This is a genomic window from Nocardia sp. NPDC050408 (assembly GCF_044458905.1).
Taxonomy (GTDB): Bacteria; Actinomycetota; Actinomycetes; order Mycobacteriales; family Mycobacteriaceae; genus Nocardia.
The window spans coordinates 137,041-591,423 of record NZ_JBITIL010000004.1; the positions used below are offsets into that span (position 1 = coordinate 137,041).

General features: G+C 65.0%; 411 protein-coding genes and 8 pseudogenes (2 of these 419 cut by a window edge). 222 read left to right on the forward strand and 197 right to left on the reverse strand.

Going from position 1 to position 454,383, the window contains the following annotated elements; all coding sequences use genetic code 11:
* The 3 genes from ACIBJI_RS13860 to ACIBJI_RS13870 form a co-directional block, all read right to left on the reverse strand.
* Nucleotides 1-290: the 5' end (the start) of an alpha/beta hydrolase gene (locus ACIBJI_RS13860; protein WP_397084357.1), read on the reverse strand. Its footprint begins 565 nt before the window's first position; 290 of the gene's 855 nt are visible here — the first part of the coding sequence; its start codon is at nt 288-290; its stop codon lies beyond the left edge, outside the window.
* A gap of 32 nt (nt 291-322) precedes the next feature.
* Nucleotides 323-1,135 carry an oxidoreductase gene (locus ACIBJI_RS13865; RefSeq protein WP_396954899.1) on the reverse strand — a complete coding sequence of 271 codons (813 nt, stop codon included), beginning with the start codon at nt 1,133-1,135 and terminating at the stop codon, nt 323-325.
* An 80-nt stretch (nt 1,136-1,215) separates the two neighbouring features.
* Nucleotides 1,216-1,929 carry an SDR family oxidoreductase gene (locus ACIBJI_RS13870; protein ID WP_397084359.1) on the reverse strand — a complete coding sequence of 238 codons (714 nt, stop codon included), beginning with the start codon at nt 1,927-1,929 and terminating at the stop codon, nt 1,216-1,218.
* An 88-nt stretch (nt 1,930-2,017) separates the two neighbouring features.
* Here ACIBJI_RS13870 and ACIBJI_RS13875 point away from each other — a divergent pair, with 88 nt between their 5' ends.
* From ACIBJI_RS13875 to ACIBJI_RS13920, 10 genes are all read left to right on the forward strand, one after another.
* Nucleotides 2,018-2,659, forward strand: coding sequence for a TetR/AcrR family transcriptional regulator (locus ACIBJI_RS13875; RefSeq protein ID WP_397084361.1), 642 nt, complete (start codon nt 2,018-2,020; stop codon nt 2,657-2,659).
* 509 nt (nt 2,660-3,168) lie between these two features.
* Nucleotides 3,169-4,026 carry an ABC transporter permease gene (locus ACIBJI_RS13880; protein ID WP_364349672.1) on the forward strand — a complete coding sequence of 286 codons (858 nt, stop codon included), beginning with the start codon at nt 3,169-3,171 and terminating at the stop codon, nt 4,024-4,026.
* Nucleotides 4,026-4,889: an ABC transporter permease gene (locus ACIBJI_RS13885; protein ID WP_397084363.1), complete on the forward strand. Its 864-nt coding sequence runs from the start codon at nt 4,026-4,028 to the stop codon at nt 4,887-4,889. The genes ACIBJI_RS13880 and ACIBJI_RS13885 overlap by 1 nt, the downstream gene beginning before the upstream one ends.
* Nucleotides 4,890-4,893: 4 nt before the next feature.
* Nucleotides 4,894-5,949 (forward strand): hypothetical protein, encoded by a 1,056-nt coding sequence (locus ACIBJI_RS13890; RefSeq protein WP_364349678.1) that lies wholly within the window; start codon nt 4,894-4,896, stop codon nt 5,947-5,949.
* 47 nt (nt 5,950-5,996) lie between these two features.
* Entirely contained in the window at nt 5,997-6,953 is a 957-nt protein-coding gene (locus ACIBJI_RS13895; RefSeq protein WP_364350138.1) for an MlaD family protein, read from the forward strand.
* Nucleotides 6,941-7,975 carry an MlaD family protein gene (locus ACIBJI_RS13900; RefSeq protein ID WP_397084365.1) on the forward strand — a complete coding sequence of 345 codons (1,035 nt, stop codon included), beginning with the start codon at nt 6,941-6,943 and terminating at the stop codon, nt 7,973-7,975. The genes ACIBJI_RS13895 and ACIBJI_RS13900 overlap by 13 nt, the downstream gene beginning before the upstream one ends.
* On the forward strand, nt 7,969-9,078 hold the full coding sequence (locus ACIBJI_RS13905) for an MlaD family protein (RefSeq protein ID WP_364349684.1): 1,110 nt from the start codon (nt 7,969-7,971) through the stop codon (nt 9,076-9,078). The genes ACIBJI_RS13900 and ACIBJI_RS13905 overlap by 7 nt, the downstream gene beginning before the upstream one ends.
* Nucleotides 9,075-10,172, forward strand: a complete 1,098-nt coding sequence (locus ACIBJI_RS13910; RefSeq protein ID WP_364349687.1) for an MlaD family protein — start codon at nt 9,075-9,077, stop codon at nt 10,170-10,172. The genes ACIBJI_RS13905 and ACIBJI_RS13910 overlap by 4 nt, the downstream gene beginning before the upstream one ends.
* Nucleotides 10,169-11,125 carry an MlaD family protein gene (locus ACIBJI_RS13915; RefSeq protein ID WP_397084368.1) on the forward strand — a complete coding sequence of 319 codons (957 nt, stop codon included), beginning with the start codon at nt 10,169-10,171 and terminating at the stop codon, nt 11,123-11,125. The genes ACIBJI_RS13910 and ACIBJI_RS13915 overlap by 4 nt, the downstream gene beginning before the upstream one ends.
* A 47-nt stretch (nt 11,126-11,172) precedes the next feature.
* Nucleotides 11,173-11,778, forward strand: coding sequence for a hypothetical protein (locus ACIBJI_RS13920; protein ID WP_397084370.1), 606 nt, complete (start codon nt 11,173-11,175; stop codon nt 11,776-11,778).
* Between the two features lie 358 nt (nt 11,779-12,136).
* Here ACIBJI_RS13920 and ACIBJI_RS13925 read toward each other — a convergent pair whose 3' ends face one another.
* The 3 genes from ACIBJI_RS13925 to ACIBJI_RS13935 form a co-directional block, all read right to left on the reverse strand.
* Nucleotides 12,137-12,289 (reverse strand): DUF1059 domain-containing protein, encoded by a 153-nt coding sequence (locus ACIBJI_RS13925; RefSeq protein WP_364350141.1) that lies wholly within the window; start codon nt 12,287-12,289, stop codon nt 12,137-12,139.
* Between the two features lie 53 nt (nt 12,290-12,342).
* Nucleotides 12,343-12,609, reverse strand: a complete 267-nt coding sequence (locus ACIBJI_RS13930; RefSeq protein ID WP_364349696.1) for a hypothetical protein — start codon at nt 12,607-12,609, stop codon at nt 12,343-12,345.
* Nucleotides 12,610-12,692: 83 nt separating this feature from the next.
* Nucleotides 12,693-13,793, reverse strand: a complete 1,101-nt coding sequence (locus ACIBJI_RS13935; RefSeq protein WP_397084372.1) for a diacylglycerol kinase — start codon at nt 13,791-13,793, stop codon at nt 12,693-12,695.
* A 117-nt stretch (nt 13,794-13,910) separates the two neighbouring features.
* Between ACIBJI_RS13935 and ACIBJI_RS13940 the strand changes: the two genes are divergently transcribed.
* The gene (locus ACIBJI_RS13940; RefSeq protein WP_397084374.1) at nt 13,911-14,651 is read left to right on the forward strand and encodes a glucose 1-dehydrogenase; all 741 of its coding nucleotides are present in this window, start codon (nt 13,911-13,913) and stop codon (nt 14,649-14,651) included.
* Nucleotides 14,652-14,938: 287 nt separating this feature from the next.
* Nucleotides 14,939-15,616: a class I SAM-dependent methyltransferase gene (locus ACIBJI_RS13945; RefSeq protein WP_397084376.1), complete on the forward strand. Its 678-nt coding sequence runs from the start codon at nt 14,939-14,941 to the stop codon at nt 15,614-15,616.
* A 48-nt stretch (nt 15,617-15,664) separates the two neighbouring features.
* Here ACIBJI_RS13945 and ACIBJI_RS13950 read toward each other — a convergent pair whose 3' ends face one another.
* The 11 genes and pseudogenes from ACIBJI_RS13950 to ACIBJI_RS14000 form a co-directional block, all read right to left on the reverse strand.
* The gene (locus ACIBJI_RS13950; RefSeq protein ID WP_397084378.1) at nt 15,665-16,690 is read right to left on the reverse strand and encodes a prenyltransferase; all 1,026 of its coding nucleotides are present in this window, start codon (nt 16,688-16,690) and stop codon (nt 15,665-15,667) included.
* Nucleotides 16,677-17,408 (reverse strand): class I SAM-dependent methyltransferase, encoded by a 732-nt coding sequence (locus ACIBJI_RS13955; RefSeq protein ID WP_397084380.1) that lies wholly within the window; start codon nt 17,406-17,408, stop codon nt 16,677-16,679. The genes ACIBJI_RS13950 and ACIBJI_RS13955 overlap by 14 nt, the downstream gene beginning before the upstream one ends.
* 40 nt (nt 17,409-17,448) lie before the next feature.
* Entirely contained in the window at nt 17,449-18,705 is a 1,257-nt protein-coding gene (locus ACIBJI_RS13960; RefSeq protein WP_397084382.1) for a glycosyltransferase family 4 protein, read from the reverse strand.
* Nucleotides 18,706-18,748: 43 nt separating this feature from the next.
* Nucleotides 18,749-19,990, reverse strand: a complete 1,242-nt coding sequence (locus ACIBJI_RS13965) for a cytochrome P450 (protein ID WP_397084384.1) — start codon at nt 19,988-19,990, stop codon at nt 18,749-18,751.
* Nucleotides 19,991-20,039: 49 nt separating this feature from the next.
* Complete coding sequence (locus ACIBJI_RS13970) at nt 20,040-21,392, reverse strand: cytochrome P450 (RefSeq protein ID WP_397084386.1); 1,353 nt, start codon at nt 21,390-21,392, stop codon at nt 20,040-20,042.
* Nucleotides 21,393-22,174: 782 nt separating this feature from the next.
* Nucleotides 22,175-22,768, reverse strand: a complete 594-nt coding sequence (locus tag ACIBJI_RS13975) for a TetR family transcriptional regulator (RefSeq protein WP_364349723.1) — start codon at nt 22,766-22,768, stop codon at nt 22,175-22,177.
* A 71-nt stretch (nt 22,769-22,839) separates the two neighbouring features.
* The gene (locus tag ACIBJI_RS13980; protein WP_397084388.1) at nt 22,840-24,465 is read right to left on the reverse strand and encodes an acyl-CoA synthetase; all 1,626 of its coding nucleotides are present in this window, start codon (nt 24,463-24,465) and stop codon (nt 22,840-22,842) included.
* A gap of 183 nt (nt 24,466-24,648) precedes the next feature.
* Nucleotides 24,649-24,771, reverse strand: a pseudogene (locus tag ACIBJI_RS13985) (nuclear transport factor 2 family protein); the annotation flags it as partial.
* 55 nt (nt 24,772-24,826) lie between these two features.
* Nucleotides 24,827-25,027 (reverse strand): ferredoxin, encoded by a 201-nt coding sequence (locus ACIBJI_RS13990; RefSeq protein ID WP_329408583.1) that lies wholly within the window; start codon nt 25,025-25,027, stop codon nt 24,827-24,829.
* The gene (locus ACIBJI_RS13995) at nt 25,024-25,821 is read right to left on the reverse strand and encodes an SDR family oxidoreductase (protein WP_397084390.1); all 798 of its coding nucleotides are present in this window, start codon (nt 25,819-25,821) and stop codon (nt 25,024-25,026) included. Before ACIBJI_RS13995 ends, ACIBJI_RS13990 begins: the two co-directional genes overlap by 4 nt.
* Complete coding sequence (locus tag ACIBJI_RS14000; protein ID WP_397084392.1) at nt 25,821-27,026, reverse strand: cytochrome P450; 1,206 nt, start codon at nt 27,024-27,026, stop codon at nt 25,821-25,823. The genes ACIBJI_RS13995 and ACIBJI_RS14000 overlap by 1 nt, the downstream gene beginning before the upstream one ends.
* A 202-nt stretch (nt 27,027-27,228) precedes the next feature.
* Here ACIBJI_RS14000 and ACIBJI_RS14005 point away from each other — a divergent pair, with 202 nt between their 5' ends.
* Nucleotides 27,229-28,155, forward strand: a complete 927-nt coding sequence (locus ACIBJI_RS14005) for an LLM class F420-dependent oxidoreductase (RefSeq protein ID WP_397084394.1) — start codon at nt 27,229-27,231, stop codon at nt 28,153-28,155.
* 54 nt (nt 28,156-28,209) lie between these two features.
* Nucleotides 28,210-29,088 carry an SDR family oxidoreductase gene (locus tag ACIBJI_RS14010; RefSeq protein WP_364349736.1) on the forward strand — a complete coding sequence of 293 codons (879 nt, stop codon included), beginning with the start codon at nt 28,210-28,212 and terminating at the stop codon, nt 29,086-29,088.
* A 43-nt stretch (nt 29,089-29,131) separates the two neighbouring features.
* On the opposite strand, the gene ACIBJI_RS14015 is transcribed toward ACIBJI_RS14010, so the two are convergent.
* The gene (locus ACIBJI_RS14015; protein ID WP_397084397.1) at nt 29,132-30,037 is read right to left on the reverse strand and encodes a hypothetical protein; all 906 of its coding nucleotides are present in this window, start codon (nt 30,035-30,037) and stop codon (nt 29,132-29,134) included.
* Between the two features lie 151 nt (nt 30,038-30,188).
* On the reverse strand, nt 30,189-30,794 hold the full coding sequence (locus tag ACIBJI_RS14020; RefSeq protein ID WP_364349742.1) for a TetR/AcrR family transcriptional regulator: 606 nt from the start codon (nt 30,792-30,794) through the stop codon (nt 30,189-30,191).
* Nucleotides 30,795-30,889: 95 nt separating this feature from the next.
* On the opposite strand from ACIBJI_RS14020, the gene ACIBJI_RS14025 reads away from it, so the two are divergent.
* Nucleotides 30,890-32,065 carry an aromatic ring-hydroxylating dioxygenase subunit alpha gene (locus ACIBJI_RS14025; RefSeq protein WP_364349745.1) on the forward strand — a complete coding sequence of 392 codons (1,176 nt, stop codon included), beginning with the start codon at nt 30,890-30,892 and terminating at the stop codon, nt 32,063-32,065.
* Nucleotides 32,066-32,206: 141 nt separating this feature from the next.
* Here the strand turns inward: ACIBJI_RS14025 and ACIBJI_RS14030 are convergent.
* Nucleotides 32,207-32,398, reverse strand: a pseudogene (locus ACIBJI_RS14030) (amidohydrolase family protein); the annotation flags it as partial.
* Nucleotides 32,399-32,601: 203 nt separating this feature from the next.
* Nucleotides 32,602-33,348, reverse strand: coding sequence for a MerR family transcriptional regulator (locus tag ACIBJI_RS14035; RefSeq protein ID WP_364349748.1), 747 nt, complete (start codon nt 33,346-33,348; stop codon nt 32,602-32,604).
* A gap of 34 nt (nt 33,349-33,382) precedes the next feature.
* On the opposite strand from ACIBJI_RS14035, the gene ACIBJI_RS14040 reads away from it, so the two are divergent.
* Together ACIBJI_RS14040 and ACIBJI_RS14045 are read left to right on the forward strand one after the other, a co-directional pair.
* Entirely contained in the window at nt 33,383-33,883 is a 501-nt protein-coding gene (locus ACIBJI_RS14040) for a DUF6194 family protein (protein WP_397084400.1), read from the forward strand.
* Between the two features lie 278 nt (nt 33,884-34,161).
* Nucleotides 34,162-34,542 (forward strand): hypothetical protein, encoded by a 381-nt coding sequence (locus ACIBJI_RS14045; RefSeq protein WP_397084752.1) that lies wholly within the window; start codon nt 34,162-34,164, stop codon nt 34,540-34,542.
* Here ACIBJI_RS14045 and ACIBJI_RS14050 read toward each other — a convergent pair.
* The 3 genes from ACIBJI_RS14050 to ACIBJI_RS14060 form a co-directional block, all read right to left on the reverse strand.
* On the reverse strand, nt 34,517-36,529 hold the full coding sequence (locus ACIBJI_RS14050; RefSeq protein WP_397084402.1) for a caspase family protein: 2,013 nt from the start codon (nt 36,527-36,529) through the stop codon (nt 34,517-34,519). The two genes, ACIBJI_RS14045 and ACIBJI_RS14050, sit on opposite strands and share 26 nt — an antisense overlap.
* 269 nt (nt 36,530-36,798) lie before the next feature.
* Nucleotides 36,799-37,071: a hypothetical protein gene (locus tag ACIBJI_RS14055; protein ID WP_364349757.1), complete on the reverse strand. Its 273-nt coding sequence runs from the start codon at nt 37,069-37,071 to the stop codon at nt 36,799-36,801.
* Between the two features lie 27 nt (nt 37,072-37,098).
* Complete coding sequence (locus ACIBJI_RS14060) at nt 37,099-38,157, reverse strand: endonuclease/exonuclease/phosphatase family protein (protein ID WP_364349760.1); 1,059 nt, start codon at nt 38,155-38,157, stop codon at nt 37,099-37,101.
* A gap of 257 nt (nt 38,158-38,414) precedes the next feature.
* Between ACIBJI_RS14060 and ACIBJI_RS14065 the strand changes: the two genes are divergently transcribed.
* The 5 genes from ACIBJI_RS14065 (at nt 38,415) to ACIBJI_RS14085 (ending at nt 41,146) form a co-directional block, all read left to right on the forward strand.
* Complete coding sequence (locus ACIBJI_RS14065) at nt 38,415-38,618, forward strand: cold-shock protein (RefSeq protein WP_327099590.1); 204 nt, start codon at nt 38,415-38,417, stop codon at nt 38,616-38,618.
* A 428-nt stretch (nt 38,619-39,046) separates the two neighbouring features.
* On the forward strand, nt 39,047-39,235 hold the full coding sequence (locus ACIBJI_RS14070; protein WP_397084405.1) for a ferredoxin: 189 nt from the start codon (nt 39,047-39,049) through the stop codon (nt 39,233-39,235).
* Between the two features lie 88 nt (nt 39,236-39,323).
* Nucleotides 39,324-39,755, forward strand: coding sequence for a nuclear transport factor 2 family protein (locus tag ACIBJI_RS14075; RefSeq protein WP_364349767.1), 432 nt, complete (start codon nt 39,324-39,326; stop codon nt 39,753-39,755).
* Between the two features lie 113 nt (nt 39,756-39,868).
* Nucleotides 39,869-40,477, forward strand: coding sequence for a TetR family transcriptional regulator (locus ACIBJI_RS14080; RefSeq protein ID WP_364349770.1), 609 nt, complete (start codon nt 39,869-39,871; stop codon nt 40,475-40,477).
* Nucleotides 40,478-40,519: 42 nt separating this feature from the next.
* A complete protein-coding gene (locus tag ACIBJI_RS14085; RefSeq protein ID WP_364349773.1) occupies nt 40,520-41,146 on the forward strand; it encodes a helix-turn-helix domain-containing protein in 627 nt (208 codons plus the stop codon).
* Here ACIBJI_RS14085 and ACIBJI_RS14090 read toward each other — a convergent pair.
* A complete protein-coding gene (locus ACIBJI_RS14090; protein ID WP_364349776.1) occupies nt 41,110-42,186 on the reverse strand; it encodes an XdhC family protein in 1,077 nt (358 codons plus the stop codon). The genes ACIBJI_RS14085 and ACIBJI_RS14090 overlap by 37 nt on opposite strands.
* A gap of 352 nt (nt 42,187-42,538) precedes the next feature.
* Between ACIBJI_RS14090 and ACIBJI_RS14095 the strand changes: the two genes are divergently transcribed.
* The 6 genes from ACIBJI_RS14095 to ACIBJI_RS14120 all read left to right on the forward strand — a co-directional run bounded on the left by ACIBJI_RS14095 (nt 42,539) and on the right by ACIBJI_RS14120 (nt 48,732).
* Complete coding sequence (locus ACIBJI_RS14095; protein WP_397084408.1) at nt 42,539-44,884, forward strand: xanthine dehydrogenase family protein molybdopterin-binding subunit; 2,346 nt, start codon at nt 42,539-42,541, stop codon at nt 44,882-44,884.
* On the forward strand, nt 44,881-45,756 hold the full coding sequence (locus tag ACIBJI_RS14100) for a xanthine dehydrogenase family protein subunit M (RefSeq protein WP_364349780.1): 876 nt from the start codon (nt 44,881-44,883) through the stop codon (nt 45,754-45,756). The genes ACIBJI_RS14095 and ACIBJI_RS14100 overlap by 4 nt, the downstream gene beginning before the upstream one ends.
* Nucleotides 45,749-46,240, forward strand: a complete 492-nt coding sequence (locus ACIBJI_RS14105; RefSeq protein ID WP_364349782.1) for a (2Fe-2S)-binding protein — start codon at nt 45,749-45,751, stop codon at nt 46,238-46,240. Before ACIBJI_RS14100 ends, ACIBJI_RS14105 begins: the two co-directional genes overlap by 8 nt.
* Entirely contained in the window at nt 46,237-46,917 is a 681-nt protein-coding gene (locus tag ACIBJI_RS14110; RefSeq protein ID WP_397084410.1) for an SRPBCC family protein, read from the forward strand. The genes ACIBJI_RS14105 and ACIBJI_RS14110 overlap by 4 nt, the downstream gene beginning before the upstream one ends.
* Before the next feature lie 5 nt (nt 46,918-46,922).
* The gene (locus ACIBJI_RS14115; protein WP_397084412.1) at nt 46,923-47,759 is read left to right on the forward strand and encodes a mycofactocin-coupled SDR family oxidoreductase; all 837 of its coding nucleotides are present in this window, start codon (nt 46,923-46,925) and stop codon (nt 47,757-47,759) included.
* A gap of 154 nt (nt 47,760-47,913) precedes the next feature.
* Complete coding sequence (locus ACIBJI_RS14120) at nt 47,914-48,732, forward strand: NAD(P)-dependent oxidoreductase (RefSeq protein WP_396954926.1); 819 nt, start codon at nt 47,914-47,916, stop codon at nt 48,730-48,732.
* 68 nt (nt 48,733-48,800) lie between these two features.
* Here the strand turns inward: ACIBJI_RS14120 and ACIBJI_RS14125 are convergent, their stop codons facing one another.
* The gene (locus ACIBJI_RS14125; RefSeq protein WP_397084414.1) at nt 48,801-49,445 is read right to left on the reverse strand and encodes a hypothetical protein; all 645 of its coding nucleotides are present in this window, start codon (nt 49,443-49,445) and stop codon (nt 48,801-48,803) included.
* A 456-nt stretch (nt 49,446-49,901) separates the two neighbouring features.
* A complete protein-coding gene (locus ACIBJI_RS14130) occupies nt 49,902-51,788 on the reverse strand; it encodes a hypothetical protein (RefSeq protein WP_397084416.1) in 1,887 nt (628 codons plus the stop codon).
* Between the two features lie 168 nt (nt 51,789-51,956).
* Here ACIBJI_RS14130 and ACIBJI_RS14135 point away from each other — a divergent pair, with 168 nt between their 5' ends.
* Nucleotides 51,957-52,376, forward strand: a complete 420-nt coding sequence (locus tag ACIBJI_RS14135; protein ID WP_327099085.1) for a winged helix DNA-binding protein — start codon at nt 51,957-51,959, stop codon at nt 52,374-52,376.
* A 377-nt stretch (nt 52,377-52,753) separates the two neighbouring features.
* Here the strand turns inward: ACIBJI_RS14135 and ACIBJI_RS14140 are convergent, their stop codons facing one another.
* From ACIBJI_RS14140 to ACIBJI_RS14175, 8 genes are all read right to left on the reverse strand, one after another.
* Nucleotides 52,754-53,407 (reverse strand): TetR/AcrR family transcriptional regulator, encoded by a 654-nt coding sequence (locus tag ACIBJI_RS14140; RefSeq protein WP_397084418.1) that lies wholly within the window; start codon nt 53,405-53,407, stop codon nt 52,754-52,756.
* A 9-nt stretch (nt 53,408-53,416) separates the two neighbouring features.
* Entirely contained in the window at nt 53,417-56,080 is a 2,664-nt protein-coding gene (locus tag ACIBJI_RS14145; protein WP_397084420.1) for a family 78 glycoside hydrolase catalytic domain, read from the reverse strand.
* Between the two features lie 598 nt (nt 56,081-56,678).
* Nucleotides 56,679-56,882 carry an integrase core domain-containing protein gene (locus ACIBJI_RS14150; protein ID WP_397084737.1) on the reverse strand — a complete coding sequence of 68 codons (204 nt, stop codon included), beginning with the start codon at nt 56,880-56,882 and terminating at the stop codon, nt 56,679-56,681.
* Nucleotides 56,883-57,389: 507 nt separating this feature from the next.
* Complete coding sequence (locus ACIBJI_RS14155; RefSeq protein ID WP_397084422.1) at nt 57,390-58,202, reverse strand: SDR family NAD(P)-dependent oxidoreductase; 813 nt, start codon at nt 58,200-58,202, stop codon at nt 57,390-57,392.
* A 317-nt stretch (nt 58,203-58,519) separates the two neighbouring features.
* Nucleotides 58,520-59,998, reverse strand: a complete 1,479-nt coding sequence (locus ACIBJI_RS14160; RefSeq protein WP_397084423.1) for an aldehyde dehydrogenase family protein — start codon at nt 59,996-59,998, stop codon at nt 58,520-58,522.
* An 8-nt stretch (nt 59,999-60,006) separates the two neighbouring features.
* Nucleotides 60,007-60,837: a carboxymuconolactone decarboxylase family protein gene (locus ACIBJI_RS14165; RefSeq protein WP_364349808.1), complete on the reverse strand. Its 831-nt coding sequence runs from the start codon at nt 60,835-60,837 to the stop codon at nt 60,007-60,009.
* Between the two features lie 69 nt (nt 60,838-60,906).
* Nucleotides 60,907-61,728 (reverse strand): mycofactocin-coupled SDR family oxidoreductase, encoded by an 822-nt coding sequence (locus tag ACIBJI_RS14170; RefSeq protein WP_364349811.1) that lies wholly within the window; start codon nt 61,726-61,728, stop codon nt 60,907-60,909.
* Between the two features lie 11 nt (nt 61,729-61,739).
* Entirely contained in the window at nt 61,740-62,573 is an 834-nt protein-coding gene (locus ACIBJI_RS14175) for a mycofactocin-coupled SDR family oxidoreductase (RefSeq protein ID WP_364349814.1), read from the reverse strand.
* A gap of 158 nt (nt 62,574-62,731) precedes the next feature.
* On the opposite strand from ACIBJI_RS14175, the gene ACIBJI_RS14180 reads away from it, so the two are divergent.
* The 3 genes from ACIBJI_RS14180 (at nt 62,732) to ACIBJI_RS14190 (ending at nt 65,454) form a co-directional block, all read left to right on the forward strand.
* Nucleotides 62,732-63,349 carry a TetR/AcrR family transcriptional regulator gene (locus tag ACIBJI_RS14180; RefSeq protein ID WP_364349817.1) on the forward strand — a complete coding sequence of 206 codons (618 nt, stop codon included), beginning with the start codon at nt 62,732-62,734 and terminating at the stop codon, nt 63,347-63,349.
* Between the two features lie 197 nt (nt 63,350-63,546).
* On the forward strand, nt 63,547-64,623 hold the full coding sequence (locus tag ACIBJI_RS14185) for a dihydrodipicolinate reductase (protein WP_364349820.1): 1,077 nt from the start codon (nt 63,547-63,549) through the stop codon (nt 64,621-64,623).
* 21 nt (nt 64,624-64,644) lie between these two features.
* The gene (locus ACIBJI_RS14190) at nt 64,645-65,454 is read left to right on the forward strand and encodes a sugar phosphate isomerase/epimerase (RefSeq protein WP_364349823.1); all 810 of its coding nucleotides are present in this window, start codon (nt 64,645-64,647) and stop codon (nt 65,452-65,454) included.
* A gap of 60 nt (nt 65,455-65,514) precedes the next feature.
* Here ACIBJI_RS14190 and ACIBJI_RS14195 read toward each other — a convergent pair whose 3' ends face one another.
* On the reverse strand, nt 65,515-66,456 hold the full coding sequence (locus ACIBJI_RS14195) for a LysR family transcriptional regulator (RefSeq protein ID WP_364349826.1): 942 nt from the start codon (nt 66,454-66,456) through the stop codon (nt 65,515-65,517).
* A gap of 370 nt (nt 66,457-66,826) precedes the next feature.
* Here ACIBJI_RS14195 and ACIBJI_RS14200 point away from each other — a divergent pair, with 370 nt between their 5' ends.
* Both ACIBJI_RS14200 and ACIBJI_RS14205 read left to right on the forward strand, forming a co-directional pair.
* On the forward strand, nt 66,827-68,479 hold the full coding sequence (locus ACIBJI_RS14200; protein ID WP_364349829.1) for an MFS transporter: 1,653 nt from the start codon (nt 66,827-66,829) through the stop codon (nt 68,477-68,479).
* A 115-nt stretch (nt 68,480-68,594) separates the two neighbouring features.
* Entirely contained in the window at nt 68,595-70,151 is a 1,557-nt protein-coding gene (locus ACIBJI_RS14205; protein ID WP_364349832.1) for a carboxylesterase family protein, read from the forward strand.
* Between the two features lie 41 nt (nt 70,152-70,192).
* Here the strand turns inward: ACIBJI_RS14205 and ACIBJI_RS14210 are convergent, their stop codons facing one another.
* Nucleotides 70,193-70,363: a hypothetical protein gene (locus ACIBJI_RS14210; protein WP_364349835.1), complete on the reverse strand. Its 171-nt coding sequence runs from the start codon at nt 70,361-70,363 to the stop codon at nt 70,193-70,195.
* A gap of 80 nt (nt 70,364-70,443) precedes the next feature.
* Nucleotides 70,444-71,724: a cytochrome P450 gene (locus ACIBJI_RS14215; protein WP_364349838.1), complete on the reverse strand. Its 1,281-nt coding sequence runs from the start codon at nt 71,722-71,724 to the stop codon at nt 70,444-70,446.
* A 173-nt stretch (nt 71,725-71,897) separates the two neighbouring features.
* Here ACIBJI_RS14215 and ACIBJI_RS14220 point away from each other — a divergent pair, with 173 nt between their 5' ends.
* Nucleotides 71,898-72,542: a helix-turn-helix domain-containing protein gene (locus ACIBJI_RS14220; RefSeq protein ID WP_364349841.1), complete on the forward strand. Its 645-nt coding sequence runs from the start codon at nt 71,898-71,900 to the stop codon at nt 72,540-72,542.
* Between the two features lie 135 nt (nt 72,543-72,677).
* On the opposite strand, the gene ACIBJI_RS14225 is transcribed toward ACIBJI_RS14220, so the two are convergent.
* Entirely contained in the window at nt 72,678-73,325 is a 648-nt protein-coding gene (locus ACIBJI_RS14225) for a TetR/AcrR family transcriptional regulator (RefSeq protein WP_364349844.1), read from the reverse strand.
* A 127-nt stretch (nt 73,326-73,452) separates the two neighbouring features.
* On the opposite strand from ACIBJI_RS14225, the gene ACIBJI_RS14230 reads away from it, so the two are divergent.
* Nucleotides 73,453-74,271 (forward strand): SDR family oxidoreductase, encoded by an 819-nt coding sequence (locus tag ACIBJI_RS14230; RefSeq protein WP_364349847.1) that lies wholly within the window; start codon nt 73,453-73,455, stop codon nt 74,269-74,271.
* Nucleotides 74,272-74,383: 112 nt separating this feature from the next.
* Here ACIBJI_RS14230 and ACIBJI_RS14235 read toward each other — a convergent pair whose 3' ends face one another.
* A complete protein-coding gene (locus ACIBJI_RS14235; RefSeq protein WP_364349850.1) occupies nt 74,384-75,874 on the reverse strand; it encodes a wax ester/triacylglycerol synthase family O-acyltransferase in 1,491 nt (496 codons plus the stop codon).
* Nucleotides 75,875-76,554: 680 nt separating this feature from the next.
* Between ACIBJI_RS14235 and ACIBJI_RS14240 the strand changes: the two genes are divergently transcribed.
* The gene (locus tag ACIBJI_RS14240) at nt 76,555-77,715 is read left to right on the forward strand and encodes a lipase family protein (RefSeq protein ID WP_364349853.1); all 1,161 of its coding nucleotides are present in this window, start codon (nt 76,555-76,557) and stop codon (nt 77,713-77,715) included.
* A gap of 767 nt (nt 77,716-78,482) precedes the next feature.
* On the opposite strand, the gene ACIBJI_RS14245 is transcribed toward ACIBJI_RS14240, so the two are convergent.
* Nucleotides 78,483-78,758 carry a hypothetical protein gene (locus tag ACIBJI_RS14245; protein ID WP_364349856.1) on the reverse strand — a complete coding sequence of 92 codons (276 nt, stop codon included), beginning with the start codon at nt 78,756-78,758 and terminating at the stop codon, nt 78,483-78,485.
* A 422-nt stretch (nt 78,759-79,180) separates the two neighbouring features.
* Here ACIBJI_RS14245 and ACIBJI_RS14250 point away from each other — a divergent pair, with 422 nt between their 5' ends.
* Complete coding sequence (locus tag ACIBJI_RS14250) at nt 79,181-79,501, forward strand: DUF3349 domain-containing protein (protein ID WP_364349859.1); 321 nt, start codon at nt 79,181-79,183, stop codon at nt 79,499-79,501.
* A gap of 26 nt (nt 79,502-79,527) precedes the next feature.
* Here the strand turns inward: ACIBJI_RS14250 and ACIBJI_RS14255 are convergent, their stop codons facing one another.
* Entirely contained in the window at nt 79,528-81,168 is a 1,641-nt protein-coding gene (locus ACIBJI_RS14255) for a GMC oxidoreductase (RefSeq protein ID WP_364349862.1), read from the reverse strand.
* Between the two features lie 99 nt (nt 81,169-81,267).
* Nucleotides 81,268-81,744, reverse strand: a complete 477-nt coding sequence (locus tag ACIBJI_RS14260) for a GNAT family N-acetyltransferase (RefSeq protein WP_364349866.1) — start codon at nt 81,742-81,744, stop codon at nt 81,268-81,270.
* A 273-nt stretch (nt 81,745-82,017) separates the two neighbouring features.
* Here ACIBJI_RS14260 and ACIBJI_RS14265 point away from each other — a divergent pair, with 273 nt between their 5' ends.
* Both ACIBJI_RS14265 and ACIBJI_RS14270 read left to right on the forward strand, forming a co-directional pair.
* Nucleotides 82,018-83,397 (forward strand): lipase family protein, encoded by a 1,380-nt coding sequence (locus tag ACIBJI_RS14265; RefSeq protein ID WP_397084429.1) that lies wholly within the window; start codon nt 82,018-82,020, stop codon nt 83,395-83,397.
* On the forward strand, nt 83,394-83,522 hold the full coding sequence (locus ACIBJI_RS14270; RefSeq protein WP_364349875.1) for a hypothetical protein: 129 nt from the start codon (nt 83,394-83,396) through the stop codon (nt 83,520-83,522). Before ACIBJI_RS14265 ends, ACIBJI_RS14270 begins: the two co-directional genes overlap by 4 nt.
* A gap of 74 nt (nt 83,523-83,596) precedes the next feature.
* On the opposite strand, the gene ACIBJI_RS14275 is transcribed toward ACIBJI_RS14270, so the two are convergent.
* Nucleotides 83,597-84,739, reverse strand: a complete 1,143-nt coding sequence (locus ACIBJI_RS14275) for an LLM class flavin-dependent oxidoreductase (protein ID WP_397084431.1) — start codon at nt 84,737-84,739, stop codon at nt 83,597-83,599.
* 180 nt (nt 84,740-84,919) lie between these two features.
* On the opposite strand from ACIBJI_RS14275, the gene ACIBJI_RS14280 reads away from it, so the two are divergent.
* Together ACIBJI_RS14280 and ACIBJI_RS14285 are read left to right on the forward strand one after the other, a co-directional pair.
* Entirely contained in the window at nt 84,920-86,143 is a 1,224-nt protein-coding gene (locus ACIBJI_RS14280; protein WP_397084434.1) for an acyl-CoA dehydrogenase family protein, read from the forward strand.
* Nucleotides 86,140-87,570 (forward strand): LLM class flavin-dependent oxidoreductase, encoded by a 1,431-nt coding sequence (locus tag ACIBJI_RS14285; RefSeq protein ID WP_397084436.1) that lies wholly within the window; start codon nt 86,140-86,142, stop codon nt 87,568-87,570. The genes ACIBJI_RS14280 and ACIBJI_RS14285 overlap by 4 nt, the downstream gene beginning before the upstream one ends.
* On the opposite strand, the gene ACIBJI_RS14290 is transcribed toward ACIBJI_RS14285, so the two are convergent.
* Nucleotides 87,567-88,052 (reverse strand): GAF domain-containing protein, encoded by a 486-nt coding sequence (locus ACIBJI_RS14290; protein WP_364349888.1) that lies wholly within the window; start codon nt 88,050-88,052, stop codon nt 87,567-87,569. The genes ACIBJI_RS14285 and ACIBJI_RS14290 overlap by 4 nt on opposite strands.
* A 125-nt stretch (nt 88,053-88,177) precedes the next feature.
* Here ACIBJI_RS14290 and ACIBJI_RS14295 point away from each other — a divergent pair, with 125 nt between their 5' ends.
* The 5 genes from ACIBJI_RS14295 (at nt 88,178) to ACIBJI_RS14315 (ending at nt 93,050) form a co-directional block, all read left to right on the forward strand.
* Entirely contained in the window at nt 88,178-89,551 is a 1,374-nt protein-coding gene (locus ACIBJI_RS14295; protein WP_396954941.1) for a styrene monooxygenase/indole monooxygenase family protein, read from the forward strand.
* Between the two features lie 128 nt (nt 89,552-89,679).
* Complete coding sequence (gene sfnG, locus ACIBJI_RS14300; protein WP_397084438.1) at nt 89,680-90,798, forward strand: dimethylsulfone monooxygenase SfnG; 1,119 nt, start codon at nt 89,680-89,682, stop codon at nt 90,796-90,798.
* A complete protein-coding gene (locus tag ACIBJI_RS14305; protein WP_397084440.1) occupies nt 90,795-92,003 on the forward strand; it encodes an SfnB family sulfur acquisition oxidoreductase in 1,209 nt (402 codons plus the stop codon). Before sfnG ends, ACIBJI_RS14305 begins: the two co-directional genes overlap by 4 nt.
* Before the next feature lie 23 nt (nt 92,004-92,026).
* The gene (locus ACIBJI_RS14310; RefSeq protein ID WP_397084442.1) at nt 92,027-92,536 is read left to right on the forward strand and encodes an NADPH-dependent FMN reductase; all 510 of its coding nucleotides are present in this window, start codon (nt 92,027-92,029) and stop codon (nt 92,534-92,536) included.
* A complete protein-coding gene (locus ACIBJI_RS14315) occupies nt 92,529-93,050 on the forward strand; it encodes a flavin reductase family protein (protein ID WP_364349903.1) in 522 nt (173 codons plus the stop codon). Before ACIBJI_RS14310 ends, ACIBJI_RS14315 begins: the two co-directional genes overlap by 8 nt.
* 172 nt (nt 93,051-93,222) lie before the next feature.
* On the opposite strand, the gene ACIBJI_RS14320 is transcribed toward ACIBJI_RS14315, so the two are convergent.
* Complete coding sequence (locus ACIBJI_RS14320; RefSeq protein ID WP_364349906.1) at nt 93,223-94,107, reverse strand: aromatic prenyltransferase; 885 nt, start codon at nt 94,105-94,107, stop codon at nt 93,223-93,225.
* Nucleotides 94,108-94,266: 159 nt separating this feature from the next.
* Here ACIBJI_RS14320 and ACIBJI_RS14325 point away from each other — a divergent pair, with 159 nt between their 5' ends.
* Nucleotides 94,267-94,719, forward strand: coding sequence for a VOC family protein (locus tag ACIBJI_RS14325; protein ID WP_397084445.1), 453 nt, complete (start codon nt 94,267-94,269; stop codon nt 94,717-94,719).
* Nucleotides 94,720-94,813: 94 nt separating this feature from the next.
* Here the strand turns inward: ACIBJI_RS14325 and ACIBJI_RS14330 are convergent, their stop codons facing one another.
* The gene (locus ACIBJI_RS14330) at nt 94,814-95,506 is read right to left on the reverse strand and encodes an NAD(P)H oxidoreductase (RefSeq protein ID WP_397084447.1); all 693 of its coding nucleotides are present in this window, start codon (nt 95,504-95,506) and stop codon (nt 94,814-94,816) included.
* A gap of 132 nt (nt 95,507-95,638) precedes the next feature.
* Here ACIBJI_RS14330 and ACIBJI_RS14335 point away from each other — a divergent pair, with 132 nt between their 5' ends.
* Nucleotides 95,639-96,574, forward strand: coding sequence for an AraC family transcriptional regulator (locus ACIBJI_RS14335; RefSeq protein ID WP_364349915.1), 936 nt, complete (start codon nt 95,639-95,641; stop codon nt 96,572-96,574).
* Nucleotides 96,575-96,659: 85 nt separating this feature from the next.
* Here ACIBJI_RS14335 and ACIBJI_RS14340 read toward each other — a convergent pair whose 3' ends face one another.
* The gene (locus ACIBJI_RS14340; RefSeq protein WP_364349918.1) at nt 96,660-97,040 is read right to left on the reverse strand and encodes a helix-turn-helix domain-containing protein; all 381 of its coding nucleotides are present in this window, start codon (nt 97,038-97,040) and stop codon (nt 96,660-96,662) included.
* Nucleotides 97,041-97,175: 135 nt separating this feature from the next.
* Here ACIBJI_RS14340 and ACIBJI_RS14345 point away from each other — a divergent pair, with 135 nt between their 5' ends.
* Nucleotides 97,176-97,583, forward strand: a complete 408-nt coding sequence (locus tag ACIBJI_RS14345) for a RidA family protein (protein WP_364350150.1) — start codon at nt 97,176-97,178, stop codon at nt 97,581-97,583.
* 180 nt (nt 97,584-97,763) lie between these two features.
* On the opposite strand, the gene ACIBJI_RS14350 is transcribed toward ACIBJI_RS14345, so the two are convergent.
* Complete coding sequence (locus ACIBJI_RS14350; protein WP_364349921.1) at nt 97,764-98,192, reverse strand: organic hydroperoxide resistance protein; 429 nt, start codon at nt 98,190-98,192, stop codon at nt 97,764-97,766.
* Between the two features lie 155 nt (nt 98,193-98,347).
* Between ACIBJI_RS14350 and ACIBJI_RS14355 the strand changes: the two genes are divergently transcribed.
* The gene (locus ACIBJI_RS14355; protein WP_397084449.1) at nt 98,348-99,028 is read left to right on the forward strand and encodes a winged helix-turn-helix transcriptional regulator; all 681 of its coding nucleotides are present in this window, start codon (nt 98,348-98,350) and stop codon (nt 99,026-99,028) included.
* A 103-nt stretch (nt 99,029-99,131) separates the two neighbouring features.
* On the opposite strand, the gene ACIBJI_RS14360 is transcribed toward ACIBJI_RS14355, so the two are convergent.
* From ACIBJI_RS14360 to ACIBJI_RS14375, 4 genes are read right to left on the reverse strand one after another with little or no spacing between them, the layout of a single operon-like run.
* Nucleotides 99,132-99,389, reverse strand: coding sequence for an HPr family phosphocarrier protein (locus ACIBJI_RS14360; RefSeq protein WP_364349927.1), 258 nt, complete (start codon nt 99,387-99,389; stop codon nt 99,132-99,134).
* A 29-nt stretch (nt 99,390-99,418) separates the two neighbouring features.
* Nucleotides 99,419-101,761 carry a fructose-specific PTS transporter subunit EIIC gene (locus ACIBJI_RS14365; protein WP_364349930.1) on the reverse strand — a complete coding sequence of 781 codons (2,343 nt, stop codon included), beginning with the start codon at nt 101,759-101,761 and terminating at the stop codon, nt 99,419-99,421.
* Between the two features lie 11 nt (nt 101,762-101,772).
* Nucleotides 101,773-102,723 carry a 1-phosphofructokinase family hexose kinase gene (locus tag ACIBJI_RS14370; protein ID WP_364349933.1) on the reverse strand — a complete coding sequence of 317 codons (951 nt, stop codon included), beginning with the start codon at nt 102,721-102,723 and terminating at the stop codon, nt 101,773-101,775.
* A complete protein-coding gene (locus ACIBJI_RS14375) occupies nt 102,720-103,487 on the reverse strand; it encodes a DeoR/GlpR family DNA-binding transcription regulator (protein ID WP_364349936.1) in 768 nt (255 codons plus the stop codon). Before ACIBJI_RS14375 ends, ACIBJI_RS14370 begins: the two co-directional genes overlap by 4 nt.
* Nucleotides 103,488-103,632: 145 nt before the next feature.
* Between ACIBJI_RS14375 and ACIBJI_RS14380 the strand changes: the two genes are divergently transcribed.
* Together ACIBJI_RS14380 and ACIBJI_RS14385 are read left to right on the forward strand one after the other, a co-directional pair.
* The gene (locus ACIBJI_RS14380) at nt 103,633-105,345 is read left to right on the forward strand and encodes a putative PEP-binding protein (RefSeq protein ID WP_364349939.1); all 1,713 of its coding nucleotides are present in this window, start codon (nt 103,633-103,635) and stop codon (nt 105,343-105,345) included.
* Between the two features lie 93 nt (nt 105,346-105,438).
* On the forward strand, nt 105,439-105,642 hold the full coding sequence (locus ACIBJI_RS14385) for a hypothetical protein (RefSeq protein ID WP_364349942.1): 204 nt from the start codon (nt 105,439-105,441) through the stop codon (nt 105,640-105,642).
* Between the two features lie 28 nt (nt 105,643-105,670).
* On the opposite strand, the gene ACIBJI_RS14390 is transcribed toward ACIBJI_RS14385, so the two are convergent.
* From ACIBJI_RS14390 to ACIBJI_RS14400, 3 genes are all read right to left on the reverse strand, one after another.
* Entirely contained in the window at nt 105,671-106,219 is a 549-nt protein-coding gene (locus ACIBJI_RS14390) for a DUF779 domain-containing protein (protein ID WP_364349945.1), read from the reverse strand.
* On the reverse strand, nt 106,219-107,742 hold the full coding sequence (gene adh / locus ACIBJI_RS14395; RefSeq protein WP_364349948.1) for an aldehyde dehydrogenase: 1,524 nt from the start codon (nt 107,740-107,742) through the stop codon (nt 106,219-106,221). Before adh ends, ACIBJI_RS14390 begins: the two co-directional genes overlap by 1 nt.
* A gap of 91 nt (nt 107,743-107,833) precedes the next feature.
* Nucleotides 107,834-109,123: a transcriptional regulator gene (locus tag ACIBJI_RS14400; RefSeq protein ID WP_364349951.1), complete on the reverse strand. Its 1,290-nt coding sequence runs from the start codon at nt 109,121-109,123 to the stop codon at nt 107,834-107,836.
* A 189-nt stretch (nt 109,124-109,312) separates the two neighbouring features.
* Here ACIBJI_RS14400 and ACIBJI_RS14405 point away from each other — a divergent pair, with 189 nt between their 5' ends.
* The 4 genes from ACIBJI_RS14405 to ACIBJI_RS14420 all read left to right on the forward strand — a co-directional run bounded on the left by ACIBJI_RS14405 (nt 109,313) and on the right by ACIBJI_RS14420 (nt 113,443).
* Complete coding sequence (locus ACIBJI_RS14405) at nt 109,313-110,572, forward strand: cytochrome P450 (RefSeq protein WP_396954955.1); 1,260 nt, start codon at nt 109,313-109,315, stop codon at nt 110,570-110,572.
* A gap of 385 nt (nt 110,573-110,957) precedes the next feature.
* Entirely contained in the window at nt 110,958-112,379 is a 1,422-nt protein-coding gene (locus ACIBJI_RS14410) for an amidase (RefSeq protein WP_397084454.1), read from the forward strand.
* Between the two features lie 107 nt (nt 112,380-112,486).
* Nucleotides 112,487-112,942: an SRPBCC family protein gene (locus tag ACIBJI_RS14415; protein WP_396954957.1), complete on the forward strand. Its 456-nt coding sequence runs from the start codon at nt 112,487-112,489 to the stop codon at nt 112,940-112,942.
* A 3-nt stretch (nt 112,943-112,945) separates the two neighbouring features.
* Nucleotides 112,946-113,443, forward strand: coding sequence for a maleylpyruvate isomerase family mycothiol-dependent enzyme (locus ACIBJI_RS14420; protein WP_364349963.1), 498 nt, complete (start codon nt 112,946-112,948; stop codon nt 113,441-113,443).
* 2 nt (nt 113,444-113,445) lie between these two features.
* Here ACIBJI_RS14420 and ACIBJI_RS14425 read toward each other — a convergent pair whose 3' ends face one another.
* A complete protein-coding gene (locus ACIBJI_RS14425) occupies nt 113,446-113,589 on the reverse strand; it encodes a hypothetical protein (RefSeq protein ID WP_364349966.1) in 144 nt (47 codons plus the stop codon).
* 182 nt (nt 113,590-113,771) lie between these two features.
* On the opposite strand from ACIBJI_RS14425, the gene ACIBJI_RS14430 reads away from it, so the two are divergent.
* Entirely contained in the window at nt 113,772-117,242 is a 3,471-nt protein-coding gene (locus ACIBJI_RS14430; protein ID WP_364349969.1) for a protein kinase, read from the forward strand.
* Nucleotides 117,243-117,356: 114 nt separating this feature from the next.
* On the opposite strand, the gene ACIBJI_RS14435 is transcribed toward ACIBJI_RS14430, so the two are convergent.
* On the reverse strand, nt 117,357-117,638 hold the full coding sequence (locus tag ACIBJI_RS14435) for a YggT family protein (protein ID WP_364349972.1): 282 nt from the start codon (nt 117,636-117,638) through the stop codon (nt 117,357-117,359).
* Between the two features lie 111 nt (nt 117,639-117,749).
* On the opposite strand from ACIBJI_RS14435, the gene ACIBJI_RS14440 reads away from it, so the two are divergent.
* Both ACIBJI_RS14440 and ACIBJI_RS14445 read left to right on the forward strand, forming a co-directional pair.
* Complete coding sequence (locus tag ACIBJI_RS14440) at nt 117,750-118,541, forward strand: transporter substrate-binding domain-containing protein (RefSeq protein WP_364349975.1); 792 nt, start codon at nt 117,750-117,752, stop codon at nt 118,539-118,541.
* 228 nt (nt 118,542-118,769) lie between these two features.
* Nucleotides 118,770-119,549: pseudogene (locus tag ACIBJI_RS14445) on the forward strand (IS256 family transposase); the annotation flags it as partial.
* 64 nt (nt 119,550-119,613) lie between these two features.
* On the opposite strand, the gene ACIBJI_RS14450 reads toward ACIBJI_RS14445, so the two are convergent.
* Both ACIBJI_RS14450 and ACIBJI_RS14455 read right to left on the reverse strand, forming a co-directional pair.
* Nucleotides 119,614-121,206, reverse strand: coding sequence for a carboxylesterase/lipase family protein (locus ACIBJI_RS14450; protein ID WP_397084458.1), 1,593 nt, complete (start codon nt 121,204-121,206; stop codon nt 119,614-119,616).
* The gene (locus ACIBJI_RS14455; protein WP_364349981.1) at nt 121,203-121,457 is read right to left on the reverse strand and encodes a hypothetical protein; all 255 of its coding nucleotides are present in this window, start codon (nt 121,455-121,457) and stop codon (nt 121,203-121,205) included. The genes ACIBJI_RS14450 and ACIBJI_RS14455 overlap by 4 nt, the downstream gene beginning before the upstream one ends.
* Nucleotides 121,458-121,617: 160 nt before the next feature.
* Between ACIBJI_RS14455 and ACIBJI_RS14460 the strand changes: the two genes are divergently transcribed.
* Together ACIBJI_RS14460 and ACIBJI_RS14465 are read left to right on the forward strand one after the other, a co-directional pair.
* On the forward strand, nt 121,618-122,205 hold the full coding sequence (locus ACIBJI_RS14460) for a TetR/AcrR family transcriptional regulator (protein WP_364349984.1): 588 nt from the start codon (nt 121,618-121,620) through the stop codon (nt 122,203-122,205).
* A 49-nt stretch (nt 122,206-122,254) separates the two neighbouring features.
* Nucleotides 122,255-122,392, forward strand: a complete 138-nt coding sequence (locus tag ACIBJI_RS14465) for a hypothetical protein (protein WP_364350156.1) — start codon at nt 122,255-122,257, stop codon at nt 122,390-122,392.
* Here the strand turns inward: ACIBJI_RS14465 and ACIBJI_RS14470 are convergent.
* Nucleotides 122,353-122,655, reverse strand: a pseudogene (locus tag ACIBJI_RS14470) (ISL3 family transposase); the annotation flags it as partial. The gene ACIBJI_RS14465 and the pseudogene ACIBJI_RS14470 sit on opposite strands and share 40 nt — an antisense overlap.
* A gap of 233 nt (nt 122,656-122,888) precedes the next feature.
* Here ACIBJI_RS14470 and ACIBJI_RS14475 point away from each other — a divergent pair.
* The 4 genes from ACIBJI_RS14475 to ACIBJI_RS14490 all read left to right on the forward strand — a co-directional run bounded on the left by ACIBJI_RS14475 (nt 122,889) and on the right by ACIBJI_RS14490 (nt 126,956).
* Entirely contained in the window at nt 122,889-124,616 is a 1,728-nt protein-coding gene (locus tag ACIBJI_RS14475) for a DUF3556 domain-containing protein (RefSeq protein WP_397084461.1), read from the forward strand.
* Nucleotides 124,617-124,903: 287 nt separating this feature from the next.
* Entirely contained in the window at nt 124,904-125,755 is an 852-nt protein-coding gene (locus ACIBJI_RS14480) for an alpha/beta hydrolase (RefSeq protein ID WP_364349989.1), read from the forward strand.
* Nucleotides 125,756-125,890: 135 nt separating this feature from the next.
* Nucleotides 125,891-126,445 (forward strand): hypothetical protein, encoded by a 555-nt coding sequence (locus tag ACIBJI_RS14485; protein WP_364349992.1) that lies wholly within the window; start codon nt 125,891-125,893, stop codon nt 126,443-126,445.
* Between the two features lie 85 nt (nt 126,446-126,530).
* The gene (locus ACIBJI_RS14490) at nt 126,531-126,956 is read left to right on the forward strand and encodes a hypothetical protein (protein ID WP_364349995.1); all 426 of its coding nucleotides are present in this window, start codon (nt 126,531-126,533) and stop codon (nt 126,954-126,956) included.
* Between the two features lie 292 nt (nt 126,957-127,248).
* Here the strand turns inward: ACIBJI_RS14490 and msrA are convergent, their stop codons facing one another.
* From msrA to ACIBJI_RS14505, 3 genes are all read right to left on the reverse strand, one after another.
* Complete coding sequence (msrA, locus tag ACIBJI_RS14495; protein ID WP_364349998.1) at nt 127,249-127,761, reverse strand: peptide-methionine (S)-S-oxide reductase MsrA; 513 nt, start codon at nt 127,759-127,761, stop codon at nt 127,249-127,251.
* 67 nt (nt 127,762-127,828) lie between these two features.
* Entirely contained in the window at nt 127,829-128,284 is a 456-nt protein-coding gene (msrB, locus tag ACIBJI_RS14500) for a peptide-methionine (R)-S-oxide reductase MsrB (protein ID WP_364350001.1), read from the reverse strand.
* Between the two features lie 130 nt (nt 128,285-128,414).
* Nucleotides 128,415-129,980, reverse strand: a complete 1,566-nt coding sequence (locus ACIBJI_RS14505) for a bifunctional phosphatase PAP2/diacylglycerol kinase family protein (protein WP_396955281.1) — start codon at nt 129,978-129,980, stop codon at nt 128,415-128,417.
* Between the two features lie 91 nt (nt 129,981-130,071).
* On the opposite strand from ACIBJI_RS14505, the gene ACIBJI_RS14510 reads away from it, so the two are divergent.
* Entirely contained in the window at nt 130,072-132,096 is a 2,025-nt protein-coding gene (locus ACIBJI_RS14510) for a M3 family metallopeptidase (protein ID WP_397084464.1), read from the forward strand.
* A 48-nt stretch (nt 132,097-132,144) separates the two neighbouring features.
* Here ACIBJI_RS14510 and ACIBJI_RS14515 read toward each other — a convergent pair whose 3' ends face one another.
* Together ACIBJI_RS14515 and ACIBJI_RS14520 are read right to left on the reverse strand one after the other, a co-directional pair.
* Nucleotides 132,145-133,608, reverse strand: a complete 1,464-nt coding sequence (locus ACIBJI_RS14515; RefSeq protein ID WP_397084466.1) for an AIM24 family protein — start codon at nt 133,606-133,608, stop codon at nt 132,145-132,147.
* 48 nt (nt 133,609-133,656) lie between these two features.
* Nucleotides 133,657-133,950, reverse strand: coding sequence for a hypothetical protein (locus ACIBJI_RS14520; RefSeq protein WP_397084468.1), 294 nt, complete (start codon nt 133,948-133,950; stop codon nt 133,657-133,659).
* A gap of 169 nt (nt 133,951-134,119) precedes the next feature.
* Here ACIBJI_RS14520 and ACIBJI_RS14525 point away from each other — a divergent pair, with 169 nt between their 5' ends.
* Nucleotides 134,120-135,604 carry an alpha/beta fold hydrolase gene (locus tag ACIBJI_RS14525; RefSeq protein WP_364350016.1) on the forward strand — a complete coding sequence of 495 codons (1,485 nt, stop codon included), beginning with the start codon at nt 134,120-134,122 and terminating at the stop codon, nt 135,602-135,604.
* A gap of 1 nt (nt 135,605) precedes the next feature.
* On the opposite strand, the gene ACIBJI_RS14530 is transcribed toward ACIBJI_RS14525, so the two are convergent.
* Nucleotides 135,606-137,204, reverse strand: a complete 1,599-nt coding sequence (locus tag ACIBJI_RS14530; RefSeq protein ID WP_397084470.1) for a putative glycoside hydrolase — start codon at nt 137,202-137,204, stop codon at nt 135,606-135,608.
* Between the two features lie 163 nt (nt 137,205-137,367).
* Here ACIBJI_RS14530 and ACIBJI_RS14535 point away from each other — a divergent pair, with 163 nt between their 5' ends.
* Complete coding sequence (locus ACIBJI_RS14535) at nt 137,368-138,324, forward strand: polysaccharide deacetylase family protein (protein WP_397084472.1); 957 nt, start codon at nt 137,368-137,370, stop codon at nt 138,322-138,324.
* 274 nt (nt 138,325-138,598) lie between these two features.
* A complete protein-coding gene (locus tag ACIBJI_RS14540; RefSeq protein WP_364350025.1) occupies nt 138,599-141,145 on the forward strand; it encodes an MFS transporter in 2,547 nt (848 codons plus the stop codon).
* Nucleotides 141,146-141,157: 12 nt separating this feature from the next.
* On the opposite strand, the gene ACIBJI_RS14545 is transcribed toward ACIBJI_RS14540, so the two are convergent.
* Nucleotides 141,158-142,078 carry an LLM class flavin-dependent oxidoreductase gene (locus ACIBJI_RS14545; protein WP_364350028.1) on the reverse strand — a complete coding sequence of 307 codons (921 nt, stop codon included), beginning with the start codon at nt 142,076-142,078 and terminating at the stop codon, nt 141,158-141,160.
* Between the two features lie 159 nt (nt 142,079-142,237).
* On the opposite strand from ACIBJI_RS14545, the gene ACIBJI_RS14550 reads away from it, so the two are divergent.
* On the forward strand, nt 142,238-142,711 hold the full coding sequence (locus ACIBJI_RS14550) for a hypothetical protein (protein ID WP_364350031.1): 474 nt from the start codon (nt 142,238-142,240) through the stop codon (nt 142,709-142,711).
* A 10-nt stretch (nt 142,712-142,721) separates the two neighbouring features.
* On the opposite strand, the gene ACIBJI_RS14555 is transcribed toward ACIBJI_RS14550, so the two are convergent.
* From ACIBJI_RS14555 to ACIBJI_RS14575, 5 genes are all read right to left on the reverse strand, one after another.
* A complete protein-coding gene (locus ACIBJI_RS14555) occupies nt 142,722-142,946 on the reverse strand; it encodes a hypothetical protein (RefSeq protein ID WP_157110482.1) in 225 nt (74 codons plus the stop codon).
* Between the two features lie 46 nt (nt 142,947-142,992).
* On the reverse strand, nt 142,993-144,219 hold the full coding sequence (locus tag ACIBJI_RS14560; protein WP_364350035.1) for a cytochrome P450: 1,227 nt from the start codon (nt 144,217-144,219) through the stop codon (nt 142,993-142,995).
* A gap of 96 nt (nt 144,220-144,315) precedes the next feature.
* Nucleotides 144,316-144,735: a MarR family winged helix-turn-helix transcriptional regulator gene (locus ACIBJI_RS14565; RefSeq protein ID WP_364350038.1), complete on the reverse strand. Its 420-nt coding sequence runs from the start codon at nt 144,733-144,735 to the stop codon at nt 144,316-144,318.
* Nucleotides 144,725-146,101 carry an MFS transporter gene (locus ACIBJI_RS14570; RefSeq protein WP_364350041.1) on the reverse strand — a complete coding sequence of 459 codons (1,377 nt, stop codon included), beginning with the start codon at nt 146,099-146,101 and terminating at the stop codon, nt 144,725-144,727. The genes ACIBJI_RS14565 and ACIBJI_RS14570 overlap by 11 nt, the downstream gene beginning before the upstream one ends.
* A 90-nt stretch (nt 146,102-146,191) precedes the next feature.
* Nucleotides 146,192-147,076 carry a LysR family transcriptional regulator gene (locus tag ACIBJI_RS14575; protein WP_397084475.1) on the reverse strand — a complete coding sequence of 295 codons (885 nt, stop codon included), beginning with the start codon at nt 147,074-147,076 and terminating at the stop codon, nt 146,192-146,194.
* A 78-nt stretch (nt 147,077-147,154) separates the two neighbouring features.
* Between ACIBJI_RS14575 and ACIBJI_RS14580 the strand changes: the two genes are divergently transcribed.
* From ACIBJI_RS14580 to ACIBJI_RS14590, 3 genes are read left to right on the forward strand one after another with little or no spacing between them, the layout of a single operon-like run.
* Nucleotides 147,155-148,075: an EamA family transporter gene (locus ACIBJI_RS14580; protein WP_397084477.1), complete on the forward strand. Its 921-nt coding sequence runs from the start codon at nt 147,155-147,157 to the stop codon at nt 148,073-148,075.
* Nucleotides 148,072-148,695: an NAD(P)H-binding protein gene (locus ACIBJI_RS14585; protein WP_364350050.1), complete on the forward strand. Its 624-nt coding sequence runs from the start codon at nt 148,072-148,074 to the stop codon at nt 148,693-148,695. Before ACIBJI_RS14580 ends, ACIBJI_RS14585 begins: the two co-directional genes overlap by 4 nt.
* Entirely contained in the window at nt 148,662-149,630 is a 969-nt protein-coding gene (locus tag ACIBJI_RS14590) for an SMP-30/gluconolactonase/LRE family protein (RefSeq protein ID WP_397084479.1), read from the forward strand. The genes ACIBJI_RS14585 and ACIBJI_RS14590 overlap by 34 nt, the downstream gene beginning before the upstream one ends.
* 105 nt (nt 149,631-149,735) lie before the next feature.
* Here the strand turns inward: ACIBJI_RS14590 and ACIBJI_RS14595 are convergent, their stop codons facing one another.
* The 3 genes from ACIBJI_RS14595 to ACIBJI_RS14605 form a co-directional block, all read right to left on the reverse strand.
* The gene (locus ACIBJI_RS14595) at nt 149,736-150,482 is read right to left on the reverse strand and encodes an alpha/beta hydrolase (RefSeq protein ID WP_364350056.1); all 747 of its coding nucleotides are present in this window, start codon (nt 150,480-150,482) and stop codon (nt 149,736-149,738) included.
* Between the two features lie 310 nt (nt 150,483-150,792).
* Nucleotides 150,793-151,749, reverse strand: a complete 957-nt coding sequence (locus ACIBJI_RS14600; RefSeq protein ID WP_397084481.1) for an alpha/beta fold hydrolase — start codon at nt 151,747-151,749, stop codon at nt 150,793-150,795.
* A 118-nt stretch (nt 151,750-151,867) separates the two neighbouring features.
* Entirely contained in the window at nt 151,868-153,238 is a 1,371-nt protein-coding gene (locus ACIBJI_RS14605; RefSeq protein ID WP_396955287.1) for an ABC1 kinase family protein, read from the reverse strand.
* A gap of 55 nt (nt 153,239-153,293) precedes the next feature.
* Between ACIBJI_RS14605 and ACIBJI_RS14610 the strand changes: the two genes are divergently transcribed.
* Together ACIBJI_RS14610 and ACIBJI_RS14615 are read left to right on the forward strand one after the other, a co-directional pair.
* On the forward strand, nt 153,294-154,022 hold the full coding sequence (locus ACIBJI_RS14610; RefSeq protein ID WP_364350065.1) for a TetR/AcrR family transcriptional regulator: 729 nt from the start codon (nt 153,294-153,296) through the stop codon (nt 154,020-154,022).
* Between the two features lie 269 nt (nt 154,023-154,291).
* The gene (locus tag ACIBJI_RS14615) at nt 154,292-155,539 is read left to right on the forward strand and encodes a PucR family transcriptional regulator (protein ID WP_397084483.1); all 1,248 of its coding nucleotides are present in this window, start codon (nt 154,292-154,294) and stop codon (nt 155,537-155,539) included.
* Between the two features lie 211 nt (nt 155,540-155,750).
* On the opposite strand, the gene ACIBJI_RS14620 is transcribed toward ACIBJI_RS14615, so the two are convergent.
* On the reverse strand, nt 155,751-157,250 hold the full coding sequence (locus ACIBJI_RS14620; protein WP_364350075.1) for an MFS transporter: 1,500 nt from the start codon (nt 157,248-157,250) through the stop codon (nt 155,751-155,753).
* Nucleotides 157,251-157,325: 75 nt separating this feature from the next.
* On the opposite strand from ACIBJI_RS14620, the gene ACIBJI_RS14625 reads away from it, so the two are divergent.
* From ACIBJI_RS14625 to ACIBJI_RS14635, 3 genes are all read left to right on the forward strand, one after another.
* A complete protein-coding gene (locus ACIBJI_RS14625) occupies nt 157,326-158,246 on the forward strand; it encodes a LysR family transcriptional regulator (RefSeq protein ID WP_364350078.1) in 921 nt (306 codons plus the stop codon).
* An 84-nt stretch (nt 158,247-158,330) separates the two neighbouring features.
* Nucleotides 158,331-158,807: a DUF1801 domain-containing protein gene (locus ACIBJI_RS14630; RefSeq protein WP_364350081.1), complete on the forward strand. Its 477-nt coding sequence runs from the start codon at nt 158,331-158,333 to the stop codon at nt 158,805-158,807.
* A 63-nt stretch (nt 158,808-158,870) separates the two neighbouring features.
* Nucleotides 158,871-159,842, forward strand: a complete 972-nt coding sequence (locus ACIBJI_RS14635) for an alpha/beta hydrolase family protein (protein ID WP_364350084.1) — start codon at nt 158,871-158,873, stop codon at nt 159,840-159,842.
* A gap of 2 nt (nt 159,843-159,844) precedes the next feature.
* On the opposite strand, the gene ACIBJI_RS14640 is transcribed toward ACIBJI_RS14635, so the two are convergent.
* Nucleotides 159,845-160,183 carry a hypothetical protein gene (locus tag ACIBJI_RS14640; protein WP_397084486.1) on the reverse strand — a complete coding sequence of 113 codons (339 nt, stop codon included), beginning with the start codon at nt 160,181-160,183 and terminating at the stop codon, nt 159,845-159,847.
* Nucleotides 160,184-160,544: 361 nt separating this feature from the next.
* Nucleotides 160,545-161,210, reverse strand: a complete 666-nt coding sequence (locus ACIBJI_RS14645) for a hypothetical protein (RefSeq protein WP_364350090.1) — start codon at nt 161,208-161,210, stop codon at nt 160,545-160,547.
* A gap of 169 nt (nt 161,211-161,379) precedes the next feature.
* Between ACIBJI_RS14645 and ACIBJI_RS14650 the strand changes: the two genes are divergently transcribed.
* Together ACIBJI_RS14650 and sigJ are read left to right on the forward strand one after the other, a co-directional pair.
* The gene (locus ACIBJI_RS14650) at nt 161,380-162,564 is read left to right on the forward strand and encodes an FAD-dependent oxidoreductase (RefSeq protein ID WP_364350093.1); all 1,185 of its coding nucleotides are present in this window, start codon (nt 161,380-161,382) and stop codon (nt 162,562-162,564) included.
* Complete coding sequence (sigJ, locus tag ACIBJI_RS14655; protein ID WP_364350096.1) at nt 162,561-163,457, forward strand: RNA polymerase sigma factor SigJ; 897 nt, start codon at nt 162,561-162,563, stop codon at nt 163,455-163,457. Before ACIBJI_RS14650 ends, sigJ begins: the two co-directional genes overlap by 4 nt.
* Before the next feature lie 136 nt (nt 163,458-163,593).
* Here sigJ and ACIBJI_RS14660 read toward each other — a convergent pair whose 3' ends face one another.
* The 3 genes from ACIBJI_RS14660 to ACIBJI_RS14670 all read right to left on the reverse strand — a co-directional run bounded on the left by ACIBJI_RS14660 (nt 163,594) and on the right by ACIBJI_RS14670 (nt 165,378).
* Nucleotides 163,594-164,067, reverse strand: coding sequence for a nuclear transport factor 2 family protein (locus ACIBJI_RS14660; RefSeq protein ID WP_397084488.1), 474 nt, complete (start codon nt 164,065-164,067; stop codon nt 163,594-163,596).
* Between the two features lie 144 nt (nt 164,068-164,211).
* Nucleotides 164,212-164,886, reverse strand: coding sequence for a YdcF family protein (locus ACIBJI_RS14665; protein WP_397084490.1), 675 nt, complete (start codon nt 164,884-164,886; stop codon nt 164,212-164,214).
* 87 nt (nt 164,887-164,973) lie between these two features.
* Nucleotides 164,974-165,378 carry a peptidase inhibitor family I36 protein gene (locus tag ACIBJI_RS14670; RefSeq protein WP_364350105.1) on the reverse strand — a complete coding sequence of 135 codons (405 nt, stop codon included), beginning with the start codon at nt 165,376-165,378 and terminating at the stop codon, nt 164,974-164,976.
* 240 nt (nt 165,379-165,618) lie between these two features.
* Here ACIBJI_RS14670 and ACIBJI_RS14675 point away from each other — a divergent pair, with 240 nt between their 5' ends.
* From ACIBJI_RS14675 to ACIBJI_RS14685, 3 genes are all read left to right on the forward strand, one after another.
* The gene (locus ACIBJI_RS14675) at nt 165,619-166,185 is read left to right on the forward strand and encodes a hypothetical protein (protein ID WP_364350108.1); all 567 of its coding nucleotides are present in this window, start codon (nt 165,619-165,621) and stop codon (nt 166,183-166,185) included.
* A 397-nt stretch (nt 166,186-166,582) separates the two neighbouring features.
* Entirely contained in the window at nt 166,583-168,784 is a 2,202-nt protein-coding gene (gene helR / locus ACIBJI_RS14680; RefSeq protein WP_364350111.1) for an RNA polymerase recycling motor ATPase HelR, read from the forward strand.
* A 341-nt stretch (nt 168,785-169,125) separates the two neighbouring features.
* Nucleotides 169,126-169,590, forward strand: coding sequence for a hypothetical protein (locus tag ACIBJI_RS14685; RefSeq protein WP_364350114.1), 465 nt, complete (start codon nt 169,126-169,128; stop codon nt 169,588-169,590).
* A gap of 149 nt (nt 169,591-169,739) precedes the next feature.
* Here the strand turns inward: ACIBJI_RS14685 and ACIBJI_RS14690 are convergent, their stop codons facing one another.
* Complete coding sequence (locus ACIBJI_RS14690; RefSeq protein ID WP_364350117.1) at nt 169,740-170,270, reverse strand: DUF1772 domain-containing protein; 531 nt, start codon at nt 170,268-170,270, stop codon at nt 169,740-169,742.
* 85 nt (nt 170,271-170,355) lie between these two features.
* Here ACIBJI_RS14690 and ACIBJI_RS14695 point away from each other — a divergent pair, with 85 nt between their 5' ends.
* Nucleotides 170,356-170,925, forward strand: coding sequence for a TetR/AcrR family transcriptional regulator (locus ACIBJI_RS14695; protein WP_364350120.1), 570 nt, complete (start codon nt 170,356-170,358; stop codon nt 170,923-170,925).
* A 386-nt stretch (nt 170,926-171,311) separates the two neighbouring features.
* A complete protein-coding gene (locus tag ACIBJI_RS14700; RefSeq protein ID WP_397084492.1) occupies nt 171,312-172,550 on the forward strand; it encodes an erythromycin esterase family protein in 1,239 nt (412 codons plus the stop codon).
* Between the two features lie 148 nt (nt 172,551-172,698).
* Here ACIBJI_RS14700 and ACIBJI_RS14705 read toward each other — a convergent pair whose 3' ends face one another.
* From ACIBJI_RS14705 to ACIBJI_RS14715, 3 genes are all read right to left on the reverse strand, one after another.
* Nucleotides 172,699-173,814, reverse strand: a complete 1,116-nt coding sequence (locus ACIBJI_RS14705; RefSeq protein ID WP_397084494.1) for a hypothetical protein — start codon at nt 173,812-173,814, stop codon at nt 172,699-172,701.
* Nucleotides 173,815-174,518: 704 nt separating this feature from the next.
* Nucleotides 174,519-175,727, reverse strand: a complete 1,209-nt coding sequence (locus tag ACIBJI_RS14710) for a hypothetical protein (RefSeq protein WP_397084496.1) — start codon at nt 175,725-175,727, stop codon at nt 174,519-174,521.
* Nucleotides 175,724-176,857 (reverse strand): ThiF family adenylyltransferase, encoded by a 1,134-nt coding sequence (locus tag ACIBJI_RS14715; RefSeq protein WP_364350135.1) that lies wholly within the window; start codon nt 176,855-176,857, stop codon nt 175,724-175,726. The genes ACIBJI_RS14710 and ACIBJI_RS14715 overlap by 4 nt, the downstream gene beginning before the upstream one ends.
* 544 nt (nt 176,858-177,401) lie before the next feature.
* Here ACIBJI_RS14715 and ACIBJI_RS14720 point away from each other — a divergent pair.
* Nucleotides 177,402-177,564, forward strand: a pseudogene (locus ACIBJI_RS14720) (transposase); the annotation flags it as partial.
* 30 nt (nt 177,565-177,594) lie between these two features.
* Here the strand turns inward: ACIBJI_RS14720 and ACIBJI_RS14725 are convergent.
* Together ACIBJI_RS14725 and ACIBJI_RS14730 are read right to left on the reverse strand one after the other, a co-directional pair.
* A complete protein-coding gene (locus ACIBJI_RS14725; RefSeq protein ID WP_364354605.1) occupies nt 177,595-178,641 on the reverse strand; it encodes a PPOX class F420-dependent oxidoreductase in 1,047 nt (348 codons plus the stop codon).
* Nucleotides 178,638-179,987: a hypothetical protein gene (locus ACIBJI_RS14730; protein ID WP_364354608.1), complete on the reverse strand. Its 1,350-nt coding sequence runs from the start codon at nt 179,985-179,987 to the stop codon at nt 178,638-178,640. Before ACIBJI_RS14730 ends, ACIBJI_RS14725 begins: the two co-directional genes overlap by 4 nt.
* 494 nt (nt 179,988-180,481) lie before the next feature.
* Here ACIBJI_RS14730 and ACIBJI_RS14735 point away from each other — a divergent pair, with 494 nt between their 5' ends.
* On the forward strand, nt 180,482-180,619 hold the full coding sequence (locus ACIBJI_RS14735; protein ID WP_364354611.1) for a hypothetical protein: 138 nt from the start codon (nt 180,482-180,484) through the stop codon (nt 180,617-180,619).
* Nucleotides 180,620-180,623: 4 nt separating this feature from the next.
* Complete coding sequence (locus tag ACIBJI_RS14740) at nt 180,624-180,857, forward strand: hypothetical protein (RefSeq protein ID WP_397084498.1); 234 nt, start codon at nt 180,624-180,626, stop codon at nt 180,855-180,857.
* Between the two features lie 138 nt (nt 180,858-180,995).
* On the opposite strand, the gene ACIBJI_RS14745 is transcribed toward ACIBJI_RS14740, so the two are convergent.
* Both ACIBJI_RS14745 and ACIBJI_RS14750 read right to left on the reverse strand, forming a co-directional pair.
* The gene (locus ACIBJI_RS14745; RefSeq protein ID WP_364354617.1) at nt 180,996-181,574 is read right to left on the reverse strand and encodes a GNAT family N-acetyltransferase; all 579 of its coding nucleotides are present in this window, start codon (nt 181,572-181,574) and stop codon (nt 180,996-180,998) included.
* Nucleotides 181,575-181,725: 151 nt separating this feature from the next.
* A complete protein-coding gene (locus tag ACIBJI_RS14750; RefSeq protein ID WP_364354620.1) occupies nt 181,726-182,226 on the reverse strand; it encodes a GNAT family N-acetyltransferase in 501 nt (166 codons plus the stop codon).
* A gap of 61 nt (nt 182,227-182,287) precedes the next feature.
* Here ACIBJI_RS14750 and ACIBJI_RS14755 point away from each other — a divergent pair, with 61 nt between their 5' ends.
* Together ACIBJI_RS14755 and ACIBJI_RS14760 are read left to right on the forward strand one after the other, a co-directional pair.
* A complete protein-coding gene (locus ACIBJI_RS14755) occupies nt 182,288-182,923 on the forward strand; it encodes a class I SAM-dependent methyltransferase (RefSeq protein ID WP_364354623.1) in 636 nt (211 codons plus the stop codon).
* A 90-nt stretch (nt 182,924-183,013) separates the two neighbouring features.
* Nucleotides 183,014-183,406 (forward strand): hemophore-related protein, encoded by a 393-nt coding sequence (locus tag ACIBJI_RS14760; protein WP_396955296.1) that lies wholly within the window; start codon nt 183,014-183,016, stop codon nt 183,404-183,406.
* A gap of 17 nt (nt 183,407-183,423) precedes the next feature.
* Here the strand turns inward: ACIBJI_RS14760 and ACIBJI_RS14765 are convergent, their stop codons facing one another.
* Nucleotides 183,424-184,608: a sensor histidine kinase gene (locus tag ACIBJI_RS14765; RefSeq protein WP_397084501.1), complete on the reverse strand. Its 1,185-nt coding sequence runs from the start codon at nt 184,606-184,608 to the stop codon at nt 183,424-183,426.
* The gene (locus ACIBJI_RS14770; protein WP_364354632.1) at nt 184,605-185,261 is read right to left on the reverse strand and encodes a response regulator transcription factor; all 657 of its coding nucleotides are present in this window, start codon (nt 185,259-185,261) and stop codon (nt 184,605-184,607) included. Before ACIBJI_RS14770 ends, ACIBJI_RS14765 begins: the two co-directional genes overlap by 4 nt.
* 151 nt (nt 185,262-185,412) lie before the next feature.
* On the opposite strand from ACIBJI_RS14770, the gene cqsA reads away from it, so the two are divergent.
* Nucleotides 185,413-186,645: an alpha-hydroxyketone-type quorum-sensing autoinducer synthase gene (cqsA, locus tag ACIBJI_RS14775; protein WP_364354634.1), complete on the forward strand. Its 1,233-nt coding sequence runs from the start codon at nt 185,413-185,415 to the stop codon at nt 186,643-186,645.
* Nucleotides 186,646-186,649: 4 nt separating this feature from the next.
* Here cqsA and ACIBJI_RS14780 read toward each other — a convergent pair whose 3' ends face one another.
* Together ACIBJI_RS14780 and ACIBJI_RS14785 are read right to left on the reverse strand one after the other, a co-directional pair.
* Nucleotides 186,650-188,143: a HAMP domain-containing sensor histidine kinase gene (locus ACIBJI_RS14780; protein ID WP_364354637.1), complete on the reverse strand. Its 1,494-nt coding sequence runs from the start codon at nt 188,141-188,143 to the stop codon at nt 186,650-186,652.
* On the reverse strand, nt 188,140-188,856 hold the full coding sequence (locus tag ACIBJI_RS14785; protein ID WP_364354640.1) for a response regulator transcription factor: 717 nt from the start codon (nt 188,854-188,856) through the stop codon (nt 188,140-188,142). The genes ACIBJI_RS14780 and ACIBJI_RS14785 overlap by 4 nt, the downstream gene beginning before the upstream one ends.
* A 156-nt stretch (nt 188,857-189,012) precedes the next feature.
* Between ACIBJI_RS14785 and ACIBJI_RS14790 the strand changes: the two genes are divergently transcribed.
* The 3 genes from ACIBJI_RS14790 (at nt 189,013) to ACIBJI_RS14800 (ending at nt 192,985) form a co-directional block, all read left to right on the forward strand.
* Nucleotides 189,013-189,381, forward strand: a complete 369-nt coding sequence (locus ACIBJI_RS14790) for a metalloregulator ArsR/SmtB family transcription factor (protein ID WP_364354643.1) — start codon at nt 189,013-189,015, stop codon at nt 189,379-189,381.
* A gap of 92 nt (nt 189,382-189,473) precedes the next feature.
* A complete protein-coding gene (locus ACIBJI_RS14795; protein WP_364354646.1) occupies nt 189,474-191,309 on the forward strand; it encodes a phosphoenolpyruvate carboxykinase (GTP) in 1,836 nt (611 codons plus the stop codon).
* A gap of 2 nt (nt 191,310-191,311) precedes the next feature.
* Nucleotides 191,312-192,985: a SulP family inorganic anion transporter gene (locus ACIBJI_RS14800; RefSeq protein ID WP_364354649.1), complete on the forward strand. Its 1,674-nt coding sequence runs from the start codon at nt 191,312-191,314 to the stop codon at nt 192,983-192,985.
* Here ACIBJI_RS14800 and ACIBJI_RS14805 read toward each other — a convergent pair whose 3' ends face one another.
* The 6 genes from ACIBJI_RS14805 to ACIBJI_RS14830 form a co-directional block, all read right to left on the reverse strand.
* Nucleotides 192,986-194,635 carry an NTF2-like N-terminal transpeptidase domain-containing protein gene (locus ACIBJI_RS14805; protein ID WP_364354652.1) on the reverse strand — a complete coding sequence of 550 codons (1,650 nt, stop codon included), beginning with the start codon at nt 194,633-194,635 and terminating at the stop codon, nt 192,986-192,988. It abuts the gene before it with no gap.
* A 225-nt stretch (nt 194,636-194,860) separates the two neighbouring features.
* Nucleotides 194,861-195,238, reverse strand: coding sequence for a VOC family protein (locus ACIBJI_RS14810; protein WP_364354655.1), 378 nt, complete (start codon nt 195,236-195,238; stop codon nt 194,861-194,863).
* Between the two features lie 97 nt (nt 195,239-195,335).
* A complete protein-coding gene (locus tag ACIBJI_RS14815; RefSeq protein ID WP_364354658.1) occupies nt 195,336-196,034 on the reverse strand; it encodes a WYL domain-containing protein in 699 nt (232 codons plus the stop codon).
* Between the two features lie 149 nt (nt 196,035-196,183).
* Nucleotides 196,184-196,792, reverse strand: a complete 609-nt coding sequence (locus ACIBJI_RS14820) for a hypothetical protein (protein ID WP_364354661.1) — start codon at nt 196,790-196,792, stop codon at nt 196,184-196,186.
* A 154-nt stretch (nt 196,793-196,946) separates the two neighbouring features.
* Nucleotides 196,947-197,771, reverse strand: a complete 825-nt coding sequence (locus ACIBJI_RS14825) for an alpha/beta fold hydrolase (RefSeq protein ID WP_364354664.1) — start codon at nt 197,769-197,771, stop codon at nt 196,947-196,949.
* Nucleotides 197,772-197,779: 8 nt separating this feature from the next.
* Nucleotides 197,780-199,249 carry a PucR family transcriptional regulator gene (locus ACIBJI_RS14830; RefSeq protein ID WP_397084505.1) on the reverse strand — a complete coding sequence of 490 codons (1,470 nt, stop codon included), beginning with the start codon at nt 199,247-199,249 and terminating at the stop codon, nt 197,780-197,782.
* A 193-nt stretch (nt 199,250-199,442) separates the two neighbouring features.
* On the opposite strand from ACIBJI_RS14830, the gene uraD reads away from it, so the two are divergent.
* From uraD to ACIBJI_RS14920, 18 genes are all read left to right on the forward strand, one after another.
* Entirely contained in the window at nt 199,443-199,955 is a 513-nt protein-coding gene (gene uraD, locus ACIBJI_RS14835) for a 2-oxo-4-hydroxy-4-carboxy-5-ureidoimidazoline decarboxylase (protein ID WP_364354670.1), read from the forward strand.
* Complete coding sequence (uraH, locus tag ACIBJI_RS14840) at nt 199,952-200,251, forward strand: hydroxyisourate hydrolase (protein ID WP_397084507.1); 300 nt, start codon at nt 199,952-199,954, stop codon at nt 200,249-200,251. The genes uraD and uraH overlap by 4 nt, the downstream gene beginning before the upstream one ends.
* 3 nt (nt 200,252-200,254) lie before the next feature.
* Entirely contained in the window at nt 200,255-201,130 is an 876-nt protein-coding gene (gene pucL, locus ACIBJI_RS14845) for a factor-independent urate hydroxylase (protein WP_397084509.1), read from the forward strand.
* A 2-nt stretch (nt 201,131-201,132) separates the two neighbouring features.
* Nucleotides 201,133-202,008, forward strand: coding sequence for an FAD binding domain-containing protein (locus ACIBJI_RS14850; RefSeq protein WP_397084511.1), 876 nt, complete (start codon nt 201,133-201,135; stop codon nt 202,006-202,008).
* Complete coding sequence (locus tag ACIBJI_RS14855; protein ID WP_397084513.1) at nt 202,008-202,478, forward strand: (2Fe-2S)-binding protein; 471 nt, start codon at nt 202,008-202,010, stop codon at nt 202,476-202,478. Before ACIBJI_RS14850 ends, ACIBJI_RS14855 begins: the two co-directional genes overlap by 1 nt.
* Nucleotides 202,475-203,860 (forward strand): 8-oxoguanine deaminase, encoded by a 1,386-nt coding sequence (locus tag ACIBJI_RS14860; protein WP_397084515.1) that lies wholly within the window; start codon nt 202,475-202,477, stop codon nt 203,858-203,860. Before ACIBJI_RS14855 ends, ACIBJI_RS14860 begins: the two co-directional genes overlap by 4 nt.
* Before the next feature lie 14 nt (nt 203,861-203,874).
* A complete protein-coding gene (locus tag ACIBJI_RS14865) occupies nt 203,875-206,193 on the forward strand; it encodes a xanthine dehydrogenase family protein molybdopterin-binding subunit (RefSeq protein ID WP_397084517.1) in 2,319 nt (772 codons plus the stop codon).
* A gap of 131 nt (nt 206,194-206,324) precedes the next feature.
* Nucleotides 206,325-207,767, forward strand: coding sequence for an NCS2 family permease (locus ACIBJI_RS14870; protein ID WP_397084519.1), 1,443 nt, complete (start codon nt 206,325-206,327; stop codon nt 207,765-207,767).
* A gap of 4 nt (nt 207,768-207,771) precedes the next feature.
* On the forward strand, nt 207,772-208,839 hold the full coding sequence (locus ACIBJI_RS14875; RefSeq protein WP_397084521.1) for an XdhC family protein: 1,068 nt from the start codon (nt 207,772-207,774) through the stop codon (nt 208,837-208,839).
* A gap of 189 nt (nt 208,840-209,028) precedes the next feature.
* A complete protein-coding gene (locus ACIBJI_RS14880; protein WP_364354697.1) occupies nt 209,029-209,409 on the forward strand; it encodes a gamma-glutamylcyclotransferase in 381 nt (126 codons plus the stop codon).
* Nucleotides 209,406-210,209 (forward strand): hydroxypyruvate isomerase family protein, encoded by an 804-nt coding sequence (locus ACIBJI_RS14885; protein ID WP_396955307.1) that lies wholly within the window; start codon nt 209,406-209,408, stop codon nt 210,207-210,209. The genes ACIBJI_RS14880 and ACIBJI_RS14885 overlap by 4 nt, the downstream gene beginning before the upstream one ends.
* A 53-nt stretch (nt 210,210-210,262) precedes the next feature.
* Nucleotides 210,263-211,135, forward strand: coding sequence for an NAD(P)-dependent oxidoreductase (locus ACIBJI_RS14890; protein WP_397084740.1), 873 nt, complete (start codon nt 210,263-210,265; stop codon nt 211,133-211,135).
* A 2-nt stretch (nt 211,136-211,137) separates the two neighbouring features.
* Complete coding sequence (gcl, locus tag ACIBJI_RS14895; RefSeq protein ID WP_397084523.1) at nt 211,138-212,913, forward strand: glyoxylate carboligase; 1,776 nt, start codon at nt 211,138-211,140, stop codon at nt 212,911-212,913.
* Between the two features lie 6 nt (nt 212,914-212,919).
* Nucleotides 212,920-214,356 (forward strand): glycerate kinase, encoded by a 1,437-nt coding sequence (locus tag ACIBJI_RS14900; RefSeq protein WP_397084525.1) that lies wholly within the window; start codon nt 212,920-212,922, stop codon nt 214,354-214,356.
* A 19-nt stretch (nt 214,357-214,375) separates the two neighbouring features.
* Nucleotides 214,376-215,755, forward strand: a complete 1,380-nt coding sequence (gene allB / locus ACIBJI_RS14905) for an allantoinase AllB (protein ID WP_364354709.1) — start codon at nt 214,376-214,378, stop codon at nt 215,753-215,755.
* Complete coding sequence (gene alc / locus ACIBJI_RS14910) at nt 215,752-216,918, forward strand: allantoicase (protein ID WP_364354712.1); 1,167 nt, start codon at nt 215,752-215,754, stop codon at nt 216,916-216,918. The genes allB and alc overlap by 4 nt, the downstream gene beginning before the upstream one ends.
* 110 nt (nt 216,919-217,028) lie before the next feature.
* On the forward strand, nt 217,029-217,955 hold the full coding sequence (locus ACIBJI_RS14915) for a DMT family transporter (RefSeq protein WP_364354715.1): 927 nt from the start codon (nt 217,029-217,031) through the stop codon (nt 217,953-217,955).
* Nucleotides 217,956-218,308: 353 nt separating this feature from the next.
* Nucleotides 218,309-218,911 carry a TIGR03086 family metal-binding protein gene (locus tag ACIBJI_RS14920; protein ID WP_397084528.1) on the forward strand — a complete coding sequence of 201 codons (603 nt, stop codon included), beginning with the start codon at nt 218,309-218,311 and terminating at the stop codon, nt 218,909-218,911.
* 163 nt (nt 218,912-219,074) lie between these two features.
* Here ACIBJI_RS14920 and ACIBJI_RS14925 read toward each other — a convergent pair whose 3' ends face one another.
* Nucleotides 219,075-220,247 (reverse strand): cytochrome P450, encoded by a 1,173-nt coding sequence (locus ACIBJI_RS14925; RefSeq protein WP_364354721.1) that lies wholly within the window; start codon nt 220,245-220,247, stop codon nt 219,075-219,077.
* 109 nt (nt 220,248-220,356) lie between these two features.
* On the opposite strand from ACIBJI_RS14925, the gene ACIBJI_RS14930 reads away from it, so the two are divergent.
* Nucleotides 220,357-221,892 (forward strand): DHA2 family efflux MFS transporter permease subunit, encoded by a 1,536-nt coding sequence (locus tag ACIBJI_RS14930; protein WP_364354724.1) that lies wholly within the window; start codon nt 220,357-220,359, stop codon nt 221,890-221,892.
* 41 nt (nt 221,893-221,933) lie between these two features.
* On the opposite strand, the gene ACIBJI_RS14935 is transcribed toward ACIBJI_RS14930, so the two are convergent.
* Together ACIBJI_RS14935 and ACIBJI_RS14940 are read right to left on the reverse strand one after the other, a co-directional pair.
* Nucleotides 221,934-222,719, reverse strand: coding sequence for an alpha/beta fold hydrolase (locus ACIBJI_RS14935; RefSeq protein ID WP_397084531.1), 786 nt, complete (start codon nt 222,717-222,719; stop codon nt 221,934-221,936).
* Nucleotides 222,720-222,729: 10 nt separating this feature from the next.
* Nucleotides 222,730-223,161 (reverse strand): SRPBCC family protein, encoded by a 432-nt coding sequence (locus tag ACIBJI_RS14940; protein WP_364354730.1) that lies wholly within the window; start codon nt 223,159-223,161, stop codon nt 222,730-222,732.
* A 354-nt stretch (nt 223,162-223,515) separates the two neighbouring features.
* Between ACIBJI_RS14940 and ACIBJI_RS14945 the strand changes: the two genes are divergently transcribed.
* The 8 genes from ACIBJI_RS14945 to ACIBJI_RS14980 all read left to right on the forward strand — a co-directional run bounded on the left by ACIBJI_RS14945 (nt 223,516) and on the right by ACIBJI_RS14980 (nt 230,610).
* Nucleotides 223,516-224,946, forward strand: coding sequence for a sensor histidine kinase (locus ACIBJI_RS14945; RefSeq protein ID WP_364354733.1), 1,431 nt, complete (start codon nt 223,516-223,518; stop codon nt 224,944-224,946).
* A complete protein-coding gene (locus tag ACIBJI_RS14950; protein WP_062987265.1) occupies nt 224,946-225,374 on the forward strand; it encodes a roadblock/LC7 domain-containing protein in 429 nt (142 codons plus the stop codon). Before ACIBJI_RS14945 ends, ACIBJI_RS14950 begins: the two co-directional genes overlap by 1 nt.
* A complete protein-coding gene (locus tag ACIBJI_RS14955) occupies nt 225,371-225,721 on the forward strand; it encodes a DUF742 domain-containing protein (RefSeq protein WP_364354738.1) in 351 nt (116 codons plus the stop codon). The genes ACIBJI_RS14950 and ACIBJI_RS14955 overlap by 4 nt, the downstream gene beginning before the upstream one ends.
* Complete coding sequence (locus ACIBJI_RS14960; RefSeq protein WP_364354741.1) at nt 225,696-226,301, forward strand: ATP/GTP-binding protein; 606 nt, start codon at nt 225,696-225,698, stop codon at nt 226,299-226,301. Before ACIBJI_RS14955 ends, ACIBJI_RS14960 begins: the two co-directional genes overlap by 26 nt.
* An 8-nt stretch (nt 226,302-226,309) precedes the next feature.
* Nucleotides 226,310-227,554 (forward strand): cytochrome P450, encoded by a 1,245-nt coding sequence (locus ACIBJI_RS14965; RefSeq protein WP_364354744.1) that lies wholly within the window; start codon nt 226,310-226,312, stop codon nt 227,552-227,554.
* A gap of 8 nt (nt 227,555-227,562) precedes the next feature.
* A complete protein-coding gene (locus ACIBJI_RS14970; RefSeq protein ID WP_364354747.1) occupies nt 227,563-228,783 on the forward strand; it encodes a cytochrome P450 in 1,221 nt (406 codons plus the stop codon).
* A gap of 130 nt (nt 228,784-228,913) precedes the next feature.
* Nucleotides 228,914-229,387, forward strand: coding sequence for a hypothetical protein (locus tag ACIBJI_RS14975; protein ID WP_364354750.1), 474 nt, complete (start codon nt 228,914-228,916; stop codon nt 229,385-229,387).
* Nucleotides 229,388-229,794: 407 nt separating this feature from the next.
* Nucleotides 229,795-230,610, forward strand: coding sequence for a class I SAM-dependent methyltransferase (locus tag ACIBJI_RS14980; RefSeq protein WP_397084535.1), 816 nt, complete (start codon nt 229,795-229,797; stop codon nt 230,608-230,610).
* 205 nt (nt 230,611-230,815) lie between these two features.
* Here ACIBJI_RS14980 and ACIBJI_RS14985 read toward each other — a convergent pair whose 3' ends face one another.
* Together ACIBJI_RS14985 and ACIBJI_RS14990 are read right to left on the reverse strand one after the other, a co-directional pair.
* A complete protein-coding gene (locus ACIBJI_RS14985) occupies nt 230,816-232,006 on the reverse strand; it encodes a DUF3558 family protein (protein WP_397084537.1) in 1,191 nt (396 codons plus the stop codon).
* A 62-nt stretch (nt 232,007-232,068) separates the two neighbouring features.
* Entirely contained in the window at nt 232,069-232,818 is a 750-nt protein-coding gene (locus ACIBJI_RS14990; protein ID WP_364354759.1) for a TetR family transcriptional regulator, read from the reverse strand.
* A gap of 95 nt (nt 232,819-232,913) precedes the next feature.
* Between ACIBJI_RS14990 and ACIBJI_RS14995 the strand changes: the two genes are divergently transcribed.
* Both ACIBJI_RS14995 and ACIBJI_RS15000 read left to right on the forward strand, forming a co-directional pair.
* Nucleotides 232,914-234,125 carry an FAD-dependent monooxygenase gene (locus ACIBJI_RS14995; protein ID WP_396955322.1) on the forward strand — a complete coding sequence of 404 codons (1,212 nt, stop codon included), beginning with the start codon at nt 232,914-232,916 and terminating at the stop codon, nt 234,123-234,125.
* Between the two features lie 10 nt (nt 234,126-234,135).
* Nucleotides 234,136-234,543: a VOC family protein gene (locus ACIBJI_RS15000; RefSeq protein WP_364354765.1), complete on the forward strand. Its 408-nt coding sequence runs from the start codon at nt 234,136-234,138 to the stop codon at nt 234,541-234,543.
* 2 nt (nt 234,544-234,545) lie between these two features.
* Here the strand turns inward: ACIBJI_RS15000 and ACIBJI_RS15005 are convergent, their stop codons facing one another.
* Nucleotides 234,546-235,397 carry an alpha/beta fold hydrolase gene (locus tag ACIBJI_RS15005; RefSeq protein ID WP_364354768.1) on the reverse strand — a complete coding sequence of 284 codons (852 nt, stop codon included), beginning with the start codon at nt 235,395-235,397 and terminating at the stop codon, nt 234,546-234,548.
* A 172-nt stretch (nt 235,398-235,569) separates the two neighbouring features.
* On the opposite strand from ACIBJI_RS15005, the gene ACIBJI_RS15010 reads away from it, so the two are divergent.
* Nucleotides 235,570-235,968 carry a hypothetical protein gene (locus tag ACIBJI_RS15010; RefSeq protein WP_364354771.1) on the forward strand — a complete coding sequence of 133 codons (399 nt, stop codon included), beginning with the start codon at nt 235,570-235,572 and terminating at the stop codon, nt 235,966-235,968.
* 46 nt (nt 235,969-236,014) lie between these two features.
* Here ACIBJI_RS15010 and ACIBJI_RS15015 read toward each other — a convergent pair whose 3' ends face one another.
* The gene (locus ACIBJI_RS15015) at nt 236,015-236,206 is read right to left on the reverse strand and encodes a hypothetical protein (protein WP_364354774.1); all 192 of its coding nucleotides are present in this window, start codon (nt 236,204-236,206) and stop codon (nt 236,015-236,017) included.
* Between the two features lie 263 nt (nt 236,207-236,469).
* Here ACIBJI_RS15015 and ACIBJI_RS15020 point away from each other — a divergent pair, with 263 nt between their 5' ends.
* Together ACIBJI_RS15020 and ACIBJI_RS15025 are read left to right on the forward strand one after the other, a co-directional pair.
* Nucleotides 236,470-237,207 carry a PP2C family protein-serine/threonine phosphatase gene (locus ACIBJI_RS15020; protein ID WP_397084540.1) on the forward strand — a complete coding sequence of 246 codons (738 nt, stop codon included), beginning with the start codon at nt 236,470-236,472 and terminating at the stop codon, nt 237,205-237,207.
* A gap of 53 nt (nt 237,208-237,260) precedes the next feature.
* Nucleotides 237,261-238,238, forward strand: a complete 978-nt coding sequence (locus ACIBJI_RS15025) for a zinc-binding dehydrogenase (RefSeq protein WP_364354780.1) — start codon at nt 237,261-237,263, stop codon at nt 238,236-238,238.
* Between the two features lie 2 nt (nt 238,239-238,240).
* On the opposite strand, the gene ACIBJI_RS15030 is transcribed toward ACIBJI_RS15025, so the two are convergent.
* Entirely contained in the window at nt 238,241-239,542 is a 1,302-nt protein-coding gene (locus ACIBJI_RS15030; protein ID WP_397084542.1) for a carotenoid oxygenase family protein, read from the reverse strand.
* 17 nt (nt 239,543-239,559) lie between these two features.
* Nucleotides 239,560-240,120, reverse strand: coding sequence for a hypothetical protein (locus tag ACIBJI_RS15035; RefSeq protein ID WP_364354786.1), 561 nt, complete (start codon nt 240,118-240,120; stop codon nt 239,560-239,562).
* A 90-nt stretch (nt 240,121-240,210) separates the two neighbouring features.
* Between ACIBJI_RS15035 and ACIBJI_RS15040 the strand changes: the two genes are divergently transcribed.
* Complete coding sequence (locus tag ACIBJI_RS15040) at nt 240,211-240,729, forward strand: PadR family transcriptional regulator (protein ID WP_364354789.1); 519 nt, start codon at nt 240,211-240,213, stop codon at nt 240,727-240,729.
* Between the two features lie 186 nt (nt 240,730-240,915).
* Complete coding sequence (ald, locus tag ACIBJI_RS15045) at nt 240,916-242,022, forward strand: alanine dehydrogenase (RefSeq protein ID WP_397084544.1); 1,107 nt, start codon at nt 240,916-240,918, stop codon at nt 242,020-242,022.
* A gap of 23 nt (nt 242,023-242,045) precedes the next feature.
* Here the strand turns inward: ald and ACIBJI_RS15050 are convergent, their stop codons facing one another.
* Entirely contained in the window at nt 242,046-242,549 is a 504-nt protein-coding gene (locus ACIBJI_RS15050; RefSeq protein WP_364354991.1) for an Lrp/AsnC family transcriptional regulator, read from the reverse strand.
* A gap of 239 nt (nt 242,550-242,788) precedes the next feature.
* Here ACIBJI_RS15050 and ACIBJI_RS15055 point away from each other — a divergent pair, with 239 nt between their 5' ends.
* Nucleotides 242,789-243,709, forward strand: a complete 921-nt coding sequence (locus tag ACIBJI_RS15055) for an EamA family transporter (protein ID WP_397084546.1) — start codon at nt 242,789-242,791, stop codon at nt 243,707-243,709.
* Between the two features lie 25 nt (nt 243,710-243,734).
* Here the strand turns inward: ACIBJI_RS15055 and ACIBJI_RS15060 are convergent, their stop codons facing one another.
* The 8 genes from ACIBJI_RS15060 to ACIBJI_RS15095 form a co-directional block, all read right to left on the reverse strand.
* Entirely contained in the window at nt 243,735-244,187 is a 453-nt protein-coding gene (locus ACIBJI_RS15060; RefSeq protein WP_396955328.1) for an SRPBCC family protein, read from the reverse strand.
* 62 nt (nt 244,188-244,249) lie between these two features.
* On the reverse strand, nt 244,250-244,819 hold the full coding sequence (locus ACIBJI_RS15065; protein ID WP_040689570.1) for a DJ-1/PfpI family protein: 570 nt from the start codon (nt 244,817-244,819) through the stop codon (nt 244,250-244,252).
* Nucleotides 244,820-244,880: 61 nt separating this feature from the next.
* Nucleotides 244,881-246,269 (reverse strand): amidase, encoded by a 1,389-nt coding sequence (locus ACIBJI_RS15070; RefSeq protein WP_364354804.1) that lies wholly within the window; start codon nt 246,267-246,269, stop codon nt 244,881-244,883.
* A gap of 190 nt (nt 246,270-246,459) precedes the next feature.
* Nucleotides 246,460-246,846 (reverse strand): D-ribose pyranase, encoded by a 387-nt coding sequence (gene rbsD, locus ACIBJI_RS15075; RefSeq protein ID WP_364354807.1) that lies wholly within the window; start codon nt 246,844-246,846, stop codon nt 246,460-246,462.
* 27 nt (nt 246,847-246,873) lie between these two features.
* Complete coding sequence (locus ACIBJI_RS15080) at nt 246,874-247,818, reverse strand: ribokinase (RefSeq protein ID WP_364354810.1); 945 nt, start codon at nt 247,816-247,818, stop codon at nt 246,874-246,876.
* Nucleotides 247,815-248,585, reverse strand: coding sequence for an ATP-binding cassette domain-containing protein (locus ACIBJI_RS15085; RefSeq protein ID WP_397084549.1), 771 nt, complete (start codon nt 248,583-248,585; stop codon nt 247,815-247,817). The genes ACIBJI_RS15080 and ACIBJI_RS15085 overlap by 4 nt, the downstream gene beginning before the upstream one ends.
* A 9-nt stretch (nt 248,586-248,594) precedes the next feature.
* Nucleotides 248,595-249,563: an ABC transporter permease gene (locus ACIBJI_RS15090; RefSeq protein WP_364354816.1), complete on the reverse strand. Its 969-nt coding sequence runs from the start codon at nt 249,561-249,563 to the stop codon at nt 248,595-248,597.
* The gene (locus ACIBJI_RS15095) at nt 249,560-250,555 is read right to left on the reverse strand and encodes a substrate-binding domain-containing protein (RefSeq protein ID WP_364354819.1); all 996 of its coding nucleotides are present in this window, start codon (nt 250,553-250,555) and stop codon (nt 249,560-249,562) included. The genes ACIBJI_RS15090 and ACIBJI_RS15095 overlap by 4 nt, the downstream gene beginning before the upstream one ends.
* 165 nt (nt 250,556-250,720) lie before the next feature.
* On the opposite strand from ACIBJI_RS15095, the gene ACIBJI_RS15100 reads away from it, so the two are divergent.
* A complete protein-coding gene (locus ACIBJI_RS15100) occupies nt 250,721-251,725 on the forward strand; it encodes a LacI family DNA-binding transcriptional regulator (RefSeq protein ID WP_364354822.1) in 1,005 nt (334 codons plus the stop codon).
* A gap of 3 nt (nt 251,726-251,728) precedes the next feature.
* Here the strand turns inward: ACIBJI_RS15100 and ACIBJI_RS15105 are convergent, their stop codons facing one another.
* From ACIBJI_RS15105 to ACIBJI_RS15140, 8 genes are read right to left on the reverse strand one after another with little or no spacing between them, the layout of a single operon-like run.
* Nucleotides 251,729-252,400 (reverse strand): 4-carboxy-4-hydroxy-2-oxoadipate aldolase/oxaloacetate decarboxylase, encoded by a 672-nt coding sequence (locus ACIBJI_RS15105; RefSeq protein WP_364354825.1) that lies wholly within the window; start codon nt 252,398-252,400, stop codon nt 251,729-251,731.
* A gap of 29 nt (nt 252,401-252,429) precedes the next feature.
* Complete coding sequence (locus tag ACIBJI_RS15110) at nt 252,430-253,647, reverse strand: aspartate transaminase (RefSeq protein ID WP_364354828.1); 1,218 nt, start codon at nt 253,645-253,647, stop codon at nt 252,430-252,432.
* Nucleotides 253,648-253,677: 30 nt separating this feature from the next.
* Nucleotides 253,678-254,718, reverse strand: coding sequence for an L-idonate 5-dehydrogenase (locus ACIBJI_RS15115; RefSeq protein ID WP_396955334.1), 1,041 nt, complete (start codon nt 254,716-254,718; stop codon nt 253,678-253,680).
* A gap of 14 nt (nt 254,719-254,732) precedes the next feature.
* Entirely contained in the window at nt 254,733-255,488 is a 756-nt protein-coding gene (locus ACIBJI_RS15120; protein ID WP_364354834.1) for an SDR family oxidoreductase, read from the reverse strand.
* 38 nt (nt 255,489-255,526) lie between these two features.
* The gene (locus ACIBJI_RS15125) at nt 255,527-256,885 is read right to left on the reverse strand and encodes an MFS transporter (RefSeq protein ID WP_364354837.1); all 1,359 of its coding nucleotides are present in this window, start codon (nt 256,883-256,885) and stop codon (nt 255,527-255,529) included.
* On the reverse strand, nt 256,882-257,979 hold the full coding sequence (locus ACIBJI_RS15130) for an allophanate hydrolase (protein ID WP_364354840.1): 1,098 nt from the start codon (nt 257,977-257,979) through the stop codon (nt 256,882-256,884). The genes ACIBJI_RS15125 and ACIBJI_RS15130 overlap by 4 nt, the downstream gene beginning before the upstream one ends.
* Nucleotides 257,972-258,682 carry an allophanate hydrolase subunit 1 gene (locus ACIBJI_RS15135; RefSeq protein WP_397084553.1) on the reverse strand — a complete coding sequence of 237 codons (711 nt, stop codon included), beginning with the start codon at nt 258,680-258,682 and terminating at the stop codon, nt 257,972-257,974. Before ACIBJI_RS15135 ends, ACIBJI_RS15130 begins: the two co-directional genes overlap by 8 nt.
* Nucleotides 258,670-259,476: a LamB/YcsF family protein gene (locus tag ACIBJI_RS15140; protein WP_396955336.1), complete on the reverse strand. Its 807-nt coding sequence runs from the start codon at nt 259,474-259,476 to the stop codon at nt 258,670-258,672. Before ACIBJI_RS15140 ends, ACIBJI_RS15135 begins: the two co-directional genes overlap by 13 nt.
* 275 nt (nt 259,477-259,751) lie before the next feature.
* Between ACIBJI_RS15140 and nac the strand changes: the two genes are divergently transcribed.
* On the forward strand, nt 259,752-260,663 hold the full coding sequence (gene nac / locus ACIBJI_RS15145) for a nitrogen assimilation transcriptional regulator NAC (protein WP_364354849.1): 912 nt from the start codon (nt 259,752-259,754) through the stop codon (nt 260,661-260,663).
* Here nac and ACIBJI_RS15150 read toward each other — a convergent pair.
* From ACIBJI_RS15150 to ACIBJI_RS15170, 5 genes are all read right to left on the reverse strand, one after another.
* The gene (locus ACIBJI_RS15150; RefSeq protein WP_364354852.1) at nt 260,657-261,583 is read right to left on the reverse strand and encodes a D-isomer specific 2-hydroxyacid dehydrogenase family protein; all 927 of its coding nucleotides are present in this window, start codon (nt 261,581-261,583) and stop codon (nt 260,657-260,659) included. The two genes, nac and ACIBJI_RS15150, sit on opposite strands and share 7 nt — an antisense overlap.
* A 25-nt stretch (nt 261,584-261,608) precedes the next feature.
* Nucleotides 261,609-262,382, reverse strand: a complete 774-nt coding sequence (locus tag ACIBJI_RS15155; protein WP_364354855.1) for a glucose 1-dehydrogenase — start codon at nt 262,380-262,382, stop codon at nt 261,609-261,611.
* Nucleotides 262,379-262,894 (reverse strand): gluconokinase, encoded by a 516-nt coding sequence (locus ACIBJI_RS15160; RefSeq protein WP_364354858.1) that lies wholly within the window; start codon nt 262,892-262,894, stop codon nt 262,379-262,381. Before ACIBJI_RS15160 ends, ACIBJI_RS15155 begins: the two co-directional genes overlap by 4 nt.
* Before the next feature lie 394 nt (nt 262,895-263,288).
* The gene (locus tag ACIBJI_RS15165) at nt 263,289-263,693 is read right to left on the reverse strand and encodes a spore-associated protein A (protein ID WP_364354861.1); all 405 of its coding nucleotides are present in this window, start codon (nt 263,691-263,693) and stop codon (nt 263,289-263,291) included.
* Nucleotides 263,694-263,912: 219 nt separating this feature from the next.
* Nucleotides 263,913-265,358, reverse strand: a complete 1,446-nt coding sequence (locus ACIBJI_RS15170; RefSeq protein ID WP_397084556.1) for an MFS transporter — start codon at nt 265,356-265,358, stop codon at nt 263,913-263,915.
* Between the two features lie 187 nt (nt 265,359-265,545).
* Between ACIBJI_RS15170 and ACIBJI_RS15175 the strand changes: the two genes are divergently transcribed.
* Nucleotides 265,546-265,992, forward strand: a complete 447-nt coding sequence (locus ACIBJI_RS15175) for a winged helix-turn-helix transcriptional regulator (protein WP_364354867.1) — start codon at nt 265,546-265,548, stop codon at nt 265,990-265,992.
* A gap of 3 nt (nt 265,993-265,995) precedes the next feature.
* On the opposite strand, the gene ACIBJI_RS15180 is transcribed toward ACIBJI_RS15175, so the two are convergent.
* Nucleotides 265,996-267,591 carry a GMC oxidoreductase gene (locus ACIBJI_RS15180; protein WP_364354870.1) on the reverse strand — a complete coding sequence of 532 codons (1,596 nt, stop codon included), beginning with the start codon at nt 267,589-267,591 and terminating at the stop codon, nt 265,996-265,998.
* Between the two features lie 93 nt (nt 267,592-267,684).
* Between ACIBJI_RS15180 and ACIBJI_RS15185 the strand changes: the two genes are divergently transcribed.
* The gene (locus ACIBJI_RS15185) at nt 267,685-268,242 is read left to right on the forward strand and encodes a helix-turn-helix domain-containing protein (protein WP_364354873.1); all 558 of its coding nucleotides are present in this window, start codon (nt 267,685-267,687) and stop codon (nt 268,240-268,242) included.
* 65 nt (nt 268,243-268,307) lie between these two features.
* Nucleotides 268,308-268,976, forward strand: a complete 669-nt coding sequence (locus ACIBJI_RS15190; protein ID WP_364354876.1) for a cyclase family protein — start codon at nt 268,308-268,310, stop codon at nt 268,974-268,976.
* Here ACIBJI_RS15190 and ACIBJI_RS15195 read toward each other — a convergent pair.
* The 9 genes from ACIBJI_RS15195 to pruA all read right to left on the reverse strand — a co-directional run bounded on the left by ACIBJI_RS15195 (nt 268,962) and on the right by pruA (nt 280,458).
* Nucleotides 268,962-270,239, reverse strand: coding sequence for a glucarate dehydratase family protein (locus tag ACIBJI_RS15195; RefSeq protein WP_364354879.1), 1,278 nt, complete (start codon nt 270,237-270,239; stop codon nt 268,962-268,964). The two genes, ACIBJI_RS15190 and ACIBJI_RS15195, sit on opposite strands and share 15 nt — an antisense overlap.
* Before the next feature lies 1 nt (nt 270,240).
* Entirely contained in the window at nt 270,241-271,683 is a 1,443-nt protein-coding gene (locus tag ACIBJI_RS15200; RefSeq protein ID WP_364354882.1) for an aldehyde dehydrogenase (NADP(+)), read from the reverse strand.
* 32 nt (nt 271,684-271,715) lie between these two features.
* Nucleotides 271,716-272,624 (reverse strand): LysR family transcriptional regulator, encoded by a 909-nt coding sequence (locus ACIBJI_RS15205; RefSeq protein WP_364354885.1) that lies wholly within the window; start codon nt 272,622-272,624, stop codon nt 271,716-271,718.
* 124 nt (nt 272,625-272,748) lie between these two features.
* Entirely contained in the window at nt 272,749-273,753 is a 1,005-nt protein-coding gene (locus ACIBJI_RS15210) for a beta-propeller fold lactonase family protein (RefSeq protein WP_364354888.1), read from the reverse strand.
* Nucleotides 273,750-275,138, reverse strand: a complete 1,389-nt coding sequence (locus ACIBJI_RS15215) for a sugar porter family MFS transporter (RefSeq protein WP_364354891.1) — start codon at nt 275,136-275,138, stop codon at nt 273,750-273,752. Before ACIBJI_RS15215 ends, ACIBJI_RS15210 begins: the two co-directional genes overlap by 4 nt.
* 116 nt (nt 275,139-275,254) lie before the next feature.
* Nucleotides 275,255-276,055: an NAD(P)-dependent oxidoreductase gene (locus ACIBJI_RS15220; protein ID WP_364354895.1), complete on the reverse strand. Its 801-nt coding sequence runs from the start codon at nt 276,053-276,055 to the stop codon at nt 275,255-275,257.
* A 199-nt stretch (nt 276,056-276,254) separates the two neighbouring features.
* Nucleotides 276,255-277,688, reverse strand: coding sequence for an amino acid permease (locus ACIBJI_RS15225; RefSeq protein WP_364354898.1), 1,434 nt, complete (start codon nt 277,686-277,688; stop codon nt 276,255-276,257).
* Nucleotides 277,689-277,852: 164 nt separating this feature from the next.
* Nucleotides 277,853-278,812 (reverse strand): proline dehydrogenase family protein, encoded by a 960-nt coding sequence (locus ACIBJI_RS15230; protein ID WP_364354901.1) that lies wholly within the window; start codon nt 278,810-278,812, stop codon nt 277,853-277,855.
* Nucleotides 278,812-280,458: an L-glutamate gamma-semialdehyde dehydrogenase gene (pruA, locus tag ACIBJI_RS15235; protein ID WP_396955339.1), complete on the reverse strand. Its 1,647-nt coding sequence runs from the start codon at nt 280,456-280,458 to the stop codon at nt 278,812-278,814. Before pruA ends, ACIBJI_RS15230 begins: the two co-directional genes overlap by 1 nt.
* Nucleotides 280,459-280,638: 180 nt before the next feature.
* On the opposite strand from pruA, the pseudogene ACIBJI_RS15240 reads away from it, so the two are divergent.
* Nucleotides 280,639-281,835, forward strand: a pseudogene (locus ACIBJI_RS15240) (PucR family transcriptional regulator); the annotation flags it as partial.
* Nucleotides 281,836-281,918: 83 nt separating this feature from the next.
* The gene (locus ACIBJI_RS15245) at nt 281,919-282,533 is read left to right on the forward strand and encodes a dihydrofolate reductase family protein (RefSeq protein WP_396955340.1); all 615 of its coding nucleotides are present in this window, start codon (nt 281,919-281,921) and stop codon (nt 282,531-282,533) included.
* 78 nt (nt 282,534-282,611) lie between these two features.
* On the opposite strand, the gene ACIBJI_RS15250 is transcribed toward ACIBJI_RS15245, so the two are convergent.
* The 3 genes from ACIBJI_RS15250 to ACIBJI_RS15260 form a co-directional block, all read right to left on the reverse strand.
* A complete protein-coding gene (locus tag ACIBJI_RS15250) occupies nt 282,612-283,571 on the reverse strand; it encodes a glycoside hydrolase family 19 protein (RefSeq protein ID WP_397084559.1) in 960 nt (319 codons plus the stop codon).
* Between the two features lie 265 nt (nt 283,572-283,836).
* Nucleotides 283,837-286,230: an ATP-binding protein gene (locus tag ACIBJI_RS15255; RefSeq protein WP_364354913.1), complete on the reverse strand. Its 2,394-nt coding sequence runs from the start codon at nt 286,228-286,230 to the stop codon at nt 283,837-283,839.
* 43 nt (nt 286,231-286,273) lie between these two features.
* Complete coding sequence (locus ACIBJI_RS15260; protein WP_364354916.1) at nt 286,274-287,824, reverse strand: amino acid permease; 1,551 nt, start codon at nt 287,822-287,824, stop codon at nt 286,274-286,276.
* 151 nt (nt 287,825-287,975) lie between these two features.
* Between ACIBJI_RS15260 and ACIBJI_RS15265 the strand changes: the two genes are divergently transcribed.
* The 5 genes from ACIBJI_RS15265 to ACIBJI_RS15285 all read left to right on the forward strand — a co-directional run bounded on the left by ACIBJI_RS15265 (nt 287,976) and on the right by ACIBJI_RS15285 (nt 292,271).
* Nucleotides 287,976-289,505: a phytoene desaturase family protein gene (locus ACIBJI_RS15265; protein ID WP_397084561.1), complete on the forward strand. Its 1,530-nt coding sequence runs from the start codon at nt 287,976-287,978 to the stop codon at nt 289,503-289,505.
* Between the two features lie 357 nt (nt 289,506-289,862).
* Complete coding sequence (locus ACIBJI_RS15270; RefSeq protein WP_364354922.1) at nt 289,863-290,567, forward strand: hypothetical protein; 705 nt, start codon at nt 289,863-289,865, stop codon at nt 290,565-290,567.
* A gap of 284 nt (nt 290,568-290,851) precedes the next feature.
* Complete coding sequence (locus ACIBJI_RS15275) at nt 290,852-291,733, forward strand: LysR family transcriptional regulator (protein ID WP_364354925.1); 882 nt, start codon at nt 290,852-290,854, stop codon at nt 291,731-291,733.
* A gap of 150 nt (nt 291,734-291,883) precedes the next feature.
* Nucleotides 291,884-292,069 carry a 4-oxalocrotonate tautomerase DmpI gene (dmpI, locus tag ACIBJI_RS15280; RefSeq protein WP_364354928.1) on the forward strand — a complete coding sequence of 62 codons (186 nt, stop codon included), beginning with the start codon at nt 291,884-291,886 and terminating at the stop codon, nt 292,067-292,069.
* Nucleotides 292,070-292,112: 43 nt separating this feature from the next.
* Nucleotides 292,113-292,271, forward strand: a complete 159-nt coding sequence (locus tag ACIBJI_RS15285; protein WP_364354931.1) for a hypothetical protein — start codon at nt 292,113-292,115, stop codon at nt 292,269-292,271.
* On the opposite strand, the gene ACIBJI_RS15290 is transcribed toward ACIBJI_RS15285, so the two are convergent.
* Nucleotides 292,268-293,590, reverse strand: coding sequence for a family 1 glycosylhydrolase (locus tag ACIBJI_RS15290; protein WP_364354934.1), 1,323 nt, complete (start codon nt 293,588-293,590; stop codon nt 292,268-292,270). The genes ACIBJI_RS15285 and ACIBJI_RS15290 overlap by 4 nt on opposite strands.
* A gap of 176 nt (nt 293,591-293,766) precedes the next feature.
* Complete coding sequence (locus ACIBJI_RS15295; RefSeq protein ID WP_397084564.1) at nt 293,767-294,549, reverse strand: IclR family transcriptional regulator; 783 nt, start codon at nt 294,547-294,549, stop codon at nt 293,767-293,769.
* Between the two features lie 101 nt (nt 294,550-294,650).
* On the opposite strand from ACIBJI_RS15295, the gene hutH reads away from it, so the two are divergent.
* The 5 genes from hutH (at nt 294,651) to hutI (ending at nt 301,782) form a co-directional block, all read left to right on the forward strand.
* The gene (gene hutH, locus ACIBJI_RS15300; RefSeq protein ID WP_364354940.1) at nt 294,651-296,207 is read left to right on the forward strand and encodes a histidine ammonia-lyase; all 1,557 of its coding nucleotides are present in this window, start codon (nt 294,651-294,653) and stop codon (nt 296,205-296,207) included.
* Between the two features lie 140 nt (nt 296,208-296,347).
* The gene (gene hutU, locus ACIBJI_RS15305) at nt 296,348-298,000 is read left to right on the forward strand and encodes a urocanate hydratase (protein ID WP_397084566.1); all 1,653 of its coding nucleotides are present in this window, start codon (nt 296,348-296,350) and stop codon (nt 297,998-298,000) included.
* Nucleotides 297,997-299,196, forward strand: a complete 1,200-nt coding sequence (locus ACIBJI_RS15310) for an allantoate amidohydrolase (RefSeq protein ID WP_364354946.1) — start codon at nt 297,997-297,999, stop codon at nt 299,194-299,196. The genes hutU and ACIBJI_RS15310 overlap by 4 nt, the downstream gene beginning before the upstream one ends.
* A gap of 61 nt (nt 299,197-299,257) precedes the next feature.
* A complete protein-coding gene (locus tag ACIBJI_RS15315) occupies nt 299,258-300,562 on the forward strand; it encodes a formimidoylglutamate deiminase (protein WP_364354949.1) in 1,305 nt (434 codons plus the stop codon).
* Between the two features lie 50 nt (nt 300,563-300,612).
* Nucleotides 300,613-301,782, forward strand: coding sequence for an imidazolonepropionase (gene hutI, locus ACIBJI_RS15320; protein ID WP_364354952.1), 1,170 nt, complete (start codon nt 300,613-300,615; stop codon nt 301,780-301,782).
* 11 nt (nt 301,783-301,793) lie between these two features.
* Here hutI and ACIBJI_RS15325 read toward each other — a convergent pair whose 3' ends face one another.
* Entirely contained in the window at nt 301,794-302,444 is a 651-nt protein-coding gene (locus tag ACIBJI_RS15325; protein ID WP_364354955.1) for a TetR/AcrR family transcriptional regulator, read from the reverse strand.
* A 145-nt stretch (nt 302,445-302,589) separates the two neighbouring features.
* Here ACIBJI_RS15325 and ACIBJI_RS15330 point away from each other — a divergent pair, with 145 nt between their 5' ends.
* The gene (locus ACIBJI_RS15330; RefSeq protein ID WP_364354958.1) at nt 302,590-303,279 is read left to right on the forward strand and encodes a hemerythrin domain-containing protein; all 690 of its coding nucleotides are present in this window, start codon (nt 302,590-302,592) and stop codon (nt 303,277-303,279) included.
* A gap of 6 nt (nt 303,280-303,285) precedes the next feature.
* On the opposite strand, the gene ACIBJI_RS15335 is transcribed toward ACIBJI_RS15330, so the two are convergent.
* From ACIBJI_RS15335 to ACIBJI_RS15350, 4 genes are all read right to left on the reverse strand, one after another.
* On the reverse strand, nt 303,286-304,368 hold the full coding sequence (locus tag ACIBJI_RS15335) for a PQQ-dependent sugar dehydrogenase (RefSeq protein WP_397084570.1): 1,083 nt from the start codon (nt 304,366-304,368) through the stop codon (nt 303,286-303,288).
* 179 nt (nt 304,369-304,547) lie between these two features.
* Nucleotides 304,548-304,916, reverse strand: a complete 369-nt coding sequence (locus ACIBJI_RS15340) for a DUF1304 domain-containing protein (RefSeq protein ID WP_364354961.1) — start codon at nt 304,914-304,916, stop codon at nt 304,548-304,550.
* Nucleotides 304,917-305,015: 99 nt separating this feature from the next.
* Nucleotides 305,016-306,737 carry a protein kinase gene (locus ACIBJI_RS15345; protein WP_364354964.1) on the reverse strand — a complete coding sequence of 574 codons (1,722 nt, stop codon included), beginning with the start codon at nt 306,735-306,737 and terminating at the stop codon, nt 305,016-305,018.
* 67 nt (nt 306,738-306,804) lie between these two features.
* Nucleotides 306,805-307,695 (reverse strand): bile acid:sodium symporter family protein, encoded by an 891-nt coding sequence (locus tag ACIBJI_RS15350; RefSeq protein WP_364354967.1) that lies wholly within the window; start codon nt 307,693-307,695, stop codon nt 306,805-306,807.
* 169 nt (nt 307,696-307,864) lie between these two features.
* Here ACIBJI_RS15350 and ACIBJI_RS15355 point away from each other — a divergent pair, with 169 nt between their 5' ends.
* The gene (locus tag ACIBJI_RS15355; protein ID WP_364354970.1) at nt 307,865-308,404 is read left to right on the forward strand and encodes an LppP/LprE family lipoprotein; all 540 of its coding nucleotides are present in this window, start codon (nt 307,865-307,867) and stop codon (nt 308,402-308,404) included.
* A 2-nt stretch (nt 308,405-308,406) separates the two neighbouring features.
* Here the strand turns inward: ACIBJI_RS15355 and ACIBJI_RS15360 are convergent, their stop codons facing one another.
* Entirely contained in the window at nt 308,407-309,915 is a 1,509-nt protein-coding gene (locus ACIBJI_RS15360) for an FAD-dependent monooxygenase (protein WP_397084572.1), read from the reverse strand.
* Between the two features lie 73 nt (nt 309,916-309,988).
* Here ACIBJI_RS15360 and ACIBJI_RS15365 point away from each other — a divergent pair, with 73 nt between their 5' ends.
* Nucleotides 309,989-310,720 carry a TetR/AcrR family transcriptional regulator gene (locus tag ACIBJI_RS15365; RefSeq protein WP_396955353.1) on the forward strand — a complete coding sequence of 244 codons (732 nt, stop codon included), beginning with the start codon at nt 309,989-309,991 and terminating at the stop codon, nt 310,718-310,720.
* Between the two features lies 1 nt (nt 310,721).
* Here the strand turns inward: ACIBJI_RS15365 and ACIBJI_RS15370 are convergent, their stop codons facing one another.
* On the reverse strand, nt 310,722-311,315 hold the full coding sequence (locus ACIBJI_RS15370; RefSeq protein WP_396955354.1) for a dihydrofolate reductase family protein: 594 nt from the start codon (nt 311,313-311,315) through the stop codon (nt 310,722-310,724).
* 278 nt (nt 311,316-311,593) lie between these two features.
* Between ACIBJI_RS15370 and ACIBJI_RS15375 the strand changes: the two genes are divergently transcribed.
* Both ACIBJI_RS15375 and ACIBJI_RS15380 read left to right on the forward strand, forming a co-directional pair.
* A complete protein-coding gene (locus ACIBJI_RS15375; RefSeq protein ID WP_364354982.1) occupies nt 311,594-313,618 on the forward strand; it encodes a CocE/NonD family hydrolase in 2,025 nt (674 codons plus the stop codon).
* 317 nt (nt 313,619-313,935) lie between these two features.
* Complete coding sequence (locus tag ACIBJI_RS15380; protein ID WP_396955355.1) at nt 313,936-317,382, forward strand: DNA-directed RNA polymerase subunit beta; 3,447 nt, start codon at nt 313,936-313,938, stop codon at nt 317,380-317,382.
* Here the strand turns inward: ACIBJI_RS15380 and ACIBJI_RS15385 are convergent.
* Entirely contained in the window at nt 317,371-318,291 is a 921-nt protein-coding gene (locus ACIBJI_RS15385) for an LLM class F420-dependent oxidoreductase (protein ID WP_364343834.1), read from the reverse strand. The two genes, ACIBJI_RS15380 and ACIBJI_RS15385, sit on opposite strands and share 12 nt — an antisense overlap.
* A gap of 67 nt (nt 318,292-318,358) precedes the next feature.
* On the opposite strand from ACIBJI_RS15385, the gene ACIBJI_RS15390 reads away from it, so the two are divergent.
* Nucleotides 318,359-322,303, forward strand: a complete 3,945-nt coding sequence (locus ACIBJI_RS15390; protein WP_397084574.1) for a hypothetical protein — start codon at nt 318,359-318,361, stop codon at nt 322,301-322,303.
* Here the strand turns inward: ACIBJI_RS15390 and ACIBJI_RS15395 are convergent.
* The gene (locus tag ACIBJI_RS15395) at nt 322,285-323,445 is read right to left on the reverse strand and encodes a serine hydrolase domain-containing protein (protein ID WP_397084576.1); all 1,161 of its coding nucleotides are present in this window, start codon (nt 323,443-323,445) and stop codon (nt 322,285-322,287) included. The two genes, ACIBJI_RS15390 and ACIBJI_RS15395, sit on opposite strands and share 19 nt — an antisense overlap.
* Nucleotides 323,446-323,720: 275 nt before the next feature.
* Here ACIBJI_RS15395 and ACIBJI_RS15400 point away from each other — a divergent pair, with 275 nt between their 5' ends.
* Nucleotides 323,721-324,233 (forward strand): RDD family protein, encoded by a 513-nt coding sequence (locus ACIBJI_RS15400; RefSeq protein ID WP_364343825.1) that lies wholly within the window; start codon nt 323,721-323,723, stop codon nt 324,231-324,233.
* A gap of 124 nt (nt 324,234-324,357) precedes the next feature.
* The gene (locus ACIBJI_RS15405; RefSeq protein WP_364343861.1) at nt 324,358-324,834 is read left to right on the forward strand and encodes a gluconokinase; all 477 of its coding nucleotides are present in this window, start codon (nt 324,358-324,360) and stop codon (nt 324,832-324,834) included.
* A gap of 1 nt (nt 324,835) precedes the next feature.
* Here ACIBJI_RS15405 and ACIBJI_RS15410 read toward each other — a convergent pair whose 3' ends face one another.
* Nucleotides 324,836-325,057 (reverse strand): hypothetical protein, encoded by a 222-nt coding sequence (locus tag ACIBJI_RS15410; protein WP_364343822.1) that lies wholly within the window; start codon nt 325,055-325,057, stop codon nt 324,836-324,838.
* A gap of 289 nt (nt 325,058-325,346) precedes the next feature.
* On the opposite strand from ACIBJI_RS15410, the pseudogene ACIBJI_RS15415 reads away from it, so the two are divergent.
* Nucleotides 325,347-325,748, forward strand: a pseudogene (locus ACIBJI_RS15415) (phosphatase PAP2 family protein); the annotation flags it as partial.
* A gap of 14 nt (nt 325,749-325,762) precedes the next feature.
* Here the strand turns inward: ACIBJI_RS15415 and ACIBJI_RS15420 are convergent.
* Nucleotides 325,763-326,563 (reverse strand): M50 family metallopeptidase, encoded by an 801-nt coding sequence (locus ACIBJI_RS15420; protein ID WP_396955359.1) that lies wholly within the window; start codon nt 326,561-326,563, stop codon nt 325,763-325,765.
* 51 nt (nt 326,564-326,614) lie between these two features.
* Nucleotides 326,615-327,661 (reverse strand): Gfo/Idh/MocA family oxidoreductase, encoded by a 1,047-nt coding sequence (locus tag ACIBJI_RS15425; RefSeq protein WP_364343816.1) that lies wholly within the window; start codon nt 327,659-327,661, stop codon nt 326,615-326,617.
* Between the two features lie 91 nt (nt 327,662-327,752).
* Between ACIBJI_RS15425 and ACIBJI_RS15430 the strand changes: the two genes are divergently transcribed.
* The 3 genes from ACIBJI_RS15430 to ACIBJI_RS15440 all read left to right on the forward strand — a co-directional run bounded on the left by ACIBJI_RS15430 (nt 327,753) and on the right by ACIBJI_RS15440 (nt 329,723).
* Entirely contained in the window at nt 327,753-328,187 is a 435-nt protein-coding gene (locus ACIBJI_RS15430; RefSeq protein ID WP_364343813.1) for an SRPBCC family protein, read from the forward strand.
* Nucleotides 328,188-328,203: 16 nt separating this feature from the next.
* Nucleotides 328,204-328,617, forward strand: a complete 414-nt coding sequence (locus ACIBJI_RS15435; RefSeq protein WP_364343810.1) for a MarR family transcriptional regulator — start codon at nt 328,204-328,206, stop codon at nt 328,615-328,617.
* A 197-nt stretch (nt 328,618-328,814) separates the two neighbouring features.
* On the forward strand, nt 328,815-329,723 hold the full coding sequence (locus ACIBJI_RS15440) for a tellurite resistance/C4-dicarboxylate transporter family protein (RefSeq protein ID WP_397084580.1): 909 nt from the start codon (nt 328,815-328,817) through the stop codon (nt 329,721-329,723).
* 75 nt (nt 329,724-329,798) lie between these two features.
* On the opposite strand, the gene ACIBJI_RS15445 is transcribed toward ACIBJI_RS15440, so the two are convergent.
* The 4 genes from ACIBJI_RS15445 to ACIBJI_RS15460 all read right to left on the reverse strand — a co-directional run bounded on the left by ACIBJI_RS15445 (nt 329,799) and on the right by ACIBJI_RS15460 (nt 333,188).
* Nucleotides 329,799-330,014: a hypothetical protein gene (locus ACIBJI_RS15445; protein ID WP_397084582.1), complete on the reverse strand. Its 216-nt coding sequence runs from the start codon at nt 330,012-330,014 to the stop codon at nt 329,799-329,801.
* Between the two features lie 155 nt (nt 330,015-330,169).
* The gene (locus ACIBJI_RS15450) at nt 330,170-330,709 is read right to left on the reverse strand and encodes a hypothetical protein (protein ID WP_364343801.1); all 540 of its coding nucleotides are present in this window, start codon (nt 330,707-330,709) and stop codon (nt 330,170-330,172) included.
* Between the two features lie 125 nt (nt 330,710-330,834).
* Complete coding sequence (locus ACIBJI_RS15455; RefSeq protein ID WP_364343798.1) at nt 330,835-331,506, reverse strand: response regulator; 672 nt, start codon at nt 331,504-331,506, stop codon at nt 330,835-330,837.
* Nucleotides 331,488-333,188 (reverse strand): sensor histidine kinase, encoded by a 1,701-nt coding sequence (locus ACIBJI_RS15460; RefSeq protein ID WP_364343795.1) that lies wholly within the window; start codon nt 333,186-333,188, stop codon nt 331,488-331,490. The genes ACIBJI_RS15455 and ACIBJI_RS15460 overlap by 19 nt, the downstream gene beginning before the upstream one ends.
* A gap of 146 nt (nt 333,189-333,334) precedes the next feature.
* Here ACIBJI_RS15460 and ACIBJI_RS15465 point away from each other — a divergent pair, with 146 nt between their 5' ends.
* Genes ACIBJI_RS15465 through ACIBJI_RS15475 form a run of 3 tightly spaced genes read left to right on the forward strand, consistent with a single transcriptional unit; the run spans nt 333,335 to nt 336,073 of the window.
* Nucleotides 333,335-334,141 carry an ABC transporter ATP-binding protein gene (locus tag ACIBJI_RS15465; protein ID WP_364343792.1) on the forward strand — a complete coding sequence of 269 codons (807 nt, stop codon included), beginning with the start codon at nt 333,335-333,337 and terminating at the stop codon, nt 334,139-334,141.
* A complete protein-coding gene (locus ACIBJI_RS15470) occupies nt 334,131-335,018 on the forward strand; it encodes an ABC transporter permease (RefSeq protein ID WP_364343789.1) in 888 nt (295 codons plus the stop codon). The genes ACIBJI_RS15465 and ACIBJI_RS15470 overlap by 11 nt, the downstream gene beginning before the upstream one ends.
* Before the next feature lie 2 nt (nt 335,019-335,020).
* The gene (locus tag ACIBJI_RS15475; protein WP_364343786.1) at nt 335,021-336,073 is read left to right on the forward strand and encodes an ABC transporter substrate-binding protein; all 1,053 of its coding nucleotides are present in this window, start codon (nt 335,021-335,023) and stop codon (nt 336,071-336,073) included.
* Nucleotides 336,074-336,133: 60 nt separating this feature from the next.
* Here ACIBJI_RS15475 and ACIBJI_RS15480 read toward each other — a convergent pair whose 3' ends face one another.
* Nucleotides 336,134-336,898 (reverse strand): siderophore-interacting protein, encoded by a 765-nt coding sequence (locus tag ACIBJI_RS15480; protein ID WP_364343783.1) that lies wholly within the window; start codon nt 336,896-336,898, stop codon nt 336,134-336,136.
* Nucleotides 336,899-337,008: 110 nt separating this feature from the next.
* Between ACIBJI_RS15480 and ACIBJI_RS15485 the strand changes: the two genes are divergently transcribed.
* The 4 genes and pseudogenes from ACIBJI_RS15485 (at nt 337,009) to ACIBJI_RS15500 (ending at nt 340,479) form a co-directional block, all read left to right on the forward strand.
* Entirely contained in the window at nt 337,009-337,836 is an 828-nt protein-coding gene (locus tag ACIBJI_RS15485) for an NADPH-dependent oxidoreductase (protein WP_364343780.1), read from the forward strand.
* 93 nt (nt 337,837-337,929) lie between these two features.
* Nucleotides 337,930-339,360, forward strand: coding sequence for an amino acid permease (locus ACIBJI_RS15490; protein ID WP_397084585.1), 1,431 nt, complete (start codon nt 337,930-337,932; stop codon nt 339,358-339,360).
* A gap of 138 nt (nt 339,361-339,498) precedes the next feature.
* Nucleotides 339,499-339,675: pseudogene (locus ACIBJI_RS15495) on the forward strand (hypothetical protein); the annotation flags it as partial.
* Nucleotides 339,676-339,819: 144 nt separating this feature from the next.
* Entirely contained in the window at nt 339,820-340,479 is a 660-nt protein-coding gene (locus ACIBJI_RS15500) for a class I SAM-dependent methyltransferase (RefSeq protein ID WP_364343774.1), read from the forward strand.
* A 2-nt stretch (nt 340,480-340,481) separates the two neighbouring features.
* Here ACIBJI_RS15500 and ACIBJI_RS15505 read toward each other — a convergent pair whose 3' ends face one another.
* The gene (locus ACIBJI_RS15505; RefSeq protein ID WP_396955368.1) at nt 340,482-341,867 is read right to left on the reverse strand and encodes a flavin monoamine oxidase family protein; all 1,386 of its coding nucleotides are present in this window, start codon (nt 341,865-341,867) and stop codon (nt 340,482-340,484) included.
* A gap of 165 nt (nt 341,868-342,032) precedes the next feature.
* Here ACIBJI_RS15505 and ACIBJI_RS15510 point away from each other — a divergent pair, with 165 nt between their 5' ends.
* Nucleotides 342,033-342,242, forward strand: a complete 210-nt coding sequence (locus tag ACIBJI_RS15510) for a hypothetical protein (RefSeq protein ID WP_364343768.1) — start codon at nt 342,033-342,035, stop codon at nt 342,240-342,242.
* Nucleotides 342,239-342,982, forward strand: a complete 744-nt coding sequence (locus tag ACIBJI_RS15515) for a hypothetical protein (protein WP_364343765.1) — start codon at nt 342,239-342,241, stop codon at nt 342,980-342,982. Before ACIBJI_RS15510 ends, ACIBJI_RS15515 begins: the two co-directional genes overlap by 4 nt.
* 344 nt (nt 342,983-343,326) lie before the next feature.
* On the opposite strand, the gene ACIBJI_RS15520 is transcribed toward ACIBJI_RS15515, so the two are convergent.
* Nucleotides 343,327-344,739, reverse strand: a complete 1,413-nt coding sequence (locus tag ACIBJI_RS15520) for an MDR family MFS transporter (RefSeq protein ID WP_364343762.1) — start codon at nt 344,737-344,739, stop codon at nt 343,327-343,329.
* 343 nt (nt 344,740-345,082) lie between these two features.
* On the opposite strand from ACIBJI_RS15520, the gene ACIBJI_RS15525 reads away from it, so the two are divergent.
* Nucleotides 345,083-345,478, forward strand: a complete 396-nt coding sequence (locus tag ACIBJI_RS15525) for a hypothetical protein (protein ID WP_364343759.1) — start codon at nt 345,083-345,085, stop codon at nt 345,476-345,478.
* Complete coding sequence (locus ACIBJI_RS15530) at nt 345,478-346,041, forward strand: hypothetical protein (protein ID WP_364343756.1); 564 nt, start codon at nt 345,478-345,480, stop codon at nt 346,039-346,041. Before ACIBJI_RS15525 ends, ACIBJI_RS15530 begins: the two co-directional genes overlap by 1 nt.
* Nucleotides 346,042-346,093: 52 nt before the next feature.
* Here the strand turns inward: ACIBJI_RS15530 and ACIBJI_RS15535 are convergent, their stop codons facing one another.
* Nucleotides 346,094-346,840 carry an LGFP repeat-containing protein gene (locus tag ACIBJI_RS15535; protein ID WP_397084589.1) on the reverse strand — a complete coding sequence of 249 codons (747 nt, stop codon included), beginning with the start codon at nt 346,838-346,840 and terminating at the stop codon, nt 346,094-346,096.
* Between the two features lie 158 nt (nt 346,841-346,998).
* On the opposite strand from ACIBJI_RS15535, the gene ACIBJI_RS15540 reads away from it, so the two are divergent.
* Complete coding sequence (locus ACIBJI_RS15540; protein ID WP_397084591.1) at nt 346,999-348,015, forward strand: NADP-dependent oxidoreductase; 1,017 nt, start codon at nt 346,999-347,001, stop codon at nt 348,013-348,015.
* A 15-nt stretch (nt 348,016-348,030) separates the two neighbouring features.
* Here the strand turns inward: ACIBJI_RS15540 and ACIBJI_RS15545 are convergent, their stop codons facing one another.
* The 5 genes from ACIBJI_RS15545 to ACIBJI_RS15565 form a co-directional block, all read right to left on the reverse strand.
* Nucleotides 348,031-349,017 carry a zinc-binding dehydrogenase gene (locus ACIBJI_RS15545; protein WP_364343747.1) on the reverse strand — a complete coding sequence of 329 codons (987 nt, stop codon included), beginning with the start codon at nt 349,015-349,017 and terminating at the stop codon, nt 348,031-348,033.
* A gap of 14 nt (nt 349,018-349,031) precedes the next feature.
* Nucleotides 349,032-349,454, reverse strand: a complete 423-nt coding sequence (locus ACIBJI_RS15550) for an organic hydroperoxide resistance protein (RefSeq protein WP_040695933.1) — start codon at nt 349,452-349,454, stop codon at nt 349,032-349,034.
* On the reverse strand, nt 349,451-349,906 hold the full coding sequence (locus ACIBJI_RS15555; RefSeq protein WP_364343743.1) for a MarR family transcriptional regulator: 456 nt from the start codon (nt 349,904-349,906) through the stop codon (nt 349,451-349,453). Before ACIBJI_RS15555 ends, ACIBJI_RS15550 begins: the two co-directional genes overlap by 4 nt.
* Nucleotides 349,907-349,984: 78 nt before the next feature.
* Nucleotides 349,985-350,344: a hypothetical protein gene (locus ACIBJI_RS15560; RefSeq protein ID WP_364343740.1), complete on the reverse strand. Its 360-nt coding sequence runs from the start codon at nt 350,342-350,344 to the stop codon at nt 349,985-349,987.
* Nucleotides 350,345-350,402: 58 nt separating this feature from the next.
* Complete coding sequence (locus ACIBJI_RS15565) at nt 350,403-351,251, reverse strand: SAM-dependent methyltransferase (protein ID WP_364343737.1); 849 nt, start codon at nt 351,249-351,251, stop codon at nt 350,403-350,405.
* A 283-nt stretch (nt 351,252-351,534) separates the two neighbouring features.
* Here ACIBJI_RS15565 and ACIBJI_RS15570 point away from each other — a divergent pair, with 283 nt between their 5' ends.
* From ACIBJI_RS15570 to ACIBJI_RS15580, 3 genes are all read left to right on the forward strand, one after another.
* Complete coding sequence (locus ACIBJI_RS15570) at nt 351,535-351,810, forward strand: hypothetical protein (protein WP_364343858.1); 276 nt, start codon at nt 351,535-351,537, stop codon at nt 351,808-351,810.
* Nucleotides 351,811-351,893: 83 nt separating this feature from the next.
* Entirely contained in the window at nt 351,894-352,889 is a 996-nt protein-coding gene (locus ACIBJI_RS15575; RefSeq protein ID WP_364343734.1) for an aminotransferase class I/II-fold pyridoxal phosphate-dependent enzyme, read from the forward strand.
* Nucleotides 352,890-353,214: 325 nt separating this feature from the next.
* On the forward strand, nt 353,215-354,435 hold the full coding sequence (locus ACIBJI_RS15580) for a cytochrome P450 (RefSeq protein ID WP_396955374.1): 1,221 nt from the start codon (nt 353,215-353,217) through the stop codon (nt 354,433-354,435).
* Here ACIBJI_RS15580 and ACIBJI_RS15585 read toward each other — a convergent pair.
* Nucleotides 354,432-356,615: a hypothetical protein gene (locus ACIBJI_RS15585; RefSeq protein ID WP_397084594.1), complete on the reverse strand. Its 2,184-nt coding sequence runs from the start codon at nt 356,613-356,615 to the stop codon at nt 354,432-354,434. The genes ACIBJI_RS15580 and ACIBJI_RS15585 overlap by 4 nt on opposite strands.
* A gap of 539 nt (nt 356,616-357,154) precedes the next feature.
* Here ACIBJI_RS15585 and ACIBJI_RS15590 point away from each other — a divergent pair.
* Complete coding sequence (locus ACIBJI_RS15590) at nt 357,155-358,045, forward strand: prephenate dehydrogenase/arogenate dehydrogenase family protein (RefSeq protein ID WP_364343725.1); 891 nt, start codon at nt 357,155-357,157, stop codon at nt 358,043-358,045.
* On the opposite strand, the gene ACIBJI_RS15595 is transcribed toward ACIBJI_RS15590, so the two are convergent.
* Nucleotides 357,972-360,593, reverse strand: coding sequence for an AAA family ATPase (locus ACIBJI_RS15595; protein WP_396955376.1), 2,622 nt, complete (start codon nt 360,591-360,593; stop codon nt 357,972-357,974). The two genes, ACIBJI_RS15590 and ACIBJI_RS15595, sit on opposite strands and share 74 nt — an antisense overlap.
* 1,130 nt (nt 360,594-361,723) lie before the next feature.
* On the opposite strand from ACIBJI_RS15595, the gene ACIBJI_RS15600 reads away from it, so the two are divergent.
* The 4 genes from ACIBJI_RS15600 (at nt 361,724) to ACIBJI_RS15615 (ending at nt 386,027) form a co-directional block, all read left to right on the forward strand.
* Nucleotides 361,724-363,409, forward strand: a complete 1,686-nt coding sequence (locus ACIBJI_RS15600; protein WP_397084596.1) for a hypothetical protein — start codon at nt 361,724-361,726, stop codon at nt 363,407-363,409.
* Between the two features lie 40 nt (nt 363,410-363,449).
* Nucleotides 363,450-364,904, forward strand: coding sequence for a hypothetical protein (locus tag ACIBJI_RS15605; protein ID WP_397084598.1), 1,455 nt, complete (start codon nt 363,450-363,452; stop codon nt 364,902-364,904).
* Between the two features lie 49 nt (nt 364,905-364,953).
* Nucleotides 364,954-384,891 (forward strand): PfkB family carbohydrate kinase, encoded by a 19,938-nt coding sequence (locus ACIBJI_RS15610; RefSeq protein WP_397084600.1) that lies wholly within the window; start codon nt 364,954-364,956, stop codon nt 384,889-384,891.
* 776 nt (nt 384,892-385,667) lie between these two features.
* Entirely contained in the window at nt 385,668-386,027 is a 360-nt protein-coding gene (locus ACIBJI_RS15615; protein ID WP_396955380.1) for a hypothetical protein, read from the forward strand.
* Nucleotides 386,028-386,316: 289 nt separating this feature from the next.
* On the opposite strand, the gene fadD11 is transcribed toward ACIBJI_RS15615, so the two are convergent.
* From fadD11 to ACIBJI_RS15635, 4 genes are read right to left on the reverse strand one after another with little or no spacing between them, the layout of a single operon-like run.
* On the reverse strand, nt 386,317-388,122 hold the full coding sequence (fadD11, locus tag ACIBJI_RS15620; RefSeq protein WP_364343707.1) for a fatty acid--CoA ligase FadD11: 1,806 nt from the start codon (nt 388,120-388,122) through the stop codon (nt 386,317-386,319).
* 13 nt (nt 388,123-388,135) lie between these two features.
* Nucleotides 388,136-388,348: a hypothetical protein gene (locus tag ACIBJI_RS15625; RefSeq protein WP_364343704.1), complete on the reverse strand. Its 213-nt coding sequence runs from the start codon at nt 388,346-388,348 to the stop codon at nt 388,136-388,138.
* Nucleotides 388,349-388,397: 49 nt separating this feature from the next.
* Nucleotides 388,398-389,441, reverse strand: a complete 1,044-nt coding sequence (locus ACIBJI_RS15630; protein ID WP_397084603.1) for a PDR/VanB family oxidoreductase — start codon at nt 389,439-389,441, stop codon at nt 388,398-388,400.
* Complete coding sequence (locus ACIBJI_RS15635; RefSeq protein ID WP_364343701.1) at nt 389,441-390,334, reverse strand: metal-dependent hydrolase; 894 nt, start codon at nt 390,332-390,334, stop codon at nt 389,441-389,443. Before ACIBJI_RS15635 ends, ACIBJI_RS15630 begins: the two co-directional genes overlap by 1 nt.
* A gap of 99 nt (nt 390,335-390,433) precedes the next feature.
* On the opposite strand from ACIBJI_RS15635, the gene ACIBJI_RS15640 reads away from it, so the two are divergent.
* Both ACIBJI_RS15640 and ACIBJI_RS15645 read left to right on the forward strand, forming a co-directional pair.
* Nucleotides 390,434-391,054 carry a helix-turn-helix domain-containing protein gene (locus ACIBJI_RS15640; RefSeq protein WP_364343698.1) on the forward strand — a complete coding sequence of 207 codons (621 nt, stop codon included), beginning with the start codon at nt 390,434-390,436 and terminating at the stop codon, nt 391,052-391,054.
* 624 nt (nt 391,055-391,678) lie between these two features.
* Nucleotides 391,679-392,011, forward strand: coding sequence for a hypothetical protein (locus ACIBJI_RS15645; protein WP_364343695.1), 333 nt, complete (start codon nt 391,679-391,681; stop codon nt 392,009-392,011).
* A 127-nt stretch (nt 392,012-392,138) separates the two neighbouring features.
* Here the strand turns inward: ACIBJI_RS15645 and ACIBJI_RS15650 are convergent, their stop codons facing one another.
* Nucleotides 392,139-392,714 carry a helix-turn-helix domain-containing protein gene (locus tag ACIBJI_RS15650; RefSeq protein WP_364343692.1) on the reverse strand — a complete coding sequence of 192 codons (576 nt, stop codon included), beginning with the start codon at nt 392,712-392,714 and terminating at the stop codon, nt 392,139-392,141.
* A gap of 247 nt (nt 392,715-392,961) precedes the next feature.
* On the opposite strand from ACIBJI_RS15650, the gene ACIBJI_RS15655 reads away from it, so the two are divergent.
* From ACIBJI_RS15655 to ACIBJI_RS15670, 4 genes are read left to right on the forward strand one after another with little or no spacing between them, the layout of a single operon-like run.
* Nucleotides 392,962-393,705, forward strand: a complete 744-nt coding sequence (locus tag ACIBJI_RS15655) for a hypothetical protein (protein WP_364343689.1) — start codon at nt 392,962-392,964, stop codon at nt 393,703-393,705.
* Nucleotides 393,702-394,472 (forward strand): hypothetical protein, encoded by a 771-nt coding sequence (locus tag ACIBJI_RS15660; RefSeq protein WP_396955385.1) that lies wholly within the window; start codon nt 393,702-393,704, stop codon nt 394,470-394,472. Before ACIBJI_RS15655 ends, ACIBJI_RS15660 begins: the two co-directional genes overlap by 4 nt.
* The gene (locus ACIBJI_RS15665; RefSeq protein ID WP_364343686.1) at nt 394,469-395,077 is read left to right on the forward strand and encodes a cytochrome c oxidase subunit 3; all 609 of its coding nucleotides are present in this window, start codon (nt 394,469-394,471) and stop codon (nt 395,075-395,077) included. The genes ACIBJI_RS15660 and ACIBJI_RS15665 overlap by 4 nt, the downstream gene beginning before the upstream one ends.
* Nucleotides 395,078-395,081: 4 nt before the next feature.
* Nucleotides 395,082-395,381 carry a cytochrome C oxidase subunit IV family protein gene (locus ACIBJI_RS15670; protein WP_364343683.1) on the forward strand — a complete coding sequence of 100 codons (300 nt, stop codon included), beginning with the start codon at nt 395,082-395,084 and terminating at the stop codon, nt 395,379-395,381.
* Nucleotides 395,382-395,486: 105 nt separating this feature from the next.
* Here the strand turns inward: ACIBJI_RS15670 and ACIBJI_RS15675 are convergent, their stop codons facing one another.
* On the reverse strand, nt 395,487-396,101 hold the full coding sequence (locus ACIBJI_RS15675) for a TetR family transcriptional regulator (RefSeq protein WP_397084606.1): 615 nt from the start codon (nt 396,099-396,101) through the stop codon (nt 395,487-395,489).
* Between the two features lie 98 nt (nt 396,102-396,199).
* Between ACIBJI_RS15675 and ACIBJI_RS15680 the strand changes: the two genes are divergently transcribed.
* The 3 genes from ACIBJI_RS15680 (at nt 396,200) to ACIBJI_RS15690 (ending at nt 399,942) form a co-directional block, all read left to right on the forward strand.
* Nucleotides 396,200-397,021 carry an SDR family NAD(P)-dependent oxidoreductase gene (locus ACIBJI_RS15680; RefSeq protein WP_364343677.1) on the forward strand — a complete coding sequence of 274 codons (822 nt, stop codon included), beginning with the start codon at nt 396,200-396,202 and terminating at the stop codon, nt 397,019-397,021.
* 197 nt (nt 397,022-397,218) lie between these two features.
* A complete protein-coding gene (locus tag ACIBJI_RS15685) occupies nt 397,219-398,004 on the forward strand; it encodes an NADPH-dependent F420 reductase (protein ID WP_397084608.1) in 786 nt (261 codons plus the stop codon).
* 258 nt (nt 398,005-398,262) lie between these two features.
* On the forward strand, nt 398,263-399,942 hold the full coding sequence (locus ACIBJI_RS15690; protein ID WP_364343671.1) for a CocE/NonD family hydrolase: 1,680 nt from the start codon (nt 398,263-398,265) through the stop codon (nt 399,940-399,942).
* A 188-nt stretch (nt 399,943-400,130) separates the two neighbouring features.
* On the opposite strand, the gene ACIBJI_RS15695 is transcribed toward ACIBJI_RS15690, so the two are convergent.
* Complete coding sequence (locus ACIBJI_RS15695) at nt 400,131-400,817, reverse strand: TetR/AcrR family transcriptional regulator (RefSeq protein ID WP_397084610.1); 687 nt, start codon at nt 400,815-400,817, stop codon at nt 400,131-400,133.
* Nucleotides 400,818-400,879: 62 nt separating this feature from the next.
* On the opposite strand from ACIBJI_RS15695, the gene ACIBJI_RS15700 reads away from it, so the two are divergent.
* Genes ACIBJI_RS15700 through ACIBJI_RS15715 form a run of 4 tightly spaced genes read left to right on the forward strand, consistent with a single transcriptional unit; the run spans nt 400,880 to nt 404,305 of the window.
* The gene (locus tag ACIBJI_RS15700) at nt 400,880-402,499 is read left to right on the forward strand and encodes an AMP-binding protein (RefSeq protein ID WP_397084612.1); all 1,620 of its coding nucleotides are present in this window, start codon (nt 400,880-400,882) and stop codon (nt 402,497-402,499) included.
* Nucleotides 402,496-403,269: an enoyl-CoA hydratase/isomerase family protein gene (locus ACIBJI_RS15705; protein WP_364343662.1), complete on the forward strand. Its 774-nt coding sequence runs from the start codon at nt 402,496-402,498 to the stop codon at nt 403,267-403,269. Before ACIBJI_RS15700 ends, ACIBJI_RS15705 begins: the two co-directional genes overlap by 4 nt.
* A gap of 37 nt (nt 403,270-403,306) precedes the next feature.
* Complete coding sequence (locus tag ACIBJI_RS15710) at nt 403,307-404,065, forward strand: SDR family NAD(P)-dependent oxidoreductase (RefSeq protein ID WP_364343659.1); 759 nt, start codon at nt 403,307-403,309, stop codon at nt 404,063-404,065.
* A 48-nt stretch (nt 404,066-404,113) separates the two neighbouring features.
* Nucleotides 404,114-404,305 (forward strand): nitroreductase family protein, encoded by a 192-nt coding sequence (locus tag ACIBJI_RS15715; protein WP_397084614.1) that lies wholly within the window; start codon nt 404,114-404,116, stop codon nt 404,303-404,305.
* On the opposite strand, the gene ACIBJI_RS15720 is transcribed toward ACIBJI_RS15715, so the two are convergent.
* The gene (locus ACIBJI_RS15720; RefSeq protein ID WP_327097618.1) at nt 404,257-404,859 is read right to left on the reverse strand and encodes a helix-turn-helix domain-containing protein; all 603 of its coding nucleotides are present in this window, start codon (nt 404,857-404,859) and stop codon (nt 404,257-404,259) included. The genes ACIBJI_RS15715 and ACIBJI_RS15720 overlap by 49 nt on opposite strands.
* 213 nt (nt 404,860-405,072) lie before the next feature.
* Here ACIBJI_RS15720 and ACIBJI_RS15725 point away from each other — a divergent pair, with 213 nt between their 5' ends.
* Genes ACIBJI_RS15725 through ACIBJI_RS15735 form a run of 3 tightly spaced genes read left to right on the forward strand, consistent with a single transcriptional unit; the run spans nt 405,073 to nt 408,756 of the window.
* Nucleotides 405,073-406,245, forward strand: coding sequence for a spirocyclase AveC family protein (locus ACIBJI_RS15725; protein WP_397084742.1), 1,173 nt, complete (start codon nt 405,073-405,075; stop codon nt 406,243-406,245).
* Nucleotide 406,246: 1 nt separating this feature from the next.
* A complete protein-coding gene (locus ACIBJI_RS15730; RefSeq protein WP_397084617.1) occupies nt 406,247-407,065 on the forward strand; it encodes an AAA family ATPase in 819 nt (272 codons plus the stop codon).
* Nucleotides 407,062-408,756: a VWA domain-containing protein gene (locus ACIBJI_RS15735; protein ID WP_364343646.1), complete on the forward strand. Its 1,695-nt coding sequence runs from the start codon at nt 407,062-407,064 to the stop codon at nt 408,754-408,756. The genes ACIBJI_RS15730 and ACIBJI_RS15735 overlap by 4 nt, the downstream gene beginning before the upstream one ends.
* A gap of 18 nt (nt 408,757-408,774) precedes the next feature.
* Here ACIBJI_RS15735 and ACIBJI_RS15740 read toward each other — a convergent pair whose 3' ends face one another.
* Nucleotides 408,775-409,368 (reverse strand): helix-turn-helix domain-containing protein, encoded by a 594-nt coding sequence (locus ACIBJI_RS15740; RefSeq protein ID WP_364343643.1) that lies wholly within the window; start codon nt 409,366-409,368, stop codon nt 408,775-408,777.
* 606 nt (nt 409,369-409,974) lie between these two features.
* On the opposite strand from ACIBJI_RS15740, the gene ACIBJI_RS15745 reads away from it, so the two are divergent.
* From ACIBJI_RS15745 to ACIBJI_RS15795, 11 genes are all read left to right on the forward strand, one after another.
* Complete coding sequence (locus tag ACIBJI_RS15745; RefSeq protein WP_396955395.1) at nt 409,975-410,775, forward strand: SDR family NAD(P)-dependent oxidoreductase; 801 nt, start codon at nt 409,975-409,977, stop codon at nt 410,773-410,775.
* The gene (locus ACIBJI_RS15750; protein WP_327097623.1) at nt 410,772-411,392 is read left to right on the forward strand and encodes a carboxymuconolactone decarboxylase family protein; all 621 of its coding nucleotides are present in this window, start codon (nt 410,772-410,774) and stop codon (nt 411,390-411,392) included. Before ACIBJI_RS15745 ends, ACIBJI_RS15750 begins: the two co-directional genes overlap by 4 nt.
* 76 nt (nt 411,393-411,468) lie before the next feature.
* Entirely contained in the window at nt 411,469-412,776 is a 1,308-nt protein-coding gene (locus ACIBJI_RS15755; protein ID WP_364343635.1) for an aromatic ring-hydroxylating dioxygenase subunit alpha, read from the forward strand.
* Nucleotides 412,773-413,108 carry a hypothetical protein gene (locus ACIBJI_RS15760; RefSeq protein ID WP_364343632.1) on the forward strand — a complete coding sequence of 112 codons (336 nt, stop codon included), beginning with the start codon at nt 412,773-412,775 and terminating at the stop codon, nt 413,106-413,108. Before ACIBJI_RS15755 ends, ACIBJI_RS15760 begins: the two co-directional genes overlap by 4 nt.
* Nucleotides 413,109-413,170: 62 nt before the next feature.
* Nucleotides 413,171-414,010 carry a TauD/TfdA dioxygenase family protein gene (locus tag ACIBJI_RS15765; protein ID WP_397084620.1) on the forward strand — a complete coding sequence of 280 codons (840 nt, stop codon included), beginning with the start codon at nt 413,171-413,173 and terminating at the stop codon, nt 414,008-414,010.
* A gap of 34 nt (nt 414,011-414,044) precedes the next feature.
* Nucleotides 414,045-415,316, forward strand: a complete 1,272-nt coding sequence (locus ACIBJI_RS15770) for an aromatic ring-hydroxylating dioxygenase subunit alpha (RefSeq protein WP_397084621.1) — start codon at nt 414,045-414,047, stop codon at nt 415,314-415,316.
* On the forward strand, nt 415,313-415,648 hold the full coding sequence (locus tag ACIBJI_RS15775) for a hypothetical protein (RefSeq protein ID WP_364343623.1): 336 nt from the start codon (nt 415,313-415,315) through the stop codon (nt 415,646-415,648). The genes ACIBJI_RS15770 and ACIBJI_RS15775 overlap by 4 nt, the downstream gene beginning before the upstream one ends.
* The gene (locus tag ACIBJI_RS15780) at nt 415,645-416,889 is read left to right on the forward strand and encodes an amidohydrolase family protein (RefSeq protein WP_397084623.1); all 1,245 of its coding nucleotides are present in this window, start codon (nt 415,645-415,647) and stop codon (nt 416,887-416,889) included. Before ACIBJI_RS15775 ends, ACIBJI_RS15780 begins: the two co-directional genes overlap by 4 nt.
* Nucleotides 416,890-416,915: 26 nt before the next feature.
* Nucleotides 416,916-417,233 (forward strand): hypothetical protein, encoded by a 318-nt coding sequence (locus tag ACIBJI_RS15785; protein ID WP_364343617.1) that lies wholly within the window; start codon nt 416,916-416,918, stop codon nt 417,231-417,233.
* A gap of 32 nt (nt 417,234-417,265) precedes the next feature.
* Nucleotides 417,266-418,711: an aldehyde dehydrogenase gene (locus ACIBJI_RS15790; RefSeq protein WP_364343614.1), complete on the forward strand. Its 1,446-nt coding sequence runs from the start codon at nt 417,266-417,268 to the stop codon at nt 418,709-418,711.
* Nucleotides 418,712-419,219: 508 nt separating this feature from the next.
* On the forward strand, nt 419,220-419,759 hold the full coding sequence (locus ACIBJI_RS15795) for a MarR family winged helix-turn-helix transcriptional regulator (RefSeq protein WP_397084626.1): 540 nt from the start codon (nt 419,220-419,222) through the stop codon (nt 419,757-419,759).
* Between the two features lie 88 nt (nt 419,760-419,847).
* Here ACIBJI_RS15795 and ACIBJI_RS15800 read toward each other — a convergent pair whose 3' ends face one another.
* Nucleotides 419,848-423,273, reverse strand: a complete 3,426-nt coding sequence (locus ACIBJI_RS15800) for a DUF4328 domain-containing protein (RefSeq protein ID WP_397084628.1) — start codon at nt 423,271-423,273, stop codon at nt 419,848-419,850.
* A gap of 469 nt (nt 423,274-423,742) precedes the next feature.
* On the opposite strand from ACIBJI_RS15800, the gene ACIBJI_RS15805 reads away from it, so the two are divergent.
* Both ACIBJI_RS15805 and ACIBJI_RS15810 read left to right on the forward strand, forming a co-directional pair.
* Entirely contained in the window at nt 423,743-424,303 is a 561-nt protein-coding gene (locus tag ACIBJI_RS15805; protein ID WP_397084630.1) for an acyltransferase family protein, read from the forward strand.
* The gene (locus tag ACIBJI_RS15810; RefSeq protein WP_397084632.1) at nt 424,300-424,806 is read left to right on the forward strand and encodes an acyltransferase family protein; all 507 of its coding nucleotides are present in this window, start codon (nt 424,300-424,302) and stop codon (nt 424,804-424,806) included. Before ACIBJI_RS15805 ends, ACIBJI_RS15810 begins: the two co-directional genes overlap by 4 nt.
* Nucleotides 424,807-424,935: 129 nt before the next feature.
* Here ACIBJI_RS15810 and ACIBJI_RS15815 read toward each other — a convergent pair whose 3' ends face one another.
* A complete protein-coding gene (locus ACIBJI_RS15815) occupies nt 424,936-425,430 on the reverse strand; it encodes a phosphoribosyltransferase (protein ID WP_364343602.1) in 495 nt (164 codons plus the stop codon).
* Between the two features lie 96 nt (nt 425,431-425,526).
* Between ACIBJI_RS15815 and ACIBJI_RS15820 the strand changes: the two genes are divergently transcribed.
* Both ACIBJI_RS15820 and ACIBJI_RS15825 read left to right on the forward strand, forming a co-directional pair.
* Entirely contained in the window at nt 425,527-426,111 is a 585-nt protein-coding gene (locus ACIBJI_RS15820; protein ID WP_364343599.1) for an NAD(P)H-binding protein, read from the forward strand.
* Nucleotides 426,112-426,176: 65 nt separating this feature from the next.
* Nucleotides 426,177-426,587: a hypothetical protein gene (locus ACIBJI_RS15825; RefSeq protein ID WP_364343596.1), complete on the forward strand. Its 411-nt coding sequence runs from the start codon at nt 426,177-426,179 to the stop codon at nt 426,585-426,587.
* Between the two features lie 160 nt (nt 426,588-426,747).
* Here the strand turns inward: ACIBJI_RS15825 and ACIBJI_RS15830 are convergent, their stop codons facing one another.
* The 6 genes from ACIBJI_RS15830 to ACIBJI_RS15855 are packed head-to-tail and all read right to left on the reverse strand — an operon-like array spanning nt 426,748 to nt 433,521.
* A complete protein-coding gene (locus tag ACIBJI_RS15830) occupies nt 426,748-429,435 on the reverse strand; it encodes a fumarate reductase/succinate dehydrogenase flavoprotein subunit (protein ID WP_397084634.1) in 2,688 nt (895 codons plus the stop codon).
* On the reverse strand, nt 429,432-430,178 hold the full coding sequence (locus tag ACIBJI_RS15835; protein WP_397084636.1) for an ABC transporter ATP-binding protein: 747 nt from the start codon (nt 430,176-430,178) through the stop codon (nt 429,432-429,434). The genes ACIBJI_RS15830 and ACIBJI_RS15835 overlap by 4 nt, the downstream gene beginning before the upstream one ends.
* On the reverse strand, nt 430,175-431,068 hold the full coding sequence (locus ACIBJI_RS15840) for an ABC transporter permease (protein WP_397084638.1): 894 nt from the start codon (nt 431,066-431,068) through the stop codon (nt 430,175-430,177). Before ACIBJI_RS15840 ends, ACIBJI_RS15835 begins: the two co-directional genes overlap by 4 nt.
* Nucleotides 431,065-432,492 carry an ABC transporter substrate-binding protein gene (locus ACIBJI_RS15845; RefSeq protein ID WP_397084640.1) on the reverse strand — a complete coding sequence of 476 codons (1,428 nt, stop codon included), beginning with the start codon at nt 432,490-432,492 and terminating at the stop codon, nt 431,065-431,067. The genes ACIBJI_RS15840 and ACIBJI_RS15845 overlap by 4 nt, the downstream gene beginning before the upstream one ends.
* Before the next feature lie 16 nt (nt 432,493-432,508).
* Nucleotides 432,509-432,736, reverse strand: coding sequence for a ferredoxin family protein (locus tag ACIBJI_RS15850; protein WP_040689749.1), 228 nt, complete (start codon nt 432,734-432,736; stop codon nt 432,509-432,511).
* Nucleotides 432,736-433,521, reverse strand: a complete 786-nt coding sequence (locus ACIBJI_RS15855) for a GntR family transcriptional regulator (RefSeq protein WP_364343579.1) — start codon at nt 433,519-433,521, stop codon at nt 432,736-432,738. The genes ACIBJI_RS15850 and ACIBJI_RS15855 overlap by 1 nt, the downstream gene beginning before the upstream one ends.
* Nucleotides 433,522-433,990: 469 nt before the next feature.
* On the opposite strand from ACIBJI_RS15855, the gene ACIBJI_RS15860 reads away from it, so the two are divergent.
* Genes ACIBJI_RS15860 through ACIBJI_RS15875 form a run of 4 tightly spaced genes read left to right on the forward strand, consistent with a single transcriptional unit; the run spans nt 433,991 to nt 437,829 of the window.
* Nucleotides 433,991-435,700, forward strand: a complete 1,710-nt coding sequence (locus ACIBJI_RS15860; RefSeq protein ID WP_397084642.1) for a hypothetical protein — start codon at nt 433,991-433,993, stop codon at nt 435,698-435,700.
* A complete protein-coding gene (locus ACIBJI_RS15865) occupies nt 435,697-436,134 on the forward strand; it encodes a FixH family protein (RefSeq protein WP_396955413.1) in 438 nt (145 codons plus the stop codon). Before ACIBJI_RS15860 ends, ACIBJI_RS15865 begins: the two co-directional genes overlap by 4 nt.
* Nucleotides 436,135-436,165: 31 nt before the next feature.
* Nucleotides 436,166-437,284: a hypothetical protein gene (locus ACIBJI_RS15870; RefSeq protein ID WP_397084644.1), complete on the forward strand. Its 1,119-nt coding sequence runs from the start codon at nt 436,166-436,168 to the stop codon at nt 437,282-437,284.
* On the forward strand, nt 437,284-437,829 hold the full coding sequence (locus ACIBJI_RS15875; protein WP_396955414.1) for a hypothetical protein: 546 nt from the start codon (nt 437,284-437,286) through the stop codon (nt 437,827-437,829). The genes ACIBJI_RS15870 and ACIBJI_RS15875 overlap by 1 nt, the downstream gene beginning before the upstream one ends.
* 4 nt (nt 437,830-437,833) lie before the next feature.
* Here ACIBJI_RS15875 and ACIBJI_RS15880 read toward each other — a convergent pair whose 3' ends face one another.
* On the reverse strand, nt 437,834-439,630 hold the full coding sequence (locus ACIBJI_RS15880) for an acyl-CoA dehydrogenase (protein ID WP_364343564.1): 1,797 nt from the start codon (nt 439,628-439,630) through the stop codon (nt 437,834-437,836).
* 110 nt (nt 439,631-439,740) lie between these two features.
* Between ACIBJI_RS15880 and ACIBJI_RS15885 the strand changes: the two genes are divergently transcribed.
* A complete protein-coding gene (locus ACIBJI_RS15885) occupies nt 439,741-440,349 on the forward strand; it encodes a QsdR family transcriptional regulator (protein WP_364343561.1) in 609 nt (202 codons plus the stop codon).
* On the opposite strand, the gene ACIBJI_RS15890 is transcribed toward ACIBJI_RS15885, so the two are convergent.
* Together ACIBJI_RS15890 and ACIBJI_RS15895 are read right to left on the reverse strand one after the other, a co-directional pair.
* A complete protein-coding gene (locus ACIBJI_RS15890) occupies nt 440,334-441,326 on the reverse strand; it encodes a 1-aminocyclopropane-1-carboxylate deaminase/D-cysteine desulfhydrase (RefSeq protein WP_397084646.1) in 993 nt (330 codons plus the stop codon). The genes ACIBJI_RS15885 and ACIBJI_RS15890 overlap by 16 nt on opposite strands.
* Before the next feature lie 323 nt (nt 441,327-441,649).
* A complete protein-coding gene (locus ACIBJI_RS15895; protein WP_396955416.1) occupies nt 441,650-442,822 on the reverse strand; it encodes a multiprotein-bridging factor 1 family protein in 1,173 nt (390 codons plus the stop codon).
* Between the two features lie 244 nt (nt 442,823-443,066).
* On the opposite strand from ACIBJI_RS15895, the gene ACIBJI_RS15900 reads away from it, so the two are divergent.
* Genes ACIBJI_RS15900 through ACIBJI_RS15910 form a run of 3 tightly spaced genes read left to right on the forward strand, consistent with a single transcriptional unit; the run spans nt 443,067 to nt 444,057 of the window.
* Nucleotides 443,067-443,393: a hypothetical protein gene (locus ACIBJI_RS15900; protein ID WP_397084648.1), complete on the forward strand. Its 327-nt coding sequence runs from the start codon at nt 443,067-443,069 to the stop codon at nt 443,391-443,393.
* Entirely contained in the window at nt 443,390-443,662 is a 273-nt protein-coding gene (locus ACIBJI_RS15905) for a hypothetical protein (RefSeq protein WP_397084650.1), read from the forward strand. Before ACIBJI_RS15900 ends, ACIBJI_RS15905 begins: the two co-directional genes overlap by 4 nt.
* Entirely contained in the window at nt 443,659-444,057 is a 399-nt protein-coding gene (locus tag ACIBJI_RS15910; RefSeq protein WP_397084652.1) for a hypothetical protein, read from the forward strand. Before ACIBJI_RS15905 ends, ACIBJI_RS15910 begins: the two co-directional genes overlap by 4 nt.
* 71 nt (nt 444,058-444,128) lie before the next feature.
* Here the strand turns inward: ACIBJI_RS15910 and ACIBJI_RS15915 are convergent, their stop codons facing one another.
* The gene (locus ACIBJI_RS15915; protein WP_397084654.1) at nt 444,129-446,957 is read right to left on the reverse strand and encodes an ATP-binding protein; all 2,829 of its coding nucleotides are present in this window, start codon (nt 446,955-446,957) and stop codon (nt 444,129-444,131) included.
* Between the two features lie 112 nt (nt 446,958-447,069).
* Between ACIBJI_RS15915 and ACIBJI_RS15920 the strand changes: the two genes are divergently transcribed.
* Together ACIBJI_RS15920 and ACIBJI_RS15925 are read left to right on the forward strand one after the other, a co-directional pair.
* Nucleotides 447,070-448,227, forward strand: coding sequence for an epoxide hydrolase family protein (locus tag ACIBJI_RS15920; protein WP_397084656.1), 1,158 nt, complete (start codon nt 447,070-447,072; stop codon nt 448,225-448,227).
* A gap of 55 nt (nt 448,228-448,282) precedes the next feature.
* Nucleotides 448,283-449,215: a MerR family transcriptional regulator gene (locus tag ACIBJI_RS15925; RefSeq protein WP_396955419.1), complete on the forward strand. Its 933-nt coding sequence runs from the start codon at nt 448,283-448,285 to the stop codon at nt 449,213-449,215.
* Between the two features lie 9 nt (nt 449,216-449,224).
* Here ACIBJI_RS15925 and cysC read toward each other — a convergent pair whose 3' ends face one another.
* The 3 genes from cysC to ACIBJI_RS15940 are packed head-to-tail and all read right to left on the reverse strand — an operon-like array spanning nt 449,225 to nt 452,915.
* Nucleotides 449,225-451,063, reverse strand: a complete 1,839-nt coding sequence (gene cysC, locus ACIBJI_RS15930) for an adenylyl-sulfate kinase (protein WP_364343534.1) — start codon at nt 451,061-451,063, stop codon at nt 449,225-449,227.
* The gene (cysD, locus tag ACIBJI_RS15935) at nt 451,063-451,995 is read right to left on the reverse strand and encodes a sulfate adenylyltransferase subunit CysD (RefSeq protein ID WP_396955421.1); all 933 of its coding nucleotides are present in this window, start codon (nt 451,993-451,995) and stop codon (nt 451,063-451,065) included. Before cysD ends, cysC begins: the two co-directional genes overlap by 1 nt.
* Before the next feature lie 32 nt (nt 451,996-452,027).
* Entirely contained in the window at nt 452,028-452,915 is an 888-nt protein-coding gene (locus ACIBJI_RS15940; protein WP_397084659.1) for a helix-turn-helix domain-containing protein, read from the reverse strand.
* Between the two features lie 89 nt (nt 452,916-453,004).
* Here ACIBJI_RS15940 and ACIBJI_RS15945 point away from each other — a divergent pair, with 89 nt between their 5' ends.
* Nucleotides 453,005-454,168 carry a hypothetical protein gene (locus ACIBJI_RS15945; protein ID WP_396955423.1) on the forward strand — a complete coding sequence of 388 codons (1,164 nt, stop codon included), beginning with the start codon at nt 453,005-453,007 and terminating at the stop codon, nt 454,166-454,168.
* A protein-coding gene (locus tag ACIBJI_RS15950; protein ID WP_364343522.1) for an SDR family oxidoreductase crosses the window boundary here: on the forward strand, nt 454,168-454,383 show its 5' portion. Its footprint extends 561 nt past the window's final position; only the first 216 of its 777 coding nucleotides appear in the window; the start codon lies at nt 454,168-454,170; the stop codon falls past the right edge of the window. Before ACIBJI_RS15945 ends, ACIBJI_RS15950 begins: the two co-directional genes overlap by 1 nt.

The following is a 454,383-nucleotide window of genomic DNA, read 5'->3' on the forward strand; positions in this document are numbered from 1 at the left end:
GTCAGCCCGAGTGCTTCGATGAATTCGATTGCACCGTCGGCGAATCCGTCGACAGAGTCGCGGGGTTCACCGGTGGTGTAGCCGACGCCGATGTCGTCGAACACGATCACGTCGTGGTCGGCGGCCAGGAGGTCCAGTAGCTGCGGGTCCCACCAGTCGATGGTTGCGCGGACGCGGTTCAGCAGGATCAGCGGGGTGCCACCGCGTGGGCCGATCCGCCGATAAATGAACCGCGCGGACGCAGCGTCTACGGTCCGATTCTCGGCGGTGTCTGACAGATAGGTGCTCATGGCGAGCGTCGCTTTCTGTTGTGGTGGGGGAGTCAGGCGGGGAGCCGGTTGAGCTTGCGGAGCTGTTGGTCGAACATGCGGGCGGGCACGAGGCGGCGCATCGTGCTGACCCGAGCGGTCTGGCCGACGGGGTAGCGCAGCTTCGGCTTCGTGTCGGTGGCCGCGGCGACGATCGCCTTGGCGACAAGGGCGGGATCGTCGCCCGCCTTGACCGCCTCGGCCATGTATTCCTCGAAGACCAGTCGGTGCGTGGCATAGACGTCCAAGGGCTGGTCGGGTAGCACACTGTTGGCGTCGAAAGCGGTGCTGGTCCAAGCGGGTTCGATGAGCAGGGCCCGGACGCCGTATTCGCGAATCTCGTGGTCGAGTGATTCGGTGTAGCCCTCGATCGCGTGCTTGGAGGCGGCGTAGACGGCCATATAGGGCTGCGGCATGAACCCGACGATGGAGGAGATGTTGACGATGCGTCCGCTGCCTTGGGCGCGCAGGTGCGGCAGGACCGCGTTGGTCATGCGGATGACGCCGAAGACGTTGATATCGAAGACATTTCGGGCCTGTTCCACCGAGCTTTCCTCGGCTGCGCCGGCCGAGCCGATGCCCGCATTGTTGACCAGGATGTCGATCCGGCCGAACTGCGCGATCACCTTCGCGACGAGAGTGGCGACCGATTCGTCACTGGTGACGTCGAGGTCGAGGAAGGTCACCCCATCGGGCGGGGTCAACGCGCTGGTGTTGCGGCCGGTTCCGATTACCTGGAATCCCGCCTCGACCAGGGCAAGGGCGGCCGATTTTCCGATACCGGAGGATGCGCCGGTGACCAGGGCTACAGGGCGTGATGTGATCATTGTGAGCTCCTAATAGTGGTGGTTTCGGTGTGCTGTAACGAGATTCGTGTGCCACCGGAGATGGCGGGCATCCGAGCCGACTAGCTGGTCGCGATGACTTGGGGGTAGAGGATCGCCGGGTCTGCGGCGAGCCCGGCCTTGACCTGTCGTGTCAGGTCGTCGGCGATGACTTCGAGGGCGTCGGTTTCGATGCCGTCGAGGGCTTGGGTCGCGACGCTGTACGGGGAGGTCTTGGGGGCGTCGACCCCCGCGCTCAGATCGGTGTCGACGTAGCCGACATGCAGTCCGGTGACGCCGATACCGCGCGGCCGCAGGGCGAGGCGCAGCGCGTTGGTCTGCGACCACAGTGCCGCCTTGGCCGCGCCGTAAGCATCGGTGCCCGGGACTGCGATCCAGGACAACGCCGAGTGAATGGTCAGGATGTGGCCGCCGCCGTTGCTTTCCAGAATCGGGGCCAGGGCGCGGGTGACGTGCAGCGCTCCGAAGAAGTTGATGTCGAACTCGCGGCGGATATCGGTGATCGGTGAGTCGAGGAATGACGTGCCGAGCGCGGTCCCGGCATTGTTGATCAGGATCGTCACGTCGGATGCGTGCTCGGCCAGCGCCGCGGCGGCATCCGGATCGGTGAGTTCCAACGCGAGAGGGATCGCATCCGGATGGGTGATGGTCCGCGGGTCGCGGGCGGTGGCGTAGACCTTGGCGGCGCCGCGTGCGTGGAGCTGTTCCACCAGTGCCTTGCCGATGCCGCGGCTGCCGCCGGTGACGAGTGCTACCGAATCTTTGATGCTGGTCATGGACTGAACTCCCTTTGGAAACCGATCTGTTTCCTCAAGATAAACAGATCGGTTTCCAAAATGCAAGAGGAAGGCTAATCTGAGTTTTATGACCGACCCGATACCGCCGGTAGCCTCCGGTTCCACCTCCACCCGCGACCGGTTGCTCGACGCCGCCGGACAGCTGTTCTACGAACAGGGCGTCCACATCGGTGTCGACGCGCTGTGCAAAGCGGCCGGAGTGTCCAAGCGCTCGATGTACCAGCTGTTCAACAGCAAAGACGAGCTGGTGGCCGCGAGCCTGGAACGGATCGCGCCTGATTATCGGGCCGCCCTGCTGCCGACCGACGATGTCGGGTCGCCGCGCGAGCGGATCCTGCACGTTTTCGAACGGTTGGAATACCTGGAACCGGCGCAAGATTTTCGCGGCTGCCCCTATGTCGCGGCGGCGGTCCAACTCAAGTCACCCGAGCATCCGGCCAGTCTGGTCGCTCGCCGACACAAGGATGGTCTGACCTCGTTCTTCCAATACGAGGCCGAGCGCGGCGGCGCACCCGACCCCGTCCTGCTCGGCCGGCAACTGACCCTCGTTTTCGACGGGGCCAGCGCCCGATCGGTTGTCCAAGCCCACGACCTCGACGGTCTCGCCGTAGCCACCGCCACCACACTCCTCGACGCTGCCGGTGTTGGTAATTCCCTGCCGTCCAACGGTTTCGCCCAGAATGCGACAGGCTCCAACGCGGGCGCGTAGGACTGACACCCGCACCGGCGACCTCGGTGCTGCTTGGGTCAGCCTGGTGTTGGTAGTCGCGCAGGCGCTCGGCATCGCTGGCGGACATGCAACGCGCGCGCCATTATCTGCGACGGCCTGGCCGGAGTGACCGACGCTGACCAATTGTCCTGTGTCACCGTCATTCTCACACCTTCCGCTCCTCAGTGCAGCGTCCGCGCACGCCGACGCGATCGCGGTGCGGTCTCATGAGCATTCGCTGCGGCGAAACGACCAGCAACTGGGATCGGGCACGGGAGCTGTAGGTCATCCAGGGCCGCTCTCACCTCGGGCGCTGTGGCGCCGCGCACCGCGACAAGTGAACGAGCACTATTCCGGAATAGTGTCTGGAATGTGGTCCATTTCATATGGTAGCGTCACCGCGCAGAGATTGAGTTGGTTCGCGCGGCCGCGTGGGACTAGGGGGTACCGGTGCCCGACGTCCAGTTCACACCCTCGCGGGGGATTGCTCGGCCGGACAAGGAGGTTCGATGTCGGCGGCAGATCTGTCCTTTCGAGCGGATGTCGATGAGATGACGGCGGCGGGAGTTCTCCGTCGGAATTTCGCCGATACCGTCCTGTCGAGCCTGGCCACGCTCGGTCGCGCATTGCGCATCGGCGTCGGTGCGGTCCGCATCGGAGTGGCGGACGCGGTGCGCCTGCGCTTCCAGGTGCACGAAACCCTCACGCAGGCATGGTTTTTGATCAGGGTCACCGCGTTGCCGAGCGTGCTGATGGCGATTCCGTTCGGGGTCATCGTTTCCGCGCAGGTCGGCAATATCGTGTCTCAGCTCGGCGCCGACTCGATGATCGGAGCGGCCGGTGGACTCGGGGTGATCAAGCAGGGGGCTCCGATGGCCACCGCGATGCTGCTCGGTGGTGCGGGCGCTGCCGCCATCGCGGCCGACCTCGGGGCGCGGACCATTCGCGAGGAGGTCGACGCCATGCGTGTCATGGGGGTGGATCCGATACAGCGCTTGGTTGTTCCCCGCATCGTGGCGATGATGCTGGTCGCTCCGCTGCTCAATATCCTGATCATCTTCATCGGAATCGCGTCGGGCTTTGTTGTCGCGGTATCCGCGCTCGGCGTCACGCCGGGCAGCTACTGGCAGTCGTTCGGTTCCTTCACAACGCCCCTCGATATCTGGGTTTCGCTGGTCAAGGCGTTGATCTTCGGTTTCCTGGTGGTGGTCATCGCGTGCCAGCGGGGTCTGGAGGCCAAGGGGGGACCGCGTGGTGTCGCGGACGGCGTCAACGCCGCGGTGGTGATGTCCGTTGCGGCGGTCGCCGTGCTCAACGCCGCGATCACTCAGGTGGTCACCATGTTCTTCCCGGTAAGGATGGCGTGATGACGCCGACCCCGTACTTCCCCGCCGGGCTGCGGTGGGTGGGCTGGTTGCAGCGCCGGGTTGATCCGCTGCGCCCGGTCGAGTCGATCGGGTTCGTGATCGGATTCGGCTGGCAGGTGCTGTCGTCGCTGCGCTACACGCTGGTGCACTACCGGCGCCAGACGGTTGCGGTCATCACGGATATGACATGGGGGCGCGGCTCGGTCATCATCGGTGGCGGGGTGGTCCCCCTCATGCTGTTGCTGGGCGCCGCGATGGGCGCGTCCATCGGTATCGAGGCATTCAGCGCCCTGAATCTGTTGTCGCTCGGTCAGCTCAGTGGTCTCATCTCGGCATTCGGCGTCACGCGTGAACTGGCACCGATTGCCGCGGGCGTCGGGTTCGCGGCGCAAGCCGGATGCCGGATGACAGCGGAAATCGGGTCCATGCGGATCTCCGAGGAGATCGACGCACTCGAGTCGCTCGGCATCCGATCGGTGCCGTTCGTGGTGACGACCCGGGTCATCGCCGGAATCGTCGCTGTCGCACCGGCATTCGTCGTCGCGCTGATACTCAGCTATTTCTCGTGCGAATTGATCGTGACCACCATCCACGGCACGCCGTCGGGAACCTACAACCATTATTTCGATCAGTTCGTGGTGGGCTGGGACGTGATCGCCGCGACCATCAAGGTGATGGTGTTCGCGGTCGCCGTCGTGCTGATCCATTGCTACCAGGGGTTTTTCGCCACAGGTGGGCCCGAGGGGGTCGGCATCGGCTCGGGGCGCGCCATCCGGGCCAGCCTGGTGTCGATCATCGCCCTCGACATGGTCGCCACCATCGTGCTGTGGGGATTCCAGTCTCCCATCTCCTTCACCGGGTGAGGTTATGCCTGCTTATGCTCTGCCCGGAACGGAAGTCGGGCCCCGCCGCGCCCGCATACTCGGTGCCTGCGCCATTCTGCTGACAGTCCTGACCGCCATCGGCTGGCGGGTGTGGCCGGACGTCGAGCCCGCGGACGAGATTCACGTCGCGCTGCTGGTCGGCCGGGTAGGCGAGGGCGTCGGGCCGGGGACGGATGTGCGACTCGACGGCGTGCGCGTCGGAGCGGTCGCCACTATCGACTCCGCCGCGCCCGGTCGACAGCGAATCGAACTGAGCCTGAACGGATCCCAGCTCTTCGGCCTCACCGATGCGGTAACCGTCGACTATGCGCCGGGAAATCTGTTCGGAATCAGTGCCATCGAACTGCACGCCAACCAGGGTGGCGCGGCGCTGGCCAACAGATCGACGGTCGATCTGACCCGCGACACCGATCGGGTCCGGGATGCCACGCTCGCGGCCCTGCTGAAGTCGACGGGCAGGCTCACCGGCGACGTGCTCACGCCTGAACTCGTCGAGTTGCTGAGCAAGGTGTCACGGGACCTCAATGCGTTCACTCCGCTGTTGCAGGCCATCGGCGTGACCGCACGTTCGTTCGCCGAGACCCAGCAGCTGCCGCCGTCTCTGCTGTTCGATCGGTTCGGTTCGGCGCTGGTCGGACTCCCGCCGATGTTGACGGGTGGATTGGCCGTGCTGGAGGCGACCTACACAAACAAGTATCTGGAGTCTCCGGAGCGCCTCGCGCGATTCAGCGAGATGTTCACCAGGGTCCGGACGGACCTGCTGCCGACCGCGACGACCTTGCTCGGTACCTCGCGACAGTACTTTTCCGGGCTGTTGCCCATCGGCACAACGATTCTCGACCAACTGTCCGCGTCGGTGAGCACACCGGACCGGTCCGCGCAGCAGTTGAGCGAACTGCTCGCGCGTGTCGGCGCGGCATTTCACGACACACCTGAGGGGCCGGTGCTCGACGCCGCGGTCGAATTGGATGTGGTGCCCGGCCTGGCCGCACCGCTGTCGGCCATGCTGGCGCAGCGTCCCGCCACGGGGGAGCGCTGATGACCACGCGTTCCCTGCTGCTGCGCGTCGCCGTCGCGATACTCCTGATGGGTGTGGTGCTGGCGGGTGTGTTCCGCTTGGTCGAGCGCCCCGTAAGCGGCGAAACCGATACCCACACAGCGATGTTCACAGACGCGAACGGATTGCGCCTCGGTGATGACGTGCGCCTGTACGGGGTACAGGTCGGCAAGGTGCGAGACGTCAGTCTGGACGGCACGTTCGCGCGGGTACGCTTCACCGTCACCCGCGACCATCCGCTGTTCGCCAACAGCAAGGTCGCGATCCGATACCAGAACCTCACCGGGTTCCGGTATCTCGAGATCCAGCAGCCCGACCAGCCGGGCGCGCGGCGCGACTCGAAAACGGTCTTCGGCACGTCCGAGACGGTGCCGCCTTTCGACATCACGACCTTGTTCAAGGGCCTGCAACCGGTCCTGGCGCAGCTGTCGCCTGATGATCTCAATCAGTTCGCCACCAGCATGCTGGCGGTCATCCAGGGCGACGGCACCGGGCTGGGGCCGGCGCTGGGCGCCATCGAGAAATTGAGCCGTTACGCCTCCGATCGCCAGGCGGTGCTGTCGACGCTGGTGGGCAATCTCTCCCAGATCTCCGATCACCTCGGCGGCAAGTCCGGCAACGCCATGAAGCTGCTGACGAATCTGACCGATCTGTTCATCACCATCAGCGATCAGTTGCCCGGACTCGTCAGCTTCTCGATCGAGATTCCGCCTGTGCTGCAACCACTTCGGAGCATGCTGACCGTGCTGGGCGTCACCGGTGACCGGGACCGGGATCTGGACGCCGTGCTGAAGCAGGCGTTTCCCGACCCGCAGGAGGCCGTGAACGTCTTCGACCGCCTGCCCGGCCTGATCCAGGAGATGACGGCAGCCGTTCCGCAAACCGGGCCGGGGGCCGAACTCACCTGCTCGCACGGCGCCGCAGCCGCACCCGAGCCCCTTCGAATGCTGATCGCCGGACAGAGGATCGTCCTATGTCACAAGTGACACTCCGGCGGCGATTCGCCGATCGCCGCAGAGAACGCGCCGCGGAACGCTTGCCTGCCAACGATCTTCGGTGGGGGCTCGCAGGGATAGGCGCCGCGGTGTTGCTGATCATCGCCATCGGGACGGTCTACGTGACCGGAACTTCCCCGGAACGAACGTATTCGGCGGACCTGGCGCAGGCCGGAGCCGTCCGGTCCGGTGATGACGTCCGCATCGCCGGGATTCCGGTCGGAAAAGTGAAATCGCTGACCCTGCTGTCGGATCGGGTCCGGATGGAATTCACCGTCGCGAAACAGGCATTCATCGGAGATCAGACCACCCTCGACATCCGCATGCTGACCGTGGTGGGTGGCAACTACGTGGCAGTCGAGTCCGCGGGAACGAAACCGCTAGGGGCTGGGGTGATACCGCAGGAGCGAGTCATGCTCCCGTACAACCTTACTCAGGCGTTCCAGGATGCCGTTCAACCGGTCCAGGAGATCGACGGAGACATGTTGCGGAAGGATCTGGCCGCAGTTGCGCAATCGGTCGGCAACAGCCCGGCTTCCCTTCGCGTAGCCGTACAGGCGGCCGGTGACCTGGTCGGAATGCTGGACAAGCAGAACGCGGACATCTCCCGCACCTTGTCCATCGCCGACGAGTATCTGACGGCACTGAACGAGAACTCCGATGTGCTGGCGAAACTGCTGACGACGCTGGGCACCCTCGAAACGATTGTCCAGAACAATAAGGTGCAGGTCGCCCAGGCCCTGAACGATCTAGCGGCGGTCCTGCACGATCTGACACCGCTGGGACGTGCGTGGGATGAGTCGTTGAAACAGCGAGCCCAGCCGCTCGCTGATGCGATCCCGAAGCTGCAAGAGCTCGGCGGCCGCCTCGGCGCGCTCGTCGATTCTCTGCGCGGCTTGGAACAGCGCCTGCTTCCGCTCATGTCGGCCGGTGGCGGGGTGACCGTCGACCAGGCCGCCGTCACGATCCCGCTGCCGGCGGTATGCGTGCCCGTTCCCGGAGGGGGATGCTGAAAGTGAAGCGAATTCTCGGATCCAGAGGGCTGATGTCGGCCGCCGTGGTCATCACGCTCGTACTGGCCGCCGCGATCGGGCTGAAGCTGAGCAAGCCGAGCCCGCAGATGCGCGGATATTGCGCCGAAATGCCCGACAGTATCGGGCTGTACAAGGGCAGCGCGGTCACGATCATGGGTGTGCCGGTCGGCCGGGTCACCGAGATCCAGCCGGATGGCACCTCGGCCCGTGTGCAATTCACGGTCCGGGCCGACCGCAAGCTTCCGCCGGACGTGGGCGCCGTAACCGTGAGCGATACTTTGGTCGCCGATCGGAAACTGGCTCTCATCGGCGCCGAACCGGCCGGCCCGGGCTGGGAAGCCGACCGATGCATCACCAAAACCCTGACGCCCAAGAGTCTTTCGCAGACTTTCGAGGCGCTGACCGGCCTTGTCGATCGGCTGAACGGCTCCGGAGATCCCGCGCAGCGCACCGCGCTCGCTGACGGGTTGGATGCGCTCGACGACGCTACGGCCGGATCCGGTGACCAGATCAACGGCATCCTCCTGCAGCTGTCCAAGGCGCTCACCGCGCCCGACGCCGCCATCGGCCATATCGGGAAGCTGCTGGACGCACTCGCCGAACTCGCGCATCGGGCCCGCGGGGGATGGCCGCAGGTGCAGACGACCGTGACCGGGCTACCCCAAACCTTCGGAGACATCGTCACCATCGCGTTTCCGCCCATCATCGAACTCGTCGCCGCGCTGGCCGAGCTGCTGCCGCAGGGCAACGACGCCATCATGATGTTCGGGTCACCCGCTTTGCGGGCGCTCGATGCGATCCCCGATCTATCTCACATGATCGCGTCCGGGGTCGGGTCGCTCTCAGAGGTCATTCGGATGGCACCGGCCGTGGCAACCGGATTCGCGACCGCGATCGATCCGGTCTCGGGCAAGCTGACAATAGGTTACCTGCCGCCGAAACTCGCACTCGCCCAACAAGATACCGAACGGATCTGCGCAGCCGTGCAAACGATCACCGGGCAGCAGTGCCAGAGGTCCGACGGCGGTGCGGTGACGGTGCCTGCCCTGTCCGTGCTCCTGGCGGCGGCGAGCGCGCGATGAGAACAGGCCATCGGACACGCCGCATCGGCATGCACGCAATCGCCTGCGTCGCTATGGTTTTCACCGCCACCGGATGCGACTTGCAGCCGGCCGATCTGCCCGTGCCCGGGGCCGGCGTAGGCGGGCCCACCTACCCTCTGCGGATCGAGTTCGGCAATGTGCTCAATCTTCCGCAGGGCGCCAAGGTCATCGCCGACGGTGTCCGGGTGGGGCAGCTGACCCGGGTCACTCTCGTCGACCCGGTCGCCGCCGCCCCCGGTGGAGTCGCGCGCCGGGGATACGCGATCGCCGACATCGTTATTCGGAAGTCGGTGCGACTGCCGGTGGGCACCACGGCGGAACTGCGTCAGGAGACTCCGCTGGGAGATGTGCACATCGCTCTCACCGAACCGGCGAAAGCCGGCTCGGGCGAGTTGGAACCGGGCGCGACGATCCCGCTTTCGGATACCGCACAATCACCGTCGATCGAAGACATCCTGGCCGGACTGTCCACGTTCGTCGGCAGCGGAGCGGTTTCGGATTTCCAGAGCATCGTCCGCAAGATGAACGCGGTGATGCCCAGGGATCCGACCGACACGGCTCGGATCGCCGGCGTACTGGGTTCGGATCTGTCCGATCTGGGCGAACATCTGAACTCGGTCGACGCCCTGCTCGACGGCCTGCAGGCCACGGTGGACGACGGTCTGCAGAAGAACGCGCCGATCTTCGATGACCTGCTCACCCCCTACGGAGTCCAACACACTACCGACGCGGTGAACGCCCAGATCGGTGTCATCTTCGTGCTGACGTCGCTCGGCCCGCTCGCCCCCGCTGCCAAATGGCTCGCTCCCTTGTTGCAATCGCTCGACGGCACCACGCGGGCAGTGGTGCCCATGCTCTTCGGTAGCCACCCGCTCGATACCGGCTCGCCGTCGAACATGAAGCAGCTCGTCGATCTCATTCAAAACAAGATCATTCCATTTGTCGAACGAGGTCCGAAGGTCAACATGGTCGATGTCACGCTCACCCCCTCGGCGGGAGCCGCCACGATGTCTCCCGATGAACAGACCAGCCGCATCGTCGACGCCCTCCGGATGATCGGCGCGGTCAGATGAATCTTCGTGCGACGGTGTCGCTCTCGGCGATCGCCGCGGTACTGGTCCTCGGCGTCGGCTACATGACGGTCGGCGTTCTGCATCTGGACCCCAGGCGGACCTACATCACCGCCGACATGCGAATGGACAACTCGGGTGGGCTCGGTCCGAACGCTCCGGTTCTCTTGGCGGGTATTCAAGTCGGCCGCACCGAGTCGGTGAGCAAACAGGCCACCGGCGTACTCGTGCGGTTGCGAATCGACAACCGCTACCGCATCCCCGTTTCCAGCGACGTCCGCATCGAGCAGTTGTCTGCCCTCGGCGAGCCGTACATCGAGTTCGCGCCGCAGACCGGCGTGGGACCGTATCTCGAGAACGGGCAGGTCATCGCGGCGGATCGAGTCAGGACGCCGACGACGATCACGGCACTGTCCGCCAGGGTGGTCGAACTGCTGAAGCAGATTCATCCCGAGTCCGTCGCGCGCTTGGTCGATACCTTCAACCGTGCACTGGCGGGAACGGATACCGCGATGCAGACATTGCAACGGTCGACCGATCTGCTCGCGGCTGCCCTCCTGAGTCGCAAGGCATCCATCCGCCAGCTGTTCGCCGACGTGCAGGCATTGGGCGGCAACATGGACTGGCTCGGGCCCTCACTCGCCGACGCCGGTCCGAAATTCGGTGCGTTCGGCGTCACGCTGAACCAGATTGTGGAGTCGGGAGCCGCGCTTTCCGAAAGCCGGCCGGTGGCCGACTATTTCACAGGCGACGGCCTCGTCCCGTTTCTCGGCAACTTGACGGTACTGGTGAATAAGATCGGTCCCGGTATCGCCCCGCTGGGACCGGCCTTGGAACCGGTTGTGAAGGATGCGGTGCGCCGAGCGCCCGCCATCGATATCAGTGCGTTGATCGACCAAGCGCTACACGGCGTAGGAGACGACGGCGCAGTGTATTTCCGAGTCGGCGTCAGGTAGCCGGAGTGACTGCCGGACATCGCCGAATCGGCGGAAGGACACCGAACATGAGCACAATCAACGACGAAGACACCGCCCGAACCGAACCCACAAGCGAATCAGAGGTTTCCGGTGAGCGGGGTAAGCAGCCGCGCACCGTATCGATTCGACTGTCGACGGTACTGGTCACAGCTGCGATCTGCGTTCTCACTACCGCCGCAGTGACATTCGCGGCGCTCTACTGGTCGGCGAGATCCACCATTGCGGACCGCGATGCGAAAGCCGCCGATGACCGGCATGCCGAACAGGTCGCGATGGATTACTCGCTGGGCGCGTCGACGATCGATTATCACGACGTCAAGGGCTGGCTGGGCCGTCTCCAGGCCGGTACGACCCCTCAGCTCTCGGCCAAGTTCGACGCCACGGCCCCGCAGCTCGAGCAGATCCTGCTGCCACTGCAGTGGACATCGAAAGCGTCACCGCTGTCCGCGACCGTGACTTCCGAGTCCGGCGGGATATACAAGGTCAACGCCTACCTCAATGTGACCTCCAGCAGTGCGCAGACGCCGGACGGGGCCCAGACCACCGTCACGTATTCGCTGACCATCGACCGCAATTCGGGTTGGAAGGTCACCGACGTCGGGGGGCTGCAGAACGCGTTGCCGTCGAAATAGCGGTCGGCGCCGGGTGATTCGTAATGCTGCGCACTCGCAGCCCGGCGCTGCATGTTCGAGTATCTCGGCGGAGGCGAACCACTGCTGGGCGCAGCCACGAGCCAGCTAGGCGACCGCTCGAACATGATGCGGCGATAGCGCCTGCAGCGCCTGTTCGAGTCCGCTCCTGTCGAAGGCGGAAGATTCAGCCAGCGCGGCGGGTTCCCGATTTGGTTCGCTGCGGCTCACCGCGGGATCGCTGGACCACATCAGCAGCATGGACGACGGGCAGGGGTTCGGTGCGGTGACGCGCCACCTGGAACCTCGTACGGTCCCGGTGCCGATGGTGTCCTGCGGTGTGCGCCGTGATCGGTTCGAATCAGTATGCGATGAAGAGGATTTCGTCGCGGGTGTACTCGTGCTCGGGGTGTTTCTCGGCCAGGTGGGCTTGTGTCTTCTCGACAAGGTCGTCCTCGTCCGTGCCGCGGACGTACTCACCGCACGGGCAGCTGAGGCGGGTCTTCTTCATCATCATCCCCTTGTTCGACGTGCTCGGGGTTGTCGTGCAGGTCGACGCCTGGCAGGTCAGCGACGGTCGAGTATGCGCTGCACGAGTTGTTCGGGTGAGCGGTCGCCGCAGGAATCGGCGGCATATCCGGTTGCGGCGTCGAACAGGGCGGCGGTGTAGATCGCCTCCAGGTTCTGGATGATCGCGGGGTCGGCACGCGGCCCCAGCGCGGCCCGGATTCTGCGCTGTATCTCACCCGAATCGCGTAGTCGGTCGAGTATCTCGGCCCGATCTGTCTCGGAGTTGTCGAGCAGCTGACTGGTGGCAGACAATAGTTCGGACATGTGTCCGAATGATAGTCCGGCATGCTGTGCAGCGCAAGGTAATGCCTGGTCGGTTCGGTGATCGCCGGCTGTGGTCGGAGTCGTCATCGGTCGAGTTTCAGGTCGTGCACCGGCGTCGTGAATACGCCGGGTGCGGTCACCAAGGGGAGGTCGAGCATCGTACGGATGCCGGGCGCGGCGGCGACCACGGCGGGAATGGCGTTCACGATGCGTCCCGCTGCCGCCACGATCGCGGCGTGGTTGTGATCGCCCTTGCGGCTGGTTGGGCAGATGTCCACGAAATAGGATGGCTCGCCGGTGATCTCGACACGATACGAGCCGCCCGCCTGTGCGGGTTGCGGCCAATCCGGGCACAAGTCCTCGCGCAGGCGCGTGATGTGCTCGATGACGATCGCCGGGCGATCGCCGACCATGCCGCGCAGTTCGAACCGCAGTGCGGCCAGACCGCCCTCGGGGATGTGTCCGGCGGCGATGTCGAACGCCTCCGCGGCCGGAATCCGTTCGTAGTGTTCGGTGATCGTGTCCACGGTGATGCCGAGCCCGGTGGCGAGCTGCCGTATCGCGGGCCCCCACGCGTAGCTCAGCACGCCGGGCCGCAACAGCATCGGGGTTTCGTCGAGAGGCTTTCCGAAGCCCATGACGTCGAACATGACCGTCACGCCGTCGTAGGTCGCGTAGTCGGCGATTTCCATGCAGCGGACCTGCTCAACGGTCTGGCAGGTACCCGTCAGTGCGAAGGGCAGTAGATCGTTGGCGAATCCGGGATCGACGCCGGTGATGAACAGACTCGAGTCACCTTGCCGTGCAGCCTCTTCAACCGGATCTATGTACTTCTGGGGCAACACTCGCCACGGATATTGCAACAATCCGGGGGCAGAGCCCACGACGTTCACCCCGGCCGTGAGGATCCGCCGGCAATCCTCGATCGCCTCCTGTAGACGGGTGTCTCCCATCGCGCAGTAGACGACGCACTCCGGTTCGGTCGCGAGCAGTGCATCGATGCCGCCGACGGCCGCTATTCCGGTCGTGATGTCGAGACCGGCAAGCTCGCCGGCGTCTCGCCCGACCTTGCCGGGTGTCGACACACATACGCCGGTCAGCTCGTAGCGGGGGCTTTCGATGAGGCCGGTAAGGGCAAGGCGGCCGACATTCCCGGTGCCGACGTGGGCGACGCGGATGGGCATGGATTCTCCTCGCGAATTGTGGCTCACGGCCGGTCAACTGGACCTGTTCCGGAGTCCGGTCATATTTCTGGACACTAGTCTGGATTGTGTTCCAGTTGGTATGTTAGCGTGGCCGCCATGGGACGTGTAGACGGCAAAGTTGCACTCATCAGTGGCGGCGCGCGCGGGATGGGCGCCGCACACGCGGAATTGCTGGTGGCCGAAGGGGCCAAGGTTGTCATCGGCGACATCCTGGACGAGGACGGTAAAGCGGTCGCCGAATCACTCGGCGACGCAGCGCGTTACGTCCATCTCGATGTCACCGAGCCGGTGCACTGGGAGTCGGCGGTGAACGAGGCACTGCATACGTTCGGGAAGCTCGATGTCCTCGTGAACAATGCCGGCATCGTCAACGGCGGTCCGCTGGGGAAGTTCGATCTCGGTAAATGGCGTCAGATCATCGACGTGAACCTGACCGGCACCTTCCTCGGGATGCGAGCCGTCGTGGAAGCGATGGTCGCTGCGGGCGGCGGGTCGATCATCAACGTCTCCTCGATCGAAGGATTACGGGGCGCGCCTTGGGCGCACGGCTATGTGGCCTCGAAGTGGGCTGTGCGGGGCTTGGCCAAGTCGGCCGCACTCGAGTTGGCGCCCCATAACATTCGCGTCAACTCGCTGCATCCGGGCCTGATCCGGACACCGATGACGGAGAACATTCCCGACGACTTGGTGACCATTCCGCTGGGCCGGCCCGCTCAGTCGTCGGAGGTGGCCACGTTCGTGCTCTTCCTGGCCAGTGACGAATCCTCGTATGCGACGGGCTCGGAGTTCGTCGTGGACGGCGGTCTCGTCGCAGCGGTGCCACACAAGACCTCTTGAGAGGCCCGCGCGGTATACCTCCTGAGCTCCGGGCGTGGCGGCCGGTCCATCCTGCCCTGGCCGGATGCGCGCCCGGATAGCCGCCCGGCCCCCGCGTCGATACCCCCGCGCGCACCCGCAGAGCGCAGCGGTGAGCCGGCCCAGGATCGGACAGACCCGAACCATGATCGAACCGCGAATGGAGGCATCGATGACTTTCGCCGAACCGTGCGAACCCGCTTGCACCGAGAGTCCACACCTCGACGAGTGGATCGCCCGCGGATGGTGATCCGTAGAAAGGTTTTCGCATGACCGAGGCCGATATCGCCACCCGTGCCTGGGACCTGTTCGCTCTCGCCGAGCAGGTCCCCGGATTCATGCCTCCCGAGGAAGGCCGCGCGCTCTACGACGCGGCCCGCGCCCACGCAGGGGACGGCACCATTCTCGAAATCGGCACCTACTGCGGCAAATCCGCTATCTATCTGGGTGCGGCCGCCTCGGAAACCGGAGCCACCGTCTTCACCGTCGACCACCACAGCGGGTCCGAAGAGCACCAGCCCGGCTGGGAGTATCACGACATCGCGCTGGTGGATCCGCAGACCGGCGTCTTCGACACTGTGACGGCCTTCCGGCGCAGCATCGTGCGCGCCGGACTCGCCGAGACCGTCGTCGCCATCATCGGCTCCTCCTCGGTCGTCGCTCGCATCTGGTGCACACCGCTGCACATGCTGTTCATCGACGGCGGCCACACCGAGGAAGCCGCTCAGCGCGATTACGAGGGCTGGGCCCATTGGGTGGCGATCGGCGGCCTGCTGGCCATTCATGACGTCTTCCCGGACCCGGCCGACGGTGGCCGGGCCCCGTTCAATATCTATCGCCGCGCTCTGGATTCCGGTGAGTTCCAGGAAGTCTCGGTGACCGGTTCGCTGCGGATCCTGCGGCGCGTCGTCGTCCGTGACCAGGGCGTTGCGGACAACGGGCGCTGACCGGACCCACTTCTGTCGGCCATTCGCGCACTGCGCGGGTGGTCGGCGTCAGTGGGGGAGCGCGTCGCGGAAGATCCCGTTGGCGGCCGTGGTGCGCGACAGTGCGTCCGCGGCCAGGATGACCGCAGCGGCGGTCCAGGTGGTGCGCTCCTCGGGCCAGCGTTTGCCGTCGGTGAATACCATTCCGGTCCAATACGATCCGTCCGATTCACGCAGATGCTGCATCTCGGTGAAAAGCGTCGTGGCGGTGGTGGTGTCACCGTCGGCGTCGAGCGCCAATACCAGTTCGCAGGTTTCCGCGCCGGTGACCCACGGGGCATCGGACACACAGCGGATGCCCAGGCCCGGAACAACGAATTCGTCCCAGTGGCGTCGGATGCGGTCGCGGGCTTCGCGGCCGCGGACCGCGCCGCCGAGGATCGGGTAGTACCAGTCCATGGAATAGCGGTTCTTATCCAGAAAAGCTTCCGGGTGGTCGCGCAATGCGCTACCGAGGCGGCGGCGGGCCGCGGCCCAGTCCGGCCTGGGATCGCCGAGGCGCTCGGCCAGGGTCACCGCACAGCCGAGGCTGTGGAAGATGCTGGAGCAGCCGGTGAGCAGGGCCTCGCCCGAGCTGCCGGATTCGCTTGCGGACCAGTGGATCTCGCCGTGCTCGCCCTGCTGCAGGCCCAGTACGAACTCGACCGAGGCGCGGACGGTGGGCCACATCTCGGCGGCGAATCCGGAATCACCGGTGACGGTGAGGAAATGCAGCATGCCGGTGGCCAGGTAAGCGCAGAAGTTGGTGTCGGCGTCGTGGTTCTCGATGACGCCCTGCCGGAACTGTATGGGCCAGGAGCCGTCGTCGCGCTGAGTCTTGGCCGACCAGATGTAGGCGTCGCGAGCCTCATCCCACAGTCCGGCGACGGTGAGCGCCGTGGCCGACTCGATGTGATCCCATGGGTCGGTGTGCCCACCGGTGAACCATGGCAGGGCGCCGTCGGGTTCCTGTGTGGCCGCGATGGATTCACCGCTGCGCCGGATGTCGGGGCCGGAGAGGACGCCGGGAACGGCGGGCAGCTCAGCGTGCGTCACTGTACACCGCAGGTTTGGTGAAGTAGAGGGCGATGGATTTGCCGATGAGGGGGTTGAGCATGCGTTCGGCCGTGCGGGTGAGCGCGGGCGCGGACATCATGTCCCACACCAGCATCCGGTGATAGGCCGTCACCGCCGGATGCGCGTCGTCGGCGACCCCGACCGCGCACTTGAGCCACCAGAATGGGGAGTGCAGGGCGTGCGCGAACTCCCGGTGGATGTGGCGCACGCCGCGCGCGGTGATCTTGTCGCGCAGCTCGTCGGACCGGTAGATGCGGACGTGGCCGCCTTCGTTCGCGTGGTACTCGTCCGAAAGCGCCCAGCAGACGCGTTCGGGCAGCCAGCGGGGGACCGTGACGGCCAGTGCGCCACCAGGTTTGATGACACGCACCAGCTCGGCGATGGCCTGCTCGTCCTGCGGGATGTGCTCGAGGATTTCCGAGGCGATGACCACATCGAATTCGCCGTCACCGTAGGGCAGATCGAGCGCGTCGCCGCGCACGGTCTCGGCCTTCGCGTACTCCGGCACCTCGCCGGCCGCGGCCATGGCCTCGAACATAACGCCGACATCGGCGAGGTCGGTGGCGTTCTGGTCGAAGGCCACGATGTCCGCGCCGCGCCGGTACGCCTCGAATGAGTGCCGCCCGGCCCCGCAGCCGATATCGATCACCCGCACTCCCGGACCTACGCCCAGACGATCGAAATCGACGGTCAGCATGTGACCCTCCTGTCTGCCAGTGATGAATGTCGAAGATGAATCAACGGTTCGCTCCGGCCGATTCGACTGGCGCGCGGCGGCCGTGCCGCTCGATCGCCTGCTCGTAGACCGTGACGGTCCGTGCGCCGACGGCGGCCCAGCTGAACACCTCCAGTGCGCGCCGCCGTCCCGCATTTCCCATGTGGTGCAGGCGATCCGGATCGCGCAGCAGCTGGCCCAGCGTGTGGGTCAGGTCCATCGCATCGCCGGGCTCGACCAGCTCCGCGCAGGTGCCGGTGACCTCGGGCAGCGCCCCGGCCCTGCTGGCGACCAGGGGCGTGCCACTGGCCATGGCCTCCACGGCCGGCAGCGAGAAACCCTCGTACAGGGACGGAATACAGGCGACCTGCGCCGAGGCGAGCAGCTCGGCGAGTTGCTCGTCGCTCAATCCGCTGACAGCGGTGACGATGTCGGCCAGCCCCAGTTCGGCGATGAGCTTCTCGGTCGGCCCGTTGGGCTCCAACTTCGCCACCAGACGCAGCTCGATGTCATGGATATGACGCAGCCGGGCAACGGCTTCGAGCAGATGCGCGATGCCCTTGAGCGGCTTGTCCGCGCTGGCTACCGCGACGATGCGGCCCCGCACCCGAGGCGTCTCGCGCGGCCGGAACAGCTCGGTGTCCACGCCCAGCGGTACGGTGTGCAACTGCTGTGGCGACACCCCGAAGTCGTCTGCGATGTCGGTCGCCGACGACGAGGACACCGTGATCAGGTCCGGAATCTGCCGTGCTACCCGCTGCTGCATGCCGAGGAATCCGTACCAGCGCCGCACGAAGGGCTTGCGCCGCCATGGTGCGGCCGCCAGGTCCACCGCCCGGTCGCGGGTGATGGGATGGTGGATTGTCGCCACCACCGGTAGGTGCCGGGCGATGTCGAGCAGCCCGTAGCCGAGGCACTGGTTGTCGTGCACGACATCGAAATCCCGTGTGCGCGACCATAACAGCCGCTCGGCACGCAGACTGAACGTCCTGGGCTCGGGAAATCCGGCGGTCCACATGGTGGCGAGCTCGAGCAGGTCGATCCGGTCGCGGATCTCGCGCGGATGGGGTGTGCGGAAGGGGGCGTCGTCGCGGTACAGGTCCAGGCTGGGCACCTCGGTGAGCCGCACACGCGGATCGAGGTGTTCCGGATAGGGCTGGCCGGAGAAGACCTCGACCTCATGGCCGAGCTCTGCCAGTCCCTGACTCAAGTATCGGACGTAAACCCCTTGCCCACCACAGTGGGTCTTGCTGCGGTAGGACAGCAGGGCTACGCGCATATGCCCTCCGCCCTCAGCAGTTCGGCACAATTCGCGCTGATCATCAGTACCGCACTTGCCAATGCTTGATGCCGTTGATCCAGCCCGAACGCAGGCGCTCGGGCTCGGACACCTGCGACAGGTTCGGCATCGCGTCGGCGATGGCGTTGAACATCAGATCGATTTCCAGCCGGGCCAGGTTGGCGCCGACGCAGTAGTGTGCGCCCGTGCCGCCGAAGGCCAGATGCGGGTTGGGGTCGCGCAGGATGTCGAAGCTGAACGGGTTCTCGAAGGCGTCCTCGTCGAAATTGGCAGAGCCGTAGAACAATCCGACGCGTTGTCCCTGACGGATCAGCTGTCCGCCGAGTTCGGTGTCGGTGGTGGCGGTGCGCTGGAATGCGGTCACGGGAGTCGCCCAGCGCACGATCTCGTCAGGCGCGGTGCGCGGACGCTGCTGTTTGTAGAGCTCCCACTGGTCCGGATTGTCGACGAACGCCTTCATGCCGTGGGTGATGGCGTTACGAGTGGTCTCGTTGCCCGCCACCGCCAGCAGGATGACGAAGAAGCCGAATTCGTCCGAGCCCAAGGCTTCCCCGTCGACGTCGGCCTGCACGAGCTGGCTGACGATATCGTCGAGCGGATCATTGCGGCGCTGCTCGGCCATGTTCCAGGCATAGCCGAGGATTTCCACCGACGCGTTGGTGCCCGCCGTCGTGGTCGTGGCGTCGCCGTATTCCGGGTCGTCGTAATTGAGCATCTGGTTGGACCAGTCGAACAGTTTGCGGCGATCTTCCCGCGGTACGCCGAGGAGTTCCGCGATGGCCTGCAGGGGAAGTTCACACGCGACCTGTTCGACGAAGTCGCCGCCGCCCTCCTTCTCGGCCGCGTGCACGATAGCGGCCGCTCGTTCGGTCAGCGCGGCGCGCAACCCCTCGACGGCGCGCGGACTGAAGCCTCTGGAGATGATGCGCCGGATCTTGGAGTGCTTCGGCGGATCCATGTTCACCAGCAGTGCGCTGGTTAGTTCGATCTGCTCGATGGTGATCTGCCCGGGCAGCCGGATGATGGAGCCTTTCTGCTGCGAGGAGAACAGCTCCGGTTTGCGCGAGATCTCTTTGATGTCCTCGTGTTTGGTGACCACCCAGTAGCCGCCGTCGCGGAATCCTCCGGACTGCGCATCGGTCTGTGGGTTCCACCACACCGGCGCTGTGCGGCGCAACTCGGCGAATTCCTGGACGGGGTTGCGGGTTTCCCAGAGCGCTGGATCGGTGAAATCGAATCCGGGGGGAATGGACGGCGCTGACACAGCTTCCTCCTGAAAGGCCGACGTCTTTGGGGACCGAAATGTGCGGGACTCACCGCCGCCGGCGGCGGTAGCGGACACGGCACGGCTGCTGTAGCTGCACCACCATCTTGGAGTGATCATTGCGATAGGTGTTCGACGGCTGTGCCAGTTCGAACTCCCAGTCCCGCAACAGAATCGAGAAGATCGCCTTGAGCTGCATGAGCGCGAACGGCGCCCCGACACAGCGATGACGGCCCGCGCCGAAGGGGATCCAGGTCCAGCGATTGACGATGTCCTCTTGCCGAGGATCGAGGTAGCGGCTCGGATCGAAGGTGTCCGGATCCGGGAAGTCCTCCGGAATCCGGTTGGAGATCGCCGGAGTCGCGGCCACCATGTCGCCCGGCGCGATCCGGTTGCCACACACCTCGAATTCGTCGCGGGCGATGCGCATCAGGATAATCAGCGGCGGATGCAGCCGCAGCGCCTCCTTGAGCGCCGCCTCGAGATTCGGAATCTGGCGCAGCGCATTGTGGCTGACCTCCGAACCGTCCGAGTACAGCTCGTCGAGTTCGGTGACGACGCTCGCCAGTGTTTCCGGGTGGCGCAACAGCTCGATGATCGTCCAGGCCGCGGTGCCGGAGGTGGTGTGGTGGCCGGCGAACATCATGGAGATGAAGATGCCGGTGATTTCGCTGGCGGAGAACCGCGGCGACCCGTCCTCGTCCTTCACGGAGATCAGGACGTCGAGCATGTCGCGGTCGTCCTTGCCTGTCGGTGGGTTCGCCTCGCGCTGATCCATGATCGCCTGCACGAGTTCGACGAGCTTGACGCGGGCTTCGTCGCGGCGACGGAAGCTCTCGATCGGCGCGTAGGGATCGACGTAGGCCAGGGCATCGGTGCCCTGCTCGAGTTCGTGATAGAGATGCGCGAAGCGGGAGTCGAGCTGGTTGCGGAACTTCACGCCGATCAGGCAGGACGAGGAGGTGTAGATGGTCAGCTCGGCGAAGAATTCGAGCAGATCGATCTCGCCCTCGTCGTCCCACTGAGCCAGCATCTGGTCCACTTCGCGCGCGATGGTGGCGGCGTGCCCGCGCATGTGGTCGGCACGCAGGGCCGAATTGTGCAGCATCTCTTTGCGGCGTTCGGGTGGAGCGTCGAAGACGACGCCCTCGCCGAAGATCGGCTTCATGAACGGGTACGCCGCGCCCTGATCGAGGTCCTCGTCGCTGGCGCGGAAGAAGAATTCGTTGGCCTCGGCGCCTGACAGCAGGATCACATCGCGCCCGGCGAGCACGAATGACCCGACATCTCCGCATTCGGCGCGAACTCGCCGCATCAGCGCGATCGGATCGGTGCGGAACTCCTCCAGGTGCCCGTGCTCGTCCTCGCCTCCGGACACTCGCTGCGGCTTGACCAGCGTCATTGGAAATCCTTCCCGGGATACCTGTCCAGACACATGATGGACATGTGTCCGGACAGTACTATGGTTAAAGCTGCGCGACAAGGCTTCCGGCGTTTTGCCAGGCCCGGTGCCACCACCGGCGCTCGATGACGACTGCCAGTGCGCTGATCTCGTGGGCCGGGGAATGTTCGCGAAGTCCGCCGACTGCGCAGCTGTGAATGCTGTGGGCCGCCAGTGCCTGTGCGATGCGCGGCGCGTACGACGGCCACATCGCCGCGGAATGTGCCGTTGCGTTGCGCATGTCCGACGAGTCGCGGGAGAGGAGGACGATGTCGGCTTGCGCCGCAGCGTCTTTCAGGCGGCACGCTGCTCGAGCCGGTAAGAAGACGAAGAGAGATCCGAGGCGCCGAAGCTGCGAGGTGCAGCAGGTGATCCTGTGGTCGTTGCCGCGGTAGCGGTCGGTCCTCCGACGCCAGGCGCACGAGTAAGGCATCGAGACGACCACGGCGACCGCAACCGCGCCGGACAGCGGTTCGGCCGGGCATGCATAGCCGGAGCAAAGGCCTAGTGTGCTGTCCCGATCACCTACTGGCTTGTTCCCGGCCTTCGGCCGTATCGAATCGGGAAGTTTCAGTGTGGACCGGCGGGTCGCGAGGAAGATGCCGGAGGTGTTGGCCCTGCTGAGGTGAGCGGATCATTTTCTACGCCTGGGCAACACTTGCCGCCCGCACCATCGCCGCGTGGACCATTCGGACACGACGAGCCGGATGGACGAGGGACTCGTCGTCGTCGCCGTCCGCCGATCAGTTGCCGGCGCCCGGATCGGCCAGCAGGCGCCGCGTGGAGGTTTCCAGGAGGTCGGCGACCGCTTCGTAGGAGAGCAGGCCCATGCCTGCCTGCAACAGTGCGCCCGCGTAGAGCAATTCCAGCATCGAGAGACGTTCGGAATCTTTCGATCCGAGCGCATCGGCGAGTCGGCTGCGAATCTCTCTGCCGATTCGCACCCGCAGATGCTGTACGTCGGGATCGTCGCCGAGTAGGGCATTGCTGACCGCGCTCGCCAATGCTGGTTCGTTGGCTACCAACATGGAAATCTGACGCAGGACCGCGACCACACGCGTGGCCGGGTCCTCGTCACGGGTCTCCAGTGGTGGAGCGGCGATCAGGCGGCGCCAGTACACCTCCGAGACCAGATGCTCCTTTGAGGAGAAATACGTGTAGGCGGTGGCTGTACCGACACCCGCAGCGGCGGCGACCAGTCGTATCGTTGTGCCGGAGTATCCTTCCCGGGACAACACATCGACTGCCGCCGCGGTCAGGCGGTCGACGGTGTCGGCCTGCTTCTCGGTGAGACGCCGTCGAGTTGCTTCGATGCCGGTAGATGCGAGTTCGGACATGTGTCTGGATCCTACTGTAGTCTCATGACCAGGACAATTGACATGGCCCCGATGCCCTGTCGGGCGATTCGCTATCGATCGTCTCTCCATCCGCCCCGGTGGTCCGGGATGTGGGTGGCGGCATAGTCTTTGGCCCACCGGTAATCAGGTTTGCCGCTGGGGGAGCGGGTGATGGTTTCGGCGACCCAGATGGTGCGAGGCACCTTGTAGCCGGCGAGGTGGCGGCGCACGTGGGCGGTCAGCGTGCCGAAGTCCAGCGGCCCATCGCCTGCGATGGAGACCACCGCGGCGACCTGCTGGCCCCAGCGCTCGTGCGCGATGCCGACAACCACGGCGTCGAACACCGAATCATGGGATTTCAGAACACCTTCGACTTCCTCCACGTACACCTTCTCGCCGCCGGTATTGATCACCATATTGCCGCGGCCGAGCAAGGTGATGGAGCCGTCGGCCTCGGCGCGGGCGCGGTCGTCGGTGACCACCATGCGGACTCCGTCGACGGTCTTGAACAGGCGCTCTGTCTTTGCACTGTCCTTGTAGTAACCCAGCGGCACCGAGCCGGTTTTCGCTAGCCAGCCCTGCGCGCCGGCCGCGACCGGCCGCCCGGAGTCGTCGACCACCACAGCGCCGCGTCCGGTCTGCACGCGCGGTCCGCGGCCCGGATCATCGTCCTTGGTGGCGAAACCGATTCCGCCGAAACCCGTTTCGGATGATCCGATGGAGTCGGAGACCACCGTGGACGGAAACTTCTCCAGCAGAGCGTTTTTCACCGGCTGGGACAGCAGCGCCGCGCCGGAGGCGATGGCCAGCAGCGAGGACGCGTCCACCGGGACGGCGGCATAGGCGTCGAGCAGTGGGCGGGCGATGGCGTCGCCCGTGATCACCATGACCTGGGGCCGTTCGCGTTCCACCGTTCGCCACACCTGTCGCGCATCGAACTTCGACTCGAACACGATGGCGTTGCCGGTCCACAGCGCGGTGAACGTGGGCATCATCGCCGCGGCGTGAATCAGCGGCGGCAGGATCAGCCAGGTGCTGGGATCGGTCTGCGCGCCAGCCCGGGATTGCTGGAATTCGTCGGCGACGGGCTCGCCGGTGTAGAAATCGATGCCGCCGCCGAGGACCCGCCACATGTCCTCCTGACGCCACATCACGCCTTTGGGCATGCCAGTGGTGCCGCCGGTGTACATCATGAACAGGTCGTCGGCGCTGCGCTCGATCTCGCGACGCGCGGGCGATCCGGCGGCGAGGGCCGCCTCGTAGATGCCAGCCGTGCTGTCGAGGTGCTCGCGGCACAGATCGTCGTCCACCACGATGGCGTGGCGCACTCCGGGCACGCGTGAGAGTGCCTGTGCCACAGCAGGTTCGTAACTGCGGTGATATACCAGGACTTCGATATCGGCGTTGTCGTAGAGGTAGCACAGCTCCTCGACGCCGTAGCGGTAGTTGACATTGATCGGGACCGCCCGCAGCTTGAAGCAGGCGAGGAGGGTCTCCATGGTCTCGATGCTGTTGTGCATCTGGAAACCGATATGGGCGCCGGTGCGCACACCGATCGAAGCGAGGTGATCGGCCAGCCGATTGGCCCGGGCGTCGAGTTCGGCGAAGGTGATGCGCCGCCCGCCGTGGATCAGCGCGATGCGTTCCGGCATCGCGTCGACGGAATGTTCGAATAGGTCAGCGAAGTTGCACGCCATGGGAATTCGTCTCTCAGTGGTGCTCAGACCACGGTCAAGGGCAGCGGGATGCCGCGGTCGGCGAAGCGGAACTCGGCGCCAGTAGTACCGAACCGGGTGATCGCGACTTCACCGGCTTCGGCGAAGGGCTTGTCGGCTCGTAGAAAACAAATCGCCAGCTCCCGGCGCGCTCGGACTTCGCACTCACCACAGCGGCACCGGCGCTTCGCCGATCGTGTACCAGCCGGGCAGCTTCTCACCCGAAGTGGCCCGTTCGATGCGCTTCTGTATGCCGTCCGATAGCGCGTTGTCGGTGATCATGTCGAGTTCGGCGCGGTCGAAATCGGCCATGGCAGGGATCCTTTCGGTTCTCGGTCGGTGGTCAGTCGTCGCCGTCGGTGATCGACAGCGCTTGGGTGGGGCAGTAGCGGACGGCTTCTGCGACGGCGGCACGGGCAGCGGGACCCGGATTCGGGTCGAGGATTTCGACCTTGCCGTGCTTGGGCACGGTGAAGACCTCCGGCGCCTCGGCCTGGCACACGGCGTGGCCTTGACACAGATCCAGATCGACGGTGATCTTCATGAGCCGCTCCCTGCGTCGCCGGAGAGCACCCGGGCCTCGGGTTGGACTTCGGTGAGCTGAATATGGGCGCCGCGCGGTGCGGAGACGACCGCGACGATGGAGGTGGCCAGATGGGCGGCGCGCAGCATTTCGGGATGCCGCGCGAAACCCCACTTCGACCAGTCCTCGAGTACCGGGCCGATGATCTCCGCGGTGGTGTCCATGCCCATGCCGGTGAGAGTCGGGCCGGGCCGCACGAGCGAGGCCCGAACGCCGGTGCCTTCCAACTCCATCCACATCTGCCGGGCCATGACCTCGACCGCGGTCTTGGCGGCGGGGTAGGCCCCCATGCGCGGACGGGGGTTGTTCGCGGTGTCGGAACTGATGATCACGAAATCGCCGCGCTGTCTGGCGATCATGCCGGGGATGACGCGGTTGGCCAGCCGTTGCACGCCGATCAGGTGAACGTTGATCTGTTGCAGGAAGTGCTCGGGACTCATCTCGTGCACGAGGGAGAACGACAGGTCGCCGGCTCCGGACACCACGATCTCGGCCGGGCCGAGCGCGGCCTCGGCGGCCGTGACGAAGGCGTCGACCGATGTGGTGTCGCCGACGTCGAGGTAGTGCGCGAAGGCTTCACCTCCGCTGCTCGCGATCTTGGCCGCGAGGGCCTCGCACTGCTCGATGCGACGGGCACCCAGGGCCACGGGATAGCCGAGTTCGGCAAGCGCTTCGGCAGTGGCTCTGCCGATGCCGGAGGACGCCCCGGCGATCAGGGCAGGCCGGCGGTCGGGGTGGGGTTCGAACCGTGGCATTACCGGACCTCCACGGTGATGGGAAGTTTGGCGAATCCGCGGACGTTCGTCGAGTGCACGCGTTCGATGCCGGCCTCGACGAGGTCGTAACCGCGTACGCGAGAGGCGAATTCGCGCAGGGCGATCGTGGTTTCCAAGCGAGCCAGGTGAGCGCCGAGGCAGAAGTGCACTCCCGCACCGAAACTGGCGAGGTTGCCTTTGTCGGGACGGTCGATCCGATAGGAGTCGCCGTCGTCGAACACCTCCGAGTCTCGGTTGGCCGAGCCGATGAGTAGCAGTACCTTCGAACCGGCCGGAATCGTCAAGCCGTGCATGTCGATATCGGTCGCGGCGCTACGCGCCACGATCTGGCTCGAGGTGTCATAGCGCAGTGTCTCTTCGACCCAGTCCGGCACCAGGTCGGGGTCGGCGAAGACCTTGGCGTATTCGCCCGGGTTGCGTGCCGACCAGTACAGGGCGTTGCCGAGCAGTTTGGTGGTGGTCTCGTTCCCGGCCACCACCATCAGGAACATGAATCCGATGATCTCTTCGTCGCTGAGTCGATCGCCATCGATCTCGGCTTGCAGCAGTGCGGAAGTGAGATCCTCGGTGGGCGTGCGCCGCCGTTCGGCGACCATGTCGCGGTAGTAGCCGAGTAGTTTCAGCGCGGCTTCGATGGCCGCGACCGGCACATCGAGCACGCCCTCCTCGCGGTGGACGACCAGATCGGCGAGCCGGCGTACCTCGGTGCGATCGGATTCCGGCACGCCCATGAGCTCGGAGATGACGTCCATGGGCAGCTTCCCGGCGAAATCCTCGATCCAATCGAAGGTTCCGCGCGCCAGCGCCGGTTCCAGGTGCTCGAGGGTCAATTCGTGGATCCGGCTGTCCATTTCGGTCACCCGGCGCGGCGTGAAGCCCTTGTAGACCAGCCGCCGCATGCGCACGTGCCGCGGATCGTCCATGGCGAGAAAGGACATCGTCCTGTGCGCGTGCGGGCCCCAGGCGGCGGGATCCAGCGACACACCATTGGCGCTGGACAGGCGCACGTTGTCCCGGAAGGCAGCGATGACGTCGGAGTGCCGCGACAGTGCCCAGAAGTTCAGCTCCGGATTGTGGTACAGCGGGGCGTGGGTGCGCAGGCGCTCGTAGGTCGGGTAGGGATCGTCATGGAACCGATAGTCGTAAGGGTCGAACGTGAACGGCTCCACTGTGGCCGAAGTCATTGCGCCCCTCTCCAGGAAGACACATAGCTGGACATGTGTCTGGACAGTATCACCGACTGCGGTTCATCACAAAGGCCAACTCCGAATGTCGCCACGATCCAGCGTGAACGGGGTTCGCCGCCGTGGCGAAGGAGATTGGCCCGGAGCGTTGGTCTTGCGCCCGTTCATCTATCCAAACTATATTCCGAACACTTGTCCAGACATGTATCGGAGCTTGCATCGTGAATGGCCTCGTCCCTCCCGTGGGAACGCCCCTGCTGATCGGCGGCAAGCTGGTCCCTGGCGGCTCGGGCCTTCTTCGAGCATCACCCCCGCGGCCGCCGCCCAGGCCGCCGAAGAGCGCGGCTTCCGGTCGTTCTTCGTACCGGAACACACGCGCATCCCGGTCAAACGCGAAGCAGCGCATCCCTCGACCGGTGATGCTTCCTTGCCCGACGACCGCTACACCCGCACCCTGGACCCTTGGGTGTCGCTGGCCATGGCGGCAGCGGTGACCGAGCGCATCGAACTGTCCACCGCCGTCGCCCTTCCGGTGGAGCACGACCCGATTACGCTGGCCAAATCTGTCGCGACGCTCGATCATCTTTCCGGCGGCCGCGTCACCCTTGGGGCCGGGTTCGGCTGGAACACAGACGAACTCACCGATCACGGTGTACCGCCGAACAAGCGGCGCACTGTATTGCGCGAATACGTCGAGGCGATGCGGGAGCTGTGGACTCAGGAGGAGGCGAGCTACGACGGCCAGTACGTGAGCTTCGGTCCCAGCTGGGCCTGGCCCAAGCCGATACAGTCCCACGTCCCGGTTCTCGTCGGGGCCGCCGGTACCGAGAAGACCTTCCAGTGGATCGCACGCAGCGGTGACGGCTGGATCACCACCCCGACCGAAACCGACATCTCCGCCAGACTCGAGCTGTTGCAAAAGATCTGGGCCGATGCCGGTCGATCGGGGCGGCCCCGCGTCGTCGCGCTGGATTTCAAACCGGATCCGGACAAGCTCGCGCGCTGGTCCGCCGAGGGGGTCACGGATGTGCTCTACGGGCTTCCGGACCGATCCACCGAGGAAGTCTTGCACTATCTCGATCGCCTCAGCGCCAAGCTGGCCGCCTTGGATCCATCCTCTCGCGCGTGACCCGCTGACAAGTCCATATCGCCGCGTCGATCGCGCGGCAGTGAGGAGCCGGAGATGTCCGTAGACCAGAAACTTACCGGCCGCGGGGCCGTTGTCGTGGGAGGTGGCAGCGGCGTAGGCCTGGCCGTCGCGCGCGCACTGGCCGCCCATGGCGCGGGCGTCGTGGTCAATTCGCGCAGTGCGACGGCGGTGCGCCGAGCGGCCGAAACCATTTCCCGCAGTGGTGGAAAGGCGCTGGGCATAGCGGGCTCCGCAGCGGACGAGGGGGTCGCCGAACGGCTCGTCTCGACCTGTGAGTCGGCATACGGCCGCATCGACATCCTGGTGAACTGCGCGGGAATCGCCGAGCCGTCCGGATCATCCATACTGACCGTGACAGCCGCCGAGTGGCGCGAGCTTCTCGATGCACATCTCACGACGGTCTTCAACACCTGTCGCGCGGCGGCGCCACTGATGGCGGCGCGTGGTGCCGGTTCGATCATCAATACCGGATCGTTCGCCTACCTCGGTGATTACGGGGGTACGGGCTATCCCGCTGGCAAGGGCGCGGTCGCGAGCCTGACCATGGCGATGGCCGCCGAGCTGAAGGAGTCCGGCGTTCGAGTGAACGCCATCTGCCCGGGGGCGAAGACCCGGCTGTCCTCCGGCCCCGATTACGAAGCGCATATTCGTCAGTTGCACCGGCGGGGCCTGCTCGACGAGATGAGTATGCGCGGATCGCTCGATGCACCGCCACCGGAATACGCCGCCGCGCTCTACCTCTATCTGGCCTCCGATGCCGCTCGTGCCGTGACCGGTGAGATATTCATCGCCGCAGGCGGATTCGTCGGCAGGTTCGAACGTCCGGTGGCGACGCCGCTGGGTTACCGCGACCATGCGCACGAGCAGCCGTGGTCGATGGAGGAACTGAACCACATGATCGACCGGCGTTGAGGCGGTGTCGGGGCGGGCGAGAGCGATCGTCCCGCCCCGACGGTCAGCCGCGACGGGCGGTGTCGACCATCTCGTTCAGCCGGATGAACTTGACTCGGGGGCGCTTCGTCTTCGCGCCGTTCGCACGCTCGGCGGCGTCGATCAGTCCCCAGCCGTCGCGATCGACCAGATTCGGGCATCGTCGAGTCAGTAACGCCGACAGGGCCTCTCGATCGCGGCGGGGCGGCGTCAGACGTCCGGCGAGGAAGTCGTCCACCACAGCGGCCACGGTCTCCTCCGCGTCGCGCCGATTGGTTCCGATCACGCCACGTGGACCGCGTTTGATCCATCCTGTGGCATAGACACCCGGTATCACCGCTGCCGCGCTGTCGAGGACTCGGCCGTGTTCATTCGGGATGACTCCGGCCGTGGGATCGAACGGTACATCGGGGACGGGTGCGCCGCGATAGCCGACCGCCCGCAGCACCAGTGTGGCATCCAGCCTTTCGGCGTGCGCCGTCGGCACCGCGATGAGGCCATCCGGTGTTTCGTGGAGTTCGTTGCGGACCAGGTGTACGGCATCGACTCGTTGCTTCCCACTCAGGCTCGTCGGCGAGACGTGGAATCGGAACACGATTCGCTTCCTGGCTCCGGTCCGCGCACGCGAGGCGTACTCGGCGGCCAAGGTCAGTTTGAGCCGCGTCGCCGGATCTGTGCCCGGATCCGAGAGTGCGGCCCGCACGGTGTCATCGAGATCGGCGGGGTCGACCACGATGTCGATCCCGGGCAGCTGTCCGAGGGCGAGGAACTCCGGGCCGGTATACGCAGCCTGTGGCAGCCCGCGGCGGCCCAGCAGGATGACCTCCCGAATACCGCTGTGGCGCAACGCATCCACCGCGTGATCGGCGATGTCGGTGCGGGCCAGGGAGTCCGGATCTGCGGTGAGTACCCGGGCGACATCCAGCGCCACATTGCCGTTGCCGACCTCGACAGCGAATGGGTCTCCCGGCTGTCATGATCGGCGAATCTTCCTCGCCTGTCCTTACAGCAATTCCGATCCGGAGATCGTGCACGATTTCCGGTGATGTTGTTTCTGGGCTACAAGCTGGATCGGAGTGGCATCAGGGCCTGACCCGGCCCGGCTCCAACGCCGGCGCAACCCAGCACCGTAGATAGCGCCGCATGTCCTCGCCATCGCGTGCCGGCTCGCCGGGATCGATGATGAACGACTGCAGCGTGCGCAGCATCATCTCGACCAGTTCGTCGCGTGAACCGTCGTCGAATCCCGCTGCCGCCCAGTCCACGTCGAAACGGTCCAGGATCGAGCGGCCGAAATCCCGGGCGATCGACGAGGTCACGCCCGCTGCCAGCCCACTGCGTCGGCCCGGGGTCATCAACAGCGCCACCTGCGGCTCGAGCGGTAGCCGCTCGAGTGTCAGGGCGATGCCTTCGACGACGGCGGTCGCGGGGTCGCTGATACCGGCCAGATCCGTGGCGAGTCGATCGAGGAAGTCGCCGGCCGCACGTACCGCGGCCGCCTCGAGCAGGGCTTCGGTGCCAGGGAAGTAGCGGTAGACCGTTTGCCTGGTGACTCCGAGTGTGCGCGCGATGTCGGCGATTCCGGGCTCGATGCCGCGTTCGATCGCCGAGCGGGCCGCCTCGAGGATTCGATCGACGGCCTCTGCGTCGCTGGTTGGCCTGGCTCCGGCCCAGCCGTGGGTGCGCATTTCGTCACCCTATCGCGTCGGTGAGAGCCGCGATAAGGCGAGACCATACGACTTGACATTCAATGTATGGTCGTTGCGTATGGAAGGAGTACGCGATGCACAATCAGCCCCTCATCGGTCCCGCACCCCTCGACGAGAACCTCACCCGCCGCGCCCTCGACTTCGCGTTGAAAAGCAGCACCCAGATGGCCGAGGACGTACTGCGGGTGCCGCTGAACTACTACCGCGACGAGAAGCTGACCGAACTAGAGATCAACGCCATCCTGCGGCGCACGCCGTTGGCCATCGTGCCCAGCGCCCAGCTCGCCGCACCCAACGACTATGTAGTGCGCTCCGTGCTCGGCGACTCGCTGCTCATAACCCGCGACAGCGGCGGCAAAAGCCATGTGTTCCTGAACTATTGCCGCCACCGCGGGGCCATGCCCGCCTGCGGCGCCGGCAACGCGAAGCGCTTCACTTGTCCGTACCACGCGTGGACCTATGACACCACCGGCCGGCTGGTGGGTATGCCCGGCAAGGAAGGATTCACCGGGATCGACCGTGCCACTTACGGTCTGGTCGAACTACCCAGCGAAGAACGCCACGGCTTCATCTGGGCCGTGCTGACCGCCGGAGCCGACATCGAGCTCAGCGCTCACTTAGGCCCCTTGGATGCTGAACTCGCGCAATGGAACTACGCCGACTACGGCTACCACGACGACCGCGAATTCCAGTCCGAAGTCAGCTGGAAAGGCGCTCTTGAAGCCTTCGCCGAGGGATACCACTTCCCGTTCGTGCACGGCGGAAGCGTGATCGGCCAGAACACGCTGCCCAACACGATGGTGTTCGACAAATTCGGCAACCACCACCGAATGGGCTTTCCCTTCACCTGGATCACCAACCTCGAGACGGACCCCTCCGCATCATGGGATCCCTCCCAACAGATGGGTGTCATCTACTGGATCTACCCGAACCTCATCCTGGCGAACAGCCCGGTAGGGGTGGAGATCATCGATATGTTGCCGGCCGCCTCACCCACCCGCTGCACCGTCCGTCACAGCTGGATGGGCCGCATCCCGGCTACCACCGACGAGCAGCGCGATCTATATGACCAGATCTACAACCAGGTCCACGCCGCGGTGCGCGACGAGGACTTCGCCATGCTCCCGCAATGCGGTGAGGGCGTCCGCCAAGGCCAGCACGACCACATGATCATCGGCCGCAACGAGATCGGCGTGCAGAACATGATCCGGGTGTTCGCCGACGCACTCGGAATATCGCTGCTCGACTGACATCGAGGTCGGCTTGGACGGCCCCTGCGAAACAGAGCGGAGTTGTCCTTATCGGTTGAGTGGCGAGGGGTCGAAGTTGTTGCTGTGAACGGGTGTCGCGCCGAGGGGCACGCACTGGCGGGACACTGGACCGTGACGTGATCAGTCGAGGTGGAAGACTCGGGCGGCGTTGCCGTGTAGGTACAGCTGACGGGTGGTTTCGTCCAGATCGAGCTCGTCGAGCCCATCGAGGGCGGCGGGGTGGGCGATCATGGGGTAGTTGGTGCCGAAGAGGACCTTGTGGCTGCCGGATTTGGTCTTCATGTAGGAGACCAGTTCGGCCGGGATGCGGCGGCCGCGACCGACCGGGAATTCGAGCAACCCGTCCCGGGAGTCATGACGAGTGGCGCAGGGGCCACACACCTGCGAGTAACCCCGGGCTGGTGCTCCTACCCGAGTGCGGGCGGCATCCGCAGCAAGCAATGCCGGGTTGTTGCGGGCCGGGACGTTGCTGACGGCGCCTGGGGCCACGCGAAGCCGACGGCTGGTGGGGTGTTTCAGGTTTGCGAGGTTGGTTGGATGATCTCGGACAGTGTCGCTGCTGCGCGAAGGAGGGCTAGTTGTCGTTGAGCGATGGTGTTCAGGCGGTCACCGAGTGCCTCGAGCGAGTGACTCACGTCGTGGAGGTCCCGGATCGCCGTGATGGCCTTCTGGACGTCGGGGATGCGGTAGCCGGCGGCTCGCAGGGCCGTCGTGATGCGGGCGTCTCGGATCGCTGCAAGGTGGTAGCGCCGGGCTGATCCCGCTCGGGTGATGATCCGTTCGGGTGCTACCAGCCCTGCCTGCTCCCAGAAGCGGAGTGTCGAAGCTCGCAGCCCGAGCGCCCTTGACAGTTCGGTGATGGTCATTGCGTCTGCTTCGACGGGGTCGGCGTCGGTTGTCGCTTCGTCATGTATCGCCTTCAACGCCGCACGGGCAGCCAGCGCTTGTTCTCGTTCCTGGTTGAGCCGGGTGTGAAAGGAGCACACCAGGGCTGTGGCCTGGTCGGGCGGCAGTGAGCGGATCGTGCGCATCGCGCGACGAGCCTCGACCGGTCCCACGGCGTAGGCGAGGCCGCGGTAGGCGTGCAGGTCGCGGACGTGGTCTGCGGAGAACTGCCGGTATCGGTTACCCGCTCGGATTGCGGCGGGGATAACACCGAGCCTCTCCAGGTCACGGATCTGCTGGGCCGAGTAGCCGGTCGCTGCCACCACCGCGGTGACGGTCAGCAACTCCGCTGCCAGGTGTTCTCGAGCATGAATCAACCCTCCATAAGCACTTCAAGTTCACGCTTGAACCATGAGTATGGACCAGATTCTCGAGACGATCCGAGGCTTCGACGGGGTGCTCGAGCTTGCTCCGGCCGATGGCGGCCCGTTCCCGGAGATCGCCTGGGGAGACCACTTCTTCTACTACGCGCCCGATGGCCAACTGCCGCAACGCGAGCAGCCGTACGCCACCATCGTGACGAAGAACTACCCCGATGACAGTTCGTGTGACCTCGATCGTCCCGACCGTTGGCGGCTGAACATCCACGTCGGCAGGAGCGCCTTCACCGAACTCGTCGGTGAGGCTCCGCAGACCAGTTCGGCGGCGGTCGACTTCACTGCGGTCGACGCTGTTCTCCCTCATCCTGTGTATCGCAGACAGGGCTGGATCTCGATCATCAACCCGGACGTGCAAACCCACGAGCTGGCGGTCAGCCTCCTTCACGAGGCGCATGACGCGGCGCGTCGACGAGCGGCCCGCCGGAAGTCCACCGCGTCCGCCGATGACACAACGTCAGGCAACGATCGGTGACTCATCGCAACGCCCCGTTGTCGATCGAGGGCAGACGACGATTGATCGAGCGCTGCCGGACTCGACCGATTGCCCACGTGGCAGCAGAGATGGAGTCCACTACAACTACCACCGACCGCACAGCGAAGCCGACGGCCACCACCAGGGTCACGGCTCACGACCGGCGTCACCAACGTCTGGCCTTCCTACAGGTAGGTCTGATCTCGTCGGGCTACACTCGGGCGAGGAAAAGTCTCCTAACCTACCGGCAGCGACCATTTCCTCATCGTGGAGGTTCTATGCCCCGCGTCGTCGATGTGAACGTCAGGTTGTTCGGCGAAGATCTCGACATCGAGCAGCTCGATGGCAGCGCCCGGCAACTTCGATCGGAATTGCTGGATCTGGATGTCGATCACGTCTCCGCTGTCAGCGGTGGACCCGCTCCGACGGGTACCCGCGGACTCGGTACGGAGCTGGTCGGTCAGCTCGTCGTCGGGATCGGTCCGGGCCTGGTAGCGCTGCGTCAGCTTTTGGACACGCTGCGTGGCTGGCGGTCCAACCAAGAGCATCTCGCGATCAGCGTGCAGATAGGCGAGGATCGTCTCGAGCTGACGAATGCCTCCTCGGAGACCGAGATGCAAGTGGTAGCCGCTTTTATCGAGCGTCACGCGAGTGGGTGAGCGTGGGGGCCGTGCGCGACCGTGCGGCCCTCGATTCAGATGCGGCGGCGATGGCCGCGGTCGTGACCGCCACCGTCATTGTCAGTACGAAGACGATGACGACTTCGGTGTTGAGGTTATCGGGCGTGGGCAGGCGAATCGAAGAATAGGCAACGAGCCCGGCCGCGCCACACCAGCCGGCGAGAAGCGCGACTCCGAACTCGCGCGGCGCCGCGATCGCGGCGCAGATCGGTACCGCCACCGCCATGACCATCAAGGCGAGGACTCCCCAGCGTTGTGGCGCATCTGAGCACGTAGTGACGGCGTAGAGGAGAAGCGGCGCTATACCGAGGCCGAGACATCCCATCGTCCGGGCGCCGGGGTCGGTGGGCAGCTGAAACCGGAGGTGCACTCCGGCCGTTCGAATGACTGTCGACGTCGCGAAACCCGCGGCGAGCACCGATAACTGGAGTGCGACGAACCACAACCACGTCGCCGCCCCCCAGTCTGTCCACGGGCCCCACTGATTCCATAGGAACCACGGCACCGTGGCATTGAATCCCAACGCAATGCCTGCGCCGATCAACCGCCCTCTATGCACACCGAGCAGGCTTATTCCGGCGCACGCTGCCAGCGCGGCCATTACGAAGGCCGGCGCTACTGCCTCAGGACCGAGGGCGAGCACCCTCGCGTCGGACGCTCGGCCATACGGCACGAAGGGGTTGCAGGCCATCAAAACGGCGCCGCACAGCATCAAAGCACCGGCGATGCGTGGCAGCATGACCGGGTCGGATTGACGGGCATCGGCCGTCTGGACCGGCTTTCTGCTCGGCTGCCGAAATTCCCCGGACGGTTCGGCGGGAGGCGGCGGGATCCGCGTCCTGCGCTGTGGGTGGAGTCGCTGCGGTTCAGTCGAGGAAGCGGTGGCGGCTTCATCGGTGAACGGGTGCGGTGGCTGTGGTGCGATGGTGTCAGCAGCTGCCGGTGGCGGCGGTTTCGTCTGGTCGGTGATCGGCGCGGGAAACAGCGGACCGGGGGAGGGGATGTCCGCGTGGAGCGCGGCTTCGGCTGCCGCCGATACTGCGCGGCTGTCGTCCTCGGCGAGGTCGCGCAAATTCTGTTGCGCGGCCTCGGCCAGCCCGAGATGCACACCGCGCAGGAGCTTTTCGAGCTCACGTACAGCGACAGCGCGAACACTGGACAGGGGATTGTCTATCAACATTTGAAGTTCGGCAGGCAAGGGCATGGGTTCGGCCAACCGCCGGTTGCGTCGGGCGATATACAGCTCACCTTGTACACCGAATACCCATTTCCCGGGTGTCTGGTTCGGCGAGGAAGATCGGACTTTGCCGTACACGTAGTCGTACAACTCATCGAGGGTGATGAAACCGTCCTGGTTTCGATCCGCTTCGCCTGTCGAAAGACCATCGACCAACGCTCCGGTGAAGACCGACGGGTCACCATCGGCGGTGTCGGTGAGTTCTCCGCTTTCGAACGAATATTCCATCGCGCTCGACGCGGTGATCACCGCACGGCCTCGCCCGCTCAACTGTTCCAGGTGCATTCCGGTTCCTGCCCGGTGCGTCATGCCCCTTTCGAAGGCGCCCGCGTAGCAGCAGTCCAATAGCAACACGATGCGCCGCGATCGACTTCGGTTCATCCGGCGGTTCACGAACTCCGCTGCCACACCTGTGGCGCCCAGGCGCCCCAGCTTCGTGTTCGACGCGGCGAAGTACAACTCTCCGTCCTCATCCTTGACACCGTGGCAGGAGAAATGCAGAAGCAGCAGATCTTCAGGTACTCGGTCAGCGAAGAACCCCTCGACCGCCTCGCCCACCACATGTGCCGGCTCGTTCACCGACGTATGCACTTCGAAGCCTCCGATCAGTGGATCCTGCAGAACGTCGGCAAGCGCCTGCGCGTCACGGGTCGGAGCGCGCAACTTACGCAGACTGGGATCCAGATAGCTATCGCAAGCAACTATCAATGCGCTGCGTTGACCAGCCACAATTCACCTACCCTGGCACACCGACCACTGCCGTTGTCTACATTTTCTTTGGTCCGATTGCTGTTCGTGGGAGTGCATATAGTTCACCGCTCAATTAATTGCATCGGTAAAAAATATCCCGGATACTGTTCAATACTGATCGCATCGCCCACCAATTGCATGAGTAGTGCGGTACCCGACTGCCGCAATCAGGTGCTGTCACTAATGTTCCAGAGAACACCAGCCGGACTCCCCAGGACGAATTCGGTGGGGTCGTCGATATTCCGGGATCAGTCGAACAGATGCCGTCCATGGCTCGGATGGCTGCGATGAACGGGCCGGTGTTTTATCGCACGCGGCCTGCGGATCGAGTACTCGGCGGGTGTTCGTACTGCATCCGCAGTACGCGCAACGGCCTTCACTCGCACGATGCCGACGACAGAGCCGACGTCCAGCGCGCCATGTCGAAACTGGGCGTCCAGAACCGCGCCCAACTCGTCGTGATCGCCTTCCAGCCCGGGCTGGTACGCGTCGAACCGCCACGGCAGGACGGCACCGGCCACCGGTGACATCCCGCGCAGGAAATGGCCTCAGTCGATGAGTTGGTATGTCGCCAAGATGCCTTTATGGTCGCTGCCCCACTGCGCTGGCGTGACGAGGAAATTGTCCTGGGTTGGTTCTTGCGCTCGGGTACCGCGCACGATGGACCCGCGCGGGCCGATGATGCCCACCGCAGACAGGCGCAGTGCGGCACCATGGGCGAAGATGTAGTCGACGCGGTCGCGTTCGTCGGCCTCGGGAGCCCAGGCGAGTTCGGAGACATCGACATCGACGTTGTCCGAGGGCCAGGTGAGGCCGGGATGGGTGGCCGGGTCCGGATACATCGATCGGTAGGCATCGATGAATCCGGCTTCGTGCAGGCGTCGAGTGGTCTCCCACGCCAACACCACACCGTTGTGATCGAACAAGTTCGCTGCGGCGGGCGTCCAGTCCAGTAGCGACGGCTCGTTCAGGTCGCCACCTATGATCACCGAGGCCCCGTCGGCGATCTCGGCTTTCGCGTCCGCGAGAAAGTTGCTGATGACTTCGGGGCGGTCCGAAGCCGCGTTGACCCGCTGAATCACGGCGGCGTCGGTCATGGGGCCGTCCGGCAGCTTGTTCCACTCGTGCTCGGCGAACTCACCGGGCGCCGGGGCCCCGGGTCCGTACCCTCGGGGCAGGTTGGAGGCGTACCAGCGATACTCCAGGTGTGCGGAGTAGACGGTAAGGCGCTTTCCGTCAATGTTCAACCGCGCCTTGACCATCCATTGCAGATCGGCGCTGTCCTGGACCGTAGACACCGACAGAATTCCCGTGTCGTGCGAGGCGACGGCGTTGAATTCGTGCCCCCGCCGCGCCAGTTCGGCCGCGACGGCGGTCGTCGCTTCGGTTGCCTCCGAGAGCAGCACGACCGATGCCTGTGTCGAGATGATGAGATCAGTGATCAGTTGAATACCATTGGAGACTTTGCTGCCACTGTGCCACGTGTTCAATGCGAGCACCCGGATCTCTAGCGGCGCGGGTGCAGTAGCGACAACGGACATCACCGCACCGGCCGCGAGCGCTCCGCCCGCTCCCGCCGACCCCATGTCCTCGTTGCTTCGCGTCATCAACCCATCATCGCCTCTATCGAAATGCCAGCTATTGCGAGCAGTGTTGCAGCAGGTCCAGGGCTCAGGTGGGGTACCGACGCTCATCTCCGGGGCGCCAGAGGGATGGTCGCGCGTCGGTGACCGTACCGGCGCTGAGGGTTGGTTGGATCACACTATGCGTATTCTGCCGTGAATCCATGGGACGATTGTCCGGTGAGATCAGGCTTATCGACGTGATCCGCTTGGCTCATCTACAGAAAAGAATGAAGTAAGCAATGACTCAAGGCAGTGTGAAGTGGTTCAACGCCGAAAAGGGCTTCGGTTTTATCGCGCAGGACGGTGGCGGCCCTGACGTCTTCGTGCACTACTCCGCCGTATCCGGCTCGGGATTCAAGTCCCTCGAAGAAGGACAGCGCGTGGAGTTCGAGGTCGGACAAGGACAGAAGGGCCCGCAGGCCCAGGACGTCCGCGCTATCTGATCGACGCGGCTCACAACAGCCCCGCACCCTCAGGGTGCGGGGCTGTTGCGTGTTTCGGGGCGATGAATGCGGCGCTGCTGACCCCGGACAGCACCAACTCGGGCTGGCTTCGCACCGGTGTGCGGTGCGCGTCGGCGTGCTCGTCGGGAGTGCGATTCGCTACCTCCCGACCATCCACAGTGCCGCGATCAGGAGCGGCTACGGTGATCGGACCAGTTGACGTTCTTACTTCACGAGAATATTGTTGCCACATATTGAGAGTAAGATTCTCCCGGATTCGCGAAGCGGCGGCCCGGCGTGGACTGCGAAGTCCGTGGCTCTGACAACCGTAGTGCGCAATGGAGCGACGAAGGGGCGTGCCGACCTTCGTTCCGGCGCGGCCGAATCGGGTTGCACGTGGAGTTCGATGTAGGGAAGGGAGGTGCCGGATGAAGGTCTCCGTCGACTCGGATCGTTGTCGGGGTCACGGCGTCTGCACCGGTCTGTGTCCGCAGGTGTTCGCCATCAACGACGACGGCTATGCCCAGGTCCAGATGTCCGACGTACCGGAGGAGTTCAGCGAGGCGGTCGAATCTGCTGCGCAGGCCTGCCCCGAACAGGCAATCGAGACGAGTTGAGTCGCAGCGTGGTGTCGATGATGTCGGACGAATACGCTCGCAGCGGGCCCCTTGAAATTCCTATCACCATTACCGATCAGGAACGCAGATGACCACCGCCACAGAACTGCTCGCTGACCGGATCGCGGTCGTCGACATCGTGACCGCATACTCCACTGCCCTCGACAATCGCGACTGGCTGCTGTTCGAGAGCCTGTTTACGCCAGACGCCGTCTGGGATTACTCGGCGGCCGAGCAGCGGTGTACCGGCCCCGCCCAGATCCTCGCACGAGTTCGGGCGGGGATCGAAAGGCTCGATGCCACTCAACATTTCGTTACCAACCATGTCGTGACGATCACCGGAGACGAGGCCGCCCACAGCTGCTACTACCTGGCCCAGCATATGCGCGGCGATGAACGCTTCCTCGCGGCCGGTCGCTATCAGGATCTGCTGCGTCGCACCGAGTCCGGCTGGCGGATCGCGTCCCGGTTGTTGTCGAGCACCTGGACTGACGGTAATCCCGGTGTCGTGCTGCCATAAGGTCCCTGAGTGAACCAGTGAGTAGGCATACGCCGCAATGTGCTTGTGGCAGGCTTGAAAGCGCCTGCCACCTGCGCGAGCTGTGAAACGAACTGTTTCGTTACAATGATTTCGTGGCATACGATTCGGCTGCGACCAAGGAACGGATTCTCGCTGCCGCTACGACAGAGTTCGCCGAATACGGCATTGCCGGGGCGCGAGTGGATCGCATCGCGGCCAATGCCAAGGCCAACAAGCGTGCGATCTACGACTACTTCGGCGACAAGAAGGCATTGTTCGCGGTGGTCCTGGAACGGTCGATGGCGGAACTGGCTCGGGCGGTACCGCTCGACGAGTCCGACCTGGGCAATTATGCTGTCCGGCTGTTCGACTACCACCAGGCGCATCCGCGGGCGCTGCGATTGGTGATGTGGGAGGCGCTCGAAATGGGGGCTGGTCTGGTTCCCGACGAACCGGCACGCACCGAACACTATGCGGACAAAGTCCGGGCCGCGCGGGCCGCGATGGGTTCAGGTGAGCGTGATCCCCGAACGCTGGTCTTCCTGATTCTCGCGATGGTCGACTGGAGTTTGGCCCTGCCACAGTTGCGGCGGATGCTGTTCGGACCGGAATACCCGGCGGACCGCCTGCGCCCCGCCATCGCCGACGCGGTTCGCGTGCTCACCGAGCATTTTGCCGCCGGGGATGACCGATCAGGAGCGAGCGGCGCGCTGACCGCGTGAGTCAGCCGCTGCTGTCCGACTGCCCAGTGATAGCCTCGCGTCATGTCCACCCGCAGGCGAGGCGCGAAGGACTCGGCGACGCGGCGCACTCTTCTGGAAGCCACTGCCCGGGTCATGACCGAGGAGGGGTACGCAGCCGCGACGACCCGCCGAGTGGCCGTCGAGGCGGGTGTCAAGCCGGCGTTGGTGCACTACTACTTCCCAACCTTGGAGGATTTGTTCCTCGCGGTCTTCAGTGAAGGAACCGAGGCCAACTTCGAACGCCAAATGCAAGCGCTGACCTCGGATCGGCCGCTGCATGCCCTGTGGGAACTGTCCCGAGATCCGCGCGGCAACGCGCTGATGCAGGAGTTCATCGCGCTGGCCAACCATCGCAAGGCAATTCGTACCGAGCTGATGGCTTATGCGCGGCGGTACCGGGAAATCCAGGTCACCGCTTTCACATTCATCCTGCGGGAGCGCCGGATCGATGCCGCGCAGATTACGCCGGTGACGCTGTCGATGCTGCTCTCAGGCCTGCCGCGAATCATGGTGACGGAAGCCAACTTCGGTTTCGACATGGGTCATGACGAGATGCTCGCTCTGGTCGAACACTACCTCGACATCTTGGAACCACCGGCGGCTGCCGCAGGTCAGGCCGGTGACGGCTGCGTATCCGACACGGCGTGAATAGGTCGGTTCGTCGCGGACAACGGCCGGGTCGACCCACCGCGCCGCACGGCGACGATCTCTGCGGCGATCGCCACCGCGATCTCCTCGGGAGTCCGTCCGCCCAGTTCCAAACCGATCGGTGAGTGCAGACGACGCAGCTCGGGTTCGGTGAGACCTGCTGCCCGCAAACGTGACCGACGATCTGCATCGGCGCGGCGTGAGCCCATCGCACCGACGTATCCGATCGGTAGCCGCAATGCCAGCTGCAGGACCGGAATATCGAACTTCGGATCGTGTGTCAGCACGCACACCGCTGTGCGCGAATCAACCGTGGTGCGGCCTAGATACCGATGCGGCCAGTCCACGACCACCTCGTCGGCGTCGGGGAATCGCGCCTGCGTAGTGAACACCGATCGCGCATCGCAAATGGTGACCCGGTAACCAAGCAATCGCCCGACCCGGCACAGTGTGGCGCTGAAATCGGTTGCCCCGCAAACGATCAGGCGTGGCTGCGAGCCGAAGGACTCGATGAACACTGTGCGTTGGGCATCCTCGCATCCGATTACCCGGACGCCGGATGAGTCCGCGTCGAGCATGCCCAAAGCCTGCTGCACCACTGCCGGATCGAACTTCGTGCCGGCAGTTTCTCGTAGTCCGACGGCGCTGATCTCGCCCGTTCTCAGATCGCGAACCAGAGATATCGGATGCTCGGCTCGCACGACCGCTTCGATGGCCGGGTACTCCTGGGCGGTGACTCGATGGACGAGAACCGCGACCTCGCCACCACAGGTGAGCCCGACCGCGAAGGCGTCGGAATCGCTGTAGCCGAACGTCTCCCGCGCCGGCGTACCCGACCGCAGTACCTGACGGCAGAGGTCGTAGACGGCCGCTTCCACGCAGCCGCCCGAGATGCTGCCGATGACGGCGCCGGCGTCGTTCACGGCCATAGTCGCGCCGGGCAGCCGTGGCGCGCTTCCGGTTACGTCGACAACCGTGGCTACGGCATACGAGGCGCGCTGCGCATGCCATTGCAGCAGCTGTGCCGACAATTCGCGCATGATCATCCTCTCGAGCCGTACCAGGGTGAGAATATCATTCTCATATCCGACATACACCCATATTGACAGGCGTTCGAGTCCGATGCTAGACAGTTGGACAGCACGATATAGATCCAAAGAGCCGCGCCGACAGGACCGCCGCGGATGACGGATCCGGGTCGCTCGATTCGATCGAGCAGCGCAACGCCGTCCACTTGGAGGCGGGGCTAGAGCTGAGGAAAAGCGGTATGCGCCGATGTCGCGCGAAGCCATCCGATGTACATGGAGGCCAAATGCACGAACCGAAGTACCGGGGTAGTCGAGCACCTGGGCGTTGGTCGATCGCACGGCATACCGAGGAAAAGGGTGAGCGGTGAGTACCGCACAAACCAGGGCCGATACCTATGCCGGTACACGCGTCCGCCGGATCGAGGATTTGAGGCTGCTCACGGGCGCCGGATCATTCGTCGATGATGTGTCGCGGCCGGGGATGCTGCACGCCTGCTTTGTGCGCAGTCCACTGCCCCGCGCCCGGATCACCGGAATAGATACCACGGAAGCTGTTGCGCTCGACGGGGTTTACGCTGTCTTTCTGGCCGCGGACCTCAATCTCGGCGTGCACGATCAGTCGTACCGGATCGATGGGCCGCACCTGCCTGCGTCGAATTGGCCGCCGCTGGCCGAGGACGAGGTCCGGTTCGTCGGGGATCCGGTCGCGCTGGTTGTCGCCTCCGACCGATATCTAGCCGAAGACGCGGCGGAGTTGGTCGTGGTCGACTACGAGCCGATGCCTGCCGTGGTCGATTACACGACGGCAGAAGGTTCGCAGGCCCTCGTGCACGCCCGTTTTCCGCGGAACGTCGCCGGCCAGCTGTCCGGTCGGCCGGCCGAAGAGATGGCGCCGCTGTTCGATGCCGCACCGAATGTGGTGCGGCAGACCATCTTTCAGCAGGCGTATACGCCAGTGCCGATGGAGACCCGTGGCGTGGTCGCGGAGTGGTCGGCATCGGCCCGTGAGATGACGATCTGGACCTCGACCCAGGCGCCGCACGAGGTGCGCGGCTTCTGCGCCCGGCTGCTCGGTGTCGACGAGCATCGGGTGCGAGTCATAGTGCGCGACACTGGAGGTGGCTTCGGGCAGAAGGTGGTGGTCCAGCGCGAAGACATCTGTGTCATGCTGGCGGCGACGAAGGTACCGGTCGCGCTGAAATGGATCGAGGACCGGCAGGAACACCTGATCTCAGCGGGGCTGGCACGCCAGGACCATGGCGAGGCCCGCATGGCCTTCGGCCGGGACGGCACGATTCTGGCCGCCTCTCTCGACTACGTGCAGAACGTCGGGGCGTATCCGGTGCCGTCGCCCATGACGGCCGCAGCAGTTGTCGGGATGCTGTTCCCCGGGCCGTATCGGGTGCCCGCGGCGACATTCACGATGAAGATGCTGTACTCCAACACTGCCGGGCGAGTGGCGTATCGCGGACCGTGGCAGTTCGAATCGATGGCGCGGGAGGTGTTGCTCGACACCGCCGCACGGCGACTGGGCATCGACCCGGCCGAGTTGCGCCGCCGGAACATGTTGCGCCGCGAGGACCTGCCGCTACTCAACCCGAGCGGCATGCGGTACAGCGATGTCACCCCGCTGGAGACGTTCGAGCAGGCGCTCGGGATGCTCGATTATCCGGCCTTCCGCCGTGAGCAGGAACTGGCTCGCGCGCAGGGCCGCTTCCTCGGCGTCGGCACCTGTACATATCTGGAGCCGACCGCAGCGTCGACCCCGTACCACGGCACAGAAGGCGCGACGATCCGCATCGAGCCCTCGGGCAAGGTCAACGTATATCTCGCCGGTGGATCCTCGGGAAACAGCCTGGAGACAACCGCGATTCAGCTGACCGCCGACGCACTCGGTGTGGACATCGCAGATGTCCACACCATCCAGGGTGATACGGCTGTGACACCGTTCGGGGCCGGCACCGGCGGCAGCCGTTCCGGCTCGATGGTGGCAGGGGCGATCGCCGAGACGGCATCGGTACTGCGGGAACGGATTGTGGCCATCGCAGCCCATCGCTTGGGTGTGGCGGTCGACGAGGTGGAGTTCACGCACGGGCGGGCCATGGTGCGCGGGGCGCCCGATGCCGAATTGTCGTTGCCCGAGATCTCCGCAATTGCCTATTTTCAGCCGGATGCGCTGCCGTCGGGCATTCCTGCGGGATTGGAATGTAGCGGGCGCTATCGAGCGCAGAGCCCGATGATCTGGGCCAACGCGACCCACCTGTGCACGTGCGAAGTCGACATCGAGACCGGCGAGGTCACACTGCTGCGCTACATCGTCAGCGAGGACTGCGGCCCCATGATCAACCCCAGTGTGGTGGAGGGCCAGATCTACGGCGGCACGGTGCAGGGCATCGGTGGGGCGCTCTACGAGAATCTCGCCTACGACGAGAGTGGAAACCCTGTCGCCACCACTTTCATGGACTACTTGATTCCGACGGCCACGGAGGTGCCGGTCATCGAGCTCGGTCACATCGAAACACCGGGACCGGGGCCCGGCGGCTACAAGGGGGTCGGGGAGGGCGGCGCGATCGGTTCCTCGCCGGCCGTGGTCAACGCGGTCGCGGATGCGCTGGCCCCGTTCGGTGTGGAAATCTCCCGGCTGCCGCTCACCCCCGCTGCGATCCTCGCGTTGATCGATGCGGCTGATACCCGGGCGGTGACAGCGTGAAGCCGGCAGCGTTCGAGTACCATGCGCCGGCCACTGCGCAGGAGGCGGTCGAACTGTTGGCCGAACTCGGCGACGGAGCCAAGGCGATCGCCGGTGGGCAGAGCCTGATGCCGATGCTCATCCTTCGCCTCGCGGTCTTCGACCACCTCGTCGACTTGCGCCGCCTGAAGGAATTGCGCGGCATCGACAGTCGCGATGATTCAGTGTGGATCGGTGCCGGAACAACGCATTCCGCGGTCGGCAAGTCCGCGGAAATCCGCGGATCGGTCCCACTATTGTCGCGGGCGACCCCGCTGATCGGCCATTTCCAGATCCGCAACCGTGGCACCATCGGTGGATCAATCGCCCATGCCGATGCGGCGGCCGAATATCCGGCGGTGGCGCTGACACTCGATGCGGAGCTCGAAGCGCTGTCACCGCGCGGGCGCCGGAGGATCGCCGTAGCCGAATTCTTCACCGGGATGTGGAGCACCGAACTGGCCGAAGATGAACTGCTGACCGGCATCGTGTTTCCGGTACGGCAGGGGCGGTGCGGCTTTGCGATCGAGGAATTCGCCCGTCGCAGCGGCGATTTCGCTATCGCGGGCGCCACGGTCGCGGTGCGTCTGGATGCGGATTCGCGCATCGACTGGTGTGCGATCGGATTGTTCGGACTCGGACCGATGGCGGTACGAGCGGGTGCGGCCGAGGTCGAGTTGATCGGTCGTGCCGCAAGCGAGGTGGACCCCGGGGACGTCGGACGTACCGCGGTGTCCGGGCTGGATTCGGTGCCGTCGGATCTACATGGATCAGCCGACTATCGCCGCCGCGTCGGTGCGGTCATGGTGGCGCGGGCGTGGCGGCGTGCGGTGCAGGAGGCTAGTGATGACTGATGTCGAAATTCAAGTGCGGGTCAATGGGATTGCGCGGCGTAAGGTCGTGCCACCCCGGCGTACCCTCGCCGATTTCCTGCGGATCGACTGCGGGCTGACCGGCACCCATCTCGGCTGCGAGCACGGGGTTTGCGGGGCCTGCACGGTACTGCTGGATGGGGACGCGGTACGGGCCTGCCTGGTTTTCGCTGTACAGGCCGACGGCGCCGAGATCACAACCGTGGAGGGGATGGCCGCGGCCGACGGTGAGCTGTCGCCCGTGCAAGCCGCGTTACGGGAGCACCATGGCCTGCAATGTGGTTTCTGCACACCGGGTTTCGTCGTCACGGCGACCGCATTCCTGCGCGACAATCCGCATCCCACGGACCAGGAGATTCGCGCGGCCATATCCGGAAACCTGTGCCGCTGCACGGGGTACCAGGGGATCATCAAGGCCGTCCGGGCGGCGGCGGAAAAGAGCAGCATTGTGAAGGACCCCGCATGAAGCTCGAGAACACCTTCAGCATTCCCGTCCCGGTGTCGGACGCGTGGAACGTGCTGCTCGACATCGAGCGGATCGCGCCCTGTGTGCCCGGGGCCATGCTCACGGGGAAGGACGACGGCGGCTACACCGGCAAGATCAAAGTCAAACTCGGTCCCGTCGGTCTGACCTATACCGGCGTTATCAAATTCCGGTCGACCGACGAGGCAACCAAGGTCGCCGTGCTCGAGGGCGGCGGGCGAGAAGCTCGTGGCAATGGCACCGCGCACGCCGTCATCACCTGCCGACTGGCGGAATCCGACGGTGCTACCGACGTTGTCGTGGAGACCGACCTGGCTATCACCGGCAAGCCCGCGCAGTTCGGTCGCGGCACCCTGGCCGAGGTGGCCGGCACGCTCATCGGCCGGTTCGCCGCGAACCTGGCCAAGGAGATCACCGCCGCCGAGGACCGGGATTCGGCGGAAGTCGTTGCACTGGAGTCGGATTCCGAAGACGACGGCAATGCGGTCGGCGCCGGGGTGACGGCGTCGGCTACCGCGCCGCGCGTAGCGGCCGACCCCATCGACCTGCTCGAAGCGGCCGGTATGGGCCGCTTGAAGCGGTTCGGTCCGCCGGCGGTGGCATTCCTACTGGCGCTGAACATTGTGGTGTTGCTTCGCCGCCGCCACCGTGAAAGGTGAGACAGATGGCTGGAAGAGTTGATGGCAAGGTCGCCTTCATTACCGGTGCCGCCCGCGGGCAGGGTCGTGCCCACGCCGTGCGCCTCGCCCAAGAGGGCGCCGACATTATCTGCGTCGATGTCTGCAAGCAGCTCGATGGCGTCATCATTCCAATGTCGACGCCGGCGGATCTGGCCGAGACTGTCGACCAGGTGCAGGCGCTCGGCCGCCGAATCATCGCCGCCGAGGTGGATGTGCGCGACTACGACGCGATGAAAGCGGTCGTCGACGAGGGCGTCGCGCAGTTCGGACGGCTCGACATCGTGGTGGCGAACGCCGGCCTGGGCAGCGAAGGCAAGCGGCTCGACCGGATGAGTGAGAAGGTCTGGCGCGACATGATCGATGTCAACCTGACCGGGGTCTGGCTCACTGCAAAGGCAGGCATCCCGCATCTCGTCGCGGGTGGTCGCGGCGGTTCCATCGTGATCACCAGCTCCAGCGGTGGTCTGCGCGCGCACCCGAACATCGGACATTACATCGCCGCCAAGCATGGCGTCATCGGTGTGATGCGAACGCTGGCAATAGAGCTGGGTGACAAGAGTATTCGCGTCAATGCGATCTGCCCGACCCAGGTCGGCACACCGCTGCTGCTCAATGACGAGACTTTCCGGATGTTTCGGCCCGACCTGGAGAACCCGACCAAGGAGGACTTCGCTCCGGCATCGCAGTCCATGCACGTACTGCCCACCCCTTGGGTCGATGCCGAAGACATCGCCAACGCGGCACTGTTCCTGGTCTCCGACGAGGCCAGGTTCATTACCGGTGTCGCCCTGCCGGTCGACGCCGGCATGCTGCTGAAGTAAGCCGAAGACCAAAGGAATTCGCGCTGCGAGTCGAGGCGATCGTCCGCAACCCGTTCGTCAACGTTCAGGTCATCCGGCTTGATGTCCACCCCGCTGGTGTGGATTTACCGGAGACCATCGACGTGAGTATTCGAATTCACCTGAAGGACTGACTATGCGCATAGGCTTTATCGGACTGGGCAGCCAGGGCGGACCCATGGCGCGCCGCATCATCGATGCGGGCTACCAGACCACATTGTGGGCGCGCAGACCAGAGACGCTGGCGGCGTTCGCGGACACCGGCGCTACGGTGGCGGCTTCTCCCGCCGCGCTCGCCGCGGCCAGCGATCTGGTGTGCGTGTGTGTGGTCGGCGACGCTGATGTCGTCGAGGTTGTCGACGGCGTGGAAGGGGTCCTGGCCGGACTGGCGAGTGGTGGCGTACTCGCGGTACACAGCACCGTGCATCCCGACACCTGCCGTGAGTTGGCGAAAAAAGCTGCAGCCCAGGGTATTTCGGTGTTAGACGCACCCGTGAGCGGCGGCGGGCAGGCCGCCGCCGAGCGCAGATTGTTGGTGATGGCCGGCGGCGAGACCGAGGTGGTCGAGCGTTGCCGGCCGGTGTTCGACACCTACGCTGGGCATGTCGTCCATCTCGGTGAACTGGGCGCCGGGCAGGTCGCCAAGCTGCTGAACAATCTGCTGTTCACGGCGAACCTCGCCACCGCCGCCACGACGTTCGACCTCGGACGCGAACTCGGTGTCGACACCACGCGGCTCGGTGAGGTCATCGCCCATGGCAGCGGAAACAGCGTTGCGCTGGGCACGATCGCGCCGCTGGCCGGAAGCCTTCAGCAGCTGGCAATCTACGCCGCCGACCTGTTGCGCAAGGACGTCGGACTGATAACCGATCTCGCTGTGCGAGCCGACGCGCCGAAGGGCCTGGTGCTCACGGCGGCCGAGACCACGCTTGCCCTGATGGACGAACTCCGCTGAGAGATATCGGATTTGCCAACAACTGCTGCGTCCTTCTCGGCACCCGGCGGCTCGTTCCAGCAGTCCGGCTACCGTGCGGCCGGAACGAGATCTCCGAAATCGCCACTTCCGGGATAGAGGGCGCAGTTGCGAAATCGCTCGGTCGGCTCGGCTGTATCCACCGCGGCGACGATGGCCGAGAGGGCGCGCAGTTTGAACGCCCGCGCGGCCACGCTGAGCCGGTGCTGCACCGAGTCGACCCGACGGTCGATTTCGGTGGGACACTCATCACCCCAGAGGATCACTTGATCGATCAGCATGTGATCGAAGACATCGAGCATCCCGTCCCGGACCCGGGCATCCGCGGCATATAGCCCGGCATCGATGGCGATGGTCTGTGGCAGTGGGCTTCGCACCCTCGACTCCAATGCCTCATCGAGGCCGACGAGCTGCACACCGAGAATGTCGAGCGGCCGGGTGTCCGTGTGATCCGCGATCATCGCGGTGACATCCCATCCAGCCATTACTCGATCGAAGAGCCAGCCGCCGGCATATCGGACGACCTCGGCAATTCCTGGCGCGACCACCACCAACTGATATCGCTGACGATGGTTGCGGGCCTCTGCTGCCGCGCGGGCGAGCGGGTGCGCTCGCCTGGCTTTGTGGGAAGTGAGATCAACGGGTCGAGCAGCCATCGGTGTTTCCATCTCGTCGAGCAAAGCGGTGATCGTCACGGCCCTGGTGCCGTGCCGATTCTGGAGCGGCGTCGTCCCGCACCGTTTCATCGACGGTCTTCGGGAGCGACATCGCTCCGTAGCCGATCGGGGGAGCGCGATGTCCGATTACTTGTATTCGGTCGACAGTGCGGCAAATGCTGAATTCGTCAGGCATTCGAAATGTGTCGCCATCCGTGCGGATTTATCGGACAGCTACCGAAAGGGGTGTGCCATTGGATCTCGGGACTCTGCGTTCGATCGCTACAGATACACCGTAAGTAGGTTTGCCGACTGTGACAAGGGACTCACCGAAGAATTTGTCGGCGCAGTTTCACAACTGCGCGCTGCATGAATCCTTCTTTCGAAGGCGCAACCAATCCGACGATTGCGAATCGCAACCGTCGGCTGTAATTCGCCCGAGATTGATATCTCCGGCGGTGGAATATCACGTCCGCCGCCGGAGATTCGTTCGGGCTATGCCCCGTTGGCTGGCTGTGTGTAGGTCGTCCCATCGATAGTGGTTGTCATGGTGCCCGTGGCTTGGAAGTTGTTTTCCAGCACTGCCGGTGACAGGGTGAATCCGCCGGGCTCACTGGTGACCTTGGTTCCCTGATGCCTGCCTGACACCTGCAGGTTCTCGTGCCAGGTGATCGCGGAGATCTGGGCGTCGGACCCGCGTTCCACGCTCTCGCTGCCGTTGATCGTGGCATCGGGGTCGTTCTGGAAATCGGTGTAGGTGACTTCGATCTTCGAGATCAGTGCCTTCGACGAGTCCTCGGTGATCATCACCTTCGCCTGGCCACCCTTCGCGCCATCGAGCGTGTAGGTCCCGCCGGGCAGGTGCGGGAATGCGGGCAGTGTGTCGCCGGGGTGGTACGGCAGGCCCCACGTCACATCCGGCGCCGACGCCACAGTGGGCGGTGGTGTCGGCCGGAGACCATCGAAACGGGCGATCATCACCCGGCTGTGGCGGCCACCCGGCTCGTTGGATGTCGGGCAGGGCAGCGGGTTGCTGCCACCGCAAGCCGGTGTTGTCACAAGGTTCTCCGCCCATATCGCTGCGGTACTGTCGGCCAGCCAGGCGGGGTCCGCGGCGGCGTTCCAGTTCGGTTCGCCCGGGGTGTCGATGTGCTCGCTGCGTCCGGAGTCGGCGTCGACCAGATACGGCAGGAAGAACCGGCGTTGCCCGTTATTGCGTATGCCGGAGATGTGTGCGGTGGTCGGCATCTGGTCGGTGATCGGCGGAATACCCCGCAGACCGGAGATGAAGTCCAGCCTGCCGGAACCGATCACCTGCTCCGACAGCAGGTATCTCCCGTCGGGTGAGGCGGAGTTCGGGTCGGTGTACATCGCGTGCCGGGTGATTGGCCGTGACTTTCCGGTGGCGTTGTCGGTAGCCCACAGGTCGATGCCGCCGGACTCGTAGCTCTGGATGCCGAGAGCGGATGTGCCGTCGGCGCTCCAGCCGCGGAACTCGCCGATCATTCCGGCCGGGTTGAACTTCAGCTGGTTGCCGTCGACCGTGTACGGCTGGAACTCGGGATCCGGGTTGTACATGGTCCGCACGTTGTCGATGTCGTAGCGGCTGTTCGCCTGATCGAATCTCAGTGTGCCCGCGAAGGCATACTCTGCGAGGACTTCCTTCGACGGCGGTATGTAGCTGAATCCGATGTGCTTGTCGTCCGGATTCAGGCGTGGTTCTCGCAGCGTGCCGGGTTTACCGGAGCCATCGTCCCAGTACAGCGGATAGGCGTGCAGTTGCGCCGGTGTGCATTCCTCATCGGCGAACTGGTACTGGCCGCAGTCGATGATGGCCGAGCCTGCCAGGGCCCGTTTACCGTCATGGAAACTGTTGAGCGCATACGTGAAATTGTTGTTGTCGCTCCAACTCGCCGGGTACGACACACCGCAGGTCAGGCACTTCCAGCCATCGCCGTTGGGGAACGTGTTGCGGTCGGTGTGTACCAGCAGCACCTGCGGGCCGTTGAAACTGCTGGCGGGCCCCGACGCCGGTGCGCCGGCGAGGACCGCGCCCACCAGCGCGTAATCACTCGAGGGGTAGTACGTACCCGCCGCGCCCAGCGCGCCCCAGGCAGGGCTGACGCAGCCGGTGTTGTGCGGGTTGACCGTCTCTGTGCACGAGCCCGCATCGGTGGACGGTGCCGTAGGCGGTACCGGTAACTCGCTGACGTCGGCCTTGATGTGCAGTTGATCGGATGGGTCCGCGGTCACCACGCTTGCCGGTGGTTCCGCCCACGCCGGCTGCCAGGACAGACTTGCCGACACCGACAGCACCACGACGGCGATGCGCCACCAGTGCCGGATCCGCCCAGCCGAACGAACGTGAGTCACATCGCCCATGTGCACCTACCTACAGTAATGCTCGCTACCTACTTTGGTAACGCTGTTATCGGAACACCGTAATGCGGATGCCCGAGGTGTGGATGCGATTCCGAAATAGTATCGGCACCGATACATTCATGATAATGCATCGACACCAATGGATGTATGATGCCCTATACTTGTCCAATGGACGGGAGACGGCTGCACCGGCTGGGTAGATATCTGATCGAGCTCGCGCGCCAGGCCGGTCTCGAATCCGCTGACGAACTTCCCCCGGAGGGGGAGATTGCCGTACTGGCCGATGTGATCGACAATCCGGGCAGTTCGGTCGGCGAGATTACCGAGCGGGTCGCATTCTCTCAGGGCCATGTATCCGACTGTGTCGCGCGGCTGGTCGACGATGCGCTCTTGGCCACCGACATCGACCCGGCCGACCGGCGGCGCACCCTCGTCTATCCAACCGATGTCCTGTTCAAGGCCATCGCACGACGAACCGCGCCGCGCATAGACGATGCCTTGGTTGCCGCACTGGGCGATCCGGTCGCGGCTCGCCGGGCGAAGGAACTGCTTGCCGAGCTCGCTGACGTGCTGCTGCCGGATCGATGATCGTGCCATCGTCACGCACGGACGTCGGAGGTCTGTAGGTGGAGCTACGCGCGAAGGGGCCTAATTCGCCAGCTGCGCTTTGTTGACAGCTGGCGGGCTGACTTTTCCTCGTCTCCGGTGATGAGTACCGGAGCGCCGACAGCCGAGAGTTTCGCGACAAATTCGCGGTGTTCACCGCAACACGGACGAGTGGCCGTGCCGTTCGGCGTCGGCGAAACCGCGCGGGATGCGGTCACCGCCGGCAAGAGGTGGATCAATACCGGACCCGATCCAGCTGGCGCCTATGAGATTTGAGCGCACGATGTGGACCGCGCCGATCCCCTCGACGGCCCTCGCATCCCGCGCAGCTACCTGAGCGGCGCGCGGCACATTCGTTGCTATCGGCCTGCTTCGCGTCTCAGGTAGGTGCGCCACGCTTCGAGCTCGAGGTCGAATAGGCGTTGTGCGGCTTCGTCGCGGCCATTGGTGTACTCGTCCATGATCTGAAGGCGTTGCAGAATGCCTATCGTGGCGTTGCCGAGCGCGATGGCAGTAGTCCGGGCATCAATATCCGCCTGGATCGATCCGTCGCGCCGACCTTCGTGCAGAAGATCCATCGGCAGTAGCAGTTCGCCGGTATACAACTTGCTGAATTCGGCACGCTGCTCGGGGGTGAGTCCATGGCGGCGGAAAGCGAAGTCGAAGTAGCTGAGAAAGCGAATGAGTTCTGGATGCTCCTTACTGGCGTCGAAGAGTGATCGGCAGCCTGCGATCAGGCGGTCCAAGCCGTTGATGTCGTCGGACTGCCCACGCTCGGCGTGTGCGCGAAGCCGACCGACGACGACACTGTGCGTGTGCACCATGGCGGCGCCCAGAGTCGGGAAATGCTTATAGAAGGTGCGCCTGCTCATGCCGGCCCGGTCCGCGATCTCGGCGATCGTGACCGGAGCGTCCGTCTCCGCGACCAGCGCAATGGTGGCCTCAGCGACCTCGGCCCGCTGCTGGTCACGAAAAATATCCCAATACTTGCGCGGGTCGGCGGGGGTCTGCATCGCGCCAGGCTACTCATTCATAGGCGTCACCGTCCCGGTCGCCGACAGCATCCACGTCGATACGCCCGGGGTGAGCTCGCGGTCCGCGAGCCTCGCCCGGATGCCGGCGGGCACGTGGACCGTGATGATCCAGCCCTCGCCCTGGCGCCGCCATGCACTGCCGAGGCGTCCGAACGGAGTCATGGTGGATGCGGCGACGTGATCGAGGCGTGCATCGAGCACGGGGCGGATGTGTACGTCGGTCCAGCCAGGGGCAATGCGTCGCAGTCCGGCGAGGTGCTCGTACATCCAGCGCGCGACGGCGCCGAGTGCGTAGTGGTTCTGCGAGCCGTTGGCCTTCCCGTTGTGCCTGCCCTGCCAGGTTTCGAGCATGGTCGTCGCCCCGGTCTTGACCTGGCCGAGCCAGGATGGATGCTCCTCCTGAAGGAGCAGATCTACCGCGATCTCGTCGTGGCCCGAGTCTGAGAGGCAGGTCAGGAGCAAGCCGGTCGACAGGAAGCCGGTAGCGAGTCTGCTGCCGTTGGCCCGGATCAGTTCGGCGAGGCGGCGTGCCGCGTGGTCTCGGGCATCGGTCGGCAGAAGGTCGAACATCAGCGGGCGGACGAGTTTGGCCTGGGAGATAACGCATGGTAGCCCCGCGCTGTCGAGGAATTCGGCACGGTAGGCGTCGCGGACATTGAGCCAGAGTTCTTCTAGCGCTTTGGCATGGGTGTCCTTGCCGAGGATGCGAGCGATCTGTGCGAGCAGATGCGCGGAGTAGGCGAAGTAGGCGGTTGCCACTTCGGCGTCGGGGTGGCTCGAGTTTTTCAAAAAGGTTTCCACCGAGGGGCCTTCGCCGCCAGGTTCAGTCCCCGGCTCGAGCCATTCGCCCCAGTGGAAACCGGTGTCGATGATGAATATCTCGTGAGCGAGGGCGGTGCCCGCGCGGTCGGGGTGACGATTGTTCGCCGCGCGGCGACGGCAGAATTCGACCCAGGCGACCATGGCGTCCCAGTTCTCGTCGAGGACGGCGGTGCGCCCGTAGTGCTGGTAAAGCGTCCACGGGATCAGAATGATCGCATCCCCCCAGCCGGCCGCACCCTTGCCTGGATACAAGCTTTCGGCCTCGGGCCTGATGAGTGTGTCACGGGGGATGCGATCGAGGACGGCGCCATCGGGGTCCTGTTGGAGGACGACGTCGCGCAGCCAGTCTTCCAAGAACAACCGTACGTCGGCGAGCAGGACCGCGGCGGGGGCGAAAACCTGCGCGTCACCGGTCCATCCCGAGCGCTCGCGGGTGGGGTCGTCGGTCGGGGCGTCTGTGAAGTTTCCGCGCATGCTCCACCGGATGTTCTCGTGCAGGCGCTCCAACCCGGCGTGGGAACTGTGGAATTCGCTGTAGTAGTCGAGGTCGGCGCCGATGACGAGCGCCGTGATGTGGTGGATCTGATCGACCGTCACGCCGTCGAGTTCGGCGTACCGGAAGCCGTGCAGGGTGAAGCGGGGCTCGAACACTTCCTCGGGGGTGCCGCCGAGAGTGTAGTGGTCGATCGGGTCGATGCGTGGGAGCATGCCGCCGCTCATGTCGAGGTAGTCGATGTCCAGATGCCCGTCCGGATTCAGGACTTCACTATGCGTGACGGTGATCTCCTGGCCACGGTCGCCGGATACGACGAGCCGAGTGACGCCGACGAGGTTCTGCCCGAAATCTACGACGATGCGGCCGTCGAGCTCTGTGATGCTGAGCGGCGGTCGTTCCTCCAGCAAACGCACCGGTTCGCTGACGGCGGCCACGACGCTGACCTGCGGGGCGAGGACGATCACCTGACGGCGGGATTCGGATGTGGGATGCGCGGCTTCTCCCATGGTCACACGGGCATCGATGCGCGTCCCCTCCTGCGGATCGGCCGTCACCAGGGGCCCGTCACTGCCGCGCCAGTCTGCATCGGTGCCCACCGTCACGATCGTGCCGTTGGCGCATTCGATTTCCAGCAGCGCCACAGAGGCCAGTTGATTACCGTAGACGGCGCGCGTTCCCTCGGCGCTGTTGCGGCCGCGGTAGCGTCCTTCGGCCAGGCGTAATTCGACAAAGTTCTCGCCGACGGTGACCGTGTCGGTGATGTCGTAGGCGCGGTACTCGACGCGACGGTCGAACGCCGCAAACCGGGGAGCGATGCTGTTCCCGGTCACGTCCGCGTCGTTGACAGAAAGTCCGTACCAGCCCAGCGCGGTCGCGTAGGCGCGAGCTCGTATGACCGAGCCGGGCACGGAGAAGCGTTTACGCAGATATTGGACCCGCGTCGGTTGATTCGGCGGTTCTGTGACCTCGAGGCCGATCCATCGTGCCAGTCGCGGAAGGTCGTTTCCGATGCCGGTCTCGAAGAAGGCAGGCCCGCTCCACACCTTTTCATCGCGACCGCTGAGCTGTATGCCAACACGCCAGAAATATCGGGTGCGGGGCTCCAGGGGTGGACCGTCATAGAGCACGGCCGGGATTGCTGGCGGTGTCCAATTCCTTGTCCAGACCGGCTCACGCGGCTCTGCAGCGCGGGTGAGTGCGATTGTCCCCGACTCGATTCGAGTGTCGGGATCCGCGCCCGCGGTCCGCCAGGAGAACTCGGGCGGCGTGTCCACGGCCAGCGGAAATGCGAGCCCCGAGGTTCGCAGGTGCTCGACGGTCGGAGAAAGTGGCATGAAAGAAATCCTTTGTTCATCGTGCGCGCGGAAGCGCCTACGGCCGAGCCGCATAAAGGGTATACATGATGTTACCCCTTTGGATGAGAATTCTGAGGAGTACAGCAGTCCGCGCTAGCGGCGATCGCCCTAGCCGGTGGTGGCACCGGAATCGGCGTGGTGCTGGGCCCCGTCGCGGGCGGAGTGCTCACCGATCACTACAGCTGGCGGTCGCTTTCGTGTGGAGTGTGGTGACGATCATCCCGTTCGCGCTGTGCGTGCCGGAGACCAAGCTGCGGGTGAAGAACAGCAGCGATATCGCCGGTGCGATGCCGCTCGGCGCTGGAGTCGGCGTGTGCTGATCGACCTCAGTCAGGGCGGCTCATGGGGAAGGACCTCCACATCGTCGCGGCTCTGGCTGATCGGCGGAGTCGCGCTGCTGATGCTCTTCTACGGCTGCGAGTCGCCTCGGAGCCGATCATGGATCCGAAGCTGCTGCATACACCGCGCATTCGTCCTGGCGCTGTTGATGCGGCAGTTCAACCGGCCGGCAGCCGGCGGGCTGAGACCCTGAGCGGCCCCGGGCGTTGTGTCAACACAAATCTCGAGCCCGGACCGCTCACCGCCGATGGGCAAACCCGAACACTGTCGTCCACGCGCCGCGAACGGCGCCGACCACGAGGTTGACTATGACCACCGTGCCTTCCGAAGCATCGCCGCGGTTGTGTTTGAAGTCGCCGATCACCACGCGGGCCTCGGGCAGGCTGGTCCAGTGGTTGCGGTTGAGGCATTCCTTGCGTAGCCGGGAGTTGAACGATTCGATGTAACCGTTATTTCAGGGTGTGCCGGGCGGGATGTAGGTCGACCCGACCCGGTTGCCGCAGAACTGTTGCAGGGCTCGAGAAACCATCTCCGGTCCGTTGTCCATGCGCAACACTTTCGGTGGCCCGCCGAGGGGGTGAACACTTTCTCGAGTTCGACGATCAGCCGCGCAGCGATGATCGAACGTTCAGCCAGGTGCAGCAGCGACTCACGCGTGTGCTCATCGACCATCGACACGATCTTGATCGCCTTGCCATCGACAGTGGAGTCGAACTGGAAATCCAACGCCCACAACACCTTCGGTGCGTCCGCTACCGCAGACGGTACCGACGAGACACCGGCGCGCGACCAGCCCTGACACATACTCACCCGCCCGCCCCGCGGCTCAGCGCGGGTGACCTGTCCCCGATCCTGGACATCAACGAATCCAGCTCGGCCACAGTATGATCCAACACCACTCGACAGGTCTGCCAGGAACGAACCACACGAGTGCAGTTGCAGTACTAACCTAACCGATGGCCGCGGCGATCAGCTCGTCCGAGCGCTGGCGCAGCGCTGCGCGGACGGTGGGATCGTAGGCCTGGTCGTCGGCACGGGATTCGGCTTTGCCGTTGAAGTATGTGCCGGTGGGAACTTCGTCGTCGACCAGGTGCATCACGGCGTCGCCGCCCTCTTCGACGGTGCTCAGCGGTGATCCGCCGAACTCGGCCACCATCGACGTGTCCATGTAGGTGGCCGGATGCACGGCCGTGACCGTAACGCGGGACGAGCGCAGTTCCTCGGCCAAATCGAAGGTGAACATGATCTCGGCGAGCTTGGCACGCCGATAGGCCGCACCCCCGTCGTAGTCATGTTCGAAATTGAGGTCGGCGAGGTCGAGTGCCTGCTGCCCGATCGAGGCGACATTGACCACTCGCGACGGCGCCGAGGCAATGAGCAACGGCCGCAGCTGCCGAGTGAGGCGATACACCGCCAGGTAATTGACCGCGAAGCGCAATTCGACGCCGTCGACGCTGACCTGTCGCGGTGCACCCGGTGCGCCGAATCCTACGCCGGCGTTGTTGATCAGTACGTCGAGGCGGTCGGTCCGCCGCCGAACCTGCTCGGCCAACTGGTCCACTTCTCGTAGCGAGGCCAGATCCGCGAGCAGGACCTCCGGTTCCCGCCCACCGACCGCCAGGATCTCCTCGCGTACCTGCTCCGCCCGTTCCTTGTCGCGTCCGTGCACGAGGATCCGCGCTCCGGACCGCGCCAAACGTGTGGCCAGATGCCGCCCGAGACCATCGGTAGAACCGGTGATCAGAACGGTTTGGTCAGTCATGTCGACTCCTTACTCGGCAGTGGTGTCCGCCAGCGGCGCATGCGCGGTGGAAGTTCCGGCCGTTCCAGGCGCTGCTTGTCTTCGATCCGGCCGCGTTGGGGGCGGTCTGGACGATCACCGCGTTCCGTTCGGACGATCGAACCGAAATGTAACGAACTAGATAGTTCGGAATCGAACGTACTCGTAGCTACGGATTTGTCAAACGTCTGGATGCGGCTCGACTCCGGGCATATCGACGGGCGAGGTGCGGGTCCAGCGGCCGTTTCGGTCACCGGGCCCGCATCGTCGGTACGCCCGCTGATGTCGTGGTCGATATCTCAGGTCATCCCGATCCGGATGTTTTTGATCTGTAGGAATTCGTACAGGCCATCGAGGCCGCCGGTGCGGCCATAGCCGCTCTGCTTGTAGCCGCCGTAAGGTCCCTGTGGCGAGATGTCGCTGATCTGGTTGATCCAGATCGAACCCGCCTCCAGTTGCCGCGCCACCCTGTGTGCCCGGGTGAGGTTGGTGGTCTGGATGAAGGCGTTCAACCCGTACGGCGAATCGTTGGCGATCCGGATCGCTTCCGCCTCGTCGGCGAACTTGATCACCGATACGACCGGGCCGAAGGTCTCGACTTGTGCCAGCGCCGACGAGTTGTCGACGTTGCCGAACACCGTGGGCTGGATGTAGTAGCCCTCGGCCAGATCGCCGCCGATGCGTTTGCCGCCCGTGATCAGCTCTCCGGATTTGTCGGTAACCGCTTGGTCGATGACACCGAGGATTCGTTCGGCGTCGCCCGCACTGATCACGGGTCCGAACGTGACGGTCGGATCGAACGGATCGCCGATCTTCGCAGCCTCGACAACTGCGACGAACTTCTCGAGGAACGCATCATAAACGGACTCGTGCACGAGGATGCGGCTGGCGCAAGCGCAGCTCTGCCCCGACTGCACGATCGGACCCTGGTACGCCGCCAGCTGTGCCGCCGCATCAATGTTCGCGTCCTCGAAGACAAGGTTGGCCGACTTGCCGCCCAATTCGGCCACCACTGGCGTCAGATTAACCGCCGCACTCGCCAGGATCTTGCGCGCGGTGTCGCCGCCACCGGTGAAATGGATCTTGCGAATGCCGGGGTGCCGCACGAGCGCGTCACCGCCCTCGGCCCGGGCGGGCACCACGTTGACCAGCCCCGTCGGAAGCCCGACCTCCGCACACAGCTCTCCGAAACGCAGTGCGGCGAACGGCGCCAGCACCGACGGCTTCAGCACGACGGCATTGCCCGCGGCCAACGCCGGCGCTACACACGACGCGGCCACGACCATGGCGCCGTTCCACGGCGCGATTACACCGACCACACCGTAGGGTTCGCGCTCGATCAAGTTGAGGTCGAGGGAGCCGGCCACCGGCGTGCTGAGGCCGTGCGGTTTGTCGACATATCCGGCGAAATGGCGCAGGAAACGCTCGAGCAGCACGGTATTGATGGCCAGCGATACCGGTACCGCGTAATCCTGCACGTTGAGCCGCGAGAAGTCGGCCATGCCCTGCCCGACCGCGTCCGCCAGATCGATGAGCAGATCTCGGCGGCGGTCGGCGGTGAACGACATCCATTCCCGGTGCGCCTCCCACCCGGAATCGACTGCCTGGTCCATCTCCGCGGGGCCTGCCAGATGAAGCGTCGCGTTGGGCCGCCCGGTAGCAGGGTAGATGTGCTCCTGGCTGCCTCCGGACGTCCGTTCGAGCCGGTCACCGCCGATGACCAATCCACCCCGCAGTGGAGGTTCGGGCGGTTGCAGAGTTTCCGTTGTCGTAGACATGAGTGCTCCTACGGTGTCTTTCCGTCTGCGGCGTGCCATTCCTCCAGCACCCGCGGCTTCTGCTCGGCGATCACTTGATTGAGCTGGGACGCCTTCGGCCAACCGGAATAGGCGGCGAAATGCAATGCGAATTCGTCCATTTCAGCGAAGGACAGATCCTTGCTCTTCAGCGCGGCATAGACGTGTGACATGATCGGGTACGGCGCGTCCTGGAATGCCACACAAGCGACAGTGATCAGGCGCCGCTCCTTCATCCCCAGCCCCGGCCGTAGCCACATCTCGCCGAAGACGAAGTTGAGAATTCCCGCGCCCTGGTACGGGTTGTTGCGGTCGGGAAAGTAGGGCAGGCAGTTGACGTCCATGAATGACTGTTCACCGCGGGCCAGCCGGGCCTGTGGGTCGCTGGGAGTGACCAGCGGCAGCAGCGGTTCCTGCGGCGGAACCTCCTGTCCGCGTTCGCGATTGATGCGTTCCCACTGCTGGTCGACGATCATGTTGAACCGGGAGGCCTTGGGCCAGCCGGCGTAGACCGCGAAATGTAGGACCGCCTCGCGTATTTCGGTGATGGTGATGTCACCGCTGTTCAGCGCCGCGTAGACGTGGTCGAGGATCGGCTGCTCGGCGTCGGCGTCGGCGACGCAGGACAGCGTGATGAATCGCCGTTCCCGCCGGGTCAGGCCGGGACGGGTCCAAATCTCGGCGAACACGAAGTCGACCAGGCCATTGGCGATGGTCGGGCTCGAATCGTCCGGGGCAGGGAACGTCATCACCTCGGCGAACTCGCGCTTGCCGCGTTCCGAGCGGGCCAGGTCCGCGGTACCCACCGTGTTTGTTGTCATGAATTGTGTGCCTTCTGTGTCGGTGCTCCGGGCGCGCGGTGATCGGGTCTCGCGTGCGGGAGCGGAGTGCTACTTGAGGGTGACGCCGGCGTCGACCTTGAACTCCATGCCGGTGACGTAGCGCGCCTCGTCGGAGACCAGGTACAGCACGGCATTACTGATGTCGAGGGCCTCGACCATCGGGACCGGCAGTGCGTTGCCGAACAGCGGCGCCAGATCCGGCCGCGCTTCGGTGAGCAGCTTGAACAGTGACTCCGGGATCATTCCGGTGGGGACTCCGGTCGGATGTACCGTATTGACGCGAACACTCTGTGCCGCAAGTTCATTGGCGAGTGCCTTGCTCATTCCCACAACGCCGAGCTTCGAGGCGGTGTAGGGGATGTGCAGCGGAGTGCCCTTGAGAGCGGCCGCCGAGCTGATGTTGACGATGCTGCCGCCGCGCTCGATGAGATGCGGAAGCGCCGCGGCGCAGGTGTTCCACGTACCGATGAGGTTGACATCCACCACGGTCCGCCACTGCTCGGGTGTCGTCGTATCCCATGTGCCCGCGGTCAGTACACCGGCATTGGCCACGACGGCGTCGAGGCCGCCCAGCTGTGCCACGCCGTCGGCGACGGCAGCCGCCAGTGCCGCAGCGTCCCGGATGTCTACCGTTTTGGTGATCGCGCGACGGTTGTGCTTATCGACCAGGCGAGCCGTCTCCGCCAGATCCGCTGGCGTGGACAGTGGGTACTCGATCTCCGGCAGCGGTCCGCAGACATCTATCAGGATCAGGTCGGCGCCCTCTTCTGCCAGCCGGACCGCATGGCTGCGACCCATACCGCGGGCCGCGCCGGTGATGAGCACCCGCTTGCCGGCTACGCGTCCGATAGGTTGCGTGTTTTCGGTCATCTCGGCCCTGCTCACAACTTGTTGCAGAAGCCGGCGTCGACGGGCAGTGCCACACCGGTGATGTACTTGGCCTCATCGGAGGCCAGGAAGGCGATCGTCGCGCTGATGTCCTCCGGTTCGAGCATCGCGACCGGCATGGGGTTCATCAGGTGCGGCCCCCCGGATTCGGGATGGTTCTGCACCCACTCCATCATCGCCGGATTGATGGCCATCATGGTGTTCACCGCGGTCGGATGCACGGTGTTGACCCGAATACTGTGCGGTGCAAGAACATTCGCCAGTACGCGCATGATGCCGACGAGGCCGGACTTGGCGGCGGCGTAGCCGAGGCCACCGCCCTCCATGCCGCCGAGGCCGACCAGACCGGCGGTGGAACTGGTCAAGGTGATGACGCCCCCACGCTGACCGGCGATCAGGTGCGGGATCGCTGCGCGGGTCACATGGAAAACACCCGAGAGATTGACTCCGATCACGGCGTTCCACATTTCGAGTTCGGTCTCGATCGGAACCTCGTCGAACGATGTCGGGGCGATCCCGGCGTTGGCGCAAACGATGTCGAGGCGGCCCAATTCGGCGACACCGGAGTCCAAGGCGGCACGTATCTGATGAAAGTCGCGGACGTCGGCGACCGAGCCGAGCATGCGACGGCCCTTGGCCTCCACGAGTGCGACGGTCTCGTCGAGCTCCTCACGCGTGGCCAGCGGGTACGGGTTGGCGGGGATGTCGGAACAGATGTCCACACCGATGATGTCGGCACCTTCGGTAGCCAATCGCACAGCGTGGCTTCGGCCCTGTCCACGCGCTACACCGGTGATGAAGGCGACTTTGCCATCTAACGAACCCATTTGATCCTCACTTCATGCCGAGCGGATCCGTGCCGCCCCGGCCGAGTCGGGCGAGAACACGGTTATCATATTGCGCAAAAGTGTGCGCTGTACTGCGGTAATCTGATTACCAGAATTGGAGAGTAGCACGCTCGCTGGCGTGCGGGAAGGAATCGGATTTGATCGCGAGGGTGGGTGTGGAGTCGGGAGAGGCGCCGGAGCAGGCGAGCGACCGGATCCGGCGGGCGGTCGTGGAACTGCTCGAGACCGAGGGCTACGAAGCATTGCTGTTGCGCGAGGTCGCACGGTGTGCCCGGGTATCGCTGACCAAGATCTACAAGCTATATGGCACCCGGGATGAGCTGATCCTGGCGGCGCTGGACTGGTGGATGGCGGAGAACCGGTACGCCGGGCTGGACGCGCAGGTCTCCGGTGCCGACGAGAGCCTGTACGCCGGTCTGATGCGGGTGTTGCGCAGCATTTTCGAGCCGTGGGAGCGCCACCCCGCCCTGCTTGTCGCCTATTTCCGGGCCCGATCTACGCCCGGTGGCGAGAAGTTGATCCGACGCGGGTTCGACGCCGTCGTTCCCGCCGCCATGGCGGTGCTGGCCGACGTCGACGCCGATTTCGTGCGAGATCTCGAGACGATCCTTTCGAGCCTGGTCTACGGCCTCCTGGGACGCTTCGCGTGCGGCGAGATCGAAGTATCCGCGATCGTGCCCGCCGTCGACCGCACGGTGTACTGGCTGACCTCCGGGTACGAGGCTGCGCACGAGGGCGAAGCGCTGGGGTCCTGACCGGAGCCGGCCGTGCCTCGTCGAGCCGCGGTGACGCGGAAATCTGGCCGCCGGGAGGCTGACCTGTGGTAATACTGTTACCAAAATATGAGATTGTCATTCTCGTCGAGGGTGCACGCGAACTACGCTGCTTCATGCGGAACCAACCGGACCCACCGCCGACGCTCGTCGAGGAAGACCGAACGAACGAGGCAGGCATGAAATCGGTTCCGTTGCCCCACACCGTCGTCGACTCGCCCACCACTTCCTCCTATCGGGTGGTCCAATGGGCTACCGGCGATGTCGGAACACGGGCACTGCGGGGGGTGATCGAGCATCCGAACCTAGCCCTGGCCGGTGTCTACGCCTACTCGGCTGACAAGGTCGGGCGCGACGCGGGGGACTTGTGTGGGCTGGGCGCCACCGGTGTCACGGCTACCGGCAGTCTCGATCAGATCCTCGCCCTCCGCGCCGATTGTGTGCTCTACATGCCGCTGCGCTGTGATATCGATACCGTGTGCCGGTTGCTGGAATCGGGGGCCAATATCGTCACCACCTGCGGCGAATTCCACCGCCCTGCGAGTATGGACCCGGCCGTCCGCGCACGCGTCGAGTCCGCCTGCCGGGCCGGGAACACCTCGATACACAGCACCGGAAGCAGTCCCGGCTTCATCACCGAAGCGGTACCGCTTGTGCTGTCCTCGATTCAGCGAGAGTTGCGCGGCCTCACGATCGAGGAATACGCCGATATGTCGCAACGGGATTCACCGGCGATCCCGTTCGAGATCATGGGCTTCGGCCGCCCGCCCGCGCAGTTCGACACTCGGCGGGCAGATAATCTGCGGCACGCCTTCGGCCCGTCGCTGCAGCTGGTCGCCGACGCCATCGGCAGGCCGCTGGATACCGTCGACGCCACCGCCGAGGTCGCGCTCGCTCGCCGCAGGACAGAGATCGTTGCGGGCACGCTGGAGGCGGGAACTGTTGCGGCGCAACGAATCACGATCTCCGGACATCATAAGGGGACTGTGCTGCTGCAGTTTCGCGCCAATTGGTACTGCACCACCGACATCGACGCCGCCTGGGATCTTCGCCCGACCGGGTGGCGCGTGCGGGTCGACGGTGACGCGCCGTTGGACATCGATATGCGCTTTCCGTTCCCGCTGACGCAGATGAACGAGATCTCACCGGCCTATACCGCCAATCGGCCGGTCAACGCGATTCCGTTCGTCTGCGCAGCCCCACCCGGCATCCGCACCGCGGTCGATCTGCCTACTATTACAGCGTCGCTGGCATGATCGGACCGTAGGAGTACCGCCATGTCCGGCACGCTCAGTGTGCAGCTCTACAGCGTCCGCGATGCGCTCGCGGCCGATCGTCCCGGAACCCTTGCCCGGCTGGCGCAAATCGGTTACCGGTACGTCGAGCCGTTTGCGCTCGGCTTCTGGAATACGCCGACCGAGCAACTGCTTGCCAACGCCCGCGTCTTGCGGGCGGACCTCGACGCTGCCGAGCTCGCCGTGAGCACCGTGCACGCAGCCATTCCCGCGGGCAGCCAGGATGCCGTTGCCGAAGTGTGTCGCATCCTGGAGACGGACACCGTCATCGTGGCGATTCCGCTGCTTGTCGAGGGATTTGGCGGTGAGGTGTTCGGGAACCGGGAGGCGCTCGCGAGGTTCGCAGGGCGCATGAACGGGGTCGCGCATCAGCTCGCTGATCGTGGTATCCGGCTCGGCTATCACAACCATCAATTCGAATGGGCCGAATTGAGTGGCGGTGAACTCGGTTTCGACGTGTTGTGGGAATTGCTCGACCCGATCGTCGTGGCCGAGTTCGACGTCTATTGGGCGGTGTCGGCCGGGCAGGACCCCGTCGAGATTCTGGCCCGGCTGGGTGCGCGAGTGGCAGCCCTGCATCTGAAGGACGGCCCAGGTGGGCTGGACGACCCGATGCAGCCCAAGCCTCAGGTCCCGATCGGTGCCGGCGTCGTCGATGTGTTCGCCGCGGCAAGTGCGGCCCCCGACGGCTGTTGGCACATCACCGAGATCGACATCACGGAGGCCGATCCGTTCGAGCTTCTCGCCACCAACCGCCGTATCCTGATCGATGCTGGTCGCACCATTCCGTGATCACGAATGAAGTTGCCAGGCGTCGGTTTTCGGCTTCCGCGGTGGGTTCACCGGCGCCAGTCAACGGCAGAGACGGCTGTCGTCCCCGCGATAGCCGATCAGCCGGGCCGACGGCCAGCGGCCGTCGCGGATCTCGCATCGCACCAGCCGCGCAAGTAGCCGGGCCACATCTTCCGCCGCCGGGTTGGAACGAGCGGTTCGGGCGATGGCCAGGACGATCCGGCGCTGCAGTTGCGGACCGTGCAGCGGCGCAGCGCTGATCGAGTGCGCCACAAGCTCTTCCGCGAAAGCGATGGGTGGCAGGACTGCCCACCCCCGCCCTCCGGCAACCAACTGCTTCTGTATCCGCAGCGAAGCGGTGACCACAACCTGGAAACGCACGTCCATGCTGTCGAGCAAATCGCGCAACGCGCTGCCGAGGGGCGGCAGCACCATCGGGTGTTCGGCGACGTCGCGCAGCGCAACCGGCGCGTCGGCACGCAATAGCGCATCCGCCGGGGCGATTGCCCACAACTGCTCGGTCGCCAACGGTGTCGGTGACAGTCCTGTGCTGCCCGGGCGCTCCGCGGTGAGGCAGACGTCCAGCTCGCCTGCGTCCATCCTGCGCTGTAGGTGACCGGAATCGCTGACGACCACACGCAGGTCCAGCCCGGGATAGTCGTGAAGAACGGTCGTGGCTAGTGGTAGGCCGATCGTCTCGGCCATGCTCTCCAGCAGTCCCACGGTGACCGTGCCGGTGGCGGCTGGCATCGGCGTTATTTCCGCCCGTGCGCGACCGAGTTCGAGCAGGGCGGATCGGCTGCGCTCGGCCATCACCCGTCCGGCGATGGTCAGCGTCATGCCGTGGCGGTTCCGCTCGAACAGCGTGACGCCGAGTTCCTGCTCCAAGGCCTGGATCTGCCGGGTGACCGAGGACTGGGTCGAATGCAACGAGTCGGCCGCCTTGGTCACGCTGCCCAGCTCGGCGACCGTCACGAAGGCGGTCAGCTGCTTGATGTCCATGACAATCGGCGAGCCCTCTGGTTCGATTCCGAAGTTTGTTCGGGTTCGCCCAGGATGCTAGACGTCTGCCCAAACTACGGGGTTCGGCTATGGATAGCACCGGGTGAGGTATCTAGTCAATAGCCGGATAGAGCTGGTGAGATGTGGCGTGGTCGCGAAGGGGCCGGTGCAGACCCAGGCGTTCGACAATTTGTTCAGTCGCCCTACATGTGGTGTGGCGGGCTGGTGTGGATGCTGAACCTGCATCGAGATATGTGATGTGTACATTCCATGTAAATGTGATTCTCCTTTTTGGATAATGATGATCCGTAGTTCTGGAGGGGAACACAGCAGTCCGCGCTGGATGCGGACGAAGGGAGAAAGCAAGCCCATGGCAACACCGTCTGTGGATGTCGCTCGTCCTGACGAGGTCGGCACCGGACGACTCGAAGGCGCCTCGCGCATGCGGGTGATCCTGATAATTCTGGCGATCGTCTTGGCCACCGAGGTCGGGACGTACTACTTCACCTTCGTCTCGATGGCCACGCCCTACATTGGTGCCGACTTCCCGCAACAAAGCGCGGGTCAGCTGACCTGGATGTCGACGCTGTATGCGATTGTGGGCGGAGTGTTGGTCCCGGTGGCCGGCAAACTGTCCGATCGCCTCGGCAAGAAGAAGATCATCCTGGCCTGCCTGGGAACATCTCTGATCGGAAGTGTCTTGGTCGCGGTCACCTCGACGTGGCCACTGATGTTGCTGGGCCGCGGTTTGCAGGCGGTGGCGTTCCCGGCGATATTCGTCTCCTACGGCTTGATTCGCGATCTGATGCCGCGTCGGCACATCAATATGGCCATCGCCCTCGCCGGTGGCGGTACCGGGGTCGGCGCCGTGCTCGGCCCGGTGGCCGGTGGATTGTTGACCGATCACTTCAGCTGGCGGTCGCTGTTCTGGTTCTGCGTCGGCTGGACCGTGCTGACGATCATCCCGCTGGCGATCCTCGTGCCCGAGACGAAGCTGCGGGTGAAAAGCCGCATCGACTGGGTCGGCGCGGTCCTGCTGGGCGCGGGAATCGGCGGCGTGCTGATCTACCTCAGCCAAGGAGTCGTCTGGGGATGGGCCAGCCTCTCGACGCTCGCCTGGCTGATCGGTGGTGTTGTCCTACTGATTGTCTTCTACGGCTGGGAACTGGTCACGCCCGAACCGATCATGGACCCGAAATTGCTGCGCACGCCGCGGTTCGTCACCATCATGGCGGCGGCATTCCTATCGGTGGGCATCATGCAGGGCCTCGGCTATCTGATGAGCTACCTTGCCGAGACGCCCGGCGGCGCCGCCGGTGAGGCGATCAAGCGGCAGGTCGTCGAGGGTGCGGCCCAGCAGGCGGCGGCGCAGGCGTCGCAGCAGACGCAAATGAACATCTCCCCGTCGATGATGATGCAGTACTTCTCGGTCGAGGGAGAGCTGCCGGGTCTCAACCTGACGCTGCTGCAGTTCACAGTGCGCGCCCTGTTGGCGATGACCGTGGTGTACGTGATCGTGTCACCGCTGTGCGGCTGGTTGTCCACCCGCTTCGGGCTACGGCGCCCCTACATCATCTCGCCGGTCATGTTCATTCTTGCGTCGGTGCTGTTCGCGCTGTATCACGAGAATGCGTTGCAGCTGGCCCTGATTGCGATGATCGCCGGCATCGGCGCGGGCGCCTTCCTTGGCACGCTGCCGAACATGGTGGTGGAATCGGTGCCGCAGGAACAGCAGGGTATCAGCGCCGGAATGTACGGGGCGTTCAACAGTTTCGGTACCGCCGCGGCCGCCGCGGCCACGGCGGCGATCTTCTCGGCACATCCGCTCATCCTGCATATCAACGCGCCGGGGCACGTCGAAGACCGCAAGCTCGACACCGGGCCGATGGCGCAGTTGCCGAGCGAGTCGGCCTACATCGACGCCTTCTATATGTTCGCCATCGCGGCCGCGGTGGCGCTGGTGCTCGCCGTAGTGGCCATGCGCCAGTTCGACAAGCCGGCGACCGGCGGGTTCGAGGTCTGATCGCCGAGAATGCGGCGCCCACCCGGGCGCCGCATGTCGGCTCTGCTCGCCTCGTGTAGTTGGGCCCGAGGCGGTTTCGCGCGCCGGTCATACGGCGCAGAATGCGAGGTTGACTATGTCCGAAGCGTCGCTCCAAGAGCCCGCCGAACCCGTTGTCCGCACCAGTGGTGGCGCGGTACGAGGCCGAATCGAGCACGGGATAGCCGTCTTCCGTGGGATTCCGTTCGCGCAGCCACCAGTGGGCGATGCCCGGTTTGCGCCGCCGCGCCCGGCCACCCCTTGGCCGGGCGTCCGCGACGCATTCGAGTTCGGTCCGCCGCCACCGCAGGAAGCGGGAATCGCCGGGCTGACAGGTATGTCGGAGATCCCGGAGGGCGACGACTGGCTGACGGTGAATGTCTGGACGCCGCAACCGGATTCGGCTGAACGCCGGCCGGTTATCGTGTGGATCTACGGCGGGGCATACAAGCTCGGTTTTTCCGGTAGCCCCGGTTACGACGCATACCGGATTGCCCGCGAGGCAGACGTCGTCGTCGTAACGTTCAACTACCGGGTCGGCGTGGAGGGGTTCGCCCGGATATCCGGAACCCCGGCGAATCGTGGCCTGCTCGACCAGGTCGCCGCTCTGTGGTGGGTGCAGGAGAACATCGCCGCATTCGGTGGCGACGCCGATCGGGTCACCGTGTGCGGTGAGTCCGCCGGCGCTGGATCGGTGGCGGCGTTGTTGGCGATGCCCAGTGCCGCAGGGCTTTTCCGGCGGGCCGTCCTGCAGAGCATGCCCGGCAAGTACTTCTCCGACGAATTGGCCGCCGACATCGCCGAGGTGATCGCGAAGGCCGTGGGCCGCCGCCCGACGGTGGCGGACCTGGCCGGCGTTGACCCGCGGCGACTGCCGGATGCCGGTGCGGCCGTGGGCGGCGTAATGCGTGAGTATGCCGAAACCTGGGGCTCGGCCGCGTACCTGCTCGCGCCCTTCGCTCCCGTAGTGGACGGTGAGGTCCTGCCGACGACGCCTTGGCAGGCGATCGCGGACGGTGCCGGTCGGGAAATCGACCTCATCATCGGACACAACCGGCACGAATGCCAGCTCTTTCTGGTGCTGACCGGAGAACTAGAAGCGATCGATGACGAGCGCGCCGAATTCGACCTACGGCTCTACGGCCCGGGGCCCGGCAGCGAGCGGGCCTATCGTGCGGCATTCCCGGACGCCACCGCTGCGCAGTTGTGCGAACTGGTGCAGTCCGACAACCAATACCGCATGCCCGCACTACATCTCGCGGATGCCCAGGCCGGCGCCGGTGGACGTGTTCACATGTATGAACTCACATGGGCGGCGCCCAACAGGCGCGGGGCTTTCGGCGCATGCCACGCACTCGACGAAACGCTGCTGTTCGGTACGTACGAAACGCATCTCGGGCCACTGCTGCTGGGTCCCGAGCCCCCAGCCGAGGCGCTGGAGCTGTCGGCCCGGATGCGCGCCACCTGGGGTCGCTTCGCCGCGACGGGCGATCCGGGCTGGCCCGCTTACGAGCCGGGCCGGCGGCTGGTTCAGCTCCTCGATGCGAAGCCGACCGTTGCCCCGTATCCGGAGGAGGCCTCCCGGCGGCTCTGGCAGCAATACACCTTCGGTGCCATGCCCCTGCTGCAGCCGTCGCGGCAGCGACGCGTATAGCGATAGTGCCGAGCGAGACTCGGCGAAGGACGTGCAGTCCGCTATTGGCGGCGCGTCCAGGGCCGGTCCCAGGCGCGGTCGAGGAGCTCGTCTTTCGGATGCACCTCCGCGACCGCGCCCCACTCCATGGCCTCCCGGGCGGTCAGCTTCTCACCGGTCAGCAGGAGGTATCGGCCACGGTTGTGTGTGGCACTACATGAGCAGTACGTCATCGTCGCTCAGCTCGAAGCGGTAGGAGGCGTAGCGGTCTTTGTACTCGGCGACGTTCGACCACGGCGGCTCCTTCGATTCTCTACGCGCTGGGTGTGAAGGTGATGTGCAGTTCGCGGAGTCCACGCAGCAGGAAGGTGGGTTCGTATTTGTAGGTGCGCTCGCCGGTTGGACCGTGTGCGGTGTCATCGATGGTGATGTCGTGGGCGCGGTCGAGGAGACGGTTCAGGGTGACCTGGCCTTCGACTCGGGCCAATGGTGCGCCGGCGCAAGTGTGGATACCGCGGCCGAAGGCGATGTGTTCGCGGGCGTTGCGGCGGTCGATGTGGAATTGATCCGGATTCTCGAATTTGCGGGGGTCGCGGTTGGCGGCACCCAGGCACAGCATCACCACGGTGCCCGCGGGGATGTCGACGCCGCCGAGTGTGGTGGTCTTTTTCACGAGCCGGAAGTCGACTTTCGTCGGGCTTTCCATGCGCAGCGATTCCTCGATGAAGCCACCGATCAGGCTGCGATCCTCACGAACCCGCTGTTGCAAGTCGGGCCGTTCGCCCAGCACCCGAACGGCGGAGCTGAGCAGTTTGGTGACGGTTTCCTGCCCGGCGGCGAACAGGAAAGTGGCGGGGCGGACGAGTTCGATGACCGAGGGGTTGGTCCCGTCGGGGTAGGTGGTTGATGCCAACACGCTGAGGATGTCCCCGCGCGGAGTGCGCTGCCGGTCGGTGATGTAGGCGCTGAACTGGTCGTCCAGCCACTGCAGCGGGTTGGTGCCCACCGGTTCGCCGTCGAGCGCACCCACTCGGCTTCCTGGAGTCTTGTGCCCGGCCAGCGTGGCGCGGAATTCGTCGCGGTCGTCGTCGGGGACGCCGAGCAGGTCGGCGATGACGAGGGTGGCGAAGGGTTTGGCGTACTCGGCCAGGAATTCGCACCGCCCGTTCGCGAGGAACTCGTCGAGCTGGCGATCCACCAGCTGCCACATGTAGTCCTCGTTCTCTTTCAGCCGTTTGGGGGTGATCAGTCGGCTCAGCAGCGCCCGGGTCCGCGTGTGGTTCGGCGGATCCATCGTCACCATGAACTCGTTGATCGGGAACTGGTGTCGGTGTTCTTCGATTTGGGCGCTGATGTCGTCGCCTTCGGGTTCGAAGGGCAACGGCGGGAAGGGGCCGCCGATGGAGACGGCGGCGGAGTAGGTATCCGTGTCGCGGAAGACCTCGATGACTTCCTGGTATCCGGTGACGGCGATGACGCCGTAGCGGGGTTCGCGAAACACCGGGTTCTGACTACGCAGGTATTCCAGGTAGGGGTAGGGGTTCTGGGTGACGGCGGGGTCGGAGAAGTAGTCGACTGCGGCCAGATCGGTCATTTTCTCGCCGGCCTTTCGTGGCGGGTGGAGCGCTCGATCAGTCGACAGAAGACTGAGCGATCGATCAAACTGTTAGGATGATGCATGCTTACCACGGCTCGAAGTGAACGGTCAAGGGACGTGAATGTCCTTGAAATGCCTTGTCTTGGTGTTCTTCTCGAGAGGTTTCACTGATGCCCAACAAGCGTGCGGCCAGCGGCAAGGATGCGGGAGCACGTAGCCGACTCATGGAGGCGACCGCTCAAATTATGCGCGAAGAGGGGTACGCCGCGGCGACATCGCGCAGGGTGGCGGCCAAGGCCGGGGTGAAGCCCGCATTGTTGTACTACTACTTCCCCACGATGGACGACCTGTTTCTCGACGTGCTGCGTGCGGGCGCCGAGCGCGAGCTGGCTCGGGTGCGTCGAGTGCTTACCGACGAGGATCCGTTGCGGGCTTTGTGGTCGATCAACGCCGACTCCCGATTCATTCAGCTGAATACCGAATTCATGGCATTGGCCAACCATCGCAAGGTGATCGGCGCCGAGCTCAAGGCGTATGCGGAACGGGTGCGTGACATCGAGACCGCCGCCGTCACCCTGGTCCTGCGCGCGTACGGCATGGACCTGGATGAGTTTCCACCGGTGGTGATGTCGATGCTGCTTACCGGGGCGGCGCGCATTCTCGGTAACGAAAGTGCGGTGGGGGTCGAGCAGGGCCATGCCGAATTGCGTGCGTTCGTCGAACGCTACCTGCGACGTTTCGGCACACCGTTGCCGCCGCGTGAGTCGGCTGTGGCCCTTGCGCCACCAATGCGAGAAGCGGTCGGTGACGAGTAGCTGATTGCGGGAACATCAACCGGTTCCATGTCAGCGGCATCGCCGTCGGTGCCGACCGGCGGGATGGCGGACATGCTGGCCGCCCGGATCGTGATCCCCAGTTCGATCCGGTGCGAGCGGTGCCGACTGGTTGGCTCAGGCGCCAGGCCTGTCGTCCCGGGGCGTGATCACCAGTTTCATGAAAACCTCCAGCAGACCGAGGGTTTCGCGAGATGGGTCGAGCAGGGATTGGATGCGCAGGCCATCGATCATCGCCAGCACCAGGGTGACCTTCTCGTCGGCCGAAAGGTACTCGCTGTCGTGGGCGGTGGGCAGCGGGCTGTTGGCCAGGTGTGCGCGCAGCCGCTCACGGCGACCTGTGAAGAACTCGTGCGCCGGATGCGCGGGGTCGGTCGCCGCGACAGCGAGTGACATCCAGTTGCGCTGGTAATCGGGGTCGTCGAACTCGGCGCGGAGGACTTCGCCCAGCACGCTCTCCCCGGCCGTACCGGCCTCGAGGATCTGTGCCGCCAGTTTTTCCTCGTCCTCGTCCCGCTGGTTCAAAGCGGCGACGAGAAGCTCGTCCTTGCCGGAGAAGTGCCGCAGCAGCGCCGCATGCGTCACCTGCGCCCGCGCGGCGATGTCGCGCAGGGAGGCGCGCTCGTAGCCGTGCTGGGCGAAGCTCTCCAGTGCGGCGCGAACGATCTGCGCGCGCCGCGCCGGGGTGGCCGCGTTCGGGCCGCGGCGGCGCCGCCCCGGCCGAGTCTGTTCGGCGGGATTATCGGCCTGCGCGGGAGGGGTCACGAGCGTCCTTCGTCAGTTCTCGGGGGCAGAGTCTCTCGATCGCCGTAGTCTAGTATTGCAAAAAGTTACCACCATGGTTACTTTTACTGCGAAGGTGTCGACTCGGTGCAGCTACAGGAGGCCATGTATGTCCATCGCGGACGTATCGAGCAAATCTCTCGCCGACCTCGTCTCGTTGCGGGGCCGGCGGGCGGTCGTGACCGGAGGTGCTCGTGGGCTGGGCAAGGCGATCGCGCTGCGCTTGGCTGAGGCCGGCGCCGACGTCCTGATCGGCGACATCGACGAAGAGCTGGCCGTAGCCACCGCCGAGCAGCTGGCACGAGCGCACGGCGTGCACGTGATCGGCGCTGCCATGGACGTGACCGACGCGGCCTCCGTGGCGGCGGCGGCCGACCGTGCGGTCGCGGAGCTGGGCGGCCTGGAGATCTGGGTGAACAACGCCGGCGTCTTCCCGAGCATCCCGCTGCTCGAGATGGGCGAGCAGGATTGGGAGAAGGTATTCGCCGTGAACGCGCGCGGCGTCTTCCTCGGCGCACGCGAGGCAGCGCGGCGCATATCCGATGCGGGTACTGGCGGCGTCATCGTGAACATCGTCTCGACCGCCGGATTCCGTGGTAGCGCACCGGGTTTGGCCGCCTATGTAAGCTCCAAGCACGCTGCGCGCGGCCTCACCCGCGAGCTGGCACTCGAACTCGCGTCGCTGGGCATCCGAGTGCTCGGAGTCGCGCCGAGTTTCGTCCCCACGGAGGGCAATATGAAGATGGCCGCGGCCACCGCTCCGGTTGCCGACAGCGTTACCCCGCCCACCCCCTTGATGCTCAACGGACCGATCGGACGTATCGGCGTTCCCGACGACATCGCCCGAGTCGTGCTGTTCTGCGCATCCGACCTCTCGGCCTTCATGACGGGCAGCACGCTACTCGCCGACGGCGGAAGCACCATCTGACCGCGAGCCTCGTGGATCGGTGGGGTGGTCGAGTCGGGGGAGGACGCATGCGCTGACCCCAGAGATCGACCTGCGGAGACGGTAGCCATGAGCCGCTGCTGCGGCTGGGCGGCTATTGAACCAGCTCGGTGAGTGCATCCTGTAGGTAGGTGGCGATGTTCCAGACGTCCGGGATGGTGTCGGTGCTGGCGAGGATGCCGAAGTCGAGGTGGCCGTTGTAGGACATGACGGTGATGTTGAGTGGGCCGGACAGGTCGGTGAGTACGGAGATGGGGTAGCTTCCGGCCACCCGAATTCCTGCGGCGTACAACGGTATCTGCGGGCCGGGCACGTTGGAAATGACCATGTTGGCCAGGGGTAGTGCGGGGGCGGCGACGCGCAGGAGTAGGCGGGTGGCCAGGCCGTGCAGGATCTGGGGGAGGGCCGCTGTGGCGTAATGCAGCAGGGCCGGTGGGGTGGCGTGGAAGTGGTCCTTGGCGGCCAGCATGGCGGCGTGGGTGAGTTTCATGCGGTGTTGTGGGTCGGGTTCGCCGATCGGTAGTTCGCACAGCATGATGGAGAACTGGTTGCCCGCGGTGCCGAGTTGCTCTTGGGTGCGCACTGATACCGGGATCGCGGCCATGGCCGGGTCGTCGGCCAGTGTGTCGTGGTCGTGTAGCCAGCGGCGAAATGCGGTGGTGCACAAAGTCATTACCACGTCGTTGACGGTGCCGCCGAAGCTGTTCTTGACCTGTTTGACAGTGTCGAGTGAGAGCGAGACGAAGGCGAAGGACCGGTCGGTGCCGTTGGGGCGGTTGCTCGGCAGCGTGGGATTGGCTTTGCGCATGTCGGCGAGTGCGTTCGGCAGCATCGGTCCCAGGCGCATGGGCAGGCGCATCCGATCGGTTTGGCGGGTCATCGTGTGTGCGATGCCGCGGCCGAGTATTTCGGCGGGATTGGGCGTTCGTCCCAAACGGAGCCCGTCGGGCGGTGGCGGTGGCGGCTGGGAGTCGGGCACGATATCGAAGAGCGCGGCCATGACCTCGGCCCCCGACACGCCATCGATCAGGGCGTGATGGACCTTGGTGTAGATGGCTTGGCGGCCGTCGGTCAATCCCGAGATCAGGTGGCATTCCCATAGTGGTCGATTTCGGTCGAGCGGCTGCGCGTGCAGACGTGCGGCGAGATCGGCCAGCGCCATATCGGTCGAGCCTTCGGGGAGGCGCGCATCGCGCACGTGATATCCGAGGTCGATGGTGTCACTGTCTTCCCAATAGGGGAGGTCCAGCCCGAGCGGGACGGTGCGCAGTCGCCACCTCAGGGGTGCGACCAGGTGTAGTCGGCTCGCGATCAACCGCCGCAGTACGGTGACGTCCAGTGCGCGACCTGTGGTGGGTGGTTCCAGCAGTGTGACCGACCCGACGTGGAGCAGCATGGTGGGTGATTCGGCATCGAGCAGTAGGACGTCGAGCGAACTGAGTTGCCGGGATGGCCCGTTCTCACCCGATAGCGGAATTCTTTGCGACGGTATCGCTGGTTCAGCGGATGTGCAGGAGGCGATTTGGCCTGGTGTCATGATGCGGACGTCGAGGTGGCGGGCGGGTTTCAGGTCGGCATGGGGCATGGGGTCTCCGCGTTGTCGCTGGGTTTCAGGACAGACTGCCGATTCAGCTCAACCGGCGGTGATGGTGCCGCGCCACATTGATGGTCTGTCGATATCTGTGGGCGATGAGAACCGTTCGAGCCGCTCCGCTCTTGCGGTGACGCCGACCTCCGTGTCGAAGACGTGTCATTGAGCCTAGTGGTCGGCGGGGTGCAGTCGGCCGCGATCGTGTGCTCTTTACGTTAATTCTGTGCAAACGTGCGAGCCCTCCCCATTACTCGCGAGCGCGCCGGCACTGCGTCAGCTTCGGCGAACCAGCGCAATGCCGAACCCGTAGCTGTATCAACGGATTCGGCGCGCAGCGTCTGCGGTACGGCGGCGTCGATCTCCGTTGATGATCTATCGGCCTACGGTGCCCACACCTTGACCGCATAGCCGCCGGGGACGTTTCCGCGCCGCCGCTGTCGGCTCGGATCGGTGGTGGGTCGGTGGGCGGCGTGTGGTTCGGTCAAGATCAGAGTCTTCTCGTCTTTCGTCCGCTTTCAGATCATCGTCCGATAAGGTGCACGTGAGCTCGAACTTGCTGGTCAAACGAATTCCGTGAACTACTCATGGAGGTCATGGTCTTGACTCGTCGGTTTCTTCGCTTTCCTCGCCGCGGGCGCAGCGGTTCAGTACAGGTCCTGACTGCGCTCGGTAGCGTGGCATTCGGGCTACTGCTGGCGGCAACGGCAACCGCCCAACCGGTGTACCCGGAGCCCGATCCGGACCCCTTCTACGCCGCACCGGCGGATCTGGCGGCGCACCGGCCCGGTGATGTGCTCGACGTGCGGACGCTGCCGCCGGTGCTCCTCTTCCCCGGCGCCACCGTCACGCTGGTGAAATTCCGGTCGACCAACTCGCAGGGCGCGCCGATCGCGGCGACCACCACGATCCTTACCCCCATCGGCCATCAGCCCGACGGGCCGCTGCTGTCGTTTCAGCACTTCATCAATGCCCTCGGCACCGCCTGCTCGGTATCGCACCAGCTGTACAGCGGCGATCCGAATCTGGTTACCACGGCGTCGATTTTGAACACGGCGCTGGCGCAGGGCTGGAGTGTCGCGCTGCCGGATCATCTCGGCCCGAACTTCGCTTTCGGGGCTGCGCGTTTGGGCGGCAAGATCGTATTGGACGGTGTCAGGGCGGTGAAACGCCTGCCCGAACTCGCCGTGCAGCACAGCCGGGTGGTGCTGGCCGGTTACTCCGGCGGCGGCATGGCCACCGGATGGGCGGCGGCGCTGCAGCCGTCGTACGCGCCGGAACTGGAGCTTGCGGGCGCGGCCATCGGCGGCGCCCCGATGAACATGGAGGTAATGGCGGAGGCGGTGGGCATGGAGACGCATCCGGCCTTCGGGCTTGCCATGGCGGCGGCGATCGGTCTGGAGCGGGAATACCCGCAGCGGATACCGGTCAGCGCGTATCTCAATAAGCGCGGCCTGGCGGTCCGGGACGCCATGGCCAACAGCTGCACCAACCAGATCCTCGTCACCGGTGTCGGCGGCAGCGCCGGCGAATTCCTCGCCAGCAGCCCTACCGCTGCCCTCCCTGAAGCTCGGGCGGTACTGAGGGAGAACAGCCTGGAATTCTACAATGGTGTGCCGGAAATACCGGTGTTCGAATGGCATTCGCCGACCGACCCCCTGATTCCGATCGACGCGATCGACCATGTCGACAGCCGCTGGTGTGCGGCCGGGGTGCCGATGCAGACGCTGCAAGTGCCCGCGTTCGAGCATCTGTCGGCCGCATTGATCGGCGCACCAGAAGTAATGACCTGGCTGAACGCCCGGATGCTCGGCGAGCCCGCACCCGCCAGCTGCTGAGAGATCGGCACTCGCCCACCGACGGTCGCGTTGCGGCGGCGTAGTTGCTACGGCATCGGGCCGCAGTGCTCGACCGGGCTGGGGCCTCGAGTTCGAGACGTACGTAACGGGCTGAGATCGGACCGGTAAGAGTTCCCGTCGCCGGATCCACGATGACAACGATCGCCGTGTGGTTATCTGAGCAGATCGTGAAAGTGGTTGTGGCCGGGCTGGTTCGGTCCAGTGCGGAACGATTCGATTGGGTTGACAAGGAGACCCCTTCCAAGTGCTCGGAAGGGGTCTCCTCGTGTTCGGGTGACAAGTGGGTGAGACGATGCCGTGGCAGGATGGTCTTTTCGGCGGGTCGAGGATGAAGGTGTGCCGCCGCTCGGTGCGGGTACGACCGAAGTGGCGATGGCGGACCGCATCCGGGTTGTGCGAGTGGGTGAGTGATCATGAAGACGAGATCGCCGGAGACGGTGAAATGCCGGGGATGCCGGTGCTGGTGGCCATTGAGTGCGCACAACGTGTGCCATTGTTCCCAATGCCATCAGACGTTCACAGGCGACAAGGCTGCGACTTCGCACTTGGTGGTGGATTATCGCCACAAACCGCACGTCATCTGCCGAACACCGCAGAGCGTCGGCCTTGTCGACGCCGGCCGTGATTACCCCTGCTGGGGCTTGCCGCAGCAATAGAGTCCATCCCGCGTCGTCAATGCTCCAGCCGATGTGGAGTTCGGGTCACATCATGCAGAACTCATTCTCTGGTGGACGGGCCAGCCGGTTCTAGGGCCCGACGTATAACTCCTCGTTTGGGAGCCGCGGCAGGCCACGCCCGTCGCCCGGGATTACCGAAACGGCGTCGACATAGTGGTGGGTCTTGTGGTCCTCGATGAACTGCTCGGCGGCGCTGGCCCGTGCGATGAAGTCCAGGATCACTCCGCGCAGGTTTACCCGGAGGTGCACGTCCGGCTCATGGGATGCTCTGGCGCTCGCTGCGTCACCCGGGGGTGGGTGGGCGTCGGTGAGCATGGTCGACCGTGGTGCGGGGTGCCAGATCATCGGTTCACGCAAATTCCGAACAGCTAGGTCCTCGGTGAGGCGGTATTCCAATACTCGTTCAGGACCGTCGCCCGAACCTTCCCACCGATGGTGAACGCGATCCGGCCCCGACCATCGCGACTTCGGCGCTCGCCATCCCTTCGAGCGATACGGAGCTTCCGCGGAGTCGTCAGCACTCGTAGTCGGCTGTGCAGTCGGCCCTTGCCGCCGATCGTGTGGCAATGTTGCGGATACGACCGTACGCCGTCATGTTCGAACCCGAACGCCAGGCGACGGTGGATTTGCCCGTTGGACCAGGACAGCGACGCGTTCTGGGCGAGAGAGTTGTCTCGGTCCGAATCCGATAGCGCGGCAAGATATTTGGCGGCCGAAGGTGGCAGGTAGGCGCGAACCAGGTCGGTCGCCCATCTGATCGGAGGATTATGGCGCTATCCGATCTCCTCACCAGAATCGTCGCGTGGTTGCGTGCCGGATATCCGCACGGCGTGCCGGCTCCGGACTATGTGCCGCTGCTGGCTCTATTGTCGCGGAGGCTGCCCGAAGCGGAGGTGCGGCAGGTGGCGGATGAGCTCATTCAGCAAGGTGCCATACCAGCTGACCGGGTCGATATCGGCGTGCTCATCACCAAACTGACCAATGAGATGCCGCTCGAATCCGATATCGCGCGCGTCCGAGCGCAGTTGCTGGCCGCGGGTTGGCCGATCGATGACGCATGGTCCGATCCGGACGGGGAAGTAAGCTAACCGACCCCGCACGGACCGGCCGAGTGTCATGCCAGGTCGGTGGCGATGATCTTTTCGATATTGCGTTCCGCGAGACCGGTAATTGTCAGGAAGGGGTTGACGCCGGTGCTGCCCGGAATCAGCGATCCGTCGATGACGTATAGCCCGGAGTAGCCGTTGAGTCGGCCATAGTTATCGGTGGCCTGTCCGAGCAGGCAGCCGCCGAGGGGGTGGTAGACGAAGTCGTCGCCCCAGACCTTGTAGACGCCGAACAGATCAGACCGATAAACCGTGCCCGCCTTGGAATTGATGGCATCGAAGACGCGTTTCGCCGCATCGATCGAAGGCTGGGTGTACGACGCCTGCCAGGACAGATCCACCCCGCCGGTGGCGGAGTTGTAGGTGAACTCGGCGCGGTTGGGGTTCTTGGTGATCGCCAGATAGAGATTCACGCCGTTCTCGGTACTCGTTGGGAACGGGGCGATTTCGGCGAATACCGGACCATTCGCATCGGCCCAGTTGTCGATGCCCATACAGGGAATCGCGGATTGGAGCGCGCCGGTCAAATCCAGTCCGGCGCGTCCGACCATCACATTGCCGTTGTTGCCCCAGCCCGCGCCGACCGAATCGGCCAGGTTGGGCAGCTTTCCCAGCGCCTTCATGGTGACAAGCAGTTTGCTGGTGCCGACGCTGCCCGCCGCGAAGAAGACTTTGTCCGCGGTGACGGTTTTGGTCGCCACCGTATTGCCGAGCACATCGATCTGTGTGATGACCACCGTGTAGCCGCTCGCGGCCGGTGCCACGCTGGTGACCTTGTGTAATGGTGAGATGCTCAGCTTGCCGGTCGCGGCGGCCACCGCCAGATAAGTCTTGTCGAGCGAACGTTTTCCGTAGTTGTTGCCATAGATCACCTCGCCGGCCAGCGCCGAGCGGGTAACGGTATTCGCCTGCTCCTTCTGCATATAGCTGAAGTCGTAGACATTGGGCACGAATGTTGTTGTGTAGCCTGCTTTGTTGGCGGTTGTGCGACTGACCCGCGCGTATTTGTAGCATTCGGCGGATTCGAACCAGGCCGAGTCGACATTGTTGACCCCGAGCGCGGACTGTGCCCGGGGGAAGTAGGTGGAGTACATCGTCGTCGCGTCGACCGATGGCAGGATCTGTTGGAAGTAGTCCTGTTTCGGCAGCGGAGCCATGCCGCCGTTGACCAGCGAGCCGCCGCCGACCCCACGGCCCTGATACACCCTGGTCGCCGCGAAATGCTCCGAATCGAGCACACCGGCGTCGCTCGGGCTGATGTCCCGGTTGATATCCGCCCCGACGAAATAGCCGACCGGCTGCTCGGTTCTGGTCCGGAACCAATAGGAGCGCTCGTCGGGATCGAGCATGGTGCAGAACACTTTTCCGTCCGAGCCGGGTGTGGTCCAGTTCTGTCCCATCTCGATCATCGCCACCTGCTTGCCCGCCTGGCACAGGCGCAGCGCGGCGACCGCGCCGCCGTAGCCGCTGCCGATGATCAGATTCGGCACGTGATCCCCGTTGCCGATGGGTGCCGCCGACGCCTTCGCGGTCCACGCGGCCGGGCTGAGCGCCATCGCCCCGGCCGCAATTGCAGTGCCCGCCAAGAATTTCCGGCGATTCATCCCTTGGCGAACGCCGGTGTTGGCCGAGGGGCGTCGGTCGTACATGAGCGAAAACCTTCCGATGTGAGGCATAGGAGAGTGCCTCGAGTCGGCAGACTGTAACAGGTTCTAGTTGAGCGCTCGAGCGAATTGTGATGTTGACGGTCAGGAGTCCAGGTGTCGGCTACGCAATCGGTACTCGAACACACCTCGCGGTTCACCTGGCCCGAAATACTGGTCATCATGTTCGACGAATTCGAACCCAGCCCGCTTGAACAAGTCCGCGGCCGGCTGGTTGTCGGGCCGTACCGTCAGATAAACGACCTCGGCTCCATCTGTCCGGCACTGCTGCAGCATCTGGTGCAGCAGGGCGGGACCGTAGCCTTTGCCCCGGTGTTGCTCGGCCACTGCGAACGTGAACAGCAGCGCCCGGCCCGCCTTATGGAGCGTCAGCGCATAGCCGATCACCCGGCCGTCCAGCTCAGCGACCAGCCAATCGGATCCATGCAGGTCGTAGAGCTGTCGCAGCATCAGATACAGGTACGGCTCGGCGAACACCTCGGCCTCGATGGCCGCGATATCTTCGATGTCGGCCAAGCGTGCCTGCCGGTATTGCGGCTGCGGCGCTCTTACGATGTCCATGAGCTTCCTAGTGCCGGGGCATAGGTCATCGCGGACCACTGCACCAAGAACGATACGCGGCTGACCAGCATCTGTGATCGGCAGTGCATCGGATGTCGCGGCAGAGCCGGGGGATCATCGAAGGTTGCTTGTGCGCCAGTGGTTTTCGAAATTTTGGGTTCGGCCAGCATGTCGGGCGGGCTCAGTCGTGACAAATCCAAACAGATCCGAGTTGTGATTCCACCGGGACATAGTCTGGCCCCCGTCGGGGGTGTCGAATTCGGGAGGTGTCAGATGTCGAGTCTCCGAGCTGTCGTCGTCGCGACCACGTTGGGTTGCTCGCTGCTGGTGGGGCCGGCGCCGGCACACGCCGACCCGACCGGAGGCCCGGCCGCGCCGGTGTCGCCCGGCCCGTCCGATCCGCAGCGGTGGATCGACGCACATATCCCCGCGCCATCGTTTCCGCCTGCCGCGTCACCGCCGTCCGGTGAGGTGCCCGCGGACTTGGCGGCGTTGTGGCAGGCAGTGCGGTCCGCGCCGTCGGGGGATCGGATGTTCGACGCGTGGCCGGATGGGCTCGATGGTCTAGCTCCCGGCGATATCGTCGAGTGGCGTGATGTGACAGCGACTTCCGCACCGCTGGCGATTTTGCCGATACAGCGTGCGATCCTGCTGAAGTTCCGGACGACGGACGCATCCGGTGTGCCATCCTTCGGGACCGCGACATTGGTGATTCCCGCCGCCGCATGGACGGGTCCGGGGGATCGGCCGGTGTTGGTGAATGCACTGCCGATCAATTCGCTCGGACTCAGCTGCACGCCGAGCTACGCGATGGCGCACGGGTTGCACAGCAAGTTCAATGCGGGTGATCTGTTTCCGCCGAACACAGCCTGGGGCCTCAGCCGCGGCTACGCGGTGCTGATTCCCGATCACGAGGGTCCGTGGATGGCCTACGCCGAACCGAAGGTCGCCGGGCATGTGCTGCTGGATTCGATTCGCGCGGTGCGCAACATGCTGCCGACGGAGTTCACGGACAGTCGTTTCGCGATTACCGGATATTCCGGTGGCGCGATCGCATCGTATGCGGCCGCCATGCTGCTCGACGAGTACGCGCCGGAACTGTCGGGTGTGCTGGTCGGGGCGGCCATGGGTGGACTCGTGACCGACTATCGAATGGTCGCCAGCCGCTTCAACGGAAACTCCGCATCCGGCATTCTGCTGGTTGTCGCGTTGGCGATGAGCCGGGAGCATCCGGAGATTCTCGGCTATTTGAATCATCTGGCCCAGTGGGCGGCGACCTCGCCGATCAAGGACACCTGTGGTGACAGCAACGGCCCGCTCGGCGTGGTCGGCGTTCCGATCGATGTCGCCGCCAATATCAGTGCCCCGCTGACCAGCGGTATCGCGGATCGAATCTTCGGGCAGCTCAGCCTGACGGGCCGTAAATCGGGTGCGCCGCTCTACATCTATCACGCCGCAAGCGACTTCTGGATCCCGCACGAGAACGGTGACGATCTCTACCGCGACCAATGCGCGCGCGGTGTCCCAGCGGTGCATCGCACCGAACCCGGCGAGCACGTCATCGCCCTGTTCACCGGCTTTCCCGGGGAGATCGGCTGGATCGACGGACGTTTGCGCGGCGAGCCGGCCCCGAGTGAATGCCCAGGGCGGTGAGCTCGGACCAGCGGATCGCGGGCCGAGCCCAGAACCGGCGCAGAGAGCAGCGTCAAGACGGCGAAGCCGCCGAGACCGGCATCGACCTGCCCTGGTCGGACCAGCTCTTCGCCCAACGGGCCTGATCCTCGGCGCCGCCTACCACTGCGCCGCCGTGATCACCGACGGCGGCACGCCACAGAACGCCGGACGGTACCCGCTAGTGCGTGGCGGTCGCGAAAGGCGTTGCTACCGGTCCTGATTCGGTGCGGTTCGGGTGCGTCCACAGGCCGCGGCGTTCCAGGATGGGCAGCACGCCCTCGCCGAACCAGTAGGCCTCTTCGATGTGGGGGTAGCCGGAGAGGATGAAGTGGGTGATGCCGAGCTCGGCGTACTCGATCAGCCGGTCGGCGACCTCTTCGTGTGAGCCGACCAGGGCGGTGCCCGCCCCGCCGCGGACCAGACCGACGCCCGCCCAGAGGTTCGGCGCGATCTCCAGACGGTCGGTGCGGCCGCCGTGCAGATCGAGCATGCGGCGCTGGCCCTCGGATTCGCTGCGCGCGAGACTGGCCTGCACACGGGCGATTTCGGCGGGGTCTAGGCCGGACAGCAGTCGATCGGCGACGGCCCAGGCCGCTTCGGAGGTGTCGCGGCTGATGACGTGAATGCGTAGGCCGTAGCTGAGTTCTCGGCTTTCAGCGGCGGCGAGCCCGCGGATCCAATCGAGTTTCTTGCCGACCGCGGCGGGCCGTTCACCCCAGGTGAGGTAGGTGTCGGCATAACGGGCCGCGACCGGTCCGGCGGGGCCGGAGGAGCCGCCGAAGAAGACCGGCGGGATCGGGTCCGGATGGTTGTGGAGCAGGGCGTCGCGGATCTGAATATGGGTGCCCTCGAAGCTGACCGGTTCGCGGGACTCCCACAGCTCGCGCACCACGTGCAGGAATTCGGCGGTGCGTGCGTAGCGCTGCTCCTTATCGAGGAAATCACCGTAGGCCTGTTGTTCGTGTGGTTCGCCGCCGGTCACCACATTCAGCAGTAGGCGGCCGCGGGAATGGCGCTGATAGGTCCCGGCCATCTGGGCGGCCAGCGTCGGGCTGAGCAGTCCGGGGCGGAACGCCACCAGGAATTTCAGTGTTTCGGTGGTTTCGACGAGCATGGCGGTGGTCAGCCAGGCGTCCTCGCACCAGGCGCCGGTCGGGGTGAGCACCGCCTCGAAACCGTTGTCCTCGGCTGCCGCGCCGATTTGGTTGAGGTAGCGCAGCGATGCCGGGCGGTCACCGGACATCGAAGTGCCGTGACCACCGGCGATCAGGCCACGCGAATCGCCGTAGGTGGGCAGAAACCAATGGAACGACAGTGACATCGACAACTGCTCCTCGCCGGTTCGGATGCCGCTTTCGGGCACGGACAACCGCGATGCTGCCAGCGTCGCTGAGCCGTGTCACCGGTTGGAATCTGTGTGGTTCTTACCTCCTGCCAGCGCGTTTAGATCGCAGTGCGGATAACTGGTGAGCTGACGGCATCTCCGCGCGATCGTGGGGTGATGACATCCATCGAGGCGAAATCCACCACAGACTCCGACCTGGATGCGATCTTCGGGCCGATCTTCGACCGCATCGCGCAAGGCGCGGTCGAGCGCGAGATCGATCGTCTGCTGCCCTTCGAGGAGGTGGGCTGGCTGCGCGAGGCCAAATTCGGTGCGTTGCGGGTGCCGGTCGAATTCGGCGGTTACGGCGTCACGGTGCGACAGTTGTTCCGGTTGCTCATCGAATTGGCGGCCGCCGAATCGAATCTGCCGCAGGCATTGCGGGTGCACTTCTCCTTCGTCGAGGACCAGTTGCTCGCCGAGTCGGGGGAGAACCGTGAGCATTGGCTGCGTGCCGCGGCCGGTGGCACGCTCGTCGGCAATGCGATCACCGAGCCGGGCATCGGGGCTGTCGACCATTACCGCACGCGGCTGACCAAGGATGGCGATCGCTGGCTTCTCAACGGCACCAAGTACTACAGCACCGGTTCGCTCTACGCGGACTACATCCTCGCGGCGGCCGATCGCGACGGTGAGCGGGTAGGCGTGCTCGTCGATGCGAATGCCGACGGCGTCCGCCAGCACGACGACTGGGACGGCTTCGGTCAGCGGCTGACCGCAAGCGGCACAACGGAATTCACCGATGTCGCGGTCGAGCCGGAGCGCGTTCTCGGGCCCGGCTACGGCGCGCCCGGACCGACCTATGCGACCTCCTACCTGCAGTTGGTCCAGCTGTCGGTGCTCGCCGGTATCGCGAAGCGAGCCGAGCGCGATGCCCGCGAGTGGGTGGCGGCGCGCACCCGGGGCTACACCCATTCGGCCGCCGACCTGCCACGCCAGGATCCGTTGGTGCAACAGGTGATCGGACGGCTTTCCGCCGCCGCATTCGCCGCCGAGGCGACCGTGCTCGCCGTGGCCGATGTGCTCGACAAGGTGCTCGCGGGCGGTGCACAGGACGAAGAGTCCATCGTGGCAGCGGAACTCGCCGCCGCACAGGCACAACTCGCGGTCATCGATCTCGTATTGCCCGCCACCACATTGCTGTTCGAGGTAGGCGGTGCGTCGGTCGTCTCCGAGCGCCTGCGACTGGATCGGCACTGGCGCAACGCCCGCACCATCTCGGTGCACAATCCGGCCATCCAAAAGGCAAGGGCAATCGGTGATTATCTGCTGAACGGCACGCAACTGCCGTTCGCTTGGAGCGCGGGTGAGCGCAAGCCCGCGACGGGAGACCAGCAGTGACACGCCGCATTCGCTTCAATGCCTTCGACATGAACTGTGTCGCGCACCAATCACCGGGTCTGTGGCGACATCCCGAGGACCAGTCGCACCGGTACAAGGAACTGAGCTACTGGACCGAATTGGCGAAGCTGTTGGAGCAGGGCCGTTTCGACGGCATCTTCATCGCCGACGTACTCGGGACCTACGACGTATACGGCGGCAACGACATTGCCGCGCTGCGCCAGGGCGCTCAGATTCCGGTGGCCGACCCGTTGCTGCTGGTCTCGGCTATGGCCGCGGTCACCGAACATCTCGGCTTCGGCATCACCACCGGCACCGGCTTCGAACACCCCTATCCGTTCGCGCGTCGACTCTCCACCCTCGATCACCTCACCAACGGCCGCATCGGCTGGAACGTCGTGACCGGCTACTTGCCTTCGGCCGCAAGGAATTTCGGTGCCAACGACCAGCTGGACCACGACGAGCGCTACAACCAGGCCGATGAATACCTGGAGGTCCTGTACAAGCTGTGGGAGGGCTCCTGGGAGGACGACGCGGTGGTTCGTGATGCCGCGCAGGGCATCTACGTCGACCCTGCGAAAGTGCATCACATCGGCCATCGGGGCACGCACTATCAGGTGCCTGGCATCCATCTCGCGGAGCCGTCGCCGCAGCGGACGCCGGTGATCTATCAGGCCGGTGCGTCACCGCGCGGTGTGCGCTTTGCTGCCGAGAATGCGGAGGCGATATTCGTCGCCGGGCCTTCGAAACGGATTCTGGCACAGACTGTTTCTCGCATCCGTGACGCACTCGAGGCGGCGGGACGGGATCGGTATTCGGCCCGGATCTACGCACTGGCCACGATCATTACCGACGCGACCGGCGAGGCGGCACACGCCAAATACGAGGAGTACCTGTCCTACGCCAGCGTCGAGGGCGGGCTGGTCTTCATGTCCGGGTGGATGGGCATCGATCTGTCGGGTTACGCCCTGGACGATCCGATCGGCCAGGTGCAGAGCAATGCCATCCAGTCCGCCGTGGCCGCCTTCCAGGAATTCGACGACGACGGCCGTGAATGGACCGTTCGCGATATCGGTCGTTGGGCCGGGATCGGCGGGATGGGGCCGGTATTCGTCGGCTCAGGTGCTGCCGTCGCCGATCAGCTCCAGGACTGGGTCGCCGAAACCGACCTGGACGGCTTCAATTTGGCCTACGCAATTACCCCTGGAAGCTTCGAAGATATTGTCCGCTATGTGGTTCCGGTGCTGACCGAGCGTGGCGCCTACGCTGCGGACTACACACCGGGCACCCTGCGAAATGCCTTGTTCGACAAAGGAGATCGGCTGCCGCAAGAGCACCGCGGCGCACGATATCGCCTTGGTGGTTCATTATCGACGGCATTGCCCGATGCCGAATCGAGGCCGGGCGCCTCCGTCGCGGCCACTTAATCGAGCGAATTCAGGAAGGCCTGGGCGATGGATTCCAGGCCTTTCCTGTCGATATCGTCGAAGCGGTTCGGTTGTGGGCTGTCGAGATCGAAGACGCCGACGAGGATATCGTCGCGTACCAGCGGAACCACGATTTCGGAGCGAGTATCGGCATCACAGGCGATATGCCCGGGAAAGGCGTGCACGTCGGGCACCAATCGAGTCTCCCGGGTCTCGGCGGCGGTGCCGCAGACACCCTTGCCGATGGCGATGCGCACGCAGGCCGGTTTGCCCTGGAAGGGGCCGACCACCAATTCCTGTCCGTCGTAGAAATAGAATCCGACCCAATTCACCTCGGTCAGCGCGTGGAAGACCAGCGCGGCCAGATTCGCGGCATTCGCGATCCGGTCGGTCTCGCCCGCGACCAGCGCCTCGGCTTGCGCGACGAGCTGACGGTACTGTTCGGACCGGTCACCGGTCAGTTCGGCAACAGTGAACGACATGGCTGAAATCCTATGGCAGCCACGATCGGACGCGTTCGGCGCGATCGCGAATTCCAGGTCACCCCATTGATTCTCGATGATCGCAACACTGCAATCATCGCTGCGGGAGACGGACCATGATTGGCATGACATCGCAGAATACCCGCTCCACACGTTCGGCCGCGGTAATCGGTGCCGGTCAAACCGGCGTCACTGCGGCTCTTGGATTACTCGACGCCGGATTCGACGTCACGCTCTACAGCGACCGCGATCAGCGTTCGTTGCGCGACGATGTACCGGCCACCGGCACCGCACTCGAATTCGGGGAGACCCAACAGGCCGAATCCGCGCTCGGTCTGGATACCTACACCGGTCGCGCACCCCGGCACACCGGGCTGAGCGTGCGCATTGCCGGACCCGAGCGCGAGGAATTGATCCAATTCGACGGTCATTTCGACGGATATGTCGGGGTTGCGGTCGATACCCGTTTGAAGGCCGACGAACGGCTCACCGCATTCCTGGAACGCGGCGGACGTTTCGTCGTCGAGCAGGTGACGCCCGATAAACTCGACACTATCGCCGCGGCCGCGGATCTCACGCTGGTGGCCACCGGGCGCGGCGGCTTGTCCGACCTGTTCCCGATCGATCATGCACGCACCCCTTACGAATCTCCACAACGGTCACTGCTTACCGTCACCGTGACCGGAATCGGCCATGACGAAAGCGTTTTCGCGCACCGCAGTCGGGCCGGTGGTGCGCACAGCGGCTTCTCCATCTTCGCCGGGCAGGGCGAGGGCTGGTGGGGACCGTATCTGCACAAGGACGCGGGTCCGAGCTGGGCATTCCTCGGCTGGGCGCGGCCGGGCAGTGAATGGGAAAGTCGTTTCGCCGCAGCGGATTCGGCCGAATCGGCGCATCGGATCGTGCAGGATCTGTACCGCGATTTCATCGATTGGGATCTGCCCGAGGTGCTCGAAACCCGGGTGATCGCCGAGGATCCGCATTCCTGGCTCAAGGGCGCGGTCCGGCCGGTGGTCCGGTCCGGCGTCGGGCAGACCGCCGGTGGTCATGTCGTTGCCTCGCTCGGTGATACCTCGGCCGCCTACGACCCGATCGCAGGGCAGGGCGCGCAGAGCGGACTTATCCAGGCGCAACGACTGGTCGCGGCGGCCGCCGTGCACGAGGGACCGTTCGACGCGGACTGGATCAGCGCACAGTACGCCGCATTCCTCGCCGCGCGCGGGGATGCGGCGAATAAGGTCACCCGCTTGTTCCTCGGCGATCCGGAATTGGCCGATATCGGCAATCAGCTCTTCGCCGCGGCCGCGGTCGATCAGCGCTTCGCGAACGCACTCGTCGGACTGCTGCACGGCCCGCAGCCATTCCTCGGTGTCGATTCGCTCGAAGCGGCCGCCGAATTCATCGCCCAGGTCACCGGTGCGGATGCCGAGGCACTGCTCGGACGGTTCACACCGGCCGGTCGATTCAGCCGATCCGGTTACAGCCTCGCCAACGCCTGATCGCTACACCCATCCGATCGCACAGATTCAAACCCTCCTGTCGGTGGGCTTGCGGTGCTGGAGTGGAAGGGGCGCTTGGTGCGCCCCTTCCTGGCGATAGACGGTTCCCCGACACCAATGGAGTAAGTATGACCACAGAGCACATCGCCGATCAGATCCGGTTCGCCTACTGGGTGCCGAATGTCAGCGGGGGGCTGGTCACCAGTGATATCGAACAACGCACCAGCTGGGACTTCGAATACAACAAGAAGTTGGCGCAAACCGCGGAGAACAACGGGTTCGATTACGCGCTGTCCCAGGTCCGCTATACAGCCTCCTACGGTGCGGAATACCAGCACGAGTCCACCTCGTTCAGTCTCGCGCTGCTCGGTGCGACCGAGCGGCTCAAGGTGATCGCCGCGATCCATCCCGGACTCTGGCACCCGGCCGTACTGGCCAAATTCGGTGCCACCGCCGATCACCTCTCCAACGGCCGGTTCGCCATCAATGTCGTATCCGGTTGGTTCGCAGGGGAATTCACCGCCCTCGGCGAGCCGTGGCTGGAGCACGACGAACGGTACCGCCGCAGCGCCGAATTCCTCGAGGTGATCCGCAAGATCTGGACAGAGGATGATGTCAACTACGGTGGCGATTTCTATCGCATCCGCGATTTCACGCTGAAGCCCAAGCCGCTGAACACCCCCGAACGTCCGAATCCCGAACTGTTCCAGGGTGGTAACTCGACCGCGGCGCGCCGCAATGGTGGCCGCTACGCCGACTGGTACTTCTCCAACGGCAAGGATTTCGACGGCGTCACCGAACAATTGGATGAGCTGCGCAGTATCGCCCAGGCGAATCAGCGCGCGGTCAAATTCGGTCTGAACGGTTTCATCATTGCTCGCGATACCGAGAAGGAAGCCCGCGATACCTTGCGCGAAATCATCGAGAAGGCGAATAAGCCTGCGGTGGAAGGCTTCCGGGACGCGGTGCAACAAGCCGGTGCGTCATCGAAGGACCGCAAGGGGATGTGGGCGGATTCGACGTTCGAAGATCTCGTGCAGTACAATGACGGATTCCGTACCAAGCTGATCGGCACACCCGAACAGGTCGCCGAGCGCATCGTGGCCTACAAGGAACTCGGCGTCGACCTGATTCTGGCCGGTTTCCTGCACTTCCAGGAGGAGGTCGAGTACTTCGGCGCGAAGGTGTTGCCGCTGGTTCGCGAACTGGAGGCCGCACGTACGCCCGCCACTGTGGGGCACCGATGACCGCCGTCGTCGCCGACCGGATCGAATCCGCCGCACACGCGTATTCGGTTGCGGCACAGCTTTCTTGGGGGTTTGCCGACGGCGCGGCGGCGCGTGATCGCGGCCGGGAGTTGCCATTCGCCGAAGTGGATCGACTGGCGGCGAGTGGGTTGCTGGCAATCACCGTGCCCGCGGCATTCGGGGGCGCGGATCTGCCGCCGAGTGCGGTGGCGGAGGTGGTGCGCATTCTGGCGGTCGCCGACCCGAATATCGCGCAGATTCCACACAGCCACTTCGTGTATCTGAACCTGTTGCGCTTGGCGGGTACCGCGGATCAGCAGGCGCGGTACTTCGGGCAAGTTCTGGCGGGCGCTCGGATTGCCAACGCGCAGTCCGAGCGCGGCACTGCGACTGTCGCCGATATCGCCACTACGGTGCGTCCGGTGGGGGATCGCTTCCGTATAGATGGCGTCAAGTTCTACTGTACGGGTTCGCTTTTCGCAGATCTGCTCGCGGTGCTGACCCGGCTCGATGATCCGGAGAGCCGCAGTGGACTGCCTGCGGGCGAGTACATCGCATATCTGCCAGCCGATACACCGGGCGTACGAATCATCGACGACTGGAACGGCATCGGCCAGCGCACCACCGGCAGCGGGACCATCGAATTCGCGGAAGTCGCGGTCGAGCCGACTCAATTGATTGCCCGCTCGGCGGCCGTGCACGCGCCGACAGGCTACGGTGCCTACGCACAACTGCTGCATGCCGCGATCGACACCGGCATCGCTCGTGGCGCGCTCAGTACCGCAACGGAATTCGTACGCACTTCCAGCCGTCCCTGGTTCGAATCGGGTGTCGACAGGGCGATCGACGATCCACTGCTCATCCAGCGTTTCGGTGAGCTCTCGGTCGCGGTGACAGCGGCCGAGGCCACGCTCACCGCCGCCGGTGTTGCCGTCGACGCCGCCGTCTCCGCTACCGAATCCGTTGCTGCGGCATCGCTTGCCGTAGCCACCGCCAAGGTGCTCGCCGATCGAGCCGCCAACGAGGTCTCGGCCGCATTGTTCGAGGTCGGCGGAACACGCAGTGCCGCAGCGGATCTGAACCTGCACCACTTCTGGCGCAATGCCCGCACCCACACCCTGCACGACCCGGTCCGGTGGAAATATCAGCACATCGGCCGGGCACTACTGCACGACACCACGCCGCCGTTGCACGGGGTGATCTGATCGAGCGAGAAGAGGATACGGAAGTGACAGTTACGGTCGTCGTCGGTAATCCGAAGCCAGCCTCTCGTACCCTGACCGCGGCGACGCTGGTGGCCGGGGGGTTACGCCCGGACGTGGAACCGGAGGTGATCGATCTGGTCTCCTACGGCGCGAGCCTGCTGTCCTGGGGTGATCCAGAGGTCGCGGCCGCCGTTCGCACGGTGGCGAATTCGGAGCTGGTGGTCTTCGCCAGTCCCACCTTCAAGGCCACCTACACCGGTCTGTTGAAGCTGTTCCTCGAACAATTCGAGGGCGGTACCGGACTGGCCGATGTGGTGGTGGTGCCGCTCATGCTCGGCGCGGGCCCGGTCCATGCGCTCGCCCCGGATCTGCTGCTCAAGCCGGTGTTGGTCGAACTCGGTGCGACGGCGGCGCTGCCCGGTCTCTACCTGTCGGACAGTACTTTTCAGGAAGACGGCGCCATCGCGCGCTACACCGAACGCTGGCGCCCGGTCGCCGCTGCCCTCGCCTCGAAGGCGGCCAATCATGCGTGAGCTCTTCGAATTCCCGTCCGACGGTTCCGGCCTACGTCGTGTCTTCGCCAGCTTCCCCAGCGGTGTCGTCGCGGTCTGCGCCGAAATCGAAGGGACGCCACATGGCTTGGCGGTGAGCACCTTCGTCCCGGTCTCGCTGGACCCGCCGCTGGTGTCGTTCTGCGTGCAGAACAGCTCGGCGACTTGGCCGAAGCTGGATACCGCAACGCACCTCGGTCTGAGCCTGCTCGGCACCGATCAGGAGCACGCGGCTCGGGCACTGAGCAACCGCAACGGCAACCGCTTCCACAATGTGGAGGTGCACCGTGGCGCGGCCGACGCGATCTTCATCGAGGGCGCGACGGCGTGGATCGAGGGCGCGGTCGAGGCACGTATCCCCGCGGGCGACCACACAGTGGTCATCCTCCGGATCAACCGCCTCGCCGCCCGCGCCGATGCCGAACCACTGATCTTCCACGGCAGCAAATTCCGCAGCCTGCACCCGCACCGGGAGATCACCGAGATCGCCAGCTGACATTCGATGAGCTAGCGCCTCGTCCGGATGGCTTGTGCGCCACCCGCTCCGGCTGTTCGCCGAGCGTAGTGATGTGGCCGTCGAATGCGGCGTGGGCGACCACGATTGGACTGCGTTCGACGGAACCCCCCGGACCAAGGCTCGATACGGCAGAAGCTATCCGGGCGAGATACTAGGTTGGGCGGGGTGCGGTGCCGCCTGGGAAGGTGGCGACGCGGACGCCCGCGTATTCGGCCTGGACCTTGTAGTAGCGGTTGGTCGGGCCGTAGGTGGCGTAGAAGACGAAGCCGCGGGTTTCGGGCTCGGCGAATGGTGCATCGGCGACGAAACGGGCCAGGACCGGGTCGAGGTCGGTTGGGAAGCTGGACGGTTCGCAGCGCACCGGGAAGCAGATGCGCTCCATGCGTGATGAGGTCCAAGAGAAGGTGCGGTAGAGGTTGAAGGTGCGGGCGAGTAAGGCCAATTCGGTTTCGGTGGGTGCGGTGAAGTCGAGTTCGGCCAGGATTCCGGTGATATCCGCGGGAGTTAGGTAGCCGGGCTCGAAGACATTCGAGTACAGGTTCATCGTGCGGGCGTCGAAATCTACTGCGAGAATCCCGATTCGGCCGCCGTAGCGGGACAGATGGTCCGCGTGCGCGCGCGCGGACTCCGGGATTCCGGAGAAGGCGAGAATCCGCTCGACGCTGATCAGTTCGGGAAAGACCAGCCAGATCTTCTGCACCCCACTGGCGATCGCGAGATCGACACCCGAGCTGACCGGGACTTCGGCGGAGATCTCGGCAAGCAACTGCTCCATCGGATGGCCCGTATAGGTGAGAAGTCCTGCGCCACGCAGTTTCTCGATGAGCTCGGTGGGCTCGCCGGGGTGCATCACCCGGGCGTTGACTTCGCGCTCGGGCACCGGATGCGTGGTGGTGCGCACGCCCACAACCGAATTGGTCCATAGCTCAGCCAGTGTTTCCAGTACCGGATCCGCGATCGCGGGGTCGTAGCGAACCTCGGCCAGGCGCGCATACTTTTGCAGATCCTTCCGGAGTCGATCGAGTGTCCTTGCCATGACGCTCATCGTCCCGGAAACGTCCGCCCGATCGCAGCGCTTCGCATGATCTCGCGGGCGAATTCAGGGCGTTGGCAGCCCATTCGATGGTGAAGTTCGGTTACCGATCGCGGACCCGGCGTCCGTGAGGTGCGCCCGCTGTTGCGGTAGGTTTCGGCGGTGGCTTTGAACTGGAAACTGGTCGTCGACACCAGGAACGCCTCCGCCCTCGCCGATTTCTGGGCCGCGGCGCTGGACTACGAGGTGGAAGACCCGAGCACCCTGGTCGAGCGACTACTGGCCGCCGGGCAGCTCCCCGCGGCCGCGGTCGTCGACCATCACGGACGCAAAACCTTCCGCGGCTACGCCGCCATCCGCCACCCCGACGACCCCTTCGACCCGATCAGCGGCGTCGGCCAGGGGCGGCGACTGCTCTTCCAGGACGTTCCGGAGGAAAAATCCGGTAAGAACCGTCTACACATCGACGTGCACAGCGAGCCTGGCACCCTTGATGCGCTGGTCTCGCGATTGGAAGCATTGGGAGCAACCCGGATCCGCGAAATCGATAAGGGACCAGCCGGTCACTGGTGGGTTATGCGCGACCCCGAAGGCAACGAGTTCTGCGCCGCATAGGATTTTCTCTCTCAGGGGTGAACAGGGCCGACTCGCGGTTGCGGCGGTGGCCTGGTTCGGCCGCGCCCAGCGCCGGGAGGTAGGCCTTCAGTGGTCAGGCCGGAACCCTGTCGGCGGCGAGGAAACCATCGACGAAGCCGAGCGCCCGCTCTTCCAAGCCCGCATAGTGGGCTTCGCGGACCGCGCCGGTGAGGGCCTCGTCGAGCAGCAGATTGCCCGCGGCATCCACGCGCTGCCGCTTTTCTTCCGCGCCGGGCAACAACCCCACCGAGGACTGTGTGAGGCCGCAGTAATAGGCGATACCGTCGTTGAGTTGCGCGCTCAGCGCATCCTGCATGAGCTCGACGACCGCGTCGTCGTCTGCCACGCCCGCCAGGCCCAGCCACAGCATCCGCTTGCCCGCGAGCCGGGGTTTGCTGCGGCCGTAGGCGAATCCGTAGTTCCACACTCGATCGATCCAGCCCTTCAGAATTGCCGGGACCTGCATCCAGTACACCGGGAACACCGCGACGATCACGTCGGCGGCGAGGATGCGCCGCATGTGATTCTCGACTTCGGGGGAGTATGCCTTCTCCCGGTTGCCCCATTCCGGGAGGTCGGCGGCGCTCATCCGGGGATCGAAGTTCTCGGCGTGCAGGTCCAGCAGATCGATCCGGTAGCCGAGCGCGGCGAGCCGCCGGGTGGCCAGCTCGGCGATATGGGCCGTGAGCGAGTCGGGCCGGGGATGAGCGACGACGACCAGCGCGGTACGGGTGGTCGCGATGTCCACGGTCGAGTTGTGCTGCATGGGTGCCTCCTCTGTGGGTCCGGAGTTCCGGACGATCGGTTGTGCGGTCTGGGTTTCATTCCACACTCCGGGCAATGGACGATCTATGGGTAAGGATCTACATTCGATAGGAGTTCGTCTACCGTCGATGGTGTGGATCCATTGAGCAAACTGCTGAGCGGTATCCGTGCCGAGGGAGCTGTGCTCACCAACGCGGTCTTGGAAGCACCGTGGAGCATCCGGTTCGCCGACGAAGCGCCGCTGACCATGGTCACCGTGCTGCGCGGTGGGGGGACACTGCTGCTGTCCGGCGGTCTCGAGCATCGGATCACGGTGGGAGACACCGCGATCGTGCGCGGCCCGGAAACGTTCGTCCTAGTCGACCGCGCGGATACTGTCGGCCGACCGCACGAGGAGTACGAAGTCGCCTGCTTCGCGCCGGACGCGAAATGCGATCCCGCGCTGGACAGTGGTCGCTGGGGGAACGACCCCGCCGGTGAGACCGCTCTGATTGTCGGCGCCTATCGGGCCTCCAGTCGGCGCCACGAACGGCTGCTGCGTGCTCTACCACCCGTCCTGGTCGTGACCGACGATGTGGAGGTGTGCGCGTGGATGGAGTCGATCGCCGCGGATGCGGCCCGACGTCCGGCCGGAGCGCAGGCGATGATGGACCGGCTGCTCGACTGGGCGTTGGTGTGCACGCTGCGCAACTGGTTCGACAAGCTGGACGCTGACGCGCCGGGTTGGTATCGCGGGCCGGCCGATCCGGTGGTCGGGCCGGCGTTGGAGGCCATGCACGGAAGGCCGGCCGCCGGTTGGACGGTCGCGTCGCTGGCCGCCGAGGCGAGGGTATCGCGGGCGCTGTTCGCCCGGCGGTTCTCCGAGGTCATGGCGCAGTCGCCGCTGGCGTATCTCACCGAATGCAGGATGGATGAGGCGGAGGAACTACTGGCCGACCGGAGTCTCACGGTGGCGCAGGTCGCGAAGGCTGTCGGTTATGCGGACGCTTTCGGTTTCAGCGCGGCGTTCAAGCGCCATCGAGGTATCCGCCCCAGCGATTTCCGCGCCACCGCCGATCTCGGAGCGTGAACCGGTACCCAGCCATCAGGGCCTGCACGATCGGGCTGTCACCGACTTCGGCACTGAAGTCCGCGCGCTCCGCATTCACCGACCGTTAGGCTTCGAAGTGCCGCCGGGCGGACTCGATGTGCTGGAAGTACCGGTAGGTCCACTCGCACATTCCGTCGACGGTCGCTCGAAGTCCGTGGCCCGCTTCGGTAAGGGTGTATTCGACCCGGGGCGGGACGGTGGGGTGGACGGTCCGCTCGGCCAGGCCGTTGCGCTCCAACATACGCAGGTTCTGGGTGAGCATCTTGTGGCTGATGCCCTCGACTCGGCTGCGCAGCTCGCTGAAGCGCAGGGTGCCCTCCCCTAGGGCCTCGATGATCAACAGCGCCCACTTGTTGGCGACATCGGAGAAGATCTCCCGCGCCAGGGAGTCGGCTCGCCGCAGGTTGGCATCCTCGGCCGAGCCGCTGAGCTGCTTGGTCACCATAAGGTTCCTCAGTCACTGAAAAGTGCGTTCTTCCATGTCAACGCACACTCTCCTACAGTTCCTGAGTAACTACAAGAGACCAAAGGTCGTTTGACGAACACGGGCTTCAGGAGCCCGGACAAGGAGGCGGACAGCATGGCTATCACCCTGAAGAATCCCGATGGACTGCCGAAAATCGATGTCTACCGGCAGGTGGCGATCGCCTCGGGTTCGAAGTTGGTCTTCATCGCCGGGCAGGTCGCCTGGGACGCGGAAGGGGTCACGGTGGGCGAGGGCGACCTTGCCGCGCAGGTTGAGCAGTGCTACCTCAACATCGCCACCGCGCTGGGCGAGGCCGGCGGTTCCTTTGGCGACGTAGCGAAACTGACCTTCTATGTCGTCGACTGGACTGCCGACAAGATGCCCGCGCTCCTGGAGGGAATCTCCCGGGCGACCGCGAAGCTGGGGGTCACTCCGGTGCCGCCGACCACGCTGATCGGCGTCGCGGCGCTGGATGTTCCCGAGCATCTGGTCGAGATCGAAGCCACCGCGGTCCTCGACTGAATATGTACCGCTGAGCGGCCGAGCGGTGAGCTACCAATGGCATACCGGCTCCTGATCCACTGCCTGGGAACAGCCTCTGAAACCGCGGTCCGCCAGCTTCTGGACGGGCTGTTACCGGCTCCGGCACTGAATCTGTTGTGATGCCCCGCTTCTCGCATCGGGAGAGGAGCGGGGAAGTGGTCACAACCGGGTGCCATTGACCACCAGTGCGACGTCGATATTGTCGCGTGTGGCGTTGGAGTACGGGCAGACCTGGTGGGCCGTCTCGACAAGTTCGACTGCCTGGTCGCCGGTGAGCGAGGGCAGTGAGATTCGCAGTTCGACGCCGAGTTCGAAGCGGCCGCCGTCGATTGGGATCAGTGAGACCGATGAGTCGATCTCCGCGTCGTTCGCCTCGAGGTTCCCGCGCTGCCCTAGCAGGGCAAGTGTAGTGCCGAAACAGGCGGCGTAGCCGATTGCGAAGAGCTGCTCGGGGTTGGCTCCCGCACCGTCTCCGCCCAGCTCTTTGGGCTGCCGTAGTTCCAGATCCAGCCGTCCGTCGGATGTGTGCCCTCGGCCGTTCCTTCCCCCAGTGACGTGCGCTTCCGCCGTGTACAGCGCCTCGGTCATATTGAACTCCCTTCGATAGCTACCAGTAAAAGAACTTGGCACTTCTAGAATAGGAAGTCAATGGGTTAAAGTTTGGAATCTGACGAGGGCGCCAAGCCGTTCGTCCTGGCCTTCGTTCATCCAAGAACGGGAAGCGTGGAGTCTAGAATTAGGAAGTGGACCAGCGAACCTATAACCAGTACTGCGCGACCGCGCGCACCCTCGACCTTGTCGGCGAGCGCTGGACGCTGCTGTTGATCCGCGAACTGCTGACCGGGCCCAAACGGTTCGGCGACCTGCAGGCCAGCATGCGCGGCTTGGGCACTGGACTGCTGGCCGCCCGCCTCAAACATCTCGAGCGCGAGGGACTCGCACAAAAGATCACGCTCCCACCGCCCGCCCGAACCCCCGCGTACGCCCTCACCGAGGCTGGCGAGGAACTCGGACCGCCGATCCTGGGACTGGCTCGATGGGGCCTCAAGTGGGCGATGGGTGAACGCCGCGAGACCGAGACGTTCCATCCGGGCTGGGCGGTGCTCGGCCTACAGGCCTGCTTCGATGCCGAGGTCGCCGCCGGGCTGCGCGCGGTGTACGAGTTCCGGATCGACGATGAGATCTTCCATGCCCGGATCGACGACGGGACGATCGAGGCGCTGCACGGACCTGCTCAGCACCCTGATGCGACTATCACGATTAGCGAGGAAGCGTTCCTCGACGTGACGAGTCAGGGGCGAACCTTCGCCGACGCGATCGAGACCGGTGCTGCGTCGGCGTCCGGGGACAGCGAGGCCTTGCGCAGGCTGAAGGGCCTGTTCCGATTGCCGCCCTCGTGTTCCCGCACGCCCGATCACACGTGATTGTGCCGGCTGGAGCCGTCGCGCACCTAGGTCGATGGAGAGTGCGCGTAGGTTCGCGAATCAGCCGATGAGACAAGGGAATCGGCGTCAACGGACCGGTCGTTCAGGCGTCGAGGTCGGTAGCTACGAGTTTAGCTACGAGCTCGAGGGCGTTGGCGTCGTCGCTGGTGACGACTACGTCGGTGCCGTGGGCCGCGCCAAGGGTCATGATCATGAGGGCCGAGCCCGCGTCTACGGGGTCGCCGCCAACGAGGGAGAGGGTGACCTCGGCGCCGGAGTCGGTGACGGTTTCGGCGATGATGTTGGCGGGGCGAGCGTGCAGGCCGATGGCGGAGGCGACGGTGACAGTGGTGCTGGCCATGGGGATTCTTCCTTGGGTGAGAGGGGACTTCAGGCGGTGGCGAGGGCGGGGGTGCGTGGCTTGATGAATTCCTTTGCGGCGGTGACGCAGAGGGCGGCGACGGCGGTGCCCGCGACGAGGGCGGCGAGGAACCAGACGATGTGGCCGACCGCGAAGAAGACGAAGATGCCGCCGTGCGGTGCGCTGAGCGTGGTTCCGGTCGCCATGATCAGCGCACCGGTGACCGCGCCACCGGCCATCATCGAGGGGATCACGCGCAGCGGATCGGCGGCCGCGAAGGGGATCGCTCCTTCGGAGATGAAGGAGGCACCGAGAAGCCATGCGGCCTTGCCATTTTCACGTTCGGCCGTGGTGAACAGCCGGGGCCGCAGAACCGTGGCCAACGCCATGGCCAGCGGCGGGACCATGCCGGCGGCCATGACGGCCGCCATGATGCGCAGCGAGGCCGGATCAGTGACCGACAGTCCGGCCACGGCGAAGGAATACGCGGCCTTGTTGACCGGGCCGCCGAGGTCGAAGCACATCATGAGGCCGAGGATGGCGCCGAGGGCGAGGGCGGAGGTGCCGGTCAGGCTGTTGAGCCAATTGGTGAGTCCGCTGGTGATCGCGGCGAGCGGCTTGCCGAGGAAGATGAACATCAACGCGCCGACAATCAGTGAGGCGGACAGCGGGATGACCACGACCGGCATGAGTCCCCGCGCCCATTGTGGGGCAGGCAGTTTCGCCACCCACAGGGCCGCGAATCCGGCGATCAGACCACCGACGAGGCCGCCGAGGAATCCGGCGCCGACGAAGACGGCCACCGCACCGGCGGTGAATCCTGGTGCCAGGCCTGGTCGGTCGGCGATGGCGAAGGCGATATATCCGGCGAGGGCGGGTACCAGGAAGCTGAACGCGAGCGAACCCAGTTGGAACAGCACCGCGCCGAGATAGGTCGGTAGGCCGCCGTCGGGTAGTGCGGTCAGCGAGTTGTCGAGCACGATCTTCTTGGCGTGGTCGGCGATTTCGTAGCCGCCGAACAGGAATCCGAGCGCGATGAGCAAGCCCCCCGCGGCGACGAACGGGATCATATAGCTGACGCCGGTGAGCAGGATCTGGCGCAATCGGGTACCCCAGCCGAGTGTGGCGGGTGCTGAATCGCCATCGCTGCGTGCCGATCCCGCGACGGTCGCCGCCGTGGGGTCGAGGGCGGCGCGCAGTGCGTCGGCGACCATGGTGTCGGGCTCGTTGATCGCGCGTTTGACTCCGGATTCCACAACCGGCTTGCCCGCGAATCGTTCCCGACCGCGTACACCGACGTCGGTGGCGAAGATGACCGCGCTCGCGGCGGCGATGGTTTCGGCCCTCAGCGGGGTGCTGCCGCTGGAACCCTGGGTCTCGACGTGCACCGTGACACCCGCGCGGTCACCGGCGGCGACGAGGGAGTCGGCGGCCATGTAGGTGTGGGCGATGCCCGTCGGACAAGCCGTGACCGCGACGATTGTTTGCCCGGCCGGTGCGTCGGCCGAAACGCCGTCGCGCGCAGGTGTTGTCGCGCTGTCCGAGCTGCCGCGTCCGGCCGCTGTCGAAGGTGTGCTGTTCGAATCCGGTTCGCGTGCGGATGTGGTGCCTTTCGAAGCCGCTCGGGACGCGGATGCGCCGTTCGAAACGGCTACGTCTGTGGGAGTACGGTTCGAACCGGGATCCTGTGCCGGTGCGCCGATCGAAGCGGCTGCTGGCGGTAGAGTTCCATTCGGAGCTGTCTGGGGCGTTGATGCACTGTCCGGAGCTGCCTCGGGCGTCGGTGAGCTGCCGGAAGGGGCCTGCGTAACGGCGGCGTTCGCGGCGTTACCGTTCGAAGCAGCTCGTGACACCCGGGCGTCGCTCGAAACAGACCCCACTGCAGGGGTTTTGGGCGTCATCGCAGGCTTCTGCGTAAGCACATCCGTAACCAGCGAAACCACCTCATCAGCGCTCGCGGCACCCCGCAGCGAACTCACGAACTCCGGCCGAACAAGCGCCCGAGCCAAACTCGACAACAACTTCATATGCTCGGCCCCGGCACCTTCCGGCGCGGCGATGAGGAATACGAGATCGGCGGGCCCATCAGCAGCACCGAAATCCACCGCAGGTTCCAACCGGGCGAACCCGAGCGACGCACTGGTCACGGCCGCATTCCGGCAATGCGGAATCGCAATCCCACCGGGAAGCCCTGTCGCGGATTGCGATTCGCGTGCCAGCGCCGCATCACGTAATGCGTCGGCAGATGTGGCGCGTCCATTGTCGGTGAGTCGCTGCGCCAGCGTCGCGATGACCGTTTCCTTGGCGCTGCCGAGGTCGGTATCGAGGCTGATCAGCTCGGTGGTGATGATCGAATCATGGGAGTGGGCCATCGCAGTGTCCTTCAGCGACTGTGCAGGGATTCCAACGTCGTGACGGCCACGGCGCGGGGGTCGGTGTGGTGTGGGCCGGGCAGCCCGGTCCCGGGCAGCGCGGCGGCCGCGCTGCCATAGGCGACGGCGCGGCGCAGCCGATCCGGTGCGTCCAGCCCATCGAGATCGGCGAGCAGGTATCCGGCCAGCGCGGAATCGCCTGCTCCCACGGTGCTGCGCGGGGTAATGGCGGGTGCGGCGGCATGCCATGCACCGTCCATTGTGACCAGCACGGCCCCGGCCGCGCCGAGTGTCGCGAGCACGGCATCGACGCCGCGAGCGACCAGCGTGCTCGCCGCGCGAGCCGCGGCGATGGGATCCTCGAGTTCGGCGGGGTCGCCGTGGGTGAGCTGGGCCAGCTCTTCGGCATTCGGCTTGAGCAGTTGCGGCGCAGCCGATTCCAGCTCGGCGGCCAGTGCGAGCAGGGGAGCGTCGGAGGTGTCCACCGCGACCCGAGTGCCCCGCAGCCGGTGCAGCAGATATGCGTACCAGTCCGTGGGGACGGCGGGCGGCAAGGACCCGGACAGCACCACCCAGCTCGCCCTATCGGCGAGTTCATCGAGCTGATTCGCCAGTGCGGCAAGGCATTCGGCGGACAGCGATGATCCGGGTTCATTGATCTTCGTGGTGGTGCCGTCGCGTTCGGCGACGGTGAGGTTGGTGCGCGCCGGGAAGGTGCACGGCACCGCGCGGTGCTCGATATCGGCATCGGTGAGCATGCGCAGCAACGGATCACCGGCATTGCCGGGCAGCACAGCAACGGTCTCGACACCGGCGGCGGCGATCACCCGAGAGACATTGACGCCCTTGCCGCCGGGCTGCGACAGCACGGCCTCGGCACGGTGTACAGCGCCGCGCCGCAATGGATCGGGCAGGCTGACGGTGCGGTCGATACTGGGATTCGCGGTGAGCGTGACGATCATGCCGTGACCACCTCGATGCCGTACTCGGTGAGTTCGTTGTGCACTGAAGGCAGCAGCCCGGTATCGGTGACCAGCACGTCGAACTCCTCGACCGAGCCGAAGCTCAGCAGATCCTCGCGCCCGACCTTGGTGGCATCAGCGACCACTACGACCCGGTGGGCACTGGCGATCATGGCGCGCTTGACCGCCGCCTCATCGGGATCTGGGGTGGACAGTCCGTGGCCGATGGTCAGCGCATTGGTCCCGATGAATGCCACATCGACCCGCAGTTCGCCGAGTACGCGCAGCGCCTCCGCGCCGACCGCGGCCTGCGTGACACCTCGCACCCGACCGCCGATCAGATGCAACCGCACACCGCCGAATCCACTGAGCCGGGCCGCGATGGGCACCGAGTTCGTGACGGCGACGAGTTCGCGGTCCGTGGGCAGGGCGGCTGCCACCCGCGCGGTGGTGGTCCCGGCATCGAACAGCACGCTGCCGCCGGTCGGTGGCAGATAGTCCAGGGCGGCCTTGGCGATGCGGTCCTTCTCGGCGGCACGTGTGTGCTCACGCTCGGTGGTTCCGAGTTCGATCGCGGTGAGCGCCGCCGCGGGCACCGCACCGCCGTGCACCCGGCGGATCAGTCCCATCCGATCGAGGACCGCCAGATCCCGGCGCACGGTTTCGGTGGTGACCCCGTATTGCTCGGACAGATCGGCGACCGATACGCGCCCGCGTTGCCCGACCAGGGCGGCGATGGCCTGCTGGCGCTCCTCTGCGTACATCCGACCCTCCGATTGGCAATGTGTGTTTATGTTGTTTTATGCCCGTCTGTGTTGCTTTGTCAAGAGATTTGAGTAGTCTGGATCACATCGAGCCGAGCTGAGTATCGGTTGCACTCACTCGACATCGGCGTGGAGGAGGAATCGAATGTCCGGATCACCGCAGGCCACGGGTTCCGCGCGGGTAGCGCGCAGTGCCATGACATTGCGCGGCACCCCGGCGGTGCCCGGAATCGCCGCCGCGCCCACCGTGCGTCCGGCGCCACGGATCCGCGTGGACCTTCGTTCCGAACCGGTCGCCGAGTCCGATCGGGCATCCCAATACGAAGCCTTCCTTGCCGCGACATCGGTGGTTGCACGGCGCTTGCGCGAGCGTGCCACCCGTGCGAGCGGCGCGGCCGCGGAGGTGCTCGCCGCGAATGCCGCCATGGCTGCCGATCGCGGCTGGCTCGCCGCCGCCGAAAAATTGATCGCCGCGGGCAGTCCCGCCGCCGTCGCGGCGACCGCGGCAACCGATCAATTCGCCGAGGTTTTCACCAAGCTGGGCGGGCTGATGGCCGAACGCGTCACCGACCTGCGCGATGTATGCGACAGGGTGATCGCCGAATTGGCCGGAGCGCCCGAACCGGGCATTCCTACGCCCACACGGCCATCGATCCTGCTGGCCGAGGACCTCGCCCCGGCCGATACCGCCGGTCTGGATCCGAATCTCATTGTCGGCCTCGCTACTTCGCGCGGCGGACCGACCAGCCACACGGCGATCATCGCCCGGCAACTCGGCATCCCGTGCGTGGTCGCGATCGCTGGGCTCGACGATGTGCCCGCTGGCGTCGACGTGCTGATCGATGGGGCGGCCGGACAGGTCGCCATCGGCCCGGACCCGGAAACCGCCGCCCGCGCAGTGGCCGAGTACCGCAAGCAGGAATCGCGTACTGCGGCCTGGACCGGTCCGGGCGCGACCGCCGACGGGCATCGGGTCGAGATTCTCGCCAACGTTCAGGATGGGGCCGGAGCCCGCGCGACGCGCTCACAACCGGCCGAGGGCATCGGCCTGTTCCGCACCGAATTATGTTTCCTGGACCGCGAATCCGAGCCTAGCGTTACCGAACAGGCCGGGATCTATCGCGAGGTCTTCGATGCCTACGCCGGGTCGAAGGTGGTGATCCGCACCCTCGACGCCGGTTCAGATAAACCTCTGCGTTTCGCCGACCATGCCAACGAGGCGAACCCGGCACTCGGCGTGCGCGGCATCCGCATCGCGGCCCACCACACCGGAATCCTGGACCGCCAACTCGATGCGATCGCCCAGGCCGCCACCGACCGCACGCCGACGCCGTGGGTCATGGCCCCGATGATTTCCACTGCGGCCGAGGCGAAGTCGTTCGCCGCCGAGGTGCGAGCGCGCGGGCTGGTCCCGGGCGTCATGATCGAGGTCCCCGCCGCCGCCCTACTGGCCGAGGCCATTCTGGAACACGTCGACTTCCTCTCGATCGGCACCAACGACCTCGCCCAATACACGATGGCCGCCGATCGTATGTCCGCCGACCTCGCCGCACTCACCGACCCCTGGCAACCCGCGGTGCTAGCGCTCGTCGCCCGCACCGCGGCCGCGGGCGTGACTGCGCACAAGCCCGTTGGTGTCTGCGGCGAAGCCGCCGCTGATCCGCTATTGGCCTGTGTCTTAACCGGATTCGGCATCGGCTCGCTCTCCGCTGCCGGTGCCGCGGTGGCCGCCGTGGGTGCCGCCCTATCCACGGTCAGCCTGGAAGACTGTCGCCGTGCCGCAGCCGCTGTCCTGTCGACCTCCGACCCGGACAGCGCCCGCGCCGCCGCCCGAGTGGCCCTTCAGTCCGGTGAATGAGCGACGGTTGCATCGCGATTGCTGAATGTGCCACTTGGTGATCCAGCAAACCTGAGCGAAACGGTTCGGGAGTGTTGCGGCGATCTGGTGAATATGGCCACCGACACCATGAATCTCGCCGAGCGACGTCAAGCGATCCGACGACTTGTCGCGGTCTGCCACGTAGTCAACAAGCTGGTAGAGCTAGCCGAGACGGAATCGTCCGAACCGTTGATCGCACAGGCTCACACCACGCGCCGGGTGCTCCAGGATTTGGTACTCGACCTGGTGGCGATCGAGCCGCGAACTGGAGTCTGAGCCGGAAACGGCAGGCTCGCAGTAAAAGTTAGCTGTCGAGCGACGGCCGCGTTCGGCTACCGGGGACCGGGCAGGCATCGGCTGCCTCGGCGACTACCTGTGGTTCGCTCGACACCGCCGGACGTTCCCCGCGCTCCCAGCCCGCGCCCGTCACCGGCTCGGCCGCGGCGAGCGCAACTAGCTCGTCGTCATCGAAAACCCTTCCACGACTGAGGAATCGAAACCCTTCCGGCGATTCCAGACTGAAGCCGGAACCGCGACCCGGCACGACATCGAGGACGAGTTGGGTGTGCTGCCAGGCAGCGAACTGAGGTCCCGAGATCCACACCGGCGCAATATCCGCCGGCTCCGGCGCGGTGGCTGGTAACTCATCGACATGCAACCGCAGATCGAGCAATCCGAGTAGCACATCGTGATCGCCGATGATGAATTCGCCTGCGGGATAACACATCGGGGCCGATCCGTCACAGCAGCCACCGGACTGGTGCAGCATCAACGGACCATGCAGTCCGCGGAGGCGACGGAGTAGATCCATCGCCGCCGCGGTGGCGCGCACGCGCCGGGGAACTGCGGCCATCAGAAGAAGCCTTGCGCCTTCGACGCGTAGCCGACCAGCAGGTTCTTCGTCTGCTGATAGTGGTCGAGCATCATGCGGTGATTCTCGCGGCCGATACCGGACTGCTTGTAGCCGCCGAATGCCGCATGCGCCGGGTACTGGTGGTAGGTGTTGGTCCACACGCGTCCGGCCTGGATATCGCGTCCGGCCCGGTAGGCCACCGAACCGTCGCGCGACCATACGCCCGCGCCGAGTCCGTAGAGGGTGTCGTTGGCGATCTTGATGGCTTCGTCGTAATCCGCGAAGGAGGTCACCGAGACAACGGGTCCGAAGATCTCCTCCTGGAATATCCGCATCGAGTTGCTGCCCGCGAAAACCGTTGGCTGCACGTAGTATCCGCCGGACAGGTCGCCGCCGAGATCGGCGCGCTCGCCTCCGGTCAGCAATGTCGCGCCCTCACCCTTGCCGATTTCGAGGTAGGACAGGATCTTTTCGAGCTGATCATTGCTGGCCTGTGCGCCGATCATGGTTTCGGTATCGAGCGGATCCCCCTGGCGCACAGCCTTGGTGCGCACCACGGCCGCGGCGAGGAATTCGTCGTAGATATCGGCCTGGATGAGCGCGCGCGACGGGCAGGTGCAGACCTCACCCTGGTTCAGCGCGAACATGGTGAAGCCCTCGAGTGCCTTGTCCTGGAAGTCGTCATTGGCGGCGAGGACATCGCTGAAGAAGATATTCGGGCTCTTACCGCCGAGTTCCAGCGTGACCGGTATCAGGTTCTGCGAGGCGTACTGCATGATCAGGCGCCCGGTGGTGGTCTCACCCGTGAAGGCGATCTTCTTGATCCGGGGGCTGGAAGCCAGCGGCTTACCCGCCTCGACACCGAAACCATTGACGATATTGACCACACCGGGTGGCAGCAGATCACCGATCAGGCCGATCAGGAACATGATCGAGGCGGGGGTCTGCTCGGCGGGCTTGAGCACGACCGCATTACCGGCGGCGAGTGCGGGCGCGAGCTTCCAGGTGGCCATCAGAATCGGGAAGTTCCACGGAATGATCTGGCCGACCACACCGAGCGGCTCGTGGAAGTGGTAGGCGACGGTGTCGGCGTCGATCTGCGACAGCGAACCCTCTTGTGCCCGAATGGCGCCGGCGAAGTAGCGGAAGTGATCGATGGCCAGCGGGATGTCGGCGGCCAGGGTTTCCCGGATCGGCTTGCCGTTGTCCCAGGCCTCCGCGAGGGCGATCGCGTCCAGGTTCTCCTCGATGCGGTCGGCGATCTTGTTGAGGATGATGGCGCGCTCGGCGACCGAGGTCTTGCCCCAGGCGGGCGCGGCGGCGTGCGCGGCATCGAGGGCGAGTTCGATATCCTCCGCGGTGCCGCGCGCGACCTCACAGAATGGCTGACCGGTTACGGGCGTTGGGTTTTCGAAGTACTGCCCCTTGACCGGCGCGACCCATTCGCCGCCGATCCAGTTGTCGTATCGGGTCTGGAACGACATGGCGGCGCCGGGTGTGCCTGGACGGGCGAAGACGGTCATCGAATGCTCCTCGATCTGCTGACTTTTCTACGTCAGATGTGATCCGGAACACTAGAAGCGTCCATGTTGCACGACAGTTGCAAAAAACTGGTCAGATGCCCAATTTGCGATCGAGCAGCCGCAATTGTGTCTTTACCTGGGCATACAGCGAGGACTGCCGGTCCAGGGAGGAGAGGTAGGCGGTCCATGCGGCAACGTCCTCGCGGCCATCGACCGAACCGGTCCAGCGGGCGAGTAGGCGGCGGTCACCGGCTGTCAGCAGGGCCGCACGCAGGCGTCCGCGCAACTCGACGCGCAGGTCATCGATGCCCGGTGCGAGCGATCGCGGCAGGATCGGGCCGGGATAGGCGCGCAACGCCGCCGACGTATCGCCGCGGGCGAGAGCGCGCCGAACCTCGTCGACATCGGTATCGAGATCCATCAGCAGCCGATACGGACGCGAACCGAGACCATTGGCGCCCAACATCTTTCGCACCCGCGACATCTCCGCGCGCACCGTCACCGGATCCAGTTCGGATTCGTCGAGCAGCATGGCGAGATGGTCGGCGCTCAGTCCCTCCGGGAAATTGGCCAGCAGCAAAAGGATTTCGGCATGCCGCTGCGATAGACGGATGCGCTCACCATCGCGGATCAGGGTCGGCCGGGCCGGGCCCAGTGCCTCGAGGCGTGCCGTCGACGCGAGTGGTTTCGGCATGTCGAGCATGAGCAGTCGCAGTTCGGATTCCGCGGCCGACACCGTCGCGCGAATCAGTGACAACACTTCCGGCGCCGCGACACGCGGTCCGCCGGTGATATCGATGGCGCCGATGATCCGGCCACTGCGCGGATCATGTACGGGCGCAGCGGAACAACTCCATTCGTGCACCACGCGACTGAAGTGTTCGGCCCCGAAGATCTGCACGTGGTGATCGAGGGCGAGCGCGGTGCCGGGCGCATTGGTGCCGACCCGGTCCTCGCTCCAGTCCGCACCCTCGATGAAATTCATGGCCAGCGCCCGGTCCTTGACCTTCGAATCGCCCTCCACCCACAGCAAACGGCCTTCGGCATCACTGATCGCGACGAGCAGTCCGGCATCAGCGGCATCTTCGACCAGCAGTTTGCGCACCACCGGTCGAATCAGCGCGGTCGGATGCGTGGCCCGATACCGTTGCAGTTCAAGGCCATCGAGGTCGACACCGGCGCCGAAGCGATCCGGATCGACGCCGTTGCTGCGGCTGCGCCGCCAGGAATCCAGCACCACCGGGCGCACCGGATCGATCGGCAGCTGCTCGTCGCTTTCGATGAAGCAGCGATGCGCACAGGACACCTGTCGCGCCAATTGCGCGAGGTCGTCCTCTGGTCGAACGGCCACCCAGGGGTTGCTGTGCGCTGCTGTGCTCAATCGGTGTCCTTCGTGTCGCCCCTATCTACTGTAATGCCGGTCACATGTCGTATGGCCAAGGGTGGGGCGCTCGGTACGCGCGGACCGGACAGCCCACGTAGGCTGGCTCTGCTCTGCGCAGGCGCACGGATGCGTCTGCGGTCGCGCACCATGCTCATCGCTTCTGCACAACGACTGGAGTCACGTCTCTTGACCACGCCAGAGTCGGCAACCACCACTCGCTCCCACCCTGTCCCGCACGGCTCGCCGATTGATACCAACGGACCCCGAATCTCGCTCTACTCAGCGGAATTCGCCGCGAACCCGCACGAGGCTTACCGCGAGATGCGGAAGAGATACGGTTCGCTGGTGCCGGTGGAGTTGGCTCCCGGTGTACCGGCGACCCTGGTGATCGGTTACTACACCGCATTGCAGATCCTCAATGATCCCGACCATTTTCCGCACGATTCGCGAAGCTGGCAGCAAGGCGTTCCCGAGGACTGCCCGGTGCGGCCGATGCTGGAATGGCGTCCGGCGGCGATTCGCTCCAGCGGCCTCGAGCACAGCCGCTACCGGGAGGCGACCGTTGCCGGCCTCGGTGTCGTCGACATGTTCGCTTTACACACCACCGTGGAGCAGATCGCCATACCGCTGATCAACACCTTCTGTCAGGAAGGCACGGCGGATCTGGTCGGGCAGTACGCATTGCCGCTGGCCTTCGCGGTGATCAACGCAATACTCGGCTGTCCGCAGGAGATCAGCCAGCGTGCCGCGGCCGGTATGGCCGCATTGATGGAAGGCGCGGATGCCGCCGTCGAGGGCAACAAAATGGTCATGGACTCGATGTTCGAGCTGATCCAGCTCAAGCGCGACCAGCCGGGCGACGATATCGTCTCCGGATTGCTCGCCCATCCGGCGAAGCTCGACGACCCGGAGATGATCCACCAGGTGCTGAGCCTGTACGGCGCGGGTATGGAACCGACCCAGAATCTGATCGTCAATACACTGCGGCTGATGTTGACCGACACCCGGTTCGGCGGCGGGATACTCGGCGGCACCATGTCCACGCGCGACGCATTGGACGAGGTGCTGTTCACCGACCCGCCACTATCGAACTACTGCATCACCTTCCCGAGGCAGCCGATCTTGATCGAGGGCTCGTGGTTGCCCGCGCACCAGCCGGTCGTCGTCAGCATGACCGGCTGCAACAACGATCCCGCGATCACCACCGGCGAGTACACCGACAACAGCTCCCACCTGGCGTGGAGCGTCGGCCCGCACGCCTGCCCCGCCCGCTCGATCGCGAGCCTGATCGCACAGGACGCGATCGATCAACTGCTGGATGCCCTACCCGAAATGCGGCTGGCCGTCCCTGTCGAAGAACTGGAATGGCGACCGGGACCGTTCCACCGTGCCCTGGTAGCCCTTCCCATCACCTTCCCCAAATCCCCTCCGCTGCAAGTCTTCTGATGCGCACTCGGGTGCAATGGCGATCGCATCGGCGCGTCGGGCTGTGCTGCTGAGGCCAGATCGTCTGTCCAGCAGGGGCATTCAGGTGTGCCAGGGTGGTGTTCAACGACAGGTCCCAATCGGAATTGCCATCGGCCTCGTGTTGCTCACGGTGATGAAGGAGGCGGCGGAACGGTATTTTGCGTCCATGACCGGGACCGCAACGCCGCCAACAATATTCTCGCCGCAGGACGTCCGGAGAGAGTAAACGCCCGTGCAGGCCTGAGGCGACGTCGATACTTCTGATTCGGAGGCTGGGCGCGTATCATTTCCCCTATCTGGACGAACGTCCACTAGACAGGGTTCGACGCGCCCGAACCCGTGATTCGCAGCTGCGGGCAGTGTTATGGCCGATCGAGTACACGCATTCTCCGATGATGTTTTGGCCGACCACGATGCCGTCGCCTTGGCGGCCATGGTGCGGTCGGGAGCAGTGAGTTCTAAGGAACTGGCCCGCGCGGCGATCGACCGGGCGGCGCTGGTGGAGCCGCAGCTCAATGCCATCGCGTACTCGAGTGTCGAGCGGCCGCGATACGCGTCGGAGCGCACCGGTGCCTGGTATGGCGTTCCGACGTTCGTCAAGGACAATGCCGATGTCGCCGGCATGCCGACCAACCAGGGCAGCGCCGCATTTGTGGCCCGTCCGGCCGCTCGCGACGACGCCTACACCGCGCAGTTCCTCAGCACCGGGGTGACGGTACTCGGCAAATCACGGATGCCGGAGTTCGGCCTGAACCCGACGACAGAATTCCAAGCCGCCGAGCCGACCAGGAATCCGTGGAATCCGGAGTATTCGGTCGGGGGATCCTCCGGCGGTTCGGCCGCCATGGTCGCGGCCGGTGTGGTGCCGGTCGCCCATGGCAATGACGGCGGGGGATCGTTGCGGATCCCGGCCGCATGCGCCGGACTGGTCGCACTGAAACCGAGTCGATATCGACACCTGGACAACGTCCTCGACAAGCATCTGCCGATAAGGCTCATCTCCGAGGGCGTGTTGACCAGGACGGTGCGCGATACCGCCGCGTATACCGCCGCCGCCGAACGGTATTGGCGGAATCCGGATCTCGTGCCGATCGGCGAAGTGCATGGCCCGGCCGACCGCCGCCTGCGCATCGGACTGCTGACCACCGCGGGAACCGGTGCCGAACCCGATGCCGAAACCCGCGGCGCGGTCGAGTTCGCGGCAAAGCTGCTCGAACGCTCCGGACATCACATCGAGCCGATGGCCGTCCCCTTCCCGCCGCACATGGCCGACGACTTCCTGTTGTACTGGGCGTTCCTTGCCGATATGTCGGCCATCGGCGGCAAGATCCTGCACGGCAGGTCATTCGATCGCCATGCGCTCGACGATCTCACGCGCGGTCTCGGCCGCTATCACCGCAAGCGCATCCTGCGCACACCGGCCGCGCTTCACCGGCTGCGCCGGGCGTACCGGATCTATGCGGAGGTATTCACGCGGTATGAGGTCGTCCTTTCGCCGGTGGTCACCCATGTGGTCCCGCCGCTGGGTTATCTCGATCCAAAAGTGCCGTCCGAAGAGCTGATCGAGCGGCTGCGGACGTATGTGGGCTACACCCCGATGAACAATGTGACCGGCTCGCCCGCCCTAGCGATGCCGATGCGCATCGGCTCCAGCGGTGTCCCGATCGGCGTCATGTGCAGTGCGGCCTACGGTGACGAGCGCACCTTGCTGGAGATCGGGTACCTGCTGGAAGCGGAGAATCCGTTCCCACGGATCGATGTGGAGCCCACGACGCCGCAGGCCTGATCCCGGCACCTCGCCGGAATAGCCCTCGGAAAGCCCGAATTGATTGCCCCGGTTGGAATCGCCACACAACCCTGGCGGGAGTCGCGTTCGGATGCTTCGATCATGGCATGACCGACGACAGCGAGGTGCCACGCATTGTTTCCGCCAGCCGAGAGATCGCGGCCGCGGCGGATGAAATCTTCGAGCTGATCGCCGATCCCGCGCAACAGCCGCGATGGGATGGCAACGATAATCTGGCCGAAGCCCCGGCGGGTCAACGCGTCCGGAAGGTCGGCGAGGTCTTCGCCATGACCACCACCAAGGGCCACATCCGCGAGAACCACATCGTGGAATTCGAAGAGGGCCGCCGAATCGCCTGGCTGCCCGCGGAACCGGCGAGCGAACCGCCGGGTCATCTGTGGCGCTGGGAGCTCGAGCCGGTGGACGCGGCACGCACTCGGGTCACGCATACCTACGACTGGTCGCGATTGACCGACGAGAACCGACTCCCACGCGCCCGCGCCACCACGCCCGCCAAGCTGCAGGCATCCATCGACCGACTCGCCGCCATCGCCGAAGGGTAGGCATTGCTGCACTTTGCCCGACTCTGTGCCGAAATCCCAAGGCAGACCGGCGCGCTCGCATCGCTTGTCGAGAACGCCGATCCAGCGCTTCCGGTGCCGGACTGCCCGGGATGGAATCTCGGACAGCTGCTGCGGCATATCGGCGGCTACCACCGCTGGATGGAGACGATCGTGCGCACCCGCGCCGCGGGACCGGTCTCGGATGCACAGTTCAACGATCTGTCCGACTATCCGAGCGCCGTCGTGCCGTGGCTCACCGAAGGCGCCACCCGGCTGGCCGAAACCCTGTCGACGTCCGGGCCCGAGACGAAGGTCTGGACACCGGGACCCGGTGGTACGACGGTCTTCTGGGCGCGGCGCGCACTGCACGAGGCGGTGGTGCACGGCTGGGATGCCGCGGCGGCCGCAAAGGCCGAACTCGACGTGCCGGAAGATGTCGTGGCAGATGGCTTCGAAGAGTGGCTGGAGGTCGCCGCCGCGCCGACGAACCGGCATCGGTGATGCTACGTGGTAGTGCCGCCGATCTCCTTCGGTTCGTCTACCAGCGCCCAGCCCCGGGCAGGCTCGAAATCAGCGGCGACAGTGCCCTGCTCGACCTGTGGCGCGAGCGAACCGGATTCTGGCTCACCGTGGACGGATCGTGACATAGTTCGCCAACCAGTAGCCCCCGGGCGTGCGCGGCGCGAATAGTTTCGGCGGTCCGGGCATTCAGTGACCAGAATCGCCTGCACCGCAGGCAATGCGGCGGCATCTTAGGCGAGCACGCGCGGAATCGTCGCGACGGGAATATGCTCGAAGTAGCTGGCTGGTAGTTGTAATCGGGGTCGTCGTGTCGCATATCGATCCGCTTTCCACGCAACGCGACCTCACCTCAGGGTTCGCGGCAGAGCTGGCCGCTGCCGGATTCACCGATGCCGCCGAGATCGGACGTGGCGGATTCGGTGTTGTCTATCGGTGTGCCCAGCCCGCGCTCGAGCGCATGGTGGCGATCAAGGTGCTCACCGCCGATCTGGAATCGGAGAATCTCGAACGCTTCGTGCGCGAACAACTCGCCATGGGCAAGCTGTCGGGTCATCCCAATATCGTCAGCGTCTTCGAGGTGGGCTCCACCACGACCGGACGGCCCTACATCGTGATGCCATACCACCCGCACGGCTCACTGGATACCCGCGTCCAGGAGCACGGTCCGATCGGCTGGCAGGACGCGCTGCATATCGGCGTGAAAATCGCGGGCGCACTGGAGACCGCGCACCGGCGCGGCCTGCTGCACCGCGATGTGAAACCCGGCAATATCCTGCTCACCGAATACGGTGAACCGCAGCTGGCCGATTTCGGTATCGCCCGGTTGGTCGGCGGCTTCGAGACGACGGCGGGCACGATCACCGGTTCGCCCGCTTTCACCGCGCCCGAGGTGCTGCAGGGTCATGTCCCGGACGTGACCTCCGATATCTACAGCCTGGCCTCGACTCTGTTCTGCGCCAGCACTGGTCACGCGGTCTTCGAGCGACGCAACGGCGAGCAGTTGGTCGCCCAGTTCCTGCGCATCACCAAACAGCCGATACCGGATCTGGGGGAGGCGGGCCTGCCCCCGGACCTGACCGCCGCGATCGAAGCCGCGATGTCGCGTGAACGCACGCAACGGCCCTCCAGCGCAGCCGAATTCGGTGAGCAACTGCGCCAGATCCAGGAGCGGCACGGCCTGCCGCCCGACGATATGCCGGTCCCGCTACCCACCGCCGAACCCGTCGGGCATCGGCCATCGCCGACGCCCACCTCCGGTCGCCGCCGCACCTCGGCGACGTCATCGACCGTCACCCCACCCGTGCCCGCCACCCGCTTGCGGCCGCCGGTGGCCAATCGCCCACTGGTCGATCGCCAGCGCCTGCTCGCGCTGCTGCACAACGGTCGCAACCGTAGGCTCGCGGTCATCCACGGCCCCACCGGATTCGGCAAAACCACCCTCGCCGCCCAATGGTGTGCGGCGCTGACCGCCGAGGGCATTGCGGTGGCCTGGCTGACCGTTGATCACGACGACAACAATGTCGTCTGGTTCCTCTCGCATCTGATCGAAGCCATACGCGCCGCGCGACCCTCGCTCGCACGCGAACTCGGCGAGTTGCTCGAGGAGCACGGCGACGAATCCGAACGCTACGTACTGACCTCGCTGATCAACGATATCGACCGCCGCGGTGAGGAACTGGTCGTCGTCATCGACGATTGGCATTGCGCCACCGATTCCGCCACCACGCGCGCACTGCGCTTTCTGCTCGAAGGCTGCAGTCCCACATTGCATCTGGTGATCACCAGCCGCAATCAGGCTGGCCTGCCGATGAGTTCGATGCGGGCCCGCGACGAACTGGTCGAAATTGCCCCCAGCGCATTGCGTTTCGATGTCGCGGAGGCATATACCTTTCTGGTCGAGCTGGGCGGACTCGACCTGGATCGTGCCGATGTCGAGGATCTCACCGAATCCACCGAAGGCTGGGTCGCGGCGCTGCAACTGGCGGCACTGTCATTGCGCGGCAGTGACGATCCCGGCGAGTTGATCAGCCATCTGACCGGCCGTCACCACGCCATCAGCGAGTTCCTGGTGCAGAACGTCCTGGACACCCTCGAGCCTGGAATCCTCGACTTCATGGTGGCGACCTCCATCACGCCGCGGATCTGCGGTGAACTCGCCTCGGCGCTGACCGGTGTACCAGACGGGCAGGCGATGCTGGAGCAGATCGAACTCCAGGATCTGTTCCTGCGCAAGCTCGATGACGGCAATTGGTTCCGCTACCACCACCTGTTCCAGGATTTCCTGCAGCAGCGGCTGGAACGCGATCGGCCCGAACGGATAACCGAACTGCATCGGGAGGCTTCGCGGTGGCTGGCCGAGCATCGACATGTCAGCGAGGCGGTCGATCACGCCCTGCTGGCCGGGGACAAGCAGCGGGCCATCGAGATAGTCGAGCGGGACGGGATGTCGCTGCTCGAATATGGGCAGTTCGCCAGTCTCATCGGTCTGGTCAACAAGCTGCCCGCCAACATCATCGAAACGCATCCACGGCTGCAACTGGATCTGGCCTGGGCGAATATCCTGCTGCACCGGGCCGCACCGGCCGAACGTGCACTGCGCCTTGCGGAATCGACGCTGGACCTCGGTGAACTCGACGAAGCCGACACCGCGCGACTGCGGGCCGAGGCCGGTGTGGTGCATGCGGTGGTCGCGGTGCGCGCGGATGCGCTGGCCGGCGTCGACGACCTGTTGGCACCCTGCTTTCTCCGGGCCGAGGAACTGTCACCGTATGTGGTGGCGATCGGCGCGAATGTCGCGACCTTCGCCGCGGGGTATCGCTGCGACTTCGACGAGGCCCTGCGCATCCAGGAGTGGTCGGCACCGTATATGCGCCAGAACAAGGGCTTCTACAACAACATTCACGGACTGTGCTTTCTCGGGCTGGCCGCGAGCCTGCGACTCGATATCGCCAGTGCCGAACAGTACTTCCGCAAGGCGATGAAGGTGGCCAAGCAATCCGGCGGCAGTCATTCCTACGGCGCGCGGTTGGCCGGATCCCTGCTGGGCGAATTGCTGTATGAGCGTGGGGAAGTCGCGGAGGCGGAGCGGCTGCTCGATGAGGGCTACAAGTTGGGGCCCGAGGCGGGTGTCGTCGATTTCAAATTGGCGCGCTATGTCGTTGGGGCCCGCATCAAGGCGTTGCGCGGCGATCGGGCGGCCGCGATTCGCAGATTGAACGAAGGTGCGCGCGTGGCGCGTTCGATGTCATTGCCGCGACTGGGCGCCGAGGTGGAGAACGAGCGGCTGCGACTCGGATTGCCGCCGCATCCGGAATTCGGTCCACTACCCGTTGTCGAATACGGAAGTCGCCGCGAGCCGGTCGACCCGATCGACGAATTCACCGTACTGTATGAGGAATTCACCGCTATCCGGCTGCTGCTCGCCGCGGAAACGCCGGAAAAGACCGAACTCGCCTGCACATGGGCCCAGCAATGGGTGGATCTGCTCGAAACAGTCGAGCGACCCAGGGAATTGCTGAAGGCACGCCGAATGTTGATCGCCTGCCTCGCCGCCGCGGGCCGCATCGACGAGGCCAAGACCTTGCTGGCAACGGTAACCGCCCAGTGCGCCGAACTCGGATCGGTCCGCTATCTGCTGGACGGGGGGCCACACGTGATCGCCACACTCGCGGCCGTGTACGCAGACCAGCTCGCTGGGCGTTGGTGTCCCGAATGGCCGGACGTCCCAACGGAATTCCTGCTGGCATTGGTCAATGCAGATGCGGCGCAACGAATCTGAGTTCGTTCAAACGCGCGCCAGAATCCGCCCGTGCAGCACCACCACGAGCTGTGCGGGCAGATACAGGTCGGCCACCTGGTCGCGGTGTGGGCCGCGGGCGATGGGTTCCATCGCTTACAGGCTGAAGAAGATCTGACGCAGGACCAGGGCGACGATGAACACCACGGTGAACGCCAGATCGATGGATAGTCCGCCCAGCCGGACCGGCTGCAGGTACCGGCGCACCGGGGCGATCACCGGTTCGGTCGCGGCGTGGCTCAGGTCGCGGGCGCGGTTCACCCACCCCGGGTGCCTGCCCTCAGCGAGCACCCCTACCCAATCGAGTACCAGCCGGGCGAGCAGCAGCAGGATGAATACCGTCAGGGCTAACCCGAGCAAGGTGCCGATAAGGCTCATGTCGAACTCCTTCGTGGGTGGCCAACTACGAGTATCAACGGTCGGCACCGGCTGGGAAGTGCCGTATTCGTCGGGTTCTCAGTCGACTATCAGGTCGGTTAGCCTGTCCCGATGCACCGACCGCTCCGATATCTGCCGCTGGCCGTCCTGTCGACCCTGACCTGGCTGCTCGCCACCGGGCCGGTCGCGACCGCACAGGAGGCGTCGCATCTGATCACTGTGCAGCAGTCGGGAGTGCTGCGCGTCTGCACAACCGGCGACTATCCGCCCTACACCCTGCGCGAAGACGACAGCACCCACCGCGGCGTCGACATCACTCTCGCCACCGACCTCGCCGCCACTTTGCATGTTGTTCCGCAATGGATTCCGACAACCTGGTCCACCTTGACCGACGACTTCCTCGCACGCTGCGATATCGCCGTCGGCGGCATCTCCGACACCCCCGCCCGCCGTGTCGTCGCCGATTTCTCCATCCCCACCTCCATCGACGGCAAGACCCCCGTCGTCCGTCGCGCCGACGCCGACGACTACGCCACTGTCGACCAGATCAACCGGCCCGAGGTCCGGGTAATCGTCAACCGCGGCGGCACCAACGAAGCCTTCGCCCGCGCCAACTTCCCCGAAGCCCAACTCACCATCTGGCCTGATAACCTCACCATCTACGACCAGCTCGAACAACACAATGCCGACGTCTTCGTCACCGACTCGGTCGAGGGCCGCTACCGTCAACGCACCCACCCGACCCTCCAGGTCCTACACCCCGACACCCCCTTCGACTCCGCTCCGAAGGCCTACCTCCTGCCCAAGGGCGACACCCTCTTCAACACCGTCGTCAACACCTGGCTCGAATCCGAAATCCGCACCGGCAGAAGCAATCAGCTGTTGACCGACTGGATCGGCTGACACCTTCCGGCTATCGAGCCGAGCGGTTATCCTGCCACCGCCGCACCGCTGTTTGTACGGCCGCTTCGTCTCGAGAGCGTGGGCTCCGGATGCGCCTGCGGCGCCGAGTATCAACTCGCCGTCGGTGATCAGAACACCGCCTGCCCATGGGACGAAGTCGCCGCCGTAGAGGGGTCTGTCCAGTAAACGGCTCTGTCGCACTTTCGGCTCTGTCGCACTTTCGGTGGTCTGACCGGTATCGATGAGATCGTGTTGTCGTTGACCGCGAAAGGGTTGACCACCGATGAGATCTCGGCCCATTTCGACGAGATCTATGGCGCGTCGGTCTCGCGCGACACCGTCTCACGCATCACCGACAAGGTGATCGCGGAGATGGCCGAGTGGTGCAACCGGCCACTCGAGCGGGTGTATCCGGTGCTGTTCATCGATGCCATCCATGTGAAGGTCAGGGATGGTCAGGTCACCAACAGGCCCGTATACGTCGTTATCGGCGTGACATGTGCCGGGGAACGCGACATCCTCGGACTCTGGGCCGGTGACGGCGGTGAGGGCGTCAAGTTCTGGCTGCAGGTGTTGACCGAGATCAAGAACCGCGGCACCGCCGATGTGTGCATCGCGGTCTGCGACGGGCTGAAGGGGTTGCCGGAGGCGATCAATACCGTGTGGGAACGAACTGTCGTACAGACATGCGTTATTCACTTGCTGCGCACTACATTCCGCTACGCATCCCGCACGTATTGGGCCGAGATGAGTCGCGATCTCAAACCGGTCTACACCGCCCCGACCGAAGCGGCCGCCAAGGAACGTTTCGGTGAGTTCGCCGCCAGATGAGGCGAGCAGTACCCAGCGATCGTGCGGTTGTGGGACAACGCATGGACCGAGTTCGTGCCGTTCCTCGACTACGACGTCGAGATACGGCGAATCACCTGCTCCACCAACGCAATTGAATCATTGAACGCCCGCTACCGGCGCGCGATCCGCGCCCGAGGGCACTTCCCGACCGAACAGATCCCGGGCAGTGTCGTTGCCGCACAAGGATGTTCACAACGCGCCAGGTTTCGGGACGTAGGTATCACCATAGATTGCAGTGGTGGTTGTCGGCTAACTCGGTGGTGATGCCGTGAGATCCCGGTGTCAGTCGGAGAACCGCGTCACCGCTGATGGTGGAGCGTGACCAGTGCGGTAGCCCAGGTTGGTTGGGGTTGCCAGTGCCGATGAAGTGGGCCCAGTAGTCGAGCATCGCTGTGGCCAGTGGTTGGGACGAGGCGACTACGGGTCCCGGTGAGGGGGTCAGGTCGAAAAGGTAGGTCAGTTCGGCACCGTGGGCGGCTCCGGTCGGCAGGCTGGGCGGGTACGGCGACGGGGCGGGGGTGGTCATGTCGGCGAATTCGTAGGTGTACACGGGCACTCTCGCCGCCAACGCCCGGGCGGTGTCGAGCATGGGGCAGGCCCAGCTGTGATCAGACAGGACCGCGGTGAGCGCGGCTGCGGGTGTTGGGTAGGCGCTGACCGGATAGTCGGCTTCCACGGCCGCCGCGACGGTGCCGAAAGCCGTGGACAGGATGCTGCGATACGAGTCGGAGGTGATAGGAGCTTGCTGGGTCGCCACGATCGCTGCCACCCATAGCGAATGACCGTTGGTCACTTCTCCGATCAGCACGGGAACGCGGGAGAACTTGCCCACCCGTAGAGCATCGAAGGGGTTACGCGGCAATGTCGGCGTGTCGTACGTAATCGTGGTGAAGCTAGGTGTTCTGGTTTGCAGAGTTGCGGTCGGCAGCGCGCGCAGGCATCGCTCGACTTCCGCGGGGTCGCTGCAACCGAACTCGGTCGCTGCTTGTACGGCGGTGGCTGCGTTGTCGGTGCGTGACCGGTACGGCGCGAACGGTGGAGAACCCGAGTACAGTGCGCCGGAAGGCCATTCGATGGCGCAGGACCCGCTCTGGACGATGGCCCTGTCAAACAGTCCGGCCGACGAGGGCATGGCCAGCTGTGCGCAAATACTCATGCCGCCATAGGATTCGCCTGCGACGGTCACGTTGCGAGCGTTGCCGCCGAACGCCGCGATATTGTCACGAACCCACCGCAGCGCCAGCTGCTGGTCCTGCAGGGCGAGATTGCCTCCGCTGGAGGCAAAGGCCGGATGGTTGAACAATCCGAAGACGCTGAGGCGGTAGTTGATCGTGACCACGACTACTCCCCGAGAGACGAACCCGGTGGGTCGATAGTCGGCTCCGGCTCCGGCGAATCCGCCGCCGCCGTGAATCCACACCATGACGGGTGCCGGACGGGCCGGATCGAGCCGTGCGGGCGTGCTGATGTTGAGGTAGAGGCAGTCTTCTTGCAGTACCTGCGCTGAAGTTTGGCCTGGGTCCTGTACGCATCCGGGCGTGGGGGCAGCGGCGTCCCGCACACCATCCCACAGAGCCATCGGTCGGGGTGGCTGCCAGCGCAGTTCGTTGAGGGGAGGCTGTGCATACGGCACCGAGGTGAACAGTCGGTGGCCCGACCCGTCGACGGTGCCGCGGATCATGCCTGCGGTTGTACTGACGACCACGCCGTCGTCCGACCCGAGTTCGGTGTCCCCGGCGGTACACGCGCTGGCAGCAAGAATTGCCGTCATCGCGAAGCTCAGTACCGCAGTCGTATGAACACGGGTGTTCATATGCGACGACGGTCTTCGTTCCGGCTGCCGGACGAGCCAAACGCAGCCCACCCGGCCATGATGAGTCCCGCGACCCCGATCGGCCATGAGACCCACGCCGGAGCACCCAGTCCGCCGATGAGAATGCCCGACACCCCGAACGACGAACCCCACAGGGCCTCGGTGATCCCCGACCCGAATCCCTGCACAACTAGGATTGCCGCCAGCAGCCACAACCAGTTCCGCCGTGTCCGGTCCTTCTCCGAGCTCATCTCTGTCCTCCTAGTCATTATGATGCAACTGCATCGGAACGCGATCCTAAAACACTTTTCGATGCAATTGCATCAGTACCAAGGATGAGCTTCCATAACCGTGAGGATGAGGGTCGACGCGAGTCACGGGTTGTCACAGCGGCGAGGGTGAGGACAGTAGATGCCACGATATGTCGATCACGACGCCCGGCGCACCGAGATAGCGCGGGCGGTGTGCGAGTTGATCGCCGAGCGGGGGATCGAAGCGGCGACTCTTCGCGAAACCGCGGCCCGTGCTGGGGTTTCCATGGGAGCAGTGCAGCGCGCCTTCTCGAAGGATGGCATGTTGCGGTTCACGCTCGACCACATATCCACGCAGATCAAACAGCGCGCCACCGAACGTATCGAAGCATCCGGTGCGCCCGGGTCGGCCCGCGTGTTGTTGACGGTGACACTACAGGAGCTCGCCATCGCCGATCCCGAGCAGTGCGCCGCGGCGCGGGTGTGGCTGGCCTTTCTGGCTCACGCAACGACACATGCGGAGTACGCGGAGGCCATTCGAACCGCTCACCGTGAGACACTGGAGCTGATCATCTGGTTGATCGAATACGGTCGCGGCATCGGCGAATTCCGCGACGACGTAGATCCCGAACCTACAGCGCGCGGCCTGCACGCGCTCATCGATGGCTTCACACAGCACGCCGCACTCGGTCATGCCGTGGGTATCCGCGAGCTCATCGAACATGCTGTCCGGCCGCTGTGCCCTTGAGTGCGATTCCCCTCATATCGTGGAGGCCTGACCATAGAGGAAAGGCCAGATGGCGGAGAAGAGCAAGTTCGATCGAGAGTTCTATGAGGGTGCGGTGCGGATCGTACGGGAGACCGGGCGTCCGGTGGCGCAGGTTGCCCCCGAGTTCGGTGTCAGACTCGAGACGGTGCCGCCGGCGAGCGGTTGAGCGAGTCCGAACGCGAGGAGGTTCAGCCCACGGGTGTAGCCGAGTGCCTTGATCTCCCGAAACAGCTGTCTGACCGGCACGCCAGGCTCGGCGACCCGCCGGGCCCGCAGGTGGTCACGATAAGGATCGACCAGCCCAGGTCCGTATCGAGGCGGACGACGCAGCGAATCCGGCTCTGGCGCACGGGAATACCGCTTCACCGTGTTCAACGCCAGCCCCAGCCGGCGGGAACAGTCCAGCAACCCGACACCGGAGTCGATCAACTTGGATGCTGTCGACGATCCCGCCGGGCAGTTCGATCTGGCCGGAGGGCCGCACAAAACTAACGCCGATAGCCCCGGGCCGTCAAAGCAGCTCCCGCCAACCGTCCACGCCATCATCTTCGTTCGTCGAGACCCGTTATTGACAGCAAATGGTCGAGCTGTCAACGTATCGGAGCACATCGGGGTACGTGATCGGCTCGGTGCTCCGGTGCCGGCGAATCGGAGAGTGCTTGATGGGGTTTCTCGAACCCGACCTGCCTGTGGTCGATATGGCGGAGTGGAGCAAGGGCACTCGCAGTGAGCGGATCCGGCCGATGGCGCGGCACTGGGCAGAGGTGGGATTCGGGACGCCGGTCGCGCTGCATTTGTTCTATGTCGGCAAGGTCTGTCTCTATATTCTCGGTGGCTGGCTGATCGCGTTGGCCACCAAGGGGATCGATGGATTCGCGGATGTCGATGCGTGGTGGTCGGAGCCGATCGTCTTCGAAAAGGTTGTGCTGTATACGCTGCTGTTCGAGGTGGTCGGTCTCGGGTGCGGGTTCGGTCCGTTGAACAACAGGTTCTTTCCGCCGATGGGTTCGATTCTGTATTGGTTGCGGCCCAAGACCATTCGGCTGCCGCCATGGCCGAGCGTAGTACCGCTGACCAAGGGGAACAGCCGTTCGCTGGTGGATATCGGGCTGTACGCAGCGCTATTGGTGATGACCGTGGTCGCCTTGCTATCCGACGGAACCGGAGCGGTGCCCGAGTTGGATACGACGGTCGGGCTGCTGCCGGTGTGGCAGATCGCGGTGATCCTCGGCCTGCTGGCGCTGACCGGGTTGCGCGACAAGGTGGTATTCCTGGCGGCGCGCGGGGAGGTCTATGCCACGCTCGCGGTTACCTTCCTTTTCGCCGCCGATATGGTCGTCGCCTCGAAGCTGGTCTTTCTGGTGATCTGGATGGGCGCGGCGACATCGAAGCTGAACAAGCACTTTCCGTTCGTGGTGTCCACGATGATGTCCAATAGTCCGGTGTTCCGGCGAAAGTCGCTCAAGCGGAAGTTCTTCGAGAACTTTCCCGACGACCTGCGGCCGGGTCGTCTGTCCCGCGTTTTCGCCCACGGCGGTACGACCGTCGAGATGTGCATTCCGCTGGTGCTGTTCTTCTCCCACGGTGGCTGGCTGACAGCGGTCGCCGCATTCGTGATGGTGTGTTTCCATCTGGCGATCCTGACCGCCATTCCGATGGGTGTTCCGCTGGAATGGAACGTCTTCATGATCTTCGGTGTGCTCGTATTGTTCCTCGCGCACGCTGATCTCGGCCTCGGTGATCTGCACCACCCGGCTCCGGTGGTGCTGCTGTTCCTGGTCATCGCGGGCATCGTGATCGCTGGGAACCTTTTCCCGCACAAGATTTCGTTCCTACCGGGCATGCGTTACTACGCCGGTAACTGGGACACCACGATGTGGTGCATCAAACCCTCCACCGCCGGAAAGATCGGGCGCGACATCGTCGCGATCGCCAGCATGCCGCAGGCCCAACTGGAACGGTTCTACGGCAAGGACCGCGCCCAGATCCCGATGTTCATGGGATATGCCTTCCGCGCCATGAACACCCACGGCCGCGCCCTGTTCACCCTCGTGCACCGAGCCATGCCACCCGGCCGCGAGGACGAATACACCCTCACCGACGGCGAACGCATCTGCAGCACCGCCCTCGGCTGGAATTTCGGCGACGGCCACATGCACAACGAACAACTCATCACCGCCATGCAAGAGCGCTGCCACTTCGAACCCGGCGAAGTCCGCGTAGTCCTCCTGGATGCCCAACCCATCCACAAACAAACCCAGTCATATCGCCTGGTCGACGCCGCCACCGGCGAATTCGAACGCGGCACAGTAAAAGTCGCCGACATGGTGACCCGCCAACCCTGGGCCGACGACGTCCCCGTCCACGTCATACACACCGACCGCGACTGATCGGATGGTCGCGCCTGCGGATCGTCACTCGAGCCCGTTGAACGGGCGCACGCCCGCTACCCGTGGGTCCAGTTCCGTTGGTCCCGCGCTCTCGGCGGCGCGATCCGCTCAGCGGCACTGTCCTGCGACGGCCGCCACTGGTACGTATCGTTCCTCGTCGAGGACGGCATAATCGCGCCGGAACGGCACGTGAGCGCGGTATGTCCGGTCTGAATCCCCCGGCTTCAGGCGCAGGGAGGAAGTCGAGTAGACCTGTACCGAAGCGACATCGACCAGGAGATAAGGCCATGAATGTCAGTGCGGGACGCGGTGAGCCGTTGGTGCTGTTGCACGGTGTAGCGATGTCGGCGCGTGTATGGGATCCGTTGATTTCGCAGTTGTCCGCCCGATACCAGGTGCTCGCACCGACCGCGCTGGGGCATCGGGGTGGGGCGGTGGTGTCGCGGCGGCCGGCGCGGATCACCGACTTTGTCGACGAGGTCGAACGTCTGCTCGACGAAAATGGTTGGGCGACAGCACATCTGGTCGGCAATTCGCTCGGCGGGTGGACCGCCATCGAGTTGGCGCGGCGGGGTCGTGCACGTACTGTCTGCGCGCTCTCACCCGCCGGATTCTGGGATGCGGGCGGAACCGGGCATGCCGATTCTTCCGCCACCATCGCGCGCAACGTCACCTTCGCGCGCCTGACCCGGCCGCTCGCACCGCTGACGCTACGGTCATCGCTGGTGCGGCGGTTGGCCTTGCGGGTCATCGCCGAACACGGCGATCGCCTCGAATCATCGGCCGCCGAGGGCATCGTCGCGGATCTTCTCGGCTGCACGGTCACCGATGATCTGCTCAATACCAAAGATGCGATCGCGGAGTTCGAGCGGCTACCTTGCCCGATCACCGTGGCCTGGTCGCAGGCCGACCGTATCTTTCCGGTAGCGGTCAATGGCGCGATCGCCCAGCAGCGCCTACCAGGTGTCACGTTCGAGGTTCTGCCCGGTGTCGGGCACGTCCCCATGATCGATGACCCGGCGTTGGTCCTGCGCACCATCCTGACCTGCACCAGCGAGGCTCCGTCTCCGGATGATTCGCCACCGGAGGTGAGGGGGCCGGAGCGCGCACCTGGTCCCGTTCCTCATCCGAAGCTGTAGCGGACGCCGGTCAGTTGACGACGCCGTATCCGCGGCCGGGCAACTCCGATGGCTGACCCTGGCGCGCCGCGCCCGCACACCTGAGACCGAGCGGTGAAACTGTCGGTAGTCACAAACGTGAGACAGGGAGGCGACATGCACTGGGATCAGATGTCCGCAACGCCCGATGACCTCCGCGAGCGGGTGATGCGGGGGCGTCGAAGTGCCGGGCAACTCGGGGTGCTCGGGTCGATCATCGCGGCGGCGGAAGGTTCGTGGCTCGGTGCGATGGATACCGACAGTCGGGGGGCGGCCGAGTTGCGAATGCACCTCGCCGGGCGTTTCCGCCTGACCGCGGTCGTGACGAGTGCCGGAAAGTTCGATCTCGTGCAGCTGACGGGACCGAGCGCCGATCGGGTGCTGTCGTCGAAGCCGTCGATGCGGCGCGGGTGGGATACGGATCAGCGCATGCCCAAACAGCCGGACTGGCTGGATTACGTTGTGGGCTGGGTGATGTACGCCAGTGCGGAGGTCGACCGTCGTGCGATCGTCGAGTGGCGGCTGGCCGGTGCCGACCGGAAGTTGGCGGCAATGAACGACACGGTGGACAACCTGCGCGCCAGCCTCCGGGAACGCGAACAGTTGCGTGATGAGCTGGCCGCCGAGGTCGCGGACTTGCGCAATGAGCTCGAATCCCGCACCGGGAGTTAATAGTCGTTCCCACCGGTGGCAGATGGTCGCCCGTCCAGACATACTCGACGCTTGACATGACAACGTCGGTGAAAGGTGTCCGGGCATGACCATCGGCCCGCTGACTGCACTGGTACTGCTCGCCGCCGGCCTGCTCTTCGTGACGGCGCTCGGCCTCGGAGTGTGGAAATGGTTGGCGATGGTCGGCGCACCCGATGGCCGGGCGCACCCGTACGTCGATATCGCGCACCGCTCGGCCCTGCTCTATTCGTTCGCGACCGCGATGATCGCGATCTTCGTGGAACTATCCGACTGGCCCGCCGCCGTCAACGCGACCGCGGCCACTGTGCTGATCCTGATGTTCGTCATCACCATCGCCAACTACATCAACCACGGTATCCGCCGCGACACCGACAACCAGATGCACAATCCGCCGCCGGCCATGCGCTGGGTACTGGTCGCACTGATCCTCGGCGAAATCGGCGGATTCTGTGTCCTGCTAACAGGATTCGCCGCCGCGCAATTCTTCTAGTCACGCGACCCCGATCGCAGGAAATCGTCGCGGGGTTCGACACACGCTAGGCCATCAGCTTCGCCGCCAGCGACTACCTTTGCCCCAGCGGAACTCTCGGGCGTGTTCTGCATGGACACCACGGTGAGCGCGCCCGCCGCTCGCCGCACCCGATCCTCGTTGTCATCATCGAGCACCACCTTCGCCAGCGCGCCCGCGATGAATCGCGTCCGCCAGGCACCTCTGGTGTCAAGTGGTGCTCGGCGCGTCGAATACTTGTGCCGCAACCAATTTTGCGGCACAAGGCCAACTACTACGTGGTGGTCTGCCGCCTCGGCAGCTTCCAGCCCGGTCGCGGGAAGTGGCAGGTGTAGCCGTCCGGATAGCGCAGCAGGTAGTCCTGGTGCTCGGGCTCGGCCTCCCAGAACTCGCCGGCCGGGGTCACCTCGGTGACCACCTTGCCGGGCCACAGGCCCGAATCCTCGACATCGACGATGGTCTCGAGCGCGACGCTCTTCTGCTCGTCATCGAGATAGAAGATCGCCGAACGGTAGCTGGCACCGATGTCGTTGCCTTGGCGGTCCTTCGTCGTCGGGTCGTGGATCTGGAAGAAGAACTCCAGCAGCGCCCGGTAGTCGGTCTGCGCCGGGTCGTAGATGATCTCGACGGCCTCGGCATGGCCCGGGTGATTGCGATAGGTGGGGTGGTCGTTCTGCCCGCCGGAGTAGCCGACTCGCGTCGAAATCACTCCCGGCTGCTTACGGATCAAATCCTGCATGCCCCAGAAGCAGCCGCCGGCCAGAATCGCCTTTCGCGTGTCGCTCATGACTCCGCCTCGCTGGTGCTCGGCTCCGTCACGACCGACAGGTCGGCTGTGCTGATTGTTCGCTCGCTCATGCGTCCTCCTTAGTGAACAAACTCTTGTACCGACCGTAACCTTCCGCCTCGAGGTCATCGAGGCGGATGAACCGCAGGGCCGCCGAGTTGATGCAATACCGCAGGCCTCCCGCCGCGCGCGGTCCGTCGGTGAACACATGCCCCAGATGGCTGTCACCGTGCGCCGAACGCACCTCGGTGCGGATCATCAGATGACTGAAATCCCGCTTTTCGAGCACGTTCTCGCCCTCGATCGGCTTGGTGAAACTCGGCCATCCCGAACCGCTGTCGAACTTGTCGACCGAGGCGAACAACGGTTCACCGGACACCACGTCCACATAGATACCTGGCTCGTGATTGTCCCAGTATTCGCCCGTGAACGCCCGCTCGGTCCCGTTCTCCTGGGTGACGTGGTACTGCTCGGGCGACAGCGCGTCCACCGCGGCGGGGTTCCGGTTGTATTCCTTTGCCACCTGACCTCCTCATATCGGCCCCACGTACAACCCGCGGTCCGATCCGGAAAGTCCCCGCCGACCAGCGCGTCACACTTCCGTCATTATTGCGTGGCCAGAACTCGTGCAACGTGGGTGCGAAGTCGAAAATTCACCGGTTCGTGCGGAAGGCATCGCGGAGCCAAGGCGCCCGGCGGTGGTGCGGGCGGAACCGGTCGGCCCAGCGCGGGTTCGATTCGTCGCGGCGGTAGGCAGCGAGCTGGCCCGCCATCGCAAAATGTAGGTGGGTGGCCTTGCCGATCACCTCGCCATCGGTGGCCAGGGCCTCCGGCCTGGGCAATTGCACATAGAGTTCGGGTAGGCGGCGCTCGCCGTAGACCTTGCTGTGGCCGATCGCGGCCAGCAGCAGCGCCACCAACGCGCGGGTGCGCGACCAGCGCAGATCGGCGCGCAGCCAGCGGACATCCAGTAGTCCGGCGTCGAGCCGGTCGCGGAAGGCGGGTACGGCGCCGTGCGGGTGGTAGGGGCCGTTGCCGATGAACAGGAACCACACTCGCTGCCAGCGATCGTCGAGATAGATCTCGATCGGTTCGGACCGGTGCAGGGTGACCAACAGCGCGGCAGCGAAGGCGGGCCATTTGCCCCAGCGCGCCTGCCACTTCTCGCGCAGCCGCACCAGGTCAGGATAGGCGCCGATGCTGGCGGTATTGATCAAATGCCTGGTGTGCGAACCGGTTTCGTCACCGTACTCGACGCGCGCGATATCGACCGCGACCGCCTCACCCGCACCGGTGGCATCGATCACTTCGATCAGGTCGTAGACGCCGAGATCACGGGCGAAATGGTTGAGCGTGCCGGTGGGGATGACGGCTAGTGGCAACTCGTGCCGCAGCGCCACCGCGGCCGCGGCCGCCACGGTGCCGTCGCCACCGGCGATGCCCAACGCCAGCACCCGCCCGGCGCGTTCGGCGAGCGCCCGTTCGAGTTGTTCGGCGGCATCCAGGTCGGGTTCGGTGCGCAGAACGGTGGCGGCGGGCAGGGCCGCGATGATATCGGCGGTGGGATCGTAGTTCGGATCGCCGGAAACCGGATTCACCAACACCAAAAGCCCCTCGCCCGCCTCTAGTGCGGGCGCCTCACGGACCAGCCTGGCTTGTGCCTCGTCCGATTCACGCACGGGCCACCAGCGTCGGGTGGCCAATGCGATACCGGAACCCACGGCCGCTCCGACGAGCACATCCGAGCTCCAGTGCACGCCGGTGTGCACCCGCGAGTACGCGACGGTGGCTGCCAGCGGGGCGACAACGAGTGCGGTGCGCGGACTTTCGAGCGCGACCGCGGTGGCGAATGCCGCCGCGCAGGCGCTGTGCCCGGAGGGGAAGGAGGAGGACTTCGGGGCGGGCGTCAGCCGCCGGTATGCGGGCAATAGTTCGGCGGCCGGTCGGCGTCGCGCAATGAGCGTCTTGAGGCCGAGGTTGACGGCCAGGCTCGCGCCCCCCACCGACACGACTCCGCGCAGCGCGGCCCGCCGCGGTGTGCCTTGGCGGGTGGCGAGCAGCGCGGCGCTGGCCAGCCACAGCGCACTGAAATTGGCACTCTTGGTGAGCCGAAGCAGGCCGCTGTCGACCATCGAGGCCGGCAACTCGGCGACCGCGCTGCCGACCGCCCGATCGAATCGTCCGACCCTGTAGAACTTTCGGCGTACCCAGCTACTCACCCGCTCGACCTTACCGATCGCTGCGGACAACCTGGTGCGGCTCGTGGCCCAGGGCAATGCGAAGCAGGTCATAGGTCAATAGGGTTGACCTATGACGAGCAACCCGTTCTTCGAGCCAAGTGCGCTGCCGTATGAGCTTCCTCCGTTCGCCGAGATCGGTACGGAGCACTATTTGCCTGCGTTCGAGCGAGGGATGGCGGAGCAATTGGCAGAGGTTGCCGCCATCAGCTCGAGCGGGGAGGAGCCGAGTTTCGCGAATACCATTGCGGCCTTGGAGCGTTCGGGGGCCGTGCTGATCCGGGTCTCGAATGTGTTCTTCAATATCACGGGGTCCGATTCCAGCGAGACCACCGATGCGATCGAGGCCGAGGTATCGCCGAAGCTGGCAGCGCATCGGGACGCGATCTATTTGGATACCCAACTCTTTGCACGGGTCGAGGCGCTCTATGGGCGCGGGGCGGAATTGGGCTTGGATCCCGAGGAAGCGCGGCTGTTGGAGCAATATCACATTCGGTTCGTGCGGGCGGGGGCTCGATTGGATACGGCGGGGCAAGCGCGGTTGCGTGAGTTGAATGCGGAACTCGCTGCGGCGGCTACGGAATTCGGTCAGAACATTTTGGCGCAGACCAATGGTGCGACGGTGGTCGTCGAGTCGGCAGCGGAATTGGCGGGGCTGGGGCCGGCCGCCGTGGCCGCGGCCGCGGAGAACGCTCGGGCGATGGGGCGCGAGGGCGCGTGGGCGCTTCGGCTGCAGAATGTTTCGAATCAACCCGTGCTGGCGGAACTTGCCGACCGGGATCTGCGGCAGCGCGTGATGGCGGCTTCACTGGGCCGCGGGTTGGGTGACAACGGTGCGCTCGCCGTGCGGATCGCCGCATTGCGAGCGGAACGGGCCGCGCTGCTCGGCTATTCGGATCATGCGGCGTATACAGTCGAGGATCAGACCGCCAAAACCCCTGCGGCAGTGGAGGAGATGCTAGAGCGATTGGTTGCACCAGCGGTGGCCAATGCGCAGCGGGAGGCGGCCGAGTTGGCGCAAGCCATGGGTGGGCAGGAGCTGCGCTCCTGGGATTGGCAGTTCTGGTCGGAAAAGGTTCGGGCCGAACGGTTTTCGGTGGACGCGGAGGCGTTGCGTCCCTATTTCGAGCTCGAGCGGGTGTTGCGCGACGGGGTGTTCTTCGCCGCAGAGCAGGTGTACGGGATCACCTTCCAGGAGCGCAAGGATCTGGTCGGATACCACCCGGAGGTGCGAATCTTCGAGGTATTCGACGCCGACGGCAGTGCGCTCGGACTGTTCCTCGGTGACTTCTTCGCGCGACCGTCGAAGCGCGGCGGGGCGTGGATGAACGCATTGGTCAGCCAGTCACGGCTTTTGGGGAAGCGGCCGGTGGTGGTCAACAACCTCAATATCGTGAAGCCGCCCGCGGGCGAACCTGCCCTGCTCACCTGGGACAACGTGCGCACCCTCTTCCACGAGTTCGGGCACGCGCTGCACGGGCTGTTCTCGGATGTGACGTATCCGTTCTTCTCAGGCACCAAAGTACCGCGGGATTTCGTCGAATTCCCATCCCAGGTGAACGAGATGTGGATGTCGCGACCGCACGTACTCGCCAACTACGCCAGGCATATCGAGACCGGTGAGCCGATGCCCACCGAACTGGTCGAGCGGATGGCCGAGGCCGCGCGTTTCGGCACCGGCTTCAAGACCGTCGAATACCTCGGCGCGACACTGCTGGACTGGGCGTGGCACCGCGTACCCGCACCCGAGGCGCTGGCCGACACCGATGCCGAGGCGTTCGAAGAGGAAGCTTTGCGCAAGGCCGGTCTGGCCATCGACGCGATTCCGCCGCGCTACCGAACCGGCTACTTCGCCCACATCTTCTCCGGCGGTTACGCGGCGGGCTACTACTCCTACATCTGGAGCGAGGTGCTGGACGCGGACACCGTCGAATGGTTCGACGAGGGCGACGGGTCCATCCGCGAGAAGGGCGAGACCTTCCGTCGCGAACTGCTCTCCCGCGGTGGCTCGGTGGACCCGCTCGCGGCCTTCGAATCCTTCCGCGGCCGCGCCCCCGAAATCGAACCGCTGCTGGTCCGACGGGGTCTGATGAACTGATCCCGCGCTGGAACCGGCTGTGGTGCAGCCGGTTCCAGCGCGGGATCGCTACCCGAACAAGCCGCCGAGCACGCCGCCGCTTTGTCCGGCCTCCTGACCGCCACCGGTGCCGCCGATGAAACCGCCCGGTGGCAGTTCCGAGGGCTGCACGATGACGAAGCCGCGCCCGGTGAACGACAGCGTCAGGCCCTCTCCGGTGCTGCGGCCGATGAGTCGGCCGAGGCCGAAGGAGTCGTTCCGTTTGATGCCGGTGGACAGGCTCGACGACCAGGCCACCGCGGCCTGCGGATCGGCGTAGGTCGGTTGGTCGACATTGAGGACGACGGGCGAGCCGTGCGTGGTGATGGCGATGCGACCGCGCCCGCTGAACACGCAGTTGAAGAAACCCGCGTTACTGGCGAAACCGGCTGCGCCCTGGACCCTTTGGATGTTGTAGGACAGCGATGTATCGAAGGCGAGCACATTCGAGCCGTTGATGGTGAGGCCATCGGTGCCGTCGAGGTCGACGGTGTGCACATCGGCGGCGGAATCGGCGAGGAACAGGTCGCCGCGACCGGACACCTGCATCAGGGGCACCCCCTCGCCGGTCAGCCGCTGCTGGATCGCACGGCCTATTCCGCCCGAACCGAGCGCCTTGAACTGCAGGTCGCCCTGGTAGGCGACCATCGAGCCGGCCCGCGCCATGGTCTCGCCGTTGACGGCGACCTTGATCATCTTGCCGCCCTGCTTCTGGATGCCGATGCCGTTGACCTCGGCGTGGCTCGGATTGAATAGTTCGCTCTGCATCGGCAGCGCTCCTTGCTGGGGTGCAATCGGTGGTGGCGGCGGCACGGCGCCGGACGGGGGATAGGCCGGCGGAACCGGAGCCTGATAGTGCGGTTGGGCTGGATATTGCGGCGCCGCCGGGGGCACCGGAGCCTGGTACTGCGGCTGGGCTGGGTATTGCGGCGGTACCGGAGCGGGCGGCACCGTGGCCTGCGGCTGGGCCGGAGCGGCTGGCGATGCTGTTTCGGGTTCGTCGTCGATATTCACACCGAATGCCGTCGCGATTCCGGCCAGACCGTTGTCATAACCCTGCCCGACCGCGCGCACCTTCCACGCACCGCCGCGCCGGTAGATCTCCACGCACACAACGGCCGTCTCGGTGCTGAGCCCGGTCATCGGGAAGGTCAGCGTTGCGGCATCGGATCCGATCGTCGCGGTCAGCGAACTCGCGCCCGCGAAGGTCGGCGGCCCACTGCCGTCGAGGCTGGCCGTGACCACGACCTTGTCGACGTCGGCGGGCAGCGCGGAGGTCTGCACATCGACCATATCGCCGGCACCGCGGCCGTGCCGATAGGTGACACCGGGTCCGGCCGGTTGATTGAAGAAGACGAAGTCGGCATCGGAGCGGACCCTGCCGTCGGCGCCGAGCAGCAGCGCCGATACATCGACCGGCGCTGCGCAGGTGACGGTCACGATCATCCGGTCGCCGGGCGCGGGGCGATTCTCCCCGCGTGCGAGTGCGGTCACGGCGGACCGCCCCGGTCGATATGTCCGAGTGGCATGCGATTCACGGGATCAAGTGTGTCGCGAGTCCCGTCCGATTGCCACCACCCGCGATAGATCCGGCCACGGCGGCCTGCGCAGCACCGCGAGCGTGGCGATGACCGCGGCCAGCAGACCGATCATTTCACCCATCAGCGCGATCCGCGTCGCATCGACGGCGGGTGTCCAGCTGACCGCGCCTTCATGGACCACGAACGCACCAACCGGACGCGCGCTGTGCAGCAGGCCGCCGGTCCTGGCGACGGTGATGATCGTGGTGCCGTCGGATGTTTCGTACGGTTGCCCGTAGATAAGCGAATCATCCACTGTGCGTAGTGAATTCAATTGGCTTCGAAGCATTGATTCCTCCCCTCGATGCGGAACCGGCGGTGGCGCGGCCCTCTTGGAGTATCGGCGGCACCACCAAATGTGGCAAGGCTGCCCTGCGGCGGGGTGTGGTACGAAGTTGCGGGATTGGCGGTGAGAGGCGAGTGGGTTGTCGGCGAGGCTTTTGCGGTGGTCGGTGCTGGTTGTGGTCGGTGCGGCGCTGATCACCGTGCCGGGGGCACAGGTCGATCCGGAATACCGGTTCTATCACCAGAGACTGCACTGGCACGCTTGCGGTCTCGAGGATCTGGACAAGGCCGGGGCCGAATGCGCGGATGTGCTGGTGCCGCTCGATTATTTGCGACCCTCCGATCGCACGCTGAAGATCGCGATATCGCGAGTTCGGGCCAGCGGTCCGGATCAGCGTCATGGTGTTCTGCTGGCCAATCCGGGTGGGCCGGGTGCATCGGGACTGGACACCGTGGATCTGCTCGGCGACGTGCTCACCCCGCAGGTGCGGGCCCGTTTCGATTTGATCGGTATGGATCCGCGTGGTGTCGGCGACTCCGGGCGCACGCCGCGCTGCGGATGGCCGGTCGGCGAAATGATCCATTCGGCGGGTGTGGATGCGCAAGGCTTCGCGCGTGAAACCGCACTGGCGGCGGATATGGCAGCGGGCTGTCTGGCCGATGATCCGGTGAAGGTGCGCCAGCTCACCACCCGCAATACCGCTCGCGATATGGATGTCATTCGAGTGGCGCTGGGCGAACCGAAGCTCAGCTATTACGGCGTCTCCTACGGCACATATCTCGGTGCGGTATTCACCCAGATGTTCCCGGACCGCAGCGACAGGATGGTGTTCGACAGCGCGATCGATCCGGATCGATATTGGACCGGCCTCGTTCAGGATTGGGGTGCCTCGGACGAGCAGGCGATCGATGAATGGTCGAATTGGGCTGCGGGACAGGATGATAAGTATCACTTCGGTTCGTCCCCGACCGACGTGCGGGCATGGTTGACAGAGCTGATCGTCGCAGTGGCACGGCAACCGATCGTGATCGAAGACTTCCCGATCAACGATCACTGGCTTCCCTTTCTCCTACACAACCTGGTGACCGACTTCCGGCGCAACCAAGTGCTGGCCGAAACGCTACGAGAGATCGCCGATGCGGCGGGCGGCCCTCCCGTGGCCGCGCGAGCGCCACGCTTGCAAATCGTCTTGCAGGCCTTGCGATCCGAGGAGAACTCCGTCCTCGCCCAGATCGCCTGCGGCGATGCCGCGGCACCGACGGATTCGGCATGGTATGCGGGCAATATCGAAGCCAGCCGTGCCACCCAGCCCATATTCGGTCCGCTGGCCAACAACATCCAGCCGTGCGCATTCTGGCCCAGACCCGTCGAACCCGCCACCACCGTCCGGAATTCGGTTCCGGTGCTCATCCTGCAGGCGACCGGTGATGCCCGAACCCCGTACACCCACGGCATCCGACTACATCAGCACCTGTCCGCATCCCGTTTGGTCACACTGCAGGACATCCGCATCCACATGACCTTCCGGCCGGATCTGAGCGCCTGCGTCAACAACGCGATCAATACCTACTACGCCGATGGCACCCTGCCCGCCGCCGACGTCACCTGCCACGCGGACCAGTAGGTCAACCGGGAACCACTGCCCATGAGTGATACCGCGACGCCGCATTCCACAGGAAGAAACTGTTCGTCCCCGCCGCGGCCGCGGCATCGATCTGCGCTTTGACCTCGGCATCCCCGTAGTTCACTCCAAGGCTGAAATCCTGCAGCCACGGAATGACTTTCGCGCCGGTGCCTTTGGTCTGTTCGAAGAAGTCGGCCAGCGACCGGAAAATGATGTCGTACGGCTGGGCATTGGGGTTGGTGACACCGTACTCACCCGCATTCCAGTGCGACGGGTACAGCATCGGAGCGACATAGTCGACGTACCGGGCGATCTGTCGTATGTCTTGCGCGATCTCATCCGGCCGCGTCGCAGCGATGCCGAACACCGCGGCACTGAGATTCGCGCCTTTGTCGCGCACCGGATCCCGGCTCTCGTGTAGGAACTCGGCGATGGAATCACTCGGCGTAACGGTCAGCCCCGGAAACTGCATCTGCGACAGTGCACCATCGGGCCGTCGGACATAGTCGTACATGATTCCGTCGAAGCCGAGTTCGGCCGCCTCGGTGGCGAGATCGATGTTGTACTTGCGGATTTCGGGATTGGCGAAATTGGTGAATGCGATCGCACCGTACTTGCTGGCGTACGGCTGACCGGAGGGATTCTGGATGACCCAGTCCGGATGTCCTTCGCGCCAGGCCCATCCGGCCATAGTCGGATCGCGGAAGGCCACGATCCGCCCGACCACCCGCAGATTCATATCGTGCAGTTGTCGCAGTGCGGCGCGCACATCGTAGATATCGGCGGCCGCGCCCGCCTGCCGTGCCAGCGGCACTTGCGAGTCGTAGCCGATGACCCCGTCCTCATCCTTGATATCGAGCTGAACGGTATCGATGCGTCCCTCGCGGGCCATATCCAGAATGGGATCGCGTAAGCCCTCGTATGCCCACCCGTACGCCGTGATGTGCACGGCCTTGACCCGGGGCATATCGACCGAGGTCGTAATCGCCTGCGTCGCCCTATTTCCCGCCGCGTCGACTGCGGTCACCTCCTCGCCGACCGGTGTGCGCGGCAGCGTGATCTCGAAGGTGCCGTCCGCGGCGGGGGTGACCGACTGTGTGCCGACGGAGACGTGTACCGCACCGGATTCCTTGCCGCGCAACGTGATCGGCTGACGATACGATCCGGGCCCGCCCGGCTGGGTCACCTCGAGTTTCGGCGCCTCGGTATCGACGGTAAAGGTCGCGGTAACGCCCGGACCGGCGCTGAATCGGCCGACGATTCCCCCGCGTGGGATCTCGGCGGTGAACTTGTGCTTGCCATCGGCGAGCTGACCGGGCCGGTACACCACCGAATCGCCCTCGACCGTGCCGGTCACCGTCTTGCCGTCGAGTTCGAGCCGCATATCGTTCGGGTTGTGGCCTTCGGCGTCGACGCGCAATGCCAGACCGGTCAGCGTGCTTGCCCCGACGACTCCATCCGGTAATCCGGCCAGCGCCAACCCCGCGGGTTCGGACCGATTGGCGCCGATGATCACGGATGCGATGAGGATTGATAAAGCTGCGATAACCGCCATTGCCGCCAGCCGCCACCGCCCGGTGATCCGGACCGATTTGTTCAACGCGCACACCAACTTTCATTTGTCGCTATTGCCTAACTATCTACCTCGGACAGCGCTGCCGGGCGTGGTTATACCGATTCGCAACCGAGATTCCTTGGCGCCGCGTACCGTTCGATCGGTGGTGCGGTGCTCGGCTATCGGAACTCGGGTTGTCCTGTCGGCCTTGATATTCGCGACGGGCACCGCGTGCGGTGCGGCGGCGGATCCGGTCCCGGCGGCCATCGAAAAGGTTCCGGTGGCCACATGGACGCCTGACCCGATTGCAGTGCGAGCCAACGAACTCGGACTCGTCCCCATTCTGATGTACCACCAGGTAACACCGAGTCCGGTGGGCGAATACGACCAGACTCCGGAGAAGTTCCGCGCCGAACTCGAGCGGTTGTACCGCGAGAACTATCGACCGGTGACCGCTGGCGATTACATCTGCGGCCATATCGACATCCCCGCAGGCACCCACCCGGTGGTGCTTACCTTCGACGACTCCACCATCACCCAACTTCGGTTCACCGAGGACGCTGAGGTGGTCCCGGATACCGCGATCGGGATACTCGAGGAGTTCGGAGCGCGCAATCCGGACTTCCGGCCCACCGCGACGTTCTATGTCAATAACGAGCCGTTCGCCGGTGACGGGCACGCACTGCCCTGGCTGGCCGCGCACGGATACGAAATCGGCGCGCACACCGCGAGCCACGCCAACCTCGGTCGCCTGGATAGCATCGGCGTACAGCGTGAGCTGGTCGAGAACCTGCGCGCGATCGTGACCGCGGCGCCTGGTAATCGTGTGCGCACGATGGCCTTACCGCTCGGCATCTTTCCGGCCGATCGTGTACTCGCCACCGCAGGAAGCTGGGACGGTACGAACTACGCGTTCGAGGCCGTGTTGCTGGTCGGCGCCGAGCCCGCACCCTCCCCATTCGGACAGCTCGATCCCGCTGGTGTGCCGCGCATCCGGTCGGGGAAGAGTGAGGTCGACTTCGCCTCCGCCTACTGGCTCGACCGCCTCGATCAACATCCCGACCAGCGCTACACCTCCGACGGCAATCCGAACAAGATCTCGGCCCCCAAACTGCTTGCCGACGAACTGAATCCGCGCTGGCGTGGCCAGTTCAACCCCTATTGACAAGCATAGATCCAAGTATGCCAAGAGTTTGCGGCGCCTGACCCGGGAGACAGTGGTCAACTCACGGCCGCTGAGGTGTTGGATGTCGGGATGATCCGACCAGGCCGTTTCGCCCTGAGCGGCCGTATGTATATTAGCGAGCGCAACTAGTTACGGGTGATCGGCGTGTGGGGGCAGATCGCTCGTGGCGCAGTGTGCCAACTGCTCGACCGGCTCGACTCAGGTTTCGAGACACTTCCACCACGGATAGCCGATCAGAACTAGGGCTCAAATTATGACGAATTCGACGACCCAGGCCCCGGCAACGTCGCCGGACCTGGATGCCGGTGAGGGTGCGTCACTGTCACACCGGCAGATCCTCACCATCCTGTCCGGACTGCTGCTCGGCATGTTCCTCGCCGCGCTGGATCAGAACATCGTGAGCGTCGCGATCGTGCGGATCGCCAACAGCCTGGACGGATTCGACGAACAAGCCTGGGCGACCACGGCGTATCTGATCACCGCGACGATCACCACGCCGCTGTACGGCAAGCTCGCCGATATCTACGGCCGAAAGCCGTTCTACCTCACCGCGATCGGACTGTTCGTCATCGGTTCGGTGGCCTGCACCTTCGCCACCTCGATGTACGAACTCGCCGGATTCCGCGCCTTTCAGGGCCTTGGTGCGGGCGGGTTGATGTCGTTGGCGTTCACCATCATCGGCGATATCGTGCCGGCCCGGGAGCGGGTGCGCTACCAGGGCTATTTCATGATGGTCTTCGGTACGGCGACCGTGCTCGGCCCGGTGCTCGGCGGCTTCTTCTCGAATTATGATCAGCTCTGGGGTCTCGAGGGTTGGCGCTGGGTCTTCCTGGTCAATGTGCCGATCGGCGTGCTCGCGCTCGGCGTGGTCGCCAAGGTGCTCAATGCGCCGCATCAGCGCCAGGATCACCGCATCGACTGGTTCGGCGCGGTCGCATTGACGACCTGTGTGGTGCCGCTGCTGATCGTCGCCGAACAGGGCCGGGACTGGGGCTGGAGTTCGCAGCGCGCGCTCATCTGCTATGGGATCGGTGCGGGCGGACTGCTGCTGTTCCTGCTCGTCGAGTTCCTGATGAAGGATGCGGCGCTGATTCCGCTACGACTGTTCAAGAATTCGACCTTCAGCGTGACCATCGCGGGTGGGTTCATTGTCGGTATCGCGATGTTCGGCGCGATCGTCATGGTGCCGCAGTACTTCCAAGTGGTGCGCGGATATTCGCCGACCAAATCGGGTCTGCTGATGCTGCCGCTGGTACTGGGGATCATGTTCGGTTCGCAGCTGGCCGGGCTGACCACCAAATTGACCGGCCGTTACAAGATCCTGCCGGTGATCGGGACATTCATAATCGCCGTCGGCGCGGCGCTCTACGGGCAGGTGCATTACGACAGTCCGCTATGGCAGCCGCTGGTCTACGGCGGCGTCATCGGATTCGGGCTCGGTTGCTGCATGCAGACCCTGATCATCGCGGCACAGAATGCCGGTCCGCGTTCTGATATGGGTGTTTCGACCGCATCGGCGACCTTCTTCCGGCAGATGGGCGGCACGCTCGGTGTCGCGGTGTTCCTCACCATCCTGTTCAACCTCTTGCCGCACCGGATCATCGACGCCTTCGGTGGTGCGCTGCCCGCCGGATTCGACGCCGCTCAGTTGAGCACCATGCAGAGCAATACCAGCGGAATCGCGGCGCTGCCGGATGAGCTCAGGGTGCCGATCCTGATCGGGTTCACCGATGCGATGCACGGCGTCTTCTATGTCGCAGCGGGAGTTGCGCTGCTGGCGTGCTTGGTGCTGATGTTCATGAAAGAGATTCCGCTGCAGGACAATCCGGCTCCCGTCGTGGAGTCGGTGACCCTGGAATCCAGCTGGGAGGAGGCGCAGGTCTGGGAGGGTGCCGCGAAGGTGCTCTCCGAACCCGAACCGGTGCTGGCGGGCGCGGTCAGCCGAGTCTCGGTGAATCACGACGGCAATGGTGTGTATGTGGCCGCCGTTGTGCCGCAGTCGCATTCGGGCCTCGACTACGAAGGCACGTCGATCGGCGGGCGGATCGGACGCGAGGATGGCAGACCGGTGCCCGGCACGGTGCTGACCCTGATCGACCAACGGGGACACCAGGTTTCGCGCGCGACCGGGGATGCCGACGGCGGCTACCGCATCGAGGCACCGGCCGCGGGCAATTATGTCTTGATCGCGTCGGCGACCGGACACCGGCCGGAGGCGGTCAGCGTGGCCATCGGACAGCGACCACAGCTGCTCGACCTGACCCTCACCGGCTCCGGCGAATTGTCCGGAGTGGTCCGCTCGGCCGGTCGCGGCACCCCGCTACCGGGTGCCACCGTCACACTCACCGATATCCACGGCGAGGTCGTCGGTGCCGCCATTACCGCTGGTGACGGCGCGTACATCTGCCACGGCGTCGTCTCCGGCACCTACACCCTGGTGGCCGTCGCCGAACATATGCGCCCCAGCGCCACCACCCTCACCATCCCCGACAGCGGCCTCCTGCATCACGACATTGATATGGCATCGATGGCCGTGCTGGCCGGATCCGCCTGGGCCGACGGCGACCGGGCCGTTTCGGACATCCAGATCACCGTCCTCGACGCAGCCGGCGACCTCACCGCCACCGCCCGCACCGATGCCAACGGCCGCTACCTGGTAACCGACCTCCCAGAAGGCCACTACACGGTGATAGCCCGCGGCTACCCACCCGTCACCACCCGAGTAACAGTCTCCGGCGGCGAAGTAAACCACGACGTCCGGCTCGGCTACGAACCCGCCGAAGCCTCCGACCCCCGATGACGCTGGAACGGTCTATTCGACGTGCGGTAGCACCTCCGCGGCAATGCGCTCCATTTGAGCGCCCTCGTCGAACAACGGGTTGATCAGGATCGTTTCGGCTCCGGCGTCGGCCACTGCGCGCAGGCCCTGGATGCAGTCCTTGGGTGTGCCGTGTACGGCGACGGGCAGCAGGGTTGCGCCGAATTCGCCGTAGAAGTCGATCAGAGCGGTGCCCATGCGCTGTTCGGCCCGCGCCGGATCATCGTCGACCGCTATGTAGACGCGTTTGGCGATGCGGAAATCCGATGGGTCGCCGGAGTTTTCGGCCAAGGTCCCGCGCACGTACCGGACCTGCTGGGCGAATTCGGCCGTCCTACTCGAACCAGCACCGAAGAATCCGTTGCCGTGCCGCACCGCCCGCCGCAATGCCGCGGGTGTGCTGCCACCGAACCACAGTGGCGGATGAGGCTTCTGGAACGGCTTCGGCTCCATGGTGGCGCCGGTCAGCTGCCAGAACTCGCCCTCGATATCGATTCGCGGCTGCGTCCACAGCGCCTTCATGACGCGCAGGCCCTCATTGAAACGGGTCACCAGATTGTCGGCGGGGTCGACATCGAAGGCGGAGAACATCCGGTTGCGTCCGCCGATCCCGACGCCGATCTCCAGTCGGCCACGCGTGAGCTGATCGAGCGTGCTGATGCGTTTGGCGAGGTGCACCGGATTGTGCAGCGGCGTGACGAACACCGCGCATCCGAAGCGCAGCCGCTCATTGCATGCGGCCGCGTAGGTCAACAACTCGATCGGACTCAGATTGGGCGCGGAACCGAGCAGCTGTTCGGTCGTCCAGGCGCTCTCGAAGCCGAGCGCTTCGGCTCGATCCAGGTAGGCCCGCAGATTTTCCGGTTGGAACGATCCGTCGGGAATGAGCTGCGGAACCGAAATGGCGTATCGCATCGTCGGACCTTATCTCGCGGGGTCGATCCAGTCGTTCCGGTGATCTCGAGCCATACCTGAACATGCTGGTAACTCGACTGTAACCGCCCGCCGAGCGGCAGCGCTGCCCGCACGGTTAGATTATCCGAAAGCCGTTATCCCAGAAAGGAAAACAACCCCGTGGGGCCGTTCTGCAGAGCCGTCTTCCTGGACGCCGATCACAAGCTGATCGGGTATCTGGAACCCAAGGTCCGATTCCTGAAACGCGCCTGGATCGGCGACGACTTCGTCCAGGGTGTGGAGCGCCTCCTGACGGTGCCGACACGCGTGGTGTGGGCCGGACCGCAGGTGGGTGAGCAGGCCAGCCTCTACGCCAAGGCCGCCTCCGTCGCCCCTCTGGTCGCGCCCCAGCACGGCTTCATCGGCCGCTACATCCTCAATCACGACAAACGCACCTATGTGGACAAGGCGACGGTCCGGCACGGCGACGACCGCCACCGCATCCACCCGCTGCCGATGCTCACCGCCGAAGGCGCGGATTGCGCCGACGGCCACGTCGCATTGGTCGGCACCTGGTCCGGAGATCGCATCTCGATGAGCGCCACCGTGCCCGCCGGCTTCGAACTACTGAAGTACGACATCGTGCCGAACTAACCCATGCGTATCAGAGTCGCGGATCGAAGACCAGCCGAAATCCGGTGAGCCCGTGCTCATCACCGGTGGCCCAGAACTCCCGTCCCGGCAATTCGTTCTGTGGCAGCCCGGCTTGTTCGGCGATATCGGCCGCCGGTATCCACATTGGCGAATGTGCCGGATGCCATGGTGTCTGCACCTGCGCCCGATCGCCGAACAACAGGATCACCCGCACCCGCACTGGTTCCGGATCCATAGTTACATGATGCGCGCTCGCAACGGCTTTGCCGAAGTCGCGTGCATCAATCGAAACGTACTTCCCACCGTTTGATGCCATTGAGCCATCCGGAGCGCAGATACTCCGGTTCGGCGACCTGACTCAATTCGGGCATGGTGTCGGCAATGGCATTGAACATCAGATCGATCTCGAGTCGGGCCAGGTTCGCGCCGAGGCAGTAGTGCGTGCCCGCGCCGCCGAAGCCGACGTGTGGATTGGGGTCGCGCAGGATATCGAAGGTGAACGGATTCTCGAAGGCGTCCTCGTCGAAATTGGCCGAGCTGTAGAACAATCCGACGCGCTGGCCCTTGCGGATCAACTGTCCGCCGAGCTCGACATCGCGCATCGCCGTCCGCTGAAATACCGATACGGGGGTGGCCCAGCGCACGATCTCATCCGGCGCGGTGCGCGGGCGCTGCTGCTTGTAGAGCTCCCACTGGTCCGGATTGTCGACGAAGGCCTTCATGCCGTGGGTGATCGAATTGCGGGTGGTCTCATTGCCCGCCACCGACAGCAGGATCACGAAGAACGCGAACTCGTCCGAACCCAGATGCTCACCGTCGATATCGGCATTGACCAGCTGCGTCACGATATCGTCGGCCGGGCAGCCGCGCCGCTGCTCGGCCATGGTCCAGGCGTAGCCGCTCAATTCCAGCTGTGCGGTCTGCGCATCGCTGGCGTACTCCGGATCGTCGGCGCCGATCATCTGATTGGACCAGTGGAACAGCTTCTTGCGATCCTGCTGCGGCACCCCGAGTAGTTCGGCAATGGCCTGCAGCGGCAATTCACAGGCGACCTGCTCCACGAAATCACCGCTACCCGACTTCTTGGCCTCGTGCACAATTCGGGCCGCGCGCTCGGTGAGCGCCGCCCGCAGACCCTCCACCGCGCGCGGTGTGAAGCCCTTGGACACGATGCGACGATTCTTCGTGTGGGCCGGCGGATCCATATTGAGCAGAATCAGCCGCTGCATATCGATCTGTTCGCGGGTGATGGTGGACTGAAACCGGATGATCGCGCTGTTCGCGGAGGAGGAGAAGATCTCTGGATGTTTCGAGATCTCCCTGATGTCTTCGAGCTTCGTGACCGCCCAATAGCCGCCGTCATCGAAGCCGCTGGACCGGTCGGACTGGGCACACCACCAGACCGGTGCGGTTCGGCGCAGCTCCGCGAATTCTTCGGTGGGTCTGCGTTTCGCCCACAGGTCCGGGTCGGTGAAATCGAATCCGGCGGGAATCGACGGCGTGGCCATGGCCACCTCCCAGAGATGGAACACGTTCTACAACCGATTGAAGCACAATGTGCCGCTCGGAGATGGTGAAATGCCTATGCGTCGGCGGGTTCGGTGTCAGTGCTCGAGCTTGCGTAAGAGCCGGTGCAGCGTGTGCAGGTCGTCGGGGGGCAGGGCGGCGACAGCGGCCGGTGCGGGGTCGGGGGTTGCCATCGCCTGTGCGAGTACGGCACGGCCGGCGGTGGTGATGGAGACCTGTTTGCGGCGGCGGTTGGTTGGATCGATCTCGCGCACGACGAGGCCGAGTTCATCGAGGTTATTGACCGCGACCGTGGTCGCGGGTGCGTCCATGCCGGTGGCCTGCGCGATCTGGTTGAGTGTGAGCGGGCCGGGGCGCAGGCGGCGTAGAATACGAATTCGACTGAACGGCAAGCCCGTTCGCTCGGCGACCGCCCGCTTCCACGAGTCACGGGTATCCATCACCAGGTGGGTGAGCTGGGCCCACACATCGTCGGCGGTGGGTACGTCATCCGGCATGTGCGGGGACCTTCTCTTCCAGTATCGGGGCGACGCGATCGCGGGACCGCGCGGCCCAGCGGGTGTTCGCGACTATGCCGAGTATGGCGATCCCGGCCGTGAAAACCGCAATCAGCCACCACAGACCGGCGCCGGTCAGCGCGCCGCACAGTGCGACACCCATGCTCACGCCGACCTGTCTGCTTGTCGAGGCGACCGCGGACGCGGCGCCCGCGCGATCCAGCGGCATCCCGCTGACCGCCGCAGTGGTGATCGGCGCATTGACCATGCCGAATCCGATTCCGAAGATCGCGAAGATGATGACAAGTTGCCAGATCGGAGTTGTCGCATCGAGTCGGGTGAGCAGCGCGGCGGCGATGGTCATCGCGATGCCCGCCGCGAGCAGTGAAGGCCTGGTGCCATAGCGACCGACCAGACGCCCCGACAGCGGCGAGAAGATGAGTGTCGCGACCGCCATGGCCAGATACAGCGCCCCGGTGTGCACCGCCGAATAACCGCGCAACTCTTGCAGATACAGCGAGCAGGTGAACAGGAATGCGCCGAGCGCGACGAAGGCGAAGATCGCGGTCACCGTCGCCGAGGCGAACGGCACACTGCGGAAGAAGCGCAGATCGATGAATGGATCCGAGCGCCGCGATTCCTGCCACAGGAAGGCTGCGAGGGCAAGTGCCGACACCGCGAATGCGATCGGCAACCGCTCGATCAACCCGAAGACCGCCGTGAACAGGAACGCGATGGCCAGCAACTGCCCGATCGGGTCGAGTCCGCGCACTATGGCCGACTTCGATTCCGGCACATACAAAGTCGTCAGGACCAGCGCGAGTACACAGATCGGCAGATTGATCCAGAACACCGACTGCCACCCCAGCGCATCGATCAGCACACCGCCGACCATCGGACCCAGCGCCATCGAAATGCCGACCACCGCACCCCAAATGCCCACCGCGCGAGCACGTTCCACTTTTCCGGTGAAAACCTGCGTAATGATCGACATCGCAACCGGATTCAGCATCGACCCACCGATCGCCTGCAAAAACCGTGCCCCGATCAGGGTTTCGATGTTGGGTGCGAGGCTGCATGCCAGCGAGCCGAGTGCGAACACCGTCAATCCGATCCGAAACACCCGCCGCCGCCCGAACCGGTCCGCCGTCGCGCCCGCGAGCATCAGCAGACTCGCCATCGTGAGCGTGTAGATATCAACGATCCACTGCAGCCGAGCCAGCGGCGCACCCAGATCCGCCCGAATCGCGGGCACCGCTACATTCACGATCGTCGAATCCATCGACACGATCAACAGACTCAGGCAACACGTCGCCAACACCACCAACTTCTGCCGTGGCGTCAACTCTTCAACAGTTGTATTCACACAATGATTGTGTAATTACAACTGTTCCGAGTGCAAGGGGTTCCAGGGTGTGAGCCGCGCAACATGCCCGCTTATGCGCGGGACTGACGTTCAGTTGCCAGTGTGGGTCGGGATGCCGAGAACGGCGAGGAAGGCGGTCGCCGCGGGCGTGCTGCCGACGCGGCTCCAGATGACGTACTCGACACGGGCCGGTGCGTCGGTGACCTCAATGGTGACAACGCCGGTGAGCTGCGGCGCATAGGCGGCGGGAAGCATGGCCACGGCGAGGCCCGGTCCGACGAGTCGGGCGATGTAGTCGGCGCTGGTGACTTCGAAGGCGACGTCACGGTCGAGACCGGCGGCTGCGAAGGCCTGGTCGGATTGGATGCGCCCGGCTGTCCCGGCTGGGAGGTCCACGAAAACCTCGGATGCAAGTCTGTGCAGGTTGACCAGCGTTTCGCTAGCGAGGGGATGATCCGGCGCGACTACGGCGACGAGTCGGTCTCGCGCGAGTTCGTGAACGGCGACGCCCTGGGGTCGTGCCGTGGTCGGCAGGCCGAGGAAGGCCACGTCGATGGCGCCGTCGGTGACCTGGTCGACGAGGTCGTCGCTAGCGCCGACCCGCAGGTCGATGCGCACCTGGGGATACTTCCGACGGAAGTCGCGCAGCGCGCCCGGAATATCGACCGCGGCGACGGTCGGTATCAGGCCGACGGAGAGCCGTCCGCGTACCTCACCGACTGCCGCGGCGACCTCGGCGGCCGCGCGCTCGGCGGCGTCCAGACACTGACGGGCGGCGGGGAGGAAAGCCGCGCCCGCCGGAGTCAGTCGGACTCGGCGACTGGTTCGCTCGAAGAGTCGTGCGCCGAGTTCTCGTTCCAGACGTGCGATCTGGTGACTGAGAGCGGACTGGACGACCAGGCATCGCTCGGCGGCCCGGGTGAAGTTGCTGGTCTCGGCGACCGCGATGACGTAGCGCATCTGCTGGAGCTCCATAGATCAATCTTGAATCGAGATTGATCCGTTGACAAACATGTGTTGGACTCATAGATTGCGGCGAGTGAGACTGCACGTGTGAAAAGTTCAGTAGCACAGGGGGTTTCCGGTGCTTCGAAGGGAAACCTGCCTCGCGCCGCCCTGACGGCGCTCGCGCCTTTGGCGTGGGGCACGACCTATGTCGTCACCACCGAACTTCTCCCGCAAGGACATCCACTGTTCGCGGGACTCTTGCGTGCGCTGCCCGCCGGCCTCATCGCATTAGCGGTCACCCGGACGGTGCCGCGCGGTGCCTGGTGGAGGAAGGCAGCGGTGCTCGGAGTGCTGAATATCGGGCTGTTCTTCCCGCTGCTGTTCGTCGCGGCCGAACGCCTGCCCGGCGGCGTCGCCGCGACGTTGGCGGCAGCTCAGCCGCTCATCGTGGCGATTCTGGCTGTGACTGTTTTGCACGAGAGCCCGTCGGCTTGGCGGATCGGCTGGGGTGCGATGGGGGTCGGCGGCGTCGGCCTGGTGGTGATCGGGCCGAATGCGGCCCTCGATGTCCTGGGGATTGCGGCGGGTCTCGGCTGCGCGGCCACGATGGCGCTGGGCGTGACCCTCACGAAACGGTGGGGACGCCCTGCCGAAGTAAGTCCCACCGCCTTCGCCGGTTGGCAACTCACCGCAGGCGGCCTGTTCCTGGTGCCCGTCACCCTCCTCTTCGAGGGTGCACCTCCCGCGATCGACCCGCCTGCCGTCCTCGGCTACCTCTGGCTGGGACTGATCGGGGGCCTGATCGCCTACATCCTGTGGTTGCGCGGCATCACCGCATTGCCCGTCAACTCGGTCTCGATTCTCTCCCTGTTCTCGCCACTGGTCGCCGCCGTACTCGGTGCGGTCCTGCTGGGCCAGACACTCGGCCCGATCCAGCTCATCGGGTTCGGGCTCTCCCTCGCCGCCATAGTCGCGGGACAACTTCCCGTTCCCACCCGCGCCGTACTGGAAAGGACATATCGATGAAGATCGCCGTTGTCGGAGCCGCAGGCATGGTCGGTTCGCGCGTCGTCAACGAAGCCGCAAGCCGAGGTCACGACCTCATCGCGGTATTTCGGAAAGAGTGGCCGACCACGCTGCCCGCCGGGGTGACCGCCGTCGCGCATGACGCCGACCAGATGAGCAGACTGTTCAGTGGCACCGACGCGATCGTGGTGGCTACTCGTCCGGCTCCGGGGCAGGAAAACACCGTCGCCGCGACCACGAAGCCGCTGCTCGACGCGGCCGTGGCAGTCGATGCGCGCATCCTCGTTGTCGGGGGCGCCGCACCGCTGCAAATCCCGGGACATCCCGATCGGCTCGTCATCGACAGCCCGGAGTACGTTCCGCCCGCAATCCGTCCCATCGCCGCCGCCAGCCTCGCGCAACTGGAAGCCTGCCGAACACACCCGGCCAACTGGATCTATCTCAGTCCACCCGCCCTCCTCGAACCCGGACATCGCACCGGAAAGTACCGACGTGGCACCACCACCCTCGTGACCGATGCCGAAGGCGTAGCCCGAATCTCGGTCGAAGACCTCGCTGTGGCAATCCTCGACGAACTCGAAACCCCATGCGATACCCAACATTTCACCGTCGGGTACTGAGGCGAATCCGCGGCATCTTCGCCGCGCTCGCCTGCCTCGGTGTCGCCGTGCCGCTACCCGCGGATCAGGCGGCGGCAGACGGCGCGTTCCACACCACGATCGTCCTGCCCGCCGGATTTCGACCAGAAGGTATCGCGATCGGGGCACTGCCGGTCGCCTACCTCGGTTCGCAGGTAGACGGCTCGATATACCGCGTCAGCCTGATGACCGGACAGGGCGCCATCCTGAGCCCCGGGCACGGTTCACCGTCGCTCGGGCTCCAGCTCGACCACCGCGGTCGGCTGTTCGTCGCCGGTGGCACCGCTGGCGATGCGCGTGTCGTAGATAACCGGACGGGCGTGGTGTCGGCGAGCTACCGATTCGGCACGCCGCCGGACACGTTCGTCAACGATGTGGTGCTCACCTCGACCGGCGCGTGGTTCACCGACTCGCGCGCCCCGGCGCTGTACCACCTACCGGTCGGCCGCGACGGTGCGTTACCACCGCCCGAGGCGGTGGTGCGCCTCCCACTGAGCGGCGACATCGATTATGTGCCGGGAGCCTTCAACGCCAACGGAATCGTTCGCACCCCCGACGGCACGGGGCTGATCATTGTTCAGTCGGTGACCGGCCAACTGTTCCGCGTCGACCCCTCGACGGGGGTGACACGCCAGATCGACCTGGGCGCCGAGACCGTACCCGACGGGGACGGACTGCTTTTGTGCGGGAGCAGGCTCTTGGTTGTCCAGAACCGGCGCAACGCGATCGCCGTGATCACGCTCAACGCGGCGGGCACGACCGGTTCGATAGAGCAGCGCGTGACCGATCCGCGCTTCGACACACCGACAACCATCGCTGCGTTCGGCAATCGCTTGTATCTGCCGAACGCTCGCTTCACCACACCGCAGTCTCCGACTACGCCCTACAGCGCCGTCGCGGTCGCCCGGCCGCTGTAGAGCCTGCGCTCGATCCGAACGTGCCGCGATCCGGTCCGACGAAATCTACGACCGGTATCGGCGAACGGCTCGAAGCCGGCCGCCGATACCTGATCCGCAGGCCGGTTATTTGCCGTCCGGGCCGAGATGCCGGGCGAAGAAGCGTCCCGCGCTATCGACCTCGAACCTGGGTACTGCGGCGTGTCCACCTGCGTTGGCGTGCAAGGTCTTTTCTTTCGAGGCGAAGGCGTCGAAAAGCGCTAGACCGGATTGGCGGTCGATGTGCTCGTCGTCCCACTGGAGCAGGAATTCGATCGGGATGGTGATCTGGGCTGCGGCCTCGGTCAAGTATTCGTGCCCGAGGCAACCGAAGACAGCGGCGGTGATCCTTGGTTCGACGGCGGTCAATGGCACGCCGATGCCGGTGCCCTGCATGATGCCCCAGAAGCCGATCGGCGCTTCGGTGCCGATTTCCGGCAGTTTCTGGAGGGCGTCGATTGTTGCCTGCCATTCCGGTACAGCACGCTCCGCCAGGGCGAGGTGGAGCTGCACCACGATCGCGGCGATTGGCTCGCCCGCCGCCTGAGCCTGCCGCAGGGCGGTTACGTGCTGCTCGTCGGTCGCTGTGCGGGGCCGGTCGCCGTGTCCGGGTGCGTCGAGGGCGGCGACATGGAAGCCGCAGCTGGTTACGTAGTGGCGGGCGCGGCCCAGGATGCCCGGTGCTCGCTTGTGTTGGCCGCCGCCGTGCGCCATCAGGATCAGCGGTGCGTGGTCGGGGCCGGACGCGGGGGAGAAGAGTAAGCCGGGGACCTCACCCAGCGTGAAGTCGCGTTCGATGACACCGTTCGACGATGTCTGCGAGGTGAAATGCATAGGGTTTGTTGCCTTTCGGGATTGCCTCAGAGGCACTCCCGGCGACAGCTACCTCAATCGCCCTACCGTGAACCGAAGGGGAGTACCCACATGGATACAGCGTTCATGGGTCTCACCTCCTCGCGCGATGTCACGGTCTCCGGCACGCTATCAGCCCGGAGGCCGTCGCGCCCAACCATTTCCTATAAGGATGACCCATTTCGTATAAGGATGACTCAGCGCAGCTCGTCGATCGCACCGATGCTGACGATTCCCATTACGCTGCTTACCAATTCGGCGTCGATGCCGACCAGCTTGCTCGCCGCCCTCACTACGCGGCGAGGGCGAGGCGCGCGCCCGCGACCTTGCCGGTGCCGCTGGCGCGCGCCATCAGGCGGGTGATGGCCTCGGCGACCTCGGTGGGCTGCTCGAGGATCACCGAGTGACCGGCGCCGTCGACCAGGACGAAATCCGAGTACTCGACGGCGGCGGCCATCGCGATGGAATGCGACGGCGGCGTCATCAGGTCGGCATTACCGCACAGCACCAATGTCGGGATCTTCGACAAGACCGCGAGGGCATCGGTCTGGTCGAAGGCCATGAAGGCGCTCAGGAAGCTCGCCATCGTTACGATCGGCGTCTCGTTGTGCATCGCGCTGGCGAGGGTGAGGACCCGCGTACTCACCTTGCGATCGCCGAATTCGGCGGTACGGATGATCGGGGCGAAGACCTTGCAAGCCATGAGTTTCGCGTGATGCATGAGGCCCGGAGCACGTCGGACGGCCGCCTGGAATGCGGAAACGGCCGGATTGCGCAGCAGACGGCCGAAACCGGCGTCGGCGAGTCCGCTCGCGGCGGTCGCTATGAGGGCGACGCCGGTAATGCGCGTGCCGATCTCGTGCGGGTTCTGGCTGGCGTAGGTGAGCACCGTCATGCCGCCCATCGAATGGCCGACGAGGACGACCGGCCCGGTGGGGGCGACCGCGTCGAGGACGTCGCGCAGGTCATTGCCGAGTTGCTCGAGGTGGTAGGTCCGCCGGGACGCGGCGGCGGAATCGCCGTGGCCGCGGTGGTCGTAGCAGACGATCCGTGCACCCGGGTACTGGCGCAGCAGCGCGTGGCGGACGTAGGTCCACGACGCGGTGCGCAGGCAGTGTCCGTGTAGCAGGACGACGGTGAGCTCGGCATCTTGCGGGCCGTACTCGCGAACCGCGAGTTCCACGCCGTCCTCGGTCGAGACCGTGGCACGACGTTCCGCCGAGGTGGCGATGGTGCTGGTGATCGACATGGAGTGCTCCGGTTCGGTTGCGGTGACTTGATTAACTGTCCGCCGCATCGGCCGCCGATATCAGGTCCCCGAGTGCTGAGCTCGTTCCCCCAAGGTGGACCGGATCACCACCAAGGTGTTACCGGTCGGTGCGCCACCGCGCTGTCGCCCGTCCGATCTCGGTTGCCGGAGGTTCGTGGTAGAGCCATTCCCGGGCGATCCGGTGCCAATTGTTCGTCGTCCCCAATTGGCCCAATACGGCGAGGGTGAACAGGTCTGCTCGCCGCGAGAAGACATGCTCCGGCGGGAGCCACTGCTGTCGCATACCGCGGAACTCCGCGGCCCTGGGGTCGACCGCGAGAATCACTGCGCCGGTGGCGAGTTCGGGTGTGACCGTGATTTCCTCATCGGTCAGATGCCAGCCCGCGGCCGCCCACACATACTCCAGGCATTCGGCTGCCGTGACATCCGATTCCGGGTCGATAATGCCGCGGTCCACCCACGCCTCATAAAGGTCCTGAGCCCGATTTTCACCGGCGGCCTGCAGACACGCACGCTCGAGTTCGACATGCACCGGATCCATATTGTTGTATAGCCCGAAATCCACGAAGCCGACGCGACCGTCCGCGGCGAGCATGATATTGCCGGGATGTGGATCTCCGCAGAATTCGAAATCCGAAAACAGCGAACCGACATAGAAGCGATAGATCAGCTCGCCGATCCCATCGCGTTCGGTCGCAGGCAGGTCCCGGATCTGCTGGAACGACTTCCCGTCGACGAACTCCGTCACCAAAACGTGGTGCCCGCAGAGCTCTTCGACACTGTCCGGAACCGTGATGAACGGATGGTCCCGGTAGCGTGCGGCGACTCGATGCTGGGTCCGTGCTTCGCGCACGTAGTCGAGTTCACTGCCGATATTGCGGGCGATTTCGTCCAGCACATCGCTGTCCGCCGCGCTCGGCAGAATGGATTTCCAGAGTCTGCTGATCATAGCCAGATTGCGCATATCCGCCTCGACGGCCTCGTCCACGCCCGGGTATTTGACCTTTACCGCGACTGTGCGTCCATCGTGCAACTTCGCGCGATAAACCTGGCCGATCGAAGCCGCGGCGATCGCCGTCTCGTCGAATTCGGCGAATGCCCGCGCCAATGGTCCGAGATCGTCCTCGAGCACCTGCCGCATTGCCGGAAACGGGAATGCGGGCGCTTGATCGCGTAGCTCGGCGAGCTTATCGCGAAACATCTCACGGTGCGATTCCGGCAGCAGATCGACATCCAATACCGACAGCATCTGTCCGAACTTCATCGCTGCGCCCTTCATGGCGCCGAGCACGGTGACGAGTTGCTGTGCGGTGCGCAGTGTGGACCGTTCGGCGAGCAACTGCCGGGCCTGTTCGGTTCGACCGATCATCGACAGGCGGGTGCCGACTTCCCGGATGGCCTGTCCCGCAACCAATCGGCCCACCCGGCCGCCCCGCGCGAGACGACTCTTCGGCACCCGACCGGCCACTATCGCACCTCCATCGGCAACGCTTGTACAGCTGGACTCACCACATTCCACCCCATTGCGGCGTCATCGGATCAGGAATTCGTGGCATGAAATTGGCGCGGCCATTAAACTGAGCCACGCTCATCTTCTCAGGACAGTTCGGCAGGAGCGTGCGATGCCATCGAAAACCGTTGGGCAGCGCCGTCGTCCGACACAGGAACGCGCCAAGGCGACCCGAGAACACATACTCGACACCGCCGCAGAGCTTTTCGGGGAGCGCGGTATCGCCAACACCTCGACGAACCGGATCGCGGCCGAGGCCGGGGTGAGCATCGGCACTGTCTATCGGTACTTCGCCGACCGCTCGGTCATCGTCGAAGAGCTGCTGCGGCGCCTGCTCGAAAACGTCGAAAGGCGCTTTACCGAGCGGATATTCGGGCTGTCGGACAAGCCGATCCTGGAGATGATCACGGGCATCCTGGAAGTCATCACCGACGAACTGGTGGTCAACGCCCGGCTGGTGCGGGCGCTGGTGGCCGGGGTCCAGTTCTACAGCAGCGGTATCCCCGAATTCGAGCCGCGGCTGCGGCTGCTGGTCAAGCTGCTGGTGATCCAGCTGCTCGGCCCCGGTGACGATCACGAGTACGACGTGATGACATTCGTGCTGATCAACACCGGTTTTGCCGCAGTGCTCCGTGCGTCGGCGCTGGAGGTCGACAGCCAGGAACGCAAAGAGGCGATCGAGATGACCGCGCGGATGATGACGGCCATGGCCGAGGCCGAGATCAAGGCCAAGGCGGCCTGACGTCGCCCTCGGCGGCTGTAAAAGTGAGTACCTCCCCAACTATTGGTGCGTGAGCGCTCCTCGGCGTCGATCGAGAATCAGCATTTTGCCTGATAGTCAACGGTATCTGCGGCCGTTGCAGATTGTTCAAAGAGGAGTAGAAGGTGAGCTACCGCTCGGCTTAACGTTTCCTGATACAGCAGACAGCCGGTAACAGCAAAGTTCTCGGCGCGGCAGTTGTTCACCCTGGTCGTAGCGACCGCGTGACTACGGTGACAAGGAGGTCATACGTGACGACCGAGAGTCTCGTCCGGCCCGAACGCAACGGGCTGGATCGGCCGATTTCGCCATCCGCACGCGATATCGACAGGTTGACCCGCGAGGTGATGGCACATCTCGCGGAGTCGGACGAACAGTGCGGCGCACTGCCGGGACAAACGCTGGTTCGCGATGTGAAGGCCGTGGTCCGGATCTGCCTCGGATGGTTGATCCACTGCGTTAACGGACATGTGCTGCCGACGAGCACCGACCGGCTGGCGATTGCGGCCGCCGGATGTACCCGGGAGGGGATCCCGGTCGATACCGTTCTGCATGCCGTTCACGAGGGCTTCAAAGTGGGGATGGATCTGATCTTCGCTCGTACGGGTCCGGCGGATGTCGTCGGCGTTGTCACGGGCACCGCCAGGGTGCTGGAGCTTTCGAAACTGATTACCGCCACCGTCAGCAAGGCCTACGTTCTCGAGCACAAAGCCGTCGCCGCCGCGCATCAGACCGCCGCGCAAAGCCTGACCTCGGCATTGCTCGCCGGTCATCTCGATTCCGCGGCGGCGCGGGAGAGCGGATTACCGATCGCCGAGGAGTACTCGGTGCTCGCCGTCGCGATTCCGGCGCATCCCGATGAGCGTCATCCGCGGCTCGACGGGCAGGTCGTCGCACGCCGTAAGCTCCGCCGCCTGCAGGCCGCACTCGCGACCATCTTCGGAGGCCATGCATTGTCACTGTTATCCGTAGACGGTGGAACGATTCTGCTCCCGTCGACCGTGCGGACCGATCCCGATCTCGACGACCTGGTGCAACGGATGTCCTCGGCCACGCAGGTGCCGCTCACCGTCGCCGTTGTCACCACCCGACCGGACGAGGTGCCCACCGCCGCGCGTCATGCCCACGAACTCCTCGACACCGTGCAACAACTCGAATTGGCACCCGGCGTATACAGATTCACCGAACTGGCACTGCAGTACCAACTGACTCGACCCGGAATAGGTCGCGATGCTCTCGCCACCCGACTCACCCCACTGGACGAATACCCGGACCTACTGGAAACCCTGCAGATCTATATCGACACCGGCCTGAGCCGAACGCGCGCGGCTCGGCAACTATGCGTCCATCCGAACACCGTCGACTACCGACTCCGCCGAATAGCCCATCTCACCGGCTGCGACCCAGCCGAACCCAGCGGACTCTGGTACCTGCGCTCCGCCATCGTCGCCCGCAGGGGCCACCCCGCACACCGTCCGACACGATCAACGGCCTGTTAGCCTTCGGCCTGTGACGTGGGACGGCTTGCGACCGCCGCCGAACTCGATCAGGTTCGGCGGCGGGTTCGTCCGATGCGGTTGCTGCGGGGCGGCAGGCTGCTGTGGTCCGATTTCAGTCACGTTCGTGATATCGCTTTCACGGACTTCCGGCTGGTGCGGTACCCGGTGATGATGTCGCGTCTGTGACAAGAAGATTCCGCAGAGCGGGGTCCTACGCCCGACGATCGGATCCACGTCGGGACAGCAGCGACTGCAGCACGACGAGCACGCCGCAGATGAGCACGAGCACGCCGATCACCCTCAGTCCGGCGTCCGCGCCCGAAACGAACGCTGCGACAACATCATTGGTGTGCCCGGATGCGAGAGCTCGCGCCACGGTGTGCGGATCGTGGTCGGCGCGGATGTCCGGCGGTAGTGCGGCGACGAATCGTGCGGTGAGCACCGTGCCGATGACCGCGACGCCGAGTGCGCTGCCGAACTCGCGGGTGGTGGCCTGCAATCCGGCTGCGACCCCGGCCTGCTCCGGCGGCAGCGACCCGGCGATCGCGCCGGACAATGTCGGAAGTGCGAGCGCCACTCCGACTCCCATCACTACGAGCCACGCGGCATATGCGATATACGGTGTCTGCGCATCGCTCGTGGACAGGCCGAGCAGTCCGCCTCCGACGAATACGAATGCGAGCGCGGCGGTGGCGTCGAGCCCGATTCGCGGTGAGAGTCGTCCGACATGTTTCGCGCCGAGGATGATCGGGACGGTGAGCGGAATGATCCCGAGGCCGGTCCGCAGCACGCCGAATCCCTTGCCGTACTGCAGGAATGATGCGTTGATGTAGAACAGCGCGAACATGCCGAAGAACACAGCCGTCATGCCGAGGCAGGCGCTGCGCAGGGCCGGGAGACGGAACAACCGCGGATCCAGCAGCGGATGTTCGACTTTCAGCTCGACTATCGTCCATACGGCGAACAGTGCTGCGGCACAGGCGAATCCGGAGAGGACGAGCGCACTGTACCAGCCCGACTCCGGACCTTGGACGATGCCGAGTAGCAGCGCGACCGACGCGCCGACGAGCAATACGGCCCCGAGCGGGTCGAGACGGCGGTCATGGCGCGGCGACACGGGCGCGATCCATCCCACAAGCACAGCGAGCAGCAGCGCGATCGGCACGGCGGCGGCGAACAACCAACGCCACGAGCCGCCCGAAAGGATCACCCCGCCACCGACATTGCCGACAACTCCACCGATGCCGGTCATCGACGCCCAGACCGCGATTGTCGCGCTGTTGCGCTCGGCGGGAACAGCGTGCAGCAGGACGGCAAGTGTGTTGGGCAGGACGGCAGCAGCACCGATACCCGTGACCGCACGCCCGGCGAGCAGCAGTGCCACATTCGGTGCCGCCGCCGAGATGAGCGCGCCCACCGCGAACAGCCCCAGTCCGCTGAGCAGAATCCCCTTGCGCCCGAAGCGATCTCCCGCCGCTCCGCCGGGTATCACCAGACAGGCGAAAACGATCACATAGGTGTCGACGATCCAGACCAGCGCGGACGCGGAGGGGTGCAGTGCGCTGGCGGCGAGCATCGGGACGGCGAGATTGATCGCGGCGACCATACCGACGACGAGCACGACGCAGGCGCAGACGACCGCGAGCAGTCCGCGCTGCGAGGCCGGACGCGATGGCAGGGCCGTAGCCTGATCCAGGACATTGAATTGCATGGCCACGACGGTATGGACGTGGGTGGTCTGTGTGCCACGCAACTTTCATAACTAATTATTGCGTATGATGCAACTGTGGTAGAGCAGCTCGATCTGAATCTCCTGCGCGTATTCGACGCCCTGCTCCAGGACGGCAGCGTCACGGGGGCGTCCGAGCGCCTACATCTGTCCATCCCGGCGACCAGCCGGGCCTTGGGACGGTTACGGCGGGCGATGGGCGATCCGATCCTGGTGCGTGCTGGTCGTGGGATGGCTCCGACACCGTTCGCGCTGCGCACCGCGCCACGGGTGCGGTCCCTGCTCGACGAAGCATCAGCACTGATCAGCGCCGATCGCCAGATCACGGTCGCAGAATTGCAGCGCACCTTCACAATTCGCATCAACGACGGTGTGGCCGCGACCCTGGCGGCAGTGGCGGTCGATGCCACCGCGGCAGTCGCCCCCGGCGTGACATTGCGCTTCGTCGCCGAGGGCAGCGAGAGCATCGAGGCGCTGCGTGATGGCTCGGTCGATCTGGATATCGGCGCGGGCGACATCGTCGCTCCCGACCTTCGGTCAGCTGTGCTGTATCGCGAACGAATAGTGGGCATCGTCCGTGCCGACAGCCCACTGGGCCGCCGCCCGACATTGCGGCAACTGTGCCGCCATCCCCACGTCTCGGCCTCCCGGCGCGGTCACGCTCGCGGGCCGCTCGACGATGCACTCGACGCTGCGGGCTTGCAACGCCACGTCGCTGCCGTCGTGCCCACTTCCGCTGTTGCCGCGCTCCTGGTCGCGTCCGGTCGGTATGTCGGGCTCGTCCCACAGCGTCTCGCCGAACAGTACGGCCAATCCCTCGGCCTTCGCGCGTTTCCGATCCCGGCACCCCTCCCGGAGGTCGAAGTGCGACTGCTCTGGCACGCACGCCTCGACGCCGATCCGGCGCAGCGCTGGCTGCGCGACACGATCCGCGACGCGCTCCGTCCGCCGGCCGAAGCTTTGGCTCCCATCGATTGATCAGTTTCGAAGAAGCCCCGTGCGGGACCGGCTCCATAGCATTGGAAACGTCCCCAAAGCGAGACGATCACGGAGGAAAAGACAATGAAGCAAGCGCAGAAGCCCACCAAGGCGACCACCGCGAAGAGCCGGGCCTCGGTCGGATTCTCCGAAGAAGAGCGGGCCGCGATGAAGGAGCACGCCCAGGAGTTGAAGACCGCCGCGCGCCGCGGCTCGCGGGCGGCCAAAGCGGACGGGGAAGCCGACGTGATCGCCAAGATCGCCGAGATGGCGGAACCGGATCGCACCATGGCCGAACGGATCCATGCCATTGTCAAGGCCAACGCACCAGCTCTTACACCGAAACTCTGGTACGGTATGCCCGCATATGCCATGGGCGGCAAGGTCGTCTGTTTCTTCCAAACCGCCGAGAAATTCAAGTCGCGGTACGCGACGTTCGGCTTCAACGACATCGCGAACCTCGATGAAGGCACCATGTGGCCGACCGCCTTCGCGCTGACGAAGTTGACGGCCGAGGATGAGGAACGGCTCGGCGCGCTCATTGAGAAGGCGGTCAGCTGAGGCGAGAGCGATAGTCAGTCACGCAAACTATGATGATCTTTCCGATCGGTAGGAGGTGTGCGGGTGGGTGCAGCACGGTCTGGGAATCATTGGGGTTGGTTGCGCAAGATCGGCGCTGTGCTGGCAGCCGCCGTTCTGCTGTCATCGATCGGTGCGGCGCAAGCCGGCGCCACACCGAAACTGCGCACCCCCGCGGGTGGTTACGAGGACCTGTTCGTGCCGTCGAGCATGGGACCGATCAAGGTCCAGGTGCAGTGGGCGGCCCGAGGCGGGAGCGCGGCCGTCTACGTGCTCGACGGTCTGCGCGCGCCCGCCGATCACAGTCAGTGGGTCAGCGATACCGACGCGCTACGCCAATTCGCAGGCGACAACGTCACTTTGGTGTTCCCGGTTGGCGGTCGCTCGAGCTTCTACACCGACTGGTACCGACCCAGCAGTACCAATGGTCAGCAGACGACGTACAAATGGGAAACATTCCTCACCCGGGAGTTGCCCGCATACCTGGCGGGGTACGGCGTTTCGCGAACCAACAACGCGATCGTCGGTGCCTCTATGGGCGGCAATGCCGCACTGATAATGGCGGGCCAGCATCGCGACCAATTCAAGTTCGCCGGATCATTTTCCGGCTTCGTGCACCCGACTTTTCCGCTCTGGAACGAAGCGATGCGCGCCGCCATGTGGGACGAGGGCAACTTCAATGTGGACGATATGTGGGGTCTGGCCGGTGACCCCGCCTGGAGCCGTAACGATGCCACCGTCCAGGCGGAATCGCTGCGCGGGCTGCCGGTCTACATCTGGACCGGCAATGGCCAGCCCGGTCCGCTCGACCTGCCGTACGGAATCGGCAACACGATGAACGGGATGGCTCTCGAAGCGATGACGTTGACCTCCGCCCAGATGCTGCGTGATCGAATGGCCGAGCTCGGCATTGCCGCGCGATTCGACGTCGTCAACGGCACGCACACCTGGCCCTATTGGCAGCAAGCGCTCGCGTCGGCGCGTCCGATGATTCTCGATGCCCTCGGCGCGCACTGAACTCAGGATTGGAAGATCGCCGATGTCACGGCCACATCGGCGTAGCTGTAATACCAGCCGTTCCACGTATCGGCGACAATCACCTGGATCGCATGGCCACGCGCCGGACCGTCGGTGATCAACCACAGGCCATTGCCGTACCCGGTCGCCGGGCTGATGCTGCCATCCGACCATGAGAACTGGGCCGAACTGGGCGTACCGGGCGCGTTCCACGGAATGGTCACGTCGAACTGTCCGGAATCGATACCCGGGAGCAACGAGCTGACGCATCCCCGCAGCGTGGCTGTACGCCGGATGTTCTGCCCCGCGCTACCGGTGCCGGGCACCAACCGGCCGGTCATCGAACTGCCCTGCCGACAACCACCGCTGCCGGCGCTCGGCGGGTCGGCCTGTACCTGGGCGGCCCACCCAGCACCGGCAGGGCGCACAGCACGGCCGCTACCAGCACGCTTCGACGAACAGACACCGCAGCACCTCCCTACGACGGGACAGTAATTCACGCGGCCGGTCGAGCTGGACGCCGATGAACATGCAACGCGAACCACTGCTGACTCGATCGGCAGTTTAGCCGTCACCAGGCCCCTGAACCTGATGGGTCACCCTGGCGGGATGGCGTGGCGTCCAGGACATCCGCGACGATGCCGACCACAAGTAGCCGCGCCGTAGCCGGCGGCAGCTCCATCAAGTCGTCTCCTGCAAGCCTCAGTGGACCAGGGCGGCGCGGTTTCGTGCGTACGCGATGACATCTTCCGCGTATGGGGACGCATCTCGTTCCGCGAAATGCATTCGGAGCCGGTCGAATGCGTCCTCCAGTTGTGGTCCCGGTCCCCGATCAGCGAGCAGGACAACGATCGCCTCCCAGGTGCCGGTGTGCGGTTCAGGGTGGGCGAGCAGCTCGTCGAGGTATCGATCCGGCTCCACCAGCCGTAATGCGTGGCGCGCGTAAGCGTGTACGCGCCGGGGGAGTTCGGTGCGGATGGTATCGATATCGGTTTGCAGCACATGACCGGGTTGTTCCGGGTCGAGCCCTATCGACCACGATGCGGTCAGTTCGTCGGGCAGGGTGTGGGTATTGATCAGGTCGGGGCCGGTGGCCTCTTCCAGTGGTGTGGGCGGCAGGCCCAGCTGTGCGTTGCGCCAATTGCGGTATTCCCACCAGGCGGTTGGGGTGGCACTCAGCTCCAAGCCGAATCCGAGCACCTGCTGTCCACTGGTCCACGTGCGGGAAACTCGGGTGCGGCCGACGGCGGCGACACCGCCTGGCTCGACCCGTATCCACCTGGGGTCAGAGCCATGAAAACCATACGGTTGCAACAGTTTTCCTGTTTCACGCAACAGGCGGCGCAGCGCCGACTCAGGTCTGACCATGCTCGCAGATTAACGGCGTGCTCCGACAGATCGCCGCCCACGGGGCAATGCCGACTTCCACATCGCCACCTCCTGGCCGGATGCCGATCACCGACTGGTCTTAGATTGATGTGACGCACGTCACGTTGTATCCATGTCATATTTCGGCGGTCCGCGGTGTCTTGTGGGCATGACTGAACACGACACGCTCCACAAGGTCGTCGTCATCGGCGGCGGTTACGCCGGGACACTCGCGGCCAACCATCTGCGGATGCGCACCGATGTCGACATCACGCTGGTAAATCCCCGCCCGAAGTTCGTCGATCGGGTTCGGCTGCACCAGTTCGCGGCCGGCACCGGCGACGCGACGATCGACTACGCCACGTTGCTCGGAACGGGCATCGAGTTGGTTGTCGACAGCGCCACGGGCATCGACACCGCTGCCCGCACAGTGCGACTGGCGTCGGGGCGCATGCTGGACTACGACTATGTCATCTACGCAGTCGGCAGCACCGCTGCGATACCGTCGGTGTCCGGCGCGGCCGAATTCGCTTTCCCCATCGCCGAATTCGAGTCCGCGCAGCGGCTGCGCGCCAAGCTGGACGAGTTGCCCCTCGATGCCGCCGTCACCGTGGTCGGCGGTGGACCGACCGGCATCGAGACGGCCGCCGAACTGGCCGCACAAGGACGCACGGTCACGCTGGCGTGTGGCGCAACGCTGATGCCGTCACTGAGTGCGCCGGGTCGCCGATATGTCGCCAAGTGGTTGTCGCGGCACGGCGTCGCCGTGCTCGAGGGCGATGTGGTGACCGAGGTCCGGCCGGATGCGGTCGTCTTCGCCGATGGTGGGGTGCGTCCGAGCGCACTCACCATCTGGACCACGGGATTCGGCGTGCCACAGTTGGCGGCCGCGAGCGGGCTGCGGACCGACGCGCTCGGCCGCCTGCTCACCGACGAAACGCTGACCAGCATCGACGACGACCGGATCATGGCGACCGGCGATGCCGCCGCACCGTCGGGCCAGCCGCTGCGGATGAGCTGCCAGGGCGCTGGGCCGCTCGGGGCGCAGGCCGCCGATACGGTATTGAGTCACATCGCGGGGACCGAACCCGCGGCAATCGACCTGGCCCTCACGGGGGCGTGCGTCAGCCTCGGTCGTCGCGTCGGCATCCGACAACTCGCCCGCAAAGACGACACCGCGGTGAACCTCTACATCGGCGGCCGCATGGGTGCGCGGATCAAGGAGATGACCTGCAAGGTCGCGGTGTGGAAGATCCGCCGTGAGGCCCGCAAGCCGGGTTCCCTGATCTGGCCCAAGGGCGGCCCGCGTCCCGAGCAGCCGACCTCCGCTGCGCCGGCGGTCACGTCCTCGTGACGACCGACGAGCACGCCGAGCGGTTCACCGTGCTGCGGCCGCTGCTGTTCACGATCGCCTACGAAATCCTCGGCTCGGCAACCGAATCCGATGACGTGCTGCAGGACAGTTATCTGCGGTGGGCCGAGGTGGACCTCGTGACGGTGCGCGACACCAAGTCGTATCTGGCGCAGTTGGTGACCCGTCAGGCCCTCAACGCCGTGCGGGCCGGCGCACGCCGTCGCGAGGACTACATCGGCCCGTGGCTGCCCGAGCCGCTGCTGCTCGATGAGCACGACGCGTCGGCCGACGTGGTGCTCGCCGAATCGGTGTCGATGGCGATGCTCGTGCTACTGGAAACACTCACTCCCGACGAGCGTGCCGTGTTCGTGCTGCGCGAGGTATTCGGCTTCGACTACGACGACATCGCAGCAGCGGTGGGCAAATCCGTGATGACGGTGCGCCAGGTCGCCCATCGCGCCCGGTCACACGTGCAGGCTCGGCGTAAACGCTTCGTGCCAGTCGACGCGGCGAAAATCGCAGAGATCACCGAGCAGTTCATGACAGCGGCGTCCACCGGTGACACGCAGGGGCTGCTCTCATTACTCGCTCCGGACGCCACCTGGACCGCCGACAGTGGCGGTAAGGCCGTCGCGACGCGGCGGCCGGTCGTGGGCGCGCAGAAGGTAGCCCGATGCCTCGTGGAACTGTTCCACAAGGCGAGCAGGACGCCGAACCTGGGCATCGAAATGCTCAACTGCAACCACACGCCCGCGATGGCCGTCTACCGCGACGACTACCTGGAAGGTGTCTTCCTGATGGAGATCGTCGACGGCAAGATCACCAACTTCTACGCCATCCGTAACCCGGACAAACTCGTTACGGTGGCGGTTCCGCGTCGGATCAGCCGATAGAGGTTCGAAAGCGGTTGACGGTAACAATTTTCGATACCGGCCGTCGCCGTCGAGCCCACACTATTCGGCGGGCGCGGATACCGAGTGACATTGGCTGCCAACTGATCTGCTGGTTCCGCTGACACGATCGGCGGGATTATGGTGTGTTCGAGCCGGTTTGGTGGCGCTCGGGTTTCCGTGTGTCGAAGGCTTGGGCGACGGCGAGGCTGTCTTCGTAGACGTGGTGGCGGGTGATGAGGCCGTTTTCGATGGTGAGGTGTAGCGCGAAACGGGAGCGGTAGGCGCGGCCGGTGGGTCGGGCAGTTTGGCGTATTTCACCGAGTACCACTGCATCTGGGCCGTCGACCAGAATGCGTTCGATCACGGTGCCGGCCTCTTCGGGCACGTGGTGGTGAGCGAGTTGGCGGTAATGCGCGGCCGCGTCGGCGCGGGTGGCGCGGTGGCGGATCCATGGGGTGGCGGGTCGGTCGTGCTCATTGTTCGGCCAATTGAGTTTCCAGTCGCTGACCGGGGCGTAGAGCGCGGCGGTGGCGTCCGGATCGCCCGCACCGATCCGGCGCAGCAATTCCTCGACGACGGTGCGGGTGTTGATCGTCCCGAGTTCGTTCATGGCTGCCACCATGCCCGCGCCGCTGCGCCGCGTCGATTACCTCCGACGTAATACCGTTCACCTGGCGTGCAGGAGTGACCGTCGGCGTGTGCATCGAGGTTCTTGCGCGCCCAAACGCGTTGCGGACCAAACGATCAGCGGCCGCTAAGTTGTCGTATTCGGCTTACCGCCGTCGGTGGGCTCGGTCGTCGGAGCGTTGACGAGGTCCGCGACCCGCGGGCTCGGCGGGGTATTCCGGTCGGCGCGTGAGCGGTCGCGGGCGTCCTTCCACAGGCTGTAGATCGCCACCACCGGCTTTGCCAGCGTCCACTCACCGAACCGATAATCCGCGCCCCGCACCAGACGCGCCCCCAGCTCCGGGCGCTGCTGGGCAAGGTATTGTCGCGCCTTCTCGGCGTGGAGGGGAATCGATACGATTTTGATCCGGTCGATGTCCTCCAGGTACGGGATCGCGAAACCGATGTTCTCCCATGTGGTCCGGCTCTGATCTTCCAAGACGAGCTCGCCGCGGTACCCGCAGGTCTCGGTGGCGTATCGAGCCATCAGTGCAGCCTCAGTTCGCGGACCCGCGCACGCCCCTCCACAGAGCACGAGACGAGTGCTGACCGCGGGGTCGATGGATCGCAGACCGGCCCGCACCCGCCACCGGTTCATGAGGTTCGCGCGTGTGCCCGCATTGCGATAGCCCAGGACAACGATGGCCTCGGAAGTGCCCGGGGCCGATCCCACGAGCCTGTGGGAAGCGCGCCAGTTCTCCCACTCGCCCCAGAGCAGCAAGAGCACGAGACCGGTCGTCGAAAGCCAAGTCCGTTTCCGCATGAGATTCAGCCAAGCACAAGCCTTTCGAAAGGCCGGTTCGCGACATGGCTTTTCACCGATATCTCGGCTGCATCCCCGAGGCGCGGTTCAGCGGCACATCTCGACCGCGTCGGCCTTGTTGTCCGCGCTGGATGGCAGGGTGCCGCGAGCGTTGTTCGGAACGGATGCGAGCAACTGCCAGTTTTCGCCCGTCCAGTTGTACACCGCGACGGTTACGCCGGTGCGGTTCCAGTACGAGGTCAGACGGTCGCCGACACCGCCATTGCCGATGTCGTGCAGAAAACAGTCCGCGCCATACTGAAAGAGCATCTCGCCCGTGCCATTCGCACCGTCCCAGCCGCAGAACTTTCCGCCCGGGCAGTCGTAGCTCGGTGTCGCCGATGCCGGAGCGGCCGAGATCATCGCGCCACCCGCGACTGTGCCGAGTGTCAGAGCGGCCGCGGCGAGCGGGACCAGACGGCGAACGGCGTTGGCGCGGTAGGTGATTTTCATGGTGGTGTCCTTCGTGAGAATCGGTGTCGGCCTTCTGACGGCTTGACACCAACTCTGTGCGGACTCACCAACGACCGACCAACGACGGACTAATCGGGCAGATCAGCGGGCTCACCACCAACTCGGACCGAGCCGATATTCCTGCTGTACACGGATTCAGACGTACCGGCGCGATTGCGTATCAACCGTTGGCTCACAGCGACGTCGCAGGATGTCCTGAGGTACTTCTACAATCCCGGCGTGACGCTTACCCTTGCCGACCTGGTCGGCTACATCGATCGCGATCTCGACACCGATCTGGCGCGGTGGTTTCCCGCCGCCGCACCCGTCCAGGTTCCCGAGCAGACCCGGCCGGTGGCACCGTTTCTCGCGCGCCTGGCTCCCGCGGACTCTGCGGCGCTGGCCGCGTTCGACCGCCGTGTGCGCTCAGGCATGCTGCCGCAGTTCTTGGACATCTTCGATTGGTCCTACGGATTCGATTTCGCCGGAAACGACTGCGGCATCGTTGATTCGGACTACACGACCGAGTTGACCGACGACGATGTGTACTCGATCGGTGCGGACGGCGGCGGCAATCTGTATGTCGTACTCACCAATGGTCAAGTGGCCGTGTGGTTCCACGAGGAAGAAGTGCTCGAAGGCGGCACCCGCTTCGACAATCTCGACGTCTTCCTCTGGTCGTTTGTGCGCTACCGCGCGGTACGCGCCGGGAAGCTCGCGCTCGCGGACGTTGAGCCGGACTTCCTGGCGCTCGGCCAGGACGGCGCGCTCGAGCCGCACCTCGGTCTGCTGGGTCTCATGAAGTAGGACGCCCTCAGGAGCACACGGCCAGGTCGTCGGTGAGGGATACCGAAGTGAGGATCAACCGCTGGGGCCGGGAAACCGGAATACGCACTTCGCAAGACGCAGGGAGGGGAACTCCCTTCCATATTCAACGTATAGCGCACCCGGGGGCTTGCGGCAAGACCCCCGTCGTACCGCAGAATCACTGACCGAAGCCAGAACCTGCGGAAATGGGGTTACGAAATGCGCGTATTGCTGTCGACGTATGGGTGATCCCCGAGACCCGGGGACGAGCGACCGCCGTGGCCGACCGACACGATCCGCACCGACGGGGCGAAGTGGCCGCGACGCTGCTGCTCGACGCGCTCAGTCGAGAAACCGTGTCCGTGTGAACCCATAGAGCCAGGAAAGCAAGGGGCATATGACGACTCAGTGGTACGAAACCGAATTGCGGTCCGAGCGAAGCTATGTGGCCGAGCTCTACACGCGGCTCGACGCCGAACGCGCGCGAGTGAAGGGCAAGTACACCGCCGCACTGCGCGGAACCGGCGGGACACCCATGGAACGAGATTTCGAGGTGCGCGCGCTGGCCAAGGAGGCCAAGCGGCTGGATGTGGCCGACAACGGTCTGTGTTTCGGCCGGTTGGACACAGTTTCGGGCGAACATTCCTACATCGGCCGGATCGGCATTTTCGACGACGAGAACGAGTACGAGCCGCTGTTGCTCGATTGGCGGGCACCGGCGTCGCGCGCGTTCTATGTCGCGACCGCCGCGACACCGGAGAACATGCGCCGCCGCCGACAGTTCCACACGCGCGGGCGTCGAGTGGTCGATTTCACCGATGAAGTGCTCGGCCGCCCGAGTGATGGCGAGCGCGGCGACGCGGCCTTGCTCGCGGCAGTGAATGCGCCGCGAGGTTCGGGCATGCGCGACATCGTGGCGACGATCCAGGCCGAACAGGACCAGATCATCCGCCTCGATCACCCCGGGGTGCTGGTGATCGAGGGTGGCCCGGGCACCGGCAAAACCGTGGTCGCGCTGCACCGCGTCGCGTACTTGCTCTACACCCAGCGGGAGCGGATGGAACGCCACGGTGTGCTCGTCGTCGGACCGAATCCGGCATTTCTCAACCACATCGGCCGCGTTCTGCCGTCGCTGGGCGAGACGAACGTCGTGTTCATGACCACTGGCGATCTGATGCCAGGGTTTCGCGTCACCGCCGAAGACACGCCGGATGCCGCGCGGCTCAAAGGCTCGCTGAAGATCCTGGACGTGCTCGCGGCGGCGATCGCCGATCGGCAGCGGGTGCCGGAGCATTCGGTGCAGATCGAACTGAAAGACGTCACGGTGCGGATCGACACCGAGACCGCGGAGTGGGCAAGGGAGGAGGCACGCGCGAGCGGGCTGCCGCACAACGAGGCCCGCGCGGTATTCAGCGAGATCGTCACGTATGTGCTCACCGAACGGGCGATAGCCCGGATCGGCCGCGGCTGGTTGACCCGGAAGGACCGCGAAGCATGGGAGAACCTACGGACGGACCTGGTCGCCGAGCTCGCCGACACCGACCAGTTCACCGCCGCGCTAGACGAACTCTGGCCGATACTGACGCCGGAAATAATACTGGCACAGCTGTATTCGTCTCCTGAACGGTTGCGTGCCGCCGGTGCCGACCGGGCGCTGTGGCGCGCCGATGGCGAGACCTGGACGGTGTCGGACGTTCCGCTGCTCGACGAACTGGTCGACCTGCTCGGCCGCGACAAGGCGGCCGATGAGGCTGCCGCGCGAGCCGCTGAGCGGGAACGCAAGGCCGAGGCCGAGTACGCCGCTGGCGTGTTCGACACTCTCATCACGCGCGAAGACCTTAACGACGACATCGGCCTGCTCGCCCAGGACATGCTCTACGCCGAGGACCTTGCCGAGCGCTTCCTCGAGCGCGACACCCGCGAACTCGTCGAACGCGCTGCCGCGGACCGGGATTGGACTTATCGACACGTCGTGGTCGACGAAGCCCAAGAACTGTCCGAAATGGACTGGCGGGTGTTGATGCGGCGCTGCCCGGGCCGATCCTTCACAGTGGTAGGCGATCTCGCGCAGCGTCGGTCGGTGGCCGGTGCGATCTCGTGGGACACGATCTTCGAGTCGTACGTGCCCGGCCGCTGGGTCTACCGGTCGCTATCGGTGAACTACCGCACACCGGCGGAGATCATGACCGTCGCCGCCGCATTGCTCGCCGAGTTCGCACCCGGGGTGCAGGCGCCGGAGTCGGTCCGCGCGTGCGGTGTACAGCCCTGGTCCAGGCAGGTTACCGAGGATGAATTGCCCACTGCCGTCGCGGAATTCGTACGCGACGAAGCCGATCGCGAAGGCACCAGCATCGTGATCGGCCCGGCGGGTGTGCCGGGCACGGTGCCCGCGTCGGAGACGAAGGGGCTGGAATTCGACGCGGTCCTGGTCGTGGAGCCGGAGCGGATCCTCGCCGAGGGCCCGCGCGGCGCTGCCGAACTCTACGTCGCCCTGACCCGTGCCACCCAACGCCTCGGCGTGCTGCACCAGGGTCCATTGCCGCAGGCGCTCACTGGACTAGGCGCACCCGCTCCGGCCGGTGATCGAAGTTGGACGTAGCCATTTCGCGTGCGATCCCGGACCCGAGACCGGGGCCCGCGGTCGACGGTTGTGACAGCGGACCGATGTGCGCTCGTCGGCATACGTGGACGACGAATGATGCTGGCTGCCAACCGATCTGCGGATAGGCGAGCCAGACCACCGGCATTCACAGGTGTTGTCGATCACTGTCCGAAGGAGTAACGAAGATCATCAGGATCGGAGTGCCCGCACTGTACTCGACATAATGCACGGAAACGTCGCCGACTATGCACTCCATATCGACACCCTAGCCGGCTGGAAACGACAGCAGCGCGCGGAATCGACCCGCGGGTGGGCTGCCGATTGCAAGAATCGGGCCCATGTCTTCTGGTGTGGTTTCGACGTTGGTGACGGGTCTGATGCCCTTGCTGGGCGCTGGTCTCGGTGCATCGGCAACGCTTCTGGTGCAACGGAATTCGGCGCGCGAGGCGAAGTTCAAGTTTCGCGCTGAAAGTCGCCTCGCGCATCGGGAAGAACTGAAGTCCGCCATACTCGACTACTTCGAGACGGCGCAGCGACTACAGGGAGAGCTCGATGTCCGAGAGCGAGGCGGCGCTCCGGACGACATGAAGCGCATGATCGAGAGCGTCTGGCTAGCAGAGAAGCGGGTCGAGCTCATCTGCTCAGATGCCTTGCGGGACCGTATGGTCGCCCATGCTCGGGGGCTGCACGACGCTGTGCGCGACCCTGTGGCCCACCCTGATTGGTGGGCACATTGTCGGCCACTTCAATCCGACTTGATATCGCAAGCAAAAGCAGAGCTCGCGCGCAATCACGATTGGTGACCCGACTCGAGACCAACTCGTACTATTCCGCGAGGTTCATTCTGCTGGGCAGAGGGCTACGGGCAGCCCGCCATCGGGCACGTGGCTACGTCGAATGATGCTTGCTGCATGGAATCCGGGAGCACCGACCGGCGTTTGCGGACGGTGCGTCACGGCGTCGCTACGGAGACCTCGGCCGAGGGTTCGTCCGCGGCTGAGCTCGGGCGCGCGGCCTCATTGCGGGGCCGGGTGGAGCCGACGACGACCGTGATCACCAGGATGAATGCGAGTAGTGCGCAGCCGGTCCGGGTGAAATGGAACAGTTCCCAACGCCGCAGGATGTCGGCATAGTCGCTGGGCGGGGTCCCCACGGCCCACTGCTTGATCTGCTGGTTGATCGGTACGTTCCCGAAGCGGGTCACCAGGAAGGAGAGGAATGTCAGCGCCGAGGCGCCCGCCGCGACCCACCGCGGCCACGACTTCGACAGCACCGCCAAGACCAGCGTGCTCAGCACGGCGAGCCCCATCAGCGACTGCATCACTGGCCCGTTGACCCGCATCAGCGCGGTATGAAAGGTGAACCGAACATCAAGGGGCACTTCGCGAAACGCGTACAGCACATTCACCGCGCCATACCCGAATGCCCCGGCGAGCAGGCCTGGGAACAGCAGTGCCCCGGCCCGAACGGATTTCGACAACATTGGAGCTCCCATCTCATATCGCAACATCGAGTTGCGATATCGTCAGCATGCCCGCTGTACGCCGATATCGCAACAAGGAGTTGCAATGACTGCACCCCTCGGACGTGGACCGAAGGTTCGCTCCGCCGTGCTCGCCGCGACCGTCGAGGAGCTGAGCGAGCACGGGTACGCCGCGTTCACCGTCGAGAACGTCGCCCTGCGTGCCGGTGTGCACAAGACCACCGTCTACCGGCGGTGGGCCGATCGGGATGCCCTGATCGCCGATGCGCTGGCCGAGAGCGTCGAAGCGGAAATCCCTATCCCCGAGACGGGCTCGATAGAGGACGACCTTCGCGCGTTGGCCCGCGGTCTGGTCGCGTGGATCGGCAGCCCGTCCGGCCGGGCGGTCCTCGCTGTCATGCTCTCCAATGCAGCGCCACCCGACCGGACGCGCCATGCCTTCCGCGACCGCATCCGCAAGGCGCTGCCCGTCGCGACGCGTGCGGTCGAACGCGGCGAACTCCCCGCTGGCACAAACCCCGTCGAACTGATCAAAACGCTTGTGGCGCCGATATATTTCCGTGTGCTGATTACCCGTGAGCCGGTGAACGACAGCACCGCCGACGCGGCCGCCGCAGTCGCGCTGACCGCGGCGCGCGCCGGTCTGTTCGGCTGAGCCCGGTCGAAGAAGTCGGTTGTCGGAATGGTGGTAGCCGCGCAGGATGCCACGCATGGTTGCGCGAGTTGATCACGCGCGGATTGTGCAAGGATCGGGCCGGGCAGTGTCTGCTGGCATCGATTGCCGTGCCGCTTGGGTGTCGGTTCACCGACGCCACTCCGGAACGCCCGGTGTTGGGTTGTGCCTGCTGCTGCAGTCCTCGGAAGTCGCCGAGCTGATGCTGCAAGCCCCGGTCCGGGCCCCGATTTCGCGGTTGACATCCGCACTCACATCCAACTACCTTTGCCATCAAAGGCAATTGCCTTTGATGGCAAAGGTAGTTGGATCTCGCCTGCTTCAGTTCCCCGAACCGGGCAGGCCATCTGTCTCTGTAGGAGGACATTGTGTCTCACCCTGAACTCGACACGGCCGAGATCGCCCGGTGGATCGGCGACACGGCCCGTCCGTTGGACGTGATCGAGCCCGACGCACCGCTCCTGCATGCGGAGCCGCTGGCCGATCTGGTCGATGAGGTGGTCGTCGCGGGTATCGGTATGACGACCCGCGCCGGGCGCGAGACGTCCGAGGCTGCGCATCGTGTGTTGCGAATACTGGTGGAGCAAAAGGGATTCCGAGCACTGGCACTGCTGGACGACGAGTCCGTCGTGGCGGCGATGGACGAGTACGCACGCACAGGCGCCGGCGACCTCCGGCTGATCCTCGACGATGCCTGGGTCCCATGGCGTAACACTGAGACGCTGGCTGTGCTGGAGTGGGCTCGTGAATTCAACCGCAGGCACCCGGACGACCCGTTGCGACTGTTCGGCCTCACTCCGGAAGCGGCGAAACCAATACACTACGAGCAGGTTTCGGATTTCGTCGCTGCTGCTGCGCCGGAGCGACTCGACGAGCTGAAGGCCCACTACGAGCCTATCCTCACCGCCCACCGATCGGGCGAGCATATTCAGCGCGCCAACGGCACCCATCCCGGTCGCCCGTTCGTCGATCACGCCAAAGATGCACTGGCGCTCCTCGATTCGGTGCCGGGAATCGCCGGTGCGCCGGAGGTGCTTGATGCGGCCCGTCGCATCGTCCACTACCACGAATCCAGTACCGCGGCGGGGCGGCGCAACTTCGCTACCGAGTCCGCCGACGTCGCCGACCGCATCGCCGACTGGCACCACCGCACCGGGCAGCGCATTATGTATTGGGAGGGAGTATCGAACACCGCTGCCGACCGGCTTACGGTAGCCGCGTTGGCGCAGGAGTTCCCGACCACCGGATCGCTGCTGCGGAAGCGATTCGGCAATGGTTATCTCTCTTTGGCTGTCGTCTTCCATCATGGCAAAGTCCGCGCCGACATCGACATCCCCGCGCCGTCACCGGATTTCATCGACACCGTGCTCGACCTGCCCGACCGCAAAAGCTACCTTCTCGACTTGCAGACCGAATCGCCTGGTGCGGTACACGATTGGCTGCACCGTCCGGGGAAGCTTCGCCTCATCGTCGGAACCTATAATCCGCACCGCGACAGCGACCACTACGTCGCAGGCGCGGGACTCGCAGACTGGTTCGACATTCTGCTGTGGATTCGGGTGATCACCCCGACACACTCGCTGATCCCTACTCAGAACCGTGGATAGGGACACGCTGTTGCCAGAAGTAGTTGAGCGGCAAAGGGTTACGCGTCGCCTGCGCGAAATCGCCCGCAACTACCAATGAAGAATGCCAGCGAGATAGGCCAGCTGCATCCGCCGTCCTATCCGTCGGTCTGGTCGGCGAAAGATGCGATCAGGGGCGAGCAGGTGACGCGTCGGCTCGACGGATCGTGTCGTACATCTGCCGAATCATATCGGCGGTGCACGGCACCGATGAGGGACATTCGGGCGGGAGGCTCTCGAGCACATCTCCGGCGCGTAGATACATGTGATCGTACGGGTCCAGGTAACGATCGTCGGACCATCGGTTCACGACGGTCGCGTATCGCCGCAGCAGTACGATGTCCGCGCCGGCTGCATCGGTGCCGCCCGGACGCCCGCTCGGTGCCTTCAGCCAATGTATTTCGGCCAGTAGTAGTTCGGGCAGCAGTACCTCGCTCATGACCTGGTCCGAATCGGCCCCACCGCGGCGGGTGTATTCGTCGATCACGGCCAGCGACTGGGCTATGGCCGACACTTCTTCGTAGGTGGCGCTGGACATCCACGGATGTATGCCCAGACTTGTCGTGCGGTTGCGCAGCTCGGCGTAATTCGGCAGGCTGCGCCTGCGGCCGGAGAGAAGACGTCGCCAGCGCGGCGTGTAGACCGTTCGGGCGATGTCGATCAAGATCGACCACCACAGATCGAAATTCTGCTGGGCATGCCCGGCCGGCTCCACCGCACCGTGTCCCACGGGAAGGGGCATTTCGATTATCTTGCGGCGCAATTCGGGGTCGGTGAGAACGTCGAAATCCGCCCGCACCCCGTTGTCCCGCAGGAACGTCAACGCCCACCAGATGACATGCGGTTGGAGCCACTGCCGTCCCTGCGAGGTCGCGTACGAGTTGCGCAGCAGACGAATGAGACGCTGCGGGTTACTCAGTTCGTCACCGATCAGCGTCACCGACCTGCTCGGCCGCATCGATAACTCGGCAGGACAGACTGCGGGCCTGCTCGTAGCGCTCGCGTGCCCGGCCCGTGCGCCGAAATTCCGCTGGCCCAACGAGATTGTCGATACCAGTGCCCAGGTGCCTTCGAGTAGCAGAAAACCCCAATTGTGGTCGGCATAGGCGATAGCGGCGAGTATGGCGCTGCCGACCGCATTGGCCGCGAGGTAGGAGATCTTGGTGTCGTCCACCAGGCCGGCCTGGGCGGCGGCGAAGGCCGCAAGCAAGAGCAGAGCTCCCAGGACCTGCGGGACCTGGCTCATCGGCGCGCCTTCCCAGCGACACTGTCGCGCCGACATCGATCGGATGGAGGAAACTTTTCGATCATGGTCGCCGTTCTCGTCCACGAGATGAAGTCCGCACCAATGTTCCGAGATCCGGGGGAAACTACGCATCAGTCGATACCGGCCGGTTTACCACTAACTACCTATCGCCCTGGGCCCCGCCGCACATGCCACACAAACTGCACTCGTACCAGCGCTTTCGCCGGTCGGGATCGCCGACAGGATTAGGTATCGGCGATGCATCGGTAGGCAATCGGGCCGACAGCGGTGGAACGCGCCCGGCCGCGCCCACGCGGGTCGTCCATCAGATCGAGGCAATCCGTAGTCGGGCCGCGTCCGCGGAAAACCCCTTCGGGCCCGGCCATTTGGACCAGCACGGCTCCGAGCAGCAGCAGTACTGCGCCAGCCAATGCGTCCGGCCCAGTGACTGGTAGACGCGGCTGGGGCGGCAGCGATGCGCCACGGCCTGGACCCCTGCTCGGGTGGCGCGCACCGTAAGCAGCGGCAACCCAGCCGTCCGCAGGGCTACGTGAGCGGATGACCCGGGCAGACGAGTCCAGCGGGGTCTGCCCTCCTGCACTGATCGGCCAGCCATTCCTTTACCGGTACGGGTGCGCTCCCGGTGCTGGTGTATTCGGTAGCTCCGGTGGATCGCGAGAGCACGGCACCGTCAGCGATGTTGTTCACCGACGCCTTCGCCACCATGTCACCGCCCAGAGAGTGTGCACTGTGCCAAGGACAAGGAGGACGACGATGCTGTCCAGGTTGGTCGTCATCGGGTGTTCGGGGCCGAGTCGGGTCACGGCGCGGGAGATGAGTGTGACGTCGGCGGGTATGGTGAACGCCGCCATCGAGGCCAGGCAGAGCGTCGTGCCGAATACCAGGAAAGCGCTGTAGACGCGCGCTGCGCGACGTTCGTGTTCAGGCAGGTAACGGCTCGGGTCCTGCAGAGCCTGCCCGCGCCCGGTAATGGCGCCCCACAGCCGATTCCCGCTGTAGCGCGCATACGCCTTGCCGTCGCCGAACAGGTCGCGGCAGCCAGTAAGGTCTTGCAGGATGAAATAGACGTCTGTACGCATGAACACCAAGAACTGGAACGGCAGCGCCAGCAACGCCAGCACCATAACCGCGGCCAGGATCTTATGCGTTGTTGTGGTCTCGACGGTCACCGTCAGCAGCAAGACCGCTGTCGCGGCGACCGAGAGATTCACCGCCATGCCAGCCGAATAGGCTGTCAGTCGATGCCGGCGCGAGGCGATTTCGATCCCGCTGATATCGGTCTCGGCCACCAGAAATTGAAGCCGCGTGCCCAGCTGGATCCGAGCGTGGACGCCCGTGGCCCGTGCGGTGACAAAGTGCGCAAGCTCATGGACGAAGACCAACGACCACCCGCCGACGAAGCCGACTGCCAGCACGAGACTGCCCCGCGGGCTCCAGAGCAGGTCCTGGAAGCTTGGCAGCAGGTCGGGCCGCACGGCGAGTGCCAGCACTGCCGCCAGCATCAAGCTGCCGAACAACACCGGCAGAACCGGGCTGAGCGCGAATCGGACGTGTTCGGGGCGCACTCGGGGAAAGGACGCCGGCTGCGGCATCTCGGATGGCACGGGGTGGTGGTCGATCTCGGCCACGAAGCCCAGCGCGATCAGTTCTCGGACGAAAGACAGGACATCGAACTCGCAGCCCTCTTCGTCGGCCAGACGTACCTCCGCCTGCTCGACGGTGAGCCCCGCACCGAGCAGGTCGATCGCGACCGCGCCCGCCCTCGGAAGCGCCACGAACTGGCGGGTCTCGAACCGGCCCACGATCCATTCCCCATGATCCGGGCGGATCGCCAAGTCGTACAGGCGGATCTGGCTCGCCGGCAGGATGTCGGCCACGGGCCGTTCGGTCACCGAGTATCCCCGCAGGAAGGACAGTCCGGTCGGCGTGGGTATCGCTTCAGGGCCGATAGACCCGGTACAGCGAGGTTCACGCCGTACTGAAAGCCTGGCTCGACCGGCGGCGCGCCGGTCAGCACGGCGAGTGCGAAGTGGGTGAGCAGGTTGCCCGTGATAGCGGCGGACACGACGTTGGCGGGCTGCCAGGGCAGTCGCGGCCCGAGGCTGTCCAAAGGCACGTCCGGGGGGAGGCGCATATCGGCCTGCTCGATTTCCTGATCGTGCAGACACTCCCAGCATGGGCCCTTACCGGGGACATAGGCGCCGGCCGAGGTGATGGGGCCGTGATAGCCGCCGGTCACCCAAGGAATGCCCGCAGCCAGGCAGGCACGGTTCGCCCATCTGCGGATCGCGCGCGGCTGGTCGGCGCAGAGGGCGACGAGGTCGTATCCGGGCCGGAGCAGGTCGGCAATGTCGGCCGGTCCGTCGACCTGCCGCCGTTCGCCCGTGACCTCCACATCGGAGTTGAGGGCGCGCAGATGCGCCATCGCGGCGTCGACCTTGGACTTCCCGATGTCATCCTCGCGGTAGAGGACCTGCCGGTTGAGATTGGACAGTTCAACGGTGTCGGAGTCGACGCAGTGCAGATATCCGACGCCTGAGGCGACGAGCCCTTGCGCGACAGCTCCGCCGGTGCCGCCGACGCCGATCAGGAGAACCCGGGATCGGCTCAATTCGATCTGGATGTCCCAGGGGCTCGAGCGGGGTGTCTGGTCGAGCCAGTGGAACAACGCCATGCCGCGCGAGTAGCGTTCCAGCTCACGCTCGGACAGCTGAGCCGGAACGGGTACGCCGGCGTCCTCGACGAATCCGGCGTCGAGGAGTTGCTGCATAGCATCGGCTACGTCAGCATCCGGCACATCCCCATGGCTGGACTTCACCACGGCCAGCACCCCCTGGGGTGACCGGGTTCCGTCCAGCGCCCCGACCAGGACCCAGACCCAACCGTCCGGATCTTCGATCTCCGCACCGACGCCATGGACCGTCGCGCCGATCCTGACATTGCCGTCCACGGTGACATACGGGACATGCTCCGGTTTGACCCGCGGACGCACCATGCCCGAGGCGCGTATTGTGCCGTCCATCAAGGGGACTCCCGATATCGGGCTCGCTCGCCGAGGTGCGGCATCGCCCGCTGGCCAACCAGGCAGGGTGCACCTCCACGCGACTCTCCGGATGGAAGGCGCACCCTGCGGTGACGCCTACGCGCCCGACGCCGAGGTACTGCCGGTCGTTTCCTTCTTGTCCAAGCGCCGGATCTTGATCACGACGCGATCCTGGATGGTCGGCTGAGCGGGTGCCTTGTTTTTGGACTTTTTCATGAACTCAATTCCTCGCCATCAAATAAGTGCACAATATCGATGTCCACTATTCATGTGCACATCGATCAGGTGCACATCGTTTACGTGTACAACGTTGAGGTACGTAGCGCCGTACTGTCAAGCCCTGCTTGTGCGGTCGGTCTGGAATCTGGTGAGCCACTGCGAGTCTCGGCCTAGCACGACAGTTGTATTTTGTTGTGCTGCAAGAGAGTTGATTTGGGGTAGTTTGTCTCGGGTGCTGGATGATGTTGTGGCCGAGGATCTTTCGGCTTGGCGAGCCGGTTTCGATGGGGTGTTCGCACGGGTAGCGGGGGTGTTCTATCGGGCAGAGCCGCGGCGGTGGGCGCGGCTATCCGACGGGGTTGCTGGCGCCGGCGGAGCGCAAGAATTCCTGGCAGCTGGCCGACGCCGCCAGCGTGGTGGAGCCGGACGGTTTGCAGCATTTCCTGAACCGGTCACGCTGGAGTGCTGTGCCCCCAAGGGGGCACGGTCGTGACCTCTTAGTTGGGCGTGCGACTGGTGAAATCGAAGGAGCCGCTGTCGATGCCCCAGGAGATGATTCGTTCGGGATGGATCCGAATGATCGAGCGTTCCTGGGGAGGGAACGGCGGCTCCTGGTCGTCGAGCGCCTCGGCCGTGCCGCGCACTTCGATGCCGCGAATAACGTACGGGTCCAACGAGACCTGCTGGTCGACGACGAACGAGACCCGACTGCCTGCCTCGACGTTGCGGTACTTACGGCTGTTGCGCATGCGCATACCGCCGATGTCGATGGTGCCGTCGGCGTTCACCCGATAGCTGGTCGGGTTGTTCTGCACGACGCCGTCGGGCGATACCGTGGCCAGCCGCCCGATCCCGGCCTCCGCGAGGAACTGCTGCTCATTCGTAGTGAAAGTCACCGATGAAGCGTAGTTGGAAGCCTCGGCAGCGCCCTCACCTCTTCCCAGAAGTGGTTCATGTCGGGCATTCCCGGTCAGATCGCGGATCAGGACGTCGAATGTGGGTGCGTCTGGCCAACTCGGTTTGGTGATCCCGACGCGGGTCCAACCCCAGCTTCGATACGCTCGGTAGGCGCGGTCGTTCTCCGGTTCGACCAAGAGGGTTGCGCGTTGCTCGGGTCGGTTGTTCAGCAGCTCGTCGTGCAGGGCTCGGGCCAGGCCTTGCCCGGTGTGGTTCGTGCACACCATGATTTCGGATAGTGCGAAGGTGCGGGTGCCGTCTTCGGTGGTGAAGGCGTCGCGGTCGGTGATGGTGCTGTCTGGCCGAAAGTTCTTCCACCATGCCGCATTTGGGCCGAGCGTCCATCCCCATGTTTGTCCGGCTGGTTTCCCGTCCCGGTATGCGATGACCATAGCGAATGCGTGGGCGCGGGTGGGTGAGGTGTAAGTGTCGAAGCGATGCATGAACTGCTCCGGCGAGTCGAACGGGTCGCCGGATGCGATCGCATCCACGTAGGACCGGCTATAGATGTCGGCCACGGTTGCGCGGAGCTCGCGGGCCTGTGCGGCATCGAGGTGCTGGAATACGACTGCGTCGGGCCATTTCATGCGTTGATCGCTGTCTGCGTGAGAGCGTCGAATCGCTGACCGAACTCCGCGCCAATGGACAAAGTGGCTGTTGCGCGCCGGACGGGTACGAGGACCTTGACGGTGCGCGGTGACGAAACCGCATTGCCCAGATGCTGTATCACAGGCATCGCTTCAGCCAGGGCACCCGGGAAGTCCCCGGTCGCAGCCCGCGCCGACGCCAGCCATGCCCGCGCGTTTACTGAATTCCGAACGGACGCTTGGTCACTAACGGCAGCCTCCAGCAAGTCCACCGCCTTTGCGAGGTTGCCAACCCGTCCATATCCGCGCGCTTCGTGGCCGCGTACCTCGGCATGGCCGACGAACCGCAGCCAAGCCGGACATTCTTCGATGGGCTCGTGCTCCACAGCCTGGTCTACCTCACGCCACGCGGTTGCGATGGCACGACCGAACGCGTTGCGATCCCCGAGCAGACCCACAGCCTGCGCCTGCCGGATTGCGATCAAGGCGTGGATCCGTCCAGGAGGTCTGCCCCGCATAAGATCTCGCGCTCGATCGACCAGCTTCAACGCATGGTGTGGGCTTGCCTGTCCCATTTGGGTGAGCGCGATCGATTGATTCGCGGCATATAAGCATGTGTGCGCGGTCAGATCGGGATCATCTGCCTGACTGGCCAGCGCCATCGCATCGGAGAAGCAGCGCCGTGCGAGCGGGTGCATGTCCGCATCGAATGCCAGCCACCCGGTCATTACGGCGAGTTCGCCAGTCGCACTAGCGAATGCGTCGCCCGCCGCCGAATCGAACCCGCATGTTTCCAACTGGTGCTTGGCGCGGGCGAGTCCCTCCACGGCGCAGCTCACCAGCGGTGCCCCACCAGCTCGCTGATCCTCACAGACCAGTTGGTCCACGCGGTCGAGCAGACGCCGCGCATCGGACATGCCGATTCGCTCCCTGTTGAGATCCCACGAGTCCAGGACCATAGCGGCACCGGTTGCCGCAGCTAACTTGCTGAACTCCCGCCGTTTCACGTCACCATCGACTTCCCACGCATAGACACCGAGCGAGCCGCCAGGCCGATCAGACAAGGCGTCGGCCTCATACACGCCAGGATGCACCGAAACTGCCGAACGCGCTTCGGTGACGGCCGCCCAAAATCGTGCGGCCTGGTCGTCGTTCAGTCGCACGAGTTCGCTGTCGAGGTCCTGTGCGGACTTGCCGCGCACTGGACGGTTGTCGAGCGAACGCTCCCATTTCCGCACGGTCACCGGCTGGTAGCCGAGTTGCTCCGCGAACGCTTCCTGCGTGAGTCGCAGAGCGGCAATGCGAAGAGCCTTGACTTCAACACCCGTCCAATTGGTAACGATCATGGCCACCCCTGTTCGCGTCCACAACGCTCGGTATCGAAAGCGTATTACTTGTGTGCGGTTTCGTGGCTGGGATCGAAGTGGCCGGTCGGCGACGCTTTAGGGGCACCCGGGTGTCGGGTGCCTGATCTACAGCTACGGGGAGGGATCACGGTGAATTCGAAACTGCCGCACCGATATCCGTTTGTCGGGCCGCCTGCTGCGTACAGCGGCGCTACGGCCGATGTCGTCGAGCGTTTTGCGGATGCCATCCGCGAGTGGGCTGGGCACAAGGAGCGCCGAGGTACCGAGTCCACGCCAGCCGCACACCGTGAGGGCGCATGATGCGACGAGATCGGTTGCGTACCACGCAGACTCAGGATGGTTGCAAGGTTGCGGTGTGGCGGTTGGTCGAATGTTCGGCTCGGGTCTTGCGTGTCGAGTTCACTTCCGAGTCGTTCGCCGCGTATTGCTTGCCGTCGCGCGCGCCGCTGACGGGGGTGCAACACGGAACGGTCGTGTTCGATCCGTATACCGATTTGGCGGCCGCGCGGGATTTGCTGCCCAAGCACGGTGATCTGTGGGACGCGCTTCGAGACGACTACTGGGCGGCGCTCATGAACTGCAAGGACCTGCCGAATCCATTGGAGGCGTAGGCAGATGTCCGAGAGTTCTCGCGATGAGATCGCTGCGTCGGTGCGCGCGTTGCTGGCTGCTTTTCACGAAGAAACGCATTTCAAGCTCGACCTTGCGCCAGCCGACAGTTTGCCGATCTACGAGCGCGCAGCCGATGGCTGGCTGTGTCGAGTCGGTGAGGACGGCTGGCTCCTGGATGCCGACAAGAGCGACACGATCGGGGACGAGTCGACCAGCGTTCGCAACGCAGAAGCCTGATCGAGCGTTCAACCGTCGTCCGTGCCGCGCCGTGCTGCGTTCGCGATAAACTGGTCTTTTCAACACACGTGACACGGCAGTTGGACACCAGGGAGACCCCAGCCCTGCTCGCTGAACGATGCACGTCAGATCAGACGCTCACAGCTTCCGGTCCTTGATCCAGAACATGCCACGGCCTGATTCCGCAGGCGCGCGCACCTCGCGTGGTTCGATCCGGTCGAGCCGGTATCCGAGTCGGCGGGGTACTGCCGCGCTGCGAATATTGGCTTCGTCACAGTGGATTTCGATATGGCCGATACCAGGTAGGGATGACGCGATTCGCGTCAGTGCGGCGGCGGAGCGCGTGATCACTCCGCGGCCGGTATGCGCGATATGGCACCAGTACCCGATTTCCAGCGTGTGCGGCCCGACGCGGTCGTGGATTCCGATCGCACCGAGTAAGGTCCCCTCGGCGTCGAAGATGCCGTAGTTGCAGCTTCCGTGGGGGCTTGGCCAGCTAGTCGCCATCGTGTCGCCGAAGGCACGATGCTGCTCGAGTGTCATGGGTTCAGCGAGCCAGTCCATCCATGGATGGAGGTGGTCGAAGGAGACGGCGACCGCCTCGAAGCGCAGCATCAGATCCTCGGGCTGCCAACGGCGCAGCAGCAGGTCACCCAGGTCGATCTGCTGAGGCGGCGCAATTCCGGACGCAAGCGCGGCTGGTTGCTCGGTGCCCATCCTGGGATGTTGGCAGCTGATCCGATCTGAGGCAACGCAATAACGGGTTGGTCGGGATTCCCCGGATCGGTAATGCACGCCAGGAGCCTGTTGCGCCGCGACTTACCTGGCGAACCGCAACTCGCCACCTTTCCGCGGAATGGTCAGGCGCCTAGTTCTTCGGCGAGGAACCGACCTGTTTGACGTAGCGGTGAGCAGGAACCGATACGGGCCCATCGGGCCCAGGGGCCTGGTGGCTGAACAGTCCCTCATCGACCCACCCGTTGCGCGTGTAGAAAGCGCGGGCTCGGGTGTTGCCCGGAACTACCGCCAGCCAGGCGCGGGAATGACCGCCAGCACGTATGCGCGCCTCGGCGGCGCCGAGCAAGGAGGCGGCGATTCCGGTTCCGCGGTGGTGGCGGGATAGATAGACCTGGTCGACTTCGTCGTCGAGGGTCATGACGAAACCGGCTACCTGGTCGGCGATGATCGCGACAACGGTGTCGTCGATTCGCTCGGCGGCGCGTACGCCGAACGATTCCTGGGGCCGGACGGCGATGAGTTCGTCGGGGACATTGCCGAGGTGGGCATCGCGCCAGCCTTCGTACCAGATGGCCGCGATGGATTCGGCGTCCTCGGGCCGGGCGAGGCGCAGGTGCGGGGGATCGGTCATCAACGCAATGTAGCCCGGCGAGGGTTGACATGAACCCTGGTTGAGGTTGAAGGCTGGGGGTATGAATCGACCGGCTGAATTCTGGAATGCTGCCTATGACAACGGGTCCGCGCCGTGGGTGATCGGGGAGCCGCAGCCCGCGGTGCTCGAACTGATCGAGCGGGGGTGGATTCGGGGTGCGGTGCTCGATGTTGGGTGTGGTGCCGGTGAGCACACCATTCGGTTGACCGAGCTCGGTTATGACGTGCTCGGACTGGATCTGGCACCGAGTGCGATCGCTTATGCCAGAGAAAATGCACGCGAGCGCGGGGTTGCCGCGCGGTTCGAGGTGGCCGATGCGCTGGATCTCGGGGATGAGCCCCGCTACGACACCATTCTCGACAGTGCGCTCTTCCATGTTTTCGCTCACGACAACGGCGATCCGACCGATTATCTGCGCAGCCTGCACCGGGTCCTGAAGCCCGGCGGGTATCTCCACATCCTCGCGCTCTCCGACGCCGAACCCGGCTTCGGCCCGCGCATCAGCCGCTCCGCGATCACCGACGCGTTCGGTGCGGGCTGGGAGTTGGAGGAACTGGAGGTCGCACGCTATCGGGGACGCGTCAGCGAGGCGGTCGTCGAGGCGGAGGAACTCGGTCTCACGCCGGGCAGCATTGTCGACGAGGCCGCCTGGCTCGCCCGCGTGCGCCATTCCTAGCGCTGTGCAAACACCGACCCTGGTGGACTGTGCATCGGGTCGCGGCACTGCCTGCCGTGATCCGATCGCCAATGGAAAGGGTCATTTGTCATGACATACACCCGTACCGGATTCGTGCGAACAGCTGTTGCGCTCGGCGGTCTGCTGGCGGCGGGGGCGCTACTGGTTCCCGGAACCGCTTCGGCGCAACCGGGCATCGGCGGCGGACTGATCGAGACGACATGCAGCTTCGCGCAGGTGGATGCGGCCATTCATGCCGAGGCGCCCAAGCTCGCCGAACGCCTGGACAGCCATCCCGATCGCAAGGCGAAGCTGCAGGAATTCCTCGGCCTGCCGGTCGAGCAGCGCAAGCAGCGCGCCCAGCAGTGGCTCGATAACCACCCGAACGCGCGGACCAAGATCGAGGAGAAGCGCAACTCGCCCGAGGGCCAGCAGAAGATCGACAAGCTGCGGCAGATCGCGAACACCTGCCACAACTACTGAGTTGAACGCGGGCGGCGCTATCCGGCGTCGCCCGTTCGGTTCTCGATGGTGACCGTGACAGTGAGTCCGCCTTCGGCCCGCGCGGTCGCCCGGACTTCGCCGCCGTGCGCGTGCGCGACCGATCGCACGATCGACAGCCCCAGCCCCGCGCCCCGGCTGTTCGGTGCATGCGCCGTTTCGGGTTCCCGTTCGCCGGAGGCGAGTCTGCGGAACGGTTCGAAGAGTCCGTCGACTTCGAAGGCAGGCACTACCGGGCCGGTATTCTCCACGACGAGTTGCGCATTGCTGCCTGTGCTAACCGAACTGATTGAAACCCAACCGTTTTCGGCGATGTTATAGCGAATCGCATTGTCCACCAAGTTCTGTGCCAGACGTTCCAGCAGTACCGGATCGCCCGAGACCCGAGCCGACGCTATATCGGTGCGGATCTCGATACCGGCCCGGTCGGCGGCATCGCCCGCGACAGCGACCACCCGACGGACCACCTCGGCCAGATCGACCCGACTGCGCTCGATGAGGCGCTGCTCACTGCTCGCGAGCACCAACAATCCGTCGATGAGTCGCTCGTGCCGGCTATTGACCTCCAAAAGCGTTGCTCCGAGCCGACGCGTCGATTCGGGTGCCTCGGGATCGTCCAGCGCCACCTCGATCAACGTGCGATTGATGGTCAACGGTGTGCGCAGTTCATGTGAGGCATTGGCGACGAAGCGGCGCTGACCGTCGAAGGCGCGATCCAATCGCTCCAGCATGGCGTCGAAAGTGTCTGCGAGATCCTTGATTTCGTCATCGGGTCCGGTCAGCGCGATCCGCTCGTGCAGGCTGCGATCGGCCACCCGTCGCGCGGTCGCGGTTATCTGCTGTAGCGGATGCAGGGCTCGCCCGGCCAGCAGCCAACCCAGTCCGCCCGCGACGATCCCGATCGCACCGAGGGAGACCAGCGACCAAACGAGCATCGCCTCCAAGGTGTCGCGGCGCTCCTTGGCGGCCTGCGCGGTCAGTGCCGCGTACAACTCCTCGGTGACGATCGGCCGGTTCCGCTTGGCCAGGTACTCGCGCACGAGGATCTGGGCACCCATGCCGTGTCGCCGATCCAGCGACCGATCGAGATAGAAATACATCAGCGCAACCAGAATCGCCCCCGCGATGAAGAACGCGCCCGCGTACAGCAGGGTGAGCCGGAGCCGAATGGTGCGGCCCCTCATCGGATGCGATACCCAACGCCCGCCTCGGTCTCGATCACCGGCGGATCGCCCAGCTTCCGCCGCACCATCATGATCGTGTATCGCACCACCCCCGTGAACGGATCGATGTTCTCGTCCCATGCCTTCTCCAATAACTGCTCGGCCGACACCACCCCGCCATCGGCACGCAATAGTTCGTCCAGTACCGCGAACTCCTTGCGCGACAACGAAACCGGCTGCCCGTCGCGGGTGACGGTCAGCCGATGCGGGTCGAGCCGAATCCCGGCCCGCTCCAGCACCAATGGTGTCGCGGGACGCGCGCGCCGCCCCAGCGCCTGAATTCGTGCCACCAATTCGGAGAATGCGAACGGTTTGGTCAGATAGTCGTCGGCACCGAGTCCGAGCCCCGCGACCCGCTCGGCCACCGCGGCGGCAGCCGTCAGCATCAGGATCCTGGCATCGCTGCCCGCCTCGGTGAGCGAGGTGCAGACGGTATCCCCGGATACCTTCGGTAGATCGCGATCCAACACGATCACGTCATAGTCGTTCACCGCGACTCGTTCGAGCGCATCCGCGCCGTCGTGCACCACATCGACCGCCATCGCACGCCGCCGCAGCCCGTGGGCTATCGCATCGGCCAGCAACCGTTCGTCCTCGACCACCAGTACCCGCATTCGACCATCGTGCCTGTTGTCGCTGTTAGGGCGCTGTTAGTGCGACAGAACCCGCGTCGAGTTGGCGATTTCGGCGCATCCGGCGATGCGGAGTGATTCAATCTGCTCGGTGTGCGCTCTGTAGTAGCTGATAGCAGTGAAAGGAGTTCAGATGACAATGTCGGTCGCCGACCGCATATTCTTTCGCGTCAACCGATTCCACAGGGAACGGGTCGCGATCGCATGGGGCGGACGGCATATTCTGCACGGTCGTGAACCGAGGCCGGGTGACGTCGTGCTGACCAGCAACGACTATCTCGCGCTCGCCCACGAGCCGCATATCGTCGGCGCGATGTGCGCGGCATTGCAGTACGCGAGCGGGGGAGCGCCGCCGTCGGGCGTCTTCCTACACGGTTCCGACCATCCGCAGATCGCGCTGGAAAAGACACTTGCCGAACATATGCGGGCGGCGGGCGGAGTTCTGTGTCAGTCGGGCTGGGATGCGAATGCCGGATTGATGCAGTCGATCGCCGATGCGCATACGCCGGTCTATGTCGATCACATTGCGCACATGTCGCTCTGGCATGGCGCGAAAACCGCTGGTGCGCCGGTATATTCGTTCCGACACAATTTTCCGGGCCATCTGCGCGACGAGATCCGCAAAAACGGACCCGGCATCATCGCGGTGGATTCGATCTATGGCACCAACGGGAGCCGCTGTCCGCTCACCCAGATCTGTGATGTCGCCGACGAAACCGGCAGCGTGCTGGTGGTCGATGAATCGCATTCGCTCGGCACCGACGGGCCCTACGGTGCGGGCATGGTGGTCGCGCTCGGCCTCGCCGACCGGGTGCCGTTCCGGATCGCCAGCCTCGCAACGGCTTTCGCGGGCCGTGCGGGATTCGTCGCCGCGAACAATATCGATTTCGTCGACTACTTCAAGATGGAATCCGATCCCGCCGTCTTCTCCGCGACACTGTTGCCGCACGATATCGCCGGTCTGGCCGCGACGCTCGAGGTGATTCGCATCGACGATTGGCGGCGGGTCCGGCTGCGCGAGATATCCGCTGTCGTGCGGCGCGCGCTGTTGGCGTTGGAATTCGATCTGGAGGGTTCGGCCAGCCATATCGTCGCGCTGCAGACCGGTTCGGATGAGCGCACCATCGCGATCCGCGACTTCCTGGAGGCTCGCGGCGTTTTCGGTTCGATCCTGTGCTGGCCCGCCACCGCGCCCGAACACGCGCGCATCCGCTTCTCGCTGCACGCGGGGCTCACCGATATGCAGGTGGAGCGACTGATCCAGGTGTGCGCCGAGGTGCGCAACAACTTCGGCGCGATGGCTCCGGTGCGTCACGAAAGGCCGATGCCCGTACCGCCTGCACCGCAACTCGTGCCGACTCGGTGAGCTATCAGGCGGCCGTCGCACGCGGAAGGATCACCGTGAAGGTCGCGCCGTTGCCCGGCTCGCTGTCCACGCTCACCCGGCCACCGTGCGCCGCCACGAGAGCCTGCACGATCGATAGCCCCAAACCTGTTCCGCCACTGGCCCGGGTGCGCGAGTCGTCGGTGCGATAGAACCGTTCGAAGACTCGGGCGGCGGCATCCGGCGGCAAACCGGGGCCGGTGTCGATGACGTCGATGCGCACATCATCGGCGGATGGGGTGAGCCGCACGGTGATCGCGGCGGTGGCCGGAGTGTGGGCCAGCGCATTGCCGAGCAGATTGGCCAGCACCTGACGCAATCGCGCCTCGTCGCCGGTCACGTCCATGGTGCCGACGCCCGAACGGACCTCCAGGGTGATCGGGCGTTGCGGTTGCTGCCGTGCCGCCATGGCCTGCGCATTGTGCACCCCATCGCCAGCGAGTGTCAGCAGATCGACTTGACTGCGGTCGAGTGGGCGTCTCGCGTCCAAGCGCGCGAGCATGAGCAGGTCCTCGACCAGCAGGCCCATGCGTTCGGCCTCGGCCTCGATGCGGCCGACCACCATGGACGCATCCGTGCTCGCGCCTTGGCGGTAGAGCTCGGCGAAACCGCGAATGGTGGTGAGCGGGGTGCGCAATTCGTGGCTGGCGTCGGCGATGAACTGGCGCATCCGGCGTTCGGAGCGTCGGGCGTCTTCTTCGGAGGCCTCGGTGGCGGCGACGCCGTGCTGAATCTGTGCGAGCATCGCGTTCAATGACCGCGCCAACCGGTCGACCTCGGTATCGACACCACGTACCGGAACGCGCCGGTGTAGGTCGCCGCCCGCGATCGCCGCCGCGGTCTTCTCGACGTTGCGCAGCGGCCGCAGGCTGCGTCGCACGACGAAATATCCGACCACACCCAGCGCGATCAGCGCGGCCGCTCCGGTGCCGAGTTCGAAGTAGATCAATCGCGATACCGTCTCCTGGTTATCGGTGAGCGGCAGCGCGATGGTCGTCGAGCCGTACTGGTTGCTGGTGGTCAGGGCACGCCACCGCACCTCGGAGCCGTCGGTCGAGCCGACGGTCGTGGGGACCGATGCCGATCGCCCATTGGTATCCGGCGTGGTGCCGATGCTGGCGACGGTGACCGAGGTGCCCGGATAGATCTGTCCCTCGGGGCCTTTGTGCAACTCGTAGAAGCGGCGTGGTTGATCGGTGAACAGTCGCGGTGTCGGCGCCTGCGGCAGGTCGGCCGGAACCCATACCGTCGCACCGTCATTCGTGAGGACCTGCTTCATCTCGCGTGGCTGGGCCCACGAGCGTGCGGCATCGTAGAGCTGCTCGTCGGTGCGCGCGGTCAGTGACCGGCTCAAAGCGGAGGTCACCGCGAAACCTGTGGAAACCAGCACCATGGCCGCCAGAAAGACCAGGGCGACAACAAGTCCCACCCGCAGCGGGATGGCCGAGACCCGCCGCGCGAGTGATCGGCGCAGTCTCATATCCGACTCGGCTGCGGTGCGCGCAGCACATAGCCGACGCTGCGCAGGGTGTGGATGAGCTTCGGTTCGGTCGTATCGACCTTGCGCCGAAGATACGACACATACGACTCGACCACCCCCGCATCACCGCCGAAGTCATAGCGCCACACGTGATCCAGGATCTTCGCCTTGCTGAGCACCTTGCCCGAATTCACCATGAAATACCGCAGCAGCGTGAACTCGGTGGGTGACAATGCCACCGGTACACCCGCTTTCCAGACTTCGTGACTGTCTTCGTCGAGTTCGATATCGCCCACCGTGATGCGGGAAGACAGGTCCGCGACGGCATCCCGGCCCGACCGCCGCAGGATCGCACGCAACCGGGCGATCACCTCTTCGAGGCTGAACGGTTTGGTGACGTAATCGTCGGCGCCGAGCGTCAGCCCGGTGAGTTTGTCGTCGACATCGTCGCGAGCGGACAGGAACAGCACCGGCGCATCGACCCCGTCCGCGCGCAGCCGCCGCAACAGCCCGAAACCGTCCATGCCCGGCATCATCACGTCCACGATCAGCGCGTCCGGCCGGAACCGGCGTGCCTTGTCGAGCCCGTCCGTCCCGCTGATCGCGGTGACCACCTCGAACCCCTGGAATCGCAGACTGACCGCAAGGAGCTCGACAATCATCGGCTCATCGTCGACGACGAGAATGCGTGCCTCCGGCTCTGCTCTGCTCATTCCACAAGCGTGACGGGCCGAGCAAGGCCGCAGCTCGAGACAAGCTGGGTGTTGGCTGTGAGCGTGGCGCAGCTGGGCCTACTGTTCCGCTCATATCTCTGTTTGCTAAACTATGAAATCAATGTATTGCTGTCGATACTCGCATCGGACCGGAGGATGGTTCACCAAGTGCCGGGATTGAGCAGGCCGCTCTATCAGATGAAGGCCGACTTCTTCAAAACACTCGGACATCCAGTGCGGATCCGGGTGTTGGAGTTGCTCAGTGAGCGCGAGCATGCGGTGTCGGAGATGCTGCCCGAGGTCGGGGTCGAGGCGGCGAACCTGTCGCAGCAGTTGTCCGTCCTACGCCGCGCCGGGTTGGTGACGGCGCGGCGTGAGGGCCTTTCCGTGACGTACGCGCTGACATCGCCGCGGGTCAAAGAACTGCTGGTCGCGGCTCGTGCCATTCTGACCGGGGTGGTCGCCGGTCAGGCCGAATTACTGGAGAACCCGACTGAGAGCGCGCCGACCGGCGTACACACCTGATCCGAAGTCAGCGCGAACTCGATGGCTAACCCGTGACCGCTGATTGCATATTTTCTAAACTAGATACCTAGATAGTTTCTGAGGAGAGTCACGTGACCGATCGCTCCGCGTCCACCACCCTGGCCCCGCAGGCCCCGACTCGGCATCCGGGCATCATCGCCTGGGTGCAGGAGATCGCCGAGCTGACCGCGCCGGATCGCATCATGTGGTGCGACGGTTCGCGGCAGGAATGGGACCGCCTGACCGCGGAGCTGGTCGACAAGGGCACCTTCGTGCGCCTCGATCGCAAGCCGAATTCGTTCTGGTGCGCGTCGGATCCCGAGGACGTCGCGCGGGTGGAAGACCGCACCTTCATCTGCTCGCAGGAGCAGTCGGATGCGGGCCCGACGAACAATTGGGTGGACCCTGTCGACATGCGCACGGTGATGACCGAACACTACCGCGGCGCGATGTCCGGCCGGACCATGTATGTAATCGCCTACTGCATGGGTCCTTTGGCTGCGGAGGAACCGAAATACGGTGTGCAGATCACGGATTCGGCGTATGTCGCGGCCTCGATGCAGATCATGACCCGCTCCGGCGAGCCGGTGTGGAAATCCCTCTCCGAAGACGCCGAATTCGTCAGATGCCTGCACTCCGTCGGTGCACCGCTGACGCCGGGCCAGCCGGATGTGCCATGGCCGTGCGATAAGACGAAGTACATTGCGCACTTCCCGGAATCGCGCACCGTCTGGAGCTACGGCTCGGGCTACGGCGGCAATGCGCTGCTGGGCAAGAAGTGCTTCGCGCTGCGGATCGCCTCGGTGCTCGGTCGCGATGAGGGGTGGCTCGCTGAGCATATGCTGATCCTGAAACTCACCTCGCCACAAGACAAGACGCACTACATCGCGGCAGCGTTCCCGTCCTCGTGCGGTAAGACCAATCTCGCGATGCTCGAACCGGCGCTGCCCGGCTGGAAGGCCGAAACCGTCGGCGACGATATCGCCTGGATGCGGTTCGGTGCGGACGGTCGCCTGTACGCGGTGAACCCGGAGGCCGGATTCTTCGGCGTCGCACCGGGAACCGGTGTCAAGACCAACCCCAATGCGATCGCCACCATCGATGGTGGCAACTCGATCTTCACCAATACCGCGCTGACCGACGACCGTGACGTGTGGTGGGAGGGCGCGACCGACCAGCCGCCCGCGCACCTCACCGACTGGCGTGGCAAGAGCTGGACACCCGAGTCGGGTACCCCTGCGGCACATCCGAATTCGCGTTATTGCACCCCGATCGAGCAGTGTCCGTCGGTGGCCCCGGAGTGGAACGACCCTATGGGCGTGCCGATTTCGGCGATCTTCTTCGGCGGGCGCCGCGCCAACACGGTGCCGCTGATCGCCGAATCCTTCGACTGGGCCCACGGTGTATTCGTCGCGTCGACGTTGTCGTCGGAGACCACCGCGGCGGCGACGGGCAAGGTCGGTGTGGTCCGACGTGATCCGATGGCGATGCTGCCGTTCCTCGGCTACCACGTCGGGGACTATTTCGCGCACTGGCTGGCGCTCGGCGCTGGCGCGGATGCCACGAAACTGCCGAAGATCTTCCAGGTCAACTGGTTCCGGCGAACCGCCGACGGCAAATTCCTGTGGCCGGGATTCGGTGATAACGCACGGGTGTTGAAGTGGGCGCTGGAACGCATCGAAGGTAGCATCGAGGCGCAATGGACTCCGATCGGTCATGTGCCGACCGCCGACTCGCTCGACCTCACCGGCCTCGACGAGGACTACCGGGGGCTGATCGGTTCGGCGTTGGCGGTCGATACCGAGGAATGGGTGGCCGAGACACGGTTGATCGATGAGTGGTACGCCACCATCGGAGGCAACCGCCTTCCCGAGGTATTACGCGAGCAACTGGCCGCGCTGAAGCTACGCCTACTCGGCAACCGCTGACCGTGCGGGCGCTGCTGCCGACCTGGTCGGAATGGCGACCCGCGTTCCGCGCGCCCGGCGCGGACCTGTTGGCGGGGTTGATCGTGGCGTTGGTGGCTTTGCCGCTGGCACTGGGCTTCGGCATCAGCTCCGGGCTCGGTGCGGCGGCCGGTCTGGCCACGGCCATCGTCGCCGGCGCACTGGCCGCGGTATTCGGCGGTTCGCGCTTCCAAGTGTCGGGACCGACCGGCGCGATGACCGTCGTGCTGGTTCCGATCGTGCATCAGCACGGGGCGAGCGGGGTACTGACCGTGGGGCTGATGGCGGGCCTCGTCCTGGTTGTGCTCGCAGTGGCCGGTGTGGGACGCGCGGTCCGGTATATGCCTGCTCCCGTGCTCGAGGGGTTCACGGCGGGTATCGCGGTTGTTATTGCCCTGCAACAGTTTCCGGCTGCCCTGAGGATTACGCACGCCGAGGGCGACAAGGTGTGGCAGTCGGCCCTCGACGCGGTCTGTCGTTTCATCGAGGACCCGAGTGTGGTGACCCCGGTGACCGCGCTGGTGGTGGCCGCGGTCGTGCTGACCGGCGGTCGCTATCTGCCGAAACTGCCGTTCGCGCTGGTCGCGGTGGCCGCGGCCACCGTGACTGCCGAGCTGTTCGATTTGGATCTCGCGCGGATCGGGACCATTCCGCCCGGATTGCCCGCGCCGTCGGTCGGATTCGTGCACTTCGATCAGCTCGGGTCGTTGCTCGCGCCCGCGTTGGCGGTGGCCGCGCTGGCCGCACTGGAGTCGCTGTTGTCGGCGACTGCGGCCGACTCCATGTGCGTCGGTACCAGGCACAACCCGGATCGCGAACTGTTCGGGCAGGGTCTGGCGAATATCGCGGCGCCACTGTTCGGTGGTGTGCCCGCGACCGGTGCCATTGCCCGCACCGCCGTTAATGTCCGCTCTGGCGGCCGTACTCGGCTGGCCGCGCTGACGCACGCGGCATTGCTCGCCGCGATCATCTACCTTGCCGCGCCACTGGTCGCCGATATCCCGCTGGCCGCGCTTGCCGGTGTGCTGCTGGCGACCACGGTGCGGATGGTGGAGACGGCCTCGCTGCTGGCGATAGCCCGTGCGTCGCGCGGTGACGCGATCATCATGGCGCTCACCTTCGGGGTCACTGTGGCACTCGACCTGGTCACGGCCGTCGCGGTTGGTGTCGCGTTCGCGATCGTGCTCGCCTTGCGTTCGGTTGCGCGCGAGGCGCGGCTCGAGCAGGTGCCGCTCGATGAAAACGACTACTTCGCCGAGGAACACGAGTTGCTGCGCGAGCACATTGTCGCCTATCGCATCGACGGTCCGCTGTTCTTCGCGGCCGCGCATCGCTTTTTGTTGGAGCTGGCCGAGGTCGCCGATGTCAAGGTGGTGATCCTGCGCATGTCGAAGGTGACGGCGCTGGATACGACGGGTGCGTTGGTGCTCAAAGACGCCATCGCCAAACTCGAGCACCGCCATATCAAGGTGCTGCTTTCCGGCCTGCGTGCCGACCACCGGCGGCGACTGACCGCCATCGGTGCGCTCCCTGCCGATAGCGAGCACAGCCTCTTCGCCAACACTCGCGAGGCGATTGATCATGCCCGCCGCTACATGCCGGTTGCCAAAGACTTCAGTGCCGGGCAGTCTGGGGCGAATACCCGCACCCACAGGTGATTACGGGGCAGCGCGGTCCTCGGCAATGTTCGGATGGAAAATGCGTTCGGCCGCGTTGCGCAGGGTGGTGCTGCTGTCCGGATCCTCGACATGCAGCGCGAAGACCAACTCGCCGGTATTCGCGAGCAGCCAGCCCTGCCCGCCAGCGGTGGTGACATATCCGCCGCCGCCGATCAGGGCGCGGAGCTGGTCGACCACCGCGGCGGGCAGCGGGCTCGACTCGGCGGAAGTTGCGGGGCGGCCGATTTCGATCATGGGTGGGGTGATGTGTCCATTGGCGATGGCGGCGGTGAAGATCGCCATACCGTAGGGGCTGGCCTGGATCTCGCTCGCCCGGCCGCCGCGTCGGACCTCTTCGGTGCCCGGAGTCGGGATTCGCGAACTCACCTTGTCCAGACCCGTCAGCTCGAAGTCGACGCCGAGTCCGAGCATGCGGGCGGCCTGGCCGATCTCGTCGAGGGATACGTTCTGTGGCGGTTTGTGCGCGATGGTGGCCGCGGCCGTACGCAGTAGTTCAGTCGTGCCGCCGATCGGGGCGAGCCCGGCGAAGGCCACCGGTTCGTTCGTGCTGGCCGCATTGTTCTCGGCCGCGGCGACAATGGCTCCGGTCGCGGGGCGGATCGCGACGACGGCCGCCGGATTCCCCAGATAATTGACCGCATCCTGGGCGGCGCGTTGCCAGTACGGATCCAGGGTGGCGGGCACATCCGGCGCCGGTGTGCCCTGCTGTCCCGCGATATTGGCGACCGGAAGTCCGTCGGGGCCGGATAGCTGAACCGCCCAGCCCGCAGTTCTGTCCCGATTCTGCTGCCACACCGTGCGCAGCGCGTCGAGCATGGGGGATTGGATGCGGCGGTCGGCGGAGATCAGCCGTGGCTGCGGCTGCACCACCACCCCGGGAATCGGCGTGATGTCCGGTTCGAGAACCGCGAAGTCGTCCTGCCGCAGATTCACAGCGACGACCGGTTGACCTTTGGCAGCGGCGAGTTGCGCGCGCAAGGACTCTCCGGTGATAAGCGGGGCGACCGGTGCGATGGCCTTCGCCAGCGCGTCGGTGGTGGCGATCAGATCGGTGATGCGCGCGGGATCGAGCCGGACCACAGCGATGATCTGCTCGCTCATCAACGTTTGTCCGAGACTGTCCTTCACCACGGGCGGCGGCGTTGGGTAGGCCTTTACCAGGTGGACCTTGCGGGTGTTGTCCAGTTGCGGCATAGCGATCGTGGGTTCCCAGGAGATGCGCCAGCCGGTCGCCAACTTTCGTACCGTGCCCTGCGCGTCATATGTCCAGCTTCGATCGGGTCCGAATGTCCACGCGCCCTGCAGGGCGAAGATGCCCTCCCCGGTATCCAATGCGATGAATTGCGACAGACGGAAGTCCGGAGCACCGGGGCCGAGCCCTTCGAATATCTGTCGCAGCGATGCGGCGGCATTGACTGGTTGGGAGGTCAATTTCGCGGCGTTATCCGCATCCCGCTTGTTCAGCAGCGCGGTGAACTCTTCGACCGCGACCCTCGCGTCATCGGGATACTCCTCGAACGAACAGGCACAGCCGCTCAGTGCCACTGCGAGAATCAGTGCGCCGAGTGCGGCCGACCAACGTGCGCGACTCATGTGCGGCCCGACGCCATGACCCGGGGAAATGCTCATCGGGATCCTCGATTCTCGAGTTCAACCGCGATTGATGGTCGTCAGCATCCGCAGGCGCAGCGCAATGGACTTCGAGGCTAGCCCGCGCATTCGGCAGTCATCCATTCGATAAATCGGATAGCCGCCGAATTGCGATGGACTCGAGATGTGGCCTTATGTTGGCTCCCCGCAACAAAGTTCGAGCCGACCGGGGGACCTCGGCCGATGGTCGAGGTCCCCGTCCGATCACGCCTGCGGCGGTGGGCTGAAGACGCCGAAGTCGTTTCCGGAGGTGTCGCGGATGTGCGCGAAGACGAGACCGTCCTTGCCGGTGACCGGTGGGACCGACACCTTTCCGCCCAGCTTTTCGGCGGCTGTGACCGTGGCCGCCACATCCTGTACGAGTACGAAGAAGGTCGCGTGATTGGCCGAGGCGTCGGGGGTGTGCGAGATCCCGCCGCTGGGTGCCTCGCTCGCGGGGTAGCTGACCAAGTCGTAGCCGTCGGCATTCGGGTCCGCGGCGAAGCTCCAGCCGAACAGTTCGCCGTAGAACTTCTCGACCTCTTGCGGTTTATCGCTGCCGACCTGGAACCAGGCCACCGTATTGAAAGGGGGAGTGCTCACCGTGTCTTCTCCTCGCGATCGGGTATCTGTGCCTTGCCCGATCACGATCACCTGGCGCGGCGACAACCCCCTGTCGGTGTTTACCGCTGATTTCGTATCACAGCGCGACGGTGCGCAGTTCGAGGTCTTTCGGTATATCGGTTGGGGTGAGCGGGCGCGGCGACATCGGTGTATCGGTTATGGTCACCGCGCGGATGCGATCCAGCCGGAAGCACCGCGACTCCGCACGCAACCGGCACCACGCGATGAGATACCAGCCGTGCGATCCATTGAGGAATGCCGTCGGCTCGACCTCCCGCTCGCTGACCGCGCCGAAGCGGTCCGAATAGCTGATGCGCAGCACCCGTCCCGTCTCGATCGACTGGCCGATGACCGACGGAATCGCTGGGACGGGTTGCGCATCAACCGGGTCCAGTAGTCGAACGCGCGCCGCGAGGTCGCGGGCGGCGGCCGCATTGCGCTCCGACATCACTCCCAGAATCTTGCGCAATGCGCTGCGCCCGGCTTGATCGAAGGGTGTCGCCTCGCGGCGTGCCAAGGCCACGGCGAGTGCGACCGCCTCGGCCGCCGTGAAGTTGAGCGGCGGCAGCGACATGCTCTTCTCCAACGCGTACCCACCGCGCCTGCCGACATCCGCGTAGATCGGAATGCTCGCCTGCTGTAATGCCGCGATATCGCGTTCGATCGTCCGAACGCTCACTTCATAACGCTGCGCCAACTCTCGCGCGGTCCGCATCCGCGGCGCCACCGCGCGCAACTCCTCGACGATCGCATACAGCCGATCCGTACGGTTCACGCCGCCACGCTAGCGTCGACCACCGACAGCCACCGCGAACCGAATTGCCCTGGCGGAATTCGGGTATCGGCTGAGGGTGTCGCATAGCCAGTGAACGCCTCGCACGGTGGCCTGTGCGCGGGGGATCACTGGGTATGCGACCGCTCGTGTCAGCGGCCGGGGGAGACCAGCCTCGGTTCGTGTAGGTCGAAGTATTCGACTTCGCCCATGAGTTGGCTTTCCTCCTCGAACAGGGCGCGTAGATCGTCTGGAATCTCCAGCTTTTCGTGGGCGCGGGCCTCGGCTTCGGAGGTGAAGTAGACGGCCTCGACGTAACCGTCGCTGCCATATGTCGCCAAGGTGCCGCCGAGAATTTCGGGGCGCAGTTCGTGGATGCGCTCGGTGCCTTCGGCGAGCAGTTCGCGCATGCGCCGTGGATTGCGGGTGTGGCCCTCCATGACCTGGACGAACCCGGCCTGATCCGAGCCACCGCCCAGCCACTGTGTCACCTCGGGGCAATCCATGAACTGCACCGGTCCGTCGAAGCACTGCTCGGTCTCGGCCCACCACTTGCCCTGCTCCGGACGCTGGTTGTTGCGCCGCGCCGCTTCTTCGGATTCGAACCTCGCCAATGCGATGAACGTCCCGTCATTGCACAACCCGCTCGTCGTCCCGAGATAGCCGACGGCTCCCGGCTGCAAATCCTCGATCCACCGATCCATACACCGACGCAGCCGATCGGCGTCGGCAACCTTTCCTTGAATAACTTGGATGAACATCGAGTCCTCCTAATGCGGAGGGGATCACTCCGCTCTATAGCGAGGCTGACGCGTCGTGGTCCACCGAGGATGCTCGGACCGCTCGGCCCGCGAACGCGGCCACCGCACAGCTAATGGTTCGCCGTGGTGCAGCCATACGCAAGACCGGTGCGAATCAGCGTGCTCGGGCGCAGTTGGTCAGGAAGGTTTCGACCAACTGATTGACGACCTCCGGGATCTCGGCGGCGGCAAGGTGCGCGGCATCCTCGATAACCGCCAGCTCCGCGCCGGGAATCGACCGAGCCATGGTTTCGAGTTCGGGCACCGGAAAGGTGCGATCTTCGCGGCCGCCGACGACCAGCGTGCGGCAGGTGATCGCGGCGAAGCGGTCGCGTTGATCCGGTCGCTCGATCACTACGGATCGGACGGCGTGCGCAACCGATTTCGGGTCATTGCGGCGGGCGGTTTCCAGGACCCGGCGCACGACATCGGGACGCGTGGCTTCGGTGGTCGGTCCAAGGAAGGCGCGCACTACCGAACGGGTGATCGGCGGGCGGATGCCACGCAGGATTCGGATGAGGACCAGCAGCGCCGCGTACTGCAGTCGCTGGCCGGTCGGGGCCGGTGAGGCCGTGCCGTTCATCAAGATGGCGGATCGGACGCGGTCGGGAAATTCGGCGGCGAAGGTGCCGCCGATCATCGCGCCCCAGGAGTTTCCGATGAAGTGTGTCCGTGGCAGTTCGAGGTGGTCGAGGATGTCGACCACACAGCCCGCGCAGTCGTCGAAGGTGAAGCCGCGGGTGAGTGGAGTGGACTTTCCGTGGCCGGGTGGGTCCACCGCAATGGTCTGGTAGTTCTCGGCGAAGTGGGCGACCTGAGCGTCCCAGAGAGCGGCGTCCATCAGCAGGCTCGGCCACATCATGAGCGGATCGCCGTGCCCGGTTGTGACGACGTGCAGGGTGCCGAGCCGAGTCGGGATGTATAGATCAGTGCTGTCCATGGGTTCCTTCAGCGGAGGGCGAGGGCGAGAAAGAAGTCGACGCGGTCTTCGAGGCGGGACAGATCGCGGCCCGTGAGTTCTTCGATGCGTTGGATACGGTAGCGCAAGGTATTCACGTGAACATGAAGTAGCTCAGCGCATTTGGTCCACGAGCCGGAGACCTGGAGGAAGGTTTCCAAGGTGTGCACGAGATCGGCGCGGTTTTCCTGGTCGTAGCTGCTCAACGGGTCGAGCAGGCGCAGGCGGAACATACGCCGGACTTCGTCGGGAACGCTGGCCAGCAGGAGCATATGGGTGGCCAGTTCGTCGTGGCCGACGACGCTGGTGGGGGCGGGGCGGTCGGCGGCCAGGCGGCGGGCGTAGCGGGCTTCTTCGACAGCGCCGCGCAGGCCTTCGCCGTCGACGATGCCGCTGACCCCGATCGATAGGTGAGCGCCGTGTAGTCCGGGCTCCAAAGCGGTTACCGCGCGGTGGATTTCGCTGATTGCCGTGCCGTCCGCGGGAATCAGAGCGATGGCTTCGCCATCAACTACACCTGCGGCAGGCCTTTTGCCGTAGAGGATTTCGCGCAGTAGAACGCGTAATTCCCCGGGGCGCAAGGCATCTGCGCCAGCTGCGACCGCGATATAGGTGTCCGCCGGACCGAGACCGGTCAGTTCCAGGCGGGAAATGATCTCGGCGGGTTTGGCATCGGAGACGATCAGTTCGATGAGTTCTTGGGCGAGCCGGCCCTCGGCGCTCTGGCGATCGTCGAGTCGGGCGCGCTCGAGCGACACCACGGCGGCGAGTTCGCCGGTCAGGGCGCGACGTTCCTCCGGCCAGTCCTTGAAGTCGCCTTCGAAGACCAGCAACCAGTCGGCGGCGCGGGAGGTGCTGTGCTCGTCGACGGCGAACAGCGAGTAGCGCGCCTTGTTCTGGACCAGCACGTGGGGGAGGCGGCGGGCATTCAGGAAGGCGGCCGTGACCTCGACCGGCGGGGGTGCGGCGGGTCCGGCCACCACTCGTCCGGTGGACGCGACGACCCAGCAGCGCATGCCGAGATCGCGTTCGATCAGCTCCAGCACCGAGCCAAGTCCGGTACCCGAGACGAGCTGGCGGTGGCGGTCGAGGATGGCGGTCAGATCGGCGGCGCGCCCGGTGGACAGATTGCGGGTCAATGTCTCGGTGACCTGGGCGAATGCGATGTCCTCCCGGACACGGAACAGCGGTATCCGATGCCGCTGACAGGCCTCGACGACATCGGGCGGCGCGCCACCGTAACGGGCGTCGCCGGCGGCGAGTCCGGCGACGCCGGCCTGGGCCAGCGCCCGCACGAAGGTTTCGCTGTCCGCTGGGGCAAGCCGCCACTGCAGCCCGGTCAGTACCAGTTCGCCGCCGGAGAGGTAACGACTCGGATCGAGCATGTCGGTGGTCACTACCCAGCGCACGAAGCGGTCGAGCTCTTCTTCGCCGGTGACGAGCTCGAGACCGAGATCCATGGTCAGAAGTGATCTAAGTCGCACAGTTGCCGAGGCTAACAGCCCAGCTCGTGCCCACCCGGCGACGCTTTGGATATTCACACAAACGAGCCCGTGTGAACTGTCCCACACTTCGGATTTCTGGGTCCTAGCAGCGCGGATGTGCGGCGGGTGTACTTACTCCCAGCACATAACAAGCTCGATGGGAGATCGGATGTCCGGTGAGATCGGATGGCTCAACTCGCTGCCTCCGGACCAGGCCGAGGCGGAACTGCTGACCTGCTGCGCCTCACACGTCTGGGCACGGAAGGTGGCGGCGCACCGGCCCTATGTGGACAGCACGAGCCTGATGGCCGCCGCGGTCGCCGGGGTAGGTGAGCTGAGTTGGCCCGATATCGAGGAGGCGCTTTCCACGCATCCACGCATCGGCGACCGGGCGAAGGCGGGCACACACGAGCGCGAGGCGAAATGGTCCGCCGGTGAGCAGTCCGGCACGGCGAGCGCCGACCAGCAGACACTCGATGACATCGCCGCCGGCAACCTGGCCTATGAGCAGCGGTTCGGACACGTCTTCCTGATCCGCGCCGCAGGCCGCTGCGCCGAGCAGATCCGCGCCGAACTGCGCAGGCGCTTGGCGAATACCGCCGAAGGTGAACGCATCACGACCCAACGCGAACTCGCCGATATCACCCGGCTGCGACTCCGAAAGCTGTTGGAGGACAGGTGAGTCTGTCCACCCATGTGCTGGATGCGGCGAGCGGTCGTCCGGCGGCGGGGCTGCCGGTGCGGCTCGAGAAGGCGGACGGCACCGTGCTCGCCGAGCGCCGCACCGACGACGACGGGCGCATCAACGATTTGCCCGCACCCGAATTCGGTATCCACCGTTTGATTTTCGAAACCGGTGACCTCAGTCCGTTCTATCCGACGGTGACCATCGACTTCCGCGTCACCGACCCAGCCGAGCACTACCACGTGCCACTGCTGCTCAGTCCCTATTCCTACTCGACCTACCGAGGTAGCTGAACCATGTCGATCAAGCTCGGGCCGAATAGATACGGCAAAGCGGAAAACCGGGTCGTCCGGGTGCGGAAAACCGGTGGTGTCCACGAGATCCGGGATCTGAACGTCGGTGTGGCGTTATCCGGTGATATGGACGAGGTCCACCTGACCGGTGACAACGCGACGGTCCTGCCGACCGACACCCAGAAGAACACGGTATTCGCCTTCGCCAAGGAATACGGCATCACCTCGCCGGAAGCGTTCGGTCTTTTGCTGGCACGGCATTTCGTCGATTCCCAGCCGCCCATCCACCACGCGCGCGTCTCCCTACAGGAGTACGCCTGGGAGCGCATCGTGGTCGGACCCGGCGACAAGCAGTATTCGTTCGTACGCTCCGGCCAGGAGACGCGCACCTCGCGGGTGCATTACGACGGCGAAAATGCCTGGGTGGTTTCGGGTTTGACGGGTCTGGTGGTACTCAACTCCACCGGTTCGGAATTCCACGGCTACATCAAGGACAAGTACACGACGCTGCAGGAGGCCTACGACCGCGTACTGGCCACCGAGGTCAATGCGCAGTGGCGTTTCGCGACTGAGCCCGGAGACTGGGACAAGGCCTATCGCGAGGTTCGCGGTGCGCTGCTCGAGGCATTCGCCGACACCTACAGCTACTCGCTGCAGCAGACGCTCTATGCCATGGGCGACCGTGTGATCAGCGCGGTCCCGGAGGTCTGCGAGGTCCGGCTGTCGCTGCCCAATAGGCACCACTTCGTCGTGGATCTGTCCGGATTCGGACTGGAGAACGACAACGAGGTGTTCGTCGCCGCCGACCGCCCCTACGGCCTGATCGAGGGCACTGTACTCACCGAGGACGCTCCCGCGCCCGGACCGGCTTGGGAGTGACGATGGATTTCCTACAACCCGATACCTGGGCCGAGGCGCTGGAGCTGAAGGCTGCCAATCCGGAGGCCGAACCCATCCAGGGCGGCACCGATGTCATGGTCGAGATGAACTTCGACCACGGCCGGCCCGCGGCACTGCTCGATCTCAACCGCTGTCGCGATCTGTTCGATTACTCGACCGAGCCCGACGGCTGGATCCGAATCGGCGCGGGTGTCCCGTATGTGCGCATCATCAACCGGCTCAACCAGCAGCTGCCCGGCCTGGCGCAGGCCTCGCGCACGGTCGGTTCGCCGCAGATCCGCAATCGCGGCACCGTCGGCGGCAATCTCGGCGGTGCCTCCCCTGCCGGTGACGCCCACCCCGCACTGCTGGCGGGCAATGCGGTGATCGAGGTGGAGTCGACCGCGCGCGGCACTCGCCTGATCCCGATCGATGACTTCTACGTGTGGGTGAAGCAGAACGCCCTAGAGCCCGACGAGCTGATCCGCGCCATCCGGATCGCGCCCGCGACCGGGCCCCAGTACTTCTCCAAGGTCGGCACGCGCAATGCCATGGTCATCGCGGTCTGCGCATTCTCGATCGCATTGCACCCCGATACCCGCACGGTCGGAACCGGCATCGGATCCGCCGGACCGACGCCGCTGCGCGCGACACCGGCCGAGCAGCTCCTCGCCGATGCGCTGGACTGGGATGACCCGGCCCCGTTGCCATTCGAGCTCGTCCGGGAATTCGGTGAGCTGGTCTCGGCCGCCGCCAAGCCGATTGATGACGTTCGAGGCACCGCGGAATACCGCAAACACGCTCTGACGGTGCTGGCCCGCCGCACCCTGTCCTGGGCGTGGACGGACTACCTAGCAGAAAGAAGGAGGGCAGCCTGATGCGTGTGACCTTCGACGTGAACGGCTCGCAAGAGACCGTCGATGATGTGTGGGAAGGCGAGAGCCTCCTATATATGCTGCGCGAGCGCATGGGCCTGCCCGGCTCCAAGAACGCCTGTGAGCAAGGTGAATGTGGTTCGTGCACAGTCTATTTGGACGGCACTCCGGTGTGTTCCTGCCTGGTTGCCGCGGGCCAGGTGCGGGATCGCTCGGTGCGCACCGTCGAGGGCCTGGCCAACGGCGCGAGACTGGATCCGATGCAGGAGGCTTTCGTCGAGGCCGGTGCGGTTCAATGCGGTTTCTGCACACCGGGTCTCATCGTGCAGGCGCACGATCTCATAGAACGCAATCCCGATCCCTCCGATGTGGAGATCCGCGAGGCGCTCGCCGGAAATCTCTGCCGCTGCACGGGATACGAGAAGATCCTCGACGCGGTGCGCCTGGCCGCGGCACGTAAGGCGGACCAATGAGTACAGCATCGTGTAGCGATTCCGTGCGGGGTGGCGGTCGGCAGACTGTCATCGAGAACGCCTATATCGCGCCGGTCGTCGGTGTCGAGATCGCGTCCGGATACGTAGTCATCTCCGATGGCCGCATCGAAGCCCTCGGCGCGGGACCGGCACCGATCGTCCCGGGTGCCGAAAAGATCGACGGTACAGGCTGTTTGGTGACACCGGGCCTGGTCAACACCCACCACCATCTCTACCAGTGGGCGAGCCAGGGACTGTTCCAGGATTCCACCCTGTTCGAATGGCTGACCGGTCTCTATCGCACCTGGGCGCGCATGGACGCCGACGTCGTCTACGGCGCCGCCGCCGCCGGGCTGGGTTGGCTGGCACTGACCGGCTGCACCACCAGCAGCGACCACCACTACATCTTCCCGAAGGGGCGCGGCGATCTCTTCGAGGCCGAGGTACGCGCGGCGAGTGAGATCGGCCTGCGCTTCCACCCGTGCCGCGGCTCCATGGACCGCGGGCAGAAGGACGGTGGTCTGCCGCCGGACGAGGTGGTCGAGAGCCGCGACGAAATCCTATCGCACACTGCGGAAGTCATCGATAAGTACCACGATCCTTCGTTCGACTCGATGCTGCGGGTCGCCGTCGCACCGTGCTCGCCGTTCTCGGTGAGCGAGGGTCTGATGATCGATTCCGCGACGCTGGCGCGCGCCAAAGGTGTTCGGCTGCATACCCATCTCGCCGAAACGCTCGACGAGGAAGAGCACTGCATCGAACAGATGGGCTGCACGCCGGTCGAATACATGGAAAAGCTGGGCTGGCTCGGCGAGGACGTCTGGTTCGCGCACGCGGTGCATCTGCACGATGCCGATATCCGGCGTTTCGCCGAAACCGGCAGCGGCTCGGCACATTGTCCCAGCTCCAACGCCCGACTCGGTGCGGGTATCGCCCGCGTCAGCGATCTGGTGGCCGCCGGTGCGCCGGTCGGTCTCGGCGTGGACGGCGCGGCGTCGAGTGAGCTGACCTCCATGGCGGGCGAAATGCGTCAGGCCATGCTGTTCCAGCGCGCGGTCAACGGCCCGACCGCTTTCACCGCGCGCCAGGCGCTCGAGATCGGCACCTTGGGCGGCGCCCGTAATCTCGGCCGCCACAACGAGATCGGGAGTATCGAACCCGACAAGCTCGCCGACCTCGCCATCTGGCGGGTCGACGGTTTCCGCTCGGCGATCGAGGATCCGGTCTGCTCCTTGGTTTTCGGACCGACACCGCCACTGGCCCGGCTGCTCGTCGGCGGGCGCACCGTCGTGCAGAACGACGAATTGCGCACCGTCGCACAGGATGTCGTCGGCGGGGCTGGTGTCGCGGCCCGGCAACGGCTAATGCGACAGGAGGCATGATGACTGTCCCACGGATGACTCGCTTTCCGAAAGAGGTTGCCGCACCCGGTAAGGGCGGCATCGGCGAGAGCCCGCTGCGCCCCGATGGCACACTGAAGGTCAAAGGCGAGTTCGCTTATGCCTCCGATCTCTGGATGGACGGCATGCTCTGGGGTGCGACGCTGCGCAGCCCGCATCCGCGCGCGATCATCCGCAGTATCAATATCGCGCCAGCACTGGTCATGACCGGTGTGCACGCCGTACTCACCCATGAGGATGTGCCCGGCCGCAAGATGTACGGCCTCGACCACACCTGGGACCAGCCGGTCCTCGCCATCGGCGAGGTGCGCCACCACGGTGAGCCCATCGCCCTGGTCGCCGCCGACCACCCCGAGATCGCTCGGCGCGCCCTCGACGCCATCGAAATCGACTGGGAGGTATTGGAGCCCATCACCGATCCGATGGCGGTGCTCTCCGCCCCGAAACGGCTCGCGGTGCAGGAGCGCGGCGGTATCGCCCGGCATCAGCCGGTGCGAGTCGGCGATATCACCGTGGGCCGCGCACTGGCCACCGTGGTGATCACCGAGGAATTCGAGGTCGGCATTCAGGACCAGGCATTCCTCGGCCCCGAATCCGGCCTGGTGATTCCGGCGGAAGACGGCGGGCTCGACTTCTACGTCGCCACGCAGTGGATGCACAATGATCTGTCCCAGATCGGGCCTTGCCTCGGCCTCGCCGACGACCAGATCCGCATGACCATGGCCGGTGTCGGCGGAGCCTTCGGTGGCCGCGAGGACCTGTCCATGCAGATCCACGCGGGCATGCTGGCCATGCACACCGGCAAGCCCGTCAAGATGATGTACAACCGCGAGGAGTCGTTCTTCGGGCACGTGCACCGGCACCCGGCGAAGATGCTCTACGAATATGGTGCCAATAATGACGGAAAGCTCACCTACGCAAAGGTTCTCATCGTCCTCGACGGTGGCGCGTACACCTCGGCGACGCTGAATGTCACCGGTAACGCGTCCTCGCTCGCGGTGGGGCCGTATGAGATTCCGCATATCGAGATCGACGCGTACGGCATCTACACCAATAACCCGCCGTGCGGTGCGATGCGCGGATTCGGTGCGGTGCAGGCCTGTTTCGCACACGAGTCGATGATGGACAAGGTCGCCGAGGCGCTGGATCTCGATCCGGTGCACGTGCGCCAGATCAATGCGGTGTCGCAGGGTTCGAAGCTGGCGACCGGTCAGGTGCTGCACGCGCCGACGCCGATGGCCGAAATGCTCGGGCAGCTGCGGGACATGCCGATGCCCCCCGAGCTGGACGCCTCGGATATCCGGAACCTGCCCGGCGGCGCATCGCAGACGACGCACGGCGAAGGTGTGGTGCGTGGTGTCGGTTACGGCGTCGGCATCAAGAACATCTGCTTCTCCGAGGCCTTCGACGACTACTCGACGGCTCGGGTGCGGCTGGAAGTCATTGCCGGAGAACCGGTTGCGCTGGTGCACACCGCGGCCGCCGAGGTCGGTCAGGGACTGGTGACGGTCGAGGCGCAGATCGCGCGCACCGAACTCGGTATCGAGCGGGTCACCATTCACCCGGCTGACAACCAGGTCGGCGACTCGGGTTCGTCGTCCGCCTCCCGGCAGACCTATATGACCGGTGGCGCGGTGAAGGCGGCTTGTGAAGCCGTGCGCCAGCGCGTACTCGCCTTGGCCCAGGCCGAGTTCGGCGCCTCGTCGGGACTGCGACTGGTCGGCGGCAAGGTGGTTTCGCGCACGGGGGAGGTGCTCGCGGCGATCGTCGATGTCCTGGATGAGGGGGTTATCGAAGAGACCCGCGAGTACCACCACCGGCCGACGACGGGCATGGATTCCGTTACGGGACAAGGCAATAGCCACACCCAGCTGGCTCTCTGCGTACACCGCGCGGTGGTGGACGTGGATACAGACCTCGGCCTGGTCAAGGTCGTCTCCCTGGACGCGGTCCAGGACGTTGGCAAGATCATGAACCGCCTGTCCCTGGAGGGCCAGATCCACGGCGGCTCCGTACAGGGGCTCGGGCTGGCGGTCATGGAGGAAATCCAGGTAAAAGACGGTAAGGTGCGCAATCCGTCCTTCACCGACTATCTGATCCCGACGATTCTCGATACGCCGTCACAGCGGCTGGAGATTCTCGAAAATGCCGATCCGCACGCCCCCTACGGGCTGCGCGGCGCCGGAGAGCCGCCCACGCTCTCCTCTACCCCCGCGATCGCCGCGGCGATCCGTGACGCCTGCCGATCGCGGGGTGGAAACGTGCACATCAACCGAGTGCCGGTGCGACCGGAAGACATCATCCGGAGCAGTTGATCAACAGGGGCAGCCGGTTCCAGTGGACCGGACAGACTCCACAACAGCAGTACCCGAACCATGCGGTCCGGCCGGTCCGAAAGGACAGCGGCCGGACCGTAGGTCGGCTACGCCCCGAGGAGGGCACGCCAATGACCCAGATTCAGACCAAGCCCAGCACACCAGAGCCGGTAGCAGGAAGGTCTGCGCTCGACCGGTACTTCCGGCTGAGCGAACGCCGAACCACCGTCTCCCGTGAAATCCGTGGCGGTGTCACCACTTTCGTCGCCATGGCCTACGTCATCCTCTTGGTGCCGTTGATTCTCGGCGGCGTCGCGGATGTCAACGGTGACAAGCTGAGCATCGCCCAACTCACCACGGCCACCGCGTTTTCCGCGGGACTCAGCACCATCCTGATGGGCGTCGCGGGCAATGTGCCGCTGGCGCTCGCCGCCGGGCTCGGTGTGGTCCCGGTGGTCGCCTTCCAGGCGGCACCGCATATGACTTGGCCGCAGACCATGGGTTTGGTCGTGCTGATGGGCGTGATCATCGTGGTGCTGGCCGCGACCGGACTGCGGACGATGATCATCAATGCCATCCCGCTCGGTCTCAAGAATGCGATCGGCGTCGGGATCGGCATGTTCATCGCGATGATCGGACTGGTCTCGGCCGGGGTGGTCGGGCATGGCGCGCAGACCGGTCCGCCGGTCACCCTCGGCGCCGATGGTCATCTATCCGGTTGGCCCGTAGTGGTTTTCGCGGTCGGGCTGCTGGTGATGCTGGCGCTGTTCATCCGCAAGGTGCCCGGTGCGATTCTGATCAGCATCGCCATCTCGACGGTGCTCGCCATTATCGTCAACGCACTGGCGAAGATCGACCCGCAGACCTGGGGGCCGGTGGTGCCGGAGCAGCCGAAGGGATTCTTCGCGGCACCCGATTTCGGGTTGGCGCTGAATATCGACCTCTTCGGCGGTTTCGCCGAGGCGGGCGGGCTGGTCGCGGGAGTCGTGCTGTTCACCCTGGTGCTGACCGGGTTCTTCGACGCCATGGGCACAGTTTTCGGCGTCTGCGACGAGGCCGGACTGCTCGATGAGCAGGGCACCATGCCGGGCATCGGCAAGGTGCTGACCATCGACGGCATCTCCCAGGTCATCGGCGGCATCAGCGGTGGCGCCGGGAACACCGTGTACGTCGAATCCGCGACGGGTGTCGGTGAGGGCGCCCGCACCGGACTGACCAGCGTGGTGACCGGTGGACTGTTCTGCCTCGCAGTATTTTTCACCCCCCTGGCGGCTGTGGTGCCGATCCAGGCCGCCGCACCGGCGCTGGTTATCGTCGGTGCGCTGATGATGACCCAGGCCCGCAAGATCGATTGGAACGATCTCGAGGTGGCGGTGCCCGCCTTCCTGACCATCGTGCTGATGCCGTTCACCTACTCCATCACCAACGGTGTCGGCGCGGGCCTGATCACGTACGTGGTGATCAAGCTGGCCCGCGGCAAATTCCGTGAAATCCATTGGCTGATCGGGGTGGTGAGCCTGGTGTTCGCCGGTTACTTCGGCATCTCGGCCATCGAACTACTCCTGGGCGGATAGCACCATGCGCGACCTCACGGCAGAACTTCTGAAGTGGCATGCGGTGCAGAAGGATTACGCCGTGGCCACCGTCATCGGCGTCACGGGAAGTGCCCCTCGGCCGCCCGGCGCGGCGCTGGCGGTCGACGCCGACGGCAATGTCATCGGAAGCATTTCCGGTGGCTGTGTCGAGGGGGCGGTCTACGAACTCTGCCGTGCGGTCCTGCGCACCGGACAACCGGTGCGCGAAATCTTCGGATACAGCGACGATGACGCCTTCGCGGTCGGACTGACCTGCGGCGGCGAACTCGAGGTCTTCGTCCAGCGGATCACCGAGGTCGAACGTGTCGCCATCGAGGCGATCTTGCGCACCGACGAGGCGGTGACACTGGTAAGGGATCTGAAAACCGGTGCGGCCATGGCGATCGGGTCCTGGTGGACCGTCGGCGCCGCCTTCGACGAGGTAGTCGTGGCCGAGGCCATGGCGATGCTCGATACCGGCGCCACCGGCGTGCGCGAGATCGGTTGTGGTGCAGTCGAAGTCGCCGTCTTCGTGGAATCGTATGTACCGCCGCCGCGCATGATCGTCTTCGGCGCAATAGATTTCGCGGCCGCCGTAACCAGGATCGGCCGCTTTCTCGGATATCACGTCACCGTCTGCGATGCCCGCCCGGTATTCGCCACGCGCGCGCGTTTTCCGGACGCCGACGAGATCGTCGTGCAGTGGCCGGACCGGTATCTCGCACGCACACAGGTTGATTCGCGCACGGTGCTGTGTGTGCTCACCCATGATGCCAAATTCGATATTCCGTTGTTAGAGGTTGCGCTGCGGCTGCCGGTGGCCTACGTGGGCGCGATGGGGTCCCGTCGCACCCACGGGGACCGCATGGCCGGGCTGCGGGCCGCCGGTATGACGGAATCGCAACTGGCCCGATTGCATTCACCGATCGGGCTGGATCTCGGCGCGCGGACCGCGGAGGAGACGGCGGTATCAATCGCCGCCGAGATCGTCGCGGTGCGCCGCGGCGGCTCGGCTCAACCGCTGACCGCCACCGGCGGACCGATCCACCGGGACCTGCTCCCGGTCTGGTGAGCCGCGCACGCCGCCGTGCATCCGTACACCCGGTACGCGGGGGCGCGCGGCTTCGGCACCGATGCTGCGGCTGGAGCATCCTACGAAATCGACTTCGGGATATCCGATCGGCTTCGGGCTAATCGCCGCTATTCCGACACTGCGGTCGGCCCACATAATTGACGAAATTGCGAACAAAGGATTCACCGAATGCCGTTGATATTTCTGAATGGCTCCGCCATGCGCGGCGGACCGCTCAATCATCTGCTCGACGGCGCGCCTTTCGCCGGTGCAGCGAAAACGGCGCCGCGCTACCGTTTCTATTCGGTCGGCGATCGGTTCCCGGGCCTGGATCCCGTCGCTGACGGCGGCGATTCGATCTCCGGTGAACTCTTCGACATCTCCATGGAAGTGCTGCGGCGGCGGCTGCTGCCTGCCGAACCACCCGAACTCGAACTCGGCGCGATCGAACTCGCCGACGGCCGTTCGGTGTTGTCGATGCTGCTGCGCCGCGCGCCGACCTCGTATCCGGAGTTGATCGATATCACCGCCATCGGCAGCTGGCAGCAATACCGTCAAGGAGCTGAATGAATAATCAGGCCGGGGGCGTCGCCTTCCCGAAATTCGATGTCAATTGTTCGATCCTGTTCACCGATCTCCCGTTGCTGGAACGCCCCGCCGCGGCAAAGCAGGCCGGATTCGACGCAGTCGAATTCTGGTGGCCGTTCGGCGAGGATCCGACGCCGGGCGATAAGGAGATCGATGTGTTCGTGCGCGCGATCCACGATGCCGGTGTGGAATTGGTCGGTCTGAACTTCATCGACCTGATCCCGCTGGGCGGGCGTGGTCTGGTCTCGGTTCCGAGTGAGGTCACCCGGTTCCGGGACAATATCGATGTCGCCGTCGGTATCGCCGAGGAGACCGGCTGCCGCGCGCTGAATGCCCTCTACGGCAATCGCGTCGGGGGCGAGAGCCCGCAGAAGCAGGACGAACTCGCACTGGAGAACTTGAGCCTGGCCGCGCAGGCGGCCGATGCGATCGGCGCAACCGTTCTGCTGGAGGCACTGAATGCCTTTGAGTCGCCGCACTATCCGATCGTGAGTGCCGCACACGCCGGGCAGGTCATCGAGCAGACCGGTGAACCCAATGTGCGGTTCCTTTGCGACCTGTACCACCTAGCCCGCATGGGCGAGGGCCTGCACTCCGTGATCCGCACGCACGCGGCGCAGCTGGGCCACGTCCAGATCGCCGACAATCCGGGCCGCGGCCGTCCCGGCACCGGCGAACTCGATTTCGCCGCGCTCTTCGAAACCCTGGCCGAGATCGGCTACGACGGCTGGATCGGCCTCGAATACAAAGACCCCGAGCTGGATTGGAAGTGGATGGCATGAGCGAGCGTAGCGAGCGAATCAAAGACACAGCGCCCCTTGGGCACGGCGAAGCCGTGAACAAGATCGGTTTTGTCGGCCTGGGGATCATGGGCAGCCCGATGGCGGGTCACCTCGTCGCCGCCGGGCACGAGGTGACCGGTTACGACATCGGACCCACCGGACTCGAAAAGCTGAAGGCGGCGGGCGGTTCGGCAGCATCCGGTGTCGCGGAAGCGGTGCGGGAGAAGGACATCGTCATCACGATGCTGCCGCAGGACGAGCATGTCGAGGCGGTCTTCGCCGATGTGCTGGTGCACGCCGCGCCCGGCACGCTGTACATCGACTTCTCCACCATCACGCCCAAGACCGCTCGCTGGACCGCCGAGAAGGGCGCAGAGAAGGGCCTGCGGGTGCTCGACGCTCCGGTCTCCGGCGGTGAGCCGGGCGCGATCAATGCCGCGCTGTCGATCATGGTCGGCGGTAACGAGGCCGACTTCGCCGCGGCCACACCGATTTTCGAGGCGGTCGGCAAGACCTTCGCGCTGGTCGGTCCGAACGGTGCAGGTCAGGTGGTCAAGGCCGCTAACCAGCTCGTCGTTGGTGGCACCTACGCGCTGGTGGCCGAGGCGATCCTGCTGATGGAAAACCTGGGCGCGGATGCCGAGAAGGGCCTCGATGTGCTGGCAGGCGGGCTCGCGGGCAGCAAGATCCTCGACCTCAAGCGCGCCTCCATGCTGAAGCGGGACTTCAAGCCCGGCTTCCGAATCGACCTGCACCACAAGGATATGGGCATCATCCTGCAGGCCGCCCGCGACGCCGAGGTGTCGATCCCGATGGGTGCGCTGACCGCGCAGTTGATCGCCGCAGCCCGCGCGATGGGTCACGGCTCACTGGACCACTCGGGTCTGCTGAAGGTGACCGAGGCGCTCTCGGGCCGGGAGAGCTGACCATGACACGCATGCGCGCGGTGGATGCTGCCGTTCTGATTCTCGAAAAGGAAAGTGCGACACAGGCATTCGGTCTGCCAGGTGCCGCGATCAACCCCTTCTACAGCGCGATGCGCGCACACGGCGGTATCAAACATGTGCTTGCCCGTCACGTCGAGGCCGCCTCGCATATGGCCGAGGGGTACACCCGGGCGGCGGCGGGCAATATCGGTGTCTGCATCGGCACCTCGGGGCCTGCGGGCACCGATATGATCACCGGCCTGTATTCCGCCAGCGCGGACTCGATACCGATCCTGTGCATCACCGGTCAGGCGCCGGTGGCCAAGCTGCACAAGGAGGACTTCCAGGCGGTCGATATCGCCGCCATTGCCGCACCGGTGAGCAAGTGGGCGGTGACTGTGCTCGAACCAGCACAGGTACCGGGGACCTTCCAGAAAGCCTTCCAGTTGATGCGGGAGGGGCGGCCGGGGCCGGTCCTGATTGATCTGCCGATCGATGTGCAGCTCGCCGAAATCGAGTTCGATATCGAGACCTACCAGCCGCTCGAGGTGCACCGCCCGGCCGCGACGCGGGCACAGGCGGTCAAGGCCATCGACATGTTGAATGCGGCGCAGCGGCCGCTGATCGTCGCGGGTGGCGGCATCGTGAATGCCGATGCCGCGGCGGCGCTGGTCGAATTCGCCGAACTCACCGGTGTTCCGGTGGTGCCGACGCTGATGGGCTGGGGCACGATTCCCGACGATCACGCGCTGCACGCGGGCATGGTCGGACTGCAGACCTCGCACCGGTACGGCAATGCCACCCTGCTCGAATCCGATTTCGTGCTCGGCATCGGAAACCGTTGGGCCAACAGGCATACCGGCGGTGTGGAGACCTACACCAAGGATCGCACCTTCGTGCACGTCGATATCGAGCCGACCCAGATCGGTCGCGTATTCGCACCGGATTACGGCATCACCTCCGATGCGGGTGCCGCACTGCGCGTCTTCGTCGAGGTCGCGCGCGAACTCGACGCGGCCGGGGAGTTGCCCGATCGCAATGTGTGGGCCGAGCAGTGCCGCAACCGGAAACGGGTGGGCCTGCGCAAGACGCACTTCGACGATAAACCGATCAAGCCGCAGCGCGTATACGAGGAGATGAACAAGGCGTTCGGGCCCGATGCGCGCTACGTCAGCACTATCGGTCTGTCGCAGATCCAGGCGGCGCAGCTGCTGCACGTCTACCGGCCGCGGCACTGGATCAATGCGGGGCAGGCCGGACCGCTGGGCTGGACGGTACCCGCGGCCATCGGTGTCGCGACGGCCGATCCGAATGCCACCGTGGTCGCGCTCTCGGGTGACTACGACTTCCAATTCCTCATCGAGGAATTGGCTGTCGGCGCGCAGTTCAATATCCCGTACATCCATGTGGTGGTGAACAATTCGTATCTGGGCCTGATTCGTCAGGCGCAGCGCGCGTTCGACATGGACTACTACGTGCAGCTCGCTTTCGACAATATCAACAGCCCGGAGCTCGCCGGCTACGGCGTCGACCACGTCAAGGTCGCGGAAGGCCTGGGCTGCAAGGCGATTCGGGTATTCGATCCGGCGTGGATCGGTTCGGCCCTCGATGAGGCGAAGAAGCTGGTGACCGAATTCCGGGTGCCGGTAATCGTCGAGGTCATCCTCGAACGGGTGACGAATGTTTCGATGGGACTCGAGATCGACAATATCGTCGAATTCGAGGAGCTCGCGCAGTCCGCGGCCGACGTCCCGACCGCGACCGCACGGCTGGACTGAGCCGCCATGACTCGAGTCCTGATCGCGTCCGACAAGTTCAAGGGGTCGCTGACCGCGGCGCAGGTCGGTGCCGCTGTCCGCGCCGGTATCCACCGCCTCCGGCCCGGTGCCGAGGTGTCGGTGGTGCCGATCGCGGATGGCGGGGACGGCACCGTCGCCGCCGCATTGGCCGCGGGTTTCGAGGCGGTCCTGGTGACCGCGTCCGGACCCACCGGCGAACCGGTGTGCACGGCGTATGCCCGCCGCGACGATATCGCCGTCGTGGAACTGGCGGACGTATCCGGGCTCGTGCGACTACCAGGCGGAAAGTTCGCACCGACGACGGCCACCAGCCGCGGCGCCGGCGAGGTCATCGCCGCGGCCATCGATGCGGGCTGCCGTCGGGTGGTGCTGGGCATCGGCGGCAGTGCGGGGACCGACGGTGGTGCCGGGCTGCTCGCGGCACTCGGTGCTCGGCTGCTCGATGCCGACGGAGCCGAAATCGGTGACGGCGGTGCGGCATTGGCGGGGCTGCACACGATCGACCTCGCATCTGTGCGGGAACGGCTGGTCGGGGTCGAGATCACCGTCGCGTGCGATGTCGACAATCCGCTCACCGGTCCGCGCGGTGCAGCCGCCGTCTATGGTCCACAAAAGGGTGCCGACGGTAACCAAGTGGCGGAGCTGGATTCGGCGCTCACCCTCTGGGCGGATCGTGTCGCGGTCGCCACCGGCAACGATCTGCGTTATCGCGCGGGTGCCGGTGCGGCGGGCGGGGTCGGGTTCGTGGCCGTCGCGGTGCTCGGTGCTCGGCTGCGTCCCGGAATCGAATTGGTTTTGGAGCTGGTCGGTTTCGCCGAGCGCGTGGCCGATGCGGATCTGGTGGTGACCGGGGAGGGCATGCTCGACGAGCAGACCCTGTACGGCAAGGCACCGGCTGGTGTCGCTACTGCCGCTGGGTTTGCGGGCGTCCCGGTCGTCGCTGTCTGTGGCCGGAACAGGCTGCCCGCCGAGCGATTGCATGATGCGGGGTTTTCGGCCGCATACGCCCTGGCCGATATCGAACCCGATATCGCGCGCTGCTTCGCGGAGGGGGAGCTGCTGCTCGAGCGGCTGGGTGTGCAGATTGCCGCCGAGCACCTGCCGCCGGATCCCACGGCGGAGCGGCCGTCTGCCGAGCACCTGCCGCCAGATCTCTCGACCGGGCGGCCCTCTGTTGGGCACCAGTCGCCGGAGGTCGCCACGGATCAGGTGTCTCCAGACCACGCCGCCGGGGCGGCCACGGCCGAGTGGCCGTCTGCCGGGCACCTGTCGTCGGAGTCCGCTACGGGCCAAGGGGCTGCAGGCCACGCCGCTCAGGGTGCCTCTCCGGAGCGGCGTGTAGCGGACCTGGCCGATGACATTGTCGCGGCCACCTACCGAGTTAGCGGCGGCGCAAGGACATTCGACGGGAGATTCCGATGATTTCCGATGGAGTTGTGTGATGCGGAAAAGCTCTGAGATTCAGACGATCTCACCGGTTCCCGCGCACCTGGACCTGGTGATCCGTGCGGAGCGGATCATCGGGACGACGGGGGAGACCGGCGGCTCGATCGGCGTGCGCGACGGCCGGATCGTGGCGATCGAGCCGCCGGACTCCACCCTGATCGCTGAAACGGTCGTCGAACTGGCCGCCGACGAGGTGCTGCTGCCCGGCATTGTGGATGCGCACGTGCACGTCAACGATCCCGGCCGTACCGAATGGGAGGGTTTCCCGAGCGCGACGAAGGCGGCCGCGGCGGGCGGTGTCACCACCATTATCGATATGCCGCTCAACAGCATTCCGCCGACCTGCGATCTCGCCGCGCTAGAGGTGAAACGCGAGACCGCGCGGGACCGGGTGTACGTCGATGTCGGATTCTGGGGCGGAGCGATTCCTGGAAATGTGGCAGATCTGCGCCGGCTGCAAGACGCCGGTGTCTTCGGTTTCAAATGCTTTCTGCTGCACTCCGGCGTCGACGAATTCCCGGCACTGGACGCCGGCCAGCTGGAACTGGCCATGCGGGAAATCCGCTCGTTCGACGGCTTGCTCATCGTGCACGCCGAGGACGCGCACGCTGTCGAACACGCGCCGATCCCACAGGGGGACAAGTACTCCGGCTTCCTGCGTTCGCGCCCGCGCGGTGCGGAGAATCTGGCCGTCGCTCGGGTAATCGAACTGGCCAGGTGGACGGGCTGCCGCGTGCACATTCTGCACGTGTCGAGTTCGGATGTACTGCCGATGATCGCGTCGGCCCGCCGCGACGGCGTCCGGATCACCGCCGAGACGTGTCCGCACTACCTGTCGTTCGCGTCGGAGGAGATTCCGGACGGTGCGACACAATTCAAATGCTGTCCGCCGATCCGCGAGAGCGGCAATCGTGAATTGCTCTGGGAAGGGTTGCGCGATGGCACCATCGATATGGTGGTCTCGGACCACTCGCCATCGACCGCCGACCTGAAGTGCTTCGACACCGGTGACTTCGCCAGAGCGTGGGGTGGCATTTCCTCACTGCAGCTCGGACTTTCGGCTGTGTGGACCGAAGCGCGACTGCGCGGATTCACTCTGGTCGATATCGCGCATTGGATGAGCCGAGCGCCCGCCGAACACGCGGGCCTGCGCTGCAAGGGCGCGATCGAGGTGGGCTACGACGCGGATTTCTGTGTCTTTGCCCCCGGTGACGCCTTCGTCGTCGACGTACATCGCCTGCATCACAAGAACGCCGTCACCCCGTACGCGGCCCGCCCCCTCGCTGGCGCGGTCCGCAGTACCTGGTTGCGCGGCAATCGAATCGATATCGATAACGAGCCGCAGGGGCGGCTCCTGGCCCGAGGAGAAGTATGACCGATCAATCCGCCCCCGCCTTCACCCGACTGCCCGATCTCGCCTCCCGCGCGCTGGCGGGCAGTGTGGTCTACGCCAATGACGAGTTGTTCGCCGAGCGGGAGAATCTGATCCGGCCCGGCCGTGCGGTTTTCAGCACCGAGGACTTCGGCCACAAGGGCAAGACCTACGACGGCTGGGAAACGCGTCGTCGTCGTGAGACCGGCAATGACTACGCGGTCGTCCGGCTCGGTGTGCCGGGCCGGGTGCACGGTGTCGTCATCGATACCTCCTGGTTCATCGGCAATTACCCGCCCTTCGCCTCGGTCGAGGCGACGAGTGTGGAGGGGCAGCCGTCCCCGGCCGAACTGCAGCGGGCCGAATGGGTGACATTGGTCGCGAAGTCGGATATCGCGGGCAATACCGACAACTTCTTCGAGGTCACCGACGACCGCCGCTTCACCCACATCCGGCTCTCGATCTACCCCGACGGTGGCGTGGCCCGCTTCCGTGTCCATGGAACGCCGCTGCCCGATCCCCGTTTTCTCAGTGGCACCGTCGATCTCGCCGCCCTGGAACACGGCGGTGACGTGGTCGACTGCTCCAATATGTTCTTTTCCGCCCCGACCAATATCCTGCTGCCCGGCCGGTCGCGGCAGATGGACGAGGGGTGGGAGGGTGCGCGTCGCCGCGATGCGGGCAATGATCACCTCACGGTGCGGCTGGGTGCGCGCGGGGCGATTCGGCGGGTGGAAATCGATACCTCGAATTATGTCGGCAATGCGCCGGGTTGGGCGGTGCTGCGTGGTGCGGATGCCGATTCCGGCGCGGACCTGAATGATCCGTCGTCGTGGACCGAATTGGTGCCGCGCACGCGGTTGCAGCCGGATGCGCGTCATTTCTTCCGGACGGGAGTCGGTGCGCCGGTCACCCACGTCCGGCTCGATGTGTACCCCGACGGCGGTGTGGCCCGGTTGCGGGTCCACGGCGAGATCGATCCCGAGACCTTGGTCGGCAACACCCTCGCCTGGCTCGCGGCTCTGCCCGAAGCACACGCACTTCAGGTACTCATCAGCGATGGGGGGCTGTCGCGTGACCAAGCACGGAAGCTGCTGGCGGAACGTCCCTTTGCCAGCCCCGATGCGGTGCCGTCGGCCGTGATCGACGCGTTGCTCGCGTTGTAGTCGCTGGTCGGGCGGACGATCGGAGCCCCCATCGATTGTCCGCCCGACCGGCTCGGCCCGCGTCCGAAAACCGCTGGCACATATCGACCGACTGATTTAGGTTCGGCCCCATGGTGCGTGCGAATGGGTCGGTCGAGCGGCAAGCCATTGTCGCCGCCGCCGTGACGGTGGTCCTGTGGGCTTCGGCGTTCGTCTTCATCCGCAGTGCGGGACACGATTTTTCACCGGGTGCGCTGGCGCTCGGGCGATTGCTCGCCGCATCGATCACGCTGGTGACAGTGCTGGTCATCCGCGGCGCGGGCCTGCCGCCACGGCCCGCGTGGCCGGGCATAGTGATTTCCGGGGTGCTGTGGTTCGGCGTCTACATGGTGGCGTTGAACTGGGGTGAGCGGAATGTCGATGCGGGGACCGCGGCGATGGTCGTCGGCATCGGTCCGGTGCTGATCGCGGTGCTCGGCGGATTGGTCCTGCGGGAAGGATTTCCGGCCCGGCTGATGGTCGGGCTGGTCGTGTCGTTCGCCGGAACCATCGTCGTCGGGCTATCGACCTCCGATGGCGGCGGCGCGGCGATGCTCGGTGTTGTGCTGTGCCTACTCGCGGCTATCGTCTGGGCCGCATCGACCGTCGCACAGAAGCCGGCACTCGCGAGCGCATCCGCATTGCAGGTGGTCACTTTCGGCTCGGTCATCGGAACCGTCGCGTGCCTGCCGTTCTCCTGGCAATTGGTCACCGAGGCCGCCGATGCACCGCTGTCGTCGACGCTGAGCTTGGTGTACCTGGGCGTTTTCCCCACAGCTTTGGCCTTCACTACCTGGGCCTACGCACTCGCCCGCACGACAGCCGGGAAAATGGGCGTGACGACCTACGCGGTCCCGGCGCTCGTCGTGCTGATGTCGTGGATCGCGCTGGACGAGGTGCCCGGCGCATTTACCATCCTCGGCGGTGTCCTTTGCCTGACTGGTGTCGCCGTTACTCGGTCCCGGTCGCGTGTTACTGCGTCCGTTGATCCGGAGCCCGTCGAACCTGCTCCGCGCTGAGGGCATGTGCCTGGCTGGTGTCGCCGTTACTCGGTCCGAGTTGCGTGTTACTGCGTCCGTTGATCCGGAGCCCGTCGAACCTGCTCCGCGCTGAGGGCATGTGCCTGGCTGGTGTCGCCGTTACTCGGTCCGAGTCGCGTGTTACTGCGTCCGTTGATCCGGAGGCGGCCGAACCCGCTCCGCGCTGAGGGCATGTGCCAGGCCTGTGTCGCCGTCACCCGGTCCCACTCGCGCCTTATCGCGTCCGTTGATTTGGAGGCCGCCGACCCGCTCCTCGCTGAGGGCATCGGTGTAGTCGGCCGAGTTGCGCGTTCCGCGTTGTGCGCGGCGGTCGCGGAGCAGAATCGACAGGCGTGAACACCGTTGACCCAACCGTGGACCTCGTGGACCGCGCACTGACCCAGATGGGTGAGGTCATCGCGGCGATCCGGCCGGAGCAGGCGACGCTGGCGACACCCTGTGTCGGCTGGAATGTACAGGCGCTCGTGCGACATGTCATCGGGCAGAGCCTGCGGAATTTCCTGGATTCGGCGCGTGGCGAGATGGCCGATTGGGCGGCGCCGCCCGCCGAGCTGAGCCCGAACTGGACGGCAGAGTACCGCGCGGCAGCCGCGCCAGTTCTCGATGTCTGGCACCGGGCCGACCTGGAACGCCCGGTTCCGGTACCGGGCGGCGCAGAAGCGCCTCTGCGCAGCCGAGCCGACCAGCAGATCACCGAATTGGCCATGCACACCTGGGATCTCGCCCGCGCGACCAACCAGACCATCGACCTCGACCAGGAAGTCGCCGAGTACGGACTTGCCTGGTCGCACAAGATGCTGCGCCCGGAATTCCGCGGACCGGATAAGGCTTTCGACCTCGAGGTGCCCGTACCGCCCGACGCTCCCGCATACGATCGGCTAGCGGGATGGTTCGGCCGGGATCCGTCTTGGAAGTCACCGGGGCCGCAGGACTGATCGGTAGCCACCCGAAGGTCGGGAGCACGCGCCTGGCGGTCTCGACCGCGCCGGCCGGGGCACACACGGCGAGGTCGTCGACCTGCGACGAATACCGTGTTGCGGGTGGGGCAGATACGCACAGAAGATCCCGGCGACTGAGAAGCGCCGCTCGCGGGTCGAGCTATCGAGGCAACACGACAGGCAAGCCGAGCGGCCCACGGTGCCGAAAACCAGAGCGCCACTGGATATCTCGCGGATCACACGCAAGCGTCGGAGCCCGGCCGTCCAGTAACAGCGTCTCCAACACGGCTCCGGAGATGGTCCGAACCAACGCGGCGCCGAGACATGCATGTCCGCCGTGCCCAAGTCCCAACTGCGGATTATTGCTGCGCGTGAGCTCGAGATCGTCCGGATTGTCGAAGATATCCGGATCGTGGTTTGCCGACGCCAGACACAACAGCACCGTGTCACCAGAGCAGATGGTGTGCCCCGCGATATCGAGTTCGGTGCTGGCGAATCTCGGCCCGGAAACCACCTGCGGCGATAGGTAGCGCAATAGTTCGTCCACCGCCGGTCGGGTATCGGACATGGTGGGCAGCACCGCGAGTTGATCCGGGTGAGTGAGCAGCGCCAGTGCGGATCCGGCGATCAGGTCGACGAGCACTTCGTACCAGACGAACAGCAGATAGAAGATCATCGAGGCCAACTCGTGCCCACTCGGCGAACCGGTCTCGGCACTCGAACGCACCAGCCGCCCGAGCACATTGTCGCCCCGCGCCCCCTCGATGGTCGCGATGACGATGGAGCGCATGGTCGTCAGCGTGTCACGAGCCCGCGGGGGAGTCGCGCTTTGCAGCAAAGTCGAACGCGCCCAACACAGTAACGCCTCGCGCTCCGGCGCTGCCAACCCGAGCAACTCGCCGAGCACGGTCGCGGGCAGCGCAACGGCGAACCGCTCGATGAGATCGATCGCGACGCCCGTCTCCACCCCCGACAGACAAGCCGACACCAATTCCGGTGCCGTGCGCGCCCATTCGGCGAGCCGTCGGGGCGACAACTCGGCGGTGACGGCCCGCCGTAGCCGAGCGTGGTCCTCCGGCTCGCTCTCCAGGAATCCGAGGTCCAACGGCGGCGGTACCACGAACCCGCGATAGTCCGTCTTCCCGGCATAGCGTGGTTGGGTAGAGAGCCGATTGTCGAGCAGTCCGGCTCGAACATCGGCGAATCGGGTTACCAACCAGGCGGGTGGGCCGTCCGGTGTCCGGACCCGATGCACCCCACCGTCCTCGCGCAATCGTCGCAGCGTGGGCCATGGATTCGCGGCGAACTCGGCATCGAAGATCAGCAAAGTCACGCCGCCATCATCCGGTGCTTTCCCCGCACGAGATCACAGCAACCCGCAGGTGTGGCGAAGGTCGCAGAATGTGCTGGTCATTTGGTCGGCGAGGTGCAAGGCTTAAGCGGTGACACATCCTCCGGATACCACGTCAGTCGCTGCGGATCCCGCGACCGACAAGCTCGACATCGCGGTTTTCAAGGTGGCAGGAGTGGTCGTGCTCGGCGCGATCATGTCGATCCTGGACATCACCGTCGTAACCGTCGCGATCCCCAAATTCCAGAACGAGTTCCACACCACCACCGCGATCGCGGCCTGGTCGATGACCGGCTACACCCTCGCGCTGGCCAGCGTCATCCCGTTGACCGGTTGGGCGGCGGACCGGTTCGGCACCAAACGGCTGTACATGCTCGCGCTGACGCTGTTCGTGCTCGGCTCGGTGCTGTGCAGCCAGGCGTGGAGTATGGAGACGCTGATCGCCTTCCGCGTCATCCAGGGTCTGGGCGGCGGCATGCTGATGCCGCTCGGCATGACGATCATGACCCACGCGGCCGGTCCGCAACGAGTCGGGCGGGTCATGGCGGTGCTCGGGGTGCCGATGCTGCTCGGCCCGATCTGCGGTCCGATCCTGGGCGGCTGGCTTATCGACAGCTACGGCTGGAAGTGGATCTTCCTGATCAATGTTCCGGTCGGGGTTGTCGCGCTCATACTCGCCTTCATTGTGTTCCCCGCGGATAACCCGGAGCCGTCGGAATCCTTCGACTTCCTCGGCATGCTGCTGGCCTCGCCGGGTCTGGCGCTGTTCCTGTTCGGCATCTCCTCGATTCCGGGTGAGGGCACGGTTGTCGCGGCCAAGGTGCTCATACCCGCCGCCATCGGCCTGGTGCTTATCGTGCTGTTCGTCTTCCACGCGCTGCGCACCGAACATCCGCTGATCGATCTGCATCTGTTCCGCAACCGGTCGCTGACCTTCGCGGTGTTGACCATGGTGCTGTTCGCGACCGCCTTCTTCGGAGCGGGCCTGCTGCTGCCGACCTACTTGCAGCAGGTGCGCGGCGAAACGGCCATGGCGGCCGGTCTGCTGATGGTGCCGCAGGGTCTGGGCGCGATGTTGACGATGCCGATCGCGGGCCGACTCGTCGACAAGATCGGTCCGGGCAAGATCGTGTTGACCGGTATCTCGCTGATCTCACTCGGCACGGTGTTCTTCGTGCAACTGAAGTCGGATACGTCGTATCCGTTCATGTTGGGCGCGCTGTTCGTGATGGGCCTCGGCATGGGCTGCACCATGATGCCGACCATGACCGCGGCGATCCAGACGCTGACCCACCAGCAGGTCGCGCGCGGTACGACGCTGATGAACATCATCAACCAGTCCGCCGGGTCCATCGGCACCGCGACGATGTCGGTGGTGCTCAGCAGCTTGCTGAACCGGCATCCGTTCGCCAAGCCGGCGATCGCGTCGAACTACGATCCCTCGATCGCGGCGCAGCTGCCGCCCGGTGCGGTCGAGACCGGATTGAGCCAGGCCGCGACGGCGTTCAGCCACACCTACATCGTGGCAGTGGTGCTCATGGTGCTGACCTTGGTGCCCGCGGCATTCCTGCCGCGCACCAAGCCGAAGTTGCCCGAGGTCGCGGACACGCCTGCGCTGGTGCACTAGCGGCAGGATCCGAGTTCGCCTGTGTACCAGGCGAACTCGGATTACGGGCGGTTCGCGTCCAGGAATTCCAGGACGAGCGGGCTCGCGGTGCTTCGGAATTCGTCGAAGTAGGCGTGCCGAGCTCCCGGGATCCACGCCAGCCGCGCATCCGGAATCCGTTCCGCGAGCAGCGGTGCGTTCGCAGCGGGATTGAACCGGTCCTCGCTCCCGTGCACGATCAGCGTCGGAACCGCGATATCGGCGAGCACATCCCATGCGTCGTGCCTATTGCTCGCGTAGAGATGTCTGCGCTTCGCGTAGGCAGGCATGCTCGGGTCGCCGAGGGTGTTGAACGGTCCTGCGGCGCTCGCCAGATGCTCCGGGGTATACATCAGTTCCAACAGCGCCCGCCGCGCGGCGACCTGATCGGGCTGGGCCAGTGACTTCCGTACCTCGGCGTCCCGCTCGACCGCGTGGCGTCCACCAGGTGAGGTGCAGCCGAGCACCAACGTACGCACCCGATCCGGGAACCGCGCGACCAGCCACTGCGCGACCCGACCACCCATGGATGTGCCGTACACCGCGGCCTGTTCGATGCCGAGCTCGTCGAGCACCGCGATCGCGTCTTCGGCGAATCCGAGGGTGCTGTACGGGATATCCGGCTTATCGCTGTCTCCGGTGCCGCGATAGTCCAGTGAGACGGTGCGATACGCGGTCTCGAAGTCGGCGCGAACTCCATCCCACCAATGATGGTTATTGGCCTGCCCGGCGAGCAGCAGCAGCGGCGCACCCGCACCGCCGGTCTGATAGGCGATGCGGACGCCATCCGCGGCCTTGGCATGCGGCACGTCGAACTTCTCAGCTGTAGAGCGCGACGAAACGCTCCAACGAGCGTTCGATATCGCCCTTCAGCGCCCGCGCGACCCCGGAACCGATCGGGCCGAACAGTGGCGCGCCACCCAGATCGATATCGACGGTGACCTCCGAGCCCGCACCCTTCGCGGCAACGAGCAGTTCCAGCTTGAATTTGGTACCGCCCTTGCCCGCGCCGCTCAAGGCGAGTCGGCGCGGCGGTTCAGCGGCCTTGACTGTCCACGTGACCCGATTGCGCAATCCTTTGACCGATGCGACACCGACCAGTTGGGTACCGACGGTCAGCTCGGCGGGCACCTCGTTGCGCCACGCCTCGTGCATGAGCAGCCATTTGTCGAGTTCGGTCAGGTTGGAGGTATGCGACCAGGCCTCCTGCGGGGAAATCGGCACGTCGACGGACACCTTCAGCTTTGCCATTCGCGCATAGTATCCGGTACCCGCGGTTCGCTATTTATGGCATTCGGTCATACCGATCGGGTGGTAAGCGAAATCCATGGGGGCGCTAGCAGTTCGAGGAATCGGAATGTGGTCCTCGGTTCGAGAGAGACTTCCGGGCGATGCTGCTACTGTGGGCGGGTCGTCGGGTGCCGAGCTACTTATCGGCTCGATCCGCGCGGTAGGTGATTCTTCGAATCACTTGCCCTGCGGGCACTCTGGGGTTGGTGCCGCTGTCGATGTGGCCGCATTCGACGAATGTTGATCCTGGTCGGCGTCGCGAGGAAGGCAAGACAACGCGCAGTGACACCGGCTGTCGCAACGACGAGAGAGCTGATGAATCAAGATATCGCCGTGGTGCTTTCATGGATCCTCGCCCCCGCTCTCATTATTGCGGTGGCGGCGGCGTTGTATGTAGCGCAATACGCGAAACAACAGAAGATCCGCGCCGACGCCCTCAATAGAGCTAATCGGGCGCAAGAGGAAACCCTCGAGCACTTCGCCGGCCAGACACTGCCGGCGATGACCGAGGCGGTGCGCCGCTTCGAGGCACCGGTTTCGGCCATCGAGGTGCCGACGGGTCAGGAGAATTCCCGGTTCGTCCAGTGCCTGCAATGGATTTCCGAGCGTTACGCAGATGACCTGCGCCTGGTGCAGTCCGAGGCGCACGAGCAAGCCGCGCGCGAGGCCGAGGAAAAGGCGCAGCAGGCGATCAAGGCGACCGAGGAGGGCACTCGCGCCGAGATCGAATCCGCCTCGCGGGCCGCGACCAGTGCGGCGGTGCGCTCCTTCGGAACCTCCGTGGTCAGCCTCGGCGCGGATGTCAGTCAGGTGGTGAGCGCCGCGCTGCGCGAGCACCGTGACGACGAGGTCTATGCCACCCTGACCCGCATCGACCACACCGTGCAGCAGATGCTGCGGCAGGCGCAGTCGTACGTGATCGTCTGTGGTGGTCTGCCGGGTCGGCGCTGGCCCGCCCAGTCGCTCACCGATGTGGTCGGCGGCGCGATCGGGCGTGTCCGTGACTACCTGCGGGTGCGGGCCAACCAGCTCGACCGCATCGTCATCAGCCGCGCGGTGGAACCGCTCGTGCACACCCTGGCCACCCTGCTCGACAACGCGCTGCGCTACTCCCCGCCGACGTCGTATGTGGATGTGAGCTTCCAGGAGGGCCACCACGGCGTCACCGTCATCATCGATGATGCCGGTGTGCGGATGAACGCGGAGCAGATGGAGGAGGCCAGGCAGGTACTCGCCAACGAGCGCCCGATCGACATCCACCAGCTCGGCCCGTCCCCGCGCGTCGGTTTCCCGGGCATCGCGGCACTGGCCCGACGCTACGGGTTCACCGTCTACATCGATGGCCCGAACGTCTACGGCGGTATGCGGGCGATGGTCTACATCCCCGAGGCGCTGCTGGTCACCGCGGTGACGAACGCCGAGCCCGCCTTGCCCGCCGTCAACCCGGCCCCGGAGCCCGTGCCGACCGCTGTCGCCGAGGATAAGCCCTTCGAATTATCCCCGGTTCCGGTCTTGGCAGGGGTGAGCGAACAACCCGCCGAGAACGAGGACTTCGCTGTGCACGAGATCACCAGTGGCGGCCTACCCAAGCGACGCCGTCGGGCGGTGTCTTCGGTGCCGGCTCAGACCGGCACCGAATCCGAAGCGGGACAGGCTCGTCCCGAAATCGCTTCCGCCTGGCAGATGGGTTCCAAGAGCGGCCGCGAGGCTGCTGCCTCCGATAACAGCGAAGGGATGTCATCCTGATGAGCACACCGGTGACCGACAGCAGCAATAGGCTGGGTTGGCTACTCGAGGATCTCAGCAACGTTCCCGGCGTCCGGTTCGCGGTGCTGCTGTCCGACGACGGGCTGCGGATCGCGCATTCCGACGGTGTCAATAAGGATGATGCCGAGCGTTTCGCCGCGGCTGCCTCGGGTCTGCGCTCACTAGGTAAAGCGCTCGGCGAATTCTGCGGTGGCCTAGACAATGGTGTGCGCCAGAACATGACCGAATACGACCAGGGCATGATCCTCATTACCGCGGCGGGTGAGGGTGCGCTGCTCGGTGTTTCGACGACGCCCGAGACCGATATCGGGCTGGTCGCGCACCGCATGAACGAACTCGCCGGGCGGGTCGGGCACGAGTTAGGCGCCCAGCCGCGCGGAAGGGTTGAGGGCGGCTTGACGTCATGACGAGGTCCCGGCGAGATCCCGACTTGGTCCGGGCCTACGTGCGCACTGGCGGGCGAATCCGTCCCAGTCGTGAATTGGACCTGGTCACCCTGGTCGTCGCCGCCAAAGATCCGGCACCTGGTGCGACACCCGATGCGCGCCAGGTGCTGAACCTGTGCAGCCGTCGCAGCGCCCTGTCCATCGCCGAGATCGCCGCCTATCTCGACCTGCCGCCCTCGGTGGTGAAGATCGTCGTAGCCGATCTGCTGGACAGCGATCACCTGGCCACTCCGACCCCGGCCGAAGTCATGCCGGAGATCACCCTGCTCGAGGAGGTACTCAATGGGCTCCGCGCTCTCCCGGCCTGAGCGCACTGTCGACTATGTGCCGGAGACCGTGACCCGGTCGGTAAAGCTCTTGGTGGCAGGCAATTTCGGTGTCGGCAAAACGACATTCGTGAACAGCGTTTCGGAGATCCGGCCGCTGCGCACGGAGGAGACGATCACCGAGGCCAGTGTCGGCGTCGACGATATGGCCGGATTACCCGGCAAATCGCAGACGACCGTGGCGATGGATTTCGGCCGTATCACGCTGAATCCCACGCTCGCGCTCTACCTTTTCGGGACGCCGGGGCAGCGGCGTTTCGTCCCGCTGTGGGAGGAGCTGGCGCGCGGTGCGCTCGGCGCCCTGGTCCTGGTGGACACCCGGCGCATCGAGAAGGCCGACGAGGTGTTGTCCGTGCTCGAGGAGCGCGGGGTGGCGTATTCGGTTGCGGTCAATCAATTCGAAGGCGCAAAGCGCTATCCGCTCGAAGAGATCCGGGACGCACTGGATCTCGCGCCGGATACTCCGCTGACCTCGCTCGACGCGCGCCAGCGCAGCACCTGTCTGCGGTCGCTGATCACGCTCGTCGAGTTCCTATTCCATCGCCAGGAGTCCCGGAAGTAACCGACGCATTGTCTAAAGCTAGAAACCAGCCCGCCTCCGTCGCGTTCGGTTCGCCGATCGATACCGATGGCCCGCGCGTAGCGCTCTACTCCGAGGAGTACGCGGCAGATCCGCACCGCGCGTACCGGGAAATGCGCAGCCAGTACGGATCTCTGGTGCCGATCGACCTTTCGCCCGGTGTACCGGCCACTTTGGTGATCGGCTATCACACCGCCGTACGAATTCTCAACGATCCAGACCACTTTCCGGCGGATCCACGCACCTGGCAGCGAGATATTCCCGGCGAATGCCCGGTGCTACCGATGCTGGAATGGCGGCCGAATGCCTTGCGCAGCGCGGGAAATGAGCATTTGCGCTATCGACAGGCAAATGCGGTAAGCCTCGCCGAAGTCGATCTACACGCGCTGCATGCCGTCGTCGAACATGCCGCCATCCCGCTGATCAATGCCTTCTGCGGTGATGGTGCGGCCGATCTGATCAGCCAATACGCATTTCCGCTTACCTTCCAGGTGCTCAATGACCTGCTCGGCTGCCCGCCGGAGATCGGCCAGCAGGTTGCCACCGGGATGGCGGCCATCTTCGAAGGTGTGAATGCCGATAAGGGCAACGCGATGCTCACCGATGCGCTGTTCGAGCTCGTCACACTGAAGCGCAGCGTCCCCGGCGACGACATCACCTCGCGGCTGATCGCGCATCCGACCGTGCTCTCGGACGAGGAGATGATCCACCAGCTCGTCACCATCTACGGTGCGGGCATCGAACCGCAGCAGAATCTCATCACCAACACACTGCTGCTGATGATGACCGACGACCGATTCGCGGGCAACGTGCACGGCGGAAGTCTTTCCACCCGTGACGCACTCGACGAAGTGCTGTTCACCGACCCGCCGATGGCGAACTACTGCGTCTCCTACCCGAGACAGCCGATCCTGATCGACGGCGTCTGGCTGCCCGCACATCAACCGGTCATCATCAGCATGGCCGGATGCAATAACGATCCCGCCATCGGGGTGAGCGAATTCGGGCCCAACCGTTCGCATCTGGCGTGGAGTGTGGGTCCGCATTCCTGCCCGGCGCGGTCGGTCGCCTATCTCATCGTCCAGGACGCCATCGACCAACTGCTCGACGCACTTCCCGAAATGCGTTTGGCGACAGAGCCCGAACAACTCGGCTGGCGCCCTGGCCCGTTCCACCGGGCCCTGGTATCGCTGCCCGTCACCTTTCCCAAATCCCCTCCGCTGGTAATCCTTTAAGGAGATCTGTGGCGCAACAACCTACTACCCTGGATCTGACGGGAACCGATATCCAGGGCGAATCCGTACGCTTGCGTGAGCGTGGGCCGGTGGCGCTGGTGGAATTGCCCGGCGGTGTGCGGGCCTGGTCGGTGACCGATGCCGGGCTGCTCAAGCAGCTGCTCGTCGACGCGCGGGTGTCCAAGGATGCGAGCCAGCACTGGCCGGCCTTCATCAATGGCGAGATTCCGCAGGACTGGCCACTTTTCCTGTGGGTCGCGGTGAACAATATGTTCACCGCCTACGGTGCGGACCACAAGCGGTTACGCAAGTTGGTCGCGCCCGCATTCACCCATCGGCGCACCGAGGCGATGCGCGGGCAGATCGAGCGGATCACCGAGGAACTGCTCGCCGAACTCGCGAAGACGCCTGCGGGCGAATCGGTCGATCTGCGTGAGGGTTTCGCGTATCCGCTGCCGATCCAGGTCATTTCCGAATTGATGGGTGTGCCCGCAGAACTCAATCCGGGCCTGCGCAAATGCGTCGACGGAATATTCGACACCTCGCTCGGTCCAGCGGAGTCGCAGGCGAACTATATGGAGATGTATCGGATCCTGGGCGAGTTGGTGGCGTATCGACGCGACCATCCCGGCGACGATATGACGAGTCTGCTGATCTCACACCGCGATGAGGACGACGGGTCCCAGCTCACCGAGCAGGAGCTGATCGATACGCTGCTGCTGGTCATCAGCGCCGGGCACGAGACCACGGTCAACCTGCTCGACCAGGCGATCTTCGCGCTGCTGACCAATCCGCAGCAGCGGGCGACGGTTGTCGAGGAACGGGCGACCTGGGCCGATCTGGTCGAGGAGGCGCTGCGGTTCGAGGCGCCGGTCGCACATCTGCCGCTGCGGTTCGCGGTCGACGATATCGAGATCGACGGGGTGCATATCGCCAAGGGAGAGCCGATTCTCGCCTCGTATGCGGCCGCCAACCGTGACCCGAAAGTGCATGGTGACACCGCCGATCAATTCGATGTGTCCCGAGACAGTAAGGACCACTTGGCGTTCGGTTACGGCGTGCACCATTGCTTGGGTGCGCCACTGGCTCGGCTCGAGGCGCTGGTATCGTTGCCCGCGATCTTCGCGCGGTTTCCGAATATGCGGCTGGCAGCGGATCCGTCCGAGTTGGGGACGGTGGCCAGCTTCATCTCCAACGGGCATGCCAGGCTGCCGGTTACGCTGGATTAGTCCACCTGAAAAGCCGGGCCCCCTTCCGATTTCGATCGGGAGGGGGTTCGTGTCTTTCCTGGGTCAGCTCGATGCGGCCCTCTGATTGCTTCAGCTACCCTGCACCAGAGAAATTGACGGCGATCGGGGGATGATATTGACGCAGGGGTCATCGTCGAAACAGGTCGAACTCATCGGTCCGGTTGCGGGTGTGCTGGCGTATTCGATCGCCGGCGGCCTCATACTGACCGGGCCGATCTTCGCGCTGACCGGTGAGTCGTTGGCCAGTGGTCTGTGTCCGGGAATCCTCACACTCCCAATCGGAATCGGTATCGCATTCAGCACCTACGAGTGGCGGCGAACCGAGAAGCGATTCCGGATCGCCGGGGTCGCGGCGACAGCGGAGATCATCGCCGTCCACCGGATAATCCCTGGCGGCGAAAATCAGGACACCGCCGAACTGAGGGTGCGGATCAGCGGCCGAGAAATCGAACCGTTCGACGCGGACTGCGAGGTACCGACCGGCAGTCGGCCACCGCAGGTCGGTGACCGACGCAATGTGGTTGTCGATCCGTCCGACAACACCTTCGCAATCGGCTATGACCACCTGTTCCAGCAGGATTGATCGCCTGAGCAGGTCCATGATTCATTTCACGGGGATCCCAGGTCGGCCAATCACCCGCACGGCCCCCAGCAGTGATCCGATAAGTCTCCGGCCGCTGATCGAGCAGTCCCCGGTCGATTAGTTCGTGCACCCGCCCGACCACGAACCCGATGGCGGCCGGATCGGTGGCCAGGGGGCCATCGATCAGCAGACAGGCCAGGCCGTGGACCGTCGACCAGGCGGCGATTTCGGCACCGGGCCTGCGTTCCGGGTCCAGCAGTCCGGCCGACTGCGCCGATCGAGTACTCGGCCGAGGGATCGCAAATCAGCGGATATGTTGACAGCGGTCACATGGGGTCACATACTCGAAGATGTGACCAGTGGTTACTTTACGGTCGCTTCGTTGTCATATACCGAAAAGTGCTGAAATGAACGATATTTCGATCGAAATCCCGTACGCGACCGGCATCTCCCGGCTCGGCATCGAACGCGCACTCATCGCCGCGGGCAGGAATCTCGGCAGTCTCCGGCCCGCGGATCTCGCGCTGGTCGAGGACTTTCACACCATGGGTCGCATCGCCACGTATCAACTGGTGGAGCTGACCGGCCTCACGCCGCGCAGCCGGGTGCTCGACGCCGGTAGCGGGATCGGCGGCACCGCCCGTTTCATCGCGGACCGATGCGGTTGCCCGGTGACCGCCGTGGATCTGACCGCCGACTATTGCGACACGGCCGAGTGGCTCAATGAGCTTGTCGGACTGCGGGATCGGATTGCGGTGCACCGAGCCGACGTCACCGCGCTGCCCTTCGCCGACGGCAGTTTCGACGCGGCCTTCAGCCAGCACGTGCAGATGAATGTCGCCGACAAGGAACTGCTCTACCGAGAAGCCCGCCGAGTCCTGGTAGCGGACGGGCTGCTCGCAATCTGGGATATCACCGCAGGTTCGGGTGGTGACCCCGACTACCCGTTGCCCTGGGCCGAACAACCGGAGCAGAGCCATCTGGTGCCTTTCGATGCATTGCGCGGGGCAATCGAGACGGCGGGTTTCGTCATCGAGCAGTGCAATGATCTGACCGAACAAGCGGCCGCGACCATGCGGACGGTACTGGCTTCGCCACCCGATCCCGTTGGGCTGCATGCCTTCGTGCGGAACTTCGCCGAGAAGGCCGAGAATCTGACCCGCGGTCTGACTGGCGGTAGCCTCCGGGCCGTCCAGGTGATCGCTTCAGCAATCGCACCGTAATTGCAGAACCGTCGATCACAACATCTCGGACGCGGTGCCGAGGATGACGTCGAAGTACTCCGGGAAAATGGGTGTCGAGATCGTCGCGGCGCAGACTGTGCATGCGGCAGGCCCCACGCTCCCGTGCCTGCAACGCCCCTGCCTCTCGCAGCACCCGCTGGTGGCTCGCCGAACGTCAGCGCCGCAAAGCCTTCGTGGGAAGAGCTCAGCCCGCCGCGCGCACTGCGGCGGCGCTGAGATTGTCGATGTTGGCGCAGGCGTCGGATGGGAGTGGCGGCCAGCTACCGTCCGACGGGTGATCGGGGTCTCCGTACTGGGCCAGAGGGACCGCGGTCCAATCGACGGCAAGGCGGATGAGATGACCGTTCAGGCGGCCGTCGCTACTCGGCCGGTATGTGAGGCTGACGGCGCACCGCGACGGGACAGGGCCGTAAACGTTTGATCGGAGGATGATCCCGCTCAGGCCCGCTGCCTGGTAGGGGCCGTTGCCGGGTCCGGAGGACGCCTTCTGCTCGGTATCCATGCGGTATTCGAGATCGACCTGCAGCGTGTATTTCGCGCCTGGCTGGGTGAAATTCAGTTGGCAGTGATACGGAGCGATCCAGCTGGTCGAGTTCAAGGTCCAATCGCTGTACTGAGCTTTTACCGCGTCTGTGGCGGTGCAGGGATTCTTGCTGTACAGCACCCTCCCGTCGGCTGGCTTGTCGCGGGGAGTCAGGCTGTCCAGCCGATCGACGATCTTGCTGACATAACTCTTTGCTACATCGCACTTTTCGAGCCATGGCGTCTTGTCCGGTGCGCCGTCGGCTGGAACTTTGCGCAACCGCATCCGGTGTGCGTAGCCGGTGTGCCCGGCAGGTACGTAGTAATAGCAGGTGTCGGCGAAGGTGGGGTCGTCAGCCAGGTGGGAGCGGTAGATTGCGCGGCCGTTTACCGTTTCGGCCTTGTCCTGAGCACGGTCGGCATCGTCGTATACCTCACCGAGTGACAGTTCGAACAGGTAGAGCCCATCCTTCGAAGCGGGTTCGCCAACATGATCGCCTACCCTGAGTTGGCATCCGGCCAGTCCTGGCCCCTCGCGCGTCGCCGACTTCGCTCCAAGATTCATCGACTTCAACGGCTCGGTGTCCAACATTGAGCACGGATCGGTGGCGCGGATCCGTGCCATCAGCGGCTCAGCTTCGGCGCCAGTGACGATGGTGTCGTGCTTGCCTACCGAGTCCACGGGAGTGGATGGCCCGGTGGTGGTGGTGGTTGGCGTGGAAGTTGTTGTTCCGGTTGACTTGGGGCTGCTCGCCGCCACCGGGTGCCCGGTTGCGTTCTTTCCGCAGCCGGTCGCCGCGCTCGCACAGAGGAGTGTCAGCGCGGCGGCTGCGGCCAAGGTACGGAGTGTCATTACATCCCTGTCGAAGTGCTCGCGGAGCAGGATACCTCGAACGCGCCGTCTCGAAAATTATCTCATAATTCGCTCGCCTGCTTGCTCAAGTGTCGGTAGAGCGTGGCACGCGAGACATCGAACTCGGCGGCAATCTCGTCGATCGGACGGCCGGAATCTCGCATGCGGCGAGCGGATTCGATCATGTCCGAGGTCATTGCGCCGGGGCGGCCGCGGCGGTTCGGGCGGGTGGTGGGGACCGCGGCTACCGGCAGGTGGATGGGGCGAGTTTGTGCGGCCGACGCGCCGAGTAACCGCCGGGCACCATCGAGAATCGCCGCACGCAACTCGTCGGCGGGCCGGTCGGCGAAGATGACCACCGGATCGCTCAGTGCCGCATAGACCTGCGCGGCCCGCACTCGAGTGGTGAAATCGGCATGCGGCCCGGCGATCAGTTCCTGTGCCGATAGCGCTATGGTCCGCAACCGCGCGAAGGTTGCGTCGTCGGCGGATAGTGCCTGGTCCTGCATCTGCATCCGCAACAACTGACCATGTGAAAGCCACACCTCCAGTAGCCCGCCCACCACCGCCCAGCGGCGCGCCTGCGCGTCCCGCCCGCGTGCCGCCGCCTCGAGCACCATTTCGCTGTCGACCAGCAGCGGCTCGACGAGCGCGGCGACAATCTCGCTCTTGCTTGGAAAGTGGTAGAGCACAGCGGTTTTCGTCAGCCCGACCTGTTCGGCGATCTCGCGCACGGACACCGTGTGGTATCCGCGCTCCGCGAACAGGTCGAGCGCGGTCCGCAGGATGCGGGCACGCGAATCATCGGCCATGGTGACCGATACTACCGCTTGACTGACCGTTGGTCAGCGTCATACAGTTGCCTCGCTGACCAACGGTCAGATATTTTCGAGACAAGGAGCGGGCAATGCGGATTCTGATCTCCGGTGCGAGCATCGCCGGACAGACATTGGCGTATTGGCTTGTGCGGCACGGCTTCGAGCCGACCATCGTCGAGCGTGCGGCCGGACTGCGCGTCGGTGGCCAGGGGGTGGACGTGCGGGATCAAGCGATCGAGGTCGCCGAGCGCATGGGCATCATGGCGCAGATCCGGTCGGCGGCCGCCGATGTCGCCGGTATGCGGTTCGTGAATGCCACCGGCGATCCCATCGCCCAGGTCGATATGCAGAAGATCAAAGACAAATATGCCAGCGCCGAGGTGGAGATCATGCGTGGCGATCTCGTCCGGATCTTGCACGACAACAACACCGACGTGGAATACCTGTTCGGCGATTCGATTCGGGCCCTCGACGAGGACGACGACGGCATCACCGTCACGTTCGAACACGCCCCGCCACGGCGGTTCGACCTGGTCATCGGCGCGGACGGCCTGCACTCCACCGTGCGGCGCTCGGCCTTCGGCCCCGAATCGAATTTCGTCCGCCACCTGGACCATTACTTCGCATTCGGCAACGCCGATGCTGCGCTCGGGCCCGACCGCTGGGTGAGCGTCTACAACACCCCGGGCGCGATGGCGGGCATCTACCGTTCCGGCAATCACGCACAGGCCAAGGCCTACTTCATGTTCCGCAGCCCACTGCTCGACCTCGATCCGCGGGATATCACCGCGGCCCGTGCGCTGCTGACCGACCGGTTCGGCACCGAATCCGCATGGCACGTGGCACAACTGCTCGACGGCGCCCTCGCCGATCCGGACTTGTATTTCGACTCCCTCGGCCAGGTCCACATGGATACCTGGTCGACCGGCCGCATCGCCCTCGTCGGTGACGCCGCCTATTGCGCCTCACCTGCCTCCGGCGCCGGTGCCGAACTCGCCCTCGTGGGCGCATATCGGCTCGCCGGTGCACTCGCGGCAGCGAATGGCGACTACCGCATCGGTTTTCGCCGCTACGAGCAGAGCCACCGCGCGCTGGTCGAACGCAAACAGCAGATCGGCCCGAATCTGCGGCTGATGGTGCCGAAAACCCGCTCGGGCATGGCAATTCGGAATACCCTCACGCGGCTGCCCGTGCTGGAGTCCATGGCGGGTATGGAACGCATCATGGCGCCGAAGACAAACGAGTCCTTGCCTGAATACCCCGAGAGTCCGGTCACTGCCAAGGCGTGTCGCCCGGCGTAGGGTGCCGACCATGGGGTTCTCAGTCGATCGGATCGACCACATCGTCATCAATTGCGTCGATATCGAGGCGACCGCCGCGTGGTACGAAAAAGTCCTCGGCATGCGGGTGGAGAAGTTCGGATCGAAAGGCCGCACCGCACTGTGCTTCGGCAATCAGAAGATCAACCTGCGGCCGATCGGTGCCCTCGCGGTCGACCCTGACTGGGTGACGGCGCGCACCGAGGCCGCAGGTTCGGCGGACTTGTGCTTCGTCACCCAAGCATCGCCCCAGGAAGTGCGAGATCACTTGGCGGCCTGTGGTATCGAGATCACCAATGGTCCGGTCACCAAGTCCGGCGCGATCGGTGACATGATCTCGCACTACTGCCGCGATCTCGATAGCAATCTGGTTGAGATCGCGGTCTATCCGGATCGCTGAGCTCAGCGGCGCAGGAATTCCAGGGCGGCGCGTTCGAAGGCCGCCTTGGCTTCGATCATTACCCAGTGGCCGCTATTCGGGAATACGTGCAGTTCCGCATTGGGAATCTGGCGCATCGGCACCAGTGCCATATCCGGCGGACTGACCCGGTCGTCCAACCCCCAGGTGAGCAGGGTGGGGCACTGCACCTTGTGCAGCATCGACCAATAGGGTGGCGTACTCGAATTCGCCAGGAATTTCTGCTGCATGGTCCAGGCGGCCGAGCTGTACATCATGGCGGCGGTTTTCTGGGTATCCGGATGCTGCGCGGCCGCCCAGCGTTCCTCGATGATCTCATCGGTGATGACCGCGGGGTCGTAGACCATGGCCCGCAACCAGCGCAGCAACTTGTCCCGATCGGGTTTGTCGGCGAATTCCTGCAGCAGCCGAATCCCTTCGCTCGGACTGGAACTGAAGATATTCGGACCGATTCCGCCGATGGTGACCAGCTTGCGCACCCGCTGTGGATGCGCAATCGCCAGATTCGCCCCGACGACACCGCCCATCGAATTGCCGACCATGGCCGCGGACTCGATGCCGAGCCCGTCCATGAATCGCAGCACCGCCGCGCCTGCGGTCAGCACGGGATGTCCGTCGACCGGGTCGCTCACGCCGAAGCCGGGAAATTCGAGGATGTAGCAGTGGAAGTGCTCGGCGAAGACCGCGAGATTCCCGCGATAGTTGCGCCAGCCGTTGACGCCGATTCCGGAGCCGTGCAGCAGTAACAGCGGCAGCCCGTCGCCGGCCTCGTGATAGCGCAGTACACCCTGATCGGTGGCGAGCTCTCGTTTCGTGCCTTCGTATGTCACGTCCATACCGGACACGTTAGAACACGTTCTAGCTTGGATCGTGCACCGCCGCTGATATCGACCCGCAAAGCGAACCGTTGGGTACATAATTGCGAAACGCTGGGCGATTCGGGACGCAGCGGTCTGGGCGACTATCTATGATCTGCGCTGGCAACTCGGCACCGTACGACGAGGAATCATGAGCTACCGAACAATCACAACCGCGACCATGCTGGGCACCGCGATCGCCGCATGGGCGTGCACAGCGCCGACGGCGAATGCTGCGGTGACCCGGGTGGGGGTGATGCCGGATTCGAACTACGGCCTCGCGACCAACTACGGCACCGACTGTCCGGCCACCGCCGAGGCCTACGTCAACAATGCGGCCGAACTCGTCTCCTTCTACGACAACGGCGTTCTACTCGGAGTGGTCCGTCCGCTGGGCGGCATCGCCCTGCTGACCTGGATCCCGAAGACGACGGGCCCGCACACGCTCAGCGCCGTGCAGGCGCCGGACGTCACACCCATCGCAACGGTGGACGTTCGAGTCGGCACCGGCGTACACGTCGACTTCGCCTGCGTCGTCTTCGGCGGTTGATCTCAGCAGGCTCCGCGATTATGTGATGGATTCGGCCTCTGGGGTCTCAGAGCACCCCGATGGCCTTGAGTAGTAACAGGGTCAGACCGGCCGTGCCCGCGAAGGCGACGCCGCCGTCGCGGATCACGATGCCCGCGGGCGAGCCGCTGGCCCTGGAGAGAATTCCGGAAATCACCGCGACGATTATGCCGACGAGCACGGCGACGACAACGAACAAGGCCTGAACGGTAGTGGACACTCGACGCTCCCTCGGTGTGGATCGTCGCAGTGTAAAGAGTGCGTTGGCTATCGGGTAGCAAAGTTGCGGGATAGGCTGCGCCGGAGCAGAATCCGCCGATGACGGTCCAGTGGCGGCCAGGCGGTTCGGCTGGGTGCGCCGACGATTCACAGGAATCCCTCACGTAATTTTGGCACGGTTCACGGAAAACCGAGGTTCACTGGAGTTACAGATTTGTGCGGATCGGCAGTATTGGGGCAGGTCCAGCCCAAGGAGGTCAGACCTTGCAGACAACCGCTTCGATCGCCATCGTCCGCCCCGAGTCGGTAAAGCTCGCCATCACACCCGGTGTGGTGAGCATGCGTGGGCGGCGTTCGCTCAATGCGGACGCCTTCGCCACCTACACCGACCCCACCGTCGGGCGCACCGCATTCGTCGTCGCCGATGGGGTCGGCGACAACCTGCCGGCGGCCAGGGCGGCGCGGACCGCGGCTTCGGTCGCCGCGCGGATCGGCGCGGGCAATGGCGCGCTGGCCGGGGTGGTCGCGGCCCAACAGGAGTTGCTGCGTGAATTCCCGGAGGAGCAGGCCGACAGTGTGCTCGTGATCGCCGTGCTACCCGCCGCCGATCAGCCCGACGGCCCCTGCGATATCGCCTGGGTCGGCGACTGTCGCGCCTACCGCTGGAATGGTCGGGTGCTGCATCAGATCACCACCGACCACACCGTCGCGGAGTTCATGCGCGCCAGGGGGGTTCGCCCGGCGAATCGCATGGACCACCTTGTCACCACCTCCACCCGCACCGCCAGTCCGGACGTCGTCGGTCGCGCAGCCACCGGATCGAGCCGGGGCCGACTGCTGTTGAGCACCGACGGCGTGCACAAGCGGCTCGATATGGTCGCGATCAAGTCGATACTCGTCGCGGGCCGAACCGCGGCTCATACCGCGGAAACCTTGGTGGACAATGCGTTACAGGTCGGTAGCACCGATAATGCGACGGCACTCGTGGTGGACTGCCGCTGACCCCATTTCCTGCTAGAACTATGTGGTCGGTGCGTCTAGTGGAGTGTGGGGTTATGCGGGCGATTCAGATCAGCGAGCTGGGCGGACCCGAGGTGTTGCGGGAGGTGGAGCTCAATGCGCCGGAGCCGGGTTCTGGTGAGGTCGCGATCGATGTCGAATATGTCGGGGTGAACTTCGCCGACTTGCAGGCGCGTTCGGTGGGGTATCGGGTCAGGGATCTGCCGTTCGTTCCGGGGCTCGAACTTTCGGGGCGAGTGCGCTCGATCGGCCCCGATGTCGACGGGTTCGCGGTCGGCCAGCCGGTGGCGGCGATCACCGAGGGCGGCGCTTATGCCGAGGTCGCCGTGGTTACCGCCGCCACGGTGTTCGCGGTGCCCGATGGTGTCGATTTGCGAACGGCCGCAACGCTTCCCACGGTCCTGCCGACCGCTTATGCACTGATCAATACCGTCGGTAGGTTGCAGCCGGGGGAGACCGTGCTGGTGCAGGCCGCTGCGGGTGGGGTGGGCACCGTGGTCGGGCAGGTGGCCAAGTTGGCCGGGGCCGGTGCGGTTTATGGCGTGGTCTCCAGCGAGGCCAAGGCGGAGTACGCGCGCAAACTCGGTTACGACGACGCCTTCCTGGCCGAGACCTTCGAGACCGATGTCCGGAAGGCTACCGGCGGACGCGGTGTCGATGTCGTGCTCGACCCAGTCGGCGGGCAGACGTTGCGGCGCGGTCTCGAATCGCTCGCGCTGTTCGGACGGCTGATCTCCTACGGCAACGCCAGTGGCGAGCCGGGCTGGCAGATCGGCCAGCCCGAGCTCTACCCGCGAGGACTATCGATCTCCGGATTCTCTATCCTCGGACTCACTGCCGATGCGCCGCAGGTTTTGCGGGAGATCGCCGATCGGGCGTTCCGGTTGGTCACCTCGGGGCAGGTGGAGCTGCCGATCACCGCGGAGTTCCCGCTGTCCGAGGTCGCCGAGGCACATCGATTGATGGCGAGTCGCACTTCGACCGGCAAGCTGGTGCTTGCGGTCAACGGTTGAAATCACTTGTCGGCCAGCCAGTTTCCGTGGAATCCGTAGGGCACCCGGGCGGGTAGGTGAATGGTCGCAACCGGTGGCCCGGCCAGCTCGGACGCGTCGAGGATGACGAGATCGCTCCGGTCGGTGTCGGCGTTGTAGACGTAGGTCATGAGATAGCCGTCGCCGCCGGGGCGCTCGTCCGCGGGTGCGAATGCGGCCTCGGCCGGAATGCGGCCCGGACCGAATTCGTGTGCCGTGCTGGTGCCGGTGTGCAGGTCGTAGCGCAGCAATGCGCCGCTGTCCCCGGCGACGGTGGCGTGGCCGAAGCGGGAGTCCAGACCCGCGAGCCGGTCGTCTATGCGCGGGAATTCGGCGTCGCGATCGTCGATCTGCTCCTCGGCGACAGTGCCGGTGACCAGATCGATGGTCCAGCGCCATAGCGAGGCCCGCTCCGAAAGGTGTGAATCCTGTCGCCACAGACTCTGATAGCGGATCACATGCAGCACGATCCGCCCCGGCTCATCGTGGGAATTGAGCGTGTGGAACACGTAGCACGGATCGATCGGGAACCACCGGATGTCGCCGTGCGGGTCGTCACGACGCAGTACCCCGAGCCGGGCCTGGTAGTCGTCGCGCCACCGGAACGGCATGCCGCCACCGGATTTGGCGGTTTCGAGATCGAAAACCACTGGCAGATCCATGAATACGATATGGGCGGCGGTGAGGTTGAAGTCGTGGTGCATGGTCGCGGCGGGCACCTCGATCGGGCGGCTGACCAGCAGATTGCCAGCGGCGTCCGCGCGGTGGTAGGTCAGATAGGGCGCGGTGAGGTCGTAGCCGAAGAAATGCAGTTCGCCGGTGGTGGGGCAGGTCTTGGGATGCGCGGTCATGGCGGTGCGCAGCTTGCCGTCGAAATCGTAGGGGCCGACCGTATCCAGCTCACAGGTCAATTCGTACGGGTAGGACGATTCGACGAGTGCCAGGGTGCGTCCGGCGTGCCGGATGACGTGGGTATTGGCGAGCCCGGCGGTGAGGTCACGGTTGCCATCGGCATCGCGGGCCGCGGTGCCATCGGTGAAGGTGGAGGTGCGGACCCACCGGTTGCGATAGGAGACCGCGTGGCCCTGTTCGAGCCGGACCCCGTGCACCATGCCGTCGCCGAGGAACCAGTGCGCGGAGGCCGCAGCGTGCGGATTCGGGCCGTTGCGCAGGTACCAGCCGGTCAATGCGGCAGGAATCATTCCGGTGACCGGTAATTCGTAGGCGGTGAGCTCTTCGGTGACGGGCGCGTAGTTGCCGGTGAGGTGTGCAACCGAGGTGGACATCACGGATACCAATCTGTTCAGGATGCAGAAGGGTCGAGCGAGTTCGCCTTCGCCCGGATGAGGGCGACGTAGCGGATCGTGAAAACCACCGGAAGGACGAAGGCGAGTATCTGCACCGTGGTGCGCACGCCCGACGCGGAGTGTGCGAGCGCGGCCAGCGCGACGCAGCCGATCACGAAACTCGCGGTCCACACCGAAGTGATGACGTATGCCGTGCGGATGAAGATCGGATGATCCCAAAGTTCCTGCGGTGTCGTCTGTTTGGCGATCGGTAGCGTGAATGGCGTGCGCACGGCCAGCGAGACGCCCGCGACCAGGGCGAGCACGCCGGAGGACAGTGCCGGGGTGTAGGGGTGCAGGGCACTGTTCGGATCGGTGAAGGCGATGACGGTCAGTGCCGCGAAGAAGGCAACCGAGCCGATATCGATGGCCATGGCTTCCATGCGCTGACCGGCACGGATCTGCTGGGCGATGCCGAGCACCGAGACACCCGAGGCAGCCAGCGCGCCCCACTGCCAGTACTGCGACGGAACCACGGCGAAGAGGATCCATGGGGCGAAAGCGCGCAGATAGGACATGTCGGAGAACTCCTCGATATTCCAGTTTTGACATGTCTAAGTTAGAGGCTGATCTTTCGACATGTCAATAGTGGAAGGTAGGGTGATGGCATGAGTCTTCGGTACGCCCTGCTCGGACTGCTGGCCGATCGTCCGGCCAGCGGCTACGACCTGTTGCAACGATTCAAGGTGTCGCTGGCCAATGTCTGGCCCGCCACCCAGAGTCAGATCTATACCGAACTCACCAAACTCGCCGACGCGGGCTCGATCGCGGTTTCGGACGAGGGTCCGCGCGGCCGCAAGGAGTACACGATCACCGAGGCGGGGTTGACGGATTTGCGGGAGTGGCTCACCACGACCAAGCCGAAACGTGTGGCGCGCAACGAAATGCTGCTGCGCGTCTTCTTTCTCGGCGCGGTTCCCCGGGCGTATGCCCGCGACTACCTGTCCGATATCGAAAACGGAGCCAAGAAGGCCGGGGCCGAACTGGCCGCACTCGAGGCGTCGATCGACTGGGACGATGACGACCTGTCCGTCTACGGCCGCATCGCGATGGAGTGGGGGCAGCGCTTCCATGCGATGAGCCAGGAGTGGGCCGAGTGGGCCATCGGGCAGATTCCGGAGCGCTAGTTCGAATATGTTTCGAGTCAGGACTTCGACCGATCCTCAAATGTGAATATCAGGATGACATACTCATGAGATGGAGAACTATCTTCAACAATATGGACCTGATCTTGAATGATCTTCATACTCACACTGAGGTGATCGAACCGATCACATGTCGCCAATCCGCCGGATCGACGTACAGGAGTGTTGATGAAGATCGGAATTCCCCGCGAGGTCAAGAATCACGAGTACCGGGTCGCGTGCACACCCGCGGGTGTACACGAGTTGGTTTCGCGCGGACACGAGGTGTACATCGAGGCCGGTGCCGGCCAGGGATCGGCGTTCGAGGATATGGCGTATGCGGCCGTCGGGGCACGGGTGCTGGATACCGCCGACGAGGTCTGGGGCACCGCGGAAATGGTGCTCAAGGTGAAAGAGCCAGTAGCCGAGGAGTATTCGCGCATGCGCGCGGGGCAGCTGCTGTTCACCTACCTGCATCTGGCGGCATCCAAGGAGTGCACCGACGCCCTGCTGAACTCCGGGATCACCTCGATCGCCTATGAGACCGTCGCCGGTAAGGATGGATCGCTGCCGTTGCTCGCGCCGATGAGCGAGGTCGCGGGACGGCTCGCGCCGCAGGCCGGTGCGTATCACCTGATGCGTAGCGGCGGTGGCCGCGGCGTGCTGATGGGCGGTGTGCCGGGGGCGCGTCCGGCCAAGGTGGTCGTGCTCGGTGGCGGCGTTTCAGGGAGCAATGCGATCGCCGTCGCGGTCGGTATGCACGCGGATGTGACGGTACTGGATCTGAACATCGCGCGCCTGCGTGCGCTGGACGAGCAGTATCGCGGTCAGGTGCGGACCATCATCTCCAACAGCTTCGAGGTGGAGAGTCTGGTCCGGGAGGCGGATCTGGTGATCGGCGCGGTGCTGGTACCCGGTGCGAAGGCGCCGACGCTGGTGTCCAATGACCTTGTCGCACAGATGAAGCCGGGTTCAGTGCTGGTCGATATCGCCATCGATCAGGGCGGTTGCTTCGCGGATTCGCGCCCGACCACCCATGCCGAGCCGACCTACCGGGTGCACAACTCGGTCTTCTACTGCGTCGCCAATATGCCCGGCGCGGTGCCGTACACCTCGACCGTCGCCCTCACCAATGCCACACTGCCGTACGCGATTTCGCTCGCCGAGCGCGGCTGGCGCGATGCGGTCGCCGCAGATCCGGGCCTGGCGGCCGGTCTGAGCACGCACCGCGGCCACCTGCTGTCCGAATCCGTTGCAGCCGCGCACAACTACGCTACTGAGAGGCTGGCCGCCTAAGCGGGATGGCAGCCGGGGCTGAGCTAAGTCATCGGGCTGGTTCGCGGGCGCACGTGCTCGAAGATGAGGATCGTCTCGGTGGAGGCGACCGCGGGATGTGCGCTCAGATGTTGCAGTACGAAGACCCGAAGTCCCTCGGTGTCGGCCGTGGCGACATGGATCAGATAGTCGTCGGCGCCTGCGATGAAATACACGTTCAGCACTTCGTCGAGTTCGGCCAATTGCTCCCCGAACTCGGCGAGGTGCGGACGTGCATTGCCATGCACCCGAACCGCGATCATGGCCTGTAGATTCCGGCCGAGCGCGGCCGGATCGATGTCGGCGTGGAAGCCGCGAATCACGCCGCGCTCCACCAGCGACCGTACCCGCCCCAGACACGTCGACGGCGCGATGCCCGCGACATCGGCGAGCGCGCTATTGGTCATGCGGCCGTCGCGTGCGAGCTGATCGAGCAGTATCCGGTCGATATCGTCCAATTGCACCGCCGGACCGGGCGCGGTCCGCACGGCACCGACCGCCGGTCCGATCGGCGAATCAATCTTCCTCACCAGGTCAACTGTATCGAAGATCATTCGATCGAGGGCCGGTCGCTGCGCTAGGATCGTCGCGTGGGTATCTACTGGCATGCCGTTACGCCGCCGCCGTGCGCCTGATCGGGCGCACCTGCTGAATTCCTGATTCGCGGTCCGGGCTGTTTCTGAGGACAGTCTCGAGGTGATGTCGTGCGCCCGTTTCGAATCCCTGTCGAATTCGATGACGGAAGTGCATGGCCTTGTCTGATATCAAAGATGTTGTTGCGGTTGGGCATTCGAGTGTTCGGGCGTTCAGTGGTCCGGTTCCCATCCTGACCGCGGCGGTGCTGTGGGGGACTACCGGAACCACGAGTTCATTCGCTCCCGCGGGTGCGTCCGCTGCGGCGATCGGATCTGCCGGGTTGGTGCTCGGTGGGCTGTTGTTGTTCTTGTCCGCCGGTGCGCGGTTACGGTGCACTCGCGGCGAGTGGTGGTTGGTTGTGGTCGGGGCGTTGGCGGTGGCAGGGTATCCGGTGACCTTCTATCCGGCTGTGGCGCGGACGGGGGTGGCCGTTGCCACGGTGATCGCGCTCGGTAGCGCGCCGGTTTTCGCCGGTCTGTTGGCCTGGGTGTCCGGACAGGGGAGGACGAGCCGGCGATGGGGCGGCGCCACCGCGGCGGCGGTACTCGGCGGTGCGGTCCTCGTGCTCGGGCCGGAGGTGACGGGCGGGACCGCGCAGGTCGACCTGCTCGGCATCGTGTTCGCCGCATTCGGTGGACTCACCTACGCCGTCTATTCGCTGATCGGCGGCAGGCTCATCGCGCATGGTCATTCGTCGAATGCGGTGATGGGCACGATGTTCGGCATTGCCGGATTGCTCGTGCTGCCGGTTGTGTTGTGTACCGAGACTTCCTGGCTGCATACCGGTCGCGGTATCGCGGTGGCACTGCATTTGGCGGTGTTCACCACCTTCGTTGCCTATCGTCTGTTCGGTTACGGCCTGCGGCATACGACCGCGCAGGTGGCAACGACATTGACGCTCGCCGAACCCGCCGTGGCCGCGGTGCTCGGTGTGGTTGTGGTCGGTGAGCGGTTGCCGATCGTGTCATGGTGCGGGTTGGCTGTGCTGGCACTCGGGCTCGCATTCCTGACGATCGGCGTGCGCGACCGCTGACGGTTCGGTGCTCGACGCCGCAGGGTTACCGATTCGCTTGGGCCAGTGCGGATTCGGCGGCGTCGAGCACCTTGCCGAAGGAGTGGAGAATCACCGGTTTGGCGAGGACGCGGGTGAACCAGGCTGCGGCGAAGGGTAGGCGCGCCTCGGCGGTGGTGGTCCAGGTGACCCGCGTGCCGCCGTCGACCTCGGTGAAGATCAGTCGGCCACCCTCGTGGCGCGACGCCGGAACGCTGCGCTCGACGAGGTAGCTGAATTCGTGCGGTGCGTTGTAGCCGGTGATGCGTTCGCGGAACCAGCCGATGCCCCATGTCAGGATTCGGACGGCGCCGAGCCCGTACGGTGCCGTCTCGCCCTGTTGGATCAGGTGCTCGCGCAGCACGATTCGCGCCTTCGTGTAGTTACTTGCGTTGGTCAGCCAGTCGAAGACGTCATCGATCGGCGCCGCAATGACGCGCTCGATTGTCATGGTTTCCATAACACCCCTCCCATTTGTCTACTACATGCGATAGTAGTGTCGTGAGAGGCGGGATGCCAGGGCTACTGACCCGGAGCTGGCGCCTTGGCGCGCAACACCTCCAAGAACGCGCGCATCCACTGCGGATGGTCCGGCCACGCGCGACCGGTCACGATATTGCCGTCGACATGGGCCGGACTGTCTTCCCATTGTGCGCCAACGGCATTCAGATCCGGTGCCAACGCCGGATAGGCGCTCGACGAACGACCGTTGAGCGCGCCCACGGCAAGCAGAATCAATGGACCATGGCACAGTGCCGCGATCGGTTTGTCCTCGTCGACGAAATGTTTGACGACCCTGCGACACTCCGCATCGCCGCGCAGATACTCCGGCGCGCGTCCGCCGGGCAGTACCAATGCCGCGTACCGACTCGGATCGACATCTGCCAGCGCGATATCGGCGGGCCAGGTGTGTCCGGGTTTCTCGGTATAGGTATCGAAACCGTCGACGAAATCGTGCACCACGAACTGCAGCTTCTTGGCGGTGGGGGCGGCCACCTGGACCTCGTACCCCTCCTCGAGCAGCCGCTGGTAGGGGTACATGACCTCCAGGTCTTCGGCCGCGTCTCCGGTGATCAGCAACACGCTTGTCACGGGACATCACCTCCGGTGCGAATTTTATCGACAATCGGCAGCGGAGGCAGGGGCTTTCGGGCTACGTAAGGCGGGGATGCGGCCGAATTCGTTCGAGTTGGGCGGCGACGGACAGGATGGTGGTCTCACCATTCGACGGTCCGACCAGTTGGACCGCCAGCGGGAGCCCATCGCTGGCCATGCCCGCGGGTAGTGAGGCGGCGGGATGTCCGGTCACATTCCAGAGTCCAGTAAAGGCAACCATCGGGACCGAGGCGATTTGTGCGCGGACGGTATTCGTATTGTCGAGGACACCGACCCGCGGTGGGCGGTGTGCGATGGTGGGGGTCAGCAACAGATCGCACTTGTCGAAGATGCGATCGGCCTTGCGCGCCAAGGCTTCACCGCGGCGCATGGCCCATTCGACCACCGGCCGACGTGCCCAGAAAGCGAGCGCCAGGGTTTGGCGAGTACGGCGTTCGAGCCGTTCCGGATGGTCGACGAGCGGGATCTCGGCGCGCACACCACCGTAGAACTGCGGATAGAAGGCGAACGTGAAATCGGGATAGTCCGGATCGATCTCGAAGACCGTGTGGCCCAGTTGGGTAAGGAGTTCGGCGGTGTCGTGCACCGCACGCACATGTTCGGGAACCGCTCTCGCGAGAACCGTCTGTGATTTCGTGGTGTAGCCGATGCGCAGGCGCGTCGGTGCGCGCCGCGCGGCCTCCTCGAACGACATCGCCGGATCGGGCGCGTGGAAGCGATCGGCCGGTGTGGCGCCGCGGATGACATCGTAGATGATCGCCGAATCCAGCACGCTTCGGGTGAGTGGTCCGATAACGCCCAAAGCCCACCACAGATGTGTGTTCGGTGCGGTCGGCACCCGTCCGCGCTGGGTTTTCAGGCCGAAAAGTCCGCAGCAGGCGGACGGAATGCGGATCGAGCCGCCGCCGTCCCCACCGAGCGCTGCGGGCACCAACCCCGCGGCGACCGCCGCGGCGGAGCCGCCGCTGGAGCCGCCGGTGGAGCGAGTCCGATCCCACGGATTGCGGGTCAGCCCGTAGGTGGTGGACTCGGTGTAGGGCCACTGCCCGAATTCCGGCATGGTGGTCTTGCCGACGATGACCGCACCCGCCGCACGCAGCCGCCGCACCACCTCGGCATCGGCGACCGCCGGGGTGAGGTTGGCGCGGGTACCGAAGGTGGTCGGGACGCCCGCCACATCGATCTCGTCCTTCACCGCGATCGGGATGCCGTGCAGCGGTCCACGCGCCGCGACGTCCAGCTGATCCCGTTCGATGGCTTCGGCGATGGCCTGTTCGTGCAGCACGCGAGTGAATGCATTGAGCTCGCCCGCCTCTTCGATCCCGTCGAGGGTCGCCTCGATCAGTTCACGGGCCGTCAGCACCCCTTGGTCCAGCAGTTGCCGCTGCTCCCACACACCCGCGGATACGACCTCGCGAAGATCCATCTCTACCGCTCCCTCCGACCCACACGTCGTGTTGTTTCGATCGAGCTGCGAGCAGTCGTCACCTGGCCTGACCTGTGGAATCAGTCATTGATCCGAGCACCGACAGTAGTTAGTCAACTGACCATTCCGCAATTGATACGGACCGCGCGTGCGCTGGGTTCAATATTGCAGGTAACAATATTTCCGAACGCTACAGCCAGGGCACCCCGGCCCGCAGCAACACATTGGCGTACGGCCGGGCCTCGCCGGTGCGCACCACGAATCGGCAGGCTCCGATGCGCTGTTTGAAGTCGTCGTGGTCGATCAACTCGGCGTTGAGGCCGCTGAGCAAGCCCGCGGCCTCCGGATTAGTGTCCGCGACGTCGCGGCTGCCCCAAGCGGCTTCGACAGTCACCTCTCCCAGGATCAGTTCGAGTACCGGCTCGAACCGCGGAAATCCGTAGCTGATGCCCAGGTCGATGACCGGCACGCCGACAGGTGTCGGCAGACCGGAATCGCTGACGGCGAAGAGGTCGGTATGGCGCAGCGCCGTGAGTGCGGCGAGCAATTCGGCGTGAATGAGTCCGCTGGTGCGCAAAGTTCGATTCCTTGTCGAAGAAGGGGGTCAGACGAGGGGCTGGGCGATGGGGATGGCCGCGAGCGCTGTGACGATCTGAGCCCCGGTGGGGTAGGAGGCGTGGGTTCCCGGTGTCTGGACGGCGAGCGCACCGGCCGCGGTGGCGTAGGCCACGGCGCCACCGAGCGGCATACCATCGGCGAGTGCGGTGGCCAGCGCACCGACGAAGGCGTCGCCCGCACCGGTGGAATCCACCGAATTCACCTGTGGCGCAGCCTGATAGCCACCGGCAACCGGGGCCGGCACATCGCAGCGGTGCGCCCACACCGACCCGGCGGCCCCCAATGTGGCGACGACGGACTGCACCCCGCGCAGGCACAGCGAACGGGCCAAGTGGAATGCCTGCTCGGGAGTCCGCGCGGTGGTTCCCGTCAGTGCCGACAGCTCGGATTCGTTGACGATCAGCGGATGGCAGCGGCGCAGCAGCTCATCCGGCAGCGCCGTCGCCGGAGCGGCATTGAGGACGAACCGGCGCGCTCGGCGCGCGGCCCATTCGACCACGTTCGGCGGCACTTCCAACTGTGCGACGACGACTTCCGCCGACCGCAGCAAGTCGGCCTCGGCCATGGTGTCGAGTTCGGATTCGGGTTCCCAGCCGAAGTTGGCGCCGGGGTCGACCACGATCTGGTTCTCGCCGTCGGCGACGGTGATGTAGGCGGTTCCGGTCCGCGCGTCCTGCACCTCGCGCAGTGCGGTGAGCTCGACACCGTACTCGCGCAACGATTTTCGCAGTCCGGGATCGGCATCACGGCCGATTCTGGCAATGAATTCGACCCGGCCGCCCGCTCGTGCCACCGCGACGGCCTGATTGGAACCCTTGCCGCCCAGGTTGGTTCGCGAGCGCAGTGCCAGCACGGTCTCGCCGGGCCGCGGCAGCTGTTGCACCTCACAGACGATGTCCTGGTTGACCGAGCCGAGGACGACAACCGTCACGACTCGGCTCCGTTCGCGGTGAGCTCCAGATTGCCGGGTGCGGCACCGGTGATCAATGCGACCAACCGGTCGCCGTCCACTTCGTTGATCCGATGTGCCGCAACGGATTTGCCGCGTCGCAGCACCACGACATTGTCGCAGATCCGCATGACCTGTGCCAGATCGTGGCTGATGATCAATACGGTGATCCCGCGCTCGCGCAGGCCGCGCACCAACTTCTCGACCGCCGCGGTCTCCCGCACGCCGAGCGCGGCGGTGGGCTCGTCCATGATCACCATGGATTTGCCCCAGGCCACCGCGCGGGCGATGGCGATGCTCTGGCGTTGTCCGCCGCTCATCCGGCGCACGGTGGTACGCACCGAGGGCACATCGACATCCAGATCGCGCAGGATCTCGCTGCTGCGGGCGATCATCGCCCTGCGGTTGACGATGCCGAACGGATATACCAATTCGCGGTTGAGAAACAGGTTCTGCCACACGGCCAGATCGTCGATGAGAGCGAGATCCTGATACACGGTCTCGATACCCATCTTGCGGGCGTGCTCCGGTGAGCGCAGGCGCACCGGTTCACCCTTGAACAGGATCTGCCCGGTATCCGGTGTCTGCACGCCGGTCAGGCAGCGCACCAATGTCGACTTGCCCGCGCCGTTATCGCCGACCAGGGCGGTGACCTCGCCCTTCGGAATCGTCAGCGAGACCCCGGCCAACGCGCGCACCGAGTCGAAGGACTTGGTGAGCTCGCGCGCCTCCAGCAATGGAATCGTCATGTCCTTGGCCTACTTTCGGAAGCGGGCGATGCCGGCGGCAAGCAGTAGCACCGCGCCGACGGCGACCGGCTGGTAGTACTGCGAGATGCCGAGAATGGTGAACCCGTTGATTAGCGAGGTGAACAGCACCGCACCGCAGACGGTGCCGAGCACCGACGCCTTGCCGCCGGACAGTGACGAACCGCCGAGCACCACCGCGGCGATCGAGCTCAGCAGGTAGGTGGTCTGCAGCGACGGATCCGCGCCGCCGTTGCGGGCGACCAGCATGACACCGGCTATGCCGCACAGCAATCCGGACATGGCGTAGGCGAACAGCCGGATCCGGTTCACCGAGATACCGGTGTCGCGCGCGGCCTCCAGTCGTCCGCCGGTGGCGAGTAGATGAGTGCCGATCCGGGTGCGGAAGATGATGCCCGCCACGACCAGTGCGGCGAGCAGTGCCAGCAGCCAGAACCAGCGCACCGGACCGATACCGTCGAGTGCGAGCCGTTGTAGGAAGCGGGAACTCACGGCCTCGGTATTGCCATGCGTCAGCAGCAGGGTGATGCCGTTGAGCACGCTCAACATGCCGAGTGTGACCACGAAATCGGTCATATGCAGTCGGCCGACCAGCACACCGTTGACGACGCCGACCGCCAGTCCGGCGAGGATCGCCGCCCCGATGGCGACCGCCATCGGGTAGCCGTGGCTGGCCAGATAGCCGAGAACCGCTGCCGCCCATGGCAGATTGGCGCCGACCGACAGATCGATGCCGCCGACGGTGATCGCGAACTGCTGACCGAGCGCGAGCACGGTGAGGATGGTCGAGGCGACCAGCAGATCGCCGATATTTTCCGCCGTCAGGAAGTTCGGGGTGGCGATGAAGAATGCCACCCACAACACGACCAGGGCCAGCGGTGCCGCGAATTCGGCGACCTTGGCGAGGATCTCCGTGCGCCCCTCACGCGCGCGGAGTTCTTCGGTTGCCTCTGCGGTCACTTGTTCAACAGCCCTTCCACCGGGTTGTCGAAGGCGACGATCGGGCGCGGGAACGCCGCGATCTGCTGGTCGACATTGTCCTTGCCGATGAAGGCGATGGGGGAGACCACGCGCTCGGGCAGCTTCTTGCCCTGGTGCTCGGCCAGGCAGCTCTGCACCGCGAGTTGTCCTTCGGCATACGGGTATTGGGTCACCGTGCCGGTCAGGGTGCCCGCCTTGACGGCATCGAGGGCGGCTTGGATGCCGTCGACGGAGACCACCTTGATCTGGCCGGTCCGGCCCGCGTTCTTGATGGCCTGTGCCGCACCGAGGCCCATGGTGTCATTGGCCGCGAAGATGCCGGTGATATCCGGATGCGCCTTCAGGATCGCCTCGGTGACCTGCAGGCCCTTGTCCTGTTCGTAGTCGGCGGGCGCCTTCTGCGCGATCTCCAGCTTGCCCGCGACGGCATCGGTGAAGCCCTGGTCGCGGTTGATGCCGTTCTGCTCGCCCGCGATCCCCTGCAGGATTGCGACCTTGCCGGTGCCGCCGAGCACCTCGAGCATCTTCTGCCCGGCGATGCGGCCCGCATCGAGATTGTCCGAGCCGATGAAGCTCGCATACGACACCCCGGCCTGAGCGGAGGCCTTCGCATCGATCTGGGTGTCGAGATCGAGGATCGGAATGTTCTTGCGCGCCACCGGCGTCAGCGGCGTGATCACATTCGTGGCATTGACCGGCACCACACCGAAGCAGTCGTAACCCTGCGCGGCCAGGGTGGAGATCTGGGCATTCTCACCGTCGGCGTCGGTCTCGGACTGTCCGGCCTGCACCGTGACCTTCACCCCGAGCTTCTGTCCCTCCGCGAGGGCGCCGTCACGCAATGCCGCCCAGTAGGGGTTGGTGAAGTTCCGGGTGACGATCGCGATCTTGAAATCGCCGTCGCCTCCGTCCTGTCCACCGCGACCGCAGGCAGCGGCGGCAAGCGCGCCGATGAGGACAAGCGGCGCCATTGCACGCCTGAATCGAGCATTCATCGTGAGTTCGACCTATCCGTCTCAAGTATCAACTCGTGTTGATCAACGCGAGTTGATGAGTAGTGTGTGACCCGAGTCACCGGCTGTCAAGTACTTGTGCGGAGTGCTTGGATGGACGGTCGGAGCAAGGAGAGATTTCCGATGGCAGTCACACGAGCCGACGTGGCGCGGCTGGCCGGTACGTCACCGGCGCTGGTGAGCTATGTGCTCAATGGCGGACCGCGGCAGGTCGCGCCCGCGACCAAGGCCCGGATCGAGGCGGCCATCGCCGAACTCGGCTACCGGCCCAATATGTCCGCGCGCAGCCTGCGCATGAACCGCGGACATGCGCTGGGCATGGTGATTCCGGACGGCGCGAACCCGTTCTTCGCCGAACTGTCCGCAGTGATCGAGGCGGCTGCCTTCGCGCGAGGGTATCCGCTGTTCGTCGGCAATGCCGCCGGCGACGCGCAACGCGAACGCGCCTATGTGCGCACCTTCATCGATCGCAGAGTCGAAGGGCTGCTTGCGATTTCGTCGTCCTGGGAGACCGGCATCGCCGATGCCTGCGAGGAGGCGGGCATGATCTTGGTGGCACTGGACCGCGTCATCGATCCGGCGCGTTGCGCGCACGTCATGTGTGATTCGGTCGCGGGCGCGGAGCAGGCCGTCGCCCATCTCATCGGACACGGTCACCGCGAAATCGCCTGCCTGAGCGGTCCGCACGTGTCCACCGCGGAGGACCGCGTGCAGGGCTACCGAAATGCGTTGGCGGCCGCCGGACTTGCCGAAGGACGTATCGTGCGAACGGATTTCGGCGGTGCCGCGGGCTACCGCGCACTGGCCGACCTCATGGCCGATTCACGCCGCCCCACAGCGATTTTCGTAACCAGCGATTTACAGGCGATGGGTATGCTCCGCGCCGCCTACGACGCCGGACTGCGCGTACCCGACGACCTCGCCGTGGTCGCCTTCGACGGAATCGAATACTCCCGCTACACCCGCCCCGGTCTGACCACCATGGTCCAGCCCACCCGTCTCATGGGCGAGACCGCCATCGACCTGCTACTACAACAGCTCGACGACCACACACCCCGCCCCGGAGTGGTGAATCTCGAAGCGGCACTGCACACCAGAGGTTCGTGCGGCTGCCCCGACGAGTTCTGAGGGCTACTGGTCGACGGTGAGGCCTTTGGCTTCCAGGATCGCGGCCAGGTTCGAGACCTGGATGGGGGTCTCACCCGTTTTGTAGCGTTCGATGTAGGTCGCCTCTGCGGAGTCGCGCTCGCGGGAGGCGGCGATTGCGGATCGGATTTCTTCGCGTCGGATGACCACGACACCGTCGCAGTCGCCCTTGACGATATCGCCCGGATAGATGACTTGGCCGCCGAAGACGAGGGGCTGGTTGATGGGGCCGAGGGTTTCCTTGACGGTGCCCTCAATGGAGACATGCTTGGCGAAGGCCGGGAACCCGAGTTCGCGGATTTCTCGGGTATCGCGTACGCCGCCGTCGGTGACGAGGGCGGAAATGCCGCGGGCGGCACACGCATTGGCGAGGACGTCGCCGAATTGCCCGGCGGGCTGGTCGCCGGATGCTACGACGAGCACGTCGCCGGGTTGGGCATAGCTGATCGCGACCTGCAGCATGATGTTGTCGCGGGGGTGGCAGACGACGGTGAATGCGGATCCGCAGAAGGACATGTCGCGGTCGATGGGTTTGATGTCCGAGTCGAGTGCGCCCTTGCGGCCCTGGGCCTCGTGGATGGTGGCCGCCGAGAAGGTGCCGAGTTCGTCGATGAGTGCGCGGTCGGCACGGTCGATCTTGGTGGTGACGTGAACCATGGTTTCTCCGTGATGGGGTCGGGCTGTGGTCAGCTCAGTGCGGCAACGGCTTTCGCGATTTCGGCGGCGGCGGTGCGCAGCACGTCCGCTGAGGTGGCGAAGGAGATGCGCAGGTATGACGGCGCGCCGTAGGCGGAGCCCTGGATCGTCGCGACCGAGGCGGTCTCGAGCAGATACAGCACGACGTCCTGGTCGTCGTGCAGCACTCGGCCGTCCGGCGTCCGCTTGCCGAGGAGTCCGGCGCATCCCATGAACAGGTAGAACGCGCCCTGCGGCCGCACCGGTGCGAGTCCGTCCACGTCGGCGAGCAGGTCGAACATGAGGTCGCGGCGCGCGCGGTAGCGCACGATCGACTCGGCGACGAAGCTCTGGTCGCCGGAAATCGCCGCGGCCGCGGCCGCCTGGCTGATCGAGGACGGGCAGGACGAGCTCTGCGACTGCAGTTTGTTGATCGCCGCTATGAGATGTGGGTGCCCCACTCCGTACCCGAGTCGCCAGCCGGTCATCGCGTAGGACTTGGAAACTCCGTTGACGACGAAGATCTGATCGCGCAGTTGCGGCGCCACGGACAGCAGGCTCGGGGTGCGCTGATCGGTGAAGACGATCTCGTCGTAGATCTCGTCGCACAAGATGTTCACGTGCGGGTGCCGCTCCAGCACGGTGGCGAGTGCCGCGAGTTCCTCCGCGCTATACACCGCGCCGGTCGGGTTGGACGGCCCGTTGAGGATCACCCATTTCGTGGCAGGAGTGATCGCCGCCTCCAATCCCGCTGCGGTGAGCAGGAATCGGTCCGATTCGGGGCAGTCCACGACAATGGGCGTGCCACCGTGCAGGGTGACCATATCCGGATAGGACACCCAGTACGGCGACGGCACGATGACCTGGTCGCCTTCTTCGACCGTCGCCATCAGCGCCATGAAGATGACTTGCTTGGCCCCGCCGCCGACGGTGATCTCGTTGTCGCCGACTGTGCTTCCGGTCCGGTCGAGTATCCGCGCCGCAATAGCCTGCCGCAGCTCCGGAATACCGTTCACCGCAGTGTATTTGGTGAGCCCGGAGTTCATGGCTGTGATCGCTGCGGCCTTCACATGATCGGGGCTGTCGAAATCCGGTTCGCCTACGGTCAGGTCGAGGATCACCCGACCTGACGCGCGTAGCTCACGAACCCGTTGTGCGGCAGCGGAACTCGGCGATTCTCGCATCCGCTCGACGCGGGCGGCGAGGGCAGCGAGGGGAACGGGAGACATGCTTTCCTCCTGGGGAGATCGACATAGGGTTCAGAAAGCCAGCAGCACTTTGGCGGAGGCCGCGGCATCCTTGGCGACGGCGAAGGCCGCCAAGGCATCTCGAAGGGGGAACTCGTGGCTGATGACCGACTCGACGACTAGGCTCCCATCGGCGAGTGCGTCGAGTACCGCGTCGATCTCGTCGTTGAAGCGGAACGATCCGACGACCTCGAGTTCACGTGTGACGACCAGCGACAGCGGCGCGGGCTGAAGTCCGGTGGGCAGTAGCCCGAGCAGGACCACCCGGCCACCTCGGGTGGCGCCACGAATGGCGGATTCGAGTCCGAAGCGGTTGCCGGAGCATTCGATGACGATGTCGGCGTCCACCGCGGCGATCATGTCGGTGTCGTCGGCCTTCAACGTTGTGGTCGCGCCGAGTTCGCGAGCAATAGCCAGTGGATAATCATGGATGTCTACTGCCGTGATCGCGGCGGCACCGGCGCGGCGCAGTACCGACACCACTAGCGCGCCGATCGGACCGCAACCGATCACCAGCGCGTTCTTTCCCGCGACCTCCCCCGCGCGCGAAACCGCATGCCAGGCAACCGAAGCCGGTTCCGCTACGGCCGCCGTTCGCAGCGGAAGACCATCGGGCAGCGGTCGGAGCATCCGGGACGGCAGCACCGCATAACGCGTGAATGCTCCGTGTGTATGAGGGAATTGGGCCGCACTGCCGAGATAGGTGCACCCGGGCGACAGGTTGGGACGATCGGTGGGATAGCGCGGGCTGTTGCCGCCCGGCGTCGCCGGATGTACCGCCACCCGGGTACCCGTTCCGGGCCCGCCACCGTCTGCGGCCTGCTGGACCACCGTGCCGACCACCTCGTGTCCGAGTAGCATCGGTGCCTTCAGGATCGATTCGCCTGCGGCTCCATGGGTCCAGTAGTGCAGGTCGGATCCGCAGATGCCGCCGTATGCGATTTCCACGACCGTATCGGACGGTCCCGGCGGTGTAAGGGCAATGGCTTCGACGCGAAGATCGCCCGCCGTATGTGCCACGACTCCCAATGTGCGAGAAGGCAATTCGGTCATCGGTAGCAGCGACCTCAATCCTGCCGCCGGACGAATTCGAGCCCACCGGGCACCTGGAACGTCGGCGTGATCTCGATCAGACCCAAATTCACATGCCGCGGTGCGTCGATCGCGAACTCGATGGTGTCGGCGATGTCTTTCGTCGTAATGGATTCGTAGCCTTCGTAATAGGTCTGCCATGCCTCCCGCATCGCCTCGGGTGTGCCGCCGAGATTGCGTCCGAAGATTTCGGTCTCCACCCGGCCGGGGCAGATCTCGGTGACCCGGACACGCCTGCCGATGACATCGTTGCGGAGCTGGCGCGAGATCTGGTGGATCGCGGCCTTTGTCGCGTGATAGGCCGTGTGGCCGTAGAAGTTGTAGAGACCCGCGATGGAGCTGATATTGACAACATGACCGAGGTCTCGTTCGACCATGCCCGGCATCAGCAGCCGACACAGATGTAGCACGGCACGGAGATTGACGTCGACCATGGCATCGACCGATTCCGGTGCTGCGTCGAGGATATTCCCGGTGGCCGATACCCCGGCGTTGTTGACCAGGACATCGATTTCGAGCTGGCCGACCGCATTGGTGAGTGCGGCGGTATCGGTGACATCGACAGCGAGCGGGATCATCCCGGTCCGTGCGGCCACCTCGTCGAGCCGTGCGGCGTCGCGGGCGACGCCGTACACGGTGAGGCCACGCTTGGCGAGCGTCTCGGTGATCGCGGCTCCCATCCCGGTATTGGCTCCGGTGACGAGGGCGGTTCGGTAGTCGTCGAAAGGCATGACACTCCTTGTCTCGGGTGAGTCCGTTCTGCTTGTGGTCAGAGCGTGTCGCGCAGGGGCAGGTGGGCACGGTCGGTGACGGTGCTGACCGCCGCGAGCGTGCCGAGTGCGGTGGCGACGGCATAGACGGCCGGGACGTAGATGCCGAAATGCGGGATGAGCCAGGTCATCAGCAGCGGTGCGGTGCCGCCGAACAGCGCCGATGAGATGTTGTAGCCGAGCCCGTAGGCGGAGTACCGGACCCGGGTCGGGAACAGTTCGACGATGAGGATGTGGATGACCGCGGTGTGCCCGGCGAAGATGACGGCCATGATGCAGGCGCCGAGCACCGCGAGTGCGAAACTGCCGGTCGCGATGAGGGCGTAGCAGGGGATAGCGCCGACGGCCATCGCGATCGCGGCACCGGCGATCACCTTCTTACGGCCCAGCTTGTCCGACAGTGCACCCATGAAAGGAATCGCGATGCTGATCGCCACCAGACTGGCGGCGGTGACGATAAGTGCTGTGCCGGTGGAGAATCCGATCTTGTCGCCCTTGAGGAAAGTCGGCATGTAGGAGAACAGGACGTAATAGCCGGAGCCGTTCATCAACGGGATGAACAGGGCGAGCAGCATGGCCCTGCGGTGTTCGGGCGTCGCGAACGCTTCTTTCAGCGGGTTGCGTGACAGGCCGCCGGATTCCTTGAGCTTGCCGAAATTCGGGGTGTCGCTGATGGCGCGGCGGATGTACCAGCCGATCAGGCCCATCGGGATCGCGATGAGGAATGGAATCCGCCAGGCCCAGCTGCCGAATCCGCCGCCGTGGATGGCACTCGCGTTCAACCACGGGGACATCGTGAAGGCGACCAGGGTCCCGGTAAGCAGGGCGAGGAAGGAGGCGATCTGGGCGTAGCTGGTGATCAGTCCGCGTTTGCCCTCGGGCGAATGTTCGGCGAGGAAGGTCATCGCACCGGCGGCCTCACCGCCGACCGAGAATCCCTGTGCCAACCGCAAAGAGATCAACAACGCGGGTGCCGCGACGCCGATGGCCGCATAGGTCGGCAGGACACCGATACCTGCCGTCGCGACGCTGATCAGCATGATGACGAAGACGAGCATCTTCTGGCGGCCGATCTTGTCGCCGAGGATGCCGCAGACCACCGCGCCCAGCGGACGCACGAAGAAGGAAATCGCATATCCGGCGAAGACCAGCAGCAATGCGTCACTCGACTTGGAAACATCGAAGAACACGATGGCAAGGGCGGTTGCCATGAAGGCGAAGATGCCGTTGTCGTATAGCTCGACGAAGATGCCGACGCAGCCGGCCAGTACGACCTTGCGGATCGAGCCGGACGGCGCCGCATGCGTGTGGTCGGTGGGCACGGACCCGGCCGGGGCCGGAGAGATCGTGTCGGTCATGGGTACTCCAGGTGACTGTGGCGGATCTGGTCTGCGCGGGGCCCCTGCGTGGTTACGCAAGCTGCCGCATTCGGGGCCTGACCGTGCAGACCGGGCCGGTGGCAAGTGTTGGTGTGGATGGGAATTCGGAGGCAGTCGTAGGCATTTGCCACACGGGTGCGTAGTCGATCGATCGCGGCCTGCTGCGCGCGGTAGCGGCGCACCGCGTCGGGAATGCCGATGTGCCGGAATCGGACTCGTTGACCGGGCCGGGCCTGTCCCAGTTGCGACAAGCCGGTTGCGGTGACGACTGCGAGCACTGGATAGCCCGCTGTCACGCCGCGGCCACGGTGCAGCACGAGCAGTTCGTTTCCGGCGGGCACTTCGACGGCTCCGATCGGTACGCCCCGGGATAAGACCTCGGTCCGGCTCTCTCGTTGCGGGACGGCACCATCGGGACTGAGCCGGAGTCCGATGTGATTGCTGTTGTCGCCGATGACGAACGAGGTATCGAACAGTCGCGTGGCGGTGCTGCCGAATTCGGCGATATCGGGTCCATCGGTGACATCGATGGTCCAAATTCCGGTGAGCGCGGGGCGTGCAATGCCGAAGTGGAACAACGGAATTCGGAAATGTGGGTGGTCGAGTAGCGGCCCGTCGATCTCGACGTCGACATTTGCCCCCGCAGTCAGTTGTCGACCGAAACCGAGTACCGGATCCGGAGCGCAGCTGTCGAGCAGATAGTTCGCGGAAATCGTCCCGTGCACCGCGACGTAGACCCGAAGTCCGTCGCGGATGCCGCGAACGGTGAGTTCGGTGCCTGCCGCCCAGATGAACGGTTCCCACTGGGAGCGGGTGACACCGTCGACGCATACGTCGGCGGGTGCACCGGTGATCGCGACGAGTAGATCGGTGCTCGCGACGGCACCGAAATCCAGCGCGACCAGTTCGAGCAGCGGTGCCGTGCGCGCACTGCCGACCAGGGCGTTGGCGACTTCGGCGCTGTACTGGTCGAGGGCACCGCCGGTCAGCTGGCCGATCCGTGAGGCTCGGCGGCGACCAAGATCCTGGACGGTGGTGATCCCCGGGGTCGTCACGGTGATGGTCTCAGCCATGCAGCACCCCCTCGAACCGGGACCATTCGTGGGCCGCGATGGCATGGAACCGAAACGTGTCGCCGGGCCGGAAGGCGGACAGCGGCTCGGTCGTCGGGTCGACTATGGTGCGCGGGGTTCGACCTATGACGGGCCATCCGCCGGGCGCTGGCCGTGCCGAAACGACAGCCTGTCGACCGGCCACTGCCACGGCTCCGGCGGGTACATGCGGGCGCGGGACGACGCGTCGGGGTACCGGCCGCGGGAAGGCGGGACCGTCGAGCATCGGCGCGCCGCCTGGGGATCCGAAGCAGCGCATGGTGAGTGGTGAGGATCCGTGCACGCGGATCACCTCGGCCGGGGACAGCCCCAACTGGTCAGCCACGTCGTCGAGATCCGGACCGTACTCGCCGCCGTAGACCACGGGGATATCGAAATGCCGGGCCGGGCGTGGCGTCGGTGCTACCGAATCTCGTACGAGATTCGCGAGCAGCTGTCGAATATCGTCGTGAGTGCTTGCCGCGCAGTCGAATTCGATGAGCACGGCGTCGTAGGTGGGAATGACGCCGGTAATCGCGAAGCGGTCCGCATCGGTGTCGATCGCGGCAGCGATCGCGTGCACAGCTCGCCAGCATTCTTCTCGGTCGGCACCCTGCGCAGTGACGCGTACGGCGGAATCACCGCAGGCCACGACCCGGAAGGCGACTCCCGCTACACCGGACATGGTTCGTTTTCCTTACCGGCACGATCCGCGAGTACCTCGGGCAGCGGGACGATGTGCACACCCGCCGCAATGAGCGCGGTCCGGATCGCCCGTGCATTGCGTACTGTGTCTGCGTTGTCGCCGTGCAGAAGCAGTGTGTGCGGACGGACAGAAAGGCTTGTGCCGTCGACGGATTCGATGATCTCCTCGGTCACCATGCGCACCGCTCGGCGGGCGAGGACCTCGGGGTCGTGGATGACCGCACCCGGCTCGGATCGCGGGACGAGGGTGCCGTCTGCGCGATAAGCGCGATCCACGATGCCGACGATTCCGACCCGAATCCCCTGTGCGCGAGCGTGGTCGGCGAGTTCGCCGTCCTGGGCGAGCACGATCAGGTTCGGATCGAACGACCCGACGGCATCGACCACGGCCGCGGCGTAGTCGGCGCGGGTCGCCACCAGGTTGCCCAGGCGGCCGTGCGGCGCCACATGCGACACCGTGGTGCTGTACGCGACGGTGAAGGCGTGCAGCGCGCCGAGTTGGTACAGGACATCGGTGCGCACCTCGTCGGCGGAGAGGTCCATGGCCCGCCTACCGAAGCCGACCAGATCCGGAAAGCTGGGGTGCGCGCCGATACCGATGCCGCGGGCAACGCACTGACCGACCGTCCGGTCCATGGTCTGCGGATCGCCCGCGTGGAAACCGCAGGCGATATTGGCGGAGGTGAGGACGTCGAGCAGCGCGTTGTCATCGCCCATCGTCCACGCCCCGAAACTCTCGCCGATATCGGCGACGAGATCGATCTTCCATGCCATGGATGCCTCCGCGGGGTGGGAAACTGCGAGCACCGTATGAGTGAACGTGCGGTGTAAAAGGACGCTACGCAGGTTCGCCCCGGCGCGGGTAATACCGGTTTCGAGTGAGGCGATAACGAACCTCTATGGTGTCTGAGCAGCGACTATGCGGTGGGCTCACAATGTCGGCCGTGAATTCGGTACCGCCACGTTTCCGCAGAGCAACAATACGGAAATCATCGCGTGCGACGACGTTGCTGCGAGAAAGGTGGATCGACGACGTGGATACTCGACGCTTGTTTTCGTTCGTGCGCATCGTGGATGCCGGCAGCATCACCCGTGCCGCGGATATCCTGCACATCGCGCAGCCCGCGCTGAGCCAGCAGATGACGGCCCTGGAGGCCCAGTTCGGTCAGCAACTGCTGATCCGGCACAAACAAGGCGTTGAACCCACCGACGCGGGCCGGGCGCTGTACCGGCACGCGCAGATCATCCTGCGCCAGGTGCAGAGCGCACAGGCCGAGGTGAGTGTGGTCGGCCGCGAACTGGCGGGCGGTGTTTCCGTCGGGCTGGCGCCCTACAGCACGGTCAACGCGATCGCTCTGCCGTTGCTGACCGCGGTGCGTGAGCGGTATCCGAGCATCCTGCTGCACATCAACGAGAACTTCGGCGGCGTGCTCAGCGAGGCGATGATGACCGGCCGGATGGATATGGCGCTGCTGTATGACACCGGACCGATCAAGGGTGTGACCTTCGAGCCGCTGCTCACCGAGGAACTGATGGTCGTCGCCCCGGCGGGGACCGGGCTGCCGGGTACGACCGGTTCCGCGGTCTCGATCGCGCAGCTGAAGAGCCTGCCGCTGCTGCTGCCCGGCCCGATGCACACCATCCGGAAAGTGGTGGAGCAGGCCTACGATCACGCGCTGGAACATGCGCATGTCGTGGGAGAGGTGGAGTCGGTGGCGCTGATGGCGCAGGCGGTGCGAAATGGCTTGGGCTCCACCGTTTTACCGTTATCGGTGGCCCGCCGGACCATGACCGTCGACAATCTGGAATTGCGCCGCATCGAACCGCCGATCACGGTCCAGGTATCGCTGGGCACCCCGACCAATCAGCCGCTCTCGAAACCGGCGGAGGCCGTGCGCGAAATACTGCGCGCTGTCGTCGCCAACTACGTCAGGAACAGTGCGGGGCGCACGGCTCAATAACCCCGTCGGATGTCGATGGTCGCGAGCAGCGGTTGTCCGGTGGCGAACCGTTCGACGTTCGCCGTGACATGATCGGCGAGCACCGCGGTGAGGCCCGTCGCGGGATTGGCGACATGCGGGGTGACGATGGCGTTGGGCAGCGTCCAGAGGGGATGGCCCGCCGGAAGCGGTTCGGGTTCGGTCACATCCAGGGCGGCGCCGCCGATCGATCCGTCCTCGAGTGCGCGTACCAGCGCATCGGTATCGATAAGCGAGCCACGAGCCACATTCACGATCCAAGCGGTCGACTTCATTCTGGCGAGAGCATCCGCATCCACGAGGTGTGTGGTGTCCGGTGTCGCCGGTGCGGCGAGCACGAAATGATCTGCTCGCGACCAGATTTCGGTTATCCGATCCGCCGCGACCGTCTCGGCGGCGCCGGGCACCGGAGCGCCCGACCGGGTGACTGCCAGTACCTGTGCACCGAATGCGGTGAGCAAGGGGATCATGGCACGGCCGATGCCGCCACAGCCGACGATTGCCACGGTCGAGCCGTGCAGCGTCCCGACCCGTGGGTCGAAATCCGACTTGCGCCAGGATGTCGCGCGTACCTGCTCGGCAAGGACCCGTACACCGGCGAGCAGCAGCAGGACGCCGTGCTCGGCGACGTTGCGCGCGTACGCACCGGCCGCTGAGGTCCAGACGCGAGTCTCATCGATGATCCCGGCGGAGATCCAGGGTTCGACGCCGGCGGCGGGCAACTGCACCCAGCGCACTGCGTCAGGCAGCAGGTCGGGAAAGGTGGCCGGTCCCTGCGTCCACACCACCGCGTCCGCGTCGGTGAGTGGAACGAGAATGCCGCCGCCTTGCTCGATGCCCTTGGCGAGGGCGGAGTCGGAATCGGGACCGAGATGGATTCGCGGACGGCTGATATTCGGCACGGTTGCCTTTCGAGCTGGAAGTGGATCAGACGACGGCGGTCAAACCGCCATCGACATACAGGATCTGGCCGTTGACGAAATCCGATGCGGGCGAGGCGAGAAACAGCAGCGCACCCACCAATTCGTCGGTACGTCCCCACCGTCCGGCCGGTGTGCGCCTGGTGAGCCAGTCACTGAAATCGGCGTCGTTCACCAGCGCGGCCGTCAACTCGGTATCGAAGTAGCCGGGCGCGATCGCATTGACCTGCAGTCCCAGTGGAGCCCAATCCGCGCACATGCCGCGGGTGAGCATCTTCAGCCCGCCCTTGCTCGCCGCATACGGCGCGATCCCCGCCCGGCCCAATTCGCTTTGCACCGAACAGATATTGACGATCTTGCCGCGTCCACGTTCGACCATCGCGCGTGCGAATTCGCGCCCCACGCAGAAGGCGCTGAACAGATTGGTATCGAGCACGCGACGGAAATCTGCGTCGGAGAATTCGAGCAGCGGGCTGCGATGCTGGACTCCGGTGTTGTTCACGACGATATCCACCGGGCCGATCTCTTTTTCGACCTGCTGCGCCGCGGCGGTCACCTGCGCGGAGTCCGTCGCATCGAATGCACAAACGTGGACTACCGTGCCGGTCTTGTCTGCGATCTCGTCCCGGCTGCGGGCGAGTGCCGCCGCGTCACGGCCATTGAGGACGACCGTCGCTCCCGCCTCGGCGAGCCCGGTTGCCAGCGCATATCCGATACCGCGGCTCGAGCCGGTGACCAGGGCGATCTTGCCCTCGATATCGAAACTTCGATGCGCACTCACCGCGCCACCGCCCGGTCCCGAGCGAACCCGACCACCGACCGCGCGATATCGTCCGGCCCCGCCCCGACATCCAGTACGATCCCGAACTCATCCGGCCCGAGCGGCTCCAGCAATGCGAGTTGAGAATCGAGCAGGATGGGCCGCATGAAATGCCCGCGTCGTGCCGCCATCCGCGACCGAATCGTGGTGGGCGAGCCATGGAGGTGCACGAAAGCGACTGGTGCAGAGATATTTCGGAGCACATCCCGGTACTGTCGCCGCAACGCGGAACACGCCACCACACCGGCACCTCGTGTGCACATCCAGTCGCGTACGGCCTCGAGCCACGGTGCCCGGTCCGCGTCCGTCAGCGGAATACCTGCGGCCATCTTCGCGACATTCGACGGGGGATGCAGATCATCGGCATCCAGGAACTCGCCGCCCGTCATCTCGGCGACCCGCCGCGCGATCGTCGACTTCCCGCAACCCGTCACGCCCATCACCACAATGTGGGGTCGCCGATCGCCGTCCATGAATATTCCCGTCCGCCGGTGTCCAGATACGCAGATCGACCATGCCCGAACATGTCGCCTCGGGGCAATGATCAGGTGATACGAGTCCTGGAGGACGTCATAACGAAAGACGAGGGATGAACCGCGAGGGCGGCTGAAGATCGGGCGCTTCCAGGTGCCCCACGCACTCCATAGCCGGCAGGGGACCTGAAAATCGCGAGCCAGAGAAATGCGCTGAGCTGCAATGGTTCTCGGTGAATGAACTACCGAGTACATGATCGACTCCTGCCGCGTGGCGATGCGGCGTATCGCCGACGGAGGGCTCTTTTCGGTCTATGGCTGGTAGCACGCCCCACCGACGGCCATTGGTCCGTCGGTGGGGCGGGGCTCGGTTATCCGCAGTGGACCTCCGAAGTTATCCGCAGTGGACTCCGAATTCCTCCCAGAGGTCGTCCTTGATGCGCCCGCCCCAGTCGATGCACTTGCCTTCCGCTTCGACCTTCGCGTACGCGAAGTCGGAGAAGACGCGGTCGTCGTTTATGACCACCTGGGAGTGGTCCTTCGACTGCCGGACGGCGGCGCCCATCGAGATCGGGTCGCCCGGCTTATCGCGCACGGTGACTACGCAGTTGGTCCGGCCGTCGTAGGTGAGAAAGACTGTGCCGCCCTTCAACTCGTGCGAGTCGATCACCTTGAAGCCGCCACCGCACTGGCCGTCGTATGTTGCCGCGGACGCGGTGGCCGGGAGGAATACCGCCATCCCAGCGGTGATCCCGATTGCGGCCGCACATGCGGCGATCAGCTTTTTGGCGTTGCTCAAGGTCGAACCCTTCCCTCTTCCATCCATGTGACATCTAGCGTTCGGCTTTTTACCCCGCGTGCTCGGCCGCCAAACTCGGGCACCATCGTTGCTGCCACGCCGAACCTACGGCAGCAGTTGATAACCGGCTATTTGCGGCCTTCCAGATCTGGGAACTTTCGCACCGGATCAGAGCGCCGGGCGGAAATCTTTTTCCAACGGTCGGTGCAGACCGGCACGTCACACCCGGACTGCGACGGGTTCCGCGGAGATGGTGGGCTCGGAGAAGTCCGGAGTCCGGCGGTTCGGGATGGTCGCCGAGATCGCGGCACCGAGTACGGCAACACCGCAGCCGATCAGCAGTGCGACCCGGAATCCGCTTTCGGTCGGAATCGCGTGCCCGCCCATCGAGACGGTCATCTGGGCGAGCACCGCTCCGATCACGGCAGCCGCGGCAGACGTGCCAACCGAGCGCATCAGGGTGTTGAAGCTGTTGGCGGCAGCGGTTTCCGATACCGGGACCGCACCCATGATCAGCGCGGGCATCGCGCCGTAGGCGAAACCTGTTCCCGCACTGATGATTACGGTGACGGCCAACATCCCCCAGGTCGACCCCATCAGCGCCATCGAGGCGGCATAGCCGAACGCGATGATCAGGCATCCGGTGACCAGGGTGAACTTGGGACCGCGGGCGGCCGAGAGCTTGGCGCCGACCGGCGAGATCAGCATCATGACGACACCCGCCGGTGCCATCCACAGTCCCATCGCCATCATCGACTGGCCGAGGCCGTATCCGGTGGCGGTGGGCAGTTGCAGCAGTTGCGGCATGACCAGCGACTGGGAGTACATGGCGATACCGACTACGACCGAGGCGGCATTGGTCAGCAGTACCTGCGGCCGTGCGGTCACGCGCAGATCGACCAGCGGCGCATCGACCAGCAGCTCCCACCAACCCCAGACCAACAGCAAGACCACCGCGGTGACGAACAAGCCGAGGATGCTGGCACTGGTCCAGCCCCAAGCGGCGCCCTTGGAGATCGCGAGCAGTAGCGATACGAGTCCGGCACCGAGGCCGATCGCTCCGAGTACGTCGAAACGTCCGGTGCCGCCGCTGTTCGGGGTATCCGGGATGATCGCGAATATCAGCACACCGACCAGCGCGGCAAGTGCGGCGGAGCCCCAGAACAGCCCCCGCCAGTTGCTGTATTCGACAACTGCCGCGGACAGCGGCAGGCCCATGGCGGCGCCGATGCCGAGCGACGAACTGATCAGCGCGATGGCCGCACCCAACCGCTCGGGCGGCAGCAGATCACGCAGCGCGCTGATGCCCAACGGAATGATGCCGACACCCGCACCCTGCAGGCCGCGGCCGATGATCATCGGCACGATCGAGGTCGCGACGGCGCAGACGAGTGATCCGGCGACCAAAGGAACGATCGAGGCGAGCAGGATCCGCCGCTTGCCGTAGAGGTCGCCGAGTCGTCCGGCGACCGGAGTGATCACGGCGCCGACCAGCAGGGTGATCGTGACCACCCAGGTGGCATTGGATGAGGTGGTGTGCAGCAGCTGCGGCAGCTCACCGAGTAGCGGCATGACGAGTGTCGCCATGAGTGAGGCGACGATGCCTGCGATGGCCAGCACGGCGAGGACGCCGCCTGGCCGGGCAACGGGGCTTGGAGTATTCACGCGCGTCTCCATATTGGTGGAAATCAGGAAAAGAATGTTGGACGCATACGATGTGCGTAATGCACACTGTATGGCATATACATGTTGCATGCTAGATGCACGCGATGTGTGTGACGCACATCGCGCGGTATATCTAGTGCTACGGAATCCAGGCGCAGGTCGGCGCGGATCGGCAGAAGGACCCGAAATGGACAAAACCCTCGACAAGATCGAGTTCGAGACCATGCTGTTCGGCCGGTACAGCCTCGCCTCCCGACAGCTCGGCGGGCGTCGACTCGATCGCAACACCTACACATTGCTCAATCGGCTGCGGGTGGCGGGCCCGATGACGATCGGGCAGTTGAGCGAGGCGGTTGGCCAGGATGTGTCGACGCTGAACCGGCGGACCGCGGCCATGGTGCGCGACGGTGTGGTGGAACGCATCCCGGATCCGGATGGCGGCATGGCCCGCAAATTCCGCATTACCGCCGAAGGCGAACGGCAACTCGACCGTGAACGCGACGAATCGATCGAAACCTTGGCGGCGATCCTCGCGGACTGGTCACCGCAGGACGCGGCCGCCTTCGCCGATTACCTGCAGCGTTTCAATATCGATATCGAGCGCTATCTCGGCCGCCCCTGGCCGCGCCCGTAGTCGTCAGATCGCGGTGCCGATGTCCTGGGTGACCAGGTGGTCGAGGGCTCGTTCCGCGACGGCGGCGATCGTCATCGACGGATTGCAGGCCGCGGCATTGCCCGGCAGCAGCGCACCGTCGACCACATAGAGCCCGCGCTGACCCAGGACCCGGCCATCGAGATCGCAGACCGATCCCATGCTCGCACCGCCGAGGGCGTGCCAGGTGGACGGGAACAGTGCGTTGGTGTCCACCAAAATGCTTGTCGGACCGGCGATTCGGCGCACGGTCGGATCGATGTGATTGTTCTGGATACTCGCGTCGCCGTTCTTGGGCCACTGCAGGATCGCGTCGTCGTTGGCCGAATCGTAGACGAACCGGCCGCGGTCGGCGCTCACGCCGTATCCGACCAGCATGGTGCTTTTGGCATCCATCTGCATCGGCGGTATGGATGCTTGGATGACAGTGAAGGCGGCCTGGGGATCGTTCCAGTTCTTACTTCCGTAGACCACGGGACCGCCTTGAGCCGCACCGAAATCGGCGATGGGGTCGGTCCAGACATAGATCCGGTCGGCATTGGTGCCCCACTGCTGACCCAGCCCATCGGGCAGGTCCGGAATCTTTCCTTTCGCACCGGCCCGTACCAGCAGCTTGGTGGTGTTCAGACTGCCCGCCGACAGTACGAGGGCATTGGCCGTGATGATCTTGTTTTCCAGGACATTGCCCGAGGTGTCGAGCCGTTCGACGTACACGACCCAGCGGCCGTCGGCGCCGCGTTCGACATCGGTGACCTGGTGCAGCGTCTGCACCTCCACCCGGCCGGTCGCCTCGGCCGCGGCGATATAGGTGACATCGACCGAATGTTTACCGCCGTTGTTCACGCCCATCGCGCCGTCGCCGTTGGTGTACGACGGTTTCATCTCACCCCGTAGCTCGGCGAGTGCGTAGTTCCAGTCGATGGGCATCGGAATCTTCGACAGTGGCAGCCCGGCCTGGCGCACATGATCACCGAATACGCGTGCGGCCGTGTAGTTCCGGTCCGCGATCAACTCGTCGGGCGCCACCGCGAGGCCGAGCATGTGAGCCACCCTCGGATAGTGCACGCGATCCATGGTCGCCCAGTCGAGTTCCTCGGGCAGATTCGCATCGAATACCGGTTGGGTGGGCTGCAGCGACATGCCCTGGTAGATGAGCGAGCCGCCGCCGAGGCCCGCGGCGCACAGGGCGGTCATATTCGCTCCGGGTACCGCCTCGACGAGGCCGGTGTAGGGCTCGAAAACCAGCGGTGTACCGAATAACGTCGGGCTGGACCGGTACCAGAGCACCCGCTTGTCGAGCGCCGAGGCGCGCGGAAAGGTCTCCGAATTCGGCCCGGTCGGCCAGCGCATCCCGCGTTCGAGCAGTAACACCGGCACCCCGGCCTGGGCCAGGCGCAGCGCGGTGACCCCGCCGCCGAATCCGGATCCGACCACCACGACGCGGCGTTCCTCGCGGGTGAGCGGGACGCTGTTGACCCGTGCGGCGATACCGTGCGTCGGGTTGGTGCTTCGTGAGCCGAGTATGGCGACACCGGCCGCCGCGGTCGCGGTCAACAGGGTCCGGCGGGTGATCACCGACATGCTCTTCCTCACTCACATAACCGGACGGTCTTGTCCGGTTGGGTCGATAGTTTGCTGGAGACTGTGGAAGGAGTCAAGCGGTAGGTTGGGCGAATGACAGCGTCGCGCCGAGCAAATCCCGGACCGAAAGCCGCTGCCGAAAACCGAGCGGCTCTGATTCGAGCGGCTCGAACTGTGTTTGCGGAGAACGGTTTCGACGCACCATTCAGTTTGATAGCGCGCGCGGCAGGTGTCGGGCAGGGCGTGCTGTACCGGCATTTTCCGACCAGGGAGAGCATTGCGCTCGCGGTATTCGAAGAAAATATCGTCGAGATCGAAGTACTTGCCGCCGACCCGGCGACCACGGTCGGGGACGTGCTGGCCCTGATCGTCGATCAGCTGACAGCGTCCGCGGCCTTCCTCGCCATGATCTATCCGTCGAACACCGAGGACGAGCAGTTGCTCGGCGCGGCTTGGCGGCTGCTCGGCCTCATCGGCCAGATGCTCGACGACCCCGGCCGGCGCGGCGATATCCGCGCCGACCTTACGGCGACGGATATCGTCATAGCGGTGGCGATGCTGGCGGCCCTGCTGGCGAAGACCGACCCGGAATCCAGACAGGCCACATCCCGGCAGGCATGGGCAATATTGGAGCGTGGCCTGCGCACGTGATGCCCGTGGCGAGAGTGTGCAGTAGCTCGCCGCGTGGGCGTGGATCGGCGAGTACGGTCATCACCATGAGCAAGGCCATAGTTGAGCTGTCTCATCCGATCTCGGACGGCATGCTCACCTATCCGGGCCTGCCCGCACCGCGAGTCACCATACATACCGCGCGTGACCGGTCGGCACTGGTCGACATGACCCACGAGATCGCGCGCGTGGATACCGTCGGCAATGCGGGGACATATATCGACGCGCCCTTCCATTTCGATGCCGACGGCGCCGATATCGCCGAGCTGCCGCTGGAACGGCTGTTCAACGTGCCGATCGTTATGATCCGCGCGGCGGGAATCCGCGTAGTGGGACCTGATCTGCTCGGCGACCCGGCACGGCTATGGGGCAAGGCGGTGCTCGTGCACACCGGCTGGTCGGCGCGCTGGGGTTCGTCCGAGTATCGAGGCCCCGGGCATCCGTACTTGGTCGGTGAGGTAGCCGATGCGCTGGTCGCCGCCAATGTGGCACTGGTCGGCATCGACTCGCTCGACGTCGATGACACATCCCTGCCGACGCGACCGTGCCACCACACGCTGCTCGGGGCGGGAATCCCGATCATCGAGCAGTTGACGAACCTGGACGCGGTCCCCGACATCGGTGCCAGGCTGGTCGCACTGCCTGCGCCGGTGCGTGGGATGGGCTCGTTTCCGTTACGGGCTGTTGCCTGGACCGATCTGTCAGTATTTGGGTGAGGTCGGCGGTCGGTATGCCGCATCGACCAGGCGCATGCCCGCGATGTCATCCCGATTGTGCCACTGCGGCAAGGCTTTCCAGCGGTGGTGCAGCCGCTCGACTGCGTCTGTATCGAGTTCGACGCCGAGGCCCGGTGCGTCGGGGACGGTGACGGCACCCTCTTCGAAGACAAAGGGTTCGGTGATCACATCTTCGGGCTGCCATGGGTAGTGGGTGTCGCAGGCGTAGGTCAACTCGGCGACGGTGGCGGCCACGTGGGTCATTGCCGCGAGGCTGATTCCTAGGTGGGTGTTCGAATGCATCGAGACGCCCTTGCCGTATGCGTGGCAGACCGCGGCCAGGTCGCGGGTGGCGAACAGTCCGCCCCAGAAGTGATGGTCGGACAGCACGATCTGGACCGCATCGATATCGAAGGCGGGGCGGACTTCCTCGATCGAGGTGACGATCATATTGGTGGCCAGGGGCATTCCGGTGCGGCGATGCACTTCGGCCATATCCTCGCGGCGCGCGGTGGGGTCCTCGAGGTATTCGACGACGCCCGAAAGCTGCTCGGCCACAGTCGTTGCGCTGGCCAGCGACCAGCCGCCATTGGGGTCCAGCCGCAGCGGATGATCCGGAAATGCCTTGGCCAGTGCGTCGATCGCGGCGACTTCCTCCTCCGGCGGGAACACACCGCCCTTGAGTTTGAACGAGCGGAATCCGCCATAGGTGGCGAACTTTTCGGCCAGGCGGACGACGCCATCGGGGTCGATCACCTCGCCCCAGTCGTCGGTCGGTGCGTCGGGGAACGGATGTTCGGCCCACTTGTAGAATAGGTAGCCGGAGTAGTCGACCCGGTCGCGGACCTTGCCGCCGAGCAAGGCGTGCACCGGTAGGCCGAGTTCGCGACCGTGGGCGTCGAGTGCGGCGGATTCGAAGGCCGATATCACGCTGAGGCGGACCTTATCGGTGGTGAGGGTGCCGCGCAGACCACCCGCGATCGGGTTGTCGATCAGCACCTCCCCGGTGGTGTTCGCACCGAGCAGGCGAATGGCGTTGATCGCGGCGACCGGCATGCCGATCAGTTGTTCGGCGAGGTCGGCCGCGCGTTCGAGGTAGACGCGATCGCCATAGGTTTCGCCGAGACCGTGAGCGCCGCTGTCGGTTTCGATCTCGACAATCAGGCGCGGCGTATACGGCTGGTGCACGCCGCCGACATTGAGCAGGGGAGCGTCCGCGATGAGGATCGGGGTCAGTCGAACATCGGTGATAACAGGGGACATGTCAGTCTCGCTTTCCGTCGACCCGGCGCGGCAGCCGCCACGGGTTGGCCTCGCGCAGGGCCGGTGGAAGTAGGTCGTCCGGGAAGCCCTGCCAGGCGACCGGCCGCAGGAAGCGGGCGATGGCGGCGGTGCCCACGGAGGTGGCGGTCGGCGCGGTAGTGGCCGGATACGGGCCGCCGTGCTGTTGGGCCCAGCTGACCGTGACGCCGGTGGGCCAGTCGTTCCACAGCAGTCGGCCCGCGAGTGCGGTGAGGGCCGGCAGCAGGGGACGCACATCGTCGATCTCGGAGGTCTCCGCAACGATCGTGGCGGTGAGACCGGGCTCGAGCTGGCGCAGAACCTGTTCCAGCTCAACGGGATTCGAGTATTCGACGACCAGTGCCGCCGGGCCGAAGCATTCCGCCTGTAGGGCCGCGCCGCCTGACCGGAAATCGGTGGCTTGCACGCTCAGTAAGGTCGGTGCGAGTAGATCCTTCGGTGCCGAAAGGGCTGTGACTGTGGGATTGTCGCGCAGGGTGGTGACGCGCGATCGGAAGCCGTTGGCGATGTGGTCGTTGAGTAGCGGCCGTGGTGGCACGGCTGCGACCGCCGCGGTCAGCGCATCGGTGAGTCCGTGCTCCGAAGGCAGCAGCAGCACACCGGGCTTGGTGCAGAACTGTCCGGAGCCGAGGGTGAACGATCCGACGAAACCCTCGACGATCTGTTGTCCGCGCGCGCGGATCGCTCCGGGCAGGACCACTACCGGATTGACGCTGCCGAGTTCGCCGTAGAACGGGATCGGGCGCGGTCGCGACGATGCGATATCGAACAGTGCCCGGCCACCTGCCAGGGAACCGGTGAACGATGCGGCGGCGATATCCGGATGACGCAGTGCGGTAGTGCCCGCTTCGACACCGTGGATGACCGCGAAGGTGCCTGCCGGGGCGCCGGCCGTCGTCAGTGCCTCGCGTACAATGGCTCCGGTCCGTTCGGAGAGTCGCGGGTGGCCCGGATGTGCTTTGAGGACAACGGGACAGCCTGCGGCCAGTGCCGAGGCGGTATCGCCACCCGCGACGCTGAACGCGAACGGAAAGTTGCTCGCCGCGAAAACGAGTGTGGGGCCGATCGGCACTAGGCTGCGCCGGATATCGGGTCGCGGTCCCATCGGCCAGCTCGGATCGGCGTGATCCACAGTGGCGGCGAGGAATTCGCCATCGGCGAGCACTTGGGCGAAGAGTCGCAACTGGAAGGTAGTGCGGGTCAATTCGCCACGCAGGCGCGGTGTTTCGGGCAGATGGGTTTCGGCCGCGGCGAGCGGGACGAGTTCATCGGCGGCCGCGTCGAGGGCGTCGGCGATACGGGTGAGCCACTGCGCGCGTTCGGTGGGTGTGGTGTCGGCTAGGCGGCCTGCGGCATCGGTTGCCGCGGCGATGATCCGCTCTAGTTCGTCGAGGTCGGTGTCCATGAAATCCTTCCGAAGGTTGGCGGTGGTGCTGTTCAAGCGATCGTGGCGATCAGTGGTGCGGGCGGCAGCGAATCGAGCAGTTCGATGACTCGGTGCAGCGCCGGATTGGCGCACTCGCGTCGCCAGATCGCGTGCAGGACAACGGGATCTTCGACGCCGATGAGCGGCCGGAACCGCACGCCGTCGGGATGCAGATGGGTGGCGGTTTCCGGTACCAGTGCCAGACCGCGTCCGGCGGCCACCAGCGCGAGCATGGTGTGTACCTGGGTGAGTTCGTGGGTGGCGGTGTATGGCACGGCCGCGAGGATGCCGGAAACCAGATCGGCGAAATAGCGGGCCGGGCCCGGCGCGTACACCAGCATCGTCTCGCCGCCCAGTTCCTCGATCGCGATCGGACCGTTCCCGGCCAGTTTGTGCTGTTCCGGCACGGCCAGCATCAAGCCTTCGGAATGCACCAGCCGCGAATCGAATTCGCTGCGATCGAACGGCGGGCGGGCCAGCGCCAGATCGAGGCCACCGCTGCGTAGATTCTCGAACTGGTCGGAACTCACCATCTCACGCAGCACGATCTCGACCTGGTCGAGCCCGGCCTCGATGTGGTTGAGGAACCGGCCGAGGAATCCGAAGCCCGACGCCGCGGTGAAGCCGATCCGCACCGTGCCCGCCCCGCCCGCGGCTACCAAGCGGGCGGTGCCGGGCGCAGCGCCCGCCATGGCCAGGAGACGACGCGCCTCGGTCAGGAAGACCTCGCCAGCCGGGGTCAACTGGACCTGCCGCTGGGAGCGGTCGAAGAGTTCCACCCCGATATCGCGTTCGAGCTTCTGGATCTGGCGGCTCAGCGGTGGTTGCGTCATCTGCAGGCGTTCGGCCGCCCGACGGAAATTGCCCTCCTCGGCCACCGTGACGAAGCCGCGGACGTGCTCCAGCGACAGCATCGACATCGTTCTCCTCCTGCGTTGTGGCGTGCACTCCGCCTCGCCCGCAGATTGCGCTCTCCGCAGACTATGACTCGCTACTGATACTCGTCCAACGCCAATTCGGCATCAACCGATACCTTGAAGGTATTCATCTGAGGGTGACGATCTCGACCCAGTTGGGGTCGCGACCGACACCGAGTTGTTGGCGCGGGATGAGCGAGCCGGTCGCGGGATCGATGGCGTAGCTGGTGACGGCATCGGATTTCTGCCCCGCGACCACCAGGAACCGCCCGCTGGGATCGATGGCGAATCCGCGCGGCTGGGTCTCGGTGGGCGTGTGTCCGAGCGGATCGAGCAGCCCGGTCGCCGAGTCGATACGGAATCCGGTGATCGTGCTCGAAGTCCGTTCGGTCACATAGAGATAGCGGCCATCGGGTGTGCGGCGCAGCTCTGAAGTCCAGGGTGGCCCATCTGATTCGGGCGGCAGCACCGACGCTGAGGCGATCAGAGTGAGCGTGCCCGTATCGGATTCGAAGCGGTAACTGTTCACCGTACCGTCCAGCTCATTCGCCACATAGGCGAAGGAGCCGGACGGATGGAATACGAGGTGGCGCGGACCAGCGCCAGGTGCGGCCTCGACCCGCGGCGGCTCATTCGGTGTGAGCCGGCCGGTTCGGGCATCGAAGCGGTACTGCAGAATCACATCACCGCCGAGTGATGCCGCGAACAGATACCGGTTCGACGGATCGGTCAGTATCGAATGCGCATGCCGCGGTGTCGATTCCACCGTGACCGGCGGTCCGACGCTGCCATCGGATGCGATCGGATTGACCGCGATCTTGTCGCCCGAATACGAAGCGCTCAGCAGATAACGCCCGCTTCGATCCGTCGCGAGATAGGCCATATTGTCCGGCAACGGCGCGGTCGATAGCGGTGTCAACCGCCCCGTCGCCGGATCTGTGGCGAATACCGCCACCGCGAAGGGGGCCGAGCGCAGCGATGCGTAGAGGTACCGGTGGTCCGGACTCATCGCCATGGGCATCACCGCGCCGTCCACCGGCCACGACTCGACGAGCGTCAGCGCACCGTCGTCGTCGAGTCGCAGCACCGAGATTTCGCGACTGTCGGCATTCGAGACATAGACCACGCTCATGCGGATTTTCGGCTGACCCGGGCTCGCAGTTCCAACTCGATTTGTTCCAGACTGCGACCATTGGTCTCCGGCACGAACCGCTGTACCAGCAGGAACATCACCACGCTGACCGCGGCGAAGATCCAGGCCGAATAGCCGAGTCCGAGGTGATCGTTCATCACCGGGAACAGGAACGTGATGGCGAAGGTCGAACTCCACAGCACGACACTGCCGACGCCCATGCCGACACCGCGCACCCGCAGCGGGAAGATCTCCGCCATCATCACCCACACCACCGCGCCCCAACCCAATTCGTAACCCGCGAGATAGACATTGAGCAGAATCAGCGTGGTGAGGCCGGTAATGGTGTGATTGTGCACACCGAGCACGATGGCGCCGAGCAGGAACAGGGACGAGGCCATACACACATTGCCGAGCAGCAGCAAAGGCTTTCGGCCCCAACGGTCTACCACGAAGATCACCCAGGCCGTGAATGCCACCTTGATCGCACCCAGCACAATGGAAGCCAGCAGTGAGGTCGAATTCCCGAAGCCGAGATCTTTGAACATGGTCGGCGCGTACACATTCACGGCATTGACGCCCGAGAACTGTTGTCCGACAGCCAGAATAAGCGCCACGACCAAGGCGGGCCGCGCCCACGGTGCCAACAGATCGCGCAGCCGCCCCTTCTGCTGCTCATCCAATCGAATGACCGAACGGATACTGTTTATCTCGGATTCGATCTCATCGGCCCGATGGGTTCCCGCCAGCACGGCCCGTGCTTCCTCCTCGCGCCCGGCATGGACCAGCCAGCGCGGCGTCTCCGGCAGCACCGACATACCCGCCAACAGCGCCGCAGCGGGAATCACCGCGACCGCGAACATCATGCGCCAGTTACCGCTGCCGGACAGCGCCCAGTCCACGATGTAGGCGATCAGGATGCCCGAGACGATCATCAGCTGATTCAACGTCGACAATGCGCCGCGGGCCCTGGTCGGGGCCAGTTCCGACAGGTAGGTGGGTACGGTCGCCGACGAACACCCCACCGCGATACCGGTAATGAAGCGGGCAATCACCAGGACCGTCACATTGGGTGCGAGCGCACAGCCGAGCGCCCCGACCGAGAAGACCGCTGCGGCCAGCATGATGGTTCGCCGCCTGCCCAGCCGATCGGTGATCCGTCCGGCGATGGCCGCGCCGATCACGGCACCGGCGGCCAAGCAGCCGCCGATCACGCCCTGTGTCACCGAGGACAGGTGCCATGACTTCTTGATGAACAACAGCACACCGGAGATGACCCCGAGGTCGTAACCGAAGAGAATGCCGCCGAGAGCGCCGAAGAAATAGAGAAATTTGACGTTGGACGCGAGCGCCGATTTCGGCGCGGCCGTTGTATTGAATTGCATTGTGCGGTACTTCTTTCGCGGTGGAGCAAAGTGTCATCAGCGTCACATGCTGATGGCGCGAAGTTCGGAGAAAGACGATTCCGTCTGTGTATCGGGTGATGCGTTTTCGGTGGAGGTCAGAGCGGATTCGGTTTGCCGAGTGGGGTTTCCACGAAGGGGCCGCCGATAAGCCACGGACCGGGATCGTTGACAGTGGGAATATCGGCGGCGAACTGTTCGGCGTCGTCCTGGCTGCGGTAGCCGAGTTCTTCGGCCTCGCGCAGTGATACGACGGCACGGGTATTGGCGGAGACGCCCCAGATCACCCGATAGCCTGGTCGCTCGGCAGCCAAGCAGGCCTCGAACAATTGTGCACAATCGTTGGGGGACAACCACATCGACAGTCCGCGCGCATCATGTGGACGTTCGAAACACGAGCCGATCCGGATGCAGATCACGTCCATGCCGAAGCGGGAGTGATAGAGACTGCCGAGCGCCTCGACGGCGACTTTGCTGACACCGTAATAGGTATCGGGTCGGGGCGAGGCATCGCCGGGAATCGGTTCGTCGCCCACGGCGCGGAATCCCACGGCATGGTTACTCGAAGCGAGCACGACCCGCGGCACACCGGCCTGCCGCGCCGCCTCCAGAACCTTATGCGTGCCGTCGATATTGACGGCGAGAACGTTGTCCCAGCTGTCTTCGCGACTGATTCCGCCGAGATGGATGATCGCATCCACGTCTCGGCAGGCCGCTGCGATGGTGGCCGGATCGGCAAGCGATCCGGTGACGAGCTCGACCCGCTCGCCTGCGGTCGGCGCGGGGAGTTCGGTCAGATCCAGTAGCCGCAGAACGCGATCGGGACGCCGTAGGCGGGGCCGCATGAGCGTGCCGATTCCGCCGCCGGCGCCGGTTATCAGAATTCGGTGATCAGTCATGGGGCATCGGTCTCGCTCATATAGCGGAAAATGCCGACAGAACTGCGGTCCGCGCACATTGGTTTCCTCCTGTGTGCCGGGTGGAAGTGTGGGGTAGGTCACTTCCACCCGAACGTGTCAGAAGGGTATGGCCCCGTACTGATGCCTGTCCAAGACCATTTCTGTATCGACCGATGCCGTTGCGGCATCGGTCGATCGTCTACTTCGCCAGCGAGACGTCCCCGTCGCGCTGCAACTTGGAATGCATCCGCGAGTACCCGAAGTACACGGCCAGCCCGATAACCAGCCACACCAGGAAGCGCACCCAGGTCTCCCACGGCAACGACCAGATCAGGTAGATCGAGAAGCCGATACCGACCAGTGGCACCACCGGCATGAGCGGCAATTTGAATGCGCGCGGCTCATCGGGCCGGGTCCGACGAAGCACCATTACCGCGACCGAGACCACGATGAAGGCCATCAGAATGCCGATATTCGTCAGCTCGGCTACCACGGTGATATCGAGCAGACCGGCCATGGTCGCGGATCCGATGCCGACGATCCAGGTCACCCGGGTCGGCACCTTGCGCACCGGATGCGTCTTGGCGAACCACTCCGGCAGCAGCCCGTCGCGGCTCATCGCGAACCACACCCGGGTCACGCCGAGCATGAAGGTGAGTACCACCGTGATGATGCCGACGATCGCGCCGATCGCGATGATATTCGCGACGCCCGGCATGCCGACCGATTCGAACGCGGTGGAGAAACCGCTGGTCGGGCTGATCTCGGTGTACTTCTGCATCCCGGTCAGCACCAGCGTGGCCAGCACATACAGCACCATCGCGATGGCCAGCGAGTAGATGATGGCCTTGGGCAGATGCTTCTTGCCGTCGATGGATTCCTCGGCGGCGGTGCTCATCGCGTCATAGCCGAAGACGGCGAAGAAGACCGTTGCCGCACCGGTCCATACCGCGCCGGCACCGAACGGGAAGTACGGGGTGTAGTTGGAGCTGTCGATGTGGAAGACGCCGAGCACGATGATCAGCACGACCAAGGCGACCTTGATGCCGACGGCGACCGTCTCGAAGCGACCGACGCTCTTGATGCCGCGCGAGAGCAACCACGCGGTGCCCAAACAGAACAGCACCGCGAAGACGTCGATCACGTGCCCCTCTCCGGTGCCGTGCGCGCCCATCATCCAATCGGGCAGCGTGATATCGACTTGTCCCAGTAGGAATTTGAAGTATCCGGAGACGCCGATCGCGACCACCGCCGCCACCGCGATGTATTCCAGCAGCAGATCCCAGCCGATGAACCAGCCCGCGATTTCGCCGAGGGAGACATAGCCGTAGGTGTAGGCGGATCCGGCCTTCGGCACCATCCCGGCGAATTCCGCGTAGCACAGCGCCGCGCAGGCGCTGGCGACACCGGCGATCAGGAACGAGATGAGCACCGCCGGGCCCGTGACGGAATGCGCGACCGAACCGGCCAGCGCGAAAATGCCCGCGCCGATGATGCCGCCGACGCCGATCGCCGTGAGCTGCCACAGTCCGAGTGACCGCTTCAGTTGCTCGTCCGTGGGCCCGGTCTCCTCCTCGATCTGCTCGAGGGGTTTACGGCGCAACATCTGGCTGCGCAACTCCGCGAGGGACATTGGTCTTCCTTTCATCCTCTGCGCTACCCGACATGCAGTAACGCAGATCACATTCTGAGCAGCACTCAGCTAATCGGACCATAAACGCGCTGTGATCGTTGAGTTGGATAAATAAACCTCGGCGGCCTTGTCCGACTGCACAGACAAGACCGCCGAGCACGGGATCAGCGCTGGCTGCCCGGTCGCAGTGAGCGCAGGAAGAACGCCACATTGGCCGGGCGTTCGGCGAGACGGCGCATGAAGTAGCCGTACCACTGATCGCCATAGGGCACATAGACCCGCACATGCCGGTCTTCGCCGACGAGTCGGCGCTGTTCGGCGTCGCGGATGCCGTAGAGCATCTGGAATTCGAAATCGTCGCAGCTGCGCCGGGTTGCGGTGGCGAACACTCCGGCCGCCTCGATGAGTGCCGGATCGTGGGTCGCGACCATCGGATAGCCGTCACCGTTCATCAGCACCCGCAGACAGTCCAGATAGGACTGGTCGACATCGGCCCGGCTCTGATATGCCACCGACGCCGGTTCGCGATATGCGCCCTTGCACAGGCGAATTCGCGAGCCCGGACCGGAGAAGTCCCGGCAGTCGGCCTCGGTGCGCCGCAGATAGGCCTGCAGAACCGTACCGAGCGACGGGAAGTCGGCACGCAACTCCCGCACGATCGACAGCGTCGAATCGGTGGTGGTGTGATCCTCGGCGTCGATGGTGACCAAAACACCCGCATCCGCTGCGGCGGTGCAGATCTGGTGCGCGTGCTCGCGGGCGATCGCGTGGCCGTCCGCCGGCAGGGATTGGCCGAGCGCCGAAAGCTTGAGCGAAACCTCCAGCGGCCCAGGGCTTCCAGCCTCACGCAGCAAACTGAGCAACGACAGCAGTGACAGATAGTGCGTCACCGTATTGCGCGCCTGTTCGATATCGGTAGTGTCCTCGCCGAGGTAATCGACGGTGATATACCGACCCGATCTCAGCAGATTCTCCACGGCCGCAACAGCATTCGGCTCGGATTCACCAGCGACGAAGCGGTCGACCAGCTTCTTGGTGGTCGACATGCGGGTGACGGTGCGCTCCATGCGCGGCGAGCGCGAGGCGGCCAGCATGGCTGGGCGAAGCAGACCGGAAATGGCCATCAGATCTCCTCGGGTGCCTGGTGCGGATAGGTATGCTCGGTCGGCGGGACGAAGGCTTCCTTGATGGTGCGGGCAGAGGTCCAGCGCAACAGGTTCTGGGGCGAGCCGGCCTTGTCATTGGTGCCCGACGCGCGGGATCCGCCGAAGGGCTGCTGACCGACGACCGCGCCGGTGGGCTTGTCGTTGATGTAGAAGTTGCCGGCGGTGAAGCGCAGGCTTTCGGTCGCCTTGGCCACGGCAGTGCGGTCGTCGGCGATGATCGCGCCGGTCAGGCCGTAGGCCGAACCGCCGTCGACCAGGTCGAGCGCCGCCTCGAAGGATCCGGCGACCGAATCGTCGTAGACGTGGACCGCGAGAATCGGGCCGAAGTATTCGGTGCTGAATGCCTCGTCGGTGGGGTCGTCGCCGAGCAGGATGGTCGGGTCGACGAAATATCCGACGCTGTCGTCGGCATGTCCGCCCACCGCGATGGTCAGACCCGAGGTGGCCTTGGCGCGGGCGATGGCATCGGCATTGCGGTCGAAGGCGCGCTGATCGATGACCGCGCCGCCGAAATGCGCGAAATCGGTGACATCGCCGTAGGTCAGCGCGTCGACCTTGTCGATGAGATCGCGACCCATCTTGGCCCACACCGACTTCGGGATGAAGGCACGCGAGGCGGCAGAGCACTTCTGGCCCTGATAGTCGAATGCGCCGCGGATCAGCGCGGTGGTCAGCACATCCGGATCCGCCGAGCTGTGTGCCAGCACGAAATCCTTGCCGCCGGTCTCACCGACCAGGCGCGGATAGGTGTTGTAGTCGGCGATATTCATCGCGACCGAACGCCATAGATGCTGGAAGGTCGCGGTCGAACCGGTGAAGTGGATGCCCGCCAGCCGCCGATCGGTCAACGCGACATCGGAGATCTTCGGGCCCGCGCCGTGCACCATATTGATGACACCGGGTGGCAGACCCGCGGCCTCGAGCAGTTTCATCGTCCAATACGCGGCCACCGCCTGGGTGGGCGATGGCTTCCACAGGACCGTATTGCCCATCAGGGCGGGTGCGGTCGGTAGATTGCCCGCGATCGCGGTGAAGTTGAACGGGGTGATTGCGTAGACGAAGCCCTCGAGCGGGCGGTATTCGATCTTGTTCCACACACCCGGGGTGGAGATCGGCTGGTCGGCCAGGATCTGCCGGGCGAAATGCACATTGAAGCGCCAGAAGTCGACCAGTTCGCACGGTGCGTCGATCTCGGCCTGGTAAGCGGTCTTGGACTGCCCCAACATGGTTGCGGCGGCGATGGTTTCGCGCCACGGGCCGGACAGCAGATCTGCGGCCCGCAGGAAGATCGCGGCGCGATCCTCGAAGGACAGCGCCCGCCAGCTGGGTGCGGCGGCGCAGGCGCCGGCGATCGCATCCTCGACGTCGCCGGCCTCGGCGGTGGTGAGGGTGCCGAGTACGGCGGCGTGATTGTGCGGCTGCACGACGTCGATGCTCTTACCCGAGCCGCGCCGGTGTTCGCCGCCGATGACGTGGTGGATCTCGGTCGGCGTCGCGGCCAGTTCGGTCAGTTTCGCCCGCAGTCGTGCGCGTTCGGCGCTGCCCGGTGCGAAGGTGCCGACCGGCTCATTGGCCGGGGGTGGCGTGGACACGATGGCGTCCATGAGTCCTCCTGTGTTGTTTCGAGCGACCTGCAAGCAATCGCTAGCGGCGCTGGAATATGACGGTGAGCCGAAGTCAACACGGCAAAACAGCCCGCAGAATCGGACAAGCGGACAAAGATGGGATGACCGGATTGGCGAGTCGTATGAAAGTGGGCAGTGGTCGTGGCTAGCGAGGGCGAGTTGGTGGCCGCGGACCTGGATCTGTTCGGATTGGCGCAGATGGTTGCCCAGAATGCGGGCGGGATGGTGTCCATCGAGGACCCGCAATCACATGTGCTCGCATATTCGGCCTCGGATCAGGCGGCCGACCAGCTGCGGGTGCTGTCGATCCTCGGCCGGGAGGGACCGCGCGACTATCTGCAGGTACTGCGCAAGTGGGGTGTGTTCGATCGGTTGCGCGGAACCGACGATGTCATCGATATACCGGCGCACGAAGAGCTGGATATCAAGCGCCGTCTGGTGGTGAGCATTCGCGAACATGCCGAGGGGAGTGCGCCGCGGGTGCTCGGCTCGATCTGGCTGCAGCAGGGCGACCGGCCGTTCAAACCTGATGCCGCGCAGATACTGCGCGGCGCCTCGGCCATTGCCGCCCGGCTGATTTCGCGCAGCCTGGACGCGCCCTCCGCCGAGGCGCTGCTGATTCAACGACTATTCGGGACCGGTGGTGGGACCGCCGACGTGCCCGCCGTGGCGAGTGCGTTGAATCTGCCGCTGACCGGTCCGGCCGCGGTGGTCGGCTTCGCGGCCGCTCCCGGTGTGAAGTCACCCGCCGCCTTCGGCAATATGCTTCGCTTGCGCGCCAGCTCATTTCGCGGTGATTCGGTGACCACCATCCTCGGCGATCGGGTGTATGTGCTATTGCCGCAATACCGATCCGCGCATGCCGTGACCGCGTGGACCCGTCAGCTGGTCGAACAGCTCGAAGCGAAACTCGAATTGCGCGCCGCCATCGCCTGTCCCATACCTGATCTGGCGCATGTCGCGGACGCGCGCTCCGAGGTGGACCGGGTCCTCGACAGCACCGCCGCGACCTATCCGCGCGGTCGGGTGACCACGCTGGCCGAATCGCGCACCGCGGTGCTGCTCGGCGAAATCCTCGATCTCGTCGGCGCACGGTCGGAACTGCACGATCCACGCCTGCGCAAGCTGCTGGACTACGACCGCAAGCACTCCGCGAATCTGTGCGAGAGCGTCGAGACCTACCTGCGCGAACACGGCGATGTGCGCAATGCCGCGACAGCACTACAGGTGCACCCGAACACCCTGCGCTACCGGATCCGCCGGGTCGAGGACATTGTCGGGATGGACCTCACCGATCCCGCCGATCGCCTGCTGCTCGAACTCCAACTCGCCCTGCATCGCCGATCGCCGGAATAGGCGAGCGCACCAGCGATGATTATTCCGGCTCCCGTCCGTCTGATCTGGTGACACGGCATCAATAACCGACCAAGGAGATACCGATGCGGAAAATCACCGCCGGACTGTTCATCGCACTCGACGGCGTTGTCGAGAACCCCCAGGATTGGCATTTCCCGTACTTCAACGACGAGATGGCCACGGCCGTCGACAGCCAGCTCGGCGCGGCCGATACGCTGCTGTTGGGCCGCAAGACCTACGAGGGTTTCGCCGGGGCGTGGCCGGAGCGGGAGGCTGCGGGCGATGTCGATGCCGAAATGGCCAAGAAGCTCGGCGACGCACGCAAGATCGTGGTCACGCATCAGGATCTTACCTTCACCTGGCGCAACTCCGAGGTGCTGAAGGGTGATCTGGTTGAGGCCGTCACGGCGCTGAAGAACGAGCCCGGCGAAGCACCCATCGGCATCAGCGGATCGGTATCCATTGTCCGCCAACTGCTCGAGGTCGGGCTTTTGGACGAACTGCACCTGCTGGTGCACCCGATCGCGGTGCGCAAGGGCCTGCGATTGTTCAAGGAGACCGACTCCGTGCTTGCGCTGCAACTGCTTTCGTCCGACACCTTCAAAACCGGTGTCATACATCTGGTTTACGCGAAGGCGCCGGCGGCCGGCACCGAGGGATACGAATACGCGAAACAGTTCCTGCCCCAAGAGGATTGAGGATTTTCGTGGCACATGGTTTCGCAACCATGTGCCACTCGTGCAGCTACGATCGCGGAGCCATCGGCTTCGATTCGATCATTGCGCGTCGAGGACCTTACGCGCGCGGCTGTAATTCTCGGTGCGCTCTGCGCTCCCGTTGCTTCCGCCATTGATCGAATGTGTGATCGCGTCGATGTCTGATTTATCTGCGTCGTCGTTCAAATCCTTGGAGTCCCAGTACCATCCCGCAGTAGCGAAGGCGTACCTCGGGTCTTCGGCTCGGTCGGGGTTTCCGACGAAATCGACCTCGAGGGCATCGCTTGCCTTGCGGTAGTTGGTGCGCCCGGTCAGTTGCAGAGCGCCTCGACCGTGAAAGTCTGCTCCGTCACTGGGCCGCTGGTTTCCGAGGTCCTTGCGTGCCCCGTAGTTCCGCTCGAAGTAGGCCTTGTCGCCGTACTCTTCGAGGGTTTTCAGATCGTCGGTCTCCACTCCAACCTGTGCAAGGAAAGCGGCCGCACGCTTGGGCGTATCGATCCCGTAGTCACGCATTGCCTGGTCGAGGTAAGGGAGATACTTCTCCAGTTTGCTCTTCGGGGTGTCGGGGAAGATTGCTGCGAGTTGTTCCAAGGTCACCGGACTCATCTGCCCGGCCCGCTCGGAGTTCGTTCCGAGGAGGTCGCGGAAGTCGTTCTCCACATGCAGGACCTTCGTGACGATGACGGTCAACAGCGCCTTTTCATCACTCGCTGTCAACTTGCCCATTACCGCGAAGACAGCCAACGAAGCCGCCTGCAGGATCAACCCCAGCGATTGCGCTTCGTCTCGGATCTCCTTGGCCATCTTCGCGTTATCGCCGGCGACATCCCCGACTTTGCCCGAGAGCTTGGTATCGCGCTCTTTCAAACCGGCGGTCAGCTCTGTCAGTTCGGCCGATTTCGTATTGTAATGCGCGGTGACCACGGATTTATTGGCCACATCGTAGAGGTTCGCCGCATCGAGCAGGGCTGTCAGATCAGGGATATCGGAGGGGTTTCCGGTGCCGAGTTGGTCGACCATCAATCGAAATGCCGTCCGAGCGAGATCGACCGCGTGTTGCATGGCCTGCGAAGAGCCGGGCGGTGCCGCCAGCTTGTCGATCTCCTCGCGCGCCTGTGTTACTACCGGCGATACGGTCTGCCTCGGCGGCGCGAGCGGTCCATATCTGGCACTCCACCAGGGCTCGAGGTCGATCGGGTCGTACGGGGAGCCGCCCATTCTCGGCATTCTCTCACAACGAGTTCGGCGTTTTCGGGCCTCGACTCCCCAGCGGTGGGCCTAGGTGTTATTCCGTCAGCATCTGCTCGGTGCGAGGGATCGTCAGTGACCAAGCCGTTTCGGTGGGTGTGGGTGTGGTGACCGTCAGGGTCGCGCCGTAGCCGACAAGGGTTTGCGACAATGGTTCGGACTCGGGCTCCGAACCTGCGAGATCAGTTGGCGCCCACGTGATTTCGTGTATGACGATGGCAAGTTGGCGGTCATCGAGGGTGACGTTGACCCGGATATCCTCGGCGACTGCCCGCTGACGCACTGTGCCGAGTACCCGTGCTACGGCACCGAGCGCTGCGGATTCGGGAGCGGGATCGAGATCGTTGACCGGTCCTTCGAAGCAGATTTGGGACTGTGCGTCGAGTGCCTCGGCCGCCTCGCTGGTGAGTTCCATGATCTGCGTTCGGAACGGGGTCGCGTTCTCGACATCCGCGGCGAGTCCGGTGACGGTATGGCGGATGTGATGGATGACGGCGTCGAGTTCTCGGACCGCGCCGTCGATGCGGGCGGCGATGGCCGGCACGCGGGCCAACGGACGGACCCCGCTCAGTCGCATCCCGATGCCGAACAGTTGATCGATCACCGTGCGATGCAGTTCGTGGGCGATGCGGTCGCGTTCGTTGATGACCCGCAAGGCTCGCAGTCGTGTCTCGGCCAGCCGGAGGTTCACCAGATGGTCCACCCGTGCTTGGAGTTCGTCGAGCTCGAACGGCTTCCGCAGGTAGTCGTTGGCACCGCCACGCAGCAGATCCAGTCGCGACTGCTCGTCCGCGCGTGCGCTGACGATGAGTACCGGAGTGTTCCGCAGCTCGTGGTCGTTGCGTAGCTCGCGCAGAAGTTCGTCGCCGCTCATGCCCGGCATCATGATGTCGCACAGGATCAGATCCGGCCGGTGTGCTCGGGCCAGCCGCAGTCCCGTGCCGCCGTTGTCGGCGGTGATGACCCGATAGGACTCCGATAGCGCTTCCCGAATCAAGGCGTTGAGGTCGGCATTGTCCTCGACGACAATGACCGACGGCTTCGGTTCCGACTCATCCGATCCGGTATCCACCAGGGTGGTGCGGTCGCCGCTTTCGGGCGTCAGCTCCGCGATGATCGCGTCGGCGGCGCTACTTGTCCGAATCGGTGTCGGCTCGGTGGCCGACCGGCGGACCGGAGTGCCGGGCGGGGCGGCTCGCGGTAGTTCGATAATGATCATCGCGCCGCCCTCCGGTGCGTCGCTGATGGTGATGTCACCGCGGTGCAGGCGCACCAGATCATGGACGATGCTCAGACCCAAACCGGTGCCGCCCACCGACCGGGTCGCCCCACCATCGACCTGACGGAACCGCTCGAAGACGGCGGTGCGATGCGACGCCGGTATGCCCGGGCCGCTGTCGGCGATCTCGATGACGACATCGTCCTCGGCAGGGCGCACGGTGCAGCGGATAACGCCTCCTTCGGTGACGAACTTGAAGGCGTTGGACAGCAGGTTCAGCAGGATGCGCTGCAGGTGTTCGGGATCGAGTGCGGCGGGAACGGGCTGCGGCGCGTCGACGGCCAGGCGGATGCCGCGGTCGACAGCCATGGACTCGAAGAAGGCCGAGCCGAGCCGCACTTGCTCGGTGACATCGATCCAGGCGTAATCGGGTCGTATCGCGTCCGTCTCCAGCTTCGAGGCGTCGAGCAGATCGTCGATCTGACGCCGCAGTATGCGCGCATTGCGCAGGATCAGCTCGAGGTCATCGCGGTCGGCGGGCGCGCACCGGTCGAGCGACTTTTGTGTCTGCGCCAAGATCAACATGAGTGGGGTTCGCAGCTCGTGGCTGATATTGGCGACGAACTGGCTCTTCAGTTCGTCCAGTTCCTTCGCGCGAGCGTACAACTGAGCGAGCTCGGCATTGGCCTCCTTGAGCTGTCGGCTGGTTTCGGCGACCTCACGGGCTCGGGCGAACACCTCCTGTTCCATTTCCTGCCTCGAAGCCCGCAACGCGGCCGTTTCGTGTTGTTTGGCCGCGTCGGATGCTTCGAGCTGGATGAAATCGGTGACATCCTCGACGCGGTGTATGACATAGCGCAGCTCGCCGTTGGTACCGAGAACCGGGGAGTTGGTCGGGCTCCAGAATCGCTGTAAGAAGGCGCCGTCGGGCCTGCGGATGTCGTAGCGTTGTATCGGCATCGCATCGGTGACTTGGTCATGCAGCACCCGTTCCAGCGAAACCCGCAGGTTACGGACTCCTTCTGCCGTCGGATCGTCTGGATTGTCCGGAAATACCTCGAAAATGCTCTTGCCGAGGATGTGCCGGCGTTCGGTCATCGTCGCGGCGGCATATGCGTCGGTCACCGCGACGATACACAGGTCGGGATCGAGCACCAGGTACAGACCTGGTGCGGACTCGAACACGGCGCGGAAATCGATTTCCACGGACACATGTCGACTCTATCCCCACCGTGCGACCACCGATATGGGCAGGTCAGGCCTGTACGGGCGCCTCGGACTCGCCGGTCCCGACGACCGTTCGCCTGGGTCCGGTGAACCAGTGTTTGGCTGATGCGAGCCACCAGATGCCGATCGCGCCCACCACGCCGGCCAGGGTGATCGGTGCGTAATTGACGGTGTTCCAAGTGAATTCGCTGTTCCAGGGGTAGCCGCGGTCATCGGTCGGCAGAATGAACAACAGGCTGATCAGCACAATCCAGATCAACGCGATGACGCCGACAGGTCGATACCAGGGACCGAGTTGCCAAGGGCCGGTGTGGAATCGGCTGCCGTGCAGTTGGCGCAACAGGATCGGGATGCCGTAGGCGATGTAGAGACCGATGGTGGCGACGGACGTGGCTGCCGCGTAGGCGGTCGGCGCGTTCTGCGCGGGAACCAGCATCGACGGGATCAGTAGGACGAACGAGAAGAACGAGATGAACAACACCGCGTGCACCGGCACCTTGCGGGCCGAAAGTCGCGACCAATAGGCCGATCCCGGCACCGCACCGTCACGGGAGAAGGCGAACAGCATGCGCGAGGCCGAGGTGACCGAGGCGTAGCCGCAGAACAGTTGCGCAATCGCGGCGATGATCAGCAAGAGACCGGACCAGAACGAATTCAGCGAGTTCTCCAGGATGTAGATCACCGGGTAGCCGCTGTTCTTCGTCGGATCCAGCGCATCGTCGAGATTCGGGATGGCGAAGGTCACTGCCATGATGAGCAGATATCCGGCAACAGCCGAGACGACAATGGTGTTGATGATGCCCTTGGCTGCCGTGCGCGCGGCATCGTGGGTTTCCTCCGACATATGCGCAGATGCGTCGTAGCCAGTGAATGTGTACTGCGCGTGCAGCAATCCGAGCAGGAAGCTGAACGCCACACCACCGAAGCCGACCGCGCTGTTGTCCACGGTTTCGGTGAAGACGAAGCCGACGCTCTGATGGTGGCTCGCGCCGAAACCGAGGACGACAACGAAGATCGCCACACCGCCGACATGCCACCAGGCCGAAATATTGTTGATCACCGCGGACAGATGCGGGCCGAGCGCATTGAGTACGGCGTGCAGGATCAGGATCGCGGTGAAGACCAAAAAGATTGCGGTGCGGTCGGTTCCGATATCGATGCCGATCACATTGAGCACCGCGGTGGTGAAGATGGCCGCGCCGTAGTCGATGGCGGCGGTCACCGCGATCTGGCCGATCAGGTTGAACCACCCGGTGAACCAGCCCCAGACCGGGCCGCCCAATTCGGACGCCCACCAGTAAAGACCGCCGGAAGTCGGGTAGGCCGAGGCCAATTCGGCCATTGCGAGGCCGACGAACAACACCATGACCGAGACCAGCGGCCAACCCCATGCCATGGTGATCGGGCCGCCGTTGGCCAGACCGATGCCATAACTGGCCAATCCGCCGGTCAGGATGGAGACGATGGTGAAGCTGATCGCGAAGTTGGAGAATCCGGACCAGGACCTGGCCAATTCCTGTTTGTAGCCGAGTTCGGCGAGGCGCCGTTCGTCATCGGATGGTGTGGTGGCTTCGGTCATGATCGCTCCCGGGTGAAAACGCCGCCCTCATACTGCGTTTGCCAGAAGCTAAGTGTGAAGTGAGTGCTGGTCAATCGCAGGGAAATATGGAAACCGGGCCGTAATCTCTCGGCAATCGCGCAATCCGTGGTAGGCAGAACGGATGCGACCGATGCGCTCCTCCTATGACGTGGTGGTGGTCGGTGGCGGTCACAATGGGCTGGTGGCCGCCGCATACCTGGCGCGAGCCGGGCGTTCGGTGCTGGTGCTGGAGCGCCGAGAGCACACCGGTGGGGCCGCGGTTTCGGACCGGGTGTTTGCAGGTGTCGACGCGCGGTTGTCACGGTATTCGTATCTGGTGAGTCTGCTGCCGCGCCAGATCGTCGAGGAGCTCGAGCTGCGGTTCGTGACGCGGCGTCGGCGGATCTCGTCGTATACGCCGGTCGGGGACGGCGGACTGCTGGTCGATACCGGCTCCGAGGCCAAGACCAGGGAGAGCTTCGTGCGGCTCACCGGATCGGATCGAGATTTCCGGGCGTGGCAAGAGTTCTACGGCGCAACTGGCCGGCTCGCGCAGCGGGTGTTTCCGACGCTGACGCGACCGTTGCCGACACGTTCGGAGCTCGAGCGGGTCGTCGATGATCCCGCTACCTGGGCGGCGCTGTTCGAGCGGCCGCTGGGGGAGACGGTCGAGTCGACCTTTGCCGACGACACCGTGCGCGGGGTTGTGCTCACCGATGCGCTCATCGGTACCTTCACCCATGCGCACGATCCTGAACTGCGGCAGAACCGGTGCTTCCTCTACCACGTGATCGGTGGCGGCACCGGCGACTGGGATGTGCCGATCGGCGGTATGGGCGCGCTCACCGGCGCACTCGCCGATGCCGCCCGTGCCGCCGGTGCGGAGCTGATCACCGGTTGTGCGGTGACCGAGGTCGAATCCGACAATTTCACAGCCGAAGTGCGCTATGAGGGCGGTGTGGTCGGCGCGCGGCATGTGCTCGCGAATGCCGCACCGCATGAGCTCACCCGGCTGCTCGGTATTCCGGGGGAGCTGAAACCCGAAGGCTCCCAACTGAAAGTGAATATGGTACTGCGGCGGCTACCTCGCCTGCGCGATGCCTTCACAGATCCGCGCGAGGCATTCTCCGGGACATTCCATATCGCCGAATCGTATTCACAACTGGAGCAGGCATACCGCGAGGCGTCCGGTGGACGGTTCCCGTCGACCGCGCCGTCGGAGATTTACTGTCACACCCTGACCGATCCCTCGATCCTGGCACCCGACTCCGATCTGCACACTCTCACGTTGTTCGGATTACACACTCCGGCAAGACTTTTCGAGACAGATCCAGAGGCAGCGAAGGCGATGGCCGTGAAAGCCGCACTCGCCCAATTGGATGCGGTGATCGCCGAACCGCTTGTCGACTGCCTCGCCCTCGACGAGGACGGTGCACCCTGTATCGAGGCCAAGTCACCGGTAGACCTGGAACGTGAGGTCGGCCTCCCCGGCGGGCACATATTCCACCGAGACCTGGCCTTCCCCTATCGCTGCGACGACACTGATACCCCGGCATCGCGCTGGGGTGTGGCCACGGACGTGCCCAACGTCTTCATTTGCGGTGCCGGCGCGATTCGCGGCGGCGGCGTCAGCGGTATCCCAGGCCACAATGCCGCCATGGCGGTTCTCGAAACGCGCTGACCACGAGTGGAGAGCCAATGTGGGAGGCATCACACTTTTAACTGTGTCATGCGTATTCCGCATTACTGTCTCGCGTGGGGTAGTCGAAGCTGGATGTGTCATGGCGGTTTTCGCTGGAGGATTTGCGTTTGCCCATGGTGGAATCCGATTGCGGCGTTCCGATTTCCCGTATGAGGTGCCATAGGCTGACATCAACGCTGATTTTGGTGTCAATGTGATGTGGATCACATCATGATCAACTCCCGCATGACCTTGCGGCAATTGGCGGGCAAATAGTAACAATTTGATCACACACCAATGCCTTGCTGCGGCTTTAATGGGCTTGCTTCCGAAGTCCACCCCGTTAGGAACCAAAGCATGTTGATGAGGAAATTCGCCGCGACCTCGGCGCTGGTGATCGCGGCGCTCGGTGTCACGGCCGGGACCGTGAATGCCGCTCCCGAAACCGACAACGGCGTCGTGAACTACACGGCTACCACGACCCCGTCCTCGACCATTATCAAGACCGATGTCGGTTCACTGGTCGACGAGAACGGTGTCTTCAAGATCAAGGCCGGCGACGGAACCACCCTTGCGGGCACCGACCTGTCGTTCCGGGTCGACGATTTCATCTTCCCGATCGCGGCGGATATCCAGGATCACAGTGCGACGCTGACTCCGCAGTTCGATATGGCTCACGCCGTGTACAAGCCGGTCGCGCTGCCGTTCGAGGACAAGGCCCCGTGGAAGTCCGACTACGACCGTGAGCAAGCCGCCTGGAACCGCCTGACCAGCACCATCAGCATGGGCGCCACCGTCGGCACCCTGGTCGGCGGTCTCGGTGGCGGCGCCGTCGGCTGTGTCCTTGGTGGTATCGCGGGCGCGACCGTCGCCGCGGCCACCATTGTCGGCCTCTTCGGCCCGTTCATCCCGGCCGCGGCCATCGGCTGCATCGGCGGCATCATCGCCGTCGGCGCACTAGGTACCCTCGCCGGACAGATTTTCGTCACGGCCCCGGTCGCAATCGCCGCCGCAATCCAGTACTTCACCACCATCAACCAGCCTTTCGCGGCGCCGAAGTAGACCCGGCACATCGATCGGCGGGCGCTCGCATTGAGCGCCCGCCGATTTGTTCTGTCGGTCCCGAAGTTGCCGGTTACCGATCTGGCGCGCAGTGTCGCCTGGTACCGGGACTTGCTCGACTTGCTGACAACCGATCCACCACGGCCGATTCCTCGGCACGGACTCCGGTCGGGACGGGTTGAATCTCTACGAGGAGCCGACGCTGGACGGCGCCTAGCCCGCTCATGCTGGTCGTAGCTGGTTTCATGAATCGACAAGGACCGCTATCCCGAGGAGCCTGCGCCATGGAGCTGCGCCAATTGCGCTATTTCGTCACTGTGGCCGAGGAACTGCACTTCGGGCGAGCGGCCGAGCGCCTGCATATCGCGCAACCGGCGGTGAGTCAGCAGGTGCGGCGCCTCGAGCAGGAGTTGAAGGTTCAGCTGCTGGATCGGTCGCCGCGGCGGGTGCGGCTGACGGAGGCCGGGCAGCGGTTTCTGCCCGCGGCGCGCAGGGTATTGATCGCCGCCGATCAGGCGCGGGCAGTGGTGGCCGATCTGGCTGGTTCGCGTGCCGAGGTGTTCCGGCTCGGCACAGTTACCGGACTCGGTACCCGGCTGGACGCCATCCTCGATGCCTTTGCCGAGCGTCTTCCGCGGGTGCGGATCGAGTTGGTCACGCTGCCGGTACGCGAGCGGTTGGCGCAGGTCGCCGACGGACAGCTGGACGCGGCGTTCGTCCGTGCACCCGCCGCCGAGGAAACTCCCGCCCTCGAATATCTGCGCGCATGGGATGACCCGCTCGTCGCGGCACTCCCCGCCCGGCATCCGCTGGCCGCACAGGAGACGGTGCGATTGTCCGACCTGGCCCCGGTGCCATTGCGGATGACCGAGCGGCGCAATCATCCGGCACTGGTGGACCTGGTGCTGATGTCTTGTCAGCGTGCGGGTTTCGAGCCCGTTCCGGCGCCGACCGCCACCACTCTGCAGGACAATTTGGCCGCGATCGGCACCGCCGCCGCAATGTGGACGGTGATCTACGCCGCCAATGCCGGCCAGGTGCACAATCCGCGCGTGGCCTTCCGTCCGTTCGCCGACGGCGGCCTGAGCCTGCCGATTGCCGTCGCCCTGCGGGCCGGTACCGATTCGCCCAGCTCGGCGTTGTTACGCGACCTCCTAGCGAAGTGAGCCGCAACAATAAGCACTCGTTATCGCTGTGCGAACGAACTGGCCCTTGGTCGACGACCTTGCTTCGGGTGAACTGACAACAGGCCGCCGAACAAGTCGGAATCACCCGGATGCGGTCTGTCCCAACCCTTTTCAGACAGGAGATCAGTAATGCCCATCGTCACCGTCCAGCAGGGTCCGCGCGCCGTCGAACTCGAGCGGGATCTGGTCCGCCGGATCACCGACGCCTTCGTCGACGCCTACAAAATTCCGGCCGAAACCGTCCAGGTGTGGATTCACGAGACGCCCGCCGACAGCTGGGGCGCGGCCGGACAGCTGACCGCCGATAAGAAATAGCCCACAGCAGGGGTGCCGAAGCCCGACCGATACCGTCGCGGTCATGCCGATCAAGCATGACCTGCCGCGCTGGTTACCGGTCGGGCCGGTCACCCGGGTGCTGCTATCCGTAGAGGGTCGCCCGGTGCTCCGAGGCGGCCGCGAAGGCGTGCTCGATGGCGGCGTGCAGCTCGTCTGCAGTCGAGTGTGGGTATTCGGCTAGGGAAAGGCGACGGTTTCGTCGCAGCTGTCCGGGGGGTCGACCAAGCCGCATTCGACCGGCGGGCGGGACGGACGGTAGGTGGTCGGGACGCCGCCGGATTGGATGATGCCGCGGTAGGCGTCGACGGCGTCGGTGGGGTTGCGGGCCAGCGTGGGGTCGGTGCGGACGTCGACGGTGTAGAGGCCGAAACGTGGTGTGTAGCTGCCCCATTCGTAGTTGTCGGTCAGGCTCCAGTAGTTGTACCCGACGACGTTCATGCCGTCGGCTTTGGCGCGCTGGAGCCAGTAGACGGTGTCGCGGAGGTGGTCGGTGCGGGTGTAGCCGTCGGCGCGTGGCTTGCTGTCCTCGGTGGGCATGCCGTTCTCCACGACATACAGTGGGCGATCGGGAAACAGCTGCGCGTAATGGCGCAACGCGTAGTAGATGCCCTCAGTGTGAATCGGGAGTTCCCAGATCGCTGGACCCTCGTTCGAACCACCCTGTACTGCTTTGTTCGTTTCCGGCAGGGGCGCGAAATAGTAGTCGACGCCGATGAAATCGAGCTTATCGGCGATCCGGTCCACGATCGGCTGATTCACCTCGGTCTCGGCGCCCGCTACATAGCCGAGGTTGCTGGTGACCTGCGCGTCGGGCCGGTTCTGATGGATGGTGTCGTAGATTGCGTTGTGCGCCTGGGCAATTCGATCCAGCACTGCGGGCGCCTCGTCCGGTGTGATCGCGCCGATGCGAAGTTCGGTGCCGATGTAGGCGGCGGGCTCGTTGAAGGTGACCCACAGCGGATCGCGAGAGCCGTAACGGCTCACCACCTTTCGCATATTGGCCAGCCAATCCTCGACCATGCCGGGGTTGCGCCAGCCGCCGCGATCGACGGCCCAGCCGGGATAGACCCAGTGATCCAGGGTGAGCATCGGCCGCATACCGGTCGCGAGAATGCGCGCTATCACGTTGTCGTAGAAGCCGAATGCCGCCTCGTCCCAGGTATCGGGTTGCGGCTGGACCCGCGCCCATTCGATGCCGATCCGATACACCCGGACCCCGAGGTGTGCGGCCAGGTTGATATCGGAGATGTAGCGCTTGTAGAAGTCGACCGAATTCTCGTAGTCGTCCCCGGCGTTGCCGGATTCGATATAGCGGGTCCAATTGCTGTCCGGCGCATGGCCTTCGGATTGGAAGCCCGATGATGCGACGCCCCAGAGGAATTCCCGGCCGAACGGAGCGATGGTCGCCTGGGCGGTCGGCATGGTGATGCCGGGCAGCAGTAGCGCGGTCGCGATGAACGCGAGTCCGACCAGGGTGCGGCGGCGCATCGGTGTTCGCATCGAGCTCCTGTCCCCATCCGGCACTGTTGGTCGTGCGTCACCTGGTGGGGCATTGCCCCGGGTAGTGATCTCTCAGCGTAACTGTGAGATTGCTGAAATCTGGGCAGGCGATCGGTGTGTCGCGCTTGTGGTCAAAAGACCTGGGAGTTCGTCTCGATTGCTACCTACTCGCGTCGTTAGCTCACCCGTCCACCGATGCGGCGGGTGAGCTCGTCAGCGGTCGACCGCACCTGCGCGGCGAGACCGGACCAATCGGCCGCGCAGGGGATCTGCTCGCAATGGTGCCGCAGCGTCAGGCTGATCGCCGCGATCGGCCGGTGGTCGTGATCGAATGCCGGATAGGCGACCGAGGCGAATCCGGCGGTGACATGTCCGTCTTCGCTCGCCCAACCGCGCCGCCGCTCGGCGGCCAGGATGATGCGCAGCGCCGCGAGGCTGGTCGGCCCGCGGTCCGTGCGACGTACGAAGGCCGCCGCCGATGGGAACAGTGCCCGCACATGGGCGGCCGGTAGATGCGCCAGGATCGCCCGGCCCGACGCGGTCAACTGCGCGGGCAGGCGGACGCCGACATCGGTCACCAGAGTTTCAGGGCGCGCCGGGCGTTCCTTGATCAGATACAGCAGTTCATTGCCGTGCAGAACTCCGAGGTGCGCGTTGTGCCCGACCCGTCCGGCCAACTCGCGCAGCAACGGTCCGGCCACCCGCTCCAGCGGATCGTGGCGCAGATAGGCCGAACCCAATTCGAAGGCGGCGATACCGAGGCCGTAGCGCCGTTCGGCGGGCAGCCGGGTGACGAAACGGGCCTGCTCCAACTCCGCGAGCAGGTGATAGGTGGTGGAGCGGGGGATGTCCAGCTCACGCGCGACCGTGGATGCGGAGACCGGTCCGGCCCGGGTCGCCATCAGCTGCAGCACGGCCAGGCCGCGCCGCAGCGCCGGGATGTCGCTGCTCGTTCCCATGCCACTTCCTCCCAAGCCGGTTCGGGTCAGTGTCTCGGATACCAGACGGAACCTGCCCCAGCCTCATTCTGCACCCGCCCCGGTGGCGGTGGAATGGGCCTATGCCGGATACCACGCAGTTACCGCCCGTGGAACTGGACGGACCGCTGACCATCGAACGCATCGTCGCCGTTGCCCGCGACGGCGCCAAGGTGGTATTCAGCGAGGCCGCCGAGAAGCGGCTGACCCATGCGCGCCAGCATGTCGACGCGCTGGCCGCGGGTACGGTCCCGACCTACGGCGTCTCCACCGGCTTCGGCGCACTGGCCACCCGGCACATTCCGCCGGAGCGTCGGGCCGCGCTGCAGCGGTCGCTGATCCGCTCACATGCCGCGGGCGCCGGCGCGCCGGTCGAAACCGAGGTAGTGCGCGCCATGATGCTGCTGCGGCTGCGCACCCTGGCCACGGGACATACCGGGGTGCGACCGGAGACGGCTCGCACCCTGGCCGCGTTGATCAATGCGGGCATTACGCCTGTGGTGCACGAGTTCGGCTCGCTCGGCTGCTCCGGCGATCTCGCGCCTTTGGCCGCGGTCGCTTTGGCGTTGATGGGGGAAGGTGAGGTCGCCGACTCCTCCGGCAAGGTGATTGCGGCCGCAGAAGCCTTGCGTGCCAAGGGGATCACCCCGGTAACTCTTGCCGAGAAGGAAGGGCTCGCGCTCACCAACGGCACCGACGGCATGCTCGGCATGCTGGCGCTCGCGATCAGTGATCTGCACCAACTGCTCGACGTCGCCGACATCACCGCCGCCATGAGCGTGGAGGCACTTCTCGGCACCGACCGGGTCTTCGCCGATGATTTGCAGGCGTTGCGTCCGCATCCGGGCCAAGCGGTGTCGGCGCGCCGTATGGCGGCCGCGCTCGCGGGATCGGAAATCGTTGCCAGCCACCGGGGGCCGGAGTGCAACCGAGTGCAGGACGCGTATTCGTTGCGCTGCGCACCGCAGGTACACGGTGCCGCCCGCGACACCGTCGCGCACGCCGAATTGGTGGCCGAACGCGAAATGGCCTCGGCGATCGACAACCCCGTCGTGCTCGCCGATGGCAGGTTGGAATCCAACGGCAACTTCCACGGCGCTCCGGTGGCGTATGTCCTGGACTTCCTGGCTATTCCGATCGCCGATGTCGCGAGCATGGCGGAGCGGCGCACCGACCGGATGCTGGATGTCGCACGCTCGCACGGCCTTCCGGCCTTCCTCGCGGCCGATCCTGGTGTCGATTCCGGTCACATGATCGCCCAGTACACCCAGGCCGGAATCGTAAGCGAGCTCAAGCGCCTCGCCATGCCCGCCTCGGTGGATTCGATTCCGAGCAGTGCGATGCAGGAAGACCATGTGTCGATGGGCTGGTCGGCCGCGCGCAAATTGCGCAGGGCCGTCGACGGTCTGGCCGCTGTGCTCGCCATCGAATATCTCACGGCCGCAAGAGCGTTGGATTTACGAGGCCCATTGCATCCGGGCCCGGCCACTGCGGCCGCTGTCGCCCTGTTGCGCACCGAGGTCGACGGTCCGGGACCGGACCGACATCTCGCCCCGGAAATCGCCGCCGCGACGGAACTCATCCGTTCCGGCGAACTGCTGGCCGCGGTCACCCCCCTCCTCGACACCTCAGGAAAGTGAGCTCCCTTGCCAACACCCGAAGCGATCCGGTTCCCACATGGCGAATCAGGCTCGCACACATGGTCATGCGAGGTCACCAGTAGCTATCCGACACCGACCTGCGGGACGGATCGGCAATTCGTTGATATGGAGGCAATCCGATGACACGGACAGTGCGCGCGGCGCGCGGCACGCAACTGACGGCCAAGAACTGGCAGACCGAGGGCGCCCTGCGGATGCTGCAGAACAATCTCGATCCCGACGTGGCGGAGCGGCCGCAGGACCTGGTGGTATACGGCGGCACCGGTAAGGCGGCGCGGAACTGGGCCAGCTTCGATGCAATCACCCGCACCCTCACCACGCTCGAGGCCGACGAGACCCTGCTGGTCCAGTCGGGTAAGCCCGTGGGCGTATTCCGGACGCACGAATGGGCGCCGCGGGTGCTGATCGCCAATTCGAATCTGGTCGGGGACTGGGCGACCTGGCCGGAGTTCCGCAGACTGGAATCGCTCGGCCTCACCATGTACGGGCAGATGACCGCGGGTTCGTGGATCTACATCGGCACCCAGGGCATTCTGCAGGGCACCTACGAGACCTTCGCCGCCGTGGCGGATAAGCGTTTCGGTGGCACCCTGGCCGGAACCGTCACGCTCACAGCAGGATTGGGCGGCATGGGCGGTGCGCAGCCGTTGGCGGTAACCATGAACGGCGGTGTCGCCCTGGTCGTCGAATGCGATCCGGCGCGCGCCGAGCGGCGCGTGCACGACCGCTATCTCGACGAGATCGCCACCGATTTCGATGATGCGGTGCGTCGGGTGTCGAAGGCGCGCAAGGAACGAAAGGCGCTGTCGGTCGGTCTGATCGGCAATGCGTCCGAGGTGCTGCCCAAGCTGCTCGCGGCGGGTGTCGAGATCGATATCGTCACCGACCAGACCTCGGCGCACGACCCCCTCGCGTACCTGCCGCGCGGTGTCGCAGTCGAGGACTGGGCCAATTACGCCGCGAAGAAGCCCGACGAATTCACCGATCGCGCCCGCGAATCCATGGCCGAGCACGTCGATGCGATGCTCGGGTTCCTCGATCGTGGTGCCGAGGTCTTCGACTATGGCAATTCGCTGCGAGGTGAGGCGAAACTCGGTGGCTGCGAACGGGCCTTCGACTTCCCGGGTTTCGTGCCCGCCTACATTCGACCCTTGTTCTGCGAGGGCAAGGGGCCGTTCCGCTGGGCCGCGCTGTCCGGTGATCCGGCGGATATCGCCGCGACCGACCGCGCCATGCTGGAACTGTTCCCGGAGCACGAATCCCTGCACCGCTGGATCAGCATGGCCGGGGAACGCGTTGCCTACCAAGGACTTCCGGCCCGCATCTGCTGGCTCGGCTACGGTGAGCGACACCTGGCCGGACTCCGCTTCAACGAGATGGTGGCCAACGGTGATTTGCGGGCCCCGGTGGTGATCGGTCGTGACCACCTCGACTCCGGCAGTGTCGCCTCGCCGTATCGCGAAACCGAGGCCATGGCCGATGGATCCGATGCCATTGCCGACTGGCCGCTGCTCAATGCGCTGGTCAACACCGCTTCGGGCGCGAGCTGGGTTTCGATTCACCACGGCGGCGGGGTGGGCATGGGGCGGTCCATTCACGCCGGACAGGTCTGTGTCGCCGATGGAACCGCGTTGGCCGGGCAAAAGATCGAGCGCGTGCTCACCAATGACCCTGGTATGGGCGTCATTCGGCATGTGGATGCCGGGTACGAGCGGGCCAGCGCGGTCGCCGAGGAACGTGGCGTACGAATCCCCATGCAGGAGAACAAGTGACGGCGAATGGCCTGCTCGCCGAAATCGCGGATGTGGGCCGCGACGCACGGCGCGGCGGATACTCGCGGCACGCCTTCGATCGTGCCGAACTGGAATTGCGGGATTGGTTCATCGAGCAGGCGGCCCGGCGCGGTCTGGATGTAACGACGGATCGCAACGGAAATGTCTGGGCGTGGTGGGGGAGCCCGGGGGCCGGTGCGGTGGTCACGGGGAGTCATCTGGACTCGGTGCCTGGTGGGGGCGCGTTCGATGGCCCGCTCGGAGTGACGAGCGCGCTCGCGGCAGTGGATATCTTGCGCGCGGAGGGTTTCACTCCTGTGAAGCCGCTCGCACTATTGGTGTTCGCGGAGGAGGAGGGTGGACGTTTCGGGGTGCCATGCCTGGGGTCGAGGTTGCTCACCGGTGCCATCGACGCCGACCGGGCGCGCGGACTACGCGACGCCGCTGGGATCACCTTTGCGGAGGCCGCGGCCAAAGCGGGGCAGGATCCGGATCGATTCGGCGCGGATCCCGAAGCGCTCGCCAGTATCGGCTGCTTCGTCGAATTGCATGTCGAACAGGGACGCGGACTGATCGACTTGGACAGCCCGGTCGCGACCGGCAGCAGCATCATCGCGCACGGGCGCTACCGGTTCTCCTTCACCGGGCAGGGAAATCATGCGGGTGCGACCCGCATGTCCGACCGTCACGATCCGATGCTGCCCGCGGCCGCTGTGATCGCGGCCGCGCGCCGGGTTGCCGCGGCCACCGAGGATGCCAGGGCTACGGTCGGCAAGCTGATGCCCACACCGGGCGGCACGAATGTCATTGCCTCGACCGTGGATCTGTGGCTGGACGCGCGCGTCGCCGGAGACGGCCGCACCGCCGCGCTGGTCGAGGATATCGCCGGATTCGCACGCGAGGCGGCGGCCACCGAGGGCTGCGAGATCACTGTTACCGAGGAATCCTATTCGGACGATGTCGTTTTCGACGAGACACTGCGAGGCCGAATGGACGCAGTACTGGGAGGTGTACCCGCTCTACCGACCGGCGCGGGGCACGATGCGGGGATCCTGGCGGCCCATGTGCCCTCCGGCATGCTCTACGTGCGCAATCCGACCGGTATCAGCCATGCGCCGCAGGAGTATTCCGAACCCGCGGATGTGGACTTCGGCGCAGCGAGCCTGGCTCGCGTGCTCGAGGATTTGGCGAAATGAGCACGCGGGTTCAGGCGTCAGATCTGTGTCATCGGAATCCGATGCATGGGAGCGCGGCCGAATGAGCGTCTATTGGGCCGAATACGCCTGGCTGCCAGATGGTTTGGCCGAACGGGTGACGATCGATGTCACCGGATCGACGATCCGCTCAGTGGCCCGGGGAACCGAGCCGAATGGAAACGTATTGCGCGGCTTGACTGTTCCCGGTTTCGCGAATGCGCACTCACACGCCTTCCATCGCGCCTTGCGCGGACGCACCCACCATGCCCGAGGCTCGTTCTGGACCTGGCGGGAACGGATGTATGCCGTCGCCGATCGGCTGGATCCTGACTCCTACTACCGGCTCGCACGCGCGGTATACGCGGAGATGGTGCTCGCCGGATACACCAGCGTCGGCGAATTCCACTATCTGCATCACGCACCCGGCGGCGTAACCTACGCCGATCCGAATGCGATGAGCGCGGCGCTGGCCGCAGCGGCACGGGATGCGGGAATTCGGCTCACCCTGCTCGATACCTGTTATCTCAGTGGCGGATTCGGTCAACCGCCGAACGAACACCAGCTTCGCTTCAGCGACGGTGATGCGGCGACCTGGGCCGAGCGCGCCGCCGCGTTCAAACCGGAGTCGGAGCTGGTGCGCACCGGTGTCGCCGCACATTCGGTGCGCGCGGTACCGCTGCAGGCGCTGGCGGTGGTCGCCCAACAGGCAGATGGTCGGCCGGTGCACGTCCACCTCTCGGAACAACCGGGCGAGAACCGCGATTGCCTTGCTGCACATGGGCTTACGCCGACCGCTCTATTGGCTCGAAGCGGGTTGCTCGGTCCGGACACGGTAGCCGTGCATGCCACACATATGAGACCCGCCGATATCCAGATGCTGGCGGACGCGCGGTCGAGGGCTTGCTTCTGCCCGACCACCGAACGCGATCTCGGCGACGGCATCGGCCCGGCCCGCGAACTTCTCGACACTGGAGTCCGGCTGTGCCTCGGCACTGATAGTCACGCGAGCGTCGACGGTTTCGAAGAGTGGCGTGCACTGGAGTTGAACGAACGCCTCGCATCCCGCACTCGTGGACGATTCGAGATCGCGGAGTTGTTCAGTGCGGCAACCGATCACGCATCGATCGGCTGGCCCGAAGTGGGCCGCATCGAAGCGGGTGCCGCTGCCGATCTGGTCACCGTAGATCTCGACTCGATCCGGACCGCGGGCACCGCACCCACGGCCGCATTGTTCGCGGCCTCGGCCGCGGATATCCGCGCGGTGCTGATCGCCGGGCGGCAGGTGGTCTCGGAGGGTCGCCATTTGCTGGTGGAGGACCCCGAAATCATTCTGCGAGACGAGATTCGGGCCTTGTGCCCACCTTGACAGCTTGCGGCAACGACGAGACCAGAATCTCCACCGACAGAAAGGGCACCGTGTCGACCCTCATCACTGGAATCGGTGAGCTGACTACCAACGCACCGGACGGCCCGCTGCACGATGCCGCGGTGGTGCTCGATGGTGAACGCTTCGCTTGGATCGGCCCGGCGAGCTCCGCACCGGCCGCCGATTATCGTGTCGATATCGGCGGCCGCGCCGCGCTGCCCGGCTGGGTCGACAGTCACACCCACCTGGTCTTCGCCGGTGATCGCACCGCCGAATTCGAGGCCAGAATGGCTGGCCAGCCCTACCGTGCCGGTGGTATCGCGACGACCGTCGCCGCCACCAGAAGCGCCTCCGACGAACAGCTTTCAGCCAACCTGAGCCGCCATGTCGCGGAGGCCTACCGCCAGGGCACGACCTGCCTGGAGACCAAAACCGGATACGGCCTGAGCGTGCCCGACGAGGCACGTTCGGCCCGAATCGCCGCCGCCATCGCCGACGAGGTGACCTACCTGGGCGCACACCTGGTCCCGCCCGGTACCGACGCCGAAACCTACGTCGACCTCGTCTGCGGCGATATGCTCGACGCGGTCGCACCGCATGTGCGCTGGGCCGATGTCTTCTGCGAGACAGGCGCTTTCGACGAAGCTCAGTCCGATCGCGTCCTGCGCGCCGCCGCCGCACGCGGACTCGGGTTGCGCGTACACGGCAATCAATTGGGCGCCGGCCCCGGCGTGCAACTGGCGGTCCGTCACGGCGCAGCGAGCGTGGACCACTGCACCCACCTCACCGAAGCCGATATCGATGCCCTCGCCGCCTCGGACACCGTCGCCACCGTCCTGCCTGCCTGCGATTTGTCCACCCGACAGCCTCTTGCTCCGGCCCGCGCACTGCTCGACGCGGGCGCGATCGTAGCCCTGGCTACCAATGCCAATCCGGGCAGCTCCTACACCACGTCGATGGCCTACTGCGTGGCAACGTCGGTACTCCAAATGGGCCTCTCGATCGCCGAAGCGGTGTACGCGGCAACGGCCGCGGGTGCGAAAGCGTTGCGCCGCAACGATGTGGGGGTCATCGAGGTCGGTACGCGCGCCGATCTCCAGGTACTCGACGCTCCCTCGGTAACCCATTTGGCGTACCGCCCAGGCGTCCCACTGACGCTTGCCGTTTGGCGCTTGGGGCAACGCATTCCGACGACCGAATGGCCGAGTGCCACCGGGTGACCGGCCGCGGCCTATGAGTTTTCGAGCGAGTGGAGGGCGGCATTCACGAGAGTCATTGCGGTGCGGGCACATACATCGACGGCCACGTCGGGTTCCAGTGCGCGTACATCGATCAGCACGATGAACGCCTCCCAGCCCACCACGAGCGCAATACTCGACACGAGATCGTCGAATTGCGGCTGGGGCATGCGGTCACGCAATGGTTCGAGCGCCCATTCGATCCAACGCACCCGACGATGCCCGGGCGGCGGTGCGTCCTGCGCGGGCGGGTCGACGGTGAGCTTCACCAGCCGCCGCCCCATCGGTAGCAGCTCGGTGATCTGCGCACCCATCGCCCGCGCCAATTCGCCGATGCGTACGCGCGGGTCGTCGGAACGGATATTCGTCAGCGCCTCATCGGTGTTCGCGCTGAGCAGGCTCATGGTGGCATCGAGCATCAACTGGTCGAGAGTTGGGAAATGCAGGTAGACAGTGCGTCTGGATACGTCCGCGGCGGCGGCGATGTCATTGACCGAGGGTTCTATGCCGCGGTTCAGCAATGTCATGGAGGCGTCGACGATGGCTTTGCGGGTGCGTCGGCGCTGGGCGACGCGGCCCGATGTGAGCTGGGCGGTTTCCTCGACCTGGCTGGTCTCGCTGACCTGGGCGCGGTGCTCGGTCATTCCTGCTTGTCCTCCGAGTGCCATCTTGACAGTGCTGCCTCGGCCAAAACTATACTAAGTTGCACTTATTGCACAGGAGTGCATTTAGTATCGGGAGGAACTAAATGACTATCGGGGATGTTCGATCTGCGCTGGAGCAGGAGTTATGAGCCGCCGGGTTGTCGAGGACCCGGGCTGTCGAACCCACGACATGGTGCTCGTGCACCGCGTGTTCCGTCGCGAATTCCGTTTGCTGGCAGACATTGTCGAGGCCACCTCGCCCACGGATGCCGAACAGGTGACGCGAGTGAGTGCACATGCACGTGAGATGCTTGCCGCGCTGCATCGTCAGCACCGCAATGAGGACGAACTGGTATGGCCGAAACTGCTTTCGGCGGAACTGGATTCGACGGTGCTCGATCTCATGCAAACCCAGCACGAACAGATCGATGCGATCATGCGGCGTCTCGATGCCGAACTGTCCGAATGGGAACATCAGGGCGGTGCGGAAACGACCGACCTGCTGGCCGAAGGGCTGCGCCGACTACACGAGGCCCTCACCGAACATCTTCGCCTGGAAGAAGATACGGCACTGCCGATAGTGGCGGCGACCTTGACCGCATCGGAGTGGGCCGAGCTCGGTAAGCGCGGTATGGCGTCGTTCTCGAAAGGGCGGGCCCTGGTATTCCTCGGTCATATCGCCGAGGAGGCCGATGAGCGCGAATGGTCGGAATTCCTGCGAGAAGTCCCGGTTCCCGTCCGGCTGCTGTATCGAGTGTTCGGCCGCCGTGGCCACGCACGGGAGACCGCACTGCTGCGTCGCGATCTGCGCTCGGTCGGAAAGGTTGTCAGATAGTCGAATTCAGCGCGCCGGGAAGCGGATGATCCGATCATCACCGGCACGGACGTCGCCGCGGCCGTCCGTGTTGGAGGTGGTCAGCCACAGTGCGCCGTCCGGGGCTATTGCCACCGTGCGCAGGCGGCCCAGGTCGGGCAGCCAGGACTGCGGTGTGCCCAGCGTGCCGTCGCGCAGTGGAACCGTCCACAATCGTTCGCCGCGCAGCGCCGCCACATAGAGGGTGTCGCCGGATATGGCGATGCCGGACGGCGATGCCTCCGAAGGTTTCCAAATGACTTGCGGGTCAGTGAATCCCCGCTCCGTGCCGCCCATACCTTCGACGATCGGCCAGCCGTAGTTGTGGCCCGGCTCGATCGGATTGATCTCGTCGAACGCGTCCTGACCGAACTCCGCGGCGAAGAGTCTGCCTGAACGATCCCAGGCCAGACCTTGCACATTGCGGTGCCCCAGGCTGTAAACCGGCGAACCGGGCGTTGGATTGCCCGGTGCCGCAGCGCCATCGGGCGTCAGCCGCAAGATCTTGCCATTGGGGCTCGCCGGATCCTGAGATCTATTGCCCTGCGCCGCATCTCCGGTACCGATATACAACATGCCGTCGGGCCCGAATGCGATCCGTCCGCCATTGTGGTTCCCGGCCTTGGCGATACCGGCGAAGATGACTTCCGGTTGCCCATCGAGCCGGAACCGCACGATCCGATTATCGTCGGCAGCGGTGAAATACGCATAGACATACCGTGTTTCGGCATAATCCGCCGCCACGGCCAGCCCCAACAGACCACCCTCGCCCCGCGCGACCACCCCGGGAACCTCGTACACCTTCTCGGCCGGGCGGCCGGGCACCACCCGCAGAATTCGGCCGGTATCCCGCTCTGCGACCAGGACATCACCGTCGGGCAGGAAGGCAAGCCCCCACGGCACATCGATATCGCGCACGATCTCCTGCCCCGCCGCCAGATCCGGCACACCCGACGGCGTACTTGGTGCGGTGCTCGTGACGACGCTCGCTTCGGAACCGGAATCGCCGCCGCATCCGGTAACCGCGCCCACCATCAGCACGGCGATCACGATCCCGATGAATCTCCGCATGCGTATCCCTCCGATTGATCATTCGGCGGTGCTATCTCGATCGTGCCCGCTCGCACGCCTACCCGCCACGGCATCAGGACTAGTGTCGACGGCGCTATCCACCATGTGAGTCGCGAAGCTGTCCTGGACCACGGCCATCGGGCGAGCTCGCGCGCATCGGCCGGTTCGGCAAGCGTTGGTTAGCTGCTGCCCGCCACTAGGACGGCGACCAGGGCGATCGCGCCGGGCAGCGCCTGAACGATCAGGATCCGACGGTTCGCGGTCGCAGCACCGTAGATTCCGGCGACGACAACACATGCGGTGAAGAAGATCATCGCGGCGAATCCGACCGGGTCCGAGGCGATGATGCCCCAGATCAGACCGGCCGCCAGGAAGCCGTTGTAGAGGCCCTGGTTGGCGGCCAAAACCTTGGTCTGCTCGGCGAATTCGACGGTGCTGCCGAAGGACGCGCGCACTCGCGGCGTGGTCCACAGGAACATCTCCATGACCAAGATATAGATGTGCAGCAACGCCACCAGGCCGACCAGCACTTCGGCTACTATGCGCATTCGATTGATCCCTTCACGCGGATTCGGCTCGTTGTCGGTCCACAGGATGGACGATGGGCGTCGAGTGCGTAGGAAGGCGCGCCCGATGAATCTCGCGCGCTAATTCTTGTGCAGAGTGCCGGTGACGTCGCCGAGCACACCACTGAAACCGCCGCTGAAGCTGTAGGTGACCGAACCGTCCGGCTGCAGGATTACCTTCGATGTCGACCCTTCATCCATGCACCCGCTCGCACCGCCGCTGAGCCGTGCCACGAAGGTGAGCTGGGTATCGGTCGCATTCGTCAGACGTTCGGCGCGTTCACAACGGTTGTGCGATGCCTGGCCGGTATTGGCCGAGGAGGCGAGCTCCTCGCCGACTTTCCCGTCGTGAATGGTCAATTCGACATCGAAGGTGGCGAGCGCATCCCTTGCGGTGCCGGTCCACTTGCCGACGAACGCTTCGGGTATCACGGAGTCCGTTGCCGCTGCCGAGGTGCTCGTCTCGGAGGTCTGCGTCATCGAGGTGGTCGTGCGCGGGACGGTGGTTGCCACCGCCGAAGTGCTCACCGTCGCCGCGGAATCGGAGGACTTGTCGGTCAGCTGCGTGCCGATGAGGAATGCGCCGCCCGCGACGATGAGACACACCACCAAAGCCGCGACGATCAATGCGCTCCGGCGTGACCGACTCTTCGGCGCAGGCTGCGCGTGGTAGTAGGCAGGTTGCGGCCCCGACCGATCCTGCGCAGGCGGATAGGGCGCATAACCATGACTCGAATTAGCTTGTGGCCCAGGAGGTCCGGATTGCCATGCGGTATTTCCGGGCTGCCAAGCCACCGCATCGGTCCCAGTCCGCGACAGCGCATGGGGCGCTGCGTGCGGCCCCGAATTCGATTGCGGCATCGGCCGCGAAATCGTCGGCGCCGACCGCGACGGATCCGGCCCGACCGCCTCGACCGGCCCGGATTCCAGATCGAGCAGCGCAACCGCCCGTCGACTCACCTCTTCGAGCACCGGCGCGGGCAGCCAGCCGACACGTTCCGGAACCTCGAGTTCGGCCAGCTGATCGAGTAACTGCTGCGGAGTCGGCCGCGCTGTCACATCCTTGTTCAGACAGGCAGCGATGAGCGGCCGCAGCCGGTCCGGCACCGCCGCGAGGCGCGGCTCCTCGTACACCACCCGATACAGCATCTGCACCGTCTCGCCGGAGCCGAACGGTCCCTGCCCGGTTGCCGCGTAAACGAGCACGCCGCCGAGTGCGAAGACATCACCCTCGGGCCCCATGGTCGGTCCGACCACCTGCTCCGGACACATGAAGCCCGGTGAGCCGATGACACTTCCGGTGGTCGTCAGTGCGCTGTCCTCGGCGGCGCGTGCGATGCCGAAGTCGATCACCTTCGGACCGTCCACGGCGAGCAGCACATTGGACGGTTTCAGATCGCGATGCACAATCCCGGCGTCGTGCACGGCGATCAAGGCCTCCGCCAGACCGTGCGCGAGCACCAGCAGCGTGTTCTCGTTGAATGTGCCGAACTGCTCGACCGCATCGGTCAACGAGAATCCGGCCACATAGCCGGTCGCCAGCCACGGCGGCGTCGAATCCACATCCGCGTCGAGCACCGGCGCGGTGTACTTCCCGCCGACCCGCCGCGCTGCGGTGACCTCGCGGCGGAACCGCTCCCGGAACTCGTTGCCGATCAGATCCGGCCGTATCACTTTCACCGCGACCGTGCGGCCACCCGCGCTGCGCCCGAGGTACACCCGGCCCATACCGCCCGCACCGAGCAGGCCGAGTAGCCGGTAGTCCCCGATCCGCGTGGGATCGTCTGTGCCGAGCGGTCGCATCGCGAACTGAGGTCCTCTCACCTGACGTCGAACACGCAAAGGCTACCCATCGACGCGCTCGGCCGCCCTAGCCGGTGGCGGCCGGAACCGGTGTGGGAGCCGCGCGGCGCAGCTGCCGCGCCAACAAGTATGCGGCGATGGCGGCCGGAACATTCATCAGCACCCCGTAGACCGCGGGCGGCACCGCCATCTGCGAATTGTGCAGCACGCTCGAGGCGACCGCGATGGCCAACGCGCCGTTGTGGATGCCGATCTCCATCGCCGAGGCGATCGCCTGATCGGTCTCCACCCGGAACAAGCGCGGCACGGTGTACCCGATGACGAAGCTCAACGTCGACAGCAACAGACTGAGCGTGGCGAGCTTGCCGATATTCTCGGTCAGCGTGTCGAACTCGCGCCCCACCGCCGCCACGACGACCAACAGCAGCACCACTGCCGAGACGATCTTGACGTTCTTGCGCATCCGCTCGGCCCAGTCGGTGAACCGGCGATGCACCCACATCCCCACCGCGACCGGGACCAGCACGATCGCGAACACTTGGGCGAACTTATCCGGCCGCAGCCCGATCGCGGCGTCATCGTCCATGAACAGCGTGAACGACAGCGTGACCACAAGCGGCAGGGTGAAGACGGCGAGAATCGAATTGATTGCGGTCAGCGTGATATTCAGGGCCACATTGCCACCGGCGATATGGCTGAACAGATTCGCCGACGGCCCGCCCGGTGAGGCGACCAGTAACATCACCCCGACGGCCAGCGCACCCTCGAGTCGGAACAGATAGACCAGACCCAGGCAGATCGTGGGCAGCAGGATCATCTGGCATACCAGCGCGACCACCGCCGCCTTGGGATACCGCAGCACCCTGGCGAAATCGTCGACGGTCAAGGTCAACCCGAGTCCGAACATAACCAGCGCCAGGGCCAGCGGTAGGAACACGGCGAAAATCGTTGAACCCATTCAGATCTCCTCATCAGGACTCGGACGGTTATCGACGTTATCGACTCACCGTCCCCGTGGCGACCCCACCTGTGGGAGACCGGCCGCGGCGATCGCCGGATTCGACGATGCGATGATGGTGTGCGCAGCGCGATCGAGATATTCGTCCGACCTGAAGGGCTTCCCCTCGATGCAGACTTATCGGCTCGTTTTGCTCGGCCTCGGTATCGCACTGACCTGTGTGACCGGATGCGGCTCGGGTGATAACGATGACCGGATAACCGATTTCGCCCCGACCACTACGGTGGCGACCACGTCACCTGCGGCGAAATGTGGGGTCGATCTGACCGCGCCGGTGATCAGTTCGGCCATCGCGACGTTGCCCGTCGATCCGCTCACCAAGGTGCCGTGGTCCACCGATCCGGCCGGATTCGAGGGCACCTTCGATCCGTGCGTCACGCTATCGGCCGTCATCATCACCGTCGAGGGCGCGACCGGTAGTTCACCGAATCAGGTGCTGCTGTTCCACAAGGGCGAATTCGTCGGTACCGGCACGCGGGACAGTCTCGGGTTCACTTCGCTGGATCCGGGGCGCACGACCGATGACACCGTCGGTGTGATCTACAAGACGCCGGGTAGTTGCAATGCCTGCCCGGACGGCACGTTGACGCCGGTCCAATTCCATTGGGATGGAAAGCAAGTCCAGACGATCGGGACGCCACCGAAATAACATCATCGCAGTATGCGATCCAGGGCGGTGTGCAGCTCGGCGGGCGGATCAGGCGGCAGGCTCGGCATGCGCCAGGCAATGATCTGATCGGGGCGCACGAGCAGCGCGCCGGCAGGGGATATGCCGACGGTTTCGGGCCAATCCTGGTCGAGCTCATGGATTTCCAACGCTGGATCGGCTTTCCATGCGGTGCCTGCTGGACCGACCAGCAGGGCAAAGGACGTCTTGATGAGGTCGAGTGTGGAGCGACCGTCGGGAAGCCGGCGATGAGGCAGTCGAGTGCCGGGTTGGCCGGTGAGATCCAGATGCGTCATGGTGTGCGTGCTGCCGTCGTCGATGAACGCACCCGCACGGTAGCGATTCCCGAGGATCAGCGCGATCGGATCGGCGAGTGGTGTGGCGTCGGTGGATTCGCGATTCATGCTGCGCAGGTCGGCGGTTCGGATGCTCGACTGGTCGGCGATATACCAGCCGACCGGGCGACGTTCGGCGTGGTAGGTGTCCAGTAATGTCGGATCGGCCTCGTCGCGGAGTACAGCCGCCAACTTCCAGGCGAGATTATGCACATCCTCGATGCCGGTATTCGCGCCCGCGGCGGCGAAGGGCGGCATGACGTGTGCGGCGTCACCGGCCAGGAAAACGCGGCCCACACGGTATCGCTCGGCGACGAACATTCCTGGCTCCCAGGGCAATACGCTGACCAGCTCGATCGGAATATCGGGAACGCCGATGGCCGTTCGCAAGACGCTCGGCCATTCATCCGTGGGACGGTCAACTCCCTCGGTGGTGGTGAATATCCAGCGCTGTGACCCGTCGACCGAGGCGAAAGCTCCTGGTGCGTCGGCATTCTCGATCTGACAGAGGTTGAATTCGCGGCCGCGCACCAGCCCGGCGAGATCGGCGCGGAAGTACACATTGACGGCTCGGCCGAGCGTGCCACGCCCATCGCGCGGAATACCCAGCCGCTCGCGGATCGGACTCGACGCGCCGTCGGCGGCGATCAGGTAGTCCGCTCGCAGTCGCTCGACCGTGCCATCGGCGGCGCGGATCGTGGCGGTGATGCCATCGGTCTCGTCGACGAAGTCGGCGAGCTCGACGCCGAATCGCACATCGCAGCCGCGGGCCACGGCAATGCGCCGCAGCACCGGCTCCAGCAGGTCCTGGGCACACAGGCAGGCGGTGGCCGGGGTGATGGTCGACCAGTCCGGCACCCCGCCGGGCAGCGTGAAGGGGATTCGTTCGGCCTGCGCGAGCGTCGGACCGGCCGCGAATTGCTGGTACTCGGCGAGGTCGCGGGCCGCGTCCAGCACCTCCTCGGCAATGCCGAGCTGGCCGAACAGTTCCATGGTCCGGATATTGACGCGCCGGGCCTTGGGTTGCGGTGAGGTGCTCGGTCTGCGTTCGACCAGCACCGTTGCTACGCCATGCCGACGCAGGAACAGCGCGGCCGACAGTCCGACCAATCCGCCACCGGCAATTAGAACACGAGGTGCGTGTACTTTGTACATCATGTGTACGTTGTACACGAATGGTTGAATGCCTGGCAAGGAGGTGGCAGTGGGCGAGCGCCAGCGAGGTGGAGGCATGAGTGAGGATTCGTCGCCGCCCGGACCGTTGATCTGGTCGCTCCCGGAACCGCCGGGCCGACCGACCACGACGCTGAGCCGGGCGAGCATCCTGCGTGCGGCATTGACCGTGGCTGATGCCGAGGGTGCGCGGGCGCTGACCATGCGGCGGATCGCCACGGCGGTCGGTGCGTCCACGCCGATGTCGCTGTATCGCTATGTCGGCAGCAAGGACGGTCTGGTCGACCTGATGATCGACGCCGTCTACGGCGAGATTCCGCTGCCCGCAACGCCTTCGGGGCATTGGCGCACCGCACTCGAAGAGCTTTCGCTGGCCACCTGGTCGGTGATCCAGCGCCACCTCTGGTTCGGTGAACTCGTGCATACCAGACCGCCGCTCGGGCCGAATGCGCTGCGCTACTTCGACTTCCGTTTCGCCCTCTTGGAGCCCCTCGATATCGCCGCCGACGATATGACGCTGATCACCGCGGCCGTCGACGGCCACCTCATCGGCGCCGCCCTGCAACTCGCCGAAGAGAACCGCATGCGGGCCCGCGCCGGACTGCACACCGACGACGAACTGGCCGCCGCCGCGCGACCGATGCTGGCGCCGATCCTCGCCGACGGTCGCTACCCGGCCTTCGCACGCTGGATCGCCGCGCGCACCACCACCACCGGCGTCGACCCCGTCGAGTGGACGCTGACCAGCCTGCTCGACGGCATCACGGATCGTCTCCGACTGCCGAGATAACTCAGTTCGCGGCATCGATCGGGACGTAGCGCGTGAGGATGTTGTCGGAGTCCTCGAAGGTTCGGGTTTCCACCCGTCGCAGGGCCGGATGGTCGCCGATGAAGATCGGGGTGCCCGCGCCGAGCGTGGTCGCCCCGATCACCAGATGCAATTCATCCACCAGGCCGTGGATCAGCAGGTCGTTCCACAGGATTCGGCTGGCGAAGACGACGATATCGCCGCCCGGCTGTCGCTTCAGCTGAGCGATCGCCTCGTAGACATCGGAGCGGGCGACGATGCGGGTGTTGTTCGCCCAGGCGTGGTCCGCTGGTGGAAGTTCCGCGTGGTCGGAGACCACGACCTTGTCGATGGCGTTGTAGCGCTTGGAGAATTCGCGATTGGTGGTCGAGGACGTCGGATCGTGCTCGACATTCGGCCAGAAGCCGCTGAACATCCCGTAGGACGTGCCGCCGAGCAGGACGGTATCGGCATTCCGGATGTGCTCGAGGTTGGTGCGGTCGAAAGATTCGTCCATCGGCAGGGCCATGACATTGCCGCCCGGGCCTTCGAAGTAGCCGTCCAGCGACATGATGTTGACGACGATGAGCTTGCGCATTTCGATCCTTCCGGTTCATCACGCCTCGGTGGCGCATACCCGTGGGTCGGAGCGCGGCTCGGTGCTTCGACATAGATCGGTCACGGTTCGATAACGCCTCAGAATGGGTCCAGCGAGTCTGCGGGATATCCGACGAACCGAACGGACCGAACCTAGCGGGATATTCGCCAATGGGTTGCTATGGTCGTCGCGCGTCGATCGGACGACCTTGTCTGCATGCTGCGTACCAATCGAGAGGGGATCACGAGTTGTCGGGGCATGGAGTGGCACCTGCGCTTATGCGTTGGGTTCGACTGGCGACCGTTGTCGCCGCCGTTGTGGCACTTGCTTCGAGTGCTGGTGGCTCCGCGACCGCCGAGCAAAGCGTCGACAGCACCCTCGGTGAGCGATGGACCGCTATGCACGACGGCCCGCAGGAGTACCCCGATGTCCATATCGACTGGGATGTCCCGATTCGCATGAGTGACGGCGTCATACTCAAGGCGAATGTGTATCGGCCCGTCGATGCGGCGAACACGGTGGTCGACAAGCCGTTGCCGACGATCGTGAATCTCACGCCCTACACCAAACTCATTAGCAATCTGGTGGATTCGGCCTTCGCCGCGCCCGGGCTGCGGCCTTTCACCATGGATATGGTCCGGCGCCTCAATCTGTCCGGCACGCCGATCAGCGGATTCGGCGAGCTGATGCACGCACTCGACGGCGGCATGATCCAAACCGTGCTCGGCATCGACCGCAATCTCATCCGCAGCGGCTACACGTTGGTGGTCGCGGACGTCCGTGGTACCGGCTTCTCCCAGGGCGCCTGGAACACCCTCGGCAAGCGTGAACAATTGGACACCCTCGAGGTGATCGATTGGGCGGCCGAGCAGCCGTGGTCCAACGGCACGGTCGGTATGAGTGGCGGCTCCTATGCCGGTATCAATCAACTGCGGGCGGCCGAAAACGCCCCTGCCGCACTGAAAGCCATCTTCCCGGTGGAGGCGGGCAGCGATCTCATGCGTGATGTCGTCGCGCCCGGCGGCGGCATCGGCACGACCTTCCTGCCGCTGTGGTTGAACAATGTGAACCAGACGAAGCTGATTCCCGATGTGCAGGCGATGCTCAACGGCACCTTCGATTGGAAATGGCTCCAGTCCAGGGTGGCCGATCCGACAACCAATTCCGATCTGCTCGCCCAGGCGCTGCTCACCCCGTCGCTGGACCGGGTGCCGACGGCACTTGCCGCGGCACTCGACGACAACAGTGAATTCCGGCAGGGGATCCTGGGGCATCCGGAGCGAATTACGGTGCCCACCTTCATGTATGGCGGCTGGCATGACATCTTCGCCAATAGCGCGTCCAAACTTTACAACGTCATCCCACTGCCACAGGCGAAGAAGCAGTTACTGATCGGCGATACCTACCATGCGAATCCGGGTGCCGGTACCGGTGCGCCCGGCGCGCCGCCGCGGTTGGATGTGCTGCAGCGGGTGTGGTTCGACAAGTGGCTCAAGGGCATCGACAACGGCATCGGCGACTTCGGGCCGATCACGCTGTGGGAGCAGGGTTCGGGCTGGAAGACCTTGGGGCAGTTCCCGGAACGCGACGTCACACATCACCGTGTCTACCTGTCCTCGGCGTCGAGCGATACCGCCGAGCACGCGGTGCACGACGGGTCACTGGCCTCGACGAAGCCGAACGAGCGCGTCGCCCTGCAGGTCGCGCCCGGGATGACCACGGCATGCTCACGCGATACCGCGCAGGGCTCCGCCGGTTTAGCCGCGCCATTCGATATCTGCGCCAAGGATTCCCGTATTGCCGAGGGCAACGGGCTGACCTTCACCAGTGCGGAGATGAGTGAGCCGACCGTGATCTCCGGGCCGATCAATGTGCACCTCAATGCGGTTCACGATGCGAGGGACGGCTATTGGGACGTCACCGTCAACGATGTCGCGCCCGACGGCACATCGACCGTATTGACCACCGGCCAGCTCACCGCGTCACTGCGCGCGGTGGACGAGTCGCGGAGCGTGCGTTCGGCGAGCGGCGATTACACCGCCCCGTACAACCCGATCACCCTGGAGAGCATGCTGCCCGTCGTGCCGGGAAACCCCGTGACGCTGGATATCGCGGTCATCCCGACACAGGCCCTCTTGCTGCCCGGCCACCGGCTGCGGGTGGATGTGTTCGCCGGAAACGCGCCGAAGGCATTGGCATTTCGGCCGATGCTCAACGCCACCGAACTCAAGCCGCAATATCTGCAGCTCGATCCGGATGCGCCGAGCTTCGTCAATCTGCCCACGAACCGGCCCATCCCCTGAAATGTGGCGAAAAGCTTGACTCAGCCGGGAGCGGCGAGTTATTCTATAAATGGGAAGCAATTCAGCGTGGGTTCGACGTAGCCCAAAAACAGTGGTTCCTATTCTGATTCCGCACTCGACATTCCATGAGTGTGAGTGTAATTTTGGACGTTGCGCTGGTTGCCTCCTGTCCACCTCACGAACCAATCGTTGTAAACATCATCCGCTGTGGTGATGTTTCCTTCGTGGTGCGCGAGTTTCGTTCGGGTGCGTGGCCGGGGCGAAATTCGTCAGTAGACAAGCGATGTTCGCGCATTGCGTGAGGGGAAGGACGCACCTTGTCAGAATCGAGTCGGACGGTCGGTGCACCGAAGCGGATTTCCTTCGCCAGGATCCGGGAGCCGCTGGAGGTCCCCGGCCTGCTCGACGTGCAGACCGATTCGTTTGCCTGGTTGATCGGCGGCCCGGAATGGGAGACCCGCGCCGCCGAGCTCGGCGTGGGTGATTCGACGGGCGGACTGCAGGAGGTGCTCGAGGAGCTTTCGCCGATCGAGGACTTCTCCGGGTCGATGTCGCTTTCTTTCTCTGATCCTCGTTTCGAGGAGGTCAAGGCCTCCATCGACGAGTGCAAAGACAAGGACATGACCTACGCGGCGCCGTTGTTCGTGACCGCAGAGTTCATCAACAACAACACCGGTGAGATCAAGAGCCAGACGGTCTTCATGGGTGATTTCCCGATGATGACCGATAAGGGCACGTTCATCATCAACGGCACCGAGCGCGTCGTCGTTTCGCAGCTGGTGCGTTCGCCGGGTGTGTACTTCGATCACAGCGTCGACAAGGGCACCGAGAAGGATCTGCACAGTGTGCGGGTGATTCCGTCGCGTGGCGCTTGGCTGGAGTTCGATGTCGACAAGCGCGACACCGTCGGTGTGCGTATCGACCGCAAGCGTCGTCAGCCCGTGACGGTTTTCCTCAAGGCGCTCGGCTGGAGTTCCGAGCAGATCACGCAGCGCTTCGGTTTCTCCGAGGTCATGATGTCGACCCTGGAGAAGGACCATACGGTCGGTACTGACGACGCCTTGCTCGATATCTACCGCAAGCTGCGTCCGGGTGAGCCGCCGACCAAGGAGTCCGCACAAGCGCTCCTGGAGAACCTGTTCTTCAAAGAGAAGCGCTACGACCTGGCGCGCGTCGGTCGCTACAAGATGAACAAGAAACTCGGCATCAGCGCCACCACGGATCAGGTGCTGACCGAGGAGGATCTCATCGCGATCATCGAGTATCTGGTCCGGTTGCACGCGGGCGAAAGGACCATGACGGCGCCCGGCGGTGTCGAAGTTCCGGTTGAGGTCGATGACATCGACCATTTCGGTAACCGTCGCCTGCGCAGGGTCGGCGAGTTGATCCAGAACCAGCTCCGGGTCGGCATGTCGCGGATCGAGCGTGTGGTCCGCGAGCGGATGACCACCCAGGACGTCGAGGCCATCACGCCGCAGACGCTGATCAATATCCGTCCGGTCACCGCGGCGATCAGGGAGTTCTTTGGAACTTCGCAGCTGTCGGTGTTCATGGACCAGAACAACCCGCTGTCGGGCCTGACCAATAAGCGTCGGCTCTCGGCGCTGGGCCCGGGTGGTCTGTCGCGTGAACGCGCCAGCCTCGAACTGCGGGATGTGCACCACAGTCACTACGGCCGGATGTGCCCGATCGAGACCCCCGAAGGCCCGAATATCGGCCTGATCGGCTACCTGTCGGTGTACGCGCGGGTCAATCCGTTCGGCTTCATCGAGACGCCGTACCGCAAGGTGGTCGACGGCAGGGTCACCGATGAGGTCGTGTACCTCAGCGCGGACGAGGAGGAACGGTATGTGCGTGCGCAGGCCAATTCGCTGATCGATGCGGACGGATACCTGGTGGAGGACAAGATCCTGGCCCGCCGCCTCGGCGAGGAGGTCGAATCTGTTCCCGCCGACGAGGTCGACTATATGGATGTCTCGCCGCGCCAGATGGTTTCGGTCGCGACCGCGATGATTCCGTTCCTCGAGCACGACGACGCCAACCGAGCGCTCATGGGTGCGAACATGCAGCGCCAGGCCGTGCCGCTGATCCGTTCCGAATCCCCGATCGTGGGTACCGGTATGGAGTTTCGTGCCGCTCTCGATTCGGGCGATATGGTCGTCAACGCGAAAGCCGGTGTGGTCGAGGAGGTTTCGGGCGACTTCATCACCGTCATGGCCGACGACGGCACCCGCAAGAGCTACCGGTTACGCAAATTCGCCCGCTCCAACCAAGGCAATTGCGTCAATCAACGCCCGATCGTGGACGAGGGGCAGCGGGTCGAGTCCGGACAGGTGCTCGCCGACGGTCCCTGCACCGAGAACGGTGAGATGGCCCTGGGCAAGAATCTGCTCGTGGCGATCATGCCGTGGGAGGGGCACAACTACGAGGACGCGATCATCCTGTCGCAGCGCATCGTCGAACAGGATGTGCTCACCTCGATCCACATCGAGGAGCACGAAGTCGATGCCCGCGATACCAAACTCGGAGCCGAGGAGATCACCCGCGATATCCCGAATGTCTCCGACGAGGTGCTCGCTGATCTGGACGACCGCGGGATCATCCGCGTCGGCGCGGAGGTGCGACATGGCGACGTCCTGGTCGGCAAGGTCACTCCCAAGGGTGAGACCGAGCTGACACCGGAGGAGCGATTGCTGCGGGCGATCTTCGGTGAGAAGGCGCGCGAAGTGCGCGACACTTCGCTGAAGGTTCCTCATGGTCAATCGGGCAAAGTTATTGGTATTCGGGTGTTTTCGCGCGAGGACGACGATGATCTGCCGCCCGGCGTCAATGAACTCGTGCGCGTATATGTGGCGCAGAAGCGCAAGATCCAGGACGGTGACAAGCTGGCCGGTCGCCACGGCAACAAGGGTGTCATCGGCAAGATCCTCGCGACCGAGGACATGCCGTTCATGCCGGACGGCACCCCGGTGGACATCATCCTGAACAGTCACGGTGTGCCGCGTCGTATGAACATCGGCCAGATCTTGGAGACCCACCTCGGCTGGATCGGCAAGGCGGGCTGGCAGATTCAGGGCACACCCGATTGGGCCAGCTCGTTGCCGGCGGATATGCGCGCCGCGCCCGCCGACAGCAATCTCGCCACCCCGGTGTTCGACGGGGCCCGAGAGGAAGAGCTCAGCGGGCTGCTCGGCGCTACCCTGCCCAACCGCGACGGCGAGGTGATGGTGGGCGCGGATGGCAAGGCGACGTTGTTCGACGGACGTTCCGGTGAGCCCTTCCCGTACCCGGTGGCCGTCGGCTACATGTACATCCTGAAGCTGCACCACCTGGTCGACGACAAGATCCACGCCCGTTCGACCGGTCCGTACTCGATGATCACCCAGCAGCCGCTCGGTGGTAAGGCGCAGTTCGGTGGTCAGCGCTTCGGTGAGATGGAGTGCTGGGCCATGCAGGCCTACGGCGCCGCCTACACGCTGCAGGAGCTGCTCACCATCAAATCCGACGATATCGCGGGCCGGGTCAAGGTGTACGAGGCGATCGTCAAGGGCGAGAACATTCCGGAGCCGGGCATTCCGGAGTCGTTCAAGGTGCTCCTCAAGGAGCTCCAGTCGCTGTGCCTCAACGTCGAGGTACTGTCCTCCGACGGCGCCGCCATCGAAATGGGCAGCGCCGACGAGGACGATATCGATCGGGCAGCGGCGAATCTGGGCATCAACCTGTCCCGCAACGAATCCGCCACCGTGGACGATCTACAGCTGTGACATCACCTGGGCCGCAATGAGTTCCAGGTGCGCGAGATCGTCGAGATCGAGGATCTGGAGATAGAGACGGGTAGCGCCGATTTCGGCATAGCGGGCGATCTTGTCGACGACTTCGGCAGGGGAGCCCGCGAGCCCGTTGGTCTTCAGTTCCTCGACCTCACGGCCGATGGCGGCGGCCCGGCGCGCCACCTCGGCATCGGAGGCGCCTACACAGGCCACCAGGGCATTGGAGTAGATCAGATCGTCGGGGCGGCGGCCGCGAGCCTGCGCGGCGGCGCGCACGCGGTCGAATTGACGGGCACTGTCCTCGAGCGAGGCGAAAGGCATATTGAATTCGGTCGCGTATGTGGCGGCTAGGCGCGGGGTGCGCTTCGCACCGTGCCCGCCGATCAGCACCGGCACCGGATTTTGCACCGGCTTCGGCAGGGCGGGGGAGTCCGTGATCGCGTAATGCGCACCGTCGAAGGTGAACTTATCGCCGAGCTTGGTTGCCCACAGGCCGGTGATGATCGCCAGCTGCTCCTCGAACCGGGTGAACTTGTCCTGCGGGAACGGGATTCCGTAGGCGGCATGTTCCTCGGCGAACCAGCCGCTGCCCAGTCCGAACTCGACCCGGCCGCCGGACATCTGGTCCACCTGGGCGACCTGGATGGCCAGCGGTCCGGGCAGTCGGAAGGTGGCGGCCGTCACCAGGGTGCCGAGCCGGATGCGCTTGGTCTCCCTGGCCAGCCCGGCCAGCGTGATCCAGGCATCGGTCGGACCGGGCACGCCATCGATGCCGCCCATGGCCAGATAGTGGTCGGAGCGGAAGAACGCGTCGAAACCCAGATCCTCGGTGGCTTTGGCGACGGTGAGCAGCATGTCGTAGCTCGCACCCTGCTGCGGTTCGGTGAAGATGCGTAGATCCATGCCGACCATGGTGCCCGAAATTGATCTTGGGGGTCGGGTCTGATTCACCGCCGCTTATCATTGGCCGGTGGTTGGCGCGGTCGAATCGGAATCCGATCTACGCAGGGGTGTTTCGCCGAGATCGGTATTCGCCCAACGTCTGATGAGTCTGTTCGAGGCTGCGGGCAATCCGAAACTGCGCCAGGTTGCCGCTGCGGCGGAGGCGCGGATGAAGGCTACCCGCGGACCGGCCAAGGGCGGTACCGCATCGCTGCAGCGGATCAGCGACTGGCGCTCCGGCCGTAATGTCCCGGCGCAATTCGAAACGCTGCTGCCGATTCTGCTGACCTTGACCGATCTGGCCAAGAAGTCGGCCGCGCCCGTGCAGCGCGAACTGGTGGATCTACAGGAATGGCGGCGGCTGTGGCAGGCGGCCGTCACATGGAAACCCGACAACGATCCGGCCACCGCCGTTTGCCCCTATCGGGGATTGACGTCGTATCAATCCGACGATGCCGCATGGTTTTTCGGACGCACCCGCGCCACCACCAACTTCACCGAACTGGTGCTGAGCACGCTCGACGCCGCCGGGGGCGGCATGGTCGCCCTGGTCGGCGCTTCGGGTGCGGGTAAATCCTCGCTGCTGCACGCGGGTTTGATCCCGGCGGTCCGGAAGATCGAAAAAGATTGGCAGATAACGACTGTCACTCCCGGCGCGCAACCACGGACTGCGCTGGCCGAAGCGGTTCCCGCCGACTGGGCGATCGGCAAATACGGATTGTTGATCGTGGACCAGTTCGAGGAATTGTTCACCGCCTGCCAGGACGAGCAAGAGCGCGAGGATTTCCTCACTGCGCTGGCGGATCTGGCTACACCTCACGAAAACCGTTGGGGTACCGTAGTATTGGCTGTCCGCGCCGACTTCTACGCACCCTGCCTCGACTATCCGATTCTCGAAGACGTACTGAACAACCGGGGTTATGTACTCGGCCCGATGCGGCTGAGCGAGCTATCCGAGGCCATCACCGGACCGGCCTCGGCGGCGGGACTCGAACTCGAAGCAGGCTTGGTCGAATTGGTGGTCACCGAACTCTGCGGCCTCGGCGATCACCAGAACCGGCGCAGCTACGATCCCGGCGCATTGCCACTGCTCTCCCATGTCATGGTGGCGACCTGGGAACATCGGGAACGACTACGCCTGACGGTTGCCGGCTATCGCAAGGCGGGCGGGGTCACGGGTTCGGTCGCGGCGACGGCCGAACAGGCCTGGGACGGACTCACCGTCACCCAGCGGATCGAGGCCGAACCGCTGCTGCTGAGCCTGGTCAGCGTCGGTCCGGACGGTCACGACACCAGGCGGCGCGCCGCCCGCGCCGAATTGATCACCCGTGCAGTGGATTCCGAGGCCGCCGATGCGGTGCTGGAAACTCTGCTTCGCGCCAGGCTGGTGACCTCCGATGCCGACAGCGCCTACTTCACCCACGAAATCGTGCTGCGCGCCTGGCCCCGACTGCGGGCCTGGATCGAGGAGGACCGCGTCGGCTATCTGGTGCGCCAACGGTTGGAAGCCGATGCGGCGGACTGGTCCTCCTCGGGCAATGATCCCGCCCTGCTCTACCGCGGCACCCGGCTTGCGACCGCGAAAGAAGCTGCCGACCGGCATCCGGCCACCGAAGCGGTGACCGGATTCCTCACCGCGGCACAGAGTTCTCGAACCAAATCACGACGCTGGGCCGCCGCGACCCGTGCGGTGCTCGCCCTGCTCGGCGTCGGTGTGCTGGTCCTCGGCATCGCCGCCTACGGCCAGGTCCGGTTGAAGGACGAACAGCGCGACAATGCCCTGCTGTCGGCGGTGCTCGCCGAATCCGAGAGCCTGCGCACCACCGATCCCACCCTGTCGGCCCAACTCGCCTTGGTCGCCCATCGCCTCGAACCCGATGACCCGGACGTGAATTCGCGATTGCTGAGCACTCAGAATCTACCGATGGCCACTGCGCTGTCCGGCCATGTCGGCGCGGTCGACCAGGTCGCATATCAACCGGGCGGTGCGCTGCTCGCCTCGGCGGGTGAGGACCACACGGTCCGGTTGTGGGATCTCGCCGATCGCGCGCGTGCGCAGCCCCTGGGCACGCCGCTGAACTGTGCAGCCGCGGCGACTTCGGTGACGTTCAGCCCCGACGGGAAACTTCTCGCGGCGGCCTGCGGCGGGGCATTACGGCTGTGGAATGTCGAGGATCCACGACATCCGGCCCCGGCAGCGGCCCCGATCGCCGGGGGTGTGTTCCGGGTGTCCTTCGGTCCGAGCGGTCGGGTGCTCGCGGCGGCCGACAACAATCGCACTGTGACGCTGTGGAATCTGCAGAACCCTGCCGCACCGACGAAAATCGGTGCCCCGCTGCCGATTCCGCAACCGATCCGATCAATGTCGTTCCACCCCAAGGGATCATGGCTCGCCATCGGATACGACGATGCGATCCAACTCTGGACCATCGGGGATGCTCCTGCGCCGTTGGGCGCGCCGATTCCGATTCCGGCGCGGCCGGTGCAGGCGGTGGCGATCGCCCCGGACGGTGTGACGCTGGCGGTCGGCAGTGGGGGTGATTCGCCGTGGGCGCAGAATACCGGCGATGCCACCGTCGGACTGTGGGATATCGCCGATCCGGTCCGGCCCGTCTTCCGCAGTTCGCTACTCGCGACTGCCGATTCGGCGGTGCGCTCGCTCGCGTTCGGCCCGGACAGTGACGTCCTCGCCGCAGGCAACCGCAACGGTGTCACGGTGTGGAATATCGCTGACCGCGCCGATCCGAGGCCGCTCGGCGAACCGCTGCTGGCATCGTCGTCACCGTGTCCCGAGGTCGGTACCATCCTGGTCTGTCAGGACGCGCAGAACTCGCTGGCCTTCGCTCCGGACGGGCATACCGTCGCGGCCGGGGGCGCCCTCGGGATGGTTCGGCTCTGGTCGCTGGCGCCCGCTGTGCTCCCCGGGCGACTCGGTTGGTTGCCGGTTTCGCCCGCATTCAGCACCGAGGGCACCATGGTGACCGGTGCGATCAACGGCCGAGCCGCACTGTGGGATGTGCACGATCGCGCCGACTTGCGCAAACTCGCCGACATCGGGCCCGGCCCCACCGTGCAGTACGCGGCGGGAGCAGCGCTGAGCCGAGACGGGCACATGGCCGCCTCGACGGTCGGATCGCCACCACGCGTGCTGCTGCACGATGTGAGCGATCCCGCGCACGCGCACACGGTCGCGGAACTGCCCGGCGTCTTCGCCGCCATGTTCAGTCCGGGCGGTCGTTATCTGTGGACCATTGCCGACGATGCGGCCTGGTCGTTCCAGGTATGGGATTTGGCCGACCGTGCCCATCCGGTGCCGCTCGGTCGCCGGATGCCGCTGGCCACCGGGAGCGGGGGCGCATTCGCCATGTTCAGCTCCGGCGACGAGCTGATGGCCACCATGTCCTCGGATCGGACGGACACCGGTCAGGATCGATACGTCATCCGACTCTGGGACATGTCGAATCCGGCCGAACCCCGTGTGGTGAGCGAGATTCCGAGCGAGCCGACCAAACCGTTCGGCTGGATCGGTATCACGCCGGACAATAAGACTCTGGTCAGTCTCGCGGCCGACACCCTGCAAACTTGGGATATCTCCGATCCCGCCGCGGTGCGCAAACTGGGCGAGCCGATCGCGACACACGGTTTGAATATCCTGTCCGTCGACTTCAGTCCCGACAGCGCGACGATGGCGACCTCGAGCGCGGATTCGACGGTTCGTATCTGGGATTTCACCGACCGTGCGCATCCGAAACCGCTCGGCCATTCGATCACTGTGCCGAGCACCACGAGCTGGCAGCTGGCCTTCGATCCGGCGGGGCGATATCTGGTCGGTACCGGCAATGGCGTGCTGAGCATGTGGGATCTGGATCCGCAACACGCCGTAGCGCGCATCTGCGATGTCGGTCGCGCGGTATTGACCCGCGAGGTATGGCGGGCCCATCTGCCGCGGATGGCCTATCGTCCGCCCTGCTGATCAGAGGGGGTGGCAGCCGACGGAGCTTGCGGAGGCGGCGGGGTGGGTGAATACAGCGCGCAAAAGGTTCGCGTCGCGGCATCGTCGAGAAACCCTGCGGCGGAGGCGTTGTCGGCGAGGTAGTGGAATTCGTTGCCGGTGAGCAGCACGATGCGGCTGCCGTCCGGGCTGGCGACGAGCCGATTGTCGTAGCCGAGCGTCCGGCCGAGGTAGGTCCAGACCGGACCGCATGGCGCCTGCGCATGCAGGACACCGAGTCCGTAGCCGCTGCCCGCATCGGGTGTCGGCACGGTGGTGGTGAGCTCGGTCTGTTGCGCGGGTGGCAGCAGGCGGCCGGAGAACAGGGCGTGGGTGAAGGTGGCGAAGTCGTCCAGGGTGGAGATCATCGCGCCCGCCGCGCCGTAGATCTGTGGATCGGCGACCGAGATATCCCGTTGCCAGGTGTAGCCGTGCAGCCAGTTGCCGTGCGGGTTCGGGTCGGTGACCGGGTAGGTGGTGTCGCGTAGTTGTAGCGGTTCGATGATGCGTTCGTGCACTTCGTCGGCCGAATGTCGACCGGTTACGGCCGTGATCACCATGCTCGCGAGGACATAGTTGGTATTGGCGTAGGAGAACCCCACGCCGGGCGCTCCGGTCCGACCCCGCTGCAGCGCGATATCGACTTCCACCTGGGGTGACCACGCAGGCCATCTCTCGACCCCAGCGATATAGGGCAGCGAGATCCTCGGATCGTCGGTGTATTCCGGCAGGCCGGAGGTGTGATTGAGTAACTGGCGGACGGTGATACCGGCACTGTCGGGCACCGCGCCGGGAATCCAGCGGTCGATGGGGTCGTCGAGGGACAGTCGATGTTCGGCTTCCAGTTGCAGCAGTACCACTGCCACGAACGCCTTCGTGAAGCTGCCGATGCGCAACCGCGCCTTCGGGTCGGCGGGGGTGCGGTTGGAAATCTCGCCGTAGCCCGCGTGCACGTAGCGCGTTTCGGATCCGTTCCGGACCAGACCGATGACGCCCGGATAACCGCTCGCGACACCGGCGTCGGCACCCGCCTGCAAGATATCGACCGGTTCTTCAGCCCGCGCGACGCTGGGCATCGCCAACACAACGAGCACAGCGGCAACCATCCCCCTGATGGCAGTCATTCCCCCTCCTGCGGCATGCGCGGCGTTGCGAGCATCAAGCTACCGCAACCGCGCCGACATAAAGGTATTCCGGTCCGGAATTCCGGTGAGTGCCCCGTGAACTGCGCAGATGCGCCACTCGGCATGCCGATCGGTTAGCTGTGTGCTCGCGCCGCCGCATAACGTCCGGTCGTCGAGCGGGAACAGGAATCACGCCGGCCGGGCCATGTGGAGGGGAGCTCGGCGGGTCGACTCCTGTTCCCGCGGCCGTCGGCAATCACACACGGAGGGGAATCTTGAGCACGCCCAGTACCGACTACCTCACCATCCCCTCCGGTCGGTATCGGCTCGCGGGTATGCGGACCCGGCTGTGCGCGCGGCTCATCGATACCGTCATCGTCGGCATACCGATCGGTATTGTCGCCGCCGTCGTGGTCGTGAGCACCGACTCGTCGAGTGAATTCCCCGTCGATACTGATCCCGGATTCGGCGGGGGGACCACGCTGCTGGTTGTCGTACTCGGCTTGCTCGCCTGCATCGCCTACGAAGTCGGCTTGACCGCGACACAGGGCGCGACCTTCGGGAAGAAGGCGCTCGGCATTCGGGTCGTGCGGATCGAAACCGCCGACGCGCCGGGAGAAGGTATCGGCGCGGCGGCGGCCTTGATGCGCTGGGCGACTCTCGTGCTGCCGAGCGTTCTGTGCGGTATCTGGGGGGTGGTCTGTGCGGTGTCGCCCTATTTCGATCATGTCGCTCGGCAGGGCTGGCATGACAAGGTTGCCGAGACTTTCGTCCTCGCGGCGTCGTAGCGCGGGCTACCGATAGGGTCGGCGTGGTGAGTGGAGGTCTCGTATGACACGAGCATCGCGCAGCGATTCGACGAGGGATGGTGGCCGGGTGACGGCCGGGCCAGATCGGCCGATCGTGGTCGTAATGGGCGTCTCCGGATCTGGAAAGTCCACGGTCGGTGCGCTGCTTGCCGACACGCTGCAGGTCGAATACGCCGAGGGCGACGATTTCCATCCGGCTTCGAATATCGAGAAGATGGCGGCCGGTGTGCCACTGACGGATGCGGATCGCGCGCCGTGGCTCGATATCGTGGCGGCGTGGCTTGGAGAGCGGCGCGAGCGCGGCGGGGTGGTCAGCTGCTCCGCGCTCCAGCGCGGCTACCGCGATCGGCTGCGTGCTGCCGCACCCGAGGCGTTCTTCGTCCATCTGTCCGCATCGCGCGCGGAACTGGCCCGCCGGATGCAGACTCGCCGTGGTCATTTCATGCCGGCGACGTTGCTCGATTCGCAGCTCGCCGCCTTGCAGCCGTTGGCTTCCGATGAATTCGGCATCACGGTGGATGCGACGCAGGATCCTGCCGAACTCGTTCGCGAGGCGGTAACCGCCTGGCAGTCGAGCTGACTCAGGTATTCGTGCGTCGACGCACGACTCGGGTCGCCAGCCAGGCCACGCCGAGAATGAGCAGTGGGGTGAGCAGCAGCAGCGGTACGGTCGCCGCACCCGCGAACGGATGCAGCCAGCCCGCGACGGTATCGCATATCGCGTCGATCAGGGCGCGAGCCAACTCCGCCACTGGCGAGTGCTCGTCCGGTCCGGTGCTGGCGTGGTCCGGCCATCGATTCACGGCCAACACCCTACGACATCGGATCGGTATGTCCGGTAGATACTCGGCCGGACACTCAGCAATCTCACAGCTGCGAATCTGGCATGGTGGAGGTATGACAAGTCGTCCGCTACCGGTTTGGAGCATCGTGGTGCTGACCACGATGGTCTTCGCCATTACCGGCAGCGTGCTCGGGCACGACGGGATCACCGCGATCGATCAGCCGGGGACCGATTGGGTGGTCCAGCGGCGTGACGGGCTGCTGACGCCGGTCGCGATCAGGGTCAGCGACTTGGGTGGCACGCTGGCGATGACCGGGTTGGCGGTGGTCCTATGTCTCGTGCTGGCCTGGCGTCGGCGGTGGCCGGAGGCCGTACTGGCCGGCGTCGCCACCGTGGGTGCGGGCGTGCTCGTCGTGGTCGGCAAACATCTCGTCGGACGCACTCGCCCGCCCGAGGCGGATCGTCTGGTCACCGAGACCAATCAGGCGTTTCCGTCCGGTCACAGTCTCGGATCGATCGTGGTGATCGGACTCCTTGCCGCGGTGGTGATTTCGCGATCGCACCGCCCGGCCGCCCGCCGCATCGTCGTGACCGTCGCGGCCGTATTCGTTGTGGCCGTTGGCCTTTCCCGCTGGTATCTGGGCGTGCACTGGCCGACCGATGTGCTCGGCGGCTGGAGTATCGGCGCGCTGTGGCTTGCGCTGTGTCTGGCGGCGTACCGGACTTATCTGGTGGGCAGGGCCGGTGTGGTGCACTCTGCGCCGGAGACATTGGGAATGCAGACACCCGCGGCCTCCGACAGCAGCAGCGCCCCGCCGACCAGCGCGGCCACCGCGATCGCACCGAAGACGAATACCCACAGCAGCGCGGGGATGTGAGTGAGCCGGGCGAGCTGATCGGCATCGGAATCCGCGCCCTGCGGCATATTCCAGCGACGAACCCGCCCACGCTGCAATTCGATCACCGGCCGGGTGCCCGCGAGCAGTAGGAACCACGCGCCGAGATATGCGAAACCGGCCTGCACCGTATCGGTCCCGAACCAGGACACCGCGAAGACGATGGCGCCCAAGCCGAATACCGTCAGCAGCCCGTATATGTTGCGCACCTTGATCAGGACGGCGGCGAGCAGGGCGATCGCGGTCCAGAGCATGAGGGTGATCCGGTTGGCGCCGAGGAGGGCGGCGAAACCGAGACCGAGCAGCGGTGGCGACGGATAGCCCGCCATCGCGGTCAGAATCATGCCGAGGCCGTAGGGTTTTCCGCTCGATACTGTTAGGCCGGAGGTGTCGGAGTGCAGTGTGATGCTGTTGAGCCTGCGGCCGGTCAGCAGCGCGGTGAGCGCATGGCCGCCCTCGTGCGCGATGGTGACCACATTGCGGGTTATCCGCCACAGCGGGCTGTATCCGACCAGAATCAGGGCCGCGACGGCGGTTGCGAGGACCAACCACCATGGTGGCGCGGCCTGGGTTGTGGTGAGCCGGTCCGCGATGGAGGCGCCGCGCTCGACGAATTCCGCTGTTTGCACCGCCGCACCTTATCCGGCTGCGGCGAGCTTCGCTGAGTCGTTGCGAGCCGGTCAGGTGGTGACGAGCTCTCCGAGATCCGCCGATCTGCGGGCGGCGTCGAGCAATCGCAAGGTCGTGACGGCGTCGTGTGGGTCGACCGGAACGGGTGCGCCGTCGAGGAGTGCGGCGGCCATGGCGTCGTAGAACGCGGGGTAGTCGCCCGCGATCGTGGGGACCGGTTCGACGGTGGGTTCCGCGCCCACCTTTCCCCACCGCTCGGGTTCGACTGTGCCCCAAGGGCCGTCCCCAGGGCGGTGGCCCGACCGCAGTGCCGCCTCCTGCGGATCCAATCCGTAAGTGAGGTAACCGGCTTCGGAACCGAGCACCCTGAAGCGGGGCCCTAGCTGCGGAGTTACCGCACTCATCCAGAGGTGCGATCGGACACCCGAGCTGTGGGTGAGTGCGACGAAGGCGTCGTCATCGGTCTGGATATTCGGCCGCCGCCGGTCCAGTTCGCCGTAGACCGAGCGCACGGGACCGAACAGCGTCACCGCCTGGTCGATCAGGTGACTGCCGAGGTCGAATAGCAGTCCGGCGCCGTCGTCGGCGGAACCGACTTCGCGCCAGCCGCCCTTCGGCACCGGACGCCAGCGCTCGAACCTGGACTCGAAACGGCGCACTTCGCCGAGCCGCCCATCCGCGATCAGCTGGCGCACGGTCAGGAAATCGCCGTCCCAGCGCCGGTTCTGGAATACCGACAGCGCCAGACCGGCGCGCTCGGCCCGCGCGATCAGATCCTCGCCCTCGACCACATTCACCGCGAACGGTTTGTCGACGACCACCGGCAGCCCGGCGTCCAAAGCCTGTCGAGCCAGTGGCGCATGCGTTCGATTCGGCGTTGCGATAACCACGAGATCGATACCCGCCATATCGGTGAACAACTCGTCGGCGCTCGCCAGCACCCGCACCCCCGGGTGCTCGCGCCGCGCCTGCTCCGCTCGCTCAGGCGACCCCGTGACCACTGCCGCCACCCGCATCCTCGGCTGCGCGGCGATCAGGGGTGCATGGAATACCGACCCGGCCAGTCCGTACCCGACTATGGCGACCTGCAGGCTCATCGTTGCGACGCTACCGGACCGCTTGACTTGTTGTTGCGACAACAGATACTGTTGTCGCAACAACGAATTGTCCTGATCAGGGAGTTGTCCGATGTATGTGATCCATGAAGAAGCCGTTATCTCCGGCGAGATCGAGGAGATCTGGCGGGCCGCCACCGATGTGGCCAATTGGCCGTCCTGGGATCCGCATGAGGAGAAGGCTCGGATCGACGGACCGTTCGCGCCGGGAACCACCGGATGGGTGAAACCGAAAGGCGCACCGGCTGGTCCGTTCACCATCACAGCCGTCGATTCGGGGCGTTCGTGGACCAGTGAGGCTGGGATTCCGTTCGGCAAGATCCGCGGTCACTACACCTACGAACCGCTCGGCGACGCAACCGTGCGCGTCGCGAAGCGGATGGAGGTGCACGGCCCGTTTCGGCCGATCTTCCGGCTGATCTGGGAGCGCGGCATTCGCACCGATATGCAGTCGACCTTCGCGGCGCTGGAACTCGAGGCGCGACGACTCGAGGGCGAACATGGCTGAACCACAAGGCCCACTGATGAGTCCAGGGTTCTGGCTGCATCACGCCGCGCTGGAATGGCGAGCCACCGTCGAACGCAACCTGCGCCCCCTAGGCCTCACCCTCACCCAATTCAACCTGCTCGCCTCCGCCGGCTGGCTCGGTAGACAGGGCGAACGCCCAACCCAACAACAGGTGGTCGACATGGCGGGCGCCGACCGCATGATGGGCTCCCGCGTAATCCGCGTCCTGGAAGACCGCACCCTGCTCACCCGCCACCCCGATCCCCACGACGCCCGCATCCTCCGCATCGAAGTCACCCCCGACGGCCGTGCCCTCGCCCGTCGCGCCATCCGCGTAGTCGTAGACATCGACGACCAAATCTTCGGTCCGGACAGCGACGCCCTCCGTGACCGCCTCAAATTGATCGCTGCGCAACGTATTGCGAATTGAAGTATCCGGTTCAGTCATGAGTCCTGCCACCTATCTTCGGACGGTGTGCGCGACTAACCGGCTCCATCAAAACTCAATTGCGCAGCATTCCGCGGCCGCCTCGCCGAAATCGCTTTGCTACCGAGTTGCTTGACCAAGATCGCGTTTCGAGATGTGATATCCGAGTGGCACAGCGATGGTGGCAGGAGCTACCCCCGGTGGCGGGATCATTCGTCATGGCGACCGCAATCATTTCGGTGGGGCTGCACCTCACCGGATTCGAGGTCGTCTCATGGCTGATATTCGCGCTCGCGGCCGCGGTATGGGTGTTGGTCCCGATCGATTTCGGCAAGCGGCTGCTGTGGCATCGTTCGCAGTGGGAGGCCGAGACCGATACTCTGCCCGCATTGACCGGGGTCGCGGCGACGACGGTAATCGGGACGCGGTTATCGCTATCGGGCTGGCAGATTGCGGCCTTCGCATTATTGGTGCTGGCCGCCGCGATCTGGCCGGGATTATTGCTCGCGGTGCTGCGGCATCGGAATCGGCGGATGCCGGGCGCGGCATTCCTGGTTTGTGTTTCTACCGAGGGCCTCGCGGTGCTGGCGGGGACACTGGCGCTGGCCGGTGTCGGTAATTGGCTCGCTTGGTTGGCGTTGGCGTTGTTCTGTGTCGGTGTGCTGCTCTATGTAGCGGCATTGGTCCATTTCGATATTCGGCACGTGTGGATCGGTGCGGGCGACCAATGGGTCGCCACCGGTGCGCTCGCGATTTCGACGCTGGCCGCCGCCGAACTCGCCGGCGCATATCGGTGGACCGGCACAGCGCATCGGCTGCTCGATGTGGTCGCGCTGACCGTCCTCGGCATCAACCTGTTCGGCTACGCGATCCTGATGGTCGCGGAGGTGATCCGTCCGCGACCCGAATACGACATCCGGCGCTGGGCCAGGGTTTTCCCGCTCGGCATGACCGCGGTCGCGACGCTGGCCACCGGTGCGGCCACCGACCTGCCCGCACTGCGCACGCTCGGCGAATTACTGCTCGTGCTTGCCATGGGTGCGTGGGCGCTCACCTTTGCCGTATTGCTCGCGGACCGAACGACTTTCGAATCCGGTCGCTCCGTGTAATCGGCATCGGATTCGCTCTGCCTCCAGCACGCGGATCGGCAGCAATAGCGCACCCGTCTCAATACCGGCTGCGGTCTACCGATATCCCACGGGACCGATGAGTTCCGCCTTGCGGCGTCGTCCGCGGCGCGGGCGCTCGGCCGTGTCGAAGCGGTAGGCGGGTGTGGTCGTCGGCGCGACGAATCCGAAGACCATCGTGTTCTTCGCCGCCGTCCTACCGCAGTTCGCCGACCCGGCCACCGGCGCATAGCCATTGCAGTTGCTGACGCTCGGGGCGATCGCGCTCGGCATCCAAATATTTCCGGCGGCATGTGGGCCATGATCGCGGGTGCCGCGCGGGCGTGGTTCGTCCGGTCACGCGCCGCCTCGAATCCGTCGGCACCACCGGCGGATTGATGATCATCGGCGTCGGTGCGAGCGTGGCGCTCAGCGGTACGAACCGAGGATCACGCGCGGTTGGTGGTGTTCCAGAAGCCGATCCAGAGCGCACCCCACCAGCAGGCCTGGGAGATGAGCAGGGTTATCGCGCCGCGGGCGATCAGTGGTCGGTCGAGGATTCCGCCGCGAGCCGCGACCCGGTCGGTGAAGTGGGATGCTTGTAGGCCGTTCAGGGTCAGGGCGACGACGAGTGCCATTTTGGTCTGGGTGGCGTGGTTGGCGATATTCGGTTCCAGGAGTACACCGCTGGCGACCAGACCGATGACGCCAAGCCAGATGGGCAGTTGGAGGCGATCGGCGACGGTCAGCATTTCGCGCAGGGGTGTGCGGCGCAGCACCCAGGCTACGGCGAAATAGTCCACCGCCAACACCGCACCGAAGCCGAGGACCAGCGATGCCAGGTGGATGAGCAGCGCCGCATGGTGCAGCGCCGGCGTGCAGTGCAATTGGGTCGACAGCCAGATCGCCGTCACCAGCGCGGCGCAGGTGGCGACCGTCCGGATCGCGAAACCGTGCCGGGTATGTACCCCGCCTACCAGCGCCGTCATCGGCGCCGCTCCAAGTCGCGGCCATGCATTTGTCGATCCTCACTCACACAACTCGCCCAACCTGGTTAAGGTTAGGCACGCCTAATGCTAATGTCTCCGATTTCGGTCGAGACCGACAGGGGTATTCAGCGGCGCGGTACGGCGGTGTACTCCTGTTCGGGGCGGCCGGTGGTGCCGTAGCGCAGACGCATCTGGACAGTGCCCGTGGCGACCAGGGCGGCGAGGTAGCGCTGGGCGGTGGCGCGGGAGATGCCGATGGCGGTGGCCACCTCGGCGGCGGACAGGGGTGTGGTGGCCTCGAGGATGGTGTGCAGGACAAGATCTTTGGTAGGGGAGGCGATGACGGTGGCCGCGGCGGGCGTCGAGGTCGGGCGCAGCGCCTGTAGTGCGGCCTCGATGGCAGCGTTATCGATCTGGGGTGCGGCGAGGGTGCGGCGATAGCGGGCGTATCCGGCCAGGCGGGCCGCGAGCATGGTGTGTGGGAAGGGTTTCACCAAATATGCGAGTGCGCCGGCGGCGAATGCGGCTCGAACGGTGGCGCTTTCGGTGGCTGCGGTCAATACCATGGCGTCGCAGTGCAATTCGCGCACGAGATCGATGCCAGAACCATCGGGCAGATACACATCGACCAGCGCCAGATCGATCGCATTGGCGGCGTTGAGTTCCCGCGCGCCAGCCAGCGTATTCGGGGTGCCCGCTACGGTGAAACCCGCTATGGATTCGACGATTCCGGCGTGCAGATTGGCCACGCGGAAGTCGTCGTCCACCACCAGCACGGTCAGATCTGTTGCGGCCATGGCATTTCGCTGTCTACGAGTACTCCGGGGATTCGGGCAATGAATTCGGCACCGGTGAGCGGCGGCGCACCGCCACGCGCACTGGCGAGCCGGACATCGCCGCCGTGCGCGCGGGCGATCTGGCGGATCAGCGCGAGGCCGACGCCGCGCCCGCCCGGCACACCGCGATCCTCGCGGGTGGAGGTGCCCTCGGTGAACAGGGTGTCGATCATTTCGGGCGCGACACCGTCACCGCTGTCCGCGACCGCGATGTGCAGCGACGAATCCTCCTGCACCAGTTCGACTTCCACCTGCTTGGTGGGATTGTCGGCGATCCGCGCCGCCTCGATCGCATTGTCGAGCAGATTGCCGAGCACCGTGGTGACATCGACGGGTTCGGCGAGATTGCCGTCCACCCAGGTATTCGGGCCGAGTACCAGTTCGACACCGCTCTCGCGCGAATGCGCCGCCTTGGCCGCCAGGAAGGCCTGCAGATACGCGTCGTGAATCGCATCGATGCCGGGTGTTGCCGCGCCGAGTGGACCGGCACCGATCAGCTCATCGATGACATGCGAGGCTTCCCCCGTGCGGCCGCCGTGCAGCAGTCCGCTGAGCAGGTGCATCTTGTTGGAGAACTCGTGACGCTGGGCGCGCAGTACGGTGCTCATCGATTGCACGGCGTCGAGTTGGCGGGTCAACGCCTCGACATCGGTGCGATCGCGCACGGTGAGCACGGCACCGAGATCGCGTCCGTCACGGGTAACCGGCCGGGCCGCGACCACCACGATATGCGAGCCGATGGTGGCCGGTGTCGGTTGTTCGTCGAGCGCGCGGAAGACCTCCAGCACCCGTGGCGTCAAACCGATCTCGTCGACCGGCCTGCCGATCTCGGCGCTGATCCCGAGCAGCCGCCGCGCCTCGTCATTGACAAATGTTGTGCGCCAAGCGGAATCGACGGCAAGCACACCACGGCCGATGCCGTGTAGCACCGCCGCCTGACCTTGGACCAGTTCGGCCAGTTCGGCAGGCTCGAGTCCGAGCGTCAATCCGCGCCAGCGCCGCGCCAGCAATGCCGAACCCGCGATGCCGATCAGCAGCGCCGCGGCGATGAACAGCGCCGCGGCACGCAGATCGGAGAGTAACTGCTCGCGAATCGCGGTGGTCGGGATACCGACGCTCACCGCGCCGACAATGCGATCCGAGTCAGCCTCCATCACAGGGACTTTCGCACGTACCGATGGTCCGAGCGTGCCGCGCTCCTTGACGATCACCTCTCGGCCCGCCAGCGCCTCCGACGGATCCGTGCTCACATGTTCGGTGAGTCGTGTCTGGTCCGGATGCGCCAACCGGATTCCGGCATCGTCGGTGATCACCACGAACAGTGCGCCCGTGCGCTGCGTCGTATCGATGGCTATCCGCTCCAGCGGTCCCGCGGTGAGCTCCGCCCGCAGCTCGGGTGTCACCGTGCCGGGCGCGTACCGTGTGACCTCCTCGCGCACCACCGGTTCGGCCGCGATGCTGCGCGCTATAGCCAGTGCGCGCTGCCCGTACTGGTCGTTGAGTCGTTGGCCGCTGACGTAGCCGAATACCGCGAAGGCGGCGCCGAGGGTCACCGAGACGATCACGATCTGCAGCAGCAGCACCTGGGTACGCAACCGGAAGTGTCCGGTCGCGCGCCGTTGTGCTCTGCCGTCGTTGGCCATTTCCGCAGCATAAACCACGCAGACGGGCGTGAGCAGAATGCGCACAACCTTCGAATCGGTCGTTTGCGCCGGTTGTGCGCACAAGCCTCGAAGTGTGACCGGGCCCACGTAGGTTCGCTCTACCTGATCCGCTAGGAGCAAGAAAAATGACCGAACCACTCATCGAGCTGCGGAGCGCGACGAAGCGCTTCCCCGGCACCGGCGGCGGAATCCACACTGCCGTCCGCAATCTCGACCTCGCGGTGCGACCCGGCGAATTCGTCGCCGTGGTCGGCCCGACGGGCTGCGGAAAGTCGACGACGTTGTCGTTGGTCTCCGGGCTGGAGCCGGCCTCGGCCGGGCGGACGCTGGTGCGCGGCAAGGATGTCCACGGCATCCCCGACGGCATCGGCTACATGTTCCAGCAGGACGCGGTGCTGCCGTGGAAGAGCGTCATCGATAACGTCGCGCTCGGCCCGCGCCTGCGCGGCAAGTCCAAGGCCGAAGCACGCGAACAGGCCCGCGGCTGGGTGCACAAGGTCGGTCTCGCCGGATTCGAGAGCTACTATCCGCATCAGCTCTCCGGCGGTATGCGCAAGCGCGTCGCACTGGCGCAAACTCTGGTCAATGATCCCGAGATTCTGCTGATGGACGAGCCGTTCAGCGCGCTGGACGTGCAGACCAGGCAGCTGATGCAGGACGAGTTGCTGCGCGTGTGGGCGGGCACCGGCGCGGCCGTTATCTTCGTGACCCACGATCTGGAAGAGGCCATCGTGCTCGCCGACCGGGTCGTCGTCATGACCGCCAGCCCGGCCACGGTTTGCGGCAACTTCCCGGTCTCGCTCGAGCGTCCGCGCGATGTCGAGGAGGTCCGGCTCACCAACGAATTCCGGGATATCTACAAGGAAATATGGGAAACGCTGCGCGATCAGGTCGAGGCAGCCCGAGGCAAGGGAGCCTCCCGTGTCGCATAACGTGCTCGAAGATGCGGCGAAGTCCGCGCCCGAGGTCGAAATCGAAACCGAGGAGCAGATTCTCGCACGCGTGCGGACCAACCTGCGCCGCAACCGGCTGCGCACCTGGGGTCTGCGGATAGCGCTGATCGCGGTGTGGCTGGGCGCGTGGGAGCTCACCGCCACGCTGTGGATCGACCCCTTCTTCTACTCCAAGCCCTCGCTGATCTGGGACCGGCTGGTCGAATGGTTCACCGAGGGAACGCAGTTCGGATCAATCTGGCTGCAGATGTACACCACCGTGCAGGAAGCGGTGCTCGGCTTCGTGATCGGCGCGGTGGCCGGTGTCGTTCTCGGCACGCTGCTCGGCCGCAGCCGGTACTGGGCCGAGGTGCTCGCGCCGTTCATCAAGGCGCTCAACGCCGTTCCGCGAATCGTGCTGGCATCGCTGTTCATCATCTGGTTCGGTCTCGGGCTCAGCTCGAAGGTCGCGACGGTCGTGGTGCTGGTGTTCTTCGCCGTATTCTTCAATGCCTTCACCGGTGCGCGTGAGGTCGACGGCAATGTCATCAATAACGCTCGCATCCTCGGTGCGAGCAAGCGTCAGGTGCTGAGCTCGATCGTGCTGCCGAGCGCGACCACCTGGATCCTGTCCAGCCTGCACACCGCCTTCGGTTTCGCGCTGATCGGCGCGGTCGTCGGTGAATATGCCGGTGCCAGTAAGGGCTTGGGTCTGCTGATCAGCAATGCCCAGGGCACCTTCGATTCGGCCGGTATCTACGCGGGCATGATCATCATCACCGTCATCGCTCTGCTTGCCGAATGGGCGATCAGTGCGGCGGAGGGCCGATTGCTGAAATGGCGTCCGTCGCAGGCCACTTCGAGCCACGGGATCTGATCATGCGGTACGTCAAACATCTGACGATCATTCTCGGAGTCATCGCGGCACTGCTGCTGGCGACCGGTTGTCGGGACTCCCGAACCATTCCGATGGCAAACGGGCGGCCCCAGATCACCATTATGGTCGGCGGTTTGGAGAAGGTGATCTACCTGCCCGCCATGCTCACCGAGAAACTCGGCTTCTTCGAGAAGAACGATATCGATGTCAAACTGCTCGGCGAACAGTCCGGCGCGAGTGCCGAAACCGCGTTGCTGACCGGTGATGTGCAGGCCGTGGTCGGCTTCTACGACCACACCATCGATCTGCAGGCCAAGGACCAGTGCCTGACCTCGGTGGTCCAATTCGCCGATGTGCCGGGCGAAGTGGAACTCGTCTCCAAGGCGGATGCGGCCGGTATCAAATCGCTGGCTGATCTGCGCGGCAAAAACCTCGGTGTGACCTCGCTCGGCTCCTCGACCGACTTCCTCACCCAGGCGCTGACCGGGCAGGTCGGGATGACCACCGCCGACTACACGCGCGTGAAAGTCGGTGCGGGACAGACCTTTATCGCGGGTATGAACCACAACGGCATCGATGCGGGCATGACCACCGACCCGACGGTCGCCACCATGGTGAACTCCGGTGAGGCGAAGATTCTGGTGGATATGCGGACCGAGGAGGGCACCCGGGCGGCATTGGGCGGGCTGTATCCGGCATCGTCGCTGTACATGCGCTGCGATACCGTCGACGCGCATCCGGATATCGTGCAGAAGATCACGACCGCCTTCGTGCAGACGCTGCAGTGGATCAAGACGCACACCGCTGAGGAGATCGCCGACAAGATGCCCTCGCAATACGCGAGTGCGGGCCGGGATCTCTATGTCCAGTCCATCCGCGACTCGATCGGCATGTTCAACGGCACCGGCCTGATGAAATCCGAAGGCGCCGAGAATGTGCTGAACGTGCTCGGCAAGTATTCGAAGAATGTGGCGCCCGTCAAGGACCGCATCGATTTGTCGAAGACCTACACGACGCAGTTCGTGCAGGAGGCGCTGCGCGCGAATCAGCAGTAGCGACACCACGAAATCCCATGGCGACCGGCGAACATCCGCTCGCCATGGGATTTCGGCCGTTCACCTGGTCGGCGCATCCTCGGTGTCCTGGGCCTTGAATTCGGCCTTCCACTCGCGGAAGCCCTCCTCGGTGCGGCCGCGCCGCCAATAGCCGGAGATCGAGGCCGCCCAGTCCGCGGAGATGCCACGCTCGCGGCGGACATAGCGGCGTAGATCCTGCATGACGGCGCGCGCCTCGCCGTGGATGAAGACCTGCACCTGGCCATCGCGCCACGTTGCCGCACGCACGGCTTCGGCCAGCACATCGCCCGGCTCGCGTGCACCGCGATGCAGCCAGGTCAGCTCGATGCCGGCCGGCTTGTCCAGCTTCAGTTCGTCATCTTGTCCGGCGACCTCGACGAACGCGTACCCGACCGCATCGGCGGGCATCCCTTCCAGCGCGGTCGCGATCGCGGGCAGTGCCGCCTCGTCACCGGCCAGCAGGTGCCAGTCGGCGTCGGCGCGCGGCGCATAGGCTCCGCCCGGTCCGAAGCAGTCGATGGTGTCGCCTGGCCGGACCGAGGCGGCCCAGGGGCCGGCAATGCCCTCGTCGCCGTGGTAGACGAAGTCCACGGCCAGTTCACCGGCATCCGGATCGACCGAGCGCACGGTGTAGGTGCGCAGCACATCGATCCCGTCGCGCGGGTAAATGAACTTCACGTACGAGTCGGTGAACTCGCTCGGCCGGAACGTGGCGAATCCGGGTCCGCCGAAATGCACCCGGATCAGATGCGGGGTCAGCCGCTCGGTGCGCTGCACCGTCAGAGTGGTGCGGGGTCGTGCCAAGGTAACCTCCACTATTTCTAATTAGGCTTGCCTTACCAACCGTACCCGGTTCGGTTCATGCTGAGGGTTACCGCAGACGGGCGCACCGTACATGTCACAGGATGATCGGCATGACGCAGACCGTGCCGAGCCCCGCCATCGCCGTCCAGCAGCGCTATCGGGATCCGAATCCGACCGAGCCCGCCGAGTGGAATCCGGTGCTGCAGGTGCTGCACGAACACCGCTCGGTGCGCCGCTACCTGGCCGACCCGGTCTCCGACGACACCCTGCGCCTGCTCATCTCCGCGGCCCAGTCCGCGCCGACCTCCTCCAATCTGCAGGTATGGAGCGTCATCGCGATCCGCGATCCGGCGCGCAAGGCCCGCCTCGCCGCGCTCGCCGGCGGGCAGGCGCATATCGAACAGGCCCCGGTGCTGCTTGTATTCACCGCCGATTTCGCCCGGCTGCGCCAACTCGCCGACGATCGCGAAGCGCCGCTGGTCGGAGCCGACTACCTCGAATCGAGCTATGTCGGTTTTATCGACGCTGCCCTCGCCGCGCAGAATGCCGTCGTCGCCGCGGAATCCCTCGGCCTCGGGACCGTCTATATCGGTGCGATCCGCAACAATCCGGAACAGGTTGCGGCGGAACTGAAACTGCCCGAGCAGGTGTTCGCTGTCTTCGGGCTCGTTGTCGGACACCCGGATCCGAGTGAGGACGCCCGCGTCAAACCGCGCCTCCCACAACCGGCCGTACTCCACCATGAAACCTACGACCTCCCCACTCAACGCACCCACGTCGCGGCCTACGAAGACCGCATCGCCGAGTTCTATGCCGAACAGCAACTCGCGCACTCCTGGACCGAACGCGTCCTGGCCCGCCTGGCCTCCGCCGCCAGCCTCAACGGCCGCCAGCGGCTCCGCGAGTCCCTGGCGAATCACGGCTTCCGCCTGCACTGATCGCGGTGTGGTTCGGGTCGTGCGGCAGTCCGGTGGTGCGGCCGGTAGCGTGACGGGCTGATCGATCTCGAGCTCCAGGCGAAGGACCGCACCATGACAGCCTCTGACCGTCAGCTACAAGCTGAATCGGCGCCCACCGACCCGGCTGTATCCGGTGAAGAGGGCTACTCCCGGGGGCTGAGCCCGCGGACCATTCAGATGATCGCGATCGGTGGTGCGATCGGCACGGGCCTTTTCTATGGTGCGGGCGGCGCGATCGAGCAGGCGGGGCCGGGGCTGATCCTGGCCTATCTCGTGGCGGGTCTGGCGATCTTCGTGATCATGCGAGCGCTGGGGGAGTTGCTGACCTACCGGCCGATCTCGGGCAGTTTCGCCGAGTACGCGCACGAATTCCTCGGGCGCTTCGCGGGATTCGTCACCGGGTGGTCGTACTGGGCGGTGTGGGTGGCGACCTGTATGGCCGAGATCACCGTCGCAGGGAAGTATGTGCAGTACTGGTTCGATATCGCGCCGTGGCTGACCGCGCTGGTGGTGTTGGCGGTCATGTTCTGCGCCAACCTGATCTCGGTGCGGCTGTTCGGTGAGGGCGAATTCTGGTTCTCCGCCATCAAGGTCACCGCGATCGTCGCGATGATCCTCATCGGCATCGGGGTGTTGACGATCGGCTTCGGTCATGCCGCCAACCCGACGGTCACCAACTTGTGGGCCGATGGCGGTGTGTTCCCGAACGGATTCGGACAGTCGCTGTTGGTGCTGCAGATCGTGCTCTTCGCCTACGTCGGCGTCGAACTGGTCGGCGTGACCGCGGGCGAGGCACGGGATCCGCGCCAGACGTTGCGCAAGGCGATCAATACCCTGCCGTTCCGGATCGGCCTGTTCTACGTCGGCGCGCTCGTGGTGATCATGTCGGTGGCCAGCTGGCGCAACTTCCACGCGGGTAAGAGCCCGTTCGTCGAGGTTTTCCAGCAGATCGGTATTCCGGGTGCCGCGGGGATCATCAATTTCGTGCTGCTCACCGCGGCGCTGTCGTCGTGCAATTCCGGCATCTACTCCACCGGTCGCATGCTGCGGACGCTGTCGCTGCACGGGGAGGCGCCTGCGGGGCTGAACAAGCTGAGTTCGCGCGCGGTGCCGTATGTCGGCATCACCGCTTCGGCGGCCGCGATGGTCATCGGTGTGATCGTCAATGTGATCTCGCCGGATAAGGCGTTCAACTACATCACCTCGGTCAGCACCATCGGCATCATCTTCGTCTGGGGCGTAATCCTGGTGTGCCACTTGATCTATCGCGCCAAGGTCGGCCGCGGCGTACTGCCCGCCAGCGATTACCGGCTGCCCGGTGCTCCGATCACTACCTGGTTGGCGCTGGCTTTCCTGGGTTTGGTTGTCGTCCTGTTGTTCTGGACCGAGAGCGGGCGTACCGCGATTATCGTCGGAGTGGTCTGGGGTGTGCTGGTTTGCGGCGGCTATCTGGCGATGACCAAGCTCGGCAAGGGCGGCGCGGTAGCCGAACCGGTGGCCTAGCAGTCCGCACCGGCCTGAGGAGGCACATGGTCACGATCATCGGCGGCGGCATCGCGGACGCGATACTCGCCGGAGCCGTGTGCCGCTTACGCATCCGCGCCCACCCCGAGATGACGTAATCCTTGTGGCGATGCCGATCACACCATCAGCCCCGCTGCGGGCGTAGGCGCTCGCGATGCTATCGAAGACGCCGTCGCCCTCTACCGTGCCCTCGTCGCGAAGGCCTCGATAGCGGAGACCATGGTGAACCGCCGCCGCCAGATCCTCAGCGAGCGAGCGGAGGTCGCCGAGGCCTTCCGGCGCGGCTGCAGCTGATGTCGGCCGGTTGCCCGACGCCGAGTCGATCGCTATCTGGCGAGAGTTGACCAGGAACGGCAGTTGCTCGTCGTCGAAGTGTGGCAGCGCGTCCGGGTCATCAAGCGGTCGTGAGCGCTCTGGCCCTCGTGCGAGACTGGCTGGATGGCTGTGAATCGAGATGCCGATGCCAGCAGGTTGGCCGCGGAGTCGATTGCGAAGGACGATCCGACGGGGTGGTTCGAGCGGCTGTATGCCGAGGCGGCCGCCGGGGACGCGGTCGTGCCGTGGGATCGCGATCAGCCCAATCCAATGCTGGTCGAGTGGGCCGAGCGGCGCGCTGCGGACGGTGTCGGGCGTCGGGCACTGGTGATCGGATGCGGGTACGGGCAGGACGCGGAGTACATCGCGCGGCTCGGCTTCCTGAGCACCGCCTTCGATATTTCACCGACCGCGATTGCCGAAGTGCGACAACGATTTCCGGAGTCGTCCGTGGAGTATGTGGTGGCCGATTTGCTGGATCCTCCCGCCGCGTGGCGGAATGCGTTCGATCTGGTCGTCGAGTCGATTACGGTGCAGTCGATGCCGGTGTCGGTGCGCGACACCGCGATCGCCAATATCCGGCGGTCCGTGGCACCGGGCGGTCAGTTGATCGTGATCGCCGGAATCCGAGCGGAGGGAGAGCAGGTCAGTGGACCGCCGTGGCCGCTGACCTGGTCGGAGGTCAATTCGTTTGCGGCTGAGGGACTTCGGGCAGTGGAGATCGAAGCGAATCACGAGACGCAACGGTGGCGCGCCGAATTCATCCGCTCGACTGCGAGATGAGGTCAGCCCACCGCTGTGGGCTTTCGGTCCCCAGTGACCAACGCGGTGATCTCGGCGGCGGCTCGCTCCCCCGAGCGGATCGCTCCATCCATATAGCCCATCCATATGGTCGCGGTTTCGGCTCCAGCCCAATGGATTCGGCCGATCGGTGCGCGCAGGGCCGGCCCGTATTCGGTCCAGGTGTTGGGTGGCATGAAGGCTCCGTAGCAGCCGCGGGTCCACTCGTCGGCGGACCAGTCCTTCTCGATGTAGTCGATGGGTGTGGCCGCCGTCGGGCCGAAAAACCTTGTGAGACTGGAGATCACGATGTCGCGGCGTTCTTCGCGCGGGTAGCGGCCCAGTCGTCGGGCATCGCCGCCTTCCAGGAAGGCGAGCAGCACACCGGGATTCCCATCCGGCGGGGAGTTGTCGAAGGTGACCTTCACCGGTCCGGTGGCGGCGGTGACCTGCCCGGACAAGCCATCGGCACGCCAGAAGGGTACGTCGTACACGGCCATGGTCTTGATGACCGAGCCGTTCGGCATGCGCTGGGTCAACTGGTCGCGATCGGCTGGCAGCGCGGGGGAGTACAGCAGCCGGCCAGCCAGCGCTGGACTCATTGCCACGATCACTCGGCGGGCCAGGATTCGAATCTCATCGCCGTGTACGACAACGGCCCCCTCGGACTGCTCGATCTTGCGCACCGGCGTATTCAACAGCACATGCTCGCCCAACTGCTCCGCCAGCGCCAGCGCGATCCGCTGCGAACCGCCCACGATCCGGGTTTGCTGTGCGCCACCGTCGGTTTCGATCATCGAATCCACACCGCCACCGGCATTGAGATAGGCGAGCAGATGCAGCAGTGACACGTCGGCAGGGTCCGCGGCCCACACCGCTTTGCAGACCATCGTGATAGCCCGGCGCGCGATCTCCGAATGTAGATTGCGCCGCATCCACGACTCGACGGTCTCGGCATCCCACTGCCGTGCCCGGGCCGCCGACCATGGTGCCGCCGCTGGCACCGCGCGCGACATTCGATCCAACCGCTGCAGACCGATATAGGCATCCAGCAGTGCGGCGGAGGCGATCAACGGAATCCGACCGCGATAGCGCCGCAGTTTCCCGCGATGTTCGAACAGGTGCCGACCGGCGGTGTAGGTGGGAAACGTCTCCAGTCCCAATTCCTCGATCAGCGCCAGCACCCGATCCTGACCGGGACCGACCCACTGCCCACCCACCTCGACGATCTTGCCGTCCCCGATCGGATGGTTCAGCGTTCGACCACCCACCCGATCCCGCGCCTCGACGACCACCGCATCGAATCCGTCGCGACGCAACTGCCGAGCCGCCGTCAATCCGGCCAGTCCGCCGCCGATCACCGCGATATCCACTGTGTGCTCGATACCCATGGCGACCACCGATCCACCCGTGACCGATCGATCGACGACTCGGTCGTATGCTCCGACGTTAGGGCATACGACCCCGGCAATGCCCCGAACAGCACCGTTTCCTTGCATCGAGCCGTAAATCGCCCCACTGTGATCATGAACCCGATGTGCCCGACGGAGGCAACCATGACAGAGCACACGCTGGCGGAACTGATATCCGAGGATCTACCCCCTGGCATTGCCGCGCTGAGCCCGGAGCACCAAGCCGAACTCGCCCAGGCGGTCGTCGATGCCCGATGGCGGCAGGCCGACGAGCTCAAGGCCGCGGCCCTCGGAATGCTCGACTTTCTGCCGCGTTTCCTGCGTGGCCCGGTCAAGAAGGCGGCCGGACTGTGACGGCGCAATTGCTGAAACTCGCCCGGACACTGGGTGTTCCGGTCGAACAGCTGGCCTATCTGGCCGACGTACCCGATGCGGATCTGCGTGAGTTCCGCCGTCAGGTCACGGATCTGTTCGTGGCCGGACAGGAGGCTGGACTGCATCGGGTTGCCCAGGCGTCCAAGGTGATTCCGACGCCGATCACCGCGAAAATGGTCGCGCGCAGCCGCGGTGCGCTGCTCGCGGCCCGGATGTCGGGCGTGCTCGACCCGTCACACGCGGTAGAGGTTGCCAAGCGTCTGCCGGTCGACTTTCTCGCCGATATCGCCGCCCGACTCGATCCACGCCATTCCGCGGCCATAATCGGTGCTCTGCCCGAGGCGACTATTGTCGCGGTCGGCAAAGAGCTCGCGGCACGCGAAGATTGGATCACCCTCGGCGATCTGGTTGCCTCGATCTCCGATACCGCGGCCCGCGCCACCGAATCCGCACTCGATGGCGTCGCACTCGTCCGCTCGGCCCACCTCGTCGACGATGCCGCACAGCTGGAACGCTTCGTCAACCTGGCTTCTCGAGATAAGATCATCGAAATGCTGTGGGCCACAGCTGAATACGATCTGTGGTCGGAATATCGCGGCGCGCTGGACGTGCTCTCCGAATCCGCGATAGACGCGGTCCGCGCCGCCGCCGAAGAGTTGCCGGTCGAGCAGCGCGATCGCGCGCTGACCGAAATCGCCGATCGGCGTTCTGCTTGGTAACGACGGATCCGACCGGTCACTCGCTGATCGTCGGGCGAGGCAGCCGCGCCTGCGCATCGCGCGGATCGAGTTCCTGATGGCATCGGCACAGACCACGACCGCCTAGGTGTCGTGGTCGCAGGGCTGTGGTGGAGGCGGACACGTTCGCCGAAGGCGGGGCGCTGGATGTCGGCCAGGGCTTCGAGGCGTGTCGGCGGGCATCGCCACCGCGGTCAATGGCAATTGGCGTGCCGCGGAAGCGGATCAGCAGCGATGGGCTGCGCGAATTCGCCGCCAACAGGCTCTGGCAGCTGCGCCGCGGCTTGGTCCGCGACTTCTGGGTGGACGCACAGCCGCCGAAATCGCTAGGCGGCGTTCGTGCCCAGGCGCGGCATCATCGCGGATGCGGTCACCATGACCAAGGCCATCGCGGCGACCGCGAGAAAGACCAGATGCACCGCCGAGGACAGCAGTACCGGAGCCGGGTGGTCGGTGTCGCCGACGCGTGAGTTCACGATCGCGCCGAATATCGCGACACCGACCGAACTGCCCAATGATCGGGCGAACATATTCGCCGAGGTGACCACGCCGCGCTCGGACCATTCCGCCGTCGTCTGCGCCGCGATCAAGGTGGGTGTTGCGACCAGGCCCATGCCGGTGCCGATCACGAAACACGAAGCGGCGACCTGGATCAGCGAGGAATTCTCATCGATCAGCAGCGTGGTTGCGGCACCTATCGTGGCCAGGGTGCTGCCGATCAGCGCGGTCGCGCGAAAACCAATGCGCAGGTACACCTTTCCGGCCTGTGATGCGGCCAGCGGCCAGCCGAGGGTGAGTGCGCCGACGGTGAGACCGGCGATCAGTGCCCCGGTGCCGAGCACACCCTGGGTGAAAGTCGGCACATAGGAGGTCATGCCGAGCAGGATCGCGCCGACCAGCACCGAGACCAGACTGCTGGCGATAATGACCCGTCGCGTGAAAACCCACAGCGGCAGAATCGGATTCGCGGCTCGTCGCTCGACCAGAGCGAACAGCACCAGCACCAATGCGCTGCCGAGGAAGATGCCGATGCCGGTCGGCGACGACCAGGCCCAGGCCTGTCCACCCTCGAGCAAACCGAGAATCAACGCCCCCGCGCCGACGGTGAGCAGTGCCGCACCGAGATAGTCGACGCGCTGCTTGCGGCGAGGGGTGCTCTCCTGGAAGTTACGGACCAGCATCCACCCGGCGAGTGCGGACAGCGGGATATTGATCAGGAAGATCCAGCGCCAGCTGACGTATTCGGCGAACAGTCCACCCAGTAGCGGTCCCACGACCGCCGAGATCGCCCACACACTGGCCAGATAACCCTGAACCTTGGCGCGTTCGGTCAGCGTATAGAGGTCGCCCGCGATGGTCATGGTCATCGGCAAGATGGCGCCCGCGCCGATGCCCTGTACCGCGCGGAAAATGATCAGGCCCAGCATGCTCGTCGCCACACCGCACAGCAGCGAGCCGAGCGCGAAAACCGCGATGCCGAACAGGATTACCGGTTTGCGCCCGACCGTATCGGCAACCTTGCCGTACACCGGAACCGTAACTGCTTGTGTCAGTAGGTAAATCGAGAACAACCATGGGAACTGCGAGAATCCGCCGAGGCTGTCGGTGATAGTCAGCACCGCGGTCGCGATAATGGTGGAATCCAGCGCGACCAGCCCTGTCGCGAGCATCAGCGAAGCAAGGATCGCACCTCGATCGGATCGCAGACCGACGGACGACTCCACTGCCTCGACTGCCACCGACCGGCCCCTCTCCTTCGCTCCACTAACCACCCCGGAGCAACGTATCGCGGCCGCAGCTATTCCCGCACGGAATTATTTCGGGGCTAGGTCGCGATCTGCTGTGCCGTCACCTTGTGGTGGCCTTGTGGCTGGGCACGCATACGTGGGAGCGCCAGGGTGCCGGTAAGAGGGCCCGGCTCCTGAGGCGGTCGTGAGCTTGGTGTGCACGTTCTACTGAATAGTTACGTGCTTGCTGTCGCCGATGCCCTGAAATAGCCTGCTAGATAAGGTGCTGAAACTTCTCAGGTTGTTTATCTACTATTCGTCTCAGTAGTTGTAGCACTGAGGCAAAGGGGCCATGATGCATCGAACAACAACCATGAGCAAGCGCGGTGGAGCACGAGGCAGAGCCCTCGCATTGCTTGTCGGCGTGATCACCCTGGGCACGGTGGTCGGCGCGGGCGAGGCGCTCGCGATTCCGGACGCGCGCTCGGACCACTTGAACAATCGCAGCAGTACCAGCGGTCGCGACACCACCGGCTGGCATCACATCGATCCGTTCGGCTACCACCACGCCCCGCAGAATTCGTTGCGGCGCAACGAACAACAGAACAATCTGCGCGAATACCGCAGCCAGAACGAGTCCGGCACCGATGCCTCCGGCAACCCCACCGGCGGCACGACGACATGGACCCGGGTACCGCGCCCGGACGGTGACGGCTGGACAGTATGCCGCGCCGCGGCAAGGACTTGCTGATGATCACGACTGTGCGAAAGGTCGAGGCATCCACCCTGCTGACGACCGTCGCGGTCACAGTGGGCGCCCTCGAATTCGGTGCCGGGACCGCATCAGCGAGTACCCGGGAACTCGGTGCCGCGACCGCAGCGGCGAGTACCCGAACCGTCGGATCCACTGTCCCCTGTCTCTGGGCGGGCACTACGCACGTTCGAGGCGCGACCGTCGTCGCAGGCGGTCGCGACTTCCGTTGCGAAACCGACAGCCGCGGCGCACCGCACTGGTCGAAGGGCGGGCCGACGAACCGGCCGAGTTCCGTGCCGAACCCAGGTGCGTACGCACATCCGGTCCGGCTGTTCAGCGCGGGCGCACACCAGCCAGGCACCGAATACACCGACTACTGCGTCGGCAACCAGCTCATCGACGGCGCTGACCATGTATACCGGGTGGTCGCGGACAGCAAGGGTGGGCTGCATTGGAAGGCCGCGGGTCCGATTTCGGACTGGACCTTCGATCCCGATTCGCCGCGCCCGGGACCGTCGTCGCGTACCGCGAGTCTGTGCTACGACGGCGGCCTCACCTGATCGCACCTGCGAGATGCGGTGTGGCGCAACGTAAGCGCCACACCGCATCTTTCTAGGGCTGCCAGGTGATCCGATCGCCCTGGAAGTCCTGCGCTTTTCCGCCCTGGTAGTCGTATTCCTCGCCCGTCGGGAATCCGTACCGCCCGGATTCCGCGCCATTGGACACCCACAGATCGCGGATCGCACCCCAGACGACATGTGCACCGGAACGTGGGGACCAATAAATCGCGCCACCGGGGAACAGGTTGTAGCGGCCGTTGTCCGCGCGCGCGGCCGCCTCGTCGGTGAGCGGGAACCCGAGCGCACCGCTCTCCCAGCCGTAGGACCCCCATTTATCGCGGATCGCGCCGCCGATCTGGTGCGCGGCGGTGCCGAGGGACCAATAGATGGATCCGCCCTGGAAAACGTTGTAGTTGCCGAAGCCCGACGGTGTGGACAGCTGACGGGTGACCGGATAGCGCAGCACACCGGTCTCCCAGCCGAGGTCACGCCATTTGTCGCGGATCGGACCGCCGACCTCATTGGCGCCGCTATCGGAATGCCAGTAGATCGAGGCATTGCGCTCGAACGCCTGATACCGGCCGCCGTTGGCGGCATCGAGTTCGGGACCGGTCGGATCGCCGAGCGCGCCGGGGCCGCCCACCTGGTCGTATTCGACCTCGATGGCTCCGCCGACGTCGAACGGACCGACAGGGCGGGCGGTTGCGGTGCCGAGGCCGACGCTCAGCAGCAACGCCAGTGCGGCGGTGGTCGTGAGTGCTGTCCGCGCGGGGCGTACGGTGCGAAATTGCGGCGCCAAATTAACTCCTGAGCAGGTCGTAGTCGAATACGAACTTCGGTGAAGCCGCGAACTGTCGTCAGGGGAGTTGACAGCCCTCTATCCATGGCAGCGCGATATCTGTTAGCCAACCTAGCTATTCCGTGCTTCGCTGAGTGGCTAGCGATAGGGTAAGCCATATGGTCGAGTCGACGAGGATTGTGCTGGCTTCCCGGCCGGAGGGCGCGCCCAACCCGGCGAATTTCCGCATCGAGACCGCGGCACTTCCCGAGCCCGGTGCGGGCGAGGTGCTGCTGCGCACCCTGTATTTGTCCCTCGATCCGTATATGCGCGGACGGATGAGTGCCGCCAAGTCGTATGCGGCGCCGGTCGAGATCGGCGATGTGATGGTGGGTGGCACCGTCGCCGAGGTGCTCGAATCCCGGGACCCCTCCCTCGCGAAAGGTGATGTGGTGCAGGCCTATTCGGGCTGGCAGACGCATCAGATCGCGCCCGCGTCGGGCCTGCGCAAGCTGGATCCGGACAAAGCGCCGATATCGACCGCGCTCGGCGTGCTCGGTATGCCCGGGTTCACGGCGTACTCCGGGCTATTGAAGATCGGGCAGCCGAAGGCGGGGGAGACCCTGGTCGTCGCCGCGGCCAGCGGCCCGGTCGGTTCCGCCGTCGGCCAGATCGCCCGCATCAAGGGGGTCCGGGCGGTCGGCATTGCGGGTGGCCCAGAGAAATGCGCCTATGTGCGTGAAGAATTGGGCTTCGATGCCGCAATCGACCATCGCGCACCGGATTTCGCCGATCAACTGGGGGCCGCGGTACCCGATGGCATCGATATCTATTTCGAAAATGTCGGTGGTGCGGTGGCGGACGCGGTATATCCACTGCTGAATACCTATGCGCGCGTGCCGGTTTGCGGACTCATCGCGAATTATAACGTGACCGGCGCAGCAGCGGGACCCGATCGCCTGCCCGACTTCTACGGTCGCATTCTGACCAAGAGTCTAACTGTGCGCGGATTCATCCAGAGTGAATTCGTCCAGGAGATGTACAAAGACTTCCTGCGCGAGATGTCCGGCTGGATCACCGAGAACCGGGTCCGCTACCGCGAGGACATTGTCGAAGGCCTCGAGCATGCACCGGAGGCGTTCATCGGCATGCTCGAGGGCCGTAACTTCGGCAAACTCGTGGTGCGAGTCGGGTAGCGGACTCGGATCGGACTACACCGGTTGCGGCGACAGCGCGATCTTGGCCGACCGCCCCGGTGTTTCGCTCGCTGCTGCGGCATCGGCGGCGGACTCCAGCGGATAGACGGCCTCCACATCGAGGCGCAGCGCACCGGTCGCCGCCATCCCTACGAGTTCACCGATCAGGCGCCGCATATCCTCGCCGCTGGTCTGCTCGGCCCGCTTGGAGCCCCAAAAGCCCTTGACCACAGCCTGTTTGAAGATCAGCGGACCCGGATTGATGGACAGCGGCTGGCCGGACAGTGCGCCGAACGAAATCAGCTCACCGTCCTGGCCCAGCAGCGAAAGCAGCGCATCAGCTGCCCGCCCACCGACCTGGTCCACGGCGCGCACGATCGGCGCACCCGCCGTCGCCGCGACAGCGTGGTCGAGCCAGCCCTCCGATTCGGTATCGAAGACCGGTTCGAAACCCAACTCCTGCAACGACTTAACGGAAGCTGGGCCGCGAACCAGATTGAGCACATTGAGACCGCGTTGCCGCGCAAGCACATTCACCAGGCGGCCGACCGCACCATTGGCGGCATTGATCGCAATCCAGTCACCGGGCGAAACCCGCAGATCCTCGAGCAGCATCAGCGAACTGAGCGGCATCGCGAGCAACTGTGCTGCCGTCTCATCGGAAATGCTGTCCGGCAGCGGAACCACCTGCGTCGCCTTGGCCAGGAAATACTCGGCCCACACATTGTGGATGCCGGAAACGCTCACGCGCTGACCGACTTCCAGTCCGTTCACATCCGATCCCAATGCATCGATCCGGCCAACGGCCTCGGTACCAGGAACCGCGGGCAGCGCGGGCTTGTAGCCGTAGACCCCGCGAATGGTCGCCAGATCGTGGTTGTGAATGGGCGCGAGGATCAGCTCGATCCGCACCTGTCCGGGCCCGGGTTCGGGCGTCGGCTGCTGTGCGGTGGTGAGCACATCCTTCGGCTCGCCGAAACTTTCGATGACTACGGCACGCATGTGGATTCCTTTCGTCAGTCGTCGGCGAGGGTGACCTGGACGTCGATATTGCCGCGGGTCGCATTGGAGTACGGGCACACCTGGTGCGCCTTGTCGGCGATGGTCTGCGCCTCGGCGGGAGACAGGTGCGGCAGCGAGATCTCCAGGGTGACGGTCAGCTCGAAGCCACCGTCGTCGTTCGGCCCGATGCCGACCTTCGCGCCGACCGCGGAATCGTCGACATTCGCGCCTTCGCGCTTGCCGACCAGGCGCAGCGCACTGTGGAAGCAGGCCGCGTAGCCCGCCGCGAAGAGCTGCTCCGGGTTGGTGCCCACGCCGCTGCCACCCATTTCCTTCGGGGTGTTGAGCGCGACGTCGATCTTGCCGTCCGAGGTGCGGGCGTGGCCGTTGCGTCCGTCACCGGTCGCGAGGGCTTCTGCGGTGTAGAGGGCGGTCATGGCTGACTCTCTTTCGATCGAGGGTGGGACATCAGCGAATCGGCAAGTCGCCGAAGGGTTTCGCGTAGAGCGGTGAATTCATCGGGGGACAGGCCGCTGGCCTCGCCCATTTCTGTTGGCAGGCAACGGGCTTCGGACCGCAATTCGCGGCCGCGCTCGGTCAGTTGGATATCGACGCGCCGTTCGTCGGCCGCTGCCCGGTGACGTTCGACCAGGCCTGCCGCCTCCAACCGCTTGAGTAGCGGCGACAGCGTTCCGGAGTCGAGTAGCAGTACTTCGCAGAGGTCGCCGACGCTGCGGCCGTCGCGTTCCCACAGTGTCAACATCACCAGGTACTGCGGGTAGGTGAGCCCGAGGCGTTCGAGCTTCGGGCGATAGACCGCTGTCATCGCCCGCGACGCGGCATAGAGCCGGAAGCACAACTGCTCGTCGAGGGTGAGGTGATCGGTCATGTCCACTACGGTAGTGGGCAATTAAATTGTGCACAACCCAACTGCGTATGCTCCACGTCACACCCCCTATCGATCCGCTCAGCTGGCGACGCTGCCGCCGCCGATGCCCAGGTAGACGATCATCATTGTGAACAGGAACCAGCCAGCGCCCTGCCAGATCGGCCAACTCCGGCCACGCCGCCACACGCGATAGGTTTGCACGAATGCGCAGATGCCGCCGAGCATCAGCACCACGGTCGGGCCGGTCAGGATCGCGGTTTTAGCGGCGGTGTCACACAGCATCGTCTCCGCGGCCGCGCACGCCCTGCGTTGCGCCGCCCATATCGCGGTGATCACGAAGACGAGCGCGGCCACCACGAGCACCGCCGCCACGTAGATCGCCACCCGGCGAAAGGTCCGCTCGTCCGCCGTCCACCGCTTCTCCAGATCGTTGACCATGATCGATCACCTCAGGGGTGGAGTTGCCGAGGGGCGCCGAGCCAAACGTCGGTCGGTGTCAGGCCTTGCGGCCCACGCCCGCCCAGTACCACGCGGATTCCGGATCGGCCTGGATCGCTCGCACTCGATCCGATATGCCACCGATCAGCTCCGGATGCCAGGTGACGACAGGAACGACGCCCGGTTCGACGATTTCGGTTCCGGCGAATAAGGCTTCGGTTTCGGCACGGCTGCGAGGATTGAATGTGATACCGGCGGATTCGGCCGAGGCCACCACCCTGGCCATGGCGCGGGCGTCGAAATCAGCGGTGGGATGGGTGATCACGAGGTAGCTGCCGGAGGGTACCGATTCCAGCAGGTTCTCGATAATGGCGTGCGGATCGTCGTTATCGCGGAAATACATCATGATCGCGACCAGCATGATGGCGACCGGACGGTTGAGATCCAGAGTCGCGGTCAAGGAGGGATCGCGCATTATCGACGCCGGATCATGCAGATCCGCATGTATGAAGGCTGTTTTGCCCTCATGGGTGCTGGACATGAGCGCCCGCGCGTGCGCGAGGACGATGGGGTCGTTGTCCACATAGGCCACGCGCGCGTCCGATGCGATGGCCTGGGCGATTTCGTGGGTATTACCCGCGGTGGGTATGCCGGTGCCGATATCGAGGAACTGGGTGATGCCAGCGTCGACGATGTAGCGCACGGCGCGGCCGAGGAAAGCCCGGTTGGCTCGGGCCATACGGCGGATCGCCGGAATATGGGTGGCTATGGCATCGCCGAGCGCACGGTCAGCCGGGTAATTATCCTTTCCGCCGAGCCAATAATCGTAAACACGAGCTTCATGAGCCACACTCGTGTCGATTTTGGTCGGCAACCCAGTGGCGGTTTCAGCCCAGCTATCCGGCATGACGATTCCCTCCTGTGGGCGGGGCGGGGTGTCGGGTCCCGCAACCGCCGAGCCGCCCTCGGTCGGCGGCCCTATCCGGCGAATTTTCCTCGCTCAGGATAGGGGTGGCGAACGTCCGGCAGGCTGGGATTCGGGCTGCATTAGGGGATCGATTTCGGTGTGTCGGCTGCGTCACATGATCTTGATGAGGTTGAATCTATGAGGTCAACGCGCTGCAGCGGTTCATTGCGAAGTCTCTTCTTCTCCCGGCACCCCGCATGCGACAAGGAGCATGAAAGTGAGCATGATTCTCGCCGCGTTACACGACACCGTACTAGCCGAGATCAGTAATCCGACACCGGAGGCGCCGCCGATGGCGGACAAACTGATGCAAATGGGCCAGTATTTCACCTGGCTGATTCAGTTGTCCGGAGTCACCGCCATTACCTACGGCGGTGGTCGGTTCGCCTGGGAAAAATGGTCCGGGGGCGGGCTGCAGTCGCCGAAGATGATTGCCAGTGCGATGGCCGGTGGCGCGGTCGCCGCTAGTGCGGGCACGATCATGAATTCCGTTCTTTAGCGACCGCACAGCATCCGTTCGAATCGAGCGCCCGCACGAATAGTCGTGCGGGCCTTCATCGACCCTGAGCGAGGGGATTCGATATGTCGCCGGCCTCGGAACTGGAGCATCGGCTCGCGCTCACCGAAAATCCTTATGGCCCGTTACCATCCGTGCGTGCCGCGCTGCGTGGCGCACGGGTGGCGGCGAACCGTTATCCGGAGTACCTGCCGCGCAGGCTGCCCGGGATGATCGCCGAAAGGCTCGGTATGCCGCCCGAGCAGGTGGTGGTCGGCGCGGGTGCCACCGGGGTCATCACGTATATCCTGCGCGAGTTCGTCGCGCCCGGCGACGGTGTCGTGATGGCCACGCCGACCTTCGACGGATATCCGCTGCTGACCGAGGCCATTGGCGGTCGGGCCGTCGAGATTCCACTGACTGCGGACGGTCATCAGGATCTCGACGCCATGGGCGATGCCATCGATATGCGCACGCGGGTAGTTGTGCTGTGCAGTCCGCACAATCCGACCGGTACCCGCATCGGACAGGCCGAACTCGAGGGTTTCCTCGATCGAATCGATCCGTCCGTCACGGTCGTGCTCGACGAGGCGTACATCGACTTCGTCGCGGTGGCGGATCGGATGGCTACGACTGACCTGACGGCTCGGTATCCGAATCTGGTTGTGACGCGGACCTTCTCGAAGGCGTACGGAATGGCGGCGTTGCGGGTCGGGTATGCGATCGGCGCGGTGCCGGTGATCGCGCGAATTCGACGGTGGCAGTTGCCGTTCCGGGTGACGGCTCTGGCCGAGGCCGGTGTGCGAGCGTGCTATGACGCTGAGGCGGAATTGGCGGTGCGCACCGCGGCGATCACCCACGAATGCGGTCGGCTCACCGAGGGGTTGCGCGGGCTCGGCTTCGCGGTGCCGACGAGTGCGGCGAATTTCGTGTACCTGGATTCCTGCGGCAATGCCGAAATCGACCGGCTTTGCTCGGCTTTCGAGCGCGACGGAATCCAGGTCAAGCATTGCGGCACGGGTATCAGGATCACCGTCGGCAATGCCGTGGCGACGGATGCGGTGCTTGCCGCGTCGCGCTGAACTCCGGTGGGGGTCCGAGGTCACCCGAGCTGGGGACTTCGCCCAATGACGGACATTCGTTCGCGGACCATAGTGGCACTCGTAAAATCCGAAACTACTGATGCTCGTCACCTACCTAGTCGGTGACTATGAGTGGCGTCAACTCGGTGAGGGGGAGTCGCTGCTGTGGGTTTGTCTGCCGCACTCGCCATTGTTGTTCTACTGTGCCAGGGCTCGGCTGGTCGGTGGTTCAAAAGGCCGTGCGCAGCCCAGCGTTAACGGTACGAATAGCGCGGGCGCACGTTCGGCGGGACATGACTGGCCTGTCAGAGCCCCAGGGAGAGGGATGGCAGCTCGGATGGTGACAAGTCCGATTCCACACCACCAATCGCCGGTCGATCCCGATGATCGACGGGTGGCATTGTTCAGTCCGGAATTCGCCGCGAATCCGCACCATTTCTACCGAGAGATGCGTCGACGCTATGGCGCGCTGGTACCGGTTTATCTTGCCCCAGGTGTACCCGCCACCCTGGTGATCGGTTATCGCGCCGCGATACGAATCCTGCACGACCCCGAGCACTTTCCGGCCGATCCGCGGGCTTGGCAGCAAACTGTCCCGGCCGATTGCCCGGTGCTTCCGGTCCTGGAATGGCGTCCGAATGCGTTGCGTAGCAGCGGGATCGAGCATGCACGCTACCGACAGGCGAATACCGCGAGCATCGGCGAGGTCGATCTACACGCGCTGCACGCCACGGTAGAGAGTCTCGCCGCCCCACTGATCGATGGTATGCCCGAGGCTGGCACGGTCGATCTGGTAGACGAGTACGCCTTCCCGCTCGCTTTCGCGGTCGTCAATGCCATGATCGGCTGTCCCCCTCAGATCGGGGAGGAGGTCGCGGCCGGAATCGCGGCGCTGTTCGACGGTATCGACGCCGACAAGGGCAACGTCCTGCTCGCCGAGGCGCTGGCGCGGTTGATCGCGCTCAAACGAGCCGAACCCGGTGACGACATCGCCACCCGACTGATCCATCACCCGAGCAAGCTCGACGATATGGAATTGATCCACCAACTCGTCGTTCTCTACGGCGCGGGGATCGAGCCGCAGCAGAACTTGATCGTCAACACCTTGCTGCTGATGCTCACCGATGACCGATTCGGCGGCGACATACTCAGCGGGAGCCTATCGACCCGCGATGCGCTCGACGAGGTCTTGTTCACCGATCCCCCGATGGCGAACTTCTGCGTCACCTACCCGCGTCAACCGGTTCTGATCGACGATGTCTGGCTTCCGGCACATCAACCCGTCGTGATCAGCATGGCCGGCTGCAATAACGATCCGGCTATCAGCGTCGGTGAACACACCGGCAACCGTTCGCATTTGGCGTGGAGCGCCGGACCGCACGCCTGCCCGGCCCGCACCGCGGCATACCTGATCGCGCAAGACGCCATAGACCAACTCCTGGACGCCCTGCCAGGTATGCGGCTGGCGATTCCCGCCGAGAACCTGACCTGGCGACCCGGTCCCTTCCACCGGGCCTTGTCGGCCCTCCCGGTCATCCTTTCCTAGATAGGGCCGTGCGGCACCGGCCGCACCGCGATGGTGCTCGAGGTCTCGAGTTCGACCGCTATCCGGGCGCTGCCGGTCGCGTCGGCGGTCACTTCTCGTTCCACCGCACCGTGGATCAGATACTGGCCTCGGGGGGTGAGTTGATCCAGTACTAGCGCGAATCGGCCCGGTCCGAGGCCGGGGCAGACGACAGCGTCCAGGCCGTAACCATCGGAAACTGCTTTCGCCACAAGGACATTCGGATGTGGCAAGTCGAAGATCCGAGGCCCTGCGTTCCATTGCGGTGGCCGGGGGCGCGACATCATGTCGGTGAGGGCGTAGGTGCGACCGAGCCCGCCGAGACCCAGCATGCCGTTGGCATGTAAGGAGGCCGCATCGAAACTCCAGACCCCCGGTTGTCGAGCATCTCCGCTGAACCCCAGCTGCTCGGTCGCCGCTGTCCAGAGTTCGGTGCACCACTCGGATTCTCCGCATTCCTGTGCGAGCAGCATTGCCGCTGCGAATGATTCGGCGTTGGTTGCCGCCTGCGAGCCCCAGTCCGCGACGATCGGAGATTCGGATCCGCCGGTGCCGAGGTGCCGGAACCGGTCGGTGGTCAGCCATTCGCGCAGCAGTATTTCCCATGCGCGCCAGGCGAGGTCGGGCAGTAGCGGCGCGACGAAAGCCGCGACCGACGCGGTGGTTGCCGGTCCTCGGAATGCTCGTGCGGTGAAGCCGAGTCCAGAGGCGATGAAGGAGACGATATCGCCATCGGCGGCGGTGAACTCGCTATCGAGGCCGCGTTGGAAGCGGCGGCTGATGTCGGCGGCGTGGCTGGTCCCGACCAGTGCGTCGAGTATCGCGACGCCCGCCGCGCTCACCGCATTGCAATACGGAAAGACCAGGCCGTGCCTGCGGCGGCGGCCGACCGGCAGCGGTTCGCACGGCCACAGGCCGAGGTCACCGCCGAAGTTCCGGATCACGATGTCGTTGATCGCAGGGTGGTCGTAGGCGAATTCCTCGGTGGGGGACCAGGAGAAGGTCAGCGAGCCGGGTGTGTCGAAGCGGCGGTCACCGGTCGCCTGCCCGAACATGGCGAGTTGCAGGTTGAGGTAGCCGGTGAACATGATGTTCTGTGGCACGTCGATCGGATCCGCGCGTCGCGCGCGAAAGTCCCAATTGCCCAATAGATTCTGGTGGTGCCAGTATCCCCAGACCGCTTGGTCCTGCATGCGTGTGAGGACGGCGAGTTGTGCGCGGTGCAGTGGTCCGCGCAAAGCGGGGGTATGCGAGTATCCGTACATCGCCAGTGCCCAGCCGATGGCATTGAGCTGATACCGGTACTGCTGCAACGGGCCCGCACCCTCGGCGTCGAAACCGTCCCAGTTCTCCAGTGGCTGCGCGGCGATGCTCATCAGATATCGCAGCAATCGCAGCTGATCGACATCGGCCTCGGTCACCTCGGGCGTACCCAGCCGGTGGTCGAGCGGCACCGGATTCGTCCGCGCCGAACCTCGCCGCCCGGCCAAATAGTTTTCCCGTTCGATCCCGAGCCGGCGAGCGGCGCCATGCCGGACGCGCTCACGAATCAACCCGAATGCCGAAAGCCCCACCGCGACAACAGGAGCACCCCACCACACCCATGTCATCGGTCCCGGCATGTCGCCGTGCACCTGCGTCAGCGCCGCGGAGACCGCGGCGGCGAAGAGCACGATCGCCGGCAGGGTCACATAATCCGACCGCGCCACCGAACGGAAGGCAAATGCCCAACTCGCGGCGGCCAGTACGCCGATGAAGGCGGCAATATGACCGGCCACCACGACAAACGTCGGCACGGCCACGACCGCTATTGCGACCAGCGGTGCGACCGCTCCAGCGACCAGCAGACCGCGGCCTCGGCGCACCGCCGCACTAGCGACAGCGACCTCGGCCCAGAGGAGCACGGCGTGGCCGACGACAACCTCGGTAGCGAAGGTGTGGTCGAGCGGCGGCATCGCGTACAACAGACCGGCGCCCGGAATGATGAGTCCGGTGCCGAAGGCCCGCCACGCATCCGACAGCCCGAGAGCTTGGGGAAGGACCGCCGCGGCGGTCCAGACCAGCGAGGTGAGCACTAGAGTGCGCCGCAACCATCGGGAGGTCGCGGGTCCGCGCAGGCGAATATTCGACGTGGACTCCTGAACCGGTGCAGCTGTGCTCATGTCGACTCCTGTGGTGTGCGCGCCGCCGCTGGCCGGGTGGGCACGAGAAGGGCTGTCGTATGCGAGGGTTCGACGAGATGCCCGGAGACGGCGATTTCGAGTGGATGACGATTCGGCCGCCGGCCCTGGCGACGGGCTCGAAAGGCGCGGTGGATACGCACACCACGCGGCCCGAACACCAGGAGCCCGGCGAGCAGCACACAGCACACCATGCTCTTCACACCTCTCCATTCCGGTCTGTCGAACTCCAGAATGGGACCATAAGTAGGTCTACGGCATCGGTGATCGCTGTACGAACTTGCGCCACCTGTTTCGTCGCGACGAAATGGGATTGTGTAGGTAGCGACTGTTGATAGGTAATTGCCGAGAATTATCTATCTATGTGTATTCCCTATTGAACCGGTCGGTGCGTGCCGAGTAGCTTGTTGCCCATCGAGATCAGCTCGTCCCTAGCAGGCACTTTGTACTGTGCTGAGCCGAGTCCAACGAGGTTGGGTAATGAAAATTTGTGATGTCCTCAATTCGGCAATCTGTCGGTTGTGGTGAAAGCGCCGCCGGGCCGGTTGGTGCGCGAGGTTGCGATAATCGGCACCGGAATGATCGGAACATCTATCGCACTCGCCCTGCGTAAGCAGGGAATTCTGACGTATTTGTGCGATCGGGATCCGTATACGGTCGCCATGGCGGCGGCGCGGCGAGCGGGAGTCGTCGGTCTGCCCGCGGCGCCGGTCGATATCGCGGTGTTGGCCGTGCCGTCGAGTGATATCGCGACAGTGCTCGCCGAATGTCAGGTCAAATCGATGGCACATTTCTATACCGATGTCGGCAGCGTCAAAGTGGCTCCTACGGTTGATGCCGAGCTGATCGGCTGCGATGTGAAGAACTATGTCGGTGGTCATCCATTGGCCGGTCGTACGCGTTCGGGTCCGCTCGCCGCGTCAGCTGATGTGTTTCGAGATCGACCGTGGGCCCTCACGCCGGGTGCGGATACGGATCCGGCCGCGATCGACGCCGTTGTCGAGTTGGTCGGTCTGACCGGTGCACACCCGGTCATGATGACGCCGTCCGAGCATGATCGGGCCGTGGCCAGGATCTCGCATGTGCCGCATCTGGTCGCGTCGGCATTGGCGGCGAGCATTCGAGGCGCCGACGACGCGGTGTTGCGGTTGTGCGGCAGCGGGATTCGGGATGTCATGCGATTCGCCGCGGATGAGGCGCCGCTGTCGACGGATATCTTGCGAGCCGATGCGATCGAGGTATCGAAAGTGCTGGCCGAAATCGCCACCGAATTGAACACTGTGGCCGGTTCGATGCGGGAGTTGAGCGCGCGGCCGAGTCGTGGACACACTGATTCGGCTACCGATGTCTTCGCTGCTGGGGGCGGCGGGCGGCTGCCTGCGCGACCTTCTCCCGGGTATCGCTGGGAATGAGGGTGATGATATCGGCTCGCGAGTTGATCATCAGTTTGCTGAAGATCGAGGCGATCTGTGCGTCAACCGTCTTGAACGAGATGCCACGACTTGCCGCGATCGCCGTGTTGGTCCAGCCTGCTGCGGCGAATACCGCCACTTCGCGTTCGGCGGCCGATAACTCGCTCCATTTGGATGGTCGGTGCCGACGGATCGGGTGGTCGAGTGCCAGCTTGTTCAACGACAGAGTGCCGAGCGCCAGTCGAGCCACTTCGTCGAATTCGGTTCGAAGTATCGCTCCTTCGTGTGTGGCGGCTGCGAAGGCCTTGTGTCCGAGCACATCTCGGGCTACCGCAATCGCCTTATCGGTTTCGGTGGCGAACGGTCCGAGGTTGGCGATGTTCACGCCGAGTTGCTGCCGTACCGTGCCGGCACCGCCGACGAGATTTGCGATCTCCGTCGCCAAGCAGAGCACTGAATCGGGCTGTGCGCCATGGTCGACGCGTGCGTCGGCGACCAATCGTGCCAGTGTCCACGTCCGGATATGGACCGCCCAGATCGCTCCCCACTGGTCCCGCATAGACAGTTGACTCCTCAGCGCGGTACGCCCGACGGCCAACGCCTCATGTGGATCACCGTGCTTGGTCAGTGCTATCGCCCAGGCCAATTCGGCCCAGGACTGTGCCCATCCGGCACCCGACCGCGTGGCACGGTCGAGGTAGCGCTGTGCGATCTCCAATGCCTGTGCCGCGGTGCCGAGCAGTCCGGCCGCCAGGGCCTGGAACAATTCGCTCATGGCGGCACCGCCCTCATCGCCATCCGCGCGTAACCGCTCGCGCGCACGTGCCAGGACCACAATCGAGCGCGGATCATCCGCGAAGAGCAGTTCGGTACCCAAGGCGAAGTCGACAGGAGCCGGCAGACCGAGATCGGCCATCGGATCGTCTCGCCAATTCGATCTCGCTGCCGCATCCGTGACGCAGGCGGCGACGCATTCATCGAGCATCTGGGCGGCCTCGTCGTGCACGCCCTGACACGAGGTCAACCATGCGGTCAGCGCCATCGAGGCGGTCTGCAGTTCAATGGGCTGGGGATCGAGACCGCGGGTCGCTTCCAGGGTGCGCATCGCCCACCGGCGGGACTCGCGCAGGGAACCCAGGAAGAACGGAAGACGCAGGGCGATCAACCCGGTCGCGATCTCCAATCCGATCGCGGACTCTCCGGGTGTGATGAGGCTGCTGTCCATCGCGGTGAGCAGGTTGTCCCACGCCGCACGAGCCCAGTCCAGCAACTCTTGCTCGGCCGGGCCGAACCAATCGGCCCCAGCGCGGACGGCCTTGTCCCGGTAGTACCGTCGGTGCCTGCCGGCCAACCGTTGCCACTCCGCCCCCGCCGATCGCTCGTTCAGCCGCTGCTGCGCGAAGACTCGCAAGCTTTCCAACAGTGAATACCGGACCGAATTAGGTGTCAGGTGCACCGTGACGAGCGATTGGTCCACGAGACGTTCGAGCAAACCCTCGATCTCGTCGCGAGCGATGCCAGCGCCGTCGTCGTCGGCGCATACCGCCTCGATCGCTTCGAGTTCGGCCCCCACATCGCGCCTCGACGTGCCGTGATCGTCGTCCGTATTGCTGTCGTAACCGGCGGCGAAGACCGACATGCGCTCGAAAAGCAGGCGCTCGTCGTCCTGGCAGAGGTCGTAGGACCAGGCGATGACATCGTGGATGCGCCAATGTCTTTCGTCTGCGCCGACCCGTGGGCCATGCGACCAGCGCAGCCGTCGGTCGTCGTCCTCCCCGCTGAGATCACGCAGGATCATCGGCAACGGTTGCCGCGTCAGCCGGGCGGCGGCCAGCCTGATGTAGAGGGGATGGTTGTGTACATGCCAGCAGATCGAACCGGCGACCGCGGCGTCGTCATCACCCGCGATAGGGTGACCGGTCAACTCCGCTCGGGCGCGGAACAAAGCGAGCGCCTGTTCGCGTGACAGTGCCGGGACCGGCACCAATTGCTCGTCGACCCAGCCGATGGCCTCGCGGCTGGTGGCCAGTACGGTCAGTCCGGGCACCGCATCCAGCAACGCCGCAATCGCCTGTCCGGCACCGTCGAGTACGTGCTCGCAGTTGTCCATCACCAGAATGGCCTGCGGATTGCGGCTGGTGCCCTCGGTCTTGGTCAACTTATCGATCAAGGCATCCCAGGTCGACCGGTTCGAGAAGTCCATGTCGATGATCGAGTGAGCGAGCTCGTCCTCGACCGCCGTCGCATCCGAGCCCGCGGGGAGTCGGGCCAGCCGGACCCAGTGAATCGGCACCCGCCGCGCCTTGTGATAGCGGTGGACGGCTTCAGTCGCGAGCCGGGTCTTACCGATGCCGCCCGTGCCGATCAAGGTAATCAGTCGCGTCGAAGACAGAAATAAGGTTGCGATTTTTTCCAGCTCTCGTTCTCGTCCGACGAAATCACTGGCCGCTGTTGGAAGAGAACCGCTACCGAAGGGGCGTTGCGCTGACACATCGAGCAGAGTAGCCGGTCGGTCCGACACACTGCCAACGAAATCTCGTGAATCCACCGCTCTGCGGATGTGTGAAATCTACCTATCAGTTGATGATTGTGACACCGCAGGGTGAGTCGACGTTGCGGGATTCGGCATGCGCCTAGCAAATATTGCGGGTGGGCGGATATACACGAGAGTTGACGGCGTTCGAAAAATGCGTGCTGACCATAGTCTTCGCTATGTTCGCATCGGCGGTCCATCGTGACCATGTGGGCCGACCCCACGGCCGGATCGTCGGCTAATCAGAGATTGGGCTGGACTAACTGAAAGATTCTTCCGCTGTCGAACTGTCCGAGTAATTTTATGTCATCGATCCGGTCGATATTCTGCACCCGGCGAAAGATCTTATCTGGGGCTGCTCGATATGGAGTTCAGCGACTATATGGCCATCGTGACCACGTCATCCGGTTGATCGGCTATGCTTTTGGTATCCGTTTACTCGATTTATTCATGGCCTCATTGCGGATCCTGGTCGAGACATGGACCGGTACGCTCGTGCCGCCCATCGTGTGGCAACAATCGACGCGTCTTCGTAGCCTGGTTCGTCGTGCGAGTCTCTTCGCCAATGCTCTGTGCAAATGCTGACCATGCTGGCGGTGGCAGTTCAACGGTAATAGCGATCCGAAGTGCCAGCACTGCTGAATCGGCTCATTACGCCGCACCTCGGCCAGCAATCGTGATTCACCCCGGCGGGTACTGATGTCGGACCACTACCTAACTGCGGAGACTCATGTGGAGATATTTCGTTCGTGCGCATCGTCGAACTTTATGAGCGGAGCGGCAGAAAGGTTGGATGGCATGGCGGATCGACCGCTGACTTCTATCGCGGCGCCTATCGGTATCGCCCATATCGCGGCTGTCCCAGGGGGTACTGATGCGCTGCACAGGCGAGTTCATGAGTTGCGGTCCATGGGTCTGGTTTTCGCGGCGAAGGCCATCGAGAAGGAGATGGCGGATTTGGGGATAGCGCAGTCTGTGCCCCGGTGACTCGGAAATTAAGTATCAGCAAGATGGGCTCCGGCCCGGCAATCCGCCCCGAAGCGTCCGGGCGTGGGCTTGGCGCACCCGTTACCGATGATTCGAAGCTACCTATCCGGTCATGCTTATCGCGATCTGTCTGCCCGAACGCGACCTGGAGTGTGGCTGTGAGTCGATCGCTATGGATCGATCCGCGACTGCTGCGTACCCGGGGGGCCGCGTTCGAGGAGATCGGCGATGAGGTCCTGCAGGTAGTGCAGCGGTTGGACGCAGTGCTGTCCGCGGAGGGCCGGTGGTGGGGCGATGACGATGCCGGTGCGGAGTTCGGGAAGTCCTATGGGCCGGATGCACAGCAGGCTGTTGTCGCCCTTCGCGATATGGCCAAGGTGTTGCGCGGTTTCGGCAGACAGGTGACGGAGGCGGCTGACACTGTCGAGTCCGCGGATCAGGCCGGTGGCAGTTCAGTGGGAGACACCGCTGCGGCCGCCGACAATGTGGTGCGTCCTGCCGAGGAGGCTGGGGTGCCCGAGTCCGATCATGCGTCGGCCGCCGGATCGCCTCCGCTGCGCTCTCCGGATTCGCATTCTTCGTCCGCAACGCGAACTGTCAGGGCGCAAAACGAGCCGGAGCTCCGGATGGACACGCGTGGTGAAGTGCGTATGCCAGCGTCAGGCGCCGATCCGTCCGTTGGCACGGCGGCGCGCCCGCGGGCGGATCTACCTGATGTCTCCGACGGTGCTGACAGCCACGTTGCCGACAGTGCTGTTGGCCGTGCCGAGGGGCTGCAGAGGCAGCGGTGGTCGGAACCTGCTCGTGCTTCCGCGCCGGGTGTCGGTAATCCCGATCGACCTGTTCACCCGGACGTGCCGACGGCCGTACAGCCTGGGCGTGAGCCGTTGGGACGCGGTGTTGTCCCGACGGGCCGGACCGGCGCGCGCGCACCCGTGGTGAGTGCACGCGGGGATCGGAAGCCTTCGGCCACGCCTTGGTCCGGGGCCGAAAACCCGGCAGGCCGGCCGTCTCCACTCGCCGGGCCCGCCCGCGAGGGAAAGCCCACACCGGAGAAGAAGCCCGCGAGCGCCCGACCGCGGAGTCGAGGTGAGGGGTCCTCGGTTGCGGCAGGTCCGACGACTCGACCGCGGACCGGGAACGCGATCATGCAACTGGCACAGCAGTTGTCCGAGCGGCACGGTGTCGAGGTGTCGGGCTTCGAGGCCTCTGACCTCGATGCGGCCGTGGTGGGAGAGTTTCTCGCGGCGATCGATGACGTGCTGACGAGGCATCGACTGATCGATATCCGCGGCATTGCGATCGGGACTGTCGCCGAGGGGTGCGTCGTGTGCGTGGGCCGGGCGCGGACTACCGATGCGGATGCGTCGGCGTACTCGTGGTCGGTAACCCTCGATGGTGGACTGGCGGCCGATCCGGAACGGCTCGACGAGATCCTGCGGAACCAGCGTCGGCCGGGTGCCGCCGTCGCGCAGGCGGATACGCGAACCGTGTATGCGGCCACGGTTCGGGAATTCGGTCGCGCCTTCGACCTCGCCGGTGCGGGGCAGGCACGGAATCGGGCGCAGCGGATCTTGATCGGCGAGTATTTGCGCGGCGACAGCGGCTACCACAATGCCGGACTCGCTCGGGTGGTGGCCGGATACAAGCGTTGGCGTGACCAGTTGAGCGGTGCGAGCTTCGACAACGGGCAGTTCGACGCCGGTGCGGCGCTGGCCGACGCCTTCACCGACGTGATGCTCAACGGGGACAAAGCCACCGAACCAGCGAAGACGCTGTGTGGTCTGCTCACCGACACCGCGGCACAGGTGTCGGTGGCGCGCGGTGGCGTGCAGGAGCGGTGATCGGCTGCAGCAGTGGGGAATTCGAATTGAGGTTGGTCGTATGAAGCAGTCTGACGCCGACGGCGCGCACACCGACCGGGAGTCGCTGTCCACTGTGCAGACCGTCGACGACGAGATGACGTGTTCGGCGAAAGAGGTCGCGGCGGAGGTCGCGGAGTCGGGCCCGCCCGGGTGGCGGTCGATGACGGCGGTCTTCGCACTGACGGTTGCCGAGGAGACGGTCGAGATCGTTTTCACCGTGGATGACCGGTCCGTGCAGGTGGATCCGCCGGAGGCGCTGCTCGCCTCGGTGCGGCGGCTGCGGGAGCTGTCGGCGCGGCTCGAGTATGGGCCGTGGTGGCGGCTGCTGGTCTGGTCGTCCGATGGTGGCGAACCCGAATTCGGTTACGACTACGGTGACGAGCCGTTTCCGGACGGTCAGATGTTCGCGCCGGAGGTGTATCGAGCCGATCTTGCGGAGTATCCGCGGGATCGGCTTCCGGTGTGGCTGGCGGCCTATGTCGGTCACGGCGACCGGCAGACGCGCAGCCCGCGGTCGGCGGTTGCCGCGGTGCGCGCCGATCGGGCCGCCGGGGTACGGCCGGTGCCGATGGAGAATCAACTGCCCAATCTCCCGGCGCTGTGGGCGAGATGGGCGGTTTTGTCGGCGGCGTTCGTCGCGGTCGGATCGCGGTTGGGGCCGCGCATACTGCCGTCGCTGGGCTGGTTCGAGAGTTCCCGGCGGGCTGGTTCGACTCTCTATGTGCTGCCCGGGGGGCGTGCGGTGCTGTCGGGCGGGGTCTGGGATCCGCCGGAGCTGGATGCGGTGTACAACGGGGACGCGCCGATGCCGAGTTTCTATGCTGGAGCGCCGGATTGGGTGGCGGACTCGGTGCTGAATCCGCGGGCCGCGGCTGGACTGCTGTCGTTCTGCTACTGGTGGGAGCAAGGGCAGTGGTTTCGGGGGGAATCTCCATCGCCCGAGCAGTGCGGTTCGGCGGTTCCGGGAGTATGGACCGCAGGCACCGTGGTCGACATCGTGACGCGCCTGGTGCCCGATGCGCCCGAGCCACGGGTGCGTGCCGCGGCCGATGTGCTGGTGCCGGTCGCGCAGGCGGGGCTCGTTACTCGGACGACGGTGACAGATGTTTTCGGCGATGCGGACGGTTTCGACATCGACGCTGCGCTGTATCAGTTTTCGATCGCGGGCGTCACGGCCAGAGAAGGGCAGCGCGAGATGTCGGCCCAGGATGCTATCGACCGTATCCGTACCTACATCCTGGATCAGGGACTTGATACCACCGGCTATCCGCTCGCTGAGTTGACCGCGGAGCGCGTCGAGGTCGGCTGGATGGTGTACGTGCCGGTGCCGCGTGGTGAGATCGCGATCGGCCGGGCGATCTTCTATATCGCCGACGACGGGGTGGTGGAACATTCGACGTCCTCGATCGCACCTTCGGTGTATGTGACCGGTTTCGAACAGCGCTACCGGCGCCGTCTGGGGTCACTCGCCTGACCTCGACCAACGAGATGGTTCCTGGACAGATAAGCGGAGGGGGTGGGGCGTGACGACCGCGTTGCAGCTGTTGTCGGAGTTGCCTGCCCCGATTCAGGCCGTTGTTTTCGGTGCGGAGATCCCCCGGATGGACACCGATGCCGGTCGGCGGGTGAGTGCTGCGTGGCAGCGGGCGAGCGAGGAGCTCGAACAGATCAGGCAGCGGCTCGACGCGGAAATCGCACTGCTGCCGGAGGCGGTGCGCGACAGCCTCGGTGGTCAGATCCACGACGCTGTGCAGCCGCTTCCCACGGCGGTCGCCGGGTCCGGTGAGTTTTGCAAGTCAATGGCGCACTACACCGATCGCAGCACCGCCGATACCGACAAACAGGGCTACACCATGTACGCCTTCGGTGCGATGACGGTTTACCAGCTCCTGCTGGCTGGGGGCTGGCATCCGTTGCGGGCGTTGCAGGTGCTGTCGGAGGCGAGAGCGGAACATTTGGCCCGGTTCGCGGCTTTCGTCGCAGAGCGTGCTGGAGCCGGCGCGGCTGCGGTGGCCGAGCGTGCCGGTCTGCTGCTCATGCAGGCAGGCGGGTTCGCCGCGTTGACCGCCGGTGTCGATGCCGGTGTGCAGCTGGGGCAGATCCTCGGGATTCTGAACGGGCATCGCGACAGTGTGGATTGGGACTCGGTCGCGACTGCTGGGGTCGCTGGTGCTGGTGCTGGTCTCGGTGGGGCACTCGGCGGCCATCTGGCTCAGGCCGTCGTTCCGCATGCCGCCCCGGCACTGCTTGGGCGAGCCGTGGTCGCGGCGACCGCGGGCATCTCGGGTGTGATCGGCGGTGCCGCCGCGGCCGCCGCGATGACCGGTCAGTTCCAGCTGACGCTGGCAGCGCTGGCCAGTGGCGCCGCCGTGGGGATGGCATCGGCGCACGCGCAGGCCAGGGCGCATCCGGACATGGCAGCACCTACCCCGCCCGCGGCCGAAAACGTGGGCGCGGGGCTGCATGCGGACGAAGTTGTCCGATCGGATGCTCCGGCAAAGAAACCGGTTTCCGCAGTGGGAATTTCGGAGAACAGCGTAGTTGCCGAAACACCGGTCCACGGTGCTGGGGGCGAGGATTCGGCTGCCTCGGCTACGAATTCCGGTGCCGGGGGCGAGCCGGATGCCGCGCTGTATCGGCGGTTGAACGAGCTGCGGGAACAGGAGTTGGCGGAAGCCCGGACGGCTTCCGGCGATGCGGCCGTATCCGGATCCCAGCATGGTGCGGAGTGGCCTGAGGAGAGCGGTAGCTCGAATGGTATGGCGCACCCCTCCGGCGATCCGACCGCCCCTGGTGTCGATGCGGCCGAATTGGCCCGCCGTGTGGCGGTGCGCGATGAGGCGCGCGCCGAGCTGGCGGCATCACTTGGGGTGTCGCCGCAAGAGGTGCGGCTGTGGGGGCGGCGGGTACTGGAAGAGGCGATCGGCAAATGCGATGCGTTACTCGGAGCGCTGGGGGACGAAGGCTGGGCCCTGCTGGATCCGGCGGTCCGGGCGAGAGCGCTGGACGATGTCGTGCCCGGAACCGTGGACTGGGCTCGGAAACTTACTGAGGACTACGGCAATACGGCTTCGGTGCAACAGTGGCTGGCGGACTCTGGGATGACGGGACAGCGGGCAGATGCCGCGGATGGTTCCGAATTGCCAGCGGTCCGCCGGGCTGCCGAGACAGAGGGCGCTGCACCGGTCGTCCAGTTGCTGGACCAGTTGGACCGGTACGTGGCGGCGGAGACGCACGTGAGTTCGGCGGATGGGCGTGCGGCGGACGGTACGTGGGATCCCGCTCATCCTCAGTACGCGGTGGCACGATCCGAGCAGGGATCGGGTGTGGACCGGAGCGCGCACCAGTCTGCGGAAGCCGCACCAATCGCTGGCGAGAGCGCAGGGGTGGTTGCCGAACCTTCCGGCGAGGCGGGGGCGCAGCGAGTACCCATCGACACCGACGGGGCGGCCCCCGATGCTGCGACGGCTGGTGCTGACGGAGCACCTTCGTTGGAGCAGTCGATTCGTGAGTACGGTGCGCGGGCGGGTGCGGACGCGGTGGCAGGGGCGCGGGCGTCGGATTTCAAGGCACTGCAACGTGAGTCGGCCCGGGCGGACACCGAGCTGGCCAAATGGTTGGGATTGTCGGACACCGAGTTCCATTCGATGTCGCCGTCGCGATTGCGTTCGGCGATCGAGTGCTGGGTCGAGCGCGCGGAGCAGTCGCCGCACGTGGCTGAACAGGCGCGGGAACACGCGGGTGGATTGATCGGCGATGAAGTGCGCCGGACACTGGCCGCTGATCAGAGCAGCGGCCGGTTCCTCGCTGGTGCTGGGGAGTTGCGTGAGGGACAGGCGGTGTCCGGGGATCTGCGGGATAGGTTGCGGCAGTGGGTCGGTGCTGATGCGGCGACTGTGGACCGATGGACGGATGCGCATCAGGCATTCGACCGGCTACTGAAATCTCCGCAATTGGTGTTGCGACTCGGTGCCGAGGAGGGTACCGCCGATCCGGAGATCGCCCTGGATCGTGCCCGCGCCCTGCGCGAACGGGAATTGGCGGAGACGACGGGCGGCGAGCAGTCCGGGTTGACGCCCGCAGCCGCCGACGCACTCGCGGCCGCCGGGTTGCGGCCTGCGGTATCGCCCGAACCGGTGGCTGTCGGCGGATCCGATAGTGGTACGTCATCGACTCCGTCGCCTGGCTCCACAACGCCCGACGGTCTGAAAAGTAATGCTGCGCAGTCATATTCATCTCCGCCATCACAGTCTGCCCAGCCGTCGGGTTCGTCGAACAGGGTTCCGTCGGAGGCGGTGCGCGAACGAGACGGTGCGAGCGTCCCGCAAACGCCGCCCGATCCGGTGCGGGCGGCGGCGCTGGAACGCTTCCGGCAGTTGCGTGAGCAGGATCTCGCCGACAACGAGACCACACTGACACCCGAGGCCAGAGATGCTTTGGCAGCGGCAGGTCTGTGGTCTTCGGAATCGGTGCCTGCCGGTGGGCCCGAGGAGTCCTCGGTATCGGCTCGCTCGACGACACCCGGTGGCTCGGAAAGTGATGGCACGGGTCCATATTCGGCTCCGGAGCGGCCGCACGCCGGTGTGTCCGAGTCCTCGGATCGCGGTTCGGCGAGCGTGGCGGTGGTTGAACGAGATGCCGTAGTCGAGTCTGTGCCGGTTGATCCGGTGCGAGAGGCGGCCTTGGAGCGCTTCCGGCAGTTGCGTGAGCAGGATCTCGCCGAGACCGAGCAGACTCGCCGAGCAGATACGACCGAATCGTTGTCGGATCCCGCGCAAGCCCTCGACACCGGTTCGGCCGCAGCTGGTTCGGCGCATACCGGGGCGGGTGCGCCGGAGGAGTCCGCCGCGCGCGCGGCGGTGCCACCTCCCGGGGATAATGGAGGCCATCCGGGTGCGGCGGCCGGCAACCGCCCGGTCGAATCGTCACCTGAGACGCCGTCGCTGACGACTGCCTCGGAAGCGAGGATGTCCTCCGTGGTACCGGGTGCTGCGATGCTGGGGCTCGCGGCAGCGGCATCGAATGACACCGATGCTGCCGATGCGATTGGGGCACAGGGAGTTCCGGACGTGCGCTCGACCGTGGCGCCAGGCTCCACTGCGGCATCGCAAGAGCCCGTTGACGCGCCATCCGGTGGAACACCGGAAGGGGATGGCCCGGATCTGCGCCGGCAGCACGCGGAGGCGACGGCGGATGCGGCGGAATTGTTCGGGGTGGCACCGCAGGAACTGAAGTTGTGGGGCCGGCGGTTGGTGGAGCAAGTGATCGACCGGTTCGAAGCCAGGTTGGCAGAGCTGGCCGATCGCGGGTGGGGCCGACTCGATGCTGCTGTGCGTTCGGGGCTGCTGGCGGATCTCGGGGAGATGTTCGGGCGCGAGCTACGTGATCAGGCAGCGATCCGCCGTGAGGCGGCGTCCGTGCTGGATTGGTTGTGCGTTGCCGGGCTGGAACCGGACGGTACGGCTTCCTCGACCGGGCACCGGCTGTCCGTGCTGCGGCGGCTGGCCGAAGAGTTCCCGTCATCGCCCGTTGATCGGCTCGTCGAGGCATTGGATCGTTTCATGACGACCGACGCTCAGCTCGAGGCGATGCCACCGATCCCCGAGGGCACCGATCGTCGCTCCACATCGGACGCCCACCACACGGAGGCGGCACCTGTCGTCGCACCGGCGGTCAGCAGACCCAGGCAGACATTCGGCGAATCATGGTGGTTCAGTTCGCCGTTGCGCCCGGAATGGATCCGCTTGGGGCTGCGGCGCGGCGAGCTCGCTCGGGAACTGGCCCGCGAACACGGTGTCGAGATCGACCATTGGGGTTTAGGGCCGGACTCCCCGGAACTCGCGCGGTTGAACGCCGAACTGGCCACGGCAAGAGCGGAACTGGCTCGGCTGCTCGGAGTGGAACCGGACGAACTGAACACCCCGCGCATCGAACAGGTCCTCGAGGATGCATCGCTTGCTTCCTCCGGGGAGCGGCCATCCGCTGGGACCGGTGTGGAATCAGGTGATGGCGAGTACCTCATCGATATCGCGCGCCTCTGCCTGCTCCTGGCGGCACTGCGCGAGACCGCTGTCGGCTTCAACCGCGTGTCGGCCGAAGCGACAGCCGTCGCCGCGTCCCGCGGCGACTCGGGCCAGAAGTGGCTGAGCCGATTGGTTCAGATGGGGCCGGGGGAGCTGCGCCGACACTGGCAGATGCTGCAAGCCATCCCGAGAGGTCGTGCCCGGGTGCCGGGCATATCGAGCGGTCACGCCCTCGAACGGCCGCCACGAATCGCCTTCGAGCCCGAATTTCCTGAGTTCCCTATGAGGCCAAGTGGATCCGATCGAGCTACGCACAGTACTCAGGTGCCGCTGCACTCCCTGCCGGTGGGGTTGTGGCGGCGCCCCGACACCGCGCGGGCCGTGGCGACCCGACAGGACTCGGACCGGCCGCTGCTGCCGATCGCTGGAGCCGATGCGCTCCCGGAGGGCAACGGCGACTCCCGTCCACCCGACCCACCGCGCGCGCCGACGCCGATCAACTGCGCGCCACTGGTCGTGGGGTATCTCATCGAAGAGAACGGCAGCGCCGCGATCGCCAGGAACCTCGCCGCCGCTCCTTTGACCCCCGATCCCCGGCTCGGCGGCACGTCCCTCGAACAGCTGCATTCGGTGCTGGGTAGCAAGCGGTGGGAACCGGTCGCGACTTGGGAGGAACTGGCGGACCGGCTACGTGGAATGCAACCTGGCGCCGCCGCATTCGTTGTCACCGAGAGCGATCACGCCCGCGCGGTGTCGGGGCAGGGCCATGCCCGCCTGCTGTTCCACGCCAAGGACCAGCCGGGCACGATCAAATGGCGCGACCCACTGGTCGACGACGGTGCCAGGCAGCTGTTCGAAGCGGGCAAACTGCCATCCGACCTGCACATCTTCGCGCTTGTGTACGAGGCGGACGCCGAACTGCGGCCGAGTCTCGGCGAACCGCGACCGCATGTCACGCTCCGTTCGCAGCATGCGCCAAGGCTGGCGGTCGCGGGCGCCGACGCATCCGATGCGATTGGCGACCCGTCGCCTTCCGGTGATGTCGTCGCTGGCGCGGGTAATGTGATCGGCGCCCCTTCCCACACGCGACCGGCCGACATCAGCAAGCTGGAACGGGAAATGGTCGAGGGCAACCTCCTCTCGACAATCCTGTACGAAAATCAGCTGGACGAGATCCGGACGCTGGCCGGAGATATTGTGCCGCAGCGAGTTCTGCACCAGGCGCGCCGTGCCGCTGTTGCCCGCGAGAAAAAGTTGTCCGCCGAGCTGGAACGTCTGGCAGTCGTATACAGAGCGGACCTCAGCGAACTCCGGCCCGGCTCGGCGTACCTGAAGCAACGGTTGGAAGCGTTCGAGGCGAAGGCCAGAGAATTGGCCGACCAGTTGGTGCACCTGCGGGACCGGGAAGTGGGGGTCGAAGACCCGGATCACGCGCGGCTACTCGAAATACTGCGCCAGCTGGATCTGGGGCCTCGTGATGGGCCACAACGGGTTCTGCGTGTCATCGAGCACTTCCAACAGGCACTTCGTGTCGTGGACCGCCCCTATTGGCAGCGGTTCACCCGGGACGTGGCCGGAGGCGGGCTCTCCAACCTGCCCGAGTGGCTGATACGTGGAATTCTCGACGTCGATAGTCCGCTCAACCTTTCCGGAATCCTCTGGGTGCCGGACCTGGGTTTCGCGCAACGAGCCGAACGCATCGAGATTTCGGACCCTGCTGCGGAATGGCGGATTCTGGGAGAGGCGGTCGGACCGTCCTCCGATATCGGGCGTTTGATCGAGACAATGATCGAGTATCTCGAACTCGGGCGTCTCGTAGAAAATGTAAGGGAGCTGCACGAGGAAAAGCGGTTGATCGCGCGGCTCCGGTCCATTCAGGACAAGCTGGGAGCTGTCAGGGCATCCACCATCGAAAGTCCAGGAGTAGGCGAAGAGATAGAGGTGATGTCGCGACGGCTCGAGTCATTGGTCCGGTTACGCGACGTGCGCGACAAATGGCTGGAACTATGTGGTGCTGATCCGTCGGATCCGAATTTCTCGATCGCCCGCCTGCGTCGCGAATTCGAGGAACTGACAGCGAGCCTCAGCGCAGATCTGCGCGCGGCCGGCGTCCTGCCGCCAGAGGGCGAACTCACGGTCGGTGTGGTACGGCGTGCCGAAACCGAGCGTGAAATCCAGCAGCGACAGGCGCCGATCGGTACGGGGGCCGGCGGGAAGCTTTCCGAAATTCCACGGTTTGGAAGCCGCGCAGCCCGGCACCGAAGGCTCAGCCAGCTGCTGGGATATATCGCCGAATGTGATCAGTTAGAGGAGGTGCTCGACAGCGAGTTCGAGCGCCTTCGCAAGGTTGGCAAGTATCTGGCCGCGCAACTCGGGCTGGATCAACGGCAAGGCTCACACACTTCAGCTGGCTGGTTGCAGGTAGGTGATCCTCGGGCGTTCGAACCGACCGGAGCGGTCGATGCGTCGTTGCGCGGGTGGGGCGAATGGATCGCGGAGGCCGCAGACGTACGACGCGGTGTCTTCGAAGCGGTTGTGCGGCGAGCCCGTCAACTCGGTGTGCAAAATGCGGACCAACGCGCCCCGCAGGAGTTGGCCCGCACCGTGGAAGCGCTCATCGATTGGGCCCTCGACTTCCGCGACGCTGTGCCACACCCGCCAGGGATCGAAGCCGATCGGGCCGAGGCCGCTCATACCGCGACCTTCGGTGGGATCGTCCAGGACTACCTCGCATTGTTCGATTACGCGCTGATCCGGGAGCGCAGTGCCCGTGCCGAGGCGGCCACAGCCGTCGCGCGAGATGTGCTTGCGCAGAACGTGGTCGACGCCAGGGGAGGGCGGTCGCTGGCACCGCAGGTAGCGGTGGTCGAGTCCGGCGACGGCGCACCTGAGGTATTCGTTGCCGGGTCGGTGGCGACGTTGGGTCGGGCGCTGGACGCGGTGGCACCCGAGGTGCTTGCCGATCTGTCGGAACGGGGGGCCCGATTCCACTACTGCGAGGTGACGGTCGATGAGAACGGCCGAGCTTACCTCCGCGACGTTCGCCCCGCTCCCGTCACAGCCCCTGATGCGGCCGCAGCTCAGACTGAATCCGAAGTTCTCGCCGCGGCACCCCCCGACCCTGAACCGGTTCGCGACGGGAACAACGACGCGAGTCGCGAAGCGGAATGGGATGCCGCTCGCGCGGCGGTCGAGCGGCAGCTCGATTCCTGGCGGCTGGAGGGGCAGAAGGGCGAACGGCTCACCGACTACGTCGCCTTTCTCCCGTCGGAAAGCGGCGGAAGACTGGTCGTGGCCGCGCCGGATGGTATGCATCGACGGGCGCTGCTCGACGTGGTAACGACCGACTCGAGGTTCGTCGCGGCTCGCTGGCACCCCCGATTCGACCGGCATTACCTGCGGGTGAGCTCGGGCCCGGACGGTCCGGTCGTGACACCGATTTCCGCTGCCACCGCGGAGGGTGAATACCGTGAGGCGACGGTCGCCGAAGTGGAGGGCATTCTGCTCGACGAGTACCTGCGTTTTCGTCGGCTCGGTCTGGTCGACACGACATTCGGCGACTGGATCGGCGGATTGGGCACGCAGGTCTGCTATCGCAAGAAAGACATCCGACAGGCGGCTGCCGCCGGGATAGAGGCCACCGCGGGCCACCTCAAACGAGACGGTACTGTGCTGGTGTTCGCCTATGCGGCCGCCGAGGCTCAGTCCTCGGTGGATATGGATCTGCCGCATCCCGCGGCGGTGCTGGTCAGAATAGCGACCCGGCAGATTGCGCTGCCGGTCCGAACGGATGAGGCCTCCGACGGGCCTTGGCGCGTCGTCATTCGTGGCGATGTCGATCTCGGCGTCCTGAACCCGGTGGTCGAGATCTGTGTCGACGGACTGGCTTGGCGGGTTGCGCCGCCGCGCGGCCGCGGCGACGCGGGCGACATCCTGAACCGATGGTTCCAGGGCATGTCGGCCACCACGCCGGACCTGTTGCTGGAGCGGCTGGCGGAGGCGGTGTCCGCAGGCCGACCACCCTCGACCGCACGATCCGCCACTCCAGTGCGGCGCGAGCGGGGCAAGCAGCATCGGTTCTCGGATTCGTGGCAACTGTCCGCGACGAACGGGCGTGCGGAAATCATTGTCGACCTGGGCCGCGGCCCGGATGGCTGGTTGGCATGGCCGGCCCCTGATACCGAAGCCGGATTGCTGGAACCTCTCGATGACCTCAACCTGCGGTCATTGGTGCGGCGGGTGGCGGATTCGCTTCGCGAGACGAGCGTGAAATCGGTTGACCGCACACGGCGGAAACTCGAGGTCACCCTGGTGCCGGAAGAGAATCGGCGGTACGAGGATCTGGTTCGAGAGGCCGACGCGGCAGCCGAGCGGTTCCGGCTGTGGACCGAGGCGTGTGCGGCCCTGGCCAGCCGACTCGGGTTGCCCGAGCACGATGGGCAAGCGCTCGGGCCGCTGCGGGAACAGGTGAGTGCCGATCGGGCCGCGTTGGCCGATGAATTGCGTATCGATCCGCTGGAGCTGGCGTCGATTCCGCTTCCGGATACCCGGCTTGCCGCTCGCCGTCAGGAGATCCTGCGCCGCGAATCCGATATCCGCGAGTACATCGACCTACTCGAGCAGCGCGGTGGATTGACCGACACCCTCTCCAGCACTCAGCGCCGCCGTGACGATTTCTTGACCAGCCGGGTCATCGCGGCAGAACTGCGAGGCCGCAGCGATGGCCAATCGCTCAACAACCGCATCGGGCACCTGCCGGACGTGGCGGGCGGCGTGCTGGTGGTCGCCGCGCCGCCCGGCAGACATATGGCGAGCCTGGTGGAGCTGGCGGCGGAGCGTCCGAAGTTCGCCGATGCTTTGTGGCGCGATGAGCTGGAGAAGCGATACCTGGCGGTGACGCTGGGACCAGACGGTCGAATCGAGGTACGGACGGTTCCCGACGCCGAGGCGGAGGGGCCGCGCCGTCGGCAGTCCGAGGACGAGATCCTGGCCCAATTGCTCGACCGTTACCTGACCTATCGTGAAGCGGGCGTGACAACTCGAGGATTGCGCGAATGGCTCGTGGGACTGGATTCGTCAATATTCGGCGCAAAGTCACAAGTCGCCTCGAGCCCTGTTTCGCCTATGTCAACCGCCGAGGTGTACGGACCGCTGCGCGATACCGATTATCTGCTTTGGCTGGGCTATCACAAGGTGATTGCCCAGCCTGCGATCGAACGGTCCGATCCCGCGTACGTTCTCTACCGGCTGCGTACCCGACAGATACCACCGTTGGCCGAAACACGTCCGGACCCGTCGGTGCACCGTGACCCGGTGCTGTGGGCGACCAATCTCGGTAACACCAGGGCGCTGTTGCTGCCACTCGAGCAACATGAAGGGCGATGGCGTCTGTCCCTGGGCAGCGGGTCCGTAATCTGTGACGTGCTCTCGCGGCACTTCCCCGACCTGACCGCGGGCACCCCGGCCGAACTGGTCGAACGGCTCGAGGCGTTCTTGCGTGACGACAATCCGCGACGAGTGGTCCCTTGGCACCATCGCTCTTCGGTTCCGAAGACATGTTTGCTGGTGGCCGCCGATGCCGCGGGGCAGGGGACCGGTATGCGGCCTCGGTTCGATATTCCGCACGATCGTCGGGTCCAGATCCCGCTGGCGGGGGTCGACGGTAAGGACGTATCCCGGTGGGCCCGTGCGAATTGGCATCCGAACGGTTTTTCTGATGCGGCGCAGATCGTCGCGCACGTGCGAGAGTCCGAAGGAACCGTGGTGGGCGCGGTGGACTTCGGGGCGGCCGGTGGGCACGCGTTCACCGTGAAGATGGACGATGCGGTGATCGTGGTCGTCGAACAAGTCGCCTACCTGGATGACGACAACATGATCGTTACCGAAGTTCGGACGGTACGCGGGGACAAGGCGGTGGACGCGTGGGCGGCTCATCTGACTATGACAGCGGGCGAGGGGGCCACATTTCACGGCGTGGCATTCAAATCCGATGGGACACCGGAACTTCCGCTGTCACCTGATGAAGAGCCCGTCGGTCGCCGGGGCAGAGAAATCCCGATCCGTCGCCTGGGAGATCGTCCGCCCGGTCGCGCACCGCCGGAGGACGATTCATTCGAGCCACACGCGATTGCGGAACCCGCGCAGTCGCATATGGCGGTCGCCGGTACGGGCGCAGAGGATCTCGGGCCATCCGCGCCCGGCGCTGCCGATCCGAATGTCCGGCTGGCGGTAGCACGCCGTGCCGACGAACGTCGCAAGCAGCTGCGGCGGGAATTGTCGGAACTGCTCGCCCCGCACGGCATCGATCCCGACGAACTGCTGCAGACGGGCTCGCTCGTCTGGGCGGACTGGTCCGCGAGGTATCGGGACGCGCGCGGCGCGCTGGTCGACATGCTCGGCATCGAGCGCGGTCGGGCGGTGGACGACGGATGGATCCACCATATGCTGGCGGTGCGCGACGAAAACAGTTCCGCCGCACCTGAACTGGCTTCAGCCCGAGCGGCGTTTGCCGAAACGACGCCAGTCGCAAGGCTCGTCGACGACATCCAGTACCAGACCAGATGGGCTCGCACGATCCAGGCCGTAGAAGCGGAGTTGGCGCGTCGCGCCGACGAGGTCGCCCGGCTGATCGCGCAGGCATACGCACTGCTGCGTGCGTTCGCGAACTTCGGCCCGCGCGCAGCGCTACTGCCGGCGATCGGTTCGGTCCTCGCGGCGGCGGACCGGCGGCTCGCGGCAAGGCAACGCCTGGAAGGACAAGCACGCGACCTCTTCGCGCTGGGCACGGCCATCGAGGACTACGAGCGCGAGTCGTTCGAACCGATTCAGCAGCAGATCTTTCGGGCGGCTCGGCGCTACCGCTCCTCATCCTGGGATTCGCGGCAGGGAATGTTGCTGCTGCATGCTCGGCTACAACACCTACTGGCGACAGCCCAGGACGAGGAGCGCGAGCGGTCCGCCGAACTGCGCTGGTTGGAACAGCGAGCGGCCGCGACCGTCGAACATTACGACACTATCGAGCTGCTGAATACCGATCTGGGTGTCGCGCTCGAGTACATGGATCGGGCGCTGGCTGGTGTCCCGGCAGCATCGGTCGCGCCCGCGTGGCGTCTGCCCGAACTCACCGATGACGCGCCGTTCAGCGAATGCCTGGCCGCGGTGCGCGACAATATCGCGCACCAGCGTCGGCTCGCCTTCGTCGCCCTCCTCGATGGACTGAGCAGTGAATTCGGACTCGATATACCGGCGCTCGATGAACGGGGCGCGGGCGTATACGACCTGAGTCGGTTGACCAGCGTGCCGCCCGGGGAGTCCGAGCGGCTCGACACGACCATCGGCCTGATTCACGAACTCGGTCGCGCACGCCGGCGACTCACGCGTATCGACACGATCACCGCGGCGATGGACGAAGCCGACCACCGTGCGAAGCTCGGGCGCGAGCGGCTCGCGCGCCTGATGTCGGACCATCTGCGAAAGTATCCGCTGGATCGCCGGATGAGCCGGGGAGAGCTCGAGCCGGATCTGAGCGAAATGCGCGCAGCGGCCGACGCGTGTGCGGTCGGACTGCCCGGCGATGGGTGGGCGCAGGCGCCCCTCGAAGAGGTCCGGCGACGAGTCGCTGTCTTGCGGCAGGGTTCCGAATCCGCGGGCACAACGTATCTCGCCGACCGCTACCTCGCACTACGACAGCTGACAGATGCCTTCGACGAGCAAACCCCATGGAGTAATTGGTATTACAACCTCTACCTGCACCAGCTCCGACTCGTCGCGCTGGTGCGGCGCAAACGTAAGGATCACCTGAACCGTGCGGAAGCCGAGAATCGGCTGGGGCAACTCGCCGAGAAGGCCGGGGTGGACCTGAATCGGTGGGATTCGCTGCCCGAGGCACGAGAAGCGCTGCGCCGCATGGTGAAACGGGATCTGCGCTGGCTTTCGCTGGTATTGGGATCGGATACTGCGCCGACACTGCGCAGTCCGGATCGGAGCCGGACGCACACACGGCACCTGGCTTCCGCGCCCACCACGCTCGAGGAGATGTTCATGCGGCGCGCGGACCTGCATCCGCGAAGCGCCGTGGTGCGCGAGCGCGTCGAACGTTGGATTTCCCGCACCACGATGGTCGATGTCGTCGACGAAATCGATGACCTGACAACATCTATCGACCGATTCGCCCCGGATCTGGATCAATGGCTGGACGCCACGATGATCACCGCGGGCGAGGTGGGTGGACTGGAGGTCGCTCCCGACGACGGCACCGCAGAATATGTTCCACCCGACTCCCATTCGGTCAGTCAGTGCGTGCCGTTGACGGCGGCGTTGCATCGGGCCCGGACCGGCAACGAAAACGTCAACGTGCCAGATGATGTCGGCCTCGCTGGTGTGTCGTTCGACAGCTATGTGCAGTTCCTGCACGGACTTCCGCAGTGGTTTCCCGTCGACCCGGACCATCCGCATCGATCGGTCGTGAAGGCGCTGCTCGACACGGTGGCGAGTCTTCCTGTCGACCAGCGTGCCGGAGTGTCGACTATCGTGGTCGACGTCGCGCATGCCGTGAATGAGCACGGTGTCGGCGCACATACGTACCGTGTGGAATATCGCTGTGACGAGCACGGGAACCACGGTTGGCTCGAGGTACAGGATCCGGGCAGGGGGCTGCGGCGGGCCTGGGGCGACACGACGAAATCGGCCGACCTGGCCGGCATCTGGGCGATGGGTTTCGACCGGATGGGCAACGCCTTGCGGTTGCCGGGAGCCGGGTCCGGCGCGATCCCTCCGGATCTGCGGATCGGCGAAGGGGACCCTACGCCCGCGGTCGATCTGGACCGGGCGGATACGGTCACGCTGCAGCGTGCGATGACGGACAGTGTGGTGACCTCGGCCGAACTGGTCGAAGCGTATCTACACCGGATCAGGATCTTGGACAAGGCGGGCCCGCATCTGAATGCGATTCGGGCGGTGAATCCGAATGCGGTCGCGGAGGCGGAACGGCTCGACGCGGAACGCCGACGGGGACATGTCCGGGGACCGCTGCACGGGATTCCGATTCTGATCAAGGACAATATCGACGTAGCGGGTTTGCCTACGACCGCCGGGGCGGTGGCGCTGCGGGATTCGTATCCGTCAGGCGATGCCTTCGTGGTGCAGCGGCTGCGGGCTGCGGGGGTGGTCATCCTCGGCAAGACCAATATGACCGAGCTTGCGAATTTCATCTCCGAGGAGATGCCGGACGGCTACAGCAGCCTCGGCGGGACCGTACGTAATCCTTACAACACGTCCCTGAGTCCGGATGGGTCCAGTACCGGGTCGGCGGTTGCCGTGGCAGCCGCGCTGGCCGCAGGGGCTGTCGGCACCGAGACATCGGGCTCGATCATCAGTCCAACTGTGGCCAACTCAGTGATCGGGATCAAACCCACGGTCGGGTTGGTGAGCCGCACCGGCATCGTGCCCGGCTCGGCCACTCTGGATACTGCGGGGCCGATGGCGCGGACGGTGTACGACGCGGCGGCTCTGCTGACCGTGTTGGCCGGGACCGACCCGGAGGATCCGGCGACGGTGGTCGCAGCCCACTTGGTCGGCACGGATTACACCGCCGCACTGTCCGTCGATGCACTGCGCGGTAGTCGGATCGGGGTGGCCTTCCAGCCCGGGGCAATACCTCCGCACCCCGCATTCGCTCGCGCGGCAGCGGTACTCAGCGCGCAGGGTGCGACTCTGATCTCGGTCGAGGTTCCCTTGGACGGCCTACCGGACCCCCTCTACGTCTACGAGCTCAAGCGGGATTTCGATCGCTATCTGGCCCGACTGCCTGCGGGCGCTCCGATCAAGACGCTGGACGAGTTGATCCGATTCAACCGGACCAACGCCTCGGCGGGCGCAATCCGATTCGGCCAGAACAGGTTGATCCGCGCCGCCGCGATCGACCCGAACGATCCGGGCGTAGTGGAGGAATACCGGAGGCATCGCGACCTCGTTGTGGGGACGGCACGAGAGCGACTCGATGCCGCGTTCGCTCCGCACCGATTGGATGCGTTGCTGTTCGTCGGGGACACCGGATTCAAACTGAGCGCCCGGGCGCAGTATCCGGCGGTTGCGCTGCCGATCGGATACGACGCGGCAAGCCAGGAACCGGTGGGGATGATGCTGGTCGGCACCCCGTTTACCGAGGCGTCGCTACTGGCCTATGCGTATGCCTACGAGCAGGCCGCGCGGGTGTGGCGGCCTCCCTCCGAAATCAACCCCGCACAGTTTGCGGAAACCGATGTTCGGACGATGGCGTTCGATCGGAATGGTCTTTCGTTGCTGTTGCCTGGAGCCGATATCGGCGAACCGCCGATAGATCTCCAGATCGGGCAAGGAACCCGGACGACACTCATACCGGATCCCCATGATCGCGACTACCAGAAACTCGGTGACTGGCTCGCGGCGGTTCGTCGACACTACGGAGTGACGCAACAGCAACTCGCCGACCGAATACATCGCGGCAGCAGGACTGTGTGGCGTGCGGAAAGGCGGGGCACTATCTCCGCTGATTATCTGCGGGCGTTCGGTCGGGCTTTCGGCATCTCCGACGAGGTTTTGCATATTGCTGTGAGCCGGTTGGAGCCGCGTCTCGCACATTATTTCAGTGGCGCTTTACCCGATCCTGCCAGTAATATCTATCGGACGATGGGGGGTTGGCTAAAAGCCATTCGTGAGCATTACGGACTGACTCAAATGGAAGTCGCCAACCGCATGAACCTCCACATGGAAACGGTGTCCAGAGCGGAGAAAGATTTTCGGGTCACCGGAAATTATCTGCAGGTGTTCGGTCGTGCTCTAAGTATCTCCGACGAGGTTTTGCATGCTGCTGCGAGGCAGTTGGAGCCGCACATCGCGCACTATTTCAGTGGTGCTCTACCCGATCCCGCGAGTAATGTCTATCGGACGATCGGGGGTTGGCTCGAAGCTGTTCGTGAATATTACGGACTGACCCAACTGCAGGTCGCTGAACGTGTGAATCGTGCTCATAAGACCGTGTGGAATGCGGAGAATGGCGCGGTCACTGCTGACTATCTGCAAGCGTTCGGTAATGCATTCGATATCCCGAATGACGTCTTGTATCGCGCCACGAGTCTTTTGGAACCGGGTCTCGCGCACTATTTCAGCAGTAACATTCCCCAACCCGCAACCTCGCTTCACCAGAATATCGGCGACTGGCTCACGGCGGTTCGGCAACAACGCGGACTGTCTCAACAGGAAGTCGCCACTCTGATGCGGCGGCACATCAAGACCATCTCGGCGGTGGAGAACAGCGATTCCGCCACTCTCGATTTTCTACGGACGTGGCGAGATGCTCTGGATGTCCCCGACCAGGCCATTCGCGCGGCCGTGCAGCAGTTCCTCGCGCCCGCCTCGCCCGTCGACCGGCCCGAAGACGAGGATTTCTGGCGACTGATCGCAACCAAACCAGGCTCGACGGAAGAAACATCTATCCGAAACCGGATATACCAAGAATACGATTGGGTAGCAAAAGCGGCCGCGCAACGCTGGCCCATGATATTCGAATCCAGGGAAGACCTCACGCAACGTTATGCGATAGCGATCCTGCGTGCCATTGTGAATCACATCCCGGCAGGGCCGCCATTCGTGGCGCACGCTTGGGCTGCGAGTCGCGGTGCCATGCGAAGTACGTACTTCGAGTGGCGGTTCCCCGGTCTGGAGGCGAGCGAACGAACTCGAGCGGTCAAGGTTTACACCTACCGCAACAAACGGTATGCCGAAACTGGGGAAATGCCGGACATCCGTGAAATCGCCGACGCGCTCGACCTCACATCGGACCAGGTCACCGCAGCACGACAAATCATCGAGACCACGACCGGGTCGCTCGACGATACGCGCCACGGAGAAATACGCGCACGACAAGTAGCGGACCCCAACCCACAAGGCGCATATACCGGCGGGACCGATTCGGACTCCGATCTCGATGGTTTCGACGACGATAGTCCGTTTGTTGGAAAAGTTCGTGCCGCGCTGGCAGATCTGCCCGACCCGGAAGCCGCCATTCGCCTCGTCGAACTGCACTTCGTGCACGGCGTTCCGCTCGATGACGCGGCAGTTCGGCTCGACATCGACCACATTGCCGCGACGGAAATTCTGGCCCGAGCCGTCGACAACCTCCGCGCTGAATTCACCGAAGCACCGGATGCTGGCTCGATCACCGAGCCCGATGCCGGACCGGAGACGGGTCCACGCGTGAATCGACCCTCAGGTGCGATTACCGAGGAGGTCGACCGTGACGCTGATGCTGCTGATCAACCGCCGACCGGTGAGGCGTTCAGCGAACCGCCGCAGCATTCGGATGTCGGTCGGGACCACGCCGCGGATGGGGTGTTCCCCGAATTCGAGGACGCGTCCGGTCGGACTGCCTACGATCCGGCCGCCACGACTGTCGAACCGGAGACCAGTGATTCGGAAGCCACGTCGAACACCGCGGCCCCGACACCGATGCTGTCGGCGCACGCCGAGCCGGACGATCTGGCTGTCGCGCGTGCAGCGGATGCCGACAGCGTTGTCGGTCTTTCGGACGAGGTGCTCAGTGGGGCCCCGGCTCCGGGACCTCTGGGTAGTCCACGGGTGGTAACGGCCGGCAACGTTGTTATCGATGTCATTGTCGACTTCGATGAACTTCCAGGAGTGGAGGAGTACCGAGACGCACGATCCATTCGTGATACGCCGGGGGGCAAGGCCCTGAACCAGGGGATTGCCGCGGCGCGACTCGGCGCGATAGTGGATGTTGTGTCCGTTACCGGGGCCGATGGGAGTGGCACCGAAATTCGAGAGACATTACGGCGCGAGGGGATCCGCTTTGACGGAATGCGGATCGAGGATGATATTGCGACCGGGAAAGTTGCGTGTTTCGTCGGACCCGACGGAGAAACGTCGTTCATCTACCATATTTCCCGCGAACTGGACCTGACCAGCGACGACATTCGACGTAGCATCGGGGCGATCGAGAACGCCGATATAGTGCTGCTGACATTCACAGCGCCCGACGCGACCGTCGCGCAGATCGCCGCCGTCGCCCGGGAAAATGGTGCGATGGTCGTTCTGCAACCGGCTCCGCCGCGTGACCAAGTTTCTTTCGACACGGTGCGTATGGCAGACGTCCTCGTGCCGAACGAAACCGAGGCGCGGGCGCTCCTTGCCGCCGCGTCGAGCGATGCCGCGTCGGCCGACGCCGAGTCGCTCCGAGCGGACCTGCTGCCCGAGCGCCTGTTCGAGTTGCTGGGGGTTCCGACGATTGTGGTGACGCTCGGTGCGGCGGGATGTGCCGTGCATCATCAGGGCCGCACGGAGCTGTTCGAGGCACATAGCGCGTCGGTCGTCGACACGACTGGCGCGAGCGATGCTTTCACCGCCGCACTGGCGATGGGCGTGGTGGCAGGGCTGCCCGTCAGTCGCGCGGTGCAGATCGGTTTGTCGGCTGCCGCACATGCGGTCGCGCATTCGGGCGGTCACGAGTCGATGCCGCACGCCCATGATCTGGATCTCTCACTAATGGGTGCATCATCTGAGGAAGGCGTCCCGACGAATCCGACATCGGGCTCAGCATCTGAGGCGGTAGCACGCCCGGCTGGCCCGTCCGAGCCGACATCGGAGCCTGCCGATTCGTGGCCCGAGCAGGGGCGGTCCGATGCGGAGCAGCGCGATGACGCGCGACCCGCCGACGGTGGAGCGCCATCGCGCGAGACAGCCATTGCGGATGGATTCCGGCGCTGGCACGAGACCCGGGTGCGCAACCAGGAGGCTGGTTTCGGCACACAGAGTCTTGGACAGTATGCGCGGATGCACAACGTCGATGGCCGCCAGATCAGGCGCTGGCTCGCCGAAATCGGCGCCGAACCCGACAATGCCCCTGATGCACCCGTTCCGCATCCGCACACCTTCGATCTCCCGCGCGACTGGGCTAGTCATGTTCGCAGGTACCTCGCCTTGACACCCGACGATATGGATGTGCTGACCGACGCGGCCCCCGGGTCCTGGCAGGGCATCGAGGACGGCGCCCGGCGACCCCCTGCCGACCAGGTGCGGGCGCTGTTGCGCCGGGTTCCCGACGCCCGCCACCTCTACGCTCCGCTCGCCCAAGTCTTCTGTTCCGATTTGGCGGCAGGTCCGCCGGCCGATGTCGGCAGCAGCCTCCGGCGACTCCGTGAATACAGCGGCTTGACGCGAGAACAACTGGCGCACGAGCTCGGTGTAATTCCCATGACGATCGATAATCGTGAGGCCGCGGATCATCTGGTGCCCAAGGGATGGGAGGCGCATGTGCGCGCCCTGGCCGCCCGGCTGTCAGATGGCATCGATGGCGATGCCGATATCGGCGTTTGCCTGAGGGTATTACGGTTGCGAACTGGTCTCCCGCGCCGGTCTCTCGCCGCGAAGATGGATATGGCGGAGGATATTATTGCCGATATCGAGGCGGGCCGTTCTCAGCCGTCGAAAGATATCGTTGAGGCCTGTCTTTGCTCGATAATTCCCGGCACGCCGATTTTCCCGGAAGGGTATCCCCACGCGGGTCGCTATCTTCGATATCGCCGCGAGCAAGCGGGTATTAGTTTGTCGCAGGTGGCGACCGCGACCGGCATGACGGTAGCCATGGTCAGACAACGCGAGGCGGGAGCGGTTCCGCTGTCGACGGAGATGGTGGAGGCTTATCTCGGCGACGATGATTTCGATCTTTCCATCCGACGCAATATAATCGAAGTATTTCCCTCTCTCAATCCCGCCCACGACCAAAACTTCGGAAGACGAAATGTTCCCGACTACTCGTCTGAAGTGCTCCTCTTTCCGGACCCGCGCAATACTCGAAATCTAGTCGATTACAAGGATCAATTTCAGCGAGTGAACGGGCTCACTGATATCGGCGTGCGACGTATGTTCGGCTTGTATCAAGGTCGCCCGCCGGCCGGCGGTGTGGATGCTGCGTTGCGGGTGTATGACCGATTCTTGTGGCAGGCCGGTCACTGGAATGATTTCGCTGCGGCCTGGGGATATCGCTATCGCATGGATCCGTTGGGAGAATCGGCTCCGGACCCCGGCGACTTCCAATCGATACTCGACTGGCAGGAGGCTACCCGTCTCTATCACCGGACGACCGCAGCGGTTTTCCGCGAGGGGCGACCCGATTTCCGCGGCGCATCCGCCGCGGAAAAGCAGGCAGGTCTCGCGCAATTGCACCGGATGGGTGAGGCCGGCTACATCTCGGCAGAAATGACGCGACGCGCGGCCGAGCAGTTCCATATTACGGATCCGGCGGCCCGGCCAACCCCATGGTCGTCGCGCGGATCCGCGCCCAGCACAGAACCCGGTACTCGGTCCGCGACGCCGTGGTCTGCTCGGGCGGAGACCTCCACGAGGTCGGCCGAAGATCATCCCGACGACCCAGCACCGCAGGCGTAGCGGTGGCCGACGCGCTTCGATCGGTTCCGTGATCAGGTCTGGGCAGCGTCGAAGCCGCAGAGCCGGGACCGGGAAGTCGGGTGCTGGCAGAAGCGACCGAAGCGGAATTGCGGCGTGCCGTCGAGCCTTTCATACCTATGCATTACCTATCAGCTACCGATAGATCATCGCCCGTTCCTATGGCATGCTGGCCCGGCCCGGCTGACAGGTGGGACGTGTCAATTCTTGGTTGCGAGACGTTTGTGGGTGGGTATTTCATCGAATCCCGTACGGATCATCGGTCGAATTCCCGCGGAACTGAGAGCGCCGGTTGATCGTGGCAGGTTGATCGAAGTAACAGAATTTCTGGGAAGGAAACCACATGTCAACGAGTTCGGCTTTCATATCGGGCGCTGCCCGAATACTCGTCGGCGCGGCAACCGTGGGTACTGTGCTCGGCGCCCCGAACGCCGTAGCCAATGCGTCGTCGGGCGGCGGATGTGGTGAAACGAAGAACGGGATAACCGTGTGTATCGCGGACAACGGAGATAATCGGATCCACGCTTGGACACTTATCTGGCCGGAACGAGCTGACAAGGCGATTACGCGGATCGAGATCTGCCGCGTCGAGGATCCGAATTGCGTGGATATAGCCGCAGGCCCAGTACAGGGCACGGAGCGGGGGGCCGAGATTTTTGCGGTACCGGTATCGGAGGCCGGCGAATTTTTCGCGGTCTACTACCACGGCGACGAAGGGCCGGTCACCAGTCCTTCACTCACCTGGAGGTGATATCGGCATGAGGAGATTGCTATTTATCGCCTTGTCCGGGTTGATCGGCGGCGGCGTGCTGGTTTGCGCGCCGACGGCGGGTGCCGCCCCCGTACCACAGCCGTGCGGTCGGTACTACTGCTCCTGCGACGACGTTTTCCGAACTCCGACCGAGCTCGATGCGTGGACAACCGCCAGCCCGGTGGTGATAGGCCCCTACGGTCGGCAACACATCTACTGCCATGTCGAGCCACTGGTGTTCGACGCCTGGCAGGTCGCGCCGGATGGGCAGGAGCATCAACTGTATTCCGTACAGTCGCTCAGCACCCTGAGCATGAGCAAGCTGTATGTATGGAACCCCAACGTCGTCCCCGGACGACACAACTGATATGTAGGCGTCTTCTGTCAAGTGGCAGGTGAAAGCGGTCCCGGTAGCGTCGGTTGCCGGGACCGCTTCAGATATGGCACGTCGGTGCCGAGATCGGCGGGCGCCCCGGCGGAGTGCCCAAGCCGCAAGCCATCTGACCACAGCGAGGACAGAAATCGCCGCCCGCGCCTGGGGCGTTCGCGCCCGAGCCACCGCTCGCGTCGACCTCACCGCCTACGAAACTGGTTCCCGCGCAAAATGATCGACGTCCGACCGCCTTAGTCGTCGCTCGGCGAGGGGAACCAGCGGGTCATCGGGAGACGGTCTCCTTCGTGGCTGGGGAGTACACACCAGCGGGCTGTGGGTCGGCGTAGAGCAGATCGATGTCGGTGGCATACATCTCGCTGATCGGCTTGCGCCGCAGTTTCATGGTGAGGGTGAGTTCGCCGCCGCCGGGTTCCCAGAAGGTCGGTAGCAGTCGGAAGCGTTTGATCTGCTCTACGCGAGATAGGACCTGATTTGCGGAATCGATGGCGGTGCGGACTCGTTCGATGATGTCGGGATGCTCGACGAGTGTGGTGACCGGTAATCCGTGCTCGGCGGCAAAACTCGCAGCGGTGTCCGGATCCAGCGTCACCAGAGCGGTGACATAGGGGCGGGCGTCGCCGACGGCGACGATGGTGCCGATCAGACCGGAGGCCGCGCGTACCGCGTTCTCGATATTGGCGGGCGACATATTCTTTCCCGACGCATTGATGATGAGTTCTTTCTTGCGGTCGACGACGCGTAAACAGCCGTTGTCGTCGCGGGTCATCACATCGCCGGTCGCGAGCCAGCCGTCGGCGTCGATGGCTTCGGCTGTCTTCCCCGGTTCGCCGCGGTAGCCCTTCATGACCAGCGGGCCGCGCACGAACAGCTCACCATCTTGCTCGAGCCGCATCTGCATTCCGGGCACCAGCCGACCGACTGTGCCGAGCTCGGTTGGTGCGTAAGGGGATACGGTTGCGATGCAGGTGAGTTCGGACATGCCCCAGATTTCGGAGATGGGTAGTCCGAGTGCGGCGAAGAAGGCGAGGGTGTCGGCTGGGATCGGTGCGGCGCCGGAGATGGTCCATTTCAGTTCGCCGAAGCCGAGTTTCGCGCGCAGTGCCGACAGTACGGCGGCATCGGCATTCTCGAATTCGGCGGCCAAGTCGGCTGGAACCGGCGCTCCAGCACGCAGTAGGTCCATGCGCTTGCGTGCGGTGTCGAGAGCCCAGCGCAGGGCAGCGGCGCGCACCGCATCGGGCTCGTTGGCGACGCCGAGTTCTATTGCGGCCTTCAGCTTTTCCCACACCCGCGGGACCGCACCCCAGATGGTCGGGCGGCAGTCCGGCAGCGCCGCCGCGATGAGCGCGGGTTCGGCCACCACCGTCACCTGGGTGCCGAACACTATCTGCAGGTAGAGCGCGGTCAACCGGTCGGCGATATGGGCCGAGGGCATGAACGAGGTGATTCGGTCGCCGAATTCGATCGGCAGCACCTGGGCCAGCGCATAGGCCTCGAACAGCAGGTTGGCGTGCGTGGTTTCGACGCCCTTGGGATTGCCGGTGGTGCCGGAAGTGTAGATGAGGGTGGCGACATCGTCGGGCTTCGTATTTTTCCAGGACTTCTCGAAATCGAAGTCGCTGGTGCCGAGCGTCTGCAGCTGCTGCAGGGTCAGCGTGCCCTCAATTGTGTCGCTGTCCAGTACGACGATGTGTGCTGGGGCCGCGCCGGAGCTTCGGATGCGGTCGAGGTATTGCGCCTCGCACACCACCACCGAAGCGCCCGCATTGTTCAGCACATGGGCGATCCCCTCGGGCGGCAGGGTGTTGTAGACGGAGAAGGACGTGGCTCCCGCGTGCAGTGCGCCGACATCGATCGGGTAGAACTCCACCCGGTTGCCCATCATCAGGGCCACGGTGTCGCCACGCCCGATGCCGAGCGCGGCGAAGCCGGCGGCGATGCGGCGCACCTGGGCTGCGTATTCGCCCCAAGTGAGCTCCTGGGTGCCGCCCACGGTGCGCACCGCGACCGCGTCCGGATCGATGGCAGCGGTGTGTTGGAAGGCGGCGCAGAGGGTATCAAAGCTCATGACGGTACTTCTTTCAGATTGCCTGTGCGGCAGGGGATTCGACGGCGGCAATGACAAACCGGCCGGATTCGCGGTATGCCGTCCGGGATTCGGGCACCAGCGCCGCGAGGGTGTGGAAGGCGTGCATTCGGCGGGGCCACAAGCGCAGGTCGCAGTGTGCCCCTGCGGCGCTGAGGCGGTCGGCGAGTGCGATCGTCGTCGGCGAAGGGTTCGTCCCTGCTGGCATGAATCAGGCTGGGCGGCAATGGTGTTCCCGCACGCAGACGCGGTGTCGTTCAGAGGTCGAGCACGAGTTCGTCGCCAGCCGCACGTGACACGCACGCCAACATATGGTCGGCTTGTTCGGATTCGGTCAGCAGGCGGTCGCGGTGATCGACGATTCCGGCGATGACGCCGACCTTGCACGTACCGCAGAAGCCCTGTTGGCAGGAGTAGGCGATATCCGGGAGCCGACGACGCAGCGCGGTCAGCGTGGTCTCGTCCGCGGCGACTCGAACGGTGCCGCCGGTACGTGCGAGGGAGATATCGAATGCGTGGCCGTCGGTGACGGGTAGCGCCGAGAACCGCTCTGTGTGCAGCGAACCGGTCGGATTCAGCTCGAACATGCAGCGTTGCGCGGCCGCCAGCATGGGCGGCGGTCCGCAGACGTACACTGCCGCGCCGGGTTCGGCACGACCAATGAGTTCGGCGATATCGGTGACACCGAATTCGTCGTCGGGACGGATATCCGCGCCGGGCAGCTCATGCAGGAAAGGCATGGTGTCGCGCGAGCGGCCGACGTACACGAGGCGACCACGTGAGCCCGCCGCTCGCACCATCGGCAGGATCGGTGTGATGCCGATGCCGCCGGCCAGGAACAGATACGAGGGGGCGTCTATATATGTGAATGCATTGCGGGGCCCGCGGATTCGCAGCCGATCATCGACCCGTAGCGTCTCGTGCACCTCCCGCGAGCCCCCGCCGCCGTCCGGAATGAGACGCACTGCGATCCGGTAGCGGAAGCGGTCCGACGGATCCCCGCACAGTGAATACTGCCGCTGTCGGCCAGAGGGCAGAAATACATCCACATGAGAACCCGGCCGCCACGTCGGCAACGGGCCGCCACCCGCCGCGCGCAGTGTCAGACTCACCACATCATCGGTCTGGTGTTCGACACTCTCGATGCGTACATCGAGCTCGAATCCCGTGCGCCGCACCGGCTTCGGCCGCGACAGCAGTGGTGCGGCGCCACCTTTCACGAAGACGCTCTTGTATACGTCCATGATCCCGCCGAGCACCCGCAGACTCACCGGTGTGGCATCGGTATGCTCGCCGCCCATCAGTGACCCGCCGTCCGTGCGGCGGGCGAGTACCCGAGATACCGCAGCGCTTTGTCCATCGGACCCAGCTGCGAGGGATGGAAGCCCGGCCGCAGATAGCGTGGGATCTCGGTGAGGAAGACCGTCCAACTGGGGATTACGCCGCGGCGGGTGGCACTTGCGAACTGCCGCAACCAGAATCGGCCTTTGTCGGCATCCGGGTCCTTCCGGTACATGTACGCCGTCGACACGATGAACAGCGGCAGCAGCGTCAGGCTCGCCACGATCGCGGTCCGTGCCTTGCGTGCGTAGCTGCCGTCGACATACATGTACGCGTCGTAGACCACGCTGCGATGTTCGACTTCCTCCGCACCGTGCCAGCGCACCAGATCCAGCATGGCCGGATGCATGCCCTTCTCCTCGAGAATGTCCGCATTGAGCAGCCATTCGCCGAGCACAGCGGTGTAGTGCTCCATGCCGGCGAACAGTCCGAGGCGTTCCTTGAGCCACTGATCCTCGGCCCGTCCGGTCAGGCCGTGATCGATGAGAACGCGGTCGACCAGCCACGCCACCTTGCGGACATAGGAGTCCACGTCCAGGCCGATGGACTGCAGATGCCTGCGCGCCGCCTCATGGCTGTTGGCGTGCATGGTCTCCTGCCCGACGAACCCGATCACCTCCTCCCGCAGGCGTTCGTCGTGGATATGCGGCAATGCCTCGGATAGCGCCTGTGCCATGGCCCGCTCACCCTCGGGCAGCACCAGGTGCATGACATTGACGATGTGGGTGGCCAGCACTTCGCCGGGGATGTAGTGCATCGGCACGGAATCGAACTCGAAATGGACATCGCGCGCATTGATCGCATGCGCGTCGTCGCCGTAGGTGCGCTTCGTCGCGCCAGCCGTGTCAGCCATACGGCGACCGTACAGTGCAACAAATTGCATTGCAATGTTGCGCGCAACATTTTTTCTGAAATTGTTGCACAACGAGCACTTTCTGCTAGCGTCGAACCGGTGAAGACGGCGTCGAAAGCAGCCCTGAGCCGCGATGATGCGGACGATCTCGAGACGCGGATACTCGATGCCGCCCTCGTGCAGTTCTCGAAGGTCGGCGTCAAGAAGTCGACGATCGAGGACGTCGCCCGGCAGGCCGGGGTCGATCGTGTCACCGTCTACCGGCGGGTGGGCTCACGCGATGATCTCGTGCAGGCTGTGATCAGCCGCGAGGTCGCGACCCTGCTGGCGGAACTCGCCGCGATGCCCGAACGTCACAACGGCATCGACGACCTCGTCGCCGACGTATTCGTCACGGTCGTGACACGCTGGCGCACTCATCCCATGGTCGAACGAATGCTGGCGATCGAACCCGAGCGAGTGATCATGAAACTCACGGTCGACGGCGCCACCACCTTCACCATGTGCGTTGCCGCAACCGCCGCCACACTTGAACGCGCGGTACAGCGCGGACTACTCGCCGACTCCGACGACCTGATGATCCGCGCCGAAATCGTCTGCCGCATAGTCCATTCGCTCATCCTCGCCCCGCACGGGACAGCCCCGCTGAACTCCGACGACGAGCTCGCCGCATTCGCGCACAGGTACCTGGTGCCGGTTGTGACCGGTGTCCGCGGTTAGTGCACTCGTTCGAGTCGACTTTCCGACTTCCGTTGCGGCAAACTCCGGTCTGATTGTGCGTGCAGCCATGCGATACGGCTGCGGATCATCGCTCCGTAATCGTCGTGGGCAAGGCATCCGCACACGGATGGGTGTCGCGATGGTTAGCTGCGGCCGTGTCTGCGGGCTGTGTGGGTGGTTACCTGGACGCTGATGGTGGTGTTCACCGGGCTGACGGCGCTGCCGCACCGCGTCTGGGATGCCTCGCCGGCGGACTTGGCGCTGTAGCGCCGTCGATGTTGGATATCGGTTCGGTAACTTCAGTGGGCCGCGCGTCCTCCGGGCCGGGCCCCGAATTCCACCCTCCGGACAGCTATTTTCCAAGTTCAGGACCATACCTGCGTGCAAGGTCACGATTCGGTCTCGCGCCAACGCGCCGGGGCGTGTGAGCAGCGGTGCTTTTTCGAAGTTCAATTACCGCCCCGCTAACGCCAGAGAATAGTTAGCCTTCATAAACGTCGGGGAGCGGCCATCGTGCCGCATGACAGGACGGATCGGTCGCCGATCACGGCGATCACCCGTCTCGCGCCATATTCCATATCGAATCGCTACCTTGGTCGATCGCAGTTCGGCCTGGAGAACGCTATGGCTAACTCAGCGTCCGTACCCAACCCCTTCGAGACCGGCGGTACCGGAATTCCCGCCGCCGCCCAGCCGAACTCGCGCTCCGCCGCAGATACGGGGCGGCCCGCCCGTGCTCTGCTCGATGAACAGCTCGCGCCACTGAGGATTCCGGCACTGGTGCTGGGTGCGTTGCTGATCTGCCTCGGTGTGGCGGCACTGCTGCCATTACGGGGATGGCTGCACGACTACGGCGGCGAGCTCGTCATAGCCGCCTACCTGCAATACATGGCGATGGCGACAACCCTCGAGGTATGGGGTCTACGTATGACCAGGAAAGGCCCACGCCGCAGGTGATGATGAGGTAGCCGCTGCGTGCGGCTGTTCTTGGGGCAAGGGCCGACAGCAGCCCGTCGCCCGCTGGCCATCCGGGGTTACTCCCAAGGCGGTGGAGCCGCGCCGCGGCTGCGGAGCCGCAGCCCGGCTATGCGTCCGAGCTCAACACGCGAGTGGTGGGGGCCGCCGTGAGCAGGGTGCTGATCTCGGCGGCGAGGGTTTCGGTGAGCGCGGGGTCATCGAAGCCTGCGGCCGCCCAGCAGCGGATACCGTCGGCCACCAGCGTCTGCGCGATGCGGGCCGTGCGCACGACATCGACCTCGGCGGGGATGCGGCCGTCGCGGTGGGCTTGCCGGAAGGGTTCGAGAAAAAGGTAGGCGATGTCGGCCTGGGTGGCGCCCTCGGCGAGGGCCTGTCGTTCGAGCCGGTAGGTTTCCAAGACCGCTTCGAAGACCAGCTCTGGAGGGTAGTGGCGGGCACGCTGTTCGAGGGTGCCGATGACCGCGGTGATCACGTCGACCAGTTCGTAAGGGCCCGAGAAGACGGCTTCGGCGGCCAGATGCGCGTCGCGCATGGTGAACACCTCCACTGCGAGGAGTACGTCCTCTCGCCGTGAAAAGTACACGTAAAACAGCGCTTTCGACACACCAGCGGCTTTGCAGATGTCGGTGACCGTGGTCTCGGCGAAACCCTTGGTGCGCCACAACGCCATGGCCGCCTGCATGATCGCTTCCCGGCTGGCATGGGATCGAGCCCGTAGCGGCGTCGCCCTTTTCTGACGATCGTCACCTCTTGGCCTGTGTGAATCTATCGCCATAGCAGGGATTTTAGCGCACCACAATTATTGACCATAGTCAGAAAACTTGCGATGCTGCTCCCCATGAGCCCCAGCGGCGCAATCATCGGCCAGCGCCGCCGCACGGTGGCCGGTCCGACCTCGACAACCCATTCATCCGACGGGAGTCAACGACATGCAGACACTCACCGAGGACGAGGAGCAATCGACTGCCACGAATCTGAGAGCCCACCAGGTGATCCTGTGGTCGACCCCGGTGGTCGCCCTGGTGCTGCTCGCGCTGTTCGTTGCGTTTCCCGGCTTTTTCCCACCGATGTCGCCGAACATGACAGCGACGGAGGTAGCGCAGTTCTACGCCGACAACACACCGCTGATCCGATTCAGCATGGTCGGTTTCAACCTGTGCGGGGTCATGATCGTGCCGTTCTTCGTGCTGATAATGGGTCAGATGCTGCGCATGAGGGGCCAGAGCCACATCTTCGCCTTCTCCTACCTCACCGCGATCGTCGCCGGAGTGACCTTGTTCGCTTTGTCGAACATCTTCTTCGCCGTCGCCGCTTTCCGCGCCGACCGGGGTGTGGAACTGGTTCAGGTACTCAACGACCTCGCCTGGATCGTCTTTATCGCGCCGATCGGCATGCTGGTCGCCCAGTTCGTATTGCTCGCTCTGGCAGTGTATTTCGATGAACAACCGCAACCCATCTTTCCGAAATGGGTCTCGCCCTACGCACTTCTGACGGCGCTGGCCATGGCCCCCTCGGCCGGTGCCGCGGTGTTCCGGGACGGGCCGCTGGCGTGGGACGGCTTCGTCTCGTTCTGGCTCCGCAACGGCGCCTTCGCGCTGTTCGTCGCGGTGATGTTCTTCCTCGTGCGATCCGCGCTCCGACGCCAGATCCAGCAGGAGGGGATCGCGTCGTGACCGCCGTGACCAACACCTCTGGTACAGCAAGAAGCGCCACCCCGAAAAGTGGAGCGGGGCTCGATGTCTGGATCATCTACTGGCTGTTCGCCGCCTTCTACACCGCCCTGTCGGTAGGGGTCGTATTCTTCGGCAGGGCAACACCACCACCGCGCCCGGACGTGACTGATCTGCAAGTGGCGCAGTGGTTCGACAAGCATCAGTGGGGAATCCAGGCCGGTTTCGCGGTGCTACTGGTCCTCGCGGGCGGAGCGGCAGTCTCCAACGGCATCATCGGCTACTTCATGAAACGCATGTCCTCGGGATCGCTGCTGGCCTACGCCTACATCGCTGGAATGGGAGTCGGCGCAATCCCCGGGTTCCACGTGCTGCTCATCTGCTGGCTCACCGCGACTTTCCGCCCCGACCGCGATCCCGGGATCCAACACCTGCTCTACGACCTGGGCATGTTGTCCTACAACGGATCCCTGGGCTGCTTCACCGCTGCCTACACTGTGCTGGCGATCGCGATCCTCTACGACCGTAACCACATCTTCCCCAAATGGTTCGCCTACATCTCCATCTGGCAGATCGTCACCGAAGTCCTTGCCACCCAGATGTGGGTCTTCCGCTCCGGGGCGTTCTCCTGGAACGGAATGATCACCTTCTACATCGCGGTAGTCGTCTTCGGACTGTGGGTCGTGTGCCTGCTACCAATCCTGCGCAACGCCACAAAAGCCGAGAGCACACATACCCCACCCCTCTACCCCGCCGAGGCCACGCGATGACCATCTCCGATCAAGGCATCTCCCCGGAGACCGAACCACTCTCGGCCGAAGCTGAACGGGCACGACACATGCCGGGCGATATCGACATGTGGGTGATGATCCTGGGCGACCTGTTCTTCTTCGGCTGCTACTTCGTCGTCTACATGGTCTTCCGCGCGAGATCGGCCCAAGAGTTCTCCACCGCCCAGCAACACCTCGACATCGGCATCGGTGTCACCAACACCGTCGTGCTGCTCACCAGCTCCATGTTCGTCGCCCTGGCCGTCATCTCGACCCGACAGGGAGCAATCCGGACAGCGCGACGACTTGTATTCGCCGCAGGCGCATGCGGACTGGTATTCATCGCCCTGAAAATCTATGAATGGCACCACGAGCTAACCAACGGCTACACCGTCGCCAACGAATTCTTCAGCTTCTACTACGCCCTCACCGGCATCCACCTCGCACACCTACTACTCGGCATGCTCATCCTCGGAATCGTCGTCCAAGAGCTACGCAACCCCCGCAGGCAACGGGTGAGCATCGTCGAACAAGGCGCCCTGTTCTGGCACATGATCGATCTGCTCTGGGTCGTCATCTTCGCCATCATCTACCTCATGAGGTAACCCAATGACGACCCGAACCGCCACCGACAAAACACGAATCCGAGACAACAAACGCATCATCTACGCATGGATCGCACTCACGGCGATCACCCTGCTCGCCTGGCAACTCGCCCCCGGCCACGCCGACAGCACCAGGCTCGATACCGGACTCATCATCGCCGTGGTTGTCCTCGGACTGATCAAATGCCGCCTGATCATCCGCTACTTCATGGAAATCCGACACGCCCCGACCTGGCTGAAAATCACCACCGACACTTGGCTAGCTGTTATCTGGACAACCATGCTCGCCATCTACCTTTACTGAATTGTGGCTGCCCGTCTCGGCGATTCCACGGAACAGCCCACAGCCACCCCTGGATGAATCGACAACGCGCCGCACGCGGTCGGTCAAGGGGGCCTCGCCGTTTGGCTATGCTGTCGGCTCGACCAGTACGCCCATGGCTTGGTCGAGGAGTTCGGACAACGGAGTGGTCCCGTCGGCTGCCCTCCAGGCGTCGGTTGCGGCGTCGAGGCAGGAAATCGCCGACGCCACAAGGGCCTGGGCGCGGAGGTTGTTCGCGGACTCCGGGTCACCGCCGAGCCGGCGGGAGATCTCCGGCACCAGGAGGCTCTGCCAGCCCTGCGTCTTCTCCCACTGACGGGTCATCAGGGCGCAGGCGTCGTCGAGCAACCGCATCAGGTTCAGAAATGGCTGAGGCTCGTCGGTATTCGACTCGGTGATCACGTCGAACGAGCGGCGCAATGCTTCCCAGGACCGCTCGTCGGCGGGCCGGGCGGCGAGCGCGGCGGCCATCTTATGGCCGAACTCACCCATCCTGCCGAGGACGAGCTCCTCCTTGGTGCCGAAGTACCGGAAGAAGGTGGTGCGCGACAAGCCCGCCTCGGCGGCGATCTGTTCGACCGTCGTGTTGTCGAAGCCCTGCTCGGAGAACAGCCGGAACGCGACCTCGCTGACCTCATCGCGCATCGCGGCTCGTGTCCGCTCCCGCAGCGTGGAGGCCATGGTCCTGGATGTCTCAGCCATGCCATGAGTGTAGTACACAGACCCTATGTGGTACTCCATCCCATATTGGTATATGGTCTCATAAGTTGTCTTCGTATCCCTTTTGAGGAGTGCTTCCCATGAGCAAGATTTGGTTCATCACTGGTTCCTCGCGCGGCCTGGGCCGCCGGTTCACCGAGGCCGCGCTATCGCGTGGCGACAAGGTCGCAGCGACCGCCCGCAACACCGACGCACTGGCCGACCTGGTCGCCGCCCATGGCGACGCGATACTGCCGCTGCCCCTCGACGTCACGGACAAAACCGCCGTGACGGAGTCCGTCCAGCATGCCCACGAGCACTTCGGACGCCTGGACGTCGTCGTCAACAACGCCGGCTACGGCCTGTTCGGCATGGTCGAAGAGCTGACCGAAGACGATGTCCGCGCCCAGTTCGAGACGAATATGTTCGGCACCCTGTGGGTCATCCAGGCGGCACTGCCCTACCTCCGCGCTCAGGGCAGCGGCCACATCATCAACGTGTCCAGCCTGCTCGGCCTCGCCGCTTTCCCCACAACGGGCGGCTACACCGCCACCAAGGCAGCCGTCGAGGGACTCTCGGACTCCTTGGCCCAGGAAGTAGCGGCCTTCGGCATCAAGGTCACTGTCGTCGAGCCCGGCCCCTTCGGCACCGAGTTCAACACGTCCTCCGCCTATTCCGCACCGCTGTCCGCCTACGACAGCTTCCGGGAGGCAGTCAACGCCAGCTTCGCCACCCTCCCGAATCCCGACCCGGCGGGCGTCGGCCCCGCGCTGCTGAAGGTCGTCGACGCCGACACCCCACCGTCCCGGATCTTCTTCGGCACCTTTCCCCTCCAGGTCGTCCCGCAGATCTACGCCGACCGGCTCGAGGGCTGGCAGGAGTGGGCCGAGGTATCCGCCGCGGCCGAGGCCAGCCCGGCCTGACCGGCCCCCGTCCGGCGCTTCCGGCACTGGGGGCCGTCCACCTCGAGCATTGCCCGCCAGGCTTGCAAGTCGACCGGCAGCAAGGACAAAAGGATCATGAAACTCTCAGGCGGTCGACGAGTTCGTCTGCCTTGGCGCACCTCACGCGTCGACGACTTGCCCCTGACACCTGACGTCACGTCTTAGCCATCTGCCCGGTGGCCTATCCGCCCACGGGCGTATGGCTCTGGGCGACCCGCAACAAGGAACAAGGAAGAGGAAATACGATGCCGACACTGGGAATCATCGGAAGCGGAAATATTGGGTCCGCGGTCGCGCGGCTGGCGGTCGCGGCGGACATCGATGTCGTGATCGCCAACTCGCGGGGGCCGCAGAGCCTGGCCGATCTCGTCGAGGAACTGGGTTCGCGAGCCACGGCAGGCACCGTGGAGCAGGCTGCCAGCGCCGGGGAGACAATCCTGCTCAGCATCCCGCTGACCGCGTACAGCTCTCTGCCTGCTGAACTACTGCGGGGCCGGACCGTGCTGGATACCGGCAACTACTATCCTCACCGCGACGGTCGGATCGGCGAACTCGACGCCGAAAAGATGACCACGGCTGAATTGGCCCAGCAGCTCTTGCCGGGCGCCCTGCTGGTCAAGGCATTCAACAACATCCTGGCCCACCATATCCCGCAGCTCGCCCGCCCAGCCGGGGCGCCGGACCGCAGCGCTCTACCCATCGCGGGCACGGACCAAGGGGCGAAGACTCGGGCGGCAGAGCTGATCGACCGGCTCGGATTCGATACCGTCGACGCCGGAACGCCAGGTGAGACTTGGCGTTTCGAGCCCGAGGCCGGTGCATACACCCGGATCTACCTTGCCGACCCCAGCGTGCCGGTCGAGCGCATGCTCGAAGCTCCGGCCGCGCCGCTGTCGGCCGACGAACTGCGCGCCGCGTTGCAGGCGAGCGAACGGGTGAAGGTAGCCGAGCGCACCTTCTGAAGTTCGCAACGAGCCGTCAGCCGGAGAACCCGACGATAGAGGCCATTCACCCGAAACGCGCGATGACCCTCATGCGGACCGGTAGCCGAACCCTCGCACTCGTAGGCTCACGGTGCAATGACGACCCCGCTACTCATGATGAGTTGCGTACGGGTTGTGTGTCTGGTCACGATGGGTACTATATCGAATACGCTGGTACCCAGTTAAGTTTCTTTCGGGCCGTCGTGATGGAGTGTCCGAGTGATCAGTGAGGATCCAATGAGTCAAGTGGCTATCGAGTTCGACGTGTCCGTACCCATGCGTGACGGGGTGATTCTGCGGGCCGACGTCTACCGGCCCGTCGGTGCGGGGCCGTGGCCGGTTCTCGTGCAGCGCACCCCCTACGACAAGGCTTCGCCGCAGGGGACCGCCCAGCTCGACACGCTCAAAGCTGTTCGGCGCGGTTACATCGTGGTGCAGCAGGACACGCGAGGAAGGTTCACATCCGACGGCGAGTGGCTGCCGTGGGCGTATGAGCAGCAAGACGGTTACGACACCATCGAGTGGGCCGCTGCGCTGCCCGGTAGCAACGGCAATGTGGGAATGTTCGGTGCAAGCTACACCGGCAACACCCAATGGGCTGCGGCCATCGCGGGGGCGCCGCACCTGCGCGCCATCGCGCCGCAGGTCACCTGGTGCGAGCCCGCCGACGGAATCTTCTTCCGTGGCGGAGCGATCGAACACGGATTGAATCTGTGGTGGTCGCTGATGGTCTCGGCGGGCCAGTATGCGAAGGTGGCGGCGGATACCGAGGAGCTGTTCGCCAAGCTGGGTACCACGATTCGCGACTTCGACCGGCTCGCCGAGGTGACATATAGGGAGTTGCCCTCAGGCGCGTCGCCGGCATTGGTGCGCACGAACCTGCCGGATATCGGCGTGCAGCGCGGCTTGCGTGATCCCGCCTCGATGGCCCAGGCCCGGGTCGCGGGCAGGCACGGTGAGGTCACTGTCCCGTCCTTGAACGTCGCGGGCTGGTACGACGTGTTCTCGCAGGGCTCGATCGACAACTACATCGCCGCACGCGAACAGGGCCACACGACTCGACTGATCGTCGGGCCATGGGAACATCTGAGTCTCCTCAGCCCCAGGCCAGAGCATGTCGGTGCGGTGAACTACGGGCTGGCCTCGGTGGCGCCACCGAGTTGTGACGGGACCATGACCGGTATTCAGCTGGACTGGTTCGACCAGTTCCTGCCCAGCGAACCGGTCGACGCGGAACCAGACCCGGGCGTGGACATCTTCGTCATGGGTCTGAATCAGTGGCGACACGAGCCGCAATGGCCCCTCGCCCGCGCCCGCGACACCGAGTTCTTCCTCCATCCCGACGGTCATCTGTCGACTTGTGCCCCGGCAGAGAACGAGGCGCCTTCGTCCTACGTCTACGATCCCGCCGACCCTGTGCCGACCACGGGCGGCGCGCTCATCATGGCGAGTGATTTCCGCCCCGGAGCCCTCGACCAGCAGGCAGTGGAGTCCCGTGTGGATGTGCTGGTGTTCACCAGCGACCCGCTCCCTGAGGACCTCGAGATCACCGGCCGGGTCACCGCGACCCTGTTCGCCGCCACCGACGGGCCCGCTACGGACTGGGTCGTGCGGCTGTGCGCTGTCGACGAACGAGGAACCTCGCTCAACATCGTCGACGGCATCACCCGCGTCATCACAGAGCCCGGACGCATCGATGAACACGAGATCGACCTGTGGTCGACCAGCATCGTGATCAAGGCAGGGCATCGGCTCCGGGTCCAGGTCACCTCCAGCAACTTCCCGCGCTGGGACCGCAACCTCAACACCGGAGAGGATCCGACCGTGGCCATCGAGCACCGTGTCGCCCACCAGAAGATCTTCCACGACTCCACGCGGCCCTCCCGGCTGATCCTGCCGGTGATCCCCGCCACCTAGAATGCCGCCGCGAAGGTCAGCGGTCAGCCCCAGACCTTCGCGGCATACGGGACCGAGTCGGCGTGGCTAGGGGGCTCGTGTTGCGACTCGGCCGCCCTCGCGCCCGCTATCGCGCCGCTCACGACCCCGCCAGCGCCGAGGATGCTCGGCGAGAGCGCCCACGCCGGCAGATTGTGCACGGCAACGGGTCAGTCAGGGCTGTGGAGTAACCCGTTCAACAGTAGGGCCGCCAGTTCGTTGAAGGCGTCTGCCGCCGACAGGCCGGTGCGCTCGAGCAGGACGCCGGACTGGACTCCCTCGATGGCGAGTGCGACGAGTTGGGAGGCGAACCTGCCGTCGGTGGCACGGAAACGACCTGTCCGTATCCCATCATCGATCAGTTCATGGACACGTTCGGCCGCGCGGGCGGTGTTGCGCGCGTAGATCTCGGCGGTGGGAGCGAAAGCGACCATGTCCTGGTAGAAGGCATTCGAGTTGCGCCGCATGGCATTCGCGATACCGCCGAGGTACGCGAGGATCTTGGCCTGCGGGTCGGTCTGGGTGGCCACATCGGCTTCGATGAGTTCGGCCGATTCGCCGAAGAACTGTTTGGTCGCCAGTACCACCAGCTGTTCCTTGGTCGCGGCGACGCTGTAGAGGGTGGCCTTGGAGCAATGCAGGCGCTCGGTGAGCTCGCCGATGGTGATGGTGGTGAAACCCTCGCTGAGAAAGATCTCCTGGACCTGACGCAGCAGGTCGTCACGCCGCGCCACATCAACGCGTCGCTTACGGGGAGTGTTGACCGTCGTTTGACGCGCCGAGGCCGTACGAGGCATGAGATCGAGTGTTTCACACCCATCCTCGAGCAGCTGCGAGCAGCGGGCTTTATCCGTCACCATTCCTACGGTACTCTTTTGGGTACCAATGAACTGTTTTACGTACCCACATTGGAGCGGTAGTGAGTCCTGACTATGCAATACGTGTCGGTGAGTTCCTCGAACAATTCGGGACGCCGGATGCGGATGTGGCCTGGTTGCTGTGCGACCGTCATCCGGCATCGGCTCGAGCCCTGATGATCGTCGACGAGCATTTGGCCGCGATCGAATACACCTACGGCGAGCTGGCCGAAGCGTCGCGACGAGCGGCTGCGGTTCTGTCCGCGGCCGGTGTGGGGCGCGGGGATCGGGTCGCGACCGTGATGGGCAAGAGCGCCCAATTGGTCGCGGTCGTGCTCGGTATTTGGCGCTTGGGCGCGGTCTACGTGCCGTTGTTCACCGCGTTCGCCGAGGATGCGATCCGGTCCCGCCTCGCCGACGCCGAGGTCAGGCTCGTCGTGGCCGATGAGGATCAGCGGGCGAAAGTGCCCGCAGGTGACTGGACGCTGATCGTCGCTGGTACCGATTCCCCCGACGGGTTGAGCGCCCGCCTTGTCGCGGCCTCGTGGCAAGACATCGGCTCGACGCCGGTCGGTGGAGACGGGGCGCTGGTGCACATGTTCACCTCCGGTACCACCGGCAAACCCAAGGGTGTGGTGCATCCGGTGCGCTATGCAGCCGGGTGGCAGAGCTACCTCGAGTTCGGTCTGGGCGTCGGGCCCGACAGCGTTTTCTGGTGCGGCGCCGACCCGGGATGGGCTTACGGGCTCTACACCGCGATCGTGGCTCCCCTGGCGGCCGGTGTGCCGACGCTGCTGCTGCGCGTCGGATTCTCGGCCGCCGACACCTGGACGGTGTTGAAGGATCGCGCGGTCACCGATTACACCGCTGCGCCCACGGTCTACCGCGGCCTGCGCGCCTCCGGCCTGCCAGTTCCCCAGGGGCTCGCGCTGCGCCGGCTGTCGAGCGCGGGGGAGCCGCTGACCCCGGAGGTCAACGACTGGGCTCGCGACGCGCTCGGGCTCGAGGTGCACGATCACTACGGCCAGACCGAACTCGGCATGCCGATCGGTTTCCCGCACCACCCCAGCCTGCGACGGCCGGTGCTGGCCGGTGCGATGGGAACTTCGCTGCCGGGCTGGGAGATCACCGTCCTGGGCGAGGACGACGACGCACCGGTCGAGTCCGGTCAGACCGGGCGGCTGGCGATCGTGGTCGCGGGCAGTCCGTTGATGACCTTCCGCGGCTATGTCGGAGGGCGCGGCGGCGACCGATTCCGCGCCGGGGGCGCCTATTTCCTGACCGGTGACATCGCATCGATCGACGCCGACGGGATCGTGCGGTTCTCCGCGCGCGACGACGACGTCATCATTATGGCCGGCTACCGCATCGGCCCGTTCGACATCGAATCCACGCTCCTGCAGCACCCCGCTATCAGCGAAGCCGCAGTGGTCGCTGGTCCCGATGAGGTGCGCGGCGAGGTCGTGGAGGCGTTCGTGGTCCTCGCGCCCGGCGCCGCCGTCTCCGACGATCTCGTCCAGCAGCTACAGCAATGGGTCAAGAAGAACTACGCCGCGCATGCCTACCCGCGGCGTATCCATTTTGTGCAGAGCCTGCCCAAGACGCCGAGCGGCAAGATCCAGCGCGCACAGCTGCGGCAGCGGCGCCGCGAGGACGCCGGCCTGGGCGCGGGTGCCCGATGAACCTGCCCGCACCGGTCCTGGTTACCCGTACCGGTCCGATCCGCACCCTGACACTCAACCGCCCCCACCGCCGCAACGCATTGGACCCCGAGTTGATCGATGCTCTGGCTGCCGCGGTGACCGAGGCGGAACAAGATCCGCACACCCGGTGCCTTGTCCTCGCCGGAGCGGGCAAGAGCTTCTGCGCCGGCGCCGACCTGCGGTACTTTCTGAGCCTGGCCGACACCCCGGGTGGGCCGACGCAGTTTCTGCGCCGGGTTTCGGCCGTGGTCACTCGGCTCGAGACCAGCCGCCTGCCGGTGGTGGCCGCCTTGCACGGCCACGCTGTGGCCGGTGGTCTGGAGCTTGCACTGGCCTGTGACGTGGTGGTCGCCGCCGACACGACACTGATCGGCGACGGGCACATCCGCAACAACCTGCTCCCGGCCGCGGGCTCGAGCGTGCGACTGCCACGCAAAATCGGCGACTCCGCGGCACGGTGGCTGGCCCTGACCGGACAACTGGTCCCCGCCCAGCGGCTCGCCACCACCGGCTGGCTGCACGCGGTGGTGCCGGCCGAGGAAGTGCACGCCTGCGCACGAGCCGCCGCGATCGAACTGGCCGAAGCCGGCGGTCCGGCCCAAACCGCGTTCAAAGCCCTCCTGCACACCCTGACCACTATGGACGAAAACCAAGGACTGGCCCGAGAACTCGCCGACTTCGAACAGCACTGGAACACCAATGACGTACCGGCCTCGCTGACCGCATTCCTGCAACGCCGATCGGCCTGAAGGCATGCCGAGCCACTATCACATTCCTGGGAGTGCAATGAACCGCTACACCGATCAAGTCGTCCTCGTGACCGGCGGAGCCCAAGGGCTCGGCGCGGGTATGGCCGAGCGATTCGCGGCCGAAGGAGCAATCGTAGCCATCGGCGACGTCAACGACGTCGCCGCCCGAGACCTCGCTGACCGCCTGGAAAAGGAATTCGGGCGCACCTGCCTGGCCCATCCGGTCGATGTCACCTCCTCGGACGATGTCAACGCCTGGATCGAAGCCGTCGTCGGTGCGCACGGCCGTATCGATGCCCTGGTCAACAACGCCGGAATCATCCGCGACAACCGGATCGAGGACATCGACGACACCGACTGGCACTCGGTATTGGATGTCTCCCTCTCGGGGGCCTTCTTCTGCGCCCGAGCGGTGTTGCCGCACATGCGATCACGCAACTACGGCCGGATCGTCTCGTTCTCCTCGATGAGCTGGCGCGGCAACTTCGGCCAAGCCAACTACGTCGCCGCCAAAGCGGGCATCGTCGGACTCACCCGCACCCTCGCACTCGAAACCGCCCGCCAGGGCATTACCGCCAATGCCATCGCCCCCGGCCTCATCGAAACACCCATGCTCGCTTCGATGAACACCGCGGCCCGCGAAAAGCTGATCGCCAAAGTGCCCCAACGCAAGACCGGACAGCCCCAAGACATCGCCGAGGCCGCCGCCTACCTGTGCTCCCCGGCCGCCGGATACGTCAGCGGAGTCGTACTCGACGTCGACGGAGGCTTGGGTATCGGCTCATCGATCCGGTAGCGGAAACCGACCGCAGCGGCGGTTCACACTCCGATGGCCTGGCCGATGATGACCTTCACGACCCGGCTGCTGGCAGACCGGTGGAGCTGCCGCGGTTTTCGGCCGGAACCGGTATCGCGCGAGACCATCACGCGGGTTCTCGATCTGGCTCGGCGGTCGCCGTCATGGTGTACGTCGGAGATGAACCGGCGTCAGGGCAGTTTGATTGCCGACATGTACATTTCGAGGGTTGGTCTGTAGAGGTCGACGTCATCGAGTTGGGTTCCCAGCGCGACCGAGTCGGTGGTGGCGATGAGCACGCGGGCGAACGTCAGTGGGGGAATCAGCAGGGTCGCGCCGATTCGATCGAGGCCTTCGACGATGAATCGTGCCAGGGCTTCGGCGACCTCGACTCGTTTGGTTGCGACTCGTTCCCGGGCCTCGGGGTTGCGCAACAGGTACAGAGTGAATTCGTAGCCCAGCGCGGCGGACTCGGCGCCGCGGTCTTCAGCGAGTTGGCGCCACCGCTGGGCGACTTGGTCGAGTTCGTGCGCTCCCACCTGGCTTGCTGCCGATAGCAGCTCGGTGAATGTATCGAAGTAGCGCTGCCAGTACCGGTCGCTCACCGCTAGGAAGAGTTCTTCCTTCGTGGGGAAGTGCTTGTATATGGCGCCTTTGGTGTAGCCCGCCGCATGAGCGATGTCATCGAGGGTTGCCGCCGTGAACCCTTTTTCGGCAAACACCTCTTGCGCGGCATCCAACAGGAGCGACCGGGTGCGCTCGAGTCGTCGCTCCCTCGTCCATCGCTCAGCCATGTCAGCGAGTATGCCATGAATCTAAGAAACTATTCCGACGCTCAGATTCTTACTGGTATATTTTCGGACGACGGGCTACTGAAGGAGGGCGACGATGACTGCCTCATCGACGACAGACAGATACGCCGACACCGAGGTGATAGCTGAAGGGTGTCCGCTCTTCGAGCGGATCCGCATGGGTTGGACCACGACGATCCCGAAGCAGGCTGCGCGATGAGCGGGCCGTTGGGTAGGAAGAAGGCAGCCACCGTCACCGAGGAGATCGGCGGAGTCGCCTCCTTGGGTGCCAAAGCTCAGTCCACGAGCAAGCCCGTCCGGAGCTGGGCGATCGTCGGGGGCTTGATCCTGGCGTTCCAGGTGTATGTGTGGATCCGCTGGGTGTCGGGACCATTCTTCGTCCGGGTGCCCACAGGGCCCAGTGACCCGCCGACGTGGATGAAGACGATCCTCATCACGTGGACGGCCGTGATCTTGGTCGGCTGGCCGATCGGCGTCTACTACTTCATCATCAGGCCCTGGCGGCGTGAGCGGCGGATCACGCTCGACGGCATGCTCCTGGTCGCCTGCGGCCTGCTGTTCTTCCAGGATCCGCTCCTGAACTACTTCAACACGTGGAGTACCTACAACACCTGGATGTTCAATCGGGGGTCGTGGGTGGCCCACATTCCGGGTTGGCGCTCGTATGCCGAACCGGGCCAGATGATGGCCGAACCGTTGTTGATGAACGCGGCGGGTTATTCCTACGGAGTTCTGCTGTGCACGATCCTCGGATGTTGGATCATGCGCCGTGCGAAGTCGAAGTGGCCGGATATCAGCAACTTCGGATTGATCGGCGTTCTGATCGTGTGGACGTTCTTCTTCGATCTCGTCATCGAGGGCCTCTTCCTGATGCCGATGGGACTTTTCACCTACCCCGGCGCAATTCGATCCCTGTCGATCAATGCCGGCACCTACTACCAATGGCCGATCTATGAAGGACTCATGTGGGGAGGTGTCCAGGCAGGTCTGTGCGCGCTGCGTTATTACACCGACGATCGTGGCCGGACCTTTGTCGAACGAGGACTGGAACGGATCCAGGGCGGGGCCGTGAAGCAGCAGGCTACGCGTTTCCTGGCCATTTTCGCGGCGTGCAGTCTGTTCTTCTTCGTGTTCTACAACCTGCCCGCGCAGTGGTTCGCCATGCACGCCGATCCCTGGCCCGAGGACATCCAGAAGCGTTCGTACTTCGACATGGGCATCTGTGGTGAAGGGACAGGGCGGCTCTGTCCTGATCCTGTTCTGCCGATCCCCGGCAAGAACACCGGCTACATCAATCCGGAAGGCCGGCTCGTTCTCCCTGAGGGCGCAGAGCTTCCGGAAGTCGTTCCATTCGAGCGAGGAAATTAGTATGTCGACCAGTCAATCCACCGCTGTACTCCCGGTTTTGGAAGCACCGTTCTACCGGCCGGTCGGCGACGAGGTAGCAGTCTTTCGGGCGGCGGCCCGACGCGGTTCGCCAGTACTGTTGAAGGGCCCCACGGGATGCGGGAAGACGCGCTTCGTGGAGGCCATGGCCCACGAACTCGGGCGCGAGCTGATTACCGCCGCGGGCCACGAGGACATGACCTCGGCGGACCTGGTTGGCCGTTTCCTGCTAAAGGGTGGGGAGACGGTCTGGGTGGACGGGCCCTTGACCCGGGCCGTGCGCGAGGGCGCCATCTTCTATCTGGACGAGGTGGTCGAGGCGCGCCAGGACACCACCGTGGTCATTCATCCGCTCGCCGATCACCGCCGTGAACTGCCGATCGATCGACTCGGCACGACACTGCGGGCAGCCCCCGACTTCCAGCTGGTCATCTCCTACAATCCCGGCTACCAGAGCGTCCTGAAAAGCCTCAAAGAGTCGACCCGCCAGCGTTTCGTTGCCATCGAACTCGACTTCCCGCCCGCCGAGGTCGAGACCGACGTGGTCGCCTTCGAAGCCGGGATCGGATCGGAGACCGCGACAGCGCTGGTCGAACTCGGTCACGCCATTCGAAACTTGGATGGCTCACCGCTGCGTGAAGTGGCCTCCACCCGGTTGTTGATCCTCGCGGGCGGTCTGGTCGCTGAAGGGCTGAGCCTGCGCAGTGCGGTGCGGTCGGCCGTTGTCCAAGTGCTCTCGGACGATCAGGATGTCGTCCGTGCCCTCGGCGAACTCATCGACGCCGTCCTGCCGCGACCATGAACGTTTCCAATCCGAACAGCCACGACCGGTTTCGACTCCTCGCCACCTTCATCGCCGGCCGGGCTGTCGAAGTTGCGGAGGCACCGGCTGGTCAGCCTGCTCACACCAACGGCCAGATCATCTTCGTCTCAGCGGGCCGCTCGGTCGCCGAGCAGCGCCGCGAGATGCTGCTCCAGACCGCGCTGCTCGGTGCGGGGAGTCTGGATCAGCGATTGGTGAAGGCGCTTCGGGCTCGTCCGGTGGTGGCGCGGCGCTACCTGGCGCTGGAAGGTCGGCGAGTGATCGTCGACCTCGCCGAGCGGATTCCACTCGCAGCTGGGCTCGGTCCGCACGAGCCTCCGGCCACCTCGAGCGCCGAGGAGTCGCTCGAGGTGGCCGGAGGCCGAGTACCGGTGGCCGACCCACCGGAGTGGTTCGGTGCCATCAAGCCCTCCCGATTGCTGGCACGCAGTGCCGCACCGGGCGCGCGGGCCACGAACAAAGAGCTGCGCTTGGAATTCGATCCGATCGACTTACCCGAGGCCGACGACGACGATGACGATGGCAGTGAGCAGTCCGGGAGGAGCAAGATTCTCGCACTGTTCGAAAATCCGCTGTTCAACTCGCGGGCGCTGTCGGACAAACTCCGCAAGCTGTTCGGCAACTCCCGGGCACCCGGGGATGGCTCCGCTGGTGCGGAGATGCAGGTTCGTGCCGTTCGACGGGTGTACCAGGTGGGAGTCGATGCCCGGCCGCTGCCAACACGGATCCAGTTCACCGATGACGGCAAGCCCGGCGCCACGCTGGGCGTAGGTGGAGCGCTTTATCCGGAGTGGGATGTCCACAACCATCGGTATCGGCCCGAGTGGTGCCGGGTCATCGACTTCCCGCTGACAGTCGCCGCCGATATCTCCGCGGCCGGTGTTCCGCTCGACGACGTGCTCCGGCGACGCTTGTCGCGAATCGGCCTGGGCCCCAAGGTTCTGCGCGGCCGTCCCGATGGCGACGAGCTCGACATCGAGGCGCTCATCGATATGTTCGTCGACCTGCGTTCGGGCTACTCGTCGCCGGAAAACATCTACCTGGAACGCCGAAAACTCGAGCGTAATCTCGGCGTCCTCATCCTGCTCGATGCCTCCGGGTCTGCCACCGATACCGATACCGAAGGCCTCGCTGTACACGACCACCAGCGGCGGGCAGCCGCGACGTTGGCCGTTACGCTCGAAGAGCTCGGCGACCGCGTCGCGGTCTACGCGTTTCGCTCACAGGGGCGCCACGCTGTTCATCTACCGGCGATCAAGACGTTCGGACAGCGTTTCGGCGCGGTCGGGCGAGCCCGGCTCAACCAGCTCCAACCATCGAACTACACGCGCCTGGGTGCAGGCATCCGCGGTGCGGGCGAAATCCTCAAAACTGAAGCAGGCACTGAAAACCGGCTGCTGGTGGTCCTTTCGGACGGCTTTCCCTATGACGATGGCTACGAGGGTCGCTACGCCGAAGCCGATGCCCACAAGGCACTCGAAGAACTCCGCGCCGACGGTGTCGCCTGCCTGTGCCTTTCGATCGGCGCCACCACCGGCACCGATGCCCTCGAACGCGTCTTCGGTTCCGTCAGCTATGCCAGCGCCGCGACCCTGAGCGAGCTGAGCCCGCGGATGGATGAGTTCTTTTTGTCTTCCCTTCGGGAACTCGCCGCACCGAAACCGCGGTAGCGATGAGAGGAGTTCGAGTCACGGTTGGCGTCGTTCGCCTTCGACATCACGCAGGAAGGATTCGATCAGCTCGATTGCCTCGTCGTGTGCGGTATCGACGTCGAAAGCTTCTTCCATACGCAGGAAGCGCGACACGCTGGACATGAGTAAGACCAGTGCTCCCGGGGTGTAGGTTTCGGCGGCGGGGCCGTAGTCGCCGAGAACCTTGGTGACGGCGTCGAGTTGCATGGCGCGGAAGCGTCGGGAGGAGTTGGCGATCTCGGTGCGGATGGCCTTGCGGTGGTTGGCCAGCGCGACGAATTCCATGGTCAACGCGGTGTGGGATTGGTCGTGGATGGCTTCCCACAAGGCCCACAGTGGCTGAGGTGAGGCCAGTGCCTCGAGTTGGCGTTGGTAGCTGCGGTCGGCTCCGCGGCGGAACAGTTCGATGAACAGATTGTCCATATTGCCGAAGTAGTAGTGATACAGGGCGGAATTCGCTTCGGCGCGTGCGGCCACGCGCCGGGTGCTGACCGCGGCGTAGCCCTCTTCCCGCATGATTTGCTCGGCGGCGTCGAGCAGGGCGCTTCGTGTCGGTGAGTCCTCGGCGTCGGATGCGCGAGCGGGCTTCATGGTGTTGGCCTCCCAGGTGTGTGAGGCACGAAGCCTTCGGTGTCGTTGCGATCGTGTGGTTCGTGGTTGCGCGAATAGAAGGTAACCCGCGCTCTTGCCTGTTCGGTCTCCGGCCGCGATCGAGTCGGCCGATGGGTCGGTGACCGGGCTTTCGCAAGTCGCTTGACAGCGGTGAACCAGGTCACGTATATCTTAATCACCTGATTGAATTAATCAGTCGCTTAAGGCCCCTGATGTGGGTCTTCGCGGTCATTCGATGTCCCCGGCGCAACCTCGATCGCTGTCGGGCCGAACGAAGAATGTGGTGTCGCGCGTGGCATATCTCCCTACTCTCATCTCGGCGGTACGACGGCCGCCGCTGTGGATCTGCACCGCCCGCGCTGGCGCGGGAGATGTTCGTGGCGTGGCAGCCGGAGGACTCGAGTACCACAACGTGATCGGCGAGAGGTGTGAACGAGGCACTGGAGAGATCCGCCTTTCGAGCGCGGTCGTTGCCTGCGCCGAGCTGAGGTGTAGTGCGCAGGAAAGTGAAAGTCGTTGTGTTGCAATAATCGACCGCCGCGATGCTGGCGTTCTTGCTGATCGTCGTATCCACGGTGATGCCCGATGACGGGCACTGTCGCGGTTAGCGACCGCGAGGGTGTCGACCGGCGTCCGGCGAAGCGCCCCCGGGTCGCGGTGGTGACCGGCGGAGCCTCGGGGATGGGGTTATCGATCTGTGCGGCGTTCGCTGCCAGCGGGTATCGGGTCGCGGTTCTCGACATCGATGATGGCGCCGCTCAGCGGGCCGCCGAACAGTTGCGTGCCGCCGATGGCGCGGCGATCGCCTGTGCGGTCGATGTCACCGATCGCGAGGCGGTCGGTGCGGCGATGCGCAAGGTGCGCGCCGAATTCGGTGCGATCGAAATCCTGGTCACCAGTGCGGGGTTGGTCGGTTTCTCGCCGTTCACCGAGATTTCGCCCGAGGCATGGAACCGGGTCGTCGACGTGAATCTCAACGGCGTCTTCCACTGCGCGCAAGCCGTCATCCCGGATATGGTCGCCGCGGGGTGGGGCAGGATCGTGACCATTTCCTCGTCGAGTGCGCAACGCGGATCGCCAGGGATGGTGCACTACACCGCAGCCAAGGGTGGTGTGGTGGCGATGACCAAGGGCCTTGCGCGCGAGTACGCCGCGAGTGGGATCACCGTCAACACCATCCCGCCGTCGGGAATCGACACGCCCATGCAACGGCAGTCGCAGGCAGCCGGAAACCTGCCGGATAACTCCGTGATGGCAAAAGCAATCCCAGTCGGACATCTGGGCACCGGAGACGATATCGCCGCCGCCTGCTTGTTCTTGTGCTCCGACCAGGCCGGCTACATCACCGGCCAGATACTCGGCGTGAACGGCGGGTCGGTGATATGACCGAAGCCACGGCCCCGCGTCTGGTGCCGCTACCGGTGCACGAATGGGACGAACGCACGATCGCGATGCTGTGCGGGCATGTCGGAGCGGCGGACCGGTATCTGTCGGGCGAACCGGACGCGCCACGGATGCCCAATATTCTGGGGGTTTTCGCACATCACACCGAATTGGCTTCGGCGTGGCTGGCCTTCAACGGTCTGCTGCTCGAGCGTCCCGCGCTGGATCCGTTGGACCGGGAACTGGTGATCCTGCGTGTGGCGTGGCGCAGCGGCTCGGACTACGAGTGGAGCCAGCACGCTCGGATGGCCGCCGGTCTGGGGCTCGACGAGCACCAGATCAGGGCAGTGCGTCACGGCCCGGCCGCACCGGGGTGGTCACCTGTGCAACGGCTGCTGCTGACCACGACCGACGAGCTGTTGGAACGCCACTGCGTCACCGACCGCACCTGGACCGAGCTGGCGCGCCATTTCGATGAACGTCAGCTGATCGAATTGCTGTTCGTCGCCGGCTCGTACCTGTGCCTGGCGATGGTGTTCAACAGCGTTGCCCTGCAACCGGACCCGGAAATCGACCGGCCACGACCGTCCGAACTCCCGGAAATGGAGGAACAACCGTGAGCGAGCGTCAGCGAGCGAACCATCAACACAGCGCGCTTTCGCGCACGACGGAGCCGAGCGCCAGCGAGGTGCAGTCGTGAGTGAACTCGTCAGCGAACCGGCGCCCCAGCGCCTTTGGCCCAAGCCTGCCGAAGGCAGCTGGACCCAGCACTATCCGGAGCTGGGGACCGGCATGATGTCGTTCGAGGACTCGGTCTCGCCCGAATTCTTCGAACTCGAGCGCGAGGCGATCTTCAAACGTGCCTGGCTCAATGTCGGCCGGATCGAGCAGTTGCCCCGCACCGGTAGCTATTTCACCAAGGAACTCGATGTTGCCCGCACGTCGATCATCGTTGTGCGTGACCGCGACGGGAGTATCCGTGCGCTGCACAATGTGTGCCGACATCGCGGCAACAAACTCGTGTGGAACGAATTCCCCTGGGAAGAAACGTCGGGCACGTGTCGGCAGTTCACCTGTAAATATCACGGCTGGCGCTACGGACTCGACGGGTCGCTCGCCTTCGTGCAGCAGGAGGGTGAGTTCTTCGACCTGGACAAGAAGGATCTCGGGCTCGCGCCGGTGCATTGCGAGGTGTGGGCGGGGTTCATCTTCGTCAACCTCGATGCCGAGCCGCGACAGACGCTGCGGGAATTCCTCGGCCCGATGATCACCGATCTGGATGGTTACCCGTTCGACAAGATGACCGAATGGTACGAATTCAAGGCGGACAATCAGAGTAACTGGAAACTGTTCGCCGACGCGTTCCAGGAGTACTACCACGTTCCCGGCCTGCACTCCCAGCAGGTGCCCAGTGCGGTGCGAACCCCGGGAAAGGGTTTCGAGTGCGCGCATTTCCAGGTCGACGGCCCGCACCGGATGGTGTCGACCGGCGGCGCGCGACGCTGGACGATGCCCGCGGAGTTCATGTATCCGATCGAGCGGGTCACTCGAAGCGGCCTGGTGGGGCCGTGGGAATCCCCCGATCTGGGTCCGATGCCGAAGGGATTGAATCCCGGCCGGATCGATCCGTGGGGTATCGATAACTTCCAGATCTTCCCCAATATCGAGATTCTCATCTACCGCGGCTGGTATCTGCTGTACCGGTATTGGCCGACCTCCTACAACAGCCACCGCTTCGAGGGCGTGCTCTGCTTCCAGCCTGCGCGCACGGTTCGCGAGCGGGTCGAGCACGAGGTCGCCTCGGTGGTGTTCAAGGAATTCGCGCTCCAGGACGCGGGCATGCTCACCGGCACGCAGACAGCTTTGGAATCGGCCTACCGGACCGTGGGGATGACGCATTTCCCCGTCAACGACCAGGAGATTCTCGTGCGCCATTTCCACAAGGCCGTCGCGGACTGGGTCGACGAGTACCGCACCGACTTGGCGCAGGTGAGTGCGCGATGACAACCACACTGCTGCCACCGGCCTTCGCCGATCTCGAGCCCTTCGCGCGAATCTGGTGTCTGCCAGTCGAATCCGAACGATACAAGCAGCGTCTGAACAAGTCGATGGCCGAGATGCAGGCCTTCTACGACGCGTGTTTTCCCCGGGTGGACGACGCGATCACCTACTGCGACAAATTTCCGCTCGACGACCTGCCCGACGATGCGATCCAACTACTGCGGATGGTGTATTCGCTGGTGACCGTCGCGATGGCGATCGAGATCTTCAAGCAGCCCAAACCCGTCGACAGCGCTGACGCCGAACTCGAACGCGTTGCCGAACCCTGGCCCTGACTTGTTTCTCCAACTCGGCCACAGCGCCGTGAGCGGGCAATGGCCGGAAGGACCACACCCTCATGACGATCACTATCGACGAACTCAGCCACGATGTCGGCGCGGAAGTCCACGGCGTCGATCCGCGGACGTTACTCACCGACCCGTCCCTGCCTGACACAATCCTCAATATCCTGGAGCAGCACGGTGTCCTGGTATTCCGCGACCTGCATCTGGATCCCGAGACGCAGGTGGCGTTCTGCCGCAAACTGGGTGAGGTCGATACCTCACCCGGGCATCATCCGGTCGAGGGTATATACCGGGTCAGCCTCGACACGACAAAGAATTCCTCGGCGAGCTATCTGCGTGCGACCTTCGACTGGCATATCGACGGCTGCACTCCAGAGGACGATGCCTACCCCCAGATGGCGACCATGCTCACCGCCAAGGCCGTCGCGGCCAGCGGCGGAGAAACCGAATTCGCCAGCACCTACAAGGCTTTCGGCAATCTGAGTGCCGCGGAACAGAAGTTTCTCGCGCCGTTGCGGGTTGTGCATTCGCTCGAGGCGTCGCAGCGGGGTGTGACCGCAGATCCGACACCGGAACAACTCGCCGTGTGGCGACGCCGACCGAGCAAGCAACACCCGTTGATCTGGACCCACAAATCCGGACGTCGCTCACTGGTACTCGGGGCGTCGACCGACCACGTCATAGGCTTGCCCCCGAGCGAGAGCCGCGCGTTGCTGGACGGTCTGCTGCGTCGCTGCACCGCACCCGAGCGCGTCTACCGGCACGAGTGGTCGGTTGGTGACACCGTGATCTGGGACAACCGGGGCGTCATCCACCGTGCGGCCCCGTATCCGCAGGACTCACCGCGAGAGATGCTGCGCACCACCGTACTCGGTGAAGAACCGATCGAATAACCCCCTTCCGCAGACCATTTCAGGAGTCAACCCAATGCCTCGTTGGCCCAAGCCCGCCGAGGGCAGCTGGACGCAGCACTATCCCGAGCTCGGCATCGAACCGATGTCGTACGAGGACTCGATCTCGCCGGAGTTCTTCGAACTCGAACGCGAGGCGATCTTCAAACGCGCCTGGCTCAATGTCGGCCGCGTAGAACAACTTCCGCGCACTGGAAGCTACTTCACCAAGGAGATCCATGCCGCGCACACCTCGGTGATCATCGTGCGCGACCGTGACGGCGGTATCAACGCCTTCCACAACATCTGCCGCCACCGCGGCAACAAACTCGTGTGGAACGAAATCCCGCGCGAGGAAACCTCCGGTACCTGTCGCCAGTTCACCTGCAAATACCACGGCTGGCGCTACGGACTCGACGGTGCACTGGCCTTCGTTCAGCAGGAAGAGGAGTTTTTCGACCTCGACAAGGCAAATCTGGGCCTAGCGAAAGTGCACTGCGAGGTCTGGTCCGGATTCATCTTCGTCAACCTCGCCGCCGAGCCGCGTCAGAGTTTGCGAGAATTCCTGGGCCCGATGGTGGCCGGTCTGGAGGGCTACCCGTTCGATCGGCTCACCGAGCGCTATTCGTACCGGTCCGAGGTCGGAGCGAACTGGAAGCTGTACATGGACGCTTTCCAGGAGTTCTATCACGCACCCGTTCTGCACGGAAAGCAGACTCCGGACAACTTCTCTGTCGCCGCGCAGCGGGCCGGTTTCGAGGCGCCGCACTACCAACTCGACGGACCGCACCGGCTCGTCAGCACCTCCGGTGTGGTCACCTGGGAACTCGATCCGACCATGCGTAAACCCATGGAGGACATCACCCGCAGCGGTCTGTTCGGGCCGTGGGACGTCCCGGATCTGGGCCCGATGCCCGAAGGGCTCAATCCGGCGGGCTGCGACCCGTGGGGCCTGGACTCCTTCCAGCTGTGGCCGAACTTCGTCATTCTCATCTGGTCCGGCGGCTGGTATCTGACCTATCACTATTGGCCGACGTCCTACAACTCCCACATTTTCGAAGGCAACCTGTACTTCCCGCCCGCCCGCACCCCACGCGATCGGGTCGCGCACGAAATGGCCGCGGTCACCTTCAAAGAGTATGGGCTGCAGGACTCTTCGACGCTGGAGGCGACGCAGCTCATGCTCGAATCCCGTGCGGTCACGACATTCCAACTCAACGATCAGGAGATCCTGTTGCGGCACCTGCACAAGGTCGCCGCCGACTGGGTCGGCGATTACGAACGCGAGCGTGCGGAGGCCCGGCGATGAGCGAAACCCTGTTGCCCGGCGAATTCGCCGACCTGGAACCGTATGCGGCACTGTGGTGCCTGCCCACCGAAACCAAACGCTACCGCCGCCGCCTGGACAGTTCGATGGACGATATGCAGCGGTTCTACGACGCCATCACCCCGCGCGCCGAGGACGCGCTCGCCTACTGCGACAAATTCACGATCGACGATATACCCGAAGACGCCAAAAACCTGATGTACCTGCTGTATTCGATGATCCAGGTGTCCTTCCCGGTCGAAGTGTGGAGGCAACCACGCATACCCGACACCGGGTCGGCATCGCTGACCTGCGTGATCGAGCCCGGCCTGTGAACGATCAGGTGATCGTGCTGCGGGCCGCGGCCTGGGTCGACGTCGAGACCGGGCAGCGGCATACCTCGGCGGTGATCGTCGTCGAGGGCAACCGCATCGCCGCGATCGACCCGCCCGAGCTGCCCGCCGGCGCGCAGGTCATCGACCTGGGTGAGCTCACGCTGCTGCCCGGGTTGATGGATATGGAGGTCAACCTGCTCATCGGCGGCCCGGACAACCCCTCGGGGCTGCCGAACCCGATGCACGGCGTGCAGGACGATCCGGTGTATCGCACCTTGCGGGCCACGGTGAACGCATGCACCACCTTGCACGCCGGCTTCACCACGGTCCGCAACCTCGGTCTGATGGTAAAGACCGGTGGCTATCTGCTCGATGTGGACCTCGGCCGCGCCATCGAACAGGGCTGGATCGCGGGGCCGCGCATCGTCGCCGCAGGACACGCGATCACCCCCACCGGAGGTCATCTCGACCCGACCATGTTCCAACGCCTCGCCCCGCACATCATGCCGCTCAGTGTCGAGGAGGGTCGTGCCAACGGGGTTCCGCAGGTCCGCGAATCGGTCCGGTACCAGATCAAATACGGCGCGGAGGTCATCAAGATCTCCGCATCCGGCGGGGTGATGTCGCACGGCACAGTGGCGGGGGCTCAGCAGTACTCGGATGAGGAACTGGTCGCGATCGTCGACGAAGCCCACCGTGCCGGGGTTCGGGTCGCCGCGCACGCGCACGGTGATGCCGGAATTCGTGCGTGCATCCGCGCCGGAGTCGACTGCATCGAACACGGCTCACTTGCCACCGACGACACCATCGCCATGATGGTCGAACACGGTACGTACCTCGTACCGACGAGCTACCTGTCCGAAGGCCTCGATGTCTCCAAAGCTGCACCGGCACTGCAGAAGAAAGCCGCCGAGGTCTTCCCCCGCGCTCGCGAAACCCTACGCAGGGCTATCCACGCCGGGGTCAAGATCGCCTGCGGCACGGACGCACCCGCTATCCCGCACGGCCACAACGCCAAAGAACTGTGGGCGCTGGTCGACCGCGGCATGACACCGGCGCAGGCATTGCGCGCGGCGACGGTCACCAGCGCCGAACTCATCGGCGTCGAGGACCGTGGGCGTCTGGCACCGGGGCTGCTGGCCGACATCATCGCGGTACCCGGCGACCCGACCGCCGACATCTCCGTCATCGAAGACGTGCGGTTCGTCATGAAGGACGGCCACATCCACAAGAACAGCTGAGCGCTACACCTACCAGGAGGCAACACATGGTCAAGGGAATCCTCTACGTCGAATCCCGGCCCAACTCCCCCGAAGACGCTGCGGCATTCAACCGTTGGTATGACGAGACCCACATGAAGGAAATGCTGGGACTCGATGGGATCGTCTCCGCTCGACGGTTCGCCCCCATCACCGAGGGCCCGTTCGTAGCGGTCTACGAGATCGAAGCCGACGACATCGCGGCCGTGCAGGAACGACTTGCCGAGACCACTAAAGCAGGAGGGTTCTCGCCGCCCGTTGGTCTATGTGTCGACCCGCCGCCGATTGTCCGCTTCTACCGCGACATCACCGCACCAACACTGTGAGTAGCCGAGACGATCCAGCACGAGGCATACGCATGGCCACACACGAGCATTTGTTCATCGGCGGGCGGTGGGTGAGGCCGGCCACCGCCGACACGATAGAGGTGATCTCGCCGCATTCGGAGCGGGTGGTCGCCCGTGTCCCCGCCGCGACGCCGACGGATGTCGATCGGGCTGTGTCCGCGGCCCGCACGGCCTTCGACGAGGGCCCCTGGCCGCGCACTGATCCGAGCGAGCGGATCGCGCTGGTTCGGCGGCTGGCCGAGCGCTACACCACGCGTGAAGATGAACTCGCCCAGCTGATCACCATCGAGATGGGTGCGCCGATCACCTTCGCCCGATCGGCGCACGCCCGGCTTCCCGGCGTCATGATGCGCGCCTTCGCGGATATCGCCGAGAACTATCCGTGGCAGCAGACGCGATCCGGATTCATCGGTGGCGATGTCCTCGTCGTCCACGAACCCGTCGGTGTGGTGGCCGCGATCATCCCCTGGAATATGCCGATGTTCCTCATCGTCGCCAAGTTGATTCCCGCCCTCCTGGCAGGCTGCACGATCGTGCTCAAACCCTCGCCGGAGACACCGCTGGACGCCTACCTCATGGCCGAATTACTCGACGAACTCGGCCTGCCACCGGGTGTCGTCAGCATTCTGCCCGGCGACCAGGACACCGGCCGTCACCTCGTCGCGCACCCGGGTGTGGACAAGGTGTCCTTCACCGGCTCCACCGCCGCCGGACGACAGGTGGCCGAAACATGCGGGGCCGCGCTGCGCAGGGTCAGCCTCGAACTCGGTGGCAAATCCGCCGCCGTGGTACTCGACGACGCCGATCCCGACGATGTCGCCGAAGGCATGCTCGTCGCCGGACTGATGAACAGCGGCCAGGCCTGCGTGGCCCAGACCCGGATACTGCTGCCACGGCACCGCAGCTCCGCATTTCTCGACGCCCTGGTCGACAAGGTCGAAAACCTCACCGTCGGTGACCCTTTCGATCCCGCGACCCGGGTGGGCCCGATGGTCTCGCAACGGCAGCAACACCGTGTCCGCGGCTATATCGAAAACGCACAGCACCAGGGCGCGCGCCTGCTCACCGGCGGCACCGCGCTGCCGGATACGGTCGATCGCGGCTGGTATATCCGGCCGACCGTCTTCGCCGATGTCGATAGTTCGATGCGGATCGCCAGGGAGGAAGTCTTCGGACCGGTTCTGAGTGTGCTGACCTACACCGACGACGACCACGCCGTGGAGATCGCCGATGCCACCGAGTACGGGCTGTCCGGCTCCGTGTGGACCGCCGATATCGATCGCGGTTCGGCCGTCGCCCTGCGCATCCGTTCCGGCACCCTCGGCATCAACCAGCCCTACACCATGGACCCTGCCGCGCCCTTCGGCGGTGTGAAGAACAGCGGCATCGGCCGCGAATTCGGGCCGGAGGGTATCGGCGCCTACCTCGATACGAAGTCCATTTCCGTGCGGGCCTGAACCACAGACCGAAGCCTATTACGAGCGAGAGCAGCGCGGATAGGGCCAAGATCGGGCGGTCGAACCGCGGATCCTCTTGCCGCTTCGCCGCCGCAACTGTCCCGGCGATAGCCGGCGCGCCATGCGGCGATGAGCGCCGCCCAATCGTCATGACATTTGGCATCTATGTTGCGTGAGGCGGGCATCACCAGCATGTCCGAACAGATCCTCCAGGCGAGCGCGGTGTGCGGCGTCCACCCCGGACGCGACATCACATCCTGCACCGAGACCCGGCCGTTGACGTCGACCCGGCGGATGCCGCACCGCCACTGCAGCTTCGGCACTGAGGCCACGCGGAACAGTTCGGTGACCGGACGGTCCTGGCCGTCACCATGCGGCGCGCTCGTCTCAGCCTTGCCCGGTAGAACCGGTGTCAGAAATCGGGTGTCATCGCTACCGTTCGCTTCCCGTGCCGTCACTCCGCAACAGCACAACTTATGGAGCGAATTCGCTGGGATACAGTGTTCTGATGCCCGAAGAAGCGCATCCCACACCAGTGGTGCGTGTCGGAGCGGAAGCGGGGTCCGATGGTGCTACCGCAGCCGTGGGGGGATCCGATGCCGACCTGCTCTCGCTCGCATCACAGCTGTGCTTTGCTCTGTATTCCACATCCCGATCGATGACCGCGGCATACCGGCCGTTTCTCGAGGGGATGGGTGTTACCTATCCGCAGTACCTGGCCCTGCTGGCGTTGTGGGGGCGGCCCGCGATGACCATGAAGGAACTCGGCGAACAGCTGCAGCTGGACTACGGCACGGTCTCACCGCTCATCCAGCGACTTCAGGCACATGGTTTGGTCGAGAGCGTCCGGAGTGCCAACGACCGCCGTGCCGTCGAACTACGCGCCACCGAAGCCGGACGCGCACTGCAACCGCAGGCCCGGCAGATGATCGAGGCGGTCATGGCGGAGGTCGGCTATCCGATCGAGCATCTCATCCGGCTGCGCGACCAGATCAACGCGCTCGGCGCCCGCCTCGACGCCGCCGTTGCCGAGCGATCCGGCCGGTAAGCGCCGTCCGCCCTGAGTCGCGCACCGAGTTCAGGCGTCGAGTAACTTGGGCCTGCCGACCGCGCGGACACAGAAAGTCGGCGCGAGTCTACAGTCGGCGGAGGGTCGTGAAAATCTTCTTGGCCGACTCGATATCGATGGCACCCGGCACGCCGCGATCGGAGACGATCACCGCGACCAATGTCTCGTTGCCACTGGTGAACCCGAACGTGTACACCGAATATCGCGAGCCGCCGCAGGGCTCGAGTGGGCGGGTCGTGCCGGTGGTCTCGACCATCCACCCGGCGATACCGCCACCCGCAGTGGTCAACGGCACGGCGGGGCCGGGCCTGGCGTCTTTGGTATCGTCCCACCCACCTTGGGCACCCGAACGACCGAAATCGACGGCGGCAGCGGCCGGATCCGAGATGTCTTTGGAGCGCGAAATCCACGATGCGGGCCCTCCCGAGGTCTCGCAGGTGGCCCGCTTGAAGTGGGCATATCCCTTGCCGGTGAGCCGTCCCCGAGAGCTCTCCACGCCGCCGATGACGGATGTGGACTCAACCGTCCAGTCAGCCGGAACTTCGTACGCCACACCGCGTTCGGGTGCCGACACCGTCTGGTTGATGTTCGCGGGGGGCGTCTCGACGCGAGGTGCCGATGGCGTACTCGTCGTGGATGTCGTCGACCGCGCGTTCTTCTTGGACGAGACCGGGGCCGACTGCCCGGGCATCCTCAGCACGGAAGTCGTTGCGCCGCTCGCGCCGAGCACGTACACATCGCCGGACCTCGTCACCTCCACAGCCTCGGGCGAAAGCGGCGTGGAAAGCGCCTCGGGAGCGCCGGACCCCGACGGAAAACGAAGAATCTGCGGTTTCACGCTGGACTCGGGAACAACGTAGAGATCGCCGCTGTCGCTGATGGCGATGTCGGCGACCTTTCCGGGGACCGCGTCGATCCGCACCGGCACAGACGTGCCGGCGGCAAGTTTCCATGTGGTGTTCGCGTTCCAGTTCTTTTTGTCGACGACGACGATGTCTCCGACATTGTTGACCGCAACCTCGCTGATCTCCTCGGGGCCCGGAAACGGCTGCACGATAACAGAATTCGACCCTGCAGGCAGCTTCTTCAGCGATCGTCCACCGCCTGCGATGTAGATGTCACCCGTGTTGCTCACCGCTATCGAACGGGGATACACGTCGTGGCCGGTAGGAACCGGGATCGGTGTGGCGGAGGCGGCCGATACCTTCAGGATTCCGTCGAACGTCGACGGCTGCGGGCCCAAGAACAACTCGTTACTGCTCGCGCCGACATAAAGATCACCGGCGTCCGTGGCCGTGAGCGAGAGGAGGCCGGACGGCCCGATGCCGGGGACCGTGGCCGCGGCGCCGGTGGCCGCGGACCTTTTCCAGACTCCCGATCCAACACCTTGGGAAAAGCTGCGTGAGTCGAAGAACCACATATCACCGGCACCGTCGACCGCCATATTGTCGACAGATTGCAGCTGCGCCGGAAGCGCGATCGTCGTCGGCGTTCCGGGCCGTGCCCTGCCCGCAGGAGCATCGCTGCGGCTGGACCCTAGGGAGGTAAGGATCGCTGCCACGATCACGGCGACCACGATGACCAACGCGAGGACGATCACGACTATTGCGCCCGCGTCGAGCTTGTCATGCCCCGGCCGCTCGACGACGTTCGCCGACCGTGTCGGTATCTGCTGTGCGAGCGGCGGTGACACGGTGGCGCCGCTCGCCGAGGGATCCTCATCACGCGGCGACATTGTGGGCGCAGCCGCGGACGACGTCACCGCACCCGGCGGCGGTGCGGGAACGGGTGTCCGTGGGGACGGTGCTGGATGCGGTGGCGCTACGGGTTCGAGGTGCGCGAGTACCTGCGCCGTGGTGAGGCGGGCAGCGGGTTGTTCGGCGAGGCAGCCGGTGATGACGAAGCGCAGTCGGGTTTCGGGTATGCCGGTGAGGTCTGGTCGCTGCGTGGCGATGCGGTGCAGCAGCGTCGCGGCATCCGCATCTCCGAACGGCGCGCGGCCGGTCAGCGCGAATGCCAGCACGCCGCCCAGGGAGAACATGTCCGATGCTGGCCCCGTCGGTACAGCGGCGAGTTGTTCCGGTGCTGTGAATACCGACGGCTCGGGCTGCGTGGGGACACCGAAATCGACGACACGGAGCCCGGCTTCGGTGATGATGACCGACGATGGGGTGAGAGCACCGTGCACGAGACCTGCGTCGTGGAGGGCGGACAAGGCGTGCGCGACACCTGCGGCGATGCCCTCGACAGCCAGTGGCGGTAGCGGCCCGCGTTCGGCGATCAGGTCGCGCAGCGAGGGTCCGGCAACGTATTCGGTCGCAATCCATGGCCGCCGCGCATCGGCGTCGGCGGCCGACACGACCGGTGTGAAGTCGCTGTGCACGGTCCGGGCCGCGGCGAACGCGCGAGCAAGCCCCATGCGGTCGGCGGCGTGGTGGGGGTGCATGGCCCGGATGACGACCTCGGTCGCGTCGGCTGCGCGACCCAGGTAGATATCGCCGACGGAGTCGGAGCCGAGTCGGCCGAAGAGTGTGTACGGGCCGATCGTCGAGGGATCGGTGTCGCGCATAGGCAGGGTGTGCGGGCCGGGTTGCACGGACGGCTCGGTGAAGGATGTGCTCGATTCGGCTGGCGGCACTGGGTCAGGAGTTGGTCGGGGTTCCTCGGTGGCCGCCGTCGAGGCAGATGCGGCAGCGGTGCCCGCCGGGCGGGTCCACGGCGTCGGTGATGACGGGGTGCGTGGTGTCGGCGCCGACCCGGTGCCGGGTCGACCGTCCAGGTAACTCGCGCGGATCTCCTGCCAGCGCTGGATTTGGATGATTATGGTCCCCAGGCAGATTGCCGCGACCGCCAGCACACCGGTTTGGATCAGCTCCACCGCGATCAGGCCCCATCCGCCCGCGGGGCCGACCCCGTACACGAAGTACTCGCCGGTTGTTTTTCCTCTCGGCTCCGGTGCGCTCAATCGGATCGTCACGACCGTGAGTGCCCAGCCGACCAGGAAGGACAGCCACCACGCGGTGACCAACGGCCCTGCCGGACGGCCACGCAGTACCGGTGCGTCGGCGGGGGTTCGTGGGTCGCTCGCGCGCAATACATCGGCGATGACCATGTGTGGGAACCAGAGGTTGACCACGGGACAGAACCAGCCGCCGATCACCCAGCCGATCGACAGTCGATGCCGTGCGGCGCACAGCATCTCGACATTGCGACGCGCGCGCCATAGCCACACGATGACAACGATTCCCGCGCACAGCAGCAACCACGACGCAATGCTGCCGGCCCAGGTGCTGGACTGCCATTCCTTGCGCATGTGTTGCGGTTGGTCCCAGCTTCTCTCGAAGTCCGCGAGGGTTACCCAGTCGATGATCGCGCTGACGAACAACATGACGACCGCCCCTGCGATCAGGGTGATCGCCGCGGCCCCGAACGGCCCGAGCGGACGGATGCGCCCACCGTCGCGCGCAATCGCGACTTGCCGTTGCACTGACATGCCTTAATCCCTTCTGCACCAGCAAATGACAGCTGCCCCGGTTCCCCTGGCCAACTGTCCCACGACATCACTTCGCCCGAGGTGACGCTGACATCAACTGGTCGATCCGGGAAAACGTTGGGTCGCAACCCGATCGCCATCCAGCCCCGGCCCGCCACGCATCATTCAGCCGATCCCTCAGCACGTTCGATCGGACGTGAGATAGTGACCGCAGTATCTGAACATCTCGCGCCGCGGCGCACGCTCCGAACCACACGGCCACTTGGCCGTTGGTGAGTACGACATGCAGATTGCCGCTGTCGGCACCGATCGAATAGACAGTGTTTTCCGCGGAGCCGAGTCGGCCCGCGCTGCCGTCGCTGACCGGCGTCCGGTGGTGGGCGGCGTTCGCGGTATTCGTGTTGCACGCCTTGGTTTTCCTGCCGGTCTACCCGTTCCAGAAGTCCGAGCTATTCGCGCAGATCCACTGGTGGGTACCCATGCAGCTGGGGCGGCGGGGGTCACCTTCTTCTTCGTGCTATCCGGATTCATCATCTACTGGTCGTTCCGGCCCGGAATGTCGGTGCGCGGCTTCTATCGGCGGCGAGTGCTCAAGATCTATCCCATGCATCTGCTGGCCGCGCTGGCCTTTGTGGTGGTGGCGAGTGTGCCGCTGTCACGGCTGGTCGTGTGGATGCCGAATCTGCTGCTCGTGCACACCTGGGTACCGAAATGGACCACCGTGGGCGGATTGAATGTGCCCGCCTGGTCACTGGCCTCGGAAATGCTGTTCTACCTGAGCTTTCCACTGCTGCTTCCGCTGATCATGCGGATCCCCACCCGGCGGCTGCTGCTGGCCGCGGGGCTGTTGATGCTCGCCATCATCGCCCTGCACACCGCCTACTACCTGTGGGTGCCCGGTCCGAAGGGGATCACCAATACCTTGCGCCACGGCTGCTTCCGGGTGAGGCCTCCCCGTTCTTCGAACTGCACGCCGATCCGCGCTGGTTCACCCAACCCGATATCCCGGTTTCGCTGTCGTACTGGTTGAGCTACAATTTTCCGCTCTCCCGGCTGCCGGAGTTCTTCCTCGGCGTCCTGGCGGCCCGCATGGTGCTCGAAGAACGTTGGCGCGACACATGTCTCACGCCGCCCCTGCTGGCGCTGGTCGGCGCGTACGCGGCGACCTGGCTGGTACCGGTCAACTACAAGATGTCGGTGCTGATGCTCGCACCGATGACAGCGGTGGTGGCCACCCTCGCCGCACGCGATCTGCACGGAATTCGCGGTCTCAACGCCCATCCGCGCATGATATGGCTGGGCAACGTCTCCTACGCCTTCTACCTGATCCAATTCCCAGTAATGGTGCTGATCACCCGGAATCTCATCGGCGGCAAACAGTTCGGCATCCTCGGCTGGGCCGGATTCGCAATATTGAGCCTGATCGTCTCGACCACCATCGCTGCGGTGCTGTACCACTGGGTGGATCTGCCCATCATGCGCCGCTTCGCTCGCGCGAAACGAACCACCGAACCGCAGCCGACACCGACCTGAACCGCCGTGCCTCAATGGCTCCGCCTCCGGGTGGCCGTCCTCAACGGTCACTCGATCTCGACATCGACTTCTGCGATCCGGCCGGCCGGTAATCACCGTCCGCCTGAGCCGCGCGCCGAGTCGTGCGGTTCAGGCGTCGAGTACCTGGGCCTGCCGATCGACCACCGGCGGTTCGGTGGACCAGGGGAAGTTGATCCAGCGGTCGGTGCGCCGCCAGACGTATTCGCAATCGACCTCGGAATGCGGTTTCTGGTACACGACCGCGCAGCGCACCTCGGCGACATGATCGATGCAGAAGTCGCGCACGAGTTTGAGGGTGGCGCCGGTATCGGCCACATCGTCGGCGATCAGGACCGTCGCGCCGGCCAGATCGACCGCCTGCGGGACCGGCGGCAGCATGACCGGGAGATCGAGGCGCTGATCGATACCGGTGTAGAACTCGACATTCATCACGTGCAGGTTCTTCACGTCCAGTGCGTAACCGAGCGCCCCGGCGACGAATAGGCCACCACGCGCGATCGAGAGGATCAGATCCGGTTCGAACCCGTCTTTGGCGATTTCGGTGGCGAGCTCGCGGCTCGCCGTCCCGAATAGTTCCCAGGTCAGCACTTCCCGATCCGCCATGGATCCTCCATCTCCCTCGATGCCGCTGGGCAAGAGCATACGACCAGCAACGACGCGGCGTTCCCCACTTCGGTCCGGGGAATTAGGGTGGGTCGGGTGCGGATCTATCTGGCCGGCGCGACCGGCGTCATCGGAACGCGGTTATTGCCCTTGCTGCTCGAGGCCGGACACGAGGTTGCGGGAATGACCCGGTCTGCGGCCAAGGCCGATCAGGTGCGTGCCGCCGGTGCCGAACCGGTGGTCTGCGATGTGTACGACCTCGACGCGCTCATCGCCGCGGTCGTAGCCTTCGGGCCCGATCTGTTGATGCATCAGCTCACCGATCTCCCCGACGATGCCGCGCTGCTCCCGGAACTCGCCGGTGCGAATGCGCGCATCCGTTCCGAGGGCACTCGCAATCTGATCGCCGCCGCGCAGGCTGCGGGCTCGAAACGCTTTGTCGCCCAGAGCATTGCGTGGGAGCCGCCAGCCGGTCGCGGTGCCGTCATCCAGGAACATGAGGCCGCGGTACTCGATATCGGCGGTGTGGTCGTCAAGTACGGCCAATTCTATGGTCCGGGTACGTACTACGAATCCGAGCTGCCCGATCATCCGCGCGTGCACGTGGATGATGCTGCCGCGCGGACGGTTTCGCTGGTCGGTGCGCCGAGTGGCGTGGTGGTTATCGCGGATCCCGCCTGATCCTCGGCGCGACTGGCTGCTTCGGGTCGTGGCCGTGCCGGTCGGTTTGGAATACGGTGGCGGGGGTGATCGCCCGGATCCGCTCACATCCGCCGAAGGAGACCCGCTTGCGCAACACGCTGCTTGTCACGTCCGTACTCGGTGCCGCACTGGTGGCGATGCTGCTGCCCGCTGGCGCTGCCGGTGCTCAGGCGCCGAGCGACGGTCCGCTGAAGGTGCAGGCGAGCACCGGCACCGATCAACTGCCGGTGACGGGTGTCGGGGTCGGCATAACCACATGCGCCGCCGGCCCGGTGCTTGCCACCTTGACAACCGGTGGCGATGGAACCGCGACGCAGGCCTTCCCGAACGGCTGCTACCAGGCGCAGGTTACCTCCGTGCCCTCCGGTTGTGAGCTGGCGAGCATCGCCTACGTCCAGGTCGACGTGGCACCCGGCGCGACGCCGCTCGCAAGCTTCCAATTCCGCTGCGCATAAATCGATTTCGACTCAGCAAGGCGGGTGTGGTCGACCGCTGCGGCAGACCGGAATCCGCGGTGATGCGGCCTGAGTAGGACGCTGCCGCGCAGTTCCGTCGGGCAGCGGCGCAGTGTCGCACCCCGGTTGCGATGACGCATAGCGCACAAGCGATATGCGGCTACGACAGAGGGTGTGCACTGTCCAACGCACGGCGTGCATAGGCGCGCACATCCGCATCGGTGTCATCGATCGCGAGCTTCAGCGCATCATGCGCCGCCCCGCTGTGCGGCCAAGTGGCAAGCGACAACACTGCCGCCTTGCGCACGTCGAGGTGCGGATCATGCAACGCTTCGGAAAGCGGGATGACGCCGAGATCGGGGGCCGCGCCCGCGAGACCCCGCGCCGCACCCACCCGGACCTGCCAGGCCGAGTGTGCGAGCGCGCCGACAAGTAGCGGGGTGTCATCTTGTGTCACACCGAGACTCGCGAAGGCGGCCAATGCGGCGGCACGCACGAGCGGATCCGGATCCTCGGCCAAGGCGTGCGCGGTTTCGGTGCCCTGACCGCCGATCGCCGACAACCCGTGCGCGACGGCAATGCGTACTTCGCGGTTTTCATCGGTCGCCGCGGCGGAAACGGCCCGCCAGTCATCGAGCGACACCAGCGCCCGCACGGCCTCGATGCGCACCCGATGATCCGAATCAGTCAGCGCCGCAACGAATTGCGCTGCGGATCCGGCTCGCAGCGCGCGCAGCAGATCCACGACGGTCGCCCGGACGACGGGATCGGGGGAGTGGAGTCGATCGGCGAGACCGGTCGAATCGGGAAGCACCTCAACGAGTTCGCGCAGGCTGGCCGCGGCCGCCGCGCGAACGGATGCCGCGTCATCGTCGAGCGCGCCGATCAATACCGACGTGAATCCCTCGGGGGTGTTCTCGGTCAGGACCGACAGTGCCGCCACCCGAACACCGGCGTCGGCATCGGACAGATAGGTCGAAAGGTCCGGCACTGTAGGAGAATCCAGGGCGAGCAGGCTGACCAGTCGCGGTGACGGTGGTGTGGTCGATGTGCGGACGGTGCGCGGTGCGTCGGCGGGTGCGCGCCCACCGATGAGTTCCGGCTGCGCGACCGGGACCGCGGTGGTGTCGGTCGAGGGCAGGTCATCGAGACCGGGCACCGGTACCAGATATGGCGCCACCGGCCGCTTCAGGAATTCCATCGCGCCATCGGAGTTCTTGCGCAGGTTCAGGTGATAACGCCACTCGGTATCGTCGCGCTGCGGCAGATCGGCACGTTCGTGATAGAGACCCCACCGTGACTCGGTGCGGGTCAGTGAACTGCGCGCCGCCATTTCGGCGCAATCGCGGATGAAGGAAACCTCGACCGCGCGCATGAGCTCATGCGGTGTGCGGGCACCGATTTCGGCGATCTCACCGCGCATCCGCTCGAAGGTCTCGACCGCGATCGACAGTTTCGCGGCCGTCTTCGGCGGCGCGACATAGTCGTTCACGAATCGTCGCAGCTTGTACTCGACCTGGGGCTGCGGCGGGCCGTCGGGCTGATGTAGCGGTCGATAGATCAGTTCGTGGGCCTCCGCCAGCTGGTCTTCCGGAAGTTCAACGGGCGCAGCGATTTCGGGTAGTGTGGTCGCGGCGTGGCCGCCCGCTAGATCGCCGAATACGAAAGCGCCGATCATGTAGTTGTGCGGCACGCACGCCAGATCACCGGCCGCATAGAGGCCGGGCACGGTGGTGCGGGCATGTTCGTCGACCCACACGCCGGACGCGGAATGTCCACCGCACAAACCGATTTCGGAGATGTGCATCTCGATATCGTGGGTGCGGTAGTCATGGCCGCGGTTGGCGTGGAAGGTGCCGCGGGTCGGGCGTTCGGTGGTGTGCAGAATGCCTTCGAGGGTTGTGAGCGTCTCATCGGGCAGATGCGACACCTTGAGATAGATGGGGCCGCGCGCGGATTCGATCTCGCGCTTGACCTCCGACATCATCTGTCCGGACCAATAATCGGAGTCGACGAAGCGTTCGCCCTTGGCGTTCACCTGGTACCCGCCGAACGGATTGGCGACATAGGCGCAGGCCGGACCGTTGTAATCCTTGATGAGCGGATTGATCTGGAAGCATTCGATACCGCTGAGTTCCGCGCCGGCGTGATAGGCCATCGAATACCCGTCGCCCGCATTGGTCGGATTCTCATAGGTGCCATACAGATAACCCGATGCGGGCAATCCCAAGCGGCCGGACGGGCCGGTCGCCAGAATAACTGCCTTCGCGCCCACCGTCACGAATTCGCCGGTGCGCGTATTCAATGCGGCCGCACCGACCGCGCGACCAGCATCGGTGAGCACCCGCACCGGCATGAGCCGGTTCTCGATGCGGATCTTCTCGCGCATCTTGCGTTGGCGCAGTACGCGATACAGTGCTTTCTTGACATCCTTGCCCTCGGGCATGGGCAGCACATACGACCCGGAGCGGTGCACCCGGCGCACCGCGTACTCGCCGTACTCGTCCTTCTCGAACTTCACGCCGTAGCGTTCCAGTCGCTGCACCATGGCGAAGCCGCGGGTGGCGGTCTGATAGACGGTGCGTTGGTTGACGATTCCGTCGTTGGCCCTGGTGATTTCGGCGACGTAGTCCTCGGGCTCGGCCTTGCCCGGAATCACCGCATTGTTGACCCCGTCCATGCCCATGGCCAACGCACCGGAGTGCCGTACGTGCGCCTTCTCCAGCAGCAGCACATCGGCGCCTGCTTCGGCGGCGGTCAGTGCGGCCATGGTCCCGGCGGTGCCGCCGCCGATGACGAGCACATCGCAGTCGAGCCGGATCCGGTCGGATAGCTCGGGAATATTCACAACTTCTCCAGGATTTCGGCCTTCACCGACCGGCGGTCCGCGGGTGTGCGCGGTTCGGGCACATCGACCACGGTGTGCAGTACGCCGCCGCCGAGTACCGCGATGCGGTCGCCGAGCAGTAGCGCCTCGTCCAGGTCATGGGTGACGAATACGACGGTGGTGGGGTGAGCGCGCCAGGTATCGATCAGCAGGCGCTGCATGGTTGTTCGGGTTTGGGTGTCGAGTGCGCCGAACGGTTCGTCCATCAGCACCGCGCGCGGCGATCCGGCGAGACTACGTGCCAGTTGAACTCGCTGACGCATGCCGCCGGAGAGGTCGCGCGGAAGATAGTCGCCGTAGCCGGTGAGCCCGACCTCCTCCACCCAATGCCGGGCACTCGCCTTGCGTTCGGTGCGCGGTACCTTGCGCAACTGCAGTGCGAGCTCGATGTTCTGGCGCACGGTGCGCCACGGCAGCAGCGCATCATCCTGGAAGACCAGGGCCCGATCGGCGGACGGTCCGGTCACCGCGATGCTGTCGGCGCGGATCACGCCCTGGTCCGGCTTGCGCAGTCCGGCGATGGCCCGCAGCAGCGTCGACTTACCGCAGCCGGATTTGCCGACCACGACCAGGATTTCGCCGGGCGTGATGGCCAGCTCGAGGTTTTCGAGCACCGTTTTGCCGCCGTAGGCGATGCGAATTCCGTCCAGGCTCAACCGCATCCCGGTCGTCGTCGGGGTAGCGGGTGCGGTTGTCGTGGTCATTCGGCGACCTCCCTCGGCAGCCAGCGGGTGATTCGACGTCCGGCCAATTCCACGATTCCGGAGGTGCCGAAGCCGAGGATGCCGATGGTGATCATGCCGACGAATACCGCCGGATAATCGACGATGGTGTAGGCCTGCCAGGTCCGGTAGCCGATGCCGAGTCGCCCGGAGATCATCTCGGCCGAGATGAGGCAGATCCATGCCACGCCCATGCCCACCGACAGACCGCTGAAGACGCCGGGCAGGATGCCCGGGAATACCACTCGCACAAGGACATCGGTGCGCGATGCGCCCAGTGTGCGCAGTGCGTCCTCCCAGATGGTCGGCAGTGCGCGCACCGCGTGCCGGGTGCTGACCAGCACCGGGAACAGCGATGCCATGAAGGTGATGAAGACGATGCCGGATTCGTCGCTCGGGAACAGCAGGATCGCCACCGGCACCAACGCGATGGCCGGAATCGGCCGGGCCAATTCGGTGAGTGGTCCGAACACCGCGGCGAAGAGCCCGGAGCGGCCGAGACCGATGCCCGCGACCACACCGACCACGGCCGCAAGCCCGAATCCGGTGAGAATGCGGATCAGCGATTGCGCGACATCGACATAGAACTGGTCCGACTGCAGCTGCTTGCCGAATTCGCGGATGATCTCGTTGACCGTCGGCAGCGTGTCGAAGCGCAGCCACCACCGCACATTATTGGCGGTGAGCAGCTGCCACAGTCCGATCGCGGCCGCGACCGACGCCACCTGGAGCGCCCGGGTACGCCATGCGGAACTTCCACGTGCTTCGGCGGTTTGATCACCATTGGTCGCGGTTGGGCCGACCGGGTCCGCGGTGCGCCCGCTCGTTGCCCGGCCATCGGTCAATATCGAGGCGCTGCGCGATGCGGTCATGGTCGCACTTCCGTGACGGCCTGGTCGTAGGAGATCGCCGTCGCGCCCGGGTGCGCCTGCCGATAGCGCTGCGCGGCCGCGGGTGTCGTGAACGGCAGGAAGCTGGCACCATCGCGCAGCCACACCGCCTTATCGGCGAACCAGCGCGTGCCGAGTTCGGCATCGGGCACATAGGCGGCGCGGATGGCCTTGCCCTGTGCCTTGGCCGCCTGGACCGCGCGCAGCAGGCAGGTCGGATCGGCGGCTGGCTGCGGTTGATCCGTGCCGTCGAGCCACAGCTCACCGGCCTGCGCGGCGTTGCTCACCGGACGCGCGCAAACCAGGTCGGTGCCGGCTACACGGCTCGGGTTGACAGTGGAGGCCACCGCTTGGTCGTAATCGCCCGCGCCGTTGTCGGCGAATGCTTTGCGCAGCGGCGCGGGATCGACGAACTTATCGATATCGAGTTCGGCGAAGTCGCCGATCGACTTCAGATACTGCACATCGCCTTTGAACGCGTCGATCAGACTGGGCTTGAGGGTGGTATCGAAAGACGTTCCGCCGGGCCCGTTGTAGAGGTACACGACTTCCTGCGGCAATCCGGAACCGTTGGCGACGATCTTGGCGGCTTCGAACGGCTTGTCGTTCAGGAACTTCGTGGCATCGAGTTGGGCGGCGAGGAAGGCTTGCAGCACCTCGGGATGGTCGGCGGTGTAGGAGCGTCGTGCGACCACGCCGTGGAAGGTGGGCACGCCCAATTCCGCACCGTCGTAGAGCAATTTCGCCTTGTTCTGGAAGACCAGCAGTCCGGGCCAGGCCACGAACTGCGCGAGCGCGCCGACCTGGTGCGATTCCAATGCGGTCGCCCCGATCTGCGGCTGCTGGTTGAGCACCTCGACACCCTTGGCCGGATCGACGCCGGCCCGCGAGAGCGCCTGCACCAGGGTGCCGTGTCCGGCCGAGCCGACGCTGGCCGAAATCTTCTGCCCGGCCAAGTCGTCGACCCTGGTCGCCGCCGAATCTTGCGGGACCACAACCATATTGAGCGCACCCTTGGGGTTGTAGCCGGTCACTGACACGAACGCTGTCTTCGCGCGCTCATTGGACTGGGTGCGAGATCCGTTGATCAACAGCGGATAATCGCCCATCGATCCGATATCGATCTTCTCGGCCAGCATCTGCGCGGTGATGGGCGCACCGGTGTCGTAGTCCTGCCACTCCACCTGGTACTTGGCGCCGCCGCTGTCGGTGATCTTCTGTAGCCGCTGTTCCAGATAGCCCTGGGCGCGCAGCAGGGTGCCGGCGGTGACGGTATTGATGGTCTTGGACTGATAGCCGACGACGACCTTGACGGTTCCGGCGGGGGTGCTGTCGGAACTCTGCAGGGAGCAGCCCACCACGGCGAGTGCGACGGCGAGCAGCAGGGGAGCGAGGCGTTTCTTCATGGGACTTCCGGATCGTTCAGCGCAACAGATAGGGCATATTGACGGTGACGGCGCCCGTGGGACACCGGGCCGCGCATGGGCCGCAGTACCAGCACTCGTCCACGTGCATGAAGGCCTTACCGTTTTCCGGATTGATGGCCAGCGAGTCGAGCGGGCAGATCTCCACGCACAGCGTGCAACCTTGGATGCATAGTGATTCGTCGATGGTCACGGGAATGTCGGTGCGTTGGTTCGCCAGTGCCATCAGATGACCTTCCATTCGGATGTGCTGCGGATCAGGCTGCCGCGCATGGTGATTCGGTCCCCGCGCATGCGGATGTACTCCAGATCTACCGGTCTGCCGTCATCGAGCCGGGTCAGCCGTTCGAGCATCAGCAGCGCGGCGCCCTCGGGTGCTTCCAAGGTGGCGGCGGTGTGCGCGTCGGCGGTAATCGCTTCCAGCGCCAGGTCGGCCGAGCCGAGCGGTCCGCCGCTGATCTGTTCGATGAGTACGAAGATGTCGTTGGTCTCGAGATCGTGGCCGAGGATCTCGGTGCCGATATCGGGTGCCAGGTAGGTCAGATCCAGGCTCAGCGGCAGGTCGGCGAGATAACGCAGTCGTTCGATATAGACCACGCGCTCACCGGGATTGAGGCCGAGTTTGCGCGCGACGGCGGGTGGTGCGGTGATATGCATGGCGGCGCGCACCTCGTTGCGCACGGTGCCGTGGCCCTTGAGAGTTTCCTGCAGCCCGAGCAGTGCGTCCAGCCCGTGATCGTATTTGCGCCGGGCGACCCGGGTGCCGACCTTCGGCACCCGATCGATCAACCCTTCGTCCTTGAGCAGCGCGAGCGCGTCGCGGACAGTGTTGCGCGACGCGTCGTATTCCGCGACCAACTGCTGTTCACTCGGCAGCACGTCATCGAACGCCCCCGCATGTATCTGATGACGCAGCACGTCGGCTATCCGGCGCGCCTGGTCGGCCCGCAACCGTCGCACGGGCGTCGCCTCGGCTCCCACCTCCGCCACCTTTCTCTCGCTGACCTGCATGGATAGCGACGATAGCTGCCGCTCGGACGCCCAAATGCGCGCTAGCGAGCGCCATAAATCAGCGGATGTTATTGCGCCGCTCCCTGCTGCCTCTGACCTGGGCGGATAGGTCTCGGAGTGGCCATTGCGCCACCCTGCTCGCGGCCGACGAGTTTCGATCACACAGATTCGAATGCCGGGCGATCTGGGTGATTCGGAACAACCGTGCGCGGGTGAGCCCGGGGCGTCGGTTCCGCAGCGCACAAAGCCCCATGATTGCTCTGACCAACACGCTGCCAGAGCAGCCACTTCTGGCTGGGTTCCCCCGTGGCGGTCCGCCGAGGGGGATCACTGCCCGCGACACCCCATTCGTTGTCGGGTCGACAGCACCGTCGTCCATGGGCAGCGGTCAGCGCTTGGGCTTGCGCCGCGCGGGCGCACCCCGATTCTGGTTATTGAATCAGCAGGTGACCCAGCGGTGGTTTCGGCGGTGAGTTGGGGGATTATCCGGATGCTGGTCCAGGGCGGCATCACTCCGGTGGGGGAGGCGAAATCCCCACTGGGGGTGATGTTCTGGCGGGCGCGCATCCCTACCATGACGGGCGTGGCTGTTGTCGGCGGTGTTGGTCGTACTTTGCTGGTCGCAGGGGTGTGCGCGTTGTTGGTGTCGATGGGGGTGGGTTCGGTATCGGCGGATTCGGCCGCCTCCGGTTCGGATATTTCGGTCGCGCAGTCGCTCGGTGATCGGGAGCTCACGATCATCTTGCGCCGGGTGACCAGCGTGCCGGGGCCGTTGCGGGTGGATGTGGTCACCCATGCCGGTACCGCGCCCGGGCAACTCACGCTGGCGGCGACTCCGACCGGGGTCTCGACGCGATCGACGCAGCCCGCACCGGGAGCGCCCACCGCCGAGGCGGTTGTCGAACTGGGCGGCACTCCGGGGATGTATTCGGCGACCGTCCGAATGGACCGCGCCGGGCCGTGGGAACTGGCCGTCGGCGACGGTATGCGGGTGGCGCGGATTCCGTTCATCGTGCCCGCGCAGGTGACCTCGCCGCCCGAGCGCTTGGTGTATGGCGGGTTTCTGGTGGCGGGCGTACTGCTGCCCGTCGCCGTGGTGATCGCGATGCGTGCTCGGCGCAGCGTGTGGGCGCTGGTTCCGGCCGCCGGAATGGTGGCCGGGGTGGCGGTTTCGGTGACGGCCGCACTGCTTTCGGCATCGCTACCGTTGCCGCCGCAACCCGGCGCTCAGCTCGATCCCTCGCTCGACAATGTCACCGATCCCTATGCCGTGAATCAGCCGTTGATTTCGGACTTTTCGCGGCCGCCGGTACTGCTCACGGTCGCCGGTGGGACCGTGACCGCCGGACAGCCGGGCGATCTCGAGCTCGGTCTGATCGATGCCGCCACCGGTGCGCTCGTCGACGATCTGGTCGTGCACGACAGTGCGCTCATGCATCTGCTGCTGGTAGGCCCGACCGGTCGTCTGTCGCATCTGCACCCGATCCGGACCGGACCAGGTCGGTATCACGTTCATCTCGCAGCGCCCGAGGCCGGGCGATACGCGCTGTCCGCGGAGTTGGCGCGGCGCGGCGGTGGTGTGCAAATGGTGCGCTCGGCAAGCGGATTCACGGTCTTGCCTGGTGCTGTGGCACCGGAATCCGCCAGTACCACAGTGCATCTCGGTGGCGGTGACAAGGCCGCGTCAGCCGTTGTCGACGGCAACCAGGTCACTGTCAGGACGACCACGCCGGTCGCGGGGGTGCCGACCACTATCACCGCCGAATTCGGCGACGCCGCCGATCTGCAACCGTGGCTCGGCATGGTCGGCCATCTGATAATGGCGGGTCCGCTGCCCCACGATCCGAATATCGGTGCGGCCGTGCAGACTTCACCCATCTGGGGGCACGGCCACTCGATGGGCGCGACGTCGATGCAGGGTAAGTCCGAAATGCCGGGGATGGACATGGCGGGAATGGATATGACCGAGCCCGCCGCGAGCCACGGCACCATGCTCATGCCACCGGCCAACGGCGAAAGCGCTCCTGACGAGACGGTCGCCGCATACGGTCCCGATGTGCCGTTCACGTACACCTTTCCCCTCGCGGGACGCTATCGCCTCTGGATCCAGGTCGAACGGCGCTACACCGTGCTCACCGTCCCCGTCGTACTCGATGTCGCGGCGGGAGCACGGCCATGAGCGGGCAAGCGGAGAACACAGCGGCACCCCGGAAGGGTGTACTTCTCCCGGGGGGAGCGGTCGTCATCGTGCTGGCCGCCATCGCCTGGTTCGTCTGGCCGCGCCCGGCCGGTCCGCTCGTGTTGAAAGCCGGTTCCCCGCAACATCTCGTCACCATTTCCATCGACAGCGTCCGAATCGGCAGCACCGCAATCGATATCAGCGTCACCGACCGCACCGGCGCTACGAAAGACCATGCCGCAGTGAGTATTCAAGCGAACCAGCCACTCACGGGCCACGCCGGAGAGCCCGTCGCGGCGATGGCCACCGGTCCGGGACATTTCCACGTCGCAGCGGTACCACTGATGATGACCGGCCCGTGGGAGCTTCGACTATCGATCGACGAACACGACAGCGTCGACGAACTCGCGGTGCCGATCTGGGTCGGCGGCTGAAACCATGCACACATCAGGAGGAATGAGCACCATGAGCACCGCAGCACCGGTCGAAGCCGACACTGGACCGGAGATCTCGGATGACACCACCGCAGCGCGCATCGGCGCCTGGGGCGTACTACTCGGAACCGCAGTCACATTGATCGGACTCAGCTGGGATATCGAGTGGCACAACGAAGTCGGCCCCGATACCTTCTTCACCCTGCCGCATCTGTTCCTGTACTCCGGCAGTGCGATATCCGGATTCGTCAGCCTGGCCATGGTTCTCATCGCGACCTCGGCTCAACGTGCCGGTCGGCCCGTGCCTCGTCTCGGTGGCACCCCTATCCGTGTCTTCGGCAGCAACCTGACCGCACCGCTCGGCTATATGATCGCCGGAGCCGGTGCGGCACTATTCCTCCTCTACGGCCTACTCGATCTGGAGTGGCATTCGATCTACGGCTTCGACGCGGTGCTCAATACCCCGTCGCATGTAGCGCTGTTCCTGTCCAATGCGCTCACCATGATCGGCAGCATCATCGTTTTCGCCGCCCACCGTGATCACCGCTGGGGCCGCGGCGGCATCGTCGTCGCGATTCCGATCCTGATCACCTTCGCCCCGATTCCCACCAATGCATTGAACAACCTGCACCTGCCCGTCGATCCGACCATCCTGGGCATCGTCGCGTTCGGGCCGATGCTGCTCATCCTCGGCGCGGCACTGTTGGCCCGTGCGGGCGCGGCCATTGCCATCGCCGTTTGGCTCGGTGCGATGCAGGCGTTGCTCTGGTGGTTCTCGCCCTGGGCCGCGGAAACCTACGCGTCGGCGATCGGACTGCCGCTGCGTGACGGTCTCACCGGACGACCGCCGGATCTGCCCGTCATGATGCCGATGTTCCTGATCGTCGCGGCGGTCGCGGTCGAGGGACTGTTCTGGCTGGCCCGTACCCGTGGTTTCGATGCGCGCAAAATCGTCTTGGTGGCCGGTGCCGTGACCGGCGTCATCATCGGCGCGACGTTCCCGCTGCAGTTGAATCTGGTCCGCGCTACCTCGCATATCGCCCTCGGTGACATCGTGACGATCACGCTGCTCGGCATTCCGCTCGGCCTGCTCGCCGGATTCCTCGGCGGCCGGTTCACCACCATGCTGCCCGCGACGAAGGAAGCGTGATGACCGTACTCCGCAGGCTCACCGTCACCGTACTGGCCGTGCTCACCCTGTCGCTGATCGCCGTCGCCCCCGCCTCCGCCTATGCGCCGGTCGAGATTGTGCACACCGAGCGTGTCCAGGTGGGGCCGTACGGCGTGACCGTCGGCTTCTCCACCTGGCCGATCCGCGCGATGAAATCGCTGGACTTCACCTTCATGCCCGATGGCGGCATCGCCGACAAATCCGGGACGCTGCGCTTGACCGGACCAGCGATCAGGCCCGGTCGCCGCGCCACGCCCCTTGTCCGCCATCCCCGCAAACGCGAGTCTTGGGGCTTGGACGTCAAGGCCTTCGACGCGCCCGGCACCTACACCTTCACCTTCGCGATCGATGGCCCGCTCGGACACGGCGAAGGGACCATCGGCGATGTCACCGTGCTCGACCAGCCCGGACCGCCGCTGCCGCTGAGCTGGACGATCGGCACCCTACCGCTGGTCGGCCTGCTGGTCTTCTTCGTGGTGGCCTGGCGTCGCACCCGCCCGGGACGGCAACCGCTGGTCGTCTGACGGGTCAGAACCAGGCGTCGCGCATCTCCAGTGTGGTGCGGTCCATCAGCTCCAGCAGATCCAATTGCGGTGTGGTCTTGGGCAATTCGTAGCGGAAGAAGTAGCGGGCGGCGGCGCGCTTGCCGTCGTAGAAGTCGCCTTGTTTGCCGTGCGCGGCCAGTGCCTGCTCCAGCCAGATCCAGGCGACCACGACGTGTCCGAAGGCCTCCAGGTAGGTGCTGGAATTGGCCATGGCGGCGGCGATATCGCCGGAGGCGAACATCCAGCCGGTGACGGTGAGCAGCCGCTGCCAGACCGCATCGAGCTGTCCGCCGAATTCGGTCCACTCGCCGCCGGCGTCGGTGGCCGCCAGTACGGTCCGCTCGATCTGTGCGGCCAGCAGCCGCAGGCTCGCGCCGTCGTGCTGGATCACCTTGCGGCCCAACAGATCCAGGCCCTGGATGCCGTGCGTGCCTTCGTGGATGGGATTGAGGCGGTTATCCCGGTAATGCTGCTCGACATCGTATTCGCGGGTGTAGCCGTAGCCGCCGTGCACCTGGATGGCGAGGCTATTTGCCTCCAGACACCATTGCGACGGCCAGCTCTTCGCCACGCCGGTGAGAATTTCCAGCAGCAGCGTGTGCTCGCGTTCGGCCGCCGGATCTGTGGCGGTGCGTTCCAGGTCGACGAGGCGGTTGCAGTAGAGCAGCAGAGCGAGCGCGCCCTCGACATAAGCCTTCTGCGCCAATAGCATTCGCCGTACATCGGCGTGTTCGATGATCGGCGTCTGCGGTGCGGACGGATCCTTGGCGGTGACGGCGCGGCCCTGCCGGCGTTCCCGGGCGTAATCGAGCGATTTCAAATATCCGGTGTAGCCCAACGCTGTTGCGCCCAGACCGACGCCGAGGCGTGCCTCGTTCATCATGTGGAACATGTAGGACAGGCCGCGATGCGGTTCGCCGACGAGGTAACCCACCGCGCCGGGCGCGCCATCCGGATTGTGCTTGCCCTCACCGAAATTCAGCACCGTATTGGTGGTGCCTCGATATCCCATCTTGTGGTTCAAACCCGCCAGCACCACGTCGTTGCGCGCGCCGAGCGAACCGTCATCGGCCACCAGGTATTTCGGCACGATGAACAGCGAGATGCCCTTGGTTCCGGCAGGTCCGCCCGGAATCTTGGCCAGGACGAGGTGCACGATATTGTCGGTCAGCTCGTGATCGCCGCCGGAGATCCACATTTTCGAGCCGAACAGGCGGTAGGTGCCATCGGCCTGGGGTTCGGCGCGGGTGACGATATCGGCCAGCGACGAGCCCGCCTGCGGTTCGGACAGACACATCGTCCCGGTGAACCTGCCCTCGACCATGGGCTTGACGAAGCGGTCGATCTGCTCCGGAGTCCCATGCGCGGCAAGGAGATTGGCATTGCCGACGGTCAGGAACAGATAGCCGGCGGTGCCGACATTGGCGGCCTGGAACCAGCAGAATCCGGCGGCCTCCACGGTGGCGGGCAGCTGCAGCCCGCCGATCTCCTCATCCATCGCGGCGCCGATGAGATTGGCCTTGGCGAAGGTCTCGATCGCGGCCTTCACCTCCGGGATGATAGTGACCTTCTCGCCGTCGAAGGTCGGCTCATTGCTGTCGTTGCGCTTGTTGTGAGTGGCGAAGTGCTGGGTGGCCAGATCCTCGCAGAGGTCGAGAAAGCCGTCGAAGGTCTCTCTGGAGTGTTCGGTGAACCGGGGCAGCGCCGTGAGCTCCTCGACCCGCAGCCATTCGTAGAGCAGGAAGTCCAGGTCCCTACGGGAGATCAGGGTCGAGCGCACGGGCACATCCTCTCGCAGTGGCGGAGCACTGGCCCAGACGGGCGCGGTACTCGCTCGGGTCGGTTTGGTACATTACTACGCATGTGTCGCGAATCGATCCCAGGGCTGGGATGACCACAACCACCGGTGCCGCCCGACCCGTCGGTCGTCCCGCCGCCGCCTCCCAGGCTCAGGTGCTCGCCGCGGCCAGCGCCCAGTTCCTGGCCTGTGAGCGGGTCGATGTGCAGGCGATCGCGGCCGAACTCGGATTGTCGCGCGCGACCATCTACCGCTGGTTCGGTTCGCGAGACGGACTGCTCGGCGCGGTCATGGTGTCGGAATTCGAGCGGATGGTCGTCGCGGCGCAGACGCGCGTCGACGGCACCGGCGCGCGGCGGGTACTCGCTCTGTTGGACCGGGCGGCGCAGTGGATGACGCGCAGCGAGGCATACCGGTATTTCATCGCGACCGAACAGGCCACCGCGGGCCGCATAATCACCACCAGCGATGGGCCGGTCCAGCCGAAGGTGGTCGGGGTGGTCGCCGAAATTCTGGATACCGCGATGGTGGAGGGCTACCAGAACCGGGTCGATACCCAGACCTTCGCCTATGCGCTGGTCCGGCTCATCGAGGCCTTCCTGTATCAGGATGCGGTGACCGGCCTTCGCGGCGATGTGGAGCGGTTGCGCGCGGTGCTGGCCGTCATTCTGGGACTGGACCCGGATCAGCGCGGCCCGTAGGTATCGAGGAACAGAACGGGTCCGTTGCCGAAGTCGCCACGGGTATCCATCGCCAGGAGTCCGGCCAAAGCCTTTGCAGTGTAGACGGTTTCCAATTCCAGCCCGTTGGTCGCGGCGAGCTTCTTCGCGGCAATGGCGACCGGGGTTTCATGGCCGTAGCCGGGACCGAGCCAGTCACGCACCATCGTCACGTCGTCCGGGCGCAGCTCGGGCGCGGTGAATTCCGTGCCGCGTGCGCGCAGCACCCTCGCGGCGCGGTTCGCCAGCTCGATAATGTGTCGATCGTCGAGGGGAAGCGAGTCGTTTACGACGACACCGACGACTCGCGTACGTAGCCCGGCAAGCCGTAGGCCGAGGGCCAAACCCGCTGCCGTGCCACCGGATCCGACGGCGGTCACCAGATGTGTCGGTTGCGGTAGTTCGCCCGCGGTGATCTGCGCCGCCAGTTCCAATGCGACCTCGACATAGCCGAGTGCGCCGATCGGCGACGATCCGCCTACTGGCAGCAGATACGGTGGGGTGCGCCCGTGCATATGCCGCAGCAGCAGCCACGGTGCGGCCAGGACGGTGCGCAACTTGCTGTGCGTGAAATATAGGGTGGCGCCGGAGTTTTCCAGTCGTCGCAGCTGCACGCGGACGTGGTCGTCCACGGGTTGGTCGACCAGCGCCAGCGCGGTGTCGATGCCGAACTCCCGCGCGTAGAGCGCCGTCGCCAGACCCCAGTTGGTTCCGGTGCCGCCGAAGGTGAGAATGGTGCGGGCACCGCGCCGTCGGGCCTCGGGCAATAGCCACTCCAGCTTGCGGATCTTATTGCCACCCCAGCCGCCGGACCCGTACCCGCTTTCGTCCTTGCACCACACAGTGCTGTTGGTGCCGAGGTCCAGCGGGCGGACCGGCGTCGGCGCGATACCGAGCCGGGCGAAGGGCAGTGTGCTGGCCAGTTCGGGGAAGCGCTGGTGGAGTAGGGATTCGGTCATAGTCCGACCATTATCGGGGTTCAGCTTTCTTTGGTGAGCAGTTGGTCCAGGCGGGCCGTGCAGGCCTGGGGCGGATCGCCCGTGCCGAGGTGGCTGGACATACGCAGCAGCGGAACGTAAAGCAGGACCGCGCAGGGGATTTCGTTGAAGCGCGGGTTGCGGACCGGACAGCAGTGCGGGCTTCGTAGTCGGCGATCGTTTCCTCGCGCATCGGTGTACCGGGCAGCAGTGCTTGCCGCGGCAGTTTATTGGGAGTTTCTAGCCGAAAGCTTGCTGGTACCCATCGCGGGTATCCAGGAGAGCGACAAACGAATTCCAGATCCTCAAACAGAGACGCCCAGCCAGCGCGCGAACTCTGCCGTGCTTCCTGTGCTGCGGCGCTCTGCGGCGGCGATTCCACCGAGTGTCTCTCGCACGCTCGGATGCAGCTTCGTCTGCTGGGGAGCCACCCTACGCGCAACGTTGAGTGCTTTGATCGCCTTATCCGGCTGTCCTGTCATCACCCAGGCGCGGGCGATGTCCTGCCACAAGTGGCCCGCGCGGGTCTTCGCGATCGACGGCGGAAGGATAAGGGCAGAACCCTCACGTGCCGCGCGTCCCGGGTCGCCCGCTTCGAGTTCGACACCGACCGAATGGATCTCGGTATTCGCCGGGCCGAACAGCGTCTCGTACGCGCGGGTCTCGAACCCCAACCGTGAACCGATCAGTCGCGCCTCGGCGATATGATCACGCGCCGTATCCAGCCGCAGCCCGCGAGCGGCGGCAACGGCACCCGCGAGGTGTGCCGCCCCCATAACCGAAAGCGCATCGTCACTGTCGCCTTGCGCCTCTACCAGCGCTTTGTCAACGAGCATCAACGCCAGGTCGGTGCTGTCTTGATAGACAAGCAACCGGGTACGCATCACCTTGCCGACGGCGACCGCGAGGCGGTCGCCAGAATGTGCTGCCGCCCAGTCATAGCGGTCGACCGCGGGAATAGTCAACGACATGAAGCCGAAGCGACGACACATCCGGTCGGCCGCATTGAATGCGTTGCACAGCAGGTCGTACACCTCGGGGCTTGGGTTGTCACGTAAAGCGCCATACGTCTGTCGGATCAACGCTGGCAGATTCGCCAGCGCGCGACGGCTCTTGCCCTTGCGGTCGTCGTCGTTGATCACCTTCATCGCTGCCTGCAACTCTGCGAGCGGCGGCGGCTCTACGGCGCGAACATATTCGCCTTCGCAGAGGATCGCGCGCAATTCGGCGATGCCCTCGAGCGGGCCATCTTCTTCGAGGGTGTCCCGGAATGGCGTGCCTCGCAGTACCTCCTGGTCGATGTCGCACACGCGAGCGACGGCAGCAATGAATCCCGGCGTCGGGATCTTCAGATCCTGCTCGACCTTGCGCACCATAGAGGGGCTGTAGTCAATAGCCCGAGCTAGCTGTAGCTGTGTCATTCCAGCAACGCGACGTTCGCGGGCGATTCGCTTGCCTATGCCGAGACCCATTGCCATGGCTCGAGTTCCTTGAAGTTGAAGGTTGCCCCCATGCCTCCATCAGGGTAGCGGCATCGCGGTGTCAACACCATTGACACTTCAGTGTCATGCGGTGGCACTTTGGTGATACTTCGACGGCGTCGAGGGGTGCGACCGTTCCAGTCAGCGCACGACGTCGACGCTGCGGCCCCGAGGTCACAGCGATTCGAGATCCGCGATGCGTGCGCACTAAACCGCACAATGCACCCGAGGGGACCACTCGATGCCCGCTGAACTCGTCACAGTCATGGTTGTCGCCGCCACGGTCGTGTTCTTCCTGTGGCTAGTCTTCTACGGCCTGCCCTACCTGCTCGGCTCCGGTGCCATTCCGGATGAGGCGGTCCCGGCTACTGACATCCTCGAGCGCGTCACCGGTGAAACCGCGCGTATTCACCCCGCACCGCCCAGCGGATGCACCGTCGAAGAAGCTGGCTACGTCCTGCAAGACCACCTCGAGTGCAGCCGCGACATCTGCGATGCCAAGAACACCGCCTACTGGATCCGCGCTGAAGCGGGGAAGCTCCAGCCAACCCGGGAAGCCGTCCGATGAGCGGCCTGATCGAATTCAGTGACGGCACTTTCGGTCTCGTCGGTGACGATGGATGGGTCGAGGAATTCGACGCCATCGAGATGCCTGCCGCCGGATTGGAAACCACTCCCGCGTTAGAAGCGGCGTTCATCGACGTCGACGCCACGACTGTCGTCGATACCGAACTGCCGCAGCGGATCCCGTTCGTTGGGCCGCCAGCTCCGGTGGATCTGCCGGTCGAACTACTCGAGCGCATCGCAGACGCTGCCCGGGAGTGGGCCGATCAGTGAGGATTCCCGCCAGCCGGATGCCGACGGCAGCCGCGTACCGGCCGGACTCACGCGACGCCGGGATCCGTCGCTACTTCGGTCTGGTCCAGTTCGCGTTGATCGTTGGCGTGCCCGCGTCGAGGCTGTGCTCTTGGCGGCACGGCACCCACATCTGGGTGCCCTCACCCGACATTCAAGTCGGCGACCAGCCGGGCTGGTCGATGGCCTGCATCGACGGATGGGTTCCCGGCGGCGACCCGTTCCTGCGGCCGCCAGTTGTGCAATTCGCAGACACCGCCGCCATCAGAGCCCGCTACCACGGGATGCCCGCCTCCACGTTGTGGGCGTGCATCGGCGACGGCACTATCCCCCGGCCGGTCGTGTGGGTCGACAACCGACCGGGCTGGCTGTTGTGACGTGTGCCCGTCACAACTCCCGTCCCCGGCCGTGCGTGGCCGGGGACGGTTCTGATCTCTCCCGTGCTGCTTCAGTCAGGCACGATGAGACCGTGTTTGCGGGCAACGGCGGCAGCTTCGGTTCGCGTCGCGGCACCGAGTTTGGTGAGGATGCGCGATACGTGCACGCCCGCGGTATTGCCGCTGATGAACAGCTCGGCTGCGATCTGGCGATTGCTCAACCCTTGTGCGACCAAACGTAATACGTCGATCTCGCGTGGTGTCAGGCCGAAGGTGCGCGGCGGTTCGTTCGCCGGTTCCGGCCGGGCTACCTGGAGCACCACCCTGGCGCGCTCGGCCACCTGCTCAACCGCGTTGGTCAATGGTGCCGCCCCCAAATCCGCCGCGAGTTCGGCGGCTTCGCGCAGGGGTTCTCGGGCGGCGGCGCGATTGCCGACCGCCAGTTCGGCTTCGGCGGCGCTGAGCAGGCTGCGAGCCAGGTCGTAGCGTTGATCGATGGCGCGCCATGCGGATACCGCCTGGTGCCAGGCGGCCGGATCGCTGTTTCTGCTGGCGGTGACGACAGCATGGTAGGCCGTATCGACCGCGGTGGTCACCGGCAACCGGTCGGCGGTGGACGCGAGTTCCGTTGGCGCGTTCGTGATCCGGGCCGCGGTCGCGAGCAATTGCCATGCCTCGTGGTGGTGGGTGGCGAGGTCATCGGCCGCCAGCGTCTCGGCGACGATCTCACCGGCATGTGGGAATTGTCCTTCCGCGATCGCGATTTCGGTTCGCACCGTGCGCAATTGGAGCTGGTACTGGCGCGCCCACGGTCCGTCGCTCAAGAGTGTCGCTGCGGTGTCGGCACTGCTGATTGCCGCGGCCGAAGAGCCCTGCGCCAGCACGATTCTCGCGTGACAGAGCAGCAGCGCGGCCGTGCTGAGTGGCGGTAGCTGCTCGGTTAGCGATTCGTCGATGAGGCCCAGCGCCTCCGGCCAGCGTCCGAGTCCGGCCAACGCCTGAGCCCATTTCACCAGCAGGATGGGTGCGGCATCGGCGAAACGAAAGGTTTCATGGGCGGCCCGCAAACCCTGTTCGATTGCCTCGATGGCTGCCTGGTATTCGCCCGCCGCGACCAGCGCCGCCGACTCCCACAGCACCACAGTCAACAATGTCTGCGAATCGTTCGCCGCAGCATGCGCCTGCTCGAAATACGCGACGGCGGAGCCATTTCCGGCGGCCGCTGCGAGCCCCTGGTAGGCATAGCCGCGTGCGGCGAGCGCCGGCGTGCCGGTCTGCTCGGCGACCTCCACCGCGGCGCGGGCATCGCGCGCGGCCCCGACGGCGTCACCGTTGAAGACACGAGATGCGGCGAGCGTTGCGAGCACCTCACCACGCAGCACACTCGGCGGATGCGCGGGCAATAACTCCAATGCCCGGGTGAGATCATCGACGGAACCGCCGCTGCTCTGATTCTCCAGGCCCGCACGGTAGTAGTACAGGCGTGCAGCCCGCTCCGGTGCTTCCGAGTCATCCAGCAGTTTCAGCGCCTCATCGGCAGCCGCCACGCCGCGTTCGACGATGCCACCGTGAAAGCATGCCTCGACAATGCGTTCCAACACGATGAGCCGATCGGCCTCGACCAGCGTCGCCGCATCGGGCACGCGGTCCCACAGCTCCACTACGCGGTCCAGCTGGCGCACGCGTTCGCTTTGTGCCCCTTCGGATTCTGTTGCGGCACACCAGGATGCCACGAGTGCGTGTGGCAGATCGCCCGCAGCGTACGCGTGATAGGCCAGCTCACCCTGCCGCTGGTCACCGGCCTGCAGCGCCTCTTCTGCGAGCAGTACCTGAGAAAGCCTGGTGTGCAAGCGCTTTCGCTCGACCGGCAGCATATCGTCATAGACGGCATCGCGAATCAGACTGTGCCGGAACTCGTAGCCGCTATCAGTGGCGAGCAGCAACCGGTGGTCGGTGAGCTGGCGCAGTGCTAGATGCAGCGCGTCTTCGGACAGGTCTGTCGCGGATTCCAGTAACCCGGCCCGCACCGGCGAACCCGTGGTGGCGGCGAGTCGCAGGAGCGCCTTGGCATCCTCGGTCAGCCCGGCCTGATAGCCCAGCAGCAGGTCGGACAGGTCCGTCGGTACGCGGTCGGGATCCTCCTGCAGCGCTCGCCCCAGCGCCTCGACGAAGAGCGGAATTCCCTTGCTGCGCTGGAAGACTCGGGTGACAACCCCGGGTTCGGGTTCGCGGTTGAGCACCGCGGCGAGTTGACGCCCGACCTCGTGTTTGGTCAGCGGCTCCGGATTCAGTACGCGCACACCGGGATCACGGCGCAGCCCGGTGACGAGTCGACGCAGCGGCTCTGAATCGGTAGGCCGGTAGGTGCCGATCAGGAGCAGATCGCGCTGGGTGAGATTCGCGATGAGGAAGGCCAGCAGTTCGCGGCTCGAATCATCGGCCCAGTGCAGATCCTCCAGGACGAGCACCACCGGCTGCGAGATCGCCAGTTGCTCGAATACCGTGAGGATCTCGCCGAACAACCGGATCCGATCCGATTCGGGCTCGGCCGCGCCGGTGCGCATCGCAAGCTCGGGCAGCCAGCGTGAGAGCGCGGGGCGAGCGACTGGAAGTAGTGCGGTCAGCTCGTCGACGCCGATCCGCCGCACCAGAGCGCGCATGATCGTGACGAACGGCGCGAACGGCACTCCGCTCGCGCCGAACTCCGGACACCGGCCGGTCAGTACCAGCACATCCGAGCCGAGCCGCGAGGTGAATTCGCTGACCAGCCGCGACTTGCCGAGACCGGGCTCACCGGCGATCAGCACGGTATGCACCAACTCGTCCTGGTACGCACTCTGGAGCGCGGAGACCTCTGCTGCTCGCCCGACGAAGGCACCGCGGTCGGGAACGCTCAACACCACGCGATCATGCCCGGATCAAGAGCTCGGTGCCAACGTAAAGAGCCGTGGACCCGAAGATAACGAATTCTCGTGATTCGTCGGCACCCCCGTTACCAGCAGAGTCGATCACATGACGAACAACGAAATCCGCCCCTTCCGCATCGAGATCCCCCAGACCGATATCGACGATCTGCGCGAGCGGCTGACCCGCACCCGCTGGATCGACGACCTGCCCGGCACCGGCTGGGAGCGCGGCGTGCCCACCGCCTATCTGCGCGAGCTCGCCGGTTACTGGGCCGAGAAGTTCGACTGGCGCACGACCGAGGCGGAGCTCAACGAATACCCGCAGTTCAGCACCACTATTGACGGGCAGGATGTGCACTTCCTGCACGTGCGGTCCGCCGAAGCCGATGCCACCCCGCTGCTGTTGCTGCACGGCTGGCCCAGCTCGGTGATCGATTTTCTGGATCTGATCGGCCCGCTGACCGATCCGAAGGCGCACGGTCACGCCGACGTGCCCGCCTTCCACTTGGTCATTGCGTCGCTGCCGGGCCATGGCTTCTCCGGTCCGATCACCGAGGCGGGCTGGCATGACGGCCGGGTCGCGGCGGCCCTGGCGGAACTGATGGCTCGCCTCGGCTACGACCGGTACGGGGTGCACGGTGGCGACCACGGCGCGTTTCTGGCCCCGCGGCTGGCCCGCCTCGATGGCGCGCATGTGCTCGGCGTGCACGTCAATGCGCTGGTCACCTTCCCGACCGGCGATCCGGCCGATATGGCCGCGCTCACCGAGGCCGAGCAGCAGCGGCTGGCACGCATGCAGAGCTTCCAGAAGGACGGCTCGGCCTATATGAATCTCAATGGTTCGCGCCCGAACACCATCGCGCAGTTGTTGGCCGATTCCCCGGCCGGGCAGCTCGGCTGGATCGTCGAGAAGTACAAGGAGTGGATCGACCAGTCGCACGATCTGCCGGAACAGGGCATCGACCGGGATCGCATGCTGGCGAATGTGAGCATCTACTGGTTCACTGATACCGCGCGCAGCGTGGCCAACTTCTACTACGAGCGGTTCCACGATGCCGCGATGTTCGCGCCCACGCCGAAGGGCACGGTGCCCACCGGTGTCGCGGTCTTCAAGGACGGCGACTACGCGATCCGCCGCTTCGCGGAGAAGGCGCACAACATCACCCACTGGTCGGAGTTCTACTCCGGTGGCCATTTCCCGGCACTCGAGGTTCCCGACCTGCTGATCGGCGATATCCGCGAGTTCTTCCGCACCATCGGCTGAGGCCACCGACCGGGGAATTTGCGTCTCCACCAAGGGGAGACAGGAGGGTAGAGGTATGGACGGCGACACGCTTTATCCGATCGGCACGATGGCCGAACGGACCGGTCTCTCGGTCAAGACCATTCGGTTCTACGCCGACACCGGTGTCGTGCCGCCGACCACCCACAGCCCCGCCGGTTACCGGCTCTACGACGACGATGCGCTCGCCCGCCTGCAACTGGTGCGCACCCTGCGTGAACTCGGGATCGATCTGCACGCCATCCGACAGGTGCTCGACCGCAAACTGACGGTGCCCGAGGTCGCGGCCGCCCATGCCGACGCGCTGGAATTCCAGATCAGCACACTCCGAGTGCGACGCACGGTGTTACGAGCGATAGCCGAGCGGGGCTCGACCCCTGAGGAGATGGAACTCATGCACAAGCTCGTCGAACTCTCAGACGCCGAAAAGCGCCGCCTCATTACCGAATTCGTCGAAGACACCTTCGGTGGTACCGATGCGAACCCGGAATTCGTCGACCTCATCCGCTCGACAATGCCGGAACTGCCCGACGACCCGGCACCCGCCCAGGTGCGGGCCTGGGTGGAACTCGCCGAACTCACCCGAGATCCGGATTTCCGCGCATCGGTGCGCCGCATGGCTGAATATCAGGCCGCACAGCGCGCCGAAGGCGACACCACCGGCCTGCACCACGAGCTGACCGAACTCGTGCGCGAACGAGTCGGTCAGGCGCTCGCGGCGGGCACAGCGCCGTCGTCGGTTGCGGCCCAGCTCATTGTCGATGAGCTGACCGCCGCATATGCGACGACATTCGGCCGCCCAGATGACGCCGAGCTACGGAACTGGCTGCTGCTCCGCCTCGACGTCGCGGGAGACCCACGCGCCGAACGCTACTGGCAACTCCTCTCGATCATCAATGGCTGGCCCGTCCCGCCGACACTTGGTCCGGTGTTCGAATGGTTCGGTGCCGCGCTGCGGGCGAATCCCTGACCGGGTGCATCATTCGAGATCCGCCAGCTTGGCGAGGATGGCCGCGGCCATGGCCGCCGGATCGCCGTCCTCGGGACGCAGCACCAGTTCGGCTCGGGTGGGTGCCTCGTAGGGATCGTCGATGCCGGTGAAGCCGCGGATCTCACCGGCCCGGGCCTTGGCGTACATGCCCTTGGGGTCGCGGGCCTCGCAGATCTCCAGTGGTGTATCCACGAAGATTTCGACGAACGGGATGCCCGCGGTATCGTGCACGGCCCGTACCTTATTGCGATCGGCGGCGTAGGGACTGATCAGGGAAACCACCGCGACCACACCGGCTTCGGCGAACAGTCGCGCCACTTCGCCCACGCGGCGGATGTTCTCGACGCGATCAGCCGCGCCGAAGCCGAGGTCGGCATTGAGGCCGTGCCGCAGATTGTCACCGTCGAGCAGGAAGGCCGGACGGCCCGCCGCGACCAGGCGACGTTCCAGTTCCACTGCGACGGAGGACTTTCCGGAGCCGGACAGGCCGGTCAACCAGACCGTCAGCCCTGCTGTCGGGCGCTCGTCGCGGCCGACAGCGGTGGCATGCCAGACGACACGAGAGGAGGGCAAGGTCGGCCCGGTGATCATGCCCGCGGCGACGGTGTTGTTGGTGGTGTCGTCGACGAGGATGAAGCTGCCAGTGATGCGGTTGCGGCGGTACGGATCGAACAGCAGCGGCTGGCGTGTGCGCAGCTGAATGCGTCCGATTTCGTTGAGCGACAACGAATTCGCGCTCTCATCGCGATGCAGGGTATTGACGTCGAGCCGGTAGTCCAGGCTGCGCACCTCGGCGGTCGCGGTGCGGGTGGTGTGCCGGATGGTGTAGGTGGCACCGGGGGTGAGATCGGAGTCCTCGGCGAACCAGCACACCATCGCGTCCAGATCGCGTCCGACATGGGGCCGGTTCGCGGGGCGGCAGATCAGATCGCCACGGGAGACGTCGAGTTGGTCGGTGAGTTGGATGGTAACGGCCTGCGGCGGAAAGGCTTCGGTGATCGGTGTTCCGCCTGGACCCCAGATCGCCTCGACCGTTGTGGTGAATCCGGAAGGCAGCACCGCGACTTCGTCACCCGGCTTGAAGACACCACCCGACACAGTGCCTGCATACCCCCGGAAATCCTCTGCGTGCCTGCGGGTTACATACTGCACCGGGAACCGCGCGTCGATGAGATTACGGTCGGAGGCGATATGCACCTCCTCGAGGTGGTGCAGTAGCGGCGAGCCCTCGTACCAGGGCATGCTCGCACCGCGATGCACGATATTGTCCCCGTGCAGTGCCGACATCGGGATGAAGCTCAGATCGGCGACCTCGAGTTTCGTCGCGAAGCTGGCGAATTCCTCGCGGATTTCCTCGAACCGGTCCTGCGACCAGCCGGCCAGATCCATTTTGTTCACGCACACCACCAGGTGCGGGATGCCGAGCAGACTGGCCAGGAAGGCATGCCGCCGAGTCTGTTCCACAATGCCCTTGCGCGCGTCCACCAGGATCAGCGCGAGATCGGCGGTGGAGGCGCCGGTGACCATATTGCGGGTGTACTGGATGTGGCCGGGTGTGTCGGCGATGATGAATTTGCGCCGGGGCGTGGCGAAGTAGCGGTGCGCAACGTCGATGGTGATGCCCTGTTCGCGTTCGGCGCGCAGGCCATCGGTGAGCAACGCCAGATCCGGATAGTCGTCACCGCGCGCCTTACTGGTCCGCTCTACCGCGGCGAGCTGATCGGTGAAGATCGTCTTGGAGTCGAACAGCAGACGGCCGATCAGCGTCGACTTACCGTCATCGACGCTGCCCGCGGTGGCCAGGCGCAGCAGGGTGGTGGTCGTCATCAGAAATACCCTTCCCGTTTGCGGTCTTCCATGCCTGCCTCGGAAATACGGTCATCGGCGCGGGTGGCGCCGCGCTCGGTGACTCGGGTGGCGGCGACTTCGGTGACCACATCCGCGGGGTTCGCCGCGGTCGATTCGACACATCCGGTGCAGGTCGCATCGCCGACCGTCCGGAATCGCACCGTGCTCTCATACGGCTGCTCACCGTCGAGCAAGGTGAGAAATCGCGTGTGCGCCAATAACATTCCGTCGCGTTGGACGACCTTTCGGCGGTGCGCGTAGTAGAGCGGCGGCAGCTCGATGGCTTCGGCGGCGATGTAATGCCAGATATCGAGTTCGGTCCAATTGGACAGCGGGAACACCCGGATGTGTTCGCCCTTGCTGTGGCGACCGTTGTAGAGATTCCACAGTTCCGGTCGCTGATTGCGCGGATCCCACTGCCCGTATTCGTCGCGGAAGCTGAATACGCGCTCCTTGGCGCGCGCCTTCTCCTCGTCGCGGCGCGCGCCGCCGAATACCGCGTCATATCCGCCCTCGCGGATCGAGCGCAGCAACGTGGCTGTCTGCAAACGGTTTCGGGAGGCGCGCGGTCCGGTCTCCTCCTTTACCCGGCCTGCGTCTATATCGTCCTGCACACTCGCGACCACGAGTCGCAGACCGAGCCGCTCGACGGTGCGGTCGCGGTATTCGATGACCTCGTCGAAATTGTGTCCGGTATCGATATGCAGCACCGGGAACGGCAGCGGCGCCGGCCAGAAGGCCTTGGCCGCGAGGTGCAGCATGACCACCGAATCCTTGCCGCCGGAGAACAGCAGCACCGGCCGTTCGAAGGTCGCGGCGACTTCCCGGAATATATGTGCCGACTCGGCCTCGAGCGCGTCCAGATGTGGCAACTCGTAGGTGCTCGCCGTCGACTTCGCGTACTGGCTCACGCCCCAAAACTAGAACACGTTTCGGTCATTGGTCAATGGGTTGAATCCGGCTTGTGACCCCCGGATTCGGCGGTCACCCGATCCGCGGCGGCCACGAGCGCCGTTCCGCGACGATCGATCTCGGCGCCGGTGATGGAAGCTCCGACATACATCGTCAGCACCATGTTCTGCCTGCCGTCGCCGCCGTAGGTGGGTGCCGCGAGGAGGCTGACCGGATGTTCCTTGCGCGGGCGCAGATCAGTGCCGAGATAGACCCGCTCCCCGAGGCTGGTCACCAATTCGCCGACGAGTTCGCGCACCTCATTGGGCAGATCGCTGGCCGCGACCCCGGCCAGCAAAGCGTACAGTCGCCGACCCGCCGCGGTCAGGCTTTCGACCAGGTAGCCGCGCTCGCGGCACTCCGCCACGATCCGGCGTAGCCGGGCCTCGTCCTGGCGTAGCGGCACCGTCGGCGGCTTGTGCAACCAGGCATCGAATGCCGCGTCGGTATCCCAGAGCACGTACATCAGACCGACCGGCGGTGCGAAATGGTAGGCCGCACCCACCTTGACCAGGCCAGGACCGGTGCTCTCCAGCACCATGATCTGCTCGCCGACCACGGCCGATGCGGTACAGGTGGTGCGGTAGAGCGCGGTGAGTTTCTCCAGTTCGCCGCGCGCGATGGAGGCGATGGCGAAGCTGTCCTGTGCGACCCGGCCCGCGGCGATAAGCGCAGGTCCGAGGCCGTAGGACCGGGTGCTCGGGTCGCGCATGAGATAGCCGCCCGCGGTCAGTTCGGTGAGGATGCCCAGGCAGGTCGGTTTGGCCAGGTCGAGTTCGCGGGCCAGTTCGGAGAGTCCGAAGCGTTTGCCGCGCCGCTCGACGAAGAAATCCAGCACTTGAACCACCCGTGCGGTCGGGGCGGATCTGCGGGCAACCATGGACAACTCCTAGAACAGGTTCTAATCTTGCTCATATCGAAATGTACCAGAGTGGTACATATTTGGAACAGCTACTTCGGAGAAGCCTCTTGCTGACACAGCCGTTCGCGGAAGCCATCGCCGCCGCCGAGGAAATCATCACCGGCGCACCGCATATTCGGACCGAACAGGACCTCGTCGAGGGCTACGACTACCTCGCGGGCAGTATTCGCGCCTCCATCCAGATGGCGTGGGCCTTCGAGCGGGACTTTCCGTTCTTCGTCATGTCCACCGGGCCGTATACGAAGATGGGTCTGGACAACCCGGACACCCTCTACTTCCATTCATATCTGCGTCCCGACGCCGAGTATGTGGTGACCGGGACGCGCGGCACCACCCGCGACCTCAGCTTCCAGGTGCTCAACGGCAACTACTCGCCGGTGGACGTCCCCGACAGCGAGACCGCCTTCGATGCTCGCGCCCTCGATATCGCGGCCGACGGCTCCTATCAGCTCCGTCTCGGGCCAGGCGAGGCGCGCCGCGGCTATGTCCATCTCGCGCCCGACTCCGCCATGCTCGTGGTTCGCGAGGTATACAGCGACTGGGCCATCGAGCAGGCGGGCACGATTCGCATTCAGCGGGTGGACACAATCGGCGACGCACCGCCGCCGCTGACCAGGGATCTGATGAGCAAGCGCTATGACATCGCGGGGAAAATGCTGGTCTCGCGGCTCAATACCTTCCTGGCGTTCCCGAAGTGGTTCTATCTCAACCTGCCGGTCAACACGATGACCGAACCGCGCTCCACCCCGGGCGGGCTCACCACCCAGTTCTCCTCCGTCGGCCATTACGAACTCGACGACGATCAAGCGATGATCCTCACGGTGCCGAAATCGGATGCGCCTTACCAGGGTTTCCAACTCGGCAGCATGTGGTACCTGTCGCTCGACTACATCAACCACCAGACCAGCCTCACCGCCGACCAGGCGCGCGTGGATCCGGACGGGATGATCCGGCTCGTGATCAGCGAGCGAGATCCGGGACTGACCAACTGGATCGAGCGCACCGGCCATGCGCGCGGGTACCTGCAGTTCCGCTGGCAACAGCTGTCGCGGGATCTGAAGCCCGAGGACGGGCCGACGGTGGAGGTGGTATCAGTCGCCGAATTGCCCGAGCGGCTGCCGTACTACCAGGAAGCTCGGATCACACCCGAGGATTGGAAGGCGCGGATCGCGGCGCGTCAGGTTGCCGTGGCGGAAAGGATGCTCGGCTGATGTTGTTGCAGGACAAGGTAGTTGTCGTCTCCGGCGTCGGCCCGGGGCTCGGCCGGGCCATCGCGGTGCAGAGTGCGCGCGCTGGAGCGGATGTAGTGCTGGCCTCGCGGACCGAATCGCGGCTGACCGAGGTGGCCAAGGAGATCACCGAACTCGGTAGGCGCGCGGTGGTGGTGCCGACCGATATCAATGATGAAGCGGCCGTGACGAATCTG

What these genes read in the sequence shown, in the direction of transcription:
- ACIBJI_RS14985 (WP_397084537.1), bottom strand. Translation starts at nt 232,006, where the DNA reads ATGACACTCCGTACCTTGGCCGCAGCCGCCGCGCTGACACTCCTCTGT.
- ACIBJI_RS14980 (WP_397084535.1), top strand. Translation starts at nt 229,795, where the DNA reads ATGAACGATATTTCGATCGAAATCCCGTACGCGACCGGCATCTCCCGG.
- ACIBJI_RS15525 (WP_364343759.1), top strand. Translation starts at nt 345,083, where the DNA reads ATGCATCGAACAACAACCATGAGCAAGCGCGGTGGAGCACGAGGCAGA.
- ACIBJI_RS14265 (WP_397084429.1), top strand. Translation starts at nt 82,018, where the DNA reads ATGTCGAGTCTCCGAGCTGTCGTCGTCGCGACCACGTTGGGTTGCTCG.
- ACIBJI_RS15010 (WP_364354771.1), top strand. Translation starts at nt 235,570, where the DNA reads ATGAGCTACCGAACAATCACAACCGCGACCATGCTGGGCACCGCGATC.
- ACIBJI_RS14235 (WP_364349850.1), bottom strand. Translation starts at nt 75,874, where the DNA reads ATGCCCCATGCCGACCTGAAACCCGCCCGCCACCTCGACGTCCGCATC.
- ACIBJI_RS14290 (WP_364349888.1), bottom strand. Translation starts at nt 88,052, where the DNA reads ATGTCGTTCACTGTTGCCGAACTGACCGGTGACCGGTCCGAACAGTAC.
- ACIBJI_RS15465 (WP_364343792.1), top strand. Translation starts at nt 333,335, where the DNA reads ATGACCGAACCACTCATCGAGCTGCGGAGCGCGACGAAGCGCTTCCCC.
- ACIBJI_RS14705 (WP_397084494.1), bottom strand. Translation starts at nt 173,814, where the DNA reads ATGAGCCAGGTCCCGCAGGTCCTGGGAGCTCTGCTCTTGCTTGCGGCC.
- ACIBJI_RS14960 (WP_364354741.1), top strand. Translation starts at nt 225,696, where the DNA reads ATGGGCTCCGCGCTCTCCCGGCCTGAGCGCACTGTCGACTATGTGCCG.
- ACIBJI_RS14785 (WP_364354640.1), bottom strand. Translation starts at nt 188,856, where the DNA reads ATGAGCAGAGCAGAGCCGGAGGCACGCATTCTCGTCGTCGACGATGAG.
- ACIBJI_RS15130 (WP_364354840.1), bottom strand. Translation starts at nt 257,979, where the DNA reads ATGGCTGAGACCATCACCGTGACGACCCCGGGGATCACCACCGTCCAG.
- ACIBJI_RS15100 (WP_364354822.1), top strand. Translation starts at nt 250,721, where the DNA reads ATGGCAGTCACACGAGCCGACGTGGCGCGGCTGGCCGGTACGTCACCG.
- ACIBJI_RS15230 (WP_364354901.1), bottom strand. Translation starts at nt 278,812, where the DNA reads ATGGCCATTTCCGGTCTGCTTCGCCCAGCCATGCTGGCCGCCTCGCGC.
- ACIBJI_RS14490 (WP_364349995.1), top strand. Translation starts at nt 126,531, where the DNA reads ATGACCATCGGCCCGCTGACTGCACTGGTACTGCTCGCCGCCGGCCTG.
- ACIBJI_RS14865 (WP_397084517.1), top strand. Translation starts at nt 203,875, where the DNA reads ATGACTCGCTTTCCGAAAGAGGTTGCCGCACCCGGTAAGGGCGGCATC.
- ACIBJI_RS14740 (WP_397084498.1), top strand. Translation starts at nt 180,624, where the DNA reads ATGTCCGAGAGTTCTCGCGATGAGATCGCTGCGTCGGTGCGCGCGTTG.
- ACIBJI_RS15940 (WP_397084659.1), bottom strand. Translation starts at nt 452,915, where the DNA reads ATGGTTGCCCGCAGATCCGCCCCGACCGCACGGGTGGTTCAAGTGCTG.
- ACIBJI_RS15580 (WP_396955374.1), top strand. Translation starts at nt 353,215, where the DNA reads ATGGCAGCTCGGATGGTGACAAGTCCGATTCCACACCACCAATCGCCG.
- ACIBJI_RS15510 (WP_364343768.1), top strand. Translation starts at nt 342,033, where the DNA reads ATGACAGAGCACACGCTGGCGGAACTGATATCCGAGGATCTACCCCCT.
- ACIBJI_RS15905 (WP_397084650.1), top strand. Translation starts at nt 443,390, where the DNA reads ATGAGCGGCCTGATCGAATTCAGTGACGGCACTTTCGGTCTCGTCGGT.
- ACIBJI_RS15885 (WP_364343561.1), top strand. Translation starts at nt 439,741, where the DNA reads ATGACCACAACCACCGGTGCCGCCCGACCCGTCGGTCGTCCCGCCGCC.
- ACIBJI_RS15635 (WP_364343701.1), bottom strand. Translation starts at nt 390,334, where the DNA reads ATGGCTGACACGGCTGGCGCGACGAAGCGCACCTACGGCGACGACGCG.
- ACIBJI_RS14380 (WP_364349939.1), top strand. Translation starts at nt 103,633, where the DNA reads ATGTCCGGATCACCGCAGGCCACGGGTTCCGCGCGGGTAGCGCGCAGT.
- ACIBJI_RS15455 (WP_364343798.1), bottom strand. Translation starts at nt 331,506, where the DNA reads ATGGCCGCAACAGATCTGACCGTGCTGGTGGTGGACGACGACTTCCGC.
- ACIBJI_RS15250 (WP_397084559.1), bottom strand. Translation starts at nt 283,571, where the DNA reads ATGGTCGACCAACTCGGCACCGGAAACCCCTCCGATATCCCTGATCTG.
- ACIBJI_RS13945 (WP_397084376.1), top strand. Translation starts at nt 14,939, where the DNA reads ATGACCGAGGCCGATATCGCCACCCGTGCCTGGGACCTGTTCGCTCTC.
- ACIBJI_RS14350 (WP_364349921.1), bottom strand. Translation starts at nt 98,192, where the DNA reads ATGACCGAGGCGCTGTACACGGCGGAAGCGCACGTCACTGGGGGAAGG.
- ACIBJI_RS15425 (WP_364343816.1), bottom strand. Translation starts at nt 327,661, where the DNA reads ATGAGCCTGCAGGTCGCCATAGTCGGGTACGGACTGGCCGGGTCGGTA.
- ACIBJI_RS14825 (WP_364354664.1), bottom strand. Translation starts at nt 197,771, where the DNA reads ATGGACAGCACTGATCTATACATCCCGACTCGGCTCGGCACCCTGCAC.
- ACIBJI_RS14230 (WP_364349847.1), top strand. Translation starts at nt 73,453, where the DNA reads ATGTCCATCGCGGACGTATCGAGCAAATCTCTCGCCGACCTCGTCTCG.
- ACIBJI_RS14075 (WP_364349767.1), top strand. Translation starts at nt 39,324, where the DNA reads ATGACCACCGCCACAGAACTGCTCGCTGACCGGATCGCGGTCGTCGAC.
- ACIBJI_RS13995 (WP_397084390.1), bottom strand. Translation starts at nt 25,821, where the DNA reads ATGCCACGGTTCGAACCCCACCCCGACCGCCGGCCTGCCCTGATCGCC.
- ACIBJI_RS15120 (WP_364354834.1), bottom strand. Translation starts at nt 255,488, where the DNA reads ATGCCTTTCGACGACTACCGAACCGCCCTCGTCACCGGAGCCAATACC.
- ald (WP_397084544.1), top strand. Translation starts at nt 240,916, where the DNA reads ATGAAGATCGGAATTCCCCGCGAGGTCAAGAATCACGAGTACCGGGTC.
- ACIBJI_RS15215 (WP_364354891.1), bottom strand. Translation starts at nt 275,138, where the DNA reads ATGCAATTCAATACAACGGCCGCGCCGAAATCGGCGCTCGCGTCCAAC.
- ACIBJI_RS14435 (WP_364349972.1), bottom strand. Translation starts at nt 117,638, where the DNA reads ATGAGCCTTATCGGCACCTTGCTCGGGTTAGCCCTGACGGTATTCATC.
- ACIBJI_RS14410 (WP_397084454.1), top strand. Translation starts at nt 110,958, where the DNA reads ATGGCCGATCGAGTACACGCATTCTCCGATGATGTTTTGGCCGACCAC.
- ACIBJI_RS14725 (WP_364354605.1), bottom strand. Translation starts at nt 178,641, where the DNA reads ATGAAATGGCCCGACGCAGTCGTATTCCAGCACCTCGATGCCGCACAG.
- ACIBJI_RS13890 (WP_364349678.1), top strand. Translation starts at nt 4,894, where the DNA reads ATGCCTGCTTATGCTCTGCCCGGAACGGAAGTCGGGCCCCGCCGCGCC.
- ACIBJI_RS15360 (WP_397084572.1), bottom strand. Translation starts at nt 309,915, where the DNA reads ATGATGTACAAAGTACACGCACCTCGTGTTCTAATTGCCGGTGGCGGA.
- ACIBJI_RS14695 (WP_364350120.1), top strand. Translation starts at nt 170,356, where the DNA reads ATGACTGCACCCCTCGGACGTGGACCGAAGGTTCGCTCCGCCGTGCTC.
- ACIBJI_RS15790 (WP_364343614.1), top strand. Translation starts at nt 417,266, where the DNA reads ATGGCCACACACGAGCATTTGTTCATCGGCGGGCGGTGGGTGAGGCCG.
- ACIBJI_RS14770 (WP_364354632.1), bottom strand. Translation starts at nt 185,261, where the DNA reads ATGCGGGTACTGGTGGTCGAGGACGAACGGTTGCTGGCCGATGCGATA.
- pucL (WP_397084509.1), top strand. Translation starts at nt 200,255, where the DNA reads ATGTCGATCAAGCTCGGGCCGAATAGATACGGCAAAGCGGAAAACCGG.
- ACIBJI_RS15275 (WP_364354925.1), top strand. Translation starts at nt 290,852, where the DNA reads ATGGAGCTGCGCCAATTGCGCTATTTCGTCACTGTGGCCGAGGAACTG.
- ACIBJI_RS14020 (WP_364349742.1), bottom strand. Translation starts at nt 30,794, where the DNA reads ATGCGCACCCACGGCTGGGCCGGAGCCAGGCCAACCAGCGACGCAGAG.
- ACIBJI_RS15345 (WP_364354964.1), bottom strand. Translation starts at nt 306,737, where the DNA reads ATGCGACCGCTCGGCACAGACGATCCCACGCGGATCGGGGACTACCGG.
- ACIBJI_RS15585 (WP_397084594.1), bottom strand. Translation starts at nt 356,615, where the DNA reads ATGAGCACAGCTGCACCGGTTCAGGAGTCCACGTCGAATATTCGCCTG.
- ACIBJI_RS14460 (WP_364349984.1), top strand. Translation starts at nt 121,618, where the DNA reads ATGCCACGATATGTCGATCACGACGCCCGGCGCACCGAGATAGCGCGG.
- ACIBJI_RS14440 (WP_364349975.1), top strand. Translation starts at nt 117,750, where the DNA reads ATGCACCGACCGCTCCGATATCTGCCGCTGGCCGTCCTGTCGACCCTG.
- ACIBJI_RS15395 (WP_397084576.1), bottom strand. Translation starts at nt 323,445, where the DNA reads ATGACTGCCATCAGGGGGATGGTTGCCGCTGTGCTCGTTGTGTTGGCG.
- ACIBJI_RS15490 (WP_397084585.1), top strand. Translation starts at nt 337,930, where the DNA reads ATGACAGCCTCTGACCGTCAGCTACAAGCTGAATCGGCGCCCACCGAC.
- ACIBJI_RS14425 (WP_364349966.1), bottom strand. Translation starts at nt 113,589, where the DNA reads ATGTCACGATCCGTCCACGGTGAGCCAGAATCCGGTTCGCTCGCGCCA.
- ACIBJI_RS15055 (WP_397084546.1), top strand. Translation starts at nt 242,789, where the DNA reads ATGGCCTTGTCTGATATCAAAGATGTTGTTGCGGTTGGGCATTCGAGT.
- ACIBJI_RS14665 (WP_397084490.1), bottom strand. Translation starts at nt 164,886, where the DNA reads ATGCGGAAACGGACTTGGCTTTCGACGACCGGTCTCGTGCTCTTGCTG.
- ACIBJI_RS14390 (WP_364349945.1), bottom strand. Translation starts at nt 106,219, where the DNA reads ATGGCCGCAGTTCCCCGGCGCGTGCGCGCCACCGCGGCGGCGATGGAT.
- ACIBJI_RS15845 (WP_397084640.1), bottom strand. Translation starts at nt 432,492, where the DNA reads ATGAAGAAACGCCTCGCTCCCCTGCTGCTCGCCGTCGCACTCGCCGTG.
- ACIBJI_RS14975 (WP_364354750.1), top strand. Translation starts at nt 228,914, where the DNA reads ATGATATTGACGCAGGGGTCATCGTCGAAACAGGTCGAACTCATCGGT.
- ACIBJI_RS14830 (WP_397084505.1), bottom strand. Translation starts at nt 199,249, where the DNA reads ATGGATCTCGGTCTCGAGCTCGTCACCGGCGAAGAAGAGCTCGACCGC.
- ACIBJI_RS15190 (WP_364354876.1), top strand. Translation starts at nt 268,308, where the DNA reads ATGAGCAAGGCCATAGTTGAGCTGTCTCATCCGATCTCGGACGGCATG.
- ACIBJI_RS14210 (WP_364349835.1), bottom strand. Translation starts at nt 70,363, where the DNA reads ATGACGTACTGCTCATGTAGTGCCACACACAACCGTGGCCGATACCTC.
- ACIBJI_RS14190 (WP_364349823.1), top strand. Translation starts at nt 64,645, where the DNA reads ATGTCCGGCACGCTCAGTGTGCAGCTCTACAGCGTCCGCGATGCGCTC.
- ACIBJI_RS15335 (WP_397084570.1), bottom strand. Translation starts at nt 304,368, where the DNA reads ATGCGGAGATTCATCGGGATCGTGATCGCCGTGCTGATGGTGGGCGCG.
- ACIBJI_RS13955 (WP_397084380.1), bottom strand. Translation starts at nt 17,408, where the DNA reads ATGCTGACCGTCGATTTCGATCGTCTGGGCGTAGGTCCGGGAGTGCGG.
- ACIBJI_RS15745 (WP_396955395.1), top strand. Translation starts at nt 409,975, where the DNA reads ATGACGGGCACTGTCGCGGTTAGCGACCGCGAGGGTGTCGACCGGCGT.
- ACIBJI_RS14215 (WP_364349838.1), bottom strand. Translation starts at nt 71,724, where the DNA reads ATGACCGATCTGGCCGCAGTCGACTACTTCTCCGACCCCGCCGTCACC.
- ACIBJI_RS15205 (WP_364354885.1), bottom strand. Translation starts at nt 272,624, where the DNA reads ATGTCGATGCTGTCGCTGGAGCACGTCCGCGGCTTCGTCACGGTGGCC.
- ACIBJI_RS14745 (WP_364354617.1), bottom strand. Translation starts at nt 181,574, where the DNA reads ATGGGCACCGAGCAACCAGCCGCGCTTGCGTCCGGAATTGCGCCGCCT.
- ACIBJI_RS14340 (WP_364349918.1), bottom strand. Translation starts at nt 97,040, where the DNA reads ATGGTGACCAAGCAGCTCAGCGGCTCGGCCGAGGATGCCAACCTGCGG.
- ACIBJI_RS14110 (WP_397084410.1), top strand. Translation starts at nt 46,237, where the DNA reads ATGAAGCTCGAGAACACCTTCAGCATTCCCGTCCCGGTGTCGGACGCG.
- adh (WP_364349948.1), bottom strand. Translation starts at nt 107,742, where the DNA reads ATGACCGTCTTCGCCCGTCCAGGCACACCCGGCGCCGCCATGTCGTTC.
- ACIBJI_RS15385 (WP_364343834.1), bottom strand. Translation starts at nt 318,291, where the DNA reads ATGGATCTACGCATCTTCACCGAACCGCAGCAGGGTGCGAGCTACGAC.
- ACIBJI_RS14105 (WP_364349782.1), top strand. Translation starts at nt 45,749, where the DNA reads ATGACTGATGTCGAAATTCAAGTGCGGGTCAATGGGATTGCGCGGCGT.
- hutH (WP_364354940.1), top strand. Translation starts at nt 294,651, where the DNA reads ATGCCGGATACCACGCAGTTACCGCCCGTGGAACTGGACGGACCGCTG.
- pruA (WP_396955339.1), bottom strand. Translation starts at nt 280,458, where the DNA reads ATGGACGCCATCGTGTCCACGCCACCCCCGGCCAATGAGCCGGTCGGC.
- ACIBJI_RS14295 (WP_396954941.1), top strand. Translation starts at nt 88,178, where the DNA reads ATGACATCGCAGAATACCCGCTCCACACGTTCGGCCGCGGTAATCGGT.
- ACIBJI_RS15270 (WP_364354922.1), top strand. Translation starts at nt 289,863, where the DNA reads ATGTTGATGAGGAAATTCGCCGCGACCTCGGCGCTGGTGATCGCGGCG.
- ACIBJI_RS15920 (WP_397084656.1), top strand. Translation starts at nt 447,070, where the DNA reads ATGACGAACAACGAAATCCGCCCCTTCCGCATCGAGATCCCCCAGACC.
- ACIBJI_RS15730 (WP_397084617.1), top strand. Translation starts at nt 406,247, where the DNA reads ATGTCGACCAGTCAATCCACCGCTGTACTCCCGGTTTTGGAAGCACCG.
- ACIBJI_RS14165 (WP_364349808.1), bottom strand. Translation starts at nt 60,837, where the DNA reads ATGACAACAAACACGGTGGGTACCGCGGACCTGGCCCGCTCGGAACGC.
- ACIBJI_RS15005 (WP_364354768.1), bottom strand. Translation starts at nt 235,397, where the DNA reads ATGGACGTGACATACGAAGGCACGAAACGAGAGCTCGCCACCGATCAG.
- ACIBJI_RS15110 (WP_364354828.1), bottom strand. Translation starts at nt 253,647, where the DNA reads ATGTCTCCCGTTCCCCTCGCTGCCCTCGCCGCCCGCGTCGAGCGGATG.
- ACIBJI_RS14915 (WP_364354715.1), top strand. Translation starts at nt 217,029, where the DNA reads ATGGTGCGTGCGAATGGGTCGGTCGAGCGGCAAGCCATTGTCGCCGCC.
- ACIBJI_RS15675 (WP_397084606.1), bottom strand. Translation starts at nt 396,101, where the DNA reads ATGGCTGAGACATCCAGGACCATGGCCTCCACGCTGCGGGAGCGGACA.
- ACIBJI_RS14955 (WP_364354738.1), top strand. Translation starts at nt 225,371, where the DNA reads ATGACGAGGTCCCGGCGAGATCCCGACTTGGTCCGGGCCTACGTGCGC.
- ACIBJI_RS15740 (WP_364343643.1), bottom strand. Translation starts at nt 409,368, where the DNA reads ATGAAGCCCGCTCGCGCATCCGACGCCGAGGACTCACCGACACGAAGC.
- ACIBJI_RS14755 (WP_364354623.1), top strand. Translation starts at nt 182,288, where the DNA reads ATGAATCGACCGGCTGAATTCTGGAATGCTGCCTATGACAACGGGTCC.
- ACIBJI_RS14820 (WP_364354661.1), bottom strand. Translation starts at nt 196,792, where the DNA reads ATGTTCATCCAAGTTATTCAAGGAAAGGTTGCCGACGCCGATCGGCTG.
- ACIBJI_RS15105 (WP_364354825.1), bottom strand. Translation starts at nt 252,400, where the DNA reads ATGGTTCACGTCACCACCAAGATCGACCGTGCCGACCGCGCACTCATC.
- ACIBJI_RS13870 (WP_397084359.1), bottom strand. Translation starts at nt 1,929, where the DNA reads ATGACCAGCATCAAAGATTCGGTAGCACTCGTCACCGGCGGCAGCCGC.
- ACIBJI_RS14060 (WP_364349760.1), bottom strand. Translation starts at nt 38,157, where the DNA reads ATGACGCGAAGCAACGAGGACATGGGGTCGGCGGGAGCGGGCGGAGCG.
- ACIBJI_RS14090 (WP_364349776.1), bottom strand. Translation starts at nt 42,186, where the DNA reads ATGCGCGAATTGTCGGCACAGCTGCTGCAATGGCATGCGCAGCGCGCC.
- ACIBJI_RS15835 (WP_397084636.1), bottom strand. Translation starts at nt 430,178, where the DNA reads ATGACCACGACAACCGCACCCGCTACCCCGACGACGACCGGGATGCGG.
- ACIBJI_RS15840 (WP_397084638.1), bottom strand. Translation starts at nt 431,068, where the DNA reads ATGACCGCATCGCGCAGCGCCTCGATATTGACCGATGGCCGGGCAACG.
- cqsA (WP_364354634.1), top strand. Translation starts at nt 185,413, where the DNA reads ATGACAATGTCGGTCGCCGACCGCATATTCTTTCGCGTCAACCGATTC.
- ACIBJI_RS15890 (WP_397084646.1), bottom strand. Translation starts at nt 441,326, where the DNA reads ATGACCGAATCCCTACTCCACCAGCGCTTCCCCGAACTGGCCAGCACA.
- ACIBJI_RS15500 (WP_364343774.1), top strand. Translation starts at nt 339,820, where the DNA reads ATGGCTGTGAATCGAGATGCCGATGCCAGCAGGTTGGCCGCGGAGTCG.
- ACIBJI_RS15815 (WP_364343602.1), bottom strand. Translation starts at nt 425,430, where the DNA reads ATGGCGGATCGGGAAGTGCTGACCTGGGAACTATTCGGGACGGCGAGC.
- ACIBJI_RS13910 (WP_364349687.1), top strand. Translation starts at nt 9,075, where the DNA reads ATGAGAACAGGCCATCGGACACGCCGCATCGGCATGCACGCAATCGCC.
- ACIBJI_RS13865 (WP_396954899.1), bottom strand. Translation starts at nt 1,135, where the DNA reads ATGATCACATCACGCCCTGTAGCCCTGGTCACCGGCGCATCCTCCGGT.
- ACIBJI_RS15210 (WP_364354888.1), bottom strand. Translation starts at nt 273,753, where the DNA reads ATGAGCGTGGTCTATGTCTCGAATGCCGACAGTCGCGAAATCTCGGTG.
- ACIBJI_RS15605 (WP_397084598.1), top strand. Translation starts at nt 363,450, where the DNA reads ATGAAGCAGTCTGACGCCGACGGCGCGCACACCGACCGGGAGTCGCTG.
- ACIBJI_RS15760 (WP_364343632.1), top strand. Translation starts at nt 412,773, where the DNA reads ATGACAACCACACTGCTGCCACCGGCCTTCGCCGATCTCGAGCCCTTC.
- ACIBJI_RS14850 (WP_397084511.1), top strand. Translation starts at nt 201,133, where the DNA reads ATGGATTTCCTACAACCCGATACCTGGGCCGAGGCGCTGGAGCTGAAG.
- ACIBJI_RS15530 (WP_364343756.1), top strand. Translation starts at nt 345,478, where the DNA reads ATGATCACGACTGTGCGAAAGGTCGAGGCATCCACCCTGCTGACGACC.
- ACIBJI_RS15285 (WP_364354931.1), top strand. Translation starts at nt 292,113, where the DNA reads ATGCCGATCAAGCATGACCTGCCGCGCTGGTTACCGGTCGGGCCGGTC.
- ACIBJI_RS14730 (WP_364354608.1), bottom strand. Translation starts at nt 179,987, where the DNA reads ATGATCGTTACCAATTGGACGGGTGTTGAAGTCAAGGCTCTTCGCATT.
- ACIBJI_RS13915 (WP_397084368.1), top strand. Translation starts at nt 10,169, where the DNA reads ATGAATCTTCGTGCGACGGTGTCGCTCTCGGCGATCGCCGCGGTACTG.
- ACIBJI_RS13980 (WP_397084388.1), bottom strand. Translation starts at nt 24,465, where the DNA reads ATGGCGTGCAACTTCGCTGACCTATTCGAACATTCCGTCGACGCGATG.
- ACIBJI_RS14565 (WP_364350038.1), bottom strand. Translation starts at nt 144,735, where the DNA reads ATGCCGGATGACGTACCCACCGCCGACGATGTGTGGGCCCAGCTCACC.
- ACIBJI_RS14280 (WP_397084434.1), top strand. Translation starts at nt 84,920, where the DNA reads ATGACATCCATCGAGGCGAAATCCACCACAGACTCCGACCTGGATGCG.
- ACIBJI_RS14205 (WP_364349832.1), top strand. Translation starts at nt 68,595, where the DNA reads ATGTCCGAAGCGTCGCTCCAAGAGCCCGCCGAACCCGTTGTCCGCACC.
- ACIBJI_RS15550 (WP_040695933.1), bottom strand. Translation starts at nt 349,454, where the DNA reads ATGACCGCCCTCTACACCGCAGAAGCCCTCGCGACCGGTGACGGACGC.
- ACIBJI_RS14880 (WP_364354697.1), top strand. Translation starts at nt 209,029, where the DNA reads ATGCCGTTGATATTTCTGAATGGCTCCGCCATGCGCGGCGGACCGCTC.
- ACIBJI_RS15630 (WP_397084603.1), bottom strand. Translation starts at nt 389,441, where the DNA reads ATGGGCGGCGAGCATACCGATGCCACACCGGTGAGTCTGCGGGTGCTC.
- ACIBJI_RS15325 (WP_364354955.1), bottom strand. Translation starts at nt 302,444, where the DNA reads ATGACCGAGCACCGCGCCCAGGTCAGCGAGACCAGCCAGGTCGAGGAA.
- ACIBJI_RS14575 (WP_397084475.1), bottom strand. Translation starts at nt 147,076, where the DNA reads ATGGAGCTCCAGCAGATGCGCTACGTCATCGCGGTCGCCGAGACCAGC.
- ACIBJI_RS13880 (WP_364349672.1), top strand. Translation starts at nt 3,169, where the DNA reads ATGTCGGCGGCAGATCTGTCCTTTCGAGCGGATGTCGATGAGATGACG.
- ACIBJI_RS15445 (WP_397084582.1), bottom strand. Translation starts at nt 330,014, where the DNA reads ATGCCGAGCGCGATCGCCCCGAGCGTCAGCAACTGCAATGGCTATGCG.
- ACIBJI_RS15765 (WP_397084620.1), top strand. Translation starts at nt 413,171, where the DNA reads ATGACGATCACTATCGACGAACTCAGCCACGATGTCGGCGCGGAAGTC.
- ACIBJI_RS15750 (WP_327097623.1), top strand. Translation starts at nt 410,772, where the DNA reads ATGACCGAAGCCACGGCCCCGCGTCTGGTGCCGCTACCGGTGCACGAA.
- ACIBJI_RS14545 (WP_364350028.1), bottom strand. Translation starts at nt 142,078, where the DNA reads ATGCGATACGCCATTTCGGTTCCGCAGCTCATTCCCGACGGATCGTTC.
- sfnG (WP_397084438.1), top strand. Translation starts at nt 89,680, where the DNA reads ATGACCACAGAGCACATCGCCGATCAGATCCGGTTCGCCTACTGGGTG.
- ACIBJI_RS14750 (WP_364354620.1), bottom strand. Translation starts at nt 182,226, where the DNA reads ATGACCGATCCCCCGCACCTGCGCCTCGCCCGGCCCGAGGACGCCGAA.
- ACIBJI_RS15140 (WP_396955336.1), bottom strand. Translation starts at nt 259,476, where the DNA reads ATGGCATGGAAGATCGATCTCGTCGCCGATATCGGCGAGAGTTTCGGG.
- ACIBJI_RS15570 (WP_364343858.1), top strand. Translation starts at nt 351,535, where the DNA reads ATGATTCTCGCCGCGTTACACGACACCGTACTAGCCGAGATCAGTAAT.
- ACIBJI_RS15505 (WP_396955368.1), bottom strand. Translation starts at nt 341,867, where the DNA reads ATGGGTATCGAGCACACAGTGGATATCGCGGTGATCGGCGGCGGACTG.
- ACIBJI_RS14025 (WP_364349745.1), top strand. Translation starts at nt 30,890, where the DNA reads ATGCACAATCAGCCCCTCATCGGTCCCGCACCCCTCGACGAGAACCTC.
- ACIBJI_RS15180 (WP_364354870.1), bottom strand. Translation starts at nt 267,591, where the DNA reads ATGTCGGTGATCACCCGCCGGACCCTGTTGACCGCGACCGCGGCGGCC.
- ACIBJI_RS14875 (WP_397084521.1), top strand. Translation starts at nt 207,772, where the DNA reads ATGCGCGACCTCACGGCAGAACTTCTGAAGTGGCATGCGGTGCAGAAG.
- gcl (WP_397084523.1), top strand. Translation starts at nt 211,138, where the DNA reads ATGACACGCATGCGCGCGGTGGATGCTGCCGTTCTGATTCTCGAAAAG.
- ACIBJI_RS14650 (WP_364350093.1), top strand. Translation starts at nt 161,380, where the DNA reads ATGACTGAACACGACACGCTCCACAAGGTCGTCGTCATCGGCGGCGGT.
- ACIBJI_RS15225 (WP_364354898.1), bottom strand. Translation starts at nt 277,688, where the DNA reads ATGTCCCTCGCGGAGTTGCGCAGCCAGATGTTGCGCCGTAAACCCCTC.
- ACIBJI_RS13940 (WP_397084374.1), top strand. Translation starts at nt 13,911, where the DNA reads ATGGGACGTGTAGACGGCAAAGTTGCACTCATCAGTGGCGGCGCGCGC.
- ACIBJI_RS15265 (WP_397084561.1), top strand. Translation starts at nt 287,976, where the DNA reads ATGCGCTCCTCCTATGACGTGGTGGTGGTCGGTGGCGGTCACAATGGG.
- ACIBJI_RS14475 (WP_397084461.1), top strand. Translation starts at nt 122,889, where the DNA reads ATGGGGTTTCTCGAACCCGACCTGCCTGTGGTCGATATGGCGGAGTGG.
- ACIBJI_RS15330 (WP_364354958.1), top strand. Translation starts at nt 302,590, where the DNA reads ATGAGCCGCCGGGTTGTCGAGGACCCGGGCTGTCGAACCCACGACATG.
- ACIBJI_RS14780 (WP_364354637.1), bottom strand. Translation starts at nt 188,143, where the DNA reads ATGAGACTGCGCCGATCACTCGCGCGGCGGGTCTCGGCCATCCCGCTG.
- ACIBJI_RS14540 (WP_364350025.1), top strand. Translation starts at nt 138,599, where the DNA reads ATGACGAATTCGACGACCCAGGCCCCGGCAACGTCGCCGGACCTGGAT.
- ACIBJI_RS14790 (WP_364354643.1), top strand. Translation starts at nt 189,013, where the DNA reads ATGGTTCACCAAGTGCCGGGATTGAGCAGGCCGCTCTATCAGATGAAG.
- ACIBJI_RS14990 (WP_364354759.1), bottom strand. Translation starts at nt 232,818, where the DNA reads ATGGCCGATGATTCGCGTGCCCGCATCCTGCGGACCGCGCTCGACCTG.
- ACIBJI_RS14115 (WP_397084412.1), top strand. Translation starts at nt 46,923, where the DNA reads ATGGCTGGAAGAGTTGATGGCAAGGTCGCCTTCATTACCGGTGCCGCC.
- ACIBJI_RS15460 (WP_364343795.1), bottom strand. Translation starts at nt 333,188, where the DNA reads ATGGCCAACGACGGCAGAGCACAACGGCGCGCGACCGGACACTTCCGG.
- ACIBJI_RS14045 (WP_397084752.1), top strand. Translation starts at nt 34,162, where the DNA reads ATGCCCCGCGTCGTCGATGTGAACGTCAGGTTGTTCGGCGAAGATCTC.
- ACIBJI_RS15925 (WP_396955419.1), top strand. Translation starts at nt 448,283, where the DNA reads ATGGACGGCGACACGCTTTATCCGATCGGCACGATGGCCGAACGGACC.
- msrA (WP_364349998.1), bottom strand. Translation starts at nt 127,761, where the DNA reads ATGAGCGACACGCGAAAGGCGATTCTGGCCGGCGGCTGCTTCTGGGGC.
- fadD11 (WP_364343707.1), bottom strand. Translation starts at nt 388,122, where the DNA reads ATGAGCTTTGATACCCTCTGCGCCGCCTTCCAACACACCGCTGCCATC.
- ACIBJI_RS14260 (WP_364349866.1), bottom strand. Translation starts at nt 81,744, where the DNA reads ATGGACATCGTAAGAGCGCCGCAGCCGCAATACCGGCAGGCACGCTTG.
- ACIBJI_RS14005 (WP_397084394.1), top strand. Translation starts at nt 27,229, where the DNA reads ATGTATCGGAGCTTGCATCGTGAATGGCCTCGTCCCTCCCGTGGGAAC.
- uraD (WP_364354670.1), top strand. Translation starts at nt 199,443, where the DNA reads ATGTCCGGTGAGATCGGATGGCTCAACTCGCTGCCTCCGGACCAGGCC.
- ACIBJI_RS14510 (WP_397084464.1), top strand. Translation starts at nt 130,072, where the DNA reads ATGACGAGCAACCCGTTCTTCGAGCCAAGTGCGCTGCCGTATGAGCTT.
- ACIBJI_RS14870 (WP_397084519.1), top strand. Translation starts at nt 206,325, where the DNA reads ATGACCCAGATTCAGACCAAGCCCAGCACACCAGAGCCGGTAGCAGGA.
- ACIBJI_RS14585 (WP_364350050.1), top strand. Translation starts at nt 148,072, where the DNA reads ATGAAGATCGCCGTTGTCGGAGCCGCAGGCATGGTCGGTTCGCGCGTC.
- ACIBJI_RS14555 (WP_157110482.1), bottom strand. Translation starts at nt 142,946, where the DNA reads ATGGATCCGGAACCAGTGCGGGTGCGGGTGATCCTGTTGTTCGGCGAT.
- ACIBJI_RS14855 (WP_397084513.1), top strand. Translation starts at nt 202,008, where the DNA reads ATGCGTGTGACCTTCGACGTGAACGGCTCGCAAGAGACCGTCGATGAT.
- ACIBJI_RS14375 (WP_364349936.1), bottom strand. Translation starts at nt 103,487, where the DNA reads ATGTACGCAGAGGAGCGCCAGCAGGCCATCGCCGCCCTGGTCGGGCAA.
- ACIBJI_RS15035 (WP_364354786.1), bottom strand. Translation starts at nt 240,120, where the DNA reads ATGTCCTATCTGCGCGCTTTCGCCCCATGGATCCTCTTCGCCGTGGTT.
- ACIBJI_RS13900 (WP_397084365.1), top strand. Translation starts at nt 6,941, where the DNA reads ATGTCACAAGTGACACTCCGGCGGCGATTCGCCGATCGCCGCAGAGAA.
- ACIBJI_RS15245 (WP_396955340.1), top strand. Translation starts at nt 281,919, where the DNA reads ATGCGGAAAATCACCGCCGGACTGTTCATCGCACTCGACGGCGTTGTC.
- ACIBJI_RS15565 (WP_364343737.1), bottom strand. Translation starts at nt 351,251, where the DNA reads ATGCCGGATAGCTGGGCTGAAACCGCCACTGGGTTGCCGACCAAAATC.
- ACIBJI_RS15615 (WP_396955380.1), top strand. Translation starts at nt 385,668, where the DNA reads ATGAGGAGATTGCTATTTATCGCCTTGTCCGGGTTGATCGGCGGCGGC.
- dmpI (WP_364354928.1), top strand. Translation starts at nt 291,884, where the DNA reads ATGCCCATCGTCACCGTCCAGCAGGGTCCGCGCGCCGTCGAACTCGAG.
- ACIBJI_RS15850 (WP_040689749.1), bottom strand. Translation starts at nt 432,736, where the DNA reads ATGGCACTGGCGAACCAACGCACCGACATTCCCGTGACCATCGACGAA.
- ACIBJI_RS15800 (WP_397084628.1), bottom strand. Translation starts at nt 423,273, where the DNA reads ATGTCAGTGCAACGGCAAGTCGCGATTGCGCGCGACGGTGGGCGCATC.
- hutU (WP_397084566.1), top strand. Translation starts at nt 296,348, where the DNA reads ATGACACGGACAGTGCGCGCGGCGCGCGGCACGCAACTGACGGCCAAG.
- ACIBJI_RS15475 (WP_364343786.1), top strand. Translation starts at nt 335,021, where the DNA reads ATGCGGTACGTCAAACATCTGACGATCATTCTCGGAGTCATCGCGGCA.
- ACIBJI_RS14645 (WP_364350090.1), bottom strand. Translation starts at nt 161,210, where the DNA reads ATGGTCAGACCTGAGTCGGCGCTGCGCCGCCTGTTGCGTGAAACAGGA.
- ACIBJI_RS14590 (WP_397084479.1), top strand. Translation starts at nt 148,662, where the DNA reads ATGCGATACCCAACATTTCACCGTCGGGTACTGAGGCGAATCCGCGGC.
- ACIBJI_RS15545 (WP_364343747.1), bottom strand. Translation starts at nt 349,017, where the DNA reads ATGCGTGCCGTAGTCATCGAAAGTTTCGGCGAGCCGAAGGATGTGCTC.
- ACIBJI_RS14010 (WP_364349736.1), top strand. Translation starts at nt 28,210, where the DNA reads ATGTCCGTAGACCAGAAACTTACCGGCCGCGGGGCCGTTGTCGTGGGA.
- ACIBJI_RS14370 (WP_364349933.1), bottom strand. Translation starts at nt 102,723, where the DNA reads ATGATCGTCACGCTCACCGCGAATCCCAGTATCGACCGCACCGTCAGC.
- ACIBJI_RS14170 (WP_364349811.1), bottom strand. Translation starts at nt 61,728, where the DNA reads ATGACCGAAAACACGCAACCTATCGGACGCGTAGCCGGCAAGCGGGTG.
- ACIBJI_RS15135 (WP_397084553.1), bottom strand. Translation starts at nt 258,682, where the DNA reads ATGTCCGGTGTAGCGGGAGTCGCCTTCCGGGTCGTGGCCTGCGGTGAT.
- ACIBJI_RS15875 (WP_396955414.1), top strand. Translation starts at nt 437,284, where the DNA reads ATGACCGTACTCCGCAGGCTCACCGTCACCGTACTGGCCGTGCTCACC.
- ACIBJI_RS14630 (WP_364350081.1), top strand. Translation starts at nt 158,331, where the DNA reads ATGAAGCAAGCGCAGAAGCCCACCAAGGCGACCACCGCGAAGAGCCGG.
- ACIBJI_RS14120 (WP_396954926.1), top strand. Translation starts at nt 47,914, where the DNA reads ATGCGCATAGGCTTTATCGGACTGGGCAGCCAGGGCGGACCCATGGCG.
- ACIBJI_RS14885 (WP_396955307.1), top strand. Translation starts at nt 209,406, where the DNA reads ATGAATAATCAGGCCGGGGGCGTCGCCTTCCCGAAATTCGATGTCAAT.
- ACIBJI_RS15405 (WP_364343861.1), top strand. Translation starts at nt 324,358, where the DNA reads ATGGGCGTCTCCGGATCTGGAAAGTCCACGGTCGGTGCGCTGCTTGCC.
- ACIBJI_RS15710 (WP_364343659.1), top strand. Translation starts at nt 403,307, where the DNA reads ATGAACCGCTACACCGATCAAGTCGTCCTCGTGACCGGCGGAGCCCAA.
- ACIBJI_RS14200 (WP_364349829.1), top strand. Translation starts at nt 66,827, where the DNA reads ATGGCAACACCGTCTGTGGATGTCGCTCGTCCTGACGAGGTCGGCACC.
- ACIBJI_RS15775 (WP_364343623.1), top strand. Translation starts at nt 415,313, where the DNA reads ATGAGCGAAACCCTGTTGCCCGGCGAATTCGCCGACCTGGAACCGTAT.
- ACIBJI_RS13875 (WP_397084361.1), top strand. Translation starts at nt 2,018, where the DNA reads ATGACCGACCCGATACCGCCGGTAGCCTCCGGTTCCACCTCCACCCGC.
- ACIBJI_RS15175 (WP_364354867.1), top strand. Translation starts at nt 265,546, where the DNA reads ATGGACAAAACCCTCGACAAGATCGAGTTCGAGACCATGCTGTTCGGC.
- ACIBJI_RS13930 (WP_364349696.1), bottom strand. Translation starts at nt 12,609, where the DNA reads ATGTCCGAACTATTGTCTGCCACCAGTCAGCTGCTCGACAACTCCGAG.
- ACIBJI_RS14560 (WP_364350035.1), bottom strand. Translation starts at nt 144,219, where the DNA reads ATGGCCACGCCGTCGATTCCCGCCGGATTCGATTTCACCGACCCGGAC.
- ACIBJI_RS14305 (WP_397084440.1), top strand. Translation starts at nt 90,795, where the DNA reads ATGACCGCCGTCGTCGCCGACCGGATCGAATCCGCCGCACACGCGTAT.
- ACIBJI_RS15040 (WP_364354789.1), top strand. Translation starts at nt 240,211, where the DNA reads ATGAGTCTTCGGTACGCCCTGCTCGGACTGCTGGCCGATCGTCCGGCC.
- ACIBJI_RS14135 (WP_327099085.1), top strand. Translation starts at nt 51,957, where the DNA reads ATGGACGGGAGACGGCTGCACCGGCTGGGTAGATATCTGATCGAGCTC.
- ACIBJI_RS15645 (WP_364343695.1), top strand. Translation starts at nt 391,679, where the DNA reads ATGGCTAACTCAGCGTCCGTACCCAACCCCTTCGAGACCGGCGGTACC.
- ACIBJI_RS15720 (WP_327097618.1), bottom strand. Translation starts at nt 404,859, where the DNA reads ATGGCTGAGCGATGGACGAGGGAGCGACGACTCGAGCGCACCCGGTCG.
- ACIBJI_RS15770 (WP_397084621.1), top strand. Translation starts at nt 414,045, where the DNA reads ATGCCTCGTTGGCCCAAGCCCGCCGAGGGCAGCTGGACGCAGCACTAT.
- ACIBJI_RS14660 (WP_397084488.1), bottom strand. Translation starts at nt 164,067, where the DNA reads ATGAACGAACTCGGGACGATCAACACCCGCACCGTCGTCGAGGAATTG.
- ACIBJI_RS14765 (WP_397084501.1), bottom strand. Translation starts at nt 184,608, where the DNA reads ATGAGGGGCCGCACCATTCGGCTCCGGCTCACCCTGCTGTACGCGGGC.
- ACIBJI_RS15575 (WP_364343734.1), top strand. Translation starts at nt 351,894, where the DNA reads ATGTCGCCGGCCTCGGAACTGGAGCATCGGCTCGCGCTCACCGAAAAT.
- ACIBJI_RS15125 (WP_364354837.1), bottom strand. Translation starts at nt 256,885, where the DNA reads ATGACCGACACGATCTCTCCGGCCCCGGCCGGGTCCGTGCCCACCGAC.
- ACIBJI_RS14640 (WP_397084486.1), bottom strand. Translation starts at nt 160,183, where the DNA reads ATGACCGGCCGGTTGGTGCCCGGCACCGGTAGCGCGGGGCAGAACATC.
- ACIBJI_RS14360 (WP_364349927.1), bottom strand. Translation starts at nt 99,389, where the DNA reads ATGGCCAGCACCACTGTCACCGTCGCCTCCGCCATCGGCCTGCACGCT.
- ACIBJI_RS15540 (WP_397084591.1), top strand. Translation starts at nt 346,999, where the DNA reads ATGGTCGAGTCGACGAGGATTGTGCTGGCTTCCCGGCCGGAGGGCGCG.
- ACIBJI_RS15715 (WP_397084614.1), top strand. Translation starts at nt 404,114, where the DNA reads ATGACCTTCACGACCCGGCTGCTGGCAGACCGGTGGAGCTGCCGCGGT.
- ACIBJI_RS13935 (WP_397084372.1), bottom strand. Translation starts at nt 13,793, where the DNA reads ATGCCCATCCGCGTCGCCCACGTCGGCACCGGGAATGTCGGCCGCCTT.
- ACIBJI_RS14070 (WP_397084405.1), top strand. Translation starts at nt 39,047, where the DNA reads ATGAAGGTCTCCGTCGACTCGGATCGTTGTCGGGGTCACGGCGTCTGC.
- ACIBJI_RS14950 (WP_062987265.1), top strand. Translation starts at nt 224,946, where the DNA reads ATGAGCACACCGGTGACCGACAGCAGCAATAGGCTGGGTTGGCTACTC.
- ACIBJI_RS15030 (WP_397084542.1), bottom strand. Translation starts at nt 239,542, where the DNA reads ATGTCCACCTCGGTTGCACACCTCACCGGCAACTACGCGCCCGTCACC.
- ACIBJI_RS14320 (WP_364349906.1), bottom strand. Translation starts at nt 94,107, where the DNA reads ATGGCAAGGACACTCGATCGACTCCGGAAGGATCTGCAAAAGTATGCG.
- ACIBJI_RS15315 (WP_364354949.1), top strand. Translation starts at nt 299,258, where the DNA reads ATGAGCGTCTATTGGGCCGAATACGCCTGGCTGCCAGATGGTTTGGCC.
- ACIBJI_RS14485 (WP_364349992.1), top strand. Translation starts at nt 125,891, where the DNA reads ATGCACTGGGATCAGATGTCCGCAACGCCCGATGACCTCCGCGAGCGG.
- ACIBJI_RS14995 (WP_396955322.1), top strand. Translation starts at nt 232,914, where the DNA reads ATGCGGATTCTGATCTCCGGTGCGAGCATCGCCGGACAGACATTGGCG.
- ACIBJI_RS15025 (WP_364354780.1), top strand. Translation starts at nt 237,261, where the DNA reads ATGCGGGCGATTCAGATCAGCGAGCTGGGCGGACCCGAGGTGTTGCGG.
- ACIBJI_RS15350 (WP_364354967.1), bottom strand. Translation starts at nt 307,695, where the DNA reads ATGGGTTCAACGATTTTCGCCGTGTTCCTACCGCTGGCCCTGGCGCTG.
- ACIBJI_RS14620 (WP_364350075.1), bottom strand. Translation starts at nt 157,250, where the DNA reads ATGCAATTCAATGTCCTGGATCAGGCTACGGCCCTGCCATCGCGTCCG.
- ACIBJI_RS15735 (WP_364343646.1), top strand. Translation starts at nt 407,062, where the DNA reads ATGAACGTTTCCAATCCGAACAGCCACGACCGGTTTCGACTCCTCGCC.
- ACIBJI_RS14175 (WP_364349814.1), bottom strand. Translation starts at nt 62,573, where the DNA reads ATGGGTTCGTTAGATGGCAAAGTCGCCTTCATCACCGGTGTAGCGCGT.
- ACIBJI_RS14315 (WP_364349903.1), top strand. Translation starts at nt 92,529, where the DNA reads ATGCGTGAGCTCTTCGAATTCCCGTCCGACGGTTCCGGCCTACGTCGT.
- ACIBJI_RS15085 (WP_397084549.1), bottom strand. Translation starts at nt 248,585, where the DNA reads ATGACGATTCCATTGCTGGAGGCGCGCGAGCTCACCAAGTCCTTCGAC.
- ACIBJI_RS14000 (WP_397084392.1), bottom strand. Translation starts at nt 27,026, where the DNA reads ATGACTTCGGCCACAGTGGAGCCGTTCACGTTCGACCCTTACGACTAT.
- ACIBJI_RS14595 (WP_364350056.1), bottom strand. Translation starts at nt 150,482, where the DNA reads ATGCATTTCACCTCGCAGACATCGTCGAACGGTGTCATCGAACGCGAC.
- helR (WP_364350111.1), top strand. Translation starts at nt 166,583, where the DNA reads ATGACGACTCAGTGGTACGAAACCGAATTGCGGTCCGAGCGAAGCTAT.
- ACIBJI_RS14365 (WP_364349930.1), bottom strand. Translation starts at nt 101,761, where the DNA reads ATGGCCCACTCCCATGATTCGATCATCACCACCGAGCTGATCAGCCTC.
- ACIBJI_RS14130 (WP_397084416.1), bottom strand. Translation starts at nt 51,788, where the DNA reads ATGGGCGATGTGACTCACGTTCGTTCGGCTGGGCGGATCCGGCACTGG.
- ACIBJI_RS14455 (WP_364349981.1), bottom strand. Translation starts at nt 121,457, where the DNA reads ATGAGCTCGGAGAAGGACCGGACACGGCGGAACTGGTTGTGGCTGCTG.
- ACIBJI_RS15555 (WP_364343743.1), bottom strand. Translation starts at nt 349,906, where the DNA reads ATGACCGATCACCTCACCCTCGACGAGCAGTTGTGCTTCCGGCTCTAT.
- ACIBJI_RS14465 (WP_364350156.1), top strand. Translation starts at nt 122,255, where the DNA reads ATGGCGGAGAAGAGCAAGTTCGATCGAGAGTTCTATGAGGGTGCGGTG.
- ACIBJI_RS14385 (WP_364349942.1), top strand. Translation starts at nt 105,439, where the DNA reads ATGGCCACCGACACCATGAATCTCGCCGAGCGACGTCAAGCGATCCGA.
- ACIBJI_RS15670 (WP_364343683.1), top strand. Translation starts at nt 395,082, where the DNA reads ATGACGACCCGAACCGCCACCGACAAAACACGAATCCGAGACAACAAA.
- ACIBJI_RS15160 (WP_364354858.1), bottom strand. Translation starts at nt 262,894, where the DNA reads ATGGACGGCGATCGGCGACCCCACATTGTGGTGATGGGCGTGACGGGT.
- ACIBJI_RS15785 (WP_364343617.1), top strand. Translation starts at nt 416,916, where the DNA reads ATGGTCAAGGGAATCCTCTACGTCGAATCCCGGCCCAACTCCCCCGAA.
- ACIBJI_RS15290 (WP_364354934.1), bottom strand. Translation starts at nt 293,590, where the DNA reads ATGCGAACACCGATGCGCCGCCGCACCCTGGTCGGACTCGCGTTCATC.
- ACIBJI_RS15655 (WP_364343689.1), top strand. Translation starts at nt 392,962, where the DNA reads ATGCAGACACTCACCGAGGACGAGGAGCAATCGACTGCCACGAATCTG.
- ACIBJI_RS14480 (WP_364349989.1), top strand. Translation starts at nt 124,904, where the DNA reads ATGAATGTCAGTGCGGGACGCGGTGAGCCGTTGGTGCTGTTGCACGGT.
- ACIBJI_RS14040 (WP_397084400.1), top strand. Translation starts at nt 33,383, where the DNA reads ATGAGTATGGACCAGATTCTCGAGACGATCCGAGGCTTCGACGGGGTG.
- ACIBJI_RS13895 (WP_364350138.1), top strand. Translation starts at nt 5,997, where the DNA reads ATGGGTGTGGTGCTGGCGGGTGTGTTCCGCTTGGTCGAGCGCCCCGTA.
- ACIBJI_RS14195 (WP_364349826.1), bottom strand. Translation starts at nt 66,456, where the DNA reads ATGGACATCAAGCAGCTGACCGCCTTCGTGACGGTCGCCGAGCTGGGC.
- cysC (WP_364343534.1), bottom strand. Translation starts at nt 451,063, where the DNA reads ATGACGACCACCACCCTGCTGCGCCTGGCCACCGCGGGCAGCGTCGAT.
- ACIBJI_RS15450 (WP_364343801.1), bottom strand. Translation starts at nt 330,709, where the DNA reads ATGACGGCGCTGGTAGGCGGGGTACATACCCGGCACGGTTTCGCGATC.
- ACIBJI_RS14685 (WP_364350114.1), top strand. Translation starts at nt 169,126, where the DNA reads ATGTCTTCTGGTGTGGTTTCGACGTTGGTGACGGGTCTGATGCCCTTG.
- ACIBJI_RS14945 (WP_364354733.1), top strand. Translation starts at nt 223,516, where the DNA reads ATGAATCAAGATATCGCCGTGGTGCTTTCATGGATCCTCGCCCCCGCT.
- ACIBJI_RS15095 (WP_364354819.1), bottom strand. Translation starts at nt 250,555, where the DNA reads ATGGCGCCGCTTGTCCTCATCGGCGCGCTTGCCGCCGCTGCCTGCGGT.
- ACIBJI_RS15705 (WP_364343662.1), top strand. Translation starts at nt 402,496, where the DNA reads ATGAACCTGCCCGCACCGGTCCTGGTTACCCGTACCGGTCCGATCCGC.
- ACIBJI_RS14085 (WP_364349773.1), top strand. Translation starts at nt 40,520, where the DNA reads ATGTCCACCCGCAGGCGAGGCGCGAAGGACTCGGCGACGCGGCGCACT.
- ACIBJI_RS15795 (WP_397084626.1), top strand. Translation starts at nt 419,220, where the DNA reads ATGCCCGAAGAAGCGCATCCCACACCAGTGGTGCGTGTCGGAGCGGAA.
- ACIBJI_RS14805 (WP_364354652.1), bottom strand. Translation starts at nt 194,635, where the DNA reads ATGAGCATTTCCCCGGGTCATGGCGTCGGGCCGCACATGAGTCGCGCA.
- allB (WP_364354709.1), top strand. Translation starts at nt 214,376, where the DNA reads ATGCGGAAAAGCTCTGAGATTCAGACGATCTCACCGGTTCCCGCGCAC.
- ACIBJI_RS15185 (WP_364354873.1), top strand. Translation starts at nt 267,685, where the DNA reads ATGACAGCGTCGCGCCGAGCAAATCCCGGACCGAAAGCCGCTGCCGAA.
- ACIBJI_RS13925 (WP_364350141.1), bottom strand. Translation starts at nt 12,289, where the DNA reads ATGATGAAGAAGACCCGCCTCAGCTGCCCGTGCGGTGAGTACGTCCGC.
- ACIBJI_RS14690 (WP_364350117.1), bottom strand. Translation starts at nt 170,270, where the DNA reads ATGTTGTCGAAATCCGTTCGGGCCGGGGCACTGCTGTTCCCAGGCCTG.
- ACIBJI_RS14140 (WP_397084418.1), bottom strand. Translation starts at nt 53,407, where the DNA reads ATGCAGACCCCCGCCGACCCGCGCAAGTATTGGGATATTTTTCGTGAC.
- ACIBJI_RS14940 (WP_364354730.1), bottom strand. Translation starts at nt 223,161, where the DNA reads ATGGCAAAGCTGAAGGTGTCCGTCGACGTGCCGATTTCCCCGCAGGAG.
- ACIBJI_RS15650 (WP_364343692.1), bottom strand. Translation starts at nt 392,714, where the DNA reads ATGCAGGCGGCCATGGCGTTGTGGCGCACCAAGGGTTTCGCCGAGACC.
- ACIBJI_RS15690 (WP_364343671.1), top strand. Translation starts at nt 398,263, where the DNA reads ATGAGTCAAGTGGCTATCGAGTTCGACGTGTCCGTACCCATGCGTGAC.
- ACIBJI_RS15435 (WP_364343810.1), top strand. Translation starts at nt 328,204, where the DNA reads ATGAGTCCAGGGTTCTGGCTGCATCACGCCGCGCTGGAATGGCGAGCC.
- ACIBJI_RS15375 (WP_364354982.1), top strand. Translation starts at nt 311,594, where the DNA reads ATGCGTTGGGTTCGACTGGCGACCGTTGTCGCCGCCGTTGTGGCACTT.
- ACIBJI_RS15260 (WP_364354916.1), bottom strand. Translation starts at nt 287,824, where the DNA reads ATGACCGAAGCCACCACACCATCCGATGACGAACGGCGCCTCGCCGAA.
- ACIBJI_RS15485 (WP_364343780.1), top strand. Translation starts at nt 337,009, where the DNA reads ATGACGCAGACCGTGCCGAGCCCCGCCATCGCCGTCCAGCAGCGCTAT.
- ACIBJI_RS15430 (WP_364343813.1), top strand. Translation starts at nt 327,753, where the DNA reads ATGTATGTGATCCATGAAGAAGCCGTTATCTCCGGCGAGATCGAGGAG.
- ACIBJI_RS15200 (WP_364354882.1), bottom strand. Translation starts at nt 271,683, where the DNA reads ATGGACACCGACCTCGACGAACTAGAGCGGATCATCGCCGCGGCAACC.
- ACIBJI_RS14760 (WP_396955296.1), top strand. Translation starts at nt 183,014, where the DNA reads ATGACATACACCCGTACCGGATTCGTGCGAACAGCTGTTGCGCTCGGC.
- ACIBJI_RS14255 (WP_364349862.1), bottom strand. Translation starts at nt 81,168, where the DNA reads ATGTACGACCGACGCCCCTCGGCCAACACCGGCGTTCGCCAAGGGATG.
- ACIBJI_RS15870 (WP_397084644.1), top strand. Translation starts at nt 436,166, where the DNA reads ATGAGCACCGCAGCACCGGTCGAAGCCGACACTGGACCGGAGATCTCG.
- ACIBJI_RS15220 (WP_364354895.1), bottom strand. Translation starts at nt 276,055, where the DNA reads ATGACTGATCACCGAATTCTGATAACCGGCGCCGGCGGCGGAATCGGC.
- ACIBJI_RS15060 (WP_396955328.1), bottom strand. Translation starts at nt 244,187, where the DNA reads ATGGAAACCATGACAATCGAGCGCGTCATTGCGGCGCCGATCGATGAC.
- ACIBJI_RS14220 (WP_364349841.1), top strand. Translation starts at nt 71,898, where the DNA reads ATGCCCAACAAGCGTGCGGCCAGCGGCAAGGATGCGGGAGCACGTAGC.
- ACIBJI_RS14450 (WP_397084458.1), bottom strand. Translation starts at nt 121,206, where the DNA reads ATGAACACCCGTGTTCATACGACTGCGGTACTGAGCTTCGCGATGACG.
- ACIBJI_RS15725 (WP_397084742.1), top strand. Translation starts at nt 405,073, where the DNA reads ATGAGCGGGCCGTTGGGTAGGAAGAAGGCAGCCACCGTCACCGAGGAG.
- ACIBJI_RS15355 (WP_364354970.1), top strand. Translation starts at nt 307,865, where the DNA reads ATGCAGACTTATCGGCTCGTTTTGCTCGGCCTCGGTATCGCACTGACC.
- ACIBJI_RS13920 (WP_397084370.1), top strand. Translation starts at nt 11,173, where the DNA reads ATGAGCACAATCAACGACGAAGACACCGCCCGAACCGAACCCACAAGC.
- ACIBJI_RS15070 (WP_364354804.1), bottom strand. Translation starts at nt 246,269, where the DNA reads ATGGATCTTCGCGAGGTCGTATCCGCGGGTGTGTGGGAGCAGCGGCAA.
- ACIBJI_RS14415 (WP_396954957.1), top strand. Translation starts at nt 112,487, where the DNA reads ATGACCGACGACAGCGAGGTGCCACGCATTGTTTCCGCCAGCCGAGAG.
- ACIBJI_RS15195 (WP_364354879.1), bottom strand. Translation starts at nt 270,239, where the DNA reads ATGTCCCCTGTTATCACCGATGTTCGACTGACCCCGATCCTCATCGCG.
- ACIBJI_RS14145 (WP_397084420.1), bottom strand. Translation starts at nt 56,080, where the DNA reads ATGCCACTTTCTCCGACCGTCGAGCACCTGCGAACCTCGGGGCTCGCA.
- ACIBJI_RS14185 (WP_364349820.1), top strand. Translation starts at nt 63,547, where the DNA reads ATGAAATCGGTTCCGTTGCCCCACACCGTCGTCGACTCGCCCACCACT.
- ACIBJI_RS14670 (WP_364350105.1), bottom strand. Translation starts at nt 165,378, where the DNA reads ATGAAAATCACCTACCGCGCCAACGCCGTTCGCCGTCTGGTCCCGCTC.
- ACIBJI_RS15865 (WP_396955413.1), top strand. Translation starts at nt 435,697, where the DNA reads ATGAGCGGGCAAGCGGAGAACACAGCGGCACCCCGGAAGGGTGTACTT.
- ACIBJI_RS14345 (WP_364350150.1), top strand. Translation starts at nt 97,176, where the DNA reads ATGGCTATCACCCTGAAGAATCCCGATGGACTGCCGAAAATCGATGTC.
- ACIBJI_RS15855 (WP_364343579.1), bottom strand. Translation starts at nt 433,521, where the DNA reads ATGCAGGTCAGCGAGAGAAAGGTGGCGGAGGTGGGAGCCGAGGCGACG.
- ACIBJI_RS14065 (WP_327099590.1), top strand. Translation starts at nt 38,415, where the DNA reads ATGACTCAAGGCAGTGTGAAGTGGTTCAACGCCGAAAAGGGCTTCGGT.
- ACIBJI_RS14715 (WP_364350135.1), bottom strand. Translation starts at nt 176,857, where the DNA reads ATGGACGGCACAATACGCGCCTCGGGCATGGTGCGTCCGCGGGTCAAA.
- ACIBJI_RS14600 (WP_397084481.1), bottom strand. Translation starts at nt 151,749, where the DNA reads ATGTCGATCACCAGCACCATCGCCACCTCGGCGGAACGTCGTGCCACG.
- ACIBJI_RS14330 (WP_397084447.1), bottom strand. Translation starts at nt 95,506, where the DNA reads ATGCAGCACAACTCGACCGTGGACATCGCGACCACCCGTACCGCGCTG.
- ACIBJI_RS15000 (WP_364354765.1), top strand. Translation starts at nt 234,136, where the DNA reads ATGGGGTTCTCAGTCGATCGGATCGACCACATCGTCATCAATTGCGTC.
- ACIBJI_RS14155 (WP_397084422.1), bottom strand. Translation starts at nt 58,202, where the DNA reads ATGACTGACCAAACCGTTCTGATCACCGGTTCTACCGATGGTCTCGGG.
- ACIBJI_RS14250 (WP_364349859.1), top strand. Translation starts at nt 79,181, where the DNA reads ATGGCGCTATCCGATCTCCTCACCAGAATCGTCGCGTGGTTGCGTGCC.
- ACIBJI_RS15900 (WP_397084648.1), top strand. Translation starts at nt 443,067, where the DNA reads ATGCCCGCTGAACTCGTCACAGTCATGGTTGTCGCCGCCACGGTCGTG.
- ACIBJI_RS15560 (WP_364343740.1), bottom strand. Translation starts at nt 350,344, where the DNA reads ATGGTCAACGATCTGGAGAAGCGGTGGACGGCGGACGAGCGGACCTTT.
- ACIBJI_RS15370 (WP_396955354.1), bottom strand. Translation starts at nt 311,315, where the DNA reads ATGCGCAAGCTCATCGTCGTCAACATCATGTCGCTGGACGGCTACTTC.
- ACIBJI_RS15365 (WP_396955353.1), top strand. Translation starts at nt 309,989, where the DNA reads ATGAGTGAGGATTCGTCGCCGCCCGGACCGTTGATCTGGTCGCTCCCG.
- ACIBJI_RS15665 (WP_364343686.1), top strand. Translation starts at nt 394,469, where the DNA reads ATGACCATCTCCGATCAAGGCATCTCCCCGGAGACCGAACCACTCTCG.
- ACIBJI_RS15115 (WP_396955334.1), bottom strand. Translation starts at nt 254,718, where the DNA reads ATGACCGAATTGCCTTCTCGCACATTGGGAGTCGTGGCACATACGGCG.
- ACIBJI_RS14900 (WP_397084525.1), top strand. Translation starts at nt 212,920, where the DNA reads ATGACTCGAGTCCTGATCGCGTCCGACAAGTTCAAGGGGTCGCTGACC.
- ACIBJI_RS13905 (WP_364349684.1), top strand. Translation starts at nt 7,969, where the DNA reads ATGCTGAAAGTGAAGCGAATTCTCGGATCCAGAGGGCTGATGTCGGCC.
- ACIBJI_RS15295 (WP_397084564.1), bottom strand. Translation starts at nt 294,549, where the DNA reads ATGGGAACGAGCAGCGACATCCCGGCGCTGCGGCGCGGCCTGGCCGTG.
- ACIBJI_RS13975 (WP_364349723.1), bottom strand. Translation starts at nt 22,768, where the DNA reads ATGTCCGAACTCGCATCTACCGGCATCGAAGCAACTCGACGGCGTCTC.
- ACIBJI_RS13970 (WP_397084386.1), bottom strand. Translation starts at nt 21,392, where the DNA reads ATGACGCTGGTCAAGCCGCAGCGAGTGTCCGGAGGCGAGGACGAGCAC.
- ACIBJI_RS14245 (WP_364349856.1), bottom strand. Translation starts at nt 78,758, where the DNA reads ATGATCTGGCACCCCGCACCACGGTCGACCATGCTCACCGACGCCCAC.
- alc (WP_364354712.1), top strand. Translation starts at nt 215,752, where the DNA reads ATGACCGATCAATCCGCCCCCGCCTTCACCCGACTGCCCGATCTCGCC.
- ACIBJI_RS13885 (WP_397084363.1), top strand. Translation starts at nt 4,026, where the DNA reads ATGACGCCGACCCCGTACTTCCCCGCCGGGCTGCGGTGGGTGGGCTGG.
- ACIBJI_RS15625 (WP_364343704.1), bottom strand. Translation starts at nt 388,348, where the DNA reads ATGCCAGCAGGGACGAACCCTTCGCCGACGACGATCGCACTCGCCGAC.
- ACIBJI_RS14275 (WP_397084431.1), bottom strand. Translation starts at nt 84,739, where the DNA reads ATGTCACTGTCGTTCCATTGGTTTCTGCCCACCTACGGCGATTCGCGT.
- ACIBJI_RS13990 (WP_329408583.1), bottom strand. Translation starts at nt 25,027, where the DNA reads ATGAAGATCACCGTCGATCTGGATCTGTGTCAAGGCCACGCCGTGTGC.
- ACIBJI_RS15680 (WP_364343677.1), top strand. Translation starts at nt 396,200, where the DNA reads ATGAGCAAGATTTGGTTCATCACTGGTTCCTCGCGCGGCCTGGGCCGC.
- ACIBJI_RS15340 (WP_364354961.1), bottom strand. Translation starts at nt 304,916, where the DNA reads ATGCGCATAGTAGCCGAAGTGCTGGTCGGCCTGGTGGCGTTGCTGCAC.
- ACIBJI_RS15895 (WP_396955416.1), bottom strand. Translation starts at nt 442,822, where the DNA reads ATGGCAATGGGTCTCGGCATAGGCAAGCGAATCGCCCGCGAACGTCGC.
- ACIBJI_RS14860 (WP_397084515.1), top strand. Translation starts at nt 202,475, where the DNA reads ATGAGTACAGCATCGTGTAGCGATTCCGTGCGGGGTGGCGGTCGGCAG.
- ACIBJI_RS13960 (WP_397084382.1), bottom strand. Translation starts at nt 18,705, where the DNA reads ATGCGCGTAGCCCTGCTGTCCTACCGCAGCAAGACCCACTGTGGTGGG.
- ACIBJI_RS14160 (WP_397084423.1), bottom strand. Translation starts at nt 59,998, where the DNA reads ATGTCTACGACAACGGAAACTCTGCAACCGCCCGAACCTCCACTGCGG.